Origin of the sequence: Nocardia asteroides (genome assembly GCF_021183625.1) — a bacterium.
Classification (GTDB): domain Bacteria; phylum Actinomycetota; class Actinomycetes; order Mycobacteriales; family Mycobacteriaceae; genus Nocardia; species Nocardia asteroides_A.
The window spans coordinates 6390475-6838578 of the sequence record NZ_CP089214.1; the positions used below are offsets into that span (position 1 = coordinate 6390475).

Annotated in this window: 439 protein-coding genes, 2 tRNA genes, 11 pseudogenes and 1 riboswitch (2 of these 453 cut by a window edge); of the genes and pseudogenes, 218 read left to right on the plus strand and 234 right to left on the minus strand. The window is 71.5% G+C overall.

The features are described from left to right. Positions 1-635, plus strand: partial view of an ABC transporter permease gene (locus LTT61_RS29515; protein ID WP_332909214.1) — the 3' portion only. Its footprint begins 127 nt before the window's first position; 635 of the gene's 762 nt are visible here — the last part of the coding sequence; the start codon falls outside the window, past its left edge; the stop codon is at positions 633-635. A gap of 2 nt (positions 636-637) precedes the next feature. Here LTT61_RS29515 and LTT61_RS29520 read toward each other — a convergent pair whose 3' ends face one another. Continuing rightward, positions 638-1156, minus strand: coding sequence for a TetR/AcrR family transcriptional regulator (locus tag LTT61_RS29520; RefSeq protein WP_233017278.1), 519 nt, complete (start codon positions 1154-1156; stop codon positions 638-640). Positions 1157-1193: 37 nt separating this feature from the next. On the opposite strand from LTT61_RS29520, the gene LTT61_RS29525 reads away from it, so the two are divergent. Beyond that, positions 1194-1850, plus strand: a complete 657-nt coding sequence (locus LTT61_RS29525) for a lysophospholipid acyltransferase family protein (protein WP_233017279.1) — start codon at positions 1194-1196, stop codon at positions 1848-1850. A 40-nt stretch (positions 1851-1890) separates the two neighbouring features. Here LTT61_RS29525 and LTT61_RS29530 read toward each other — a convergent pair whose 3' ends face one another. The 8 genes from LTT61_RS29530 to LTT61_RS29565 all read right to left on the minus strand — a co-directional run bounded on the left by LTT61_RS29530 (position 1891) and on the right by LTT61_RS29565 (position 12857). After that, positions 1891-3360 (minus strand): aldehyde dehydrogenase, encoded by a 1470-nt coding sequence (locus LTT61_RS29530; protein ID WP_233017280.1) that lies wholly within the window; start codon positions 3358-3360, stop codon positions 1891-1893. A 42-nt stretch (positions 3361-3402) separates the two neighbouring features. After that, entirely contained in the window at positions 3403-5109 is a 1707-nt protein-coding gene (locus LTT61_RS29535) for a thiamine pyrophosphate-binding protein (RefSeq protein ID WP_233017281.1), read from the minus strand. Next, complete coding sequence (locus LTT61_RS29540) at positions 5099-6022, minus strand: SDR family NAD(P)-dependent oxidoreductase (protein WP_233017282.1); 924 nt, start codon at positions 6020-6022, stop codon at positions 5099-5101. Before LTT61_RS29540 ends, LTT61_RS29535 begins: the two co-directional genes overlap by 11 nt. 61 nt (positions 6023-6083) lie before the next feature. Beyond that, positions 6084-7907: a flavin-containing monooxygenase gene (locus LTT61_RS29545; RefSeq protein ID WP_233017283.1), complete on the minus strand. Its 1824-nt coding sequence runs from the start codon at positions 7905-7907 to the stop codon at positions 6084-6086. Between the two features lie 12 nt (positions 7908-7919). After that, a complete protein-coding gene (locus tag LTT61_RS29550; RefSeq protein ID WP_233017284.1) occupies positions 7920-9272 on the minus strand; it encodes an aromatic ring-hydroxylating oxygenase subunit alpha in 1353 nt (450 codons plus the stop codon). A 20-nt stretch (positions 9273-9292) separates the two neighbouring features. Beyond that, the gene (locus LTT61_RS29555) at positions 9293-10138 is read right to left on the minus strand and encodes an SDR family NAD(P)-dependent oxidoreductase (RefSeq protein WP_233017285.1); all 846 of its coding nucleotides are present in this window, start codon (positions 10136-10138) and stop codon (positions 9293-9295) included. 106 nt (positions 10139-10244) lie between these two features. Next, positions 10245-11840 (minus strand): SMP-30/gluconolactonase/LRE family protein, encoded by a 1596-nt coding sequence (locus tag LTT61_RS29560; protein WP_233017286.1) that lies wholly within the window; start codon positions 11838-11840, stop codon positions 10245-10247. 210 nt (positions 11841-12050) lie between these two features. Next, positions 12051-12857 carry a FadR/GntR family transcriptional regulator gene (locus LTT61_RS29565; RefSeq protein ID WP_233017287.1) on the minus strand — a complete coding sequence of 269 codons (807 nt, stop codon included), beginning with the start codon at positions 12855-12857 and terminating at the stop codon, positions 12051-12053. Positions 12858-12979: 122 nt separating this feature from the next. On the opposite strand from LTT61_RS29565, the gene LTT61_RS29570 reads away from it, so the two are divergent. Genes LTT61_RS29570 through LTT61_RS29590 form a run of 5 tightly spaced genes read left to right on the plus strand, consistent with a single transcriptional unit; the run spans position 12980 to position 18234 of the window. Next, positions 12980-14149, plus strand: a complete 1170-nt coding sequence (locus tag LTT61_RS29570; RefSeq protein WP_233017288.1) for an acyl-CoA dehydrogenase family protein — start codon at positions 12980-12982, stop codon at positions 14147-14149. A 47-nt stretch (positions 14150-14196) separates the two neighbouring features. Beyond that, a complete protein-coding gene (locus tag LTT61_RS29575) occupies positions 14197-15135 on the plus strand; it encodes an acyl-CoA dehydrogenase family protein (RefSeq protein ID WP_233021251.1) in 939 nt (312 codons plus the stop codon). A 5-nt stretch (positions 15136-15140) separates the two neighbouring features. Continuing rightward, positions 15141-15911, plus strand: coding sequence for an enoyl-CoA hydratase/isomerase family protein (locus LTT61_RS29580; RefSeq protein ID WP_233017289.1), 771 nt, complete (start codon positions 15141-15143; stop codon positions 15909-15911). Then, positions 15908-17080 (plus strand): acyl-CoA dehydrogenase family protein, encoded by a 1173-nt coding sequence (locus LTT61_RS29585; RefSeq protein WP_233017290.1) that lies wholly within the window; start codon positions 15908-15910, stop codon positions 17078-17080. The genes LTT61_RS29580 and LTT61_RS29585 overlap by 4 nt, the downstream gene beginning before the upstream one ends. Further along, positions 17077-18234, plus strand: coding sequence for an acyl-CoA dehydrogenase family protein (locus LTT61_RS29590; RefSeq protein WP_233017291.1), 1158 nt, complete (start codon positions 17077-17079; stop codon positions 18232-18234). The genes LTT61_RS29585 and LTT61_RS29590 overlap by 4 nt, the downstream gene beginning before the upstream one ends. 6 nt (positions 18235-18240) lie before the next feature. Here the strand turns inward: LTT61_RS29590 and LTT61_RS29595 are convergent, their stop codons facing one another. The 6 genes from LTT61_RS29595 to LTT61_RS29620 form a co-directional block, all read right to left on the minus strand. Next, positions 18241-19131, minus strand: a complete 891-nt coding sequence (locus LTT61_RS29595) for a LysR family transcriptional regulator (RefSeq protein WP_269821817.1) — start codon at positions 19129-19131, stop codon at positions 18241-18243. Positions 19132-19365: 234 nt separating this feature from the next. Beyond that, positions 19366-21036, minus strand: a complete 1671-nt coding sequence (locus tag LTT61_RS29600; protein ID WP_233017292.1) for a class I adenylate-forming enzyme family protein — start codon at positions 21034-21036, stop codon at positions 19366-19368. Between the two features lie 14 nt (positions 21037-21050). Then, positions 21051-22394, minus strand: a complete 1344-nt coding sequence (locus tag LTT61_RS29605; RefSeq protein WP_233017293.1) for an FAS1-like dehydratase domain-containing protein — start codon at positions 22392-22394, stop codon at positions 21051-21053. A 9-nt stretch (positions 22395-22403) separates the two neighbouring features. Next, positions 22404-23387: an MDR family oxidoreductase gene (locus LTT61_RS29610; RefSeq protein WP_233017294.1), complete on the minus strand. Its 984-nt coding sequence runs from the start codon at positions 23385-23387 to the stop codon at positions 22404-22406. A gap of 130 nt (positions 23388-23517) precedes the next feature. Then, positions 23518-24294 (minus strand): SDR family NAD(P)-dependent oxidoreductase, encoded by a 777-nt coding sequence (locus tag LTT61_RS29615; protein ID WP_233017295.1) that lies wholly within the window; start codon positions 24292-24294, stop codon positions 23518-23520. Next, complete coding sequence (locus LTT61_RS29620; protein WP_233017296.1) at positions 24291-25808, minus strand: class I adenylate-forming enzyme family protein; 1518 nt, start codon at positions 25806-25808, stop codon at positions 24291-24293. The genes LTT61_RS29615 and LTT61_RS29620 overlap by 4 nt, the downstream gene beginning before the upstream one ends. 59 nt (positions 25809-25867) lie before the next feature. Between LTT61_RS29620 and LTT61_RS29625 the strand changes: the two genes are divergently transcribed. The 4 genes from LTT61_RS29625 (at position 25868) to LTT61_RS29640 (ending at position 29606) form a co-directional block, all read left to right on the plus strand. After that, positions 25868-27184 (plus strand): CaiB/BaiF CoA transferase family protein, encoded by a 1317-nt coding sequence (locus tag LTT61_RS29625; protein WP_233017297.1) that lies wholly within the window; start codon positions 25868-25870, stop codon positions 27182-27184. Beyond that, complete coding sequence (locus LTT61_RS29630; protein ID WP_233017298.1) at positions 27181-28449, plus strand: acetyl-CoA hydrolase/transferase family protein; 1269 nt, start codon at positions 27181-27183, stop codon at positions 28447-28449. Before LTT61_RS29625 ends, LTT61_RS29630 begins: the two co-directional genes overlap by 4 nt. Further along, on the plus strand, positions 28449-29216 hold the full coding sequence (locus tag LTT61_RS29635) for an enoyl-CoA hydratase/isomerase family protein (protein ID WP_233017299.1): 768 nt from the start codon (positions 28449-28451) through the stop codon (positions 29214-29216). The genes LTT61_RS29630 and LTT61_RS29635 overlap by 1 nt, the downstream gene beginning before the upstream one ends. 81 nt (positions 29217-29297) lie before the next feature. Continuing rightward, positions 29298-29606, plus strand: a complete 309-nt coding sequence (locus LTT61_RS29640; RefSeq protein ID WP_233021252.1) for a 2Fe-2S iron-sulfur cluster-binding protein — start codon at positions 29298-29300, stop codon at positions 29604-29606. A gap of 13 nt (positions 29607-29619) precedes the next feature. Here LTT61_RS29640 and LTT61_RS29645 read toward each other — a convergent pair whose 3' ends face one another. Beyond that, positions 29620-30648: a phosphotransferase family protein gene (locus LTT61_RS29645; RefSeq protein WP_233017300.1), complete on the minus strand. Its 1029-nt coding sequence runs from the start codon at positions 30646-30648 to the stop codon at positions 29620-29622. 72 nt (positions 30649-30720) lie between these two features. Between LTT61_RS29645 and LTT61_RS29650 the strand changes: the two genes are divergently transcribed. Continuing rightward, positions 30721-31347: a TetR/AcrR family transcriptional regulator gene (locus LTT61_RS29650; protein WP_233017301.1), complete on the plus strand. Its 627-nt coding sequence runs from the start codon at positions 30721-30723 to the stop codon at positions 31345-31347. Positions 31348-31437: 90 nt separating this feature from the next. On the opposite strand, the gene LTT61_RS29655 is transcribed toward LTT61_RS29650, so the two are convergent. Then, positions 31438-31986: a TetR/AcrR family transcriptional regulator gene (locus LTT61_RS29655; protein WP_233017302.1), complete on the minus strand. Its 549-nt coding sequence runs from the start codon at positions 31984-31986 to the stop codon at positions 31438-31440. A gap of 105 nt (positions 31987-32091) precedes the next feature. Between LTT61_RS29655 and LTT61_RS29660 the strand changes: the two genes are divergently transcribed. After that, on the plus strand, positions 32092-33015 hold the full coding sequence (locus tag LTT61_RS29660; RefSeq protein WP_233017303.1) for an esterase/lipase family protein: 924 nt from the start codon (positions 32092-32094) through the stop codon (positions 33013-33015). Here the strand turns inward: LTT61_RS29660 and LTT61_RS29665 are convergent. Genes LTT61_RS29665 through LTT61_RS29680 form a run of 4 tightly spaced genes read right to left on the minus strand, consistent with a single transcriptional unit; the run spans position 32994 to position 37115 of the window. After that, positions 32994-33839 carry an SDR family NAD(P)-dependent oxidoreductase gene (locus LTT61_RS29665; protein WP_233017304.1) on the minus strand — a complete coding sequence of 282 codons (846 nt, stop codon included), beginning with the start codon at positions 33837-33839 and terminating at the stop codon, positions 32994-32996. The two genes, LTT61_RS29660 and LTT61_RS29665, sit on opposite strands and share 22 nt — an antisense overlap. Then, on the minus strand, positions 33836-34735 hold the full coding sequence (locus LTT61_RS29670) for an LLM class F420-dependent oxidoreductase (RefSeq protein ID WP_233017305.1): 900 nt from the start codon (positions 34733-34735) through the stop codon (positions 33836-33838). Before LTT61_RS29670 ends, LTT61_RS29665 begins: the two co-directional genes overlap by 4 nt. 2 nt (positions 34736-34737) lie before the next feature. Further along, the gene (locus LTT61_RS29675) at positions 34738-35970 is read right to left on the minus strand and encodes an acyl-CoA dehydrogenase family protein (RefSeq protein WP_233017306.1); all 1233 of its coding nucleotides are present in this window, start codon (positions 35968-35970) and stop codon (positions 34738-34740) included. A 20-nt stretch (positions 35971-35990) separates the two neighbouring features. Further along, positions 35991-37115 (minus strand): acyl-CoA dehydrogenase family protein, encoded by a 1125-nt coding sequence (locus LTT61_RS29680; protein WP_233017307.1) that lies wholly within the window; start codon positions 37113-37115, stop codon positions 35991-35993. Between the two features lie 141 nt (positions 37116-37256). On the opposite strand from LTT61_RS29680, the gene LTT61_RS29685 reads away from it, so the two are divergent. Together LTT61_RS29685 and LTT61_RS29690 are read left to right on the plus strand one after the other, a co-directional pair. Continuing rightward, positions 37257-38552, plus strand: coding sequence for a cytochrome P450 (locus tag LTT61_RS29685; RefSeq protein ID WP_233017308.1), 1296 nt, complete (start codon positions 37257-37259; stop codon positions 38550-38552). Beyond that, the gene (locus tag LTT61_RS29690) at positions 38549-38737 is read left to right on the plus strand and encodes a ferredoxin (protein ID WP_233017309.1); all 189 of its coding nucleotides are present in this window, start codon (positions 38549-38551) and stop codon (positions 38735-38737) included. The genes LTT61_RS29685 and LTT61_RS29690 overlap by 4 nt, the downstream gene beginning before the upstream one ends. On the opposite strand, the pseudogene LTT61_RS29695 reads toward LTT61_RS29690, so the two are convergent. The 12 genes and pseudogenes from LTT61_RS29695 to LTT61_RS29750 form a co-directional block, all read right to left on the minus strand. Next, positions 38737-38826: pseudogene (locus tag LTT61_RS29695) on the minus strand (transcriptional regulator); the annotation flags it as partial. The gene LTT61_RS29690 and the pseudogene LTT61_RS29695 overlap by 1 nt on opposite strands. A gap of 38 nt (positions 38827-38864) precedes the next feature. After that, positions 38865-39431, minus strand: a complete 567-nt coding sequence (locus LTT61_RS29700; RefSeq protein WP_233017310.1) for a hypothetical protein — start codon at positions 39429-39431, stop codon at positions 38865-38867. 12 nt (positions 39432-39443) lie between these two features. Then, a complete protein-coding gene (locus LTT61_RS29705; protein WP_233017311.1) occupies positions 39444-40370 on the minus strand; it encodes a papain-like cysteine protease family protein in 927 nt (308 codons plus the stop codon). A gap of 423 nt (positions 40371-40793) precedes the next feature. Further along, positions 40794-41567: an NAD(P)-dependent oxidoreductase gene (locus LTT61_RS29710; protein ID WP_233017312.1), complete on the minus strand. Its 774-nt coding sequence runs from the start codon at positions 41565-41567 to the stop codon at positions 40794-40796. Positions 41568-41569: 2 nt separating this feature from the next. After that, positions 41570-42388: an NAD(P)-dependent oxidoreductase gene (locus LTT61_RS29715; protein WP_233017313.1), complete on the minus strand. Its 819-nt coding sequence runs from the start codon at positions 42386-42388 to the stop codon at positions 41570-41572. Then, complete coding sequence (locus LTT61_RS29720) at positions 42388-42894, minus strand: DoxX family protein (RefSeq protein WP_233017314.1); 507 nt, start codon at positions 42892-42894, stop codon at positions 42388-42390. Before LTT61_RS29720 ends, LTT61_RS29715 begins: the two co-directional genes overlap by 1 nt. 5 nt (positions 42895-42899) lie before the next feature. Then, complete coding sequence (locus LTT61_RS29725) at positions 42900-43835, minus strand: alpha/beta fold hydrolase (protein WP_233017315.1); 936 nt, start codon at positions 43833-43835, stop codon at positions 42900-42902. After that, the gene (locus tag LTT61_RS29730) at positions 43832-45511 is read right to left on the minus strand and encodes a thiolase C-terminal domain-containing protein (RefSeq protein WP_233017316.1); all 1680 of its coding nucleotides are present in this window, start codon (positions 45509-45511) and stop codon (positions 43832-43834) included. Before LTT61_RS29730 ends, LTT61_RS29725 begins: the two co-directional genes overlap by 4 nt. A gap of 80 nt (positions 45512-45591) precedes the next feature. Then, positions 45592-46944, minus strand: a complete 1353-nt coding sequence (locus tag LTT61_RS29735) for a cytochrome P450 (RefSeq protein WP_233017317.1) — start codon at positions 46942-46944, stop codon at positions 45592-45594. 10 nt (positions 46945-46954) lie between these two features. Further along, entirely contained in the window at positions 46955-47149 is a 195-nt protein-coding gene (locus LTT61_RS29740) for a ferredoxin (protein ID WP_233017318.1), read from the minus strand. A gap of 14 nt (positions 47150-47163) precedes the next feature. After that, complete coding sequence (locus LTT61_RS29745) at positions 47164-48024, minus strand: mycofactocin-coupled SDR family oxidoreductase (protein WP_233017319.1); 861 nt, start codon at positions 48022-48024, stop codon at positions 47164-47166. A gap of 25 nt (positions 48025-48049) precedes the next feature. Beyond that, positions 48050-48757 carry an SDR family NAD(P)-dependent oxidoreductase gene (locus tag LTT61_RS29750; RefSeq protein ID WP_233017320.1) on the minus strand — a complete coding sequence of 236 codons (708 nt, stop codon included), beginning with the start codon at positions 48755-48757 and terminating at the stop codon, positions 48050-48052. Positions 48758-48943: 186 nt separating this feature from the next. On the opposite strand from LTT61_RS29750, the gene LTT61_RS29755 reads away from it, so the two are divergent. Genes LTT61_RS29755 through LTT61_RS29770 form a run of 4 tightly spaced genes read left to right on the plus strand, consistent with a single transcriptional unit; the run spans position 48944 to position 53970 of the window. Beyond that, positions 48944-50410, plus strand: coding sequence for an aldehyde dehydrogenase family protein (locus LTT61_RS29755; RefSeq protein WP_233017321.1), 1467 nt, complete (start codon positions 48944-48946; stop codon positions 50408-50410). Further along, a complete protein-coding gene (locus tag LTT61_RS29760) occupies positions 50407-51615 on the plus strand; it encodes a CaiB/BaiF CoA transferase family protein (RefSeq protein WP_269821818.1) in 1209 nt (402 codons plus the stop codon). The genes LTT61_RS29755 and LTT61_RS29760 overlap by 4 nt, the downstream gene beginning before the upstream one ends. Before the next feature lie 19 nt (positions 51616-51634). Then, a complete protein-coding gene (locus LTT61_RS29765; protein ID WP_233017322.1) occupies positions 51635-52810 on the plus strand; it encodes an OB-fold domain-containing protein in 1176 nt (391 codons plus the stop codon). Then, positions 52807-53970 carry a thiolase C-terminal domain-containing protein gene (locus LTT61_RS29770; protein WP_233017323.1) on the plus strand — a complete coding sequence of 388 codons (1164 nt, stop codon included), beginning with the start codon at positions 52807-52809 and terminating at the stop codon, positions 53968-53970. The genes LTT61_RS29765 and LTT61_RS29770 overlap by 4 nt, the downstream gene beginning before the upstream one ends. A 218-nt stretch (positions 53971-54188) precedes the next feature. Here the strand turns inward: LTT61_RS29770 and LTT61_RS29775 are convergent, their stop codons facing one another. Further along, on the minus strand, positions 54189-54476 hold the full coding sequence (locus tag LTT61_RS29775) for a DUF4286 family protein (protein ID WP_233017324.1): 288 nt from the start codon (positions 54474-54476) through the stop codon (positions 54189-54191). A 19-nt stretch (positions 54477-54495) separates the two neighbouring features. Beyond that, entirely contained in the window at positions 54496-55752 is a 1257-nt protein-coding gene (locus tag LTT61_RS29780; RefSeq protein ID WP_233017325.1) for an amidohydrolase family protein, read from the minus strand. Between the two features lie 194 nt (positions 55753-55946). Between LTT61_RS29780 and LTT61_RS29785 the strand changes: the two genes are divergently transcribed. After that, the gene (locus LTT61_RS29785) at positions 55947-56771 is read left to right on the plus strand and encodes a radical SAM protein (RefSeq protein ID WP_233017326.1); all 825 of its coding nucleotides are present in this window, start codon (positions 55947-55949) and stop codon (positions 56769-56771) included. A 228-nt stretch (positions 56772-56999) separates the two neighbouring features. Further along, positions 57000-58007, plus strand: coding sequence for an adenylate/guanylate cyclase domain-containing protein (locus tag LTT61_RS29790; protein WP_233017327.1), 1008 nt, complete (start codon positions 57000-57002; stop codon positions 58005-58007). 24 nt (positions 58008-58031) lie between these two features. On the opposite strand, the gene LTT61_RS29795 is transcribed toward LTT61_RS29790, so the two are convergent. From LTT61_RS29795 to LTT61_RS29810, 4 genes are all read right to left on the minus strand, one after another. Further along, the gene (locus LTT61_RS29795; RefSeq protein WP_233017328.1) at positions 58032-58484 is read right to left on the minus strand and encodes a MaoC family dehydratase; all 453 of its coding nucleotides are present in this window, start codon (positions 58482-58484) and stop codon (positions 58032-58034) included. Between the two features lie 139 nt (positions 58485-58623). Beyond that, positions 58624-60045, minus strand: a complete 1422-nt coding sequence (locus tag LTT61_RS29800) for a FadD3 family acyl-CoA ligase (RefSeq protein ID WP_233017329.1) — start codon at positions 60043-60045, stop codon at positions 58624-58626. Positions 60046-60053: 8 nt separating this feature from the next. Then, positions 60054-61250, minus strand: coding sequence for an amidohydrolase family protein (locus LTT61_RS29805; RefSeq protein WP_233017330.1), 1197 nt, complete (start codon positions 61248-61250; stop codon positions 60054-60056). A gap of 38 nt (positions 61251-61288) precedes the next feature. Continuing rightward, positions 61289-62842, minus strand: a complete 1554-nt coding sequence (locus tag LTT61_RS29810; protein ID WP_233017331.1) for an AMP-binding protein — start codon at positions 62840-62842, stop codon at positions 61289-61291. A gap of 197 nt (positions 62843-63039) precedes the next feature. Here LTT61_RS29810 and LTT61_RS29815 point away from each other — a divergent pair, with 197 nt between their 5' ends. Then, positions 63040-63624, plus strand: coding sequence for a hypothetical protein (locus LTT61_RS29815; RefSeq protein ID WP_233017332.1), 585 nt, complete (start codon positions 63040-63042; stop codon positions 63622-63624). Between the two features lie 3 nt (positions 63625-63627). Here LTT61_RS29815 and LTT61_RS29820 read toward each other — a convergent pair whose 3' ends face one another. Further along, positions 63628-64236: a TetR/AcrR family transcriptional regulator gene (locus LTT61_RS29820; protein WP_233017333.1), complete on the minus strand. Its 609-nt coding sequence runs from the start codon at positions 64234-64236 to the stop codon at positions 63628-63630. A 359-nt stretch (positions 64237-64595) separates the two neighbouring features. Between LTT61_RS29820 and LTT61_RS29825 the strand changes: the two genes are divergently transcribed. From LTT61_RS29825 to LTT61_RS29890, 14 genes are all read left to right on the plus strand, one after another. Then, positions 64596-65468, plus strand: a complete 873-nt coding sequence (locus LTT61_RS29825) for an MlaE family ABC transporter permease (protein WP_233017334.1) — start codon at positions 64596-64598, stop codon at positions 65466-65468. Further along, positions 65468-66322, plus strand: coding sequence for an ABC transporter permease (locus tag LTT61_RS29830; RefSeq protein ID WP_233017335.1), 855 nt, complete (start codon positions 65468-65470; stop codon positions 66320-66322). The genes LTT61_RS29825 and LTT61_RS29830 overlap by 1 nt, the downstream gene beginning before the upstream one ends. A gap of 4 nt (positions 66323-66326) precedes the next feature. After that, positions 66327-67592, plus strand: coding sequence for an MlaD family protein (locus LTT61_RS29835; protein WP_233017336.1), 1266 nt, complete (start codon positions 66327-66329; stop codon positions 67590-67592). Then, complete coding sequence (locus tag LTT61_RS29840) at positions 67589-68632, plus strand: MlaD family protein (protein ID WP_233017337.1); 1044 nt, start codon at positions 67589-67591, stop codon at positions 68630-68632. The genes LTT61_RS29835 and LTT61_RS29840 overlap by 4 nt, the downstream gene beginning before the upstream one ends. Beyond that, positions 68632-69660, plus strand: coding sequence for an MCE family protein (locus tag LTT61_RS29845; protein ID WP_233017338.1), 1029 nt, complete (start codon positions 68632-68634; stop codon positions 69658-69660). The genes LTT61_RS29840 and LTT61_RS29845 overlap by 1 nt, the downstream gene beginning before the upstream one ends. After that, a complete protein-coding gene (locus tag LTT61_RS29850) occupies positions 69657-70760 on the plus strand; it encodes an MCE family protein (protein ID WP_233017339.1) in 1104 nt (367 codons plus the stop codon). Before LTT61_RS29845 ends, LTT61_RS29850 begins: the two co-directional genes overlap by 4 nt. After that, complete coding sequence (locus tag LTT61_RS29855; RefSeq protein WP_233017340.1) at positions 70757-71863, plus strand: MlaD family protein; 1107 nt, start codon at positions 70757-70759, stop codon at positions 71861-71863. Before LTT61_RS29850 ends, LTT61_RS29855 begins: the two co-directional genes overlap by 4 nt. Continuing rightward, positions 71860-73134, plus strand: coding sequence for an MlaD family protein (locus LTT61_RS29860; protein WP_233017341.1), 1275 nt, complete (start codon positions 71860-71862; stop codon positions 73132-73134). The genes LTT61_RS29855 and LTT61_RS29860 overlap by 4 nt, the downstream gene beginning before the upstream one ends. Positions 73135-73145: 11 nt before the next feature. Beyond that, positions 73146-73814, plus strand: coding sequence for a hypothetical protein (locus tag LTT61_RS29865; protein ID WP_233017342.1), 669 nt, complete (start codon positions 73146-73148; stop codon positions 73812-73814). 91 nt (positions 73815-73905) lie between these two features. Then, a complete protein-coding gene (locus LTT61_RS29870; RefSeq protein ID WP_233017343.1) occupies positions 73906-75186 on the plus strand; it encodes a cytochrome P450 in 1281 nt (426 codons plus the stop codon). 25 nt (positions 75187-75211) lie between these two features. Continuing rightward, positions 75212-76045 (plus strand): mycofactocin-coupled SDR family oxidoreductase, encoded by an 834-nt coding sequence (locus LTT61_RS29875; protein ID WP_233017344.1) that lies wholly within the window; start codon positions 75212-75214, stop codon positions 76043-76045. A 160-nt stretch (positions 76046-76205) separates the two neighbouring features. After that, the gene (locus tag LTT61_RS29880) at positions 76206-76673 is read left to right on the plus strand and encodes a MarR family transcriptional regulator (protein WP_233017345.1); all 468 of its coding nucleotides are present in this window, start codon (positions 76206-76208) and stop codon (positions 76671-76673) included. A 94-nt stretch (positions 76674-76767) separates the two neighbouring features. Further along, complete coding sequence (locus tag LTT61_RS29885; protein ID WP_233017346.1) at positions 76768-77766, plus strand: acyl-CoA dehydrogenase family protein; 999 nt, start codon at positions 76768-76770, stop codon at positions 77764-77766. Then, entirely contained in the window at positions 77750-78925 is a 1176-nt protein-coding gene (locus tag LTT61_RS29890; protein ID WP_233017347.1) for an acyl-CoA dehydrogenase family protein, read from the plus strand. Before LTT61_RS29885 ends, LTT61_RS29890 begins: the two co-directional genes overlap by 17 nt. Before the next feature lie 52 nt (positions 78926-78977). Here LTT61_RS29890 and LTT61_RS29895 read toward each other — a convergent pair whose 3' ends face one another. Then, positions 78978-79529 carry a carboxymuconolactone decarboxylase family protein gene (locus LTT61_RS29895; RefSeq protein ID WP_233017348.1) on the minus strand — a complete coding sequence of 184 codons (552 nt, stop codon included), beginning with the start codon at positions 79527-79529 and terminating at the stop codon, positions 78978-78980. A 119-nt stretch (positions 79530-79648) separates the two neighbouring features. Here LTT61_RS29895 and LTT61_RS29900 point away from each other — a divergent pair, with 119 nt between their 5' ends. Further along, positions 79649-80221, plus strand: coding sequence for a hypothetical protein (locus LTT61_RS29900; protein WP_233017349.1), 573 nt, complete (start codon positions 79649-79651; stop codon positions 80219-80221). Positions 80222-80225: 4 nt separating this feature from the next. Here LTT61_RS29900 and LTT61_RS29905 read toward each other — a convergent pair whose 3' ends face one another. From LTT61_RS29905 to LTT61_RS29925, 5 genes are read right to left on the minus strand one after another with little or no spacing between them, the layout of a single operon-like run. Further along, entirely contained in the window at positions 80226-80561 is a 336-nt protein-coding gene (locus tag LTT61_RS29905) for a hypothetical protein (protein ID WP_233017350.1), read from the minus strand. Between the two features lie 43 nt (positions 80562-80604). Beyond that, positions 80605-81675, minus strand: a complete 1071-nt coding sequence (locus LTT61_RS29910; RefSeq protein WP_233017351.1) for a dihydrodipicolinate reductase — start codon at positions 81673-81675, stop codon at positions 80605-80607. Positions 81676-81711: 36 nt separating this feature from the next. Then, entirely contained in the window at positions 81712-82548 is an 837-nt protein-coding gene (locus LTT61_RS29915; protein ID WP_233017352.1) for an acyl-CoA thioesterase, read from the minus strand. A gap of 58 nt (positions 82549-82606) precedes the next feature. Next, the gene (locus LTT61_RS29920; protein WP_233017353.1) at positions 82607-83101 is read right to left on the minus strand and encodes a twin-arginine translocation pathway signal; all 495 of its coding nucleotides are present in this window, start codon (positions 83099-83101) and stop codon (positions 82607-82609) included. Then, positions 83098-84126, minus strand: a complete 1029-nt coding sequence (locus LTT61_RS29925; RefSeq protein WP_233017354.1) for a hypothetical protein — start codon at positions 84124-84126, stop codon at positions 83098-83100. The genes LTT61_RS29920 and LTT61_RS29925 overlap by 4 nt, the downstream gene beginning before the upstream one ends. Positions 84127-84272: 146 nt before the next feature. Between LTT61_RS29925 and LTT61_RS29930 the strand changes: the two genes are divergently transcribed. Genes LTT61_RS29930 through LTT61_RS29940 form a run of 3 tightly spaced genes read left to right on the plus strand, consistent with a single transcriptional unit; the run spans position 84273 to position 86470 of the window. Then, complete coding sequence (locus LTT61_RS29930) at positions 84273-85793, plus strand: class I adenylate-forming enzyme family protein (protein WP_233017355.1); 1521 nt, start codon at positions 84273-84275, stop codon at positions 85791-85793. 11 nt (positions 85794-85804) lie between these two features. Then, on the plus strand, positions 85805-86107 hold the full coding sequence (locus LTT61_RS29935; RefSeq protein WP_233017356.1) for a hypothetical protein: 303 nt from the start codon (positions 85805-85807) through the stop codon (positions 86105-86107). 18 nt (positions 86108-86125) lie between these two features. Next, positions 86126-86470: a DUF4286 family protein gene (locus tag LTT61_RS29940; RefSeq protein ID WP_233017357.1), complete on the plus strand. Its 345-nt coding sequence runs from the start codon at positions 86126-86128 to the stop codon at positions 86468-86470. A 54-nt stretch (positions 86471-86524) separates the two neighbouring features. Here the strand turns inward: LTT61_RS29940 and LTT61_RS29945 are convergent, their stop codons facing one another. Both LTT61_RS29945 and LTT61_RS29950 read right to left on the minus strand, forming a co-directional pair. Then, positions 86525-87322, minus strand: a complete 798-nt coding sequence (locus tag LTT61_RS29945) for an acyl-CoA thioesterase (RefSeq protein WP_233017358.1) — start codon at positions 87320-87322, stop codon at positions 86525-86527. A gap of 48 nt (positions 87323-87370) precedes the next feature. Next, positions 87371-88015 carry a TetR/AcrR family transcriptional regulator gene (locus LTT61_RS29950; RefSeq protein WP_233017359.1) on the minus strand — a complete coding sequence of 215 codons (645 nt, stop codon included), beginning with the start codon at positions 88013-88015 and terminating at the stop codon, positions 87371-87373. 139 nt (positions 88016-88154) lie between these two features. Here LTT61_RS29950 and LTT61_RS29955 point away from each other — a divergent pair, with 139 nt between their 5' ends. Further along, positions 88155-89147, plus strand: a complete 993-nt coding sequence (locus LTT61_RS29955; protein ID WP_233017360.1) for an acyl-CoA dehydrogenase family protein — start codon at positions 88155-88157, stop codon at positions 89145-89147. Beyond that, the gene (locus tag LTT61_RS29960; RefSeq protein WP_233017361.1) at positions 89131-90315 is read left to right on the plus strand and encodes an acyl-CoA dehydrogenase family protein; all 1185 of its coding nucleotides are present in this window, start codon (positions 89131-89133) and stop codon (positions 90313-90315) included. The genes LTT61_RS29955 and LTT61_RS29960 overlap by 17 nt, the downstream gene beginning before the upstream one ends. A gap of 51 nt (positions 90316-90366) precedes the next feature. On the opposite strand, the gene LTT61_RS29965 is transcribed toward LTT61_RS29960, so the two are convergent. The 6 genes from LTT61_RS29965 to LTT61_RS29990 form a co-directional block, all read right to left on the minus strand. Continuing rightward, positions 90367-92061, minus strand: a complete 1695-nt coding sequence (locus LTT61_RS29965) for a hypothetical protein (RefSeq protein WP_233017362.1) — start codon at positions 92059-92061, stop codon at positions 90367-90369. Continuing rightward, the gene (locus LTT61_RS29970) at positions 92058-93863 is read right to left on the minus strand and encodes a hypothetical protein (RefSeq protein WP_233017363.1); all 1806 of its coding nucleotides are present in this window, start codon (positions 93861-93863) and stop codon (positions 92058-92060) included. The genes LTT61_RS29965 and LTT61_RS29970 overlap by 4 nt, the downstream gene beginning before the upstream one ends. Continuing rightward, on the minus strand, positions 93860-95128 hold the full coding sequence (locus LTT61_RS29975) for an ABC transporter substrate-binding protein (RefSeq protein ID WP_233017364.1): 1269 nt from the start codon (positions 95126-95128) through the stop codon (positions 93860-93862). Before LTT61_RS29975 ends, LTT61_RS29970 begins: the two co-directional genes overlap by 4 nt. 74 nt (positions 95129-95202) lie before the next feature. Next, positions 95203-95394, minus strand: coding sequence for a ferredoxin (locus LTT61_RS29980; protein ID WP_233017365.1), 192 nt, complete (start codon positions 95392-95394; stop codon positions 95203-95205). After that, a complete protein-coding gene (locus LTT61_RS29985; protein WP_233017366.1) occupies positions 95391-95603 on the minus strand; it encodes a ferredoxin in 213 nt (70 codons plus the stop codon). The genes LTT61_RS29980 and LTT61_RS29985 overlap by 4 nt, the downstream gene beginning before the upstream one ends. Further along, complete coding sequence (locus LTT61_RS29990; RefSeq protein ID WP_233017367.1) at positions 95600-96901, minus strand: NADH-ubiquinone oxidoreductase-F iron-sulfur binding region domain-containing protein; 1302 nt, start codon at positions 96899-96901, stop codon at positions 95600-95602. The genes LTT61_RS29985 and LTT61_RS29990 overlap by 4 nt, the downstream gene beginning before the upstream one ends. 43 nt (positions 96902-96944) lie before the next feature. Here LTT61_RS29990 and LTT61_RS29995 point away from each other — a divergent pair, with 43 nt between their 5' ends. Continuing rightward, positions 96945-97400, plus strand: coding sequence for a hypothetical protein (locus LTT61_RS29995; protein WP_233017368.1), 456 nt, complete (start codon positions 96945-96947; stop codon positions 97398-97400). A gap of 2 nt (positions 97401-97402) precedes the next feature. Here LTT61_RS29995 and LTT61_RS30000 read toward each other — a convergent pair whose 3' ends face one another. The 6 genes from LTT61_RS30000 to LTT61_RS30025 are packed head-to-tail and all read right to left on the minus strand — an operon-like array spanning position 97403 to position 103204. Beyond that, positions 97403-98269, minus strand: coding sequence for an alpha/beta fold hydrolase (locus LTT61_RS30000; RefSeq protein ID WP_233017369.1), 867 nt, complete (start codon positions 98267-98269; stop codon positions 97403-97405). Between the two features lie 46 nt (positions 98270-98315). Beyond that, positions 98316-98708, minus strand: a complete 393-nt coding sequence (locus LTT61_RS30005) for a Rieske (2Fe-2S) protein (RefSeq protein ID WP_233017370.1) — start codon at positions 98706-98708, stop codon at positions 98316-98318. Then, entirely contained in the window at positions 98705-99850 is a 1146-nt protein-coding gene (locus LTT61_RS30010; RefSeq protein WP_233017371.1) for an amidohydrolase family protein, read from the minus strand. The genes LTT61_RS30005 and LTT61_RS30010 overlap by 4 nt, the downstream gene beginning before the upstream one ends. Before the next feature lie 10 nt (positions 99851-99860). After that, positions 99861-100943 carry an amidohydrolase family protein gene (locus LTT61_RS30015; RefSeq protein ID WP_233017372.1) on the minus strand — a complete coding sequence of 361 codons (1083 nt, stop codon included), beginning with the start codon at positions 100941-100943 and terminating at the stop codon, positions 99861-99863. Positions 100944-100959: 16 nt separating this feature from the next. Then, entirely contained in the window at positions 100960-102324 is a 1365-nt protein-coding gene (locus LTT61_RS30020) for a cytochrome P450 (RefSeq protein WP_233017373.1), read from the minus strand. Between the two features lie 19 nt (positions 102325-102343). After that, positions 102344-103204, minus strand: coding sequence for a mycofactocin-coupled SDR family oxidoreductase (locus tag LTT61_RS30025; protein WP_233017374.1), 861 nt, complete (start codon positions 103202-103204; stop codon positions 102344-102346). Positions 103205-103410: 206 nt separating this feature from the next. On the opposite strand from LTT61_RS30025, the gene LTT61_RS30030 reads away from it, so the two are divergent. From LTT61_RS30030 to LTT61_RS30100, 15 genes are all read left to right on the plus strand, one after another. Continuing rightward, positions 103411-104982 carry an AMP-binding protein gene (locus tag LTT61_RS30030; protein WP_233017375.1) on the plus strand — a complete coding sequence of 524 codons (1572 nt, stop codon included), beginning with the start codon at positions 103411-103413 and terminating at the stop codon, positions 104980-104982. A 38-nt stretch (positions 104983-105020) separates the two neighbouring features. Beyond that, positions 105021-106661: an FAD-dependent oxidoreductase gene (locus tag LTT61_RS30035; RefSeq protein WP_233017376.1), complete on the plus strand. Its 1641-nt coding sequence runs from the start codon at positions 105021-105023 to the stop codon at positions 106659-106661. A 19-nt stretch (positions 106662-106680) separates the two neighbouring features. Then, on the plus strand, positions 106681-107544 hold the full coding sequence (locus LTT61_RS30040) for an alpha/beta fold hydrolase (protein ID WP_233017377.1): 864 nt from the start codon (positions 106681-106683) through the stop codon (positions 107542-107544). Position 107545: 1 nt separating this feature from the next. After that, positions 107546-109177, plus strand: coding sequence for a bifunctional 3-(3-hydroxy-phenyl)propionate/3-hydroxycinnamic acid hydroxylase (locus tag LTT61_RS30045; protein ID WP_233017378.1), 1632 nt, complete (start codon positions 107546-107548; stop codon positions 109175-109177). After that, positions 109146-110096, plus strand: coding sequence for a 3-carboxyethylcatechol 2,3-dioxygenase (locus LTT61_RS30050; protein WP_233017379.1), 951 nt, complete (start codon positions 109146-109148; stop codon positions 110094-110096). Before LTT61_RS30045 ends, LTT61_RS30050 begins: the two co-directional genes overlap by 32 nt. Continuing rightward, complete coding sequence (locus LTT61_RS30055) at positions 110093-111805, plus strand: FAD-binding protein (RefSeq protein ID WP_233017380.1); 1713 nt, start codon at positions 110093-110095, stop codon at positions 111803-111805. The genes LTT61_RS30050 and LTT61_RS30055 overlap by 4 nt, the downstream gene beginning before the upstream one ends. Beyond that, positions 111802-112593: a coniferyl-alcohol dehydrogenase gene (locus tag LTT61_RS30060; protein WP_233017381.1), complete on the plus strand. Its 792-nt coding sequence runs from the start codon at positions 111802-111804 to the stop codon at positions 112591-112593. Before LTT61_RS30055 ends, LTT61_RS30060 begins: the two co-directional genes overlap by 4 nt. Before the next feature lie 22 nt (positions 112594-112615). Beyond that, a complete protein-coding gene (locus tag LTT61_RS30065; protein ID WP_233017382.1) occupies positions 112616-113605 on the plus strand; it encodes a cyclase family protein in 990 nt (329 codons plus the stop codon). Positions 113606-113623: 18 nt separating this feature from the next. Then, positions 113624-114229 carry an NADPH-dependent FMN reductase gene (locus LTT61_RS30070; protein ID WP_233017383.1) on the plus strand — a complete coding sequence of 202 codons (606 nt, stop codon included), beginning with the start codon at positions 113624-113626 and terminating at the stop codon, positions 114227-114229. Then, positions 114226-115080 (plus strand): alpha/beta fold hydrolase, encoded by an 855-nt coding sequence (locus LTT61_RS30075; RefSeq protein ID WP_233017384.1) that lies wholly within the window; start codon positions 114226-114228, stop codon positions 115078-115080. Before LTT61_RS30070 ends, LTT61_RS30075 begins: the two co-directional genes overlap by 4 nt. After that, positions 115077-115964, plus strand: coding sequence for an SDR family NAD(P)-dependent oxidoreductase (locus LTT61_RS30080; RefSeq protein WP_233017385.1), 888 nt, complete (start codon positions 115077-115079; stop codon positions 115962-115964). The genes LTT61_RS30075 and LTT61_RS30080 overlap by 4 nt, the downstream gene beginning before the upstream one ends. Positions 115965-115983: 19 nt before the next feature. Next, on the plus strand, positions 115984-116178 hold the full coding sequence (locus LTT61_RS30085; protein ID WP_233017386.1) for a ferredoxin: 195 nt from the start codon (positions 115984-115986) through the stop codon (positions 116176-116178). Between the two features lie 26 nt (positions 116179-116204). Further along, a complete protein-coding gene (locus LTT61_RS30090; protein WP_420094712.1) occupies positions 116205-117437 on the plus strand; it encodes a cytochrome P450 in 1233 nt (410 codons plus the stop codon). 81 nt (positions 117438-117518) lie between these two features. Further along, positions 117519-118169: a TetR/AcrR family transcriptional regulator gene (locus LTT61_RS30095; protein WP_233017387.1), complete on the plus strand. Its 651-nt coding sequence runs from the start codon at positions 117519-117521 to the stop codon at positions 118167-118169. Positions 118170-118303: 134 nt separating this feature from the next. Then, positions 118304-119506 (plus strand): cytochrome P450, encoded by a 1203-nt coding sequence (locus tag LTT61_RS30100; RefSeq protein WP_233017388.1) that lies wholly within the window; start codon positions 118304-118306, stop codon positions 119504-119506. A 109-nt stretch (positions 119507-119615) separates the two neighbouring features. Here the strand turns inward: LTT61_RS30100 and LTT61_RS30105 are convergent, their stop codons facing one another. Both LTT61_RS30105 and LTT61_RS30110 read right to left on the minus strand, forming a co-directional pair. Beyond that, entirely contained in the window at positions 119616-121136 is a 1521-nt protein-coding gene (locus LTT61_RS30105; protein ID WP_233017389.1) for an alpha/beta fold hydrolase, read from the minus strand. Then, on the minus strand, positions 121129-121860 hold the full coding sequence (locus LTT61_RS30110) for a MerR family transcriptional regulator (protein WP_233017390.1): 732 nt from the start codon (positions 121858-121860) through the stop codon (positions 121129-121131). Before LTT61_RS30110 ends, LTT61_RS30105 begins: the two co-directional genes overlap by 8 nt. 153 nt (positions 121861-122013) lie before the next feature. On the opposite strand from LTT61_RS30110, the pseudogene LTT61_RS30115 reads away from it, so the two are divergent. After that, positions 122014-123905: pseudogene (locus tag LTT61_RS30115) on the plus strand (S9 family peptidase). On the opposite strand, the gene LTT61_RS30120 reads toward LTT61_RS30115, so the two are convergent. Next, the gene (locus tag LTT61_RS30120) at positions 123895-124407 is read right to left on the minus strand and encodes a hypothetical protein (protein ID WP_233017391.1); all 513 of its coding nucleotides are present in this window, start codon (positions 124405-124407) and stop codon (positions 123895-123897) included. The pseudogene LTT61_RS30115 and the gene LTT61_RS30120 overlap by 11 nt on opposite strands. A gap of 152 nt (positions 124408-124559) precedes the next feature. On the opposite strand from LTT61_RS30120, the gene LTT61_RS30125 reads away from it, so the two are divergent. Next, positions 124560-125393 carry a hypothetical protein gene (locus LTT61_RS30125; RefSeq protein WP_233017392.1) on the plus strand — a complete coding sequence of 278 codons (834 nt, stop codon included), beginning with the start codon at positions 124560-124562 and terminating at the stop codon, positions 125391-125393. Then, positions 125380-126528: a hypothetical protein gene (locus LTT61_RS30130; protein ID WP_233017393.1), complete on the plus strand. Its 1149-nt coding sequence runs from the start codon at positions 125380-125382 to the stop codon at positions 126526-126528. The genes LTT61_RS30125 and LTT61_RS30130 overlap by 14 nt, the downstream gene beginning before the upstream one ends. 3 nt (positions 126529-126531) lie before the next feature. Here the strand turns inward: LTT61_RS30130 and LTT61_RS30135 are convergent, their stop codons facing one another. The 5 genes from LTT61_RS30135 to LTT61_RS30155 are packed head-to-tail and all read right to left on the minus strand — an operon-like array spanning position 126532 to position 133419. Continuing rightward, positions 126532-128907: a CoA transferase gene (locus tag LTT61_RS30135; RefSeq protein WP_420094840.1), complete on the minus strand. Its 2376-nt coding sequence runs from the start codon at positions 128905-128907 to the stop codon at positions 126532-126534. A 16-nt stretch (positions 128908-128923) separates the two neighbouring features. Further along, positions 128924-129880 carry an enoyl-CoA hydratase/isomerase family protein gene (locus tag LTT61_RS30140; protein WP_233017395.1) on the minus strand — a complete coding sequence of 319 codons (957 nt, stop codon included), beginning with the start codon at positions 129878-129880 and terminating at the stop codon, positions 128924-128926. A gap of 26 nt (positions 129881-129906) precedes the next feature. Then, entirely contained in the window at positions 129907-131019 is a 1113-nt protein-coding gene (locus tag LTT61_RS30145; RefSeq protein WP_233017396.1) for a M24 family metallopeptidase, read from the minus strand. Further along, complete coding sequence (locus LTT61_RS30150) at positions 131009-132247, minus strand: M24 family metallopeptidase (RefSeq protein WP_233017397.1); 1239 nt, start codon at positions 132245-132247, stop codon at positions 131009-131011. The genes LTT61_RS30145 and LTT61_RS30150 overlap by 11 nt, the downstream gene beginning before the upstream one ends. Beyond that, positions 132244-133419, minus strand: coding sequence for an amidohydrolase family protein (locus tag LTT61_RS30155; RefSeq protein ID WP_233017398.1), 1176 nt, complete (start codon positions 133417-133419; stop codon positions 132244-132246). Before LTT61_RS30155 ends, LTT61_RS30150 begins: the two co-directional genes overlap by 4 nt. 233 nt (positions 133420-133652) lie before the next feature. On the opposite strand from LTT61_RS30155, the gene LTT61_RS30160 reads away from it, so the two are divergent. From LTT61_RS30160 to LTT61_RS30210, 11 genes are all read left to right on the plus strand, one after another. Next, entirely contained in the window at positions 133653-134339 is a 687-nt protein-coding gene (locus tag LTT61_RS30160; RefSeq protein WP_233017399.1) for a TetR/AcrR family transcriptional regulator, read from the plus strand. 23 nt (positions 134340-134362) lie between these two features. Further along, positions 134363-134758, plus strand: a complete 396-nt coding sequence (locus LTT61_RS30165) for a hypothetical protein (protein ID WP_420094713.1) — start codon at positions 134363-134365, stop codon at positions 134756-134758. A 173-nt stretch (positions 134759-134931) separates the two neighbouring features. Then, positions 134932-136410: an aldehyde dehydrogenase family protein gene (locus tag LTT61_RS30170; RefSeq protein ID WP_233017400.1), complete on the plus strand. Its 1479-nt coding sequence runs from the start codon at positions 134932-134934 to the stop codon at positions 136408-136410. A gap of 169 nt (positions 136411-136579) precedes the next feature. Beyond that, a complete protein-coding gene (locus tag LTT61_RS30175) occupies positions 136580-137320 on the plus strand; it encodes an MlaE family ABC transporter permease (RefSeq protein WP_233021256.1) in 741 nt (246 codons plus the stop codon). Positions 137321-137339: 19 nt separating this feature from the next. Further along, positions 137340-138179 carry an MlaE family ABC transporter permease gene (locus LTT61_RS30180; protein ID WP_420094841.1) on the plus strand — a complete coding sequence of 280 codons (840 nt, stop codon included), beginning with the start codon at positions 137340-137342 and terminating at the stop codon, positions 138177-138179. 8 nt (positions 138180-138187) lie between these two features. Beyond that, positions 138188-139372: an MCE family protein gene (locus LTT61_RS30185; RefSeq protein WP_233017402.1), complete on the plus strand. Its 1185-nt coding sequence runs from the start codon at positions 138188-138190 to the stop codon at positions 139370-139372. Next, positions 139369-140391 carry an MCE family protein gene (locus LTT61_RS30190; RefSeq protein ID WP_233017403.1) on the plus strand — a complete coding sequence of 341 codons (1023 nt, stop codon included), beginning with the start codon at positions 139369-139371 and terminating at the stop codon, positions 140389-140391. Before LTT61_RS30185 ends, LTT61_RS30190 begins: the two co-directional genes overlap by 4 nt. After that, positions 140391-141425, plus strand: coding sequence for an MCE family protein (locus tag LTT61_RS30195; RefSeq protein WP_233017404.1), 1035 nt, complete (start codon positions 140391-140393; stop codon positions 141423-141425). The genes LTT61_RS30190 and LTT61_RS30195 overlap by 1 nt, the downstream gene beginning before the upstream one ends. Beyond that, positions 141422-142654: an MCE family protein gene (locus LTT61_RS30200; protein WP_233017405.1), complete on the plus strand. Its 1233-nt coding sequence runs from the start codon at positions 141422-141424 to the stop codon at positions 142652-142654. The genes LTT61_RS30195 and LTT61_RS30200 overlap by 4 nt, the downstream gene beginning before the upstream one ends. 6 nt (positions 142655-142660) lie before the next feature. Next, positions 142661-143842, plus strand: coding sequence for an MCE family protein (locus LTT61_RS30205; RefSeq protein WP_233017406.1), 1182 nt, complete (start codon positions 142661-142663; stop codon positions 143840-143842). After that, positions 143843-145267 carry an MCE family protein gene (locus LTT61_RS30210; protein ID WP_233017407.1) on the plus strand — a complete coding sequence of 475 codons (1425 nt, stop codon included), beginning with the start codon at positions 143843-143845 and terminating at the stop codon, positions 145265-145267. Positions 145268-145369: 102 nt separating this feature from the next. On the opposite strand, the gene mftC is transcribed toward LTT61_RS30210, so the two are convergent. The 3 genes from mftC to mftA are packed head-to-tail and all read right to left on the minus strand — an operon-like array spanning position 145370 to position 146911. Then, on the minus strand, positions 145370-146551 hold the full coding sequence (gene mftC / locus LTT61_RS30215; RefSeq protein ID WP_233017408.1) for a mycofactocin radical SAM maturase: 1182 nt from the start codon (positions 146549-146551) through the stop codon (positions 145370-145372). Beyond that, complete coding sequence (mftB, locus tag LTT61_RS30220; RefSeq protein ID WP_420094714.1) at positions 146548-146844, minus strand: mycofactocin biosynthesis chaperone MftB; 297 nt, start codon at positions 146842-146844, stop codon at positions 146548-146550. The genes mftC and mftB overlap by 4 nt, the downstream gene beginning before the upstream one ends. After that, positions 146822-146911, minus strand: a complete 90-nt coding sequence (gene mftA / locus LTT61_RS30225) for a mycofactocin precursor MftA (protein ID WP_233017410.1) — start codon at positions 146909-146911, stop codon at positions 146822-146824. Before mftA ends, mftB begins: the two co-directional genes overlap by 23 nt. Before the next feature lie 128 nt (positions 146912-147039). On the opposite strand from mftA, the gene LTT61_RS30230 reads away from it, so the two are divergent. Both LTT61_RS30230 and LTT61_RS30235 read left to right on the plus strand, forming a co-directional pair. Then, positions 147040-147894 (plus strand): acyl-CoA thioesterase, encoded by an 855-nt coding sequence (locus LTT61_RS30230; RefSeq protein WP_233017411.1) that lies wholly within the window; start codon positions 147040-147042, stop codon positions 147892-147894. A 13-nt stretch (positions 147895-147907) separates the two neighbouring features. Further along, entirely contained in the window at positions 147908-148303 is a 396-nt protein-coding gene (locus LTT61_RS30235; RefSeq protein WP_233017412.1) for a DUF427 domain-containing protein, read from the plus strand. Positions 148304-148305: 2 nt separating this feature from the next. On the opposite strand, the gene LTT61_RS30240 is transcribed toward LTT61_RS30235, so the two are convergent. Further along, entirely contained in the window at positions 148306-149232 is a 927-nt protein-coding gene (locus LTT61_RS30240) for an LLM class flavin-dependent oxidoreductase (RefSeq protein ID WP_233017413.1), read from the minus strand. Between the two features lie 255 nt (positions 149233-149487). Between LTT61_RS30240 and LTT61_RS30245 the strand changes: the two genes are divergently transcribed. After that, positions 149488-149748, plus strand: coding sequence for a DUF742 domain-containing protein (locus LTT61_RS30245; protein ID WP_233017414.1), 261 nt, complete (start codon positions 149488-149490; stop codon positions 149746-149748). Here LTT61_RS30245 and LTT61_RS30250 read toward each other — a convergent pair. Continuing rightward, a complete protein-coding gene (locus LTT61_RS30250; protein ID WP_233017415.1) occupies positions 149745-151700 on the minus strand; it encodes an FAD-dependent oxidoreductase in 1956 nt (651 codons plus the stop codon). The two genes, LTT61_RS30245 and LTT61_RS30250, sit on opposite strands and share 4 nt — an antisense overlap. A gap of 119 nt (positions 151701-151819) precedes the next feature. After that, complete coding sequence (locus LTT61_RS30255) at positions 151820-152551, minus strand: hypothetical protein (protein WP_233017416.1); 732 nt, start codon at positions 152549-152551, stop codon at positions 151820-151822. 116 nt (positions 152552-152667) lie between these two features. Here LTT61_RS30255 and LTT61_RS30260 point away from each other — a divergent pair, with 116 nt between their 5' ends. Together LTT61_RS30260 and LTT61_RS30265 are read left to right on the plus strand one after the other, a co-directional pair. Beyond that, positions 152668-153384 (plus strand): FadR/GntR family transcriptional regulator, encoded by a 717-nt coding sequence (locus LTT61_RS30260; protein WP_233017417.1) that lies wholly within the window; start codon positions 152668-152670, stop codon positions 153382-153384. 2 nt (positions 153385-153386) lie between these two features. Further along, positions 153387-154217: a sterol desaturase family protein gene (locus tag LTT61_RS30265; protein ID WP_233017418.1), complete on the plus strand. Its 831-nt coding sequence runs from the start codon at positions 153387-153389 to the stop codon at positions 154215-154217. Here the strand turns inward: LTT61_RS30265 and pip are convergent. Beyond that, the gene (gene pip / locus LTT61_RS30270; protein ID WP_233017419.1) at positions 154211-155155 is read right to left on the minus strand and encodes a prolyl aminopeptidase; all 945 of its coding nucleotides are present in this window, start codon (positions 155153-155155) and stop codon (positions 154211-154213) included. The two genes, LTT61_RS30265 and pip, sit on opposite strands and share 7 nt — an antisense overlap. A 39-nt stretch (positions 155156-155194) precedes the next feature. Further along, positions 155195-156814, minus strand: coding sequence for a S8 family serine peptidase (locus LTT61_RS30275; protein WP_233017420.1), 1620 nt, complete (start codon positions 156812-156814; stop codon positions 155195-155197). A gap of 161 nt (positions 156815-156975) precedes the next feature. Here LTT61_RS30275 and LTT61_RS32765 point away from each other — a divergent pair, with 161 nt between their 5' ends. Continuing rightward, positions 156976-158133 (plus strand): nucleotide disphospho-sugar-binding domain-containing protein, encoded by a 1158-nt coding sequence (locus tag LTT61_RS32765; protein WP_269821819.1) that lies wholly within the window; start codon positions 156976-156978, stop codon positions 158131-158133. Here the strand turns inward: LTT61_RS32765 and LTT61_RS30285 are convergent. From LTT61_RS30285 to LTT61_RS30295, 3 genes are read right to left on the minus strand one after another with little or no spacing between them, the layout of a single operon-like run. Further along, positions 158120-158524 carry a hypothetical protein gene (locus LTT61_RS30285; RefSeq protein ID WP_233017421.1) on the minus strand — a complete coding sequence of 135 codons (405 nt, stop codon included), beginning with the start codon at positions 158522-158524 and terminating at the stop codon, positions 158120-158122. The two genes, LTT61_RS32765 and LTT61_RS30285, sit on opposite strands and share 14 nt — an antisense overlap. Before the next feature lie 16 nt (positions 158525-158540). Beyond that, positions 158541-159422 carry a pyridoxamine 5'-phosphate oxidase family protein gene (locus LTT61_RS30290; RefSeq protein ID WP_233017422.1) on the minus strand — a complete coding sequence of 294 codons (882 nt, stop codon included), beginning with the start codon at positions 159420-159422 and terminating at the stop codon, positions 158541-158543. After that, positions 159422-159598, minus strand: coding sequence for a VOC family protein (locus tag LTT61_RS30295; protein WP_233017423.1), 177 nt, complete (start codon positions 159596-159598; stop codon positions 159422-159424). Before LTT61_RS30295 ends, LTT61_RS30290 begins: the two co-directional genes overlap by 1 nt. 110 nt (positions 159599-159708) lie before the next feature. Between LTT61_RS30295 and LTT61_RS30300 the strand changes: the two genes are divergently transcribed. From LTT61_RS30300 to LTT61_RS30340, 9 genes are all read left to right on the plus strand, one after another. Continuing rightward, positions 159709-160227, plus strand: a complete 519-nt coding sequence (locus LTT61_RS30300) for a CGNR zinc finger domain-containing protein (protein ID WP_233017424.1) — start codon at positions 159709-159711, stop codon at positions 160225-160227. 50 nt (positions 160228-160277) lie between these two features. Beyond that, entirely contained in the window at positions 160278-160862 is a 585-nt protein-coding gene (locus LTT61_RS30305) for a biotin transporter BioY (RefSeq protein ID WP_420094715.1), read from the plus strand. Further along, on the plus strand, positions 160855-162051 hold the full coding sequence (locus LTT61_RS30310; RefSeq protein WP_233017425.1) for an AMP-binding enzyme: 1197 nt from the start codon (positions 160855-160857) through the stop codon (positions 162049-162051). The genes LTT61_RS30305 and LTT61_RS30310 overlap by 8 nt, the downstream gene beginning before the upstream one ends. Continuing rightward, positions 162048-163160, plus strand: coding sequence for a thiolase family protein (locus tag LTT61_RS30315; RefSeq protein ID WP_233017426.1), 1113 nt, complete (start codon positions 162048-162050; stop codon positions 163158-163160). The genes LTT61_RS30310 and LTT61_RS30315 overlap by 4 nt, the downstream gene beginning before the upstream one ends. 16 nt (positions 163161-163176) lie before the next feature. Next, positions 163177-163857: an energy-coupling factor ABC transporter ATP-binding protein gene (locus LTT61_RS30320; RefSeq protein ID WP_233017427.1), complete on the plus strand. Its 681-nt coding sequence runs from the start codon at positions 163177-163179 to the stop codon at positions 163855-163857. After that, the gene (locus tag LTT61_RS30325) at positions 163854-164456 is read left to right on the plus strand and encodes an energy-coupling factor transporter transmembrane component T family protein (RefSeq protein ID WP_233017428.1); all 603 of its coding nucleotides are present in this window, start codon (positions 163854-163856) and stop codon (positions 164454-164456) included. Before LTT61_RS30320 ends, LTT61_RS30325 begins: the two co-directional genes overlap by 4 nt. Then, positions 164449-165837, plus strand: coding sequence for an AMP-binding protein (locus LTT61_RS30330; protein WP_233017429.1), 1389 nt, complete (start codon positions 164449-164451; stop codon positions 165835-165837). The genes LTT61_RS30325 and LTT61_RS30330 overlap by 8 nt, the downstream gene beginning before the upstream one ends. A 53-nt stretch (positions 165838-165890) precedes the next feature. Continuing rightward, positions 165891-166037 (plus strand): DUF1059 domain-containing protein, encoded by a 147-nt coding sequence (locus tag LTT61_RS30335; RefSeq protein ID WP_233017430.1) that lies wholly within the window; start codon positions 165891-165893, stop codon positions 166035-166037. A gap of 111 nt (positions 166038-166148) precedes the next feature. Beyond that, the gene (locus LTT61_RS30340; protein ID WP_233017431.1) at positions 166149-166655 is read left to right on the plus strand and encodes a hypothetical protein; all 507 of its coding nucleotides are present in this window, start codon (positions 166149-166151) and stop codon (positions 166653-166655) included. 7 nt (positions 166656-166662) lie between these two features. Here LTT61_RS30340 and LTT61_RS30345 read toward each other — a convergent pair whose 3' ends face one another. The 4 genes from LTT61_RS30345 to LTT61_RS30360 form a co-directional block, all read right to left on the minus strand. Next, on the minus strand, positions 166663-168252 hold the full coding sequence (locus tag LTT61_RS30345; RefSeq protein ID WP_233017432.1) for a GMC oxidoreductase: 1590 nt from the start codon (positions 168250-168252) through the stop codon (positions 166663-166665). Between the two features lie 242 nt (positions 168253-168494). Further along, positions 168495-169682, minus strand: coding sequence for a phospholipase D-like domain-containing protein (locus LTT61_RS30350; protein WP_233017433.1), 1188 nt, complete (start codon positions 169680-169682; stop codon positions 168495-168497). Between the two features lie 91 nt (positions 169683-169773). Continuing rightward, positions 169774-170193 (minus strand): roadblock/LC7 domain-containing protein, encoded by a 420-nt coding sequence (locus tag LTT61_RS30355; RefSeq protein ID WP_233017434.1) that lies wholly within the window; start codon positions 170191-170193, stop codon positions 169774-169776. Between the two features lie 28 nt (positions 170194-170221). Beyond that, positions 170222-170590 (minus strand): hypothetical protein, encoded by a 369-nt coding sequence (locus LTT61_RS30360; protein ID WP_233017435.1) that lies wholly within the window; start codon positions 170588-170590, stop codon positions 170222-170224. Between the two features lie 536 nt (positions 170591-171126). Between LTT61_RS30360 and LTT61_RS30365 the strand changes: the two genes are divergently transcribed. Continuing rightward, on the plus strand, positions 171127-172227 hold the full coding sequence (locus LTT61_RS30365) for a hypothetical protein (protein ID WP_233017436.1): 1101 nt from the start codon (positions 171127-171129) through the stop codon (positions 172225-172227). On the opposite strand, the gene LTT61_RS30370 is transcribed toward LTT61_RS30365, so the two are convergent. Further along, complete coding sequence (locus tag LTT61_RS30370; protein ID WP_233017437.1) at positions 172187-173197, minus strand: alpha/beta hydrolase family esterase; 1011 nt, start codon at positions 173195-173197, stop codon at positions 172187-172189. The genes LTT61_RS30365 and LTT61_RS30370 overlap by 41 nt on opposite strands. Before the next feature lie 95 nt (positions 173198-173292). On the opposite strand from LTT61_RS30370, the gene LTT61_RS30375 reads away from it, so the two are divergent. The 8 genes and pseudogenes from LTT61_RS30375 to LTT61_RS30410 all read left to right on the plus strand — a co-directional run bounded on the left by LTT61_RS30375 (position 173293) and on the right by LTT61_RS30410 (position 182867). Beyond that, positions 173293-174063: a hotdog domain-containing protein gene (locus tag LTT61_RS30375; RefSeq protein WP_233017438.1), complete on the plus strand. Its 771-nt coding sequence runs from the start codon at positions 173293-173295 to the stop codon at positions 174061-174063. Between the two features lie 106 nt (positions 174064-174169). Beyond that, the gene (locus LTT61_RS30380) at positions 174170-174508 is read left to right on the plus strand and encodes an L-rhamnose mutarotase (RefSeq protein WP_233017439.1); all 339 of its coding nucleotides are present in this window, start codon (positions 174170-174172) and stop codon (positions 174506-174508) included. A 52-nt stretch (positions 174509-174560) separates the two neighbouring features. Beyond that, positions 174561-175877, plus strand: coding sequence for an MFS transporter (locus LTT61_RS30385; protein WP_233017440.1), 1317 nt, complete (start codon positions 174561-174563; stop codon positions 175875-175877). A gap of 19 nt (positions 175878-175896) precedes the next feature. Further along, positions 175897-177048 (plus strand): L-rhamnose isomerase, encoded by a 1152-nt coding sequence (gene rhaI, locus LTT61_RS30390; RefSeq protein WP_233017441.1) that lies wholly within the window; start codon positions 175897-175899, stop codon positions 177046-177048. A gap of 33 nt (positions 177049-177081) precedes the next feature. Next, the gene (locus LTT61_RS30395; protein ID WP_233017442.1) at positions 177082-179118 is read left to right on the plus strand and encodes a bifunctional aldolase/short-chain dehydrogenase; all 2037 of its coding nucleotides are present in this window, start codon (positions 177082-177084) and stop codon (positions 179116-179118) included. Continuing rightward, entirely contained in the window at positions 179115-180560 is a 1446-nt protein-coding gene (locus LTT61_RS30400) for a rhamnulokinase (RefSeq protein WP_233017443.1), read from the plus strand. The genes LTT61_RS30395 and LTT61_RS30400 overlap by 4 nt, the downstream gene beginning before the upstream one ends. Then, complete coding sequence (locus LTT61_RS30405; RefSeq protein WP_233017444.1) at positions 180560-181807, plus strand: alpha-hydroxy acid oxidase; 1248 nt, start codon at positions 180560-180562, stop codon at positions 181805-181807. The genes LTT61_RS30400 and LTT61_RS30405 overlap by 1 nt, the downstream gene beginning before the upstream one ends. A 58-nt stretch (positions 181808-181865) precedes the next feature. Next, a pseudogene (locus LTT61_RS30410) lies at positions 181866-182867 on the plus strand (LacI family DNA-binding transcriptional regulator). Positions 182868-182994: 127 nt separating this feature from the next. On the opposite strand, the gene LTT61_RS30415 reads toward LTT61_RS30410, so the two are convergent. Both LTT61_RS30415 and LTT61_RS30420 read right to left on the minus strand, forming a co-directional pair. Beyond that, complete coding sequence (locus tag LTT61_RS30415) at positions 182995-183762, minus strand: alpha/beta fold hydrolase (RefSeq protein ID WP_233017445.1); 768 nt, start codon at positions 183760-183762, stop codon at positions 182995-182997. Positions 183763-184099: 337 nt separating this feature from the next. Continuing rightward, positions 184100-184534: a hypothetical protein gene (locus LTT61_RS30420; protein ID WP_233017446.1), complete on the minus strand. Its 435-nt coding sequence runs from the start codon at positions 184532-184534 to the stop codon at positions 184100-184102. Between the two features lie 345 nt (positions 184535-184879). On the opposite strand from LTT61_RS30420, the gene LTT61_RS30425 reads away from it, so the two are divergent. Then, on the plus strand, positions 184880-185020 hold the full coding sequence (locus tag LTT61_RS30425) for a hypothetical protein (protein WP_233017447.1): 141 nt from the start codon (positions 184880-184882) through the stop codon (positions 185018-185020). A 10-nt stretch (positions 185021-185030) separates the two neighbouring features. Here LTT61_RS30425 and LTT61_RS30430 read toward each other — a convergent pair whose 3' ends face one another. The 3 genes from LTT61_RS30430 to LTT61_RS30440 are packed head-to-tail and all read right to left on the minus strand — an operon-like array spanning position 185031 to position 188537. Then, entirely contained in the window at positions 185031-186251 is a 1221-nt protein-coding gene (locus LTT61_RS30430) for an oxygenase MpaB family protein (protein ID WP_233017448.1), read from the minus strand. Then, entirely contained in the window at positions 186202-186864 is a 663-nt protein-coding gene (locus LTT61_RS30435; protein WP_233017449.1) for a TetR/AcrR family transcriptional regulator, read from the minus strand. The genes LTT61_RS30430 and LTT61_RS30435 overlap by 50 nt, the downstream gene beginning before the upstream one ends. 41 nt (positions 186865-186905) lie before the next feature. Further along, on the minus strand, positions 186906-188537 hold the full coding sequence (locus LTT61_RS30440; protein WP_233017450.1) for a hydroxysqualene dehydroxylase: 1632 nt from the start codon (positions 188535-188537) through the stop codon (positions 186906-186908). A gap of 357 nt (positions 188538-188894) precedes the next feature. On the opposite strand from LTT61_RS30440, the gene LTT61_RS30445 reads away from it, so the two are divergent. The 5 genes from LTT61_RS30445 (at position 188895) to LTT61_RS30465 (ending at position 194166) form a co-directional block, all read left to right on the plus strand. Next, entirely contained in the window at positions 188895-190136 is a 1242-nt protein-coding gene (locus tag LTT61_RS30445) for an oxygenase MpaB family protein (RefSeq protein WP_233017451.1), read from the plus strand. A gap of 53 nt (positions 190137-190189) precedes the next feature. Beyond that, complete coding sequence (locus LTT61_RS30450) at positions 190190-191101, plus strand: cutinase family protein (RefSeq protein ID WP_233021258.1); 912 nt, start codon at positions 190190-190192, stop codon at positions 191099-191101. 272 nt (positions 191102-191373) lie between these two features. Continuing rightward, on the plus strand, positions 191374-192843 hold the full coding sequence (locus LTT61_RS30455; protein ID WP_233017452.1) for an MDR family MFS transporter: 1470 nt from the start codon (positions 191374-191376) through the stop codon (positions 192841-192843). 242 nt (positions 192844-193085) lie between these two features. Next, entirely contained in the window at positions 193086-193517 is a 432-nt protein-coding gene (locus tag LTT61_RS30460; protein ID WP_233017453.1) for a cupin domain-containing protein, read from the plus strand. 106 nt (positions 193518-193623) lie between these two features. Further along, positions 193624-194166, plus strand: a complete 543-nt coding sequence (locus LTT61_RS30465; RefSeq protein WP_233017454.1) for a DUF4232 domain-containing protein — start codon at positions 193624-193626, stop codon at positions 194164-194166. Positions 194167-194362: 196 nt separating this feature from the next. Here LTT61_RS30465 and LTT61_RS33010 read toward each other — a convergent pair. From LTT61_RS33010 to LTT61_RS30485, 5 genes and pseudogenes are all read right to left on the minus strand, one after another. Continuing rightward, a pseudogene (locus LTT61_RS33010) lies at positions 194363-194656 on the minus strand (Scr1 family TA system antitoxin-like transcriptional regulator); the annotation flags it as partial. Then, positions 194553-194981 (minus strand): helix-turn-helix domain-containing protein, encoded by a 429-nt coding sequence (locus tag LTT61_RS30470; RefSeq protein WP_269821820.1) that lies wholly within the window; start codon positions 194979-194981, stop codon positions 194553-194555. The pseudogene LTT61_RS33010 and the gene LTT61_RS30470, both read right to left, overlap by 104 nt. Further along, entirely contained in the window at positions 194978-195505 is a 528-nt protein-coding gene (locus LTT61_RS30475; protein ID WP_233017456.1) for a DUF6879 family protein, read from the minus strand. Before LTT61_RS30475 ends, LTT61_RS30470 begins: the two co-directional genes overlap by 4 nt. Continuing rightward, complete coding sequence (locus tag LTT61_RS30480) at positions 195483-195725, minus strand: hypothetical protein (RefSeq protein WP_233017457.1); 243 nt, start codon at positions 195723-195725, stop codon at positions 195483-195485. Before LTT61_RS30480 ends, LTT61_RS30475 begins: the two co-directional genes overlap by 23 nt. A 392-nt stretch (positions 195726-196117) precedes the next feature. Continuing rightward, the gene (locus tag LTT61_RS30485; protein ID WP_233017458.1) at positions 196118-196990 is read right to left on the minus strand and encodes an IS5 family transposase; all 873 of its coding nucleotides are present in this window, start codon (positions 196988-196990) and stop codon (positions 196118-196120) included. Between the two features lie 396 nt (positions 196991-197386). Here LTT61_RS30485 and LTT61_RS30490 point away from each other — a divergent pair, with 396 nt between their 5' ends. Beyond that, the gene (locus tag LTT61_RS30490; protein ID WP_233017459.1) at positions 197387-197617 is read left to right on the plus strand and encodes a hypothetical protein; all 231 of its coding nucleotides are present in this window, start codon (positions 197387-197389) and stop codon (positions 197615-197617) included. Then, a complete protein-coding gene (locus LTT61_RS30495) occupies positions 197614-197766 on the plus strand; it encodes a helix-turn-helix domain-containing protein (RefSeq protein ID WP_233017460.1) in 153 nt (50 codons plus the stop codon). Before LTT61_RS30490 ends, LTT61_RS30495 begins: the two co-directional genes overlap by 4 nt. Before the next feature lie 73 nt (positions 197767-197839). Here LTT61_RS30495 and LTT61_RS30500 read toward each other — a convergent pair whose 3' ends face one another. The 7 genes and pseudogenes from LTT61_RS30500 to LTT61_RS30530 all read right to left on the minus strand — a co-directional run bounded on the left by LTT61_RS30500 (position 197840) and on the right by LTT61_RS30530 (position 207015). Next, entirely contained in the window at positions 197840-200356 is a 2517-nt protein-coding gene (locus tag LTT61_RS30500) for a helicase C-terminal domain-containing protein (protein ID WP_233017461.1), read from the minus strand. A 178-nt stretch (positions 200357-200534) separates the two neighbouring features. Continuing rightward, a pseudogene (locus tag LTT61_RS30505) lies at positions 200535-201262 on the minus strand (transposase). A 910-nt stretch (positions 201263-202172) separates the two neighbouring features. Next, positions 202173-203522, minus strand: a complete 1350-nt coding sequence (locus LTT61_RS30510; RefSeq protein ID WP_269821821.1) for a TIR domain-containing protein — start codon at positions 203520-203522, stop codon at positions 202173-202175. A gap of 383 nt (positions 203523-203905) precedes the next feature. Then, positions 203906-204380, minus strand: a pseudogene (locus tag LTT61_RS30515) (transposase); the annotation flags it as partial. Between the two features lie 264 nt (positions 204381-204644). Next, a pseudogene (locus LTT61_RS30520) lies at positions 204645-205789 on the minus strand (IS3 family transposase); the annotation flags it as partial. 42 nt (positions 205790-205831) lie between these two features. Beyond that, positions 205832-206713 carry an IS3 family transposase gene (locus tag LTT61_RS30525; protein WP_233017464.1) on the minus strand — a complete coding sequence of 294 codons (882 nt, stop codon included), beginning with the start codon at positions 206711-206713 and terminating at the stop codon, positions 205832-205834. Between the two features lie 2 nt (positions 206714-206715). Further along, positions 206716-207015, minus strand: coding sequence for a transposase (locus tag LTT61_RS30530; RefSeq protein WP_233017465.1), 300 nt, complete (start codon positions 207013-207015; stop codon positions 206716-206718). A gap of 872 nt (positions 207016-207887) precedes the next feature. Between LTT61_RS30530 and LTT61_RS30535 the strand changes: the two genes are divergently transcribed. From LTT61_RS30535 to LTT61_RS30560, 6 genes are all read left to right on the plus strand, one after another. Next, on the plus strand, positions 207888-208682 hold the full coding sequence (locus tag LTT61_RS30535; RefSeq protein ID WP_233017466.1) for a hypothetical protein: 795 nt from the start codon (positions 207888-207890) through the stop codon (positions 208680-208682). A gap of 54 nt (positions 208683-208736) precedes the next feature. Continuing rightward, positions 208737-209570: a 2OG-Fe(II) oxygenase family protein gene (locus tag LTT61_RS30540; protein WP_233017467.1), complete on the plus strand. Its 834-nt coding sequence runs from the start codon at positions 208737-208739 to the stop codon at positions 209568-209570. A 55-nt stretch (positions 209571-209625) separates the two neighbouring features. Further along, positions 209626-210594: a hypothetical protein gene (locus LTT61_RS30545; protein WP_233017468.1), complete on the plus strand. Its 969-nt coding sequence runs from the start codon at positions 209626-209628 to the stop codon at positions 210592-210594. Then, positions 210581-211468, plus strand: coding sequence for an aminoglycoside phosphotransferase family protein (locus LTT61_RS30550; protein WP_233017469.1), 888 nt, complete (start codon positions 210581-210583; stop codon positions 211466-211468). Before LTT61_RS30545 ends, LTT61_RS30550 begins: the two co-directional genes overlap by 14 nt. Before the next feature lie 9 nt (positions 211469-211477). Beyond that, positions 211478-212404, plus strand: coding sequence for an NAD-dependent epimerase/dehydratase family protein (locus tag LTT61_RS30555; protein ID WP_233017470.1), 927 nt, complete (start codon positions 211478-211480; stop codon positions 212402-212404). 998 nt (positions 212405-213402) lie between these two features. Beyond that, complete coding sequence (locus LTT61_RS30560) at positions 213403-213993, plus strand: GMC oxidoreductase (RefSeq protein ID WP_233017471.1); 591 nt, start codon at positions 213403-213405, stop codon at positions 213991-213993. Here the strand turns inward: LTT61_RS30560 and LTT61_RS30565 are convergent. Further along, entirely contained in the window at positions 213974-214120 is a 147-nt protein-coding gene (locus tag LTT61_RS30565) for a hypothetical protein (protein ID WP_233017472.1), read from the minus strand. The two genes, LTT61_RS30560 and LTT61_RS30565, sit on opposite strands and share 20 nt — an antisense overlap. On the opposite strand from LTT61_RS30565, the gene LTT61_RS33015 reads away from it, so the two are divergent. Further along, entirely contained in the window at positions 214085-214795 is a 711-nt protein-coding gene (locus LTT61_RS33015; protein ID WP_420094842.1) for an HAD hydrolase-like protein, read from the plus strand. The two genes, LTT61_RS30565 and LTT61_RS33015, sit on opposite strands and share 36 nt — an antisense overlap. A gap of 115 nt (positions 214796-214910) precedes the next feature. Next, positions 214911-215240, plus strand: a complete 330-nt coding sequence (gene speD, locus LTT61_RS33020) for an S-adenosylmethionine decarboxylase (protein ID WP_420094716.1) — start codon at positions 214911-214913, stop codon at positions 215238-215240. 306 nt (positions 215241-215546) lie between these two features. Here the strand turns inward: speD and LTT61_RS30570 are convergent. Beyond that, positions 215547-216247, minus strand: a pseudogene (locus tag LTT61_RS30570) (integrase core domain-containing protein); the annotation flags it as partial. A gap of 69 nt (positions 216248-216316) precedes the next feature. Here LTT61_RS30570 and LTT61_RS30575 point away from each other — a divergent pair. Then, positions 216317-217482 (plus strand): IS3 family transposase gene (locus tag LTT61_RS30575; RefSeq protein WP_420094717.1). Its coding sequence is split into 2 segments (ribosomal slippage): positions 216317-216599 and positions 216599-217482, totalling 1167 coding nucleotides; the frame shifts between segments, so codons are not numbered across the junction. Between the two features lie 321 nt (positions 217483-217803). Here LTT61_RS30575 and LTT61_RS30580 read toward each other — a convergent pair. Beyond that, a tRNA-Pro gene (locus tag LTT61_RS30580) sits at positions 217804-217880 on the minus strand. Positions 217881-218074: 194 nt separating this feature from the next. Between LTT61_RS30580 and LTT61_RS30585 the strand changes: the two genes are divergently transcribed. From LTT61_RS30585 to LTT61_RS30600, 4 genes are all read left to right on the plus strand, one after another. Continuing rightward, complete coding sequence (locus tag LTT61_RS30585; RefSeq protein WP_233017474.1) at positions 218075-218899, plus strand: DUF1206 domain-containing protein; 825 nt, start codon at positions 218075-218077, stop codon at positions 218897-218899. A gap of 63 nt (positions 218900-218962) precedes the next feature. Then, positions 218963-219469 (plus strand): hypothetical protein, encoded by a 507-nt coding sequence (locus LTT61_RS30590; RefSeq protein ID WP_233017475.1) that lies wholly within the window; start codon positions 218963-218965, stop codon positions 219467-219469. 81 nt (positions 219470-219550) lie between these two features. Next, complete coding sequence (locus LTT61_RS30595; RefSeq protein ID WP_233017476.1) at positions 219551-221320, plus strand: exonuclease domain-containing protein; 1770 nt, start codon at positions 219551-219553, stop codon at positions 221318-221320. A 140-nt stretch (positions 221321-221460) separates the two neighbouring features. Beyond that, entirely contained in the window at positions 221461-222996 is a 1536-nt protein-coding gene (locus LTT61_RS30600; RefSeq protein WP_233017477.1) for a DHA2 family efflux MFS transporter permease subunit, read from the plus strand. A 50-nt stretch (positions 222997-223046) separates the two neighbouring features. On the opposite strand, the gene LTT61_RS30605 is transcribed toward LTT61_RS30600, so the two are convergent. Next, positions 223047-223478: an SRPBCC family protein gene (locus LTT61_RS30605; protein ID WP_233017478.1), complete on the minus strand. Its 432-nt coding sequence runs from the start codon at positions 223476-223478 to the stop codon at positions 223047-223049. Between the two features lie 88 nt (positions 223479-223566). Between LTT61_RS30605 and LTT61_RS30610 the strand changes: the two genes are divergently transcribed. The 7 genes from LTT61_RS30610 to LTT61_RS30640 all read left to right on the plus strand — a co-directional run bounded on the left by LTT61_RS30610 (position 223567) and on the right by LTT61_RS30640 (position 229068). After that, complete coding sequence (locus tag LTT61_RS30610; RefSeq protein ID WP_233017479.1) at positions 223567-223941, plus strand: VOC family protein; 375 nt, start codon at positions 223567-223569, stop codon at positions 223939-223941. Between the two features lie 83 nt (positions 223942-224024). Continuing rightward, positions 224025-225110: an LLM class flavin-dependent oxidoreductase gene (locus LTT61_RS30615; protein WP_233017480.1), complete on the plus strand. Its 1086-nt coding sequence runs from the start codon at positions 224025-224027 to the stop codon at positions 225108-225110. Between the two features lie 49 nt (positions 225111-225159). Beyond that, a complete protein-coding gene (locus LTT61_RS30620; RefSeq protein WP_233017481.1) occupies positions 225160-225711 on the plus strand; it encodes a YceI family protein in 552 nt (183 codons plus the stop codon). 427 nt (positions 225712-226138) lie between these two features. Then, entirely contained in the window at positions 226139-227722 is a 1584-nt protein-coding gene (locus LTT61_RS30625) for an ATP-binding protein (protein WP_233017482.1), read from the plus strand. Continuing rightward, positions 227722-228147 (plus strand): roadblock/LC7 domain-containing protein, encoded by a 426-nt coding sequence (locus LTT61_RS30630; RefSeq protein WP_233017483.1) that lies wholly within the window; start codon positions 227722-227724, stop codon positions 228145-228147. The genes LTT61_RS30625 and LTT61_RS30630 overlap by 1 nt, the downstream gene beginning before the upstream one ends. Next, positions 228144-228488 carry a DUF742 domain-containing protein gene (locus LTT61_RS30635; RefSeq protein WP_233017484.1) on the plus strand — a complete coding sequence of 115 codons (345 nt, stop codon included), beginning with the start codon at positions 228144-228146 and terminating at the stop codon, positions 228486-228488. Before LTT61_RS30630 ends, LTT61_RS30635 begins: the two co-directional genes overlap by 4 nt. Further along, entirely contained in the window at positions 228463-229068 is a 606-nt protein-coding gene (locus LTT61_RS30640; RefSeq protein ID WP_233017485.1) for a GTP-binding protein, read from the plus strand. Before LTT61_RS30635 ends, LTT61_RS30640 begins: the two co-directional genes overlap by 26 nt. Positions 229069-229077: 9 nt before the next feature. Here the strand turns inward: LTT61_RS30640 and LTT61_RS30645 are convergent, their stop codons facing one another. Both LTT61_RS30645 and aztA read right to left on the minus strand, forming a co-directional pair. Beyond that, the gene (locus LTT61_RS30645; protein ID WP_233017486.1) at positions 229078-229971 is read right to left on the minus strand and encodes an SGNH/GDSL hydrolase family protein; all 894 of its coding nucleotides are present in this window, start codon (positions 229969-229971) and stop codon (positions 229078-229080) included. Positions 229972-230027: 56 nt separating this feature from the next. Beyond that, positions 230028-230720 (minus strand): zinc ABC transporter ATP-binding protein AztA, encoded by a 693-nt coding sequence (aztA, locus tag LTT61_RS30650; RefSeq protein WP_233017487.1) that lies wholly within the window; start codon positions 230718-230720, stop codon positions 230028-230030. 59 nt (positions 230721-230779) lie between these two features. Here aztA and aztB point away from each other — a divergent pair, with 59 nt between their 5' ends. The 5 genes from aztB to LTT61_RS30675 all read left to right on the plus strand — a co-directional run bounded on the left by aztB (position 230780) and on the right by LTT61_RS30675 (position 236188). Further along, a complete protein-coding gene (gene aztB / locus LTT61_RS30655; RefSeq protein ID WP_233017488.1) occupies positions 230780-232741 on the plus strand; it encodes a zinc ABC transporter permease AztB in 1962 nt (653 codons plus the stop codon). After that, complete coding sequence (gene aztC, locus LTT61_RS30660; RefSeq protein WP_233017489.1) at positions 232738-233628, plus strand: zinc ABC transporter substrate-binding protein AztC; 891 nt, start codon at positions 232738-232740, stop codon at positions 233626-233628. The genes aztB and aztC overlap by 4 nt, the downstream gene beginning before the upstream one ends. 20 nt (positions 233629-233648) lie before the next feature. Continuing rightward, on the plus strand, positions 233649-234785 hold the full coding sequence (aztD, locus tag LTT61_RS30665; protein ID WP_233017490.1) for a zinc metallochaperone AztD: 1137 nt from the start codon (positions 233649-233651) through the stop codon (positions 234783-234785). 85 nt (positions 234786-234870) lie between these two features. Next, the gene (locus tag LTT61_RS30670; RefSeq protein WP_233017491.1) at positions 234871-235533 is read left to right on the plus strand and encodes a S1 family peptidase; all 663 of its coding nucleotides are present in this window, start codon (positions 234871-234873) and stop codon (positions 235531-235533) included. 70 nt (positions 235534-235603) lie between these two features. Beyond that, a complete protein-coding gene (locus LTT61_RS30675; RefSeq protein ID WP_233017492.1) occupies positions 235604-236188 on the plus strand; it encodes a dihydrofolate reductase family protein in 585 nt (194 codons plus the stop codon). A 42-nt stretch (positions 236189-236230) separates the two neighbouring features. Here the strand turns inward: LTT61_RS30675 and LTT61_RS30680 are convergent, their stop codons facing one another. Further along, complete coding sequence (locus LTT61_RS30680; RefSeq protein ID WP_233017493.1) at positions 236231-236452, minus strand: hypothetical protein; 222 nt, start codon at positions 236450-236452, stop codon at positions 236231-236233. Between the two features lie 269 nt (positions 236453-236721). On the opposite strand from LTT61_RS30680, the gene LTT61_RS30685 reads away from it, so the two are divergent. Next, positions 236722-237927, plus strand: a complete 1206-nt coding sequence (locus LTT61_RS30685; RefSeq protein ID WP_269821822.1) for a helix-turn-helix domain-containing protein — start codon at positions 236722-236724, stop codon at positions 237925-237927. Positions 237928-237972: 45 nt separating this feature from the next. Here the strand turns inward: LTT61_RS30685 and LTT61_RS30690 are convergent, their stop codons facing one another. The 5 genes from LTT61_RS30690 to LTT61_RS30705 form a co-directional block, all read right to left on the minus strand. Then, positions 237973-238641: a phosphoribosylanthranilate isomerase gene (locus LTT61_RS30690; protein WP_233017495.1), complete on the minus strand. Its 669-nt coding sequence runs from the start codon at positions 238639-238641 to the stop codon at positions 237973-237975. A gap of 23 nt (positions 238642-238664) precedes the next feature. Continuing rightward, a complete protein-coding gene (locus LTT61_RS30695; RefSeq protein ID WP_233017496.1) occupies positions 238665-239852 on the minus strand; it encodes a zinc-dependent alcohol dehydrogenase in 1188 nt (395 codons plus the stop codon). A 27-nt stretch (positions 239853-239879) separates the two neighbouring features. After that, positions 239880-240998 carry a glutamate--cysteine ligase gene (locus tag LTT61_RS30700; RefSeq protein ID WP_233017497.1) on the minus strand — a complete coding sequence of 373 codons (1119 nt, stop codon included), beginning with the start codon at positions 240996-240998 and terminating at the stop codon, positions 239880-239882. After that, entirely contained in the window at positions 240995-241129 is a 135-nt protein-coding gene (locus LTT61_RS32770; RefSeq protein ID WP_269821823.1) for a hypothetical protein, read from the minus strand. The genes LTT61_RS30700 and LTT61_RS32770 overlap by 4 nt, the downstream gene beginning before the upstream one ends. Before the next feature lie 67 nt (positions 241130-241196). After that, entirely contained in the window at positions 241197-242606 is a 1410-nt protein-coding gene (locus LTT61_RS30705) for an amidase (protein ID WP_233017498.1), read from the minus strand. A 129-nt stretch (positions 242607-242735) separates the two neighbouring features. Here LTT61_RS30705 and LTT61_RS30710 point away from each other — a divergent pair, with 129 nt between their 5' ends. Beyond that, positions 242736-243626 (plus strand): universal stress protein, encoded by an 891-nt coding sequence (locus LTT61_RS30710; RefSeq protein ID WP_233017499.1) that lies wholly within the window; start codon positions 242736-242738, stop codon positions 243624-243626. A 62-nt stretch (positions 243627-243688) separates the two neighbouring features. Next, positions 243689-244270: a hypothetical protein gene (locus LTT61_RS30715; protein ID WP_233017500.1), complete on the plus strand. Its 582-nt coding sequence runs from the start codon at positions 243689-243691 to the stop codon at positions 244268-244270. Between the two features lie 3 nt (positions 244271-244273). Here LTT61_RS30715 and LTT61_RS30720 read toward each other — a convergent pair whose 3' ends face one another. Then, the gene (locus tag LTT61_RS30720) at positions 244274-244498 is read right to left on the minus strand and encodes a hypothetical protein (RefSeq protein ID WP_233017501.1); all 225 of its coding nucleotides are present in this window, start codon (positions 244496-244498) and stop codon (positions 244274-244276) included. 174 nt (positions 244499-244672) lie between these two features. Here LTT61_RS30720 and LTT61_RS30725 point away from each other — a divergent pair, with 174 nt between their 5' ends. After that, positions 244673-246238: a phytoene desaturase family protein gene (locus LTT61_RS30725; RefSeq protein WP_233017502.1), complete on the plus strand. Its 1566-nt coding sequence runs from the start codon at positions 244673-244675 to the stop codon at positions 246236-246238. A gap of 289 nt (positions 246239-246527) precedes the next feature. Further along, positions 246528-246872 (plus strand): annotated as a pseudogene (locus LTT61_RS30730) (transglycosylase family protein); the annotation flags it as partial. Positions 246873-246903: 31 nt separating this feature from the next. On the opposite strand, the gene LTT61_RS30735 reads toward LTT61_RS30730, so the two are convergent. From LTT61_RS30735 to LTT61_RS30755, 5 genes are all read right to left on the minus strand, one after another. Then, positions 246904-248022, minus strand: a complete 1119-nt coding sequence (locus LTT61_RS30735; RefSeq protein WP_233017503.1) for a PQQ-dependent sugar dehydrogenase — start codon at positions 248020-248022, stop codon at positions 246904-246906. Between the two features lie 16 nt (positions 248023-248038). Next, positions 248039-248578 (minus strand): CinA family protein, encoded by a 540-nt coding sequence (locus LTT61_RS30740; RefSeq protein ID WP_233017504.1) that lies wholly within the window; start codon positions 248576-248578, stop codon positions 248039-248041. Next, entirely contained in the window at positions 248568-249398 is an 831-nt protein-coding gene (locus LTT61_RS30745; protein ID WP_233017505.1) for a SigB/SigF/SigG family RNA polymerase sigma factor, read from the minus strand. Before LTT61_RS30745 ends, LTT61_RS30740 begins: the two co-directional genes overlap by 11 nt. Before the next feature lie 127 nt (positions 249399-249525). Beyond that, on the minus strand, positions 249526-249762 hold the full coding sequence (locus tag LTT61_RS30750; RefSeq protein ID WP_233017506.1) for a CsbD family protein: 237 nt from the start codon (positions 249760-249762) through the stop codon (positions 249526-249528). Between the two features lie 104 nt (positions 249763-249866). Then, positions 249867-250784 (minus strand): LLM class F420-dependent oxidoreductase, encoded by a 918-nt coding sequence (locus LTT61_RS30755; protein ID WP_233017507.1) that lies wholly within the window; start codon positions 250782-250784, stop codon positions 249867-249869. A gap of 64 nt (positions 250785-250848) precedes the next feature. Here LTT61_RS30755 and LTT61_RS30760 point away from each other — a divergent pair, with 64 nt between their 5' ends. Beyond that, the gene (locus tag LTT61_RS30760; RefSeq protein ID WP_233017508.1) at positions 250849-251676 is read left to right on the plus strand and encodes an SDR family oxidoreductase; all 828 of its coding nucleotides are present in this window, start codon (positions 250849-250851) and stop codon (positions 251674-251676) included. 14 nt (positions 251677-251690) lie between these two features. Further along, complete coding sequence (locus LTT61_RS30765; RefSeq protein WP_233021259.1) at positions 251691-252167, plus strand: gluconokinase; 477 nt, start codon at positions 251691-251693, stop codon at positions 252165-252167. A gap of 43 nt (positions 252168-252210) precedes the next feature. Here LTT61_RS30765 and LTT61_RS30770 read toward each other — a convergent pair whose 3' ends face one another. The 5 genes from LTT61_RS30770 to LTT61_RS30790 all read right to left on the minus strand — a co-directional run bounded on the left by LTT61_RS30770 (position 252211) and on the right by LTT61_RS30790 (position 255912). Further along, positions 252211-252774: a type 1 glutamine amidotransferase domain-containing protein gene (locus tag LTT61_RS30770; protein ID WP_233017509.1), complete on the minus strand. Its 564-nt coding sequence runs from the start codon at positions 252772-252774 to the stop codon at positions 252211-252213. Positions 252775-252856: 82 nt separating this feature from the next. Next, positions 252857-253648, minus strand: coding sequence for a M50 family metallopeptidase (locus tag LTT61_RS30775; protein WP_233017510.1), 792 nt, complete (start codon positions 253646-253648; stop codon positions 252857-252859). Between the two features lie 59 nt (positions 253649-253707). After that, on the minus strand, positions 253708-254760 hold the full coding sequence (locus LTT61_RS30780; protein WP_233017511.1) for a Gfo/Idh/MocA family oxidoreductase: 1053 nt from the start codon (positions 254758-254760) through the stop codon (positions 253708-253710). Between the two features lie 137 nt (positions 254761-254897). After that, positions 254898-255647, minus strand: a complete 750-nt coding sequence (locus tag LTT61_RS30785) for a siderophore-interacting protein (RefSeq protein WP_233017512.1) — start codon at positions 255645-255647, stop codon at positions 254898-254900. A gap of 79 nt (positions 255648-255726) precedes the next feature. Continuing rightward, entirely contained in the window at positions 255727-255912 is a 186-nt protein-coding gene (locus LTT61_RS30790) for a DUF2795 domain-containing protein (protein ID WP_233017513.1), read from the minus strand. 123 nt (positions 255913-256035) lie between these two features. On the opposite strand from LTT61_RS30790, the gene LTT61_RS30795 reads away from it, so the two are divergent. Further along, entirely contained in the window at positions 256036-257112 is a 1077-nt protein-coding gene (locus LTT61_RS30795; protein WP_233017514.1) for an NAD-dependent epimerase/dehydratase family protein, read from the plus strand. 153 nt (positions 257113-257265) lie between these two features. Here LTT61_RS30795 and LTT61_RS30800 read toward each other — a convergent pair whose 3' ends face one another. Next, positions 257266-258714, minus strand: a complete 1449-nt coding sequence (locus LTT61_RS30800) for an MDR family MFS transporter (protein WP_233017515.1) — start codon at positions 258712-258714, stop codon at positions 257266-257268. 132 nt (positions 258715-258846) lie between these two features. On the opposite strand from LTT61_RS30800, the gene LTT61_RS30805 reads away from it, so the two are divergent. Together LTT61_RS30805 and LTT61_RS30810 are read left to right on the plus strand one after the other, a co-directional pair. Then, entirely contained in the window at positions 258847-259602 is a 756-nt protein-coding gene (locus LTT61_RS30805; protein ID WP_233017516.1) for an oxygenase MpaB family protein, read from the plus strand. Between the two features lie 175 nt (positions 259603-259777). Continuing rightward, entirely contained in the window at positions 259778-260140 is a 363-nt protein-coding gene (locus LTT61_RS30810) for an STAS domain-containing protein (RefSeq protein ID WP_067649504.1), read from the plus strand. A 43-nt stretch (positions 260141-260183) separates the two neighbouring features. Here the strand turns inward: LTT61_RS30810 and LTT61_RS30815 are convergent, their stop codons facing one another. From LTT61_RS30815 to LTT61_RS30865, 11 genes are all read right to left on the minus strand, one after another. After that, the gene (locus tag LTT61_RS30815; protein ID WP_233017517.1) at positions 260184-260627 is read right to left on the minus strand and encodes a response regulator; all 444 of its coding nucleotides are present in this window, start codon (positions 260625-260627) and stop codon (positions 260184-260186) included. Continuing rightward, positions 260624-262243, minus strand: a complete 1620-nt coding sequence (locus LTT61_RS30820) for a sensor histidine kinase (RefSeq protein ID WP_233017518.1) — start codon at positions 262241-262243, stop codon at positions 260624-260626. Before LTT61_RS30820 ends, LTT61_RS30815 begins: the two co-directional genes overlap by 4 nt. Then, the gene (locus LTT61_RS30825; RefSeq protein WP_233017519.1) at positions 262240-263508 is read right to left on the minus strand and encodes a PP2C family protein-serine/threonine phosphatase; all 1269 of its coding nucleotides are present in this window, start codon (positions 263506-263508) and stop codon (positions 262240-262242) included. The genes LTT61_RS30820 and LTT61_RS30825 overlap by 4 nt, the downstream gene beginning before the upstream one ends. A 117-nt stretch (positions 263509-263625) precedes the next feature. After that, complete coding sequence (locus LTT61_RS30830; RefSeq protein ID WP_233017520.1) at positions 263626-264075, minus strand: anti-sigma factor; 450 nt, start codon at positions 264073-264075, stop codon at positions 263626-263628. Positions 264076-264211: 136 nt separating this feature from the next. After that, complete coding sequence (locus LTT61_RS30835) at positions 264212-264742, minus strand: hypothetical protein (protein ID WP_233017521.1); 531 nt, start codon at positions 264740-264742, stop codon at positions 264212-264214. Between the two features lie 300 nt (positions 264743-265042). Further along, the gene (gene lexA, locus LTT61_RS30840) at positions 265043-265708 is read right to left on the minus strand and encodes a transcriptional repressor LexA (protein ID WP_233017522.1); all 666 of its coding nucleotides are present in this window, start codon (positions 265706-265708) and stop codon (positions 265043-265045) included. An 18-nt stretch (positions 265709-265726) separates the two neighbouring features. Continuing rightward, positions 265727-266371, minus strand: coding sequence for a DUF6968 family protein (locus LTT61_RS30845; RefSeq protein ID WP_233017523.1), 645 nt, complete (start codon positions 266369-266371; stop codon positions 265727-265729). Positions 266372-266477: 106 nt separating this feature from the next. Beyond that, on the minus strand, positions 266478-266876 hold the full coding sequence (locus tag LTT61_RS30850) for a DUF779 domain-containing protein (protein WP_233017524.1): 399 nt from the start codon (positions 266874-266876) through the stop codon (positions 266478-266480). Continuing rightward, the gene (adh, locus tag LTT61_RS30855; protein WP_233017525.1) at positions 266876-268393 is read right to left on the minus strand and encodes an aldehyde dehydrogenase; all 1518 of its coding nucleotides are present in this window, start codon (positions 268391-268393) and stop codon (positions 266876-266878) included. Before adh ends, LTT61_RS30850 begins: the two co-directional genes overlap by 1 nt. Positions 268394-268563: 170 nt before the next feature. After that, on the minus strand, positions 268564-269799 hold the full coding sequence (locus tag LTT61_RS30860) for a transcriptional regulator (RefSeq protein WP_233017526.1): 1236 nt from the start codon (positions 269797-269799) through the stop codon (positions 268564-268566). A gap of 130 nt (positions 269800-269929) precedes the next feature. Next, positions 269930-270286 carry a histone-like nucleoid-structuring protein Lsr2 gene (locus tag LTT61_RS30865; protein ID WP_233021260.1) on the minus strand — a complete coding sequence of 119 codons (357 nt, stop codon included), beginning with the start codon at positions 270284-270286 and terminating at the stop codon, positions 269930-269932. A 343-nt stretch (positions 270287-270629) separates the two neighbouring features. Between LTT61_RS30865 and LTT61_RS30870 the strand changes: the two genes are divergently transcribed. Continuing rightward, the gene (locus LTT61_RS30870) at positions 270630-270773 is read left to right on the plus strand and encodes a hypothetical protein (protein WP_233017527.1); all 144 of its coding nucleotides are present in this window, start codon (positions 270630-270632) and stop codon (positions 270771-270773) included. Positions 270774-270792: 19 nt separating this feature from the next. Here the strand turns inward: LTT61_RS30870 and LTT61_RS30875 are convergent, their stop codons facing one another. Both LTT61_RS30875 and LTT61_RS30880 read right to left on the minus strand, forming a co-directional pair. Further along, the gene (locus LTT61_RS30875) at positions 270793-271257 is read right to left on the minus strand and encodes a hypothetical protein (protein ID WP_233017528.1); all 465 of its coding nucleotides are present in this window, start codon (positions 271255-271257) and stop codon (positions 270793-270795) included. Between the two features lie 110 nt (positions 271258-271367). Next, entirely contained in the window at positions 271368-271718 is a 351-nt protein-coding gene (locus LTT61_RS30880; RefSeq protein ID WP_233017529.1) for a hypothetical protein, read from the minus strand. Between the two features lie 142 nt (positions 271719-271860). Between LTT61_RS30880 and LTT61_RS30885 the strand changes: the two genes are divergently transcribed. Both LTT61_RS30885 and LTT61_RS30890 read left to right on the plus strand, forming a co-directional pair. Further along, positions 271861-272460 carry a MarR family winged helix-turn-helix transcriptional regulator gene (locus LTT61_RS30885; protein WP_233017530.1) on the plus strand — a complete coding sequence of 200 codons (600 nt, stop codon included), beginning with the start codon at positions 271861-271863 and terminating at the stop codon, positions 272458-272460. A 114-nt stretch (positions 272461-272574) separates the two neighbouring features. Next, the gene (locus LTT61_RS30890) at positions 272575-273045 is read left to right on the plus strand and encodes a DUF4254 domain-containing protein (RefSeq protein WP_233017531.1); all 471 of its coding nucleotides are present in this window, start codon (positions 272575-272577) and stop codon (positions 273043-273045) included. Between the two features lie 66 nt (positions 273046-273111). On the opposite strand, the gene LTT61_RS30895 is transcribed toward LTT61_RS30890, so the two are convergent. The 12 genes from LTT61_RS30895 to LTT61_RS30950 form a co-directional block, all read right to left on the minus strand. Beyond that, positions 273112-274293 carry a MarP family serine protease gene (locus LTT61_RS30895; RefSeq protein ID WP_233017532.1) on the minus strand — a complete coding sequence of 394 codons (1182 nt, stop codon included), beginning with the start codon at positions 274291-274293 and terminating at the stop codon, positions 273112-273114. 112 nt (positions 274294-274405) lie between these two features. Continuing rightward, positions 274406-277207 (minus strand): fumarate reductase/succinate dehydrogenase flavoprotein subunit, encoded by a 2802-nt coding sequence (locus tag LTT61_RS30900; RefSeq protein ID WP_233017533.1) that lies wholly within the window; start codon positions 277205-277207, stop codon positions 274406-274408. 241 nt (positions 277208-277448) lie between these two features. Beyond that, positions 277449-278186: an ABC transporter ATP-binding protein gene (locus LTT61_RS30905; RefSeq protein ID WP_233017534.1), complete on the minus strand. Its 738-nt coding sequence runs from the start codon at positions 278184-278186 to the stop codon at positions 277449-277451. Then, complete coding sequence (locus LTT61_RS30910) at positions 278183-279022, minus strand: ABC transporter permease (protein WP_233021261.1); 840 nt, start codon at positions 279020-279022, stop codon at positions 278183-278185. The genes LTT61_RS30905 and LTT61_RS30910 overlap by 4 nt, the downstream gene beginning before the upstream one ends. A gap of 158 nt (positions 279023-279180) precedes the next feature. Next, complete coding sequence (locus tag LTT61_RS30915) at positions 279181-280560, minus strand: ABC transporter substrate-binding protein (protein ID WP_233017535.1); 1380 nt, start codon at positions 280558-280560, stop codon at positions 279181-279183. An 8-nt stretch (positions 280561-280568) separates the two neighbouring features. Next, the gene (locus LTT61_RS30920; protein WP_233017536.1) at positions 280569-280796 is read right to left on the minus strand and encodes a 4Fe-4S dicluster domain-containing protein; all 228 of its coding nucleotides are present in this window, start codon (positions 280794-280796) and stop codon (positions 280569-280571) included. Then, positions 280797-281591: a GntR family transcriptional regulator gene (locus LTT61_RS30925; RefSeq protein WP_233017537.1), complete on the minus strand. Its 795-nt coding sequence runs from the start codon at positions 281589-281591 to the stop codon at positions 280797-280799. A 304-nt stretch (positions 281592-281895) separates the two neighbouring features. Further along, positions 281896-282546: a QsdR family transcriptional regulator gene (locus tag LTT61_RS30930; RefSeq protein WP_233017538.1), complete on the minus strand. Its 651-nt coding sequence runs from the start codon at positions 282544-282546 to the stop codon at positions 281896-281898. After that, positions 282537-284330, minus strand: a complete 1794-nt coding sequence (locus tag LTT61_RS30935) for an acyl-CoA dehydrogenase (protein ID WP_233017539.1) — start codon at positions 284328-284330, stop codon at positions 282537-282539. Before LTT61_RS30935 ends, LTT61_RS30930 begins: the two co-directional genes overlap by 10 nt. 59 nt (positions 284331-284389) lie before the next feature. Beyond that, entirely contained in the window at positions 284390-286216 is a 1827-nt protein-coding gene (gene cysC / locus LTT61_RS30940) for an adenylyl-sulfate kinase (RefSeq protein WP_233017540.1), read from the minus strand. Then, positions 286216-287145, minus strand: a complete 930-nt coding sequence (gene cysD, locus LTT61_RS30945; RefSeq protein WP_233017541.1) for a sulfate adenylyltransferase subunit CysD — start codon at positions 287143-287145, stop codon at positions 286216-286218. Before cysD ends, cysC begins: the two co-directional genes overlap by 1 nt. A 41-nt stretch (positions 287146-287186) precedes the next feature. After that, a complete protein-coding gene (locus LTT61_RS30950; protein ID WP_233017542.1) occupies positions 287187-288095 on the minus strand; it encodes a helix-turn-helix domain-containing protein in 909 nt (302 codons plus the stop codon). Positions 288096-288183: 88 nt separating this feature from the next. Here LTT61_RS30950 and LTT61_RS30955 point away from each other — a divergent pair, with 88 nt between their 5' ends. From LTT61_RS30955 to LTT61_RS30965, 3 genes are read left to right on the plus strand one after another with little or no spacing between them, the layout of a single operon-like run. After that, complete coding sequence (locus LTT61_RS30955; RefSeq protein WP_233017543.1) at positions 288184-289344, plus strand: hypothetical protein; 1161 nt, start codon at positions 288184-288186, stop codon at positions 289342-289344. Next, positions 289341-290216, plus strand: coding sequence for an SDR family oxidoreductase (locus LTT61_RS30960; RefSeq protein WP_233017544.1), 876 nt, complete (start codon positions 289341-289343; stop codon positions 290214-290216). Before LTT61_RS30955 ends, LTT61_RS30960 begins: the two co-directional genes overlap by 4 nt. 10 nt (positions 290217-290226) lie before the next feature. Next, a complete protein-coding gene (locus LTT61_RS30965; protein WP_233017545.1) occupies positions 290227-291393 on the plus strand; it encodes a sulfotransferase family protein in 1167 nt (388 codons plus the stop codon). 3 nt (positions 291394-291396) lie between these two features. Here LTT61_RS30965 and LTT61_RS30970 read toward each other — a convergent pair whose 3' ends face one another. The 3 genes from LTT61_RS30970 to LTT61_RS30980 all read right to left on the minus strand — a co-directional run bounded on the left by LTT61_RS30970 (position 291397) and on the right by LTT61_RS30980 (position 293552). After that, entirely contained in the window at positions 291397-292068 is a 672-nt protein-coding gene (locus tag LTT61_RS30970) for a PaaI family thioesterase (RefSeq protein ID WP_233017546.1), read from the minus strand. Positions 292069-292142: 74 nt separating this feature from the next. Then, complete coding sequence (locus tag LTT61_RS30975) at positions 292143-292664, minus strand: DinB family protein (protein ID WP_233017547.1); 522 nt, start codon at positions 292662-292664, stop codon at positions 292143-292145. 252 nt (positions 292665-292916) lie between these two features. Continuing rightward, positions 292917-293552: a maleylpyruvate isomerase family mycothiol-dependent enzyme gene (locus LTT61_RS30980; protein ID WP_233017548.1), complete on the minus strand. Its 636-nt coding sequence runs from the start codon at positions 293550-293552 to the stop codon at positions 292917-292919. Positions 293553-293633: 81 nt separating this feature from the next. Here LTT61_RS30980 and LTT61_RS30985 point away from each other — a divergent pair, with 81 nt between their 5' ends. Then, on the plus strand, positions 293634-293999 hold the full coding sequence (locus LTT61_RS30985) for a hypothetical protein (RefSeq protein ID WP_233017549.1): 366 nt from the start codon (positions 293634-293636) through the stop codon (positions 293997-293999). On the opposite strand, the gene idi is transcribed toward LTT61_RS30985, so the two are convergent. The 6 genes from idi to LTT61_RS31020 all read right to left on the minus strand — a co-directional run bounded on the left by idi (position 294000) and on the right by LTT61_RS31020 (position 301872). After that, entirely contained in the window at positions 294000-294551 is a 552-nt protein-coding gene (gene idi / locus LTT61_RS30990; RefSeq protein ID WP_233017550.1) for an isopentenyl-diphosphate Delta-isomerase, read from the minus strand. Then, a complete protein-coding gene (locus LTT61_RS30995; protein ID WP_233017551.1) occupies positions 294545-295576 on the minus strand; it encodes a polyprenyl synthetase family protein in 1032 nt (343 codons plus the stop codon). Before LTT61_RS30995 ends, idi begins: the two co-directional genes overlap by 7 nt. Positions 295577-295611: 35 nt before the next feature. Next, on the minus strand, positions 295612-296991 hold the full coding sequence (locus LTT61_RS31000) for a family 2B encapsulin nanocompartment shell protein (protein WP_420094718.1): 1380 nt from the start codon (positions 296989-296991) through the stop codon (positions 295612-295614). Further along, positions 296988-299261, minus strand: coding sequence for a terpene synthase family protein (locus tag LTT61_RS31005; RefSeq protein WP_233017552.1), 2274 nt, complete (start codon positions 299259-299261; stop codon positions 296988-296990). Before LTT61_RS31005 ends, LTT61_RS31000 begins: the two co-directional genes overlap by 4 nt. A 4-nt stretch (positions 299262-299265) precedes the next feature. After that, the gene (locus tag LTT61_RS31010; RefSeq protein ID WP_269821825.1) at positions 299266-300687 is read right to left on the minus strand and encodes a family 2B encapsulin nanocompartment shell protein; all 1422 of its coding nucleotides are present in this window, start codon (positions 300685-300687) and stop codon (positions 299266-299268) included. 318 nt (positions 300688-301005) lie between these two features. Further along, on the minus strand, positions 301006-301872 hold the full coding sequence (locus tag LTT61_RS31020) for a helix-turn-helix domain-containing protein (protein ID WP_233017553.1): 867 nt from the start codon (positions 301870-301872) through the stop codon (positions 301006-301008). Positions 301873-301982: 110 nt separating this feature from the next. On the opposite strand from LTT61_RS31020, the gene LTT61_RS31025 reads away from it, so the two are divergent. The 4 genes from LTT61_RS31025 to LTT61_RS31040 all read left to right on the plus strand — a co-directional run bounded on the left by LTT61_RS31025 (position 301983) and on the right by LTT61_RS31040 (position 305196). Continuing rightward, positions 301983-302774, plus strand: a complete 792-nt coding sequence (locus LTT61_RS31025) for an SDR family oxidoreductase (RefSeq protein ID WP_233017554.1) — start codon at positions 301983-301985, stop codon at positions 302772-302774. A 1-nt stretch (position 302775) separates the two neighbouring features. Then, positions 302776-303843 (plus strand): diacylglycerol kinase, encoded by a 1068-nt coding sequence (locus tag LTT61_RS31030; RefSeq protein WP_233017555.1) that lies wholly within the window; start codon positions 302776-302778, stop codon positions 303841-303843. A 140-nt stretch (positions 303844-303983) separates the two neighbouring features. Further along, positions 303984-304244: a three-helix bundle dimerization domain-containing protein gene (locus LTT61_RS31035; RefSeq protein WP_233017556.1), complete on the plus strand. Its 261-nt coding sequence runs from the start codon at positions 303984-303986 to the stop codon at positions 304242-304244. A 130-nt stretch (positions 304245-304374) separates the two neighbouring features. Next, a complete protein-coding gene (locus tag LTT61_RS31040) occupies positions 304375-305196 on the plus strand; it encodes an IclR family transcriptional regulator (protein ID WP_233017557.1) in 822 nt (273 codons plus the stop codon). 98 nt (positions 305197-305294) lie between these two features. Here LTT61_RS31040 and LTT61_RS31045 read toward each other — a convergent pair whose 3' ends face one another. The 8 genes from LTT61_RS31045 to LTT61_RS31080 all read right to left on the minus strand — a co-directional run bounded on the left by LTT61_RS31045 (position 305295) and on the right by LTT61_RS31080 (position 314839). Continuing rightward, a complete protein-coding gene (locus LTT61_RS31045) occupies positions 305295-306974 on the minus strand; it encodes an FAD-binding dehydrogenase (RefSeq protein ID WP_233017558.1) in 1680 nt (559 codons plus the stop codon). Then, positions 306971-307618: a TetR/AcrR family transcriptional regulator gene (locus tag LTT61_RS31050; protein WP_233017559.1), complete on the minus strand. Its 648-nt coding sequence runs from the start codon at positions 307616-307618 to the stop codon at positions 306971-306973. The genes LTT61_RS31045 and LTT61_RS31050 overlap by 4 nt, the downstream gene beginning before the upstream one ends. Before the next feature lie 63 nt (positions 307619-307681). Beyond that, positions 307682-308737, minus strand: a complete 1056-nt coding sequence (locus LTT61_RS31055) for an SDR family oxidoreductase (RefSeq protein WP_233017560.1) — start codon at positions 308735-308737, stop codon at positions 307682-307684. Positions 308738-309089: 352 nt separating this feature from the next. Continuing rightward, positions 309090-309752, minus strand: a complete 663-nt coding sequence (locus LTT61_RS31060; RefSeq protein ID WP_233017561.1) for a heme oxygenase (biliverdin-producing) — start codon at positions 309750-309752, stop codon at positions 309090-309092. A gap of 64 nt (positions 309753-309816) precedes the next feature. Then, positions 309817-311499, minus strand: coding sequence for a threonine/serine ThrE exporter family protein (locus tag LTT61_RS31065; protein WP_233017562.1), 1683 nt, complete (start codon positions 311497-311499; stop codon positions 309817-309819). A gap of 84 nt (positions 311500-311583) precedes the next feature. Further along, positions 311584-313215 carry an ABC transporter permease gene (locus LTT61_RS31070; protein ID WP_233017563.1) on the minus strand — a complete coding sequence of 544 codons (1632 nt, stop codon included), beginning with the start codon at positions 313213-313215 and terminating at the stop codon, positions 311584-311586. Between the two features lie 71 nt (positions 313216-313286). Then, complete coding sequence (locus LTT61_RS31075; protein ID WP_233017564.1) at positions 313287-314207, minus strand: ABC transporter ATP-binding protein; 921 nt, start codon at positions 314205-314207, stop codon at positions 313287-313289. After that, positions 314207-314839, minus strand: coding sequence for a TetR/AcrR family transcriptional regulator (locus tag LTT61_RS31080; protein WP_233017565.1), 633 nt, complete (start codon positions 314837-314839; stop codon positions 314207-314209). The genes LTT61_RS31075 and LTT61_RS31080 overlap by 1 nt, the downstream gene beginning before the upstream one ends. 103 nt (positions 314840-314942) lie before the next feature. Here LTT61_RS31080 and LTT61_RS31085 point away from each other — a divergent pair, with 103 nt between their 5' ends. Beyond that, the gene (locus LTT61_RS31085; RefSeq protein ID WP_233017566.1) at positions 314943-316892 is read left to right on the plus strand and encodes an acyl-CoA dehydrogenase; all 1950 of its coding nucleotides are present in this window, start codon (positions 314943-314945) and stop codon (positions 316890-316892) included. A 37-nt stretch (positions 316893-316929) separates the two neighbouring features. On the opposite strand, the gene LTT61_RS31090 is transcribed toward LTT61_RS31085, so the two are convergent. Both LTT61_RS31090 and LTT61_RS31095 read right to left on the minus strand, forming a co-directional pair. Further along, positions 316930-317808: a nuclease-related domain-containing protein gene (locus tag LTT61_RS31090; RefSeq protein ID WP_233017567.1), complete on the minus strand. Its 879-nt coding sequence runs from the start codon at positions 317806-317808 to the stop codon at positions 316930-316932. A gap of 54 nt (positions 317809-317862) precedes the next feature. Beyond that, on the minus strand, positions 317863-319212 hold the full coding sequence (locus LTT61_RS31095; RefSeq protein WP_233021264.1) for a DUF2252 domain-containing protein: 1350 nt from the start codon (positions 319210-319212) through the stop codon (positions 317863-317865). 225 nt (positions 319213-319437) lie between these two features. Between LTT61_RS31095 and LTT61_RS31100 the strand changes: the two genes are divergently transcribed. The 8 genes from LTT61_RS31100 (at position 319438) to gcvP (ending at position 327999) form a co-directional block, all read left to right on the plus strand. Continuing rightward, positions 319438-320064: a CDP-alcohol phosphatidyltransferase family protein gene (locus LTT61_RS31100; protein WP_233017568.1), complete on the plus strand. Its 627-nt coding sequence runs from the start codon at positions 319438-319440 to the stop codon at positions 320062-320064. Continuing rightward, positions 320061-320459 (plus strand): glycine cleavage system protein GcvH, encoded by a 399-nt coding sequence (gcvH, locus tag LTT61_RS31105; RefSeq protein WP_233017569.1) that lies wholly within the window; start codon positions 320061-320063, stop codon positions 320457-320459. Before LTT61_RS31100 ends, gcvH begins: the two co-directional genes overlap by 4 nt. 165 nt (positions 320460-320624) lie before the next feature. Next, positions 320625-321110 carry a glycogen accumulation regulator GarA gene (garA, locus tag LTT61_RS31110; RefSeq protein WP_233017570.1) on the plus strand — a complete coding sequence of 162 codons (486 nt, stop codon included), beginning with the start codon at positions 320625-320627 and terminating at the stop codon, positions 321108-321110. 118 nt (positions 321111-321228) lie between these two features. Continuing rightward, entirely contained in the window at positions 321229-321987 is a 759-nt protein-coding gene (locus LTT61_RS31115) for a MerR family transcriptional regulator (RefSeq protein ID WP_233021265.1), read from the plus strand. A 162-nt stretch (positions 321988-322149) separates the two neighbouring features. Next, positions 322150-322623: a bifunctional nuclease family protein gene (locus tag LTT61_RS31120; RefSeq protein WP_233017571.1), complete on the plus strand. Its 474-nt coding sequence runs from the start codon at positions 322150-322152 to the stop codon at positions 322621-322623. Between the two features lie 247 nt (positions 322624-322870). Beyond that, positions 322871-323428 (plus strand): MerR family transcriptional regulator, encoded by a 558-nt coding sequence (locus LTT61_RS31125; RefSeq protein WP_269821826.1) that lies wholly within the window; start codon positions 322871-322873, stop codon positions 323426-323428. Positions 323429-323545: 117 nt separating this feature from the next. Then, complete coding sequence (locus tag LTT61_RS31130; RefSeq protein ID WP_233017572.1) at positions 323546-324898, plus strand: M14 family zinc carboxypeptidase; 1353 nt, start codon at positions 323546-323548, stop codon at positions 324896-324898. A 78-nt stretch (positions 324899-324976) separates the two neighbouring features. After that, positions 324977-325075: riboswitch (glycine riboswitch) on the plus strand. 125 nt (positions 325076-325200) lie between these two features. Continuing rightward, on the plus strand, positions 325201-327999 hold the full coding sequence (gcvP, locus tag LTT61_RS31135; RefSeq protein WP_233017573.1) for an aminomethyl-transferring glycine dehydrogenase: 2799 nt from the start codon (positions 325201-325203) through the stop codon (positions 327997-327999). A 43-nt stretch (positions 328000-328042) separates the two neighbouring features. Here the strand turns inward: gcvP and LTT61_RS31140 are convergent, their stop codons facing one another. The 7 genes from LTT61_RS31140 to LTT61_RS31170 form a co-directional block, all read right to left on the minus strand. Continuing rightward, positions 328043-329704 (minus strand): VWA domain-containing protein, encoded by a 1662-nt coding sequence (locus tag LTT61_RS31140; protein WP_233017574.1) that lies wholly within the window; start codon positions 329702-329704, stop codon positions 328043-328045. 70 nt (positions 329705-329774) lie between these two features. Beyond that, a complete protein-coding gene (locus LTT61_RS31145; RefSeq protein ID WP_233017575.1) occupies positions 329775-330038 on the minus strand; it encodes a WhiB family transcriptional regulator in 264 nt (87 codons plus the stop codon). Positions 330039-330065: 27 nt separating this feature from the next. After that, a complete protein-coding gene (locus tag LTT61_RS31150) occupies positions 330066-330608 on the minus strand; it encodes an HNH endonuclease (protein WP_233017576.1) in 543 nt (180 codons plus the stop codon). A 50-nt stretch (positions 330609-330658) separates the two neighbouring features. Then, positions 330659-330808 carry a hypothetical protein gene (locus LTT61_RS31155; protein ID WP_233017577.1) on the minus strand — a complete coding sequence of 50 codons (150 nt, stop codon included), beginning with the start codon at positions 330806-330808 and terminating at the stop codon, positions 330659-330661. A 127-nt stretch (positions 330809-330935) separates the two neighbouring features. Beyond that, positions 330936-331469 (minus strand): DM13 domain-containing protein, encoded by a 534-nt coding sequence (locus LTT61_RS31160; RefSeq protein ID WP_233017578.1) that lies wholly within the window; start codon positions 331467-331469, stop codon positions 330936-330938. A 65-nt stretch (positions 331470-331534) separates the two neighbouring features. Then, positions 331535-332506, minus strand: a complete 972-nt coding sequence (locus LTT61_RS31165) for a Ku protein (protein ID WP_233017579.1) — start codon at positions 332504-332506, stop codon at positions 331535-331537. Beyond that, positions 332506-333633: a lycopene cyclase family protein gene (locus LTT61_RS31170; RefSeq protein ID WP_233017580.1), complete on the minus strand. Its 1128-nt coding sequence runs from the start codon at positions 333631-333633 to the stop codon at positions 332506-332508. Before LTT61_RS31170 ends, LTT61_RS31165 begins: the two co-directional genes overlap by 1 nt. 12 nt (positions 333634-333645) lie before the next feature. On the opposite strand from LTT61_RS31170, the gene LTT61_RS31175 reads away from it, so the two are divergent. After that, the gene (locus LTT61_RS31175; protein ID WP_233017581.1) at positions 333646-338181 is read left to right on the plus strand and encodes an MMPL family transporter; all 4536 of its coding nucleotides are present in this window, start codon (positions 333646-333648) and stop codon (positions 338179-338181) included. On the opposite strand, the gene LTT61_RS31180 is transcribed toward LTT61_RS31175, so the two are convergent. Further along, on the minus strand, positions 338178-338942 hold the full coding sequence (locus LTT61_RS31180) for an SDR family oxidoreductase (protein ID WP_233017582.1): 765 nt from the start codon (positions 338940-338942) through the stop codon (positions 338178-338180). The two genes, LTT61_RS31175 and LTT61_RS31180, sit on opposite strands and share 4 nt — an antisense overlap. Positions 338943-339064: 122 nt before the next feature. Here LTT61_RS31180 and LTT61_RS31185 point away from each other — a divergent pair, with 122 nt between their 5' ends. Together LTT61_RS31185 and LTT61_RS31190 are read left to right on the plus strand one after the other, a co-directional pair. Then, the gene (locus LTT61_RS31185; protein ID WP_233017583.1) at positions 339065-340696 is read left to right on the plus strand and encodes an ABC-F family ATP-binding cassette domain-containing protein; all 1632 of its coding nucleotides are present in this window, start codon (positions 339065-339067) and stop codon (positions 340694-340696) included. 191 nt (positions 340697-340887) lie between these two features. After that, a pseudogene (locus LTT61_RS31190) lies at positions 340888-341091 on the plus strand (helix-turn-helix domain-containing protein); the annotation flags it as partial. A 91-nt stretch (positions 341092-341182) separates the two neighbouring features. Here LTT61_RS31190 and LTT61_RS31195 read toward each other — a convergent pair. Beyond that, complete coding sequence (locus LTT61_RS31195; RefSeq protein ID WP_233017584.1) at positions 341183-342112, minus strand: hypothetical protein; 930 nt, start codon at positions 342110-342112, stop codon at positions 341183-341185. A gap of 333 nt (positions 342113-342445) precedes the next feature. After that, positions 342446-342868: a cupin domain-containing protein gene (locus LTT61_RS31200; protein ID WP_420094843.1), complete on the minus strand. Its 423-nt coding sequence runs from the start codon at positions 342866-342868 to the stop codon at positions 342446-342448. Between the two features lie 147 nt (positions 342869-343015). On the opposite strand from LTT61_RS31200, the gene LTT61_RS31205 reads away from it, so the two are divergent. After that, a complete protein-coding gene (locus LTT61_RS31205; RefSeq protein WP_233017586.1) occupies positions 343016-343516 on the plus strand; it encodes a MarR family winged helix-turn-helix transcriptional regulator in 501 nt (166 codons plus the stop codon). On the opposite strand, the gene LTT61_RS31210 is transcribed toward LTT61_RS31205, so the two are convergent. Next, the gene (locus LTT61_RS31210) at positions 343513-344079 is read right to left on the minus strand and encodes a TetR/AcrR family transcriptional regulator (RefSeq protein WP_233017587.1); all 567 of its coding nucleotides are present in this window, start codon (positions 344077-344079) and stop codon (positions 343513-343515) included. The genes LTT61_RS31205 and LTT61_RS31210 overlap by 4 nt on opposite strands. A gap of 77 nt (positions 344080-344156) precedes the next feature. After that, positions 344157-346979, minus strand: coding sequence for an aconitate hydratase (locus tag LTT61_RS31215; protein WP_233017588.1), 2823 nt, complete (start codon positions 346977-346979; stop codon positions 344157-344159). Positions 346980-347285: 306 nt separating this feature from the next. Between LTT61_RS31215 and LTT61_RS31220 the strand changes: the two genes are divergently transcribed. From LTT61_RS31220 to LTT61_RS31255, 8 genes are all read left to right on the plus strand, one after another. Further along, a complete protein-coding gene (locus tag LTT61_RS31220) occupies positions 347286-347807 on the plus strand; it encodes a DUF6676 family protein (RefSeq protein ID WP_233017589.1) in 522 nt (173 codons plus the stop codon). Positions 347808-348119: 312 nt separating this feature from the next. Next, a complete protein-coding gene (locus LTT61_RS31225; RefSeq protein ID WP_233017590.1) occupies positions 348120-349547 on the plus strand; it encodes an NlpC/P60 family protein in 1428 nt (475 codons plus the stop codon). A gap of 87 nt (positions 349548-349634) precedes the next feature. After that, positions 349635-350828 carry an AAA family ATPase gene (locus LTT61_RS31230; protein WP_233017591.1) on the plus strand — a complete coding sequence of 398 codons (1194 nt, stop codon included), beginning with the start codon at positions 349635-349637 and terminating at the stop codon, positions 350826-350828. Positions 350829-350854: 26 nt separating this feature from the next. Then, positions 350855-351811, plus strand: a complete 957-nt coding sequence (locus LTT61_RS31235; RefSeq protein ID WP_233017592.1) for a DUF58 domain-containing protein — start codon at positions 350855-350857, stop codon at positions 351809-351811. Then, positions 351808-352809, plus strand: coding sequence for a VWA domain-containing protein (locus tag LTT61_RS31240; RefSeq protein ID WP_233017593.1), 1002 nt, complete (start codon positions 351808-351810; stop codon positions 352807-352809). Before LTT61_RS31235 ends, LTT61_RS31240 begins: the two co-directional genes overlap by 4 nt. A 148-nt stretch (positions 352810-352957) precedes the next feature. Further along, positions 352958-353674, plus strand: coding sequence for a 3-oxoacyl-ACP reductase FabG1 (gene fabG1, locus LTT61_RS31245; RefSeq protein WP_233017594.1), 717 nt, complete (start codon positions 352958-352960; stop codon positions 353672-353674). Positions 353675-353724: 50 nt separating this feature from the next. After that, complete coding sequence (gene inhA, locus LTT61_RS31250; protein ID WP_233017595.1) at positions 353725-354555, plus strand: NADH-dependent enoyl-ACP reductase InhA; 831 nt, start codon at positions 353725-353727, stop codon at positions 354553-354555. 20 nt (positions 354556-354575) lie between these two features. Next, positions 354576-355634 (plus strand): ferrochelatase, encoded by a 1059-nt coding sequence (locus tag LTT61_RS31255; protein WP_269821828.1) that lies wholly within the window; start codon positions 354576-354578, stop codon positions 355632-355634. Between the two features lie 122 nt (positions 355635-355756). Here LTT61_RS31255 and LTT61_RS31260 read toward each other — a convergent pair whose 3' ends face one another. After that, the gene (locus tag LTT61_RS31260; RefSeq protein WP_233017596.1) at positions 355757-356002 is read right to left on the minus strand and encodes a hypothetical protein; all 246 of its coding nucleotides are present in this window, start codon (positions 356000-356002) and stop codon (positions 355757-355759) included. Between the two features lie 22 nt (positions 356003-356024). Between LTT61_RS31260 and LTT61_RS31265 the strand changes: the two genes are divergently transcribed. After that, positions 356025-356555 (plus strand): hypothetical protein, encoded by a 531-nt coding sequence (locus LTT61_RS31265; protein WP_233017597.1) that lies wholly within the window; start codon positions 356025-356027, stop codon positions 356553-356555. Between the two features lie 56 nt (positions 356556-356611). Here the strand turns inward: LTT61_RS31265 and LTT61_RS31270 are convergent. Continuing rightward, positions 356612-356688, minus strand: a tRNA-Met gene (locus LTT61_RS31270). Positions 356689-356765: 77 nt separating this feature from the next. Between LTT61_RS31270 and LTT61_RS31275 the strand changes: the two genes are divergently transcribed. Then, positions 356766-357389: a trimeric intracellular cation channel family protein gene (locus LTT61_RS31275; protein ID WP_233017598.1), complete on the plus strand. Its 624-nt coding sequence runs from the start codon at positions 356766-356768 to the stop codon at positions 357387-357389. Positions 357390-357416: 27 nt separating this feature from the next. Here LTT61_RS31275 and LTT61_RS31280 read toward each other — a convergent pair whose 3' ends face one another. Further along, a complete protein-coding gene (locus tag LTT61_RS31280; protein ID WP_233017599.1) occupies positions 357417-358229 on the minus strand; it encodes a hypothetical protein in 813 nt (270 codons plus the stop codon). Positions 358230-358307: 78 nt separating this feature from the next. Further along, positions 358308-359135 (minus strand): DUF3097 domain-containing protein, encoded by an 828-nt coding sequence (locus LTT61_RS31285; protein ID WP_233017600.1) that lies wholly within the window; start codon positions 359133-359135, stop codon positions 358308-358310. 89 nt (positions 359136-359224) lie between these two features. On the opposite strand from LTT61_RS31285, the gene LTT61_RS31290 reads away from it, so the two are divergent. The 5 genes from LTT61_RS31290 (at position 359225) to LTT61_RS31310 (ending at position 364831) form a co-directional block, all read left to right on the plus strand. After that, positions 359225-359656: an NfeD family protein gene (locus LTT61_RS31290; RefSeq protein ID WP_233017601.1), complete on the plus strand. Its 432-nt coding sequence runs from the start codon at positions 359225-359227 to the stop codon at positions 359654-359656. Continuing rightward, the gene (locus LTT61_RS31295) at positions 359656-360936 is read left to right on the plus strand and encodes an SPFH domain-containing protein (RefSeq protein WP_233017602.1); all 1281 of its coding nucleotides are present in this window, start codon (positions 359656-359658) and stop codon (positions 360934-360936) included. Before LTT61_RS31290 ends, LTT61_RS31295 begins: the two co-directional genes overlap by 1 nt. A gap of 304 nt (positions 360937-361240) precedes the next feature. Next, complete coding sequence (locus LTT61_RS31300) at positions 361241-362167, plus strand: CorA family divalent cation transporter (protein WP_233017603.1); 927 nt, start codon at positions 361241-361243, stop codon at positions 362165-362167. A gap of 114 nt (positions 362168-362281) precedes the next feature. After that, positions 362282-363241 (plus strand): S1C family serine protease, encoded by a 960-nt coding sequence (locus tag LTT61_RS31305; RefSeq protein WP_233017604.1) that lies wholly within the window; start codon positions 362282-362284, stop codon positions 363239-363241. Positions 363242-363442: 201 nt separating this feature from the next. Continuing rightward, positions 363443-364831 carry a PLP-dependent cysteine synthase family protein gene (locus LTT61_RS31310; protein WP_233017605.1) on the plus strand — a complete coding sequence of 463 codons (1389 nt, stop codon included), beginning with the start codon at positions 363443-363445 and terminating at the stop codon, positions 364829-364831. Between the two features lie 53 nt (positions 364832-364884). Here LTT61_RS31310 and LTT61_RS31315 read toward each other — a convergent pair whose 3' ends face one another. Further along, positions 364885-365556 (minus strand): TetR/AcrR family transcriptional regulator, encoded by a 672-nt coding sequence (locus LTT61_RS31315; RefSeq protein WP_233017606.1) that lies wholly within the window; start codon positions 365554-365556, stop codon positions 364885-364887. Between the two features lie 91 nt (positions 365557-365647). Between LTT61_RS31315 and LTT61_RS31320 the strand changes: the two genes are divergently transcribed. Both LTT61_RS31320 and LTT61_RS31325 read left to right on the plus strand, forming a co-directional pair. Beyond that, complete coding sequence (locus tag LTT61_RS31320; protein WP_332909216.1) at positions 365648-366568, plus strand: ATP-binding cassette domain-containing protein; 921 nt, start codon at positions 365648-365650, stop codon at positions 366566-366568. After that, positions 366565-367374, plus strand: a complete 810-nt coding sequence (locus LTT61_RS31325; protein ID WP_233017608.1) for an ABC transporter permease — start codon at positions 366565-366567, stop codon at positions 367372-367374. Before LTT61_RS31320 ends, LTT61_RS31325 begins: the two co-directional genes overlap by 4 nt. On the opposite strand, the gene LTT61_RS31330 is transcribed toward LTT61_RS31325, so the two are convergent. Beyond that, the gene (locus LTT61_RS31330; protein ID WP_233017609.1) at positions 367319-368041 is read right to left on the minus strand and encodes a TVP38/TMEM64 family protein; all 723 of its coding nucleotides are present in this window, start codon (positions 368039-368041) and stop codon (positions 367319-367321) included. The genes LTT61_RS31325 and LTT61_RS31330 overlap by 56 nt on opposite strands. A 182-nt stretch (positions 368042-368223) precedes the next feature. Between LTT61_RS31330 and LTT61_RS31335 the strand changes: the two genes are divergently transcribed. Genes LTT61_RS31335 through meaB form a run of 3 tightly spaced genes read left to right on the plus strand, consistent with a single transcriptional unit; the run spans position 368224 to position 373372 of the window. Continuing rightward, positions 368224-370077 carry a methylmalonyl-CoA mutase family protein gene (locus LTT61_RS31335; RefSeq protein WP_233017610.1) on the plus strand — a complete coding sequence of 618 codons (1854 nt, stop codon included), beginning with the start codon at positions 368224-368226 and terminating at the stop codon, positions 370075-370077. Then, positions 370074-372380: a methylmalonyl-CoA mutase gene (gene scpA, locus LTT61_RS31340; protein WP_233017611.1), complete on the plus strand. Its 2307-nt coding sequence runs from the start codon at positions 370074-370076 to the stop codon at positions 372378-372380. Before LTT61_RS31335 ends, scpA begins: the two co-directional genes overlap by 4 nt. Beyond that, positions 372377-373372, plus strand: a complete 996-nt coding sequence (meaB, locus tag LTT61_RS31345; protein WP_233017612.1) for a methylmalonyl Co-A mutase-associated GTPase MeaB — start codon at positions 372377-372379, stop codon at positions 373370-373372. Before scpA ends, meaB begins: the two co-directional genes overlap by 4 nt. 19 nt (positions 373373-373391) lie before the next feature. Here meaB and LTT61_RS31350 read toward each other — a convergent pair whose 3' ends face one another. The 5 genes from LTT61_RS31350 to LTT61_RS31370 all read right to left on the minus strand — a co-directional run bounded on the left by LTT61_RS31350 (position 373392) and on the right by LTT61_RS31370 (position 378287). Continuing rightward, a complete protein-coding gene (locus tag LTT61_RS31350) occupies positions 373392-373802 on the minus strand; it encodes a winged helix-turn-helix transcriptional regulator (protein ID WP_233017613.1) in 411 nt (136 codons plus the stop codon). Positions 373803-373978: 176 nt separating this feature from the next. Then, positions 373979-374869: an amidohydrolase family protein gene (locus LTT61_RS31355; protein WP_233017614.1), complete on the minus strand. Its 891-nt coding sequence runs from the start codon at positions 374867-374869 to the stop codon at positions 373979-373981. Next, positions 374866-375894 (minus strand): nucleoside hydrolase, encoded by a 1029-nt coding sequence (locus LTT61_RS31360; RefSeq protein ID WP_233017615.1) that lies wholly within the window; start codon positions 375892-375894, stop codon positions 374866-374868. Before LTT61_RS31360 ends, LTT61_RS31355 begins: the two co-directional genes overlap by 4 nt. A gap of 137 nt (positions 375895-376031) precedes the next feature. Beyond that, positions 376032-377378: a CoA transferase gene (locus LTT61_RS31365; protein WP_233021268.1), complete on the minus strand. Its 1347-nt coding sequence runs from the start codon at positions 377376-377378 to the stop codon at positions 376032-376034. Between the two features lie 141 nt (positions 377379-377519). Beyond that, positions 377520-378287 carry an SDR family NAD(P)-dependent oxidoreductase gene (locus LTT61_RS31370; protein WP_233017616.1) on the minus strand — a complete coding sequence of 256 codons (768 nt, stop codon included), beginning with the start codon at positions 378285-378287 and terminating at the stop codon, positions 377520-377522. Between the two features lie 145 nt (positions 378288-378432). Between LTT61_RS31370 and LTT61_RS31375 the strand changes: the two genes are divergently transcribed. After that, positions 378433-379182, plus strand: coding sequence for a thioesterase II family protein (locus LTT61_RS31375; protein WP_233017617.1), 750 nt, complete (start codon positions 378433-378435; stop codon positions 379180-379182). A 3-nt stretch (positions 379183-379185) separates the two neighbouring features. On the opposite strand, the gene LTT61_RS31380 is transcribed toward LTT61_RS31375, so the two are convergent. From LTT61_RS31380 to LTT61_RS31390, 3 genes are all read right to left on the minus strand, one after another. Then, on the minus strand, positions 379186-379923 hold the full coding sequence (locus LTT61_RS31380) for a sulfite exporter TauE/SafE family protein (protein WP_233017618.1): 738 nt from the start codon (positions 379921-379923) through the stop codon (positions 379186-379188). A gap of 89 nt (positions 379924-380012) precedes the next feature. Further along, positions 380013-380387 (minus strand): DUF2784 domain-containing protein, encoded by a 375-nt coding sequence (locus tag LTT61_RS31385; protein ID WP_233017619.1) that lies wholly within the window; start codon positions 380385-380387, stop codon positions 380013-380015. A 72-nt stretch (positions 380388-380459) separates the two neighbouring features. Beyond that, entirely contained in the window at positions 380460-381416 is a 957-nt protein-coding gene (locus tag LTT61_RS31390) for a DUF389 domain-containing protein (RefSeq protein ID WP_233017620.1), read from the minus strand. Between the two features lie 148 nt (positions 381417-381564). Here LTT61_RS31390 and LTT61_RS31395 point away from each other — a divergent pair, with 148 nt between their 5' ends. Then, positions 381565-383388 carry an alkyl/aryl-sulfatase gene (locus LTT61_RS31395; protein ID WP_233017621.1) on the plus strand — a complete coding sequence of 608 codons (1824 nt, stop codon included), beginning with the start codon at positions 381565-381567 and terminating at the stop codon, positions 383386-383388. A gap of 25 nt (positions 383389-383413) precedes the next feature. Here LTT61_RS31395 and LTT61_RS31400 read toward each other — a convergent pair whose 3' ends face one another. Both LTT61_RS31400 and LTT61_RS31405 read right to left on the minus strand, forming a co-directional pair. Then, on the minus strand, positions 383414-384298 hold the full coding sequence (locus LTT61_RS31400) for a phosphotransferase enzyme family protein (RefSeq protein WP_233017622.1): 885 nt from the start codon (positions 384296-384298) through the stop codon (positions 383414-383416). After that, positions 384295-385572, minus strand: coding sequence for an XRE family transcriptional regulator (locus tag LTT61_RS31405; RefSeq protein ID WP_233017623.1), 1278 nt, complete (start codon positions 385570-385572; stop codon positions 384295-384297). Before LTT61_RS31405 ends, LTT61_RS31400 begins: the two co-directional genes overlap by 4 nt. A gap of 245 nt (positions 385573-385817) precedes the next feature. On the opposite strand from LTT61_RS31405, the gene LTT61_RS31410 reads away from it, so the two are divergent. From LTT61_RS31410 to LTT61_RS31420, 3 genes are read left to right on the plus strand one after another with little or no spacing between them, the layout of a single operon-like run. Then, positions 385818-386543 (plus strand): hypothetical protein, encoded by a 726-nt coding sequence (locus LTT61_RS31410; protein WP_233017624.1) that lies wholly within the window; start codon positions 385818-385820, stop codon positions 386541-386543. Continuing rightward, positions 386540-387682, plus strand: coding sequence for a radical SAM protein (locus tag LTT61_RS31415; protein ID WP_233017625.1), 1143 nt, complete (start codon positions 386540-386542; stop codon positions 387680-387682). Before LTT61_RS31410 ends, LTT61_RS31415 begins: the two co-directional genes overlap by 4 nt. A 7-nt stretch (positions 387683-387689) precedes the next feature. Then, a complete protein-coding gene (locus tag LTT61_RS31420) occupies positions 387690-388343 on the plus strand; it encodes a hypothetical protein (RefSeq protein WP_233017626.1) in 654 nt (217 codons plus the stop codon). Positions 388344-388405: 62 nt separating this feature from the next. Here LTT61_RS31420 and LTT61_RS31425 read toward each other — a convergent pair whose 3' ends face one another. Next, positions 388406-388852, minus strand: a complete 447-nt coding sequence (locus LTT61_RS31425; RefSeq protein ID WP_233017627.1) for an NUDIX hydrolase — start codon at positions 388850-388852, stop codon at positions 388406-388408. Positions 388853-389469: 617 nt separating this feature from the next. On the opposite strand from LTT61_RS31425, the gene LTT61_RS33025 reads away from it, so the two are divergent. Further along, a complete protein-coding gene (locus tag LTT61_RS33025) occupies positions 389470-390288 on the plus strand; it encodes an SAM-dependent methyltransferase (protein WP_269821915.1) in 819 nt (272 codons plus the stop codon). 140 nt (positions 390289-390428) lie between these two features. Beyond that, on the plus strand, positions 390429-391049 hold the full coding sequence (locus LTT61_RS31435) for a hypothetical protein (protein ID WP_233021330.1): 621 nt from the start codon (positions 390429-390431) through the stop codon (positions 391047-391049). Between the two features lie 1132 nt (positions 391050-392181). On the opposite strand, the gene LTT61_RS31440 is transcribed toward LTT61_RS31435, so the two are convergent. Then, entirely contained in the window at positions 392182-393612 is a 1431-nt protein-coding gene (locus LTT61_RS31440) for an SDR family NAD(P)-dependent oxidoreductase (protein ID WP_233017628.1), read from the minus strand. Between the two features lie 145 nt (positions 393613-393757). Between LTT61_RS31440 and LTT61_RS31445 the strand changes: the two genes are divergently transcribed. The 3 genes from LTT61_RS31445 (at position 393758) to LTT61_RS31455 (ending at position 396395) form a co-directional block, all read left to right on the plus strand. Then, positions 393758-394903 (plus strand): acyl-CoA dehydrogenase family protein, encoded by a 1146-nt coding sequence (locus tag LTT61_RS31445; protein ID WP_233017629.1) that lies wholly within the window; start codon positions 393758-393760, stop codon positions 394901-394903. Next, complete coding sequence (locus tag LTT61_RS31450) at positions 394887-395528, plus strand: TetR/AcrR family transcriptional regulator (RefSeq protein WP_233017630.1); 642 nt, start codon at positions 394887-394889, stop codon at positions 395526-395528. Before LTT61_RS31445 ends, LTT61_RS31450 begins: the two co-directional genes overlap by 17 nt. A gap of 120 nt (positions 395529-395648) precedes the next feature. Next, a complete protein-coding gene (locus LTT61_RS31455; protein ID WP_233017631.1) occupies positions 395649-396395 on the plus strand; it encodes a hypothetical protein in 747 nt (248 codons plus the stop codon). Here the strand turns inward: LTT61_RS31455 and LTT61_RS31460 are convergent, their stop codons facing one another. Beyond that, positions 396396-396917 (minus strand): hypothetical protein, encoded by a 522-nt coding sequence (locus LTT61_RS31460; protein ID WP_233017632.1) that lies wholly within the window; start codon positions 396915-396917, stop codon positions 396396-396398. A gap of 106 nt (positions 396918-397023) precedes the next feature. Between LTT61_RS31460 and LTT61_RS31465 the strand changes: the two genes are divergently transcribed. Together LTT61_RS31465 and LTT61_RS31470 are read left to right on the plus strand one after the other, a co-directional pair. Then, complete coding sequence (locus tag LTT61_RS31465; RefSeq protein WP_233017633.1) at positions 397024-397440, plus strand: TerD family protein; 417 nt, start codon at positions 397024-397026, stop codon at positions 397438-397440. After that, entirely contained in the window at positions 397419-397661 is a 243-nt protein-coding gene (locus tag LTT61_RS31470; protein ID WP_233017634.1) for a hypothetical protein, read from the plus strand. Before LTT61_RS31465 ends, LTT61_RS31470 begins: the two co-directional genes overlap by 22 nt. Positions 397662-397663: 2 nt before the next feature. On the opposite strand, the gene ligD is transcribed toward LTT61_RS31470, so the two are convergent. From ligD to LTT61_RS31495, 5 genes are all read right to left on the minus strand, one after another. Beyond that, on the minus strand, positions 397664-398668 hold the full coding sequence (gene ligD, locus LTT61_RS31475) for a non-homologous end-joining DNA ligase (RefSeq protein ID WP_233017635.1): 1005 nt from the start codon (positions 398666-398668) through the stop codon (positions 397664-397666). After that, on the minus strand, positions 398665-399747 hold the full coding sequence (locus LTT61_RS31480; RefSeq protein ID WP_233017636.1) for an ATP-dependent DNA ligase: 1083 nt from the start codon (positions 399745-399747) through the stop codon (positions 398665-398667). Before LTT61_RS31480 ends, ligD begins: the two co-directional genes overlap by 4 nt. A gap of 103 nt (positions 399748-399850) precedes the next feature. After that, complete coding sequence (locus LTT61_RS31485; RefSeq protein ID WP_420094719.1) at positions 399851-400243, minus strand: cold-shock protein; 393 nt, start codon at positions 400241-400243, stop codon at positions 399851-399853. A 94-nt stretch (positions 400244-400337) separates the two neighbouring features. Continuing rightward, on the minus strand, positions 400338-400964 hold the full coding sequence (locus LTT61_RS31490; protein WP_233017638.1) for a TetR/AcrR family transcriptional regulator: 627 nt from the start codon (positions 400962-400964) through the stop codon (positions 400338-400340). Between the two features lie 215 nt (positions 400965-401179). Continuing rightward, the gene (locus LTT61_RS31495) at positions 401180-401416 is read right to left on the minus strand and encodes a hypothetical protein (protein WP_233017639.1); all 237 of its coding nucleotides are present in this window, start codon (positions 401414-401416) and stop codon (positions 401180-401182) included. A 611-nt stretch (positions 401417-402027) separates the two neighbouring features. Here LTT61_RS31495 and LTT61_RS31500 point away from each other — a divergent pair. Together LTT61_RS31500 and LTT61_RS31505 are read left to right on the plus strand one after the other, a co-directional pair. Then, on the plus strand, positions 402028-402261 hold the full coding sequence (locus LTT61_RS31500; RefSeq protein ID WP_233017640.1) for a DUF397 domain-containing protein: 234 nt from the start codon (positions 402028-402030) through the stop codon (positions 402259-402261). Positions 402262-402531: 270 nt separating this feature from the next. Then, a pseudogene (locus tag LTT61_RS31505) lies at positions 402532-403366 on the plus strand (helix-turn-helix domain-containing protein). Positions 403367-403520: 154 nt separating this feature from the next. Here the strand turns inward: LTT61_RS31505 and LTT61_RS31510 are convergent. From LTT61_RS31510 to LTT61_RS31525, 4 genes are all read right to left on the minus strand, one after another. Further along, on the minus strand, positions 403521-403751 hold the full coding sequence (locus LTT61_RS31510) for a hypothetical protein (RefSeq protein WP_233017641.1): 231 nt from the start codon (positions 403749-403751) through the stop codon (positions 403521-403523). A 611-nt stretch (positions 403752-404362) separates the two neighbouring features. Continuing rightward, positions 404363-405016: an NAD(P)H-binding protein gene (locus LTT61_RS31515; RefSeq protein ID WP_233017642.1), complete on the minus strand. Its 654-nt coding sequence runs from the start codon at positions 405014-405016 to the stop codon at positions 404363-404365. A 40-nt stretch (positions 405017-405056) separates the two neighbouring features. Further along, a complete protein-coding gene (locus LTT61_RS31520; protein WP_233017643.1) occupies positions 405057-405542 on the minus strand; it encodes a DUF2599 domain-containing protein in 486 nt (161 codons plus the stop codon). Positions 405543-405635: 93 nt separating this feature from the next. Continuing rightward, complete coding sequence (locus LTT61_RS31525) at positions 405636-405884, minus strand: hypothetical protein (RefSeq protein ID WP_233017644.1); 249 nt, start codon at positions 405882-405884, stop codon at positions 405636-405638. A gap of 282 nt (positions 405885-406166) precedes the next feature. Between LTT61_RS31525 and LTT61_RS31530 the strand changes: the two genes are divergently transcribed. The 6 genes from LTT61_RS31530 to LTT61_RS31555 all read left to right on the plus strand — a co-directional run bounded on the left by LTT61_RS31530 (position 406167) and on the right by LTT61_RS31555 (position 413441). Continuing rightward, positions 406167-407393, plus strand: a complete 1227-nt coding sequence (locus LTT61_RS31530; protein WP_233017645.1) for a lipase family protein — start codon at positions 406167-406169, stop codon at positions 407391-407393. 214 nt (positions 407394-407607) lie between these two features. After that, on the plus strand, positions 407608-409044 hold the full coding sequence (locus LTT61_RS31535) for a lipase family protein (RefSeq protein ID WP_233017646.1): 1437 nt from the start codon (positions 407608-407610) through the stop codon (positions 409042-409044). Between the two features lie 159 nt (positions 409045-409203). After that, positions 409204-410265, plus strand: coding sequence for a fused (3R)-hydroxyacyl-ACP dehydratase subunits HadA/HadB (locus LTT61_RS31540; RefSeq protein WP_233017647.1), 1062 nt, complete (start codon positions 409204-409206; stop codon positions 410263-410265). A 319-nt stretch (positions 410266-410584) separates the two neighbouring features. Next, positions 410585-411442, plus strand: coding sequence for a helix-turn-helix domain-containing protein (locus tag LTT61_RS31545; protein ID WP_233021269.1), 858 nt, complete (start codon positions 410585-410587; stop codon positions 411440-411442). Between the two features lie 157 nt (positions 411443-411599). Then, positions 411600-412418 (plus strand): SigB/SigF/SigG family RNA polymerase sigma factor, encoded by an 819-nt coding sequence (locus LTT61_RS31550; RefSeq protein ID WP_233017648.1) that lies wholly within the window; start codon positions 411600-411602, stop codon positions 412416-412418. A 42-nt stretch (positions 412419-412460) separates the two neighbouring features. After that, positions 412461-413441 carry a helix-turn-helix transcriptional regulator gene (locus tag LTT61_RS31555; RefSeq protein ID WP_233017649.1) on the plus strand — a complete coding sequence of 327 codons (981 nt, stop codon included), beginning with the start codon at positions 412461-412463 and terminating at the stop codon, positions 413439-413441. An 80-nt stretch (positions 413442-413521) separates the two neighbouring features. Here the strand turns inward: LTT61_RS31555 and LTT61_RS31560 are convergent, their stop codons facing one another. The 5 genes from LTT61_RS31560 to LTT61_RS31580 form a co-directional block, all read right to left on the minus strand. Further along, a complete protein-coding gene (locus tag LTT61_RS31560; RefSeq protein WP_233017650.1) occupies positions 413522-414343 on the minus strand; it encodes a SigB/SigF/SigG family RNA polymerase sigma factor in 822 nt (273 codons plus the stop codon). A gap of 237 nt (positions 414344-414580) precedes the next feature. After that, positions 414581-416047, minus strand: coding sequence for a PP2C family protein-serine/threonine phosphatase (locus tag LTT61_RS31565; protein ID WP_233017651.1), 1467 nt, complete (start codon positions 416045-416047; stop codon positions 414581-414583). A 5-nt stretch (positions 416048-416052) separates the two neighbouring features. Then, positions 416053-416805, minus strand: a complete 753-nt coding sequence (locus LTT61_RS31570; protein WP_233017652.1) for a GAF and ANTAR domain-containing protein — start codon at positions 416803-416805, stop codon at positions 416053-416055. 113 nt (positions 416806-416918) lie between these two features. Further along, positions 416919-417893 (minus strand): AraC family transcriptional regulator, encoded by a 975-nt coding sequence (locus LTT61_RS31575; RefSeq protein WP_233017653.1) that lies wholly within the window; start codon positions 417891-417893, stop codon positions 416919-416921. Positions 417894-418461: 568 nt separating this feature from the next. Next, entirely contained in the window at positions 418462-419046 is a 585-nt protein-coding gene (locus LTT61_RS31580) for a TetR/AcrR family transcriptional regulator (protein ID WP_233017654.1), read from the minus strand. A gap of 101 nt (positions 419047-419147) precedes the next feature. Here LTT61_RS31580 and LTT61_RS31585 point away from each other — a divergent pair, with 101 nt between their 5' ends. Both LTT61_RS31585 and LTT61_RS31590 read left to right on the plus strand, forming a co-directional pair. Continuing rightward, positions 419148-420287: an acyl-CoA dehydrogenase family protein gene (locus LTT61_RS31585; protein WP_233017655.1), complete on the plus strand. Its 1140-nt coding sequence runs from the start codon at positions 419148-419150 to the stop codon at positions 420285-420287. 8 nt (positions 420288-420295) lie between these two features. Continuing rightward, positions 420296-421003, plus strand: a complete 708-nt coding sequence (locus LTT61_RS31590; RefSeq protein ID WP_233017656.1) for an endonuclease/exonuclease/phosphatase family protein — start codon at positions 420296-420298, stop codon at positions 421001-421003. Here LTT61_RS31590 and LTT61_RS31595 read toward each other — a convergent pair. After that, positions 420990-421877: an alpha/beta hydrolase family protein gene (locus LTT61_RS31595; RefSeq protein WP_233017657.1), complete on the minus strand. Its 888-nt coding sequence runs from the start codon at positions 421875-421877 to the stop codon at positions 420990-420992. The two genes, LTT61_RS31590 and LTT61_RS31595, sit on opposite strands and share 14 nt — an antisense overlap. Next, a complete protein-coding gene (locus LTT61_RS31600) occupies positions 421871-423952 on the minus strand; it encodes an acyltransferase family protein (RefSeq protein WP_420094720.1) in 2082 nt (693 codons plus the stop codon). The genes LTT61_RS31595 and LTT61_RS31600 overlap by 7 nt, the downstream gene beginning before the upstream one ends. A gap of 116 nt (positions 423953-424068) precedes the next feature. On the opposite strand from LTT61_RS31600, the gene LTT61_RS31605 reads away from it, so the two are divergent. Together LTT61_RS31605 and LTT61_RS31610 are read left to right on the plus strand one after the other, a co-directional pair. Further along, positions 424069-425007 carry a MerR family transcriptional regulator gene (locus LTT61_RS31605; RefSeq protein ID WP_233017658.1) on the plus strand — a complete coding sequence of 313 codons (939 nt, stop codon included), beginning with the start codon at positions 424069-424071 and terminating at the stop codon, positions 425005-425007. A gap of 4 nt (positions 425008-425011) precedes the next feature. Next, a complete protein-coding gene (locus LTT61_RS31610; RefSeq protein WP_233017659.1) occupies positions 425012-425269 on the plus strand; it encodes a hypothetical protein in 258 nt (85 codons plus the stop codon). Between the two features lie 58 nt (positions 425270-425327). Here the strand turns inward: LTT61_RS31610 and LTT61_RS31615 are convergent, their stop codons facing one another. Continuing rightward, a complete protein-coding gene (locus LTT61_RS31615; RefSeq protein ID WP_233017660.1) occupies positions 425328-425495 on the minus strand; it encodes a DUF4236 domain-containing protein in 168 nt (55 codons plus the stop codon). A 149-nt stretch (positions 425496-425644) separates the two neighbouring features. On the opposite strand from LTT61_RS31615, the gene LTT61_RS31620 reads away from it, so the two are divergent. Beyond that, positions 425645-426070 carry a DoxX family protein gene (locus LTT61_RS31620; protein WP_233017661.1) on the plus strand — a complete coding sequence of 142 codons (426 nt, stop codon included), beginning with the start codon at positions 425645-425647 and terminating at the stop codon, positions 426068-426070. Between the two features lie 62 nt (positions 426071-426132). On the opposite strand, the gene LTT61_RS31625 is transcribed toward LTT61_RS31620, so the two are convergent. From LTT61_RS31625 to LTT61_RS31645, 5 genes are all read right to left on the minus strand, one after another. After that, positions 426133-427062 carry an ABC transporter permease gene (locus LTT61_RS31625; protein WP_233017662.1) on the minus strand — a complete coding sequence of 310 codons (930 nt, stop codon included), beginning with the start codon at positions 427060-427062 and terminating at the stop codon, positions 426133-426135. Further along, entirely contained in the window at positions 427059-427880 is an 822-nt protein-coding gene (locus LTT61_RS31630) for an ABC transporter ATP-binding protein (protein WP_233017663.1), read from the minus strand. The genes LTT61_RS31625 and LTT61_RS31630 overlap by 4 nt, the downstream gene beginning before the upstream one ends. Beyond that, positions 427877-428944 carry an ABC transporter substrate-binding protein gene (locus tag LTT61_RS31635; protein ID WP_233017664.1) on the minus strand — a complete coding sequence of 356 codons (1068 nt, stop codon included), beginning with the start codon at positions 428942-428944 and terminating at the stop codon, positions 427877-427879. Before LTT61_RS31635 ends, LTT61_RS31630 begins: the two co-directional genes overlap by 4 nt. Positions 428945-429022: 78 nt before the next feature. After that, complete coding sequence (locus tag LTT61_RS31640) at positions 429023-429223, minus strand: hypothetical protein (RefSeq protein WP_233017665.1); 201 nt, start codon at positions 429221-429223, stop codon at positions 429023-429025. 101 nt (positions 429224-429324) lie between these two features. Next, the gene (locus LTT61_RS31645; RefSeq protein ID WP_233017666.1) at positions 429325-430371 is read right to left on the minus strand and encodes a YdcF family protein; all 1047 of its coding nucleotides are present in this window, start codon (positions 430369-430371) and stop codon (positions 429325-429327) included. Positions 430372-430521: 150 nt separating this feature from the next. On the opposite strand from LTT61_RS31645, the gene pcaD reads away from it, so the two are divergent. From pcaD to LTT61_RS31660, 3 genes are all read left to right on the plus strand, one after another. Further along, positions 430522-431289: a 3-oxoadipate enol-lactonase gene (gene pcaD, locus LTT61_RS31650; RefSeq protein ID WP_233017667.1), complete on the plus strand. Its 768-nt coding sequence runs from the start codon at positions 430522-430524 to the stop codon at positions 431287-431289. Positions 431290-431401: 112 nt separating this feature from the next. Continuing rightward, a complete protein-coding gene (locus tag LTT61_RS31655; RefSeq protein ID WP_233017668.1) occupies positions 431402-432031 on the plus strand; it encodes a flavin reductase family protein in 630 nt (209 codons plus the stop codon). A 29-nt stretch (positions 432032-432060) separates the two neighbouring features. After that, entirely contained in the window at positions 432061-432711 is a 651-nt protein-coding gene (locus LTT61_RS31660; RefSeq protein ID WP_233021271.1) for a nitroreductase family protein, read from the plus strand. Positions 432712-432714: 3 nt separating this feature from the next. On the opposite strand, the gene LTT61_RS31665 is transcribed toward LTT61_RS31660, so the two are convergent. Genes LTT61_RS31665 through LTT61_RS31685 form a run of 5 tightly spaced genes read right to left on the minus strand, consistent with a single transcriptional unit; the run spans position 432715 to position 437645 of the window. Beyond that, complete coding sequence (locus tag LTT61_RS31665) at positions 432715-433248, minus strand: hypothetical protein (protein ID WP_233017669.1); 534 nt, start codon at positions 433246-433248, stop codon at positions 432715-432717. A gap of 55 nt (positions 433249-433303) precedes the next feature. Further along, positions 433304-434383 (minus strand): saccharopine dehydrogenase family protein, encoded by a 1080-nt coding sequence (locus LTT61_RS31670; protein ID WP_233017670.1) that lies wholly within the window; start codon positions 434381-434383, stop codon positions 433304-433306. 21 nt (positions 434384-434404) lie between these two features. Then, positions 434405-435019, minus strand: a complete 615-nt coding sequence (locus LTT61_RS31675) for a TetR/AcrR family transcriptional regulator (RefSeq protein WP_233017671.1) — start codon at positions 435017-435019, stop codon at positions 434405-434407. A 44-nt stretch (positions 435020-435063) separates the two neighbouring features. After that, the gene (locus LTT61_RS31680; RefSeq protein WP_233017672.1) at positions 435064-435612 is read right to left on the minus strand and encodes an NUDIX hydrolase; all 549 of its coding nucleotides are present in this window, start codon (positions 435610-435612) and stop codon (positions 435064-435066) included. Continuing rightward, positions 435609-437645 carry a heavy metal translocating P-type ATPase gene (locus tag LTT61_RS31685; RefSeq protein WP_420094844.1) on the minus strand — a complete coding sequence of 679 codons (2037 nt, stop codon included), beginning with the start codon at positions 437643-437645 and terminating at the stop codon, positions 435609-435611. The genes LTT61_RS31680 and LTT61_RS31685 overlap by 4 nt, the downstream gene beginning before the upstream one ends. Before the next feature lie 37 nt (positions 437646-437682). Between LTT61_RS31685 and LTT61_RS31690 the strand changes: the two genes are divergently transcribed. From LTT61_RS31690 to LTT61_RS31705, 4 genes are all read left to right on the plus strand, one after another. Continuing rightward, on the plus strand, positions 437683-438051 hold the full coding sequence (locus LTT61_RS31690) for an ArsR/SmtB family transcription factor (RefSeq protein WP_233017673.1): 369 nt from the start codon (positions 437683-437685) through the stop codon (positions 438049-438051). Positions 438052-438178: 127 nt separating this feature from the next. Next, the gene (locus LTT61_RS31695; RefSeq protein WP_233017674.1) at positions 438179-438883 is read left to right on the plus strand and encodes a GNAT family N-acetyltransferase; all 705 of its coding nucleotides are present in this window, start codon (positions 438179-438181) and stop codon (positions 438881-438883) included. A 27-nt stretch (positions 438884-438910) separates the two neighbouring features. Continuing rightward, the gene (locus tag LTT61_RS31700; RefSeq protein ID WP_233017675.1) at positions 438911-439240 is read left to right on the plus strand and encodes a hypothetical protein; all 330 of its coding nucleotides are present in this window, start codon (positions 438911-438913) and stop codon (positions 439238-439240) included. Positions 439241-439301: 61 nt separating this feature from the next. Further along, positions 439302-439586, plus strand: a complete 285-nt coding sequence (locus tag LTT61_RS31705) for a hypothetical protein (protein WP_233017676.1) — start codon at positions 439302-439304, stop codon at positions 439584-439586. 61 nt (positions 439587-439647) lie between these two features. Here the strand turns inward: LTT61_RS31705 and LTT61_RS31710 are convergent, their stop codons facing one another. Continuing rightward, a complete protein-coding gene (locus tag LTT61_RS31710; protein WP_233021273.1) occupies positions 439648-440517 on the minus strand; it encodes a helix-turn-helix transcriptional regulator in 870 nt (289 codons plus the stop codon). An 82-nt stretch (positions 440518-440599) separates the two neighbouring features. On the opposite strand from LTT61_RS31710, the gene LTT61_RS31715 reads away from it, so the two are divergent. Together LTT61_RS31715 and LTT61_RS31720 are read left to right on the plus strand one after the other, a co-directional pair. Then, positions 440600-441259 carry a class I SAM-dependent methyltransferase gene (locus LTT61_RS31715; RefSeq protein WP_233017677.1) on the plus strand — a complete coding sequence of 220 codons (660 nt, stop codon included), beginning with the start codon at positions 440600-440602 and terminating at the stop codon, positions 441257-441259. A gap of 18 nt (positions 441260-441277) precedes the next feature. Next, a complete protein-coding gene (locus LTT61_RS31720; RefSeq protein ID WP_233017678.1) occupies positions 441278-442156 on the plus strand; it encodes a TIGR03854 family LLM class F420-dependent oxidoreductase in 879 nt (292 codons plus the stop codon). Here LTT61_RS31720 and LTT61_RS31725 read toward each other — a convergent pair whose 3' ends face one another. Together LTT61_RS31725 and LTT61_RS31730 are read right to left on the minus strand one after the other, a co-directional pair. Then, positions 442157-442603 (minus strand): YdeI/OmpD-associated family protein, encoded by a 447-nt coding sequence (locus LTT61_RS31725; RefSeq protein WP_233017679.1) that lies wholly within the window; start codon positions 442601-442603, stop codon positions 442157-442159. Between the two features lie 118 nt (positions 442604-442721). Next, complete coding sequence (locus tag LTT61_RS31730) at positions 442722-443267, minus strand: type II toxin-antitoxin system HicB family antitoxin (protein WP_233017680.1); 546 nt, start codon at positions 443265-443267, stop codon at positions 442722-442724. A 357-nt stretch (positions 443268-443624) separates the two neighbouring features. On the opposite strand from LTT61_RS31730, the gene LTT61_RS31735 reads away from it, so the two are divergent. Beyond that, entirely contained in the window at positions 443625-444458 is an 834-nt protein-coding gene (locus LTT61_RS31735) for an LLM class F420-dependent oxidoreductase (RefSeq protein ID WP_233017681.1), read from the plus strand. 4 nt (positions 444459-444462) lie between these two features. Here LTT61_RS31735 and LTT61_RS31740 read toward each other — a convergent pair whose 3' ends face one another. The 4 genes in view from LTT61_RS31740 to LTT61_RS31755 are tightly spaced (each overlapping or abutting the next) and all read right to left on the minus strand, a layout consistent with a single transcriptional unit that may run on beyond the window. Next, positions 444463-445689, minus strand: a complete 1227-nt coding sequence (locus LTT61_RS31740) for an MlaD family protein (protein ID WP_233017682.1) — start codon at positions 445687-445689, stop codon at positions 444463-444465. After that, on the minus strand, positions 445686-446771 hold the full coding sequence (locus tag LTT61_RS31745) for an MlaD family protein (protein ID WP_233017683.1): 1086 nt from the start codon (positions 446769-446771) through the stop codon (positions 445686-445688). Before LTT61_RS31745 ends, LTT61_RS31740 begins: the two co-directional genes overlap by 4 nt. After that, a complete protein-coding gene (locus LTT61_RS31750; RefSeq protein WP_233017684.1) occupies positions 446768-447868 on the minus strand; it encodes an MCE family protein in 1101 nt (366 codons plus the stop codon). The genes LTT61_RS31745 and LTT61_RS31750 overlap by 4 nt, the downstream gene beginning before the upstream one ends. Next, positions 447865-448104 carry the 3' portion of an MCE family protein gene (locus LTT61_RS31755; RefSeq protein ID WP_233017685.1) on the minus strand. 783 nt of this gene lie beyond the right edge of the window, so only the last 240 of its 1023 coding nucleotides appear in the window; its start codon lies beyond the right edge, outside the window; its stop codon occupies positions 447865-447867. The genes LTT61_RS31750 and LTT61_RS31755 overlap by 4 nt, the downstream gene beginning before the upstream one ends.

Consider the following 448104-nt stretch of genomic DNA (forward strand, 5'->3'; position numbering starts at 1 on the left):
TCGTCTACGTCTTCGGCGGCGCGATCCAGGTCGGCATGCCGTACCTGGACTACGTGCTGCCCGGAATCGTGCTGCTCTGCACCGGTTTCGGCGCCTCCATCACCGCGACCGGGGTCGCCACCGACGTGCGCGGCGCCGCCGTCGACCGCTTCCGCACGCTGCCGATCTACCGGCAGGCGCTGCTCGCCGGGCACGCGCTGGAGGGGGTGGCGCGGAATCTCGGCGTTGTCGCGGTGGTCTTCGGCGTCGCTTCCGTGCTCGGCTTCCGGAGCACCGCGGGGCTTCCCGGGCTGCTCACGGCCGCCGGGATCGTGCTGCTGCTGGTCGTGGCCGTCACCTGGATCGCGGTGGCGATGGGGTTGCTCGCCCGCACGCCCGAAGCGGCGGGCGGCTTCACCTACGCCATCATGTTCGTGCCCTACGTCAGCGGTGCCTTCGTCCGCACGGAGACCATGCCGGGGTGGCTGCGGGGGTTCGCCGACCATCAACCGGCCACGCCGATCCTCGGAGCCGTTCGCGGTGCGCTGACCGGTGCGGGCGGGGACGTGCTGCCCGCCGTGCTGTGGTGCGCCGGGCTCGCCGTCGCCGGTTACGTCGCCGCGGCCGCGCTTTTCGCCCGCCGCGTGCGGGGCTGACGTCACCCCGCGCTGCTGCGCACCACGCGCTCGATGAGCGCGTCCTCGTCCACCCCGTCCGCGATCAGCGCCAGCGAACCGGTCGAGGCGAGGACGGCGATGCCGTGCATGCCGACCCACAGCGCGGCCGCGGTCTCCTCGTCGCCGACCAATCCGGTGAACCAGGCGAAGAGCGGGCGCGACACCGTGCGCAGCTCCGCGCCGGAGCCGACGAGCAGGTCGTGCCGGAAGATCAGCGTGAACATGGCGGGCCGCTCGCGCGCGAACGCGACGTAGGCCCGTGCCATCGCGGCGATCCCGCCGTCGGCCGTCGCGCTCAACTGCCACCCGAGATCCCGCAACCCCTCCTCGGCGACGGCGGCGAGCAGCAGTCGATGGGTGGGGAACCAGCGCCGCGGCGCCCCGTGCGAGACCCCGGCCCTGCGCGCGATGGCGCGCAGCCCGAGATCGGCCGAGCCGGTCTCCTCCAGCAGCTCGACGCCGGCGCGGACCAGCGCCGACCTGGTGTCCTCAGCGGTCATGTGGACAGTGTCTCCCAGCATCGGGTAGACACTGTCTATGTCCTTCCGGAGCGCGTGCTTCTACCGGCTGTGCCGCCACGTCCTGATCGGTCCCGCGCTGTACCTGCACGGGCGGCCGAAGATCGAGGGCCGCGAGCATATTCCGCGCGAAGGTCCGGTGATCCTGGCCGCCAACCACCTGGCCGTCGTCGACTCCTTCTACCTGACCCTCGCGGCCCGCAGACAGGTCGCCTTCCTGGCCAAACGCGAGTACTTCCGAGGCTGGAAGCGCTGGTTCTTCACCGCTGCCGGCCAGATCCCCGTCGACCGCCGCGGCGGCAGCACCGCGGCCCCGGCCCTGGAGACCGCCGTCCGGCTGATCGAGCGGGGCCGCGCCTGGGGCATCCACCCCGAGGGCACCCGCTCCCCGGACGGCCGCCTCTACCGCGGCCGCACCGGCGCCGTCCGCGTCGCCATCGCCACCGGCGCCCCGCTCGTCCCGGTCGCCATCACCGGCACCGCCCCCGGCACCCCGTGGCGCCGCCGCCGCGTCACCATCGAGATCTTGCCGCCGCTGAGCCTGCCGCGCGGTATCGGAGTCCGCCCCGCCACCGATCTCCTCATGCACACCATCGGCGCGCGCACCGGTCAGTCGTATGTGGACGCGTACGCCGGCCCCGGGCGCCCGCCCGCCGAATCGGTCGAAGCCGCGTAGACGACGACTGCCGGTCACGTGGCCGCGGCGGCTCGATCCACTACTGCGCGAGCAGCGCGCCGCTCGCGTAGATCGACTTGTACTCGAGGAACTCGTGGAACCCCTCCGGCCCGAGTTCGCGCCCGATCCCACTGCCCTTGACGCCGCCGAAGGGTGCGTCGAAATCGTTGACGTAGTAGTTGATTCCGATGGTGCCGGTGCGGATGCGGCGGGCGATGCCGAGGCCGCGGTCTTCGTCGGCGGTCCAGACCGACCCGGCGAGGCCGAAATCGCTGTCGTTGGCGAGCGCGACGGCCTCGTCCTCGTCGGTGTACGGGATGACGGTGACGACGGGGCCGAAGATCTCCTCGCGGGCGATCCGGTCGGTGTTGGCGACGTCGGCGAAGACGGTCGGTTCGATGAACCAGCCCCTGGTCAGCCCGGCCGGCTGCCCGCCGCCGTGCACCAGCCGGGCGCCGTCGGCGCGGGCGAGCTCGATGTAGCGGCGCACGGTGGCGAGCTGGCGTTCGCTCGCCATCGGGCCGATGGTGACGGCCGGGTCGAGCGGGTCGCCGATGGTCTGGGCGGCGGCCCACTCGGCCAGCGCGGCAACGACCTCGTCGTAGCGCGAGCGCGGGGCGAGGATGCGGGACTGGCCGGTGCAGGTCTGGCCGTTGTTCATGAACGAGGCGGTGCCGATGCCGGTGACGAAGGCGTCCAGGTCGGCGTCGTCGAGCACGATCGCCGCGGACTTCCCGCCGAGCTCGAGCGTCATCCGCTTGAACCCGCGCCCGCCCTCGGCGCCCACCTGCGCGCCGGAGGCGGTGGAGCCGGTGAAGGCGATCTTGGACACCAGCGGATGCCGGGTGAGCAGCGCGGCGGGGCCGCGATCGGCGAGCACGATATTGAGCACGCCGGGCGGCAGCCCGGCCTCCTCGGCCGCCTCGGCGATCACATAGGAATCCAGCGCGGCGTCGGGGGAGTGCTTGAGCACCACCGTGCAGCCCGCCGCGAGCGCGGGCGCGATCGAGATGAGCGCCTTGGCCTGCGGGTAGTTCCACGGCGTGATGACCGCGGCGACGCCGACCGGTTCGCGGCGCACGAGGGTCGAGCCCATGGCGCTCGGCCGGATCTCCTCGAACTCGGTGCCCGCGGCCAGGTCGGCGTACTGGCGAAGCAGGTGCGCGGGCGCCTGGCCGTTGAAGACCTGGGAGAGCCCGATCGGCATGCCGATCTCCCTGCTGACCAGCTCGCTGGTGGCTTCGCCGCGGGCGGCGAGCGCGTCGGCGAAGCGGTGCAGCACCTTCGCCCGCTCGGCGGGGCTCGCGCCCGCCCACTCGCCGCGCTCGTGCGCCGCGTTCGCGGCGGTGACGGCGGCCTCGATATCGGCCTCGCCGCCGAGCGCCGCGGTGCCGAGCGGCTCGCCGGTGGCGGCCTCGAGCGCCTGCCACACCTCGGGGCTCTGCGGGGCTACCCACTGCCCGTCGATGAAGAAGGTGGGGCGATCCCGGGTCGGGTCGGTGCTAGGCATGGGCAGCTCCTGCCTGGGTCGGGACAAGGATCGTCGCGCGCATCACTGCATCCCCTCGGCGTACCAGGTGCGGAACTCGTCGTAGCTCGGCATCTCCTCGGAATTCGCCTTCGGGTCGACCACGACGTGGATGACGCCGGGCCGCCCGCTGGCGTAGGCGCGCTTGATCGCGGGCGCGATGTCCTCCTCGCGCTCCACGTACTCGCCGTAGCAGCCGAACCCCTCCGCGATCTTGTCGAAGCGGGTCTCGGTGCTCCAGTGCGTTCCGGTCTCCAGCGAGCCCTGGCCGAAGAGCCCCTTGTAGACGCCGACCTCCAGCCCCCAGGAGTAGTCCACCGCGACCACGCAGACCAGCGGCAGGTTCAGCCGGGCCGCGGTCTCCAGCTCGCCGATGTGGAAGAGGAACGAGGAGTCGCCGGTGACCAGCATGAGCGGGCGCTTGCGGCCCTCGGCCACCGAGGCGCCGATGGCGTAGGGGAGCCCGGTGCCGAGGTGCCCGAAGTTCTGGTTCCAGATCACGTCGCGTGGCTTGGCCTGCGAGTAGGTCCAGCCGAAGATGGTGGTGGCGCCGCCGTCGCGGACCATGATGCCCTCCGGCGGGAACGCCTTCGTGGCCTCCACGATGAGCCGGGCCGGGTGCACCTGCGCCTGCCCCGACGGCGCGGTCTCGGCCAGCTCGGCGAGGCGCGCGGCGTCCTGTTCGATCCAGCCCGCCAGCTCGGGGGTCGCCGTGCGCGGGGTGTCCTTCAGCGCCGCGACCAGCTGCGGGACGATGGCGCGGAGATCGCCGACGAGCGGGACGTCGATCGGGCGGTTCACCCCGATCGCCTCCGGATTCTGTTCCACCAGAATCCATTTCCGGTTCGCCTCACCGGCGACCCAGTGCCTGCCGACGCCGTAGTGCACCGGCTCGCCCAGCTCGGTGCCGACGGCGAGCACCAGGTCGGACTTGACCACCGCGTCGATGGACGAGGGGGAGAAGCCGTAGGCGAAGGTGCGGTCCTCCAGCCCCTCGATGAACGAGGTGCCGCCGGAGGTCTGGATCACCGGCACCGCCATCAGCTCGGCCAGCGCGCGCACCGACTCCCCGGCCCTTGTGGTGTGCACGCCGTGCCCGACGATGAGGATCGGCTGCTTCGCGGCGCGGATGAGCTCGGCCGCCTCGTCGATCCGGTCCTGCCCCGCGGTCTGCCCGATCAGCCGGTAGCGGTGCGGCGGCAGCGGTTCCGGAACATCCAGTTCCTCCTGGATGATGCCCTTCGGCCACTCGATGTAGACCGGGCCGGGGGTGCCGGTGAGTGCCCGGCGCAGCCCCTCGCGGATGATCTCGTCGGTCTGGTCGGCGTACTCGATACTCGCGCTGTACTTCACCGACGGCGCGAAGAGCTCGGCCTGCTTGACGAACTGGATCCGCCCGCGGCGCACCCGCTGCTCGGTGATCCGGGCGCGCTGCCCGCCGAGGAAGATGACCGGGGAGTTCTCCACCTTGGCGCACTGGATGGCGCCGGCCATGTTCGCCATGCCCGGCCCGAGCGTGCCGATGCAGACCGCGGCCTTGCCGGTCATCCGGGAGACCGCCTCGGCCATGAACCCGGCCGTCTCCTCGTGGTGCGGGGCGATGACGTTCCAGCCGCGCTCCTCGGCGAGGTGGAACATGTGCACGAAGTTCGGGTCCGGAATACCGAATACGGTATTGATGCCCTCGGCTTCGAAAAGCTGGATGATGCGTTCGTAAACCTTAACCGACATGCTGCGCACCCTCCGTGGCCAGCGCGAAACTTCTCGTCAAATGGTCGACGTGCCCGGTTGCGGTGGGCAGGATCCAGGAGTTCGCGGTGTCCCGGATCTCGTCGATGCGCTCGCCGACCTGCTCGACCGTCCAGGCGGGCTGGTACACCCCTGCGGTCTCGGCGAGGTAGAGCCGCGCGACCCGCCCGGCCACCGCGGCGTAGATCTCGCCGCTGACCGAGCAGGATTCGTGCGCGAGCCAGCCGACGGCGGGTGCCGTCAGCTCGGGGCCCATGGGCGGGTAGGCGGAGGTGTCCAGCCCGTCCGCCAGCCGGGTGACCGCGGCGGGGACGATGACATTGCTGGTCACGCCCGCCTCGGCGCCCTCCAGGGCGATCACGTTGGAGAGGCCGAGCACGCCGGACTTCGCCGCCGCGTAGTTCGCGACGTTCTTGTTCCCGTAGATGCCGCCGATGGACGAGGTGAGCACCACCCGGCCGTAGCCCGCGTCGGCCATGACCGGGAACGCCGCCCTCGCCACGTGGAACGCGCCGCGCAGGTGCACGTCGAGCACGGCCTCGAAATCGGCGTAGGGCATGTCGCGCAGGGAGCCGTAGCGGACGTTGCCCGCGTTGTGGATCAGGATGTCGAGGCGGCCGAAGCGCTCCAGCGCGGTGTCGACGATCGCCTGCCCGCCCTCGGGGGTGGCGACGGAGTCGGTCGAGGCCGTGGCCGTGCCGCCCGCGGCCTCGATCTCGCCGACCACCTCGGCGGCCGGGCTGCCGACCACCTCGTCGCCGCGCACGCTGCTGCCCAGGTCGTTGACCACGACGGTCGCGCCGCGCGCGGCGAGCAGTAGCGCGTACGCCCGCCCCAGCCCGCGCCCGCCACCGGTGACAACGGCGACCCGCCCGTCATAGCGCAGCTCGCTCATCGCGGCACGCCTGCCGGCGCCACCGCGCCGCGCCCGCGTCCCGTCCGGCGGAGACCGGCGCTCACTTACCGAGCTCCAGCCCCGGCAGCTCGCCGGTATCCCGCCACGCCTGCAGGACGTCCTCGAAGGCGTAGAACCCGGGCCAGTACGGCTCGCCGAGGTGCGAGCGGATCTGCTTCTCGCCCTCGTTGTTGTAGTACCCGGGGGTGCACTCGCGCTGGAAGCTGGTGTTGTCCACCGCGGTCTCCCGGACGGTGGTGCACCACTGCTGAACCGCCTCCGGCGTCGGCTCGATCGAGGTGACCCCGGCGCCTGCGGCGTGCGCGAGGATGTAGGCGATGTGCCCGGCCTGCTGGTCGAACATGTCGGTGGTGCTCGCGGTGACCCCGCCCTGGATGAACCCGGTGAAGAAGATGTTCGGGAAGCCGCGGGTGGTCAGCCCGTGCAGCGTCTTGTACCCGTCGCCCCAGTGCTCGTAGAGCGAGACCCCGTCGCGCCCGGTGAACGGCGCGATCCCGAGCCGCCGGTCCAGGTCGGTGGTGATCTCGAAGCCGCTGGCGAAGATGATGCAGTCGACTTCGTGCTCGACGCCGTCGGCGACGATGCCCTTCGCGGTGATGCGCTCGACGCCCTTGGTCTTCGAGACGTCGACCAGCGTCACGTTGTCCCGGTTGAAGGTGGGCAGGTACTCGTCGTTGAAGCACGGCCGCTTGCACAGGAACCGGTAGTACGGCTTGAGCGCCGCCGCGGTCGCCGGGTCGTCGACCAGCGCGTCCACCCGCTGCCGCACCCGCTCCATCGCCCGGTAGTCCTCTTGCTCGCGGAGCTCCATGAACTTCTCGGGGGTCAGCGTGGCCCACGCCTGGGTGGCGGTGAGGTGCGCCTCCACATTGCGGCTCACCTCGGTCCAGCCGTCGCAGATCAGGTCCGGCTGGCCCGGCGCGAACGCCTCGAAGGCGGCGGTGTGGAAGTTGCGCTTGCGCTCCCTGGTCCAGCCGGGCTTCAGCGTGGCGGCCCACTCGGGATCGGTCGGCACGTCGCCGCGCTCGTAGACGTAGGAGGGCGTGCGCTGGAAGACGTACAGGTGCTCGGCGGATTTCGCGAGGTGCGGGACCACCTGGATGCCGCTGGCGCCGGTGCCGATCACCGCGACCTTCTTGCCCGCGAGCCCGTCCAGCCCGCCCTTCATGCTGCCGCCGGTGTAGGCGTAGTCCCAGCGGGCGCTGTGGAAGGTGTGCCCCTCGAACTCCGAGATGCCGGGGATGCCGGGCAGTTTCGGCTTGTTGAACGGGCCCTGCGCCAGGATCACCCAGCGCGCGCGGATGGCGTCGCCGCGGTTGGTGCCGATGTTCCAGCGGCCGCTCGGCTCGTCCCACTCCAGCGACTCGACCAGCGTGCTGAAGATGGCGCGCTCGTACAGGTTGTAGTGCTTGCCGATCCGCTGCGCGTGCTCGAAGCACTCGTCGCCGCGGGCGTACTTCTCGGTCGGGATGTACCCGGTCTCCTCGAGCAGCGGCAGGTAGGCGTAGCTGTCGGTGTCGCACTGGATGCCGGGGTAGCGGTTCCAGTACCAGGCGCCGCCGAAATCGCCCGCCAGCTCGATGATCCGGAAGTCGGTGACGCCTGCCTCCTGCAAGCGGGCGGCGGCGATCAGCCCGGCCCAGCCGCCGCCGAGGATCGCGACGCCGATCTCGTCGGTGATCGGCTCGCGCGGCTCCACCGTGGTGTACGGGTCGCCCGCGTAGAACTCGTCGAAGCCGTCCTCGGTGACGAGGTACTGGCCCTGCCCCTCGGTCCGCAGCCGCTTGTCCCGCTCGGCGAGGTAGATCTCGCGCAGCGCGTCGAGGTCGACCTCGGGGGTCTGCGTGGGTGCACAGTCGGTCATGGGGTGGTTCCTTCAGCTCAGGTCGGTGGGTTCGCCGGTGCCCATGTACCTGGCGAGGTTGTGGTGCAGGTTGACGACGCTGCGCTCGCGGTACGGGTTCGGCTTGGGGCCGGAGAAGCCGCGTGACTTCATGCCCTGCTGCACAGCGGCCATGTTGTCGAAGTCCTGCGGCAGCACGGAGCGCCAGCCGGGGTCGCCGACCGGGGTGTACTCCCAGTGGGTCTCCGGCTCCTGCCCCTCGGGGAAGAGTTCGAAGACGGCGGCCTCGAAGAGGCACTTGTCCGGATCGGTGCCGTTGGGCCGGAAGCGGTAGCAGAGCATGTTGTTCACCGCGTGCCCGATCTGGAAGTTCGGGAAGATCTGCCACGCGGTGCCGGCCTGCGCCACCACCGAGGGGTCGACCTTGGGCCAGTCCACCCCGCGCGCTTGGTCTTCCGCGCGGGCGGTGTCCAGCCAGTAGCGCAGCACCTGGTCGCTCGGGGTGCCCTCGGGCAGCTCGTCCACCAGCCGGTTGGCGACATCCACCAGGGTGCGGGTGGTGTTGGTGTTGGCGTTCTCCCAGGTGAAGTTCTGCAGCGTGGCGGTGGAGACCCTGGCGTCGGCGCCGCCGCCGACGCGCAGCTTGGCCTGGTTCTCCTCCATGCCCTTCGGCGCGTCGTAGCCGATGTTGGAGTGCTTGCCCTGCGGGCGCGCCCAGCCGAGGAAGCTGCCGAAGTTGGTGAACTCCGGGTGCGTGTAGGGCACGTGGTAGGTCTCCATGAAGGCCTCGAAGGCGACCTTCCAGTTGCAGTCGAAGTCGACCCAGCGGCGCCAGCGGTACCGCATCTTCTCCAGCTCGAAGTGCTCGAGCAGCGCGGCGGCCGGGTTCAGGTAGTCGCGTAGCGGCTCGGCCTCGGGATCCATGGTGATCCAGAGCCAGCCGCCCCAGGTGTCGACCCTGACCTGGTTCAGCCCGTCGTTGCGCTCGGTGAGGGCGCAGTTCCAGTCCTCGCGCTCGGGCACGAAGGTATTGCGGCCCTCCAGGTCGTAGCGCCAGCCGTGGAAGCCGCAGACGAACTGCTTGGCACTGCCGCGCGCGTCGTGCGCGCCGGGCGGGGTGTCGACGAGCCGGCGGCCGCGGTGCGCGCAGACGTTGTGGTAGGCGCGGAAGGTGTCCGGCGCGGTGCGCACCACCAGGATGGAGTCGTTCATGATGTCGTAGGTCAGGTAGTTGCCGACCCGCGGGATCTCCTCCACCCGGCCGACCTGCTGCCACACCTTCGCCCACAGCTTGTCGCCCTCGGCGCGGGCGTACTCCGGCGAGATGTAGGCATCGACGCCGATCTCCATCGGGGTCGAGAGCGGTTCCGTTGTGTTGTCGGTCATGACATCCTCCCGTTCGAAGGTCAGCGGGTGATCGCGGCCCGGAAGTCCTCGTTCTCCAGGAAGAGCGAGGTGTGGTCGGCGCCGAGGTGGGTCCACTTGAGGTTCAGCCCGCCGTCGACCAGCAGCGTCTGGCCGGTGATGTAGCTCGACAGGTCGGAGAGCAGGAACAGGATCGGCCCGGCCTGCTCCTCCGGGGTGCCGCGGCGGCCCATGGCGATGGCGGTGCGATCGCGCGCCGGGTCGTCGCCGACGTAGGCGGTGGAGGCGGGGGTCGCGGTGACGCCCGGCGCCACGGCGTTCACCCGGATGCCGGTCTGCGCCAGCTCGACCGCGAGCGTGCGGGTGGCCGCGACCAGCGCGGCCTTCGCGGTGCCGTAGGCGATGTGGAACGGGGCGGTGTTCATGCCGCTGATCGAGGAGAGCGAGACGATCGAGCCCGCGCGGTTCTCCGCCTTCAGCTCGGCGGCGACCGCCTGGCTGAGGAAGAACATGGTCTCCAGGTTCTGCGCGAAGAGCGCGCGCCAGTCCTCGCGGGTGACGCGGGTGGCGGGCATCCAGGTGGCCGGTGCCGCGCCGCCGGCGATATTGACCAGGCCGTGCAGCTCGCCGTCGGCGGAGCGGGCGCGCTCCAGGATGCTCGCGACACCCTCGTCGGTGCTCGCGTCGGCGGCGAAGGGGATCACCGGGAGTCCCTCGTCTGCGAGCGGTTCGACGTGTGTGGCGAGGTTCTCTTTGCCGCGGCTCACCGCGATCACGGTGGCGCCCGCCCTGGCGATCAGCTTGGTGACGGCGGTACCGATACCGCCGCCGCCCGCGCCGGCCACGATGATGACCCGCCCGGCGAGTCCGAGGTCGATGTCGCTCACGCCGTATCCCCTCGTCGTTCCGGCGAGGGGCCCGCGCCGCGGCGCGGGTCGCTTCCGCCGCCCGCCCGCGTGGCAGCGGACCCGTCGGCTCGGCCGCGCATGCCGGTCACCCCTCGATGCGGACGGCGAGGACACTGCCCTCGGCGTCGGCGGAGACGTAGACGGTGCCGTCCGGGCCCGCGGTGATGCCGGCGAACGGCCCCATCGGGCCGGAGAACGGCGGCGTGCCCCTGAGCGGCTTGGCGACCACGCCCTCCGGCACACCGAGCGGCAGCTCGGAGGCGAGCGTCTGCCTGGCCTTGGTCACCAGGTCGACCGCGATCAGCGCCTTGAGCCCGACATCGACGATGAGCAGCTGGTTGCCGCGCACCAGGATTCCGTGCGGGGTCTCCAGGCCGTCCACCACGGTGTCGACCCCGCCCGCGCCGGCGGCGACGATGCGCCCGGCGCCGGACTCGGAGATCAGGACGGCGTTGTCCGGGCCGAAGGCGACGCCGATCGGGCGCTGCAGCCCGGAGGCGATCACCTCGGTCTGCCCGCCGCGGATCGAGGCAACCTTTCCGGTGCCCGCGTCCGCGGTGACGATGGTGCCGTCCGCGGCGACCGCGACCCCGTACAGCTGGTCGAAGCCGTCGGCGATGAGCGCGGTCTCCGGCTCCGGGCCGTGTTTGTAGGTGACGATCTGCCCGGTCGAGGTCGAGCCGACGAATTCGCCGACGCCGGTCGCGGTGATGCCGCGCACGTAGCCGGGGCTGTTGAGGCTGAACAGCGAGGCGATCACCTGGAGCGCGCCGTCGCGGAGTTCGTAGAGGAAGGTGCCGTCGGCGACGTAGAGCGTGCCGTCCGGGCCGACCGTGAGGTCGAGCGGCCAGAGCAGCCCGCCGGGCAGCACCGAGGTGCTGTCGCCGCCGCCGAGCACCTCGGTGATCGAGCCGTCGAAGCTGGAGACGAAGAGCCGGCCGTCCACGAACGTGCAGTTGTCCAGCCCGGGGGCGAGCTGGGCCAGCACCTCGCGGTTTCCGGTGCGCGGGTCGATGCGCAGCACCTGGCCGGAGCCGGCCTGGGTGGAGACGATGAACCCGGCGGCGTCGAACTTCACCGAGTCCGGCCCGGCCAGGTCGCCGACGACCCGCTCCGGCGTTCCGCCGTCGGGGTCGATGCGCCAGATGTCGTTGGTGCCCATGACCGGGTAGTAGAGGAGCCCGTCCGGGCCGACCTCCATGGCGTTCGGCATGGGCAGGTTGTCCTGCAGCACCACCGGCGCGCTGCCGTCGAGCGGCAGCTCCATGAGCCGGCCGCCGATCCGGCACTCGTTGACGAAGAGCCTGCCGTTGTACACGGTGATGCCGTTGGCGCCGGGCAGGTCGTCGCGGAGCACCCGGCTGCTGCCGTCGGTGCCGCGCACGCTGACCCTGGCGTCCATGTACTCGGTGGCGATCAGGTTGCCCGCCGGGTCGAAGGCGATGTCGTCGGGGGCGACGATATCGCCGCCCTTGGCGCTGATCGTCTCCAGATCGCCGGTCCGCACGTCGAGCGCGCTGATCTGACTGCCCGCGACCTGGGCGATGTAGATGCGGTTGTCCGGGCCGGTGCGAAGGCCGTTGGCGCCGAACAGCCGGCTCGGCGGCGTGCGCCGCTCGACGCTGACGCCCTCGGCGAGGGTGAACGGTGTGGTGGTGCTGTAGCGCGCCCCTCGAGTCAAGGCGGAGCCTCCCGTGCGGATCGGAGGAGTGTGTCGCGGGCCACGCTACGTCAATCCTCATAAGGATTGCAATACTTGCCTTTAGTAAGGAAAACCGAAGGCAGGCAGGGGGTCGTCGGGTGGGTGCGCGGACCCGGAATGCGGTATGAACAATTTTGAGAACGACATTACCCAAAACGCGCGCGAGCAGGGCGAATATCGCGGAAACGGCTACAGCCGGGTGCGCGACACCGACTGCATGGCGAGCCTCGCCCCCGCCGAGGAGGCGTTCACGACGCCGCCGTCGAACCGTTCGAGGACGACGGCCTGGCTGGCGGCGAGGTGGGTCCGGTAGAGCCGCTCCGCCTCGGCGGCGCGGCCCGCCTCGATCTCCTTCGCGATCCGGCGGTGCGTGCGCACCACCGCGTTCGCCTCGTCGCGGGAGGGGTACTCGCCCTGCCTGGTGATCACCTCGGCCCAGGCCTCCTCCTGCGCCGACCACAGCGTGACCAGCGTGCTCACCACGTAGCGGACGGTGAGATTCGGCGTGTGCGCGACGATCAGATCGTGGAACTCGCGCGCGACGTGCGTGAAGGCGACGCCGTCGTCCAGCAGCTCCGCGGATTTCTCGACGTTCTCGGTGAGCGCGGGGACGACGGTCTCGGCGCGATCCGGCCTGGTGGCGCACTCGGCGGCGCAGGTGGGCTCCAGCATGCGCAGCCCCGCGGCCAGGTCGCCGAGCGTGACGCGGGCGCCCTGCAGCGCGAGCCCGAGGTGGTAGGCGGCCGACGTCGCGTCCGGCCGGTGCACCTCGGCGCCGCCGACATTGCCGCGCCGGACGGTGACCAGCCCCTCGGTCTCCAGGATGCGCAGCGCCTCCCGGATCGAGGGGTAGCTGACCCCGAAGTCCTGGACCAGCTGGTCCTGGGTCGGGAGCCGGTAGGTGTCGTCCCCGGCCAGGATTCGGGTGCGCAGCTCGGCGGCGACGGTCTCCGCGATCCGGCGCTGCGGCACCCGGCCGCGGCGGGGGCTCGTCATCCGCGCCGCCCGGCGCCGGTCCGCCCGCGGGTCGCTCTCACCGTCATGGCGGCAGTGTAGTCAGCGGTGGATGACCATACAAATATTGCTATCCTTATGAGGATTGAAGTACCGTGCGACGCATGGACTTCACCATGGGCGAGGCCGCCGCGAGTCTGCGAGGCGAGCTCCGGCGGCTGATCGCCGCGGAGGTCCCGGACGACTTTCTCGGCGCCTTCACCGACGACCCGGCGGATCTCGCGGTCGCGCAGCGGTTCAGCGGGGTGCTCGCCGAGCGCGGGCTGCTCTGCGCCGCCTGGCCGGAGCGGTTCGGCGGCCGCGGCGCCTCGGTGTGGGAGCAGACCGTCGTCCGCGAGGAGATGTGGGCACAGCACGAACCGCGCGGCGCCCAGTACATGGGCGTCAACTGGGTCGGGCCGACCGTCATGCGGCACGGCACCGAGCAGCAGCAGCGCGTGCACCTGCCGCCGATCGCGCGCGGCGAGGTGATCTGGTGCCAGGGGTTCAGCGAGCCGGACGCCGGCTCCGACCTGGCCTCGCTGCGCACCGCGGCGCGGCCCGACGGCGACGGGTGGCTGATCTCCGGGCAGAAGATCTGGACCTCCTACGCGACGATGGCGCAGTGGTGCTTCCTGCTCGCCCGCACCGGGTCGGGGGAGCGGAAGCAGCAGGGGCTGACCGTGTTCCTGCTGCCGATGTCGGCGCCGGGCATCCTGGTGCGGCCGATCCGCTCCATGCTCGGGCCGCACCACCTGAACGAGGTGTTCTTCGACGGGGTGCGCGCCACCTCGGCCGACGTGCTCGGCCGGGTGGGCGAGGGCTGGTCGGTGGTGCGCGAGGTGCTCGCCTTCGAGCGGGTCGGGATCGCGCGCTACGCCCGCTGCGAGCGGTTGCTGCTGACCGCGCCCGAGGTGCTCGGCGAGCGCTGGGCCACGCTGCCCGCGGCGCTGCCCGGGCGCTGGGCGCGCCTGCTCACCAGGGCGCGGCGGGCGCGGTTGCTGGCCTATCAGGTGCTCGCCACGCAGAGCACCGGCACGGTGGACCCGGCCGACACCGCCGCCTACCGGATCGCGGTCACCCGGCTGGACCAGGAGAGTGCCGCACTGCTCGCCGAGCTGGCGGCGCACGTGCCGGACGAGGAGGGGCCGCGGCGGCGCTTCCGCCGCGCGGTCGACGATCACTGGCGGTACGCGAATGCCGCCACCGTAGCCTCGGGGAGTATCGAGATGCAGCAGATTCTGCTGGCGCGGGCATTGCTCGGCGGGGGTCGCCGGAACGGGGAGGCGGCGTGAGTGCCGCGGCCGTGCCGCCCGCGGAGCGCGCGGTCGACGCGGGTGCGATGCGGATCGAATTGTGCGATGAGGCACGGGAATTCGGGGCGCAGGCGCTGCGGGCCCTGAAGGCCGCCGGCGGGGACGAGCTGGTCCAGCGGGCGGAGGCGGAACCGGGGCTGCGGCACGGGCTGATCGCGCCGGTGCTGGAGCGGCTCGGTGCCTGGGAGCTGGCGCCGTATCGGGATCCGGTCGAGCTGGAGGCGGCGGCGGCGCTGTGCCGCAGCGCCGGGTACTGGGCGACGCCGTATCCGGTGGCCGAGCGGCTCGCCCGCCCGGACGATCTCGAGGTGGACGCACTGGTCGTCGTGGCGGGCCCGGAATCGGCCGCGCCGCTCGCCGGGCTCGAGCTGCGGGTGGCAGCGGCCGGGTTGACCGGTTCGCGCGGGCTGGTGCGGGCACTGCCAGGCACCGGGACCGCGCGGGAGACCGCGTTCGTCGTGCCGATCGAGGTCGTGCCGATCGATGCCGCCGGTGACCCGGCGCTCGCCCTGACCCTGCCCGGCTGGACGCTGCTCGGCATGCTCGACCGCGCCGTCGAACTCGCCCGCGAGCACGTGCTGCTCCGCCAGCAGTTCGGCAAGCCGCTGGCCGAGTTCCAGTCGGTGCAGTTCCAGCTCACCGACGCCGAGGTGGAGCGCAGGGGCGTCGAGATGCTGGCCCGCTACGCGCTCTGGAGCATCCAGGCGGGCCGCCCCGAGGCCGTCGCCGACGCGCTGGCGCTGCGGCTGGCCGCGCTCGAGGCCGCGGAGACCGTTTTCCGGGTGGCGCACCAGCTGCACGGCGCGCTCGGCTTCTGCGACGAGGCCACGCTCTCCTGGCTCTCCCGGCACAGCCTCCCGCTGCGCCGCCTTCCGCTCGGCATCGCCGGGACCGAGGAGGCGCTCGCCGCCCGCATCGGCACCGCCGGGCTGGCCGGGCTCTTCTCCGACCCGCGAGGGGTGTGAACGCCGTGCAGTTGCCCCCCGGGCTCACCATCACCGCCGACGGGCCGGTGCGCATCGTGCTCATCGACCGGCCGGGCGAACTCAACGCGGTGAACGCCGACCTGCACCGCGCGCTCGCCGAGGTCTGGCGCCATCTCGCCGCCGACACCGAGGCAAGGGCGGTTGTGCTGACCGGTGCCGGTCGCGCCTTCAGTGCCGGTGGCGACCTGAACTGGATCACCTCGTTCCTGGACGACCCGGTCGCGCGGGACGAGAGTATTCGCGAGGGCGCGCAGATCATCGAGGAGCTGCTGCGTTTTCCGCTGCCGGTGATCGCGGCGGTGAACGGCGGCGCGGTCGGGCTCGGCGCGAGCATCGCGGTGCTCTGCGACGTGGTGCTCATGTCGGAGAAGGCGTATCTCGCCGATCCGCACGTGGCGGTCGGGCTGGTCGCCGGGGACGGGGGCGCCGCGTTCTGGCCCCTGCTCACGCCGATTCTGCGGACCAGGGAGTTCCTGTACACGGGGGATCGGATCGATGCGGCCACCGCCGTGCAGGTGGGGCTGGCGAGCCGGGTGGTGGCGCCGGAGGCGCTGCTCGACGAGGCGCTGGCGCTGGCGCGGCGGTTGGCGGCGCAGCCGGTGGAGGCGTTGCGGGGGACCAAGCGGGTGGTGAACATGTACCTGTCGCAGGCGCTGGGCGGGCCGATGCAGGCGGGGTTCGCGGCGGAGGTCGTCTCCATGCAGAGCGCGGAGCACCGGGATCGGTTGCTGGCGTTGCGGGATCGCGCGCGGTGAGCGCGGAGGAGCTCGGGGCGTTCCGGGAGCGGGTCAGGCAGTGGTGTCTGCGCGAGATCCCGGCTGATTGGCGGCAGGCGCAGACCGGGGCCGGCGGGGCGGAATTCGTCGCTTTCCAGCAGGACTGGTTCCAGCGGCTGCGCCGGGCCGGGTTCGCGGTTCCGCACTGGCCCGCAGAGTACGGCGGCGGCATGCCGGTCGAGCAGCAGATCGTGCTCTACCAGGAGCTGGCCGCGCACGACGCGCCACGGCTCGTGCTCGCCTTCGTCTCGGTGCACCACGCCGCCGCTACCCTGCTCGGCGCGGGCACCCCGGAGCAGCGGCGGAAACACCTGCCCGCGATCCTGGACGGCGAGATCTGGGTGCAGGGCTTCTCCGAGCCCGGCGCGGGCTCGGACCTCGCGGCTCTGCGCACGGCCGCGCGCCGCGAGGGCGAGGAGTTCGTCGTCACCGGGCAGAAGGTGTGGGCCAGCGGCGCGCAGTACGCCGACTGGTGCCTGCTCCTTGCCCGCACCGACCCGGAAGCGCCCAAGCGGCGCGGCATCTCGTACTTCCTGCTCGACATGCGCAGCCGGGGAATCGAGGTGCGGCCCATCCGGCAGGCCACCGGCGACGCGCACTTCTGTGAGATCTTCCTGGACGAGGTGCGCATCCCGGCCGAGAACCTGATCGGCGCCGAGAACAAGGGCTGGCAGGTCGCGCAGCAGACGCTCGGCGCCGAGCGCGGGCTGACCATGCTCGAGCTCGCCGAGCGGCTCGGCCACGCCGGATTCCGCTGGCTGGTCGACCAGGCGCGGGCGCACGACGATCCGGTGGTCGACGATCGGCTCGCCGCGCTGGAGATCGAGCTCACCGGGTTGCGGGCGCTCTGCCGCGACCTGGTCGAGCGGCACGAAGCCGGGACGGCCGGCCCCGCCGACGCCTCCGTGGTGAAACTCTTCTACAGCGAACTGTTGCAGCGGATGACCGATTTCGGGGCCGAGCTCGGCGGGGTCGGCGCGCACACGGTGCTGCGCAAGCCGATGTCCGGCGGGTGGGAGTCCGGGGCGTGGGTGCTGGACTTCGTCGGGTCCTGGGAGTGGACCATTCCCGGCGGGACCAGCGAGATCCAGCGCACCATCATCGGGGAGCGCGGGCTCGGGTTGCCGCGGGAACCGGTGGTGCCGTGAGCGCGTTCGCGGAGTTCCACGACGAGTTGCGCTCCGTTGCCAGGGAGCTGCTCGGCAAGGTGGGGGACGGGCCGGTGCCCTGGGAGGTTGTTTCGCAGGCCGGATGGCCGGGGCTGGCGGTGCCGGAGGAGTTCGACGGGGCCGGGGCGGGGGTCGCCGAGGTGGCGGTGCTCCTGACCGAAGTCGGTCGGGCTGCCGCGCGGACCGCGCTGCCCTCGGTGCTCGCGCTGAGCGTGCCCGCGCTGCTCGCCGTCGGCGGTGACGCGCTGCGGGACGAGGTGTTGCGCGCGGTGGTGCAGGGGCGGCGGGTGCCGGTCGTTGTGCTCGGGAGCGATCCGCCGGCGCCGGGATCGGCGTCCGGCCGTCCGGAGTTTGCGGGGGTCCGGCTCGAGGACGCCGGGTCCGGTGGCGGAGGGGCAGCCCGGCGGCCGGAGGCTCCGCTGTCCGGCCCCGAGGCGGCGCTGTCCGGCCCCGAGGCGGCCTTCCGGCTGGAGGGCGGGCGCGTGACCGGTGCCGCGCACCTCGTGCTGGACGCGCCGACGGCGGAGCTGCTGCTGATCCCGGCTCGTGATGCCGATGGCGACATGGTTCTCGCCGCCGTCGATCCCGATGCCGTGACCTGCACTCCGGTACCACTGGTGGACGCTACCCGGACGGTCGGCTCCATCACCGCGGACGGCGCGGAACCCCGCGCCGTGTGGCGGTTCGAGACGCCGATCGCGCTGGGCGCGCGAGCCGCGCTGGCGACGGCGTGCGATGCGCTCGGCATCGCCCAGGCCATGTTGGACGCGACCGTCGCCTACGTGCGGGTGCGGGAGCAGTTCGGCCGCCCGGTCGGCTCGTTCCAGGCGGTCAAGCACGCCTGCGCCGACATGCTGGTCCGGGTGACCGTCGCCGGGCACCTCGTCGCCGAGGCGGTACGGGCGCTGGAGAGTTCCGCACCCGGTGCGGAGATCTCCGCCGGCATGGCCAAGTCCTACGCCACCGAGGCGGCGGTCGCGGTCGCGGGCAGCGCGATGCAGCTGCACGGCGGCTACGGCTACACGTGGGAGAGCGGCATCCACACCTACCTCAAGCGCGCCACCCTCGATCGCGCGCTCTACGGCACCCCCGCCGCCCACCGCCGCACCCTCGCCGCCCGCTACCGCGGCTGACGCGCGCTATCGGAGCCGAGGTGGTGGCGCGGCGAGCGCACCGGCGAAGGCGGGTGCGGCGCAGAGCGCGGCGTGACCCGGGCCCGCGTCGGGCACGACGACGCTGCCGCTGATGGTGACCGCGGGGGTCAGCGGGATGGCGGCGATCCGCCGGGAGCCGAGCTCGGCGACCTGGTCGGCGGGGAGCACCGTCCAGCTCTCCGGATCCGCCCCGATCTCGATGACCGCGTCCCGCGCGGCACCTGCGGGCCGCCCGAGCCGCGGCCGCACCCCGGATTCGCGCACCGCACTCGCCACCGCGTCGTGCAGCTGCCGATCGTGCTCCCTGGCGGGCATGCGCAGCACCCCGCCCGCCAGATCCTCGAACGAGACCGCGGCAAGCCCGGCCGCGGCATGCTCGCGGGAGACGACCGCGAGCAGCGGCTCGGTCCAGGTCGGCAGCACGGTGAAGCCGGGCGCCGAGACCTCGCCGCGGGCGAGCGCCAGATCCAGCTCACCGCGGCGCAGCGCCCGCAACCGCGCGGTGAGCGGCAGATCCACCAGCACCACGTCGAACGGCTCGCCCGCCGCGCGCAGCGCGTCGATCCCGCGCTCCAGCCTGGCCCCGAGCCCGGGCGCGATCCCGATCCGCAGCGTCACCGCGTGCGCACCCGCCGCCACCCTGACCTCCTCGGCAGCGGCCAGCGCGGTGCGCGCCGCCGCCAGCACCCGCTGCCCGGCACCGGTGAGCCGGACCCGGCGCGGCGAGCGGTCCAGCAGCCGCACCCCGAGTTCCCGCTCCAGCCGGGCGATCTGCTGGCTCACCGCGGGCTGCGCGATGTGCAGCCGCTCGGCGGCCCGGCCGAAGTGCAGCTCCTCGGCGACCGTCACGAAGTACCGGAGCGCCCGCAGTTCCATAAGCGGAGCTTATCGCCGCGCGTGCGGTTCCGGTCCGGCTCCCCTTCGCCGTGGCTGCTGAAGTCGTTGCACGGGTATCGAATCGGTGTTGTTCGGCGCGCATCCGCGGGCGCACGAGGTGGACGGTGCGGGGGCCGCGCGAACGCGCGCGAGGGGCTCCGGCACCGACTCCCTTGTCGGCCTCCGGAACCCCTCGCGCGCCCATCCGGCGCCACACCGTTGTGGCGCCGAAACTCAGCCCAACCGCTTCGCGGCCAGCTCCCGCAGCTCGGACGATTTGATCTTCGCGCTCCCGGTGAGCGTGAACTCCCCCTCCGCGAAGAGCAGCACGTGCCGCGGCACCTTGTAACTGGCCAGCCGCTCCCGCAGGAACCCGCGCAGCGCGTCCCCGTCGACGGCGGCTCCCTCCTGCGGCACCACGCACGCCACCACGACCTCGCCGAGCGTCTCGTGCGGCACCCCGACCGTGCGCCCCACCTTCACCCCGGGGAACCGCGCCAGCTCCTCGTCCACCTCGAGCGGCGAGACATTGGCCCCGCCGGTCTTGATGATGTCGGTCAGCCGCCCCTCCCAGTACAGCCGGTCGATGTCGTCCAGGTAGCCGCCGTCGCCGGTGTGGAAGTACCCGTCGGCGTCGAGCGTCTCGTCCAGCGGTGTGCCGACGTAGCCGAGCATGAGCGTCGGCCCCTTGACGCAGATCTCGCCGCTCTCGCCGCGCGCGAGCACCGCGCCGCTGAGCGGGTCGGTGATCTTCACCGTCACCCCCGGCAGCGGCACCCCGCTGCTGCCCGCGTGCACCTCGTCCGGCGTGCAGGCGGGGTAGCAGGTGGTGATGGTGAAGGTCTCGGTGTTGCCGTAGGCGTGGCCGCACTCGGTCCACTCGGTGGTCACCGTCGGGTGCGCCGCTGCGGGCGTGTGCTTGTCCACGAAGGTCAAGCTGCTCAGGTCGGTCTCCGCCCAGTTGGGCGCACCGGCGAGCTGGGCCCACTGGTGCGGCCAGGCCACCGGGAAGGTGACCCGCTCCGACTCGATCAGCGCCACCGCCTCGGCGGCGTCGAAGAGCCGCTGCAGCACCAGGGTGCCGCCGACGGCGAGCGTGGCGCCGAGCGCCTGGCCGAAGTTGCCCGACCAGAAGAAGCCGTTGGCGGTCCAGCAGCGCACGGTGTCGTCCGGGGTGAAGCCGAACATCTGCCCGAAGCGCCACATCTGCACCGCCACCCCGCGGTGCGCGCTGCGAATTCCCTTGGGCTTGCTCGTCGTCCCCGAGGAGAAGAAGAGCACGGCGGTGTCGCTCGGCCGGACCGAGTCCGCGGCGGCCTCGACCAGCTCGGCCGGTTCGCTCCCGCCGCGGGCCAGGAAAGTGTCCCAGCCCTCGATCGTGCCGCCGGTCGGCTCGCCGACCACGGCCAGGTGCCGCAGGAACGGGTACGCCGTCGAGCGCAGTTCACCGGGGGCCGTCCCGGTCAGCGCCGGTTCGAGCTCGGTGAGCACCGCGGTGAAATCGGCCCGCGCCACGTGCCGTTCGAACAGCAGCACCGAGACCCCGGAGACCCGGAGCAGGTGGTCCAGCTCGGCCGGGGTGGAGAAGGTGCTCAGCGCCACCGCGACCCCGCCTGCCAGCGAGGTGCCGAAGACGGCGGCCAGCCACTCCGGCCGATTGGTCATGAGCACGCCGACGCGGGAGTCCTTGCCGACGCCGGCGGCCCGGAGCGCACGGGCGACCTCGACCGCCCGGTCGTGCAGCTCGCGGTACGTCCAACTCACGCCGCCGGGGACGCGCAGCGCCTCCCGGTCGCCGTAGCGCGCGGTGACCTCGCGCAGGAAGCCGGGCAGGGTGAGCGGGCCGAGCCCGGGTTCGTCGGCAAGGGGTGGTCCCGCGGCGATGGCGGGGGAGCGGGTGGTCATGGTTTCCGTGCCCCTCAGTGCGGGAGTTCGATCTCGGCGAGGCAGCTGACCAGGGTGCCGAAGTTCTGGTCGGTGAGCTTCAGCTTCACCTGCACCAGTGGCACGCCCCACGCCGAATCCGTGATCTTGTCCACGATCTCGGCGTCGAAGTAGGTGACGTCGCCCTCGAAGGCGGGCAGCCGGAAATCGGCCTTGGTGTGCCGGACCAGGCCGTCGTTGCCCGCCCAGTAGGCGAGGTAGTCGGTGCACCAGGCGCCCATGGTGGCGCCGTAGCCGTAGGCCCGCGCCATGCCGACCTCGCCCGCCTTGTCGCCGTCGATGTGCCCGCGCGACGGGCCGACGTAGAGGCCGTCGCGCTTGCGCGGGTCGATCTTGGCGCCCTCCTCGTCGAACTCGAACCCCTCGGTCCAGCCCGGGTCCTGGTTGATCCACGGATCCTTGATCCCGGGCGGCGCGACCCAGCCGAAGGTGCCCCAGATATTGAAGAGGAAGGCGCGGTACTCGGTGGTGAAGGTGGCGATGCTGTGCGGGCCGATCACCCGGCGCGGCAGCTTGTCGCCGACCTTCACCTCGTCGAAGTGCGGCGAGACGCCGAGCCGGTTGGAGAGGATCCACTCGTGCCGCAGCTGCTCCACCTCGGTGAGCTCGGCGGCGGTCCAGCGCTTCACCTCGCCGAGCTGGTTCTCGTACATGCCGCGCTTGTTCGCCTCCTCGGCGAGGTAGCGGATGGCGGTGGAGCGTTCGCGGGCGACCAGCACGCCGTGCTGGTTGCGGTGCGTGGTGTCGCCGCGGGAGAACATCGTCGGCCCGGCGAACTTGGTCTCGGCCACCTTGTAGTCGTGGAAGCGGCGGTCCTGGAACAGGGTGTCGCCCGGGCGCACCGGGGCGCCGTAAAACCACCACTCCTCGCCGCCGAAGATCAGGTGCGAGCCGGGGATGTGGCCGACGCAGGCGGGCTGCGCGCCGTGGCCGTAATCCAGCCCGACCGCGATGGATTGCGGGGCGATCAGCCCGCCGTAGCGGGATTCGCGGGCGAACTCGTGATCCCAGTGCAGCGGGTTCGGGTAGTCCATCGCCATCACCCAGCGGCGGATGTCCGAGGTGCTGCACGGGTCCCACAGCTGGCCGCCGCCGACGGGTTTGCCCACCCGGTGGTCGACATCGGAGAGGTCGAGCTCGACGCCGCCCGGCGAGGTGCCCGCGCCCTTACCCGGCGCCGAGTTCCCGCGCGCGGCGGCGGCTTTGCGCGCGGGCGCGGCCTTGCTCGCGGGTGCGGCCTTGCTCGCGGCGGCGGTCGCGGCCTTGCGCGCGCCGGTCCCCGCCGTCTTCCGCGGCGTTGCGGAATTACCTGTACTCACGGCTGCTCCTCAGCGATTCACGTCGACGACGATGCGACCGCGCACGGTGCCGTCGATGAAGCGGCCCGCGGCGGCGATCGCCTCGCCCAGCGGGATCTCGGTGGCGATCGAATCCAGTACGCCCGGGTCCAGATCGCGGGCCAGCCGCGCCCACGCCTCCAGCCTGCGCTCCTTCGGCGCCTGCACGCTGTCGATGCCGAGCAGCGTCACCCCGCGCAGGATGAACGGCGCGACGGTGCCGGGCAGGTCCATCCCCTGCGCCAGACCGCAGGCCGCGACCGCGCCGCCGTATTTGGTCTGCGCGGCGGCGTTCACCAGCGTGTAGCTCCCCGCGGTGTCGACCACCCCCGCCCAGCGCTCCTTCTGCAGCGGCTTCCCGCGCTCGGCGAACTCCGCCCGGTCGAGCACGGTGCTCGCGCCGAGCCCCTTCAGGTACCCGGCCTCGGCCGCCTTCCCGGTCGCCGCCGCCACGGTGAACCCGGCCGCGCCGAGCAGCGCGATGGCGACGCTGCCGACCCCGCCGGTCGCCCCGGTGACCAGGATCTCGCCGTCCCCGGGACGAATCCCGAAGCGCTCCAGCGCCTCGACGCACAGGCTGGCGGTGTACCCGGCGGTGCCGATCGCCATCGCCTGCCGCGCGTCGAAGGCGGACGGCAGCGGAATCAGCCAGTCGCCGTTCACCCGCGCCCGCTGCGCGAGCCCGCCCCAGTGCGATTCGCCGACGCCCCAGCCGTTCAGGATCACGGCGTCGCCCGCCGACCAGTCCGGGTGGTCGCTCTGCGCGACCACACCGGCGAAGTCGATGCCGGGGACCATGGGGAACTTGCGCACCACCGGCGACGAGCCGGTGAGCGCGAGCGCGTCCTTGTAGTTGAGGGTGGAGTAGGCGACGTCGACCGTCACGTTCCCCTCCGGCAGCGCGGTATCGTCCACGCTGGTCAGCGTCGCCGTCGTGCCCGCGTCGCCCTTCTCGATGAGTAGTGCAGAAGACATCGCCGAGAGTGTCCTTCCTCCGGTCGGAGCTGATCCTCATCACAGATGAGAATGCAATTCTCCTATGGGTAAAATTATGCTTTCATCCAGGTGTTCGGGTGTCAACCGGCTCGCGCCGGAAATCTGCAGTTCAGCGGGCTGTCCAGCCGCCGTCCACGACGACGGTCTGCCCGGTGACGTAGCGCGCGGCGTCGCCCGCGAGCCAGGTGATGGCGCCGACCAGGTCCTCGGCGGTGCCCTCGGTGGGCAGCGGGGTGTTGCGGCGCAGGTAGGCGGCGCCGCGCTCGTCGTCGTAGAGGCTGTCGGTGATCTCGGAGCGGAAGAAGCCGGGCGCCACCGTGTTCACCCGGATCGAGTGTCGCGCCCACTGCACCGCCAGCTCCGCGGTGAGCCCGGAGAGCCCCGCCTTGCTTGCCGCGTAGGAGGCCTGCGGGATGCCGGGCACCCCGACCCGCCCGCTGATCGAGGAGACGTTGACGATCGCGCCGCCGCCCGCGTCCCGCATGTGCGGGAAAACGGCCTGGGCCAGGAGGAACGGCGCCACCAGGTTCAGCCCGATGGTGTCGTGCACGGCGTCGAGCGGCTCGTCCTCGGCGCGCGCGGTGGTGAACCGGTTGCCCGCGGCGTTCACCAGGATCACCGGCGGGCCGAGCCGCTCCACGACCGCGGGCACGATCTCGGCCACCTGGGTGGGATCGCCGAGGTCGCGCGCGAGCGGAAGGCCGCCGGTCCGCGCGGCGAGCTCGTCGAGCCGATCCGCGCGCCGCGCGACCACCGCGACCCGGGCGCCCAGCTCGGCCAGGGTCTCCGCCACCGCCGCGCCGAGCCCCGAGGAGGCGCCGGTCACGATCGCCACCCGCCCCCGCAATCCGAACAGCCGCAACACCGGCCCCTGGTCCGCGCTCATCGGGCCGGCTCCGCGTCCGCCGCGGTGACCAGGGCGGTGAGCCCGGTCCGCTCCACCTTGCCCATGGCGTTCACCGGCAGCGCCGTCACCCGCGTCCAGACCTCGGGCACCTTGTACCCGGCCAGTTCGCGGCGACAGTGCGCCGCCAGCTCCGCGACGTCGAGCTCGCGCGCGCTCTCGACCACGGCGGCGACCTTCTGCCCGAGCCGCTCGTCCGGCACCGGGCAGACCGCCACCTTGGCGACGTCGGGATGGGTGGCGAGCACCCGCTCCACCTCCAGCGGGTAGACGTTGGCGCCGCCGCGAATGATCACCATCTTCTTGCGGTCCAGCACCGCGAGGTTGCCCGCGGCGTCGACGGTGCCGATGTCGCCGGTGGCGAAGGGCCCCGGCTCGGCCGGCCGGACCGCGCCGTCCGCCCAGTACCCCAGCGTCGGCCGCCAGAGCCCGGCCCACGGGCCGTCGCTCGCGGCGGCGAGCCGGAGTTCGCCGAGCGCGCCGGGCGGGAGCCGGGTGCCCGCGTCGTCGTAGGCGGCGACATCGAACTGCGGAGTCACCACGCCGCTGGTGCCCGGGGTCCAGGCGGCACCGGGCGGGTCGATGGCGACCACGGTCGGCGCCTCGCTGAGCCCGTAGGTGGCGCGCGGGACGATCCCGTGCGCGGCGGCGAACGCCGCGCGCAGGGTGTCGGGGGTGTCACTGCCGCCGCTCCAGACCTCGCGCAGCGAACCGAGCGCCGCCTCCGGGCGCCGCGCCAGGTCGTGCAGCTGGGCCGGGGCGCCGTTCCACACCGTCACCGCGTGCCGCTCGATCCACTCGGCGACCCCGGCGGCGTCGCGGCGGTCCATGATCACCGCGCAGCCCTGCGCCTGCGCCGTGGTCAGGGTGGAGAGCACCAGCATGTTCAGGATGGTGAGCGGGAAGCTGTCGCCGCGGCGCAGCTCCGGCCCCCAGCCCCTGGTGGCGACGGTGACCGCGCCCGGAAGCAGCAGGTTGCGCTGGCTGTGCACCACCGCCTTGGGGCGGCCGGAGGTACCGCTCGTGAAGCCGATTCCAGCCGGGGCGTCGATGTCGTGCGCCACGTCCGGAGCCGGTCCGGCGCTCGCGACGAGCTCCGCCCACCGCTCCGGATCGACGGCGGAACGGGATTCTCCGGACCAGCGCGGCCCGGCCAGCACCGCGCGCGGCTCGAGCAGATCGTGCAGGTACTGCTGCTCGGCGGGGGCCAGCGCCTCGCCGATTCCGGCCCAGATCGCACCGATCCGCTGCGCGCCGTGGAAGGCGGCGACGATCTCGAGATCGTTGGGCAGGCAGGCGGCTACCCGGTCGCCGGGCCGGACGCCGAGCGCCCGGAGCGCCCCCGCGGCCCGTGCCGCGCGCTCGTCGAGCTCGCGATAACTCCAGGTCCCGGCGGCGCCGATGACGGCGGGGGCCTCCGGGCGTGCGGCGAGCGCGGCATCGAGCACGGCCGCGATAGGGCGCGGGGCGCGGAGTTCGCCGGAGAAACTGTCCACCGCTCTTTGATACCACTATCCTTGCAAGGATTCATCAGATAGCGGCGGAAGAGGACGCGATGGAGCACACAGGTCCGCTCTCCGGGGTGCGGGTCATCGATCTCACGGCGATGGTGATGGGCCCCTACTGCACCCAGATCATGGCCGACATGGGCGCCGACGTGATCAAGGTCGAGCCGCCGCGCGGCGACGACACGCGGTACATCTCGGTCGGGCCGGAGCCGGGGATGGGCGGGGTCTTCGTCAACGTCAACCGGGGTAAACGCAGCATGGTGCTCGACCTGTGCACCGAGGCGGACGCCGCCGCGCTGCGCGAGCTGGTCGCCGGGGCCGATGTCTTCGTGCACTCCATGCGGGCCGCCGCCATCGAGCGGCTCGGCTTCGGCTACGCCGAGGTCGCCGCGCTGAACCCGGGCATCGTCTACACCAACTGCTACGGCTACGGCCGCGGCGGCCCGGACGCCGACCGCCCCGCCTACGACGACACCGTGCAGGCCGAGTGCGGGATCCCCGCGGCGCAGGAGATGCTCACCGGCACACCGGGGTACATGGGCAGCATCGTCGCGGACAAGGTGGCCGGGCTGACCGCGGTGTACGCCACCACGATGGCGCTGTTCCACCGCGAGCGCACCGGCGAGGGGCAGGAGGTGGAGATCGCCATGTTCGAGACCATGGCGGCGTTCATGCTGGTCGAGCATGCGAACGGGCGGCTCTTCGACCCGCCGCTCGGTCCGGCGGGGTATCCGCGGGCGGTGACGCCGAATCGGCGGCCGTACAAGACGGCCGACGGGTACCTGGCGGCGCTGGTCTACAACGACAAGCACTGGGCCGCGTTCGTCGGCGCGGTACAGCCGGCCTGGGCCGGGCCGGAGTTCGCGACGCTGACCCAGCGGGCGGCGCGCATCGACGAGGTGTACGGGCTGCTCAGCGCGACCTTCGCCGAGCGAACCACCGCGGCGTGGCTCGCGCTGCTGCGCGACCTGCAGATCCCCGCGGCGGCGGTGAACTCGCTGGACGACCTCTTCGACAACGAGCACCTGAACGCGGCCGGCTTCTTCCAGACGGTGGATTCACCGAACGGGCCCCTGCGCTTCCCCGGCCCGCCCGCCTGGTTCTCCCGCACCCCCGGCCGCATCGCGGGCCCCGCCCCCCGGCTCGGCGCCGACACCGAGGCGATCCTGGCCGACCTCGGCCACGCGGAGCCCGATCCCGGCGGCGCGGCAACGGCTCCGCCGGGCAGCGCGGCGCGCTCCGCCCAGGCCGTGCCCGAGCGGACGGCGCGGACCGGCTCGGCGCCCGGATCAGGCTCCGCGGCAACGGGAGCCGCGCGACATCCCGAGGCGAACGGCGCCTGGGCGAACGGGTCCGCGCGGTGACCGCGATCCCGCTCGCCGACCTCGACCTCCGGACCATCCTCCGCCCCGGCGACCACATCGTCGCCGGCCAGGCCTGCGGCGAGCCCACCTCGCTGATCGAGGCCCTGATCGAGCAGGGCCCGGAGATCCCCGAGCTCTCGCTCTTCATCGCGACCAGCTTCTCCGGCCTCCTCACCCCGGCCGCCGCCAAGGCGTTCCGCCCGGTGAGCATGGGCGCCATCGGCGCGCTCCGCGCCCTCGCCAAGGCGCACCTGCTGGAGGTGATCCCGTGCCACGTGAGCCGGGTCGGCCCGATGCTGGAGACCGGAGCCATCCCCTGCGACGTCGCCTTCGTCCAGGTGCCACCCGCCGACCCCGACGGCACGCACAGCCTCGGCCTGATCAGCGACCACGTCCTTGCCGCCGTCCGCGCGGCGCGAACCGTGGTGGCCGAGGTCAACGACCGGGTCCCGCGCACCGCGGGCGAGCGCATCGCCGCGGCCGAGATCGACTACGCCGTCGAGGTCTCCCGGGACCCGGTGCGGGTGCCGCCCGCACCGATCACCGAGCTCGACCAGGCCATCGCGGCCCACGTCGCCGAGTTCATCGGCGACGGCTCGGTGCTGCAGGTCGGCGTCGGCGCGGTCCCGGACGCCGTGCTCCGCCTGCTCGGCGACCGCCGCGACCTCGGCGTGCACTCCGGCATGCTCGGCGACGGCCTGGTCGACCTGGTCGAGGCGGGGGTGATCACCAACGCGCGCAAGGCGATCGACACCGGCGTCTCGATCACCGGCGCCCTGATCGGCACCGACCGCCTCTACCGCTTCGCCGACGGTGACGACCGCATCCGCATGTGCACCACCGCCTACACCCACGACCCCGCGGTGCTGGCCCGGCTCGACCGGCTGGTCACCATCAACTCCGCGGTCGAGGTCGAGCTGACCGGCCAGGTCAATGCCGAGCAGAGCGGCTCGGCCTACCTGGGCGGCACCGGCGGCCAGGTCGACTTCGTGCGCGCGGGCGCCCGCTCGCCGGGGGGGCACGCGGTGATCGCGCTGCCCGCCACCGCCAAGGGCGGCACCGTCAGCCGGATCACCGCCGCGCTCTCCGGCCCGGTCACCACCGCGCGCAGCGACGTGGACGTGATCGTCACCGAGTTCGGCGCCGCCGAGCTGGCCGGCCGCACCCTGGCCGAGCGCGCGCGACGGCTCGTCGCCATCGCGCACCCCGATTTTCGCGACGACCTGGAGCGCGCGGCCCGCGAGATCCAGCGGAGAGGATTCTGATGAGCGACGACGCCGTCCTGTTCGACGCCCGCCCGGACGGCATCGCCGTCCTCACCCTGAACCGCCCCGACACCCGCAACTGCCTGGCGAAGGATGTCCGCGACGGCCTCTTCGCCGCCTGGGAGCGCTTCGAGCGCGACCCCGCGCTGCGGGTGGCGATCCTCACCGGCGCCGGCCGCACCTTCTGCGCGGGCGGCGACCTCCAGGAGATGGTCGCGACCGGCATGGGCGTCCCGCCGCGGGACATGTTCCCGCTGCCCTACGACACCATCGAGCTGAGCAAGCCGACCATCGCCGCGGTCAACGGCCACGCCTTCGCCGGTGGCTGGATGATCGCCCAGGCGTGTGACCTCTGCGTGGCCAGCACCGCCGCGACCTTCGCCGTCACCGAGGTCAAGGTGGGGCGCAGCTCGCCGTGGGCGTCGCCGCTCATCCACATGATCCCGCAGCGGATCATGATGGAGATCCTGCTGACCGGGAAGCCGATCGACGCCCGCCGCGCCTACGAGATCGGGCTGGTCAACCGGCTCGCCGAGCCCGAGAAGCTGCTGGAGACCGCGCTGGAGCTGGCCCGCGACATCCTGGCGGGCGCGCCGCTCTCGGTGCGCGCCGCCAGGGAGACGGTCATGCTCGCCACCGAGATGGGGCGCTCCGCGGCGCTGCGGGCGGCGCGGCACGCCTCGACCCAGTGCTACGAGAGCGCCGACGCGCAGGAGGGGCCGCGCGCCTTCGCCGAGAAGCGCCGGCCGGAGTGGAGCGGACGTTGACCGGGTCCGCGAGCACATGCTAAGCATGTGCTCAGCCTTTACGCCGAGCGTTCGCTCGAGCTCGACCAGGGGAGTACCGCCATGGCCGGAAACGTCAACGAGCCCGCTACCGCGACCGCCGTGGAGGCGACGATCCTGCTCGACGGCCGCACCGAGACGGTGCGGCTCGCCTCCGACGACACGGTGCTGGAGGCCGCCCGCAGGGCCGGGCTGAACCCGCCCTTCGCCTGCGAGGCGGGGAACTGCGGCACCTGCATGGCCGTGCTGCGGGAGGGCCGGGTGGAGATGCGGATCAACGACGCGCTGACCGATGAGGACCTCGCCGAGGGGTACGTCCTCACCTGCCAGTCCGAACCGCGCACCCCCGCCATCACGATCGAGTACGAGTAGGGCACGGCCCCGCTCAGCCGCGGTAGGAGGTGCTCTCCGCGAGCTCGGCGGCCGAGCGCATGAGCTCCGGCACGATCGGCCCGAAGGCGAGCAGCTTCTCGTCGCCGCCCGCGCGCTGGAAGCCCTGCTCCAGCACGATGGCCAGCTTCCACTGCGCCAGCACCAGGTAGTAGTCCAGGTCGTCGACCTGCCTGCCGGAGACCGCGGCGTAGTGCGCCGCCACCTCCTCGCGCGCGGGCAGGTGCCGCATGTCCACGTAGGCGAAGGCGCCTTGCTCCGGGTCGGCGGTGTTCGCCGGCCAGCCCTGCAGCATCCAGGCCAGGTCCAGTTTCGGGTCACCGACGGTGCCCATCTCCCAGTCCACGATCGCGGCCAGCCGGGCCGGGCCGCCGTGCCGGTACATGACATTCGCGAACTGGTAGTCGCCGTGCATGATGCCGGGCACGAAATCGAGCGGACGGTGGGCGCGCAGCCAGTTCGTCGCCGCGGCCATGCCGTCCAGGTCGCGGCCCCCGACCCGCTCGAAGAAGCCGGTCCAGCGGGTGACCTGGCGGTCGTGGAAGCCGTCCGGGCGGCCCAGGTCGGCGAGGCCGCGCTCCTTCCAGTCCACCCGGGAGAGCAGGCCGATGCCCTCGGCCAGTTGCAGCGCGAGCCCGCGGCGTGCCTCGATATCGCTGTCGAAGGGGTCGGGCCAGGCCCGCTGGTGATCCATCGGCGACCAGCCGTCCACGAACCCCATGAGGTAGAAGGCGCGGCCGAGCACCGCCGGGTCGGTGCAGACCGCCACCCCCGGCGTGTGCGGGACGTCGGTGCCGTCCAGCGCCGCGATGATGCGCCACTCGCGCAGGATCCCGGCGTCCCGCTCGGGCGGGGCCGCCGCGGGCGGAATGCGCAGCGCGGCGCGGAAGTCGGCGCGCATCACCTCGTAGATCTCGTTCTGGGCACCGCCGGAGAGCGGCCGGGTGTGCAGCGGGGCGCCCGCGCCGGGCAGCCCCGCCGCATCCATCCAGGCGGCCAGCCGCGGGGTGTGCAGGTCGGTCATCGCACCTCCGATTCCGCTTGAGAATAAGCCTCTCATGATTCAGAATGCAATTCTGAGAGAGGTGGTGACCGAGTGGACGAACCGGGTGCGGTGGCGCGCCGGATCGCGCAGCGGGCGCTGGCCCGCCGCGGGGCCGACTACGCCGACGAGGTGCGCCGCCTGCTGGACTCCGCCCTGGTCGTGATGGCGGCGGGGGGAACGACGGCGAAGCCGAGGGTGGCCGATATCGTGGCCGCGGCCGGGCTCTCCAACGAAACCTTCTACCGGCACTTCCCCTCCAAGGACGCGCTGGTGGCGGCGCTGCTCGAGGACGGCTCGGAGCGGCTCGCGCGCTATACCGCGCACCGGATGGCGGGGGAGCGGGAGCCGCGCGCCCGGGTCCGGCGCTGGGTGGCTGCGGTGCTCGCCCAGGCCGAGGCGGAGTCGGCGGCCGCCACCCTCGCCGTGCTCTGGAACGCGGCAGGCCCCGGCATCGCGCTCGAGCCGGGCCCCGGCGTGGTCGGCGAGGCGCTCGCCGGGCTGCTCCACGCCGACCTGGCCGAACTCGGCAGCGCCGCCCCCGATTTCGACGCCGCCATGATCGCGCACGCCACCGTCGGCACCCTCACCGACCTCCTCCGCCGCCGCGCGCTGCCCGACCCCGAACTGGTGGAGCGCATCACCGCCTTCGCCCTGCGCGCCCTCACTCCGCCGGTCTGAGCGCCCGGGGTCGTCGGCGCGCGCCGGCCGCGCTCACTCCACCGGTCTGAGCGCCGGGGGCGCGGGGCCGTCGGCGCGCGCCGACCATGCTCACTCCGCCGGGCGCGTGACCAGCGTCAGCGCGGTGGCGCGCAGCTCCGGACGGGGCTCGCGCGCGTAGAGCTCGGTGAGCGCGATCTCCGCCACCATCGCGACCAGCAGGTGCGCGACCGCCCCGGGATCCGGCCAGCCGATCACGCTCAGATCCGGCTCGATCCCGGCCGCCACCGTCCCGTTCCTGGCGTGCACCTCGTCCAGCAGATCGGTGTCGGTCCGCGACTGCGCCAGGAACGCCTTGGTCCCGCGGGTGGCCAGGCAGGCGTCCAGATAGCCGGTGACTGCGGCGCCGAGCCGCTCCGGCCCGGGTTCCAGCCCGGCGATCACGCCGGCGACCGCCTCCCCGAGCTCGTCGTGGTACCGCCGATGCAGCGCCACGACGTAGCTGCGCCGATCCGCGAAGTGATGGTAGAAGGTCCCCTTCGCCATCCCCGCCCGCTCGACGACGGCATTGATCGAGAGCCCGCGCAGCCCGCGGTCGGCGGCGACCTCCGCGCCCGCGGTGAGCAGCGCGGTGCGCCCCGGCTCGGCCGGACGTGCCATGCGATTCCTTCCAGTCGCCCCCCTTTCGCCCGATCCTACCGGCAGGCTACGGTGTGACCGACCGGTCGGTCATCGCGATCGACCGGCGCCTACCAGGAGATCGATATGCGCATTCCCCGCCGCCTCGCGGCACCGCTCGCCGCCGCGACGGCGCTCGCGACGGTGTGGACGGCAGCGCCCGCCGCCGCGGACGAGCTGCCCACCTACAGCTACCTGTCGGGTCTCGCGGCACAGGTCACCGCGCCCGGCAGCTCGCCGCCGGGCGCGAACGTACCCGGGTGCAAGCCGAGCCGGGAGCATCCGGAGCCGGTGGTGCTGCTGCACGGCCTGAGCAACGACACCGTCACCTGGAACACCCTCGCCCCGGTACTGGCCGGGGCCGGCTTCTGCGTCTTCTCGCTGACCTTCGGCACCGGTGCGCTCGGCCCGATCGGCTCGGTCGGCCCGGCGCCGGAGAGCGCGCGGCAGATCGCCGCCTTCATCGACCGGGTGCGCGCCGAGACCGGCGCCGCGAAGGTGGATCTCGTCGGGCACTCGATGGGCGGCGCGATCCCGTTCTACTACCTGCGCAACCTCGGCGGGATCCCGGCGATCGACGACTACATCGCACTGGCCGCGCCGCTGCACGGCGCCACGCTGAGCGGCACCGCGGCGCCGTTCACCGTCGTGCTGGAGCAGCTCGGCGTGCGCGATCAGGCGGAGGAATCGTGCGGGCCGTGCCAGTTCTCGCCGGGCACGGCGTTCCTGGCCGAGCTGAACCCGGACCCCGCCATCGCGCCGGAGATCGAGTTCACCACCATCGTCTCCCGGTACGACCAGATCGCCACCCCGTACCCCACCGGCCAGCTGACCGGCCCGAACGTCCGCAATGTGGTGCTGCAGGACCTGTGCGCGACCGACTACACCGAGCACTTCGAGCTCACCGCGGACCCGGTGGCCGTGCGCGAGATCCTCAACACCCTCGACCCCGCGCACGCCGCACCCGCGGCCTGCGCCGTCGTGCTGCCCTACATCGGCCCGGTCGGCTGATCCCGGAGATACCGCGGCGGAACGTGATTCGCCCACCCCTCGCCGGGCCAGTTGAACCAGCCCGCGGAGGCGTGCGTGCCGCCGTCGGGGTGCAGGGTGGTCCCGGTGATGTACGCCGAGAGCCGGGAGGCGAGGAACACCACGCTGTGCGAGACGTCGGTGACGACGCCCGCGCGGCCCATGGGGATCGCCACCCGGACCCCGGCGGGGTCGTCCAGCGCCCCGTCGCCGCCGCCGATCCGGCGCAGGTTCGGGGTCGGGACGTAGTCGGGGGCCACGTTGTTCACCCGGATCCCGTCCGGCGCCACCTCCACCGCCAGCGTCCGGGCGAAGTGCTCGACCGCGGCCTTGGCCGCCGCGTACACCGCGAAACCCGGTGCGGCGCGGTGCGCCTCGACGGTCGAGATGGTGATGATGCTGCCCCCGCGCCCGCCGGCCCGCATGCGCGGAACGGCGAGCGAGCAGGCGTGCAGGACGTGCGTGAGGTTGGTGCGCAGCAGCGCGTCCCAGCCGCCGGGGGTGGTGTCGGTGAAGGCGGCGCGGAAGGTGCCGCCGACGACGTTCACCAGGGTGTCCAGCCGGCCCCAGCGCTCGTCCACCGCGGCGAAGAGCGCCGCGAGCTCCGCCGGGTCGCGGGCGTCGCCGACCCGGGCCAGCACGCCGTCCGGCAGCGCGGCGGCGGCCCCGGGGTCGCGGTCGAGCACCGCCACCTCGACCCCGTTCGCCACCAGGTCGGCCACGATGGCCTGCCCGAGCCCGCCCGCCCCGCCGGTGACGATCGCGACCGTGCCCGCCAGCCCGGCCCGCTCCTCGAACCAGCTCATGACGCCAGGTAGGTCGTGCCGAAGGCCGCCAGGAAGTCGAAGGTGGCCGCGGCGGTCGGCGTCCGGTTGGAGATGACCAGCCAGTCCACCCCGGCCGCGGCGAGCTCGGCGAAGGCCGCGCGGTGCCGCTCCGGCTCGATCTCCGGGTCGGCGGCGGCGTGGTAGGAGTACACGAGGTCGATGTGCTCGGTGCGCCCGGCCGCCGCCGCCTGCTCCCGGATCTCGCCGATCTTGCGCGCCAGCTCCGGGATGGTGCCCAGCTCCGCGGTCCGCGCGGTGGTGCTGAGCTCCGCGCCGCCGGTCATCGGAATCCAGCCCTGCGCCTTGGCCCCGACCCGCCTGCGGCTGAGCGCGGAGTTGCCGCCCACCCAGATCGGGATGGGCCGCTGCACCGGGCGCGGCCGGGCGACCACCTCCCTGGCGTCGAAGTGCGCGCCGGTGTAGCTGAACGGCTCGCCGCTCCAGTGCAGCGGCAGCACGTCGAGCGCCTCGTCGAAGAGCGTGTTCCGCTCCGCGAAATCGACTCCGAGAGCATGGAATTCGCCCTTGAGATAGCCGGTGCCGAGCCCGAGCGTGAGCCGCCCGCCGGAGAGCAGGTCGAGCGTCGCGGCCGCCTTGGCGAGCAGCATCGGATTCCGGTACGGGGCCACAGACAGGTACGTGAGCAGCCGCAACCTGGTGGTCGCGGCCGCCGCGAAGGAGAGCGCGACGAACGGGTCGAGCGTCTGGTGCCCGCCCGAGGCCAGCCAGCGCGCGCCCGGAGCGGGGTGCTCGCTGATCGAGAAGCCGTCGAAGCCGTTGAGCTCGGCCGCCGCGGCGACCTCGGCGAGTGGCCCGGCGTCCAGCAGGTCACCCTGGTCCCCCGCGAGCTCGGGGTAGTGGAAGAGGAAGCGCACGGTCAGCTCCGCCCGCGCTTGACCTGGTTGAACGGGACGTCCCGGTCCGCGGCGTACTCCCGCGGCATCCCGAGCACCCGCTCGCTGATCACGGTGCGCGCCATCTCGGTGCTCCCACCCGCCAGGCTCCAGGCCGCGCGGAAGAGGTAGTCCAGCCCGACCGTCTCGGTGTCGGCGGCGGCGCCCGGCGCGTGCGTGGCGCCGTCCGCCCCGGCGATCCGCAGCGCGGTATCGGTCTGCAGCCAGGCGTTCTCGGCGGAGAAGAGCCGGGTGATCGAGCCCGCCGCCGGGGGGAGCGCGCCGCTCATGATGGCCTGGGTGATGTGGTCGATGAGCTGGTCGCGCACCACGGTCATGGCGCGCGCGGCGCCGATGTCCTCGCGCACCCTGGTGTCGCCGAGCTGCCCGGTTGCCCGCGCCAGCCGGAGTAGGGTGTCCGCCTCGCCGCCGAGGTGCGGCTTCGCGCCGCTGGTGAACGGCGAGGTGCCGCCGAGCGCGCCGCGCTCGTGGAAGAGCAGCCGGGAGGCCGCCGCCCAGCCCGCGTCCACCTCGCCGAGCACCGCGTCGGCGGGCAGCACGACATCGTCGAAGAACTCCTGGCAGAACTCGGTCGAGCCGGTGACCTGCTTGATCCGCTGCACGGTGACGCCATCGGCGTGCACAGGGACCAGGAACAGGGTCAGGCCGCGGTGCTTCGGCACCTCCCAGTTGGTGCGGGCCAGGCAGAGCCCGTAGTCCGCGGCGTAGGCGCCGGAGCTCCAGATCTTGGAGCCGTTCAGGATCCAGTTCTCGCCGTCGCGCTCGGCGCGGGTGGTGAGCCCGGCCAGGTCGGAGCCGCCCTGCGGCTCGGAGAGGAACTGGACCAGCACCTCGTCGCCGCGCAGCACCGCGGGCAGGTGCGCGCGCTTCTGCTCCTCGGTGCCCAGGTCGAGCAGGCTGGCCGCGCAGATGGCCAGCGTCGGGACGTTGAGCAGCAGCGGCATCTCGTACGGCAGCGACTCCGCGTCGAAGGCGCGCTGGTGCGCCGGGCTCAGGCCCCGGCCGCCGTACTCGCGGGGGAAGCAGATCCCGGCGAAGCCGCCGTCGTGCAGGATGCGCTGCAACTGCCTGGCGCGGTCCCACGCCTCCTCGGAGTCGGATTTCATCTCGGTGCCGGAGGAGGGCGGCAGGGTCTCGCGCAGCCAGTCCCGCGCGCGGGCGCGGAATTCCTCGACGGGCTCGGTCTCGGTGCTCATGCGTGCGGGCCTTTCTCCGGTCAGGCGGCGGATTCGAGCAGGTCGGTGATGTGCCTGCGGTGCTCCTCGGGCGTGCCGTAGAGCGCGCGGCCGAGGGTGATCCGGCGGAGGTAGAGGTGCAGGTCGTGCTCCCAGGTGACGCCGATGCCGCCGTGCAGCTGCACGCAGTCCTGCGCGATCACCGGGGTGCGTTCGGCCACATACGATTTCGCGATGCTGATGTTCTCGGTGGTGGCGGGCGAGCCCGCGTCCCACGCCGCCGCCGCGGCGAAGGCGGTGGCGCGGCACGCCTCCAGCCAGGTCTTGTTGTCCGCCATGCGGTGCTTGAGCGCCTGGTACGAGGCGAGCGGGCGGCCGAAGGTGTAGCGGTCGAAGAGCCAGGTCAGGGTCGCGGTGAGCGCCTGGTCGGCGGCGCCGACCGACTCGGCCGCGGTGAGCAGCGCGGCGGTGTCCGCCTGCGCGCGCAGCGCCCGCACCGCGGCATCGCCGGTGTGCACGGCGGTGCCCGCGGCGGCGTCGAAGGTGACGGTGGCGGTGCGGCGGGTGAGGTCGATGGTCCAGGCCGGGCTGACCGTGACGCCGGGGTCGTCGGCGCGCACCAGCAGCTGGATCGGGCCGTTCGCGCTGTCCGCGGTGACCAGGAAGACGTCGGCCTGATCGGCCGCCTCCACCCGGTCCTTGACCCCGGTGACCAGATAGCCGTCGCCCGATGGTGTCGCGGTGGTGCCGGGCACCTCGCCGCCGAGCGCGTCGAAGCCGCGGCCCGGCTCGTACACCGCCCAGGTCGCGATGGTCTCGCCGGACAGAATCGCGGCCACCGTGTCGGCCACGTCCGCGCCGGTCGCCAGCCCGGCGAGCACCGCGCTCGTGGTGACGAACGGCCCTGGCGCGGCGGCCCGCCCCAGCTCCTCGGCGACCAGGGCTAGCTCGGTCATCGGCTGCCCGGAGACCGAGCCGCCGCCCAGCTCCTCCGGCACCAGCATGGCGGTCCAGCCGAGCTCGGCGCCGCGGCGCCACCAGCCCCGGTCGAAACCGGTGCCGGACTCGGCGAGCGCGCGGACGGTGCCGATCGGCACCGTCCCGGCGAGGAAGTCGCGGGTGGTGGCCTGGAAAAACCGCCGGTCCGCGGTGGAATCATCGGTCATGGATCCGGTCCTTCGGTTGACGCGCAGCTGCCGTTGTGGAAATCTCATACTCACATGTGAGAGCCTTATTCTCAATCACGGAAGTCAACTGGCGAAGTCGCCGCGCAGCGGAGTCCGCCGGAGTGTCGAAGGGACCGTCGCGTGGCCAACAATTTCCAGGATCTGGATTTCTTCCTCGGCCAGGATCTGGTGGCCGATCCGTACCCGTACTTCGACGAGCTGCGCGCCGAGTGCCCGGTGAAGCGCGAGAAGCACCACGACGTCATGATGGTGACCGGGTACGAGGAGGCGCTCGAGGTCTACAACGACGTCGACCGGTTCTCCTCCTGCATCGCGGTGACCGGCCCGTTCCCCGGCTTCCCGGTGAAGATCGAGGAGGGCGACGACGTCGCCGCGCTGATCGCCGAGCACCGCGACAGCCTCCCCATGAGCGACCAGCTGCCCACCCTCGACCCGCCGACGCACACCGCCCACCGCGCCCTGCTCATGCGGCTCATCACGCCGAAGCGGCTGAAGGAGAACGAGGAGGCGATGTGGTCGATCGCCGACAAGATGCTGGACAACTACCTCGCGACCGGTGGCGACTGCATGCGCGAATTCGCCGGCCCCTTCACGCTGTACGTGATCGCGGACCTGCTCGGCGTCCCGAAGGACGACCAGGAGGAGTTCCTGCACGCGCTGCAGCGCGACCCGCACCGGCAGAGCGGCACCGTCGGCAGCAACTCCGGTGACGACCTCTCGCACAGCCCGCTCGAGTTCCTGTACACCAAGTTCTCCGCCTACATCGAGGACCGCAGGCAGAACCCGCGCAACGACGTGCTCACCAGCATGGCCACCGCGACCTTCCCGGACGGCTCGCAGCCCGAGGTGCTCGACGTGTGCCGGGTGGCGGCGAACCTCTTCTCGGCGGGCCAGGAGACCACGGTCCGGCTGCTCAGCTCGGCGCTGAAGCTGATCGCCGAGCGCCGGGACATCCAGCAGTACCTGCGCGAGGATCCCAGCCGGATCCAGAACTTCATCGAGGAATCGCTGCGGATGGAGAGCCCGGTCAAGGGCGACTTCCGGCTCGCCAAGGAGACCGGGACCGTCGGCGAGACCGAGGTCCCGGTCGGCACCGTCCTGATGGTGGTCAACGGCGCAGCCAACCGCGACCCGCGCCGCTTCGACGACCCCACCACCTTCGACCCCGCGCGCTCGAACGCCCGCCAGCACCTCGCCTTCGGCCGCGGCGTGCACTCCTGCCCCGGCGCCCCGCTGGCCCGCGCCGAGGCGCGCGTCGCCATCGAGCGGCTGCTCGCGCGTACCGCCGAGGTGCGCATCGACGAGTCGGTGCACGGCCCCGCCGACGCCCGCAAGTACCACTACCTGCCCACCTTCATCCTGCGCGGCCTCACCTCGCTGCACCTGGAACTCGATGTCGCGGACGGTGACCGATGAAGGTCACCGTCGACGACGACCGCTGCCGCGGGCACGGCGCCTGCCTCGGCCTCGCCCCCGAGGTCTTCACGCTGACCGACGGCGGGTACGCCGAGGCGATCCCCGGCGCGGTGCCGGTGGAGCTCGAATCGGTCGTCGAGGAGGCGGTGTCGGCCTGCCCGGAGCGGGCGATCGAGGTGGAGTAGTCACCTAGCGCGGCGGCGATGCGCGCATCGGCGGGCTCGTAGCGGGCCCGCCTGCCCTCGGGCACCGCGACGACGAGCCCGCAGCCGCGCGGCCCGGCGAAGACCGGGTCCGGCGCGGCCGAGGTGGCTAGGGCGGGGGGGCGGTCGTGCGGGCGAGCTCGGCGAGCTCGGTGAGGAACTGGGCGGCGGGGATCGGCTTGCCTTCCTTGCCGATGGGGGAGGGGTCGAGCGGGGCGAGGATGTCGGCGAGCGGGGAGTGCAGCCACAGCGCCATCACGTAGAGCGCGGGGATGCGCAGCAGCCGCAGGTCGAAGCCGGCGGCGGTGAGCTGGGGCAGCTTGCGGACGACCTTCAACGCCTTGTCGGTGGCCAGGACGAACGGTCCCTCGGTGAACCGTGACATCTGCTGGGTGCCGTCGGGAGCGAGCGTGGTTTCGGCGCTGGCGATGATCTGGGCGCCGTCCACCACGAGGTAGCGCCAGCCCACCGCGCGGGCGGCGTCCAGGCCGGCGCCCGCGGTGATGTCGTCCAGCCCCAGGGTGTAGATCTGGTGCGGAGTCGAGAGGTCGAGCTGGTCCTTGCGGGCCCCGCGCAGCGCCTTGGTGGAGAACTTCTCGCCGTCGGCGAACGCGCGGAGCTTGCCCCTGACCTTGTCGGGGACCTCGGTGGGCGGTTCGGGCAGATGAAGCGGCATGATCTGTTCTCCTCAGAGCTTGGTCTTGTAGCTGACGTTCCAGATTCCGTCGCCGAGGTAGAAGTCGCGGAACTCCTCGTAGGCGACATCGGAATCGCCCTCCCACGGATCGGCGACGCTGACGTAGTCCTGCCCGCCGATCACCGAACGCCCGCGCAGCGCCACGATGTGGCCGCCACCGCCGCGCCAGGAGATGTTCACCACGACCGGGGCGTTGCGGGCCAGCTCGCCGGCGAGCTGCAGGTCGGTCAGGGAGGTGTTGACGCGCTCCTTGAGCCGCCCGATCCGGGTCAGCGCGGTATCGGGCCAGCGGCCCTGGTTGCACGGCGAGACCGCCCCCGCGACGACGGCGCAGTCGTTGCGGCCCAGCTCGGCGTTGGCCAGTTTGCCCTGGGTCCAGGTCGATGCCGCGTCGTAGAAGGCCGCGGTGCTGACCGTGGCCGCGTTCCAGCACCACATGGTCTGTTCCTGGTGCTGCATCCGGAAGTTCAGCTGCTGGTCGGCGACGGCGAGGACGAACTTCTCGTGGACGCCGCCCGCGGCATCGAACTGGGCGTTGACGGTGCCACCCGCGCCGCTCGCAGCGCTCACCCCGCTGCCGTTCAAGCGCAGGTAGACCTTCGGGTAGGCGTTCGACTCGATCGAGACCGAGCCGTCCGGCTGCGCCCTGGCGTTGAACTTCTCCCAGGGGCCGGGGCCGGCGGCGTTGTACTGGGCGTTGACCAGGCCCCCGCCGGATGCGACCGGAGCCGTCACGCCGCGAGCGTCCATGCGCAGGTAGACCTTCGGGAAAGCCACCGACTCGAAGGCCACGGTGCCGTCGCCCTGGGACCGGACCCGGAACCGCTCGTAGGGGCCTGCCCCGTACTGGCAGTTGGCCGTCCCGCCACCGGAGTCGGCCGGGGCGGTCAGCCCGGCACCGTCCAATCGCAGGAACACATTCGAGAACGCCGTCGATCGGATAGTGACCGGTATATCTCCCACAATTGCGAGATCGGCTACCGACAATGCCATGCTGTGCCTTCTTTCATGCAGGTGTTTCATCGGCGAAATAAATTCGCCGCAATTCTTTCGGTCGATATAGGTGTGCAGGAATTGGTCCGGGTGCTGGTCAAGACACCGGAAAATTGCACAGCTGATGACGGTGGCTCTTGTTGTCGGCCACCGAAAAAGTAGATGCCACCCCTGTTCGCTGAAATGCTGTGCAGTAACGACATTAACCACGGCAATGCCGGATTTCTCGGAAACAGAATTTCCGGACAGAAGAGAGGTGTTTCTGCGGGCTCGTTCGCCGGATCGGCAGAAATTTTCCGAATACTGACCGGTCGCATCGCAGTGCGCCGGCGAGGACCTGCTCGCGGCTCAGGGCCGCGCGACGCCTGCTTCGATGGGCGCGGTGAGCAGGCCGAGGTCCGCGCCGAGCGCGTCGGCGAGGGCGCGGGCCACGGTGACGTCCTTGCGCAGGAATTCGCCTACCGCGGAGCGGAACTCGGCGACCGAGCCCTTGGCGGCGATACCGGCGAGGGCACGGGAGTTGCCGCTGGCGTGCGGGAGCGCGGCGAGCAGGGCGGCCTCGGGGAGGCCGAGTTCGGCGCCGAGGCGGACGGCGTCCGCGACCAGGCCGATCTGAGCGGCGAAGAGCGCGTTGTTCACCAGCTTCACCCGCTGGCCGGAGCCGAGCGGGCCGACGTGCAGGATCGGATCCGCGTACGCGCGCAACACTTCCCGCGCGACGGCGACATCGGCATCGGCGCCGCCGAGAAAGACCGTCAGGGAGCCGCGGGCGATGTCGTGCGGGCCGCCGCTCACGGGGGCATCGACCACGTGGGTGCCGCGGGCGGCGACTGCGGCAACGGTCTCCGGGCTGCCGGTGGTGTGCACGATCAGCGTTGCGTCCCCGAAGGATTCGGCAGCGCAGACCTCGCGCACCTGGTCGTCGGTGAAGACGCACAGCACGACGGCGTCGGATCCGTCGGCCGCCGCCGCCACGGTGCCGACCGGCGTGGCGCCGAGCTCCGCCACCCCGGCCCGCGCGTCGGCGGAGCGGCCGAGCGCGCGCACCTCGTGGCCCGCGCCGGCCAGCCGGGCGACCATGGGCGCGCCCATCCGCCCGGCACCGACGAAACCGACCCGCACGGTCAGCGCTGCCGATCCATGAGCGCCAGCGTGGCGTCGGCGGCCCCGACTTCGATCCCGGTCGCGACCCCCGCCTTCGCGGCCAGGTCGGCCACCAGCCTGACATCCTTGAGCAGCAGGTCACCCGCGTGCGCGGCCAGCTGGTCCAGCGAACCGCCCGCGGCGACGACCCGCCCGAGCGCGAAGCTGTTCGCGGTCCCGTGCGTGATCACCTCGCCGAGGCGCCCGGGGTCGATGCCGAGCTCCGCGCCGAGCCGGAGCGCGCCGTGCGCGGTGGCCAGGTTCGCGGTGAAGAGCAGGTTGTTGAGCAGCTTGGCGGATTGCCCCGAGCCGAGCTCGCCCAGGTGCACGATCGGGTTCGCGTAGGTCTTGAAGACCGGCCGCGCCCGCTCCACCGCCTCCGCGTCCCCGCCGACCATGACCAGCAGCCGCCCCTCGGCCACCGCGGGCGCGCCGCCGGAGACCGGGGCGTCGATCACCGTGATGTCTTTCGGTGCGGCCAGTTCGGCGAGTTCCCGGCAGGTGTCCGGGTGCACGGTGGCGTGGATGGCCAGGATCGAGCCGGGCGCCATGCCCGCCAGCACCCCCTTCTGCCCGGCCGCGACCTCGCGCACGTCGGCGTCGCCGACCACGCAGAGACACACCAGGTCGCTGACCTCGGCGAGCGCGGCGGGAGACTCGGCGGTGCGGGCGGCGGTGTCCGCGTACGGCTCCAGGGAGGCGGCGCGGCGCGCCCACAGCGTGGTGGGGAAGCCGCCCTCGACGATCCGGCGAGCCATGGGCCCGCCCTGGCTGCCGAGTCCGATGAATCCGACGCGCATCAGTGCGCCTCCTCCGAAGTAGTGGGCCGGTAGAAGGTAGCGAGCAGGCCGAGCGTGGCGAGCACCCCGAGCCCGAGCGCGATTCCGCCGCCCGCCCAGCCGGTGATCTCGATGTCGAAGGCGTGGTCGAGCGAGATCCGCCCCGGCCCGAGCAGCCCGAGCGCGATCACGGTGGCGGCGAGCACGAGCACGTACTCGTAGCCGTCCTTGAAGACGAAGAAGCCGTTCTTCCGGTGCGCGAGCAACCCGGCCACCAGCGTCACGCCGACCACGGCGGCCGCGGCGAACGGGGTGAGCAACCCGGCGATCAGCAGCACGCCGGCGCCGATCTCGGTGACGACGCTGGCCCACGCCTGCAGCGGGCCGTTGCGCAGCCCGAGGCTCTCGAACCAGCGCCCGGTGCCCGCGATCTTGCCGCCGCCGATCCAGTGGTTCACGCCGTGCGCGATCATGGTGCCGCCCACGACCACGCGCAGCAGCAGCAGCGCGATATCGGTCTCGACCATTGCCTTCACCTTCCCGACGGCGCGGAACCGCCGTCGAATTGCGGGGTGGGACCGGTGAACTCACCGGTCACGGCCGCTACCACGCACTCCTCGAGGAAGGCGAGCACCCCGAGGTGGTAGGCGGCGGCCGTGTGGCCCACGCTGATGTTGTGCCCGCTGTTGGGCTGCCGGTTGAGTACCACGCGCGGGGCCGCGGTGAACAGCGCGCCCACCTCGGCCAGCGCCTCCGGGTCGCCGCGCCAGACCCGCTCGTACTCGGCGGTGGTGAACCGCACCGGCACCCGGACCCGCGCGGCAAGCGCAGGGAAGTCCTGGCTCGACCAGGTCCGCAGCGCCGTCGCCTCCATCCGCGGGCCGGGTGCGCCGATGGCGGCGCCGCCCCTGATGTCGGGCGGGTAGAGCCGCTCGGGCGTCCAGATCAGCGCGCCGACACCGGGCGTGCGGTCGTCCCGCTGCCTGGCCTCGAAGGCGCGCACGAAATCCGGGTGCGGGCGGTGGCCGGTGCCGGACACCTCCAGGCCGAGCAGGTCGTCGGCGCGCGGGTCGACCGCCATCCGCACCGCCTGCTCGGAGCCCGCGGAGTGCGCGAGCAGGAAGGTGCCCGCGCCGCGCGGCCGGTCGCCGAGAAAGGCGTCGACCGCGCCGAACATCAGGTCGAGCCTGCGCTCCGGCTCGATCAGGTCGTCGGCGAAGGGGGCGGAGGCCCCGTAGCCGGGGCGGTCCGGCGCGACCACGGTGTAGCCGAGCCGGTGCGCGATCCGGAACAGCGAGAGCTCCGGGTGGCCGGGGCAGTCGAAGTAGCCGCCGCTGGTGGCGCCGCCGTGCATCGCCACCAGCACCGCGCGCGGGGCCTCGGCCACGGCGCGCAGCCCGGAGACCGGGATGCCGTTCACCTCGGCGAGCACCGGTTCGGGGCCGGTGCGCAGGTCGGCGAGGGTCACGACGCGGTCCGCAGCAGGATCGCGCCGCCGGGGGTGAGCCCGCCGCTGGAGACCACCGCGACCTTCGCATTCGCGACCTGCCGCTCGCCGCCGTCGCCGCGCAGCTGGGTGATCGCCTCGTGCAGCAGCCCCATGCCGTGCGTGCGGCCGTGCGAGAGCTGGCCGCCGTGCGTGTTCAGCGGCAGCACGCCGTCGCGCGCGATGTTCTTGCCGCCCTGTAGGAAGTCGCCCGCCTCGCCGATGCCGCAGAAGCCGAGCGCCTCGATCCAGGAGAGGCAGTTGAAGGTGAAGCCGTCGTAGAGCTCGGCCACGTCGACATCGGCCGGGCGCAGGTCGGTGCGGGTCCAGAGGTGCGCGGCCGGGCCGAGCACCTGCGGCTCGTGGGTGAGCGTGCTCTGGTCCCACTCGATCCGCTCGACGATCTGGGTACCGACCGCCTCCACCAGCACCGGCGTGATCGGCAGGTCGTGCGCGGCCTCGACCGCGGAGACGATCACCGCGACCGCGCCGTCGCACGGGACGTCGCAGTCGTAGAGCCCGAACGGGGTGGTGACCGGCCTGGCGTTGAGGTAGTCGTCCATGGTCATCGGCTCGCGGTAGACCGCGCTCGGGTTCAGCGCGGCATTGGCGCGCTGGTTCAGCGCGATCCAGCCGAGCGTCTCCTTCGAGGTGCCGTAGTCGTGGAAGTGCCGCTGTGCCTTCTGCGCGAGCGTGTGCGCGGCGGAAGTCGAACCGAACGGCATGTGCCAGCTGGTGGTGCGGCCGCCGGACGGGGTGATCACGCCCGCCTTCATCAGCTCGGCGAAGGTCGCCTCCCAGACCGTGCGGAAGCAGAGCACGTGCCTGGCCATGCCGGTCGCCACCGCGGTCATGGCGGCGATCACCGAGCCACCGGGGCCGAAGGTCTCGATGCCGCCGTTGTGCCAGGTGGGGCGGATGCCGAGCGCGGCCTCCAGGGCGGTGATGCCACCCTCGCCGAAGCCGCCCAGGTTGCCGCCGCCGGGGTAGGAGGCGAGGCCGTCGATGTCGTCCAGGGTGAGCCCGGCGTCGGCCACCGCGCGCTCGCACGCCTCGACGGTCAGCTCCAGGGCGGGCACCATGAGCCTGCGGCCGATCCGGGACATGCCGATGCCGGTCAGCGCGACGCGGTCCTCGAACTTGTCGGTCCCGAGCATGGGGCGGACGTGCTCGCCGAAGCGCTCCGGCGGGATCTCGTCCACCGGGAGCGCGGCGGGCTCGCCCTGCTCGGCGGCGGGGCGGAAGAGCGGGAGCCAGACGTCGGCGTCGGGCTGGAAGGTGACCTCGAGGCGCATGCCGAGGAAGAGGTCGTCCGGCTCGGCGTCGACGATGTTGGTCGTCAGCCGGACCCGCGGGTCGTCCTCGAGCGCGACCGTCGCGACCACGTAGGGCGGGGTCAGCCCCGGTACCGCGAAGCGCTGGTTCACCGTCCAGCTCGCCAGCACCGCCCGCCCCGAGGTCTCGCGGACGCCGAGGTCGTGGCCGCGGCAGTAGCGGCAGATCGGCTGCGGCGGGTGCAGCAGAGCGGTGCAGGAGCGGCACTCCTGGATGCGGAGCACCCCGTCCGCGCCGGATTTCCAGAAGAACTCGTTATCGAGCCCCAGCTGCGGCAACGGCCGCCCCGAAGCAGGCGTCTCCGCCGATGTGCCGTCCGCCACGGCGCCTCCTCACAACTCGTGAACTGCCGAAGCGCGGGCCGCGCACGACAACCCGTGCGCGGCCCGCGATCGGTCCGGATTCAGATCTCGGCGGCGCCGCGGTGCACGGTGACCGGCTCGGCGAGCCGCTGCTCGTCGACGACCTTCTGCAACTTCTCCAGCGTCTCCGCCAGCCCGGGGCCGAGCCGGGGGCCGGGGGTGAAGGTGGCGGGCAGGTGCCGCATCCCCTGGATCACCGCGATGGTGTCGTAGTGCACCGTCTCCTCCGGGATGACCCGGTAGTCCGGCATCCGGTCGAGCACCGCGACCAGCATCCGCTTGAAGACCGTGCGCGCCACGTTCGAGCCGATGCAGCGGTGGATGCCGAGCCCGAAGCTGTAGTGCCGGTTGCCCTTGCGGTCCAGCACCACCTGCTCCGGGTCCTCGAAGACGGCCGGGTCGCGGTTGGCCATGGCCCAGGAGAGCCACAGCCGCTCGCCCTCCTTGAAGGAGGCGCCCGCCGCGTCGAAGTCCTCGGCGACGGTGCGGCCGTCGCCGGGGGCGGGGGTGTAGTAGCGCAGGAACTCCTCGGTGGCGGAGTCCAGCAGCACGTCACGCTCCCGGCTCAGCTCGGCCCGCTGCTCCGGGTTCTCCGAGAGCCACTCCAGCGCGTGCGCGGTGAGCGCGGTGGTGGTGTCGAAGCCGCCGCCGATGAGCAGGCTGAGCATGCCCAGGATCTCCATGTCCGGCAGCGGCTCGCCGTTCACCTGCGCGGCCGCGACCGCGTGGATCAGCCCCGGCCGCGGGTTCTGCTTGATCTCGGCCAGGTTGGTGAGCAGGTCGATGCCGAGGGCGCGGTGCATCTCCGCGACCCGCGGATAGTCGGGGGAGTCCGGCGGGGTGTAGACGGCGGCGTGCACCGGCTCGTTGTAGATGGTCCACTTGGCCAGCGGGACGCCGAGCATGCCGAGGGTGAGCACGGCGGGCACCACATTCGCCAGCTCGTCCACGAAATCGATGCGGCCGCTCTCGATGTGCTCGTCGATGGCGGCGCGCACCACCTCGTCCACGAACGGGATCCAGCGCTTCACCGCGGCGGGGGAGAGGTACGGGTTGAGCGCGGAGCGCAGCTCGCGGTGCTCCGGCTCGTCCATCTCCAGGATGCCGCCGCGGATGCCGCGGGCGCGCGGGGCGGGCGGGATGGAGATGCCCCGGTACCCCTTGCGCACGCCGTGCGGATCGTGGTCGTTCGACACGTGCGGGCAGCGCGCGAGCTCGAACACCTCGCGGTTGCCCGCCGCCACCCAGTGGCCGTCGTAGGTGTCGGTCCAGGCGAGCGGGCACGCGCCCTGCATCTCCTCGGTGATGTCCTGGAACTTCTCCCGGTACTCGGGTGCGAACCGGTCGAAGTGGAATCGAGGCTGCCGGTGGCTCGTGTTCTCGCCGGTGGTCATGGGCCGCCTCCTATTCCGCGACGGAGATCGCGCGCTCGGGGCAGGAGTGCGCGGCCTCGCGGACCTGCTCCGCCTGGTCCCCGGGGACCTGCTCGGCCACCGGGGTGGAGTGGCCGTCGATATCACTGAGCTCGAACGACTGCGGGGCGATCATGGCGCACAATGTGTGCCCCTGGCAGCGATCCTGATCGACCTGGACCTTCACGGTGTTTCTCCCTCTCAGATGTGGTAGTCGTACCACTTCAGGTAGCCGCCCGCGTCGACGCGCAGCTGCGTACCGGTGATGAAGCGAGCCTCCTCGGAGGCAAGGAAGAGCACGGCGTCGCTGATGTCCCCTGGTTCGACGTAGGGGATCGGCATGGCCTGCTGGACGCCGAAGGCTGGCTCGGCGTCGGCGCGGGTCGGGTGCTCCAGATCGGGGCGGAACGAGCGGTACATGGGCTCGCTCTGCAGCATGGGGGTGTTGCAGTTGGTCGGGTGGATGACGTTGGCGCGGATGTTCTGCACCGAGATGTGCAGCGCCAGCTGGTGCACGTACTGCGCCAGCCCGCGCTTGGCCACCACGTAGGCGATGCCGCCCGGGTCCTTGCCCGGCTGGTCCACCTTGCCGATGTCCATCAGCGCCGCCACCGAGCCGGTGGCGATGATCGAGGCGCCCGCCTTCAGGTGCGGCAGCGACGCCTGGATGGTGTTGATGACGCCGATCAGGTTGGTGTCGATGACGTCCGACCAGGCCTGCCACTGCGGCTGGCCCTTCATCCCGGCGATCCCGGCCTGGGCCACCACGATGTCCAGCCTGCCGAACTCGGCCATCGCGGTGGCGACCACCTCGCGCAGCCGCGGCGCGTCGCGCACATCGGCCTGCTCGGCGATGATCCGGCGGCCGGTCTTCTCGACCAGCCGCGCGGTCTCGTCCAGGTCCTCGCGGGTGGCCATCGGGTAGCCGATGGTGTCGATGTCGTGGCAGATGTCGATGGCGACGATGTCGGCGCCCTCCTCCGCCAGCCGGACGGCGTGGCTGCGGCCCTGGCCGCGGGCCGCACCGGTGACGAAGGCGACCTTGCCCTCTACACGTCCCACGGGAATTCCTCTCGTTCGATCTTGCTCAGGTGTTCCGGCCGCCGTTGACCCCGAGGATCTGGCCGGTGATGTAGCCGGCCTCCTCGGAGATCAGGAAGGCGCAGGCCGCGGCGATGTCCGCCGGGGTCCCGATGCGGCGCACCGGGGTTCGCTTGATGTGGTCCTCGACGGTGCCGCCGAGGCGCCCGCCGTCCTCGTTCTTGCGCAGCATCGGGGTGTCGATGAAGCCGGGCGGCACCGCGTTCACGGTGATGCCGTTGGGGCCGAGCTCCAGCGCCAGCGCCTTGGTGAGCCCGTTGACCGCCGACTTGGCCGCCACGTAGTGCGTCATGAACGGCTGGCCCGAGTGCGTGCTGGAGGAGGAGATGTTGACGATCCGGCCCCAGCGCTGCTCGAGCATGTCCGGCAGCACCGCCTGCACGCAGTGGAAGACGCCGTGCAGGTTCACATCGACGACGCGCTTCCATGTTTCGAAGGTGAGGTTCTTGAACTTCTCGAAGCCCTCCAGCCCGGCCGAGTTCACCAGCACGGTGACCGGCCCCAGCTCGGCGCGGATCGTCTCCAGCGCGGCGGCGATCTCCTCCGGCTTGGTGACGTCGGCCTTGAAGCCGAGCTTGTCGTCCTCGGCGGGGGCGAGATCGAGGGTGGCGACCCGGTAGCCGTCGCTCCGCAGCCGCTCCGCGATGCCGAGGCCGATACCGGACGCGCCTCCGGTGACCACAGCGGTTCTCACGCGCGACCCCCGGGTGTAGTGTGCGACACAAGAATCTCCTTTTCGGATGTGAGAACGGTACTCTCGCGGTGTCCGGTTTCGCAAGACTGGTGAGCATCCCGATCGGCGATAGTTGCCACGGCCCGCTGTGCTGAATGTATCATTCTCGCCAAGAGAGAATGTGCTTTCCAGTAGCGAGGAGACCGGATGTCAACGCAGGAACAGGCGGTCGCAGTGGCGCGCCGGCTGCTGATCGATGGGCAGCTGGTCGAGACCGGGCGGACACTCGCCTCGCTCGACCCGGCCACCGGCGAGATCTACGGCTACGCCCCGGAGGCCGGGGTGGCCGAGGTGGACGCGGCGGTCGCCGCCGCGCGGCGCGCCTTCGACGAGACCGATTGGGCCACGAACGCGGAGTTCCGGGCGCACTGCCTCGACCAGCTGCACACGGCGCTGCGCGCGAATCTCGAGGAGCTGCGCGCGCTGACCATCGCCGAGGTGGGCGCCACCAAGGCGCTCACGCACGCGAACCAGCTGGAGACGCCGATCGAGATCGTCCGCTACTACGCGGACCTGTTGAAGACCTACGACTTCACCGAGGATCTCGGCAATGTCGAGGTCCGCGGCCAGCAGCACCACCGCTGGGTGGAGAAGGAGGCGGCGGGCGTCGTCGCCGCCATCGCCGCCTACAACTACCCGCACCAGCTGGCCTTCGCCAAGCTCGCGCCGTCGCTCGCCGCGGGCTGCACCGTCGTGCTCAAGGGCGCGCCGGACACCCCGCTGGCCACCCTCGCGATCGGCGAGATCATCGCGAACCACACCGACATCCCGGCGGGCGTGGTGAACGTCCTCGCCTCCTCCGACGTCGAGGTCGGCAAGCGGATGACCACGCACCCGGACGTGGACGTGGTCACCTTCACCGGCTCCACCCCGGTCGGGCGGCAGATCATGGCCGCGGCCAGCGGCACGCTCAAGAAGGTGTTCCTGGAGCTCGGCGGCAAGTCCGCCGCGATCGTGCTGGACGACGCGGACTTCTCGCTCGCCGCCATGTTCGCCTCGTTCAGCATCGTGACGCACGCGGGCCAGGGCTGCGCGCTCACCACCAGGCTGCTGGTCCCGCGCAAGGACCACGACCGGATGGCGGAGCTGGTGGCCGGGAACTTCGCGCACGTCAAGCACGGCGACCCGAACGACCCGGCCACCTACATGGGCCCGCTGATCAGCGAGCAGCAGCGGGAGAAGGTGGACGGGCTGGTCAAGCGCGCGGTCGAGGCGGGCGCCACCCTGGTGACCGGCGGCGAGAAGCTGAACCCCGGCTTCTTCTACGCGCCGACGCTGCTGGCGAACGTCGACCCGGACAGCGAGATCGCGCAGGAGGAGGTCTTCGGCCCGGTCCTGGCGCTCATCCCGTACGACGATGACGACGACGCCGTCCGGATCGCCAACAACTCCATCTACGGCCTCTCCGGCGCGGTCTTCGGCGCCGACTCCGAGCGGGCCAAGGCGATCGCGCGGCGGATCCGCACCGGCACCTTCAGCATCAACGGCGGCAACTACTTCGCCCCGGACGCGCCGTTCGGCGGGTACAAGCAGTCCGGCATCGGCCGCGAGATGGGCCGGGTCGGGCTGGAGGAGTTCCTGCAGCTCAAGACCCTCGCCGAGGTGCTCCCGTGAGCGGGCCGCTCGCGGGCATCAAGGTGCTCGAGGTCGCCATGTACGGCTTCGTCCCCTCGGCGGGCGCGGTGCTCTCCGACTGGGGCGCCGACGTGGTGAAGGTGGAGCACGCGGTCTCGGGCGACCCGCAGCGCGGGCTGCGCCGGGTCGGCGCCTTCACCGTGGAGGGCGACCCGAACCCCAATGTCGAACACGCCAACCGCGGCAAGCGCAGCGTCGGGATCGACATGTCGGTGGCCGAGGGGCGCGAGGTGATCCTGGAGCTGGCCAAGGGCGCCGACGTCTTCCTGACCAGCTTCCTGCCCTCGGCGCGCAGCAAGTTCGGCATCGACGTGGACGACATCCGCGCGGTGAATCCGTCGATCGTCTACGCCAGGGGCAGCGCGCTCGGCCCGCGCGGCACCGAGTCGGTGCGCGGCGGGTACGACATGACCGCCTTCTGGTGCCGCGGCGGCGTCGCCGCCACCATCACCCCGCCCGGCACCGACGGCATGATCCAGCCGCCCGGCCCCGCCTTCGGCGACACCATCTCCGGCACCAACCTGGCAGGCGGGATCGCGGCCGCGCTGCTCAAGCGCGAGCGCACCGGCGAGACCTCGGTGGTCGACGTCTCGCTGCTCGGCAGCGGGCTCTGGGCGCTCGGCCACACCATCGCGCTCTCGGCGCACGGCAAGCAGCCGATGGTGGCGCCGAAGCCGGGAACGCACGGCGCGCCGACGAACCCGCTCTCCGGGCTCTACGCCACCTCGGACGGCCGGTTCCTCTCCTTCGTCATGCTGCAGCCGGGGAAGTTCTGGGCCGACGTGGCCCGGCACATCGACCGCCCGGAGCTGGCCGACGACCCGCGCTTCGCGGACGCCGCCGCCATCGCGGAGAACACCGCGGCGGGCGTCGCCATCCTGCGCGAGGCGATCGGCGCGCGCACGCTGGCCGAGTGGACCGAGCGCTTCGCCACGCTCGCCGGGCCGTGGGCGCCGGTGCAGGATTCGCAGCAGCTGCTCTCCGACGGGCAGATCCGGGCCAACGAGTACGTGCTGCCCGCGGGCGAGCTGCAGCTGGTCTCCAGCCCGGTGCAGTTCGACGTGGCCGCGCCGGAGCTGCGGCCCGGCCCGGAGTTCGCGGCCCAGACCGAAGAGGTCCTGCTCGAGCTCGGCTTCGACTGGGATCGGATCATCGCGCTGAAGACCGCGGGCGCGGTCTCCTGAGGCCGGAGAGGAGCTGATCATGCCGCACGTCGCGTCGATGGGGACGTACCTGCCGTGCTGGGGGGATCGCCACGACCGGGTCGCCGGCGACGACGAGGACGCCGTGACGCTCGCCGTCGAGGCCGGGCGCGCCGCGCTGGCGGGCGGCGAACCGGTCGAGCGGGTCGTCCTGGTCAGCCGCGAGCTGCCGCTGGTCGGCAGCAGCAACGCGGCGGTGCTGCTGGCCGGGCTCGGGCTCGACCCCGAACTCGAGGTGATCGAGCGGCTCGGCGGCGCCCCCGCCACGCTGGACGCGCTGAGCTCGGCCCGCCCGCGCACCCTCGTCATCGGGGTCGACCTGGAACCCGCCGGCGCGGCGGCGGCCTGGCTCTCCGATCGGGACGGTGCGCAGGTGCGCACCACGGCGCGGGTCTCCCGCAGCCTGCCGGTGCGCACCCGCAACGACGCGGGCGTGCACGACTACGGCGATCCCCGGCTGCTGCGCGAGCGCGGCCTCGCCGCCTCGCTCTCCGCGGCCTGGCTGGATACCCCGGTCGCGGTGGCCGGGGTCGACCACAAGCAGGCCACCGCGCTCTGCCAGACCCCGCCGCCGCAGGTGCCGACGCTCGGCGCCTCCGCCGCGCTCTTCGCGCTCGCCACCATGGTCGAGTGGGACGCGGCCGGGCTGCTGGTCGGCGTCGAGCAGGCCAGCCTCTCCGGGGTGACCGTCGTGCCGGGCCCGGTCGCGCTGAAGCGGGTGGAGCCGCCCGCCCGGCCGCCATCGGACGGCACCTTCGAACCCGGCGCCGACCTGCCGATCTCGCTCGCCGCCTACGACCGCGCCTTCGAGGCCAAGGTGCGCTGGGAGGCGGGCAGCCACCCGGGCAGCGACGAGCTGGACTTCCCGCCGCGCTACCGCCTCGGCGCCGACGGCACGCTCGCCACCGACTACACCCTCGTCCCGCTGCCGCGTACCGGAGCCGTGTACGCGGAGACCACCGTCCGGATGCCGGTGCCCGGGCTGAAGAGCCCGTACTCGCTGGTCATCGTCGAGCTCGACGGGGTCGGGGTGCGTGCGCTCGCCAAGGTCACCGGCGCCGACGCGGGCACCGCCGCCATCGGGGTGCGCGGGCGGATGGTGCTGCGCCGGGTCGCGGAGCGCTCCGGCGTGCCGGACTACGGGTACGCCTTCGAACCGGAAACGGAGAACTCATGAGAAGGGTCGCCGTCGTCGGCGCCGGGATGACGCCGTTCGCCGAGCACTACGCGCTCGGCATCCAGGATCTGCTGCCCATGGCCTTCGCCGAGTGCGCGGCATCGGTGGACAAGGGTGTGCGGCTCACCGACATCGAGGCCGCCTGGTTCGGCGCGCTGCGCACCACCGACGGCTTCCCCGCCGGCGTGCTCGCCGACTCGCTCGGCGTGCCCGACCTGCCGGTGACGCACGTCGAGAACTCCTGCGCCACCGGCAACGACGCGGTGCGCAACGCGCTCTACGCCATCGCCGCCGGCGCGGTGGACGTGGCACTGGTGATCGGCGCGGACAAGCTGCGCGAGACCGCCGAGAAGGACATGCTGCGCGAGTGGGAGTCGATGACGCGGCACCGCTCCTGGGACTACCAGCTCGGGCTCTTCGCCCCCGCCGGGTTCGCGCTGCACGTCAACCGGTACCTGTACGAATCGCCCGCTACCCGCGAGCACCTCGCCATGGTCGCGGTGAAGAACCACCGGCACGGCGCGACGAACCCGAAGGCGCGGCTGCGCTTCGAGATCAGCGTGGAGCAGGCGCTGGCGGCGCCGATCGTCGCCGAGCCCTTCGGCGTCTACGACTGCGTGCCGCAGAGCGACGGCGCCGCCGCGCTCATCCTCGCCGCCGAGGACGTGGTCGACCGCTACACCGACGCCCCCGTCTGGGTGCGCGGGGTCGGGCTCGGGCTGGACACCGTCATGCACCAGCACCGCGCCGACCTCACCACCTTCCAGGCCACCGTGCGCGCCGCGCGCCGCGCCTTCGACATGGCCGGGCTCGGGCCGTCCGACATCGACGTCGCCGAGGTGCACGACTACTTCACCGGCATCGAGCTCATGAGCTACGAGGACCTGGGCTTCGCCGAGCGGCACGAGGGGTACAAGCTGCTCGAGGCCGGGGTGACATCGGTCGGCGGCGCGCTCCCGGTCAACCCCAGCGGTGGGCTCAAGTGCAAGGGCCACCCGCCGGGCGCCACCGGCGTCGCCCAGTGCGTCGAGCTCTTCGAGCAGCTGCGCGGGACCGCCGTCAACCAGGTCGACGGCGCCCGGATCGGCCTGGCGCACAACCTGGGTGGGCCGACCGCGGTAGCCGCTGTCACGATCCTCGAGGGGCCGGGGCGGTCGTAGCGGTCACGATCCTCGAGGGGCCGGGGCGGTCGTAGTGGTCACGATTCTCCGGGGGCCGGGGCGGGCGGTCGTAGCGGTCACGATCCTCCGGGGGCCGGGGCGGTCGTAGCCCCGTGCGCACCGGGCGGCTGTCGCGCTGCGGTCCGGCCGCAGGCCGGAAATCTCCCCCTGCACGGAACGAGCCCGGCACCGAAAGGTGCCGGGCTCGTGCCGATCGATCAGAGTTCCTCCCAGACGGTGAGCCGCGTCCGCGCGGGGTCGGCGGCGTCGGTCACCGCCATCCGCCCGTCCTTGGCCCGCGCCCCGAGCTCCGCGACCACGGCGGTCGGATCACCCTCCAGCGTGAAGACCGAGAGGTAGCGCCCCTCGTCCGGACCACCGCGCACGAGCCGGTGCCGTTCGGCGGCGACCACGCCGGGGATGGCGAGCATCTCCGGGATGTGCACCTCGGTGTACCAGCGGTTGTACTCCTCGTCGCGCCCATCCTTCGGGGTCGCGAACACCATCAGCCGAGCGGGCACCGCGTCACCCGGCCTTGGCGGCGTAGGCGGCGGCGTACGCGGCGCGCGAGGTGGTCGAGATGTCCACGTCGGTGGCGGTGGCGCGCAGCGCGCCGACCGTGCCGTCCGCACGCGAGATGTGCTGGAAGGGGTCCCAGTTGAAGTGCCTGCAGGCGTTCTCCCAGGTGATCTTGTGAATATCGGTGTCCGACGCGCCCGCCGCGTTCAGCTCCTCGAGCACGAACTCGGGCGCGTTCGGCCAGATCGAGTCCGAGTGCGGGTAGTCGCACTCCCAGGCGATGTTGTCGATCCCGATGTCGTGCCTGGACTTCAGCGCGGTCCGGTCGGTGACGTAGCAGGCGAGCACGTGCTCCCGGAAGACCTCGCTCGGCATCTTGCCGCCGAAGTCGCGGCGCAGCCAGCGCTGGTTGGTGTAGTGCCGGTCGGAGCGGTCCAGGAAGAACGGGATCCAGCCGACGCCGCCCTCGGAGAGCGCCACCTTGAGCTTGGGGAACTTCCGGAAGGCGGGGCCCCACAGCAGGTCCTGCGCGGCGATCAGCGAGATGCTCGGCGCCAGCACCATGAGGTTGTCGATCGGCGCGTCCGGCGCCAGCCGCAGCACGCCGAAGCCCTGCCCGATGTGCAGGTTCATCACGGTGTCGTTGTCCTGCAGCGCGTTGAAGACCGGCGCCCAGTACTCGCCGTCGTGGTAGCTGGGCAGGCCGTCGATGTGCGGCAGCTCGGGCATGGTCACCGAGTGGCAGCCGCGGCTCGCGAGCCGCTCGATCTCGGCCACCGCGAGCTGCGGATCCCACATGGGCAGGATGCCGATCGGGATGAAGCGGCCCGGGTAGGCGCCCGCCCAGTCCTCGATGTGCCAGTTGTTGTAGGCCTCGATCATGGCGACGGTGATCTCGTCCTGGCCGCCGCGGCTCAGGTGGCCCGCGCTGAACCCGGTGAAGGTCGGGAAGCACATGGAGGCGAGGACGCCGTTGACGTCCATGTCACGCACCCTGGCGTGCACGTCCCAGACGGCGGGGCGCATCTCGGCGTAGCCCGCCGGGTCCCGCCCCCACTCCTCGGCTGGCCAGGTGACCACGGCGTTCAGCCCCGCGACGCCGGTCGGGCGGTCGCGGTAGATCCACTGGTCGATGCCCTTGTCGTTGGGGACGACCTTGGGGACGTACTCCGCGAACTTGCGCGGCACGTGGTTGTCGAACATGTCGAGCGGCTCGACGACATGGTCGTCGATGCTCACCAGAATCAGGTCGTCGGTGTTCACGGGACTCCTCGCTCTGTCGTGGACTGTGCCGAGATGGTCGATCTTCGAACAAGAGAACGGCACTCTCACACCTGGCTCGAGGATACCGCAGGGGAAACGCCGGGTCGATGGTCCGTGACCCCGCCAAGCCCTTGTTCTGCTGCGGAAGCAGGATTATCCTATGTGGAGAATGTAATTCTCACGAGGAGGTCGGCATGACCGCACCGGCTACCGTCGTCTGGGAGCTCGCGCCGCGCTACCCCCGCTCCGGGCCGTATCGGCTGCCCGCTCCGGGCGCGCCGCGCGCGCTCGACACCGCCGAAAGCCTGGCCCTGCTCGACGAATTCGCCCGGCTCGCCGTGGTCACCGTCGAGGTCTCCGGCGGCGAGCCCACCGGCCGCGCCGACTTCCCCGAGCTCGCCGCGCACGCGAGCGCCATCGGGCTCGGCTTCGCCTTCCACACCGACGGCACCGGGGTCACCCCCGCGCTGGCCAGGCAGCTCGCCGGCGACCACCGGCGCACCGCGCGGGTCGCGCTGGCCGCGCCGACCGAGGCGGCCGACGACGCCGTGCGCGGCCCCGGCGCCTACCGGGCGAGCGTGCGCGCCATGGAGCTGCTCGCCTCCGCCGGGGTCTACGAGTTCGAGGTCGCGGTGCCGCTCACCCGGCACAGCGCCGAGCGGCTGGACGCGCTGCTCGCCGTCGCCGGGATCTTCGGCGCCGGGCTGCGCCTCACCGGCGACCGGCCGCCCGAGGCCGCGCCGGACGCCGCGCAGCGCAGGGCCGTCGCCGCCTGGGCCGCCGAGCACCCCGAGCGGGTGCGGTTCGGCGTGCACCCCACCGGCGATCTCGCCGAGGAGTGCGGCGCGGGCCGCGACATCTGCCTGGTCGACGCCGTCGGTGACGTCTTCGCCTGCCCCGTCGCGCGCGGGGTGCGCCCGCACGGGAACGTCCGCGGCGCGGGCGGTTTCGCCGCGGTGGCGCGCGAGCTCGCCCCCGCCGCCTGCCCGGCCGCCCCCGCCGTCGCGCGCCCCGCCTGACGGCCGGGGGGTGGGGGAGTGAGTGATTCGCCCGAACCGGGCACCGGCTCCGGCGCGCCCGCCGAAGTCCCGACGCAGGCAGCGCAGTCTCGGCCTGGTGTGGCGGGAGCGGATGCCTGCGTGCCCGCCGACGTCACGACGCGCGTAGCGCAACCTGCGCTCGGTGTGCCGGGAGCGGATCCGGACGTGCTCGCTGCCACCACGATGCCGGCGCGACCGCGATCCGGTGTGGCTGATGCCGAGTTCGACGCGGTCCGGGCGGTCGCGGACGCCGTCGCGCGCGGCGCGGGGCGGGAGGCCGCGGGGCCGGTGGCGTTCGGCGAACCCCGCCGGTACACCGCCGACCGCGCGGCGGAGGTCGCCGGCATCCCGCCCGCCAGGGCCCGCAGGTTCCTGCGCGCCCTCGGCTACCCGGCGGTGGACGACAGCACCCCCGACTTCGCGCCGTCGGATGTCCGCCTGCTGCGGCTGCTCACCGGCTACGTCGACGAGGGGATGGTCGACGAGGCCGAGGCGCTGCAGCTGACCGGCGTCCTGGCCAGGGCCATCGCGCAGCTGGCCCGGCTGCAGGTCGACATCGTGGCCGGGCAGATGCAGCGCGCCCCGCAGACCGTCGACACCGTCTCCGCGCTGGCCGAGCGGATGCCGGAGGTGCAGTGGCTGCTCGGCCAGCTCTGGCGGCGGCGGCTGGAGGACGCCCTGCACGTGCTCGACCCGGCGGCCGACCCGCCCGCGGGAAGGGACAGCGGGGTCGGCTTCGCCGACGTCGTCGGCTTCACCGAGCTCAGCCGCGATCGCCGGGCCGGTGATCTGGTCCGGGTGGTGGCGCGGTTCGAGCACCGCTCGATCGACGTGGTCGCCGCGGCGGGCGGCAGCGTCGTGAAGCTGCTCGGCGACGAGATCCTGTTCACCGCCGACACTCCCGCCGCGCTGGCGGAGATCGGCACCGGGCTGATCCGCGCCTTCGCCGCCGACCCGGACATCCCCGGGCTGCGCGTCGGCGCCGCCTGGGGCCCGGTCATCCACCAGCTCGGCGACGTCTTCGGCACCACGGTGAACCTGGCCAGCCGGCTCACCGCGCTCGCCCGGCCCGATACCGTCCTCGTCGACCCGGCGCTGGCCGAAGCCCTCGCGGGTGCCTCCGAGTTCTGCCTCATCCCCGGCGATCCCACCGATGTCCGCGGCATCGGGGTGCTCACGCCGGTCTCGCTCGAGCGGTCGGCACCCGGTCCCTGAGCCGCGGCCGGGCCGCGCGAGCGATCAGCTCAGGTAGCGCACCAGGTGCTGGGCGACACAGGCCGGCTTCGCCGCACCCTCGGCGGCGATGGTGACGGTCCGCGCCGCCTGCACCCCACCGGCGACGTCGGTGACCGCGGTGAGCGTGACCGTCCCGCGCAGCCTGCTCCCTACCGGCACCGGGTCGATGAACCGCACCTTGTCCAGCCCGTAGTTGATCGCCATCCGCGCCGACCGCACCGCCATCACCTGCTGCGCGATCGGCGCGAGCAGCGCGAGCGTGAGGAACCCGTGCGCGATGGTGCGCCCGTAGGGTCCTGCGGCGGCCCGCTCGGCGTCCACGTGGATCCACTGGTGATCCCCGGTCGCCTCGGCGAACCGGTCGATCCGCGCCTGGTCGATCTCGATCCAGTCGCTGCCGCCGAGCTCGGTGCCGACGGCGGCGCGGAGCGCGTCGAAATCGGGAAATTCGATCATGGGGGGAACCTTTCCAGGTCGGGGCGCGAGCACGGCGCCCGGCGCGTGGCCGTGCGCCGGGCGCCGTGCTCGCCCGAGCCGCGGCGGGCCCGCCCCGGGCGCACGTGGGGGTGTTCGGAGGAACGCGCCGGGGACGGACTCAGCGCAGCTGGTCCTTCATCACCTTGCCGGTGGCGTTGAGCGGCAGTGCGTCCAGGAAGCGGATCGAGCGCGGCACCTTGTAGCCGGCCATCCGATCCCGGCTCCAGCCGATCAGCTCGGTTTCGGTGAGCGGCGCCGACGGCACCACGTAGGCCCGCCCGACCTGCCCGAGCCGCTCGTCGGCCACCCCGACCACGGCGGCCTGCGCCACCGCGGGGTGCTCGAGCAGGAACCCCTCGATCTCGGCCGGGTAGGCGTTGAAGCCGCCGACGATGAACATGTCCTTCTTCCGCCCGACGATCCGCAGCCGGCCCTCCGGATCCAGTTCGCCCAGGTCACCGGTGTGCAGCCAGCCCTCAGGGTCGATCGCCTCGGCCGTGGCCTCGGGATCGTCCAGGTACCCCTGCATGACGCTGTAGCCGCGGACGAGCACCTCGCCGTCGTCCGCGATCCGCACCTCGATCCCGTCGCACGGCTGCCCGACGGTGGTGGCGATCTGCTCGAAGGTGTCGCCGGGGCGGGACGCTGTCGCGGTGCCCGCCTCGGTGAGGCCGTACCCGGTCATGATCGACCGGAACGGCAGCTCCTCGCGCACCCGGCGGATGAGCTCCACCGGGATGTCGGCCGCGCCGGTGACGGCGGCCCGCAGCGAGGAGAGGTCGCGGGTGCCCTTCGCCGCGAGCAGCGAGTGGTACAGCGTGGGCGGGCCGGGCAGCATGGTGATCCGCTCGCGCTCGACCAGGTCGAGCACGGTGTCCACGTCGAAGACCGGCACCGGCAGGATGGTGGCGCCGCGGATGAGCGAGGCGACCAGCCCGGCCTTGAGCCCGAAGGTGTGGAAGAACGGGTTGACGATCAGGTACCGGTCACCCTCGCGCAGGTCGGCGAGGTCGCACCACTCCGCGTAGAGCCGCAGCGTCTGCGCGTGGTTCATCAGCGCGCCCTTGGGGCGGCCGGTGGTGCCGGAGGTGAAGATGATGTCGGCGATGTCGGTGCCGGCCACCGGGCGCTCGAACGGCTCCCCGCTGCCGAGGAACTCCGACTTCAGATCGAGCACCGGCACGTCGGCGGTGTACTCGGTGCCCTGGAAACCCTGCTGCACCAGCACCGCCTTCGCCCCGCTGCGCCGGATGACGTCCTGCGCCTCCTCCGCCTTGAACCGGGTGTTCACCGGAACCAGCACGCCGCCCGCGGCCATCAGCCCGAAGGCGGCGACGATCCACTCGGCGGAATTGGGCGCCCAGACCGCGGCCCGATCGCCCTTCTCGATGCCGAACGCGGCGAAGGCGCCCGCGGCCCGGCGCACCCGCTCCGCGAGCTCGGTGTAGCTCCACCGCAGCTCACCGTCGACGACCGCCTCGGACGAACCGAAGCGGTCGGCGGCGGAGAGCACCATCTGTGGGATGGACTCCCAGGTCATGATGGGTTCTAGACCTTGAGCAGCCGGGCCAGGTTGCCGCCCATGATGCCTGCCTGGTGCTCCAGCTTCATGTCCTTGATCTCGTGGATGTAGCGGGCCGGCTCGGCCAGCCCCTCCGGGTGCGGCCAGTCCGAGCCGAAGAGCACGTGGTCGGCGCCCATCACGTCGGAGAGCCGGACCAGGTCCTCCTCCCAGAACGGGGAGACGTAGAGGCTCTGCTTGAGCGCCTCGACCGGGTGCCGGAAGCCGAACCCCTCCGGCGCCTTCTTGTACACGTCGGAGAGCTGCTGCAGCAGCGGCTCCAGCCAGGCCGAGCCGTTCTCGATGACCGCGATCTTGAGGTCGGGGAAGCGGTTCAGCGCGCCGTGGCAGACCCAGGAGGCCACCGCGTCGGTGACCGGCCGCCACTGGTTGGTCATGGCGAAGGTGTTGGTCTGGAAGGGCAGCATCTCCAGGCTGTTCCCCTCCCACTCGGCGTCGTAGCGCGAGTAGCCGCTGTCCGAGGAGTGCATGGTGACCAGCACGTCCAGCTCGACCACGCGCTTCCAGAACGGGTCGAACTCCGGCAGCGCGAACGAGCGCATGCCCTTGTAGCCCGGCACCGGCGCCGGGCGCACCAGGATGGCCTTGGCGCCGTGCTCGACGACGGCCCAGTTCAGCTCGGCGATCGCGCGCTCCACGATGGGCAGGGTGATCACCGGGATGGTGAAGATCCGGTCCGAGTGCACGAAGGCGCCGTCCTGGCCCCAGTCGTCCAGCATCCAGCGGTTCAGCGACTCGACCACCGCGTGGATCAGCTCCGGGTGGTGCCGCATCCGCTCTTCGATCAGGCTGGCCAGGGTCGGGAACATCAGCGCGCGCTGCAGCTGCAGATCGTCCATGACCTTGAGCCGGGCGATCGGGTCGCGGAAGGCGTCGATCGCCTTCATGGACTTGCCGAAGATCTCCCTGCGGCTCTTGCCCTCGGGGTTGCCGTGCTTGAAGTAGTCCTCCATGGCGCCGGGGCGCGCGACGACCTCGAACGTGGGGTTCGGGATGTACTCGCTGATCTGGCCGAGCACCGCGATCTTGGTGCGGCCGTTGATCTCGACGTACTGGATCGCGCCCTTGTACTGCTCCGGCAGGTACCGGGTCAGCGCTTCCTTCGTCTCGTAGAGGTGGTTGTCCGCGTCGAAGAGCTGATACGGCAGGTCTACTTTGCTCATGGAATCCTCCTTGTCGTCTAGCGAGAATGATATTCTCTTCAGGAGCGAGCCGCAACGTCCTGAGTGGCGGCGAGTTCCCGGCGGACCACGTATTTCTGGATCTTGCCGCTGGGCGTGCGCGGGAAATCCGCGACGACGTGCACCTGCTCCGGCCACTTCTGCTTGGCCACACCGGCCGCGGCGAAGTGCGCGCGCAGGGCCTCCAGGTCGGGCGCGGTGTGCCCGGGCAGCAGCCGCAGCACCGCGGCCGCGCGCTCGCCGAGCCGGGGGTCGGGCACCGCCACCGCGACCGCCTCGGCCACCCCGGGCAGCGTCAGCAGCAGCTCCTCGACCTCGAGCGCGCTGATGTTCTCGCCGCCGCGGATGATGATGTCGGATTTGCGGTCGGTGATGGTCAGGTAGCCGTCCGCGTCCAGCACGCCGATGTCGCCGGTGTGGTACCAGCCGTCGGCGTCGAAGGCGGTCGCGGTCAGCTCCGGGTCGACGTAGCCGAGGCAGAGGTCGGGGCCGCGGCTGATGATCTCGCCGTCCGCGGCCAGCCGGAGCTCGACGCCGGGCAGCGGGTCGCCGTCGGTGTAGAGCCGTTTCTCCTCGGGCGCGCTGTGCAGCGAGCCGGTGATCGATGGGTGCTCGGTGCTGCCGTACGAGCGGTAGACCGTGATCCCCGCGCTCGCCAGCCTGGTGGTGATCGCGGCGGGCACCGCGGCGCCGCCGAGCCCGGCGTAGCGCATGGCGGGCAGGTGCGCGGGGGTGTGCTCGGGGTGGTCGAGCAGGCTGGTGACGTAGTACGGCACGCCGCCGCCGACGGTGATGCCGTGCGTCGTCATCAAGCCGAGGATGCGGGCCGGGTCCCAGACGTCGATGAGGTGGATCGGCTTGCGGTCGAGCACCGGGATGAGCAGCGCGTTCACCATGCCGATGAAGTGGCCGACCGGGGCGGCGGTGAGCTGGTCGCCGCGGTCGGCGGGGTACCACGCGGCGAGCTGCCTGGTCTCGTGCACGAGCGTGTTGTGGCTGTGCACGACGCCCTTGGGCGCCCTGGTGGTGCCGGAGGTGAAGGCGATCAGCGCCGGGCCGTCCGGGTCGGTGCCGAGCACGCCTGGCATGGGCTCCGGGTCGAGCAGGTCGTCGAACCCGCGGCCGACCACGCCGGTGATCGGCACCCCCGCGTACGGCTCCGGCGGGAACTCCAGGCTGCCGAAGCGCTCCAGCGTGATGAACACCTTCGGCCGGACCGTCTCCAGGATGTAGCCGAGCTCGCGGCGGCCGTAGAAGTGCACCACCGGGACGACGGTGGCGCCGAGGAAGGCCGAGGCCCAGAAGGTCGCCGCCGCCTCCATCCAGTTCGGCAGCTGGAAGGCCACCACGTCGCCCGGGCCGACCCCGCGCCTGCGCAGCCCCGCCGCGAGCCGCCGCGCGACCTGCTCCACTTCGGCGAAGGTGCCGTCGTAGGGCCGCTCCGCGGAGTGGATCCGGAACGCAGCGCCCGGCGCGGCGGCGAGCCCGCCCGCCAGCAACTCGCCCAGCGTCTCACCGGTCCACCAGCCCTGCTCGCGGTAGTGGCGGGCCAGCTCGGGAGGAATCGTGCGCATGGGAGCCCCTTCTCGACCGCATAGCGTTCTCGAGAACAGAGAATCACATTTTCCAGCGGGAGAACAAGCGTGTGTCCTAGGGTGTGGTCGGTAGTTCGTTCCGGGTAGTGCGGCAGCCCCGCGTCCCCCCAGTCCCGACGCCGCCGGGCGCCCGGAGCGATCGCCGTGTCGACTCTCGCGATCTCGGGATGGAAACCATGGCTACTCGATCCGCCGCCCCCGGCGTCCACTCCGTCACCCACTGGCGGGCGCATGCCCGCGAGCACCCGCTCCGGCACCGGCTGGCGGTGGTCGCTCCGGACGCCGCCGACGTCATCCGGAACGCCGGCGGCTGGCTCTTCGACCGCTCCGCGGCGGGCTGGGAGGTGACCGTGCTTGTCGCCGACTCCGCCGACGTCGCGCCGCTGCAGATCCTCGGCGCCACCGTGCTCGACCTGCGCCAGGCGCTGGCCGGGCCGATCCACGAGATCTGGCCCATGGCGGTGGCCGTCTCCGCCGCGACCTACCGGGTCGAGCCACTGGTCCGCGCGCAGCTGCTCGACTGTCTCGATCGCGGCCTCACCGAGGTCGCGGTCTGGGGTGACGACCTGCCCGGCGAGCTGGCGGGCCGGGTCGCGCCCTCCTATCACCGGGTGAGCGTCGCGGCGCGCGCCTTCAAGTCCTGTGCGCTCGCCGCCGCCGGCTGCGCGGGGGAGCAGGTGTCGCCGACCGAGGTCTTCGGCGCCGGTGAGCTGCTGCCGCCGCGGTACCGGGCCGAGATGCGCGACCTGCTGCCCGCCTGACGGTCAGCCCGCGGGCTCGGGGCTGGCTGCCCTTGCCCGCTCGAGTTCGGCGATCTCCCGCTCGACGAGTTCGAGGGCCTCGCTGTGCCCGCCGGACATGCCGAGCGCGCGCTCCAGCACCACCACCCGGGAGACGCTCGTCATGAGCACCGCCATCGCGGCGGGCGGGAAGCGCTCGGTGTCCAGCCCGTACTCGGCGAGGATGCGGGTCAGCGCGGTGGTCTGGATCGTGCGGAAGCGCTCGGCGTAATCGGCGACCGCCGCCCGGATGGCCGGGCGGTGATTCGACAATCCGACGAACTCCATGGTGAAACGGACCGCGGCGGGATCGATGCTGAATTCCCAGAGCGCGCGCAGCGGGGCGGAGGTTTCCATCATCTCGGCCTGCATTACGAGCCCCTCGTCCGCGCGCCGGGTGAAGATTTCCAGCAGGAGGTCGTCCATCGAGCGGAAGTAATAATGCACGAGCTGGGGTTTGAGTCCGGCGCGCTCGGCGACGCGCCGTGAGGTCACCGCCGCCCAACCCTCGTCGAGCAGCAGCTGCTGCGCGGCCTCCAGCAGGACGCCGCGGTTCTTGGCGTCGGGGGCGCCGATACGGCGGGGCGATGGCATCCGCCTGCTCCCTTCCGGAGTCCTGGTGGTGGGATCAATTCGTATCGTAGTAACGGACCGCTGTCACTATTGACGCCTCTTCCCGAAGCATGCTATGCATGTGCACAGCATCTGATCCGGAGGGACGGCTCTGCGATTCCTTCCGGGTTGACGGGAAATTCCCCGTCGCCCCTCTTTCGCATTTTCCGACATATCCGATGTGAAACACGCATGGTGTGAGGAGAATCTAATTCTCTCAATCGTGCATTCCACTCTTGACGTCGCTGAGAGATAGCGCCCACAATGGGAACAGTTGGTTCTCGCAGAGTGCAGTACGAGATTCTCAGCGACTCTTCCGCCGCCGATCAGAAGGTTCATCGATGACGCTCAGCCCTGGTCCCGCAGGCGGTGAACTCCCCGCCGCGAAGCCGGCGACCCGGGAGGTCACCGACTGGGGCCGCGGTTACCTGAAGCGGCACCCGGTGGCCGCGCTGGAGACCGTCGGCGGGCAGTTCGTGCTCGGCGTCCGGGCCATCCAGTACCTGGTCGCCGATATCGTCACCGGGCGCTTCAACTTCGCCGAGTTCGTCAGGCAGTCGGCCTTCATGGCCTCGGCGGCGGCGCTGCCGACCATCTTCGTCTCGCTGCCCATCGGCGTGACGCTCTCCATCCAGTTCGGGCTGCTGGCCGGGCAGGTCGGCGCCACCTCGCTGGCCGGCGCGGCGAGCGGGCTCGCGGTGATCAGGCAGGGCGCGCCGATGGTGGCCGCGCTGCTCATGGCCTCGGCCGTCGGCTCGGCGATCTGCGCCGACCTCGGCAGCCGCAAGATCAGGGACGAGCTGGACGCCATGGAGGTTATGGGCGTCTCGGTGATCCGGCGGCTGGTCGTGCCGCGGGTGGCGGCCGCGGTGCTGGTCGGGGTCTCGCTCACCGGGGTGGTCTGCTTCGTCGGCTTCCTGGCCGGGTACCTGTTCAACGTCTTCGTGCAGGGCGGCGCGCCCGGCAGTTTCGTGGCCACCTTCGCCTCCTTCGCCACCGTCGGCGACCTGTGGCTCACGCTGGTCAAGGCGGTGGTCTACGGCGCCATCGTGGCGGTGGTGGCCTGCGAGAAGGGGCTCGGCACCAAGGGCGGGCCGGCCGGCGTCGCCAACTCGGTGAACTCGACGGTGGTGTCGTCGATCCTGCTGCTCATGGTGGTGAACGTCGTGTTCACGCAGATGTTCATGATCCTGTTCCCGCGGTCGGGGCTGTGATGGCCGCGCCGTACCGCCCGATCGGCACCCGCACCCTGCTCCGCACCTCGCGCCAGTTCGGCGTCTCGTTCATGCGGCTCGGCCACATGATCAGCTTCCTGGTGCGCGCGCTCGGCTCGATCCCGGTGATGCTGCGGCACTACCGCGGCGAGTTCCTGCGCATCCTCTCCGACATCACCTGGGGTAACGGCTCGATCGTCGTCGGCGGCGGCACCGCGGGGGTGATCATCGTGCTCGGCGCGGCGGGCGGCGCCATCGTGGGGCTGGAGGGGTACAACGCGCTGCACCTGCTCGGCATGGAGCCGACCATCGGGCTCATCGCCTCCACCGCATCGACCAGGGAGCTGGCGCCGATCATGGCCTCGCTCGCCTTCGCCGCGCAGGCGGGCTGTCGCTTCACCGCGCAGCTCGGCGCGATGGGGATCGCCGAGGAGATCGAGGCGATGGAGTCGATGGGCATCCGCTCGATGCCGTACCTGGTCAGCACCAGGCTGCTCGCCTCGATCGTCGCCATGGTCCCGCTCTACGTCATCTGCCTCGCCGTGAACTACATCGCGGTCGAGCTGGTGGTCGGGCTCTCCGGCGGGCTCTCGCGCGGCACCTACCAGCACTACTTCCAGCTCGTGCTGAACGGCCCGGACATCGTGTACTCGCTGCTCAAGGCCATCGTCTTCGTGATCATCACGACCACCGTGCAGTGCTACTACGGCTTCTACGCCGCGGGCGGGCCGCAGGGGGTCGGCATCGCGGCCGGCCGCGCCATGCGCGCCGCCATCTCGCTGATGATCATCGTCAACCTGCTACTCACGATCGCGCTGTGGGGCATCGGCGCCAGCGCCCGGCTCGGAGGCTGAGGTCATGTCGGTGCTGTTCGAGAAGGACGGCCGCGGGCCGTCCGGCACCGCGCTGCTGCTGCGCGGGCTGGTGCTGGTGCTGGCGACCGCGCTGGTGGTGGCGCTGCTGCTGCTCAAGTCCACCGGCCGCTTCGACGAGAAGCTGGAGGTGACGGCGGTGCTCGCGCAACTCGGCGACGGGCTGCCGACGCGCTCGGACGTCAAGTTCCGCGGCATGCTGGTCGGCATCGTCGCCGGGGTCACCCCGGCCGTCGGCGACGCCGGGAACCGGGTGCTGCTCCAGCTCGACCCCGTTGCCGCGCAGGGGATTCCGAGCACGGTGACGGCCAGGGTGGTGCCGAGCAACGTCTTCGCGGTCTCCTCGGTGCAGCTGGTCGACAACGGCCCCGGCCCGGCGATCGGCCCGGATACCGAGATCACCCAGGACACCAGCCTCTCCACCGTGCAGCTGCAGACCGCGCTGACCAAGCTGCGCGAGATCATCGCCAGCACCGCGCGGATCGGCACCGGCAACACCGTCGGCATCCTCGCCACGGTGGCGCGCGCGACCGACCGGCGCGGCGCCGACCTGGTCGAGGCCGGTGCCCAGCTGAACCGGATCACCACCGAGTTCGACGCGCTGCTCACCCCGGACGGCGGCCCGCCGACGCTCACCATGGTCGCCGAGGCCGTGCGCGGGCTGAACACCTCCGCCCCCGACCTGCTCGACGCCCTGCACCACGCGGTGCTGCCCATGCGCACCCTGGCCGAGCAGGACGCCCAGCTGGCCGGGTTGCTCGGCGCGGGCAACGCCACCTTCGGCACGCTCGCCGGTTCGCTGGATCGGCGCACCGACCAGATCGTCGACGTCACACAGAAGATGGGGCCGGTGATCGACATCTTCGCCGAGGGCTCCCCGGCCTTCGGCCCGATCACGGCGCGCATCAAGCGCCTCTCCGAGCTCTGGTTCTCCGAGTTCTGGAATGCCGACAACCCGCGCGGGCGCGGCAAGTTCCAGTTCCGCTTCACCCCGCACACCCCCTACACCAGGGCCGACTGCCCGCGCTACGGCGACATCGCCGCACCGAGCTGCAGCACCGCCCCCGCCGACATCCCGATCGAGCCGGTGCCCGCCGCGCTCGACCCGGCGAACCAGCCGGCCGCGCCCGAGCTGCCGCCGGAGATCAGGGACCTGATCGAGCGGGCACTGCAGGGCAACCCCACCGGCGCCGAATCGCTGCTGGCGCCGCTGGTCGCCGACGGCCCGTTCCCCGCGGACGGTGCGCGATGAGCTACCGCCGCCCGCTGATCGGGGTCAGCCTCTTCGTCGCCGTCGCGATGGCGCTCATCTGGGTCACCTTCGTGACCCTCGATCGCGGCATCAACGGCGACACCGAGGACTACTCGGCGGTCTTCAGCGACGTCAGCGGCCTGCGCGTCGGCGACGACGTGCGGATGGCCGGGGTCAGGGTGGGCCGGGTGGACGGCATCGAGCTGGACGGCCTGCGGGCCAGGGTGCGGTTCCGGGTGGAGAACGACCAGACGCTCTACGGCAACACCAAGGCCGCCATCACGTACCAGAACGTCATCGGGCAGCGCTACCTCGGGCTCGCGCTCGCCGACTTCGGCGACGGCTCGGTGCTCGCGCCCGGCGCGGAGATCCCGCTCGCGCGCACCGAGCCATCCTTCGACATCTCCGCACTGCTCAACGGCTTCGAGCCGCTCTTCGGCGGGCTGGATCCGGCGCAGGTCGACAATGTCACCGGCGCGCTGATCAAGGCGCTGCAGGGCGACCGGACCTCGCTGGTGCTGCTGGTGGAGCAGGTCTCGTCGCTGGCCGAGTCGCTGGCCGGGCCGGACCAGGTGCTCGGCGCGGTGATCGGCAACCTGAACGCGGTGGTCGGCAACCTGGCGCTGCAGACCGGCCAGATCGGCTCGCTGATGGGGCAGTCGCGGGCCATCGTGGACGGGCTGACCAGGCACCGCGACGAGCTGTTCGGCGCGCTGGACCAGGCGGCGGTCACCACCGGCGGGCTGGCCGACACCATGGACGGCATCCAGCCCGAACTGGAGTCCATGCTCAATCGCGAGCCCGGCTTCACCAGGCACTTCGCCGAGAACAAGGAGAACTTCGCCTACCTCGGCTTCAACCTGCCCGGGTTGCTGAAGGGGCTGGCCAGGGTGAGCCAGGAGGGGCCGTACCTGAACACCTATCTGTGCAACTTCGGCGTCACCATCCTGCCCGCGCTCTCCTCGCTGGTCCCGACCGTGGTCGACCTGGCAACTCCCGGCGGGCAGGCCAAGTACTCCCCGATCTGTAGGTCCACCTGATGACGAAGACGTGGAAGCGCCCGCTCGAGGAGCACCGCCGCGGCGTGCTCGGGCTGATCGCGGTCGCGGTGCTGCTCGCGGTGCTCGCGGCGGCGGTCGGCTGGAGCCGGATCGGCATCGGAACCACCCGCTACGAGGCGGAGTTCGCGCAGGCGGCCGGGATCAGCTCCGGCGACCAGGTGACCCTCGCCGGCGTCCCGGTCGGCACCGTCGACGCCACCCGGCTGGCGGGGGACCGGGTGCTGGTGACGCTCGCCATCGACTCCGGGGTGCCGCTCGGCACCGGCACCGGCGCCGCCATCAAGCTCACCACGCTGCTCGGCGCCCGCTACGTGGAGCTGCGCCCGGCAGGCGACGGAGAGCTGCCCGGCCACCGGATCCCGCTGGAGCGTACCGAGGTCCCCTACGACCTGCAGACCGCGCTCGACAACGCCACGGTGACCTTCGACCGGCTCGACGCCGGGCAGATCGGCACCTCGCTGAACACCCTCGCCGCCCAGCTGCAGGGGGTCCCGACGGTGCTGCCCGGCATGCTCGCGAACGTCCGCGCGCTGGCGACGATCATCGGTGACCGGCGCACCGAGCTGAGCGCACTGCTCGCCGCGAGCCAGCAGCTCACCGGCGTCGTCACCGACCAGCAGGCGAACCTGGCCGCGATCATGACCCAGGGCCGCGACCTGCTCACCGAGATCGTCGCCCGCCGGGACATGGTGCTGCGGCTGATGGACGCAACCCGCAGGCTGGCCGACCAGGTCAGCACCCTCGTCGTGCGCGACCGGCCCGCCGTCGACACCCTGATCGCCGGGCTCGACGGGCTGCTCGGCAGCCTGGCCCGCAACGACGCGCTGCTGCGCAGCACCCTGGAGATCCTGCCGATCCCGATCCGCAACTTCGCCAATGCCTCCGGCACCGCCAACGAGGTCGACTTCACCGCGCCCGCCGGGCCGCTGATCGACTCCTGGATGTGCGCGCTCGGCGGGCGCGCCGAGGGAGCCGGGCTCGCCCCCTACCACGAGGACTGCCGGTGAGAGCGAAGCGAGTCCTGGTCCGGGCGGGTGTGGTGCTGGCGATCGGCGCGCTGGCAGGCTGCGCGGGCAGCGCCGTCGTCCCGGACGACACCATCGCGGTGACCGCGCAGTTCGACAACGGCGCCGGGCTCTACCCGGGCAACGCCGTCGCGGTGCTCGGCATGCCGGTGGGGAAGGTGACCTCGGTCGAGCCGCGCGGCACGCACGTCGAGGTGCGCATGGAGCTCGACGGCGACGTCGACATCCCGGCCGACGCGCGCGCCGTCACGCTCTCCACCTCGGTGCTCACCGACCGGCACGTCGAGTTCACCCCCGCCTACCGCGGCGGGCCGACGCTGGCCGACGGCGCGAGCCTCGGCCCCGAGCGCACCCGCACCCCGGTCGAGTTCGACCGGCTGCTCGGCGCCGCCGAGCGGATGGCGGGCGAGCTGCAGGGCGAGCAGCCCGGCGACGGCCCGGTGGCCCAGCTGCTCGGCGTCTCCGCGACCATCGCCACCGGGAGCGGGCCGGAGCTCAGGCAGACGCTCGACCAGCTCGCCACCGCCCTGAAACTCGGCGAGGACGGCGGCGCGGAGACCCGCGACACCCTCACCAAGCTGGTCGACCAGCTCGCCCAGCTGCTCCGCGCGGCCGCCGCCAACGAGGACACCATCCGCCAGTTCGGCGCCGCCACCGGGCAACTCGGCGACGTGGTGGCCGACCTGGACATCGGCACCGGCGATACCGGCGCGCAGATCACCGACATCATGCGGCAGACCGACGCGCTGCTCACCGAGAACGCGGGCGTGCTGGAGTCCACCCTCGCCAACGGCGCGACGGTGACCAAGGCGCTGGCCGACTACCGCAGCGAGCTCGGCGAGTTCATCGACGTCACCCCACTGCTGCTGAACAACGCCTACAACGCCGTCGACTTCCAGTACCGCGGCGTCCGGGTGCACGCGCTGCTGGACAAGGTCTTCTTCGACGGCCAGCTGGTCAAGGAGGTCTGCAACATCCTCGGGCTGCGCCAATTGGGCTGCGCCACCGGCACGCTGCAGGACTTCGGCCCCGACTTCGGGATCACCGACATGCTCGACGCCATGTCCAGGATGCCGCGATGAGCGCCGGGCGGGTCACCCGCACCGCCGCGCTCGCCGTCGCGGCGCTGGCCGCGAGCACCGGCTGCGCGGTCGGGCTCGGCGACCTGCCGCTGCCCGCCCCCGGCTCCGGCGGCGACAACTACACCGTGCGCGCAAGCTTCGCGAACGCGCTGAACCTGCCCGCCAAGGCCAAGGTGCGGCTCTCCGGCGCCGACGTCGGCGAGGTGAGCGACATGGCGGTGCGCGATTACACCGCCGTGGTCACGCTGACCATCCAGCAGGGGGTCCGGCTGCCGCTCGGCACCAGGGCCGAGCTGCGCACCGCGACCCCGCTCGGCGACGTTTTCGTCTCGCTCACCCCGCCCGCCGAGGCCACCACCGCCACCCCGGCGCTGGCCGACGGCGACAGCATCGCGCTGGACCACACCTCCGCCGCGACCACCATCGAGGAGCTGCTCACCACCGCCTCGCTGCTGGTGAACGGCGGCGCCATCCGCAACCTCACCACCATCGTGAACGGCCTCGGCAACGCCGTCGGCGACCGCGGCGACCGGATGGCCGAGCTCATCGACCGCTCCACCCGGGTGGTGCAGGCGCTCTCCGCCCGCTCCGACGACATCCGCTCCACACTCGCCGAGGTGGACCAGCTGGCCCGCCGGATCGACGAGCAGCGCGGCACCGTCGACGATGTCATCGCGGCGGCGGGCCCGGCGCTCGACACCCTGCGCGCCAACTCCGACCAGGCGCTGACCCTGGTCAACGAGGTCGAGCGGATCACCGCGCAGGTCGGCCGTTTCCCCGGGGTGAACGGCGAGCAGACCACCGGCATGGTCGCCGACATCAATACCATCGCCGCCCAGCTGAACTCGGCGGCACAGAACCCGGATGCCAGCGTCGCGGCGATGAACGCGCTGCTCGGGCCGGTCATGGCGGTCACCGTGAGCACCTCGGCCAGCACCGACGCGGACTGGCAGGACCTCGCCATCGGCGCGCTGCCCGACCCCAACCACCCGGGCGACCCGGAGAGCAAGCTGCCGGATCAGCGGGACTGGCAGAACTTCATCGGCACCCTCACCTACACCCTGCTGAAACTGCAGGGCCGGATCACCGGGGGTGCGCGGTGAGCGCGCTGGAGCGGCCGGCCCGGCTGCTGGTCGGCACGGTCTCCGCGGTGCGGGCGCGGCGCTCCGCGGTCTCCGCGGTGGCGCTGGCGCTGACCCTGGTCGTCGGGGTCGGGTACCTGGTGTTCGGCTCGCTCGGGGTGAACCCGGCGGCGGAGACCATGCGGGTCGAGGTGCACCTGGCCGACTCCGGCGGGCTGCTCGCCGGGCAGAACGTCACGCTGCGCGGAGTGCCGATCGGCAAGGTGGAATCGGTGCGGCTCGCCGGCGCCGGGCTGGTCGCCACCGCGGTGATCGACGCCGCCACCCCGGTGCCCGCCGACGGCGAGGTGCGGGTGGCGAGCCTGTCGCTGGCGGGGGAGCAGTACCTGGACTTCCGGCCCGACCGGGACGGCGGCCCCTACCTCGCCGACGGCGCGGAGATCGCCGTCGAGCGGACCAGCACCCCGACCCCGCTCTGGAAGACGCTCGCCCAGCTCGATTCCACGCTGGCGCAGGTCGATCCGGCGCAGCTGGCGGCGGTGGTGGACGAGCTCGGGGTCGGGCCGGAGGGGCCGGACAAGCTCGCCGACCTGCTCGACAGCGGGATCTTCCTCGCCTCGACGCTGGATTCGGTGCTGCCGCAGACGGTCTCGCTGATCCGGGACAGCAGGCAGGTGCTCGGCACCGTCCGCGACCTCGCGCCCGGGCTCGGCGATTTCGCGGCCGACATGAACGTGGCGCTGACCGGGGTCGAGGCCAAGTCCGGCGGGTACGTCGAGCTGCTGAACGCCGCGCCGGGCACGCTCCGCGCGCTGGACGCGCTGCTGGCGCAGAACTCGCCGAACGCCGCCGCGCTGCTCGGCAACCTCGGCGTCGTCGCCGACACCACCGGCCCGCGGGTGCCGGCCTTCCGGGAGTTCTTCTTCCCGACCGAGCGGGCCGGCTCCACCCTCGACGCCATCGCGGTGGCCTTCCACGACGGCGGCGTCTGGGGGCTGGTGAACCTCTACCCGCGCTACGCCTGCGACTACGACCTGCCGCGCCGCCCGCCCTCGCTCCCCGACTTCCCCGAGCCCTACCTCTACACCTACTGCCAGGACAACGACCCCTCGGTCCTGATCCGCGGCGCCCGCAACGCCCCGCGCCCGCCCGGCTTCGACATCCCCGGCGCCCCTCCCCCCGGCGAGCCCGCCGACCGCCAAGCCACGCCGACCCCCATCGGCCCGCTCTCCCTCCCGCTCACCTTCGCGGGCCCCCCGCTCCCACCCCTGCCCCCGGCCCCGCAACGCTGAGAGGAACCACCATGAGTGACACCGACACCGCCGTTGACGCCCGGCCGGACACCGCAGGCGACGAAAGTCCCGCCGAACCCGCCGCCGCGCAGACCGCGCCCGAGAAACCCGCCGCCGATTCCGCCGACGCGAAACCCGCAGGCACAACCGTCGAGAACGGCACCGGCGGCGGTGGCGAGACCCGCGGCAAGCACTGGCTGCGTATCGCCCGCAAAGCCGCTCTGCCGATCACGGCACTGATCGCCATCGCCGCGACAACGGCGGCGATCATCCTCGGCGTCCAACTCCGCGACGAGCGCGCCATCGACGATGCCTCCGCCGCCGCCCTGGACGCGGCGAAAACCTACGCCGTCACCCTGACCAGCGTCGACTCCAACAACCTCGACGCGGGCTTCACGGCGGTACTCGACGGCTCCACCGGCGAATTCCGCGACATGTACACGCGCTCCAGCGGCCAGCTGCGCCAGCTCCTGTTGGAGAACAAGGCGACCGGGAAGGGGACGGTCCTCGACGCCGCCGTCAAGTCCGCGACCGAAACCGAGGTCGACGTCCTGCTGTTCATCGACCAGACCGTCACCAACGCCGCCTCCGCGGACCCGAGGATCGACCGCAGCCGCGTCGAGATGACCATGCAGCTGGTCGACGGCCGCTGGCTCGCCAGCCGCGTCTACCTGCCCTGATACGCCACCTCCGGCCGATCCGGAGATCTCTCGCAGATAAGCGAGAATGAAATTCTCCACCTGAGATATGATTGTTTCCGAGGAGCTACCGATGACCGACTTCGACACCGTCGACTACTTCACCGATCCGAGCCTGGTCCCGGATCCGTACCCCTACTTCGACCACCTGCGGGCCCAGTGCCCGGTGAAGCAGGAGCCGACCTTCGGCGTGTACGCCGTCACCGGGTACGAGGAGGCCACCGAGGTCCTGCGCGACACCGAGAAGCTGTTCTCCTCGGCCATCGCCGTCGGCGGCCCGTTCCCGCCGCTGCCGTTCCAGATCGAGGGCGACGACATCACCGAGCTGATCGAGCAGCACCGCTCGCAGCTGCCGATGTTCGAGCACATGGTCACCATGGACCCGCCGCAGCACACCTACGCCCGCTCGGTCCTGAACCGGCTGCTCACCCCGGCCCGGCTCAAGGAGAACGAGGAGTTCATGTGGCGGCTGGCCGACCAGCAGCTGGACGAGTTCCTCGCCGACGGCAAGACCGAGTTCCTCGCCTCCTACGCCAAGCCGTTCTCGCTGCTGGTCGTCGCCGACATGCTCGGCGTCCCCGAGGAGGACCACCAGCAGTTCCGGATCGTGCTCGGCGCCGAGCGCCCGGGCTCCCGGGTCGGCGCGCTGGACAACGAGATCGTCGCCTCGAACCCGCTGGAGTGGCTGGACGAGAAGTTCAGCACCTACATCAGCGACCGCAGGGAGAACCCGCGCGACGACGTGCTCACCTCGCTGGCCCAGGCCAAGTACCCGGACGGCTCCACCCCCGAGGTGATCGACGTGGTCCGCTCGGCCACCTTCCTCTTCGCCGCGGGCCAGGAGACCACCGCCAAACTGCTCGGCGCCGCCCTGCGGGTGCTCGGCGACCACCCCGAGGTGCAGCAGGCGCTGCGCGCGGACCGCAGCCTGATCCCGAACTTCATCGAGGAGACGCTGCGGATGGACTCGCCGGTGAAGTCCGGTTTCCGGCTGGCCAAGCGGGCCACCCAGGTCGGCGAGGTGGACATCCCGGTCGGCGCGACCGTCATGGTCTGCCCCGGCGCCGCCAACCGCGACCCGCGCCGCTTCGAGAACCCGCACGAGTTCCGGTTGGACCGCAAGAACTTCCGCGAGCACATGGCCTTCGGCCGCGGCGTGCACTCCTGCCCCGGCGGGCCGCTGGCGCGGGTCGAGGGCCGGGTCTCGATCGAGCGGATCCTGGACCGGATGCTCGACATCGGGATCGACGAGGAGCAGCACGGCCCGGCCGGCGAGCGCCGCTACGACTACGAGCCCACCTTCATCCTGCGTGGCCTCAGCAACCTGCACATCACCTTCACCCCCAACCCCTGAACGACACAACGGAGAGAGGTCCACGATGACCGGACGGGTCGACGGCAAGGTCGCCTTCATCACCGGCGCGGCGCGCGGCCAGGGTCGCAGCCATGCGGTCCGGCTGGCCCAGGAGGGCGCGGACATCATCGCGCTCGATGTCTGTAAGCAGCTCGACAACGTGCCCTTCCCCATGCCGACCTCGGACGATCTCGCCGAGACCGCCGACCTGGTCAAGGCGGCGGGCGGGCGGGTCGTCACCATCGAGGCCGACGTCCGCGACTTCGACGCGGTCAAGGCCGGGCTGGACGGCGCCGTCGAGCAGCTGGGCAAGCTGGACATCGTCATCGCCAACGCCGGGCTCGCCAACGAGGGCGGCGCGCTGGTGGAGATGCGCGAAGACCTCTGGGACGACATGATCGGGGTCAACCTGACCGGCGTCTGGAAGAGCGTCAAGGCCGCCATCCCGCACCTGCAGGCGAACGGCAGCGGCTCGATCGTGCTGACCAGCTCGGTGGGCGGGCTCAAGGCGTACCCGAACGTCGGCCACTACGTCGCCGCCAAGCACGGCATCGTCGGGCTCATGCGGACCTTCGCGGTGGAGCTCGGGCACCAGAACATCCGCTGCAACTCGGTGCACCCGACGCACGTCAGCACCGACATGCTGCTCAACGAGGGCACCTACAAGCTGTTCCGCCCGGACCTGGAGAACCCGGGCCCGGACGACATGAAGCCGATCTGCGAGATGTTCCACGTGCTGCCCACCCCCTGGGTGGACTCGGTGGACGTCAGCAACGCGGTGCTGTACCTGGTCTCGGACGAGGCGCGGTTCATCACCGGTGTTCCGCTGCCGGTCGACGCGGGCTCGATGCTCAAGTAGCGCAGCGCGATTCGGGCCGCACCCGCCGTGTCTCGGCTTGTTCGCCGAGCCGCGGCGGGCGGCCGTCGTCCGGGTGCCGTCAGCGCACTCCGGTGAACTCCGCGCTACTCTCGGTTCGAGAGTCTCTCTTTCCTGGAGAGATCGGCGGAAGGACACGGACATGCCCGCGGCCAAGGAAACCCGATCCGATACCGCCCGCGCGCTGCGCGACGCGCTGCGCGCCCAGGCCACCAGGACGGTGGTGTTCCACAGCGCCGTCGCGGCCCGGCTCGGCATCACCGTCACCGACCTGAGCGCGCTGAACATGCTCAGCATGGCGGGCCCGCTCACCCCGGGCCAGCTCGCGGACCGCCTCGGCATCACCAGGGGCGGCGCGGTGACGACGGTGGTCGACCGCCTGGAGAAGGCGGGCTATGTGCGGCGCAGCCGGGACGAGGAGGACCGCCGTCGGGTGCGGGTCGAGCTGGTCGCCGTGCGGGCCGACGTCGCCGTGGCCCCGCTCTTCGGCGCCATCGGCCAGAGCCTCCCGGACGACGAGGAGACCCTCGCCGTCCTGCTCGCCTTCGTGCAGAAGCTGAACGGCGCCCTGGAGCGCGGCACCGAGCGGGCCGCCGCCGACCGCGGCTGACCACCCCTGCCTGGCGTTCCGCGCGATGAAATGGTAACTCTTGAATATGAGAATATAGTTCTCATCGAGAGGTACGGCGAGGAGGCAGGCCGAAATGCTGTTCGAGTTCGACTCCGACCAGCGGCTGTTGCGCGAGACGGTGCGTGACGTCGCGGCGAAGGAATGCCCGCCCGCGCTGATCCGGGACATCGTCGACAAACAGGGCGACCCGGCCCCGCTCTGGGAGACCTACGTCGGCCTCGGCTGGACCGAGCTGACCGAGCCGGGCGAGACGGTGGAGCTCGGCATCCTGTTCGAGGAGCTGGGCCGGGCCACCGACCCCACCCCGTTCCTCGCCACCATGTCGCAGTTCGCGCCGCTGGTGCCCGGCGTCGGCAAGCTGGACCGCCCGGGCGCCGCCGTCTACGAGGGCGTCACTGCCGCTCCGGACGGCACCGGCTGGCGGCTCACCGGCACCGCGCACCACGTGCTCGACGGCGACCGGGCCGAGCGGTTCGCGGTGGTCACCGGCGCGGGCGTCTTCGTCGTCCCCGCCGATGCGGTGACCGCGCGGCGCACCTCGGTCTTCGACCCGGTGCTGCACCTGGCCGAGGTCACCTTCGACGGGGTCCGGCTGGCGGCGGCCGACCGCAGCGCGGTCGATGTGGAGCGGGCCAGGCAGTACGCGCTCACCGGGATGGCGCTCACCACCGTCGGCGCCTGCCGCCGCATCCTGGACCTGGTGCTGGAGCACGTGCGCAGCCGCAAGCAGTTCGACACCGTGATCGGGTCGTTCCAGGCGGTGCAGCACAAGGCCGCCGACATGCACATCGCCATCGAGCGGGCGCGCGCGCTCGGCTTCTTCGCCGCGCTCTGCCTGGCCGAGGACGACCCGCGGCGCGGGCTGGCCGCCTCGATGGCGAAGGCGGCGGCGGGGGAGTGCCAGTCGGTGGTGTTCCGGCACGGCGTCCAGCTCTTCGGTGCCATGGGCTTCACCTGGGAAAACGATCTGCAATTCGCGCTCAAGCGGGCCAAGACCGGCGAGCTGCTGCTCGGCGGGGCGGCGGAGCACCGGGCGCTCGTGGCCGAGGAGTACCGTGCGTCTCTCGTTTGATTCCGACGTCGAGGAGTTCCGCGCCGAGTTCGCGGCCTTCCTCGCCGAGCATCAGCCCGGCGAGGACGAGGCGCGGGAGCGCTCGAAATCCAGTGCGGACATCCCCGAGTGGGCCCGGCGCTGGCAGCGGCTGCTCTTCGACAACGGCTGGCTGCTGCCGGCCAACCCGCCCGAGTTCGGCGGCCGCAACGCCTCGGTGCTCCAGCAGTATGTGCACCTGGAGGAGCTGTCCAAGCGGCGAATCTACCACTCCTTCAACCCGCAGGGCCTCGGCATCATCGCCGCCTCGCTGCTCTCCTTCGGCACCGAGGAGCAGAAACACCGGTGGGCCGTGCCGATCCTGCGCGCGGAGATCACCGCCGCGCTCGGCATGAGCGAGCCCGGCGCCGGCTCGGACCTGGCCGGGCTGCGCACCCGCGCGGTCCGCGACGGGGACCACTACGTGGTGGACGGCCAGAAGGTCTGGACCTCAGGCGCACACGACGCCGACGTCCTGCTCACCTTCGTCCGCACCGACCCCACCGCCCCCAAGCACAAGGGCATCAGCGTCCTGCTCATCCCCACCGACACCCCCGGCATCACCCGCCGCCCCTTCCCCTCGGCCTGCGAACCGGACGACCTGGACTTCAACGAGGTCTACTTCGAGGGCGTGCGGGTGCCGGTCGCCAACCTGGTCGGCCCGGAGAACGGCGGCTGGACGGTCGCCAACGGCTCGCTGGGCCACGAGCGCACCCTGCTCTGGCTCGGCTACGCCGACCGGTTGCAGGACCTGCTCACCGACTTCCGGCCGCGGACGGTCTTCGACCGCGACGCCTACGCCGGGCTCGTCATGGACAGCTACGCGCTGCGGCTGCTCGGCTCGGCCGCGCTGGCCAGGGAGTCCCGCGACGAGCAGGACGTGCCCGCGCTCTCGGTGCTCAAGGTGCTCGGCTCGGAGGCGGTGCAGACCGCGACCGAGCACGCGCTCACCGCGGTCGGCACCGACGCCCTCGCCTCCCCGGCGATCAGTTCGCTGCCGAGCCCGCTGAACCTGGAGAACTTCTGGTGCGGCTGGTTCGAGCGCTACCTGCGCAGCTTCGCGGGCACCATCGCGGGCGGCACCTCGGAGATCCAGCGCAACATCATCGCGCAGCGGGTGCTCGGGCTGCCGCGCGCCTGATCGTCCGCGCGCACGGCGGGGGCCCCGGAATCCGGGGCCCCCGCCGTCGTCGTCAGCGCTTGCCCTCGTACCCCGCGGTCGGGTCGGGCGAGATGCCGAAGCTGTTGAAGGCCAGCGCCAGCGTGGTGTAGCAGCCGACGGTGAAGACGAAGTCCATCCGCTGCCGGTCGTCGAAGCGCTCGCCGAGCGCGTCCCAGGTCTGCGCGGAGAGCACCGACTTGTCGTCCAGCTCGTCCACCGCCTCGAGCAGCAGCCGGTCGAAGGGGTCGGGGGCGCTGCCGTTGCGCCTGGCCGCCTCCACCTCGGCGTCGGTCAGCCCGACCTCCTTGCCCATCGCCACGTGGTGCAGCCACTCGTAGACGCACTCACGCCGGTGCGCCACCCGCAGGATGATCAGCTCGCGCTCGCGCGGCTCGATCGTGGAGTTGAAGAGCAGGTGCACGTTGAAGCCGAGGAAGGCGCGGGTCAGCTGCGGGTGCCTGACCAGAACCGAGAGCGCGTTGCCCGCGCCATCGGGGTTGCGGCGCTCCCGCGGCAGCATGCGGGAGAGGGCCTTGTCGACCTCCTCGTCCCACTGATCGCCCGGAAGGGGGGTCAGAGCCATGACGGTCTCCTGTCGGATTCGAGGGGATCGGCAACGGATTGTGCCGATTCCGCATATGGGTTCTCCCAAAGTGAGAATATACTTTCCACAAAAGAGAGCGACGCGCAGAACGGACGATCATGGCTGCTCACACCACCGATCCCGCTACCGGCAGGCGGGCGCACTCCCGCAAGCACCTGCTCCGCTACCGGCTGGCGGTGGTCGCGCCGACCGCCGCCGACGTGGTGCGGCACGCGGGTGGCTGGCTGTGTGACCGCACCATGGCCGGCTGGGAGGTGACCGTCGTGCTCACCGACACCACCGACGCGCGGCCGCTGGAGATTCTCGGCGCCACCGTGCTGGATCTGGAGACCTCGCTGGAGAGCACCGTGCACGACACCTGGCCGCACGCGGTCGCGGTGGCGCCTGAGCTCTTCGACGCCGACCCGCGGGTGCGCCGCGGCGTGCTCGACTGTCTGGACAACGGGCTGATCGAGGTCGCGGTCTGGGGCGAGGAGCTCCCCGCTGAGCTGGACGCCAGGCTCGGCACGGTGCATCACAGGCTCAGCGTCGCGGCGCGCGCCTTCAAGGGCTGCGCGCTCGCGGCGGCGGGGCTGCGGGGTGCCGATATCGAGTACTCCGAGGTCTTCCGCAGCGGGGAGCTGCTGCTCACCGGCGCGTGGGGCGGCACCGACCTGGTTCCGGTGGGCTGAGGCGTCAGGACGCCAGCCTGGCGCCGGTGACGGTGGTGCGCGGCTCGCCCTGCCAGCCGCAGGGCAGCCCGCAGCTCGCCCGCAGCACGACCTCGGTCGCGCCGCTCGCCATGTCGCGCTCGATCGCCGACGCCTGCGCCGGGTAGCCGCACTCCGGGCACTTCTCGAAGAAGTCGAGCACGTCGCGCACGCGCATGCGGATCGGCCGGTCCAGCGGCTCGGCGTGCCGCGCCGCCCGCGGGAGCAGTGGCCGGACATCGCCGCTGCGCGGGGCGCCGCGGCGTTCGGCGGCGGGGTCCGGCAGCCGGCCGCTGCCGATCGGGGGGGACAACCGGATCATGTTATGAGAATAGCATTCTCTATTTGTGTGAGCTGAGTTTTCGTCAGCTCCGGCCGAGCTCGGCGACGATGGGCGGCAGGTCCCTGGTGGTGCGGATGCCGGGCGGCGCGGCGCGCAGGTAGGCGACGGCGTTCACCGCGCGGTTCGCGGCGTAGCGCGGGGAGACCGCGGCCAGCCGGTCGGGCTGCACGGGGTAGCGCAGCGAGAGCTCCACCGGGGTCTCGCCCTCCACGCTGACGTGCCAGCCGGTCTCCCTGACCGCCCAGGCCGGGTCGAGCTCGTCGGTGCAGTACCAGGTCGAGCGGTAGCCGAGCAGGTCGTGGCCGCCCGCCACGCCGGTGACGGTGATGCGCTGGGCCGCGACGGTCCCGGCGGGGATCACGGTGCCCGCCAGCGCGACGTCGCGTGCGGCGACCGCGTGCTCGCCGCGCACCGCGACGGTGTCCAGCGGCAGCCGCAGCGACTCGGCGAGCAGCCGCAGCGACGGCGCGTGCAGCCTGCGCGCGTGCGCCAGCCGCTCCGGCTCGAACTCCCGCGCCGCGCCGCCGAACCCCATCGCCTCCAGCACCAGCCGGTCGGCGCCGTGCGCGGCCAGCTGCACGCTCTCCTCGATGGCGATCCGCTCTACCCGGCGTTGCAGCGAGCTGAGCGCCACCGGCAGCGTCTCGGTGACGAAGCCGGGCGCGACCCCGGTGCTCAGCACCGAGGCGCCGCCGAACCAGCAGGCCGCCTCGATCCGGGCGCAGACCTCGGGCGCCATGCTCTCCGGATGCCGCAGCTCGCCGTGCGTGGTGACCACATCGATCCCGGCGACCAGCAGCCCGCACACCTCGTCCGGGTCGAAGAGCCGCGGCATGTAGAGCACGCAGTCCGGGGCGAGCGCGAGCACCTCGGCGACATCGGTGGTGGCGGTGATCCCGGTGGCCCGGCCCGCGCCGCAGAGCTCGGCCGCGTCCAGCCCCGCCTTGGCCGGGTCGTGCACCAGCACGCCGCAGAGCGCCAGGTGCGGGTGCTCGAGCACGGCGCGCAGCGCGTGCGCGCCGACATTGCCGGTGGCCCACTGCACCACCCGGTGGGTGGCGGCCGGGGTCGGCAGGAGCGGGTCGATGGCCATGGGGGTTCCGTTCGATCGAGGGCGCGGGGGACCCGGCTACGGCCGGAAGCGGAGCAGCCCCTCCTGCGCGAAGGAGGCGACCAGCGAGCCGTCGCCTGCGAAGACGTCACCGCGGCCGTAGCAGCGGCCGTGCGCGACCAGCGGGCTGTGGTGCCGCAGCAGCAGCCAGTCGTCGGCGCGCAGCGCGCGGTGGAACCAGAGCGAGTGCGTGATCGGCGCCGAGGTGAAGTCGGTGCCGTTGCCCGCCTGGCTCACCCCGCCGAGCGGGCGCAGCGCGGTGCCGATCGGGAACAGGTCGGTGGCGTACGCGGCCAGCGCGGGGTGCAGCTCCGGCGGCGTGGCCGGGGTGCGCATCCAGACGTCGTAGTCGGGCGCCTCGGCGGCGGGGTCGTCCAGGTCGGCGGTGGCCCTGGTCTCCCACGGGAGCAGCGGCATCTCGATCCGGTGGCCCGGTCCGGGCAGAACGGGGAGCTCGGGGGAGGTCTGGTGCGCCGGGCCGTCCTCGGGCAGGTGCAGCGAGACCACGGCGGTCGCCACCACGTCCCGCTTCTGCCGCGCGGTCACGGTGAGCGCGGCGAAGGAGCGGCCCTCCTGCTGGCGCTGCACGATGTAGTAGACCGGGGCGTCGCCCTTGCCCTCGTGCGCGAAGAGCGTGTGCAGGGATTTCACCGCCTTGGCCGGGCAGGCGAGCTGCGCCGCGCGCACGATCTGCGCGAGCACCTGGCCGCCGAAGAGCCAGCCGTTGTCCAGGGGAAGGCTCGGGCCCTCGTAGACGGTCAGCGTCTCGCGGCGCCTGCCGCGGTCACCGGGCGGAGTGGTCGGCCGCTGACGCAGGTCGAGGCACTCGAGCAGATCTCCCCACAGGTCAGGCATACCTAAGTGTAAACGAACTACCGGCTCGGGAGAATGTTATTCTCCGGGTCGGACCGGGTCAGACCGGGTCGAAGGCGGCGATGCGCCAGGTGTCGGAGACCTTGTCCAGGGTCACCCGCACGCTGCTGGCGGCCAGTGCCGGGTCGGGTTTCTCGGCGCTGGTGGTGCTCTGGTTGATGAAGACCAGCACCACCGCCTGGTCCTGCCGCAGCTCGGCGACGGCCGCGCGGACGACGGTGGCGCTGGTGCGCACCGACTTCTCGCGTGCCGCCGGGGCGACCACCTGCTCGGTGAACTGGCTGTAGTAGTCCAGGAAGTCGCCGGTGAGGTGCTGTTCGGCGGCGGCGAAATCGCGGTCGAGGGTGTCGGGGGCGTAGGAGAGCAGCGCGACGGTGCCCTCGGTGGCGGCGGCGACCGCGCGCTCCTGCGCGGCGGTGCCGGTGCCCTCGTCCGGGCGGTTCGCGGCGTACAGCGTGGCGGCGGTGGCGATACTCGCGATCACCAGGATCGCGAGCAGGATCGAACCGGCGTTCGCGCGCAGGCGGGCGGTCACGGGACGAACTCCACTTTCGACATGCGCATGGTGTCGCCCTCCCGCTGCACGGTGACGCTGAGCCGCCAGGCGCGCGGCTCCTGCTGCGCGCCGCCGGAATTGGTGACCTTCGAGGTGGCGGCGACCAGGACGACGGCGGAGTCGTCGGTCATGGACTCCACCGCGACCGCGTTCACCGTGCCCTCGGTGGCGACCTGGGACTGCTCGATCACCGAGGTGAAGTCGGCCGAGCGGCCCTGGAAGTCGTCCCGGAACGTGCCGGTCGAGTTGTCCAGGACGCGCTGCACGTCGGCCGCGGCGTGTGTGAAGTCCAGGGTGGTCAGCGCGACCACGCCCTGCTTCGCCGCCGCCGCGAACTCGCCCGCCCTGCGCTCCTGCGCCGCGGCCTCGCGGTGCTGGTACCCGAGGAGAGCCGAGGTCACGAGCGCCGCGGCGATGGTGAGCACGGCCGCGGCCTGGAGCGCCGTCCGGCGCGGATGCGCGGCGAGCGCCGTGCGGAGGCGCCGCAGCCGTCCGGGGCTTTCGTCCTCGCCCGCGGGCTCCCCGGCCGAATCCTTCTCGGCCGCGCCCGCCTGTGCGGAGGCTGTCTTCTCCGGGCGGTCCGGCGAGTCCGCGTTGACCGCGCCGCCATCGCCCACCGTCGCGGGGCCGCCAGCGTCCGCCGTCGTGGGACCGCCAGCGTCCGCCGTCGTGGGACCGCCAGCGTCCGCCGTCGTGGGGCGCGCATCGTTCGTGCCCTCGCTCGCGCTGACATCGGCGCTCGCCGACGTCGCGCCTGTGACCTCGTCGGAGTCCGCGGCTTCGTCGACCTCGTCGGAGTCCACGGCTTCGTCGCGCTCGGCGAGGTCGTCGACGCTCGGCGCGGAACGCCTGCTCCCCGCCTCGCGCCGCAACTGCGCGGCCTTGGCACGCGCCCGCGCGGCATCGGCTCGCGCCTCCGCGGCGACAGCCTCCGCTTCCGCCACCTCCGCGGCGAGCAGGAGGTCGTCCGCGACCGCCACGTCGGGTCCGGTGACCGGGCTCATGGGCAACCTCCGTTCGTCTCGGAATCGGATGAGAATGACGTTATCACGAGAGTGCAGACCTATTTCCGCGATTCCGGGCCGCGCGGATTGATTATGTTATTCTCGCTGACGAGAATGGCTGTTTCGCTAGGCGGAGAGGTGCGGGGATGAGCGTTTCGCTGCTGCTGGACATGGCGGCATCGAGCAACCCGGACCGCCCGGCCCTGGTCTGCGACGAGGTGCGCTGGAGCGTGACCGACCTGCACACCGCGGTCCAGGGCGGGTCCGGCGTGATCGCGGGCGCCGGGGCGCGCAGCGTCGGCTACGTCGGCACCGGCGGCCACCTGCTGCCGCTGCTGATCTTCGCCGCCGCGGGCGCGGTGGTGCCCTTCACCCCGCTGAACTACCGCCTCGGCGCCGACGGCCTCGGCGCGCTGATCGCCCGCCTGGACACCCCGCTGCTGATCGCCGACGACGAGTACCACGACGTCGTCGCCCGGATCGCCGGGCCGGGCGCCACCGTGCTCCGCTCCGCCGAGTTCCTGGAGCGGGCGGCGGCCGCGGAGCCGGTCACCGACTTCCCCGACCCCGAGCAGGTGGCGGTGGTGCTCTTCACCTCCGGCACCACCTCGACCCCCAAGGCGGTCGAGCTCTCGCACAACAACCTGGTCAGCTACATCACCGGCACCGTCGACTTCGGCTCCGCCGACCCGGACGACGCCGCCCTGGTCTGCGTCCCGCCGTACCACATCGCCGGCGTCGGCGCCGCGCTCTCCAACCTCTACGCGGGCCGCAAGGTGGTGTACCTGCGCAACTTCGACGCGGCCCGCTGGATCGAGCTGGCCGCGAGCGAGCAGGTCACCTCGGCGACCGTGGTGCCGACCATGCTGGCCAGGATCGTGGCCGAGCTGGAGCGCACCGGCGTCACCCTGCCCGCGCTGCGCACCCTCGCCTACGGCGGCTCCAAGGTGGCGCTCCCGCTGCTGCGCACCGCGCTGCAGCTGCTGCCCGAGGTCGGCTTCGTCAATGCCTACGGCCTCACCGAGACCAGCTCCACCATCGCGGTGCTCGGCCCCGACGAGCACCGCGCCGCGCTGGCCTCGGACGATCCGGCGGTGATCCGCAGGCTCGGCTCGGTCGGCACCCCCGTGCCCGGGATCGAACTGCAGGTCAGGGACGAGAGCGGCACCGTGCTCCCGCCCGGCGAGACCGGCGAGCTGTACGTGCGCGGCGCCCAGGTGTCCGGGAAGTACACCGGCATCGGCTCGGTGCTGGACGCCGAGGGCTGGTTCCCGACGAAGGACGTCGCCACCCTGGACGCCGACGGCTACCTGTTCCTCGGCGGCCGCTCGGACGACACCATCATCCGCGGCGGCGAGAACATCGCGCCCGCCGAGATCGAGGACGTGCTGGTCGAGCATCCGCGGGTGCGCGAGGTCGCGGTGATCGGCGTCGAGGACGTGCAGTGGGGGCAGATCATCGTCGCCGTCGTCGTCCCCGCGGACGGCGCCGAGCCGGACCCCGAGGAGCTGCGCGCCTTCGTCCGCGCGGGGCTGCGCGGCTCGCGCACCCCGGACCGGGTGGTCTTCCGCGACTCGCTGCCCGCCACCCCGACCGGCAAGGTGCTCCGCCGCGACCTGGTCACCGAGTACGGGCCGGAGCAGGCGGCGGACGCCGTCAGCACGTAGAGAGGACGACAATGGTCAAGAACGGAACCCGACTGCGCAGCCAGGTCTGCGACACCGAGGTCATCGTGGTGCGCGCCGCGGAAAGCCTGGACGACCTGCGCGCAGGCGGCGTCCCCATGGTCCCGCTCGGCGGCGACGCCGCGCCCGGCGGCACGCTGGAGCCCGCGTTCGCCGACGGGAATCTGATGGGCAAGCGCTACGTCGACGAATCCGGCGCGGAAGTGCTCGTCACCAAGGCCGGGGCGGGCACACTCAGCGTCGGCGCCACACCGCTGGCGCTCAAAGAGGCGAAGCCGCTCCCCGCGAGCGACTGAGGGAAGGAAGGGTCCGCCGTGACCGAAGCGAAGATGCTCGTGTTCGCCAATGCCGTCGAAGGCCAGGACGACGCGTTCAACGAGTGGTACGACACCACCCACCTGGCCGACGTGGTGAAGGTGCCGGGGATCAGCGCCGGACAGCGCTACGACCTGGTGCCCGGCGCGCTGCCGGGCCGGGCCGCCGCCGCGCCCGCGCACCGCTACCTCGCGGTCTACGACCTCACGGCGGAGCCCGCCGAGGTGGTCGCGGAGTTCACCAAGCGGGCCGGGTCCGGGGAGATCCCGCTCAGCCCCACGCTGGATGTCGCGAGCCTCAGCGTGGCGGTCTGGAAGCCGCACGGCGAAGCCGTAACCGGCTGATCGCTCGAACTCGAAGGGCCGCCCGCACTCCCCGTGCGGGCGGCCCTTCCGCTGTCAGGAGCGCAGGCGGAAGAGCGCTTCCTGGGCGTAGGAGGCGACCAGCTCGCCGGACTCGGTGATCACGTCACCGCGGCCGAAGATCCGCCCGCCGGCCAGGATCGGCGAGTGCTGCCGCAGCACCTGCCAGGCATCGCTGCGCACCGGCCGGTGGAACCACAGCGTGTGCGAGGTGACCGCGGACAGGAACTGGGTTCCGTTGCCCACGTGGCTGATTCCCTCCTCGGGGCGCAGCGCGGTGCCGATCAGCGTGAGGTCGGTGGCGTAGGCGGTCAGCGGCGCTCCAAGCTCGGGCTCGACCTCGGGTGTGCGCAGCCACAGCTCGTAGGCGGGCGGCCCGGCCTCGGTGCTGTCCAGGTCGTCGACGGCCCTGGTCTCCCAGGGGATGAGCCCGATGTCCCTGCGGTGCTCCGGCCCCGGTAGCCCGCCGACCCCGGGCAGGCTCTGCCGCTCGGCGCCCTCCTCGGGCGCGTGCAGCGAGACCACCGCGCTCGCCACCACCTGCTCGCCCTGCCGCGCGGTGATCGCCGCGGTGGCGAAGGAGCGCCCCTCGTGCTGCGGCTGCACCTCGTACCGGATCGGGGTGTCGGACCTGCCCTCCCGCGGGAACACCGTGTGCAGCGACTTCACCGACTTCTCCGGGAACGCCAGCCCCGCCGCCACCAGCAGCTGGCCCAGGATCTGGCCGCCGAAGACCCGGTGGTACTCCAGCGTCTGATTCGGTCCCTCGTACGCGGCGGTATCGACCGGTTTCAGGTCGAAGGTGGCGAGCAGGTCGTTCCACATGTCGGGCATACACGGATTGTAAGGCACCCTCTACCGCATAGAGAGTGCCATTCTCATTCACGTCACCGTCAGCCCGTGCGCGCAGAAGTTCCAGACCTCCTCGGCGGTGATCGGCCGCGCCTCGCCCTCGGTGCTGCCCGGCTGCGAGATGAACATGACCGTGTGCAGCGTCATCGCCGCCATCCGCCGCGGCGGCAGGTCGGCGCGCAGCCGCGACGACGCACTCGCCTCGGTCATGAGCTCGGTGAACATGGCGAAGAGCGCCGCATGTGCGGTGCGCATCTCGGCGGGGTGCGAGCTGAGCAGCTGCGGCGCGAACTCGGTGAAGAGCGGCCTGCGCGCATCCGGGTCGGGGCGGCAGAGCTGGAAGAGCAGCTCGACCGCGGTGCGCAGCTTCGCCAGCGGGTCGGCGTGCGCGGCGGTGGCGGCTCTGATCTGCTCGGCCGTCTTGCTCAGCGCATCCTCGTAGAGCGCGAGCAGCAGCTCGTGCTTGCCGTCGAACTGCAGGTAGAAGCTGCGCAGCGACTGCTGCGAGCGGTCGACCACCTCCTGCACCGTGAAATCGGTGCTCCCCTTCTCGGTGATGATCGCCTGCGCGGCGTCGAGGAAGCGCTGGACCCGCTGGCCCGCCCGCTGCGTAGCGGTGCGCAGCGAGCGCTCGACCGCGCGCTGCTTCCACGCGGGTTGCTCCTCGCTGCTCACGGGCCCGCCAAGGGGTTGGGACGTGACGGAAGCGGCATGGTCCAGCTCCGTTCGGCTCTGGCTGTTTTGGAGAATCCACACTACCGTATTTGAAGAATATAATTCTCATGCGTTATCGACGGAAGTGAGGGCGATCCGCGTGTTGCTCGAGTTCGACTCCGATCAGCGCTTCTGGCAGCAGACCGTGCGCGAGGCCGTCGCCAAGCACTGCCCGCCCGCGCTGATCCGGGACGTGGTGGACCGGGGCGCCGATCCAGGCCCGCTCTGGAAGCTCTACGTCGAGCAGGGCTGGACCGCGCTGACCGATCCCGCCGACGCCGTCGAGCTGACCATCGTGCTGGAGGAGCTCGGCCGCGCCACCGACCCGACGCCCTACCTGGCGACCATGACGCAGTACGCCCCGCTGGCGGGCGCGGCCGAGCCCGCGGTGGCCGGGGCCGCGCTCTTCGACGGCGTCGCCGCGCACCGCGACGGCGGCGGCTGGCGGCTGGACGGCACCGCGCAGGTGCTCGACGGCGACCGGGCCGAGCGGTTGGCGGTCGCCACCGGCGCCGGCGTCTTCGTGCTGCCCGCCGCGGCGGCGACCGTGCGCCGCATCCCGGTCTTCGACCCGGTGCTGCACGTCGCGCAGGTCACGCTCGACGGCGTGCGGGTGGCCGAATCAGACAGGGTGGCAACGGATTCCGCGCGGGCCCGCGCCGCCGCGCGCACCGGGCTCGCCGCCACCGGCGTCGGGGCCTGTGCCCGGGTGCTGGAGCTGGTGGTGGCGCACGTGCGCGAGCGCAAGCAGTTCGGCGCGCCGATCGGCTCGTTCCAAGCGGTGCAGCACAAGGCCGCCGACATGCACGTCGCGGTGCAGCGGGCCCGCGCGCTCACCTACTGGGCCGCGCTCACCGCCTCGGCGGGCGACCCGCGTGCCCCGCTGGCCGCCGTCATGGCCAAGGCCGCCGCGGGCGAATGCCAGGCCCTGGTCTTCCGCGACGGCCTGCAGCTGTTCGGCGCCATGGGCTTCACCTGGGAGAACGACGTCCAGTTCGCGCTCAAGCGGGCCAAGGCCGTCGACCTGCTACTCGGCGGTGCCGACGAGCACCGCGCCACGATCGCGAGGGAGTACCGTGCAGCTGTCGTTTGACGCGGAGGTCGAGGAGTTCCGCGCCGAGTTCGTCCGGTTCCTGGACGAGCACCTGCCCGCCGACGCCGCCGCGGGCGAGCGCCCCGGCTCCACCGGCGACATCCCGGAGTGGGCGCGCGCCTGGCAGCGGGTGCTCTTCGAGCACGGCTGGCTGGTGCCGGGCAACCCGCCCGGCTACGGCGGGCGCGGCGCCGGGATCCTGCAGCAGTACGTGCACCGGGAGGAGCTGGCCCGGCGCGGCATCTACGAGAACTTCAACCCGCAGGGGTCGGGGATCATCGCGGCCTCGCTGCTCACCTTCGGCACCGAGGAGCAGAAGCAGCGCTGGGCCGCGCCCATCCTGCGCGGCGACCTGACCGCCGCGCTCGGCATGAGCGAGCCCGGCGCCGGCTCCGACCTGGCCGGGCTGCGCACCCGCGCGGTGCGCGACGGTGACGTGTACGTCGTCGACGGGCAGAAGGTGTGGACCTCCGGCGCGCACGACGCCGACGTGCTGCTCACCTTCGTCCGCACCGACCCGGCGGCGCCCAAGCACCGCGGGATCTCGGCGCTGATCATCCCCACCGACCTGCCCGGGGTCGAGCGCAGGCCCTTCGCCTCGATCTGCGACCCCGGCGACCTCGACTTCAACGAGGTCTTCTTCGCCGGGGTGCGGGTGCCCGCGGAGAACCTGCTCGGGCCGGAGAACCAGGGGTGGCGGGTGGCGAACGGATCGCTCGGGCACGAGCGGAACCTGCTCTGGACCAGCTTCGCCGTCCGGCTGGACGGGCTGCTCGCCGACTTCCACCCGGTCGGGCCGGTGCAGGAGGATCGCTACGCCACGTTGGCGCTGGACGCGCAGGCGCTGCGGCTGCTCGGCTCCGGCGCGCTCGCGAAAGCGGCTGCCGGGGAGGATGACCCGGCCGAGATGTCGGTGCTCAAACTGCTCGGCTCGGAAGCGGTGCAGCGCGCCTCCGAGCACGCGCTCGCCGCCGCGGGCGGGGCTGCGCTCCCGCATCCCGACGTGACCGCTCGGCACAGTCCGTTCAATGTGGACGAGAGTGCGCCCGGGTGGTTCGAGCGGTTCGTGCGGAGTTTCGCGGGGACTATTGCCGGGGGGACGTCGGAGATTCAGCGGACGATCATCGCCCAGCGGATCCTGGGATTGCCGCGCGCGGGTGCGGGGTAGGGCTGGAAGGAAACGGCCGCGACGAAGTGATCCGGTCAGCGGTCCCGTTGGTCACGAGCCGTCCGATCGTTGTCGGGAAATGTGCAGGTGCTGGTCGTGGTCGACTTCACGCGGCCTGCGGTCCGACAGGGTAGCCGCCGAACCGTCCCGATCGAGGCGGTTTGCGTCGGTGCGCCAGCTCGCCACCACGCCCTCCACGTCCGCGATGCCGAGCCCTGATGCGGAAGTGGGCTCGATGGCGACGCCTCCCAATTCCGGGGACTCGTCCAGTACCTCGCTGAGATGACGCAGGCAACGGCCGGCGCCGCGCGCTTCATCCAGCGCCATGTACCCGGTGTAGGCACTCAACCAGTGCTCGAGGGCAGCATCGGAGTCGCCGCACATCCAGCGCAGCACGCCGCTGATCTCGGTGGCGTGCACGCGGCCGCCGGGGTCGCGGCCGTTCTCGGTGCGGGTGAAAGCGAGCTCGAGGCGGTCGGCCGCGGCCTCCAACCTGCCCCGGCGGAGTTCGGCTACCGCGAGGTTGATCAGGACGCAGACCTCGGCGGGCAGGTCCGCGCGGGGGAGCAGCCGCCAGGTCTGCTCGAGTTCGGTGACGGCCTCGTCCAGCCCGGTTCGGGTGCGCAGGTGGCGCAGCGCACGGCGGTGGCTACTGCGCGCGGCGACTCCCGTGGACCAGCTCAGCGGGCGGTAGCGTCTCCGGTCGTCGGCGGCCTGGTTCGCGCGCAGTTCCAGCAGGCCGTGCTGCATCGGGAACAACTTCGCCAGGTCTGGGATCGTCGCCACCCGACTGCACAGCAGGGCGAAGCCGAGTTCGCCCGCATCCTGCACCTCGAGCGCATCGAGAATGCGGACCAGCTCCGGAAGCACCGCTGTGGGCAGATGTTTGTGCATGGACGCAGCCGCGCAACTGTTGAGCAGGGTACGGAGGTCCCGCGTGGACGCGCCGAACCAGCGCCTCGCTGCCGCGGCGTGGCCGGGGTGCCCGAGCGCGACGGCACGCGCGCTCGCGCGATCGGCGTGCTCGCGCACCAGCGCGGTGAGCGCGGCTTGCCAGGCCGGATTCCCGAGCACGGCATCACGCTCCGAAGCGCTCGGTCCGACGGTCGGGTAGTAGTACCTGGCACCCTGCACGGCAACGACCCGGTCGGCCAGCAATTGTTCGCACAACTCGGTGGCGGTTTCGAAGCCGGGTGGTTCCGTGCCGGGCTCCCGGACCGCCTTCTCGGCGTCGACGAGCGCGGTCGCCACCGCGAGCAGCGTTGCGCTGTCGTACCGGCGCACCGGGAGTAGCCGGAGAACCGCTGCCTCGGTGGGATTGCGCGCCGAGTCGGCCGGCGGCGTGAAGGTCGCGGGCCGGGGCGGTATGCCGACCACCTCCACGTGCGGCTTGTTCAGCGTGTCCAGCAGCGCGCGGGTCCGCGTGAGTCGCTCCTCGTCCTGCCGCCGCGAGTACCACCGGTACCCGGCGAAGAGCACGCCGCCGACGACCAGCAGCACCCAGAACGCCCGCAGCGTGCTCGCCAGCGTCTGGACCACCTCGGTCTCCCCGAAGGAGTCGACAACGAGGGTCCGGCCGAACTCGAGGGTGAGCGCCGTGGCGACCACCGGGGTGGTGCCGAGCGCGACCCGCCACAGCGTCGAACGCGGCGCCGCACCTCGTCGCGCAGCCGGCTCGGCGTCCCGTCGTGCCGTAGGCTCCGCCCTGGGTCGATCCGGCTGCCCCGCAGTGGGTTCCGTACTCATCGCACTGCGCCCCCGGTCAATCCGGGCACCAGCCAGCGCCGCCAGGTGAGGACCAGGACCAGCACCGGCACCACGGCCGAGAGCAGCGAACCGGCCGCCAGCCGCGCCGAGTTCTCCTCGAACTGCCGCGCCTCACCCCAGAGCAGCAGCGACCACGGGCTCCCGCCCGCACCGCCGAGCAGGAAGCCGATGGTGAAGTCATTCCACACCTGCACCGACTGCAGCACGGCCACGGCGCCGAGCGCGGGCCAAGCGGTCTCCAGTACGCGCCGTACGGCGGTGGCCTGGGTGGCGAGGCCGTGCAGCGCGGCGGCTCCCTCCGGGGCGGCGAGCAGGGCGGCGCGCAGGACGAGCACGGCGATCGGGATTCCAGCGGCGGCGTGTACCAGGATCAGCGGGGTGCGGGTGCCTGCGAGCCCGCCGTGCTCGACCGCCCAGACAATCGGGCCGAGGTAGGTCTGCACCGGCAGCACCGCGAGCACCACCAGGCCGGATACGACGATCCGGGTGCGCGCTCGCTCCGGGTCTGCGGCGGCGAGCCGGAGCGCGGCGGGGACGGCGGCGGTCACCACGAGCAGCGTGCTCGCCAGCGCCACCCACCCGGTGCTGCCGAGCGAGTCGAGCAGGGCCCGGTCTCGGAGCAGCCCTGTGACCGCGTCGAGCTGGAAACCGTACGGACCCCAGAACGTCGCAACGGCCAGCACCAGGATCGGGAAGGAGACGACCAGGAAGACGGCGGCCGCGGCGAGTATCCGTTTCACGCTCGGCCGCACCCGGGTCCGGGTGATGGGGGGTGCGGCGGGGCGGCTGCCCCCGGTCCCGTTCTGGAAGTACCAGGCCCCGACGCCGACCAGGGCGGCAAGCGGCACCGCGTACACCGCCTCCGGGCCGAAGCCGGAGTCCGGATCGCTGGCCAGCCGCCACCAGAACACCGTCGCGCCCTGATTCCACTCCTGCAGCGGCCACGGCACCCCGATGAGCACAGCGTCGAACATGCGCGCCGCGGCGACCCCGATTCCGGTCGCGAGCACGAGTACCACCGGCCGCAGCTCTTCCAGCCTGCGTTGGTGCCGCTCCCAGTTCTTGCCCGCTTTCACGTACGCGACTCTGGCCGGGTCGGCTTCGATCGCAAGGACGCCGTCGCGCAGCAGCGCGGTGGCGAAACCGAACCAGGTCCAGACGAAGGCGGTGGGTGGCAGCAGGCAGAACCACCAGAAGACGGCGGGCTGCGAGTCGAACCCGAACAGGTCGGCCAGCCGCTGGAAGATGAGCCGGAAGGCGACCCCGGACACCAGCGCGGCGACCGCGCAGGGCGCCACCAGCGGCAGCCACATGTTCCACCGATCCCGCAGCCACACCGCCAGGGCCAGCGCGACCGCCACCAGCACCGCGGCGAGCAGCACCATGCACCCGGTGAACAGGTAGGCCCGCGCCCCGGCCGGGCTCAGCCCGCGCCCGACCTGGTAGCAGGCCGCCGCGACCACCCAGGGAACGAAGACCGCCAGCAGGGCGTAGTGCCGGTGACCGGATTTCGGGTGCCTGACCACGACCACCGTGCCCACCACCGCCACCACGGCCGCCGCGCACCACAGCGGGACCGTCGGCGTGGTCGCCACCGCGAAACCGATGGTGACCGCCGCCGGGACGATGAGCACCGCGGTGACGAGCACCGCCGCCGGCGCGGCCCACAGCAGCGTCAGCAACCGCAGTCGGGGCACCCCGGGCACCGGCGCGCCGCGCATAGGCCGGGTGGTCAGCGCCAGCCGGACGCCGTGCGCCTCGATGTACGAGTTCGTGCTCACCGCGCTCGTCGCTCCCGCTCGTCCAGCGCCGCGACGGCCCGGTCCACTGCCGGCTCGAGCGCACCCGCCCCGTCCCCGACCTCGGTGAGGAACCCGGTCAGCACCGGCCACAACCCGTGCCGCCCGCCCATCGCCCCGATCCGCTCGGACAACTCGACCACCGGCTCGGCGGTCAACTCCCCAGCCACCGGGCCGAGAAAGCGCGAGTACGCCGCCTTGGTCACCCGATGCGGCTCGAGAAACCCGCCGTACCCCTCGATCCACGGCTTCGCCGCCCCCGGCGCGGCGAGCGCGGCGACCACCTCGTTCGCCGCCTTGGGCGCCCCCGCCGTCACCACCGCCACGTCACCGCCGACGATGTGCGGCCGGGCGCCGCCGGGCACGGGCGGGAACCAGGTGGTCCCCACGACGTCGTCGGAGCGCTTCGCGTGCCGCAGGCAGCGCCGCACGATCGGCTCGGCGAAGTCGGGCATCGCCACCATGAGCGCGGTGCGGTGGTCGAAGACCTCCCGGACCGCGTCGGGGAACTGCCTGGTCAGCGCATACCCGATGCCGCGCGCGGCCCGCACACCCCACAGCGCACCGAGGTTGCGCAGCGCCGCCCGCACCGCGGGCCGGTCCCAGCGCCGCGGCGGCGCGCTCTCGGCGAGATCCAGGTATTCGTCGGGGGATTCGGCGAGCAGCATGTTCTCGAAACTGTCCGTGAGCGTCCACCCGTCCGCCCCCGCGGGTGCGAGGAACCGGACGGGCCCGCCGGAGAGCTCACCGGCCGCGGCGACCCAGTCCCGCACGGTCCACCCGGCCGGATCGCCGAGCCCGTACTCCGCCATCGCCTCCCGGTCGAACCACACCAGCGACTTCGCCGTCAACTTGAACGGCGCACCGTAGGGCTCGCAGTCGTGGACGAGCAGCCGCTCCCAGTACTCGGCGTACGGCGCGCCCCGCCACACCTGCTCGGGCAGCGCCCGCAGCCTGCCGCGCGCCGCGAGCGCCCGCACCTGCCCGATCTGCGGCATCATCACGATGTCCGGCGCCTCCCGCCCCGCCGAGCCGAAGGCGGTGTCGATGTCGTCGCCGAGCGGAACCACCTGCACGGCGGGCCCGATCTCCAGCGCCGCGAGCACCGAGCGGAAGGCGGCCAGCTCACCCCCGCTCCACGCCACCGCGATCCGCACCGCCCCCGACCCGCCGAACGGGCCCGTGCCGCATCCGGCCGCCAGCGGCAGCAGTGCCCCCGCCCGCAGCAGCCCCCTGCGTGAAACCATGCTCCCCCGATGTCGTTGCCCGACAGCCGGTCCCGATTATGCCCCGTGGTCTCCCGGGAAAGTTCCGAATCGGCTCACTCGGTGGCGGTGAGCGCGGCGCGCGGGCACTGCGCGACCGCCTCGCGCACCCCGGCGGCGAGCGCGTCGGGGACCTCCTCGTGCAGGACGTGCAGGTTGTCCTGGTCGTCCAGGTCGAAGACCTCGGGGGCGATCCCGGCGCAGACGCCGTTCGCCTCGCAGAGGGTCCAGTTCACATCCACCTTCACGGGGTCACCTCCGGGTCGTCGACGGTCAGGATGGCGTGCACGGGGCAGTCGAGCAGGGCGCGCAGGACGCCGTCGTGCTCGGTGGGCGGGACCGTGCCGTCGGTCTCGAGGGCGGCGTAGCCCCAGTCGTCCAGGGAGAAGTGGCGCGGCGCGTGTCTGGCGCAGATGCCGAAGCCGTCGCAGAGGGTGCGGTCGAGGCGGATCTTCACGGGCGGACCTCCGGGTGCACCTCGAAGGGGCGCTCGGCGCGGTACGGGCCGTCGGCGCAGGTGGGGCAGGTGCCGGTCAGGTGCGTGGCGACGTCGGCGCCGAAGCGGGCGAGCAGGGTGGCGGCGGCGTTGGTGGCGCCGTCGAGGGTGCCGCAGGCGCCGCGGCCGCGCAGCACGACCGACCAGCGGCGCAGCCGGGCCACGTCCTCGTCGGTGGCGGCGCCGTCGCGCAGCGCGCCCGCGGCGGCGGCCATGGCGGCGGTGCCGTTCCAGCAGGAGCCGCACTGGCCGGCGTTCTCCCTGTCGAAGTACTCCAGCACGGCGGCGGCGACCGCCACCGGGCACTCGGTGGTGATGAGCGAGAAGGCGCCGCAGCCGAGCCCGCCGCCGATCGCGCGCAGGGCGCTGTGCTCCAGGGTGACGTCGAGGACGGCCCGGTCCACCATGCCCGCGAAGTAGCCACCGGTGAGCGCGCCGCGCACGCTGTCGGGCGAAACGCCGTGCAGCGCGAGCAGTTCGGTGAAGGGGAGGCCGTGCGGGAGTTCGTAGAGCGCGGCCGGGCGGCCACCGCCGGAGACGGTGGCGAGGAAGGTGCCGGGGGAAGCCTCGGTGCCCGCCGCGCGGAACCCTTCCCCGCCGTGCGCGTGCACGAAGGGCAGGTGCGCGAGCGTCTCCACATTGCTGACCACGGTGGGCAGCCCGGCGACGCCGCGCTCGAACGGGCGCGGCGGCTTGTCGCTGGGCAGCGCGGGGCCGCCCTGCACCGCGCGCACGGCCGCGGTCTCCTCGCCCGCCACGTAGGTCGGGTCGACCAGCACCAGCTCGATCGCGGGCGCCTCGATCCCGGCGGAGTCGAGCTCGGTGAGCGCGGCGTCCACGCTGCGCGCCGCGGCCGGGTCGGAGAGGTAGACCACCGCGCGCTCGGCCCCGACGACCCCCGCGGCCAGCCGCAGCCCGTCCAGTACCAGGTGCGGGCGCTGCCGCAGCAGCCACTTGTCCTTGATCGAGGCGGGCTCGCCCTCCTCGCCGTTGGCCAGCACCACGGTGCCGCTGCCGCGCCGGTGCGCCGCGCGCACCCCGGCCAGCTTCACCGCGAGCGGGAACCCCGCACCGCCGCGGCCGAGCAGCCCGCTGCGCCGCACCTGCTCCAGCAGCGCCTCCGGGTCACCGGCCGGACGGTAGCCACCGGCCGCGCGATACTCGTCCAGCGGCTCCGCGCCAGCGCGCAGCAGCCGCGGCTCCAGCCCCGGCGCCGGGCCGCCGACCCGGAACGCGGACCGCTCGAAAATGTCCTGCATGGCAACCTCTTCCGGGGGAGAAACGGCCGCTAGGCTGGCCGGTATGAGAACCGCGGTGGTGCGAATCGACGTCGACCCGGCCGGCGAGCTGTCGCCCGCCGGGCTCACCGACGGGCTCACCGCGCTGCGCGCGCACCTGAGCGGGATCCCGGCGGTGCTGGTCGGCTCGGCCGCGAGCCGGGAACTCCAGCTGCACATCGAGACCGGCGACACCGAGGCCGCCGTGCGGGCCGCGGTCCGCGCCTGCGCGAAGGCGTTCGGCACCGAGCCGGTGCCCGGCGTCGTCACCTACGTCAGCCGCGGCACCGACGACGACGCGCACGGCGTGCTCGCCGGGTTCGGGCTGCGCGGCGAGATCCGGCGCGAGCCGGACGCCGACGGCTTCGACGTGGTGCACGTGACCCTCGACCGCGCCGACCTGGAGCGGGTGCCGGAGAGCCGGATCCACACCGCCCTGGAGGCGTCGCTCAACTGCGAGGTGGTCGTCCATACCCGGTGAGCTCAGCCGTCGAGGAAGGACAGGATGGGCGGCGCGGCCAGCACCCAGGTGTCGAACAGGTTGTACCGGTCGACCCGCTGCTGTGCCCGGTCCTCGACGGCGCGCTCCCAGGCGTCCTCCGGCCACGGCGGGTCGATCAGCGTCGAGCCGGCGATCAGGCAGCTCACCTCCAGTGAGGTGCGCTTCGGGTGGTCCAGGTCGTGCGCGCCGCCGCGAATGATGAGCGTGGGCACGGTGATCCGGTCGAAGAGCTCGTCGTCGACGCCGGGCACGGTCTGCCCCGGCTTGGAGACGTAGGCGTTCAGCCAGCGCAGCGAGAGCTTGACGAACTCGTCCCGGTCGAGGGCGAGCAGCCGCTGCTCGTTCTTCGGGTTGGCCGCGATCAGCTCGCGCCACTCCCGCATCCGCGGCAGCCCTTCGACGCCGAGGCCGCGCACCACCTGCAGGCTGGGCAGCACGTAGTGCGCGCCGAGGTTGAAGGTGCCGTAGATGCCGCCGACGATGTTCCACAGCACCAGCTTCGAGACCAGCTCCGGGTACAGGATCGTGGTGACCATCGAGTCGCGGGCACCGCCGGAGCCACCCGCCAGCACCACCGGGCCGGTGTCGAGCGCGGTGAGCAGGCCGTGCAGCGTCTCGGCGCGCATGTGCGATTCGCTCTGCCCGTAGAACTGGACGTCGGAGGCGCCGCAGTTGGGGCGGTCCCAGAGCAGCACCCGGTACCCGCCCGCGACCAGCGCCTCGGCCAGCGGGCGCAGCCCGGGAATGTCCATCCCGAACCGCCCGCCGGGCGTGAGCACGACGAGTTCGCCGCTGTCGCCCAGGATCTCGTAGACGACCGAACCGCCGTTCACGACTACCGATGGCATGGGAACCCCTCTCCGGCACCGCACCGGAGCCTCCGGCCGGGGCAGCTCACGCCGTCACGATGACGTCGGCGCCGTCCACCCGCACCGGGTAGGTGCGGATGCTCCACTCCGGCTTCACCGCGGTGGTCCCGGTGGCGAGCTCGAAACCCCACTGGTGCCAGGGGCAGTAGATGTACTCCTTGTCCCGCACCTCGACCGCGTCGCCGGGCACCGACTCGTCCACCACGGTCCGGCCGCGGGCCCGGCCCGAGCAGAGCGGGCCGCCCTCGTGCGGGCAGTAGTTGGCGATGGCGTAGAAGGTGCCGCCCACGTTGTAGACGCCGACCCCGTGCCTGCCGATCGGCACCACCTTGGACTCGCCGGGCTGGATCTCGTCCACCGTGGCGACGACGTGTTCCCGCCCCTGGGCGAGCCGGGGGCGTTCGGGCTGCGCGGTCACAGCACCCGCCTCTGGCCCTCGATCGCGGGCACGAACTCCGGCAGGTGGTAGGTCTCGATGCCGTTCTTGTACATGACCCGCTCGCGCGCGTGCTCCGGCAGGTGCTTGACCAGCCAGCGCGGGTCGTCGAAGGTCCAGTGCGGGTAGTCCGAGGAGTAGAGCAGGATGCGGTCCGCCTCCATCCACTCGAAGGCCCTGGTCAGCTCGGTTTTATCCTCCGGGTAGTCCAGCGGCTGGGTGGTGAAGCGGATGTGCTCCTTGACGTACTCCGACGGCTTGCGCTTGATGTCGACGAACGACTTGCGCGCCGCGTAGATGGCGTCCATCCGCCACATGAGCGGCAGGATCCAGGTGAAGGCGTGCTCCACGAAGACGATCCGCAGCTCGGGGAAGCGGTCGAAGACGCCGTCGAAGATCAGGCTCATGATCTGGTTCGCGGCGAGCAGCGAGTAGGTGACCATGAAGTCGTGGTTGTAGCTGGGGAAGCCGACCGGCGGCATCGGCATCGTCTCGTACGCCCCGCGGCCCAGGTGGCAGCTCACCACCAGGTCGTGCTTCACCGCGGCGGCCCAGATCGGGTCGTAGCGCGGGTCGCCCCAGGCCGGGCGCGGCTCGGCCTTGATCAGGATCTGCGACATGAACGGGTGCCCGGCCCAGTGCTCGATCTCGCGCACCGCGCCGTCCACGTTGTCGATGGCGGCGCAGATCGAGCCGCGCCAGCGCTGGTGCCGGTTGTTGACCGGGTCCAGCCAGTGGTTGGCCAGCCAGTGGTTGATGCCGGTGGCCAGCGCCTGGGTCGCCTCCGGCAGCCGGGTCGCCTTCACCGTCGGCTCCAGGATGCAGATGTCCGAGCCGGCCTCGATGATCAGCTGCCGCAGGGCGAGTTCCGGGTCGCTGCCTGGAAATTCGCCGTCCTTCGGGAAGGTGTCGACCCGCATGGCGTAGGAGTGCGCGTAGTCCGGGGCGTCGTAGATGATGGTCTCGCCGACCCGGTGGCTCAGGAAGTGCTTGCTGCGGAACGGCTCCGGGATGTACTCGACCAGCTCCCTGCGCCGGGGCACCGGGTGCACGTCGGAGTCGACCACCCGCACGGCGACCTGCTCGGCGGCCGGTGCGCGCTGCTGCTGATGCGCCAGTGTCATGGGCGTCTCCTTATCCCGCGGGGGCCATGATGTCGATGCCGTACAGCTCGGCGGCATTGCGCCAGAGCAGCTTCGCGCGCTGCTCCGCGCTCAGCCCCGCGGGCAGCGCGAGCGCGTCGCCCGCGTGCCAGTGCGGGTAGCTGGAGCCGAACATGAGCATGTCCTCTTTACCGGTGAAACCGAGCCACTCGCTCGCGAACTCGGTGTCGCCGGGGCCGTCCAGGCTGCCCTGCACGAAGTAGACGTGGCCGGGCAGGTAGTCGCTCGGCATCTTCGGCGCCCACGGGGTCTGCTCCAGGTGCGGCCTGCCGAAGGTGTCCATCCGCCAGCTGAACGGGGTGAGCATGTCGGCGCCGCCGTCCGCCCAGACGAACTTCAGCGCGTCGAAGCGCTCGAAGACGCCCTCCGCGATCATGTTCATCAGGTGGTAGACGTAGTTCAGCGTCATGAAGCCGAGGTACTGCTCGTAGCCGCGGGTGTGCCCGGACGGCGTCGGCGGGAAGGCGATGCTCTCGCCGGTCTCGATGTGCGCGGCCACCGGGAGCCCGGCCGCGGCGGCGGCCTCCCAGATCGGCCAGTACTGCGGCTTGCCGTACAGCGCCATGGACTGCAGCGGGATGCCGAGCTGCACCACCCGCGGGTGCGTGCCCCAGCGCTCGATCTCGCGCAGCGCGCCCGGCACGTCGTCCGGGTTCACCCGGATGGTGCCGCGGAACCGGTCGGCGTGCGCGCCGTCGAGCCAGCGGGTCACCAGCATCTCGTTGTGCGCGGCGAGCACCGCGGTGGTGAGGTGCCGGTCCGGCAGCACCCCGCGGGTCATCGGATGGAGAACCGCCACGTCGACGCCGCGCTCGTCGAAGAGCTGCGCGGCCACCAGCCCCGGGTCCGAGCCCGGGTACTGCTTCTCCGGGCCGCGGGTGCCCTTCGCGTACTCCCCTCCGGGCGCGCCGTACCAGTCCATCTCGGCATCGGGGATGCCGCGGCTGCGGTACGGCTCGCGCAGGAAGCTCCGCATGTCGGCGTTCGACGCGAAGAAGACGTGCACGCTCGCGTCCACGACCGGGGTGCTGGTGCCGTCGGGCAGTTCTCTCATCCGATCACTCTCTCGATCAGTCGATCACCGCGACGTCCGGACGCTCCGTCACCGGGGCGGCCAGCCGCTGCTCGTCGCAGATCCGCTGCAGCTTCTCCAGGGTCGCTTCCAGCCCGGGGCCGAGCTTCTTCCCCGGCGTGAAGGTGGCGGGCAGCTTGCGCATGCCCTGGATCACGCCGATCGTCTCGTAGTGCACCGTGCCCTCGGGGTCGCAGCGGTAGTCCGGCATCCGGTCCAGCACCGCGGTGAGCATCGACTTGAACACCGTGCGCGCCACGTTCGAGCCGATGCAGCGGTGGATGCCGAGCCCGAAGCTGAAGTGCCGGTTGCCCTTGCGGTCCAGGACCACCTCGGTCGGGTCGGGGAAGACCGAGGGGTCGCGGTTGGCCATGGCCCAGGAGAGCCAGAGCCGGTCGCCCTCGCGGAACTCGGTCTCCTGCAGCTCGACGTCCTCGGCGATGGTGCGGCCGTCGCCGGGGGCCGGGGTGAAGTAGCGGAGGAACTCCTCGGTGGCCGGGTCGAGCAGCTCCTCGCGCTCCCGGCTGAGCAGCTCGCGCTGCTCGGGGTTCTCGGCGAGCCACTCCAGCGAGTGCGCGGTGAGCGCGGTGGTGGTGTCGAAGCCGCCGCCGATGATCAGCCCGAGCATGCCGAGCAGCTCCAGGTCGGGGGCGGGCTCGCCGTCGATCCGCAGCTGGGTCAGCGCGTACACCAGGCCGGGGCGCGGGTTCTCCTTGATCTCGGCCAGGCTGGTGAGCAGGTCGATGCCCATGGCCCTGTGCATCTCCGCCACCTTCGGCGCCTCCGGCGAGTTCTCCGGGGTGTAGACGGCGGCGTGCACCGGCTCGCTGTAGAGCGACCAGCGCTTCAGCGGAATGCCGAGCATGGCCAGGGTGAGCACGGCGGGGACGACGTTCGCCAGATCGTCCACGAAATCGATGCGCCCGGACTCGATGTGCTCGTCCAGGGCGGCCCGCACGATCTCGTCGATCACCGGCTCCCAGCGCCGCACCGCGGCGGGGGAGAGGTAGGGGTTGAGCACCGAGCGGTAGATCCGGTGCTCCGGGTCGTCCATCTCCAGGATGCCGCCGCGCACCATCGAGGCGCGCTGGGCGGTGGGGATCGAGATCCCCTTGTACCCCTTGCGCTCCCCGTGCAGGTCGTGGTCGTTGGAGACGTGCGGGCAGCGCGCCAGCTCGAACACCGCGTCCGCGCTCGCGGCGACCCAGTGCCCGTCGTGGGTGTCGGACCAGGCGACCGGGCACTTGCCCTGCATCTCCTCGGTGATGTCCTGGAAGCGGTGCCGGTACTCGGGGCTGTGCCGGTCGAACTGGTACCTGACCCGCTTGCGGTCCTCGCCGGCCACGCTCTCGTCGATGGTCACGATGTGAATCCTCTTCAGCTCAGATGTGGTAGTCGTACCACTTCAGGTAGCCGCCGCCGTCGACCCGCAGCTGCGTACCGGTGACGTACCTGGCCTCCTCGGACGCCAGGTACACGATGGCGTTGCTGATGTCCTCGGGCTCGACGTAGCGGATGGGCATGGCCTGCTGGACGGCGAACACCGGTTCGGCGTCGGCGCGGGTCGGGTGCTCCAGGTCCGGCCGGAACGAGCGGTACATGGGCTCGCTCTGCAGCATCGGGGTGTTGCAGTTGGTGGGGTGCACGACGTTCGCGCGGATGCCGCGCGGCGCCAGCTGCCTGCCCAGCTCGTAGACGTAGGCGGTGAGCGCGCGCTTGGAGTGCACGTAGGCCATGCCGCCCGGATCCTTGCCCGGCTGGTCGACCTTGGAGATGTCGATCAGCGAGGCGGTGGAGCCGGTCGCGATGATCGAGGCGCCCTCGGTCAGGTGCGGCAGCGAGACGTGGATGGCGTTGATGGTGCCGATCAGGTTGGTGTTGATCACGTCGGTCCACGCCTGCAGCTGCGGCTCGCCCTTCATGCCGGCGATGCCGGCCTGGGCGACCACGATGTCCAGCTTGCCCAGCTCGCGGACGCCGTCGTCGACCGCCTTCTGCAGTTCGGACGCGATGCGCACGTCCGCCTTCGCGGTGACGATCCGGCGGCCGGTCTTGGCGACCAGTTTCGCGGTCTCCTCCAGATCCTCCGGCGTCGCCAGTGCGTACCCGACCGTCGCGATGTCCTCGCAGAGGTCGACCGCGATGATGTCGGCGCCCTCCTCGGCGAGCCGCACCGCGTGGCTGCGTCCCTGCCCGCGCGCGGCGCCGGTGATGAACGCAACCTTGCCTTCGACACGTCCCACAGCTGTCCCTCTCCCGTGACCCTCGGACGAGAATTTACCTCGCCATCGAGGAGAACGCTACTCTCCTCAGTGAAAATCTCGCAAGGTTTTCGGACTTTTCGGACAGGTCGAGGCGCTGATCCGCCGCGAATGCGCACGACAGCGTGAATGTGTTATTACCCTCAGAGGAGAATGGCATTTTCACTCGATCTCGGAGGCGACCCGCGATGCGAACCATCCCCGACGAACTCAGAGCCGGGTACGAGGCCGCGGGCTGGTGGCGCCCGGAGACGCTGGGCGAGCAGCTCACCCGCGATCTGGCCGGGCTGCGCGAGCTCCCGTTCCGGGTGCACTCGGAGGCGCGGCCCTGGTCGGGCAGCTTCGGCGAGGTGGAGCTGCTGGCCCGGCGGCTGGCCGCCGGGCTGCGGGCGCGCGGGGTCGGGCCGGGCGACACCGTCGTCTTCCAGCTGCCCAACTGGATGGAGGCGGCCGCCACCTTCTGGGCCTCGGCGTTCCTCGGCGCGGTGACCGTCCCGGTGGTGCACTTCTACGGCGCGCGCGAGCTCACGCACATCCTCGGGGTGACGAAGCCCGCGGTCTTCATCACCGCGGCGAGCTTCGGGCGGCTGGTCTTCGACCCGGAGGTGAGCGCCGGGGTGCCGATCGTCGGCGTGGTCGGCGGGGGTCCCGCGCCGGGCGGAGCGGGTTCGGCGGCGGTCGATTTCGACGCGCTCCTCGCCGCCGAGCCGCTGGCGGGCGCGCTCCCCGCCGACCCGGCCGGGCCCGCGCTGATCGCCTTCACCTCGGGGACGACCAGCGCGCCGAAGGGCGTGATCCACAGCCACCAGACGCTGGGCTGCGAGGCGCGGCAGCTCGCCGAGCAGAACAAGCTGGATCGCGGCGCCCAGCTCACCGCGACCCCGGTCGGCCACTTCATCGGGATGCTCGCGGCCTTCCTCATCCCGGTGCTGCACGGGAAGCCGGTGCACCTCACCGACGTCTGGGATCCGGGGCGGGCGCTGGCGCTCATGCGCAGCGACGGCCTCTCGGTCGGCGGCGGGCCGCCGTACTTCGTCACCAGCCTGATGGAGCACCCGGACTTCTCCCCTGAGCACATGGCGCACATGCGCTACGTGGGGCTCGGCGGCTCCACCGTGCCGCCCTCGGTCACCCGCGGGCTGGCCGATCTGGGGCTGATCCCCTTCCGCGCGTACGGCAGCACCGAGCACCCGTCGATCACCACCTCCCGCTACCACGCGCCGGAGTACGAGCGGCTCTACACCGACGGCAGGCCGATGCCGGGCGTGGAGATCCGGCTCGGCCCGGACGGCGAGATCCTCAGCCGCGGCCCCGATCTCTGCCTCGGCTACACCGACCCCGAGCTCACCGCGGCCGCCTTCGACGCCGACGGCTGGTACCACACCGGCGATATCGGGGTGCTGCACCCGGACGGCCACCTCACCATCAGCGACCGCAAGTCCGACGTCATCATCCGCGGCGGCGAGAACGTCAGCGCGATCGAGGTCGAGGAGGTGCTGGCCGGGCTGCCCGCGGTGGCCGAGGCGGCGGTGGTCGCGGTCCCGGACGCGCGCTTCGGCGAGGTGGTCGGGGCGGTGCTGCGGCTGCGGCCGGAGCACGCGCTGCCGACCGTCGACGAGATCGCCGCGCACTTCGCCGCGGCGGGCGTGGCCAGGCAGAAGTGGCCGGAGCGGGTGTTCGCCGCGGACGAGTTCCCGCGCACCGCGAGCGGCAAGGTGCAGAAACATCTCATCCGGCGGGGCATTGCCACATCCCTGTGAGGAGAATACGATTCTTCTCAGTTGCGAACGGAGATTTCATGACGACCCCCGCTCAGCCCGGAACCCCCGCATGGGACACCGAGGTCGACGTCGTGGTGCTCGGGAGCGGCGCCGCCGGCCTCACCGCCGCGCTCTCCGCCGCCGTGGCCGGTGCCTCGGTGGCGGTGTACGAGAAGGCCGAGACCGTCGGCGGCACCAGCGCGGTCTCCGGCGGCATCGCCTGGATCCCGGCGCACGACCGGGCGCCGGACGGGCCGCTCACCGTCGAGGACGCCATGGCCTACCTGGACGCGCAGTCGTTCGGGTCGATGGACGTCCCGCTGGTGGAGACCTTCGTGCGCACCGGCGGCGCGGCCGTGGATTTCGTGGAGAAGCACAGCGCGGTCCGCTTCGAGATCGCCGACGGCTTCCCGGATTACAAGCCGGAGTTGCCCGGCGGCCGCCCCGGCGGCGGCCGCTCGCTCAGCCCGATCGCCTTCGACCTGGGCACGCTCGGCGCCTGGCGGGACCGGATCACCACCTTCCCCGCGGACTGGAGCAATGTCGGCTTCGACGCCGAGACCAGGGCGCGGCTGAACGCGGGCGTCACCGACGCCAACGCCGACCTGGTGGTGGCAGGCGCCGCGCTGATCGGCGGGCTGCTCACCGGGGTGCTCGCGGCGGGCGTGGTCCCGCGCACGGGCGCCCGCGCGGTCGAGCTGGTGACGGCGGAGGGGGCCGTCACCGGCGTCCGGATCGCCACCGCGGCCGGGCTCTCCACGGTGCGCGCCCGGCGCGGGGTGATCCTGGCGACCGGCGGCTTCGAGTGGGATGCCGAGCTGGTCCGCGCCTACCTGCGCGGCCCCATGCGCGGCCCGGTCTCGCCGCCGAACAACACCGGCGACGGGCTGCGGCTGGCCATGGCGCTCGGCGCCGAGCTGGGCACCATGAGCGAGGCGTGGTGGGTGCCGGTGGTGCAGATCCCCGGCGACACCATCGAGGGGAAGCCGCGCAGCCGCAGCGTCCGGCTGGAGCGCACCCGGCCGCGCAGCATCATCGTCAACCGGGCGGGCCGCCGCTTCGTGAACGAGGCGGGCGAGTACAACGCCATGGTCGGCGCGTTCCACTACCTGGACCCGCGCGGCGGTTACGTCAACGACCCCGGCCACATCGTCTTCGACGCCGAGCACCTGCGGAGGTACGGCTTCCTCGGTGTGCCGCCCGGCGGCGAGGTGCCGGAGTGGTTCAACGAGTCGGCCGATCTCGCCGAGCTGGCCGGGCGGATCGGCGCCGACCCGGACGGCCTCACCGCCACCGTCGAGCGCTGGAACAAGACCGTCGCCGACGGCGCCGATCCGGACTTCGGCCGCGCCGCCAGCGCCTACGACGGCTACTGGGGCGATCCGGACGCCGAGCCCGCCTGGGCCAAGACCCTCGGCCCGCTGGACACCGCGCCGTACTACGCGGTTCCGGTCACCGCGGGGGCGATGGGCACCAAGGGCGGCCCGCGCACCGACGAGGACGGCCGGGTGAAGCACGTCACCGGTGCCGTGATCCCCGGGCTCTTCGCGGTCGGCAATGCCATGGCGGGCGCGACCGGGCGGGCCTACGGCGGCGCGGGCGGGACCATCGGCCCCGGCCTGGTCTTCGGCTACCGCGCCGGGCACGCCGCCGCCACCGGCTCCTCCGTCGAATCCTGAAGCAGAAGGGACCTATGCGTTGTCGGAGTACGAGAGCATCTGGAGCGACCTCCAGGGGGTGGCGTTCGAGCAGGGCTACCTCGACGCCGGAGGCGTGCGGACCCGCTACCTGCGCGCGGGCGAGGCGGGGAAGCCGACGCTGATCCTGCTGCACGGGTCGGGCGGGCACGCCGAGGCATACGTGCGCAACCTCGCCGCGCACGCCGAGCACTTCGACACCTGGTCGATCGACATGCTCGGGCACGGCTACACCGGCAGGCCGGGGCACCCGCTGGAGATCCCGCACTACGTCGCGCACCTCGCCGCCTTCCTGGATGCCATCGGCGTGCGGACCGCCTCGATCAGCGGGGAGTCGCTGGGCGGCTGGGTCGCGGCCCGGTTCGCCATCGACCACCCGGAGCGGGTGCACCGGCTGGTGCTGAACACCGCGGGCGGCTCGCAGGCCGACCCGGTGGTCATGCAGCGGATCATCACGCTCTCCATGGCCGCCGCCGCCGAGCCGACCTGGGAGACGGTGCAGGCCAGGATCAAGTGGCTGATGGCGGACAAGTCCAAGGACTACGACGACATCGTGGCGAGCAGGCAGCGCATCTACCGCCAGCCCGGCTTCGTCGACGCCATGCGCGACATCATGGCGCTGCAGGACCCGGAGATCAGGCAGCGCAACCTGCTCGGCCCGGACGAGTACGGCCGCATCACCGCGCCCGCCCTCGTCCTCTGGACCAGCGACGACCCCACCGCCGACGTCACCGAGGGCAAGCGCATCGCCTCGATGATCCCGGGCGCGCGCTTCGAGGTCATGCCGGACTGCGGGCACTGGCCGCAGTACGAGGACGCCGCCACCTTCGACGCCCTGCACCTGGGCTTCCTGCGGGAGAGCTGACGTGCCCGCCGATTACGACGTGCTGCTGGTCGGCGCCGGCCCGGTCGGGCTCACGCTGGCCAATGTGCTCGGCGGGCACGGCGTGCGCACCAGGGTGGTGGAGGAGCGGCCGACGCTCATCGACTACCCGCGCGGGGTCGGGCTGGACGACGAGTCGCTGCGCACCTTCCAGTCCATCGGGCTGGTCGAGCGGGTGCTGCCGCACACCAACCCGAACCAGATCATGCGCTTCGTGGACGGGCGGCGCAGGCTGCTGGCCGAGATCGCGCCCACCGACACCTCGTTCGGCTGGCCCAAGCGGAACGGTTTCGTGCAGCCGCTGGTCGACGCCGAGCTGCTGGCCGGGCTCGCGCGGTATCCCTCGGTCGAGGTCTCCTGGGACACCGCCATGATCGGGTGCGTCGACACCGGCGCGCACGTCGAGGTCTCGCTCGGCGACGGCAGCGTGGTGACCGCGGGGTACGTGGTCGGCTGCGACGGCGGGCGGAGCGTCACCCGCAAACAGATGGGGGTCGGCTTCGAGGGGACCACCTCGCCGACCCGCTGGCTCGTGGTCGACCTGGCCTCGGACCCGCTCGGGCACCCCAATATCGAGGTCGGCGCCGATCCCACCCGGCCCAATGTCTCGGTCTCCATCGCGCACGGCATCCGGCGCTTCGAGTTCATGATCCACGACGACGAGCCGGACGAGCTCGCCGAGGATCCCGCCTTCTTCCAGCGGATGGTGGCCTCCTTCGTGCCGTACCCGGAGCGGCTGGAGGTGATCCGGCGCCGGGTCTACACGCACCACTCCCGGATCGCGGACACCTTCCGGAAGGGGCGGCTGCTGCTGGCGGGCGACGCCGCGCACCTGATGCCGGTGTGGCAGGGCCAGGGGTACAACAGCGGCATCAGGGACGCCGCCAACCTGGGCTGGAAGCTCGCCGCGGTGGCGACCGGCAGGGCCGGGGATGCCCTGCTGGACAGCTACGACACCGAGCGCCGCAAGCACGCCCGCGCCATGATCGACCTCTCCACGCTGGTCGGGAAGGTGATCTCGCCGACCGGCAAGCGGGTGACCGCGGCGCGCGACGTGCTGGTGCGCGCGGCCGCCGCGATCCCGCCGGTGAAGTCGTACGTGCTCGGCATGCGGTTCAAGCCGATGCCGCGGTACGACACCGGCGCGGTGGTGCACACCTGGTCGCGCTCGCCGAAATCCGCCGTCGGGACGCTCTTCGTGCAGCCCCGGGTCGACACCCGCGAGCGCGCCGACGTGCTCCTCGACGACGTGCTCGGGCCGTGGTTCGCGGTGCTGTTCTGGAACAACCGGCCGCGCGAGGTGCTCGGGGAGCGGGAGTTCGCGCGCTGGAAGGCGCTCGGCGCGGTCTTCGTCGCGGCGCGGCCCTCCTGCCAGCTGCACTGGCCCGACCACGACGACCCGGACGTGCTGATCGTCGGCGACCGCACCGGCGGGCTCAAGCGCTGGTTCGACGGGCACCTGGACTCGGTGCTCTTCCTGCGCCCCGACCGCTGCATCGCGGGCGCCTCGCCCGCGCAGTACGCGCCGGAGGTCGGCGCCGCGCTGGCCGACGCGCTCGCGCTCGACCCGGAGGGGGAGCACGATGCCGCTGGCCGTGTGCTGCGTCTCGCATAGCCCCCTGCTCGAACTGCCGGGTCCGGGCCGCGAGCTGCTCGACGATGTCGAGGGGGCGCTGGAGCGGGCCGCCTGGTTCGTCCGGGAGTTCGATCCCGAACTGGTGCTGACCTTCTCGCCGGACCACTACAACGGGTTCTTCTACCGGACCATGCCCGCCTTCTGCGTCGGCACCGCGGCGAGCGGGGTCGGCGACTACGGGAGTTACGCCGGGCCGCTGGACGTCCCCGCCGAACTCGCCACCGAGCTGGCCGAGGCGGTGCTCGCCGACGGCGTCGACGTCGCGGTGTCGGTGGCCATGGAGGTGGACCACGGCACCGTGCAGCCGCTGAGCAGGCTGCTCGGCTCGGCCACCGCGCTGCCGGTGATCCCGATCTTCGTCAACGCGGTCGGGGTGCCGCTCGGGCCGCTGCACCGGGCCGCCGCGCTGGGGGCGGCGGCCGGGCGGTTCGTCGCCGGGCTCGGCAAGCGGGTGCTGATCGTCGGCTCCGGCGGGCTTTCGCACGATCCGCCGGTGCCCGCGCTGGCCACCGCCGCCGGGCCGGTGCGCGAGCGCATCGTGCACGGTGCGCCCATGTCGGCCGAGGCGCGGGCCGCCCGCCAGGAGCGGGTCGTCGCCGCCGCGCGCGAATTCGCCGCGGGGGAGGGGCCGTCCGCGCCGCTCGCACCCGAGTGGGACGCCCGATTCCTGGACGTGCTCGACCGCGGGGCTCTCGGGGAGCTCACCACCTGGGACAATGCCGAAATCACGCGTGCCGCGGGCAATTCCGCGCACGAGGTGCGCACCTGGGTCGCCGCCTTCGCCGCGCTCGCCACCCAGGGCCCCTACCGGGTGGCCGACCGCTACTACCGCGCCGCCCCCGAACTCATCGCGGGCTTCGCCGTCCGCACCGCGCTGCCGGAAGGGAGGTCGTCATGACCGAACCAGTGGAGAGAGCCGACGAGACCGTGGACGTACTCGTCGTCGGCTCCGGCGGCGGCGGTCTGACCGCCGCACTCGCCGCCGAGGCCGCGGGGCTGAAGGTGCTCGTGGTCGAGAAGGCCGCGTACTACGGCGGCTCGACCGCGCTCTCCGGCGGCGGCATCTGGGTCCCGAACGCCCCGGCCCAGCACCGCGACGGCTTCGAACTCGACCCGGACAGCGTCGTCCAGTACCTGCGCACCATCACCGAGGGGCTGGTCACCGACGAGCGGCTGCGCGCCTACGTGCACCGGTCGCCGGAGATGATGGCCTTCCTGGAGAGCCGCAGCCGCTGGCTGGAGTTCGTCTGGAAGCCCGGCTACGCCGACTACTACCCGGAGCTCCCCGGCGGCTCCGACCAGGGCAGCACCATCAACGTCCCGCCGATCGACCTGCGCGAGCTCGGCCCGGACGAGGAGCTGCTGCTCAAGCCGCTCGCGCTGGCGCCGAAGGGCATCTGGCTCGGCCCCAAGGACCTGCGGCTCTTCTACCAGGTCCGGCAGCACTGGCGCGGCAAGGCGGTGCTGGTCAAGCTGCTGTGGCGCAAGTTCCGCGCGCACGTCTTCGGCGACCGGATCGCCGCCATCGGCCAGTCGCTGGTCGCCCGGCTCCGGCTGGCGCTGCGCGAGCACGACATCCCGCTCTGGCTGAACGCCCCGATGACCGAGCTGACCACCGGCCCGGACGGCGAGGTCACCGGCGCGGTGGTCGAGCGCGACGGGGTGCCGGTGCGGATCCGCGCCGAGCGCGGCGTCATCCTCGCCACCGGCGGCTTCGACCACGACATGGAGTGGCGCAGGCGCGAGGAGCCGCTCATCGACGAGGACTGGAGCTTCGGCAACCCGCTCGCCACCGGCGACGGCATCCGCGCGGCCGAGAAGGTCGGCGCCGCCACCGATCTGATGGACGAGTCCTGGTGGTTCCCCTCCATCCAGTGGCCGGACGGCCGGATGCAGTTCCTGCTCAACGAGCGGATGATGCCCGCCCAGTTCATCGTCAACGGCAACGGCGAGCGGTACATCAACGAGGCGGCGCCGTACATGGACTTCGGCCACGCCATGCTGGCCGGCCAGCGGACCGGCGTCGACCACATCCCGAGCTGGCTGATCACCGACCACCGCTCGTGGAACCGCTACGTCGTCGCCGGGCACCTCCCGCTGCCGAAGATCCCGTTCGCGCCGGTCCCCACCGGGCGCAAGATTCCGCAGGCGTGGCTGGACTCCGGCGTCGTGGTCGCGGCGAACTCCATCGAGGAGCTGGCCGCGAAGATCGGCGTGCCGCCGGAGCGGCTGCGCGCCACCGCCGACCGCTTCAACGAGCTCGCGAACTCGGGCCACGACGACGACTTCGACCGCGGCGACAGCGTCTACGACAACTACTACGGCGACCCCACCCTGCCCAACCCCAACCTGGCCCCGCTGCGCAAACCCCCGTACTACGCCTTCCGCATGGTGCTCGGCGACCTCGGTACCTCCGGCGGGCTGCGCACCGACGAGCACGCCCGCGTCCTGCGCCCCGACGGCAGCGTCGTCCCCGGCCTCTACGCCACCGGCAACACCGCGGCGCCGGTCATGGGCCGCTCCTACGCGGGCGCCGGCGCCACCATCGGCCCGGCCATGACCTTCGGCTACATCGCCGCCGAACACCTCACCGGGGCGGGCAGATGACGATCGGTGAGCTGTGGCGCTACGACGGCCGCCGCGCCGTCGTCACCGGCTGCGCCTCGGGGATCGGCGCACAGGTTGCGCGGCAGGTGCGCGAGCTGGGCGGCACCGTGATCGGCCTCGACCTCGCCGAACCGGCCACCGAGCTGGACGGCTTCCACCGCGTGGACATGGCCGACCCCGCCGCCATCGACGCGGCCGTCGCCGAGCTGGGCCCGGTGGACGCGCTGTTCAACGTCGCGGGCGTCTCCTCCGGCATCGGCGACCCGCCGAAGGTCGTCGCCATCAACTTCCTCGGCCTGCGCCACCTCACCGAGGCCCTGCTGCCGGGGCTGCGGCAGGGCGCGACCATCGCCAGCGTCTCCTCCCTGGCCGCCGCGAACTGGCTCGAGCACCGCGCCCAGACCACCGGGCTGCTCGACACCGAGGACTTCGAGGCCGGACAAGCCTGGTGCGCGGCCAACCCCGAGGCGCTCGAGGACGGCGGCTACCGCCTGTCGAAGGAAGCGATCATCCACTACACCGCCCGCGCCGCCGCCCCGCTCGGCGCGCGCGGCATCCGCGTCAACTGCACCGGCCCGGGCGTCACCGAGACCCCGATCCTGGACCAGCTGCGCACCGCCTACGGCGACCAGTACCTCGACACCATCCCGAAGCCGCTCGACGGCCGCGTCTCGGACCCGGCCGAGCAGGCGGCGGTGCTGGTGTTTCTCAACAGCGCGGCGGCGAGCTATGTGACCGGCCAGGTGATCTGGGTGGATGGCGGCAACGTTGCAGGACGCCTTGCATGAAAACCTCGGAAGGACAACGACAGTGGCAAGCTTGACCGATTTCCGGAAGCTCGGCGACGAGGTTCGAAACTGGGGCCGGTGGGGCGCCGCCGACGAACTCGGCACGCTCAACTTCATCACCCCGGAGAAGGTGGCCCAGGCCGCCGGGCTGGTGCGGCACGGGAAGGTGTTCCCGCTCGGCGTCGACTTCGGCTCCTCCGGCCCGCAGGGCGCCTTCAAGTTCCGGCACAACCCGGTGCACGTGATGACCGTGGACGGCGGCGACGTCACCGCGCTCACCGAGTACGGCCCGAAGTGGCTGCGCAACAGCGTCGGCGCCGAGGTCGCGGGGTTCTTCGCGGACAATCCGTTCCGCTTCAACGACGACATGATCATCATGCCGCTGCAGGCCGCCACCCAGTGGGACGCGCTCTCGCACGTCTACTACGACGAGAAGCTCTACAACGGCTTCCCGGCCGCCTCGGTGACCAGCTTCGGCGCCTTCCACTGCGGCATCGACAAGGTGGACGGCAAGGGCATCACCAGCCGCGGCGTCCTGCTCGACCTGGTGAAGCACCGCGGCGCCGACACCTGGCTGCCCGGCGGCGAGCCGATCACCCCGGACGAGCTGGACGAGGTCGCCAAGCGGCAGGGCGTCGAGGTCGGCCGCGGCGACATCGTGCTGGTGCGCACCGGCTGGTGGGCCCGGTTCGAGGAGGCCGGCGACGGCGCCGAGCCCTACTCCGGGCTGGACTGGCGCTGCGCCAAGTGGCTGCACGAGCGCGAGGTCGCCGCGGTGGCCGCGGACAACCTCATGGTCGAGGACCCGGTCTCCGGCGTCGAGGGCACCTTCCTGCCCATGCACATGCTCTGCCTGCGCGACATGGGGCTGATGCTCGGCGAGTACTGGGACCTGACCGCGCTCGCCGCGGACTGCGCCGCCGACGGCGTCTACGAGTTCCAGCTGGTCGCCCCGCCACTGCGGGTGGTCGGCGCGGTCGGCTCCCCGCTGAATCCCATCGCCATCAAGTAGATGAAGGAGGTAGCGGCCATGACCGCGAGCACCACCCCGGTGACCACCGGAGCGCACCGCGCCGACGGCCGCCCCTTCGTGGTCGGGATCGGCGGCACGCTGCGCGCCGGGTCGTCGACCGAGCGCGCGCTGCGGCACTGCCTGGCCGCGGTCGAGCGCAACGGCGGCGAGACCGCGCTCTTCGCCGGCCCCGACATCGACCTGCCCATGTACAGCCCGCACGACCCCGCGCGCACCGCCGAGGCGGCCGCGCTGGTGACGGCGCTGCGCCGGGCCGACGCGGTGGTGATCGCCTCGCCCGGCTACCACGGCGGCGTCTCCGGGCTGGTCAAGAACGCGCTCGACTACATCGAGGACCTGCGCGGCGACCCGGTCGTCTACCTGGACAACAAGCCGCTCGGCTGCATCACCTGCGCCTACGGCTGGCAGGCCGCGGTCGGCACGCTCGGGCAGCTGCGGGTGATCGGGCACGCGCTGCGCGCCTGGCCAACCCCGCTCGGCGTCGCCATCAACTCCGCCGAGCCGGTCTGGGATGCCGCGGGCGAGCTGGTCGACGAGACGGTGCGCGGCCAGCTCGAGCTGCTCGCCACCCAGCTGCTCGCCTTCGCGGGGAGCCGCGCGTGATCGCCGAGCGCAGGACCCTGCTGGTGGACGGTGCCCGCACCAGCTATCTGGAGGCGGGCGCCGGTGAGCCGGTGGTGCTGCTGCACGGCGGCGAGTTCGGCGCCGGCGCCGAGGTGGGCTGGGAGTTCACCGTGAACGCGCTGGCCAGGCGGTACCGGGTGCTCGCCCCGGACATGCTCGGCTTCGGCGAGTCCGCCAAGGTGGTCGACTTCACCGACGGCCGCGGGCTGCGGATCCGGCACATCGCGCGCTTCCTCGCGCTGCTCGGCATCGAGTCGGCGCACTTCGTCGGCAACTCCATGGGCGCGATCAACCTGCTCGCCGACGCCACCGCCGAGCGGCCGAAGCTGCCGCTGCGCAGCCTGGTGGCGATCTGCGGCGGCGGCGAGATCCAGCGCAACGAGCACATGGCCGCGCTCTACGACTACGACGGCTCGCTGCCCGGCATGCGCCGGATCGTGACGGCGCTCTTCCACGGCGGCTCCTACCCCGCCGACGAGGGGTATGTGCGCCGTCGGTACGAATCCAGCATCGCGCCGGGTGCGTGGGAGGCGCTGGCGGCGGCCCGGTTCCGGCGTCCGGGGCTGGAGCCGCCCGCCGCGCCGTCCACCGAGCGCGCCTACCACCGCATCGGGGTTCCGGTGCTCGTGGTCGAGGGCGGCGCGGACAAGCTGCTTCCCCCCGGCTGGGCGGCCGAGCTCGCCGCGCTGCTCCCGGACGGCCGCTCCGCGGTGGTGCCAGGCGCCGGGCACTGCCCGCAGATCGAGCGGCCGGAGATCGTGAACGCGCTGCTCCTGGACTTCCTCGCGAACTGCGCGAAGACCGACTCCCGGAAGGAGATCTCGGCATGAGCGAATCAGGCCAGGAAGCGGAGAATGGCCACGGCGGGTCTTCGCTCGTGCCGGATGGTCGCGGCACGGGCGATCTGGCGGGCAAGGTCGCCGTGGTCACCGGGGGAGCGGCCGGGATCGGCCGGGCCGTGGTGGCGCGGTTCGTGGCCGAGGGCGCGCGGGTGGTCGTCGGCGACCTGGACCCCGAGCGCGGGGCCGAGTCGATCGCCGGGCTCGGCGCGGCCGCGGTATTCCAGACCACCGACGTCTCCGACCCCGAGCAGGTGGAGGCGCTGGTCCGCAGGGCGACAACCGATTTCGGCGCCCTGCACATCATGGTGAACAACGCGGGCATCTCCGGCCGGATGCACAAGAGCATCCTGCACGACGACCTGGCCGACTTCCACCGCGTGCTCGGCGTGAACCTGCTCGGCGTCATGGCGGGCACCAGGCACGCCGCGCGGCACATGGCCGAGCACGGCGGCGGCTCGATCATCAACCTCTCCTCGATCGGCGGCATCCAGGCGGGCGGCGGCGTGCAGACCTACCGCGCCTCCAAGGCCGCGGTGATCCACTACACCCACTCCGCCGCGATCGAGCTGGCGCAGTTCGACATCCGGGTGAACTGCCTGGCGCCGGGCAATATCCCGACCTCGCTGCTCTCCTCGTCCGGCAGCGGCATGTCCGACGCGGCGCGGGAGAAATTCACCCGGCTGGCCCGCGAGGCCATGCACAACGACCGCCCGCTGCGCCGCGACGGGACGCCGGAGGACGTGGCGGAGGCCGCCGTCTATCTGGCGAGCGAACGCGCTCGCTACGTCACCGGGACGGTGCTGCCGATCGACGGCGGCACCCGCGCGGGCAAGCCCCTGGCCAAGCAGTTCGACAAGGCAGCCGCGCGCTGACCCCCGAGGGAGAGAACCAATGAAAGTCACCGTCGATCAGATCAAGTGCGTCGCGGCCGGGCACTGCGTGATGCACGCGGAGGAGGTCTTCGACCAGCGCGACGACGACGGCATCGTCGAACTGCTCGATCCGAACCCGCCCGAAGAGCTCGCCGACGAGGTGCGCCAGGCGGCGGCGGTCTGCCCCGCCATGGCGATCCACGTCGAGGAATGAATTCCCCCACCCTCCAGGAGTGAACCGTGACCGAAACAGCCACCAGCAGCGTGACCGCGGAGGTGCCCGAGTACCCGATGGTGCGCTCCGCCGGCTGCCCCTTCGCCCCGCCCGAGCAGGCCCTGAGCATGGGGCGGGCCCGCCCGCTGAACCGGGTGCGGATCTGGGACGGCAGCACGCCGTGGCTGGTCACCGGCCACGCCGAGTTCAAGGAGCTGATGTCGGACCCGCGGGTCAGCGTGAACGACAAGGTGCCCGGCTTCCCGTACTGGAACGAGGGCATGAAGGCGATCAAGGACTCCAGGCCGAAATCGCTCTTCACCACCGACGGCGAGGAGCACCAGCGCTACCGCCGGATGCTCACCAAGCCGTTCACCTTCAAGCGGGTCAAGCAGCTCCGCGACGTGATCCAGCAGGTCACCGACGAGCACATCGACGCCATGCTGGCCGGGCCGCAGCCCGCCGACCTGGTCGCGGCGCTGGCCCTGCCGGTGCCGACGCTGATGATCAGCGAGATGCTCGGCGTCCCCTACGCCGACCACGAGTTCTTCCAGCAGCACGCCAGCGCCAACGTCGACCGCTTCGCCACCAAGGAGCAGGCCGAGGCCGGGCGCAGCACCCTGGCCCGCTACCTGGTCGAGCTGGTGAAGCAGAAGCTGGAGGAGCCGGCCGAGGACGCGCTCTCCGACATCGCCGAGCGGGTGCGGGCCGGCGAGATCGATATGCGCGAGGCCGCCCAGCTCGGCACCGGGCTGCTCATCGCCGGCCACGAGACCAGCGCGAACATGATCTCGCTCGGCGTCCTCGCGCTGCTGCACAATCCGGAGCAGTGGGAGCTGCTGCGCACCAGCGACGACCCGAAGCTGGTCGCGAGCGCGGTCGAGGAGCTGCTGCGCTACCTCAGCGTCATCCAGAACGGGCAGCGCCGGGTGGCGCTGGAGGACATCGAGATCGCGGGTGTCACGGTCCGGGCGGGCGAGGGGATGATCTTCGACCTGGCCCCGGCGAACTGGGACGAGAAGGCATGGGAGCAGCCGGAGCGGCTCGATATCACCCGGCCCGCGCTGCAGCACGTCGGCTTCGGCTTCGGGCCGCACCAGTGCGTCGGGCAGCAGCTGGCCAGGGCCGAGCTGCAGATCGTCTTCGGCACGCTGGCGCGGCGGATTCCCACACTGCGCCTTGCGATTCCGTTCGAGGAGGTCGAGTTCAAGCACGACCGGCTCGCCTTCGGCGTCTATGCGCTGCCGGTCGCCTGGTAGGGACGGCGGAGCGGCGCGCACGTGTTGTGCGCCACTGCGCGTCACCGTACAATGCGCCGCCGCGCCGAGTATAGTGCCCTGATGCACACCAGTGAGGAGCAGCAGCCCGCTTGGAAGGCGCGTGCCGTGGAGCGGTCGCTGCGCACCGCGACGCAGCGGGCGGGCGACCGGGTGCAGAAGTTCCTGGACGCCGCGCAGGCCATCATCACCGAGAAGGGGAGCACCGACTTCACGGTGCAGGAGGTGGTCGACCGCTCCCGGCAGTCGTTGCGCAGCTTCTACCTGCAATTCGACGGCAAGCACGAGCTGCTGCTCGCGCTCTACGAGGACGCGGTCGGCCGCACCGCCGCGCAGATCAGGGCCGCCACCGGCACCGCCGACGACCCGGTGGCGAAGCTGCGCACCGCCGTCGAGCTGCTGTTCCAGCTCTGCCGTCCGGACCCGGAGGCGCGGCGCCCGCTCTTCACCGAGTTCGCGCCGCAGCTGATCGGCTCGCACCCGAACGCGGTGCGCTCGGCGCACACGGCGCTGTTCACGCTCTTCGCCGACCTGCTCGTCGAGGCGCAGGAGGCGGGCGCGCTCGTGCCCGACGGCAACCCGCGCAGGCTGGCCGCGCTGACCATGCAGACGGTCATGTTCATCGCGCAGCCGTCGGACACCGACGGCGATCCCGACCCGATCACCGCCGACGAGGTCTGGCGCTTCTGCGCGCACGGCATCGCCGCCCGCTGATCTCCCCGCTCCCCAGAGGCCCCGGTTCGCCGGGGCCTTTTCGTTTCTCTCCGAACCGCGAGAGAATGCGACTCTCGTCATTAGAGAAGGTGCGTTACACTGGCGTTCGCTGTTCTCCAGAGAGGCGAATCCCTGTGACCACCAGTGCGGCCAGCGACGTGTACTACGACCCGTACGACGTCGAGCTCAACGCGGACCCCTTCCCGATGTTCAAGCGGCTGCGCGACCAGCTGCCGCTCTACTACAACGAGAAGCACGATTTCTACGCCATCAGCCGATGGGCGGACGTCAACGCGGCACTGATCGACCACGCCACCTACAGCTCCGCCAAGGGTGCGATCATCGAGTTGATCAAGGCCGACATCGAGATCCCGCCCGGCGTGGTGATCTTCGAGGATCCGCCGATCCACGACATCCACCGCGGGCTGCTGTCCCGGATGTTCACCCCGCGCAAGATCCAGGCGCTGGAGGCACAGATCCGGCAGTACTGCGTGGACAGCCTGGAGCCGCACGTCGGCACCGGCAAGCTCGACTTCATCGCCGACATCGGCGCGCAGATGCCGATGCGCACCATCGGCCTGCTGCTCGGCATCCCGGAGCAGGACCAGGAGGCCATCCGGGACTTCGCCAACGAGCAGATGCGCACCGAGGAGGGCAAGCCGATGAAGGCGGCCTCCGAGGGCATGGACACCGGCGACATCTTCTCCGCCTACATCGACTGGCGGGTGGAGAACCCCGCCGACGACATCATGACCGAGCTGCTCAACGTCGAGTTCGAGGACCACACCGGGCAGTGGCGCAAGCTCACCCGCACCGAGCTGCTCACCTACGTGAACGTCGTCTCCGGCGCGGGCAACGAGACCACCACCCGGCTCATCGGCTGGGCCGGGCGGGTGCTCGCCGACCACCCGGACCAGCGCCGCAGGCTGGTCGAGAACCCGAAGCTCATTCCCAAGGCCGTCGAGGAGCTGCTGCGCTTCCAGCCGCCAGCCCCGCACGTCGCGCGCTACGTCACCCGCGACGTCGAGCTGCACGGGCAGACCGTGCCGGCGGGCAGCGCCATGATGATGCTGATCGGCGCCGCCAACCGCGACGAGCGGCAGTTCGCGCCCGACGGTGACGTCTTCGACATCGACCGGGATACCCGTGGGCACCTGTCGTTCAGCGTCGGCACGCACTTCTGCCTCGGCTCCGCGCTGGCGCGGTTGGAGGGGCGGATCGCGCTCGAGGAGATCCTGAAGCGGTTCCCGGAGTGGGAGGTGGACTCGAGCGCCGCCCGGCTCTCGCCCACCTCCACCGTGCGCGGGTGGGAGACGCTGCCCACCTTCACCCGCTGAAGGGTCCCGCCTTCGCGAACAGCGCGGTGCGGCGGATCGTTGCCGGTATCGCAGCCTGCGGTGTGCGCCGCGCGAGGGTGCGGTGCGCGTGGCGTGCGGGACTTCGGCGTCATACCGTGCAGCGCGCGCCGGGCTCCGGGGTTCGCAGCTCGATCAGGTAGGCGGCGACGGCGTCGTTGACGCATCGGCTGGTGCCGCCGAGCGCCACCGTGTGCTGCTCTGCCTCCACCGTGAGCAGCGCGCCGCCGAGGGTGTTCGCGAGGCTCACGCCGCCGTCGTAGGGGGTGGTGGGGTCGCCGGTGATGGCGATGGTCAGGGTGGGCGGGAGGTTCTCGATGCCGGTGGCGTAGGGGTAGCCGAGGGTGGGTTCGGCGGGCCAGGATTCGCAGGGGTCGCGGGCGCCGTCGGGGCCGAGGCCGGTATCGAGGAACGGGGCCACCTGCTGAATTCGGCCCTTCAGCTCGACCTCCTGCTCCGGGGTGTGCCGCTGTTCATCGAGGCAGTTGATGGCGAAGAGCGCCTCGGTGAAGTTGCCGTAGCGGCCGTCCGCGCCGCGGCCGCCGAACGCGTCGCCGAGCGCGGCCAGGGTGGTGCCCTCGCCGGCGCGGAGTTCGGTGAGCCCCTTCCAGATCACCGGCCAGGCCCTGGCGTCGTAGAGCCCGGCGACCACGCTGCCGACGGCGCCGTCGTACTCCATCGGGCGGCCGTCCGCGAGGGTGATCGGGCGCTCGATGAGTGGCCGGGTCAGTGCCTGGAAGGCGGCGGTGGCCTGGGCGGGATCGGGGCCGAGCGGGCAGTCCGGGGTGGCGGCGCAGGCGGTGGCCATCACGTCGAAGGAGCGCTGGAACCCGGCGTACTGGGTGAGCCTGCGCTCGTCGGTGCCCTTCAGCGGGTCGATCGCGCTGTCCAGGACGAGCGCGCGCACCCGCTCCGGGAAGGTCTCGGCGTAGACCGCGCCGAGCCGGGTGCCGTAGCTCTGGCCGAGGAAGTTCAGCTTCTCGTCGCCGAGCGCGGCACGCAGAATGTCCATGTCGCGCACGGCATCCCTGGTCCCGAGGTGTGCCAGGACGTCCTCCCCGCCGGAGCCTGCGGCGCAGCGCTCGACCACCCGGCGGGTGTCGTCCGCGGTGAGCGTCTTCGGGCCGATCAGCACCGAGGTGATCGCCTGCCCGGCGTCGATCTCGGCGTCGGTGAAGCAATCCACCGCCGGGGCCGAGGCCCCGACCCCGCGCGGGTCGAAGCCGATCAGGTCGAAGCGCTCGGTCACCGGGCTCTGCGCCAGCGTCTGCGCGCCGACCGCGGCCATGCTCATGCCGGGGCCGCCCGGCCCGCCGGGGTTGAGCAGCAGCGAGCCGAGCCGCTCGCCGCGTGCCGGTGCCTTCAGCACCGCGATGCTCAGGGTGCGGCCGTCGGGGTCGGTGTGGTCCAGCGGCACCTCGAGCCGGGCGCACTGCAGCGCCGGATCGCCGGCGAACGCCTGTTCGTCGGCGGCCGTCGTGGCGTACCCGGCGCACGGGCCGAAGGTGAGTTGCTGGCCGTAGAAGCGGTCCAGGTCCGGTGGTGCGTCGGCGCTGCAGGCGGCGAGGCCGAGCAGCAGCGGTAGCGTGGCGAGCAGGGCGAACTTACGCATGGGTGTCCCCTCGGTCGGTCTTCATCGCGAGGCCGATGAGCCGCATGACGTCGAGCTGGGCCGGGTTGTAGAGGTCGCGCATGGCGACGCCGATGGTCTGGGCGGCGCGCTGCGGGGGCAGGTCGAGCTCGCGCATGTCCGGGTGCGCGGCGAGCAGTTGCCGGATCCGCGGCACCATGCGCTCGGCCAGGTCGCGGCGGGTCGCGGGGTCGGCGTCGGCGGGCAGGTCGTCGAACTCGCGGTCGACCGCGGTCGGTTCGTCGGAGCGGATCAGCTCGGCGTAGGCGTCGAGCTGGTCGCCGGTGAGCAGCCTGCTCAGCACCGTCACCATGCCGCGGTCGGCGCTGGTGAGGTCGGCCTCGGCCGCGGCCAGCGCCAGCTCCGGCGGCAGGTCGGTCGGCGGCGCGTGCCGCAGCAGCAGCTGCAACTCGACCCTGGCCCGTTGCAGCCGTTCGATGGTGGCCGCCAGCTCGTTGTCCAGCGCGCGCAGCGCCGCCTCCGGGTGCTCGTTGGCGTCGCCCATCTCGGCGATCTGCGGCAGCGAGAAGCCGAGCTCGGTCAGCCGCTTGATCTGTAGCAGCCGCACCAGGTGGGTGACGCCGTAGTGCTTGTAGTTGTTGCTGCCCCGCTCGGGCTCGGGCAGCAGCCCGACCTCGTGGTAGTGCCGCACCGTGCGCAGGCTGGTCCCGGCGAGCTCGGCGAGCTGCCTGGTGCTCCACCCCATGCTGTCCTCCTCGGGTCGGTCGGTGCGGCCAGTCTGGGGTGTGCCGCAGCGGCACAGTCAAGGGTGATCCGGGTCATGCCCGGAATGTCTTGAGTATGCCGTTGCGGCCGGGTGTGTCATGGAGGTCGTCCCCGCTCGACGGAAAGGAACGCCATGATCGGTGTCGAGGAGTTCTTCGGCTCACCCGCCTTCAGCGCACCCGTCATCTCCCCGGACGGCACCCGCATCGCCTACCTCGCCCCGCGCGGTAACCGGATGAACATCTGGGTCCGGGATGTCGAGGGTGGCGAACCGCGCTGCGTCACCGCCGACGAGACCCGAAATGTACAGAACGTCTTCTGGTCCAGGGATTCCCGCTGGCTGCTCTACGCCCAGGACGAGGGCGGGAACGAGCTGTGGCACCTCTTCCGCGCCGACCCGGACGCCCCCGAGGCGGCCGCTGTCGACCTCACCCCGTTCCCCGGCGTCGCCGCGCTGGCCCCGGAGCTGCCCGCGCACCGGCCCGGCATCGTGCAGCTCCAGCTGAACAAGCGCGACCCCGTCGCCTTCGACCTCTACGAGCTGGACATCGAATCCGGCGAGCTCACCGAGGTGACCCGGAATCCCGGTGGGATCGGCTCCTACCTGCGCGCCCCCGACGGCACGGTCTACGGCACCGGGCTCACCGACGCCGGCGACCTCGAACTCACCCGGATCGCTCCGGATGGTCCGCGGCGCATCGCCCGCTTCGCCGGCCGCGACTACCCCATGCACATCGCGCCCTTCCGGCTCACGCCGGACGGCACCGGCGTCTGGATGGGCTCCAACCAGGGCACCGACCGCATGCGGCTGGTCCGGCTCGACCTGGCCACCGGCGCCAGGACCGCCGTGGACAGCCACCCGTCCTTCGACCTCGACCCGCGCTCGACGGTCGACCCGGCGGCGCCGGACCCGCTCATCACCGACCGTGCGACCGGGAACTGCTCGGCGTGCGCTACCTGGACGAACGGCTGGAGATCCGGGCACTGGACCCGGGCTTCGCCGAGATCCTGGACCGCCTGACCGCGCTCTCGGACGGCGATATCGAGACGCTCTCCGCCGACGACTCCGGGCAGCGCTGGGTGGTGACCTTCGAGCACGACCGTGACCCCGGCGTCGCCTGGTTCTACGACCACGCCACCGGCGCGAGCAGGCTGCTCGGCCGGGCACGCCCGCACCTCGACCCCGCCGCGCTCGCCCCCATGCGGCCGTTCTCGATCACCTCGCGGGACGGGCTGCGGCTCCCCTCGCACCTGACGCTGCCGGTCGGGGTGGCGCCCACCGGGCTGCCCCTGGTGGTGCTGCTGCACGGCGGGCCGTGGTTCCGGGACCACTGGGGCTACTCCGCGGCCGTGCAGTTCCTGGCGAACCGCGGGTACGCGGTGCTGCAGGTGAATTTCCGCGGCTCGACCGGCTACGGCAAGGCGTTCACCAGCGCCGCCGTCGGCGAGTTCGCCGGTGCTATGCACGACGACGTGATCGACGCGGTGAACTGGGCCGTCGCGCAGGGCTACGCCGACCGCGACCGGGTCGCCGTCTTCGGCGGCTCCTACGGCGGCTACGCCGCGCTCGTCGGCGTCACCTTCACCCCGGAAGTCTTCGCCGCCGCCATCGACTACGTCGGCATCTCCAGCCTGCCGAACTTCCTGCGCACCCTCCCCGCGTTCACCAGGCCGTACCTCGTCAACAACTGGCACCTCTTCGTCGGCGACCCGGCCGATGCGGAGCAGGAGGCGGACATGCTCGCCCGCTCGCCGATCACGCACGTCGACCGCATCCGCACCCCGCTGCTGGTGCTGCAGGGCGCCAACGACCCGCGCGTGGTGCGCGCCGAATCCGACAATCTCGTTGCCGCGCTGCGTGATCGGGGCGTCGAGGTGGAGTACATCGTCAAGGACGATGAAGGGCACGGGTTCGTGAACCCGGAGAACCAGATCGACATGTTCCGCGCGGTGGAGCGGTTCCTCGCGGAGCATCTCGGTGCTTCTTCCCCGCAGTCGTCGAGGGAGGGCACGATCACGGTGTGAGACGCTCGGTGTCAGGCAACTGCACCCGGCGTCCGTGGACTGCGGAAATCAGGTCCGCATAGCCCTCGAGAGTTTGTGCCATGCGGTGGGCCGCGTCATGAAGCTTCCGAGCGCTCCCGGAGCCCCGCAGCGTGCGATAGACCTCCGCGTGGACCTGGGCGACGTGGCTGACAACCTCGCCGAGGGAGTGCGTATGGCGCGGCATATTGACCGTCCGCGGCAGGTGCAACACCGCCCACTCGTCGATGTCGGCGATCAGCTCGCGGACCCGCGCTCGCGTGGCGCGCTCATCGAAGTCTCGCGGACGAAGCTCGGGCGAGATCGTGACGGCCACCAGTGTGGCGTGCAGGTCCCCGAGTTCACGCCCCCATTCGATGAACGGCGAACAGCCGGAGAGGTGCCCGGTGATGGCCAGCGACAGTTGCCGGTGGTCGAGCAGCCCCGGCTGGGTGGCCGCGAGTGTGTCGGACGGCAGGTCGGTGGATGTGCGTCTGCTCGGCATCGGTAGTCGCCCCTTTTGTGTAGCTTCGCCAGAAGTCGTATATCGAACTGTGCCGGGCAGCGGCCGGTTGAAATAGCCACCGTCACAACACCGTCGTGACACCTGCGTACTCTGGCGAAATACTCGACCGGAGTCAGCGAAGGGGGATCGCGATGGAATGGACGGGCTTCGAGGCAATCGCGCTGAAGAACGCCACTCGGCGCTCGATCCGTGAGTTCGCCGCTGACCTCGGCGTCGGACAGAACACCGTCACCAAGTGGAGTCGGCACGGCGGCGACATCACCTTGCGTCCGGTCACACAGCGCGTATTGGATGAGGCCCTCGCGCGGGCGGACGAGGCGGCCAGAGCGCGATTCGCCGAGACTGTCGGCAGGGTTGACCGCTTGAACGACCCGGCCCGATGGGACGATTCATTGGCCGGGCAGGTGGTGAACCTCGATTTGCACATCGATCTGCGAATAGACGCCGACAACGCCGCCGAGGTGACCTATCGCTATGAGACGCTCAACATGACCGACCGGCCGGTGACTCGAATGGTTCGGGAACTGTGGTTCAAGCACACGGACGGCGGGCTCCGCGTCGAACCTCTCGGAAGCAGTGCGCGCAGAGTGGCGGTCCAGCGCATTCACGACACGGCGAATCTCGTGAAGTTCGCCTGCCTCATCTCACCGCCGATCCAGCCCGGCGAGACCGCTGCGGTGGGGTATCGGTGTTCGGGCGGCCGGTTCCTCGAGTCGCTGTATTGGCGGCAGTCGATCTACCGGCACACACGCCACTTCCGTCTCGACCTGCGTCATGCGGGAGCAGGACAGTTGGTGTCTTGTGCGGCCAGCGAGGAGCACCCGGACGGCTCCGAGAACTCGGCGGCGGACCGTCTGATCTGGGACCATGAGGACGGCGATGTCGTCGCCACGCTCCGTCGTGAGCACCTCCGCCCGAATCAGTCGGTGACCCTGCGCTGGGAGGTCGCGCGTGCGCACTCGTGACGCGGTGGAACACGCTATCCGAGCGTGGAATCAGCACGAGCTGACTCGCGGTGCCCCTCCGGTCATCGACTACGACTTCCATCCCCCGGCCCCGGCCGGTGCGATCGAGCCGGTGGACCGGCTCACGACCTTCCTCCGGCTGCGCGCGCTGCGTGCGGACTGCGCCGAACCCGCTGTCGCGCAGCGGGTCGACGCCGACTCGGCGTACCTGCGGGCACTGATGGGGGAGCGGATCCCGCTGGACGATTATGTTCGGGCGACGCAGGGGTGTCCGGCCACGGGCTGGGACGCGGACTACGTCGCCGAGCGCGGCCGGGTCGCGCGGGAGTGCCTCGATGCCGCCGGGATCGGGTGGGGCCCCGAGGCGATGGCGGAACTCACCGCGGCCGAAGGCCCGATCGAACCGGCGAACGCGCCGGCGGCGATTCGCGCGGCTGCCGCGGACTACGAGAACGCGGTGCGGACCGCGACGGGTTCGGATGCGCCGTACCGGCTGAGTATCGAGACGGCCGAGGTGGACGCGTACTGGGCGTACTGGCTGGACGGGGCCGGGGATCGAGTGCGGCTCCGGCTCAACACGCGGAACGCGCAGTACACCGAGGTCCGCGCGCGCCAGTTCGCGCTGCACGAAGTTCTCGGGCACGGCTTGCAGAGTGCGAGCATCGCGGCCCGCTGCGCGAAGGAGGATGTGCCGTGGGTGCGGCTGCTGTCGGTGCACGGCCCGCAGCAGGTGCTGCTCGAGGGGTGGGCGCAGGCGATGCCGCTGTTCGTCGCGGCCGACGACCGGCAGCTCGCCACGCGGGTCCGGCTCGATCACTACACGCAACTCGTGCGGGCCGAGCTGCACCTGCGCTTGGAGAGCGGGGTGCCGATCGAGCGCTGCGCGGATCTCGCGCGGCGGCGGGTGCCGTGGTGGACCGATCGCTACATCGCCGATCTGCTCGCCGACCGCGGCGCCAACCCGCAGCTGCGCAGCTATCTGTGGGCCTACGCCGCCGGCATCGACTGGTTCGTGCACCTGGCCGAGGCGCCGGCGGCCACCGTCGACACGGTCCTGCGCGCGGCGTATCGAGCACCGCTCACCCCTGGGGAGCTGCGGGAAATCTGGCCGGAGGGGCCGAGCATCGGCGGCTGAGAGCTACGGCGTCCCGCCGATGATCTTGTCGGCGAAGAGCTCCGCGATCTCCGCCTCCGGCAGCCCCAGCTCCCGCAGGATCTCCTCGGTGTGCTCACCGAGCAGGGGCGCGGGCCTCGTGTGCAGCTGTGCCGGCTTGTCGGAGAGGGAGAACGGGAGGGTGCTGTGGCGAGCGGTGCCGAAGACCGGGTGCTCGACCGGCTCGAAGAAGCCGCGGGACACGAGCGGCGGGAGTTCGGCCTGGTGGTGGGGTTGCAGCACCTTCGCCACCGGGACGTCGGCGGCCCATAGGAGCGAGACGATCTCGTCGGGGGAGCGCTCGGCGCACCAGTCGGCGAGGTGCCGGTCGAGCAGGTCGTGGTGGCGGCGGCGGCCGGCGGCCGTGCACAGCTCCTTGTCCAGGGACCAGATGGGGGTGCCGAGCGCCTCGCGGAGGCGGCGCCACTGCGCGTCGTCGGCGACGGCGATGGCGACCCACAGATCCTCCCGGCCGAACTCGTCGGTTCCGGCGGCGCGGTACAGGTTCTGCGGGGCGGCGGCGGGGCCGCGGTTGCCGTCGCGGGTGAGCAGCGCGCCGTAGGCGGAGTACTCGATGACCTGCTCGGCGGCGACGTTCATGGCCGCCTCGACCATGGCCGCCTCGATCACGACACCCCGGCCCGTGCGGCGGCGGTGCTCGAGCGCCAGCAACAGCGCGTTGAGCGCGTGGACCCCGGCGTTGGGGTCGCCGATGCAGTAGGGCTCGATGGGGTTGGTGTCGGGATAGCCGGTGAGCGCGGTGATTCCGGAGGTGTCCTCGATGACGTAGGCGAAGGCGGGGTTGTCCCGCCACGGCCCGTCCAGCCCGAAGCCGGGCATGCGGACCATGACGATGTCCGGGCGAAGCGCGCGCACGCTCGCCGCGTCCAGCCCGATCTGCTCGAGTACGCGGGGGGTGTAGTTCTCCACGACCACATCGCAGGTGGCGACCAGCTTCTTCAGCAGCGCCTGCCCCCGCTCGGTACGGAAATCGACGGTGAGCCCACGCTTCCCGGTGTTCAGCCCGGAGAAGATGGGGGAGCGCTCCCACCACTGCGGTTCCGAAGCGGGGACGCCGGCGATGAGCCGGGTGCCGTCCGGCCGTCCGGCCGACTCGACGTGGATCACGTCGGCGCCGAGCAGGGCCAGGTAGTGGGTGACGGACGGCCCGGCCCAGAAGGTGGTCAGGTCCAGCACCCGTAGCCCGCGGAAGGGAAGCGGATCGCCCGGCGCGGCAGCCGTTTTCGGGCCCAGCTCCGCTGACCGGTAGTAGTCGGTGTGCTCACCGAGCCGCGGCGGCGGCCCCGGCTCGCGCAGCAGCGCGGGGGAGGTGCGGTGCGGCGGCCCGGGCTGGGTGAACCCGTCCCGCGGGTTGGTGGTGAAGAACTTCCGCGCCACGTGGTGGTCCAGCTCCGCGATCGTGGCACCATCCGCCACCGGCCCGTTCGGAATCCGGAACGCCGTCGCCAGATCCTGGACGACATCGACCGGCTGCTCCGCCATCCACGCCTGGATCTCGGCCGCCTTGGCGCCCGCCCGCTGGGTGATCGACAGCTCGGTGTCCTCGTCGATCCACTCCGCGTGCCCGACCATCGCACACAGGTCGTACCACTGCTGCGCGGTCCCGCACCCCACCGCGACCAGCCCGTCCGCGGCGGTCGCCACCCCGGGCACGCTGAGCCTGCGCTCGGTCCGGAACGGCCGGCCCAGCCCGTCGTGGAACGACACCGGGAAGTAGGTGAGCCCCAGGATCTGCGTCTCCAGCATCGAGAGATCGACCAGCGCGCCACCGCCGCGCAACCGCGCGACCTGCGTCGCCACCGCCGCGTGCGCGCCCGCGAACCATTCCCCGATCCGCCCGCCGACGTGCACCGGCGCCCGGTCCGGCGCCCCGCGCCCGAGCCCGACGATCCCGCCGGACCACGCCTGCAGCGTGAACTCGGTCGCGGCCCGCGAACTCCACGGCCCGGTCAGCCCGAACGGCGTGATCGCGGTGACCACGAGGTGCGGATACCGCCGCCGCAGCATCGAGGGGGTGAAGTGCTCGGCCGGCCGCGAACCGGCGGACCAGAGCACCACGTCCGCGGCGGCCAGCAGCTTCTCGACCAGGTCGAGATCGGCCGCCGCGTCGGCGACGACGCTCTCCGTGGAGCAGGCGAGAAAGGAGAAGAGCGCCCCGTCCGAACCGGACGGGATCGCCGCACCGGACGCGGACCACCGGCGCAGCGGATCCCCCTCGGGCGGCTCCACCCGCACCACCCGGGCACCCCCGTCGGCGAGCAACTTCGCGCAGTACCCGCCGGAAATGCCGGTCGCCAGATCGACCACCAGCCAATCCCTCAGCGGCGGTGCGGCATCAATCACGGACAACAACCCCCTACGGCTTGTTCCGGCCCGACCTGCTGAGCCGGAAGTCGGGCGGGAACCGGTCGTCGTTGTCCTTGACCGAGTTGTTCAGCCCGCCCTCGAAGGCGTTGTCCAGCATGAGGTCGTCCTCGTCGGCGGCGATGTGCCCGCCCATGGACTCGAAGAAGCCGCTGAGCAGGCTGCCCATGTACTCGCCCTGCTGCTGCTTCATGATCTCGAAGAAGACCTTCTGCATGAAGACCGTGTCGGTGGGGCGGTTGCGCGAGCAGGCCAGCGCGTACTTGGCGGTCTCGGCCTCCAGTTCGGCGCGCGGGACCACCTTGTTCAGGAAGTTGCAGTCGTACATCTCGGCGGCGGAGAAGGCGCGGCCGGTGAAGACCATCTCCTGGAAGCGGCGCAGCCCCATGGTCTGCGCCCAGGTCCACATGCGCGGGCCCCAGCCGTAGTAGCGGAAGGAGGGGTGGCCGAAGAGCGCGTCGTCCGAGGAGATCACCAGGTCGGCGTCGGCGGCCTGGTAGAAGTGCCAGCCGTAGCAGTAGCCCTTGACCTCCAGGATGGAGATCTTCTTGAACTCCTGCAGGCTGCGGCAGCCCGCCGAGGCGTTGGCGTACCACTGGCTCACCGAGGCGCCGTGCCGGAAGGAGCCGCGCGGCGGATACTTCACCTCGTCGGGGCCGATGCGGAACTCGGCCAGCCGCGGGCCCTGGTCCTCGGACTCCTGCATCGCCATGAACTCGGGCAGGTCGGCGCCGGTGCCGAGATCCCGGCCCTCGCCGCGCACCACCAGCACCTTGACCTCGTCGTCCACGCTGGCCCGGTGGATGAGGTCGGCGTAGCGGAGCCGGGCCGCCGCGGTCGGCGCGTTCAGCGCCTCCGGGCGGTCGAAGGTGATGGTGGCGATCCGGGTCTTCGGATCCTTCTCGTAGCGGATGATCTCTTCCGCGGAGGGCTGGTCGGGTACGGACATGAACGGCTCCTTCGCCGAAGAGGTAGTCAGGGCGCGTCGGTGAGCAGTTCGGCTCCGTCGTCGGTGATCAGCACGGCGTCGCGGGTGAACACCGCGCCGACGCCCGACTCCCACACGTACCCGGTGAGCGCGAGCACCATGCCCGGCTCCAGCCGTTCAGCGGCAGCGGTGGCGGGCAGCTGCGGCGAGACCACCGGCGGGTCGAACCCCATCCCGAGCCCGCGCGCCACCGGCATCGGCGGCAGCGGCTCACCGGCCGCCTCGTACGCCGCGAGCAGCCCGCTCGAGGGCTCGCCTGCCCGGCTCGCCGCGAGCAGCCGCTCCCGCACCACCTCGCTGCGCCGGAACAGCGCGGCCACCGCGGCATCGTCCCCGCCGGGCACCGCGACGGTCCGCCCGACCTCCCCGATGTACCCGTCACCGAGCACCCCGGCGGAGATCGCCACGAGATCGCCGGGGCGCACGGTCCGGTCCGCGTCGGCGCGCCGCCACGGATGCTCGCGCGAGGTGACCCACACCGAATCCTGCTGGGCGGGCGTGCTGATCCCGCCGGCCGCCATCGCCTCCAGCAGCACGCCGGTCAGCGCCTGCTCGGTGCGCCCGGGCGCCAGCTCGGCGGCGGCCGCCGCGAGCCCGGCCTGCGCCACCCGCAGCGCGCCGCGCAGCACGGTGACCTCCGGCTCGGTCTTGATCCGCCGGGCCGCCCGCATGGCCTGCTCGCCGTCGACGAACTCCGCGTTCGGGAAGGCCATCGGCAGCAGCTGCGCGAAGGTGGGGGAGAGGCAGTCGGTGCCGACCCGCGCCGCCGTCGAGGCGCCCGCGATGTCGCGGAGCACCGCCATGGTGTTCAGCGGATTCCAGACCAGCCCGTACAGGTGGTCGTGCGGAATGTCGTCCGGGATGCCCTCGTCCCAGGTGCTCAGCAGGTGCACCTCCCCGGTCTCCCTGATCACCGTCGCGACCGGGCCGAAGGGCCTGGTCCCGGCCACCCAGAGCTGCGGGGCGCCGGAGACGTAGCGGGCGTTGGCCTGCCTGCCGAGTACGAGGACGTCCAGGTCATGGGCTTGCATCTGTGCCAGTGCGCGATCGCGCCGCCCATGCCGCAGGGCGCGATCGTCCGGCAGGATCTCAGTTCCCATAGGGGGCGTACGGGTAGTCGGTGAGAGGGGTCCACCCCTCCTCGGTGATCACGATGATCTCCTCGCTTCGGTATCCGCCGGTGCCGTCCTCCCAGACGACCGGCTCCAGCACCAGCACCATCCCCGGCTCGAAGACGAAGTTCTCGTCGTACTCCGCGCCGAGATCGGTGCCGATCATGGGCATCTCGGCCGCGCTGACCCCGATGCTGTGTCCCAGGTAGAAGTGCGGCAGCCAGGGTTTGGCGCCGCCGTTGGCGGCGATCGCCGCGCGGGCGAGGTCGGCCGCGGTGGCGCCCGCCTTCGTCACGTCGAGCACGGCGGTCAGGATGGTCCGCCACTGGTCGAACTGCCGCTGCTGCGCGGCGTTCGGCTGCCCGCCGACCAGCCAGGTGCGGCCGAAGTCGGAGCAGTAGCCGCCGTAGGTGATGCTGACGTCGGTCCAGAGCACGTCGCCGGCCTCCAGCTCGCGCTCGGTGGTGAGCAGGGGGAGCGCCAGGTCGCCGTGGGTGGTCCAGACGCCGTCGGCCTTGGTGTCCGGCATGACCTGCCAGATGGCGTCGAGCATGTTCGCGGTGGCGCCGTACTCGAAGGCGCGGCGGACGAAGCCGGCCGAGAGGTCGATCTGCCGCCTGCCCGGCGCCAGCGCCGCCTGCACCTCGGTGACGGCCTTCTCGGTGATCCGGCACGCGGTGCGGATGCAGGAGATCTCGTCCGGGGTCTTGACCACCTTGGCGGGGCCGACCACCAGCGCCGCGTCCGACGGCGCGCCGCCGGGGAAGATCTGCTTGCCCGCGCGCAGCATGGCGCCGGTGTGCTCGTCCACCGCGACGCTCGACCCGGCCGGGATCAGCTCGGCCAGCAGCCGCGCGAAATTCTCCACGCCCTCGTCGAATTCGAGGTAGACCGGGCCGTGCAGGTGATCGGCGGGCAGGTCGCGCTCGGCGGAGGCGCCCTCGCGGAACGGCATGAACAGGTGCGGCCACGGGTCGTCGCGCAGCACCACCGCGACCGGGCGCTCGACGTGCGAGAGCCCGGCGTCGCCGAGCGGCCAGTTGGCCCCGGTGGCGTAGACGACATTGCTGTTGTTCAGCAGCACCAGCGCGTCGACGCCCTTGGCCGTCATGCTGGCGCGCAGCCTGGCCCCGGTCTCCCGCCGCATCCGGTCCCGGTCGGGGACGTCCGGGATCGGGAAGGTGACGCTGCCACGCCTGGTGGCGAAGGCGGTCATCCGGCCAGCCCGAGGAAGTCGAGGATGTTGCCGCTCACGATGCGCGCCGCGTCCTCCGGTCCGACCGCATCGACCACGGTGGCGATGGACTTCTCCGAGTAGCCGAAGGTGCTCTCGTTGTGCGGGTAGTCCGAGGACCACATGACGCGGTCGCGGCCGATCAGGTCGACCATCGAGAGCCCGAGCGGGTCGACCATGAACGAGGCCCGCATGTGGTTCTCCCAGTAGTAGCGGACCTCGTGCTCCACCGGCCGGTCCAGCATGTGCTGGAAGGAGGCGAGCATGTGCTCGGCGTCCTGGATCGCCGACGGCACCCAGTTGATGCCGCCCTCGAACCAGCCGATGCTCAGTCCGGGGTGCCGGTCGAGGATGCCGCTGAAGATGTACTTGGCGAACATTTCCCGGAACGGCGCGACGTTGTGCATCATGCCGACGGCGACGCTGTTCACCTCGCAGGGCGCCGAGAGCGGCGACTCGCCGATGTGGTGCGAGACCGGGACGCCGGACTCCTCGATCGCCTCCCAGACCGGCCGCATGGCGGTGGAGGCGTAGTCGATGACCTTGCCCTCCTCGTCCTTGCCCGCGGAGAGCGGGAGCAGGAAGGTGCGCAGGCCCAGGGACTTCAGCTCGGTCAGGGTGCGCCGCGCGCCCTCGCCGTCCCACCAGTTGATCAGCCCGACGCCGTAGAAGCTGCCGTTCGACTGCTCCTGCAACTCGGCGATATAGGCGTTGTAGGTGCGGAAGCAGAGCTCGCGGATCGCCCGGTCCGGGTAGAAGAGCAGCGCGAGCAGGGCGTTCGGGAACGCGAGCTCCTTGGCGATGCCGTCGGCGCGCAGGTCCGAGATCCTGGCCTCCAGATTGCCGCTGCCCGACCCCTCCAGCGGGTCGTACTGCATCAGCACGTGGCTGAAATCGCCGGGCAGGAAGGACTTCCCCTTGCGGCCGAGCTGGAAGGCGCCGTCCTCGTACCAGACCCGCGGCGCCTTGTCCTTCAGCTCCTCCGGAAAGCGCTCGAAGAAGATGTCGTGCGCGAGCGAGATGTGGTTGTCCGCCGAGAACACCTCGGTGCCGACCGGCAGGCCCAACGCACCCGCCGCGTGCCCGCGGCGATCCTTCGGTGGCCCGAAGCCGCCGGGCGGATACAGCGAGACGCTGCTGGTGGGAACCGACATCGTGACCCTCCCATGGGTTCGAATCGTGGTGGGAATGACGTTATCACAATCGGAGAGAATGGATTCCGGAGATTGCTGAAATTCGGGCTAGAATACGGCCCTGTACTGCGAGAATAACGTTATCACTCGTTGTCGAGGGAACTGTTTGAAGACAACTTCCCCTGAGACCCTTGTCACACCGCCCAAACCAACCTACTGTGTGTTCACTAGGTTTTGTCGGACAGGAACTCTTCGTGACTACTCCTCGCCCCTACGCCACCCTCCTCGCCAAAGGCGAGGACCGCAGGCAGCGGATTCTGGGTGTCGCCCAGCGGCTGCTCACCCGGAACGGGTGGCGCAGCACCAGCCTGGCCCAGATCGCCCGCGAAGCGGGGGTCACCCCGGCCGGGCTGCTGCACCACTTCACCTCCAAGGAGCAGTTGCTGCACGCCGTGCTCGACGCCCGCGACGCGGACGACGCGCGCGACGCCGACCTGACCAACGACCTGATCGCCGAGATCCGCCGGGTGCCGGATCGCATGGCCCGCTCCCCGGAGCTGGTCGGTACCTTCGTCGTCCTGCTCGTGGAGAACCTGCTGCCCGAGGCTCCGCTGCACGATCGGCTGCTCGACCGCTGGAAGGTGGCGGTCGACATCGTCGCCGAGACCATCCGGCACAACCAGGAGATCGGACGGTATCGGCCCGACCTCGACCCAGAACTCCGGGCTATGGAAATCGTCGCCTTCATCAACGGAATGGAGATCTCATGGCTACTCGATCGTTCGATCCCGCTGACCGAAGTGTTCAGCGAGTACACCAGGTCACTGGCTCGCGACTTCGCTTCAAGTGGGGAACCATCCGCTACCGGCTCGATATCGTCGGGGCCGACGTCCTCGACGTCGTCCAGCACGCGGGCGGCTGGCTCTTCGACCGCGCCGTAGCGGGCTGGGACGTCACCGTCCTGGTGGCCGAGCTCGGCGATGCCCGCCCGCTGCGGATCCTCGGCGCCGAGGTGCTGGAGCTGGAGTCGGTGCTGGCCACCCAGGGCAAGGGCAGGCAGCCGCACGCGCTCGCCATCGCCTCCGAGGTGCTGGCCAACGACACCAGGACGCACCGCGGGCTGGTCAAGGCGCTGGACGACGGCGGCATGGAGGTCGTGGTCTGGGGCGAGAGCTGGCCGACCCCGCCCGAGCACCGCATCGAGCCGGTGGTGCACCGGCTCAGCGTGGCCGCGCAGGCGTTCAAGGCGCAGGCGCTGGCCGCCGCCGGGGTTCCGGTCGTCCCCGGCGACGTCGAGGTCTTCCGCAGCGGGCTCTCCGCCTTCCCCCCGGTCGGCGCCGACCTCAGCCCCGTGGGCTGATTCCGGGCCACCCCTCCCTTCCGTCGCCACGGCGCGTGCGGGTTCTGTCTCCGAACCCGCACGCGCCGTGGCGTTTTGGCGTCTCCGGCAAACTTTGAGTATTGAATTCTTGCCCTGAGTATGTAACCTTGTTCACAAGTGAGAATGCCATTTTCCACCGCGTCGGGAGAGACATGACCGTCGAAGCAACCACCGCCGCGCCGGCGCTGAACACCGACCGGCGGCTGCTGATCGACGGCGAGCTCGTCGGCGCCGAGCGGACCTACCCCACGAGCAACCCCGCCACCGGCGCGGTGCTCGGGCAGGCCCCGGACGCCGGGGTCGGCGAGGCCGAGCGGGCCATCCGCGCCGCGCGCCGTGCCTTCGACGAGACCACCTGGGCCACCGACCCCGGCTTCCGGGCGGACTGCCTCGACCAGCTGTACCGCGCGCTCGTCGAGAACGTCGAGGAGCTGCGCGAACTCACCATCGCGGAGGCGGGCGCGGCCCGGCTGCTCACCGAGCGGGCCCAGGTCGACGCGCCGCTGGAGATCGTGAAGCACTACGCCGAGCTGCTGCGCGGCTACTCGTTCCGCGAGGAGCTCGGTGAGCTGGAGTCGCGCGGCGCCAAGCACCGGCGCTGGGTGGAGAAGGAGGCGGCCGGTGTGGTCGCCGCGATCATCGCCTACAACTACCCGAACCAGCTGGCGCTGGCGAAGCTCGCCCCCGCGCTGGCGGCGGGCTGCACCGTCGTGCTCAAGGCCGCCCCGGACACCCCACTGATCACCCTCGCCCTCGGTGAGCTGATCGCGAACCACACCGACATCCCGGCCGGCGTGGTCAACGTGCTGAGCAGCGACGACCCCGAGGTGGGGCCGCTGCTCACCACGCACCCGGACGTCGACATGGTCACCTTCACCGGCTCCACCGCCACCGGTCGCCGGATCATGGCCGCCGCGAGCGAGACGGTGAAGAAGGTCTTCCTCGAGCTCGGCGGCAAGTCCGCCATGGTGCTGCTCGACGACGCCGATCCCGCGATGCCGGCGATGATGGCCGCCTTCATGATCTGTTCGCACGCGGGGCAGGGCTGTGCCATCACCACCCGGCTGGTGGTGCCGCGGGCGAAGCACGACGAGATCGTGGCTGCGGTCGCCCAGTCGATGGCGAACATCAAGCCCGGCGACCCGGCGCACCCGCACACCTACCTCGGCCCGCTGATCAGTGAGCGGCAGCGGGACAAGGTGCACGCCATGGTGCAGCGCGCCGTCGCGGCAGGCGCCACGCTGGTGACCGGCGGCGAGAAGGTCGACCCCGGCTGGTTCTACACCCCGACGCTGCTCACGAACGTCGACCCGGACAGCGAGATCGCCCAGGAGGAGGTCTTCGGCCCGGTCCTCGTCGTGCTGCCGCACGACGGCGACGACGACGCGGTGCGGATCGCCAACAACTCCATCTACGGCCTGGCAGGCGCGGTGTACAGCGCCGACGAGGACCGGGCGGTCGCGGTCGCGCGCCGGATCCGGGCCGGCGCCTTCAGCGTGAACGGCGGGCTGTACTTCGCCCCGGACACGCCGTTCGGCGGGTTCAAGCAGTCCGGCATCGGGCGTGAGATGGGCACCGCCGGGCTGGAGGAGTTCCTGGAGAGCAAGACCTTCGCCACGGTGCTGCCGTGAACCCGGCGGGGAGCGCGGTGCACGGCGGGTGCCAAGGGTCCGCGCGCGGAGGCCGGGCCCAGTCCGCGCCGCCGGGAGCGCGGCGCCGGGCACGGCAACGATCGGCCCGCGGGTGACGGCCGCGGCGCCGGGCCGGCTGCGCGCTGTCGTCCGGGCGGGCGCGCGGCCGATGCAGGCCGTCGGCGGCCTCTTCGCCATGTCCGCCGACGCGGTCCGGTTCCTGTTCAAGCGGCCGTTCCAGACCCGCGAGTTCCTGGAGCAGTCCTGGTTCATCGTGCGCGTCTCGCTGGTGCCGACGCTGCTGGTGGCGATCCCGTTCACCGTGCTGGTCAGCTTCACCATCAACATCCTGCTGCGCGAGCTCGGCGCCGCCGACCTGAGCGGCGCGGGCGCCGCCTTCGGCGCGGTCACCCAGGTGGGGCCGATGGTCACGGTGCTCATCGTGGCCGGGGCGGGCGCCACCGCCATGTGCGCCGACCTGGGCTCGCGCACCATCCGCGAGGAGATCGCGGCCATGCAGGTGCTCGGCATCGACCCGGTGCAGCGCCTGGTGACGCCGCGCATGCTCGCCTCCGGGCTCGTCGCCTTCCTGCTCAACAACCTGGTCTGCATCATCGGCATCCTGGGCGGCTACGTCTTCTCGGTGTACGTGCAGGACGTGAACCCGGGCGCCTTCGCCGCCGGGCTCACCCTGCTCACCGGGATCGACGAGGTGATCATCTCCTCGATCAAGGCGCTGCTCTTCGGGCTGGTGGCCGGGCTGGTCGCCTGCTACCGCGGGCTGGTCGTAACCGGCGGCGCGAAGGCGGTCGGCAACGCGGTGAACGAGACGGTGGTCTACGCCTTCATGGCGCTGTTCGTGATCAATGTCGTTGCCACCGCGATCGGCATCCAGCTGACGGTCCGCTGAGAGGAGGCCGGTCGTGACGATCGCCGCACGCTACCCCAAGTACCTCCGCCGGATCCGGCGGCCCTACCTCGCCATCGGCCGGGTCGGCGACCACGCGCTCTTCTACCTGCGCGCGCTGACCTCCGCGCCCTACGCCGCCTGGCACTACCGCCGCGAGACGATCAGGCTGATCGCCGAGATCAGCATGGGCTCGGGCGCGCTCGCGGTCTTCGGCGGCACCGTCGTGATCGTCGGGTTCCTCACCCTTGCCACCGGCGGCACGCTCGCCGTGCAGGGCTACAGCTCGCTCGGCAACATCGGCATCGAGGCGCTCACCGGCTTCCTCTCCGCCTTCATCAACGTGCGCATCTCGGCGCCGGTGGTGGCGGGCATCGGGCTGGCCGCGACCTTCGGGGCCGGCGCGACCGCGCAGCTCGGCGCGATGCGGATCAACGAGGAGATCGACGCGCTGGAGTCGCTGGCGGTGGAGCCGGTGGCCTACCTGGTCGGCACCAGGCTGGTGGCCGGGATGATCGCGATCACCCCGCTCTACGCGCTGGCGGTGATCGCCTCGTTCATCGCCAGCCGGGTGATGACGGTGTTCCTGCTCGGCCAGTCCGCGGGGCTCTACGACCACTACTTCGGCACCTTCCTGAACCCGATCGACCTGCTCTGGTCGTTCCTGCAGGCGATGCTCATGGCGCTGGTGATCCTGCTGATCCACACCTACTTCGGCTTCTTCGCCTCCGGCGGCCCGTCCGGGGTCGGGATCGCGGTCGGCAATGCCGTGCGCACCTCGCTGATCGCGGTCGTCTCGGTGACGCTGCTGGTCTCGCTCGCGGTCTACGGCTCCAACGGCAACTTCGACCTCTCCGGATGAGGAACCCGATGCCCCTGCTCTCCCGCCTGCGGCCGTCGCCGGAGGCGAAACGCGCGCTGGCCGGGCTGATCTCGATCGGCCTCGGCGTGGCGATCGTCGCCGTCGCGCTGCGGCTGTTCGACGGCGGCTTCACCGAGACCGTCCCGGTGACGGTGCTCTCGCCGCGCGCCGGGCTGGTGATGAACCCGGACGCCGACGTCAAGCTGCGCGGCGTCACCGTCGGCACGGTGCAGTCCATCGAGACCAGGGCCGACGGGCTGGCCGAGCTGCGGCTCGCCATCCGCACCGGGGAGCTGAGCCACATCCCCGCCGACGTGACCGTCGACATCGCCTCCACCACCGTCTTCGGCGCCAAGTTCGTGCAGCTGATCCCGCCTGCCCGGCCGGGCGCCGGGCACCTGGCCGCCGGGCAGGTGCTGGACGCGCGGCACGTCACGGTGGAGATCAACACCGTCTTCCAGCAGCTCACCACGGTGCTCGGCAAGATCGAGCCGGAGAAGCTGAACGAGACGCTCGGCGCCATCGCGACCGCGACCAGCGGCCGCGGCGACCGGGTCGGGCAGATGCTCACCGACCTGGAATCGTTCCTGGCGCAGCTGGACCCGGCGCTGCCCGCGCTCTCCGCCGATCTGGCCGCCGCGCCCGTCGTGCTGAACACCTACGCCGACGCCGCGCAGCCGCTGCTCGACACCGCCGCGAACGCGAGCACCATCAGCCGCACCCTGGTGGCGGAGCAGCAGAACCTGGACGCCTTCCTGGTCGGGTTGATCGGGCTCTCCGACACCGGGACGGCGGTGCTCGCCGAGAACCACGCCGTGCTCGACAGCACGCTGGCCGCCCTGGTTCCGACCACCACCCTGACCAGGGACTACCGGGCGGCGCTCACCTGCTCGCTGGAGGGGTTCGGCGATCTCTCCCGCTCCCCGCCGGTGGACGTGCCCGGGCTCGGGCTCTCGGCCAACTTCATGCTCGGCATCGAGCCCTACATGTACCCGCAGCACCTGCCCAAGGTCGCGGCGTCCGGCGGGCCGCAGTGCTCGGTGCTGCCGGTGCCGTACGAGGGCAGGCCGCCCTACGTGGTCGCCGACACCGGCGCCAACCCCTTCGAGAGTGGCAGGCAGACCGTGGAACTGAACTCGGCCAGTATCCAGCAGCTGCTGTTCGGCCCGCTGCTGACGGGGGCGCCGCGATGAACCGGCGCAACGGCCCGCTGCTCAAGTTCGGTGCCTTCGCGGTGGTCATGCTGCTGCTCTCCGGGCTGCTCCTGATGGTGTTCGGCGACTACCGCTCCGGCGCGCGCGCGGAGTACACGGCGATCTTCGCCGACTCCTCCGGGCTGCGCCCCGGCGACACCGTGCGGGTCGCGGGCGTCGAGGTCGGCAGCGTGCGGGAGGTGACGCTGCGCGCCGACCACTCGGTGCGGGTCGGCTTCGACGCCGAGCGCACGCTGGCGCTGACCGAGGGCACCGCGCTCGCCGTGCGCTACCTGAACCTGGTCGGCGACCGGTACCTGGAGCTCACCGAGGCGCCCGGCACGCCGGGTGTGCTGGCGGAGGGCGCGGAGATCCCGCAGCAGCGCACCTCGCCCGCGCTGGATCTGGATCTGCTGCTCGGCGGGTTGAAACCGGTGATCCAGGGGCTGGATTCGCGCCAGGTGAACGCGCTCACCTGGTCGCTGCTCGAGATCGTGCAGGGCAGGGAGGGCACCGTCGAATCGCTGATGGCGCGCACCGCCTCCTTCACCGGCACGCTCGCCGCCGACGGCCAGGTGATCCAGCAGCTCATCGACCACCTGAACACCGTCATGCAGACCCTCGCCAGGGACGGTGACCGCTTCTCGGCCACCATCGACCGGCTGGACCGGCTCGTCGCCGAGCTGGCCGCGGAGCGGGACCCGATCGGCGACGCCGTCACCGCGCTCGACACCGGCACCGCGACCATCGCCGGGCTGCTCACCCAGGCCAACCCCCCGCTGGCGGGCACCGTCGACCAGCTCAACCGGCTCGCGCCGCTGATCGACGACGACAAGCAGACGCTCGGCGACGCGCTCGGCCGGGCGCCGGGGAACTTCCGCAAGCTGGTGCGGGCGGGCACCTACGGCAACTTCATCCAGTACTACATCTGCTCGATCATCGTGCGCGTCAACGACCCGGCCGGAAACGTGGTGGTGCTGCCCGCGATCGAGCAGTCGACCGGAAGGTGCAGCAGGTAATGCTGGAGTACCGCGGAACCCACCTCGCCAGGCACGGCACCGTCGGCGTCGTCCTGATGCTGTGCGTCATCCTGCTCGGGCTGCAGGCGCAGCAGTTCATCACCTGGGTCAGCACCGTGCGCTACCACGCGGTCTTCACCGAGGCCGGCGGGCTCTCGGTCGGCGACGACGTGGTGGTCTCCGGGACGAAGGTGGGCCGGGTGTCGCGGGTCGAGCTGGTGGACGGCGACGCGCGCGTCACCTTCGCCATCGACGAGACCGTCGTGCTCGGCGACGCCAGCACCGCCAGGATCAAGACCGGCTCGCTGCTCGGCCAGCGGGTGCTCACGCTGGTCTCGGAGTACTCGGCGGGCTCGCGCCCGCTGCGCCCCTTCGACACCATCCCGGCCGAGCGCACCGGCTCGCCGTACTCGCTCACCGACGCGGTCGGCGAGCTGACCACCAACGTCACCGGCACCGATACGGAGTCGCTGAACCTGTCGCTGGACATGCTCTCGGTCACCATGGACCGGATCGCGCCGCAGATCGGCCCGGCCTTCGACGGCCTCACCGAGCTCTCCCGCTCGCTGAACGGCCGCAACACCGCGCTGCGCGACCTGCTCGCCGCCACCGCCGACGTCACCGGCATCCTGGCCGAGCGCGGCGCCCAGGTGAACAGCCTGATCCTGAACGCCAACGACCTGCTCGGCGTGCTCGCCGCGCGCAGGCAGGCGATCGTGGAGCTGCTGGCCAACACCACCGCCGTCGCCGACCAGCTCACCCGGCTGGTGGCGGACAACGAGGCCGAGCTGGCCCCCACCCTCGACCGGCTGAACTCGATCGCCGCCATGCTGCAGCAGAACCGGGACAATATCGCCGAGGCGCTGCCCGGGCTGGCCAAGGTCGCCATGACCCAGGGCGAGGCCGTCTCCGGCGGGCCGTTCTACAACGCCTACGTCGCGAACCTGATCCCGGCGCAGGTGATCCAGCCCTTCATCGATCAGGCGTTCGGCATCCAGCCGCAGCCAGCACCCACTCCGGAGCCGCCCCGATGACCCGAAGAATCCTGCTCGCCGCCGGCGCCGTGCTTGTCGTCGCGGCGCTCGCCGTCGCGGGGACCTACGGGTACCGCGCGGTCTTCGGGCCGCGCACGATCACGGCGGTGTTCAGCACCGCCACCGCCATCTACCGGGGCGACGACGTGCGGGTGGCCGGGGTGAAGGTCGGGCGGATCGCCGACATCCGCCCCACCGGCACCAGCACCGAGATGGAGCTGGAGGTGGACCGCGGCGTCACCATCCCGGCGGACGCCAGGGCCGTCGTCGTGGCGCAGAGCCTGGTGGACGCCCGCTACGTGCAGCTCACCCCGTCCTACCGCGGCGAGGGGCCGACGCTGGCCGACGGCGGGGTGATCCCGCTGGAGCGCACCGCCGTCCCGGTGGAGTGGGACGAGGTCAAGACCCAGCTCACCCGGCTCGCCACCGAGCTCGGGCCCGGCGCCGACCTGGCCTCCAGCTCCACCGGGCGCTTCATCGACAGCGCGGCGCGGGCCATGGACGGCAACGGCGCGAAGCTGCGCAGCACGCTGCTCGAGCTCTCCGCGGTGGGCCGGGTGCTCGCCGACGGCAGCGGCGACATCGCGAGCACGCTGCGCAACCTGCAGACCTTCGTGACGGCGCTGCGCGACAGCGATGTGCAGATCGTGCAGTTCCAGGACCGGCTGGCCACGCTCTCCAGCGTGCTGAACGACAGCCGCTCCGACCTGGACGCGGCACTGGCGAGCCTCTCGGTCGCGGTGGGGGAGGTGCAGCGGTTCGTCACCGCGAACCGGGACCGGGCCACCGAGCAGGTGCAGCGGCTCACCGACGTGACGCAGAACCTGGTGGACAACCGGGACGATCTGGAGCAGCTGCTGCACGTCTTCCCGACGAGCATCGCCAACTTCTACAACATCTACAACCCGGACACCGCCACCGAGGCGGGCGTCTTCGTGCTGAACAATTTCAGCGACCCGATCCAGTTCGTCTGCTCGGCCATCGCCAGCCTGGAGAACGGCACCTCCGAGGAGGGGGCGCGCAAGTGCCGCGACTACCTCGGCCCGGTCCTCGGGCTGCTCAACTTCAACTACCTCCCGGTCCCGGTGAACCCCGCGCTCGGGCCGACCGCGCGCCCGGAGAGCCTGATCTACACCGAGCAGGATCTGATTCCCCTGGTTGTGGACACCACCTCCCCGCCCCCGCCGCCCCTCCCCGATCTCGGGGCCATCCTCTTCCCCGGAAGGTAGTGAGCCGTGTTCACCTCCGGCCAACGTGAGTCGATCGCCCCCGCGAGGCCGGGGCGCGGCGCTGCCGCGCTCCGGGCCCGAGCGCTGCGCGTGACCGGTATCGCGCTGTGCGCCGTGGCGGCGGTCTCGGGCTGCGCCTGGAAGGGCGTGGAGACCCTGCCGCTGCCCGGTGCGCCCGGCCAGGGAAGCGATGCCGTCACCATCGACGTGGAGATGGCGAATATCGGCACCCTGGTGCAGAATTCGCCGGTCATGGTGGACGACGTCGTGGTCGGCAGCGTCAGCGGCATCCGGCTGGACGGCTGGCACGCCGTCGTCCAGGCCTCGATCAGCCCGGACGCCGCCGTCCCGGCGAACGTCGTCGCCACCGTCGGCCAGACCAGCCTGCTCGGCTCCAGCCACCTCGCGCTGAACACGCCCGCCGGTCAGACCCCGGCCGGAACCCTCTCCTCCGGCGTCCGCATCCCGCTGAATGCCTCCTCCACCTACCCCTCCACCGAGCAGACCCTGGCCTCGCTCTCGGTGGTGGTGAACGGCGGCGGCCTCGGCCAGCTCGGCGACATCATCCACAGCCTGAACGACGCCTTCGACGGCAGACAGGAGCAGGTCGGCGCACTACTGGACCGGCTGGACACCGTCCTCGGCACCCTGGACGGCCAGCGCGCCGACATCCTCGCCTCGATCGACGCGCTGAACCGCCTCGGCGGCCGCTTCGCCGAGCAGCGCGACACCGTCAGCCGGACCCTGAACGAGCTGCCCCCCGCCCTGGACGTGCTGCTCGCCGAGCGCCCCGCCCTCACCGACGCGCTCGACCGGCTGCGCGCCTTCAGCGACACCAGCACCGCGGTGGTCCGCGACGTGCAGGCCGACCTGGTCACCAACCTGCGCAACCTGGAGCCGACGCTCTCCGCGCTGGCCGACGTCGGCCCGCAGATCGACGCGGCGCTCGCCTACGCGACCGTCTACCCGTACGGGCAGAAGACGATCGACGGCGCGGCGCGCGGCGACTACCTCAACCTGTTCGCCACCGTCGACCTCACCATTCCCCGGCTGCAGCGAGAGCTGCTGCTCGGCACCCCCTACGGCGACCCGACCGCCGTGGTGCAGGCCGCCGTCGGCGATCCGGGCTACGCGCAGCAGACCTCCGACCCGCTCCGGGTCGGTATCGCTCCGGACGGAGGCCGCTGAATGTTGCTGTCCCGCTTCGTCAAGTTCCAGCTGGTCATCTTCGCCGTGCTCTCGGTGATCGGGCTGACCGTGATGGCGACGGTCTACATGAAGCTGCCGACGCTCGCCGGGATCGGCACCATGCGGGTGACGGTCGAGCTGCCGGCCACCGGCGGGCTCTACCGCTTCGGCAACGTCACCTACCGCGGCGTCGAGATCGGCAAGGTGACCTCGGTCGAGCTCACCGACGACGGGGTGCTCGCGCACCTCGCGATCGACTCCGGCCGCGACATCCCGGCCGACCTGGAGGCGCAGGTGCGCAGCGTCTCCGCGGTCGGCGAGCAGTACCTGGAGCTGCGCCCGCGCACCGACGCGGCGCCGTTCCTGCGCGACGGTTCGGTGGTGGCGCTGCGCGACGCCGCCATCCCGCAGCCGGTCGGCCCGATGCTCGACTCGCTGAGCGCGCTGGTCGGCACCATCCCCACCGACGAGCTGCACAGCCTGCTCGGCGAGCTCTTCACCGGCCTGCACGGCGCCCAGTACGACCTGGAGACGCTGCTCACCTCGGGGCAGACCATAGCCAGCGAGCTGAACGGGGTGGCGCCGCAGACCCGCACCCTGATCGAGGACGCGCGGCCACTGCTCGACTCCCAGGTGCGCTCCGCCGACGCCATCCGGATCTGGACCCGCAGCCTCTCCGGCGTCACCGCGCAGCTCGTCGCCAACGACCCCCAGCTGCGCGAACTCCTGCACTCCGGCCCGGGGTTCAGCGCCGAGCTGGAGCAGCTGCTCGGCCAGCTGCGGCCCACGCTGCCGATCCTGCTCGGCAACCTGACCAGCGTCGGCCAGCTCGCGGTCACCTACAACGCCGGGCTGGAGCAGCTGCTGGTGCTGCTGCCGCCCTCGATCTCCATGATCCAGGCGGTGCAGCCGAACCGGAACGCCTCCGGGCTCGGGCTCGGCGACTTCCGGATCAGCGGCGTCTCCGACCCGCCCGCCTGCACCGTCGGCTTCCTGCCGCCGTCGGAGTGGCGCTCACCGGAGGACACCACGGTCATCGACACCCCGAACGACCTGTACTGCAAGCTGCCGCAGAACTCCGATATCGCGGTGCGCGGCGTGCGCAACATCCCGTGCGCGGAGAACCCGGCCAAGCGCGCCCCGACCGCCGCGCTCTGCCACAGCCCGGAGGGTTTCGTCCCGCTCGCCAACGAGCAGCCGCTGCTCGGCCCCTACCCCCGCGACCCGAGCCTCGAGGGGCAGGGGATCCCGCCGGACTCCCGCTACGGAACCGCGCCGGCCTCGTTCGGGACCGCGCCCCCGTCGTTCGGAACGGCGCAGTACGACCCGCACACCGGCAACTACCTGGGCCCGGACGGAAAGCTCTACCAGCAAACGGATCTCGCCGACAAAGCTGCCGTCTGGACGGACATGCTCCCGCACTGAGCACGATCCGGTCCGCCCGGCCCGTCGATCGACGCGACCGGTGCCCACCCCCACACGCACCGGGCGCCCCGCATGACATGCGGGGCGCCCGGTGCGATTTCGTCAGCGGCCGAGACCGGCCAGGGGGCTGGTGTCGCAGGCCTTGCCCGCGACCGTCGCCGCCGGACGCTGGATCGTCGGCAGCCCGAGCCCGACCGACGCCTTGCGACCCTTCCGCGAATGATCCTTGTCCGGCTTGGGCAGCGACCCCGCCAGCTCGAGCTCAGCGTTCCCGCGCACGCACTCCGGATCCGGCCCGTCCAGCGGCAGCCCGGTGAAGAACTTCGCCGCCATGCACCCGCCCTTGCAGGAGTCGTAGGCCGAGCAGGAGACGCAGGCCCCGCCGGTCTGCGGCTCGCGCAGCCGGGTGAAGAGCTCGGAGCGGCGCCAGACGGATTCGAACCCGCCCGGGTCGCGCACGTTCCCGGCCAGGAATTCGTCGTGGATGGCGAACGGGCAGGCGTACACGTCGCCGACCGGGTCGATCAGGCACACCACCCGGCCCGCGCCGCACAGGTTCAGCCCGGGCAGCGGGGTGGAGCCGAGCGCGTTCAGGTGGAAGAACGAGTCGCCGGTGAGCACCTTCTCGCCGTTGGCGATCAGCCAGTCGTAGATCGCCAGCTGCTGGTCGGTGGTCGGGTGCAGCTCCGGCCAGACGTCCGCGCCGCGCCCGGAGGGCCGCAGCCGGGTGATCCGCAGCTGCGCGCCGAACCGGTCGGCGATGGCCTTGAAGTCGTCGAGCTGGGCGACGTTGTGCCGCGTCATCACGACCGAGATCTTGAAGTTCTCGAACCCGGCGTCGGCCAGGTTGCCCATGGCCCGGTAGGCCATGTCGAACGAGCCGGGCCCGCGTACCGCGTCGTTGACCTCGGCGGTCGCGCCGTCCATGGAGATCTGCACGTCGACGTAGTCGCTCGCCGCGAGCTGCTTGGCCCGCGCCGCGTTCAGCCGCACCCCGTTGGTGGAGAACTTCACGCCGACGCCGTGGTCGACGGAGTAGTCGAGCAGCTCCCAGAAGTCGGGCCGCACGGTGGGCTCGCCGCCGCCCATGTTGACGTAGAAGACCTGCATGCGCTGCAGCTCGTCGATCACGGCCTTGCACTCGGCGGTGCTCAGCTCGCGCGGATCGCGCCTGCCGGAGGAGGAGAGGCAGTGCTCGCAGGCGAGGTTGCAGGCGTAGGTCAGCTCCCAGGTGAGGCAGATGGGGGCGTCCAGGCCGTGTTCGAAGTGCTCGACGAGTTTCATGGTCGCTCCTGGATGGTCCCGGCGTCGGCGAGGCCCGCGAGCGCTCGCAAGTAGTGGTCGTGCGAGGGGACGGGCACGCCCGCCGCGGTGAGCGCGCTGTTCGCGTCGGGTTGCTCCGCGAGCGCGCGCACCACCGCCACCAGCAGTGGCGTCTTCAGGAACGAGAGCCTGCGGGTGCCGTAGTCGTAGAGCAGCGCCCCGAACGGCTCGGGCCGCACCGACACCGAGGGTGCCAGTGCGTAGGCCCGGGCCGGATCGAACGGCGGACGGTCAGTAGACACCGCACATGCCATCGATCGAGACCTCCTCGACCAGCACGTCCTCCTCGACGAGGGATTCGGTCTTCGTGTCCTCGGTCATCTGCGTCACCTTCCTGTATGGCTGTGATCACGAGCATAATGTCAGTTCGTGTCGAAAAGGAAGAAATGGCACGAGAATGTAATTTCCGAAGGTGCATTACACTGCTCTCGAACCGATGGAGGTGCGCGATGACGGAGTCGTCGGTGCGGCGCATGCTGGCTGTCTTCGACGTCGAGCCCGCCGGTCCCGGCCGCTTCGCGGGGACCAGCGACGGGGGCTCGCGGCGGGTGGTCGACGGCACCCAGTTGCTCGCGCAATCGCTGGTCGCGGCCGCGAAGACCTTCGAGGACAAGGTGATCCGCTCCGCGCACGCCACCTTCTCGCGCGCGGTCGATCCGGAGCGGCCGGTGGAGTTCGTGGTCGAGCAGACGCACCGCGGCCGCTCGATGGCGAGTGCGGTGGTCGGGGTGGAGCAGGGCGGGCGGCGCTGCGCCACGGTCTCGGTGCTGGCCGACACCCCGACGGACGACGTCGTCCGGCACCACGTGCCGCGCCCCGAGGTACCCGGCCCGGCGGCCGCGGTCTCCGTCGACATGCCGCTGACCGGCCGCGACCTGCGGATCGTCGGGGTGGCCGACGTGAACGACCCGGACGAGGTCGGCCCGCCGGAGCTGCACGCCTGGCTGCGCTACGACCCGATCCCGGACCGCGACGACCTGGCCAAGGCGCTGCTCGCGCACTTCACCGGGCACCTCTCGGTCTCCGCCACGCTGCGCGCGCACCCCGGCGTCGGCACCGCCCAGGCGCACCACACGATCTCCACCGCGCCGATGACGGTGGCGGTGCGCTTCCACGAGCCTGCCGGGTGGGACGGGTGGCTACTGTATTCGCACGAGAGCATCCAGGTCGGCGCGGGCATGTCCTGCGTGCGCGGGCTGGTGCACACCGAGGACGGGCGGCTGATCGCCTCCTTCACCCAGGAGGCGATGATCCGCCCGCTGCGCGGGGACGACACCGCCATCCCGGCGGAGGCCCGGCTGTGAGAAGGGATTTGCGGTGACCGATCACCCCGGCTTTCTGACCCGCCCCGACTACCGGGTCGACATCCACCTCCGGCGCAACCTGATCACCGTGCACCACGGCGAGGTGCTGGTCGCCGAGAGCATCCGCGCGCTGCTGGTGGACGAGCAGGACCACGGTCTGGTCTTCTACCTGCCGCGCGCCGACGTCCGGGTGCAGCTGGCGGCCGACGAGTCGCGCGCGAGCAGCTGCCCCTTCAAGGGCGCCGCGACCTACTGGCGCTTCGACGGCGACGGCGGCGAGGCGGTGGTCTGGAGCTACGAGGACCCGGCGCCGCAGGTGGCGCTGCTGCGCGGGCACGTCGCCTTCTACCAGGACCGGGTGACGCTGCGGGTCGGGGTGGCGACCCCGGCGGTCAGCGGCAGGGACTGAGCTCAGCGCTCGAGCCTGGGCAGCACCTCGGCGGCGAAGAGCTCCATGGTCGCCTCGGCCTCGCGCGGCGAGACCAGGAAGACGACCGCGTCGATGCCGTGCGCGGCCCGCTCGGCGAGCTGCTCGGCGACCATGGCCGGGGTGCCGACGTAGCCGTCGTCCAGGCCGTAGGCTGCGGCGCCGTACCGGCGTTCGGCCCGCGCCCGCACCGCGGGCAGCGCGGCCTCGTCCGGGGCCAGCGCGAGCACCGCCTGGTGCGAGCGCGCGATGGTGGCCGGATCCCGCTGCACGGCAGCGCATTCGCGCTCCAGCGCGGAGGTGAGCGCGGGCCGGTCGCGCAGGCCGTAGGTGGGGATGTTCCAGACGTCGGCGTACCGGGCGACCAGCGGCAGCGTGTACTTCGGCCCCGCCCCGCCCAGGTGGATCGGCGGCCGCGGCCGCTGCACCGGGCCTGGCACGTTCGGCAGCTCGGTGACCCGGTAGTGCGCGCCGGCGAAGGTGGTCGGCTCGCCGGTGAACATCCGGGTGACGATCTCCAGCGTCTCGCCGAGCCGCGCGGAGCGCTCGGCGGCGCTGCCCCACGGCAGCCCGGCGCGGCGGTGCTCCTCCGCGACCGACCCGCTGCCGATGCCGAACTCCAGCCTGCCGCCGGAGATGACGTCCAGCGTGGTGGCCATCCGGCCGAGCAGCGCCGGGTGCCGGAAGCCGTTGCACAGGACGAGGGCGCCGACCCGGAGCGTCTCGGTGCCGCAGAGCAGCGCGGTCGCGGTGGTCCACGCCTCCAGCGCGGGCTGCTCGGGCAGGCCGGGCGCGTAGAGGTGGTCGAAGACCCAGAACGTGTCGAAGCCGGTGCGCTCGGCGGTGCGCGCGAGGTCGAGCAGCGCGCCCGCGTCGGCGACCAGCTGGGGTACGAAGATCCCGAACCGCATCTCCCGACGGTAGCCCAAACACCCGGTCGCGCTCCGCCCCGACCTGGCCGGCGACATCGCCGGCTTCCAGGCGCTCTACGCCGAGATGTTCGCCGAGTACCTCGGCGACGCGCGCGGCGAACTACGCGGAGAACCTGGTGATCCTCGGAGGTGAGCAGACCGGGCGCAGGAGCTGGTCGGGGTGGGGCCGCCCGGTGACGCCGCCCGCCGCCCGCCGCACCGATTGCGCCCGGACGAGTTCGACCCGCCGCGGCCGTGAACGACCACGGGGAGGCATGGTTCGACGAGGACGCGGGCACGATCGGCCGGCTGTACGCGGAGATCCTGCGGCTCGGCCGGGAGCCGCAGTCGATCGCCGAACTCGCCGCGAAGCTGCGGCTTCCGCTCACCTCGACCAAGGTGCTGGTCGACGACGGCCTGCTGGAGTTCCGCGAGCCGGTGCCGCTCGACCGGGACACCGATGCCGCCGACATCGGTGTCCTGCGCGCGCTGCTGAAGGGAATCGAGGCGCTCTAGGCGAGCGTCGCGGCCAGCCTGCCCGCGTTCATCCAGCCGATCGCCTCGATCGAGACCATCGGGTTCACCCCGGACGCGGTGGGGAAGCAGGAGGCGTCCGCGACGACCAGGTTCGGCACCTCCCAGGTGGCGCCGTCCGGGTTCAGCGCGGAGTGCTCGGCGCTGCCGCCCATCCGGGCCGAGCCCATGATGTGCAGCGCCGCCATGGCGCACTGGCCCGGCCCGTACCCGGCGCTCGCGCAGCGGGCCGCGAAGGCGGCGTGGTCGCCGCGGCTCCCCGGCTCGTACGAGGCGCCGGACTGGTGCCCGGAGTTGATCGCCCGCGCCCCGGCTGCCTCCAGGATCTCGGCGGCACCGGTGATCCCGCGGTGCAGGTGCGCGCGGTCCCGCGCCGAGAGCGTGTAGTGCACGATCGGCTCGCCCGCCTTGTCCACGGTCACCGTGCCGTGGTCGCGGTCCCTGGTGATCACGCCGATGGCGACGGTGTTGCCCAGGTTCAGCATGGCGGCGCGGTGCGCGTCGGCGCCGAGCCAGTTCATGAAGCCGACCAGCATGCCGGGGTGCATCGGGCCGGTCTCGTAGATGACGCCGTAGCCGTCGCCGTCCAGATCCGCGTGCTGCCGGGAGATCCGGGTCTGCAGCCCGCCCTCCCAGGGCCGGATCTCCTCGTCGAAGGTGCCGAAGACCGCGGAGGCCGGGTGCAGCCGCAGATGGTCGCCGATGTTCTTGTTCCGCAATCCGGAGCGGCGCAGCAGCGCCGGGGTCTGGATGGCGCCCGCGGCGACCACCACCGCCCCGGCCCGCACGGTGAACTCGGCGCCGTCGGCGGTGCGCGCGGTGACGCCGGTCGCCCGGCCCGCGCTGACCTCGACCCGGCGCACGTCGGCGCCGACCACCAGCCGGGCGCCGCGCTCGGCGGCATCGCGCAGCCAGGTCTTGGTCGCCGACTGCTTGGCGCCGATCCGGCAGCCGTAGCCGCAGCGGCCGCACTCGGTGCCCGCGTCGCAGGCGTCGGTGACGTTGCGCGGCAGGGTGTCCAGCTCCCAGCCGAGCGCGGTGACGCCGCGCGCCAGCACGCCGTCGCGGGCGGAGAGCGGGGAGCGCTCCGAGGTCACCGCGATGCGGCGCACCACCTCGTCCATGGCGGCGCCGTACTCGTCGCCGGCGAACTGCTCCGCGCCGAGCGCCGCCCACTCCGCGCGCACCGCGTCCGGGGTGCGCAGCGAGGTGCTCCAGTTGACGACGGTGCCGCCGCCGAGGCAGCTCCCGGCCACCAGGGTCAGCTGCCCCTCGGCGGTGGCCTGCGGGCCGGGGGAGTAGAGCGTGGTGAGGGCGTCGAGCTCGCCGTTCCCGAAGTCGGCGTCGTCGTAGTACTCGCCGCGCTCCAGCACCACCACGTCCAGCCCGGCCGCCGCGAGCCTGGCCGCGGCCGCGCCGCCGCCCGCTCCGGAGCCGACCACGACGACATCGCAGTCGAGCGTTTCGGAGCCGTTCGGGCGCAGCGGTTTCAGGGCGGGCTCGGGTGCCGTGGCCAGCGGGCCCGGCGCGGCCGGGTACCCCATTTCCTTCCACAGCGGGTTGTCGCCGTGCGGGCCGGGGGTGGTGTAGTACGAGAGCAGCGCCGCCTGCTTGAGCGCCTGGAAGATCGCGCGCTTGGGGGCGAGCCGCGAGTTGCCGAGGCCGAGCAGCAGCCGCTCCCGCTCGGCCTGCGTGCGGGCCGAGAAGCGGCCGGGGGCGCCGCCGGTGAGCAGCGCGAGCAGCGGGGAGTCCCAGATCCCGAGCAGGGTGGCGAGCTGCCTGCCCTCCGCGGCGCGCGGATTGCGGGCCAGCAGCCGCAGCACGACGTCGGGAACGCCGAGCTCGGCGGCGGAGGGCAGGGCGTTGCCGTCACCCGGTGCGAACGTGTCGCAGATCAGCGTGAGGGCTGCCCGCTGACGTGCGGTGAGGTCCATGCGAACTCCCGGCGGTATGTGAATCACGACTCACATGAATAGGCTGTCGCGGAACCATAGCCTGCACGACAGCCGGGAGTAAAGCAGCGAAGACCAGGAAGTTCTTCCGGAATCCCGGATTACTTCGGTGCCTCACCCGTGGTCGCGCGGTCGCGCCAGACGTCCAGGATCTCGGTGGCGAAGCTGCTGGTCGGCAGCGGCGGGCGCTGGCCGGTGGCGACGTGCGCGGCGAGCGCGGCCAGCCGGGTCGCCGCCCGCGCGGGCCAGCCGTTGGCCAGGGTCCAGGCGTAGACGTCGTCGCCGGTGAAGCAGTGGCCGTTCTCGTGCGCGATGCTCAGCACCGCGGCGGCGTCCCTGCGGTCCTGTGCCGCGGTGAGATTCGAGGCCGGGTCGACCAGCCCGGAGAGCGTCGTCAGCGCCTCGGCCACCACCGGGTCCAGCCGGGCCGCGCCGGGGGGCGGCACCGCGGGGCCGAGCAGCCGGGGCTGCGCGGCCTGCGCCCAGGCGGCGACCTCGTCCAGGCTGTTCGGCACCACGCAGAGCGCGGTGGTGCGGCGGTCGTCGGCGATCCGGGTGAGCTCCTCCGGGGTCGGCCAGGCCGCGAGCACCGGGCCGCCGCGCCAGGTCGTGGCCGGCCTGCGCCAGGTCGCCACCAGCGCCCTGGCCTCGTCGACGAACTCGCGCAGCCACGGGTTGTCGTCGACATTCGACCGGCCCGGCGCGTAGACCAGCGGCGTCCCGCCGAAACGGCGGGATCTGCGGGCGACCCAGGCAATTCCGTCGGACAGCCCGGGGTCGTCACCGACAGCGGTCAGTGCAGTCGGGTAACGCCATCGGCCCGCGGCAGACATGGGCACCATCCTCGCATTACTGCGAGCGTCGGGTGGCGAGTGTCCGGTTCGAATGTTTCGGCGATCAACTGGTCCAACCAGTTGACCAGCGGCGCATCATGCGGGATGGTGGGGGAGTGGACATCACCCCGGTCACCCGCGCCTCGGTCTCCGACGAGGTCTTCGGGCAGCTCGTCACCGAGATCCTCGCCGGGCGGCTGGCGCCCGGCGACGCGCTGCCCGGCGAGCGGGAGCTGGCCGAGCGCTTCGGTGTGAACCGGCACGCGGTGCGCGAGGCGCTCAAGGGGGTCAGGCAGGCCGGGCTGGTCCGGATCGCGCAGGGCGGCAAGACCAGGGTGCTGGACTGGCGGGTCAGCGCCGGGCTGGACGCGCTCTCGGCGCTGGCCGAGACCGGCGCGGTGCCGCCGGTGCGGATGCTGCGCGATATCGCCGAGATGCGCCGCAGCGTCGCGGCGGACGCCGCCCGGCTCTGTGCCGAGCGCGCCACCCCCGAGCAGCGGGCCGCCGTCACCGCGGCCGCCGAGCGCTACCCGGCCGCCACCGACCGGCCGGTCGACGCCACCGCCGCCGACCTGGACTTCTGGACCGCCGTGATCGACGGCTCCGGCAATATCGCCTACCGGCTCGGGCTGAACACCCTGGTCGCGGGGTTCGGCGCGATCGGCTGGCCGGTGATCGCCGACCTCGGGCTCTTCATGGAGTACGTGGACCGCGCCGCGCACGCCGAGCTGGCCCGCCGGATCGCCGCCGCCGACGCGGAGGGCGCGCACGCGCTCGCCACCGAGCTGCTCGGCCGGATGGTGGCGCTGCTCGCGGGCGGGGTCGAGGAGTAGCGATGTTCGACCTGATCCTGCATGCCGTCCCGGTCTTCGTGCTCTGCCTCGCCCTGGAGGCCGCGTCGTTCCGCTTCCTGCCGGACGAGGACGAACTCGGCTACGAATTCCGCGATGCCAGAACCAGTATCGGCATGGGGCTCGGCAGCGTGGTGGTGAACGCGGGCTGGAAGCTGGCGCTGGTCGCCGTGCTCGCCGCCGCGTACACGGTGTCGCCGCTGCACCTGCCCGCCGACACCTGGTGGTTCTGGGCGCTGCTCTTCCTCGCCGACGACCTCGCCTTCTATTGCTATCACCGCACGCACCACACCGTCCGGGTGCTCTGGGCCAGCCACGTGGTGCACCACTCCAGCCGGTTCTTCAACCTGTCGACCGCGCTGCGCCAGCCCTGGACGCCGTTCACCGCCATGCCGTTCTGGCTGCCGCTCGCGCTGCTCGGCTTCCCGCCGTGGGCCATCCTGCTGCAGCAGTCGGTGAGCCTGCTCTACCAGTTCTTCCTGCACACCGAGCGGGTCGGGAGGCTCTGGGCGCCGGTCGAGTTCGTCTTCAACACGCCCTCGCACCACCGGGTGCACCACGGCGCGAACCCGGAGTACCTGGATCGCAACTACGGCGGCATCCTCATCGTCTGGGACCGGCTTTTCGGCACCTTCGAGCCGGAGCTGGCCCGGGTGCGGTACGGGCTCACCACGAATATCGCCACGTTCAACCCGGTGCGGGTCGCCACCCACGAGTTCGCCGCGATCTGGCGGGATGTGCGCGGGGCGGCGTGCCTGCGGGATCGGTGGGGGTTCGTGGCGCGCGCGCCGGGGTGGCGGCCCGCGGATCAGTAGGCGAAGCGGGCGACGGCGCGGCCGACAGCCGCGCCCATGGCGGGGCTACCGGTGTGGCCGGAGTCCTCGATGATGTGCAGCCGGGCCTCCGGCCAGGCCTTCGCGAGGTCCCAGGCGGTTTCCAGCGGGGTGGAGAGGTCGAGGCGGCCGTGGATCAGCTCGCCGGGGATGCCGGTGAGCCGGTGCGCGTCGCGCAGCAGCACACCCTCCTCGAGCCAGGCGGCGTGCGCGAAGTAGTGCGTGCAGATGCGGACGAAGGCGAGCAGCGCGGTGTTCTCCTTGGCGCTGTACTGGCCGGGGCCGCCGAGGGATTCGTGGGCGATGGCGGCGTCCTCCCAGCGGCACCACTCGACGGCGGCACCGCGGCGGACGTCGGGGTCCGGGTGCTCCAGGAGGAGCCGGTAGCCCTCGACCGGGTCGTCCGCGCCGGAGACGACGGCGCGGAAGCGCTCCCACTCGGCGGGGAGGAAGCGGCCGAGGCCGCGGTACAGCCAGTCGGTCTCGCGGCGGCGGGTGGTGGTCACCCCGACCAGCACGATGCCGGTGACCCGCTCCGGGAAGCGCTCGGCGTAGGCGAGGATCAGGGTCGAGCCCCAGGAGCCGCCGTAGAGCAGCCAGCGCTCGATGCCGAGGTGCTCGCGGAGCCGCTCCATGTCGGCGATCAGGTGCTCGGTGGTGTTCACCGCCATGTCGGTGGCGGGGTCGGCCGCGCTCGGCGTGCTGCGGCCGCAGCCGCGCTGGTCGAACTGGACGATGCGGAAGATGTTCGGGTCGAATGTCTTCCGGGGTCCGGGGCTGCTGCCGCTGCCGGGGCCGCCGTGGACGACCAGCGCCGCGCGGCCGTCCGGGTTGCCGCTGGTGCACCAGTAGACGTGGTTGCCGTCGCCGACCTCGAGCAGGCCGTCGGCGTAGGGGTCGATCGGGGGGAAGGGGGGCACGGTGCTCGACGGTAGTCAACCGCCGGGTACGGCCTGGTTTCAGCCGCGCGCGGCGTCGACGGCGGCGCGGGCGTTCACCCGGCCGTGGCCGTACCAGGGGCTGTGGCCGGTGGCGTCGTAGTTCCCGTTCGCCTCGTCGATGCGGTCGGCGGTGCGCTGCAGGATGTCCCGCACCTGGGCCCGGGTGAGGCCGGGGTTCACGGCCAGGACGAGGGCGGCGGTGCCCGCGACGCCGGGGGCGGCGCTGGAGGTGCCGCCGAACTCGGCGGTGTAGTCGCCCGCGGCGTCGCCGAGTGCCGGATTGCCGGGGTTGTAGCCGTTGCGGCCGCGGCGGTCGACGGTCCAGATGCCCGGCGTGCGCGGCGCCGGGTGGTGGAACGGGGCGTGTTCGAAGTCGTTGCTGGGGAAGGCGACGGCGACCGCGGCGCCGGTGTCGCTGTACACGCTGCGGGTGCCGGTGTCGTTGCAGGCGGCCACCGCGAGCACCGCGGGATGGCCCGCGTAGCCGTCGTTGTCGGCCGGCTCGTTGCCGTTGCCCGCGGCGAACACGATCACGCAGCCCTTACCGCCGCGGCCGCTGGTCGCCGCGTACTCCAGGGCCAGCCTGGTGCTCGCCGGGATCGGGACGACCCGCTGGTGCGCCGGGTCGGCGGGGCGGTACCAGGCGCCGTCCGCCGGGCCCCAGCTGCACGAGATCACGTCGGCGCCGTGGTCGGCGGCCCACCGGAAGGCGCGGGCCTCCGCCTGCGAACCGAGCCCGGAGGCGAGCCGGATCGGCAGCAGCGCGGCCTCCGGCGCCACCCCCGACGCGCCCGCGCTGCCCGCCGCGACGGCGACCCCGGCGCAGGCGGTGCCGTGGTTGTCGCCGTTGTCGGGGCCGGTGCCGCTCTGGTCCTTCGGGCGCGGGTCGTCGGTGCCCGCGGTGACGTCGCGCGGGGCGACCACCTTCCCCGCGAACTCCGGGTGATCGATGTCGATGCCGTCGTCGATCACCGCGACGGTGATACCCGCGCCGCGGGTTACCGCGTGCGCCGCCTCGACATTCGCGTGCGCGTTCACCGGCGTCCCGCCGACGGTGGTGGCGCGCAGGTGCCACTGCTGCGGGGCGATGGACTTACGGGCGCGGCGCCGGATCAGCTCCGGGTGGCTGTACTCGACGTCGGGGCGGGCGAGGAGCTCGGCGGCGATCGCGAAGACGCGCTGACCGGTGCGTTCGGGAGCGGCGGTGAAGTAGGCGTTGGCGGCGTAGCCGACCTGTTCGCGCAGGCTCAGCCCGGCGTCGGCGAGCACCGCGCGGCAGTGCGCGGGGTCGGCGTCGTCGGTGAACTTGACGAAGAGGTTCTCGGTGTAGAGGACCGGTTCGCCGGTGGCCGGGTCGGCCAGCACCCGCCCGGCGAACCGGATCTCGGGTGCGGCGTCCAGCGCCGGGATCCGCTCGGCGATCGGTTGCCCGGGCGGTAGCCGGTACACCTCGACGCCCACCTCGGGATGGGCCTGCACGAGGACGGCGCCGGCGAGCAGGTCGCGCAGCGGCAGCGGGACCGAACCGCGCTGCCGCGGCACCGCGGGCCCGGTGGCCGCGCGCACCACGAGCAGGTCGTCGCTCGGCTCGAATGTGCTGCCCGGCTCGTCTGCCCGGCCGAAATACGCAGTGGGCACCGTCTTCTCCTCCGTTCGGGGAACAGGATCTCGACGGTAGTGCCCGCGTTCGTTTTCCCCCACTGGAATGTATAGCGCGAGGTGGGGCTTGCGGCAAGGCCCCGGTGCGGGGTCAGAATCGCTCTCCCGGCCGCCGGACGGCGGCCGGAGAGGAGGGCACGATGCGGGTTCTGATCTCGACGATCGGGTCGCGGGGCGAGGTGCAGCCGGTGGTGGCGCTGGCGCGGGAGCTCGCGGCGGGCGGGCACGAGGCGGTGGTGGTCGGGCCGCCCGACTTCCGCGGGTGGGCCGAACGGCTCGGGGTCGACTATCGGCCGGTCGGGCCGGAGTTGCGCGGGACCGCCCGGCGGGGTTCCGGGCCGCCGCCGAGCGAGGAGCAGCGCCGCGCCATGATCGCGGGCACCGTCGACGCGCAGTTCGAGGCGCTGCTGTCGGTGGCGCAGGGGTGCGGGGCCGTGGTCGGCGGTGGGGCGCTTGCCATCGCGGCCGGGTCGGTGGCGGAGGCCGTCGGCGCCTGCTACTCGTACGCGGCGTTCGCGCCGGTGACCCTGCCGTCGGCCCGGCATGCGCCGCCCGCGTTCCGCGGGGTCGAGGCGGGGACGTGGGAGCAGGATGCCGCGCGCTGGAACCGGCTCTGGGCCGCGCCGCTGAACGCCCGCCGGGCGGCGCTCGGACTCGCCCCGGTCGCGGATGTCCGGGAGCACCTGTTCACCGCGAGCCCGCTGCTCGCCGCCGACCCGGTGCTGGCCCCGTGGCCGGAGCCGGGCGGTGCGGTCCGGCAGACCGGGGCCTGGCTGCTCGCGGAGCCACGGCCCCTGCCCGCCGAGGTGCGCGCCTTCCTCGACGCCGCTGAGCCGCCGCTCTTCGCCGGGTTCGGCAGCATGCCCGAGCCGGGCGGCGCCGCCGCGGCCCTGCTCGCCGCCGCCCGCGCCCTCGGCAGGCGGCTGATCGTCTCGTCCGGCTGGTCCGGCTTCACCGTCGACGCACCGGACTGCCTGGTCGTCGGCGAGCTCGACCTCCGGCAGGTGTTCCCCCGCGTGGCCGCCGTCGTGCACCACGGTGGCGCGGGCACCACGACCACCGCCGCCGCGGCCGGGGTCCCGCAGGTGGTGCTCCCGCAGATGTTCGACCAGTTCTACTTCGCCGACCGCGTCGCGGCGCTCGGCCTCGGGTCGTCGTACCGCGAACCCCCGCAGGGCGACTCGCTCACCACCGCCCTCACCTCGGCCCTCGACGCCACCACCCGCGCCGGGGACGTCGCCCGCGAGATCCGCCACGACGGCGCCCGGCGCGCGGCCGAGCTGATCACCGCGAGCTGAACCGGCCCAACTGCCCGTAGGGCACCAGGTACCCTCCATCGACCCGGCTCCGCCACCCCGCGTCGGTCGGCTCCAGCGCCCGCCCCCCGCCCGCGGGATCCCTCGGCCACGGCTCCCGCAGGTGGATCTGGATGTCGTCCTGCAGAATCCGCACCAGCTCCATCGCGAACTCCGCGGCCGTGGCGCTGCCCGGCTCGGTCGGGTCGAGCGCCGCGCTCGTACCCACCTCCCGCACGGTGATGTTCACCCAGCCCTCGGGCTCCGGCCGCCCCGTCTGCTTCCCGAAACGTCGCCACTCGGCGTCGTATGTGGAGCCGACCTCGGTTGGGAATCCGGTGGATTGCTCGATATCGGCGGCTACGAGCCGCGCTCCGCGAACGGCTTCGTCCATGTCCACGGCCCCCTCTTCACGCGGGGTTGGCGGGGGAGGGTTCCGGGGGACCCCAGCGGAGGGGGCCTTCGGGGCGGGTGACGACCTCGGTGACGGTGAAGTCCATGGCGGACTGGGCGCCGGGGGCGAAGGTGGCGGGGTCGGTGTTGATGGTGGCGGTGCCGGTGAGTTGGAGGGTGCCGCCGGTGGTCCAGTCGGGGATGAGGAGGCCGCAGCGGGGCTGGGTGACCAGGTTGCCGAGGGTCATGAACATGGAGTTGCCGCTGTAGTCGGGCCAGCGGAGCAGGGTGGGGGAGATGGCCTGCAGGAAGCCGGGGTTGCCGCCGCGGTGGGAGGCGTCGGCGCGGCCGGCGGGGTCGGTGCTGGCGATGAAGAAGGTGTCGGCGGCGGTGATGGTGGCGAGCATCGCGGGGTCGAGGTCGGGGCGGCGGTGGGCCGGGGGCGGCGTTGCGGGGTGGTAGGCGATGGGGGCGCGGCGGGCGATGTATTTGGGGCAGTTGCCGTAGACCTGCTCGGTCGTGATTCGCAGGCCGGGGCCGTGCGGCTCGGCGATGCCGTTGACGCGCATGCGCCTGCGGCGCTGCGGTTGCAGGGCGATCAGCCCGATCGGGGCCGCGGTGGTGAGCGCGGCCGCGATCGGGTCGTCCGGGGCCGGGCGGGTGTCGATCAGGAGGGTGCGCTCGTCGGCGACGTGCGCGAAGCCGGGCGGGCCGGTGAGCATGCTCGCCCACACGGCGCCGTCCGGGGCGGTGGCGGCGAGGACGAGGAAGCGCTGCGCCGCCAGGAAATCGGTGGCTACGGCGGGGAGGTCGGGGCGGACGGAGCGGCCGACGTGCTCGGCCGTCTCCGCCTGGCCCATGGCCCGCTGGACGGCCAGCTCGCCGGGGTGGAAGCGCATCAGAAGAAGCCGCGGGTGGGAGCGGAACCGGCGGGTGCGGGGGCGTGGAAAGCCCAGCGCCGGGCGCCGTCGGTCTCGGCCGAGAGCTGCTCGAAACCGAGTGCGCGGCGGTAGAAGTCGACCGAGCGGGCCCGGTCCGAGACGTTCGAGCCGATGTGGCCGGTGGCGAGCTGCACGAGTCCTCCTGCGGCGTGTAACCGTCTATTGCAAGTACGACGGTAAACCGGGCGGCATTCGCTCGTCAACCGTTGAAGCTGGTTTAGCAGGTTAGGAGATACCATCGAGTGTGCCCGATCCGCGCCCGCACCTCGGCGAACCTCTCGCGCTCGACCTGCTGAACACCAGGTGGAACGGTGCGGGCGGCCCGCGGGACCTGCTCGCCGACGTCGACGGGCTGGCGATCTGGCTCGGCACCGCCGGACTCACCGAGCGGGTCGCCGCCGACGCGCCGACGCTCGCTGCGCTGCGCCGCGCACGGGACGCCGTCCACGACACCGTCACCACCGGCGGCCGGGACGCGCTCAACTCCGTGCTGGCGCACGGGCGGATTCGGCGTTCCCTCACCGCGGCGGGGCCGGTGGCCGAGCCCGACATCGGCGACCCGGCCGAACTCCCCGGGTGGCTCGCCGCCGCCGACCTGCTGGACCTGCTCGACCGCGCCGCCGACCGCATCCGGCAGTGCGCGCACCCGGACTGCGTCCTGTTCTTCTACGACACCTCCCGCAACGGCACCAGGCGCTGGCACTCCATGGCCGCCTGCGGCAACCGCACCAAGGCCGCCCGGCACTACGCCCGCCGCAGCTGAACTGCTACCTTGAACGTCGTTCAAGTCAGGGTGTGAAGGGTGTGTGCGCCGTGGATGGTGTCGAGGAATCCCGCAGGCCGAGGTTCCGGGTGCCGGCTCGGGACATGGCGCGGATCGCGGTGTTCGCGGCGCTCATCGCCGCGCTCGGGCTGCCGGGGGCGATCACGGTCGGGTTCAGCGGGGTGCCGATCACACTGCAGACGCTGGGCGTGATCCTGGCCGGGGCGGTGCTCGGGTGGCGCAACGGCACTGCGGCGGTGCTGGTGTTCCTCGCGCTGACCATGATCGGGTTGCCGCTGCTCTCCGGGGGGCGCACCGGGCTCACCGCGCTGGCCGGGCCGAGCGCGGGGTACCTGATCGGGTGGGTGCCGGGGGTGTTCGTGATCGGGCTGCTCACCGTGCGGATCCTGCCCAGGTACCCGATCGCGCTGGGGTTGCTGATCAACGCGCTCGGCGGGATCGGGGTCATCTACCTGTTCGGCACGCTCGGGTTGCTGGTGCGGACCGATCTCGGGGTGTGGGCGGCGATCACCAGCAACGGGCCGTTCCTGCCCGGTGATATCGCCAAGGTCGTGGTGGCGGCGGTGGTGGCGAAGGGTGTGCATCGGGCTTATCCCGGGTTGATCCGTGGGTGAGGTCGGCGCGGCGGCTCTCGGTGGCGCTCCGGACGACCCGGCCTTGCTGGTGGGCGGGCGGCGGTGGAGCTACCGCGATCTGGAGCGCGCGATCGGCGAGTGGAACGCGCGGTATCGCGAGCTGGACTGCTACGACGCTTCGGAGCTGAGCCTGGGAGAGGCGCTGATCGCCGTCTGCGCGGCGGCGCGGCGCGGGATTCCGGTGCGGGTGGAGAATCCGGAGGCCCGTCCGGAGCGTGCCGAGGTTCCGCCGGGTGCCTTCCTGCTGGTCGCCACCTCCGGCTCGACCGGACGCCCGCGCCCGCTGGCCCGGACCGCCCCCTCCTGGTACGACAGCTTCCCGGACTTCTCCGCGCGCACCGGCATCACCGCGACCGACCGGGTGCTGATCACCGGGCCGCCGCACGCCACCATGCACCTCTTCGGCGCGCTGCACGCGCTGTGGGCGGGGGCCTGCGTCACCGACGAGCCCGGCGCCGCGACCGTGGTGCACGCGGTGCCCGCGGTGCTGCGCGAGGTCGTGCGCGCGGCGCCGGAGCTCCGCACCGCGGTGCTCGCCGGGATCGCGCCCGACCTCGGTGCGCTTGCGGTGGCCGGGCACCTCACCGTGGTCGAGTACTACGGCTCCGCCGAGGTCTCGCTCGTCGCGGCGCGGCGGATCGACGCCGGTGCCGCCGGGGCGTCGCCGGATGCAGGGGGGCGACGGGACGACGCAACCGCGGGGCCGACCGGACCCCTGCGGTTGTTCCCCCGGGTCGAGGCGGAGATCAGGGAGGGACGGCTGTTCGTCCGGACCCCGTACGCGGTGCTCGGGGCACCGGAGTGGTCCGGCGTCGGCGACCTGGCCGAGCTGGGGGCGGACGGGCACCTCAGGGTGCGCGGGCGCGGGGACTGCGCGATCAACGTGGGCGGCACGCTCGTGGTGGCCGAGGACGTGGAGCGGGCGCTCGCCGCGGTGCCCGGGGTGCGGGCGGTGGCGGTCCTCGGCGCGCCGCATTCGGTGTTCGGCTCCATCGTGACGGCGGCGGTCGAGCTGCACCCGGACACCGAGCTGGCCGCGGTGCGGGCGCGCGCCCGCCTGGTGCTGAGCCGGGAGGCGGTCCCGCGCCGCTGGGTGCCGATGCCGCGGCTGCCGCGCACGGCCGCGGGCAAGGTGGCGCGGGGCGCGCTGAGAGACTTGCTGGTATGAGCGCTGTCCTGGTCGCGCCGCGGCGCACCCCGATCGGCAATGCCGGGCACGGGTTCGCCGGGCGCACCGTCACCGAGCTGGCCGCGCCGGTGCTGCGCGAGGTCGCGACGGTGGTGCGCGGGGCGGGGATCACCGCCGAGATCGACGACGTTGTACTCGGCAACTGCCTCGGCCCCGGCGGCGACCCGGCGCGGATCGCTGCGCTCGCGGCCGGGCTCGGCACCGCCGTCCCCGGCGTCACCGTCGACCGGCAGTGCGGCTCCGGGCTGGATGCCGTCATGCAGGCCGCGCTGCGCGTCGAGTCCGGCGCCGACACCCTGATCCTGGCCGGTGGGGTCGAGTCCGCGAGCACCGCGCCGCTGCGGTTCTGGCCGGGAGCGGAGCCGGTCCGCTACACCCGCGCCCCGTTCGCCCCGCCCGGCTTCCCCGATCCCGACATGGGCCCGGCCGCCGACGCGCTCGCCGCGGCCCGCGGCATCTCCCGCGACCGGCAGGACGCCTACGCCCTGCGTTCGCACACCCGCGCCGCCGCCGCCGACTTCACCGCCGAGATCGTCCCGGTAGCCGGTGTCGAGCGGGACGAGCGCATCCGCGCCGGGCTCACCGCGGTCAGGTTGGCCCGGCTGCGGCCGAGCTTCGGCGCCGGCGGCACCGCCACGGCGGGCAACTCCTGCGGCATCTCCGACGGCGCCGCCGCGCTCGCGGTCCTGGACGAGGCGGACGCCGCGGGGCTGCCCGCGCTCCGGGTGCGCGGCGCCGCGGTCGCAGGCTCGGACCCGGCGCTGCCCGGGCTCGGCCCGGTCCCCGCGATCAGGAAGCTGCTGCGCCGCACCGGCGTCGGAGCCGGGGAGATCGGCATCGTGGAGATCACCGAGGCGTTCGCCTCGGTGGTGCTCGCGGTCGCCGACGAGCTCGGGCTGGACGAGGAGCGGCTCTGTCCGGAGGGCGGCGCCATCGCCATGGGCCACCCGTGGGGCGCCTCCGGTGCGGTGCTGCTGGTCCGGCTGGCGAGCCAGATGCTCCGCCCGGGCGGCCCCGCGCTCGGCCTCGCCGCCTGCGCCATCGGCGGCGGGCAGGGAATCGCGCTGCTGGTGGAGCGGGTGGCATGAGCGCAGAGGGCGCAGCGTGAGCGAGATCGTTTTCACCGGGGTGCGGCACGGTTACGGTGAGCGCGCCGTGCTGCGCGGCATCGACCTGCGGCTTACCGAGCGGCGGATCGGGGTGATCGGCGCGAACGGGTCGGGCAAGTCGACGCTGGCCAGGATGATCAACGGGCTGCTCACCCCGAACGCGGGCACCGTCACCGTCGACGGGGTGGACGTGGCGCGCAGGGGCGGGCAGGTGCGGCGCCGGGTCGGCTTCGTCTTCACCGACCCGGACACCCAGATCGTCATGCCGACGGTCGCCGAGGACCTCGCCTTCTCGCTGCGCCGCAGCGGGCTCGGCAAGGCGGAGGTCGCCGAGCGGGTGCGCGAGATCCTGGTCCGGTTCGGGCTGCACGAGCACGGCGACCATCCCTCGCACCTGCTCTCCGGCGGGCAGAAGCAGCTGCTCGCGCTCGGCGCGGTGCTCATCCGCCGCCCGGAGGTGATCGTCGCCGACGAGCCGACCACCCTGCTCGACCTGCGCAACACCGGGATCGTCGCCGCCGCCCTGGACTCGGTGGACCAGCAGGTCATCGTGGTGACCCACCAGCTCTCGCTGCTCACCGGCTTCGACCGGGTGGTGGTGATCGACGAGGGCGCGGTGGCGTTCGACGGCCCGCCGGAGGCCGCGATCCCGGCCTATCGGGAGCTGATCGGATGATCGGGCTCTACCGGCCGGGCACCTCCCCGCTGCACCGGCTGCCCGCCGGGGTGAAGCTGGTGCTGCTGCTGGTGAGCATCGTCGCGGCCACCGTTCTCGTGCGGACGCCGCTACAGGTCGCCGTGGCGGGGGCGCTGGTGGCGGCGCTGTACGCGGTGGCGCGGATTCCGGTGCGGGTGGCGCTGGCGCAGCTGCGGCCGGTGTTCTGGATGCTGCTGCTGATCGCGGTGTTCCAGGTGCTCATCACCTCGCCCGCGCGGGCCGCCGTGGTCTGCGGGGTGCTGCTGGTCTCGGTGGCGCTGGCCGCGCTGGTCACGCTGACCACGCGGGTGACCGCCGTGCTGGACGCGGTGACCCGCGGGCTCGCGCCGCTGCACCGGGTCGGGGTGGACACCGAGCGGCTCGGGCTGCTGCTCGCGCTCGCCATCCGGTGCGTGCCGCTGCTCGCCGGGATCGTGCACGACGTCGCCGAGGCGCGGCGGGCGCGCGGGTTGCAGTGGTCGATGACCGCGCTGGTGACGCCGGTGCTGGTGCGCGCGCTGCGCACCGCCGACGCCTTGGGGGAGGCGCTCGTCGCGCGCGGGGTCGACGATGACTGAGCTGCTCGCCGCGCGGATCTTCCTGGCGGGGGCGGTGCGGCCGGACGCGGTCGCGGTGCGCGGCGCGGGGGAGGAGGTGGTGTTCCGTGAATTCCTGCACCGGGTGCGGAGTTTCTCGAACGCAGTCTCCGGGATGCGGCGGGTGGCGGTGCTGCCCACCTCGGATGTGGAGTCGCTGGTCGCCGTCGTCGGCGCGATGCACGCGGGCGTGAGCGTCGTCCTCCTGCACCGCCACCTCCCCCCGGCCCACCTCGCCCACGCGCTCGCCCTCGCGCAGCCCGGTGCCCTCGTCGCCGCGACCTCCCAGCACCGCCGCCTCCGGCGGATGGGCTTCGACGGAGAAATCCACACCGCCGCCTCGCTACCCGAGCAGACCTCGCCCCCCGGCAGCCCGGTCACCCCGGAGACCGAACTCCTCGTCGGCCTCACCTCCGGCACCACCGGCACCCCCAAACTCTTCGTCCGCGACCAGCGCTCCTGGTCCACCACGCTCGACCGCTCCGACAGCACCTTCCCCATCGCCCCCGGCGACACCGTCGCCACCCCGGGCGCCCTCGACCACACCCACTTCCTCTACGGCGCCCTGCACGCCCTCACCCGCGGCGCCACCGCGGACCTGCGCCCGGCGCTCACCGCGCTGGAAGCGGGCGCGACCCACCTGTACACCGTCCCCGCCATCGCCGTCGACATCGTGCGCTCCGGCAGCGGCCCCTTCCCGGCCGTCCGCCGGGTTCTCTCCTCGGCCGCCCGCTGGTCCCGCACCGCCCGCGCGGCCCTGCGGAGCGTCCTCCCGAACGCCGAGATCACCCACTTCTACGGCGCCTCCGAACTCAGCTTCGTCGCCGCCGACCACGGCCTCGGCGCCCCGGACGACACCGCCGCGGGCGAACTCTTCGACGGCGTCGACGCCGAGATCCGCGACGGCCTCGTGCACATCCGCAGCGACATGCTCTTCACCGGCTACCTCACCGAGCACGGCATCACCGGCGGCCCGGACAACGGCTGGTGCACCGTCGGCGACCGCGGCGCGCTGCACGGCCGCCACCTGCACCTGCACGGCCGCGCGAGCGAGATGCTGATCCGCGGCGGCCTCAATGTCGAACCGGCCGAGGTCGAGTCGGCGCTCACCGCACTGCCCGGCGTGCTGGCGGCCGCCTGCGTCGCCCTGCCCGACCCGCGCATGGGCGAGGTCCCCGCCGCCGCCATCGTGGTCACCGCGGCCGCCCCCGCCGCGGCCGAGCTCCGCGCCCGCCTCCGCGAAACCCTCCCGGCACCGGCCGTTCCGGTCCGCATCCTGCGCCTCCCCGCCCTCCCGCGCACCCCGCGCGGCAAGGTCGACCGCGCCGCCGTCCGCGTCCTGCTGGCCGCCGCGCTCGAATGAACGCGGCACGCGGTAGTTTCGTTCTCGGGAACCGTCACGAGAAGGAGACGACAGTGAAAACCAGACTCAACTGCCCCTGCGGCGAGACCATCGCGGGAACCGACGAGGACGAGCTGGTGACCAAGACCCAGGTGCACCTGAAGGAGAACCACCCCGGCCACGAGTACTCCAGGGAAGAGATCCTCTTCATCGCGTACTGACCGAGGCCGCCGCGTGCCCCGCTCCGCCGCGCATTTCGCCGCACCGAAAGGTGGTACCGCCGTACTATGACGCGGCACCCGGCGTGGTGTGCGGCGGAGAGGGGTATGTGCGTGAGGTCGAGACTGTTGGCGATCGTGGCGGGCGCGGCCGTTCTGCTGACCGGCTGCGGCAGCTCCGCATCCGACCCGGCGCTGGTGAGTTCGCCGACCCCCGCGCTCGGCGGCGGCTTCGGCGGGATCCCGGCCGCGGGCACGCACGACCCCGGGGACGTGGTCACCGACCCGGCGTCCGGGCTGCGCATCGCCATCACCAGGGTGGAGGCGGTCTCCAGCATCTCCGGCACCGTCACCGTGCTGCACTTCCGCTTCGAGAACCCGGGGCGCGACCCGCTGCCCGCGCGCGGCTGGACCGCCCCGGTGCTCACCTACGGCCCGTCGGACATGCCCGCCGCGCACGTGGTCTCGGTCTCCGAGGGGTACGGCGCCGAGGTGCCCGGCGCACTCGCGCCGGGCACCGGCCAGGAATTGAAGCACGCCTACCGGGTGAACCGGGCCGATCTGACGTCGGCCCGGGTGAGCGCAGGCGCCGTGACCTGGGACGGCGACTTCACCCGCTGACCGCGCCTCAGATGACGCTGCCGACGTCCTGCGCGACCAGGTTGTCCAGCGCCCGCTCGGCGACGGCCGCGATGGTCATCGACGGGTTGCAGGCGGCGGTGTTGCCCGGCATCAGCGCGCCGTCGAGCACGTAGAGCCCGCGCTGACCGAGCACCCGGCCGTTCAGGTCGCAGACCGAACCCATGCTCGCCCCGCCGAGCGGGTGCCAGGTGGACGGGAAGACCAGGTTGGTGTCGATCAGCAGGCCGTCCGGCCCGGCGATCTTCTGCGCGGCCGGGCCGATGTGCCCGGTCTGCACCACACTGTCGCCCTCGTGCGGCCAGCGCAGCACCGCGTCGTCCTTGGCGCTGTCGTAGACGAATCGGCCGCGCCCGGCGCTCGCGCCGTAGCCGACCATCACGGTGCTCTGCGCATTGAGCGAGAGCGGCGGGATGGAGGCCTGGATGAGGGTGTGCGCGTGCTGCGGGTCGGCCCAGTTCTTGCTTCCGAAGACCACCGGGCCGCCCTGCGGCGCCCCGAATTCCGCGGAGGGGTCGGTCCACAGGTAGATCCGGTCGGCATTGCTGCCCCAGTTGCCGCCGAGCTCGTCCGGCAGGTCCGGGATCAGCCCCTTGGCGCCTGCCCGCATGAGCAGCCGGGTGGTGTTCATGGTGCCCGCCGCCATGATCAGCGTGGTGGTGGTCAGGATCTTCTGCTCCTGCACCGCGCCGGTGCTGTCCAGGCGCTGCACGTGCACGGTCCAGCGGCCGTCGCTCGCCCGCTCGACCTCGGTGACCTCGTGCAGCGTCCGCACGTCGACCAGCCCGGTGGCCTCGGCCTGGGCGATGTAGGTGACGTCGACGGTGTGCTTGCCGCCGTTGTTCACGCCCATCGCGCCGTCGCCGTTGGTGTAGGAGGGCTTCATCTCGCCGCGGTGCTCGGCCATCGCGAAGTCCCAGTCGATCGGCATCGGGATCTTCGACACCGGAAGCCCGGCGCGCGCGGCCCGCTCGGCGAAGACCCGGGCGGCGCGGTAGTTCTCGGTGGCGACGAGTTCGTCCGGCGCCACGGCCAGCCCGAGCATCTTCGCGACCCGCGGGTAGTGCACCCGGTCCATCCGCGCCCAGTCCAGCTCCTGCGGGAACCAGGTGTTGAAGACCGCCTCGTCCGGCTGCAGCGACATGCCCTGGTAGACCAGCGAGCCGCCGCCGAGCCCGGCCGCGCAGAGCGCCGTCATGTTCTCGCCGACCACCGCCTCGACCAGGCCGGCGTACGGCTCGAAGAGCAGCGGGGTGCCGAACAGGTTCGGGCTGGAGCGGTACCAGAGCACCCGCTTGTCCAGGTTCGACGCCCGCGGGAAGGTCTCCGAGTTCGGGCCGGTCGGCCAGCGCAGGCCGCGCTCGAGCACGGTGACCGGCACCCCGGCCTGCGCGAGCCGCAGGGCGCTCACCCCGCCGCCGAACCCGGAGCCGACCACGACCACCCGGTGCTCTTCACGGGTGAGCGGCACGCCGTTCACCCGGGCGGCGATCGGAGCGGCTATGGACCCGGCGCCGGCGAGCACGGCGCCCGCGGCGACGGCCCCGGTCAACAGCGACCGGCGCGAGATTGCTGACATGTCCCACCTTCGGGATGCGGAGTTGAACCGGACAGTGTTGTCCGGTAGCCGAAGTCTGGGCGAGCGCCCCTGTCGCGTCAATCGGACCGGCCGGCTGCCGATCGGCGGAGCCGCGCGGCGTGCGCGCGCCCGGCGATCACCGGCGGTGCGGCTGCGCAGGGCGGAACCCTCCGGAAAGCGTGCACGCGGGAATGATAACCCGGTTATCGTGAGGTTGACCGAAAAAGTGCAGAAACGTCTCGCTACAGGAAGCGGCGGATCGGCTGCACCGCGAACTCCCTGGCCCGCTGCGCCACGGAGCGCCGCTTCCAGCGCCCCTCGCGGATCCGCGCGGACTTCGCGACGTCCTCGTCGAAGTGCCCGTCGAGGGTGGCGCAGAACTCCGGGTCGAGCACCGCGAGCATGACCTCCTCGTCGTGGTCGAGCGAGCGCCGGTTGAAGTTGGTCGAGCCGACCAGGCTGGCGATCCCGTCCACCGTGATGATCTTGGCGTGCATCATCGTCGGCTGGTACTGGTGGATGACGACGCCGCACTCCAGCAGGTCCTCGTAGAAGTGCTGGCCGGCCAGCTGGCAGACGCGCTTGTCGGTGTGCGGGCCGGGCAGCAGGATCTCCACCTCCACCCCGCGCCGCGCGGCGGCGCAGAGCAGCTCGATGAAGTAGGCGTCCGGCGCGAAGTAGGCCGTCGCGAGCCGGAACCGGAGCTCGGCGGATTCGATCATCACCCGGAGCAGCGTCTGCATGTCCTGCCAGCCGACGCTGGCCGAGCCGCGCACCACCTGGACGACGGCGTCGCCCTGCGGCCGCAGCTCGATGAAGCGGTCGTGCTCGTCGAAGAGCTCGTCGTGGCACTCGGCCCAGCCCTGCGCGAAGGCGGCCGCCATGCCGTCCACCGCCGGGCCGCGCACCTCGACGTGGGTGTCCCGCCACTCGTCCGCGGTGCGGGCGTCGCCGCACCACTCCTGGGCGATCCCGACGCCGCCGGTGAAGCCGATCTCCTCGTCCACCACCAGCACCTTCCGGTGGCAGCGGTGGTTCTGCTTGAACGGCGAGATGTAGACCGGCTTGCGGAACCAGGCGATCCGCACCCCGGCGTCGGTCATCAGGTCGAGCAGGTCCTTCTCGATCAGCCTGCTGCCGAAGCCGTCGAGCAGCAGCCGCACCCTGACCCCCGCGCGCGCCCGCTCGGCCAGCGCGTGCGCGAACTGACCGGCGACATCGCCCTTCCAGTACACGAAGGTCATCATGTCGACGGTGTGCTCGGCCGCGCCGATGCGCTCCAGCATGGCCGGGAAGATCTCGTCGCCGTTGCGCAGCGCGGTCAGCGCGTTGCCCTCGGAGGCGGCGATGCCGATCAGCCGCTCCAGCCTCCGCCGCAGCGCGACGGTGCGCTCGGCAGTGCCTGCGGGGGTCTTGGTGGCCTCGGACATGTTCGCTCCTTCGCCGGCACGCGCACGACCGATACCCGCCCTGTCCGGCTCGGGCGGGTACCGATCGGTAACTGTAGTATCCCGGCCCCGGTCAGGCGTCGGGAGCCTGCAGAAGTGCCAGCACCCGCTTGGCCGCGGCGTTGAACCGGCCCATCGTCACCGCCGGTCCGCCCGCCACCACCAGCAGCAATGTGGCGGAGATCGGGAACACCCCGACGCAGCCCCGCTCGGCCTCGAAGACCGAGGCGTGCAGCCTGCCCTGCCGCACCAGGTCGGTGAAGTGGTCGCCGATCCCGGAGGCGGCGGCCGCCATGGCCGAGCCGCGCGCGGCGATGGTGTCGGCGCCGGGCGGGCCGTCCGCGTCCCGGTTCGCCGCGATCACCAGGCCGTCCCGCGTGGTCATGATCGCGTGCGCGACGTCGTCGATCTCCTCCACCGCGCGCTGCAGCAGCTTCCCCGCCACCGCCGGGTCGCGCAGCGCGACCTCCACCCGTTCCACGGGTCGGCTCATACCGAGTCCTCCGCGGGTACCGACTCGCTCATACCCGGACCGCCTGCTCGATGCGCCGCAGCTGGTGCCTGGCGAGCGCGAGGTTCGCGCGGCCGCGGTCCAGCGCCAGATAGAGGAAGAGCTCCTCACCGTCGGCATTGCGCAGCGGCATGATGATGTGGAACTGCTGGCCGAGCGTGACCAGGATGTCCTGCACCTCGTCGCCGAGCTGCAGCGCCTCGACGGCCCGCAGCTTGGCCCGCAGCACCTCGGTGTTCAGCGCGCCCGCCATGTCCAGGTCGAACATATTGTGCCCGCCCTGTTTGGCGAGCAGCATGCCGCTCCGGAGATCGACCAGCGCGATCCCGATCGCGCCGTCCACGCTCATTCCGTCGCGCAGCGCTTCTTCCAGCTTCATGTCGCACTTTCCCGCCCCGCGGCAACCCCGCCCCGACGGAGGGTGCGCACCCGCACACGCGGAACTACCTGTCTCGAATCGAATATTCAACGGTGCCAACGGAACAGCCGGTCCGGCCGCCGTTCGGCAGCGACAGTCTAGCAACGCTGTTCGGGTGCAACCACCGGGCGCGAGCCGCCCGTGCGCGAGGTTGCGAACCCGCCCGCGAAAGCCGCGCGGGCCTGGCCGCGGGGCGCACGATTCTGCCAGCGCCGCACAGCGGGGACGAGTCCCAATTCCGGGTCTCCGGCGAGTTCGCGCGGAGGCTGGCGAATTCGGGCAACAATCCGCCGAGCCGCGCGCACAATTGCGAATGCGAATTCGAGATCGCATCGTCCGGAAGTATTCGCCCCGGTGCGAACGGGTCGAATCGACGGCCCGGGATGTTCCGTCCGGAATTCCGGGCAACGGTGGGCGCCCTCGGCGGTGTGTCCGCCCGGATTCCGGCGGCGGCTGCGGGAGGCTGGGAGCGGCGGGGCAGGCGGAAGGAGTGCCCGATGGCGACGAGTTCCCGGGTGTTGCGCAGCGCGTGGGGCAACGCCAGCGCCGAGGCGTTCCTCATCGTGGCGATCGCGACGATCCTGATCACCAGGCTCTACCTGGAGCTGACCGGGTACCCGCAGGTCGGCGGCAAGAGCCTGCACATCGCGCACGCGCTCTACGGCGGCGCGGCGATGGCGGTGGCGCTGCTGCTCGGCTGGCTCTTCCTCGGCTCCGGCGTGCGCGGCTTCGCGGTGCTGCTCGGCGGCATCGGCTTCGGGCTCTTCCTCGACGAGGTCGGCAAGTTCGTCACCAAGGACAACGACTACTTCTACGGCCCCGCCGCGGAGATCATGTACGTCTCGGTGGTCGTGCTGCTGGTGGCGAGCAGGCTGACCAGGGAGCTGCGCACCCCGACCCGCGACGAGTACCTCGGCAACGCCGCCGCGGTCGCCGCCGACGGCCTGGTCCGCGGGCTGCCCCCGCACCGCCGCACCGCCGCGCTGCTCATGCTGGACAGCGCCGCCGAGCTCGGCGCCGACCCGGCCGACGTCACCGGGGTCCGCGCGCTGCTGGAGCGCGCCGCGCACCGGGACGACCGGCTGCGCGCGCTGCGGCTGCGCGCCGCCACGTTCATTCCCGGCTGGGCGGGCGGGCCGTGGCCGGTGTGGATCCTCGGCTGGCTGCTGGTCTGCTCCGCCTTCGTCACCGTCGGCTTCGGCATCGCCCAGCTCGCCACCGGCGGGCTGCAGCTGCAGGACCGCTCCTACGAGCTCGAGCTGGACCGGATGACCGTCTCCGGCGGGATCCTCTTCGTCAGCGCGCTGATCACGCTGGCGCTGGCGCTGCCCGCGATGCTGCGCGCCCGCCGCGACGGCCCGCTCTGGCCGCTGCGGCTGCTGCGGATCGCGGCGCTGGTCTCCACCATGCTGAACGCCCTGGTCGACTTCGCCACCGAGGGGTTCGGCGCGCTCACCAATGTCGCGCTCGGGCTGCTCACCATGGCGTTCATCTCGCGCCGGATCGCGGTGCGGTACGCCGAGCTCGTCCGGGCGGCGGACGAGCTCGGCGAGCCGGTCACGCGGGCAGTGGATGCGCCTGGAAGAAATCCCAGATGATCGGGGTCGCCGCGATCGACGGCGTGTCCTTCCCGACGAACGGCTCGGGGAAGGGCACTTTACTGCCGGGCCACACGTGCCCGCCGCTGGTGATCGACCAGAACTCCACCGAGCCCTCGGCCGGGCAGCTGTACCGGTAGCGCACCACGTCCGGCGCGACCTGCTCGACGGCCGGCTCGGCGGCGCAGCCGTTGCGCGCGGCCCAGGCGGCGGCGTTCTGCGGGATGCTGCGCGGCGCCGGGCCGTTCGGCCCCCGGTCCAGGTTCTGCTGGTTGGCCGAACCGGTGCCGTCGGTGCGCGGGAGCAGCCTGGCGTTCGGTCCGGCACCGCCGCCGTAGGCCACGATCGGGTCGTCGGTGCCGTGGAAGGCGATCACCGGCACCGGCCGCGTCGTCGCGCACCACTCGAAGTCCTGCAACCCCGCCACCGGCGCCACCGCGGCGATCCGGTCGGAGAGCCTGCAGGCCAGCGCGGAGCTGGTGAAGGCGCCCATCGAGAGCCCGGTGACGTAGACCCGCCGGGTGTCGACGCAGAGCGCCGCCTCGGCGTCGTCGAGCACACCGGTGAGCCAGTCGATGTCGGCGCCGCCCGGCTGGAAGTTCCAGCGCGGCGGCCCCGGCTCGTCGATCTGCGGGGTGACGGTGGCGTACCCGCGCTGCAGCCCGTACTCGCCGACCCCGCTGCTCCTGGTCTGGATCTCGGCCGGCTCCAGGTAGCCGTGCAGGTCGACGACGAGCGGGTACGGCCCCGGCGCGGCGGGGACGTCGCGCAGGTAGAAGCCGGAGCGGTCGGCCCCGGCATAGCTCTGGGTGGTGTGGCCCGCCGCGGCGGCGGGGATCGCGCACCCGGCGGACGGCACCGCGCCGGGGTCGGCCCCCGCGGCGGCGGGAACGGCGGCCGGTGCGGCAAGCAGCGCCGCCGTCGCGGCGACGGCGCCGAGCACCCGGCCCGGAATAACTCTCTGGAACACCCGGCCATGCTCTCACCCGGAAGGCCGCCAACCCCCTCGAAACAGCTATTCTCTAGTATGAGAATGGCATTATCGGACACGCGGCGGGAGACCCGATGACGGTGGACAGCAAGCTGGAGGAGCGCGGCCACATCCTGCGCGAACTGGGCTTTGCCACGCGCCGGGCCGGCGACGAGCTGCACGGCGCCGCGGAGATCACCCCGGAGATGCACGTGCCGGGCACCGAGCACCTGCGCACCTCGGTCCTCGTCACCTGGGCCGACACCCTCGCCGGGCTGCTCGCCTCGCTGGTCATGGGGCCGCGCGTGCCGGTCACCCTGGAGCTCGACATCCACCTGCACGGCCCGGCGCCCGCGGCGGGGCTGGTGGAGGCGGTCGGGCGGACGGTCAAGGTCGGGCGCTCGGTCTTCGTCGCCGAGCTCGACTTCAGCGTCGGCGGCGAGCCGATCGCGGTGGCGGGCGCCTCGTTCATGGTCGCGCCGGACCCGGGCGTCACGCTCCCGGACCGGCTCAGCGTCGAGATGCCCGCGGGCACCGACCGGCTGCGCGTCCCGCTGGCGGAGCGCGCGCAGTGCGTCCGCACGGGCCCCGGCGTCGCGGTGCTGCCGCGGACGCCGGAGGGGCTCAATGCCTCCGGCACCGTGAACGGCGGGCTGCTCGCACTGGTCGCCGAGGAGGCGGTGCTCTCGCTCGCGCCCGGCGCCACGCTCGGCTTCCTCGGGCTGCGCTACCTGCTCGGCGCCAGGGTCGGGCCGGTCACCGCGACCGCGCGCAAACACGGCGAGCTGGCCCGGGTGCAGGTCAGGGATACCGGCAACGACGACCGGATCACCACGCTCGCCACCGCCCGGACCTTCGGCGGCTGAGCCGGAGCCTGTTGACCGAACCACATCGTGGTGCGTACGGTGACTGCACTCACAGATTGAAACGTTTCAATCCGTGCCGGTTCAACGACGAGGCGGATCCACCCCGATGCCCGACACCACCGAACGCGTCTGCTTCCTGCTGGCCCTGCGCCCGGAGCGGATCGACGACTACCTCGCCGCGCATGAGACCGTGTGGCCGGAGCTGCTCGACGCGCTGCGCGCCGCGGGCTGGCGCAACTACTCGCTGTTCCTGCGGCCGGAGGACGGCATGGTGGTCGGTTACCTGGAGACGCCCGACTTCGAGCGGGCGCGCTCCGCCATGGCCGCGACCGCGGTGAACACCCGCTGGCAGTCCGCCATGGCCGAGTACTTCCGGCCGGTGGAGACCACCTCCCGCCCGGACGAGGCGCTGCACCGGCTCACCGAGTACTTCCACCTCGACTGAGCCCCCGAACCCCCCGACGAGCAACCCCCACTCCGCACCCCCGAGGAAGACCATGAAGGTAGGCGCTCGCTCCACCACCGGGTGGAAGGCGACCATCTCCGTCGCGATGTCGAACTACATCGAGGCCGGCTCCATCATCGCCATCGCCACCAGCCTCGCCTTCTGGCAGGACGCGTTCGGCATCAGCAACTTCGCCGTCGGCCTGCTGGCCGCGCTCTCCGCCAACGCCTTCGGCGCGGCGATCGGCGCCGGCATCGGCGGGCCGCTCTGCGACCGCTACGGCCGCAAGGCCATCTACACCTACGACCTGCTGGTCTACATGGCCGGCGTGCTGCTCGCGGCTTTCGCGGTGAACTTCGGCATGCTGCTGGCGGCCTTCGTGATCACCGGCATCGCGGTCGGCGCAGGCGTCCCCGCCTCCTGGACCTACATCGCCGAGCAGGCGCCGAGCACCGCGCGCGCCAGGCACGTCGGCACCGCCCAGCTGGCCTGGTCGGTGGGCCCGCTGATCGGCTTCGCGCTGGCCGCGGCGCTTGCTCCGCTTGAGCTGCTCGGCTCGCGGCTGATCTTCCTGCACCTGTTCGTGGTCGCCGCCGTGGTCTGGTGGATCCGGCAGGGGCTCGCCGAGTCGCAGATCTGGCGGGACGAGACCGGCTCCGGCACCGGCGCGACCACCGAGTCCACGACCGGCGGCCAGGGCATGCGCGGTCTCTTCTCCCGGCGGATCAACATCACCGCGCTGCTCGTGCTGATCGGTATCTACGGCTTCTGGAACACCGTCGCCGGCCAGGCGGGGATCTTCATGCCCCGGGTCTACGACAGCGCGGGCGTGCACAGCCCGGTCCAGCAGAACCTGCTGCAGGTGCTGGTCTGGGGCTGCACCGTGGCCGCCACCTACTGGGGCTTCATGGCCTACGCCGACCGGATCTCGCAGCGCAGGCTGTATATCGTCGGCGCGGCGCTCGGCATCCTGGCCTGGTGCGTGCTGGTGTTCTTCACCGACGCGGGCATGCCGACCCTGCTGATCTTCGCCGTGCTCTGGGGCATCTCCAGCGGCATCGGCGCGCAGGCCTTCTACAGCCTGTGGACCAGCGAGCTCTTCGCCACCCCGTACCGGGCCAGCGCGCAGGGCTTCATGTTCTTCGTCGTCCGCTCGGCCACCGGCCTGCTCAGCTACTTCTTCCCGACCCTGCTCGCCGCCACCGGGCTCACCGCGGTGGGGCTGCTGCTGGTCGGGCTGCTCACCGTCGCGCTGGTGATCGGCGCGGTCTTCGCGCCGAAGACCCAGGGCAAGACGCTGCGCGAGATCGAGACCGAGCGCTACGGCGCCCCGGTCGCCGCGGCCGAGCCGCGCACCCCGGTGGCCTGAGCCAGAGAAAGGAAGCACCATGTCCGTCGACACCGCGCTGCGAAATCTCGCGATCGAGCTGCCCTCCTGGGCCTTCGGCAACTCCGGCACCCGCTTCAAGGTGTTCGGCACGCCGGGCACCGCGCGCACCGTGCGAGAGAAAATTGCCGACGCCGCCACCGTGCACCGGCTCACCGGGATCGCGCCCGCCGTCGCGCTGCACATCCCGTGGGACGCCGTCGACGACTACGCCGAGCTCGGCCGGTACGCGGGCGATCTCGGGGTCCGGCTCGGCACCGTGAACGCCAACACCTTCCAGGACGACGACTACAAGCTCGGCAGCCTGACCCACACCGACAAGCGGATCCGGCAGAAGGCGATCGACCACCACCTCGCCTGCCTGGAGATCATGGAGCGCACCGGCTCCCGCGATCTCAAGATCTGGCTCGCCGACGGCACCAACTACCCCGGCCAGGGCGACATCAGGGCCAGGCAGGACCGGCTCGCCGAGTCGCTGGCCACCATCTATCAGCACGTCGGCGACGGCAGGCGGATGGTGCTGGAGTACAAGTTCTTCGAACCGGCCGTGTACATGACCGACGTGCCGGACTGGGGAACCGCCTACATCCAGGTGAGCGCGCTGGGGGAGCGGGCGGTGGTCTGCCTGGACACCGGCCACCACGCGCCCGGCACCAATGTCGAGTTCATCGTGGCGCAGCTGCTCCGCCTGGGAAAGCTCGGCTCGTTCGACTTCAACTCGCGCTTCTACGCCGACGACGACCTGATCGTCGGGGCGGCCGACCCGTTCCAGCTGTTCCGCATCCTCTTCGAGGTGCTGCGCGGCGGCGCGCTGGAGCCGGACTCCGGGGTCGCGCTGATGCTCGACCAGTGCCACAACATCGAGGACAAGATCCCCGGCCAGCTCCGCTCGGTGCTCAACGTCCAGGAGATGACGGCGCGGGCGGCGCTGGTCGACCTCGACGCGCTCGCCGCCGCGCAGGACTCCGGTGACGTGCTCGGCGCCAACGCGGTCTTCATGGACGCCTTCTACACCGACGTCCGGCCGCGGCTGGCGGCCTGGCGGGCCGAGCGCGGCCTGCCCGAGGACCCGATGGCCGCCTACGCCCGCTCCGGGCAGCAGCAGCGGCTCGCCGCCGAGCGCACCGGTGCCGCCGCCTCATGGGGCGCCTGACCACATCCACACCGAAACGAGGAACCACCTGCCATGACCCACCCCACGGTCGCGGAACTGATCGCCAGGTCGAACCGGCTCGGCGCCGACCCGAAGAACACCAACTACGCGGGCGGCAACACCTCCGCCAAGGGCACCGGCACCGACCCGGTCACCGGCGAGCCCGTCGAGCTGCTGTGGGTCAAGGGCTCCGGCGGCGACCTCGGCACGCTCACCGAGCCGGGGCTCGCGGTGCTCCGGCTGGATCGGCTGCGCGCCCTGACCGGCGTCTACCCTGGCGTCGAGCGCGAGGACGAGATGGTCGCCGCCTTCGACTACACCCTGCACGGCAAGGGCGGCGCCGCTCCCTCGATCGACACCGCCATGCACGGGCTGGTCGAGGCGGCGCACGTCGACCACCTGCACCCGGACTCCGGCATCGCGCTCGCCACCGCGGTGGACGGCCCGGAGCTGACCGAGAAGATCTTCGGCGACCGGGTGGTCTGGGTGCCGTGGCGGCGCCCCGGCTTCCAGCTCGGGCTCGACATCGCCGAGCTGCGCGGGGCCAACCCGCAGGCGATCGGCACCATCCTCGGCGGCCACGGGATCACCGCGTGGGGCGCGACCTCGGACGAGGCCGAGGCGCACTCGCTGGAGATCATCCGGACCATCGAGGAGTTCCTCGCCGCCAACGGCAAGGCCGAGCCCTTCGGCCCCGAGCTGCCCGGCTACGCGGCGCTGCCCGAGCCGGAGCGCCGGGCGCGGGCCGCCGCGCTGGCGCCCTTCCTGCGCGGGCTCGCCTCCACCGACCGCAGGCAGGTCGGGCACTTCACCGACACCGACCCGGTGCTCGAGTTCCTCGCCCGCGCCGAGCACCCCCGGCTCGCCGCGCTCGGCACCAGCTGCCCCGACCACTTCCTGCGCACCAAGGTCGCCCCGCTGGTGCTCGACCTGCCCGCCGACGCCCCGCTGGAGCGGGTGCGGGAACGGCTCACCGAGCTGCACGCGGCGTACCGGGCCGAGTACCGCGCCTACTACGAGCGGCACGCCACCCCGGACTCGCCCGCGCTGCGCGGCGCCGACCCGGCCATCGTGCTGATCCCCGGCGTCGGCATGTTCAGCTACGGCGCGGACAAGCAGACCGCGCGGGTGGCAGGCGAATTCTACCTGAACGCGATCAACGTCATGCGCGGCGCCGAGTCGGTCTCCCGGTACCAGCCGATCGACGAGGCGGAGAAGTTCCGCATCGAGTACTGGGCGCTGGAGGAGGCCAAGCTGGCGCGGCGCCCGGCACCGAAGCCGCTGGCCGGCCGGATCGCGCTGGTCACCGGCGCGGCGTCGGGGATAGGCAGGGCGATCGCGCGGCGGCTGGCCGCCGAGGGCGCCTGCGTGGTCGTCGCGGATCGGGACGCGGCGAAGGCCGCCGAGGTCGCGGCCGAGCTGGGCTCGGCCGACGTGGCGATCGGCTTCGGCGCCGACGTCACCGACGAGGGGCAGGTCCAGGCCGCGGTGGACGCCGCGGTGCTCGCCTTCGGCGGCCTGGACCTGGTCGTCAACAATGCCGGGCTCTCGCTCTCGAAATCGCTGCTGGAGACCAGCGCCGCCGACTGGGACCTGCAGCACGACGTCATGGCCAAGGGCTCGTTCCTGGTGTCCAAGGCGGCGGCGCGGGCGCTGATCGACCAGAAGCTGGGCGGCGACATCCTCTACATCTCCTCCAAGAACTCGGTCTTCGCCGGGCCGAACAACATCGCCTACTCCGCGGCGAAGGCCGATCAGGCGCACCAGGTCCGGCTGCTCGCGGCCGAGCTGGGCGAGCACGGGGTCAAGGTGAACGGCATCAACCCGGACGGGGTGGTGCGCGGCTCCGGCATCTTCGCGGGCGGCTGGGGCGCGCAGCGCGCCGCCGTCTACGGGGTGCGGGAGTCCGAGCTCGGCGCCTTCTACGCGCAGCGCACCCTGCTCAAGCGCGAGGTACTGCCCGAGCACATCGCCAACGCCGCGTTCGCGCTCTGCGGCGCCGACTTCTCGCACACCACCGGGCTGCACGTGCCGGTCGACGCCGGGGTCGCCGCGGCGTTCCTGCGATGACCGGCGCGGTCGCCGCCGTCGATCTCGGCGCCACCAGCGGACGCGTCATGCTCGCCAGGGTCGGGCCGGGCCGGATCGAGATGCGCCAGGTCGCCCGGTTCGGCAACGACCCGCTGCCGCTCTGGCACGGGGACCGGGCCGCGCTGCACTGGGACCTGCCCGGGCTGTACCGCGAGGTCGGGCGCGGGCTGGCCGCGGCCGCGCGGCTGGAGCCGGGGCTGCTCGGTGCCGGAATCGATTCCTGGGCGGTGGATTACGGCCTGCTGCACCGCGGCGCGCTGATGAATCTGCCGTACCACTACCGCGACACCCGCACCGCCGCGGGCGTCGAGGCCGTGCACGCCGTCGTGGACCAGGCCGGGCTGTACCGCCGCAACGGCCTGCAGTTCCTGCCGTTCACCACGGTGTACCAGCTCGCGGCCGAGAACCTCGCGGGCACACTGGAGGCCGCCGACGCGGCGCTGCTCGTCCCCGACCTGCTCGGCTACTGGCTCACCGGAGCGCAGGTCACCGAGCGGACCAATGCCTCCACCACCGGCCTGCTCGGGCTGGACGGCGCCTGGGACACCGAGCTGCGCACCCGGCTCGGGCTGCCCGCGCTCTTCCCGGACCTGGTCGACCCGGGCACCCCGCTCGGCCCGGTCCTGCCGACGGTCGCGGCCGCGTTCGGGCTCGACCCCGGCTGCACCCTGAGCACCGTCGCCTCGCACGACACCGCCTCCGCGGTCGCCGCGGTGCCCATGGCCCCGGACGCCGCCGCCTACATCTCCTGCGGCACCTGGGGGCTGGTCGGCGTCGAGCTGCCCGCCCCGCTGGTCGGCGCGGCGGGCCGGGCCGCCAACTTCACCAACGAGTGCGGGCTCGACGGCCGCACCCGCTACCTGCGCAATGTCATGGGGCTGTGGCTGCTCAGCGAGTCGATGCGGCACTGGCAGCGCACCGGTACCGGCGCCGACCTGGCCCGGCTGCTCACCGCCGCCGCCCAGGCGCCCGCGCCCGCCGCCACCTTCGACGTCGACGACCCGGTCTTCGGCACCCCCGGCGACATACCCGGCCGGATCGCCGAGTGGTACGCCGCGCGCGACCTCGAGATCCCCGAAGGCCGGGTCGCGATGGTGCGCGCCATCGTGGAGAGCCTCGCCGCCGCCTTCGCCACCGGCGTCCGCACCGCCGCCGAGCTCACCGGCACCCCGGTGCGCAGCATCCACCTGGTCGGCGGGGGAGCGCGGAACACGCTGCTCTGCGCCCTGCTCGCCGACCACGCCGGGGTGCCGGTGCTCGCCGGACCCGTCGAGGCGACCTCGCTCGGCAACATACTGGTGCAGGCCCGCACGCACGGGCTGCTGCACGGCGATGTGGACGCGCTGCGGGCCGAGGTGGCCGCCGCGTTCCCGCCGCGCCGCTACCCGCCCCGCACCGAACCCGCCAGGAAGGCAGGCTGATGAAACGACAGCTCCCCAGGCCGCGCGATCTCGCGCCGCTCCTGCGCTTCGAGAAGCCGCGGCTCGGTGCGGAGCGGCGCCTGGCGGCCGCGCTCACCATCGAGGACCTGCGCCGGATCGCCAAGCGCCGCACCCCGCGCGCCGCCTTCGACTACACCGACGGCGCCGCCGAGGCCGAGATATCACTCGACAGAGCGCGCAGAGCCTTTCAAGACATCGAGTTCCACCCCGCCATCCTGCGCGACGTCGCGAAGGTGACCACCGGCTGGGACGTCCTCGGCGCCCCGGTCGCGCTGCCCTTCGGCATCGCACCGACCGGCTTCACCCGCATGATGCAGACCGAGGGTGAGTACGCCGGGGCCAGGGTGGCGGGCCGCTCCGGCATCCCGTTCTCGCTCTCCACCATGGGCACCGCATCCATCGAGGATGTCGCCGCGGCGAACCCGAACGGCCGCAACTGGTTCCAGCTCTACATGTGGAAGGACCGGGAGCGTTCGATGGCCCTGGTCGAGCGCGCCGCCGCCGCGGGATACGACACCCTGCTGGTGACCGTCGACGTCCCGGTGGCCGGCGCCCGGCTGCGCGACACCCGCAACGGCATGTCCATCCCGCCCGCGCTCACCCCCGCCACCGTGCTCGACGCGCTGCCCCGGCCGCGCTGGTGGATCGACTTCCTCACCACCGAGCCGCTGGCCTTCGCCTCGCTGGACCGCTGGTCCGGCACGGTCGCCGAGCTGCTCGACTCCATGTTCGACCCCACCGTGACCTTCGATGACCTGGCCTGGATCAAGGCGCAATGGCCGGGCAAGGTCGTGGTCAAGGGCATCCAGACGCTCGCCGACGCCCGCGCGGTCGTCGACGTCGGGGTCGACGGCCTCGTCCTCTCCAATCACGGTGGGCGGCAACTCGACCGCGCGCCGATCCCCTTCCACCTGCTGCCAGAGGTCGCCCGCGAGCTGGGCCGCGACACCGAGATCATCCTGGACACCGGCATCATGTCCGGCGCCGACATCGTGGCCTCGATCGCGCTCGGCGCCCGCTTCACCCTGATCGGCCGGGCCTACCTGTACGGCCTCATGGCGGGCGGCGAGGCCGGGGTCGAGCGCGCGGTGCGGATCCTGGCCGGGCAGGTCGAGCGGACCATGCGGCTGCTCGGGGTGCGCAGCCTGGAGGAGCTGGAGCCGCGGCACGTCACCCAGCTGACCAGACTTGCCCCGCGCCCGGTGGCGGATCAAGATCGGGGGTGAGCAGTTCGGGCGTGGTGCCCGCACCGGAACGGAGGAGGCGCGAGCCCCGGTGGTGAGCATGAAGGAGGTGGCCGCCGCGGCGGCGGTCTCGGTCGGCACCGTCTCCAATGTGCTCAACGCCCCGGAGAAGGTCGCGCCCGCCACCGTCGCGCGGGTGCAGCAGGCCATCGACCGGCTCGGCTTCGTCCGCAACGATGCCGCCAGGCAGCTCAAGGCCGGGCGCTCGCGCTGCGTCGGGCTGGTGGTGCTCGACATCGGCAACCCGTTCTTCTCCGACATCGCCCGCGCCGCCCAGGAGCGCGCCGCCGCGCACGACCTGGTCGTCCTGCTCGGCTCCAGCGACGACGACCCCGAGCGTGAGCGGCAGTACCTCGAAACCTTCGACGAACAGCGCGTTTTCGGACTCATGATCTCGCCCTCCGGGGCCGGTGACGAGCGGATCGCCGCGCTGCGCAACCGCGGCATCCCGGTGGTGCTCGTCGACCGGGACGGCAACGGCACCCCGTTCTCCTCGGTCGCCGTGGACGACATCGCCGGCGGCGACCTCGCCGTCCGGCACCTGTGCGCCACCGGACGCCGCCGGATCGCCGTCGTCGGCGGCCCGGCCACCCTCTCCCAGATCGCCGACCGCCGCACCGGGGCCCGCCGCGCCGCCGCCGGGCACGGCGTCGAACTCGCCATCTGGGACACCGCCGCGCCGACCGTGCTCGCGGGCAGGCAGGTGGGCGAGCGCATCGCGGAGCTGCCCCCCGCCGAGCGCCCGGACGCCGTCTTCTGCGTCAACGACCTGCTCGCCATCGGGGTGTTGCAGGCGCTCACCCTGCGCGGCGTCCGGGTGCCCGCCGATATCGCGGTGATGGGGTACGACGACATCGACTTCGCGCAGTCCGCGATCGTGCCGCTGACCTCCATCCGGTAGCCGCGCGCCGAGATCGGCTCTTCCGCCGTCGAGTTGCTCGTCGCCGCGGCGGAGCGCCACGGTGAGCCCGAGCACGTCTGTTTCCGCCCCACCCTGGTCGAACGCGCCTCCACCGAACCGATTGCCGGTCAACCCGTTTGAGCACTCCGATCGGAGCAAGTCCGAGGGTGACGCCGCGGCAACCCTGTCCGTGCCTGCCGGTGCGGGCCTCGGCGTCGTAACCGGCCCCGGGCGGGCGCCCCCACGACCAGGTCTCCGCCCGGGGCTCCTACCCTTCGGCGCGCCGGATGGGCTGGCGTGTCGGCACCGGGTCGGTGCCGAGGAACCCGGCGATCAGCCCGTAGACCAGCTCCGGCTTCTCCACCACCAGCAGGTGCGAGGTGCCCGGCACGATGGCGAGCTCGGCATCGGGGATCGCGCGGTACAGCGCGAGTGTGTGCTCCGCCGCGATGACGTCGTCGTCGCCCGCCATCACCAGGGTGCGGGCGGTGACGGCCTTCAGCTCCTCGGCGGTGTACTCCGGCTCGGCGCGGCCCAGCTCGATCACCTTGCGGGCCAGCTCCGGGAAGTGCTCCTCGCCGTCCGGCGAGACCTCACCGTGCCTCGTCGCCAGGTAGGCCATGGCGGATTCGTCCTCGAAGCCGTCCAGCACACCGGGCAGAATGCCATCGGCGTGGTAGTTGCCGCTGATCAGCACCAGTTTCCGCACCAGGTCCGGCCGCTCCAGCGCGACCCGGAGCGCCAGGTTCGCCCCGTCGCTGTGCCCCACCAGGTGCGCGGCCCCGCCCACCACCCGCTCCAGGAAGGCGATCAGATCCTCGGCCAGCGCCGCGTAGCTCAGCGGGCCGGGCACGTCCGGGGTGTGCCCGTGCCCCCGCCGGTCCATCCGGAGCACCTGGAACCGGCTGATCAGCAGCGGCAGCGCGGGCGCGAAGGTGCGCGAATCGACGAAGCCGCCGTGCAGCAGCACCGCCGGTTCGCCGTCCCCGTGCACGTCGAACCAGGTGGGCACGGTACCGAGCTCGATGTTCACCATGCGCCCATCATCCGGCATCCGTTCGGTACCCCCGCACCCCGTGTACCTCGAACAACGGATACGGCTACCTCGTCGCCATCGTGGTGATCGGGGTGCCCGCCGATGCGGCGATCAACGGCGTCACGGTATTCGCCGCCGACGCGGCGCTCCGCGGGGTTCCGGTGCGGCTCGACGGGGTGCTCGCGCGGGTCCGGCCACGTTTCCTCGCGCTGTGCAGGTATGACGCTGGAGTTGGAATCCTGAGATTCGCCGCGCGATGTCGCAGCCCCGTCGGGTGTCGCGCACCCGCGGCGGCCGGTAGCCGCTCGGGCCGAGCGCGGCGTCGTCGTCGACCTCGTCAACGAGAGGCGCCACCATCGAGGAGGTGCGCGTAGGGATCGTGGTCGGCGCCGACATGCTCCGGCATCGGGTAGTAGGTCTTGATCAGCAGATCACCATCGACGTCCCAGGCGAATGTCTCGATGCTGAACGCGGTCAGGATATCCTCGCCGCTGCCGAACTCGTTCTCACACACCCACGCCATCTCGTCGCCGTTGACCTGGACGGTCAACATGGTGATCTTCAGCAGCTGCTGGAACAGATCCCACGCGTGCGTGGTCGCCGCCTCGAACCCGGTCTTCTCCTCGGTGCCCACCGGATCGAACAGGCGCACCCCGGCGGGGATGATGGTGCGCCACGAGGCGACCCACTCGTCTTTGCGGCCCGCGTTCCAGAGTTCGGCGTGCTTGGACGCGTGCGCCAGCCGCGCCGCACGTGACGGAACCTTCGTCATCTGTCGGTCCTTTCCGGCAGCAGCACGTCACGACGAATCAAATACTGGACACCAGAATAGACAGCTGTCCAAGTGCAGTCAATGAGCACTTCGGCGCCTACCGTGACCGCGTCAACCGAACAACCCCAACCCGACCAGCACTCAGCGCGCAGAACACCACCGACCGAGGCCGACCGATCGCAGCGGGCGTCTTCGACCTGTCCACCACCCCACTCCACCTCCCGGCGACCTCGTCCGGGAGCCACGGAACCACCTCGGTACACCAGGATTTCGAGTTCCCGGCCGGCACCTTCCGGCGCCTCCCCAACTCCATCGGCGACCGCCCCGACCCCGGCGAGGTCCCACGTGGCCGCACACTCCGGCACGTCACCCGACCCCGGCGGCGCCGAGCGCTGGTGCGACGACAGGGGAATCGCCGTCGACGAGTGCTTCGCGAAACCGGTCAGCGACACCAGGGATTCGCGCGGCACCACCGAGTACCGCTGACGCCGGACCCTCAGGCGATCCGCGCGTGCGGCGGCGCGGATTCGCCGATGGTCGCCGCGGTCTCGCCGGTGAGCAGCCGCAGGAACCCCTCCTGCTCGCTCCGCCCCTGCACCGCGGCGCGGCCGGTGCCTCCGGGCAGCACGCGGACGAGTGCGCTGCGCGCCAGATTCACCGGGATGCGCAGCGCCGGATACCACGGCAGGTGGGCGGGCAGGCCGAGCGTCCGCATCGCCCTCGGCCCGAGGAAGGCGCTGGTGACCGAGAGGTGCTGCGAGCGCGCGATCCTGCCGCGCAGCGCGGGCAGGTTCGGGTAGTGCCAGTTCAGCGGGTCGTCGGCCATGGGGAGGGCGAGCTGCCTGCTGGTGTCGTCGGGGTTCGTGATGGCGCTCAGGCAGTGGTAGAGGATGCCGACGCCGTCCCGGAACCCGGTCGGCAGCCACTCGTCCCGCACGCCGATGAGCCAGCCGACGTAGCGGGTCAGGTGCGCCGCCGCCGCGGTGTCCGCCCGGCTCGGGATGATGCCGAGCACCATCCCGCCGACGAACGGCGCGAGCAGCGCGCCCACCAGGGTGGCCGCCATGTCGGTCTGGTTGATCGGCAGCCCCCACTCGTCGCCGCGCCAATCCGGCATGGCGGCCACGTGCCTGCGCACCAGCCCGTGGATCAGCCGGACCTGCAGCGTGGAGCGGTACCCCTGCCCGTACAGCGCCATGCCGTTCTCGGTGGAGACGTCCATCGCCCACTGCAGCGTCTCGGCGAAGCGCTGCGCCGGCCCCTTCTCCAGCGCGCCGGTGCGCAGCAGCGTCTTGTTGAAGCCGGAGGCGAGGTAGCCGCCGAGGAAGGAGACGTCGCGGGCGAAGTAGAGCCCGTCGGTGCCGCCGGAGCGGAACACCCGCTCGCCGTGCCGGAGCAGGTCGGGGTCGACCCAGTCCGGGGTCGCCTCGACCGCGCCGAAGAAGACGCGCAGTGGCTCAGGGGCGTTCGGCACGCTGTCGATCCCGCTGCGCAGCGCCTGCTCGAAGAGCGGGCGGGTGGTGCGCATCCCCTCGGCGTACATCCAGTCGACCAGCCGGTCCATCGGCTCGTCGCCGACGAGCAGCGATTCGCCGAGCTGCCGCCAGCGCTCGTCGTCGGGCTTCCCGATGCCGAGCAGCAGGGCGAACGGGCCGAGACCGGGGGCCTTACGGGGCCTTTCCGGATGCCGGGTGGGGACGGGCGCGGTCGTCGTCATCGGTGACTTCCTCGGTGGTGGTGGCGATGCCGTGCTTCATGAGCGGCACGATGGAATGCCGGACGAAGGCGCGGGCCAGCTCCGGATCGGTGAAGTCGACGCTGCCGCCGCCCGGCGTCAGCATGAGCGAGTGGGCCAGGCGGGCAACGAGTTCCGCGACCGGCCGCGGATCGTAGCGATCCACCAGCCCGGCCGCCTGGGCGTGCGTGAGCATGCCGACGATGTAGTCGATGCCGATCGCGACCAGCCGCTCGCCCTGCACGGTGTAGAAGCCGAGCGCCTCCTCCGGCGCGACCCGCAGCAGCTGGGTGACCAGCCGGTGGATCCTGGTCTGCAGCAGGACGTGCAGGATCGTCTCCTCGATCTGCGCCTCCACCCCGGACGCGGTGGTGGCGATCGCGGTGACCTCGGCCAGCATGCGCCTGGTCTCGCGCTCCAGCACCGCCTCGACCAGGTTGTCCTTGCCCGCGAAGCGGCGGTGGATGGTGATCCGGTTGATCCCCGCGCGGCGCGCGATGTCCTCCAGGCTGGCCCGGCGGATCCCGACCTGCAGGATCCGGTCCAGCGCGGCGTCCATGATCGACTCGTCCACGCTGTCGTATCGGTCCGGCATGTAACGAGTATCCAAAAGTTGTTTCATTGTGTCAATTCGGGTCAGGGCAGGTCGAGCAGGTTCGGCTGCCCGGCTCGCCAGCGCACCCGGTCGAGGTCGCGGGCGGCGTCGAACTCGGCGATGGTGACGTGCGGCCAGAGCCGGGCCCGCGGGGCGTCCGAGCCGGCGGCGTCGAGGATCGCGTTGGCCGCGTTGCGTCCGCCCTCGTTGGCGCTCTCCATGGTCGCCAGATCGATCTGGCTGCGGCAGTAGTCCCCGGCCAGGAAGAGATTCGGCACCCCGGTGGCGGCGTTCGGCCGGTTGTCCCAGGAGCCCGCGGTGTTGATGAGCAGTGGGTCGTCGTTGGTGAGTGTTCCGGTCTCGGGGTTCCACCCTATGCCGGGGTCGAGGAACCAGCCGCGCAGGTTCGCGTTCGTGAGCTGGTCGGGCAGCAGCAACCGCCCGGAGGTGGTGGTGACGACCTGGTGCCAGGTCTCGCGCGCGATCTCCTCCGGGCTGCACTCGCGGGCGGGCTTGCCGGTCAGCGGGCCGGGGATGCCCCAGTCCGAGATATCGACCGAGAGGATGTCGCGCACGGTGCCGTCGCCGTAGTCGCGGGCGATGTCGCGGCCGTGCCAGAACTGGCCCTGCTGGATCGCGGTGAGCCGCCAGGGCGATTCGATGAACCCGATGTGCCCGGGCGCCATCGGCCGGTCGGTGTCGAGGTAGAACTGGATGCCGGTCATCCAGTCCACGAAGAGCTTCGAGATCCGCTCCAGCGCCGGGTCGATCCCGAGCACCTCCGGCCCGAGCAGCGGCACCACGTGCTCGGGCGGGACGGCGAGCACGAACCAGTCCGCCTCGACCTCCCTGCCGTCGATCACCGCCGCGCCGACCCGGCCGTCGCCGACGGTGAGCGACTCCGCCCGCGCGCCGACCTCGAACCGCACCCCGAGATCGCCGAGGTGCGCGACCCACGGGTCGATCCACGCCTCGTTGGTCGGCGCGTTCAGCACCATGTCCGGGAAACCCTGTGCGCCCCGGCCGATCAGGTTGAGCAGGAACGCCTCGGCCATATTGCCCATGGTCCGCGCGCTGGCGATGTTCTCCTTCGCCGCGACCAGCGTGCGGGTGACGCGCTGGGCCAGTCCGAGCAGGTCGAGGTAGGGCAGCTTCGGTGCGTAGATCAGCCCCCCGAGCATGGTCTTGACGACCCGCTCCGGGTTCGCCGCGAGGCCGATGGCGTCGAAGTCGAGCGCGAAGGGCGCGGTGATCTCCGGCCCGGGGTAGGCGCCGGTGGCGGTGAGCGCGGGCACCAGGTTGTCGCGCACGCCGTTGCGGTTGCCGGGGAACGGGATGCGCCGCATGGTATCCGGGACCGCCTGGTAGAAGCCGGGGAAGAAGCGGAACCCGTGCTCGCCCGGCAGCGGGCGCCTGCCACCCGCGGTCGGCATGGTGGTCGCGGCCATGCTGCGCGCCTTCCCGCCCAGCGCGCGGCGCTCGTAGACGGTGACCTCGAACCCCCGCTCCGCCAGTTCGTGCGCGGCGGTGAGACCCGCGATCCCGCCGCCGAGCACGGCCACCCGACCTTCGGCGGGCGCGGCGTGCGCGAGCCCGCCGGCCGCGGCGAGCGCCGCCGTGCCCGCGGCCATGCCGCGCAATACATTTCGGCGGGTCACTCCCGATCCGGTCATCACATCACGTCCTTGCTCGCACTGACTGCATGTAACGACAATCGATACACTGTTACGTGCGGCGGCGGGGGCGATTCGGCGGATCCGCCGCCGGGGCCGGGCGCGGTACGTTACCGCCTATTCGAGAGGTTTCCGGGCTGCTCGCAGTACCGGTCCAGCACCGTAGACCACAACATGTTCGTTACCGAATCGACTGTTCAGGGGCGTGAATCGGACAACTGGAGGTGCGCCCTACCCAAAATGTGGGAAAGTCTGTCGCCCACAACCGAACCCTGCTAAGTTACTGAGTATTCCGGTTCATGAGGCATGGGATTCCCGGCGGTCGGGGCGTGCTGGAACTCAACGAGGAGCAGCGACATGGATGGATTCAGCAGGCGTAACGCGCTGAAGGTCGGTGGGGCACTCGGCGCGGTCGGCGCGCTGGCGACGGTGGCCCCCGCCCGCGCGGAGCCCTGGAGCTGGTCACCGCAGGGCTCGGTGGCGGGCAGTGGTGATGGCGCCGATCCGATGACGGTCTGGGATCCGGAGTCCGACCAGCTGGTCGCTTCGCTGATCGACCGCGGCGAGGTCCCCGCGGTCAACGCGCTGCTGCGCACCTGGACCCGCAACGGCCAGCCGCTGCCCGAGGGGCTCCCCGCCGATCTGCGCGATTTCCTCGAGTACAACCGGCAGCTGCCCGCCTGGGCGGACCAGGGCAAGCTCGCCACCGCGATCGACTTCAACAAGAAGCGCGGGCTCTACCTCGGCGTCCTCTACGGCCTGGCCAGCGGCATGATGTCGACGGTCATCCCGAAGGAGGCCAAGGCGGTCTACTACTCCAAGGGCGGCCAGGACCTCAAGGACCGCATCTCCAAAACCGCCAAGCTCGGCTACGACATCGGCACCGCCAATGCCTACGCCCCCGACGGGGAGATGGTGGTCACCTGCGTCAAGACCAGGCTGGCGCACTCGGGCGTGCGGCACCTGCTGCCGCAGTCGCCGCACTGGGTGAGCTCGGCCCAGGAGGAGATCCCGATCAGCCAGCAGGACATGATGGTCACCTGGCACAGCCTGCCGACCACCGTCATGCGGCACCTGACGGCCTGGAAGGTGCCGATCCCGGTGCACGAGTCGGAGGCGTTCCTGCACTCCTGGCAGGTCTGCGCGCACATGCTCGGCATCCGCGACGAGTACATCCCGAACTCCTGGGACGAGGCGAACGCGCAGGCCGCGCAGACCCTCGACCCGGTCGTCGCGGCCACCCCGGAGGGGATCAAGCTCGCCGACCGCCTGCTGCACCTGGGCAACAACCTGGATCTGGCCGTTCTCAGCAAGGGCGTGCTCGGCGCGTTCACCCGCTTCATCCTCGGCGACCGGCTCGCCGACGATCTGCAGATCGCGCGCGAGCCGGTCTGGGAGACGCTGCTCGACGTCTCCTGGGGCCCGTTCGTCGCCGTCCGGGAGGGGCTCCTGCCGATCGTGCCGCTCGCGCCGGACGCCTACTGGCTCTTCGACGAGTTCCTCCGCCAGTTCGCGCTCGTCTACCTCTCCGAACTCAGGATGCCGTTGAACATCGAAATCCCTACGATGAACCGTGACATGAACGTGCCTCCGAAGTAGTCGGGGACTCGGGGCACTCGAGGGATGCTTCTTGTGACGACATGGAGACCATGATGTTTACACGGTGGAAATCGGTGGCCGCCCTCTGCGCGGCCACCGCGGTGTCGAGTGCACTGCTCGCTCAGGGCCCCGTCGCCTCGGCGGCGCCCGGCGGCTGCCCCGACCTGTACGTGGTGGCGGTGCCGGGCACCTGGGAGACGTCGAACGAGGATCCCGGCCGCGGGATCCTCGCCCAGGCGGCCGAGGGGCTGCCCGGCGACGTCCGGGTGGATTACATCCACTACGCCGCGACCGCCTTCCCCTGGGAGGGGGAGGTCTACGGCCGGTCCAAGGCCGAGGCGGTGGACGGCGCCCGCGGCGCGGTCCAGGCCATGGCGCTGGCCTGCGGCGAGACCAAGATCGCGCTGCTCGGCTACAGCCAGGGCGCGGACGCGGCCGGTGACGTGGCTGCCGAGATCGGCACCGGCCTCACCGTCGTCCCCGCCAACCGGGTGGCGCTGGTCGGGCTGGTCTCCGACCCGCGCCGCTCGCCGACCGACGCGCTGATCGGCGCGCCGGTCTCCGGTGCGGGCGCGACCGGGCCCCGGGTGAACGGCTTCGGCTGGGTCAGCCCGGTGACCTACACCTTCTGCATCGAGGGCGACCTCTACTGCGCGATGCCGGACGGTGACTTCGCGGGCAGGCTCGCCGGGTTCGCCGTGCAGCTCTCCAACCCCGATCCCACCAAGATCGGCAGCTACCAGTACCAGGCGGGCGAGCTGCTCAGCGACGCCTTCGCCGCTGGCGGGTGGGGCCTGCTCGCCGACCAGCTCAACTCCAACGCCTACGACGAGCGCAAGGAGCAGGTGGACGCCTTCCTGAAGTCCGGCATCCACCAGTCCTACGCCGGCTACAGCGTGGCCCCCGGCGGGGTGACCGCGCTCGGCTGGCTGCGGCAGCGGCTCATCCAGGTGCTGCGCGGCTGATCCCCTCCGCGCACTCCGAACGCCCCCGGTACTCCCTGCCGGGGGCGTTCTGCTGCGTGACCACCGTCACTTCTCCGGTATCGCGGCAGCGTGCGAACCCTTCCCCGCGGAAAATCGGGTGCGTTCTGTCGGTGGTGCGCGGAATACTGACCGGCACCCGATGAGTTCGACCGGTGCATACCGTCTGAATCACCGTGGCACCGGCGGGGAGTTCGGTGCCGTGGTCACGGGTCAGCCCAGACCTTGCCGACGTTCCAGCCCCGGAGGTGCCCATGCCCGTCGAAACCGCAGTGCCCATACCGAAGGGACGGACACCGCTGGTCATCCGGGTCCTGGTGCTCGCCACCTTCGTGGTGATCCTGAACGAGACCATCATGATCAACGCGATCCCGCGGCTGATGGCGGACCTGCACGTCGACGACCGCGCCGCGCAGTGGGTCTCCACCGCGTTCATGCTCACCATGGCCGCGGTCATCCCGGCCACCGGCTGGTTCCTGCAGCGCGTCACCACCAGGCAGGCGTACGCGACGGCGATGGCCGTGTTCCTGTTCGGCACCGCGCTCTCCGCGCTCGCCCCGACCTTCGGGGTGCTGCTGGTCGGCCGGGTGATCCAGGCGGGCGGCACCGCCGTCATGATGCCGCTGCTGATGACCACCCTGATGACCGTGGTCCCGGAGCGGGACCGCGGCCGCGTGATGGGCAACGTCACGCTCGCCATCTCGGTGGCGCCCGCCATGGGCCCGGTTCTCTCCGGGCTGGTGCTGCAGGTCGGCTCCTGGCGCTGGCTCTTCGTGCTGGTGCTGCCGATCGCCGGGGTCGTCACCTGGCTCGGGCTGCGCCAGCTGAAGAACGTCGGCGAGCCGGAGGCCGGTTCGATCGACGTGCTCAGCGTGGTGCTCGCCGCGCTCGGCTTCGGCGGCCTGGTCTTCGGGCTGAGCCGGTTCGAGAGCAGCGACTACACCACCCCCGCGCTCTTCGTGGCCGCCGGCATCGCCCTGATCGCGATCTTCGCGCTGCGCCAGCTCCGCCTGCAGCGCAGCGGAACCCCCCTGCTCGACCTGCGGGTCCTGCTGGCGGGCACCTACACCAAGGCGCTGGTCCTGATGTCGGTGGCGTTCCTGGCCATGATGGGCTCGATGATCCTGCTCCCGCTCTACCTGCAGAACCTGCGCGGCCTGAGCCCGCTCGCCACCGGGCTGCTGGTGATGCCGGGCGGCCTGGCCATGGGTGTGCTCGGCCCGACCATCGGCAGGCTGTTCGACCGCTTCGGCGGCCGCTGGCTGGTGATCCCCGGCGCGATCGGCATCGCCGTGGCACTGGCCGGTTTCAGCCGGATCACCCTGACCATGCCGTACTGGCAGCTGCTCGCGCTGCACATCCTGCTCATGCTCTCGCTGGCGGCCACCTTCACCCCGGTCTTCACGCTCGGGCTCGGCGCGCTCCCGCACCACCTGTACTCGCACGGCAGCTCCATGCTCGGCACCCTGCAGCAGGTCGCGGCGGCCTTCGGCACCGCGCTGGTGGTGACCGTCATGTCCGCGCGGAGCAGCGCGCTGGTCGAGGACGGGGTCGACGCGGTCACCGCGCACCTGGACGGCACCCGCCTCGCCTTCCTGGTCTCCGCCGCGCTCGCCCTGATCGTGGTGGTGGCGGCGATCCTGCTGCCCAACCGGGCCGCGGTCGAGGAGGAGATCGAGGGCGAGCTCGCGGCGCCGACCCCACCCGAGCTGGTCAAGGGCTGAACAGCCGCACGTGGGCCCCGGCTGTCCCGGCAGCCGGGGCCCCGTCGCGTCCGGCCGATCCAGCTCGCCGACCACGGCTACACCCTCTGGTGCGGCTCGCTCTCGGACTCCGGCCTGATCACCGAGGAGTACCTGCTACCTAGTTCATTGCCCAGGCCATCGTCACGAACGCGGGCTATTCCTGGTCACGCTGAACGACGTATTCCGCACCTGGTCACGTTTGCGCTGGTTAGACTGCCGGAATGAGACCCTTGATCAGCGCTCTCGTCGCCGGATCGGTCGTTCTCCTCGGCGCAGGCAACGCATCCGCAACCCCCGGCGTCGACATCACCGCCGTCACGCTGGGGCAGGTCACCGTCCCCGCCGGGATCTTCCCCGCCGCCACCGACCTGGTCGCCCGCCGAATCACCATCGCCCCCGGCGGCTCCACCGGCTGGCACTTCCACGACGGCCCCGTCTTCGGGGTGATCGCCGCGGGCGAGCTCACGCACCCCGGACCGGACTGCGTGGCACCGGTCTACCGCGCGGGCTCGTTCATCAACGAGCCCGCGGGGGAGTGGAACACCCACATCGGGCAGAACCTCGGCTCCGAGCCGGTGGTGCTGTACGTCGTGTACGCCCCGCCCGCAGGCGATCCGCTGTTCCGGGACGCGCCAGCGCCGGAGTGCGCGTGACCCGTTAACACCCGCGGCGGTCGCCGGCGATTCGGTGTCGACGGGCTCGTCCCTACGGGGGGATGGATGCGTCGACAGATTCCGACTCAGCCACGAGGTGTTGTCCATGAAACGTCTTCTCGCCGCCGCGCTCCTCTCGGCGGGCGCCGCCGTGCTCACCGGCTGCACGAACTCCGCTGCCGCCGAGGAGGTGCTGGTGCAGGGCCCACCGTCGGCGTTCGTTCCCGCCTGTGCTGACGGGCAGCTGAACTTCAATGCCGAGCCGCTCGTGAACTCCGCGGGGACGACTGTCGGGTTCACAATCGACTATTGGGTGGTCGGTGCGAGCGGCGCCTGCAGCCTGACCGGGTACCCCGGGGTCGCGGCGGTGGGAGGCGGCCCGCAGGTCGACGCTGTGCGGCAGTTGCGCGGTGGGCTCTTCGGCGGGCTGCCGGAGGGGGAGGACACTCCGCCGACCGTTGTGCTCGACCGGGACCATGGGGCGCAGGCGGTGGTCGAGACGACCGTGCTCGCGCATCAGAGTTCGGCGTGCCCGACGTACACCGAATTCCTGACGACGCCGCCGAATACGACCGATACCCGGTCGGTGTCGGTGACGGTGCCGGGCTGCGAATTCGCCGTCTACCCGGTGTACGCCTGGTCGAGGTGAGTTCGAGCCGGGGAAGTACGCCCGGCATCCATCCGCGGCGGCTGGATGTCGCCGAGAAATCTCTGCGCTCGGTGCAGTGTTTCCGAACACGGACAGTTGGTGACCTCCGGCGGAGATCTGTCGCCTCTCCATCCGCGAGGCGGTGTTCGAACAGATGGAACGGGCCGGTCAAGTACATGAACTCGGCGCGCAGCGGGATGACGCCGAGCGCCAGCCGGGGATTGCCGAACACGGTGGAGTGCAGGCTGGCGAGCTGCTCGGCCATGACCTGCGACCCGCCGACCGTCGTATGTAATGCCGTCTCGTGGATCAGCACAGCCACCCGCGTACTGCCCGTCCGGACGATCCCTTGGCGCGCAATCCGCGCCGCGACGGCTGCACCCAGATCATCGGGTGTCGAGGGGAAGCCGATGCACTGGGCAAGCACCGCGCGGGCGTAGCTCTCGGTCTGGAGGAGTCCAGGGACGATCGTCGGGTTGTAGAGCCGCAGTCGTTTGGTCTGGCTTCGAGTTATTGACCGCGCCGCTGCCGTCGGGCGTGTCCGGCGGCGGTGATCCGCTCCATTCGGCCCACTGCGTTTGGACGTTGCGGAGCGCCGCGACCAGGTCCGGCAGCTTCAATTCGGCAGCGCAGACCTGGCACCACACCGCGAGATCGGATTCGCTCGGCAACTGCTTGCCGTGCTCGATCCGGCTGGTCTTGGACCAGTGCCATCCGGCGGCGGTGCTGAGCTGCCTGCCGTCCAACCGCGCGTCTTTCCGCAGCTCCCGAAGCCGTGCCCCGAGGGCTGATCGCGCTCGAGAAGCACCGTTCACGGTGCGGTGTACTGCGCGAATGGCACCGCCGCGTCCCAGACCCGATCTCGGACGGCAACCGCGTGCGCGACGACGGTGGGATCGTCGGTGAACGCGGCCCCCGCCCAGTAGCCCCGGCTGTCGAACAGGCTGAACGCTACCGAGCTGTCATCGAACAGCCAGAAATCCTCGCGGCCCGGATCGGCCTCGACGGCGAGGTGGCGCGCCAGGTACCGGACGTCTTCCCCCGCCGCGATGTTGTGCGGCGAGAGCGCGAGCAGGTACCGCGTGTACAGCGTGTGCGGTTCGGTGACCACGCGCGCCCGGTGCACGGCGACGCCCCGCGCCACAGTGTCGGCTACGTGATCGGTCCAGCCGGTGAACCAGTCGCCGCCGGGGTCGGTCGTCTCGTCTGCTCGGAAAGTGGCGAGCGAGGCAGTCTCGGTTTCGGCGAGGTAGTCGTCGTGGACCTCGAGGTGGAACGCGCGACTCCGCGCGGTGGAGAAGGTCGGCCGGAGACCGTCAGGACCGTCGAGCAGGCGCATCGGGGCGCACCTCCTCGCCGACCGGGATTTCCACTGCCTCGTGCCCCGGAATCTGCATGAGCGCCAATGCTTCCGGGTCGTCCACCGGCACGCCGGACAGCACGAACGTCCCGTGGCCAATGTCGTGCAACCCGGTCAGACAGGTCCCCGGCTCCGCGAAGGCGAGCAGTCGGTGCGGTATCTCGATCCGGTCGACCGTCGGGGTCTTCCAGCCCTGCACGATCAGTGTGTCGCGGTCGCTAGCGTAAAGGCGAGGGGAACCGTCGCCGCCGGACTCGCCGCCGATGAATCGAACCCCCGCATGGTGCTGTCCTTCAGGGTGATGGGTGCGTGGGTTTGCGTCTTGTGCAACTCGATCGTCCCTGTCGACAGCACAGCGGCTCGAGCGCTTCGGCCGAGCTGCGCACTTCCGCGCACTTCTCTGAAGTCGCGAACCTGTCCCCGCTTAGCGTCCCCATCGGCCCCGCCGCCGGGTCGACACCGCGCGGCCCTCACCCGCCACCGCTTGGTATCCGGCCGCGCACCGATCCGGACCGGGACGTCCTCGGCTGTGGGTGCCATGCCAAACGGCAGCTACACCCGGATCACCTAGGCAGTGTTGCGAAGTAGCTGTCATTGGTCGCGCAGCCAGTGGTTGATGGCAGCGATGTGGACGCTGGCGAGGTAGCGGACGGCGAGTTTGTCGTAGCGGGTCGCGACGGCGCGGTGTTGTTTGAGCTGGTTGATGCCGCGTTCGACAGCGTTGCGGTCGCGGTAGGCAACCGGATCGCATGCCGGAGGCCGGCCACCGGCCCTGCCGCGGTTGCGGCGATGACGGAGCTGGTCAGCCGGGCTCGGGATCGTGGCCGCGATGCCGTGGCGACGCAGCCAGGTGCGGTTGGCGCGGGAGGAGTAGGCCTTGTCGGCCAGCACCCGATCCGGCCGCTGCCGTGCCCGCCCCGGTCCTCGGCGTGGCACCGCGATCGCGTCGAGAACCAGCGGCAGGTGCGGGCTGTCGCCGGCTTGGCCGGCGGTGAGCAGGATCGCCAGCGGTTTGAGTCCTTGCTCGCAGGCCAGATGTAGTTTCGTGGTCCACCCGCCCCGTGAGCGGCCCAGCCCGTGATCGCCGGGCTCACCGGCAGGACCCGACCGGGCTCCGGCGGCGTGCTGGTGCGCGCGAACGATCGTGGAGTCCACGCTGAGCTGCCAGCGGATCGAACCGGAGGCGTCGGCATAGACCTGCAGCATCTTCCAGATCAGCACCCACGCTCCGTTGTGCTGCCACCGCCGGAACAGCCCGTAGACCGCTTGCCAGGACCCGTACTGCGGCGGGACGTCGCGCCAGGGTGAGCCTACGCGGTTTCGCCAGCGGATTCCGTCGATGAGCTGGCGTCTGCTCCATTGCGGCGGGCGGCCCGCCTTCTTCGCGCGGGGCAGCAACGGTTCCAATCGAGCCCATTGGGCATCGGAGAGATCCGCTCGCCCCGCGGCCGTTACGCTGGCCACGAGGTCTCCGGTGGGTGATGTTTTGCTTGGTCGCTGAACACCACTACCGGAGACCTCGCCTCGTCACCTCACCGGGACATGCGACGGGTCAACAGATTCCAGGACACCTCACGCGACCTGCGCGCGCTACTTCGCAACACGACCTAGCGGTACCTGCACCCAGACCTGGAAGCGCTCCGCAGGACGGGCAACTGCTGTCGCGATACCCGACGGCCCCGCCTGACAACCGGGCGGCCCCCGGCCAGCGGCCGGAAACGGCGGATCGTCCCAGATTGGCCCAAGACTCCGAGTGGTCGAGTAACAGAAATGCCCTCCGGCGCAGGCCGGAGGGCATTTCTGTCTGTCGGCCTACTGGGACGCTACTCAAAACAACGACAGGCTGAGCAGCTTCGCCGGGTGATCACGCTGGTCGATACCACTCCACCGCGGCCGACAGCGAAAGCCAGCAGCTCCGTCCAACCACGTCGGCTGGATCGACGGCTGTCGGCCGCGACAATCGCGGAACTGGTGGCTGCCTACCGAGCAGGTACCTCGACAGGCCAGCTGTGCGAAATCCACCAGCTGTCCAAGGGTGGCCTGCTGAAGATCCTGGCCGAACATGGCGTCGAGATGCGGTACCACCGATGACAGCGGAGGAGACCAACCGGGCTGTTCGGCTCTACGGCGAAGGGCAGTCGCTCAACGCCATCGCTCGGCAACTCGGCAAGGCCAAGGGCAGTGTGTGGAAGGCGCTGCAACAGCGTGGCGTCGAAATGCGCGATTCCCACGGAAGGTAAATCTATCCCAATCCGAAAATCCTTTCGCGATAGCATTGCCCGGCCTCTATTGACGCCTTGGTTCCTGAATTATTTATGGAGATTGAGACTCTCGGCGTGCTTCTTCCGTAAATTCATCGAACACCGCCGTTAATGCAAGCTTGTGAATATCCAACTGTTGTTGCACAGCATTTATGCTCTTGTAGCTCTCGTCTTTAGCCACGGATTTCGCAAAGTTTCGAAGGACACCCTTGAGCGCATTGAGCTTAGGCTTCGTTATCACGCGAGTTCCGGGCGTCGCCGTTCCGGTCTTTTCGATCACCCTTTGAGGGTGTACGATTATTGGGAAAATCTCGGCGTCGATGCCATACTCTGTCTGACACCAGGCAACGGAGCCGTTGAGTTGGTTGATATCCTTCTTCCATATCTTTGGTGCAGTCGCGCCTGTTTTGGCCTCGATGACGGCGTACGAATGCGTGCCGAGCGCCCAAAGCACGTCACTACCTAAACCGAATGTTCGCTCCGGCTGATGAGCGGTGAAGCCCAGATGACGCCCCAGGCTCGCCAGGGCATCTTCGGCTTCGTCAGTGCGAGAGTTGTCCCACGCGAGATCTCCAATCAGCGCCTCAATTCCCAGGATAAGATCTGCGCCCGAGCTATAAGCGGTGGTAAGAAAATTTACAGTGGCCTGGGCCTGTGGAGTGGTAGTAGAAATCTTTTTGTATGCAATTCCTTCGACAGGTTTCAGGACTCCAGAATTCCTGAGATAAGCCTCTGCAAGAATCTCCTGTGCATGCTTTTGGTCGAAGACTTCAGCATACATTGCATGCGTCTCGCCCAGCCAACCGGCGAGCCGTTCATCACCTGCATTGATTGCCGCATCAACTGCCTTCTGTGCGGATTCCTCTGCTTCTCGCGCCCGCCCCGCCACCGATGCGTTGTAGGCATCGCGCAGCGGTTTTGCAGACGGAAGTAGATTCGAGGGTCCGTAGGCTACACCTAGAAGAGCGTCACGCGATGCCGCACGAAACCCAGGGTCGCCGTCAATTACCTGGTCAATAACTTCACGCAGCTGCGCGAGCGTCGCGCCACTCAAATGGCCCGCAACCTCTTTAGACAACTTCAGTTGCTCTTGCGTCGCGGGCGACAGCCGATCAGCAACATCGCGTCGGGCAACAAGTCGGGTCAACTTTGCTCCAACCAGCAATACGGCACATCGATCGTCTCGGCTTCGTACGGCCCGGCCCATTCCTTGCTCGACCCGTTGCAGCTGCCTTGTGACCATTGCCTCACTGTCCCTTAGTGCTACAGCTTCCCGACGTTCGGAACCGGATAGCGCAAAGGGAAGACTATCGATGATGAGCAGTCGGCATGCATCGTCGGGAAGATCGATCCCGTCGTAGCGATTGACAATCACCACGAGGCCAACATGTCCCGAGATGAGCTGATCAACTGCATCACTGATCTGAGTGGCAGTGCTGGCAATGATATCCGCCTTGTCGCTCCATCTTGCCGCCAGCCGTTTGCTAGGCACAAGCACGACAACGTTGTGATCTGTTGCGATACTATGAGCGAGCTCCAATATATCCTCGGTGGTGATATCTGGATTCAACTCCTGGGGCGCGAGAACTAGTCGGTCGCCAAGGTCTGCGGCACTACTGGGGACCAATACTTTAGCAACACTTTCCGGATCGGCGTCGAAGTGCGTGATAAGGATACTGTCGTCAGCCAAAGTTGCCGTCAGGTATACCCTTCGCTCCGCCTCTGCGAAGCTCGGGAACTTCTCTATGGGAGGACACGGCGGAACAACTTCAAATGCCTCCGCCGTAAAAACTGCTGCGCATATAGGCAAAATATCGTTTACTAGTGGCCATACCCACTCAAGCTCCGGGGAAGTTCTGTGGGGACGAAGGATTTCCAGAACTTGATCCTCCCTCGCCCGCCACGCCCAGAATGGCACCCGAAGAGTCGCGTTGCTTGCAGTATCATTCTCGGCAATATCCATGTAGGCATTACGGGCTTGGATACGCAAATCGTCCGCGAAAAGCTCAAGCAGTTTTTCAAATGCCGGATGGTTAGCGGGAAGGATGAATCGGGTCTTTTCCTCCGCCGCAGCCAACGCTGCATGTGCATCGTCGACGACTATCGAATTAACGCGCATGACCGCTCTCGTTCCAGATCCGCGAAGTCCAAATCTGGTCCTTCCGTTCAAGAGCGTGGCCATTGTAGTTACACAAATAGCCTCGCCACTTGCGAATTTACTAGCCTCGGGATCATCAACGACCGGAATTCCAAGCCTGACCGCTTCCTCCCGAACTCGCGCTGCAAGGTGAGGATCCGGCGCTAGATAGAGCGCGGGCCCCTTCGATTCGTTGAGGCAACATTGCAGGATAATTAGTCCGACAACAGTCTTTCCGCCACCTGTATTGGTCTTGATTACCAGGTCGCGCTGACGTCGTCGGCCCGCCCATTGGTCAAGAATTTCCTTTTGTACCGCACGGAGATACCCATAACCGGGCGCCTTGTTGGGTAGCGCATCGAATAAGGCCACGGGGTCGGTGATGCTAGTGAGGGAACCCTTACCCGCAAGCTTCTTGAAGTCAAATGCCACACCAACGAGAGTACAGCGGATCGCGCCAGGAGCGGGCGAAGGTATCGAGAACGAGATCCACATTGGCGCTGCGCCTTACACGCAGAGTGGCGACCCCCGTGCCGACTGGAGCCAGTCGACGCTAAGGGATGTCCCGTAAGTCCGAATTAGCGACGGCGATCGATCCGCCCGCCATGAATCAGTAGGCGTGGGCGAGGTTGGTCAGCATCGCTACCCCAGCCACCGCGACACCCACCACGCCACCACGTAAACGGCAGTCACGCTGTATCTTCCACGTCTTCATCAGAGCGAAAGCTTGCTCGGCACGGCCACGAAACTTGCGGTGGGAACTGGTTGTGGGCCTGCTTCAGCTCGACACCCGTTGATCGGCGATGCGGGGTGATCAGACCGGTGCCCTGATAGCCGCCGTCAGCGATCACCACCGCGTTGCGGCAGGCATGGGCGACACAGGACTCAGTCCAAGCTCGGCAGTCCTTGTGCGGTTACCCGGTAACGGTTCTCCCAGCGCGACACCCAGTTTCGGTATCGGCGTCGATGACGACCGGGGGTTGGTCGAGTGCCGGTAGTTCATGCTCTGCGCGGCGACCTTGTGATCTCGGGTCCGGACCAGGGTCCCGTCCACGATCAGCACGCCCTCACGCGGGAACCGGGCGCGGGGCCGTAGCGCCAACGCAGGTCCGAGGTCCTCGATCACCCGGCCGCTGCCGATTTTACAGACGCCGAACACGGCCGCGAGTTGCCGCATTTTGAGCTTGATTCGCCAGTAGGTGGCCACCAGCAGCACTCGGTCTTGGAAGCACAAGCCCTACGGCCAGCCGCGCAACGGTCGGTCAGCGCCCTCGCGCCTCAACTGTGTCACCAGGCGAGCGAACGTGGTTACCGCAGCCCGGAGAACAACTCCACCATCACCGGGTCAGCTGCCGAGATCACCGCGGCGGAGACGATACGTGTTGCTGCTGAACGACTTACGGGACACCCCTTAGCGCCGTGAGAACAAACCGTCGTGGAGAGAGGGTGCTAAATAAGCATCCATCGAATAGCCGCTCACCGATCTGTGCTTGCAAGCGACTGTCGTTAGGACTTTTCCTATCACTCGGATTCACAAAATACACCATGGTTCGATTATTCCAAAATCGAAATAGAGACGGGCGCTATTCCAGCCGATTAATTTCATGGATGTGCTCAGAACAAGCGGTAATTACCGAAAGCCCAACGACCTCCGTGTCGGCTGTAGCACTCGTTCGACGTCAGCTACGGTACTTCCCCATCAATTGCTGGTAGTAGATCTGGAACGTTGCACGCGTGCGAGAGCCACAGAACATAGATTTGTAGCTGACGACGCAGATCCGACAGCGCCCGTCGGAACTCTTCATGACGGGGCCATGTACGCTCATACTCGGCTCTACCTGTGAATTCCGGTCGTCGAGCTTCAAAATCCTGCAATTGAGAGTGCCAGGTCGCGAGAAACGGGCGTATGACACAGTTAAGAGTCCCTACTGCAAGATAGCCCAAATTATACTGCCCACTCCTTTTTGGCTCTGCGACCGCCGGCCCATAGCGCCGAAGCACTTCTCGGTGGATTAATAGTAGGCTGTGAAGGCTAGCAAGAACTTCTCGGTCTGATCCCAATTCACTAGGAAGTTGGATAACCCCAACTCTAGTCGTAAGTTCAATGTAAAGTTCCCATGCAGCCGCTCTCTCAACGTCGTTTGGTTCCCATACCCCTTCGACGTTTAGAAAGGGCGTCTTAAGGGCGACTTTTATTGATTTCGGAGCCATTACTTCCTTCTATTAGGCTTAGAATTTGATTCTACCACTATCCAACTATGGTAATCTTAGACCCGGTGTCAGCAATCCGCTCGCGAATCTCGTCTACACGGTCACGATGGCCGTCTTGTGCAGTGACTATCTCAAGATTCATATCGAAAGTTGCAAATACTTGCTCCTGTCTTACGCCATATTTTGATGAATCGGCGGCAACTATGCGTCGTCGAGCGTTGAGAAGAGCCAGGTTCTTTCCTCGAGCCTGCGTTTCAGCTGTTGTAGTGCATCCCCCTGGCCAGTGAATACCATTTGTGCCGCAGAAAGCGATGTCAAAGCCACCAACGCTATCAGCGATCTTCGTGATCTCGCTATCATTCTCTGGCAGATTCACAATCGTGGCAGCGTTCATCCGCATTCGACCGCCTACGATGTATAGCTGAAGTCTTGAATCAAAGTCCTCAAGCCCTAGCTCGTTCGCGAGTACAGCGAATTCCGCTGCTACTGGTGGAGAGTTCGTCACTATGACCAATGAGTGCCAGGCTTGAAAACGGATATTCTTGCAAACATTCTTGGCGACCTGCAGTGCAGTCGACCCGCCATCTATGAACAGCGTTTGCCCGTCTTCGATGAGATCAGTAGCATAGTCTGCCATTGCCTGTTTTGCGGCCATAGCATCTTGAAGTCGCCAACTCAGATGTTCTTCTTCGACATATATCTTGCCACCGGTGATACTAATACCCGACAAGAGCTTTCGCTCGCCCATCCGAAACAGAAGGTCGTTTAGATCCGAAGGATCCGAAAGCGAAATCTGCCCGGTAGATACGAGTCGATCGTAGAGCATGCTCAGGCGCATCGGATTTGTTTTTCGATGCGGCAGTACCACAGACCGGATCTGCGCTGCAGTAACATCCAATAATTTATCGGCCTGTTGGAATACAGCAAGGTCATTGAGACCTGGCTCGGGCGGTTTGCGTAGACGCTCCACATCCCGGCTCAGCCACGCAAATAGCGAAGATGCCAGCTCGCTAGCAAGCCTTGTTATATCTGCTTCGGTAAAGCCGTAGCACCGGAGAAAGACACGTTCCCGTAGCCAATTTAGATCGCCTAGATCCACATCATCTATAAGTACCGGAAGTACAAATGGCCGACCGAGACGGACTTCCTCGTCACGCGCCCAAAGTAGCTCCTTGGCAACCCAATCCGAGCGCACAACACTTTCGTCAAGAAATACAACCAAAAAGTCACAGTCCGATTCGATACCGCTGCGGATCTGACGCTCCAGTGGATCGCCAGCCAACAGGTCCTTCTCGTCAATCCACGTATTTACATGTTCGGGAAGATGAGCACGAACCTCCCGCACCATTGGCTTTATTCTGGAACTATGGCTAAGAAAAATTCTCATCTCGCCTTACATACGCCTTTCGTATCTTGAATGGCTTTTATCACGCAACAAACCGTGCGTGGAGGCCAGTAGTTGGTTCATGCTGACCACCGCAGGCGACCTAGGCACTGATCCAATCGTATACGGAGATATTGTCAAAATCTGTGGATCAACAAGTTTCAGGCAACCTCCGTTATGGGGGTTTCGGCCGGCCGGTTGATGGTTCGGGCTTGATGTCGCAGTGATTTTTCGCGACCGCTTTCGAGCATTTCCTGCCGTAGTCGAGGTCGAACGCTTCCACCGCCAACTGCGCTTGTCGATGGCCTCGGCGTTGTAGATGTTCTTCACCGCGGCGAGCGCACCAAGACGCGCCTGGCTTCCGCAGCGCGGCAAGGACAGTGGTCGGTCGACCGGATGATCGATGCTGGCGACAGTCCGGCTCCCGAGCCAAACAACTGCTCCGGCGCGGGACCGCAGACCCCGGTGGACAGCCCGTGCAGATACAGCAGCCGCAACACCCCTGTGACGTGTGGTCTTCCACACCCGGGCGGGCAGGTTCGCCGGGGAAAGCCAATGCCGCTCACCCGATTCCGGATCGACCGTCTCGTCGTTGTCCCGATGCGCGGTCACCGTCACCGAGCCGATGGCGGTCAGCACCTGACGTTCGTTGCGGTAGCCGTTGCACGCCACCAACTTCCGGCCGTTCTCGTCGAGTTGGTCGGTGAACCGCTCGACCCACGCGGCGACCTCGGCTTGCAGCGCCGCTTCGAGCATCTGACGGGCGCCGTCGCGCACGATCTCCTCGATCGGCGAACGCGACACTCCGGCTGGCACACCGCCTCGATCGGACTCGGCGCCGTCGTCGATCGCCTTGAGCATGGGACGTAACCTTCCCGGTCATCCACAGGCTTTGATCATTGCTCCGTAATCGTATACGCGAAGCTACGCCACTCGCCTAATCGCGGAAACCCACGGTGAAGTCCAGGGGCGTGGTGTATTGGGGTTATCGCGTAGTCCGTGATGCCTATGCAGCGGAGGCCGGGGGTTTCCCCAGTGGCGTGCGACCACGGGCCAGGACTCCAGCAGCAGCTAGTTACGTTGTGCGGTAGCATTTGGGGCTGGTGCACGGACAGGTGACTGTGGTTAGGCAGCCTGTCGGGCTGCTGGGGTCATGATTGCTTCGTACTCGATCGGGGTCAACCGACCGAGCCGGTCCTGGCGCCGACGACGGTGGTAAGTGCGTTCGATCCAGACCACGATCGCGATCCGAAGCTGCTCGCGGGTCTCCCAGGCTCGCCGGTCCAAGACATTGCGTTGCAGCAGGCTGAAGAAGCTCTCCATCGCCGCGTTGTCACCGGCCGAACCCACTCGACCCATCGACCCCACCATGCGAAACCTGTTCAGCGCGTGCACGAAGCGGCGGGCTCGAAACTGCGCCCCTCGGTCGGTGTGGACCACGCAGCCGGCCACCTCACCGCGGCGAGCCACCGCGTTGCGCAAGGCGGTCACCGCCAGCCTCGAGGTCATCCGCGAGTCGATCGAATAGCCGACGATCCGACCGGAGAACACGTCCTTGACCGCGCAGATGTAGAGCTTTCCTTCACTGGTCCGATGTTCGCTGATGTCGCTGAGCCACAACTGATTCGGGCCATCGGCAGTGAAATGGCGGCGCACCCTGTCGTCGTGGACCGGCGGCCCCGGCCGTTTGCCCGAACCTCGGCGGGGTTTCCCGAACGCACTCCACCACCGGTTCGCCGAGCAGATCCGCCACGCCGTCCGACCGGCCATCGGCTCACCCGCAGCGCCGGCTTCGTCGGCCAGGAATCGGTACCCGAACTCCGGGTCGTCGCGGTGCGCGTCGAACAGGGCATTCGCGCGGTAGGCCTGCGCGAGTTCGGCCGGAGTGATCGGGTCGGCCAGCCAGCGGTAGTAGGGCTGGCGGGCGAGCTTGAGGACCCGGCACGTCACCACGACGGGTATCCCGTCGGCGGCGAGCTCTTTCACGAGCGGGTAGATCTTTTTCCCGGCAGCTGGGCCTGGGAAAGATAGGCCGCGGCCCGGCGCAGGACCTCGTTCTCCTGCTCGAGCAGCCGGTTGCGGCGCCGCAGCTCCCGCAACTCCGCCGACTCCGAGGTGGTGGCTCCCGGCTTCACACCCTCGTCGACATCGGCCTGGCGCATCCACTTCGACAAGGCCATCGGATGGATCCCGAAGTCGGCCGCGATCTGGTCCAGGGTCACCCCTTCGTCGCGGTTGCGCGCAACGCGGACGACATCGTCACGGAACTCGCGGGGATTGAGGTTCCCCCGCGTTGTTGGAGGGCGGTGATATCAGGGTCCGGCCGGGACCGGGTGATGGTAGAGGGCTTCGAACTCGTCCGGTGATCGCCAGCCGAGCTTCTTCTGGATGCGTTGGGTGTTGTACCAGCCGTCGATGTAGGCGAACAGCGCGTTCTCGGCTTCTTCCCTGGTCCGCCAGCTGTGGCGATAAACCAGCTCGGTCTTCAATGTGGAGAAGAAGTTCTCCATGAGGGCATTGTCGTAGCTGTCACCGACCGAGCCCATGGATTGCGCGATCCCGTTATCAGCCAACCGGTTCGCGAAACGGAACGCTGTGTAGGTCGAGCCGCGGTCGCTGTGATGGACCAGGCCGCCGTCGCGGACATCGCGACTCCAGACCGCGTACTCGAGTGCTCCGAGAACCAGTTCGGTGTCGCAGCGGTCCGAGGTCTTCCAGCCCACGATGCGGTTGGAGAACGCATCGCGGACCGCGGCCAGCCAAAACGCACCCTGACCGCAGGGTATGCGGGTGGCATCGGCGACCCAGAGCCGGTTGGGGCGGTCGGTGGTGAACACGCGCTCGACCAGATCCGGAGCCGGCGCGGCCCGGCGGTCGAGTCGTATGGAGGCGATCCGCCACCGTTTGCGCAGGAATGCGCCCTGCAGGCCGGCGCCGCGCATCACCCGCTCCACCCGTTTACGTCCGACCCGAATCCCGCGCCGCGCCAGCATCGCGTGCACCCGCGGGGATCCGTAGGTGCCGCCGGAGCTGGTGTGAATATCGACGATCTCGGCCAGCAACTGCTCGTCGGCGATCTGCCGCTCCGATGGTTTCCGGCGGCGTTCACGCCACCAGTAATAGGTCGACGACGCGATACCCAGGACCCGCAATACGAGCTCGACCGGGTGCGGACTGTCTTCGACGAAGCGCACGATCACCTCCGGGTCTGGCCGAGCTCCGAGGCGAAATACGCACTCGCAGAACGCAAGATGTCGTTGACCCGCTCCAGCTCGGCGACCTGTTTGCGCAGCCGCTTGTTCTCCTCGGCCAGATCGTCGGTCGCCGGTTCGGGTCGCTGTCCGGCATCGGCTTGGCGGATCCAGTTCCGCAGCGCTTCGTGGTGCACACCCAACTGCTGGGCCAGCTTGCGGATCGTCGGTTTCGGGTCCGACTCCAGATACAGCCGGACCGCTCGTGCTTTCAGTTCGTCGGGGTACTTCTTCGGTGCTGCCACGCAGGGCTCCTTCCTGGTCCTATCGGACCATGCTCAGAGCCCTCCAGAGAACCGGGGGAACCTCAGATAGGGCTTGGGCACGTAGACATCCTTCCAGGCCCGCCAATCGGCAAGCCAGATCGATGACACCTACCCGTGCACCAGCCCCATGCCTCGACCTGGCGCACCCAGATCGGCGGGCATGACCGAGATCTAAGACCCTTGACCTGAGCTACTCGACCAGCCTCTCCGTCCGCCGCACGGATACCCCCACGCCTCGTACGACGGCGGACGACATGCGAGAGTCCATCGAACGACACCGAAGCTAACGAAACAAGCAGGTTCGGATACGGATTGAAACACAGGTTCAGACCTGAATAGTTGTGAGCGATCCCAATGACGGAACCACCGGCAACAGAACCCACCAGCTGCACCCCAAACCCTCACATCTGAAGATGCACGAAGGTTGGACCATGCGAGATGGCGAGAGTAAAGCCCCCTTTCGTACGACCACCGAATCCGGACGCCTCGCGTTCCATTGCCAAGCACCGAGACCAAAACGGCAAGCGGATGCGTGTCATTGGGCGGCTCCGATCAGAGCCCTCCTACGCGACAGCTTGTGATGGTCGGAGACGGACAGGCGGCGAAAACATCGCCTACCTGCAGCGATCTGACGCATACAGACTTCGCCGCTCAGCATAGGCTCAGTCATTCCCGGTCGTGTTCGCAGCCGACGCACACACGACCAATGAAATCACGCCGCCCAGGATCTTCGAAATCTCCAGCCGCACGCGGTCTTACGCCGCCTACGGCTCGCCATGCCCAACCGCCGCTTCCTGAGAATTTCATGTGAACGCACGCCGACGGTTTCTTTTGCACATATGATCCAGAACATGGCTAGAGAAGAACTCGCCGACGCCGTCACATCATTCTGCGCCTCATCGACAAGAAACGATGGCCCGCTAATTGTCGGCATCTCAGGCCCACAAGGATGCGGAAAGTCCACACTGACAGCCGCAGTGACAGCGCAGCTAAATAAGCAGCGCATACCAAGCGTAGCCATTTCGATCGACGATTTCTATCTTACGCATTCAGAGCAGGCAGCAATCGCTGCAAGATATCCGGGAAATAGGTATCTTGAGCATCGCGGGTACCCTGGGACGCACTCCATTGCGCTTGGGTCTAGCGTTCTCGACACTTTGGTGACACCTAGTTCTGAAAAGGTCCGCATTCCCGTATACAACAAAGGAGCAAACGGCGGTCGGGGCGACCGCGCCCCCTTTAGCGACTATCGAAAAACGCAAACACCACTTGCGGTAATTATACTTGAAGGTTGGATGCTTGGATTCAAACCAGTACCAAGCCACAGTATTTCTGACATCCATCTGAAGGTAACAAATACCCTGCTTGCGGAGTATTCAAGCTGGCACGATCGTCTCGGTGCTTTCGTACACCTGGATGCTGTTGACCCATTGTCAGTAGTCCAATGGCGGATAGATGCAGAACGGGCACAGCGAACGGCGACTGGAATTGGGCTGAACGACGAGCAGGCGGCTGATTACGTCGAGCGATTTTTGCCCGCCTATCGCATGTATGTCCCAGAACTTCGTGCAAATCCACCAATTGTAGGACCGTACCTCCGGATTGCAATTGACAACGATCGACTACCGACAAATTCCAGCCTCTAGAGCACCAGTCGCCAAGTCCCACGAACACTTGAATCGCGAAGAGGTCGATATCGAATGACCCACACCAGGACTACCGAAGTCGTCGACCAGATACTCCGCAGCGGGTACGCAACTATCTCACTCGTCAGCAACGAGGCTCAACTGACGCAGCAAGTCATAGAAAAAGCATCGGAATTCTTCCGTCTGCCCATAAACCAGAAGTTGGGGGCGCGCGCCAGCGACAACAATCACGGATATCGTACCATTGGTCTCGAATACTCACAGGTTTCAACACGACCAGACCTCAATGAGAGCTTTTCTATTTGGGGATTCCACAAGCCTGAAGCATTGGCGCCTAACGCCGCTACCTTGGCACGCTCCCTACAAAGTTGGCATCTTGAACTTGCACCTCTTGTGGAGGAGGTCCTACTCGCACTACGACACAAGCTATTTCCGACCGGTCAGAGCGATAGTATTTCATCCATAGAATCCTCATATGCTCAGATCAACCACTACGGCCCAATCGATGCCCAGATCGACCGTCCTTTCCTGCAGGATACGCATGAAGACGGCCATCTGATTACGTTACTTACAACCGAGCAAGCCGGTTTGGAGGTAAGCCGGTCTGACGAAGGACCATTTCAGCCAATAACGCCCGGACTAGACTTTCTACTTATAATGCCAGGTTCTGCCTTGACCGCCGTATCGGGCGGCGCAATTTCTCCGCTATATCACAGGGTGAGGAATTTGAAGCTTCGTAGCCGTTACTCATTGATGTACTTCGCGAACCCGAGCCTCCTACGGCCTGTCTATGGTTGGTCCCAGATCGACGAAGCAGGAGTGGACCTAGGGCCTGCGATTGCAGCGAAACCCAACCAGTTTGGATTGCCAGAGGTCCCCCGTGCATAGAGTCCTTGTTCTTTGCAGTGGTGACAATTGTGGCCTGAATTTCGTGCGGTCGCTCATGCTGACGAAAGATTATGAGGTATTCGGGCTCGATTTCAATTTGGACGAGTATCATACTAGCGAAGCTGTCCGCCGCTACTACACGCAGTTCGACCCCGACACATTGATAGATGAGGTAAATCGGATAGTTGCGGCTGATGATATCGATCTGGTGTATGTCGCAGATACTGGCCCTGCACTAACCATTGTGGCGGCTCATAGAGACGAGATCACTACCAAAACATTTCTTCCCGTGCAGCCTGAATTTCAATGCGCGGAAGATAAGTGGCTAACGTACTTGCGACTCGCAGCGAACGAGTTAGCTTCGCCGCAAACTGTACTTGTAGAAACACCGGCGGACCTATCGAATATGTTTGCGACATATCAGAATGTGTGGATTCGACGACGAACTGGTTCTGGTGGAAGGGGTGCGCTTGGCACGTCGAATCAGCAGCTTGCCGAATCTTGGATTGATAGTAGCGATGGTTGGGGAGACTTCGTCGCCGCAGTGCAATTGACAGACAAGACAGCAACGTTCAGCGGTCTGTGGTTCAACGGTGAATTGGTTGCTTCCCAACTTCGCGAACGCCTCGCCTGGAAATACAGCGGTCGCTCACCATCCGGTGTCACCGGAATTACCGGTGTACAACGAACGTTCTGGGATCCGCTTCTGCATGACTTAGCTACGCAATCGGTCACGGCAATAGCCCCGAGGGCAAACGGTGCGATCGGTGTCGACTTCACCTACGACGACGACGGGGCACCGCGGGTTACAGAGGTTCAACCAGGGAGATTCTATTCTTCCATCTATTTCCTAGCGAAAGCCGGCTTAAATTTCGCAGACTTATACTGCCAATTGGCACTAAAGGGACAGCCGAGTGCTGAACCAGCACTAAATCCTATACGCCACTCGCTGTATTGGATTAAGGCCGTTGACAAGCACCCACTGTTACTGACAGATCAGGAATTCCTGCGTGCAGCCGAATAAGCCGCCACAGTACGATCCGGTGATCCTTCAGGAGAAATTGCGAAGTGCTCGTATCATAGCTACGGGTCCACTGAATGATGCTTATGAACTTAGAGATGACGGAAGGAGGCTGTTCATACGTGTACGGACGATCGATGACTTGGAATTCGGCCAGACGTTCGCGGGTGAACGTATCGCATATCCAATATTGCCGCCAAACGTCTTTCGCCCAAATCTATTTCAAATTGGCAGACTTCCGGCATCAAGTAATCCCTTTGCAATTTTCGAATTTCTTCCGAGTCGGGATATAGACTGGAAAGATCGGCACAACCTGAATACGCTGATAGATATGCTTATCTCCATACACACCATAAGGGGAGAGGGGTTTGGGGCAATATCGGACACGTCATTGCAGGAAAAGAATCCGCAACATTTTTTCAAAAGACTGTTTTCAAGTGAGGTAGACCGCATAGATCAGCATTCTGATGCCTCTGCCTTTAGAGACATCATCCGGCTCGTGAGGCTTTTCAATGACGAACACCCCGTTCTTTGCCACGGCGATGTGCATGCGGGAAACTTGCTCCTAGCCGATGATAGATTGCATTTGATTGATTGGGAAGCAACGCGGTGGCGCATCCCAGCGTCAGACTTTTCAAAGATTGGTCATGACTGGCTCACATCGGATGACTATCGATACATGGTTGATCGATACTGCTCCCTCACTCTTCGAGATCCTGAGCAATTTCGTAGACAGATTACTTGCCTTAAAGTTTACAGTCATCTGCGAAGCTGGAACTTTACGAATAAGTCCGGTCGGTTGGTTTTTGGAGTAGATGCTGCGACTCATGAGAGACTTGCAAGGGAGTTGCTTGCAGAAATGTTCTATATCAGTTAGCCTTAACATATGAGAATACTCGTACTGGGAGGACAACACATTGTCGGTGGCGCCATTGTCGAGGCATTGATTCGGGACGGTGTCGAAGTAAGTGTTCTAAGTCGAAATCCGCATATTGTTGCACCAGGCGTGCAGGTATTGTTGGCTGATCGCTACAGTCCCGATCAGTTGGCGACCGTTCTGACCGGAAAATTTGACTGTGTAGTTGATGTGAGCGGCGTTGATCCTTCCATGATCAGTACGCTACTCGACGTTGAGTGCATTCGGTCATGTTCGCGTTACATCTTTATCAGTTCCGCCAGTATTTATGATCGGCTTTACTCACAGCTTCCATTCACTGAGACAGCGGCTGGTGGTGGTGACTCCATCTGGGGCGATTATGGTGCAATGAAGTGGCAGTGCGAAGAAATACTCAGAGGCAGCTACCCTGGTACGCTCTTTATTCTGCGTCCGCCTTATGTCTATGGTCCACGAAATCCAGATCTTCGCGAACAGTTCGTGTGGAGTCGTGCCATAAATGGCATTCCGATTCCAGTGCCAGGCGATGGGCTTCGCAGGATGCAATTTTGCTATTCGCTCGATCTAGCTCGCTGTGTAGCTCGCATTACTCAGGCGCAGATAGTAGACGGCGGTACATACAACGTCGGTGGTGACGAGGTTTTGTCACAGATGGAATACGTACGACTGGTTGCCGGCGTAGCTGGTGCAGATGCCGATATTCATTCAATCTTCAAAGGCGGCTTGAAGGCTCGCGACTACTTTCCTTTCAGGGACGCTGACTTCTATATCAATACTTCTAAGGCCATTCGGGACTCAATATTTACGCCGACGCCCATCGAGATTGGTCTCAAAGCCACTTTGGATTGGTTTCAGAAGAATAGGACAGAAGATCTGCAGCCCAACTTGAGCGGTATAGACAAAATGCTATCACGATAGATTGGACTGGGTAGCCAATGTCAGCGCACTATGATGTTGTTGTCGTTGGACTCGGTATCAGCGGACTAGCATTTCTGCAGGAACTCCTCAACAGCGAACTGAGTTTTCAAGTACTGATAGTGGAACGCACAGAACTCTGGTACCCATGGGACATCGAGTCGGCGTCGGATACTGCGCTGACGTATCGACTCCCACAACAAAAATCTATACTCCATGCGACTACCGCAGGACTTGCATCCCCAGACAGTCTTGGTGAGTGGTGGACAAGTCAGCGCGCTGGTGGGGGGTTCAATCGTTGGTATGGCCAGATGTCGCGGTTTCAAGAAATCGACTTTGACGGATCGTTCGGTCGCCCTTGGGCAATGTCGCTACAAGAGTTGCAACCTTATTATGATGCCGTTGAGAGAGATCTATTGCCGTTTGGTTGCAGTTATGGATATACAGAGAAGAAGTATCGTGAGCTAGATTGTCGATACTTCAAGGATCGTCAGCATTCTAGTGAGTTCGAACGGTTCATCGTTGATTCTACGCACCATTCCGGATTCGATGCTTATATTGGGCAGTCCTGTCTCGGCGGACGCACCTGGGAAGATTCACCTATCGATCCTCTCACTGTATCGACTACTCGTTTGCACCCTATGTTGGTACGGCCGAACTATTATGTAGATGTTATGTCCCGGCTTGCAACAGACAGCAGGTTCGAGATTTTGTCATCCCACTCAGTCGTAAAGTTCAATCGCCGGTCGCGGAAGCACCCGCTTGCGATTACTATTGCGTCGAGCAAAAAGAGGTCACTGGTTGTCAGGTCCAGCTCTCTTGTACTGGCCTGTGGCCCTCTCAATACAGTGCCAATCTTGATGCGATCAGACCTTCCGAATAGTAACTCGGCACTAGGAAAAGGATTGACGTTTACGCTAGAAAGAGTTGCGTATGGCCTTCTTGATACGCCCCTCAGCAGCACTGAGCTTGACAGAAGAGTTGGGAGTTTCAGTTCAACGGTGATCAAGTCGTTCTATTCCTATGACGAGAATGGAATGAGGTCAAAAGGAGGCAAGTTTGCCCTATACGACTCCGGAGCGGTCGAAATACCACATCGGCGTAAAGAACATCTCGAGCTCGCTGGTGCCAATGTCGATTCATTCCTAAAGCAAGAGGCTCGTGGTTTTACTTGTGTAAAAGTTAGCTACAAAGGAGAGTCGAATGTTTCTGACGAAAAATTTCTAACGATGGCCGGCGGGAAGACTTTCATTCACTACCGCCCGCATGATCAGGATCTGCGCCGACAGGAAGCGGTTGCGAAGCAGCTAGAACTAATATCTGATACTTTAGGCCTAAGGTCAGTTTGCATTCAGCCAGTTCCTTCCGGCGCAAGTCTTGTTTCAGCGCACCATCACGGCGGTGCAATTGCGACACAGAATGATTCCGATTCTGTACTTGCCGCCGATAATCAGGTCATTGAGGCGCCAGGAGTTTATGTCGCAGATGCAAGTTCAATGCCGACTTCAGGAGGCACTAATTCCTCATTAACTGTCATGGCGATAGCTCGACGTCTCAGTACAACCGTTCTAACTATGCTGAAGGAATCTTAATTTGACTCAGGTACTTGATGGCTTCGCCGACATTTTGGACAGCTTCGATGGTTTCGCTCTCGACCAGTGGGGTGTTCTGCACGACGGTCGTATTGTCTACGATGGCGTCAAAGAGCTTCTTAGCCACGTGCGGGATAGTGGCAGAGATGTCTTAATCATAACTAATTCCAGCAAGACAGCTGAGGTTAACATAGCTAGGCTCGATAAAATGTTCGGTCTCAGTATCGACCGCCACTACAGTTCGCTCGTGAGCTCCGCGCAGCTCCTTCGTGACTGGGTGTTTCTGCGCTCGGAAAGTCGTCCATGCCGCATACACCTTGTAGGTGCAGCAGTTGATTCAGGACTCGTGAGGGACACGCTGGCTGAGATTGTGCCGCTGGAAGAGTGCGACTTTGTCTTACTTGTAAGCTTGCCTGACAACAATCGCGCCGACTGGCTCGCACGACTTAGACGTCTCGATCGGCCTGTACTTGTGCCTAGCTGTGACGCCGCATCCGTCACAGCAAGAGGGCTCACCACTGGTCTTGGCCCTTGGGTGTCAGACTTGATCGCTTCTGGCGTCGATGTTCGAAACTTCGGAAAGCCATCTACCTCCTTTTACGATGCTTGCAATGCGTACTGGTGTGATGGCCAACAACCACGTCGCGTGTTAGCCGTCGGCGATCAACTGCAGACCGATGTAGTTGGCGCGGCAAGGTACGGATGGTCGAGTGCGCTGGTCTTGACTGGTGCAGGGACTCAGAGCCGGGCTTCTTCTGCGGCAGCGTCACCGGACTACGTCATCCAGAGTTTGCGACTATGAGAATGCTGTCTTCCTTTGTTTTACGTGAGCGCGTATGTGCACAACTCTGTGGTACGATTTGATGATGGCGTCGGTAAAAGCTGATCGTAGCGTCCAGCCATGGGGGCAGTCGTCGATGATTGATCTCTATGATTGTGATCCAGATTTAATCCAGGACTCTGCGCATATTCGGCAGTTCGTTGAGGAATTGTGTTTGACATTGGGGTTTAGGCGCTTCGGCGAGTGCAATATTGTGCACTTTGGTGAACGCGCAGAGATTGCCGGATACTCGATGACTCAACTTATCGAGACATCGTTGGTCTCTGCCCATTTCGTCAACGAAGCGAAATCCATATATCTTGATATTTTCTCATGTAAGCAGTATGATTCCGATCTTGCCGCGTCCATTGCTAGTAGGTCCTTCAAAGCTTCTAGTTTTTCAGTAAAGGTAAGTCTCCGCCACTAAGCGAAGTGGTATCAGACCCAGAGCCCTCAGCGCCCGGACCAACTCGATTGGCGTTGCCTTACTTTGCTCGAACTGCATCCAGCGACTCTCGGTACAAAATCCTATCGATATAGGGTTGTGAAACGAACCAAATTGCCTTGCCTGACCGGTCCACGGTGATGCGACCACCCGGGAATAGAGTCCGGGTTTGATCGATCCGATTCAGTTCATATCGCAAGCCGCCGGATGGCTGATGGGTATGGCTGCAGCGGGCTGCGTACTCGTCTGGCGTCAGGTAGCCCAGCGACGAATGACTGTGATGCCTAGCTAGGTGTATGAGGCCATGACGTTGGTGACGCCCGCGCGGAGGCGGCTGGCTGGTGGTCGGTTCCCGGCAGCCGAATGTGGTCGATGGTAGTTGTAGTGGACGTTCCAGACGCCGAGTGCGTTAGCCCGTTGGTGTTCGGAGGTCCATTCGCGGGCGTAGAGGAACTCCTCGGCCAGCATCCGGTTGTAGCGCTCGACCTTCCCGTTGTGACGCGGTGTGTACGGCGTGATGCGTTGGTGGCGAGCGCCGCGCAACGTCTTGGCGAAGTCGGCAGCGCGGTAGCAAGAGCCGTTGTCGGTCACGATTTGCTCAAGGAAGATGATCCCGTGGCACCGTAGAATGCTCGTGTCCGATCCATGAATCCTGTTGCTGTCAAGGCTGTTTCGTCGTCCAACGCCTCGGTGTAGGCCAGCCGCGAGAAGCCGTCGACAGCGGAGTGTAGGTAGACGTAGCCGGCTTTGGCGCCACGCTTCTTGGCGGTTGTGGCGACCTTGGCCTGGGCGGAGCCGCGGCCGTGTGCTCGCCAGCCACCACCGTCGGGGATGCGTCTGACCATTTTCACATCGACATGGACCATGTGCCCAGGCCGCTGGGCCAGGATCTGGCGTGGCGGGCGATTGTTCTCACCGGTCGGGTCGATGAACTGGCGTCGGTTCAAGCCCAGGTTCTGCAACTGCCTGGTCACGGTCCTGACCGCGATATGGGGCTGGTGCACGGGTAGGTGTCATCGATCTGGCTTGCCGATTGGCGGGCCTGGAAGGATGTCTACGTGCCCAAGCCCTATCCCCGCGAGTTCCGTGACGATGTCGTCCGCGTTGCGCGCAACCGCGACGAAGGGGTGACCCTGGACCAGATCGCGGCCGACTTCGGGATCCATCCGATGGCCTTGTCGAAGTGGATGCGCCAGGCCGATGTCGACGAGGGTGTGAAGCCGGGAGCCACCACCTCGGAGTCGGCGGAGTTGCGGGAGCTGCGGCGCCGCAACCGGCTGCTCGAGCAGGAGAACGAGGTCCTGCGCCGGGCCGCGGCCTATCTTTCCCAGGCCCAGCTGCCGGGAAAAAGATCTACCCGCTCGTGAAAGAGCTCGCCGCCGACGGGATACCCGTCGTGGTGACGTGCCGGGTCCTCAAGCTCGCCCGCCAGCCCTACTACCGCTGGCTGGCCGACCCGATCACTCCGGCCGAACTCGCGCAGGCCTACCGCGCGAATGCCCTGTTCGACGCGCACCGCGACGACCCGGAGTTCGGGTACCGATTCCTGGCCGACGAAGCCGGCGCTGCGGGTGAGCCGATGGCCGGTCGGACGGCGTGGCGGATCTGCTCGGCGAACCGGTGGTGGAGTGCGTTCGGGAAACCCCGCCGAGGTTCGGGCAAACGGCCGGGGCCGCCGGTCCACGACGACAGGGTGCGCCGCCATTTCACTGCCGATGGCCCGAATCAGTTGTGGCTCAGCGACATCAGCGAACATCGGACCAGTGAAGGAAAGCTCTACATCTGCGCGGTCAAGGACGTGTTCTCCGGTCGGATCGTCGGCTATTCGATCGACTCGCGGATGACCTCGAGGCTGGCGGTGACCGCCTTGCGCAACGCGGTGGCTCGCCGCGGTGAGGTGGCCGGCTGCGTGGTCCACACCGACCGAGGGGCGCAGTTTCGAGCCCGCCGCTTCGTGCACGCGCTGAACAGGTTTCGCATGGTGGGGTCGATGGGTCGAGTGGGTTCGGCCGGTGACAACGCGGCGATGGAGAGCTTCTTCAGCCTGCTGCAACGCAATGTCTTGGACCGGCGAGCCTGGGAGACCCGCGAGCAGCTTCGGATCGCGATCGTGGTCTGGATCGAACGCACTTACCACCGTCGTCGGCGCCAGGACCGGCTCGGTCGGTTGACCCCGATCGAGTACGAAGCAATCATGACCCCAGCAGCCCGACAGGCTGCCTAACCACAGTCACCTGTCCGTGCACCAGCCCCCAAGCGCTCTACCGGACAGCACCGGACAACGTCCGGCGGCATCTTAACCAAGCCTTCTACGAGCGGTTCTACCTCGATGACCTCGAAGTGGCCGATGACGACAAAACACCGATCTTCACCGAGCTGCACGAGGCCAAACGCGCCTACGCGGGACGGCAGGTTCGTGGCGCGGGATGCGGGCAAACCCCGCCCAGACAGCAGAAAAGCCCCCGCGGTGCGGAGGCTTCTGGTGATGCAGACTCCCTTACTCTCCCCAGTGTCTTTTCAGTCACTGGTTCGAGTAAGGGCGTCATGGTCGGGCTGACAGGATTTGAACCTGCGACCACTTGACCCCCAGTCAAGTGCGCTACCAAGCTGCGCCACAGCCCGTTGCATCCTGCGTTCAGGTGCCCGATGAGATTACCGCAGGTCTCGCTCCGGACGCTAATCTGCTGGTCAGGGCAGGTGTCGGCATCGGTGAACCAGTTCGGCACGGATGACCCGGCGACCTTGGCGCCCCCGCTGCGAACCGTGCGTAGAGCGGTATGTGATCCGCACGGTTACGGTCTGTCGGTGGTGTGGTTATGAGGAAGTCGAGTCAGGTCCATCGTGAGGTGGCGCGGAGCGCGCCGTTTCAGATGGCGGCGCGGGCGGGGCTGGTGGCGTACGGCTTGGTCCATCTCCTCGTGGCCTGGGTCTGCGTGCAGCTCGCGCTCGGCGATTTCGGTGGCGACGGGGTCGGGAAGGCGGACAAGACCGGGGCGTTGCAGAGTCTCGCGGAGCATCGGGAGGGCGAGTTGGTGCTCTGGCTCATCGCAGTCGGGCTCGGGGTCGCCGTGCTGTGGCAGTTGCTGGAGGCGGTCACGGGTGCGCGGAGCAGTCGGAGGGACAGGCTGCTGCGGGTCATGAATTTCGGGGAGGCGGTGCTGTTCGGCTACCTCGCCTACAGCGCGATCAAGCTCGCGAACGGGAAACCGGCGTCCTCGACCGATCAGGCGCAGCTCGCTCTCGTCGGCAACCTGCTGAGCAGGGAGTGGGGGAAGGTGGCGGTGGTCGGAATCGGGCTCGCCATTGTCGTCGCGGGGGTGTTCGTGGCGCATCACGGCTGGTCGAAGCGGTTTCGGGAGGAGCAGGATTTCCGGGGTGCGGGGCGGTCGACGGAGCGGCTCGTGATCCGGCTCGGGCAGGTCGGGTACGCGGCGCTCGGTGCGGTGTACGCGGGCGGTGGGGTGCTCGTGATCGTGGCCGCGGTGCAGAGTCAGCCGCACAAGGCGACGGGGCTGGATGTGGCGCTCAAGACGCTGGCGGGTCAGCCGTACGGGACCGTGCTGCTGCTCGTCGTCGCGGTCGGGCTGGCGGCGTTCGCGGTCTTCACGTTCCTCGATGCCAAGTTCCGCAAGGTTCATTAGCGTAATGCGGGCCGGGTAGCGCCCGATCATCGAAACATGACGATCGCACGAGGACTGGTTTCGATGACAGCCGCCGGAATCCTGGGAGCGGCGATGGCACTGGCGGGCCCCGGCGTTGCGGGTGCCGCCGACCCCTGCCAGCTCGGGGCGTCGAATGTCGGACCCCGGAGCTGCGCCACCACGGAACTGCGGACGGCTCCGGCGTGGACGCTCGGTGACGGGTTCTGCGTCGGGATGCTCACCGCCGCGGGGGTCGCCTACGACGGCCCGCTGGCCGAATACCACGTCTTTCCGGGGACCGCGCACTCCATCGAGCTGCGGATCACCCAGGGGTTCTCCCCGCTGGGCACCTTCGCACCGACCGTGCTGGCGTGTGATGTCACCGCGATCGTCGACTGGCGCAATCTCGACACCGGCGGCAGCGGTTCGGTGAGTCATTTCGTTCCGGCGGGGAACACGGGTTCGCGGCCGTTCTTCGTCCACGTGGACTCGGGGCCGGGACGGGTCGCGCTGACCCTGCGGACCGACCGGCCCGGCATTCCGGCCACCACCGAGGTGTTCGTTCCCTGAATCGGCGCTCGCCGCGCGGCCGGTACCGGTTCAGGCGTAGTCGGTTGCCGGCGCTAAATCGCGGTGATGCACAGTATTTCGGTGGAGCTGGGGTCATACGCGCTGGTGGATGTGGAGACGACGGGGCTGCGGCCGGGACAGCACCGGGTGCTGTCGGTGGCGGCGCTGCTGCTCGACGATGCGGGGGCGGTGGTACGGGAGTTCCATACGCTGGTCGATCCGGGCGGGGATCCGGGGCCGGTGCACATCCACGGGCTGACGCGCGAGATCCTGCGCGGCGCACCGGAATTCGGGCGGGTGGCGGGGGAGCTGGCCGGGGTGTTGAGCGGGCGGGTGCTGGTGGCGCACAACGCGCGGTTCGATCACGGGTTCCTGGCGGCGGAGTTCCGGCGGGCCGGGGTGCGGATGCCGGTGCGGAGCCGGATGTGCACGTTGGCGCTGGCTCGGCGGATCGCCCTGCCCACGGTCGATTTCAAGCTGGCGACGTTGGCGGCGCACTACGGGGTGGTGCAGCGGCGGGCGCACGACGCGCTGGACGACACCCGGGTGCTGGCGGGGGTGTTGCGCGGGCTGGCGGGTGACGCGGCGCGGCTGGGGATCTCGGCTCCGGTGCTGGACTGTGCCGACGAACCGGCGCGGTGGCCGCGCAGCCGAGCCGGGGCGAAGCCGTTGTGCGAGTACCGGTATCCGGGGAGGTTGCCCGCGGGGGAGCCGCTGGTGCAGGGGATGAAGGTGGCGATCACCGGGGACACCGCGCTGGAACGGGAGGTGCTGGTGGCGCGGGCGGAGGCGGCGGGGCTCGATGTCACCGGCGCGGTGAGCGGGCGGACGAGTGTGCTGGTCTGCAACGACCCGGGTTCGGGTTCGGCCAAGGCGAGGCGGGCGCGGGAGCTGGGGACGGTCGTGCTGCGGGAGGGGGAGTTCCTGCGGTTGCTGGGTGACGTGCGGGCCGGGGAGGCGCTCGGGGCGCTGCCTGCGGGCGCGTCCGAGGACCAGGACGCGGGGGCTGGAGGTCCGATCGACGGTGGTCGTCTCGGCCAGGCCGTCGGCGCGGTCGGTGTCCAGGAAAAGCCTTCCGGAGGTCCGCACGACGACCGAGGGGCACGCGACACCGTCCGTGGACCGCTCACCGGCCGTCGCGTTATCGTCCTCGGCGGCACCCACACCGAAGCCGCCCGAATCCGCGCCGCGGTAACGAACCTCGGTGGCGCGGCGGCGGCCAACCTCTCCGCCCGCGTCACCGACGTCGTCGCACTCCCCGGCGGCCGCCCCGACCAGCGACTGGCCCGCGCGCGGAGGCTCGGCCTCCCCATCCACGGTCCGGAACTCGTGCAGCACAGCACCCCGACCCCGGCCGCGAGCACGACCACCCTCGCCCGCGGCCAGGTGACAGACCTTCCGGACCAGCCCAGATGGACCATCCGCGCCTCCTGGCACACCCACACCGTCGACCTCGTCGCCTTCCTCCTCGACGACACCGAATCCGTGGCCAGGGACGCCGACTTCGTCTTCTACAACCAGCCCGAAACCCGGGGCGCCACCCTGACCTGCGACGGCCCGGCCGAACAGGCCGTCGAACTCGACCTGACCGCGCTCCGCCCCGGCCGCACCCGCATCGTGATCGCCGCCGCACTGGAACAACCGGGAATCACCTTCGGCGATGTCGGCCCGGTCGAACTCGACATCGACGGCTTCGCCCAGGCCACCCTGGACGCCGCGACCGAGGAGCGCACCCTGCTGCTGGCCGAGGTCTACCGGCGCGGCGAGCGATGGCGGCTGCGGGCGGTCGGGCAGGGGTATCCCACGGGGCTGGCGGAGCTCGCCGCCGGGTACGGGGTGGAGCTCGGCTAGCGATCGCGCGGCTCCGCCGCCGCCGAGCCGAATGTCGTCGACTCGAACCGCCGCCCCGCTCGACAGCGCGTTCCGCGGCGGCGCCACCGGCCGGTGTCCGCTGTTTGGTGTTGACCGGCTCCCGATGGCAGGCTCAAGCGGTGACGCAACCTCCGGATATCCAGGCGACCGGGTCCGACCCGGCCTCCGACAAGTTGGACGGCGCGGTCTTCCGCGTCGCGGGCGTGGTGGTGCTCGGCGCCATCATGTCCATCCTCGACATCACCGTCGTGACGGTGGCCCTGCCGACCTTCCAGCTCGAGTTCGGCACCAGCTACGCCATCGCGGCCTGGACCATGACCGGCTACACGCTGGCCCTGGCGACGGTGATCCCGCTGACCGGCTGGGCGGCGGACCGCTTCGGCACCAAGCGGCTCTACCTGGCCGCGCTCACCTTCTTCGTGCTCGGCTCGGCGCTCTGCAGCCTGGCCTGGAACATCGAGACGCTGATCGCGTTCCGGGTGATCCAGGGCATCGGCGGCGGCATGCTGATGCCGCTCGGCATGACGATCATGACCCACGCCGCCGGCCCGCAGCGGGTCGGGCGGCTGATGGCGATCCTCGGCGTGCCGATGCTGCTCGGCCCGATCGGCGGCCCGATCCTCGGCGGCTGGCTGATCGAGAGCCTGAGCTGGCACTGGATCTTCCTGATCAACGTGCCGATCGGCGCGGTCGCGCTGATCGCCGCCTTCGTCGTGCTGCCCGCCGACGACCCGCAGCCGTCCGAGTCGTTCGACTTCCTCGGCATGCTGCTCGCCTCGCCCGGCCTCGCGCTCTTCCTCTACGGCGTCTCCAGCATTCCCGAGGCGGGCACCGCGCTCACCCCGAAGGTGCTGGTCCCCGCGCTGGTCGGCGTCGTGCTGCTCGGGCTCTTCGTCCGGCACGCGCTGCGCACCGAGCACCCGCTGATCGATCTGCGGCTTTTCCGGAACCGCGCGCTGACCTTCGCGGTGCTGACCATGGTGCTCTTCGCCATCGCCTTCTTCGGAGCCGGGCTGCTGCTGCCCTCGTACCTGCAGCAGGTGCGTGGGGAGTCGGCGCTCTGGGCGGGGCTGTTGATCGCCCCGCAGGGGCTCGGCGCCATGCTGAGCATGCCGATCGCGGGCCGGATCGTCGACCGCTCCGGACCGGGCAAGGTGGTGCTTTCCGGGCTGGTGCTGATCACGCTCGGGACGGTCTATTTCACCCAGCTGGAGGCGGATTCGTCGTACCCGCTCCTGCTCGGCTCGCTCTTCGTCATGGGGCTCGGCATGGGCTGCACCATGATGCCGGTGATGACCGCCGCCCTGCAGACGCTGAACCACCAGCAGGTGGCGCGCGGCTCGACGCTGATGAACATCGTGAATCAGACCGCGGGCTCCATCGGCACCGCGCTCATGTCGGTGGTGCTGACCGGGCTGCTCGAGAAGCAGCCGCTGGCCGGGCCCGCGATCGCCGCGCAGTTCGACCCGCGGGTTGCGGCCCAGCTGCCGCCCGCCGCGGTGCAGGAGGGGCTCGACCAGGCGGCGCAGGCGTTCGGCCACACCTACGTGGTGGCGCTGGTGCTGATCGTGCTGACCTTCATCCCGGCGTTCTTCCTGCCGCGCACCAAGCCGAAGGCGCCGGAGGGCGCCGAGGCGCCGGTCCTCATGCACTGAGCTCCCGGTCGACGGGCCCGGCAGCGGAAGCGGCCGGGCCCGTCGCCGTCTCAGGAGTACTTGGCGACGAAGGAATCGAGCGAGCGCTCGAAATCGCCCTTGACCGCGCGCGCCACCCCGGACCCGATCGGCCCGAAGAGCGGCGCCCCGCCCAGCTCCACATCGATGGAGACCGAGGCGCCGTCGCCCTTCGGCGCGACGGTGAAGCGCAGCCCCACCTTGGTGCCGCCCTTGCCCGCGCCCTGCAGCGCCAGCGTGCGCGGCGGCGTGGCCTCGGTGACCGTCCAGGTGACCCGGTTGCGCATGCCCTTCACGCTGACCACCCCGACCAGCGTCGTGCCCGCGGCGAGCTGCTCGGGCACCGGCCCGCGCCAGGCCTCGTGCATGGTGAGCCAGGTGCCGAGTTCGGCCAGGTCGGATGCGTGCGACCACGCCTGCTCGGGGGTCAGCGGCACGTCGGCGGAGACCTTCAGCTTTGCCATGCGCGCATGGTATCCCCGGCGCGGCGGGTCGTTTCGCCGCGCGCGGGTCCGGGTACCTGGGGACGGACCGCGAAAGAGGGGAGCCCCGATGACCACCGACCCGGTGGCGACGCTGCGCACCGTCGTCCTGGATTGTCCGGAACCGGCCACCCTGGCCCGGTTCTACGCCGGCCTGCTCGGCGGCGAGGTCGTGGACGAGGACGACGACCCGACCTGGCAGGTGCTGATCGAGCCGGGCGGGCGGCGGATCGCCTTCCAGCGCGCGCCGGAGTACACCCCGCCGGTCTTCCCTGACCCGAGGGGCTCGCAGCAGCTGCACCTGGACCTGCTGGTCGCGGAGATCGAGGCCGCCGAGCGGCGCGCGCTCGAACTCGGCGCGGTGCTGCTGGAGCCGCACGACGACGACCGGTTCCGGGTCTACCGCGACCCGGTCGGGCACACCTTCTGCTTCGTCTGGAAGTGACCCCGGTCACTCCGGAATAGTCCGGAACCTTCCCGTGTTCAACTGGTTGCCACATCAACCAATGGAATTGCGAGGAGGGTCCCGTGCAGTTCGGAATATTCACCGTCGGCGACGTGACCACCGACCCCACCACCGGCCGCACCCCGAGCGAGGCCGAGCGGATCAAGGCGATGGTCGCCATCGCGAAGAAGGCGGAGGAGGTCGGGCTCGACGTCTTCGCGACCGGTGAGCACCACAACCCGCCCTTCGTGCCGTCCTCGCCGACCACCCTGCTCGGCTACATCGCCGGGCAGACCGAGCGCATCCAGCTCTCCACCTCGACCACGCTGATCACCACGAACGACCCGGTGAAGATCGCCGAGGACTTCGCGATGCTGCAGCACCTGGCCGACGGCCGGGTGGATCTCATGCTCGGCCGCGGCAACACCGGCCCGGTCTACCCGTGGTTCGGGCAGGACATCCGCAACGGCATCCCGCTCGCCATCGAGAACTACGGGCTGCTGCACCGGCTCTGGCGCGAGGACGTGGTCGACTGGGAGGGCCGCTTCCGGACGCCGCTGCAGTCCTTCACCGCGACCCCGCGGCCGCTGGACGGCGTGCCGCCCTTCGTCTGGCACGGCTCCATCCGCAGCCCGGAGATCGCCGAGCAGGCCGCCTATTACGGCGACGGCTTCTTCGCCAACAACATCTTCTGGCCGCGCGGCCACTTCCAGCGGCTGATCGAGCTCTACCGGCAGCGCTACGAGCACTACGGCCACGGCTCGGCCGACCAGGCGATCGTCGGGCTCGGCGGGCAGGTGTTCCTGCGGCACAACTCGCAGGACGCGGTGCGCGAGTTCCGGCCGTACTTCGACAACGCGCCGGTCTACGGGCACGGCCCGTCGCTGGAGGAGTTCACCGAGCAGACCCCGCTCACCGTCGGCAGCCCGCAGCAGGTGATCGAGAAGACGCTGAGCTTCCGCGAGTCCTTCGGCGACTACCAGCGCCAGCTCTTCCTCATGGACCACGCCGGGCTGCCGCTGAAGACCGTGCTCGAGCAGCTCGACCTGCTCGGCGCGGAGGTCGTGCCGGTGCTGCGCCGCGAGTTCGCGGCCCGCAGGCCCGCGCACGTGCCGGACGCCCCCACGCACGCCGCGCTGCTCGCGGCCCGCACCGCCGTGACCGCCTGACCCGTCACGCCCGCTTGACCGATTCATCCATCACGCCAAGGAGTAACCCATGACCAAGTCTCTCGCCGACCTCGGCCTCGCCGCCGGCACCTGGGCCATCGACCCGGTGCACTCCACCGTCGGCTTCGCCGTGCGCCACCTCATGGTGAGCAAGGTGCGCGGCCGCTTCACCGACTTCTCCGGCGCGCTGGAGATCGCCGAGGACGGCACCGCCACCGCGCACGCCGAGATCCGGGTGGACTCGGTGACCACCGACAACCCGCAGCGCGACGCCCACCTGCGCACCGCCGACTTCTTCTCCGCCGAGCAGTTCCCGCTGGCCACCTTCACCGCGACCGGATTCCGCCCGCAGGGCGACGATTTCGAGGTCGACGGGGAATTCTCGCTGCGCGGCAGCACCAAGCCGGTGACCCTGAAGGTGGAATTCCTCGGGGTGAATCCGGGCATGGGCAACGGCCCGGTAGCCGGGTTCGAGGCACAGACCGTGGTCAGCCGCCGCGATTTCGGGCTGGACATCGATATGCCGCTGCCCGACGGCGGCGCGGTGATCGGCGACAAGATCACCCTGACGCTGGAGATCGAGGTCGGCCTGCAGGGCTGACGCCCCGCCACACCACGATCGGCCGGACCCGCGCGGGGTCCGGCCGATCGGTGTTTCCCAGGGGTTCGCGGGAACCGTACCGTAGATGTCGCAATTGTTCCGGGACGGACCGATCGAGACTTTTTCGTGATACTGCTACTGTGTGCCACATCGTCGGGTTCCGTGTGGCCGGACAGCCCCGTCCAGGCTGGTTGTCATGGGTGAAAAAGACCTGACGGCAAGGGCATTGCACGGTGTGCCCGCTGAGTGTGTCGAAGGCGTTGCTGGCTCGGTGGCGGAAGGCGGTGATCGTGAGACGAGGTAGCCCCTCTCGCGGCGGCCCCACCCCTGCCGAGCCGCCGCCCCCGCCGCCCGCCTCCGGGTAGCTCGCCCGGCATCGTGCGCGTCCGATCCCTCGATCCTCGAGTCCCTCAACACGAGAGAACTGATGAATCCAGATTTCGCCCTGGTGCTTCCATGGATCGTCGCCGTCGTCCTGGTCGCGGCGGTGTCGATCTACGCGGTGCTGGTGGTGCGCCGCAGACAGGCCCGCATCGATGCGCTGATCGCCGAGCAGCGCCTGCACGAGGAGGCGCTGGAGCGGCTCGCCGCCACCACGCTACCCACCGTCGCCGAGGCCGTGCGCCGCTTCGAGCAGAGCCAGCCGCCCACCGTCGAGGTGCCGCCCGCGCTGGAGGACACCCGCTTCGCGCAGTGTCTGCGCTGGACCGCCGAGCGCTACGCCGACGAACTGCGGCTGCTGCAGTCCGAGACCCGCGAGCAGTCCGCCCGCGACGGCGAGGAGAAGTCCCGGGTCGCCGTGCAGTCCGCCGAGGAGGCGGTGCGGGAGCGGTTGTCGAGTTCGGCGCGGGATGCCACGAGTGGTGCGGTGCGGTCGTTCGGTACGTCGGTGGTGAGTTTGGGTGCCGATGTGAGTCAGGTCGTGTCGGCGGCGTTGCGTGAGCATCGTGATGACGAGGTGTATGCGACGTTGACGCGGATCGATCATTCGGTGCAGCAGATGATCAGGCAGGCGCAGTCGTATGTGATCGTGTGTGGTGGTTTGCCTGGTCGTCGGTGGCCGTCGCAGTCGTTGACCGATGTGGTGGGTGGTGCGACGGGGCGGGTGCGGGATTATCTGCGGGTTCGGTCGAATCAGTTGGATCGGATGGTGATCTCGCGGGCGGTGGAGCCGTTGGTGCATACGCTTGCCACGTTGCTGGATAACGCGTTGCGGTATTCGCCGCCGACGTCGTATGTGGATGTGGGGTTTCAGGAGGGGCATCACGGGGTGACCGTGATTGTCGATGATGCGGGTGTTCGGATGAATTCCGAGCAGATGGAGGAGGCGCGTCAGGTTCTGGCGGGGGAGCGGTCGGTGGATATCCATCAGCTGGGTCCGTCGCCGAAGGTGGGTTTTCCGGGTGTGGCGGCGCTTGCTCGGCGGTATGGGTTCACGGTGTATATCGATGGGCCGAATGCGTATGGCGGTATGCGGGCCATGGTCTACATCCCCGAGGCGCTGCTGATCACCCCGCCGCAGGCCGCGCCCGAGCCGTTCGAGGCAGCGCCCGAGCCGGTCGCCGCGGGGGCCGTGCGCAACGGCAACGGCAACGGCAATGGCAGCGCCGAGCGGTTCGCCGCGCAGCCCGCCCGGTTGGAGGCCCCGGCCGCCGCCCTCCGCGCCGAGCCGCCGGTGAGCGCGCTCCGTGCCGAGCCGCAGGTCAGCGCGGTGCGCGCCGAGCCGCCGGTGGCCGCGGTCCGCGCCGAGGCGCCGGTCGCGCTGCGTTCCGAGCCCGCCGAGCCCGCACCCGCCGCCGACAACGACGAGGAGCACACCTTCTCGGTGCACGAAATCACCAGCGGCGGGCTGCCCAAGCGCCGGAGGCGGGCCGTCGCGCCCGCCGTCGGGGCGAGTGGCCCGCGGACCGATCCCGGGTTGGCGCGGCCGGATATCGCGGCGGCGTGGCAGTCCGGTTCCAAGAGCGGCCGTGCCGCCGCAGCCGAACAGACGGAAGGGACGACATCCTGATGGGCACACCGAACATGACCGACAGCAGCAACAAACTGGGGTGGCTTCTCGAGGATCTCGAGGTGCCCGGGGTCCGGTTCGCGGTGCTGTTGTCCGATGACGGGTTGCGCATTGCGCACAGTGCGGGGATTTCCAAGGATGACGCCGAGCGGTTCGCCGCGGCGGCGTCGGGGTTGCGGTCGCTGGGCAAGGCGCTCGGTGAGTTCTGCGGGACCAGCGGTAACACGGTGCGGCAGAACATGACCGAGTACGACGAGGGCATGATCATGATCACCGCCGCTGGCGAGGGCGCCCTGCTCGGCGTGGCCACGACCGCCGACCTCGACGTGGGGCTCGTCGCGCACCGGATGAACGAGCTCGCCGCCCGGGTCGGGCACGAGCTGGCCAGCGCGCCGCGGCGGAGAGACGACGGCGGCCTGCAATGATCCGCCGCGATCCCGATCTGGTCCGCGCGTACGTCCGCACCAGCGGCCGCACGCGCGCCACCCGCGAACTGGATCTCGTCACCCTGGTGACCGCGGCGGCGGACGTCTCACCCGGCGCCACCCCCGACGCCAAGCGCGTCATGTCGCTGTGCAGTCGCAAGGGTTCGCTGTCGATCGCCGAGGTGGCGGCGTATCTGGATATGCCGCCGTCGGTGGTGAAGATCGTGGTGTCGGATCTGCTCGACAGTGAGCATCTTTCCAGTCCGCGGCCGTTGGAAGCGGTGCCGGATATCGCTCTGCTCGAGGAGGTTCTCAATGGGCTCCGTGCTCTCCCGGCCTGACCGGTCGGTCGATTATGTGCCGGAGACGGTGACGCGGTCGGTGAAGTTGCTGGTGGCGGGGAATTTCGGGGTCGGGAAGACCACGTTCGTCAACAGTATTTCCGAGATTCGTCCGTTGCGGACCGAGGAGACGATCACCGAGGCCAGTGTCGGGGTGGATGACATGGCGGGGTTGCCGGGGAAGTCCTCGACGACGGTGGCGATGGATTTCGGGCGGATCACGTTGAATCCGCAGTTGGCGTTGTATTTGTTCGGGACTCCGGGGCAGCAGCGGTTCGTGCCGTTGTGGGAGGAGTTGGCGCGGGGTGCGTTGGGGGCGTTGGTGTTGATCGATACGCGCCGGATCGATAAGGCCGATGAGGTGTTGTCGGTGTTGGAGGAGCGTGGGGTTCCGTATGCGGTGGGGATCAACGAGTTCGACGGGTCGCGGACGTATCCGTTGGAGGAGGTCCGCGACGCGCTCGACCTCGCCCCGGAGACGCCGCTGGTCCGGCTCGACGCGCGCAACCGCAGCACCTGCCTGCGCTCGCTGATCACCCTGGTGGAGTTCCTCTTCCACCGGCTCGAATCGCGGATGTGAATCGGCCGCTCAGCGGTCGAGGGCGGCCAGCACCTGCTGCGCGGTGTTGCGGTGCCCGGCGGCATTCGGGTGCAGCGGGACGATGGCATCGGCCGAGGTCGGCAGCGCGCCGACCATCCAGCTCTCGCCCGGCTCCGCGCACACGTCGTGCCCCTGCGTCGAGGGCTCCAGATCCACGTACCCGGCTCCGTGCTCGGCCGCCGCGCGCCGGATGACGTCGTTCAGCTGATTGATCTTGCCCTGCAGGTAGGTGGCGTCCGCGGCCCACGCGGGCTGGGTCTCCGGGCAGCCGCCGTCGCGGATGCCGATCGGGTAGCCGACCAGCACGATGGTGGCGGCGGGGGAGCGGCGGCGGATCTCCTCGATCATGACCCCGTAGGCCGGGGCGAAGCGCTCGATCTGCTCGCCCACCCGGTCCCGGCCGCCCGCGGTCTGCGTCGCCGCGCAGGAGACGCCGTTCGGCTCCGGCAGCGGGTTGATACAGCTCACCCCGAGCTGGACCAGCCCGATGTCGTTGCCGCCCATGCCGAGCGTCACCAGCGTGGTGTCCGGGGTCAGCGCGTCGTACTGCGGCGCCGCCGACCCGCTCAGCCCGAACTGCCTGCCCGCCAGGTCGGCGCTCACCGCCGCGCCGCAGGTGACGTCGCGGAACTCGCTCGGACGCAGCGCCTGCGCCACCAGCTTGGGGTAGTTCAGCGCGGAGCGGGTGCAGTCGCCGGGGATGCCGCTCGCGGGCGCGCTCGGCGCGATCCCGGAGCCGGCCGAGAACGAATCGCCCAGCGCGACGTACACCTCGGGCTGCGGCGCCGCCGGTGCGCCACCGGCACCGGCCGCCGCGATCGCGCACGCGCCCAGCGCGGCGCCGACGGCGCGCAGCGCGGGAAGCCGACGGGACTGCTGCATGATTCGGATCCTCGCCTGTGCCGGAACACGGATGACCGCCGGACACCAGTGTCCGGCTACCGGCTGGTAGGAAGTGTGGCCGAGGTCACGCCGGGCGTCAAGACGCGATCCGGCGGGCCCGCATCCGTCACCCGGCCCGCGGCCAGCGCGACGCAGTGGTCGGCGCGCAGCGCGTCGTCCCGATCGTGGGTGGCGTGCACGACGGTGACACCCCGCTCCCGCGCGAGGCCGAGCGCCGTGTGCACGGCGGCACGGGCCTCGGCGTCCAGCGCGGTCCCCGGCTCGTCGAACAGCAGCAGCCGGGAGCGCGCTGCCAGCGCCTGAGCGAGCAGCGCCCGCTGCCGCTGCCCGCCGGAGAGCGTGTCCAACCGGCGCCCGGCCAGCGCGGCGAGCCCGAGCGCCGCGAGCGATTCGTCGACCAGGCTGCGATCCGCCCGGGTGAGCCTGCGCCACCATCCGCGCTCCCCCCAGCGCCCCATCGCCACCGTCTCCCGGACGGTGATCGGCAGCGTCGGCGGAACCGCGCTGTGCTGCAGGACGAGCGCGGGCCTGCCCAGCGGCTGTAGCACCGACCCCGCCGTCGGCGCGAGCACGCCGGCGAGCACCGCGAGCAGCGTCGACTTCCCCGACCCGTTCGGCCCCACCAGCGCCGTCACCCGTCCGGCGGGCAGCACCGCGTCCACGCCGTGCAGCACCGATCCGGCCTCGTAGCCGGCGACGATCCCGGTCAGCCGCACCTCGGTGGTCATCTGTGTCCCCTGTCACTACAGTTGAAATGAAAATCATGTTCATTCTAGGGTGTCGCTTCATGGACTGGCTCTTCGACCCCTTCGCGGTGACCTTCGTGCGGCGGGCGCTCTGGGGCGGGCTGCTCGTCTCCTGCCTCTGCGCCATCGCCGGAACGTGGGTCGTTGTGCGCGGCATGGCCTTTCTGGGCGAGGCGATGGCGCACGGGATGCTCCCCGGCGTCGCCGTCGCCGCGCTGCTCGGCGGCAACCTGCTCGCCGGGGCGGCGGTGAGCGCGGTGGCGATGGCCGCCGGGGTCTCGGTGCTCGGGCGGAACCGCCGCTTCACCCCGGACGTGGCGATCGGGCTGCTCTTCGTCGCCATGCTCTCGCTCGGCGTGCTGATCGTGTCCCGCTCGGCGAGCTTCGCGGTCGACCTGACCGGCTACCTGTTCGGCGACGTGCTCGCCATCGGCGCGGGCGATCTCCGGCTGCTGGCCGGCGCCGTCCTGCTCGCCGCGGTGCTCGCCGCCGCCGGGCATCGCGGGTTCACCGCGCTCACCTTCGAGCCGCGGATCGCCGAGGTGCTCGGGCTGCGGCCGCGGCTCGCCAGGGCCGGGCTGCTCGCGCTGGTGACGCTGGCCGTGGTCGGCTCGTTCCACCTGGCCGGGACGCTGCTGGTGTTCGGGCTGCTGATCGCGCCGCCCGCCGCCGCCACCTACTGGGCGCACCGGATTCCGACCACCATGCTGCTGGCCGCGGTCTTCGGCTCGGTGGCGACCGTGGCCGGGCTGTTGGTCTCCTGGCATGCGGGCACCGCGGCCGGGGCGACGATCGCGGCGTGCGCGGTAGCGCTGTTCTTCGGCTCCGCCCTGCTTGCCGCGCTGCGCGAGCGGCTGCGTCGCGGTGCCCGCCCGGCGGCGGCGGTGGCCGCGGTCGCCGCGGTTCTGGCGGGCTGCGCCGCCGACCCGGTGCTCGCGCCGGAGGCGGAGGCTCCGCACGGCTACGTCGAGGGCGCGGAGGAGACCGCCGAGGAGCAGCCGAGGCTGGTGCTCGCCGACGCCGGAACCGGCGAGATCCGGGTGCTCGACCTGATCACGGAGGAGCTCACCCGGCTCGACCCGCTCCCCGGCGTCACCGCCGCCACGAGCGACGGCCGCTACGCCTACCTCTCCGCCGACGGCACCGTACGGGTCGCCGACGCCGGCGCCTGGATGGTCGACCACGACGACCACGCGCACTACTACCGCACGGCCCCCGGCGTCCGCGGCGAGTTCACCGCGCCCCCCGTCGTCACGGCCGCGGCCGATCGCGCTGTCGCCGTGCTCGACTCGGGCGATACCGCCACCGTCCTCGACCGCACCGCGCTGGACGCGGGCCGCGTCCCCGCTCCGGTGACCGTGCCCGGCGCCACCCTCCCGATCGACGGCGCCCTGGCCAGCGTCGACCCCGCGAGCGGGCAGGTGCGGCTGCGCGAACGCGACGGCACCGTCCGCCGCACCCTCGCCGAGCCCTGCCCCGAACCACGGGCAGCGGCCGTGACCAGGCGCGGCGCCGTATTCAGCTGCGCGACAGGCGCGCTCGTGGTCGCCGGGGAGACCGCCCGCACGGTCCCGTACCCCCCTGGCACCGCCCCGGAAGACCGCGCCACCGCCTTCACCCAGCGCCCCGGCGCGAGCGCGCTCACCGCCCCGGCGGGCCGGCGCGGGCTCTGGCTGCTCGACGTCGCCCGCGGCACCTGGACCCGCTTCGACACCGGCCCGGTCCTTGCCGCCGCCACCGCGGGGGAGGGAACCCCCGTGCTCGCACTCGCCCCGGACGGCGTGCTCCGCGCCCTCGACCCCGCGACCGGCGCCGAACTCGCCCGCCGCCCGCTGACCACCCCCGGCGCCCCCGCCCGGATCGCCGTCGACACCACCCGCGCCTACCTCACCGACCCGGAGCGCCGCCTCGTGTACGAGATCGACTACCTGGACGACCTGCGCGTCGCCCGTGCCTTCCCGCTCGACATCACCCCCGCGCACCTCGCCCGGGCCGGCCGATGAGGCGCCTGTTCACAGCGGTGCTCGCCGGGCTGACCGTGCTCACCGCCGCGGCCTGCGGCGGCACCCCCGAGCGCGCCGAGATCGTGGTGACCACCGACCTGCTCGGCGACCTCACCCGCGCCGTTGTCGGCGACGCCGCCCCGGTCACCGTGCTCATGCCGACCGGCGGCGACCCGCACTCGTTCGGCGTCTCCGCCGAGCAGGCGGCCGGGCTGGAGCGGGCCGCGCTGGTCGTCGCCAACGGCCTCGGCCTGGAGGAGGGCGTGCTGCGCCACGTCGAGTCCGCCGCCGCGGCCGGCACGCCGACGCTGCTGGTGGGCCCGCAGGTGAACCCGCTGCCGTACCGCGACAGCGCGAACCCGGACCCGCACTTCTGGACCGACCCGGCCCGGGTGCGCACCGCGGTGGCGGCCATCCGGGACCGGGTGCTCGCCGACGTGCCCGGCGTCGACGCCGCGGCCGTGCGCGCCCGCACCGACGGCTACCTCACCCGGCTGGACGAGCTGGATCGCTGGATGGCCGAGCGCTTCGCCGCGCTCCCCGCCGAGCGGCGCAGGCTGGTCACCAACCACCACGTCTTCGGCTACCTCGCCGCGCGCTTCGGGCTCGACGTGCTCGGCGTCGTCCTGCCCAGCGGCAGCGCGCTGGCCTCGCCCGGCGCCGCCGACCTGGCCGGGCTGGCGACCGCGGTGCGCGCGGCCGGGGTGACCACGATCTTCGCCGACTCCGCGCAGCCCGACAGGCTCGCCCGCGTCCTCGCCGAACAGGCGGGTGTGCGGGTGAGAGTCACCGCACTGCACACCGAATCGCTCACCCCGCCGGACGGCGGCGCCCCCACCTACCTGGACATGATGCGCGCCAACACCGCCGCCATCATCGCCGGGTGATCCGAAAGATGAGGTAGCACATGAAGTTCCGTTCTCTCGCCGTCGGCGCCTGCGCGGTGGCGCTCACCGCGACCGCCTGCGGCGGCGGCGACGAGCCCGCCACCGTCGCCGACCCGGTGACGGTGACCTACGACGGCGGCATCGCGGTGCTCGACGGCACCACGCTCGAGCTCGGGCACACCGTCGACCTGGACGGCTTCACCCGGCTCAACCCCGCGGGCGACGACCGGCACATCGTGGTCACCAGCGGCTCCGCCTTCCGGGTGCTGGACGCCACCACCGGCCGGTTCACCGGCACCGAGTTCCCGGCCGAGAAGCCGGGGCACGTGGTGCGGCACGCCGGGCGCACCGTGCTCTTCGCCGACGGCAGCGGCGAAGTCACCGCCTTCGACACCGCCGCACTGGCCCACGGCACCCCGGAGACCGACGTCTACACCACCGCCGCCCCGCACCACGGCGTCGCCATCGAGCTCGCGGACGGCAGGCTCGTGGTCTCGCTCGGCACCGAGGAGCGCCGCACCGGCATGCTCGTGCTCGACCCCGACGGCCGCGAGATCGCCCGCAGCGAGGACTGCCCCGGCGTGCACGGCGAGGCCACCGCGCAGGGCGAGGCGGTCGTGATCGGCTGTCGGAACGGCGCGCTGGTCTACCGGAACGGCGCGATCACCAAGGTCACCAGCCCGACCCCGTACGGTCGCATCGGCAATCAGGCGGGCAGCGACGCGTCGCCCGTCGTGCTCGGCGACTACAAGCAGGACGAGGAGGCGGAACTGGAACGCCCGCAGCAGGTCTCGCTGATCGACACCGCCACCGGCGGGCTGCGCCTGGTCGACCTCGGCACCAGCTACACCTTCCGCTCGCTCGGCCGCGGCCCGGCCGGCGAGGCACTCGTCCTCAGCACCGACGGCGCGCTGCACGTGATCGATCCGGTGCGCGCCGCCGTCACCCGCAGCATCCCGGTGCTCGCGCCCTGGCAGGAGCCGCTGGAGTGGCAGCAGCCGCGCCCCGCGCTCTTCGTCCGCGGCGGGATCGCCTACGTCTCCGACCCCGCCACCGGCCAGGTGCACCGCATCGACCTGGCTACCGGCGAGCGCACCGCGAGCGTCACGCTGCCCGGCGCGCCGAACGAGGTGAGCGGGGTGCACCCCGGCCACTGAGTGCCGTTTCCGCCCGGGGCGGCCAGGGTAGACGAGGGATACGACGGGGACGACGCGCGCCCCGCGGCACCGACGGGAGATCGACATGAACCGCAGCCTCGCCCGGGCCGTCACCGCGGGCGCCGCGCTCGCCCTCGTTCCGCTCGGGGCGGGCGCGGCCGCCGCCGAGGACGCCCCCGTCCCGCTGGGCGGTGGCTCCGGGATCGTCGTCGACAACACCGCGCAGTGCACCGTCACCACCATCGGCTACGACGCCGCGGGCCGGTTGGTCGGGCTGACCGCCGGGCACTGCGGCGGTGCCGGGGCCACCGTGGTCGCCGAGCGCGACCACGACCTCGGCGTCGTCGGCCGCTTCGTGCACTCCGACCCGGACCTGGACTACGCCGTCATCCAGTTCGACCCCGCCAGGGTGGCCCCGGTGAACCGGGTCGGCAACGCCACCATCACCGGCATCGGCGCGCCCGCCCAGTTCCCCGCGGTGGTCTGCAAGAAGGGGCGTACCAGCGGCGAGACCTGCGGCGTCGCCTGGGGCGATGTGCTGAACACCGCGCAGGAGACCTGGACCCAGCTGTGCGTGCTGGAGGGGGACTCCGGGGCGCCGGTCATGGTCGGCAGCACGCTGGTCGGCATGGTCAACGCGTACCTGGGGCTCGGCTGCCTCGGCCCCGAGGTCGGGACTACCATGGCCGCCATCGTGAACGATCTGAACGCGCGCGGTTCGGTCGGGGCGGGGTTCCACCCGCTCTGATCGGCCGATGAGTTCCGTTCGTGCTCGCCGTCTGCACCGTTGTTGATGTCAGGCAGCGGAAGGACGATGTATGCGCTCGATCTCGGTCACCATGTCCATCACCCTCGACGGGGTCGTTCAGGGGCTCGGCCGCCCCGATGAGGACACCCGGGGCGGGTTCGCCCACGGCGGGTGGGGGCTCCGGTACAACGACGAGATCATGGGCGCGGAGATGGCGCGCGGCATGGCCGAGCCCGGTGGCATGCTCTTCGGCCGCCGCACCTGGGAGGACTTCCACCGCGCCTGGGGCAGCGCCACCGACGGTAATCCCTTCAGCACGCACATGAACGCCGCTACCAAGTTCGTCGCCTCCACGACGTTGCCGGATGCCGACGCCTGGCAGAACTCCACCCTGCTCCCCGGTGACGCCGTCGCGACTGTCGCCGAGTTGAAGGCCACCTCCGGCCCCGACCTGTCCATCATCGGCAGCGCCGCACTCGTCCGCTCCCTGCACGCGGCGTCGCTGATCGACCGGTACTCCCTGCTGATCCACCCCCTCACCCTCGGCACCGGAACCCGCCTCTTCGACGGCCACGCCCCGCTCACCGAATTCGAGCTCACCCGCAGCGTCACCACCGGCACCGGCGTCATCATCGCCCATTACTCGCGACGCTGACGTCGCGGTGCCGACGGGATTGCCTCGAGTCGCGCGGATCGGTCAAAGCTGCAGATACAAACGCTCGTTCGGCAATCTGGGCAGTTGGTCCGCGCCGGAGGGGGCCACGCTCACCGCCTCGACATAGCGTCGCCGCTGGTGTTCCTGTACGAACACCAGCGCGGCCGTCAGGCAGGCGGCAAAATCGAATCGTGTGCCGTAAATGATAATCGAGAGCCGCACATCTGGCTCGTGCGGCAGCGGTGAGGTGGCTGCTGCGCTCACCCGGCACCGGGGGCTTTCGCCACTGGCCGCCACCCTCGGCGGCCAATGCGCCGGCTGGGTTGTCCGGCGGCGGCCCGGTACCGGGTGCGGAAGCGACCGTAAGCTGGACCGCAGGCCGCTGAAATGCCGAGATCGGCCGCTGTTCTGCGATATAAGAAGGCCGGTATACGGTTGGAGAAAGAGCAGAAGGGCTATCCAGCAACATTTTTGGGGCCGGGCCGATTCGTGCGCGGGACAGTCTTCATCAGGGCGGGGTGACCAGGATGCATATGAAGACGGGTGAGGTCATCCGTCGAGTTCGCCGGTCTCTCGGCATGACGCAGACCGAACTGGGCGCGATCCTCGGCTATACCCAACCGGCGATCTCACAGCTGGAGCGCGGCGGTTCCGGCGTGCACGACGTCCGTGTCCTGCGCCGCGTAGCGCAGGCGTTGCACGTTCCGCTGGCTATCCTGGTGGTGGAGTCGGACGAGGAGGCGGACGTGGACCGTCGCAACTTCTTCAGAGCCGGAACGCTCGGCGTCGCTGCTGTAGCTGCAACCGGCATCGGTTCACCGGGGCGAACGGCATCTGCCGCGGGCGTGCAGGTCGGCGTGAGCGATGTCGCGGCGATCAATGCCAGCGTCAGTCAGATCCATGAGCTCGACCTGGTCGTGGGGGGCGATCGGCTGTGTCGGACGGCCGCCAATGAGGTGCGCTACGTCGAGCAGCTGCTCGCCACCGGCAGTTACTCCGAGGAGACCGGCCGGGCGCTGGCCGGCGCCGGCGCGGAGATGATGACAGCCGCCGGGTGGGTGCACTACGACGCCGGTCGAGTCGACGATGCGCGCCACTACTACGCCGACGCCGCCCAAGCCGCCACCGCGGCGAGTGACGGGGTCGCAGCCGCTCACGCGCTGCTGAACGCCAGTATCGTGGCCTTCCGTGAAGGTGACCGCCCGCGTGACGGGGTCAATCTCGCCCAGGCAGCTCAGCGCTCGGCCGCAAAGCACGGCGGCCCGCGATTGCGTGCTCTCTGTGCGGTTCGAGAGGCCGAGGCGCAGGGGGCGGCAGGCGACACCACGGCGGTCGCCAATGCCGTCGGCCGCGCCCATCGGGCCTACGAGTCGACTCGCGGCTACGACCCGGAGTGGGTCTACCTTCCCGAGGCGGAGCTGACCGGCCTGACCGGGCTCGCCTTCATGCGGGCGGGTGACTACCGGCGGGCGGAGGTCCATCTGCGTTCGGCGATCGACAGCTCGGCCGCCTGGCCCCGCGAGCACTGGCACTGGCAGGTGCATCTCGCGCAGAGCTACCTGGCCGCAGGGGATTTCGCCGCATCGTGTGCGCTGCTATCGGCCGATCTGCACACGTTCAGGGGCTTGGCCTCGACCCGCTTGGACCGGGATATCGAGGGCATCGCGCAGGCCGTACGGCCACACTACACAGTGCCCGAGGTCAAGGAGTTCTTGGAACTTCGGGCAGCCAGAGCCTGACTTCGAGCGCAGGTGTTGCTCGGCATCGGAGCTGTGCGGTCGTGTTCAGCGCCGCGGCTCAGCGCCGTGTGCGGCGTTGACGAAGGCTGCGCACGCGGCGGCATCCTTGTCCCCGGCGGGCGTCTCGACTCCGCTGTTGACGTCGACGACGCCGGGCCGGACCGCCTCGATGGCTGCGGCGACATTGCCGGGGTCGAGGCCGCCCGCGAGGATCACCGGGCGGCCGATCTCGCGCAGTGCGCGCACGATCTTCGCGCTGATCGACCAATCGTGCGTTTCGCCGGTGCCGCCGAGCCGCTCGGCGGTGCGCGAATCCAGCAGGACACCATCGCAATTCGCTGCCACGCGCCGAGCTGCACCGATGGCATCGGGCCCGATCACGTGCACTGCGCATAACACCTTGCGACCGCGAGCCTGCGCGTGCACCCGCCGGACGGTCTCGTCGGTGACCAACCCATGTACCTGGATGACGTCGACGCCGATCTGATCCGCGAGCGCGATGATCTCTGTGGCATCCGCCAGATGTGTGACCAGCACTCGGGTCACGAAGGGCGGTGTGCGGCGGGAGAGTTCGGCGGCGTGATCGGCTTCCAGGGCATCCTCGCTGACGTGCGTGACCCCGCAGATGAAGCCGACGGCGTCCGCCCCGGCCTCCACCGCGATACGCAGGTCCCGTTCCGAACGAATCCCGCAGATCTTCGCGCGAATGGTCACCGGCCCACCGTAGCGAGGCCGGATCAGGCGGCCGGGTCGAGCACCACCTTGATCACGCCGTCCTTCTTCTGCTGGAACTTCTCGTACGCCTGCGGCGCCCCGATGAGCGGCAGCCGATGCGTGGCGAAGGAATCCACGCCGAGCGGATCGTCGTCGGTCAGCAGGGGCAGGATCTCCGGTGCCCACCGCTTGACGTTCGCCTGCCCCATGCGCAACTGGATCTGCTTGTCGAAGAGAACCCGCAGCGGAAGCGGGTCGGCCATGCCACCGTAGACGCCGATGAGCGAGATGGTGCCGCCGCGGCGGACGATGTCGATCGCCGACTCCAGGGCGGCGAGCCGGTCGACACCGGCGGTGTTCATGAGCTTCTCCGCGACCGAATCGGGCAGGAAACCGGTGGTCTTCTGCGCGAACGAGGCGACGGGCGACCCGTGCGCCTCCATGCCGACGGCGTCGATCACGGTGTCGGTGCCACGACCCTGGGTGCGGTCGCGGATCACCGCACCGAGGGAATCCCCGGCCTCGGAGAGGTCGACGGTCTCGATGCCGCGGGCGGCGACCCGGGCCAGCCGCTCCGGCACCAGATCCACGCCGATCACCCGATAGCCGAGGTGCGCGGCGATCCGGCAGGCCATGTCACCGATCGGGCCGAGCCCGAGCACGGTCACCGACCCGCCGTCGGGGATCCCCGCGTACTGCACGGCCTGCCAGGCGGTGGGCAGCACGTCCGACAGGTAGAGGAACCGGTCGTCGGGCGGGCCGGACGGCACCTGGACGTGGGTGTGGTCGGCGTGCGGCACCCGCAGGTACTGCGCCTGCCCGCCGGGCACCTGGCCGTAGAGCTTCGAGTAGCCGAAGAGCGCGGCGCCGGAGCCCTGCTCGCGCACCTGGGTGGTCTCGCACTGGGTGGAGAGGCCCTGGCCGCACATGAAGCAGTGGCCGCAGCTGATCTGGAAGGGGATCACCACCCGGTCACCGACCTCGACCGACCCGACCTCGCTGCCCACCTCCTCGACGATCCCCATCGGCTCGTGGCCGAGGATGTCACCGGGGCTCATGAACGGGCCGAGCACCTCGTAGAGGTGCAGGTCCGAGCCGCAGATGGCGGTCGAGGTCACCCGGATCACCATGTCGGTGGGGTCCTCGATCCTCGGGTCGGGCACGGTGTCCACCGAGACCTTGCGCTTGCCCTGCCAGGTAACCGCTCTCATGAGTTCCTCCTAGTCGTCGGCGGGCGGCTACCCGAGGTGTGCGCCGGAAAACTCGCAACCTTCCAGCGTCGCGCCGGCCAGTTCGGCGATCACGTCGGCGGCGTCGTGCCGCCGGGCGTAGGCGCGGCGCTGCCTGCGCGCGCCGTTGCCGCGGCTCAGCACCTCGGCCACGGCGTCGGTGACGAAGGCGCGGTCGCCGAGCTCGTCCAGTTCGGGGCCGATCCGCCGGACCAGCTCGTCCAGCAGCGCGGGGACCGGGAGCACCCGGCCGGAGACCGGCTCCAGCGCCTCGCCGTCGAGGCCGGAGCGGGCCGCGGTCCAGTAGGCGGCGCGCAGGATCTCGTGCGGGATGTCGGGGGCTTCCTCGTTGCGCGCCAGCGCTTTCCGCGCGTGCAGCACCAGGCCGCGGACCAGCAGGGCGAGCAGCGTGCTCTCCCGCGCGGTGGCGGGCACGTCGCCGACCCTGACCTCGATGGTGGGGAAGGAGAGCGACGGGCGGACGTCCCAGTAGACCATCTTGCGGTCCAGGATGCTGCCGCAGGCGAGCATGGTGTCGACCACCGCCTCGTAGTCGCGCACCGAGCGGAAGTAGGGCGGCGGGCCCGCGCTCGGCCAGCGCCGCCACAGGATGCTGCGCCAGCTCGCGTAGCCGGTGTCCGAGCCGCGGTAGATCGCGGAGTTGGCGCTGAGCGCGAGCAGCGCGGGCAGCCACGGCCGCAGGTGGTTGCTCACGCGCACCGCGATCTCCTGATCCGGCACGGCCACGTGCACGTGGCAGCCGGAGAGCCCCTGCTCGTGCGCGATCATGCCGAAGGCGTCGCCGATGGCGCGGTAGCGCGGGGTATCGGTGAGCGGGAACTCGTGCGGAACGGTCGGCGGCGCGGCCACCGCCAGCAGCCGGACCCGGTTGCGCTCGGCGCAGTGCGCGACCGCGCCGCGCAGTTCGTGCAGCTGGCGGTCGAGCGCCGCGGCGTCGGTGTGCACGTCGGAGCTGGTCTCGACCTGGCAGCGGGTGAGCTCCAGCTGGAGCTCGACGCCCGCCGCCGCGGCGGTCTCGGCGACCGCGCGGTTGGCGGCGGCGGGGGCCCCGGTCTCCGGGTCGACGAGCAGGAACTCCTCCTCGACACCCATGGTGAGCTCGGTCATCGGGCCGTGACCGCGGGGACGGACTTCCTCGGCACCGACGGTTGCCGCGGTGCCGCGTCGTCGCCCGCCTTCTCGAACTCGCGGAGCTGCCTGTGGTCCTCGCGCAGCAGCACGATGGCGTCGCTGGACATGGATTCCTCCTGGGTGGGGCTGTCCGGGTGCAGGCGAAGTGCCCGGGCGGCGCGGAGCGAAACCGGTCTAGCCCGGCGGCACCGCCGTCCACGGCCGGACCCGCTCCAGCTCCGCGGCCACGCGCAGCACGGTGTGCTCGTCGTTCGGCGGCCCGACCAGCTGCACGCTGCGCGGCAACCCGTCGGCGAACCCGGCGGGGACGGCGGCGGCCGGGTTGCCGCAGACGTTCCAGAGCGCGGTGTAGGCGATCATCGGCACCGTGCGCAGGGTGGCGCGCACCATGCCGGTGCCGTCCAGCCTGCCGATCGGCGGCGGCGGCCCGGCCAGGGTCGGGGTGAGCAGCAGGTCGTAGCGGTCGAAGAGCCCGTTGACCCGGGCCGTGAGCCGCTCGCCGCGCCGCTCGGACCAGCGCAGCACCGCGGGCGGCACCGTCACCCGGCCCAGCCGGATGACCGCGCGGGTGCGCGGCTCCAGCAGCTCCGGGTGTGGCATCCGTCGGGCATCCACCCGCACGCCGTTGATCACCTGCGGGAGGAAGGCATCGGTGGGGTCGGGGAGCCGGTAGCGGTCCTCGACGATCTCGTGGCCGAGCCCCGCGAGCGCCTCGGCGGTCTCCCGCACCGCGGCCACGCAGGAGGGGGCCGCGGTGATGCCGGGGGCGCCGGTGCGCAGCAGCAGCCCGATCCGCAGCCGCGGCCCCGGCTCCAGGTCGGTGTAGGAGGAGGTGGGCGCGGGCGCGTGCCAGCGGTCGGCGGCGACGGTGCCCGCGAGCACGTCGTAGAGCAGCGCGCTGTCCGCCACCGTCCTGGTGAGCACGCCGATCGTGCCGAGCGCGCCCCACAGGTCCGGGCGCGGGGCGCTGCTGACCCGGCCGCGCTGCGGTTTCAGCCCGAACACCCCGCAGCAGGCGGCCGGGATGCGGATCGAGCCGCCGCTGTCGGCGCCGGTGGCCGCGGGCACCAGCCCGGCCGCCACCGCCGCGGCGGAGCCGCCGCTGGAGCCGCCGGGGGTGTGCCGGGCAGACCACGGATTGCGGGTGTGGCCGACCGCGGCGCTCTCGGTGTAGGGCCAGATGCCGAACTCCGGCATGGCCGTCTTGCCGACGATCACCGCACCGGCCGCGCGCAGGCGGCGCACCACCTCGGCGTCGGCGGCGGCGGGCCCGCTCCCGGCGGCGACGCCGCCGTAGCCGGTCGGCGCACCGGCGACGTCGAGCTCGTCCTTGACCGCGATCGGCACGCCGTGCAGCGGACCGAGCGGCGCGCCCGCGGCCTGCCGCGCGTCCCGCTCGGCGGCCTCGGCCCGCGCCCGCTCGGCCAGGACGAGGGGGAAGGCGCGCAGCCGCGGCTCGGCGCGCTCGATCCGCTCCAATGCCTGGTCAACGGCCTCCGCGGCGGTGGTCTTGCCCGCGCGCACTTCGGCCGCGGTCTCGGCAACTCCGGCGTACGGCAGCGGAGCGGCCGTGGAATCCGTCATTGTTCGGCTCCCTTCCGCCTGGTTATCGAGGTGAACGCTACGGTGCGCAACACCACGGCGACACCTCCCCGCGCCGGGCGGGTCGCGGGCAATGATGGAGGGGGATTTCCCCGACGGAGAGGAAGTATCGTGCCGGAACCGACGCCAGCCCCGAACGCCCCGATCGTCGCCGCGGTGGACGGCTCGGAGACGGCGTACCACGCCGCCGCCTGGGCCGCGGTCGACGCGCGGCTGCACGGCCGCCCGCTGCACCTGCTCTGCTCGATGGCCGTCCCGTTCGGCTACGGCGACCGGCCGACGCTGCCCGCGGGCGAGCGCGACTGGCTGCGGGACGAGGGCGAACAGGCGCTGCGCGAGGCGGCGCGGATCGCCGAGGCGGCGGCGGGCGGGCCGGTCACCGTGACCGCCGAGCTGACCTTCGACTTCATCGTGCCCACCCTGCTCGACCGCTCGCGCACCGCGCACCGGCTCGTCCTCGGCAGCCGCGGGCTCGGCGCCTTCCGGCGCGGGTTGCTCGGCTCGGTGAGCACCGCGGTGGCCGGGCACGCGCACTGCCCGGTCGCGGTGGTGCGCACCCCGGCCGCGACCGACCCGGTGGCCGCGAGCAAACCCGTGCTGGTCGGGGTGGACGGCACCGAGAACAGCGTCGGCGCGCTCGAGGTCGCCTTCGCCGAGGCCGCCTTCCGCGGCGTCGGGCTGACCGCGCTGCACGCCTGGCGCGACACCAGCGGGCTCGACCTGCCGATCGACGACTGGGCCGGGGTGCGCGCCGGCGAGGAGGCGGCGCTCGCCGAGAGCCTGGCCGGCTACGCCGAGCAGTACCCGGAGGTGCCGGTGCGCCGGATCGTCGTGGCCGACCGGCCGGTGCGCTCGCTGCTCGACGAATCGGCGAACGCCCAGCTCGTGGTGGTGGGCAGCCGGGGCCGCGGCGGTTTCACCGGGATGCTGCTCGGCTCCACCAGCAACGGGTTGCTGCACTCGGTGGAGATCCCGATCGTGGTGGTGCGCGCCGCGAGCTGAGCGCGAACGCCGTTGCCGGGCAGCGTGCTCGGTGATTCCGGTCACAGCCACCCGGTGGGCGGGTGAGGATCGAGGTCCGCTCGCCCTCCGACGTCGAAGGGACCGCCATGGATCGCGCCGTGCCCCGTGCCAGCCGGAAAGCCCCGGAGGTTCCGTTCCCGCGCGGCGGGAATCGTCGCCGCTCCGGACCGCGGTCCGCCGCGACGGCCGTACCCGCGGGGGAGCCGGGCGGTCACACCCGCTCGCACCGCGACGGCGTGCTGCGGGTGGCCGCGGCACTGGCGTTCGCGGCGGCGCTCGGCACGGCCGCCGCCCCGGAGGCAGCGGCCACCGCCACCCAGATGCGGGTGCTCGGCGACATCAACTTCGGCTCCTCCACCACCTACGGCACCGGCTGCACCTACACCGTGCAGGTGCTGGTGACGAACGCGGTGGAGCCGGTCACGCTGCTGGACAACGGCATCCCGATCGCGGTGCGGGTGCCCGACAGCGGCAACGCGCTGTTCACCTGGATCCCGGCGGTGCCGGGGCCGCACCGGCTCGAGGCCGTCCAGGCGCCCGACCGGGAGCCGACCGTGGCGGGCGACGTGCGGGTCGGCACCGGAACGCACCTCGGCTACGCCTGCGTGGTCAACGGCGGCTGAGCGTCAGCGGCGCACCCGCCCGGTCATGGTGGTGAGCGGGACCCGGCCGGTCCAGCCGCAGGGCAGCGAGCAGGCGGCGACGACGGCGGTCTGCACGCCGCCGCCCGCCAGCATCTCGGTGGTGGCTGTGGCGCGGGCCGGGTAGCCGCACGCCTCGCATTTGCCGAAGTAGTCGAGGATCTCGCTCTCGCGCGAGTAGACCACCAGGGGGCTGTCAGTGGAATTCATGGGCTGCTCTCGGACGTGGGAATGTGGTCCACCTCACGGTAGGAGCGGGATCGCTGGAAAGCTGCCGGTCAGGCGGTAGTCGGGGACACTCACAGCGGCGGCGCCCGGCTGTTGTGCTGGATCGGCGCGTGTCGCCCGCCGGGAATCGCCGGTGCGGGGTGGTAACGAGGTGACATGCGACCCGAGCACGAGAACTACGACGCGGTCGTCGTCGGCGGCGGGCACAACGGCCTGGTCGCGGCGGCCTACCTGGCGCGGGCGGGCCGCCGGGTCGCGGTGCTGGAGCGCTCCGCGCACACCGGCGGCGCCGCCGTCTCGGCGCTGACCTTCCCCGGGGTCGGCGCCCGGCTCTCCCGCTACTCGTACCTGGTGAGCCTGCTGCCCGCGCGGATCGTCACCGACCTCGGGCTGAACTTCCGCACCGCGCGCCGCCGGATCTCCTCGTACACGCCGGTCGGCGACACCGGGCTGCTGATCGACACCGGCGATCCGGCGCGCACCGCGGCGAGCTTCCGGCGGATCACCGGCGCGGACCGCGAGCACCGCGCCTGGGGCGAGTTCGGCGCCCGCACCGGCGCGCTCGCGCGGGCCGTCTTCCCGACGCTCACCGAGCCGCTGCCGACCCGCGCCGAGCTGCGGGCCCGGCTCGGCGACGACGAACTCTGGGCCGCGGTCGTCGAGGAGCCGCTCGGCGCGCTGCTCGAGCGCACCTTCGCCGACGACGTGGTGCGCGGCGTCGCCTGCACCGATGCCCTGATCGGCACCTTCACGCACGCGCACGACCCGTCGCTGCGGCAGAACCGCTGCTTCCTCTACCACGTGATCGGCGGCGGCACCGGCGACTGGGACGTCCCGATCGGCGGCATGGGCGCGCTCACCGCCGAACTCGCCGCGGCCGCGATGCGGGCCGGGGCCGAGATCGTCACCGACTGCGCGGTCACCCGGATCGAGACCGGCGCGGTGGCCTATGCCGACGGCGCGACCGGTGCCGCCGGGGCGGCGACCGCCGGGCACGTGCTGGTGAATGCCGCGCCCTACGAACTGGATCGGCTGCTCGGCCGCGCGCCGGGGCCGAAGCCGGAGGGCGCGCAACTCAAGATCAATATGGTGCTGGACCGGCTGCCCCGGCTGCGCGACCCGGAAGTGTCGCCGCGGGAGGCGTTCTCGGGCACCTTCCATATCGCCGAGACGTATTCGCAACTGGCCGCGGCCTATCGGGAAGCCGAGGCGGGCGGGCTCCCGGCCGCGCTGCCGTCGGAGATCTATTGCCATACCGTGACCGACCGCTCGATTCTCGACCGGAATTCCGCCGAGCGCGGAATGCACACCCTCACGCTTTTCGGGCTGCACACCCCCGCGCGATTGTTCGCGGCCGATCCGGACGGCGCGCGGGAGCGCGCGGTGGCGGCGGCGCTGGCCCGGCTCGACGCGGTCCTGGCCGAGCCCATCGCAGGCTGCCTGGCGCGCGACGCCGACGGCAGGCCGTGCCTCGAGGCCAAGTCACCGCTCGACCTGGAGCGCGAGGTCGGGCTCCCCGGCGGCCACATCTTCCACGGTGACCTGGCCTTTCCCTTCCGGGAGGCCGGGGCGGACGACGACCCGGCCGCCCGCTGGGGCGTCGCGACCGGGCAGCCGGGGGTTCTCTGCTGTGGTGCGGGCGCGGTGCGCGGCGGCGGGGTGAGCGGCATCGGCGGGCACAACGCGGCGATGGCTGTGCTCGAAAGCACGGGGAATCGGTGACAATCATCACTGTTTGACCGGTGCATTGCCGTTTTGGTCGACACCGGAAGATGCTTTCCACCTGGGAATGTTCGCCGCAATTCGGGAAACAATTCGAATAGCGAAGCAGTTACCGGTGCGTGATCTGCCGAGATTGGTTCGTTATCGTCGCCTGCGGTTGCGCTTCGGAGCGCGGCCCGAGCCGGACCGGCGTAAGCCGGCGACCCCGCCCCGCGGTCCGGCGGACCCCGAGATCGTCCCGGGGGCGGGGGTTCGCGGTGCGGACCGGCGGGCGCAGGGAAGGAAACGCATGTCCCAGCAGCGGAAGACCAAGCAGACCCGGACCATCGGCCGCGCCCTCGGCGTCGCGGCGGTCACCGGCGCACTCGCGGCGGTGCCGTTCGGGATGGCCGCGACCGCATCGGCCGCGGGCAACGACTGGGACCAGGTGGCGCAGTGCGAGAGCGGCGGCAACTGGTCGACCAACACCGGCAACGGCTACTACGGCGGGCTGCAGTTCACCCCGAGCACCTGGTCCGCCAACGGCGGCAGCGGCATGCCGCACAACGCCAGCCGCGCGGAGCAGATCCGGGTTGCCGAGAACGTGCTCGCCACCCAGGGCGCCGGGGCGTGGCCGGTCTGCGGTCAGTACCTCTGACCCTCGGAGACCTCGGGCGGCGGCTGGATCAGCGCGCGGGAAAGCGGATGATCCGGTCGTCGCCGTCGCTCCGGTCGCCGCGGCCGTCCGTGTTCGAGGTGCTGAGCCAGAGCGACCCGTCCGGTGCGACGGCGACCGTGCGCAGCCTGCCGTAGCGGCCGTCCAGCTCGGCGCTCGGCGTGCCGAGCCCGTCCGGGCCGATGGGGACCGTCCACAGCCGCTCCCCGCGCAGCGCGGCGACGTAGAGCGTGCTGCCCGCGATGGCGATGCCGGAGGGCGACGCCTCGTCGGTGCCCCAGGTGACGAGCGGGTCGGCGTACCCGCGAGCCGCCCCGCCCGCGCCCTCCACCGCGGGCCAGCCGTAGTCGCGGCCCGGCTCGATCAGGTTGATCTCGTCCAGCCGGTTCTGGCCGAACTCGGCCGCGAAGAGCCTGCCCCCGGCATCCCAGGCCAGCCCCTGCACATTGCGGTGCCCGCGGCTGTAGACCGGCGAGCCGGGCTCCGGGTTGCCCGGCGCCGCCTGCCCGTCCGGGGTGAGCCGCAGGATCTTGCCGCTCGGGTCGGCGGGGTCGGGGGAGCGGCGCGGCTCCCCGGCGTCGCCGGTGCCGACGTAGAGCATCCCGTCCGGGCCGAAGGCGATCCGCCCGCCGTTGTGGTTCCCGGCCTTCGCCAGCCCCTGGAACACCACCTGCGGCTGCTCGCCGAGCCGGAACCGCACGATGCGGTTGTCCGACTCCGCGGTGAAGTAGGCGTAGAGCAGCTCCGGGTCGGTGGGGGAGACGGCGAGGCCGAGCAGCCCGCCCTCGCCGCGCGCTACCACGCCGGGGACCTCGTACACGGGCTCGGCGGAGCCGCCGCCGGGCGGAATCCGCAGGATGCGGCCGGTGTCCCGCTCGGCGACGAAGGCGGTGCCGTCCGAGCGGAAGGCGAGTCCCCACGGCACGTCGATGCCGGTGCCGATCTCGGCCGGGGCGTCCAGGTCCGGGGTTCCGCCCGGGTCGCTCGGCGCGGCCGAGGTCGCGACCGGCGCGGTCGGGAAGCCGCTCGGTGGCGGCGGGAAGTCGTCCGGATCCTCCGTGCCGCAGGCGGCGGCCGTGGCGACGACGCAGGCGGCGATCAGGGCGCGGGCGGGTCGGCGAAGGCGCATACCGCCAGTATCCGGATTATTCGGACACTTGGTCGCCGAGCTCCGCGTGGCCGGTCGCGACCGCGTCCCGCAGCAGCTCCAGCGCGCGGGTGACGGTCTGCTCCAGCACCTCGACCGGATCGCCGTCGAAGACGTGGTGGCTGGTCGCGGTATCGCCGCCGACGGCGACCCCGAACCACACCGACCCGGCCGGCTCCCCGTCCTGGTCGCCGGGGCCGCCGACCCCGGTTACCGCGACCCCGGCATCGGCGTCGAGTAGCCCGCGCACGCCGGTCGCCATGGTCCCGGCGGCGGTGGCGGTGACGACCGGCACGTCCGGGACGCCCAGCACGGTCCGCTTGACCTCGGCGGCGTACGCGACGACGCCGCCGCGGAACCAGGTGCCCGAATCCGGCGCGGCGCCGAGGGCGGCGGCGATTCGCCCCGCGGTCAGCGATTCCGCCACCGCGACGGTGCGCCCGGTGCGGGCTGCCTCCTCGGCGACCCGCTCGGCCAGCGCCGCGGTGCGCTCCGACTCCGGGACCTCGGGCTGCCCGCCCGCCGCGTCAGGCGACACGGCCGGCCGCCTCGTCGCCGAGTGCCTGCGCGCGCAGCGTGCCGAGGGTCCTGGTGAGAATCCGCGAGACCTGCATCTGCGAGACCCCGAGGCGGGCCGCGATCTGGGTCTGCGTCCGGTTCTCGAAGAAGCGCATGACCAGCACCTCGCGCTCGCGCTCGGGCAGCGCCGCCAGCAGCGGTCGCACCGCGATGGCGTCCTCGAGCAGCTGGTAGGAGGGCTCCTCGCGGCCGAGGGTGTCGCGCAGCGCGAGCGGGGTGTGCTCGCCGTCGTCGTTGCCGGCGGCGTCGATCGAGTTGGTCTGGTAGGCGTTGCTCGCCACCATCGCCTGGGTCACCTCGGCGAGGTCGAGCTCCAGGTCGGCGGCGATCTCGCGGGCGGTCGGCAGCCGGCCCAGCGAGTGCGAGAGCGCCTCGACGGCCGGGCCGATCAGCAGCTGGACCTCCTTGAGCCTGCGCGGCACCCGCAGCGACCAGGTGTGGTCCCGGAAGTGCCTGCGGACCTCGCCCATCACGGTCGGCACCGCGAAGGAGAGGAAGGACGAGCCGCGCTCGACGTCGAAGCGGTCGACCGCGAGCACCAGGCCGAGCCGGGCGATCTGCAGCAGGTCGTCGTAGGACTCGCCGCGCCCGGCGAACTTGCGCGCGATGTGCGCGGCCAGCGGGAGGCAGCGGGCGATGATCTCGCGGCGGACGGCCTCCCGGTCCGGATCGCCCGGCGCGAGCGCGGCCAGCTTCTCGAACCAGGGTTCGATGTTGTCGTAGCTGTCGGTCGAACCAGCGGTTGTGCCTTGGCCGGCCGCCGGGGTCTCGCGCGTCATCGGGCATCCTCGCGTTCGAACTCGGGGTGGATACGGTCGCCGGTTCCGTGCCCGAACCGACGGAAGGTGGGCTGCCCGTCCGGACAGCCCACCCGCGGCGTTCCCCTCTCGGGGCCGCGCACACTTCCTAGTTCTGGAACCCGCGCTGCCGCGCCTCGTCCACGCTCGCCTCGGCCCGAGCCTTCTCGGCCTCGGCCTCCTTCTGGGCGACCTCGCGCTGGGACTCGGCCTTGTCCTGCTGGGCCCTGCCCTCGCCCTCCAGGCGGTCGCTCCCGGTGACGATCCCGGCGGCCTCCTTGACCTTGCCCTTCACATCCTCGACAACGCCCTTGATTCCCTCGCGGGGTCCGGTGTTCTCGGCCACGATGTCCTCCGAAAGTCGCGTTCAGTGCTGACATCGGTGGGCTTACCCGTGAGTCACAAGGCGAATCGGGGAATGGCGGCTAATTCTCGGCTATGAGTCCGGGATCACAGGTGCGGCATCACCTGCTCGGCCACCAGCGCGAGGTGGTCGAGGTCCTCGAGGTCGAGAATCTGCAGGTAGACCCGGCTGGAGCCGATCTCGGCGTAGCGGCCGAGCGTGTCGACGACCTCCGCGGGCGAGCCCGCCAGGCCGTTCTGCTTCAGCTCGTCGACCTCGCGGCCGATGGCGGCGGCCCGGCGGGCGACCTCCGCGTCACTGCCGCCCACGCAGGCGACGAGCGCGTTGGAGTAGACCAGGTCGTCCCGGCGGCCGTGCTCGGCGACCGCGGTGCGCACCCGGTCGAACTGCGCGGCGGAGTCCGCGATCGAGGCGAACGGCATGTTGAACTCGCTCGCGTAGCGGGCGGCCAGCCGCGGGGTCCGGCTCGGGCCCGCGCCGCCGACCAGCACCGGGATCGGGTCCTGCACCGGCTTGGGCAGCGCGGGGGAGCCGGTGAGGGTGTAGAACTCGCCCGCGTAGTCGAAGGTGTCGCCCGGCTTGGTCGACCAGAGCCCGGTGACGATGGCCAGCTGCTCCTCCAGCCGGGCCAGCCGCCGGTCCGGGAAGGGGATGCCGTAGGCGGTGTGCTCGTCGGCGTACCAGCCGGAGCCGAGGCCGAATTCCACCCGCCCGCCGGACATCCGGTCCACCTGCGCCACCTGGATGGCGAGCGGGCCCGGCAGCCGGAAGGTGGCGGCGGTGACCAGGGTGCCGAGCCGGATGCGGCTGGTGTCGCGGGCCAGCCCGGCCAGCGTGATCCAGGCGTCGGTGGGGCCGGGCAGGCCGTCGGCGCCGCCCATGGCGAGGTAGTGGTCGGAGCGGAAGAACGCGTCGTACCCCAGATCCTCGGCGGTGCGCGCGACGTTCAGCAGGGTGTCGTAGTCCGCGCCCTGCTGCGGTTCGGTGAAGATACGCAGTTCCATGCGGCCCATCCTGCCGCAGGTGGCGGCGGTGTGTGGCGGTGCGCGGCCGGGGTAGCCGCCGCGCATGGCCACCATCGCACCGCTTCCACACGAAAACACCGGGGCGCCGCGGCGCGCCGTCGTCACCGGCTCCGACTCCGGGATCGGCCGCGCGATCGCCCTCGCGCTGGCGGGCGGCGGGGTCGATGTCGGCGTCACCTATCACCAGGATCGGGCGGGCGCGGAGGAGACCGCCGCCGCGGCCCGCGAGCTCGGTGTCACCGCCGTCGTCCGGCACCTCGACCTGACCGAGCTGCCCGGCGCCGCCGCCGCGGTCGACGAACTCGCCGACGAGCTCGGCGGGGTCGACGTGCTGGTGAACTGCTCCGGCACCGGCAGCGCGACCAAGGCCATGGAGCTGGACTTCGACACCTGGCGCTCGGTGCTGAGCGTCGACCTGGACGGCGCCTTCCTCTGCGCGCAGCGCGCGGCGGCCAGGATGATCGCGGCCGGGCGCGGTGGCCGCATCGTCAACATCACCAGCGTGCACGAGCACGCCCCCCGGGTCGGCGCGGCGCCGTACTGTGCGGCCAAGGCCGGGCTCGGCGCGCTCACCAAGGTGCTGGCGCTGGAGCTGGCCGAGCACGGGATCACGGTGAACTCGGTTGCGCCCGGCGAGATCTCGACGCCGATGACCGGGCAGGACGATGCCGACCCGCGCGCGCAGCCGCGCCCCGGCTATCCGCTGGGCAGGCCGGGGCACGCGGAGGAGGTGGCGGCGGTGGTCGCGTTCCTGACCACGCCCGCGGCCGGGTACGTCACCGGGGCGTCCTACGTGGTGGACGGCGGCATGTTGCTGATGGGGCCGCAGGCGAGTGAGCGGCTCACCGACGAGCAGTGGCGCACGCCCTGACCCCGCTGGTGCTCATGGGGGTCTCCGGCAGTGGCAAGACCACGGTCGGCGAGCTGCTCGCGGCCCGGCTCGGGGTGCCGTTCACCGAGGGGGACGAGCTGCACCCGCCCGCCAATCGGGCGAAGATGCACGCCGGGATCGCGCTCACCGATGCAGACAGGTGGCCCTGGCTGGACGCCGCAGGCGCCCGGCTGGCCGCGAGCGGCGGGGTGCTGAGCTGCTCGGCGCTGGCCCTGTGCTACCGGGACCGGTTGCGCGCGCTGGTGGCCGGGGTCCGCTTCGCGCACCTCGACGTCGCGCGCCCGGAGCTGGCGCGCAGGCTCGCCGCCCGGCGCGGGCACTTCATGCCGGCGAGCCTGCTGGACAGCCAGCTGGCGGCGCTGGAGCCGCTGCGCCCGGACGAGCGCGGCTGGACGGTCCCGGCGGCCGGAACACCGGCGGAGATCGCCGGGCACATCGCGGAGCTGCTCGGCGCGGATCGGCCGGGGTGAGCGCGGCTCGGCGGCCCTTCTCCGAGAAGGGCCGCCGGACGGCTCAGTGCGCCGGCACCAGCTGCTCGCCGATGGCGGTGTCGAAGTCGGGCAGGTCGTCGGGGTTGCGCGAGGTGATGAGGGTCCAGCCGTCGTCGGTGGAGCGCACCACCGCCTCGTCCACCCAGGCGCCGCCCGCGTTGCCGATATCGGTGCGCAGCGACGGATAGCTGGTGAGCGTCTTGCCGCGCACCAGCCCCGCCTCGACCAGCAGCCACGGGCCGTGGCAGATGGCCGCGATCGGCTTGCCCGCCCTGGCGAACTCGGTGGCCAGCTCGACCGCCTTGGGTTCGGTGCGCAGCTTGTCGGCGTTCACCGTGCCGCCGGGGACGACCAGGATGTCGAAGTCGGCGGCGGAGACGTCGGCCAGCGCGGTGTCGGCGGTCGCCACCTCGTCCTTCTCGGTGTCGTGCCGGAAGGTCTGCACGTCGCCGCGCTCCGGGGCGGCGTGCACGACGGTGGCGTTCTTGCCGAGCAGCCACTGCCTGGGGTCGACGAGCTCGTCGTGCTCCACCCCGGTCTGCGAGGTGATGATCAGGGCCCTTACGCCGTCGAGATTCTCGGTCATGGTGGGTCGCTCCTTCCGTTCGCCGGATTCGTGCCTTCGCGGTAGTCGTGCCGCGAGCGGGCGGGCGCAAACCTCGGCGCGGCTACGGAGCGGTGACCTCCGGCTCGGGGCAGCGGGCGTCGGAGAGGTAGGGCACGCACACCCCGGTGGCGTCGGCGAGCAGCATGCGACCCCCGATGAGCAGCGCGAACATGGCGAGCGCGGCGAAGACGAGCACCCAGAACACGGCGGGGAGCCGGGTCAGCCCGGCCAGCTGGTCGGCGTCGGAATCCCGGGAGCCGTCCCGGCTGCGGGTGCGCTGCAGCTCCACCACCGGCCTGATCCCGGCGATCAGCAGGAACCAGGTGGTCAGGTAGGCGAACCCGGCCTGCAGCAGGTCGCTGCCGAACCAGGAGACCGCGAACACCGCCCCGCCGACCACGAAGACGGTGAGCGCGCCGTAGAGATTGCGGATCTTGATCAGCATGGCGGCCAGCAGCACGATCGTCGTCCACAGCACCAGGGTGATCCGGTCGGCGCCGAGCAGCGCCGCGAAACCCAGCCCCACCAGCGGCGGCGCCGGGTAGCCCGCGAAGGCGGTGAGGATCATGCCGATGCCGTACGGCTTGCCGCTGGAGACCGTCAGCCCGGAGGTGTCCGAGTGCAGCGTGATGGCGCTCAGCCTGCGGCCGGAGAGCAGCGCGACCCCGGCGTGCCCGCCCTCGTGCGCGATCGTCACCGCGGCGCGGGTGACCCGCCAGACCGGGGTGTAGGCGACGAGGAGGAAGGCCACCGCACCGGTGGCGAGCACCAGCCACCACGGCGGCGGCAGCTGGGTCGAGGTCAGGTTGTCGGCGAGCGACCTGCCCCGGTCGATCAACTCGGCGGAGTCCACCGCCGCACCCTACCGGGCCGGGCCCGATCGCGGTGCCCGGCAAGCGGGTTGGGGGCGGGCTACAGCCGCTGGACGCTCCCGGACTCGGCCGAGCTGCGGGCGGCCTCGAGCACGCGCAGGCCGGTGACGGCGTCGCGGGGATCGACCGGGGCGGGGGCGCCGTCGATGAGCGCGGCGGCGACGCCCGCGTAGAAGGCCGGGTAGTCGCCGGGGAGGGTGGGGACCGGCTCGGCGTCCAGCTCCGCGCCGACGGTGCCCCAGTGCGCGGAATCGACCGTGCCCCACGGCTTTCCGTCGTCCGGGCGGCGGCCTTCGCGGAGCGCGGCCTCCTGCGGGTCGAGGCCGTCGACCTGGTAGCCCGCGCGGTCGCCGAGGACGCGGAAGCGGGGGCCGAGGCGGGGGGCGAGCGCACTCGCCCAGAGGTGGGAGCGGGCGCCGGAGGCGTGGTGCAGGGCGACGAAGGCGTCGTCGTCGGTGCTGATGCCGGGGCGCAGCCGGTCGAGTTCGCAGTAGACCTCGGTGACCGGGCCGTTCAGCACGATGGCCTGGTCGACCAGGTGCGGGCCGAGGTCGTAGAGGATGCCTGCGGCGTCCGCCGGGCCGCCGACCTCGCGCCAACCGCCCTTCGGCGTCGGGCGCCAGCGCTCGAAGCGGCTCTCGAAGCGGTGCACGCGGCCGAGCACGCCCTCCTCGACCAGGCGGCGGACGGTGCGGAAGTCGCCGTCCCAGCGGCGGTTCTGGAACACGGTGAGCAGCAGGGACCGCTCGTTCGCGCGGGTCACCAGGGCCGCTGCCTCGTCGGCGGTCACCGTGAACGGTTTGTCGACGACCACCGGGATGCCCGCGTCGAGTGCCAGCGCGGCCAGCGGGGCGTGCGTGCGGTTCGGCGTGGCGACGACGACAAGGGCCGTGCCCGCCGGGTCGGCGAAGAGGGCGTCGGGGGTCTCCAGGACCCGGACGCCGGGGTGCTCGCGCCGGGCCTGCTCGGCGCGCTCGGCCGAGCCGGTGATCACGGTGGCGACGCGGAGGCGCGGGTCGGCCGCGATCAGCGGGGCGTGGAAGACGGAGCCGGCGAGGCCGTAGCCGATGATCGCGACATCGAGAGCGCTCATGTGCTCGACGCTACCGGCGTCGGGCTCGCCCGGACGGCCACCGTCCGGCGCGTCCCGTATCGCTTCGGCTCCGCCTGCCCACACATCAGCCGAGCCGGAGCGCTGTCAGCGCCGCCGGAAGGTGGGCGATCGCGACATCACCCTTCGGTCTTCTTGAGATCGGACTTCCACTCCCGGAACCCCTCCTCGGTGCGCCCCCGCCGCCAGTACCCGGAGATCGAGGCCGCCCACTCGGCGGGCACATTGCGCTCCCGGCGCACGTACCGGCGAATATCGTGCATGACGGCCTGCGCCTCGCCGTGCACGAACACCTGCACCTGCCCCTCGCGCCACTCGGCGACCCGCACCGTCTCGGCGAGCAGCTCACCCGGCGGCCGGTCGCCGCGGTGCAGCCAGGTGAGCTCGATCCCGTCCGGATGATCGAGCTTGAGCTCCTCCTCCACCCCGGCCACCTCGACGAACGCCACCCCGACGGCGTCGGCGGGCATCGCCTCGAGCCCGGCGGCGATGGCGGGCAGCGCCGCCTCGTCGCCGGCGAGCAGGTGCCAGTCCGCGTCGGCGCGCGGCGTGTAGGCGCCGCCGGGGCCGTAGACGTCGATGGTGGTGCCCGGCTGGACCGAGGCCGCCCACGGCCCGGCGATGCCCTCGGCCCCGTGGTAGACGAAGTCGGCGGCCAGCGTGCCCGCCTCGACGTCGACGCTGCGCACGGTGTACGTGCGCTGCACCTCGGTGCCGTCCTCCTGCGGGAAGAGCAGCTTGATGTAGGAGTCGCTGTGCTCGCTCGGCCGGAACGCCGCGAAGCCGGGGCCGCCGAAGTGCACCCGGATCAGGTGCGGGGTGAGCTGTTCGGTGCGCAACACGGTGAGGGTGGTGCGGGGTCGGGCCACGGGGCTACCTCCGATATCGGCAATAAGGGTTGCCTTACTACGCTACGCCCCGGGTGCCCCGCGCGAACGCTCGCCTTGGTCAGGAGAGTTCCTGGCTCACCGCGTTCGGCCCGTCGAAGGTGCGCTCGGGCAGGTCGCCGAGTGCGTCGAGCACGTCGTCGCTCGCACTGTTGGACCTGGCGGCGGCCAGCAGGTCGTCGCGGTCGGCCGGGTAGTCGACGCCGGACAGGAACTTCTGCACCTGGATCGGGTTGACCTGTGCCATCGCTGATCTCCTCTCGGTGAATGGACGCCTCGCTCTACCACCCGTCCCCGGCGGCAAACCACCGGTGTGCCGCTCGCTGGCCGGGGTAGGGCGCGGAGAGGAGAACCGAACGAGGAGGCCGGAATGCGAGTCGTTGTGCTCGGCGCGTCGGGCAATGTGGGCACCGCCGTGCTCGCCGCACTGATCGGGGACCCCGCCGTCGACAAGATCAGGGCGGTGGCGCGCCGCATCCCGGACGAGCCGGCACCGGGCGTGGAGTGGGTGCGCGCCGATATTCGCACCGACGACCTCGCCCCGATCTGCGCGGGCGCCGACGCCGTGGTGCACCTGGCCTGGATGATGCAGCCCATGCACGCCCCGCTGGACACCTGGCGCGGCAATGTCACCGGTACCGAGCGGGTGCTGCGCGCGGTCGCCGCCTCCTCGGTGACCGCGCTGGTCTACACCTCCTCGGTCGGCGCCTACTCACCCCGCGCCGACCTGCGCCCGGTGACCGAGAGCTGGCCGACCGACGGCAGGCCGACCGCCGCCTACACCAGGGAGAAGGCGTACGTGGAGCGGCTGCTCGACACCTTCGAGTGGGAACACCCCGGCTGCCGGGTGGTCCGGCTGCGGCCCGCCTTCGTCTTCCAGCGCGCGGCCGCCGCCGAGCAGCGCAGGCTCTTCCTCGGCCCGTTCTTCCCGAATCGGCTACTGCGCACCGGGGCGATTCCGGTGCTGCCGCTGCCCGCCCGGCTGACCATGCAGGCGGTGCACGCCACCGACGTGGCCGCCGCCGTCCGGGCCGCGCTCACCCGCGAGGTGGGCGGGCCGTTCAACCTGGCCGCCGAGCCGGTGCTCGACCGCGACCGGCTCGCCGAGGTCTTCGGCGCCCGCCCGATCACCGTGCCGGACCGCCTCTTCCAGGGCGCGGTCGCCGCCGCATGGGGGCTCCGGCTCGCCCCCGCCGCCCCCGAGCTCTTCGCCGCCTTCCTCCGGCTGCCGGTGCTGGACAGCGGCCGGGCCGCCGCCGAGCTGCGCTGGCGGCCGCGCTACACCGCCGTCGAGGCGCTGCGCGAGCTGATCGACGGGCTGCGCGACGGTGCGGGCGGGCCGACCCCCGCGCTGGCCACCGACGCGGGCGGGCGGTGGCGCTGGCGCGAACTACGGTCGGGCATCGGCGGGTACGACCCGGTGGACCGGGAGCCGGTCGCGAACTGACCCGCGGCGCGGGAGGCCGAGGTTCTGTACCGCCGCGGGGACGCCCACCGCACGAGTCGTCGTCCGGTGGCGCAGTCGACCGGGGCCGCCTGCCGCTGTGCGGAGCCGGAGCGTCGCTCCGCTTTTGCGATGGCGGGGCCGTGCGCCCCGGTCCTAGCTCTCTGCCTCGGCGCGCGGCGCCCCCTCCGGCGGCGGCTCGACCACGAGCGCGCAGGCCGCGATCATCGCCACCGCGGCTACCACCAGCGCGATGAACACCAGGTGCGTGCCTGCCGCCAGATCGGCGGGGCGCGGCGGGTCGACGTCCCCGACCCTGGCGTTCACCAGCGCGCCGAAGATCGCCACGCCGACGGCGCTGCCGATCGACCGGGTGAACATGACGGTCGAGGTCACCACCCCGCGCCCGCCCCACGCCGCGTGCGACTGCGCCGCGATGAGCGTCGGGGTGGAGACCATGCCGAGCCCGGCGCCGATCAGGAAGCAGGAGAGCGCCACCTGCCACAGCGGCGACGCCGCCGAGATCAGCAGCGTGGTGCCCGCGCCCGCCGCACAGAGCAGGCTGCCGAGCAGCGCGGTCCGGCGGAAGCCGATGCGCAGGTAGAAGCGGCCGGCCTGGGAGGCGGTGACCGGCCAGCCGAGGGTGAGCACCCCGACGGTGAGCCCGGCGGCCAGCGCGCTCACGCCGAGCACGCCCTGGGCGAAGGTCGGGACGAACGAGGTCACGCCCATCAGCACCGCCCCGACCAGCAGCGAGACCGCCGCGGCGGCGAGCACCGGGCGCCGGGTGAAGAGCCCGAGCGGCAGGATCGGATCCCGCACCCGCCGCTCCACCAGCACGAAGAGCAGCAGCGCCAGCCCGCCGCCGGCGAAGACGCCGAGCCCGGCGGGGGAGGTCCAGCCCCAGCTGGTGCCGCCCTCCAGCAGCCCCAGGATCAGCGCGCCCGCGCCGAGCGTGAGCAGCACCGCGCCGAGCGCGTCGATCGGGCCGCGCGCGGTGCTCCGCCGCTCGTGGAAGTGCCGCACCAGCATCACCGCGGCGAGCGCGGAGAGCGGCAGGTTCACCAGGAAGATCCAGCGCCAGTCCAGGTAGTCGGCGAAGAGCCCGCCGAGCAGCGGCCCGAGCACCGAGGCGGCGGCCCAGACGCTGGCCATGTAGCCCTGCACGGTGGCCCGCTCGCGCAGCGTGTAGAGGTCGCTCGCCATGGTCATGGTCATCGGCATGATGGCGCCCGCGCCGATGCCCTGCACCGCGCGGAACACGATGAGCCAGGTCATCCCGCCCGCCAGCCCGCAGAGCAGCGAGCCGAGCGCGAAGACAGCGATCCCGCCGAGCAGCACCGGCTTGCGGCCGACGGCGTCGGCGAGCTTGCCGTACAGCGGCACCGTCACCGCCTGGGCCAGCAGGTAGACCGAGAACAGCCAGGGGAAGCGGTCGAAGCCGCCGACGCTCGCGGTGATCGCGGGCACCGCGGTGGCCAGGATGGTGGAGTCCAGCGCGATCAGCCCGGAGGCCAGCATCATGGCGGCCAGGATCGGGCCGCGTTCGGAGCGGAACCCGACCCCGCCCGCCGGAGTCGTTGACACGGGGGTGTCGGTGGACACGGCGCGCTCCTCGGGATCGTTCGATTCGCTATCGAATTTATCGGGCTCGCTCCGGTCCGCGCACGCGGGTTTCCACCGATCATCCGCTGATAGAGTGAGTGTCAATCGGTCTCATCTACTCAGAGGTGGCACATGGACGTGTCCAGGCTCCGCCGCACCGCCCCCGAGGCCGACTCGCTGCTCGGCCGCTACCTCGGCGACCGCCGCTTCGCGCTGGCGCTGCCGCGCGCGGTCGGGCTGCAGATCCTGCACCCCTCGGTGGCCGCCGCGATCGTGGCGCACGCGCCGAGCTCGCTCTGGCACCACAAGAAACGGGTGGTCTCGCACCTGGTGCACCTGGCCTACACCCCGCGCGACCCGCACCCGGCCGTCCGCTACGGCGACGAGCTGGTGCACGGCGTCGACAGCAGGGGCCGCCGCTACCACGGCCTCACCCCGGAGCTCTTCTTCTTCCAGCACGCCACCTACGTGGACACCCTGGTGACCGCCATCGAGACCTTCGCCCGCCCGCTCCGGGACGCCGAGAAGGAGGAGCTCTACGCCGACTGCTGCCGCTGGTACCTGCGCTACGGCATCTCCGCCCGACCCATGCCCGAAACCTGGGCCGGCTTCACCGCGTACCTGGACCGGGTCTGCGCCACCGAGCTCACGGTCACCCCGGACAGCGCGCTGCTCACCCCCGCGCTGCTGCGCCCGGACGCCTGGTGGCCGCGCACCCTGCCCGGCCCGGCGGTGCGCGCACTGCTGCATCCGCGCACCCGCGAACTGCTCGACGTGCCGCTGCGACCGGGCGATCGGGTGGCGAGCGCGGCGCACGCGATCGCGGTGCGTACCGTGCTCGCCGGGCTCACCCCGCGGGCCAGGCTGATCCCGGCCGCGCGCCGGTAGCGGATCGGCGGCTACCGAAACGGCCCGTCCACGTCGGTGTGTCGGATCGGCGCGCGCCGATGGGGTAGTTTGGCCGCTGAAGGCCACCCGGTGTCCAGCCACGGGCACGTGGGCGGCCTCGACATTGGCGGAGGTTGTTGATGATGATCCCGGACACTGACGGAGCGGTCGCCCGGTGAGCGCTGAGGACAGGGCACTGGACGTCCGTACCGAGACGGTCGGGTCGACCGTCGTGCTGACGGCGGCCGGTGAGATCGACATGGCGTCGGCGCCCGACCTGCAGTCGGCGGTGGAGGAGGCGTTGCGGGCGGAGCCGCCCGTACTGGTGGTGGATCTATCCGGCGTCGGGTTCTTCGGCTCCGCCGGGCTGAGCGTGCTGCTCGTGGCCGCCGAGGCGGCGCCGGAGCGCTCGCTCCGGGTGGTGGCGTCCGAGCCGGTGCGCAGGCCGATCGAGATCACCGGCCTGGACCGGGTGCTCCAGGTCTTCGCGACCAGGGACGACGCGCTGGCGTCGGAGGAGGTCCGCCCGTCCGAGTGACGGGCCGCAGCTGGGTCCCGGGGCGGAGCCCCGGGATAACCCCCTACCGCTGCCGCGGCAGCCGCACCACCTGCACGAAGAAGTCGTCGATCTGCTTGATCGCCGCGACGAACTGGTCCAGGTCGACCGGTTTCGTCACGTAGGCGTTGGCGTGCAGCTTGTAGCTGCGCAGGATGTCCTCCTCCGCCGCCGAGGTGGTGAGCACGACAACCGGGATGGACGCCAGGTCGGGATCGGATTTGATCCGCTCCAGCACCTGGCGTCCGTCGTATTTCGGCAGGTTCAGGTCGAGCAGGATCAGATCCGGCCGCGGCGCCTCGCCCCACGGGCCCTTCCGGTAGAGGAACTCCAGCGCCTCCTCGCCGTCGTGCGCCACGTAGAGGTTGTTGCCGATCTTGTTGTCCTCGAAGGCTTCGCGGGTCATCAGCTCGTCGCCGGGGTCGTCCTCCACCAGCAGGATGTCGATGGGCTCGCCGGAACTCGTCACGAGGTCTCCTCGGTTTCGTTGGTCTCGGCGGCCCCGGTCCCGGTGGACGATTCGAGGTCGGCCGTGCGTGGAAGAGTGAAGCAGAAGCGGGCGCCGCCGGCGAACTCGGTGTCGATCCAGATCCGGCCGCCGTGGAACTCGACGATCTTCTTGCAGATCGCCAGCCCGATCCCGGTGCCCGAGTACTCCTCCCGGTTGTGCAGCCGCTGGAAGATCACGAAGACCTTCTCCGCGAACTCCGGCGCGATCCCGATGCCGTTGTCGGTGACCCGGAACCGGTGCTCGGCGCCGTCGACGCTCGCCTCGACCTCGATCACCGGCGGGCGGCCCGGCACCGCGAACTTCACCGCGTTGCCGATCAGGTTCTGCCACAGCATGGTCAGCAGCGTGCGGTCGCCGACGATCTCGGGCAGCCGCTCCGGCCGCCGCACCTCGGTGCCGGTCTCCTCGACGATCGATGCCAGGTTGGTCAGCGCCTTGTCCAGGGCGTCGTCCAGCGGGATCGGCTCGGCGGCGTCGGTGAGCCTGCCGACCCGGGAGAAGGTGAGCAGGTCGTTGATCAGCACCTGCATCCGCTTGGCACCGTCCACCGCGAAATCGATGTACTGCTTACCCCGCTCGTCGAGCTGATCGCCGTACCGCTTCTCCAGCAACTGACAGAACGACGCCACCTTCCGCAACGGCTCCTGCAGATCGTGCGAGGCCACATACGCGAACTGCTCCAGCTCCTGATTCGACCGCCGCAACTCCACCGTCTGCGCATCCAGATCCGCCGCCTGCTCGGCCAGCTTCGCCTCCTGCGCCCGCGAGGACTGCAACTCCGCCACGATCCGCCGCCGCATATCCTCCACCGCCTCGGCCACCGTCCGCAGATCCGACGGCCCCCGCGCCTCGATGTGGTGATCGAACTCGCCACCGGCGACCCGCAGCGACGCCCGCTCCAGCTCGGCCAGCGGCCGCGCCACCAGCCTGCGCACGATGACGGTGAGCAGCACGGCGGCCAGCACGAAGATCCCGACCACCCCGCCGAGCACGGCGTTGCGAATATTCCTGGTGCGGGTCAGATCCGCGCGGTCCGCGGCCAGCGCCGTCGCGAAACCCTGGTTCTGCGTGGTGAACTGGGCGCGCAGCTGGTCGAAGAGCGCCTTGCTCCGCTCCACGCTCTGCCCGGCGACCTCCTGGGCCGCCGCCGGCGTGGTGGCCTCGGTGACCGGGGCCGCGTAGGAGGCGCGCCACTCGTCGGCCAGCCGCTCCAGCGTGTCCAGATCGGCCATCAGCGCCGGGTTGTCGCCGGCCAGCTCGCGAATCCGGGCGGCGGCGCGCTCCTCCTCCTGCCTGCCGATGGTGTAGGGCTGCAGGAACTGCGGGTCGGCGGCGATGGCGAAGCCGCGCACCCCGGTCTCCTGGTTGAGCAGCGCGCCCTGCAGCAGGTAGGCCTCGGCCGCGGCGGGCTGGATGCGGTCGAGCAGCCGGTCGGTGCTGCGGTTGGTGTCGGCGATCACCTCGGCGCCCGCGGCGCCGCCGAGCAGCACGATCAGCACCATCGACCCGAGTACCAGCTGAAACCAGGTCTGGACGGTGAACCGGCCGGAGGCGCCGTCCGCCGCGCGGTTCATGCGCCCGTTTCCGGGCGCGCCCAGCGCAGATACATGACAGCGACGTCGTCGGCGAGGCCGCCGTGCTCGTCGGCCATCGCCTCGACCTTGGCGATCAGCGCGTCGATGAAGACGTTCGGGTCGATCCGCGGCACCGAGGAGACCAGCTCGTAGAGCCCGTCCTCGCCGAGCCGCTGATTGCCCGGCCCGATGTGGCCCTCGTAGAGGCCGTCGGTGAAGAGCACCAGCCCGGTGTCCTCGCTCATCGGGTACTGGTGGCTCGGCCAGACCGCGCGGCCGGGCAGCAGCCCGAGCGCGGGGCCGCCTGCCACCTCCACCCAGTCGGTGCCGGAGTCGGTGCGCGCCAGCATGCCGGGGTGCCCGGCGCGGATCACCCGCGCCACCCGCTTGCGCGGGTCGAGCACCAGCGTGGTCAGGGTGGCGAAGGTGTGGTTGCCCGCGCGCTCGGCGAGCAGCACCTCCTCCAGCAGCTCCAGCTGCCGGGACCCGCTGATGCCGCTCAGGACCAGGGTGCGCCAGGCCAGCCGGAGCGCGACGCCGATCGCGGCCTCGTCCGGGCCGTGCCCGGCGACGTCGCCGATCAGCGCGTGCACGGTGCCGTCGGCGTCCTGCACCACGTCGTAGAAGTCGCCGCCGAGCAGGGCGTAGGCGCGGCCGGGGCGGTACCGGGTGTAGATGTCGGCCACCCGCTCGCCGCGCAGCAGCGGGGTGGGCAGCAGGCCGCGCTCCAGCCGGGAGTTCTCCTGCGCCTGCATCTGGCTGGCGCGCAGCGCGACGGCGGCGCGCTCGGTCTGCTTGCGCTGGATGGCGTAGCGCACGGCGCGGCCGAACAGCTCCGGCTCCACCCGGCCCTTGACCAGATAGTCCTGCGCGCCCGCGGCGACCGCGGCGAGCCCGGTCTGCTCCTCGTCCAGGCCGGTGAGCACCACGATGGCGACCTGGTCGGTGAAGCCGCGGATCCGGGCGACCGCCTCCATGCCGCTGGCATCGGGCAGGTGCAGGTCGAGCAGGACGCAGTCGGGGCGGTGCCGCTCCAGGTGCTCCCCGGCCTCGGCCATGGTGCGCACCCAGGTCATCCGGAGGCCGGGGGCGCCGTCCGCGACCAGCTCCTCGACCAGCAGCGCGTCCGCCCGGTCGTCCTCGACCAGCAGCACGTCGGGCTCGGCCTGCACCTGGAAGTCACCGGCCGCGTGCACGAGTCCCGCCGCGACGCGCTCGGCCTCCGCGCGTGCGGCGCCCGCCGACTCCCGCTGCCCGGACAGCATGCGCCTCGCCTCCTCGATCGTCCCGCGCGACCGACAGGGTCACCGGTGCCGCCGCGCAACTGTGCCACATTCGGCGCGCACCCGCGCGCGCGGATCGGCGGCGTGGCGCGCCCGGTCTCACTCCTGGCAGGCCCAGCAGAGGTCGACCACGGTCGGGTGCCCGCCCGCGGTGCCGTCGAACGGGCCGCGGAAGGCGGCGGCGCTGTGCGTCAGCGACGGGGTGGCGGCGCCGACGGCGGTCCGCGGCAGGGGGCCCGCCCTGGTCACCGCCTGCAGCCGGACCAGCACGGTTCCGGCCCGGCCGGTCAGCCTGCCGTCCACCGCGCTGCCCGGCACCGTGCGGGTCAGCAATGCCTCGGCGACCCGGCTCAGCGCGTCCCGCACCTCCCCGGACTCGCGCGCGCCGAGCCCGGCCGCCACCGCGGTCGCGACCGCGAGCGCCCGCAGCGTCGGCAGCGTCGGCAGCCGCTCCGCCGCCGCCGGGATCCGCACCGTCACCACGGTGTCCTCTGGCACCGCGTCCTCCGGCGCCGCGACCTCCGGCACCGCGACCTCCGGCTCCGTCACCACGCGCCCGCCTCCGGGCCGTGGGCGGGCGCGGAGGCGACGCCGCGCGTGGCCTCGGCCGACGTTCCCCGCAACGCGCGCGGCGCGCCCGTCCCCGGAGGACGGACGCGCCGCGCGGAGTGCGACAGAGCTTCGCTCACGGGGTGGAGAAGCCGATGAGCGCGCCGATCCCGGCCCCGATCGGCACGGTGACCAGCGCCCCGACCCCGCCGAGGAAGAAGCCGAGCACCGCGCCGATCCCGGCCCCGATGACGGCGCCGACCCCCGCGTTGTACTGCTTGCGTGCCGTCGTCTCGTCCTGCACCGGCCGCACCTCGCCGGTCGCGGAGACCGGGGCGAGGGTGAGCGTGCGCCCGCCGTCGCCGACGACGGGCCGCAGGTCGAGCGCCTCGCCCCCGGCCCGCACGGTCAGCGGGAGCGCGGCGACGACGGTGCCGGCCGCGTCGCTGAGCGTGACGGCCCCGCCGGTGACCGCGAAGCTCCCGGCCGCGACGGTGGTGACCAGCCTGCCGTCGGCGGCGGGCGCGGTGGTGAAGGCGATGCCCTGCTCGCTGCCCTGCACCGCGACGGCGGCGGCCGGGGCGGGCGCGGCGTGCACCACGCCCGCGGCGCCCGCGGTGGCGGCGGCGGCGAGCACGGCGGTGACGGCGATTCGATCGACTCTCATGATTCCCCACTGTCTCTCGGCAACGGCGGCCGAGTTCGATGCGGCCGCGCGGCACCCGAGCGGGAGATCCGGCCGCGCCGAGCGCGGCGCACGCGTCCGCGGCGCGGCCGGAGGTCTCGACCGGTCGAGGGCGCGGGATCGAACTCGGCGCGCGGCCGGTACGTCCCCTGCGTGCGGAATGCCCGGAGGCATTCGGCCTGCTCATTCTCGCGTGAGCTGCGGTGCGGGGCAATCGTTTCGGCGGATTCGGACGGGAATCGCCGGGCGCGCGCCCGGATTCGCGGCGCGTCGGGCCGGGGCTCAGACCCGGCGCAGCACCGACACCACCTTGCCGAGCACCGCCGCCTCGTCGCCGTCCAGCACCGGGTAGGCGGGGTTGCGCGGCTCGAGGAAAACGTGGCCGCCGCGCCTGCGCAGCACCTTCACGGTCGCCTCGCCGTCCAGCAGCGCGGCGACGATCTCGCCGGAGTGCGCGTCCGGCTGGCGCCGCACCACCACGGTGTCGCCGTCGCAGATGGCGGCCTCGACCATGGAGTCGCCGCGCACCCGCAGCGCGAAGAGCTCGCCGCGGCCGACCAGCTCGCGCGGCAGGTCGAGCACCTCGTCCAGGTGCTCCTCGGCGGTGATCGGCGCTCCGGCGGCGATCTCGCCGAGCAGCGGCACCGGCACCGAGTCGGGGGCGCCCGCCCGCGCGCCGTCGGCGGCGAGAAACAGCCGGACATCGATCGGCCGGGTGGCGGCGGCGCCGCGGCGCAGGAAGCCGCGCTCCTCCAGGTCGCGCAGGTGCCGGGAGACGGCCGAGGTGGAGCGCAGCCCGACCGCGTCGCCGATCTGCCTGGTCGAGGGCGAATATCCGTGCGCGACGGCCCAATCCCGGATGGCGCCGAGAATTTGCCGCTGCCGCGGCGGCAGCACCGAGGTGTCGGGGAGGTCGAGGTCGTTCGCGGGCTGGCGGAAGCGGGTCACCCGCTCATGCTAGATCGGTCAGGCGAGCCTGCTGACCGGCCAGTCTTCGGGCAGGTCGCGCAGCCCGGCGATCATCCGGAACGCGGTGAGCAGCGCCTGGATCCCGTCCACCCCGGAGGCGACGGCGGGGCGGTGCTCGCTGATGTGGAAGCGGCAGAGCGCGTACCGGCCGTCCTCGGACGGGTACGGGCGGCCGATGATGATCGAGTACGGCCCGTCCGCGCCGTGCAGGGTGCGCGCGGCGACCAGCGACTGCGGGGTGTGCTCCGGGTCGGCCGGGCGCTGGCCGGTGCCCGTCGCCGGCGCCGGGAAGGCGAGGTCGGCCGGGTCGAGCAGCTCGAAGCGGGCGCCGCGGCGGTTGGCGTCGGCGAGGTCGTCGGCGACGCCGAGCAGCGCGCGGTACAGCGCGGCCAGCGAGTCGGTGCCCGCGGCCCAGCGCTCGCCGATCCCCGCGATGCGGAACCCGCACACCACGCCCTGCGTCTCGGCGGCCACCTGTGGCGCCCCGATCTCGATGGAGACCGGTCGCGCACCGTCGGCCACGGTCCGCGACGCGATCACGTCACGGATGCGCCGCCACTGGTGTCCGCCGGTGTGGTGGCCGGACCCGCCCACCGCGGGCGGCGCCGTGTCCTCCCGTTCGCGGATCTCTGTCGGTCTCATGTCTCCCCGAGTACCCGATCGGTACGTTTTCTTAACCTGCCGGTCTCGGTGCCCCCACCGGCATGCGGAGCGGGCCGGGCACCGGGTGCCCGGCCCGCTCCGCGGCTCACCCCGCGTACTCGGCCCCGGAGGCCGGCGGCGGCTCCGCCGCCAGCGCCAGCACCTCGTCGTCGGTGAGCAGCCGGGACCGGATCAGGAAGCGCACGCCCTCCGGCGCCTCCAGCGAGAACCCGCTGCCCCGGCCGGGCACCACGTCGACCGTGAGGTGCGTGTGCTTCCAGTACTCGTACTGGTCCGCGCTCATCCAGAACGGGGTGTCGCCCGCGACCCGGCCGAGCAGCACGTCGGCCGCGCCGACCCGGAACTCGTGACGCGGATAGCACATCGGAGCGCTGCCGTCGCAGCAGCCGCCCGACTGGTGGAACATCACCGGCCCGTGCTGCGCCTCCAGCGTGCGCAGCAGCTCGGTCGCCGGGGCGGTGAGCTCCACCCGTGGCACAGCCATCAGAAGAACCCCTGCTTGTTGGGGGAGTAGCTGACCAGCAGGTTCTTGGTCTGTTGGTAGTGCTCGAGCATCATGCGGTGGTTCTCCCGCCCGATGCCCGACTTCTTGTAGCCGCCGAACGCCGCGTGCGCCGGGTAGGCGTGGTAGCAGTTGGTCCACACCCGCCCCGCCTTGATCTCCCGGCCGAGCCGGTAGGCGGTGTTCATGTCCCGCGACCAGACGCCTGCGCCGAGCCCGTACAGGGTGTCGTTGGCGATCTTGAGCGCCTCGTCCACCGAGTCGAAGGTCGTCACCGAGACGACCGGGCCGAAGATCTCCTCCTGGAAGATCCGCATGTCGTTGCGGCCCTTGAAGATGGTCGGCTGCACGTAGTACCCGTCCGGGAGGCCGTCGACCGCGCGGGTGCCGCCGCCGGTGAGCACCTCGGCGCCCTCCTGCCGTCCGATGTCGATGTAGGAGAGGATCTTCTCGTACTGGTCGTTGCTGGCCTGCGCGCCGATCATGGTGGCGTCGTCGAGCGGGTTGCCGCTCACGATGGCCTCGGTGCGGGCCACCGCGCGCTCCATGAACTCGTCGTAGATGGAGGAGTGCACCAGCGCGCGCGAGGGGCAGGTGCAGACCTCGCCCTGGTTCAGCGCGAACATGACGAAGCCCTCGATCGCCTTGTCGAAGAACTCGTCGTCCGCGGCGGCCACGTCCGGCAGGAAGATGTTCGGGCTCTTGCCGCCCAGCTCCAGGGTGACCGGGATGATGTTCTCGCTGGCGTACTGCATGATCAGCCTGCCGGTGGTGGTCTCGCCGGTGAAGGCGATCTTGGCCACCCGCGGGCTCGAGGCGAGCGGCTTGCCCGCCTCGACGCCGAAGCCGTTGACCACGTTCAGCACGCCGGGCGGGAGCAGGTCGGCGATCAGCTCGACCACCTTGAGGATGGAGGCCGGGGTCTGCTCGGCGGGCTTGAGCACGACGGCATTGCCCGCGGCCAGCGCGGGCGCCAGCTTCCAGGTGGCCATCAGGATCGGGAAGTTCCACGGGATGATCTGGCCGACCACGCCGAGCGGCTCGTGGAAGTGGTAGGCGATGGTGTCGCCGTCGATCTCCGAGATGCCGCCCTCCTGGGCGCGCAGCGCACCGGCGAAGTAGCGGAAGTGGTCGACGGCGAGCGGCAGGTCGGCGGCCAGGGTCTCGCGGACCGGCTTGCCGTTCTCCCAGGTCTCCGCGACGGCGAGCGCGGTGAGGTTCTCCTCGATCCGGTCGGCGATGCGGTTCAGGATGTTGGCGCGCTCGGTGGTCGAGGTGCGGCCCCAGCCGTCGGCGGCCTGGTGCGCGGCGTCCAGCGCGCGGTCGACGTCGGGGGCGGTGGAGCGGGCGACCTCGGTGAAGGTGGCGCCGTCCACCGGGGAGGGGTTCTCGAAGTAGCGGCCCTCCGCCGGGGCCACCCAGTCACCGCCGATGAAGTTGTCGTATCGGCGGGCGTACTCGACGACGCTGCCCTCGGCTCCCGGCTTCGCGTAGATCATGGCGAACGACTCCTCGCTGTTGGCGACAGTGAACCCACGGCGCACGGCCGTGACGCGTGTCACTATGCGCCGCCGAGGTTGGCGAAACGTTGATGCCGGGAAGCGGCTGCGCCGCCGCGGCCCGACGGGTCGCACCCGCGTGGGCCGTCGCGCACCCCAGATGGCGCGGTTCAGTCGCGAAGGGCGGAGTGCAGCCGCGCTGCGGCGATGGCGCGGCGGGTGTCGCCGGGTGCGAGCAGGCCGAGCGCGTGCTCGTGCACGGCGATGTCGTCCGGCGCGAACTCGCCGTAGCGCAGCGCGTGGCCGGGGTCCGGGCTGGAGAGCACGGCGGTGCGGATCGCCACCTCGAGGTGATCGCGCCAGGTGACGATCCCCGGGGTGTCCGATCCGGGCAGCAGCGGCCCGCGGTACAGCTCGACGGCGGCGCCGGTGTCGCCTGCCTCCAGCGCGGCGAGCAGCTCGACGGCGTCGCAGGCGGGCGGGTGCGCCAGCCGGTAGACCCGGCTGCTGATCTCGCCGTCGGTGGCCCGGCGCAGGTACGACATCTCCGACTTCAGCGTGCTCGTCCGCACCGGCCGGTCGCCGTAGACGGCGAAGTGCAGCCGCTCGTGCGTGAACCCATCCGGCTCCAGCGCCAGCAGCGTGAGGATCTCCAGGTGCCGGGGCCGCAGCCGCACCGGCTCGCCCGCGCGCACCAGCTCGGCGCCGCCGAGGCAGCGCAGCCGCGCGCCCGGCGCGGCGGGCGCCCCCGCCCGAAGCCGCGCCTCGATCGCGCTGGCCAGCGCCATCGCGGTGGACATGGCGAGCGGGTGCGCCCGGTCCCATGCGGTGGAGAGGTCGAGCACGCCGAGCTGCCTGCCGTCGGGGCCGTGGATCGGCGCGCAGTAGCAGACCCAGCCGTGCAGCGCGGCGACCAGGTGCTCGGCGGAGAAGACGGTGTGCGGCCGCTCGGTGCGCAGCGCCAGCGAGAGCGCGTTGGTGCCCATGTGCGGCTCGTCCCAGCGGCCGCCGGGGGCGAAGTTCACCTGTTCGGCGCGGCGGCGCATGACCGGCCCGCCGTAGGACCAGAGGATGGTGCCGCTCTCGTCGGTGACGGCGGCGACGAAACCGGAGCCGTCGGCGACCGCGCGCAGCTGATCGGCCAGCTCGAGCACGGGGGTGCGCAGCGGGGACTCGGCCCAGCGGGTCCGCACGTCGACGGCGTCGCCGGGTGCGTGGTCCCTGCCGGGATCGACCGTGCGCAGCGAGCGCGCCCAGGACTGCGCGACCGCGGAGTCGAGCGCGCCGGGCCGCGCGAGTTCACCGGGGGGCCGGATGGCATCCGGGCCCGGCACGCGGGGGACCCGGCGGGTCCACTCCGCTTCGAGGGCAGCTCGTCGCTGCGAGAGGCTGCGTCGTTGGGCCATCCCGCGATCCTGAGGTCGTTGGTTCGATGGTGCGCCGAACCCTATTCTGCCCCGGCGCGGCACCGTGCGGGCGGGAAACCCGGCGCGAGCGGGGGCGGGCCGGGAAACGGCCCGCCGACCGCGCGGCGGGTCAGCCCTCCGCGTCGCTGTTCGCGGCGCGGTAGGCCTGCTGCACCTCGGCCGGGATCCGGCCGCGGGCGGAGACTTCGAACCCGTTGTTGCGGGCCCACTCCCGGATCGCCGCGGTCTGCTCGCGGTTGTCCGCGGACTTGGCGCGCGGGGCGGGGGTCTTCGGCTGGCGCCGTCGGCCGCTCACCCGGCGGGCGTGCGTGGCCCACGACTCCAGCTCGTCGCGCAGCTTCTTCGCGTTGGCGCTGGACAGGTCGATTTCGTAACCGATCCCGTCGAGCGCGAACTCGATCGTTTCGTCCGCGACCGACTCGCCGTCGAGATCGTCGATGGTCTGGACGATGACCTTCTTGGCCATATTGTTGTGCTGCCCCTTTCCGGACGCCGGATTCGACAGCACGACATTACATCCCATTCCGCGCCCCGCGGTGCCGCATACGCCTTTGCGGGTGGTTCCGGCAAAGGCGCTCCCGACTTTCGGCAATCGATAGCGAATTCGCACCGGAGCGGAACCCCGAATTCGTGCCGGTGGCACCCTCGGCGAATTAGCGGGGGCCGGTGACCCAATTCACAGTGGTGTTGCGGTATGGATCGCGTGTGGCGATGAGTTGGGGGTAATAGCCGAGCAGGCGCAGGTGGCGCCCCCCGGCCCGGACGGCGGGCAGGGGACGAGCGCTATGCGGTGGAGAGGGGCACGGGCCATGTCGATGTTCCCGGTGTTGCTGATGATCCTTGGTCTTCCCGTGATCGCGGTGGTCGCCTCGTATCTGACGGTCGGCGCCACCTTCTGGCTGGAGGCGCGCCGCGCCGCCGTCCGGGTGCCCGAGCGACGCGTCGGCGGCTGACGCGCTATTGCGGGCCCGGCTACCCCCGGGGAGCCGCCGAATGGCCCTCGCGCCCGTGCGTGCGGCGCGCTTCCTTCATCTCCGCCTCGAATAGGTGGCGCCTGCCGTCGAACAGCTCGTCGCGGACGTCCCGTTCGATCTCCCGGAAGTGCGCGTAGTAGCCGTCGTCGAACTCCTCGACGATCTGGAAGGTCCAGCGTCCGGGCAGCACATTCCGGCCGATCAGCTCGTGCTCGATGCGCGCGGCGATCTCCGGGTGCCCGGACTCCCTGAACTTCGACACCGCCTCGTCCAGCCGCAGGTCGGCGCCGCCGATCAGCTGGTGCAGCTCGTAGAGGTGGCCCCTGGCGCGCTCGATGGTCTCCAGCGCCTCGGAGAGCTTGCCGCCCGCGGCGACCGTCGCATCGTCCACCCCCGGCGGCCGGCGATGCTCCGGGGACGGGCGGTCGGTGATCGCGGCGCTCTCGGTGGCCGTCTCGGTCATGTGGCGTCCCTTCCTCGATCGTCCCCTGTGCTGTGCGCCCGTAATACCCGCTGGCCGGGCCATGAATCCGGGTGAACGCGGGGGAGCGCACGGCGCCGCGGCCGGTGTGCTCACCCGGCCAGTGCGCCGCCGCCGATCGACAGGTAGGCCATGAACAGGACGAGGGCGAACCAGCCCGCGCCCTGCCAGATCGGCCAGCTACCGCCGCGCCGCCACACCAGGAACGTCCGCACGAAGGCGCCGATCGCGCCGAGCAGCAGGGTCGCCGCGGGCGCGAGCAGCGTGACGCCCTGCGCCGCGGTGTCGCAGAGCATGCGCTCGCCGGAGCACTCGGCGCGGCCGCTGGCCCAGAGCATGCAGACCCCGAACACCGCGGCGGTGACCACGAGCACCGCGGCGAGGTAGCGGGCCGCGCCGCGCACGGCGCCCGGGTCGTTCCAGCGCTTCTCGACATCGTTCACCACGTGCTCGGTGATTGCCGGAGGGGCTCGGCTCAAACATTGTGCACAACTGAATAGCTCGCTGCCGGCGAAATTCGCAGACCGCGCGGTATACCCGGCCGACCCGGCACGCCCGGGTGGGCCCGGTGCGTACAGTGCAGCTATGTCCGAGGCACCGTTGCCCGATCTTGCCCGAGAACCCGAATTCCGCCCGCACCGGAGCGCCCCCGCCGGGGCCGCGCTACCCGGCGCCGACCCGCTCTCGCTCACCGCTCAGCTCTGCTTCGCGCTCTACTCCACCTCCCGGTCGATGACCGCGGCCTACCGTCCCTTCCTGGACGAGATGCGGGTGACCTACCCGCAGTACCTGGCGCTGCTCGCGCTCTGGGAGCGGCCGGGCATGACCATGCGCGAACTCGGTGAGAAGCTGCACCTCGACTACGGCACCGTCTCCCCGCTGATCCAGCGGCTGCAGGCGCACGGCCTGGTGGAGAGCGTGCGCAGCGCGCACGATCGCCGCGCCGTCGAGCTGCGCGCCACCGAGGCCGGCCGCGCGCTGCAGCGCCAGGCCAGGCGCATGGTGGAATCCGTGCTGGCCGAGGTCGATTACCCGCTGGACCGGGTGATCGCGCTGCGCGACGAGGTGAAGGCGCTCGGCAGGCGCCTCGACGCCATCACCGCCGATCGCCAGCACGCCGCCGAGCTCTCCGCACTCGCCCCGGAGCGGCTACGCCCGCCGGCGGTGGCCGGCGCACGCGGCTGACCACGCGTCATGTCACAGTGGGAGAAACGCGACCTGCGCCACGGTTTCCGTTCGGTGCGGCGCGTGAATCCGATGTGATGTGACTCGTGTCGCCGTGGACGGGAGGTCGGTCCGATGACAGCGCAACAAGTTCGGCGCGCGCTGCCCGAGACCGAGCCGCCTGCCGACCCGGTGCTCCCGTCCAAGGACGAGCTGCTGGCCGCGCTGCGCGGCCACTACCTCGCCGGGCCGCTCTGCCGGGAGGCGCACGCCATCGCCGAGCTGCACCGGGCCCGCCGTCGGCTGCCCGCCCGTGGTGCCGAATTCGACCGGGACCGCGCCGATCTGGTGCGCCGGATCGACGGCTGGGTACGGTGCAACCTGCCCACGCCGCGGGCGGGGGTGCGGTGCCACCCGGAGTCGCTCGGCGCCGTGATCGACCGGATGGCGGCGGCCTCCGAGCGCGCCTTCCACCTGCTCATGACGATCGACCCCGGGAGCGACGAGATGCACGCGGCCTGGACCGCGCTGGCCGAGCAGGAGATCGGCTACGGGGAGCTGGCCGCTGCGCTGGAGAGCGGCTGGCTCGCGCTGCCGTCGCGCTGAGCCGCGGTCACGGCACGCGGTTCCTGGTGCGCCGCGATCGGGGTGCGGATTTCCGCTGTGCCGCTGTCAGGGCGCGCAGTTTCCGGCGCCGACGGGGGTGCCCGCGCGCCAGCGCTCGCCGAGCTGCTCGAGGACGTCGGGCAGCGCGGAGGCGTAGCCGAGTTCGCCGCGCTCCTCGTCGACCCCGAACACCACCGCGAGCACCCGGCCCTCGGTATCCACCAGCGGCCCACCGGAATTACCGCCGCGGATCTCGCCCGCCACCGCGTAGAACTTCCGCTCGACGCCCGCGGTGCGGTAGATGTCGCGCACCGGGCGCTGCACCCGGCTGCGCACCCGTGCCGCGCTCGCGGTGTACGGGCCGCCCTGCGGGTAGCCGAGCACGACGGCGTCGGCACCCGGCTCGGCGGGCAGCGGCGCGATCGGCACCGGGACCGCGGTGAGCCCGGGCACCGCGAGCACCGCGATATCGATGGCGGGCTCGAACTGCACCACCTCGGCGTCGAGCGGGCCGTCGGCGGTGTCCACCGAGATGTTCGTGGCACCGGCGACCACGTGCGCGTTGGTCAGCACCCGCTCGGCCGCGATCACGAAACCGGTTCCGGTCTGACGCAATCCGCAGTCCGCCGCGATGTCCCGGATGCGGAGCACACTCGGTTCCAGCGCGGTGGTGAGCGCAAGCGCGGCAACGGCGGGGTCGGGCTGCTCCCGGGAGCGCCCGGTCTCCTCGCGCGGCCAGGCGGAGGCGGCGGGCAGCCCGGCGTCGCGCAGCGGCTCGGCGATCCGCTCCGGCAGCTCGGCGGCCCAGCCGGGGGCCAGGTCGTCCACCGTGCGGAGCACCACCGAGCCCTGCACCGCCTGCGCCTGCGCGGAGCCGGCCAGGGCGCCTGCCACCAGCCAGACCAGCACCGGCACCGCGGCGGCGTGCGTGACCGCGCCGCCGACCGCGTCGGCCCGCCTGGACCCGCTGCCGCGCACGGCATCCCGCGCCGAGCGGCCGATCCGGTGGCCGATCAGCTCGCCGGTGACCAGGAAGATCCCGACCACCGCGATCACCACGGTGAGCCGGGGCCAGCCCGGCTGCACCCGGTGCAGCACCCCGCCCGCGAGCAGCGCGCCGAGCACGGCGCCGAGGACGACCCCGGCGAAGCCGAGCAGCCCGACGATCGCGCCGCGCCGCCAGCCGGCCAGCGCGGCGAGCACGGTGGCGACGAGCACGACGAGATCGAGCCAGATCGCCACCGTCACGCCGCGTCTCCCGTCCACCGGCCCGAGCCGACCCACCGCCGGGCCGACCGCGCCCGGCAACCGCGGGCCGCTCGGGAGTCGGCCACGGTCACGCCGTCAAACTAGCGACCCGTCAGCTGGGCAGCAACCGCGCCGCGCGGCGCGCGTACGCCCTGACGTCGGCATCGCTGTCGTGCACCGCGCGGGCCAGCGCGTCCTGCGCGTCGTCCCGCTCGGCACGAGCGCTCACCGACAGTACCGCCGCCTTGCGCACATCCAGGTGCGGATCGTCCAGCGCGGTGCTCAGGGCCGGGATCGCGGCGTCCGGATCGGCCCCCGCCAGCCCCTTGGCCGCCCCCACCCTGACCTGCCACGCGGTATCGGAGAGCGCCCCGATCAGCAGGGCGACGTCATCTCCCGGCGCGGGCGCCGGCTTGCGCGGTGCCCGCGGCGCCGACGCGGACGGTCCGGGGCCGGCGGCTTCGAACGGCCCCTCGGCGCCGAGTGGGCCGAAGGCGGCGAGGGCGGCGGCGCGGACCAGGGGGTCCGGGTCGGCGGCGAGGCCGCGGATGACCCGGCGCGCGCCCGTCGCGACGGCGACCGGGCCGATCTCCGCCAACCCGTGCGCGACGACAACGCGCACCTCGCGGTTGGGGTCGCCCGCCAGCGCGGCGACGCCGGCGGGCTCGTCCAGCGAGACCAGCCCGCGCACCGCCTCCAGCCGCACCCGGTGGTCGGGGTCGCGCGCCGCACCGGCGAACCAGTCGGCGGAGCCGCCGCGCAGCGCGCGCACCAGGTCGACCACGGTGGCGCGCACCCCGGCGTCCGGGGAGCCGATCCGCTCCCGCAGCCCGGCGTGCTCGGGCAGCACCTCGACCAGCTCGCGCAGGCTGTCCGCCGCGGCTCGGCGCACGGTGACCGCCGGGTCGTCCAGCGCCAGGATCAGCGCACCGGCGAAGCCGTCCGGCGTGTGTTCGGTGAGCACCGAGAGCGCGGCGACCCGCACCACCGGGTCGGGATCGCGCAGGTACGGCTCCAGCTCCGCCACATCGGGCGCGTCCAGCGCCAGCAGCGTGACGATCCGCGGCGACGGCGCCTCCTCGCGCAGCACCGGCTCGATCCGCTCCGGCGCGGCCTGCGCGCCGCCGCGGACCACGACCGGCTCCGCGGCACGCACCGGGACCTCGGCGGGCACCGCGCCCGGCACGTCGTCGAACTCGGGCACCGGGACCAGGTACGGCGCCACCGCGCGCTTGACGAACTCCATCTCGCCCGCGCCGTTCTTGCGCAGGTTCAGGTGGTAGCGCCAGTCGACGTCGTCGCGCTCGGGTAGGTCGGCCCGGTCGTGGTAGAGCCCCCAGCGCGATTCGGTGCGGGTCAGCGAGCTGCGCGCCGCCATCTCCGCGCAGTCCCGGATGAACGACACCTCCGCGGCGCGCATGAGTTCGTGCGCGGTGCGCGCCCCGATCCCCTCGACCTCGGCGCGCATCCGCTCGAAGGTCTCCACCGCGAGCGAGAGCTTGGCCGCGGTCTTCGGCGGCGCCACGTAGTCGTTGACGAAGCGGCGCAGCTTGTACTCGACCTGCGGCTGCGGCGGCCCCTCCGGGTTGCGCAGCGGGCGGTAGATCAGCTCGTGTGCCGCCGCCAGCTGGTCGGCGGGGAGCGCGGTGGGCGCGGCCGTCTCGGCCAGTGTGGACGCCGCGTGCTCGCCGGCCAGGTCGCCGTAGACGAAGGCGCCGATCATGTAGTTGTGCGGCACGCAGGCCAGGTCGCCCGCGGCGTACAGCCCGGGGACGGTGGTGCGGGCGTGGTCGTCCACCCAGACGCCGGAGGCCGAGTGCCCGCCGCAGAGCCCGATCTCGGAGATGTGCATCTCGATGTCGTGCGTGCGGTAGTCGTGGCCGCGATTGGCGTGGAAGGTGCCGCGGGTGGGCCGCTCGGTGGTGTGCAGGATGCCCTCCAGGGTGGAGAGCGTCTCCTCCGGCAGGTGCGACACCTTCAGGTAGATGGGGCCGCGCGCGGACTCGATCTCCCGTTTGACCTCGGCCATCATCGCGCCCGACCAGTAGTCGGAGTCGACGAAGCGCTCGCCGTGCGCGTTCACCTGGTACCCGCCGAACGGGTTGGCGACGTAGGCGCAGGCCGGGCCGTTGTAGTCCTTGATCAGCGGGTTGATCTGGAAGCACTCGATCCCGGAGAGCTCCGCGCCCGCGTGGTAGGCCATGGAGTAGCCGTCGCCGGCGTTGGTCGGGTTCTCGTACGTGCCGTACAGGTAGCCGGAGGCGGGCAAGCCGAGCCGGCCGCACGGGCCGGTCGCCAGGATCACCGCCTTCGCGCCGACCGTGACGAACTCGCCGGTGCGCGTGTTCAGGGCGGCGGCGCCGACCGCGCGGCCGCCCGCGGTGAGCACCCGGACCGGCATGAGCCGGTTCTCGATCCGGATGCGCTCGCGCATGCTGCGCTGGCGCAGCACCCGGTACAGCGCCTTCTTGACGTCCTTGCCCTCCGGCATGGGCAGCACGTAGGAGCCGGAGCGGTGCACGCGGCGCACCGCGTACTCGCCGTAGGCGTCCTTCTCGAACTTCACGCCGTACCGCTCCAGCCGCTGCACCATCGCGAAGCCGCGGGTGGCCGTCTGGTAGACGGTGCGCTGGTCGACGATGCCGTCGTTGGCGCGGGTGATCTCGGCGACGTAGTCCTCCGGCTCGGCCTTGCCCGGCACGACGGCGTTGTTCACGCCGTCCATGCCCATGGCGAGCGCGCCGGAGTGCCGCACGTGCGCCTTCTCCAGCAGCAGCACGTTCGCGCCGCGCTCGGCGGCGGTGAGCGCGGCCATGGTGCCAGCGGTGCCGCCGCCGATGACGAGGACGTCGCAGTCCAGGCGGATCGCGTCCGCGAGTTCGGGGATCGCCGGGGTCGGCGCGGGGGCGGTCATGAGCGGCCTCCAACGGTCGGGGGGTGCGGAAGGGCCGTGCACCGGAGCCGGGCCCGGCCGCGGGACGCGGCGGCCCTGGGCAGTGCTCGTGCCGGAGCCGGGGGAGCGGAGTCGTCCTTCGCGGCGTACGGCGCAGCGGCATGCGGGCGGCCGCCGGCCACGAAGCTGCCGGAGCGGGGAGCGTGCGGGTGACCGCCGGTCACGGAGCTGCCGGAGTGGGGACCGGGCGGACAGCAGCCCGTCACGAGAGCGCCGCCAGGATGTCGGCGCGCGCGGCGGAGCGATCGGCCCGGGTACGCGGTTCGCAGACATCGATCAGCGCGCGCAGCGGCTGCCCGGCCCGGCCGAGCACGGCGACCCGGTCGCCGATCAACAGCGCCTCGTCCACGTCGTGGGTGACGAAGACGACGGTCGCCGGGTGCGTGTTCCAGGTGTCGATCAGCAGCCGCTGCACGGTGCCGCGGGTCTGGGTGTCCAGCGCGCCGAACGGCTCGTCCATCATGACCGCGCGCGGCGCCCCGGCCAGCCCGCGGGCCAGCTGCACCCGCTGCCGCATGCCGCCGGAGAGGCTCTTGGGCAGGAAGTCGCCGAACCCGGTCAGCCCGACCTCCTCGATCCACCGCTCCGCCGCCGCCCGCCGCCCCTGCCTCGGCTCGCCGCGCAGCTTCAGCGCCAGCTCGATATTGGCGCGCACGGTGCGCCAGGGCAGCAGCGCGTTGTCCTGGAACACCACGGCGCGGTCCCGCGAGGTGGTGCGCACCGGCTCGCCGTCGGCGAGCACGCGCCCGGAATCCGGCGCGAGCAGCCCGGCCAGCGCGCGCAGCACCGTGGACTTGCCGCAGCCGGAAGGGCCGGTGAGCACCAGGATCTCGCCGGGGCGCACATCGAGGGTGAGCCCGGCGATCACCGGGTCGCCGCCGTAGGAGAGGTGCACGTCGGCGAGGCGAAGCCCCATGCCGGTGCGGTTCGCGGTGGTCATCGCGCGTTCTCCGCTCCGCGCGGCAGCCAGCGGGTGACCCGCCTGCCGAGCAGCTCCACCGCGGCCGATGTGCCGAAGCCGAGCACGCCGATGGTGATGATGCCGACGAAGACGCCGGGGTAGTCGACGATCGTGTACGCCTGCCAGGTGCGGTAGCCGACGCCGAGCCGGCCGGAGATCATCTCCGCCGAGATGACGCAGATCCACGCCACCCCGATCCCGACCGAGAGCCCACCGAACACGCCGGGCAGCGAGCCGGGGAAGACCACCCGCAGCAGCACGTCCCAGCGGCTGCCGCCGAGCGTGCGCACCGAGTCCTCCCACAGCGTCGGCAGCGCGCGCACCGCGTGCCTGGTGCTGACCATGATCGGGAAGTAGGCGGCGAGGAAGGTGATGAAGACGATGCCCGCCTCGTCGTCCGGGAAGAGCAGGATGGCGATCGGCACCACCGCGATCGCCGGGACCGGGCGGGCCAGCTCGGTGAGCGGGCCGACCACGTTCGCGAACCTCCGCGAGCGGCCGAGCGCGATCCCGGTGAGCACGCCCGCCACCGTGGCGAGGCCGAAGCCGCTCAGGATGCGGAGCAGCGACTGCGCCAGGTCGAGGAAGTAGGTGTCGGTGCCGAGTCGGCGGCCGAAGGCGGTGAGGATCTCGGTGACCGTCGGCAGGGTGTCGAAGCGGAGCCAGAACCGGACGTCGTTCGCCGTCAGCAGTTGCCAGACGCCGATCGCGGCAATGACCGAGACCAGTTTGGTCAGCCGACCCGGCCAGGGGGAGCCTGCGGTCTTCGCCGGTGCCGGCGTGAGTGCCGCCGCCGCCGGACCGGCCTCGACCAGCGCGGGCGCCGGGTCCACCTCTTCCAGCGCGGGCGCCGGGTCCACCACGACTGGCGCGGGCGCCGGGTCCACCACGACTGGCGCGGGCGCCGGGTCCACCGCGACCGGCACGGGCGCCGGGTCCACCGCGACCGGCACGGCGGCCGCGTCGGTGTGCGTCACGCCCGCACCTCCTGGACCGCCTGGTCGTAGCTCACCGGAACCGCACCGGGGTGCGCACCCCGGTAGCGCTGCGCGGCCGCCTCGGTGGTGAAGGGCAGGAAGCGCTCCCCGTCGCGCAGCCAGATCGATTCGTTCGCGAACCAGCGGGTGCCGAGCTCGGCGTCGAGCACGTAGGCGGTGCGCACGGTATCGCCCTGCGCCCGCGCCTGTTTGACGACCCGGAGCAGCTCAGTCGGGTCGGCCGCGGGCCTGGTCTGCTGCTGCCCCGCCACCCAGACCTCGTTGCCGGAGCCGGCGGTCGCATTGGCGGTGTCGGCCAGCGCGGCGTCGTACCCGACGCCCCCGCGCTCGGCGAAGGCCCTGCGCAGCGCGGCGTCGTCGACGAAGCCGTCGATGTCGAGCTCGGCGAAGTCCCCGATGGACTTCAGGTACCGCACGTCGTCCTTGAAGGCCGCGATCAGGCTCGGCTTGAGCGTGGTGTCGAAGGAGGTGCCGCCGGGCCCGTTGTAGAGGTAGACCACCTCCTGCGGCAGCCCCGACCCGTCCGCGACGAGCTGCGCCGCCTCCAGCGGCTTGCCGTGCAGGAACTCGGTGGCGTCCAGCTGGGCCTGCAGGAAGGCGTCGAGCACCTCGGGGTGCTGCTTCGTGTAATCCTGCCGCGCGACGACGCCGTGGAAGGTGGGCACGTTCAGCTCGGCGCCGTCGTAGAGCAGCTTGGCCTTGTCCTGGAAGACCAGCAGCCCGGGCCAGGCCACGAACTGCGAGAGCGCCGCCACCTGGCCGGACTCCAGCGCCGATGCTCCCACCTGCGGTTGCTGGTTCAGCACCTCGACCCCCGTGCCCGGGTCGATCCCGGCGCGGGTGAGCGCCTGCACCAGGGTGCCGTGCCCGGCCGAGCCGACGCTGGCCGAGATCTTCTGCCCGCGCAGGTCGGCGAGCGTGGTGGCGCGCGAATCCGGCGGCACCACCACCATGTTCAGCGCGCCCTTCGGGTTGTACCCGGTGACCGAGACGAAGTCGGTGCGCGAGCGCTCGTTGGCCTGCGTGCGGGAGCCGTTGATCAGCAGCGGGTAGTCGCCCATCGAGCCGATGTCGATCTTCTCCGCCACCATCTGCGCGGTGATCGGGGCGCCGGTGTCGTAGTCCTGCCACTCCACCTCGTACGCCGCGCCGCCCGCGTCGGTGATCGCCCGCAACCGCTGCTCCAGGTAGCCCTTGGCGCGCAGCAGGGTGCCCGCGGTGACGGTGTTGATGGTCTTGGACTGGTAGCCGACGACGACGCGCACGGTGTCGCCGCCACCGGAGGCGGACTGCTCCAGCGAGCAGCCGGTCAGGGCAAGGGCAGCGGCGGCGGCCACCGCGATCAGGCGTTTCATGGAGTTCTTCACCTCAGGAGATACGGCATGTTGACGGTGACGGCACCGGTGGGGCAGCGGGCGGCGCACGGGCCGCAGTACCAGCACTCGTCCACGTGCATGAACGCCTTGCCGGTGCTGGTATCGATGGCGAGCGAGTCGAGCGGGCAGATCTCGACGCAGAGCGTGCAGCCCTGGATACAGAGCGATTCGTCGATCGTCACCGGCACGTCGGCGCGGTTGTTCGCGAGGGCCATCTACAGGACCTTCCACTCGGGTGCGGTGCGGGACAGGCTGCCCCGCATGGTGATCCGGTCGCCGCGCATCCGGATGTACTCGAGATCGACCGGCCTGCCGTCCTCCAGCCTGGTCAGCCGCTCGAGCATGAGCAGCGCGGCGCCGTCGGCGGTCTCCAGGGTCGCGGCGGTGTGCGGGTCGGCGGAGACCGCCTCCAGCGCGAGGTCCGCCGAGCCGAGCGACTGGCCGCTGACCTGCTCGATCAGCACGAAGATGTCGGTGCCAGCCAGGTCGAGGTCGAGGACGGCGGCGCCGATGTCGGGGGCCAGGTAGGTCAGGTCGAGGCTGAGCGGGGTATCGCCGAGGTAGCGCAGCCGCTCCAGGTAGACCACCCGCTCGCCCGGCTCCAGCCGCAGCCTGCGGGCGACCGCGGGCGGTGCGGTGATCGTGGTCGCGGCGCGCACCTCGTTGCGCACGGTGCCGTGCCCCTTGAGCGTCTCCTGCAGGCCGAGCAGAGCGTCGAGCCCGTGGTCGTACTTGCGGTTCGCCACCCGGGTGCCGACCCGGGGCGCGCGGTCGATCAGCCCCTCGTCGCGCAGCAGCGCCAGCGCCTCGCGCACGGTGTTGCGGGAGGTCTCGAACTCCTCGGCCAGGCTGGGCTCGGACGGCAGCCCGTCCGGGAACGCGCCGCTGTGGATCTGGTGCCGCAGCACATCCGCCACCCGGCGCGCCTGATCCGCCCGCAGCCGCCGCACCGGCGCCGGACCGTGCGCCTCCCCCGGCTCCGGAATCGGATTCACACCTCTGACCTGCATGAACCGACGATAACGGGCCCGGGTCGGGTGATTCGCCCCAGCGGGTGCGCACCGCGTTCACGCGCCCGGAATACGCCGGGCGGGGGCAGGCGCGACCTGGGTCGCACCCGGCATTGCGCCACCCGGCCCGCCGGGCGGGGACTTGCGATCACAGTGATCGGAACCGTCCCGGTTCCACCGCCCGGCGACGCGCCACCGGTCCGCCGAGGTGCCTGCGCGCCTCGGTGAGCGCACTCGGCGACCGCCGGGACAATCCGCGGGAATCAGCCGAGCCGCCGCGGGCGACGCGACGGCGGGCGCCGGGTCAGCTGTCGGCGGGCAGGCCGAGCAGCGCCGCCTGGACGGTCCGCAACCGCTCCACGTCGCCGGTGATGCCGACGGCGCTGTCGTTGTAGAGGAACGCCTCGCCGAGCCGCACCATGGCGTAGGCGAGCAGGTCCGGAGCCATGGGCGGCGCGTACCCGTCGTCCCGGACCGCGCGCAGCACCAGCTCCTCGACGGCGCGCACCGCCCGCGGCTGCACCGGCCCGTCGCCCGCGGTCAGGGTGCGCAGCCCCGCCCGCTGCTCGTGCTCGAAGTAGTGCCGGAACGGTTCGTTGTCGCTCATCCAGCGATTGACCCTGGCCAGCACTTCGAGCACGCGGGCTCCGCCCGCACTGCGCCTGCGGCTGTCGGCCCGCGCGACCAGCGCCTCGTACTCCCCGGCGAGCACCGCCCCGAGCAGCCCCTCGCGCGACCCGAACCAGCGGTACACCGAGGCCCGGCTCAACCCGAGCCCGGCGGCGATGGACTGCACGTCGATCCGCTCGCCCGCGAGAAACGCCGCCCGCGCCGCGGCCACCACCTCCGCCGGGGTCGCGGCCGCCGGACGGCCCGGACGCCGGGGGCGCTGCGGCGCGGCGCTCGCGGCACCGCGCAGCTGCTCGGCCGGGCGCTGCGGGGGATTCAGAACCACTCCTCGCGCATGTCGAGCGTGGTCCGGTCCAGGCTCGCCAGCAGCTCCAGCCCCGGCCCCGTCTTGGGCAGCTCGTACCGATGGAAGTACCGCGCCGCCTGCCGCTTCCCCTCGTGGAACGCGTCATCGCCACCCGCCGCGGCGAGGTACTGCTCCAGCCAGATCCACGCCACCACCGTGTGCCCGAACACCTCCAGGTACACACTGCTGTTGGCCAGCGCCGCCTCGATGTCCCCGCTCGCGAAGAGACCGGCGGTCACCTCGACCACCCGCTGCCAGACCGCCCCGAGCCCGGCCCCGAGCGAGGCCGCCTCACCACCCGCCGCGGCGGCGGCGTCCAGCGTGGCCCGGATCCGCGCGTCCAGCGCGAGCAGGCTCGCCCCGCCCTGCTGCGTCACCTTCCGCCCGAGCAGGTCCAGCCCCTGGATCCCGTGCGTCCCCTCGTGAATCGGGTTCAGCCGGTTGTCCCGGTAGTGCTGCTCGACGTCGTACTCCCGGGTGTACCCGTAGCCACCGAGCACCTGAATGGCCAGGTCGTTGGCGGTCAGGCACCACTGCGAGGGCCAGCTCTTCGCGATCGGCGTGAGGATGTCGAGCAGCAGCCCGGTGCGCAGCCGCTCCTCCTCGGTCTCCGCGATCCGCTGCTCGTCCACCAGCCGCGCGCAGTACAGCACCAGCGCCAGCGCCCCCTCGGCGTAGCTCTTCTGCGCCAGCAGCATGCGCCGCACGTCGGCGTGCTCCACGATGGGCCGCTGCGGGCTCGCCGGGTCGGCGCCGATCTTGGCCCGCCCCTGCGGCCTGCCGCGCGCGTACTCCAGCGACTTGAGGTACCCGGTGTAGCCGAGCGCGGTCGCCACCAGCCCGACCCCGATCCGGGCCTCGTTCATCATGTGGAACATCAGGCTCAGCCCGCGGTGCTCGGTGCCGACCAGGTACCCGATCGCGCCGGGCGCGCCGCCGGGGGTGTGCGTGCCCTCGCCGAAATTGAGCAGCGTGTTGACGGTGCCGCGGAACCCCATCTTGTGGTTCAGCCCGGCCAGCGTGACGTCGTTGCGCTCCCCGAGCACCCCGTCTTCGCCCACCAGGAAGCGCGGCACCACGAACAGCGAGATCCCCCTGGTACCGGCCGGTCCACCCGGAATCCGGGCCAGCACCAGGTGCACGATGTTCTCGCCGAGCTCGTGGTCCCCGCCGGAGATCCACATCTTGGTGCCGAAGAGCCGGTAGCTGCCGTCGCCCTGCGGCTCGGCGCGCGTGGTGATGTCGGCCAGCGACGACCCGGCCTGCGGCTCGGAGAGGCACATGGTCCCGAAGAAGCGCCCCTCCAGCATCGGCCGGACGAACCGCTCCACGTACTGCTCGCCGTGCGCGATCAGCAGGTTCGCGTTGGCGATGGTGAGGAAGGGGTAGGCGGCGGTGCCGGTGTTGGCGGCGTGGAACCAGGCGAAGGATGCCTGGGCCACGACGGCGGGCAGCTGGATGCCGCCGAGCTCGGCGGCCACGGTGGCGCCGGGCAGCCCGGCCTCGGCGAAGGCCCGCAGCGCGATCGCCACCTCCGGGATCAGCTCGACCCTGCCGTCCACGAACCGCGGCTCGTTGGCGTCGGCCTTCTTGTTGTGCGGCGCGAAGTGCGTCTCGGCGATCTCGGCGCTGAGCGCGAGCACCGCGTCGAAGGTCTCCCGCGAGTGCTCGGCGAAGCGCGGGTGCTTCGTCAGCGCCTCGACGTCGAGCCACCGGTAGAGCAGGAACTCCAGATCGCGCGGGTTGAGCAGCAGGGTGCGCATACGCCCGTCCTTTCGAGACACGTAACGGGCAGAGTATCAAATATGCGCACCCCGCCGGATCAGAACCCCAGCAGCTCGGCGATCCGCGCCGCCTGCTCGGCCGGGTCGCCGTCGTCCGGCCGCAGCACCAGGTCCGGCTGCTCCGGCGCCTCGTACGGCGCGTCGATCCCGGTGAAGCCGCGCACCTCGCCCGCGCGCGCCTTGGCGTAGAGCCCCTTCGGGTCGCGAGCCTCGCACACCGCGAGCGGCGTGTCGACGAAGATCTCCAGGAACGGCAGCCCGGCGTCCAGGTGCGCCTGCCTGGCCCGCTCCCGATCCTCCCGGTACGGGCTGATCAGCGAGACCACCGCGAGCACACCGGCCTCGGCGAAGAGCTTGGCCACCTCGGCCACCCGGCGGATGTTCTCGGTGCGGTCCTCCGGGGCGAAGCCGAGGTCGGCGTTGAGGCCGTGCCGCAGGTTGTCGCCGTCCAGCAGGAAGGCGGGTCTGCCGGAGGCGACCAGCCTGCGCTCCAGCTCCACCGCGACCGTCGACTTGCCGGAGGCGGAGAGCCCGGTGAGCCAGACCGTGCCGCCGCGGGTCGCGCGCTCGGTGCGCTCGACCGCGCTGCGGTGCCACACCACCCCGGCGGTGGTCGGCGTCGGCCCGGTGATCATGCCCGCGGCCACGGTGTTGTTGGTGACGTCGTCGACCAGCACGAAGCTGCCGGTGTTCCGGTTGCGCCGGTACGGGTCGAAGAGCACCGGCCGCCGCGCGCGCAGCTGCACGCGCCCGATCTCGTTGAGACCGAGTGCGTTCGCGGTCTCGTCGCGGTGCAGGGTGTTGACGTCGAGCCGGTAGTCCAGCCGCTGCACCTGCACCGGCTCGGCGCGGGTGGTGTGCCGCAGCGTGTAGGTGGCGCCGGGGGTGAGCGCGCTCTCCTCGGCGAACCAGCAGACCATGGCGTCCAGGTCGCGGGCCGACTGCGGCCGGTTCGCCGGACGGCAGAGCAGGTCGCCGCGGGCCACGTCGAGCTCGTCGGTGAGCTGCACCGTCACCGCCTGCGGCGGGAACGCCTCGGCCAGCGGCGCGCCGCCCGGGCCCCACAGCGCCGCCACCGTCGTGCTGAACCCCGACGGCAGCACGGTGACCTCGTCACCCGGCTTGAACACGCCACCGGCCACGGTGCCCGCGTAGCCGCGGAAATCCGGGTTGTGCGTGCGGGTCACGTACTGCACCGGCAGCCTGGCGTCGATCAGGTTGCGGTCCGAGGCGATGTGCACCTGCTCCAGCTGGTGCAGCAGGGGAGTGCCCTCGTACCAGGGCATGCTCGCGCCGCGGTGCACGACGTTGTCGCCGGTCAGCGCCGACATCGGCACGAAGGTCAGGTCGCGCACCTCGAGCCGGGCGGCGAACCGGGTGAAGTCGTCCCTGATCTCCTCGAAGCGCTCCCGGCTCCAGTCCACCAGGTCCATCTTGTTCACGCAGAGCACCAGGTGCGCCACGCCGAGCAGCCCGGCGAGGAAGGCGTGCCTGCGGGTCTGCTCCACCACGCCCTTGCGCGCGTCCACCAGGATCAGCGCGACGTCGGCGGTGGAGGCGCCGGTGACCATGTTGCGGGTGTACTGGATGTGCCCCGGGGTGTCGGCGATGACGAACTTCCGCCTGGGCGTGGTGAAGTAGCGGTGCGCGACATCGATGGTGATGCCCTGCTCGCGCTCGGCGCGCAGGCCGTCGGTGAGCAGCGAGAGGTCGGTCTGGCCCGCGCCGCGCTCCTTGCTGGTGCGCTCGACCGCGGCGAGCTGGTCGGCGAAGATCGCCTTGGAGTCGAAGAGCAGGCGTCCGATCAGCGTCGACTTACCGTCGTCGACGCTGCCCGCGGTGGCCAGCCGGAGCAGGGTGGTCATCAGAAGTACCCCTCGCGTTTGCGATCTTCCATCCCCGCCTCGGAGATGCGGTCGTCGGCGCGGGTGGCGCCGCGTTCGGTGACCCGGGTGGCGGCCACCTCGAGCACCACGTCGTCCGGGTTCGCCGCGGTCGACTCCACGCAGCCGGTGCAGGTGGCGTCGCCGACGGTGCGGAACCGGACGGTGGCCGCGTAGGGCTGCTCGCCGTCGAGCAGCTCCAGGAACCTGGTGTGCGCCAGCAGCATGCCGTCGCGCTGCACCACCTCCCTGCGGTGCGCGTAGTAGAGGGGAGGCAGCGCGATCTCCTCCGCGGCGATGTAGTTCCAGATGTCCAGCTCGGTCCAGTTGGAGAGCGGGAAGACCCGGATGTGCTCGCCGCGCCGGTGCCTGCCGTTGTAGAGGTTCCAGAGCTCGGGGCGCTGGTTGCGCGGGTCCCACTGGCCGTACTCGTCGCGGAAGCTGAAGACCCGCTCCTTGGCGCGCGCCTTCTCCTCGTCGCGCCTGGCGCCGCCGAAGGCCGCGTCGAAGCCGCCCTCCCGGATCGAGCGCAGCAGGGTGTGCGTCTGCAGCCGGTTGCGGCTGGCGCGCGGGCCGGTCTCCTCGGTGACCGTGCCCGCGTCGATGTCCTCCTGCACGCTGCCGACCAGCAGCCGCAGGCCGAGCCGCGCGACGGTCTCGTCGCGGTAGGCGATCACCTCGTCGAAGTTGTGGCCGGTGTCGACGTGCAACACCGGGAAGGGCAGCGGCGCGGGCCAGAACGCCTTGGCGGCCAGGTGCAGCATGACCACCGAGTCCTTGCCGCCGGAGAAGAGCAGCACGGGGCGTTCGAAGGTGGCGGCCACCTCGCGGAAGATGTGCACCGATTCGGCCTCGAGCGCGTCGAGATGCGACAGCTCCCAGCCGGTGACGGACTTCTGGTTCGGGCTCACGAGAAAAAACTAGAACACGTTTCGGTCGAACCGTCAACGCTTCAGCGCAGCGGGGGCCGTCCACCCGCCGCCGCGGTGACGGCGTCGGCGGCGGCCGCGAGCGCGGTGCCGCGGCGCTCGATCTCGGCCCCGGTGACCGCCTTGCCGACGTACATCGTGAGCACCATGCTCTGCCTGCCGCGCTCGTCGTGGGTGGGGGCGGCGAGCAGGCTGACCGGGTGCTCCTTGCGTGGCCGCAGATCGCTGCCCAGGTACACCCGCTCGCCCAGGCTCGTCACCAGCTCGGCGACGAGTTCGCGCAGCTCGGCGGGCATTTCCCTACCCGCCGCGCCGGCCAGCAGCGAGTACAGCCGCCTGCCGGCGGCCGAGGTGCTCTCGATCAGGTAGCCGCGCTCGCGGCACTCCGCGACGACCGTGCGCAGCCGCCGCTCGTCCTGCTCCAGCGGCACCGTCGGCGGCGTGCGCAGCCAGGCGTCGAAGGCGGCGTCGGTGTCCCAGAGCACGTACATGAGCCCGACCGGCGGCGCGAAGGGGTAGGTGGCGCCCACCTGCACCCGGCCCGGCCCGGTGGCGTCCAGCACCACGATCTTGCCGCCGACCACGGCCGATGCCGTGCAGGTGGTGCGGTAGCGCACGCTCAGCGGCTCCAGCTCGGCGCGGGCGAGCGCGGAGACCGCGAAGTTCTCCTGGGCCGCCCGCCCGGCGCCGATCAGCGCGGGGCCGAGGCCGTAGCCGCGGGTGCGCGGATCCCGGATCAGGTACCCGGCGGCGGTGAGCTCGGTGAGAATGCCCAGGCAGGTGGGTTTGGCGAGCCCGAGCTCGCGGGCGATCTCGGAGAGGCCGTAGCGCGAGCCGCCGTTCGCCACCAGGAAATCGAGCACCCGGAGCACCCGGACGGTGGGGGCGGAGCGCCGGGCGACGGTGCCGTCTCCGATCGCGACCTCGGACACTGTTGACCACTCCTAGAACAAGTTCTAATCTTCGAACGGAGGAAATGTACCACGTCGGTACATATATGGAACACGACCGGGAGGCAACGTGCTCAGCAAGCCGTTCGCGGAGGCGATCGCCGAGGCGGAGGAGATCATCACCTCGGCCGCGCAGGTGAAGACCGAACAGGACCTCGTCGAGGGCTTCGACTACCTGGGCGGCAGCATTCGCGCCGCGCTCCAGCTGGCCTGGGCCTACGACCGCGACTTCCCGTTCTTCGCCAGGTCCACCGGCCCCTACACCAAGATGGGGCTGGACAACCCGGACACCCTCTACTTCCACGCCTTCCTCCGCCCGGGGGCGGAGTACCTGGTCAGCGGGGTCCGCGGCAGCACCCGCGACCTGAGCTTCCAGGTGCTGAACGGCAACTACACCCCCGCCGAGGTGCCGGACAGCCAGACCGCCTTCGACGACCGGGAGCTGGACATCGCCCCGGACGGCAGCTATCAGCTCCGCTTCGGCCCCGGCCCGGCCCGCCCCGGCTACGTGCAGCTCGCCGAGGACTCGTCGATGCTCGCGGTGCGCGAGGTCTACGGCGACTGGTCCGAGCGGCCCGGCACCATCCGGATCGAGCGGGTGGACACCGTCGGCGAGGCGCCGCCCGCGCTCACCCGCGAGCTGCTGGCCAAGCGGTACGAGGTGGCGGCCAGGAACCTGACCTCCCGGCTGCGCACCTTCCTCGCCTTCCCGGAGTGGTTCTACCTGAACCTGCCGGTCAACACGATGACCGAGCCGCGCCGCACCCCCGGCGGGCTCTCCACCCAGTTCTCCTCGGTCGGCCACTACGACCTCACCGACGACCAGGTGCTCATCCTGACCGTGCCGAAGTCGGACGCGCCCTACCAGGGCTTCCAGCTCGGCACCATCTGGTACCTCTCGCTGGACTACATCAACCACCAGACCAGCCTGAACGCCGACCAGTCCCGGGTCGACCCGGACGGCAAGATCCGGCTCGTCATCAGCGAGCGCGACCCCGGGCTGGCCAACTGGGTCGAGCGCACCGGCCACGACCGCGGCTACCTGCAGTTCCGCTGGCAGCGGCTGGCCCGCGACCTGAAGCCGGAGGACGGGCCCGAGGTGCAGCTCGTCTCCTTCGACGAGCTCCCGGAGAAGCTGCCCTACTACGAGGAGGCCCGGGTGACCCCGGAGCAGTGGCGCGAGCGGATCGCCTTCCGGCAGCGCACGCACGCGGATCGGATGCTGGGATGAGCGGGGCGAGTTCCGCCGTTCCCGGGCCGGGTTCGCCGGCCGCGGGGGCGCAGCCCGGACACGATGCGGCGGCAACTGCCGCGCTCGGCGGCGCCGGGCTGCTGACCGGCAAGGTCGTGGTCGTCTCCGGGATCGGCCCCGGCCTCGGCCGCTCGATCGCCGTGCGCGCCGCGCTGGCCGGGGCGGATGTCGTGCTCGCCGCGCGCACCGAGAAGCGGCTGGACAAGGTCGCCGCCGAGGTGCGCGAGATCGGCCGGAAGGCCCTGGTCGTGCCGACCGACATCACCGACGAGGCCGCCGCCGAGAACCTGGTGCGCACCGCGGTGGACGAGCTCGGCCGGGTGGACGCCCTGGTGAACAACGCCTTCGCCATCCCGCCGATCACCGACCTCGCCACCGTCGAGCTGGACGGCGTGCGCGCCGGGTTCGAGACCAATGTGCTCGGCGCGCTGCGGCTGACCAGGCTCTTCGTGCCCGCGCTCGCGGCGACGAGCGGCTCGGTCGTGATGATCAACTCGGCGGTGCTGCGGCACTCCAGGCGCACCTTCGGCCCGTACAAGATGGCGAAGGCGAGCCTGCTGGCGCTGGCGCAGAGCCTGGCCACCGAGCTCGGGCCGCAGGGCATCCGGGTGAACTCGGTCGCCCCCGGCTACATCTACGCGGGCAACCTGAAGTGGTACTTCGACTACCAGGCCAAGGAGCGCGGGATCACCCACGAGGAGGTCTACGCGGAGACCGCGGAGAGCACCGACCTGCGCAAACTGCCGGAGCCGGACGAGATCGCCGACGCGGTGCTCTTCTTCGCCTCCCCGCTCTCCCGCATCGTCACCGGCGCCTGTCTCGACGTCAACGCCGGCGAATTCCACCACTAGGAGCACTGCCATGACCACGATGGGCCGTGCCGAGATCGGCACGATCGACGACCTGCACGCCTCGGCGACCAAGGTGATCGGGCTCGAGGACTTCGGCGCCGACGACTACCGCGCGGGGCTGGCGGTGCTGCTGGAGTCGTACGCCGCCGACGCCGAGCTGACCCCATGGGGGAACAAGATCAATCGGGCGCTGCTGCGCGGCGGGCTGATCGCGCGGGCACTCAGCGAGAGTGCCTGGCAGAAGTACCCGGAGCACGCGCAGGTGCCGGTCGAGCGCCCGATCTTCGTCACCGGGCTGCCGCGCTCCGGCACCACCGCGGTGCACCGGCTGCTCACCGCCGACCCCATGCACCAGGGGCTGGAGATGTGGCTCACCGAGATGCCGCAGCCCCGCCCGCCGCGCGACACCTGGGCGAGCAACCCGGTGTACCAGGGCATTTCGGCCGGGTACGAGAAACATCACGTGGAGCATCCCGAGTTCATGGGCGTGCACCACATCTCGGCCGACCAGGTCGAGGAGTGCTGGCAGCTGCTGCGCCAGTCCGCCATGTCCATCTCCTACGAGTGCCTGGCCTACCTGCCCACCTACTCCGACTGGCTGCGCGGCCAGGACTGGACCTCGGCCTACCGACGGCACAGGAAGAACCTGCAGCTCATCGGGTTACCCAACGCCGAACAGCGCTGGGTGCTCAAGAACCCGAGCCACCTCTTCGCCCTCGACGCCCTCTTCGCCGTCTACCCGGACGCCCTGGTCGTGCAGCTGCACCGCGAGCCGAGCACCATCATCGCCTCGGTCTGCAGCCTGAACGAGAAAGCCAGCGCGGGGTGGTCGGAGAAGTTCCGCGGCGACGTGGTCGGCAGCACCCAGCTCGAGCTGTGGGCGCGCGGCGCGGACACCTTCCGCGCCGATCGGGCCGCGTACGACCAGGCGCAGTTCATCGACGTCTACTACGACGACTTCGTCGCCGACCCGCTCGCCGCCGTCCGCGGCATCTACCGGCACTTCGGCATCGACCTGACCCCCGCCGCGGAGCAGAAGATGACAGCGCTGCACAACGCGAGCACCTCCGGCGCGGCCCGCCCGCAGCACCGGTACACGCTCGACGACTACGGCCTCACCGCCGGGCAGGTGGACGAGCGCTTCGCGGAGTACCGCGCCGCGCACTTCCCCGGATAACGGCTACTGCTGGCCCGGCTTCAGGACGATGAAGAGGCCGTGCGCCTCGGCGCAGAGGCGGTCGCCGTCGTGCAGGGTGGCGCGGACGTAGACCTTGCGGCCCTCCTGCCGCTCGGTCCACGCGTGCAGGTTCAGTTCGCGGTCGAGCGGGGTGATGGCGCGGTAGTCGACGGTGAGCGAGGCGGTGCGGGTGATCGCGCCGGAGGTGAGCGCGGCGGCCATGCCGAGCAGGTCGTCGAAGCCGAGCGCGATGTGGCCGCCGTGCGCGGCCGAGTTGCCGCCGAGGTGGAAGGCGCGGAAGACGATGCGGCCGTGCACGCCGGTCGCGTCGGCGGAGTCGATCTGGTAGGGCGGCAGTGTCAGGTTGCCGCGGGAGGGCAGGTCGTTGCGGGTCCAGTTGGGCAGCGACCACTCGTCCACCGCGGCGCCGGCCAGCTCGTCGTTCAGCTTGGTCAGCTGGGTGATGATGTGCTGGGAGAGCTCGTCGCCCGGGTCGGCCATGCGGGCCCGGTCCATGAGCAGCCGGACCTGTTCGATGAAGTCGCCGTAGAGTTCGCCGCCGCGCCGCGCCGCGTCCGCCGCCGCGTTCGCCTCGATCAGCTCGACCATCGGCCGGAAGCCGCCTGCGTGGTGGTCGGCGCTGGGCAGCGCCGGGTCGAGCCGCTGTTCGTTCATCCCCTCACGGTAACGGTAACCGGATGGTCGCCTCGCAGGTGGGAGCGGCAGAGGTGAGCAGCGGCACACCGGGTTCAGCTGCCGGTGCGGCCGTCGACGCACTGGCGGAGCAGGTCGGCGTGGCCGTTGTGCCTGGCGTACTCCTCGAGCAGGTGGAGGTAGATCCAGCGCAGCGAGTAGGGCTCTCCGGTGATCGGATGGTGGCCGTCGTGGTCGAGCGCGAGATGTTCGACCGCCAGGTCGGCCGCCGTGGTTTCCCGGTGGTAGGTCGCGAAATCGGTCGCGGCGTTCGCCGGGTCGGCATCGTCGAAATCGCCGTCCGGGTTGTCCGTGGCGCAGTAGAGGTAGCCGAGGCGCTCGCCCGCGGCGGTCGTGCGGAGCCAGCCGCGCTCCACCTCGGAGAGGTGCCGGATCAGCCCGAGCAGGGAGAGGGTCGACGGTGGGACGGCCCGGCGGGCGAGCTGCTCGCCGTCGAGCCCGGCGCAGCGGTCGAGCAGGGTGGCGCGCTGGCGCGCGAGCCGCGCGCGCAGCTGCGCCGCCTCGGTGCCGGTCGGCGGGACGGGGTCGCGCTCGACGGCCGGTGCTGTCCACGTCACGCCGGTGACGGTAGTGCGGGCGCGCTCGGCCCGCGAGCGATGGTGTGCCACGGCCCCGCGCGCTCGGCGCCAGCGACGCCGGAGCCGCCCGCCGGTCCAGCACCCGCAGGATCGAGTGCACCCGCGGGACCGAGTGCACCCGCGGGACCGAGTGCACCCGCGGGACCGAGTGCACCCGCGGGACCGAGTGCACCCGCGGGACCGAGTGCACCCGCGGGACCGAGTGCACCCGCACGGGCAGGGCGGGCCGCGCTATCCGGCCTCGTACCGGGAAGCCTGCTCCCCGGCGAGCCGCCCGGCGGGGAGTTTGCGCCCGCAGAGCACGAGCAGCAGGTCCTGGGCGGTCCCGGAGACGACCGACTCCGGGGCGTCCCCGGTCAGGCTCCAGTCCAGGTCGTCGGCGCGCAGCTCGACCCCGGACAGGTCGGTGCCGAAGTAGCTCACCTGCTGGGGCTTGGTGTCCGCGAGCACGACCGCGACCCGCTCGATCGGAACGCGGCGCGGCAATCCGAGCGCGACGGTGATGTCCATCCCGTGGATCACCTCGTGCGCCAGCGTCGCCTCGTACCCGCTGCCCGGCGGCTTCCAGGGATGGCCGGCGTTGTCGCGCAGGCTCGCCACCAGCTCCTCCGGCGTCAGCGCGGCGGCATCGGCGCGGGCCCGGCGATCGGACATCCGGTTGAAGTTCCCGCGCGCCTTCACCATGTCCAGCGCGAAGCGCGGTAGCGAGAGGCGGTAGGCCATGGTCATGTGCGCCAGTACCTCGCGCGGCCGCCAGCCGGCGCACAGCGTCGGCGCCTCCCAGGCCGCGGCGTCGAGCCCGGCGAGCAGCTCGGCGAGCTCGGTGCGCTCGGCCGCGATGGCGGCGCGCACCTCGGTGTCGGACATAGGTCTCCCTTCAGGGTCGCTCTGCAGAGTGGAGACGGTGCCCGGCCGCCGGAGTCATCGGTGTCTGCGACACTCGGGTTCGTGTCCGAGAACCGCGCACCGCTGCTCGAGCTCCGCCGCGGCGCCGACCACATCCTGGCCCGGTGGCTGCCGGACGGGATGTACGAGCTCGAGCACGGCGACGGCGGCGACCGCTACCAGCTCTTCACCGCGGACGCCGTGCTGGTCCGCGACGTCCTGGCGTCCTGGCTGGACGGGGAGGCGTGGTGGCACCGCACCGTCGCCTGGTCGCGGATCGACCCGGCCGTCGCGGAGATGCGCGCGCTCCGCGACGAACTCACCGGCATGCTGGACGGGTTCGGCGGCTTCGAGTCCGCGGTCGACGTCATGGACGACGCGCTGGCCCGGTTCGACGCCGAGATCGCCCGGCTCGACCGCGACGACTGATCAGCGGGGTGCCACGAGGGCGAGCTCGAGCACCCCGCCCAGCCACGGCGCGTACCGCTGCGGGTGCTCCCGCAGGTCGCGTCCGAGCTGCCCGGGCTCGACCCAGGCGTAGTCGGCGACCTCCGCCGGGTCCGGGTGCGGTTCATCGCCCGCGTGCGGGCCGACGACCACGTGGTCGTACTCGAACTCGACCCGCCCGGTGCGCGGGTCGGCGGCCCGATAGGTGAAGGCGCCGGCCTCGCGGAGCGCAGCGCCGAGGCCGAGCTCCTCGCGGAGCCGGATGCCCGCGGCCTCGGTCACCGGCTGCCCCGGCGCCGGGTGCCCGCAGCAGGTGTTGGCCCAGCGCAGCGGGAACCGGGTCTTCACCGCCGCGCGCTGCTGGAGCAGCACCCGCCCGGAGGCGTCGAAGAGCAGCACCGAGAAGGCGCGGTGCAGCATGCCGGGGGAGCGGTGCGCCCGCGCCACCGAGCAGGTGCCGACCGCAGCCCCCGCCGCGTCGACCAGCTCGATCGGCAGCGCCTCCCGGCCGGTCGGCGCGGCGTCGTTCACCATGTCCGGTCCGCGGCGAGCGCCGCGAGCGCGTCCAGATCCGCACCGGCCGCCGGATCGCTGCTCAGCTCCGCGATCATCGTCCTCGCCCGCTCGCACAGCTCGGCGGCCTGGCTCCGGCTCCAGTCCCGCCCGCCCGCGGCCGCGACGAGCTCCGCCGCCGTGCGCAATTCGGCGTCGTCGAGCGGCTCGTCGCGGTGGTAGAGCGCGGCGAGCGCGGTGGCCTCGGCCGTTCCGGCGGCGAGCGCGAAGACCACCGGCAGCGATTTCTTCCGGCTGCGCAGATCGGAGTAGACCGATTTGCCGGTGCTGTGCGCGTCGCCCCAGATCCCGAGCAGGTCGTCGACGTGCTGGAAGGCCCGGCCGACGAGGCTGCCGATCTCGCGCAGCCGCAGCAGCTCACCCGGCCCGGCGGCACCGAAGAGCCCGCCGAGCTCGGCCGCGCAGCCGAAGAGCGCGCCGGTCTTCCGATCGGTCATCGCCAGGCACTCGGCGACGGTGACATCGCGGCGGCGCTCGAAACTCAGGTCGGCGCACTGCCCTTCGACGAGCTCGAGCACCGCGCGGTTCAGCAGCTCGGCCGCGGCGGCGGCCCTGGCGTCCGCGGTCCCGGCGAGCAGCGCGAAGGCCTGGGTGGCGAGCGCGTCGCCTGCCAGGATCGCGGGCCCGATGCCGAAGACGGTCCACGCGGTCGGCCGGTGCCTGCGGGTGGTGTCGCGGTCCATGACGTCGTCGTGCAGCAGCGAGAAGTTGTGCACGAGCTCCACCGCGGCGGCGGCGGGCAGCGCGTTCGCGATCTCGCCGCCGGTCACGGTGCAGGCCGCCAGCACGAAGGCGGGCCGCAGCGCCTTGCCGCCGGTGTGCCGCTCGGGCAGCCCGTCCCGGTCCCACCACCCGAAGTGGTAGCCGGCGATGTGGCGGATCGTGGGCGGCATGGCGTCGACGGCGGCCTGCAGGGTGGCCGCACACGCCGCGCGGCTGTCGGCGAGCACGTCGGTGTGGTGATCCTTGGCGATTTCCCGGGTCATGAGCGGTGTCCTGATCGGTTCGCAGGGATGGAGTGTCAGAGACTCAGTTGCACATCGGTGAGCGCGCCGAGCGCGTCCGGCACCAGCACCGCCGCGGCGTGGTTGGCACTGATCAGGTAGGAGGCGACGGCGTGGTCGTCGATGCCGCTGAAGCGCACCGAGATGCCCGGCCGGTACTCGTCCGGGAGCCCGGTCTGCCGGAGCGCGATCACCCCGTCGTCGCGCTCGCCGATCCGCATGGCGAGCACGGTGCTCGTCCGCGCGGGGGTGATCGGGATCTTGTCCGAGGGCAGGAACGGGATATCGCGCCAGGCCTGCACCCGCCTGCCCTCGACCTCGACCGGCTCCGGGTAGATGCCGCGCGCGGTGCACTCCCGGCCGAACTGGGCGATGACCAGGGGGTGCGCGAGGAAGAACGCGGTCTTGCGGCGGCGGGCGAGCAGCCGGTCGAGGTCCGCCGGGGTCGGCGGCCCGGTGGCCGGGACCACCCGCTGCGACGGGGCCACATTGTGCAGCAGCCCGTAGCCGGGGTGGGTCAGCAGATCGCGCTCCTGGCGCTCCCGCAGCGCCTCCAGCGAGAGCCGCAGCTGCTGCTCCAGCTGGTCCATCGGCTTGTTGTAGAGGTCGGTGACGCGGGTGTGCACCCGCAGCCGCAGCTGCGCCACGCTGAGCGCGTACTCCCGCGGCCGCGGCTCGTAGTCGACGTAGGTGCCGGGGACGGCAGGCTCGCCGTCGTGGCCCGCGCTGAGATCGATGGCGGCCTGGCCGAACCTGTCGGTACCGGCCGCCTCCCGAAGGTCGGCCGGATGGCCTGCCAGGCCGGGGATCTCGGTGCGGAGCGGATCGAACCGGGCGCGCGGGAGCGACAGCACGGTGCACGCCGTCTCGGCCGTGGCGGTGAACTCCCAGATCGGCCGCGCCCCGGCCAGTAGCTCGGCGCCGATGTGGGCGCCCGCGTCGATCACCTCCAGCCGGACCCGCGCGCCGTAGGCGTCCGGGACGTCGACGGTGACCCGGCCGTGCGCGATCACGTGCACGGCGTCGAGCTCGTTGCCGAACTCGCAGAGCGTCTCGCCCGGCTGGTACTCCCGCTGCCGGAACGCCCCCGCGAGCTGCCGGAGCGCGTCGTCGTCGAGCCCGCGCAGCGCCCTGAGTTCCCGCAGTTCCATCGGCACAACCCGGTATTCACCCCCGACCGCGGTGCAGGTGATCCGGCCGTCGCCGACGGTATAGGTGAGCCGCCGGTTCACCCGGTAGGTGCCGCTGTCCACCTCGACCCAGGGCAGCATGCGCAGCAGCCAGCGCGGCGTGCTGCCCTGCATCTGCGGCACCGACTTGGTCGTTGTCGCCAGCGCCCTCGCCGCGGCCGGGTGCAGCGCGGTCGGTGCCGCGCGGGTGGTGTCGGGAGTGCTCACGAAGCCGTCCTTCCCTCGATGGTCCGATGCCGGGAGCGCGGGCGGGCGGCGATCCGCGCCGCCGAGGTGCCGAGCCCGCGCGGTGCCCCGACGGACGCCGCCGGGGCACCGCCCGCCGGTGCGTGCCCGACCGGGTAGCGCAGATTCTCCGGCCGGTACCGGCTGGTGCCGCGGTGCCAGTGCAGGATGCCCGCGATCCAGTCGCGCAGCTCGCCGATGTAGCCGGTGACCGCGGCGCGGGCCGCGCTGTCGAGCCGGTGGTGCTCGAACAGCACCGGCAGCTCCTCGGCGACGAGCCGCTGGAACTGGCGCATCCTGGCCCGCATCAGATCGTCGACCACGGCGGCGGCCCGCTCCCGCCCGCAGCCGAAGAAGGTCTCGACCACCAGCACGGCATTGTGCAGCTCGCCCTCGTACTCGATCTCCTTTTGGTAGGAGAACAGGTCGTTGATCAGGCAGCCGTAGTCCTGCGCGGCGTGCTCGATACCCCGCATGGTCGTCGACTCGAACACCGCCTCCGGCACGGTGCCGCCGCGGGCGAGCTTGGAGAGCGCGATGGTGAGGTCCGAGCCGAAGGTGCGCCGCCGCATCTCCAGGTAGTCGACCGGGTCGGGCACCCGGTGCTGGATGTGGTTGGCCAGTTCCCACAGCCAGCTCTCGACCATCGAGCACACCGCCGCGCGGAAGGTCGCGCGGGCGGCCGCGGGCATCGGCCCCGCGGTGCGCGGCCACAGCTCGGCAAGGCCGCGCTCCAGCGGAGTGCCCGGCTCGGGCCCGGCGTCGAGCGCGAGCGGCATGAACTCCGCCAGCCGGGCGGCGCAGGCCTTGGCCGCCGCCATCGATCCCACCGAGCCCGAGGCCGGGAAGGCGACCGGGAAGTAGTCGTCACCCCAGGTGCCCCAGGTGAGCCACTCCGCCGACAGCGTCAGCGCGTCGGGATCGGCATCCGGGTCCAGCCCCGCCGAGCAGAGCGCGAAATCGAAGCCGACGGTGTCGGCCCGCGTCCAGAGCCGCCTGCCGCCGAACTCGGGCAGCGGATCGTGGAACCCGACCCGCTCGGCCCACTCCACGCTCTCCGCCCGCGCGGTACCGAGGTGCGGGCTGAGCCCGAGATCGAAGGGAACGTCGAACTCGGGCAGCGGCAGCGGGCCGGTACTCCGGAACGGAACCGGGGTGTGGCTGCGCGCGCCGCCGGGGCCGGCCAGCCCGCGCCAGAACCCGGGCCGGGACAGCGCGGTGCCGATTCCGCTCGGCCCCAGCGGCAGCGCCTGCGCACCGGCGTTCATGTAGCGGTTGGAGCGCAGGTGCCACTCGTGCCCGCCGGACTGCCAGTCCTGCAACCCCTGCGCGTACGACAGCGCCGCCGCGCGCTGCGCCGCGTCCAGCCCGTGCTCCTCGAAGAGCACCGGCAGCTCGGTCAGCACCGTGTTCTCGAACTGGTGCATCCGGGAGGTCAGCTGGTCGTTGACGATATCGGCGGCCTGCTGCGGCGAACAGCCGAAGAACCGCTCCAGCACCAGGACCCCGTTGTTCACCTCGCCCTCCTGTTCGGTCTCGCGCTGGTAGGAGAAGATGTCGTTGCGCAGGTGCACCGCGTCGGCGAAGGTGTCCTTCAGCACCCGCAGCGCCCTGGTGCCGACCAGCGCGGGCGGGATCTCGGTGCCGCGCGCGTACTCCACCAGATCCGCCGACCACGGCGCGCCGCCGACCTTGCGCCGCATCTCGATGTAGTCGATCGGGTTCGGCACCCGCGCGGTGTTGATATTGCGCAGCTCCCACACGCAGTCGAGCAGCAGGTTCCTCGTACTCTGCGCGAACCGCTCGCGCCAGCCGGCCGACATCGCGGGCACCGTGCGCGCCCACAGGTCGCCCAGCCCCCGCTCGTCGGGGTTGGTCGGCTCCGGCACGGCGGCGCCGTCGGCGGGCATGAAGCCTGCCAGCCGGTCCAGGTAGGCCCGCGCGCCCTCCAGATCGCCGGTGCGCTTGAACCGTTCGAGGAAGTGGTCGTCGAAGTAGAAGACCCAGGTGTACCAATCGGTGACGGTGTCCAGGGTCGCCGCGTCGGCCTCCGGGTGGGTGTACGCGCACAGCCCCGCGTAGTCCATGCCGTCGAAGCTCGCCTCGTCCCAGACCACCGCGCCGCCCACCGAGTCGCCGAGCATGCCCATCTCGAAGGCCCAGTGCTTGGTGTGCGTGCGCGCGGTCTCCACGTGCGGGTTCAGCCGTGCCGGATGGGCGGTGTAGAAATCCGGCAGTGCGAAGGGCTGCACCGGCTCAGCTTTCGGCGCCGAGCTGCACGTCGTCGAGAATGCCGAGCGCGTCCGGCACCAGGATCGCCGCCGAGTAGTAGGTGCTGACCAGGTAGGAGATGATGGCCCGGTCGTCGACGCCCATGAAGCGCACGTTCAGCCCCGGCTCGTACTCGTCCGGGATCCCGGTCTGCCGCAGCCCGATCACGCCCTGCGCCGCTTCGCCGGTGCGCAGCAGCATGATCGAGGTGGTGCGGGTCGCGGAGACCCCGAGCTTGTTGCACGGCAGCAGCGGCACCCCGCGCCAGGACGGCACCCGGTGCCCGTTCAGCTCGGTGGTCGCCGGGTAGATGCCGCGCTTGCTGCACTCGGCGCCGAACGCCGCGATGGCCTTCGGATGGGCGAGCAGGAAGCTCGGCTCCTTCCAGACCAGGGCGAGCAGCTCGTCCAGGTCGTCCGGGGTCGGCGGGCCGGAGCGGGTGCTGATCCGCTGCTGCGGGGCGGCATTGCGCAGCAGCCCGAACTCGCGGTTGTTGACGGTCTCGTCCTCCTGGCGCTCGCGCAGCGCCTCGATGGTCAGCCGCAGCTGCTGCTCGATCTGGTCCATCGGCTTGTTGTAGAGGTCGGCGACGCGGCTGTGCACCCGCAGCACGGTCTGCGCGACGCTCAATTCGTACTCGCGCGGGGACAATTCGTAGTCGACGAAGGTGCCGGGCAGCCGGGGCTCGCCCTGGTGCGCCGAGATCAGGTCGATCGAGGCCTCGCCGTGCGGGTTGGCGAAGCCGTTGCGGCTCGTCTCCGCCAGCCGGGCGGTGCGCACGTGCTCGCGCAGCGCGTCGATGCGGTCGCCTGCCTCGGCCAGCGCCCGCTCGGTGAGCGTGAGCACGGTGCACGGGGTGACGGCCCTGACCGTGAAGCCGGTGGGCGTGGTGTCCGCGGCGAGCAGCTGCTCGCCGAAGAAGCGGCCGCTGGTGAGCACCTCCAGGCTGGTCTCCTCGCCGTACCGGCCGGTGCCGCGCTTGTCGGCCTTGCCGTGCGCGAGCACCACCAGCTCGGCCGCCGGGCGCCCGGCCTCGGCGATGACTTCGCCTGCCTCGTACCGGCGTTCGACGAACCGGTCGGCGAGCGCCTGCAGCGCCGCCTCGTCGCCGAAATCGCGCAGGTAGCGCAGCTCGCGCAGCTCGGGCGCGAGCACCTTCGTCGTGCCTGCGGTGGTGAAGACGGTGATCAGCCCGTCGCCGAGGGTGTAGGTGAGCCGGCGGTTGACGCGGTACACGCCGCCGTCCGCCTGCACCCACGGCAGCAACCGCAGCAGCCACCGAGAGGTGATGCCCTGCATTTGCGGAGTGGACTTGGTGGTGGTCGCGAGATTTCGCGCGGCGTCGGTACTGAGGCTCAGCTGCGGAGCCTCATCGATTCCGGACACAGGTTCAGCCAGTTCAGTCATGAGCTCTTCTCGTTTCGCGGTGTGCGTGCGTCAGCAGATGGCGTCCGAGCGAAAACGGAGGGCTAGAGCAGCAATCCCCCGGTTATTGAATGGTGCGCTCGCAATGGTAGCTGAGATCGGCCGGTGCCCGCCAGTGCCGAAAAATGTTGATGCGGAACAGCTTTCCGTTGATTTCCAGACCGATGATCTTGCCGATACCCACGCGGGGAAGCCGTGGCGCGGCTCAGCGGCGCGGAAACATTCCGGGGGACGACCGATCGCGCGCGACACGGCCGACGGGACGGCGCGAACCGCTGTGTCGCACGATATCCCGCTGTTTCACGGGCGGCGCGCGCCGCCGAGCACAGCGCTGATCTGCTGTGCGGCAGTGATTGTCGCCGCCACGTAGGCGTCCCGCTCGGCTCTGGTGACGGCCGAGCGCAGCGGCCCCAGCTGCACCTCGTGCGTGGCGGTGTCCCCGGCGAAGACCGGCGCGGCCAGGTAGCTGACCGGGAGCGGGTGGGCCGAGTCCAGGTCGGCGGCGGTGTAGGGCCTGCCGGTGAGCTCGCTCAGCCCGCGCAGGGTGCGGGTGCGCAGCCGCGGCTCCAGCATCTCCGGCCCGAGCGCGGTGAGCAGGTCGGCGAGCAGCTCGACTGTGTTGGCGTCCTCGGCGCGCGGACCGAACACCGCGACCCCGCGCGCCCGCACCAGCTCCGGCAGCGCCGCCGCGCGCTCGGCGTCCGGCGCGGTGGCGAGCCAGCGCCGCAGCTCGGCCTTGGGCCGCCACGGCAGCACCGCCGCGCCCACCGGGAAGCGGATCGGAATGCGGTGCCCGAGCGGGACGCCCGCGATATCCCGGTCCGGCCCGTGCCGCACCGCGAGCACGGTGATCCCGTCGCTGTCCACCCGGGAGAGCGTCGCGCCCGCGCCGGTGCGCGCCACCAGCGCGGCCAGCGCCGCGGCGACGCCGGCGTCGGGGGCGGCGCCGAGCAGCGCGGCGGGGGCGGGGCCGAGCCGGTAGCGCCGCTCGGCGTCGCGCTGCGCCCAGCCCGCCGCGTCGAGCTCGGCGAGGATGGCGGTCACCGTGGCGCGGGCCAGCCCGAGCCGGTCCGCGACCGCCGCCACCGGTAGCGCCTCCGGCGCGTCGGCGAGCAGCGTGAGCACGTCCAGCACCCGCCGGGTCGGCGGCGAGGGCGAGCGATCCACGGCGGCCTCCAGACCGGATTCCGCGCGAACCCTTGTGATCCGCGCGCACTGGTTCGTACCATGACGAATATTAGTCGCATAAGTGTCGAATATTCGACAACAGGAGGGTCATGATTCTCGACAGATTCCGGTTGGACGGCAAGGTCGCCGTCGTCACCGGTGCGGGCCGCGGGCTGGGCGCCGCCATCGCGATCGCCTTCGCCGAGGCGGGCGCGGACGTGCTCATCTCGGCGCGCACGGAGGACCAGCTGCACGAGGTGGCCGAGCGGGTCTCCGCGCGCGGCAGGCAGGCGCACGTCGTCCCGGCCGACCTGCGCGACCTGGACGCGGTCGCCGGCCTGGCGGACGCCGCGGTCGCCCGCTTCGACCGGCTCGACATCGTGGTCAACAATGTCGGCGGCGCCCCGCCGACCCCGCTGCTCGACCTCACCCCGAAGGCGCTGACCGCGGCCTTCGAGTTCAATGTCGGCACCGCGCACGCGCTCACCCGCGCCGCCGTCCCGCACATCCTGGAGAGCGCGGGCGAGGGCTCGATCATCAACATCACCTCCACGATGGGCAGGCTGCCCGGCCGCGCCTTCGCCGCCTACGGCACCGCCAAGGCCGCGCTCGCGCACTACACCCGGCTGGCCGCGCTCGACCTGAACCCGCGCATCCGGGTGAACGCCATCGCCCCCGGCGCCATCCACACCTCGGCGCTGGAGTTCGTGGCGAACGACCCCGGCATGCGCGGCGAGATCGAGAAGCACACCCCGCTGCGCAGGCTCGGCGCCCCGGAGGACATCGCCGCCGCCGCCGTCTACCTGGCCTCGCCCGCAGGCGCCTACCTCACCGGCAAGGTGCTGGAGGCCGACGGCGGGCTGATCACCCCCAACCTCGAACTCCCGATTGCGGACCTCTGACATGACACTTCGCGTAGCGCTCTTCGGCACCGGCAACGTGGGGCGGCACGCCCTGGCCGGCATCATCGCCAACCCCGACCTCGAACTCGTCGGCGTGCGGGTCAGCTCCGACGCCAAGGCCGGGGTGGACGCCGCCACCCTGGCCGGGCTGCCCGATCCGTCCGGCGTCGCCGCCACCACCGACACCGCCGCGCTGCTCGCGGCGAACCCGGACTGCGTCGTCTACTGCGCCATGACCGACAACCGCCTGTTCGATGCGGTGCAGGAGCTGGCGGCGATCCTGCGCGCCGGGGTCGACGTCGTGGCCTGCGCACCGGTCTTCTTCCAGTACCCGTACGGCGTCCTGCCGGACGACCTGCTGCGCCCGATCGAGGAGGCGGCCGCGGCGGGCGGGGCCACGCTGTGGGTGAACGGCATCGACCCCGGCTTCGCCAACGACCTGCTGCCGCTGGCGCTCACCGGCACCTGCCTCTCCGTCGAGCAGGTGCGCTGCCTGGAGATCGTCGACTACGCCAGCTACGACAACCGCGCGGTCATGGTCGACATCATGGGGTTCGGCAGGCCGCTGGAGGAGACGCCGATGCTGCTGCAGCCCGGCGTGCTCTCGCTGGCCTGGGGGAGCGTGGTCCGGCAGCTCGCGGCCGGGATCGGGGTCGAGCTGGACGCCGTCACCGAGACCTACGAGCGCGCGCCCGCACCCGAGTCGTTCGACATCGCGACCGGGCACATCGCGGCGGGCAGCGCGGCGGCGCTGCGCTTCGAGGTGCGCGGCATGGTGGGGGACCGGGTGGTCACGGTGCTCGAGCACGTCACCCGGTTGCGCGGGGACCTGTGCCCGGAGTGGCCGCAGCCCACCCACCCGGAGGGCTGCTACCAGGTGCGGATCACCGGCGAGCCGTCGTACGCCCTCGACCTGGTCGCCTCCAGCCGCAACGGCGACCACAACTACGCCACCCTGGTCGGCACCGCCATGCGGATCGTGAACGCGGTGCCCGCGGTGGTCGCCGCCGCCCCCGGCATCCTGACCGCGCTCGACATCCCGCTCATCACCGCGCCCGCCGCGCGCTGACCCGCGCCCGGCACCGCTGTTAACCGGAGCGGTGCCGGGTGTTCACCCGGGGCGCGGTGTCCCACCCCGGCCCGCCGGGTAATCGGACGAACGGCACGGGTAACCGTGCCGTGCCGAACCCGCACACCGAGGAGTCTCCGATGAGCGACGAGCACATCGCCCCGCCCCCGCAGCACGACCCCACCCTCGACCCCGACCTCGCGCTGCGGGCCGCCGCGCACCGCCTGGAGCAGGAGTACGGCGACGTCGCCGACGAGACGACGATCGAGCGCGCCCTGCACGACTCCTACGAGGAGGTCGCCGAGGGTGCCACCGTGGAGACCTTCCTGCCACTGCTCGCCGAGCGCAACACCCGCGAGCAGCTGCAGGACGCGGCCGAGACCGAGCGCGCGGAATCCTGACCCGCGCGGGGTAGCTGCCCGATCGCCGCACCGGACGTTGTGACACGTCACACCCGGGAACCGCCTGGAATGGCGTGTGCACAACGGGAATCCCCCTAAGCTGGTGCCGCCAGTCTTTGGAGGATGTGTGATGACGGTCGACGCGCTACCCCACGCGGACCACGCGGCCAGGCCGATCGGCCGCTGCCCCGCCACCGCGCCGGTGTCCATGATCGAGCGGATGACGCTGATCCTGGAGGCCTTCGACGCCGCCTCGCCCGCGCTCACCCTGGTCGAGCTGTGCGAACGCACCGGGCTGCCGCGCTCGACGGTGCACCGCATCCTGGACCAGATGATCAAGCTGCGCTGGCTGGCGCACGCCCCGGGCGGCTACCGGCTCGGCTCGCGCACCCTGGAGCTGGGCGGGCTCGCCGCCGACCACAACGAGGTGCGCGAGGCGGTCAGCCCGCTGCTGCACGATCTCGCGCACCGCGCCGACATGGTCGGCCACCTCGGCGTCCTCGACGGCCGCGACGTGCTCTACCTGGACAAGGTCGGCCGCTCCGGCTCGACGCTGCCCACCCGGCTCGGCGGCCGGATGCCCGCGCACAGCACCGCGCTCGGCAAGGCCATGCTGGCGGCCCAGGAGCGCGGCGTCGTCGCCGCGGCGCGCGAGCCGCTGCCCCGGCTCACCCCGCGCACCATCTGCGACCGGGTCGAGCTGAACCGCGAGCTCTCCCGCATCCGCGGCAGGCAGTGCGTCGCGGTGGACAGCGAGGAGTCCTTCACCGGCGTCACCTGCGTCGCGGTGCCGGTGCGCACCCGCGGCGCGGTGGTCGCCGCGCTCTCGCTGTCGGTCCGGGCAGGCGCCGAGCTGCCCGCGCTCGACACCGCCCGGCTGGCCGGGCTGCTGGTCGAGGTCGCCCAGGATTGCGCGCGCACCCTGCGCCCGCAACCCCCGGCCCGCTACTGACCCGCGCTGATCGCCCGACAACGTCGCCGCGGGCTGCCCGGGCCGCGGCGGCGGGCGGGACAGTGCCGACCCAGGTCCCGCGGCCGGCCGCCCCGGTCTCAGCCCCGCGAGAGCTCCGCGGCGATCGCCCGCCCGGCCGAGCGGCCGGAGAAGATGCAGCCGCCGAGGAAGGTGCCCTCCAACGCGTTGTACCCGTGCACCCCGCCGCCGCCGAACCCGGCGACCTCGCCCGCGGCCCAGAGCCCGGGCAGCACACCGCCGTCCGGGCCGATCACCCGGGAATCGAGGTCGGTCTGCAGCCCGCCGAGCGTCTTGCGGGTGAGGATGTTCAGCCGGACCGCGATCAGCGGCCCCGCCTCCGGGTCCAGGATGCGGTGCGGCTTGGCGACCCGCCCGGCCTTGTCGCCGAAGAAGGTGCGGGCGTTGTGGATCGCCATGACCTGGGCGTCCTTGGTGAACTTGTTGGTGATCTCGCGGTCCCTGGCGACGATCTGGCGCTCCAGCTCGTCGTGGTCGAGCTTCGGGCCGCGGGCGATGGCGTTCATGCCGTCGACCAGCGCGGGCAGCGTATCGGCGACCACGAAGTCGACGCCGTGCTTCTTGAACGCCTCCACCGGGCCCGGCGCGCCCTTGGCCACCCGGCTCTTCAGCACCAGCTTGAGGTCCTTGCCGGTGACGTCCGGGTTCTGCTCGGAGCCGGAGAGCGCGAACTCCTTCTCGATGATCGACTGGGTGAGCACGAACCACGAGTAGTCGTGGCCGCCGGCCAGGATCGCCTTCATGGTGCTGTTGGTGTCGAAGCCGGGGAAGCAGGGCGCGGGCAGCCGCTTGCCGTCGGCGTCGAACCAGAGCGACGAGGGGCCGGGGATGATGCGGATGGCGTGGTCCGGCCAGATCGGGTCCCAGTTGACGATGCCCTCGGTGTAGTGCCACATGCGGTCCCGGTTCACGATCCGCCCGCCCGCGGCCTCGGCGATGCCGAGCATGCGGCCGTCCACGTGCGCGGGCACGCCGGAGATCAGTGTCTCCGGGCACTTCCCGAGCCGCTCGGTCGGCCAGTTGCGCCGGATCAGGTCGTGGTTGTGCCCGATCCCGCCGGAGGTCACCACCACCGCCTTACCGCTGAACTCGAACGCGCCGGTGACCTCGCGCGAGCTGGCCTGCCCGCGCTCCAGCTCGCTGGGCTCGAGCACGCTGCCGCGCACCCCGGTGACGCTGCCGTCGGCGACCAGCAGCTCGTCCACCCGGTGCCGGAACTCGAAGGTCACCAGCCCGCGCCGCTCGGCCTCGAGCACCGGCTCCAGGAAGACGCGCACCACCTCGGGGCCGGTGCCCCAGGTGAGGTGGAAGCGCGGCACCGAGTTGCCGTGGCCGTCGGCGAGCGCGCCGCCGCGCTCCGCCCAGCCGACCAGCGGTGTCACCCGCAGCCCGAGTTCGCGCAGGTACTCGCGCTTCTCGGTGGCGGCGAAGCGCACGTAGGCCTCGGCCCAGCGGCGCGCCCAGTGGTCCTCGTCGGCCCGGTCGAACCCGGCCGAGCCGTACCAGTCCTGCAGCGCCAGCTCGTAGGAGTCGGAGATGCCGAGCCTGCGCTGCTCGGGGGTGTCGACCAGGAACAGCCCGCCGAGCGACCAGAACGCCTGCCCGCCGAGGTTGGCCCGGTTCTCCTGATCGAGCACGCGCACCCGGTGCCCGGCCCGCGTCAGTTCGTAGGTGGCGACGAGGCCGGCCAGCCCCGCTCCGACGACGATGACCTCGGGGTCGCTGCCGATCGATGTCATGGATTTCCTTCCGTTGTGGTCCGGCGGGGCGTGCTGTAGGCGAGCACCACCCGCCGGAAGAGTTCGGTGCGCTCGCGCCGCACCGCGGGATCGTCGGGGGCGAGCACGATCTGCAGGCTGGTGCCGTCGTGCACCGCGACCAGCGCGCGGCCGAGCGCGGCGGGGTCGGGGACGGCGCGGCCGGTGCGGGCCAGCGCGGCGACGACGGTCGGCATCAGCGCGGCTACGATGGCCTCCTCGCGCGCGGCGGTGACCCGGCGCAGCGCCGGGTTGCGCAGGGCGTGCGTGGTGAACTCGGCGGTGATCCGGTACCAGGGCTCCTCGACCGGGACGGCCTGCTCGAAGCGGGCGACCATGGCGGTGAGGCCGGGCTCCGCGCCCGCGGCGAGCTCGTCGAGGGCGGCGGCCACCCCGGCGACCATGGCGGCCGAGCGCTGCTCCCACATGGCCAGGAAGAGCTCGTCCAGCGAGGTGAAGTTGGAGTAGAAGGCGCCGCGGGTGAACCCGGCGCGCTCACAGACCTTTTCCACGGTGGCGCGGCCGAACCCGTCCTCGGCGAAGACCTCGTAGGCGGCGGCGAGCAGCCGGGCGCGCGTCTCCTCGCGCCGCCGCGTGACCCGCTTGCCGCCGACCGCAGGCATCATCGCCCCTCACTCTCGATACACGAACGTATCAGATACGTCGGTGTATCGAGAGCGGTTCGGGGCTCAGACCTCGGCGAGGACGCGCCGCGGGGCGGGGGCGGCGACGCGGTGGATGGTCTCCAGGGCGAGCGGGGCGGTCTCGGTCTCACGCAGCCAGTGCGTCCAGAGCCGGTCGGCGTAGCTGTCGAAGCCGGGCACCGCGATGCCGGTGTTCCGCAGCCGGGCGCGGGTGGTGTCGTCGATGAACTCGGCGGGCACCCGGACCTGGGCCGGGGCGTGCGCGGGGATGCCGAGCAGGTCGAGCACGTGGTCGCGGAGCAGCGGGTAGCCGGGCAGCCGGGCCAGCCGGTCGAGCAGGATTCCGCTGCCGGGCAGCGCGATCGCGCGCGGGGCGCCCGCCGCGCGGGCCAGTGCCGCGTACAGCTCGCCGAAGCCCTGCCTGGCCGGGTTCACCAGGTGGAAGGTGCGGCTGTGCTGGCCGGGCCTGCGCACCAGCTCGGCCAGCGCGGCGGCCACGTAGTCGACCGGGACCACGTTGGTGGTGCCCCAGTCCGGCAGGATCACCGGCAGCTCGGCGGGGAGCCCGGTGAGCCGGGCGACCGCGGCGAGGAAGGGCGCGGTGCCGCTGCCGCGGTCGATCTCGCCGGTGCGCGAGTCGCCGGTCAGGATGCCGGAGCGGAAGATCCGCCAGTGCACGTCGCGCGCGTGCCGCACCAGCTCCTCGGCGGCGAAGGCGAGGCGGTGCGCGGCGCAGGTGAGCGACTGGCCGATGTCGAAGTCGTCCTCGAAGAAGCGGCCGGGGTGCGCGCCCGCGACGGCGACCGAGGAGAGGTAGTTCAGCGTGGCGCCGAGCCGGGCGGCCGAGGCGAGGGTCCAGCGCAGCTCGGTGACGTGGTTCGCCTGCTCCGCGGCGGCGCTCGCCGGGCCGAGGTGCACGATGTGGTCGACCGCGGGGACGTCGCGCTGCGGCACCCGGATTCCGGCGGGCAGCGCGAGCAGGGTGGCGCCGGTGCGGTCGGTCGGCACGTGGACGACGGCGGTGCCGTCGGCGTCGAGTAGCCGCCGCACGACTCGCCCGCGCAGGAACTCGCTGCCGCCGGTGACGATGTAGGAAACCATGACTCCTCCGGGGTCCGCTCGGGTGCGTGCGGAGGCGGCGGTGCCTCCGATGGTTCCCCGCGTGCCTGTGACCCAGGGCACGGTACGGATCAGCCGGCGTGTGCGGCGTCACACAGGTAACGGGGTGTGCGACACCGGCTTCCGGGCAGCTCACATTCGGGGAACCGAGTGCGGGGTAGCGGCAGGAGATCTGCCCGCCGGCCCCGCGGGTGGAACGTCGTCGTCCCGACTGATAGTCGATGGTAATGGTGAGCCCGCACCCGGGGCAATGTGATCTGTTCCGCCAGACGGCTCCGGGCAGGCGTGATCACCAAGTGTCGCAAGGGATTACGAGAAAGTTGTCGATCTCGTGTCAGGAGAGCCTGCGCTCGGCGAACTCGGCGTCCAGCGCGGCGAAGACCGCGGTGTTCAGCGAGAACGCGCGCTGCCCCTCGTCCAGCACCCGGCGCCGCTCCAGGTCGTCGAGGTCGAGTCCGTCCAGCAGCGCGCGGTATTCGCGCTTGAAGGCGGCCGGGTTCCGCACGCCCTCGAAGACGTAGAAGCGCACGCCGTCGCCGCGGTGCGGGAGATCCCAGAGCTTCTCGGCGACTCCGCGGATCACCTGCCCGCCGGAGAGGTCGCCCAGGTAGCGGGTGTAGTGGTGGGCGATGTAGCCGGCCGGCCAGTCCCTGGCGCACTCGTCGATGCGGGCGGCGTAGGCGGCGGTCGCCGGGAGCGCGGTGAGGCCGTCGCGCCAGCCGGGGCCGACCAGGTGCGCGAGGTCGCGCTCGAGTTCGGCGGTGCGGGCCAGCTCGGGCTTGATGAACGGACCAGCCACCGGGTCGGCCGCGAGCTCGTCCCAGTGGCCCTCCAGCGCCCGGTACACGAACCACAGCTGGCCGGTGTAGCGCTGGTAGGAGTCGAGGCCGAGCATGCCGCCGAGCATGTCGGCCATGAAGCGGGAGTTCTCCGCCTCGGTGTGCTGCCGCTCGGTGGCGGTACGGATCTGAACGGAGAACGGAACCGTATCCGACATGAGCGGGCCTCCACCTCGACTCGCCGCCCGGCGGCCGCCGGATGACCTGATTGACGTCTCGACTTTACCGGGCGGATCCGCGCACCGCAGCAGCGTCGCCGACCCCGGCTACGCGCCTGCGCCGCAGCGAGATCTTCTGCCGCCGGACGACGATCGGCCTGCGCAGCGCGCCGAAGCGGCGCAGGATGCGCGGCCTGCGCACGGTCCGGTCGACCCACTCGCCCAGCGTGACGCCCGCGGCCAGCGCGCAGCCGATGCCGATGGCGCCGAAGAGCTGGTTGAAGCCGAGCAGCAGCTGGTCGTTGAGCAGCCCGTACAGCCCCCGGTACAGCGCCAGGCCGGGCAGCAGCGGGGTGATCCCGGCGACCGCGACGACCAGCGGCGGCGTCAGCGCGCGGCGCGCCATGAGGCCGCCGGCCAGCCCGACCACGGTGGCCGCGAAGCCGGAGCCGGTGACCGGGCCGAAGCCGATGTGCCCGGCGATCACGTAGCAGATGGTGCCCGCCGCCCCGCTGAACGCCGCAGCGGCCAGCGCCCGCCGCTCCGCGTAGCAGGCCAGCGCGAAGGCGAGCGCCGCGACGGCACCGGCGACGATCTGCACCGGCAGGTCGGTGAGCGCGCGCGGCGGGCTCATGTCCACCGGCAGCACCGGGGTCGCGATCACCTCGCCGACCCGCAGCGCCAGCGCGATCCCGGCGATGATCGCGCCGGTCATCATGACCACCTCGAGCATCCGCGCCGCCGCGGTGATCGGCGCCCCGGTTATCGCGTCCTGCACCGAGCCGACCAGCGACAACCCGGAGAGCAGCACGGTGATCCCGGCCGCGATGATCAGCGTCGGATCCACCGAGAGGCCGAGCGGCCCGGCCACCGCGGCCAGCCCGACCGCGGGGGCGGCGGCCAGCATCCCGCCCACCATGTGCTGGAAGAAGAAGGGGAGCCCGAACCGGTTCAGCAGCCGGTTGGTCCGGTCGATGACGGCCGTGGTCAGGAAGGCGAGCAGCGCCACGATCGGGCCCGCGCCGAGCAGCGCCGCGATCGACGCCGCCAGCAGCGACCAGCCGAAGGTCGCCGCCCAGCGCTGGTAGGGGTGCGGGGCGGTGGTGATGGCGTCCAGCGCGGCGCGCGCGTCGCCGGGGGAGACGATCTCCGAGCGGATCCGGCGGGTCAGCCGGTCCACCGCGGCGAGCCGGGTGAAGTCGAGCGAGCGGTACCGCACCACCCGCATCATGCTGGCCGGTGGCAGCAGCGAGCCGCGGTCGGCCCAGATCCGGATGCTGTCGTAGGTGACGTCGACGTCGACCTTGGCCAGGCCGTAGGTGGCGGCGATGAACTGCACCTGGGTGGTCGTGTCGATCACGCCGGTGCCGGAGGCGAGCACCACCTCGCCGACCCGGACCGCCAGGTCGAGCACCTCGGTGACCTGGGCGTCGTCGCCGAGGTCGATGGGTTGCAGCGGGGCGGGGGCGGAGACGATGGTGTCGGCGGTGGCCTGCCGGTCCGCGACCAGCAGGCCGACCGCCTGGCTGACCACCGGCGAGACCCGGCTGCGCCGGCGCCACGGCGCGCGCCGGGAGCCGTGTTGGATGCTCCGGCCGGTCGCACCGCCCGCTGTCTCGTCGGCGCCGACGCCGCGCGAGAGCGCATCCGCTGCGGATCCGCCACCGAGGACATCGGCGCGGAAGGGCCGGGCCGCGCCGCGCGTATCGCGGGCGGCTCCGAATCCGGGAAGAACTCCTCGCACCATGCCCGCGAAGGTAGTCACCGCACCGCGGCGCTCGCATCCGCCCCCGGCCGGAAATGGCTCCCATCACACCCCGACCGGTCGGTGTCAGCGCAGATCACGCCGTCGAAAGCCGATCACCCCGACGGCAACCAGAATCGTGGCGATCGCGAGCAACCAGAGCAGCGGTTCGGCGGTGAACTCCCCGCCGGGCAGCTTCGGCGGGTGCGTGAACGGCACCAGGTCCATCACCCACTGCGGCAGCGCGTCCAGCGAGCCGACGAAGTAGAGCACGATCATGGCGCTCAGCACCCCCCAGGCGAACGGGGCGAAGCGCGGCAGCAGCCCGTGGAGCGCGGTCGCGATCCCGGTGACCACCCAGACCGCGGGCAGCTGCACCGCCGCCGCGCCGACCACCGCGTCGAAGGTGTGCTCCGGGTCGGCGGTCTGCGGCGCGTAGACGAGCCCGATCGCGACGCTCGCCACGAAGAGCAGCAGGGCGGGGCCGCCGAGGGCGAAGGTGAGGTGCGCGGCGGCCAGCCGAGGGCGGCTCACCGCGCCGGCCAGGGTGGCCTCCATCCGGCCGCTGCCCTCCTCGTCGTGCAGCCGCAGCAGCGCCGAGACCGAGTAGGCGGCGGCGACCGCGGCGAGCAGGGTGAGCGCGTAGGTGATGAAGGAGTCCTCCAGCGCCGACGACCCGCCCATCCGGTCCATCATCTGGCGCAGCGAGTCGTTGTCGCCGAGCATGTCGCCGACGCTGCCGACCGCGCCGCCGATCAGCAGCCCGTAGAGCGCGAACCCGACCGCCCAGCCGAGCAGCGCGCCGCGCTGCAACCGGGCCGCGAGCCGGAAGGGGCCGGCGAGCGATTTCTTCGCGGCCGGACGCCCCGGCCGCTCCGCGAGCAGCCCGGCGCCGGTGTCGCGCCGGTCGAGCAGCGCGTAGGCGAACCCGACCGCGAAGACCGCGAGGGTGAGCAGCGGCAGCAGGACCCACCAGCGCTCCCCGGCGTAGGGGCGGATCTGCAGGCACCAGCCGAGCGGGGAGAACCAGGAGAGCACGCCGTTGCCCGCGTCGCCTGCCGCGCGCAGCGCGAAGGCGGCGCCGAGCGCGCCGAAGGCGATGCCGCGGGCCACCCGCGCGCCGGTGCTTGCCTGCGCCGCGACCGCCGCGATACCGGCCCAGACCAGCCCGGAGGCGGCCAGCGACGCACCCCAGGCCACCGACCCGGCGAGTGGCTCGCCGCTGCCGAGCAGCGACAGCGCGCACACCAGCCCGGCCAGCAGCGACCCGCCGCCGCTGAGCAGCAGCGCCGCGGTGAGCCCGGCGAAGCGGCCGATCCCGGTGGCGCCGACCAGCTCCGCGCGCCCGGTCTCCTCCTCGACCCTGGTGTGCCTGACCACGGTGAGCACGACGGCGATGGCGATGACGGTGTACATCGCCCCCGCCTTCCAGGTGCCGATCGACCCGAGCGACGTCCCGAACACCGGCCCGTACATGGCGAGCAGCGCCGGGCTGGCCGCGGTGGTCGCGGCGAACTGCTCGAGCTGCTCCGGGCTCGAGTAGAGGTCCTCGACGCTGACCAGCTGGATCGCGGGCATCAGCCCGATCACCAGCGCCCACAGCGGTGCGATCACCCGATCCCGGCGCAGGTACAGCAGGAACAGCCGGCGGGTACCGGTGAGATCGGCCGCCCGCCCCGGCGCCAGCACGGCCCCCGCCTGCGGGCCCGGCGCGCTCATGCCGTGTCGATGGGGCATGAGCGCGGGCCCTTCGTGGCTACGCTCCGCTCCCGCCTGCGGGCCTGACGCGCTCATGCCCGCACCTGCTGCCGGTCGGCGGGCTCGGTGCCGTCGGCGCTGTAGTGCCGCAGGAACAGCTCCTCCAGCGTCGGCGGCGCGCTGGTGAGGCTGCGCACCCCGGCATCGCCGAGCAACCGCACGATCGCGCCCAGGTGCTCCCCGTCCACCTGCAACTTCAGGATCGACCCGTCCCGCCGCACATCGGCGACGCCGGGCAGCGCCGCCACGTCACCGGGGTCGCCGGTCAGCTCGGCCGTGATCGAGGTGCGGCTCAGGTGCCGCATGCCGGCCAGCGACCCGGTCTCCACCGTCTTCCCGGCCCGGATGATGGTGACCCGCTCGCACAGCGCCTCCACCTCGGAGAGGATGTGGCTGGAGAGCAGCACCGTGGCACCGCGCGCCCCCGCCTCCCGCACACACTCGCGAAAAACCTGCTCCATCAACGGATCCAGCCCCGAGGTCGGCTCGTCCAGCAGCAGCAGCGGGACGTCGGAGGCGAAGGCCGAGATCAGCGCGACCTTCTGCCGGTTGCCCTTCGAGTACGCGCGCGCCTTCTTGCGCGGATCGAAGTCGAACCGCTCGATCAGCTCCGCGCGGCGCTCGGTATTGATGCCCCCGCGCAGCCGGGCCAGCAGGTCGATGGTCTCGCCGCCGGAGAGCGACGGCCACAGCGTGACGTCGCCCGGCACGTAGGCCAGCTGCCGGTGCAGCGCCACGGCGTCGCGCCACGGGTCGCGGCCGAGCAGCGCGACCTCGCCCGAGGTCGCCCTGAGCAGCCCGAGCAGCACCCGGATGGTGGTCGACTTGCCCGCCCCGTTGGGGCCGAGGAAGCCGTGGATCTCGCCTTCGGCGACGGACAGATCCAGCCCGTCGAGCGCGGCCACGTGGCCGAAGGTCTTGCGCAAGCCCTTGATGTCGATGACTCCGGACATCACTTCTCCTGTGTGAAGGAATCGAGAACGGTGGGATCGGTGAGCAGGCCCCGGGTGTACATCTCCAGCGCCGGGACGGTGAGTTCGGACATGAGGTCGCGCAGCGCCTGCCGATCGTCGAGCTCGGGTTCGCGGGCGCGCCGCATGCGCAGGTACAGCAGGGTGCCGCCCAGATTGAGCAGCATCAGGTAGCGCGCGCGGGCCCGCGGATCGCGGCTCGGTTTGACGATTCCGGCCGCCACCGCCCGCTCGGTGTAGGCGACGGCGTCGTCGACCATGTGGTCGAAGAGCTGGTCGGCCAGCGGCCCGCCGTCCTCCAGGCTGCGCACCAGGTAGGCGAAGAGCGGGGCGTACTCGTCCAGCTCGGCGATGGCGGCGAGCATGCCGCCTGCCAGGTTGTCGCCGCTCAGCACGGTCGCCTTGTGCTCGCGGATGAAGCCGAGCACGTGCTCGTCGCAGGCCCGGCGCAATCCCTCCTTGGAGCCGAAATGGTGGTTGACCAGGCCGGGGGAGACCCCGGCGCGGGCCGCGATGGCCCGGACGCCGACCCCGAAGCCGTTGTGCCCGAACTCGGCGACGGCGGCATCGCGGATTCGGGCCGCGGTGCTGAGGTCGGCGCTCTGTTTGAACACTCGTACAGGATATTGAACGCGCGTTCAAACCACAAGGGTGCTCAGGGGGCGACACGATGTTCGTCACGGTTTGCCCGGCATCCAGCGGGCTATCGTCTGAGATATGGAGAGCGGCACGTCGACGACGACTGAGAACCCGGTGATCACGCACCTGCGCGGTGCTCTGGACGGTCCGTGGGGCGCCGTCCGGGAGGAGGCCAGAGCGGCGCTGGCGGACGACAAGTTCGCCGGTGATCCGACTCTCGACTACCGGGCGGCCCGCGCCCGGGTCCTGGAGCAGATGCGGGAGATCACCAAGCTCGGCATCACCGAGCGCAACTTCCGCAGGGAGAACGGCGGCACCGGCGAGCCGGGCGCAGCCGTGGTCGGCATGGAGATGCTGGCCTACGCCGACCTCTCGCTCTGGGTGAAGTCCGGTGTGCAGTGGGGGCTTTTCGGCGGCGCGGTAGAGAACCTCGGCACCGAGCGGCACCGGGAGTACGTGCGCAGGCTCATCTCGCTCGACCTGCTCGGCTGCTTCGCCATGACCGAGACCGGTCACGGCAGCGACGTGCAGAGCCTGGAGACCACCGCCACCTACGACCCGGCGACGCAGGAGTTCGTGGTGCACTCGCCGACCCCGTCGGCGCGCAAGGACTACATCGGCGGCGCCGCCGAGCACGCGAGCATGGCGGCGGTCTTCGCGCAGCTGATCACCGGCGGCGAGAGCAGGGGCGTGCACTGCTTCCTGGTCCCGATCCGCGACGACGAGGGCAACGACCTGCCCGGCGTCACCACCTCCGACGACGGCCTCAAGGGCGGGCTGCCCGGCGTCGACAACGGCCGGATCGTGTTCGACCAGGTGCGCATCCCGCGGGAGAACCTGCTCAACCGGTACGCCGACGTCGCCCCCGACGGCGCGTACACCTCCGAGATCGAGAACCCGAGCAGGCGCTTCTTCACCACCCTCGGCACCCTGGTGCGCGGCCGGATCAGCGTGGGCGGCGCGGCCGCCGCGGGCGCGCGGGTGGCGCTCAGCATCGCGGTCAAGTACGCGGTGCAGCGCAAGCAGTTCTCCGACCCGGACACCGGGGCGGAGGTCGTGCTCATGGACTACCGGGCGCACCAGCGCAGGCTGCTGCCGCTGATCGCCAAGTCCTACGCGCTCGCCTTCGCGCAGAACGACCTGGTGCGCCGGATGCACCTCATCCAGACCGGCCAGGATCTCGACGCCAGCTCGCAGCGGGCGCTGGAGAAGCGCGCCGCCGGGCTCAAGGTGGCGCAGACCAGGCACGCGACCAGGGCCATCCAGGAGTGCCGCGAGGCCTGCGGCGGCGCCGGCTACCTGACCGAGAACCGGCTGGTGACGCTGAAGGCCGACACCGACGTCTTCACCACCTTCGAGGGCGACAACGTGGTACTCACCCAGCTCGTCGCCAAGGAGCTGCTCACCGCCTACGCCGACGAGGTGCGCGACCTGGACGCGCTCGGCTGGGTGCGGTTCGTCGCCACCACCGCGGGCGACGTCGTGCGCAAGCGCTCCGGCGTGCGCCAGCTCATCCAGACGCTGCGCGACCGCGGCGACGACCCGGTGGACGAGGGCGATCTCTCCCGCCGCTCCACCCAGCTCTCGCTCTTCGCCGACCGCGAGGACTACCTGGTGCGCACCGCCGCGCACCGGCTGCGCGCGCGGGCACAGGAGACCGGCCCCTTCGAGGCGTTCAACAACGCCCAGGACCACATCCTGACCGCGGGCACCGCGCACATCGACCGGCTGATCCTGGAGACGTTCATCGAGGGCATCGCCGACATCGAGGACCCCGACGCCCGCGCCCTCGCCGAAACCGTCTGCGACCTCTTCGTCTTCTCCAGCCTGGAGGAGAACGCGGACTGGTACATCATGCACCGCTTCATGTCCGTGGAGCGGGCCAAGGCGGTGCGCCGCGGCGTGAACGAGCTGGTCGACCGGCTGCGCCCGGACGCCATCACCCTGGTCGACGCCATGGGCGTCCCCGACACCATGCTCCGCGCCGCCCTCCTCAGCGACGCCAGCGTCTACGACCGCAGCCGATAACCCCGTATGGCCGGACCTTTGCCGAAGGTCCGGCCAGTCAGGTGGCGACCGTGAGGACCGCGGTCACGACGAACCAGAGGATCCAGACGAACGCGACGAACATGCCGATGGCGAGGCCGGTGCGCATGACCGCCTGGCCGAAGTCGATGTCGCCGTGCTTGCGCGGATACAGCTTCCAGGGGCTGTACCACGGGGTCTCGACGGCGAGCAGCGGGAGCTTGGTGTCGGTGCCCGCCGCCTGCTCGGCGGCGTACGCCTCGGCCTGCGCCTGGTTCGGCCCGCCGTGCCAGAGCGTGATGTCGATCGGCCCGAGGAACCCCTCGTTGAGCAGCTCCTGCGGGGCGGGCAGGTAGGGCAGGATGCCGAGGCCGCGGAAGGCGACGGCGATGTCGTTCGCGGTCCACAGGTGCTTCTCCTGCACCGCGAGCGTCTGGAAGTAGTGCCGCAGCCGCTCCGGGTCGTCACCGAGGATGACGTCGAAACTCGGGTCGCTCCAGCCCTGTTCGACCGAGACGTCGGCGCCGCGCACCGGCACGATCAACGCCAGCCCGTGCACCACCCGCTGCCCGAGCCCGCGCGCGGAGAGCCAGTCCTGCAGCGCGAAGGTGTGCTCGCGCGAGCGCTCCAGCGGGGTGCGCCGATCCCGCCCCTCCGTGGCGGCCGGCTCGCCGTCGATGGTCCACGGCCCGTTCAGCGGGATGCGGAGCACCCCGTCCTGGCGCGCGGCGAGCGCCTCGGCCTCGATGATCACGCAGCTGGTCGGCGTCCAGATCACCGCGTCCAGCGGGAAGAGCCGATTGGTGTGGAACAGGCTGACATTCAGCGTGGCGACGCCGTGCGGGCTGCGCGGGTCCTTCCAGGTGCGCAACCAGTCGAGCAGGGCGCGTTCGGCATTGCTGCCCCCGGAGTTCTGCATGCGGACGAGCATTCGAGAGAACCGCCCTTCGCGTCGAAAGTGACGTGTTCGAAATTACCGGGGCTCCTCCGCCGCGACAACGCCGGAGCGGATGGCCGCGGTCAGCTCGGCGTGATCGGCCTCGGTGCGGTCGGCGTAGCGGACCGCGAAATTCTCCACGGCGGCGTCGAATTCCGCGTCGTCGCCGAGGTACCCGGCGAGCAGCCGCGGGTCCAGTGAGCGGGTGTGCGCCCTCGCCAGCAGCGCGCCGGCGAGCCTGCCGTAGTCGTCCAGGTCCTGGCTGGTGAGCCCGGCCGGGTCGATGCTGCCCTTCTGGTTGCGGAACTGCCGCACGATGAACGGCAGCTCGGTGCCGGTCCCGTCCGGGTCGAACGAGGTCCAGCCGAGCAGGATGTCGGTGTCGACCTGAACGAGTCTGGCGCCCTGCACGATTCGCTCGCCGTCGTGCGCGGGCGGGGTGCCGGGCAGGAACGGCGCGAGCGAGGAGGGGATGGCCTGCTTCACCTGCAGCACCAGCGATTCGCGGCCGTTGCCGTGCAGCAGCGCCACGTAGGTGCGCAGCCCGACGCTGCCGGTGCCGACGATCCGGAGCGCCACGTCGGAGAGCGCGAACCGGGAGAGCAGCGTGCGCCGCGATTCGCGCAGCGAGGCGCCGTACCGCTCCAGCCCGCCGAGCACCGCCGCGCGCACGCTCTCCTCGACCCGGGTGAGCAGTGGCGGATCGCTGACGAAGCGGTGCCTGCGCAGCCCCTCGCCGTGCTCGTCGCTCTCCTCCACCCACTTGGCGACCACCTTGGCGCTGGTGTTCTTGCGCGCCTTCTTCGCGGCCTTCTCGAAGTCGTCGATGAGCCCGTGCGCCTGCGCCCGCTCCAGCACCGACTCGTCCGGCAGCGCGCACCAGGACTGCATGAACGGCAGCTCGGCCAGCTCGGCGGTGGCCATCCGGTAGGAGCGCGCGGCGTCGCGGGCCGCGGTGCGGCAGTCGTCCTCGCTCGCCCCCGCCACCCGCCCGGCCAGCACCAGGCTGGCGGCGAGCCGCTCCAGATCCCACTCCCACGGGCCGGCCACGGTCTCGTCGAAGTCGTTGATGTCCATGATGATCTCGCCGGAGGCGCTGCCGTAGAGCCCGAAGTTGGCGGCGTGCGCGTCGCCGCAGAGCTGCGCGGTGAGCCCGCTGTCCGGCCCGCCGGCCAGATCGGCGGCCATCAGCCCGGCGGCGCCGCGGTAGAAGCTGAACGGCGATGCCGCCATCCGCCCCATCCGCAGCGGGATCAGCTGGGGCAGCCGGCCGCGGTTGCCCGCGGCGATGAAATCGAGCACCGCGGGGCGGTGCGCGCCCTCGGCCGCCCGGTCCCGCGCGCCGAGCGGAGTGCGTTGTCGCAGCGCGCGGCCGCGCTCGCGCATCTCCGCGGCGGGGGAGTATGTGCGCAGGTCGAGCAGCTCATCGGACACGAAGGAATACGCTAGCCGGTTGCCGGGCATCCGGCGGGGCACCGCGCGATGCTCGCCCGGAACGTCCGGTTCGAGCCGCGGCACCGAGATGATCTTCAGCACATTCCCTCGACGCGGCGGCGCGGAAACACCGGCCCGGCCGTGGCGCGGCGGCGGTGCGTGCGGTAAGCACGGGGCGTGACGAGCGACCGGATCCTCACCGTGCCCAACGTGCTGAGTGTGCTGCGCCTGGTCGGCGTCCCGGTATTCCTCTGGCTGCTGCTGGTGCGGCGCGCCGACGGCTGGGCCTTCGCGCTGCTGATCGCCAGCGCCTTCACCGACTTCCTGGACGGCAAGCTGGCCCGGCTGCTCGACCAGTCCTCGAAGCTCGGCGCGCTGCTCGACCCGTTCGTCGACCGGCTCTTCCTGGTCACCACGCTGGCCGCCTTCGTGCTGCGCGACCTGCTTCCGCTCTGGGTGGCGCTGATCCTGGTCGGCCGCGATCTGATCCTGACCGCGACGCTGCCGATCTACCGGCGCCGCGAGCTGCCCCCGCCCGAGGTGATCTACCTGGGCAAGGCCGCCACCTTCGCGCTCATGTCGGCGCTGCCCTGGCTGCTCGCGGGGGAGATGGACTGGCCCGCCGACGGTTTCGGACGGGCCTTCGGCGGGGCCCTGTTGATCTGGGGCACGGCCGTGTACGTCTGGACCGGCCTGCTCTACCTCGGTAAGGCCGTCGCGGTGGCGCGGGCGATCCCGCCGGTCGCCGGTGCCGGTCCTCGCATAGAGTTGCCCCGACGTTCACGACGAAAGGACGGCCCGTGACCCTGACTCCGGAGGACCTGCGGTACACCGAGGAGCACGAGTGGGTGCGCAGGGTCGGCCCGGCGCGGGTCCGGGTCGGCATCACCGACTACGCCCAGTCACAACTGGGTGACGTCGTGTTCGTGCAGTTGCCCGAGGTCGACAAGGAGGTCGCCGCGGGCGACGGCATCGCGGAGGTGGAGTCGACCAAGAGCGTCTCCGACATCTACGCCCCGCTGGCCGCGAGAATCGTTGCGGTGAACGCGGATCTGGGGTCGGCGCCGGAGGCGCTGAACAGCGACCCGTACGACGCCGGGTGGCTCTTCGAGCTGGAGGTCGCCGATGCGGACGGCCTCGGGAAAACGCTCGACGAACTGCTCGACGCGGAGGGTTACCGAGGAGTTATCGGGGGCTGATCCGGCCTTCCCGGTTCTCCCTGCACAGCGACACCCTGGCAGGGTACGGTCGATGCCAACGCCATCGGCCGTCGCCGAATGCGGAATCCGGCGTAGCGACACGCTCGTGTCGGACATGGCTTCACCTGCTTGCATGGATAATCAGGTTCGAGGAGGAGAGAAACGGTGAGCGAGAACAATGACCCGGGTTACGGGGAGAGCGCGGCCGAGACCACGTCGGTCTTCCGCGCGGATTTCCTGAACGAGGTCGACGCGTCGCGCTCCGCAGAGCCGACCGGCGAACAGCCGGTGCAGGGGGTCGAGGGGCTGCCCGTCGGGGCCGCCCTCCTGGTCGTCAAGCGGGGTCCGAACGCGGGGTCGCGGTTCCTGCTGGACCAGCCGACCACGTCGGCCGGCCGCCATCCGGACAGTGACATCTTTCTCGACGACGTCACCGTGAGCCGCAGGCACGCCGAGTTCCGGCAGGACGACGACTCCTTCCAGGTGGTCGACGTCGGCAGCCTCAACGGCACCTACGTCAACCGGGAGCCGGTCGACTCCTCGGAGCTGCAGAACGGCGACGAGGTCCAGATCGGCAAGTTCCGGCTGGTCTTCCTCACCGGGCCGCGCGCCTCGGTGAGCGAGTCGTCGACGGGCGCGGGCAGCCTGTGAGCCCGGCGGCGCCGGGGCAGGGCGGTGGTGCACCGCCCTGCCTCCGGCGCCGCACACGGTTCCGGACGGAGAGGGACGGATCGCGGTGACCGGGGCGGCGCAGTGGGCACGCGGGGGGATGTCGATCGGCTCCGTGCTGGATCTGCTGCGCCCCGATTTCCCGGACATCACCATCTCCAAGATCCGCTTCCTGGAATCCGAGGGGCTCATCCGCCCCGAACGCACGCCGTCCGGGTACCGCCGCTTCTCGGTGGCGGACTGTGAACGGCTGCGCTTCGTGCTCACCGCGCAGCGGGACCAGTACCTCCCGCTCAAGGTGATCAAGGAGCAGCTGGAGGCGATCGACAGCGGCGCCGCGACGCTCGGCGTGCGGGAAGCGCGCGCGCGGGCCGCGGTGCCGGAGCGTCCGGCCGATCGCGCGCCGCGCGGTCCGGCGAGCGTGCCGCCGCCGCGCCGGCTCGGTATCGTTCCGGGGGAGATCAGCGCGGACGAGCTGCGAGTGGACCACGAGATCCGGGTGACGAGGGCCGACCTGTGCGCCCAGGCCGAGATCACCGATGCCTTCCTCAACGACCTGATCCGCGCCGGGCTGATCACGCCGGGCGCGGCGGGCTTCTTCGACGGCGACGCCGTCATCCTGGCGCGGGTCGCGCGCGCCATGGCCGAGTTCGGGCTGGAGGCCAGGCACCTGCGCGCCTTCAAGCTGGCCGCCGATCGGGAGGCCGCGCTGGTGGCCCAGATCGTCGCGCCGATCGCCAAGAGCAGGGACGCGGGCGCCAGGGCGCGCGCCGACGAGACCGTGCGCGAACTGGCCGCGCTCTCGCTCACCCTGCACGCCTGCCTGGTGAAAGCCGGCGTGCGCGCGCTCGGCAGCTGACCCTCCCCGCGGAACCCCGGTCTTGCTGGGGCAACGCTCTTCCGGCGCGCCGCGCGCCGGATCCGGGCCATCGCGGTGCCGCTCGGAATTCGCTTAGACTCGTGGTGCGGCGAGCTCCGCGGCGTCATGCCGGTTGGCCGGCGAGGTATGGGAGGCAGTGCGATGAGCGAAATGCGCGTGATCGGCATCCGTGTGGAGCAGCCACAGAACCAGCCCGTGCTGCTGCTCCGCGAGGTCTCCGGTGACCGGTACCTGCCGATCTGGATCGGGCAGGCCGAGGCCACCGCGATCGTGCTGGAGCAGGAGGGCGTGACGCCGATCCGGCCGCTCACCCACGACCTGATCAAGCTCATCGTCTCCGGGCTCGGGCACACCCTCAAGGAGGTCCGCATCGTGGACCTGCAGGAGGGCACCTTCTACGCCGACCTGGTGTTCGACAACGACAAGCGGATCTCGGCCCGCCCCTCGGACTCGGTGGCGATCGCGCTGCGCGTCGGCTGCCCGATCTACGCCGAGGAGCCGGTGCTGGAGGAGGCCGGGCTGGTGATGCCGGACGAGCGCGAGGACGAAGTCGAGAAATTCAAGGAATTCCTGGAGTCGGTTTCGCCCGATGATTTCAAGGCCACCGACAGCTGAGCCGGAAAATGTCTTGACCTGAGGTACAGGTCGAGACATTGACCGCGCGTCGCGTTTGGTTCGATGATGCCCTTCCACCGAGAATCAGGAAGAGTAATCTCGAAAGTTGGATCGGGACCCCCAGGTGCGGGGGACCGGTGGTGACAAAGCCGGACGGTGACCGAAGCCGTGAGGTGAGTGCGGCTCGGTGCCGGAGTGCATCGGGTGCGCCGGTCGGGTGCGGCGTCGCGTAGCAAGGGAGTGGTCAGTGGCAGAGGAATCGCAGGACGCAGTACAGCCAGGCCTGTTTCCCGACGACACGGTGCCCGACGAGCTCGTCGGTTATCGCGTGCCCAGCGCCTGCCAGGTGGCCGGCATCACCTATCGACAGCTCGATTACTGGGCCAGAACCGGCCTGGTGGTGCCGTCCGTCCGCGGTGCGGCGGGCTCGGGAAGTCAGCGTCTCTATTCGTTCAAGGACATCCTGGTCCTGAAGATCGTGAAACGACTGCTCGACGCCGGTATTTCCTTACAGAACATCCGGATCGCGGTCGATCATCTGCGCAGCAGGGGTGTGCGGGATCTGGCCGGGATCACGTTGTTCTCGGACGGGACGTCGGTCTACGAATGCACGTCGGCCGAGGAGGTCGTCGATTTACTGCAGGGCGGGCAGGGCGTCTTCGGAATCGCGGTGAGCGGCGCCATGCGGGAGCTCTCCGGCGTGATCGCCAACTTCCCGGCGGAGCGGGCCACCTCGGCCACCGACCGCCCGGAGGACGAGCTGGCGTACCGGCGCAAGGCGAAATTGAACCGCAAGACCGGCTGATCCGCGGGGGACGCGCGGCGCCGGCCCGGGCGGGCCGGCCGGTGCCGTGTCGGCGGGTGGTGCGTCGGCGGGTGGTGCGTCGGCAGGCGGTGCGGATCGGCAGGACAGAGGGGGGACGTGAGCCAGGGGGACGTGATGGGGGTGGCCGAGGTCGTCGGCCGGATCGGCGTGATCGACGCCTTCCCCACGGTGGACGAGCTGTACGCCTTCGCCGACCGGCTGGCCGCCGCGCACCCGAGCCGGGTCCGGATCAGCGAGCTCGGCCGCTCCCGCGGCGGTGACCCGATCCGCGCGGTCCGCGTGGGGTCGGGCGGGCACAACATCCTGGTCTTCGGCAATCCGCACCCGAACGAGCCGATCGGCCTCGCCACCATCAGGCACCTGCTCGGCAGGCTGGCCGCGCCCGAGTCCGACTGCCTCGGCGCCACCTGGCACTTCGTGCTCTGCGTCGACCCGGACGGCACCCGGCTGAACGAGGAGTGGTACGCCGGGCCGCTCACCCGCACCGCGGTCGCCAGGCACTTCTACCGCCCGCCCGCCGCCGAGCAGCCCGAGTGGTGCTTCCCGACCACCTGGCGCGGCACCGCGGTCGGGGTGCCGCTGCCGGAGACCGAGGCGCTGATGGCGCTCATCGACCGCACCGAGCCCGCGCTCATCGCCTCGCTGCACAACGCCGAGTTCGGCGGCGGTTTCTTCTACACCACCGGCGGCGACCCGGGCTACTGGTCGGCGCTCACCGCGCTGCTCGACGCCGCCGGGCTGCCGCTGCACCGGGGCGAGCCGGACTCGCCGGGGGCGCGGGTGTGGGCGCCAGGCGTCTTCGAGCTGCCGCCCTTCGGGCAGATGGCCGATGTCCTCGCCGCCGCGGGCGTGGAGCCGGTGGCGGCGCTCGGCGGCGGGGGCAGCCGCGACTACTCGGCCCGGTTCGGCTCCGCGCTGCTGGTCAGCGAGTTGCCGCTGTGGATCGACCCGCGGGTCACCGACCGCACCCCCGGCGACCGCTCGCTGGCCGCGGTACTCGCCGCCACCGCCGCCGACTACCGGGAGACCGCCACCGTCGTCGCCGCGGTGCTGCACCGGCTGGAGGGGGAGCTGAGCGGGCGCAGCCCGTTCGAGCGGGCGGTGCGCGCGGTGCTCGGCAACATCCCCGGGCTGGCCGCGGCCAAGGAGGCGCTCGGCCGCGAGCGGCCGGCCACGCTCGGCGAGATCTTCGTGGAGAAGTACGTCTGGACCGGCATGCTCCGGCTGCGGGTCGGCGGCATGCTCAGCAGGTTGCTGGCCGCCGAGGCCGGGCGCTCGCCGCTGGTCGCGGCCGAGCGGGACCGGTTCGCCGAGGTCTTCGCACAGTGGTGCGCGGCGATCGACACCTCCGCGCCGGGGTGCCGGGTGCCGATCGACCGGCTGGTCGCGGTGCAGGCGGCGGCCGTCGTGCTCGCCGCGGGCAGGGTCCGGGCCGGTCTGCCGGTCTGACGTCGAGCGTGACGAGCGCTACACCCCGGCCCGGCGGAGCCGCCGGTGACCGCGCGGCGGCTTAGAATGGCGGGGCGTCGTCGCCGTGCGGGAGAGTTCCGGACCGACGAGGTCCGGGCGCCGAAGGAGCAGCACCTCCCCGTCAATCTCTCAGGCACCAGGGACCGTGCGGTCACCGACGCCTCTGGAAAGCGGTGGCCGCGCGCCGCCCGCCCATGGGGAAAGGGGCCGGACCCGGCCACCGAATCTCTCAGGCACCACGACAGAGGGGGAGGGCCCACCGCCCGACCCCTGGAGTTGCCGTGACCCGTTCCTTCGCCGACCGCCACATCGGCCCCGACGCGGCCGAGGTCGCCCGGCTGCTCGAAGTCACCGGCGTCGACACGCTGGACGCCCTCGCCACCGCCGCGCTGCCCGCCGACATCCTGGACGGCGGCGGCCTCGACGCGCTGCCGCCCGCCGCGAGTGAACACGAGGTGCTGGCCGAGCTCGCCGAGCTGGCCGCCGCGAACACCGTCGCCACCTCGATGATCGGGCTCGGTTACCACGACACCCTGACCCCGCCGGTACTGCTCCGCAACCTGCTGGAGAACCCGGCCTGGTACACCGCCTACACCCCCTACCAGCCGGAGATCAGCCAGGGCAGGCTGGAGGCGCTGCTCAACTTCCAGACCATGGTCTGCGACCTGACCGGCATGGAGGTCGCCGGAGCCTCCATGCTGGACGAGGCCACCGCCGCCGCCGAGGCCATGACGCTGCTGCACCGCGCGAGCAAGTCGAAGAGCAACCGCCTGCTGGTGGACGCCGACGTCTTCCCGCAGACCCGCACGATCCTCGCGACCAGGGCCGAGCCGCTCGGATTCGAGATCGTGACCACCGACCTCGCCGGCGGCGAACTCCCGGACGGCGACTTCTTCGGCGCGCTCGTGCAGACACCGGGCGCCTCCGGCCGGATCGTCGACTGGACCGCGCTGATCACCGCCGCGCACGAGCGCGGCGCGCTGGTCGCGGCCGGGGCCGACCTGCTGGCCGCGACCCTGGTGACCCCGCCCGGCGAGCAGGGCGCCGACGTCTGCTTCGGCACCACCCAGCGCTTCGGGGTGCCGATGGGCTTCGGCGGGCCACACGCCGGCTACCTCGCGGTGCGCACCGCGCACGCCAGGCAGCTGCCGGGCAGGCTGGTCGGGGTCTCGGTGGACGCCGACGGCGCCCCCGCCTACCGGCTGGCGCTGCAGACCCGCGAGCAGCACATCCGCCGCGAGCGCGCCACCTCCAACATCTGCACCGCGCAGGTGCTGCTCGCCATCGTCGCCGCCATGTACGCGAGCTACCACGGCGCCGACGGGCTGCGCGCCATCGCCCGGCGGGTGCACGGCCACGCCGCCGCGCTCGCCGCCGGGCTCGGCGCGGCCGTCGTGCACGGCAGCTTCTTCGACACCGTGCTCGCGCACGTCCCCGGCGGCGCCGACGCGGTGCTGGACAAGGCGCGCTCGCGCGGGATCAACCTGCGCCGGGTCGACGCCGACCACGTCGCCGTCGCCTGCGACGAGGCCACCACCGCCGCGCACGTCGCCGCGGTGCTCGAATCCTTCGGCGCCACCGCCGAATCCGGCGGCGAGCCGGTCGGCATCGAGACCCGGACTTCGCCGTACCTGACCCACCCGGCCTTCACCCGCTACCGCACCGAGACCGCCATGCTGCGCTACCTGCGCGGGCTCTCGGACAAGGACATCGCGCTGGACCGCAGCATGATCCCGCTCGGCTCCTGCACCATGAAGCTCAACGCCACCGCCGAGATGGAGCCGATCACCTGGCCCGGCTTCGCCCGGCTGCACCCCTACGCCCCCGTCGCCGACGCGGCCGGGACGCTGCGGCTGATCGCCGACCTGGAGGGCTGGCTCTGCGCCATCACCGGCTACGACGCGGTGAGCCTGCAGCCCAACGCGGGCAGCCAGGGCGAGTACGCCGGGCTGCTCGCCATCCGCCGCTACCACCTGGACCGCGGCGACCCGCACCGGGACACCTGCCTCATCCCGTCCAGCGCGCACGGCACCAACGCCGCATCGGCGGCCATGGCCGGGCTGCGGGTCGAGGTGGTGCGCTGCCGGGAGAACGGCGACGTCGACCTGGACGACCTGCGCGCCAAGATCGGCGACCACGCCGAGCGGCTGGCCTGCATCATGATCACCTACCCCTCCACGCACGGCGTCTACGAGCACGAGGTCGCCGAGCTGTGCGCGCTGGTGCACGACGCGGGCGGGCAGGTCTACGTGGACGGCGCCAACCTGAACGCCCTGGTCGGGCTGGCCCGGCCGGGCCGCTTCGGCGGCGATGTCAGCCACCTGAACCTGCACAAGACCTTCTGCATCCCGCACGGCGGCGGCGGGCCGGGCGTCGGCCCGGTGGCGGTGCGCTCGCACCTCGCCGCGTACCTGCCCGGCGACCCGCTGGCGGCCGGGTCGCACGCGGTCTCCGCCGCGCACTACGGCTCGGCATCGATCCTGCCGATCACCTGGGCCTACATCCGGATGATGGGCGCCGACGGGCTGCGCCGCGCCACGCTCACCGCGATCGCCTCGGCGAACTACATCGCCCGGCGGCTGGACGAGCACTTCCCGGTGCTCTACACCGGCGAGCACGGCATGGTCGCGCACGAGTGCATCCTCGACCTGCGCGCGCTCACCAAGCGCACCGGCGTCACCGTCGACGACGTCGCGAAGCGCCTGGCCGATTACGGTTTCCACGCGCCGACCATGAGTTTCCCGGTGGCCGGGACGCTCATGGTCGAGCCGACCGAGAGCGAGAACCTGGCCGAGCTGGACGAGTTCTGCGACGCCATGATCGCCATCCGCGCCGAGATCGACCAGGTCGGCGCCGGGGTCTGGCCCGCCGACGACAACCCGCTGCGCGGCGCCCCGCACACTGCCGCTTCGCTGGTGGCGGAGTGGACGCACCCGTACTCCCGCGAGGTCGCGGTGTACCCGCGCGGGGTCGCGCACCCCCGCGCCAAGGTGTGGCCGCCGGTCCGCCGCATCGACGGCGCCTTCGGCGACCGCAACCTGGTCTGCTCCTGCCCGCCGGTCGAGGCGTACGCGGAGTGATCGCCCTCGCCGCCCGCGCTGGAATCCGGGGCGCCGGTGCGGGTCAGGGGTTGGTGAGCGCCTGCACGACGGCGGTGCCGAACTTGAGGTCGTTCGTGGAGGGGACGGTGGCGTAGGTGCCGCCGGTGTTCGCGGCCAGGGTGCGCAGCGTGTCGCCGTCGCCGGTGCCGATGACGACCACGTCGATCCGCACCGGCGCCGCCCCGCCCGCCTCGGCGATCCGGGAGAGCAGCTGCGCGCCGGTGATCGCGGAGTCGTCGTCCGGGCCGTCGGTGATCAGCAGGATCGAGTTGGTGCGGCCGGCGGCCGGCTTTCCCGCCACCTCCTGGTAGGCGGCGAGCACGGTCGGGTACGCCTGATCGGTCTTGGTCTCGGACGGCTTGACCGCGCCGAGCGCGGTGTCCAGGCTGCTGCGCTGGGTGTCGGTGAGCGCGGCGGTCGGGGTCTGCACCTGGTACGGCTTGCTGCCGTCCAGGTTCTTGCCGAAGGTCCAGACGCCGAGCCCGAAGTCCGGCGGCAGCGTGGTGAGCGACGAGCGCAGCGCGGCCAGCGCGTTCGCCAGCCGGGTCATCGTGCCCTCCCTGGTGCCCATGGAGGACGAGACGTCGAGCAGCACCGTCGTGCTCACGCCGAGCACCGGGTTCTCGAGGGTCTGCCGCACGGCGTCGAGCGTGGCCCGGTCCGGCGCGGGCGCGGCCATGGGCGCGGTGAACCCGGCCTGGGCGAGCAGCACGGACTGCGCGGGGGCGCGCAGGTAGTCGGTGAAGAGCCCGGCGATCAGGTTCTCGGTCTCGTCCACCCAGGCGCCGGTCATCAGCGCGGCCGGGTAGTCGGCCAGCGGCGCGGCCCCGATCGGCCGGTAGACCGCGGCCCCCGCCTGGGCCTTGACCTGCTGCTCGGTCGCGGCGACGGCGTGCACCGGCGCGTCCGGGTTCTCGGCGGCGGCCTGGACGAGCGCGGTCAGCGGGTCGGCGGACTGCGGCGCGTCGGCGGCGAGCACCGAGATGGCGGAGACCACCTGACCGGTCTTCGCGGCCTCGACGGTGAGCGGGTCGACGCCGGAGAGCGAGGAGCCGACGGCGACCGCCGCCGCGGTCGCGGTGTCGCCCGCGGGCAGCGCCATGCGCAGCCCGCCCCAGCCGCTCAGCCCGATCTCGCTCAGCGACCCCTGCTGCAGCCGGGGCAGATCCGACCAGGCAGCCTTGGCCTGGTCGAGCGCGGCGCGCAGCGGCTCGGAAACGGCGAGCACGATGGCGCTGGTCGCCACCGAGGTGGGGTTGCCCTCGATCAATCCAGGCACCCGGACCGCCTCGACCGAGCGGGTGGAGTCCGGGATCCAGAGCGCGGGCTGCGCCCCGAGCGGCGAGGTCCAGGTGCCCGCGGCGAGCGCGGCGGCCACGTCGGCGGAGGCGCGCGCCGTCACGTGCACCTCGGCGCAGTGGTCGCGCACCCGCGGCGCGGTGGCGTTGTATCGGTCGGCGACGGCGCGGACCGGGTCGGCCAGCACCGGGTCGACCGTCACGTCCAGCGTGGCGGTGCCCTCCACGCACTCCGCGGCGGCGGCGGTGTCGCGGCTGTCACCGCTTTCGCGCAGCTGGAGGTAGCCGACGACCGCCGCGATCAGCACCACCACCGCCACGATCACGGCGATGACGCCCGCGCTGACGCCCCGCGAACCGGATTCGCTGCTGCGATGAGTTCCCACGGAGCGGGAGTCTATGTGGCGGACAGGGGTGCGCGCCGCCGCCGGTGTTCCGGCGGCGGCGCGCACCGTTTCACTCCCGCACGAGCCGGCCGCGGTCGTACTCGCGCCCGCCCCAGACCCCGGACTGGCCGGTGTCCGCGGCGAACTCCGCGCACCCGGCGCGGATCGGGCAGCCCGCGCAGATCGCGCGGGCGTAGCCGAAGTCGTCCGACGGGTACGGGAACCACGCCTCGTGGTTCGGATCGCCCCGGCAGGCGGCCCGGTGCCAGCCCCGCGCGTCCGAGAGCGGGAGCAGTGTGGCCAGGGTGGTGGTGACGGCGGTTGCGGTGTTCATGGTCACGTCCTTCTCCTTTCTCGGTGGTCACTCGGCGAGCCGGCGCCAGATGTCGCGCTGCCGCTTGGCCAGCGGGTCGGGGGCCTTCGGTTGCCAGAGCAGCGTCAGCCCCGCCTCCTCCGGCGTCCGGTCTGCCTTGGCGGTGTTGCAGGGCGCGCAGCAGGCGACGAGGTTGGCCCAGGTGTTCGGGCCGCCCCTGCTGCGCGGCCGGATGTGGTCGACGGTGTGCGCCCGCGCGCCGCAGTAGCCGCAGCGCCGGTCGTCCCGGCGCAGCACACCGGCCGCGGTCGCCTGGCTCTCGTCGTGCACGGCGGGCCGCTGCGCCACGTGCACGTACCGCAGCAGCCGGATCGTCTCCGGCAGCGCGATCTCGTGGCGCTGCGAGCGGATCGGGAAGTAGGGCTCGCGGGCGAACATGGCCTCCGCCGCCCCGGCCAGCACCAGGGTGACGGCGCGGTCGGCGGTGACCTCGTGCAGCGCCTGGTAGCTGGCGTTCAGCACGAGCACGCTGGCGTGGATCCAGTTCTCGACGGTGGGCGGGGGGTGCGAACGGACGACGGAGAGCGTCATGGGACACCGGCCTTCGGGGTCGGGCGAGCGAAAGGGGGAGAGGGGCGCGGTCAGACGGCCGGGTGAAGACCCGGAATGCCGTACTGCTGCCGCCGGAGGCCGGGCGGTGTCCGTGATTCGGTGCCCGGCGATGCCTCGGACAGGCGACGGCCGTCACGATGCACACCGCGCATCCCGTCTCCGGAATTGCTGTCGATCACGGCCGTCACCTCCTTTTCGCTCGCTCGTTCCGCCCGATCGGCGGTATGGGGACATGGTGGCACACCGGCTCGGCGGCTGTCCGCTCATTTTTCCCGCCGGAGAGCTGCCGCCGCAGCGGCTCCCGGGTCAGGCCGGGCGCAGCTCGGCGGCGCCGAAGGAGACGTCGAAGCGGTCGCACCAGATGGCGATGCTGGTCAGTGCGGCGAGGTCGGTCTCCGGCGGGATCGGGTAGTTCTGGTTGCCGCGGTTGCCCGCGAGCGCGCCGAGGTCGGTGTGCGCGCCGTCATCGAAGACGAACCAGCCGTCCGTGCCCGGCAGGACCGGGGCGTCGGTGAGCCAGACGTGCAGGTCAGGGCCGTTGGAGGTGTCCAGGTTCTCCAGTCGGAGCACCCGGCTGCCGTCCGGGAGCGCGATGACCACCGCGGAGCCGGTGGTGTCGTGCTCGTGTGCCACGAAGTCGCCGCGGGCGAGCAGCCGGGGCTGCGCGTCCGCGGCGCCGGAGCCGTTGCCCGGCACGGTCGGCGCCGCCTCGTTCACGGTGGTGTTCGTGACCAGCCGCCACGGCTGGAACAGGGCGAGCCCGGCGCCGGCGCCGATCCCGAGAACGCCGACGGCGATCCAGGTGAGCGGCTTGCGGGCGAGGGCGCGGATGCGGGACACGGAGCCTCCTGCCGACGTCGTGACCTCCCGACCCTAGCGAACCGGCCGCCGCGGCGGCGGAATCGTCAGGCGCCCTTGCGTTCCTGCGCCTTCTTCGCGGGCGCCTTGCGCGCGGTGCTCTTCTTCGCGGTGCTCTTCTGCGCGGTGCTCGCGGACTTCTTCGCCGCGGTCTTCTTGGCAGGCTCCTTGGCCGCGGCCTTGCTCGCGGTCTTCTTCGCGGGCGCCTTCTTCGCGGCCGTACCGCCCGCCGCCCGGCGCCCGCTCGCCTCCAGGCTGCGCTGCAGCGCGGCGACCAGGTCCACCACCTCGGCGTCGACCTGCTCCTTCTCCGGCTCCGGGCGGCTCACCAGGGTGTCCGAGCCGTTGGCGATCGCCTCGTCCAGCACCTTGCGCAGCTCGATCTGGAACTCGTCGGTGAACTGCTCCGGCTCGAAGTCGTCGGACATCGACTCGACCAGCGTCTCCGCCATGGAGATCTCCTGCGGGCGCGGCTTCGAGACGTCCTGCAGCGATTCGAAGTCGACCGCGCGCACCTCGTCGGGCCAGAGCAGGGTCTGCAGCAGCAGCACCCCGTCGTGCACCCGGAGCGCGGCCAGCCTGGTCTTCTGCCGCAGCGTGAAGTGCACAAGCGCGGTGCGGTCGATGCGCTCGAGGGTCGCGGCGAGCAGCACGTACGCCTTCGGCGTCGTGGAGTCCGGCTCGAGGTAGTAGCTCTTCTCGAACAGGATCGGGTCGATCTGCTCGGAGGGGACGAACTGCAGCACCGGGATCTCGTGCTTCTCCGCGGCGGGGAGCTTGGCGAAGTCCTCGTCGGTGAGCACGACCTTCGCGCCCTCCGGCGACTCGTAGGCCTTGTCGATGTCGGCGTACTGCACGGATTCCCCGCAGACGCTGCACACCCGGTCGTACTTGATCCGCCCGCCGTCCTTGGCGTGCACCTGATGGAACCGGATGTCGTGGTCCTCGGTGGCGGTGTAGACCTTCACCGGGACGTTCACCAGCCCGAACGCGATCGAGCCCTTCCAGATAGCCCGCATCACTCCATCATGGCCGAACCGCCCGGTCTCTGCGAGCGGACGCGCAGGTCGAGCGTGGCGCGGGCGACGTCGAGGCGGGTGCGGCGGGGGAGTTGCGGGAAGAGCCCGGCCATGGCGGCGAGCACCCCGGCCAGGTCGTCAGGGCCGGAGAGGTAAGCCCGCTGCCGCCGCGGCGGCAGCGTGAAGAAGGCGTCGAAGAAGTCCGGCACCCGCTCGGGCGGCAGCGCGAGCAGCGCGCGCAGCCCGGCCGCGCGCAGCCCCGCGACCGCACGCGCCCGCGGCGTCCACAGGGTGCCGCCGGTAGCGACCGTGTCGGCGGCGGCGAGCGAGGCCGCGACGCTGTAGCCGGTGGCCGGGTGCAGCAGCCCGCCCGCCGCGCCGAACCGCCCCGGCCCCGGCCTGCCGCCCTGGACCGGGAAGCGCACCCGCTCGACCTCCTCGGCGCCGGTCAGCGGGATGTCGCGGGCGGCGAGGCGGTGGTGCAGGCGGCGGCGCAGCTCGGCGTCGTCCAGCGCGGGGCGCCCGGCCAGGCAGGTCTCCTCCAGCAGGACGGTCTCCGGGCCGAGCGGCACCGCGTAGAGGAAGGAGGGCGGCGCGGCGGGGTCGGCGCCGTTGTCCCGGCGCCAGTCCATGAAGAGCGTCTCCGTGCCGCGCACTCGGTCGGCCGGGACGAGCACGCCGTGCGCGGTCTGCTCGGCGCGCGCCGGATCGCGGCGCAGCCCGCGCGCGTCGATCACCCGCTCGCCGCGCACCGTCGCGCCGGAGGCCAGGGTGACGCCGTGCGGCTCCAGGCGCGTGGCCCGGTCGGCGAAGACCGCCGCACCGGCGGGTGCCAGCGCCTCCTGCAGCCGCCCGGTGTCGAGCACCGCGTAGGCGCGCTCCAGCCGATGCTCGACCCGCCCCCACGCCACCGGCTCCGGCACCGTCGCCGCGACGACAGCCCGATCCAGCCAGTCCGGGAGCTCGTCCGCCCACACCGCGTAGGTGGCCCGCCAGCGCCGCTCCGGCGCCGGATCCACCACCGCGACGGTCCGGCCGTGCGCCAGGCAGCGGTGCGCGAGCGCGCGTCCGGCCGGGCCCTGCCCGCAGACCACCACGTCGAACGGCCCGTGTGCGGAATCCGCCATCCTGCTCCTCCGGTGTCGCGGGCAGCGTATCGCCCGGCGGCGGCGATCCGGCGCGACCGTCCCGGTGCGACCGGAATCACCTTCGCGCTCAGCAACGTTGCGGCGGGCATTGTTACTATCGCCGCGTGCCGGGCCGGTGCCACCGCGTTTCGCGGTGATCGCGCAGGTCGGCGGCGCAACGGCGACGATCGCAGGACGAGGGGAGGCTCGGTGTTCGAACTGACCAGGGCCCGCAGCAGGGTGATTCTCATCGTGTTCGCGGCGCTCGCACTGGGGCTCGGCGCGTTCGGTTCCGGCCTGTTCGACAAGGTGCAGGGCGGCGGCTACAGCGACCCGGGCAGCGAGTCGGCCCGTGCCGCAACGGTTCTGCGCGACACCTTCGGCGAGGCGGCGCCCAACCTGGTGCTGCTCGTCGAGACCGGCTCCACGGTCGACGACGCCGCCGCGAGCACCGCCGCCACCACGCTCGCCCGCGACCTCGCCGCCGAACCCGGCATCGCCCGGGTCAGCTCCTACTGGACCGAAGGCCAACCGGCAGCACTGCGCAGCGCCGACGGCAGCAAGGGGCTGATCGTCGCCAGCGTGCTCGGCACCGAAGCCGAGGTGGACGCGCGGATCGGCGACCTCGCCGAGCGCTTCGGCGGCGCGCACGGCCCGCTCGAGGTCCGGGTCGGCGGCTACGCCATGCTGCTGCGCGAGACCGTGCAGCAGACCGAGAAGGACGTCGTGCTCGGCGAATCCATCGCCTTCCCGATCACGCTGATCGCGCTGCTCTTCGTCTTCGGCGGGCTGGTCGCCGCCGCGCTGCCGCTGGTGGTCGCCGCCGTCACCGTGCTGCTGACGGTCGGCGCGCTCACCGTCGTCGCGAGCCTCACCGATCTCGCCGCCACCGCGAGCAATGTCGCCACCCTGCTCGGCCTCGGCCTCGCGATCGATTACAGCCTGCTGCTGATCAGCCGGTTCCGCGACGAACTCGACGGCGGCGCCGAGCCGAAGGCCGCGCTCGCCGCGACCATGCGCTCGGCCGGCCGGACCGTCGCCTTCTCCGCCGTCACCGTCGCCATCGCGCTCGCCGGACTGCTGTTCTTCCCGCTGGTAGCCGTGCGCTCGATGGGGTACGCCGGGCTGCTGGTCGCCGCGCTGGCCGCGCTGGTCTCGCTGACCGTGCTGCCCGCGCTCCTGCTGCTGCTCGGGCACCGGATCGACAGCGGGCGGCTGCGCCCGCGCCGCAAGGCCACCGGCACCGCCGCCGACGGCTTCTGGCACCGCCTCGCCACCCTGGTCATGCGCCGCCCGCTGCCCATCGGGCTCGCCGTCGCCGCCCTGCTGCTGCTCCTCGGCTCGCCGTTCCTGCACGTCGAGCTGGGCTTCCCGGACGAGCGGGCGCTGCCGACCGACATGGCGTCGCGCCAGATCGCCGAGACGCTCGCCGCGGAATTCAGCATCACCGAGCAGAACGGCCTCTTCGCGGTGCTGCCGGACTCCGCCGACGGCGTCGCCGGCTACGCCACCGCGCTCTCCGAACTGCCCGACGTGCGCCGGGTGGACACCGTCACCGGCAGCTACGCCGGCGGCATGCAGTTCGCGGCGCCCGGCGCGCTGCACTCCGGCTTCGGCGCCGACAACGCCGCCTATCTGAACATCGTCCCCGCCACCGACGACCCCGCCGCGCTCGACCGCCTGGTCGGCGAGGTCCGCGACGTGCGTGCCCCCTCGCCGGTGCTGATCGGCGGCATCGCCGCGACCAACGACGACGCGCTCGCCGCGATCACCGCCGCGCTGCCGTTGGCGCTCGGCTTCGTCGTGCTGCTCATGCTCGTCGCGCTCTTCCTGCTCACCGGCAGCGTCGTGCTCCCGGTCCTCGCGCTGATCCTGAGCGCGCTCAGCCTCACCGCTACCTTCGGCGCCCTGGTCTGGATCTTCCAGGACGGGCACCTCTCCGGCCTGCTGAACTTCACCGTCACCGGTGACATGCCGCCCACCGTCCCGGTCATGCTCTTCGGCATCGCCTTCGGCCTCGCCATGGACTACCAGGTGTTCCTGCTCAGCCGGATCGGCGAGGAGTACCGGCGCACCGGCGACAGCGAGGCCGCGGTGGCGCTCGGGCTGGAGCGGATCGGGCGCATCGTCACCGCCGCCGCCGTGCTCATCTCGCTGGTGCTGCTCGGCTTCCTCGCCTCCGACATCACCTTCATCAAGGCGTTCGGCATCGGGTTGCCGCTCGCCGTGCTGGTCGACGCCACCCTGGTGCGCGGGTTCCTGCTGCCCGCCGGGATGAAGTTGCTCGGGGATCGCGTGTGGTACGCGCCTGGGTTCCTGCGGAAGGTGCATGCGCGGTTCGGGTTGGACGAGAGTCCGCCCGCGGCCGCTCCTGCCGGTGCCGCGCCCGCGCGGTGGTTGATCGATGAGAAGCCGAGTTTTTCCACGGCGGAGCCGGTTGCTGCCGGAGTTTCGGGGAAGGCGTCGGCGTTCCGGTCCGGGAAGCGGGAGGGCTCCGCCGTCGACCGGAACGGTTCGTCGTCCTCGCGGTCGGTGCCGTCGGCTGCCGCTCGTAGCGTTGGCTCGTCCGCAACGGTTGCCGAGCCCGGCGTACGGCGCGAAGCCAGCACCGCGGCGGAGTCTGCCGCTCGCCCCGTGGTCGAAGCGGCATCGCCCGCCGTCGTCGCCCGGGACGTCGTCGCCGACGCCCAGCCGGTTGCCGACGTCGATCCGGCGTTGCGCGAGGTGTCCGGTCCAGTTGCCGAAACCGCGGACAAGGTCTCGCCGCCGGTCGCCGACGTGGATCCCGCGCCGCACGAGGTGTCCGGTCCAGTCACCGAAGCCGGGGACAAGGATTCGCCGCCGGGCGCCGATGTCGATCCCGCGCCGCAAGAGCTGCCCGGCGCCGCCGCCGGTGCCGCTGACGAGGTCTCGCCGCTGGATGCCGACGTTGATCCGGTGCCGCACGAGGTGGCCGGTCCAGTCACCGAAGTCGAGGACGACGTCTCGCCGCAGGTCGCCGGCGTCGATCCCGCGCTGCGGGAGCTGCCCGGCGCCGCCGCGGGTGCTGCCGACGAGGTCTCGCCGCTGGTTGCCGAGGGCGAGTCGGCTCGCCCGGAAGCTGCCGACGTCCTGCCTGCGGCCGTCGATACGGCGGCGGCCGCGGAGACCGTGCCTGCCGCGAAGACGACAGCCCGGAAGCGCGCACCACGCAAGGCCGTAGCGGCAGAACCCGTTGCTGCCGAAACGGTTTCGGATACTCCCGCGAAGAAGGCGCCCACCAAGCGCACCCCGCGCAAAGCCGCTACTCCGGCAACCGCCGAGGCTTCGGCGGAGCAGACCGAAGCGGCTACGCCTGCCAAGCGCACGACCGCGCGGAAATCGCCCGCCGCGAAGGCGGCCCCGGCTGTCAGTGGCGACGAAGCGGCGCCCGCGAAGAAGGTCGCCGCTCGAAAGTCCGCCGCACGGAAGACGTCGGCTCCGCAAGCTGCGGTACCGCTCGAGGGGGCTGCTCCCGCCACGCAGGCATCCACGGCGATCGATGAAGCCGCGCCGGCGAAGAAGACCGCTCCGCGCAAGACAGCGGCGCGCAAGACTGCAGCACCGGCGGCCGGGGCTCCGGCCGAGGAAGCGGTCCCCGCCGAGAAGGCGCCGGCCCGGAAGCGGACCGCCGCGCGCAAGGCGCCGGCACCGGCCCTCGATGCGCCGCCCACGCTCCCGGCTCCCGCAGATCCGCCCGCTGCGGACTCGGTGCCGACAGTCCGGCACGCTCCGGACCCTGCACCCGCCGACCCTGCACCCGCCGACCCTGCCCCTGCGGACCCGACGGTTGCGGACCCGACGGTTGCGGACCCGACGGTTGCGGACCCGACGGTTGCGGACCCGACGGTTGCGGACCCGACGGTTGCGGACCCGACGGTTGCGGACCCGACGGTTGCGGAACCCGCCGCGCCGACGAGGGCCACCACCGAGCCTCCAGCGGCCGAGGGGACGCCCGCTCCGGCGAAGCGAACTGCCGCGAGCGCGACGGCAGCGACCGGCACGGCGGCCGAGAGGGCGCCGGCCAGGCGGGCGACCCGGAAGGCCGCCCCTCCGGACACTGCCGCGTCTGCTGAGCAGGATGCGCAGGATCAGGAAGCGGTTCCCGGCGCGACATCGTCCGCAGTCGAAACCCCGACGGAGACAACGCCTTCTGCGGAAAAGACTGCCGCCCGCAAGGTCCCGGCCAAGCGGACGACCGCGCCCCCTGCGGTCGATGGCGTGCCGACTTCGCCCGCCAAGCGGACGGCCGCGCGGAAAACCGCGTCCTCCGCGGTCGACGGCGTGCCGACCCCGCCCGCCAAGCGGACTACCGGGCGGAAAACTGCGTCCCCTGCGGTCGACGGCGTGCCGACCTCGCCCGCCAAGCGGACCACCGCACGGAAGACAGCGGCCACCGCAACCAACGGCGCATCGAACCCCCCGGCCAAGCGCGCGACCGCCCGCAAAACCGCCACGCCGGAACCCCCCGCACAGCGGGCCCCCCGCAAGACCACCCCGGCGAACAACCCCCCGGAGGAAACCCCTTAGAGCCCCCCGGTGGCGAGCAACCCACCGTCGACCCGCACCGTCTCCCCGGTGATCCACCCCGCCGCATCGGACACCAGAAACCCGATGAGCCCGGCAACATCCTCGGGCACCCCGAGCCGCTTCAGCGGATACCCCTCGGCAACCGCCGACTCGTCCGCGCTGTACAGCGCATCGGCGAACCGCGTCTTCACCACCCCCGGCGCGACGGCGTTGACCCGAATCCCCGGCCCCAACTGCCAGGCGAGCTCCCCGGTGAGATGGATGAGCGCCGCCTTGGAGGCCCCGTACGCGGCGATGACCCCGGTCGACCGCAGCCCGGCCACACTCGCCACGTTGACGACGGCCCCGCCGTGCTCGCCCATCCACGCCCGGTACGCCTCCTGCACGTACCCGAGCGCCGCGACCACGTTGACGTCGAAGATCTTGCGCACTCCGTCCAGATCGGCGTCGACCAGCGGCCCGTAGACCGGGTTGATCCCGGTGTTGTTGATCAGGATGTCGAGCGAGCCGAATTCCTCGACCGTGCGCCGCACGGCCTCGGCCCGCGCCGCCGCGTCCCCGGAGTTCCCGGCGTGCGTGGCGACGGCTCCGGAATGCCCGAGCGCACGCAGTTGTGCGGCGGCCTCGGCGAGCGGTTCCGGCTTGCGCGCGGTGATCAGTACGTTCGCCCCGCGGCGCAGCAGTTCGGCGGCGACGGCGTGGCCGATGCCCCGGCTGGCTCCGGTGACCAGCGCACTCCGGCCCGACAGATCGGTAGTCATGGCAAGGCACCTTACGGCGAGCGGTAAAATCGGTGGTTCCTGGGCGCGTGGGCCGCGCACACTGCGATTACGGCTACCGATCGGCCCCGCCGCCCGTCCTGAACAAGCGAGGAGATTTTCCTGTGATCACCGCGACCGACCTGGAGGTCCGGGCCGGAGTCCGCACCCTGCTCACCGCGCCCGGCTCGGCGCTGCGGGTGCAGAACGGCGACCGGATCGGACTGGTCGGCCGGAACGGCGCGGGGAAGACCACCACGCTGCGCATCCTGGCCGGCGAGGGCGAGCCCTATGCGGGGACGGTGATCCGCTCGGGTGACGTCGGTTACCTCCCGCAGGATCCGCGCGAGGGCGATCTGGACGTGCTGGCCAGGGACCGGGTGCTCTCCGCGCGCGGCCTGGACACGCTGATCCGGCAGATGGAGAAGCAGCAGGCGCTGATGGCCGAGGTCGCCGACGACGCCGAGCGCGACCGCGCGGTGCGCAAGTACGGCCGGCTGGAGGAGCGGTTCTCCGCACTCGGCGGGTACGTCGCGGAGAGCGAGGCGGCCCGGATCTGCAGCAGCCTCGGGTTGCCCGACCGGGTGCTCGGGCAGTCGCTGCGCACGCTCTCCGGCGGTCAGCGCCGCCGCATCGAGCTGGCCCGGATCCTCTTCGCCGCCTCCGACGGCAGCGGCGGCCGCTCCGACACGGTGCTGCTGCTCGACGAGCCGACCAACCACCTGGACGCCGACTCGATCACCTGGCTGCGCGGCTTCCTGCAGAGCCACGACGGCGGGCTCATCGTGATCAGCCACGACGTCGACCTGCTCGCCGACGTGGTGAACAAGGTGTGGTTCCTTGACGCGGTGCGCGGCGAGGCCGACATCTACAACATGGGCTGGCAGAAGTACCTGGACGCGCGCGCCACCGACGAGCAGCGCCGCCGCCGCGAGCGCGCCAACGCCGAGAAGAAGGCCTCCGCGCTGCGCGTGCAGGCCGCCAAGCTCGGCGCCAAGGCCACCAAAGCCACTGCCGCGCAGCAGATGGCGAAGCGCGCCGATCGGCTACTCGCCGAGCTGGACGACGTGCGGGTGGCCGACAAGGTCGCCAGGATCAAGTTCCCCGAGCCCGCCGCCTGCGGCAAGACCCCGCTCATGGCGTCGAACCTGACCAAGATGTACGGCTCGCTGGAGATCTTCACCGGCGTCGACCTGGCCATCGACCGCGGCAGCCGGGTGGTGGTGCTCGGGCTGAACGGCGCGGGCAAGACCACGCTGCTGCGGCTGCTGGCCGGGGTCGAGCAGCCGAGCGCCGGGCAGCTGGACCCGGGGCACGGGCTCAAGGTCGGCTACTTCGCCCAGGAGCACGACACCCTGGACGACCGCGCCTCGGTGTGGGAGAACATCAGGCACGCCGCGCCGGACGCGGGCGAGCAGGAGCTGCGCAGCCTGCTCGGCGCCTTCATGTTCACCGGGCCGCAGCTGGAGCAGCCCGCGGGCACGCTCTCCGGCGGCGAGAAGACCAGGCTGGCGCTGGCCGGGCTGGTGTCGTCGGCGGCGAACGTGCTGCTGCTCGACGAGCCGACGAACAACCTGGACCCGATCTCCCGCGAGCAGGTGCTCGACGCGCTGCGCACCTACGCGGGCGCCGTGGTGCTGGTGACGCACGACCCGGGCGCGGCCGAGGCGCTCAATCCGGAGCGGGTGATCCTGCTCCCGGACGGCACCGAGGACCACTGGTCGGCCGAATATCTGGAATTGATTCAGCTCGCGTGACTTTCATCACAAACTTTCGTTGATCGTGGCCGGTGCCTTGTCTAGCCTGGAATGAGCGCTGCTCGGCGACTCGGAGGAAGCCAATGAGCGACAGGCCCACACGCAAGGATCGGCCCGGAACCGGCACGACTGCCGCGCCCAGGACAGCACCTACCAGATCGGCCGGCGCGAAGGTCGCCGGTGAGCCGCCGCTCGCGAAGGGAACCCGGGTCACCGGGAAGTCACGCGATCGGCTGCAGTCCCAGCTCAAGAAGCAGTACGAAGCCGGCGCCAGCATCCGATCGCTGGCCCAGTCGACCGGCCGCTCGTACGGCTTCATCCACAATGTGCTCGTGGAATCGGATGTGCAACTGCGCAGCCGCGGCGGTGCGAACCGGCGCAAGGCGGCGTCCTAGCTCCGAACCCCCGCGGTGCCCGGCGGCTCCGGGTGGCTCGGCTGTGCCCGGGAACGATTGCGGCGCACGGTGGTTCGGTCGAGCACCCGGTTCACAGGTCGGCCACCGCGCCGTCCCCGAGCACGAGCAGGTTCGCCAGGCTGCGGAAGATGGGGAGATCCGCCCTGGTGGCGAGGTGCGCGAACCGGCCCTGCGGGTCGACCTCGAGGAAGTAGTACTCGCCGTCGAGGCCGATCCGCAGGTCGAGCACCCCGAAGCTGAGCCCGAGCGCGCCCATCAGCGTGGTGAGCGACTTGCCCACCGACGCGGGCAGCCGCTCCGGCCGCAGGTGGGCCGGTGGTGCGCTGCCCTCGCTGTGGCCGGGCAGCACCCGGACCGCCCACTCCACCCCGTCCACCCAGACCACCCGCAAGTCGCACTCGGCGGCGATGTAGTCCTGGAAGGCGGTCGGGGTGTCCCGGATTGCCTCGATATCGCCGAGGTCGGCGTCGGTGCAGAGCCGGGTGCGGGCCCGGCCGCCCGCGTTCCCGCGTTTGCGCACCACCGCGCCCGGACGCGAGCCGACGAAGCTGCGCGCCTCGTCCGGATCGTTCGTGATCAGCGTCTCCGGGATGGCGAAGCCTGCCCGCCCCGCGGTCTCCAGCTGCACGATCCGCCGCGACGCCGTGCGATCGGCGCCGGGGTCGTTCACCCAGTAGGCCGGGATGGACCAGAGCAGCCCCTGCAGGAAGCCGTCGCTCTCCGATTGCGCCTCCGCACCGCCTGCGTGCGGGACGGTGTGCCCGGTCGTGCGGCGCCACCAGACCGAGCGCACGTCGTCCAGCCCGACGATCCGGGAGAGCGAGCGCGCGGTGCCGCCCCGATCCACCCGGAAACTGCCGGTGCGCGACGGGAACTCACGCGGATCGAGCCGGATGGCGTTGAGGCCGTGCTGCTCTCGCACGGTCGCCGCCACCGCCGCCGCGTGCCGGTCGTCGGCGTCGGCGACGACCAGAATCGAGCTCGACCCGTGTGCTGCCACCGGCGCTCAGCCCCCCTGCCATACCGATTGCGAAGAATTCGCTGGAAGGCGTCCGGAGGGGTGGGGGACGCGGCGCGGTCGAGTGCGGGCCGGACGGGGTTTCGCGATCACGAGGGCTCCGTCCTGCTCGGTGCTGCTGCTCACGGTTGGGTATATCCGGCGACGACCGGCTCGTCGAGGTACTCGCGCCGTCGCTGCCACCGTGCCCGCCGAGCCGATGATCATCTGCTGCCCCGGGTTTGCGGGCGGGCGATGAACACGTCCGAAGCATAGCGCTCAGCGGTGGGTTTCATGGTTGTTTGGCGCGCCTTCGATGCACGGATCACTCGGTTGTCAACGGCGATTGGCGGTGCGCTCGCGCCACCAGGCGGGGGCGTCGACGAAGTGGTTGTCGTACTCCTCCTGGCTCGCGGCCAGCTCCGCGAAGTCGGACTCGCCGCGGGAGATGCGCTCCAGCAGCCGGAAGTACTCGAAGCGGCGGACGCCGGGGACCAGCGCGATCAGGATCCGGGCGGCGCTCCCGGGTGCGGCGCCGAAGGCGTGCGGCATGCGCCGCGGCACCAGCACCGAACCGCCGGCCTCGACGGTGACGATGCGGTCGCCCGCCAGCACCTGGAGTTCGCCCTCGGCGATGTAGAAGAGCTCGTCGGAGCGGGTGTGGTAGTGCGGCGCCGCGCCGTCGGCGCCGCGCGGCATGGTGACCTCGAGCGTGCTCGGGGCGCCGCCGGTCTCGTCGGCGTCGATGAGCAGCCGCATGGTCACGGTGTTGGCGGTCAGGGTCTCGGCGTCGGCGGGGTGGCGGATGACGGCGTTCACGGGACACTCCTGGTGATTCGGCCCAATATAGTTAGGTAGCGAACTATGTCGCCGTCGAACTATAAGGCAGCGAATAAGATGGTGTCCATGGTGGAGCCGGACGCGGTCGACGCGATCGAAGCGCAGTGGCGGCGGGAGCGGCCGGACCTGGACCTGGCGGCGATGGCGATCATCGGCAGGCTGAGCCGGGTGGCGGCGGTGCTCGCGCGCGAGATCGAGGTGGTCTTCACCGCGCACGGGCTGCAGCGCGGGGAGTTCGACGTGCTGGCTGCGCTGCGGCGCTCGGGCGAGCCCTTCGCGCTGAACCCCTCCGCGCTGGCCGACACGCTCATGCTCTCCAGGGCCGGGATGACCGGGCGGCTGGACCGGCTGGAGCAGGCCGGGCTGGTGCGCCGCGGCGCCGACGCGGCCGATCGGCGCGCGATCAAGGTGGCGCTCACCGAGCAGGGGCGCGCGCTGGTGGACCGGGCGGTGCGCGCGCACACCGAGAACGAGACCAGGCTGCTCGCGGTGCTCCCGGCGGCGGACCGCCGGGAGCTGGACCGGATCGCGCGCGCCCTGCTGGCCGGGCTGGCGGCCGGAGACTAGGCCCGGCGCCGGACCGAGGCCTCGACCAAGTCGAGCACCGCGGACAGATTCTCGTTGGTGTGCCCGGAGGCGATCCGGGCGATCAGCCCGTCGAGCACCAGGTCGAGGTAGCCGAGCAGGACGTCGGTGGGCACGTCGTCACGCAGCGCGCCCGCCGCCTTGCGGCGCTCGAGCCGGGCCAGGGTGGCCGCGGTGAGCTCCGCCGAGCGCTGGCTCCAGCCCGCCCTGAACTCGGGGTCGGTGCGCAGCCTGCGCGCGATCTCCAGCCGGGTGCCGAGCCAGTTGAACTCCTCCGGGTGCGCGAGCATGTCCCGCATGACCTGGACGATGCCCTGGTTGGCGGCGACATCGGCCATCCGCTCGGCGTCCTCCTGGGCGAGTGCGAGGAAGAGCGCGTCCTTGTCCCGGAAGTGGTGGAAGATCGCGCCGCGGGAGAGCCCGATCTCGTCCTCCAGGCGGCGCACGGTGGCGCCGTCGTAGCCGTACTCGGCGAAGCAGCGCCGGGCGCCGTCCAGGATCTGGCTGCGGCGCGCGGCGAGGTGGTCATCGCTGACCTTGGGCATGGGGCTCCTCGGGGGAAAACGGAGCGGTCCGCGCACCGCGACGCGATGCACGGACCCTCCGTGACGGAACCTGCGGGTCAGCCGCGGATCATGTTGCGCAGCACGTACTGCAGGATGCCGCCGTTGCGGTAGTAGTCCGCCTCACCGGGGGTGTCGATCCGGACGACCGCGTCGAAGGTGATCTTCTCGCCGTCCTCCTTGGTGGCGGTCACCGTCAGCGTCTTCGGGGTCTTGCCCTCGTTCAGCGCGGTGATGCCGGCGATGTCGAACACCTCGGTGCCGGTCAGCCCGAGCGACGCGGCCGACTCGCCCGCCGGGAACTGCAGCGGGATGACGCCCATGCCGATCAGGTTCGAGCGGTGGATCCGCTCGAACGACTCGGTGATCACCGCGCGCACGCCGAGCAGGCTGGTGCCCTTGGCCGCCCAGTCCCGCGAGGAGCCGGAGCCGTACTCCTTCCCGCCGAGCACGACCAGCGGGATCCCCGCGGCCTGGTAGTTCCGCGAGGCGTCGTAGATGAACGCCTGCGGGCCGCCCTCCTGGGTGAAGTCGCGGGTGTAGCCGCCCGAGACGTCGTCCAGCAGCTGGTTGCGCAGCCGGATGTTGGCGAAGGTGCCGCGGATCATCACCTCGTGGTTGCCGCGCCGCGAGCCGAGGGAGTTGTAGTCCTTGCGCTCGACGCCGTGCTCGTCCAGGTACTGCGCGGCCGGGGTGCCCGGCTTGATCGGCCCGGCCGGGCTGATGTGGTCGGTGGTCACCGAGTCGCCGAGCAGCGCGAGCACGCGGGCGCCGGTGATGTCGGTGACCGGGGCCGGCTCCATCTCCATGCCGTCGAAGTACGGCGCCTTGCGCACGTAGGTCGAGTTCGGGTCCCACGCGAAGGTGTCGCCCTCCGGGGTGTCCAGGTTCTGCCAGCGCTCGTCACCGTCGAAGATGGTGGCGTAGGACTTGCGGAACATGTCCTGGCTGATCGTCGACTTGATGGTGTCGTCGATCTCCTGGGCCGAGGGCCAGATGTCCTTCAGGAAGACGTCGTTGCCCTCGGTGTCCTGGCCGAGCGGGTCGGTCTCGAAATCGAAGTCCATCGTGCCCGCGAGCGCGTAGGCGATGACCAGCGGCGGCGAGGCCAGGTAGTTCATCTTCACGTCGGGGGAGATGCGGCCCTCGAAGTTGCGGTTGCCCGAGAGCACCGCGGTGACCGAGAGGTCGTTGTCGTTGATCGCGGCGGAGATCTCCTCCGGCAGCGGCCCGGTGTTGCCGATGCAGGTGGTGCAGCCGTAGCCGCCGAGGTAGAAGCCGAGCTTCTCCAGGTAGGGCCAGAGCCCCGCCTTCTCGTAGTAGTCCGAGACCACCTGCGAGCCGGGCGCCATGTTCGTCTTCACCCACGGCTTGCTGGTCAGCCCCTTCTCCACCGCGTTGCGGGCGAGCAGGGCGGCGCCGAGCATGACCGACGGGTTCGAGGTGTTGGTGCAGGAGGTGATGCCCGCGACCACGACGGCGCCGTGGTCGAGCACGAAGTCGCCGCGCTCTTCCGAGCGCACGCTGACCGGCTTGGTCGGGCGGCCCACGGCATTGCTCGCCGCGGACGGGGTCACGTCCACCGCGCCGTCGTCGGCGAAGGACAGCGTGGCCGGGTCGCTGGCCGGGAAGGACTCCTCGACCGCCTCGTCCAGCTGGGTGTGCGGGGTGTCCGCGGCGATCGCGCCCTCGGCGTCGCTGGTGTAGCTGTGGATGTCCTTGCGGAACGCCACCTTGGACTCGCTGAGCAGGATCCGGTCCTGCGGGCGCTTCGGGCCCGCGATCGACGGCACCACGGTGTTCAGGTCCAGCTCGAGGTACTCGGAGTAGGTGGGCTCGCGCTCGGCGTCGTGCCACATCCCCTGCTCCTTCGCGTACGCCTCGACGAGCGCGAGCTGCTCGTCGCTGCGGCCGGTGAGGCGCAGGTAGTTGATGGTCTCGCCGTCGATCGGGAAGATCGCGGCGGTGGAGCCGAACTCCGGGCTCATGTTGCCGAGGGTGGCGCGGTTGGCCAGCGGCACCTCGGCGACGCCTGCGCCGTAGAACTCGACGAACTTGCCGACGACGCCGTGCTTGCGCAGCATCTCGGTGACGGTGAGCACGACGTCGGTCGCGGTCACGCCGGGCTGGATCTCACCGGTCAGCTTGAAGCCGACCACGCGCGGGATCAGCATGGAGACCGGCTGGCCGAGCATGGCGGCCTCGGCCTCGATGCCGCCGACGCCCCAGCCCAGCACGCCGAGGCCGTTGACCATGGTGGTGTGCGAGTCGGTGCCGACGCAGGTGTCCGGGTAGGCCTGGCCGTTGCGGACCATGACGGTCGGGGCCAGGTACTCGATGTTCACCTGGTGCACGATGCCCATGCCGGGCGGGACGACCTTGAAGTCGTCGAAGGCGCCCTGGCCCCAGCGCAGGAACTGGTAGCGCTCGCCGTTGCGCTGGTACTCCAGGTCGACGTTGCGCTCCAGCGCGTCGGCGCGGCCGAAGACGTCGAGGATCACCGAGTGGTCGATGACCATGTCGGCGGGGGAGAGCGGGTTGACCTTGTTCGGGTCGCCGCCGAGGGTGGTGACGGCCTCGCGCATGGTGGCCAGGTCGACCACGCAGGGGACGCCGGTGAAGTCCTGCATGATCACCCGGGCCGGGGTGAACTGGATCTCGATGCTCGGGTCGGCCGATGGATCCCACTCCGCGATCGCGCGGATGTGGTCGGCGGTGATGTTGGCGCCGTCCTCGGTGCGCAGCAGGTTCTCCGCGAGCACCTTGAGGGCGTAGGGGAGTTTCTCGGTGCCTGGCACGGCCGAGAGCCGGAAGATCTCGTAGGAGTTGCTTCCGACCTCGAGGGTGCCCTTGGCGCCGAAGGTATCGTTACTCGTCGTCACGTCAGCTCCACTCGTCTCTGAGGGTTGGTCATCGGCGGGGCTGTGCCGGTGACCGAGTCTTTCGAGGGCCTTGCGGCGTTCCGAAGACCTCGGTACGCCGCTTTCCTCGCGGCTACGACCTTAACAGTACGCTTGTCCTGTGAGCGCTGAGGGGCCACCCGGCGTGCCGCAGGAACAGCCGCGGCGGCCCGGTCGCGTACTGTGCTCTCGGGCGTGTGCCGGTCGGATGCCGGAGAACCGCTGCCACTGTAGGAACCAGGAGCCTCCGCTGTCGAGGCGACGCGAGATCGGATGGATGCGACCGTCGTGACCAACTCGGTTTTCGGCCCCATGGCCACCGGCCTGCCCGAGGGCGCCGACCTCGACGAGATCCGCGCGGACCTGGCGGGCGATCACGTCGCCGCGCCGAGCGGCAAGGACCAGTCGGAGCTGGCCGATCTGGTGGCGCGGGTGCGGGCCGACGGCATCGAGCTGAGCGTGGTGGTGGTGCCGGGCAATCCGTGGCACGACTCGCAGCTGCGCGACCTGGCGACCGAGGTCGGCAAGTTCGAGCACGGCACCGTGGCGGTCTTCAGCGACGACTGGATCGGCACCGACAGCGACAGCATCAGCCGGGTCCGGCTGGAGGGCGCCGAGGACCCGGCCAAGTACAAGGGCGGCGACACCGCCGAGGCGGTCGGGATCTTCGCCGATCGGCTGGAGCAGCCCGATGGCATCTCCTGGTCGGTGCTGACCGGCGTGCTCATCGCGATCACCGTGCTGCTGGTCGGCGGGCTGGCCTGGCTCAAGGCCCGCAGGCGAGCCACGGAGCATGCGGGACCGCGCTGATCCGACCGATTCCGACACGCCGCCACCGGCTCCGGTGGCGGCTTTTTCCGGCCTGCGGTCGCTGCGCCAGCAAACTTTCAGAACGACCGGTTCGTTTTGACCGGAACTTCTCGACACCCATGCGGCAAATTGGTAGCAACAGCCGAATTACGCGGGTGTAGTTCCCTCGCGCACGTTCCTTCGGTTACTTCTGTGACGTACGGTTCAACGTGATGCGCCTGGGGAAATAGAGGGAGAAGGGCTTTAAAGCAACCCTCGTTCCCGGCGGGTCTGCTGTTGCTTCTGAGTAGTGGTGTCCCGCTGGAGGTGCCGATGCGTAACAGTGGCAAATCGAAGAATGGCCGTCCCCTACGTGTCGCTGCGGGATTGCTGATCGCCGCGGTGTTGCTGGTCGGCACCGGCCAGGCGTTCGCGGTGCCGCCCCCGCCGCCGAACCCGAGCGATCAGGACATCGCGCGGGCCGGGGCGCAGGTGGACTCCGGCGTCACCGAGGTGAGCGGCCTCGTCAACGACGTCGCCCTCGCCGACCAGCAGCTCCAGGTGCTCGACGACGCCGTCGCCCGCACCCGCGAGGAGGTCAACAAGGCGCTGGTCGACCTGCAGAACGCCAGGGACGTCGCGGACACCGCCGCCGCGCACGTGACCGACACCGTGCAGTCGCTCTCCGCCGCGGGCGACCAGGTGGTCAGGGCGCGCTCGGATTTCGACGACTTCGCCACCGAGGCCTACACCCGCCCCGGCGCGACCACGATGGTCAGCTACCTCTCCGCCGCCACCCCGGACGCCGCGCTGGACCGGGCCCAGGTGCTCGACCTGGTCTCCAAGCGGCAGCAGTCGGTGCTTGACGGGCTGCGCCGCGCGCAGATCGACCAGGGCAACCGCAACTCCGAGGCGCGGCAGGCGAAGTCGATCGCCGACGCGACGGCCGCCGACGCCGAGGTCAAGAAGGACGCGGCGCAGGACGCGGTGGCCGCGGCCGGCGCCGAGCTGGACCGGCAGACCGTACAGCGCAACGTCCTCCAGCAGGCGCGGGACGCCGCCCAGGGCAGGCTCGACGCCGCCCGCTCCACCGTCTCCGGCCTGCAGGACCAGCGCGCCGTCTGGATCGACTGGGATCGGCAGCGCAAGGCCGAGGAGGCGGCGATCAGAGCCGCCGCCACGGCCGCCGCCGCCCGCGCCGCCGTCGACCAGGCCGCGCGCGACCGCGCCGCCACACTGAACCAGGGCAGCAGGCCGCACACCCAGCTGGAGGCGACGCCGTCCGCGCCGGGCAAACCGAAGAAGCCGAAGCCCTCCTCGCCGTCGGTGCACGGCTCCGGCGCCGTCGAGACCGTGGTCGACCGGGCCATGTCCCAGCTCGGCGTCACCTACGCCTGGGGCGGCGGCGACGAGGACGGCCCCACCCTCGGGATCAAGGACGGCGGCGTCGCCGACGAGCACGGCGACTACAAGAAGGTCGGCTTCGACTGCTCCGGGCTGATGCTCTACGCCTTCGCCGGTATCGGGGTGGCGCTGCCGCACTACAGTGGCTACCAATACAACGCGGGTACCCGCGTCCCGGTCGAGCAGCGGCGCCGCGGCGACATGCTCTTCTGGGGTGCGGGCGGGAGTCAGCACGTCGCGCTCTACCTCGGCGACGGCACCATGATCGAAGCACCGCAGTCCGGTGACGTGGTCAAGGTGTCGCCGGTCCGTACGGGCGGGATCATGCCGTACGCGGTGCGCATCGTCACCGGCTGACCGGGAGAAGTCGCACCGGTTGCGGCGGCGCGGCCCATTACCTGGAATAGTTGTGGCAGCACGCACAGGACCGAGGCGAAAGCGGGGATGTTGGTGACTTCGACGGATGGTGTGAGCGGGGCAGGACTAGCGAAGGAACCGCCAGCACCCGGAAGCACCCTCGAGCGTGACGTGCAGCTCCTCGAAAAGGCGATCTACGAGGTCAAGCGGGTCATCGTGGGGCAGGACCGGCTCGTCGAGCGGCTGCTCGTCGGCGTGCTCGCGCGCGGCCACGTGCTGCTGGAGGGCGTGCCCGGCATCGCCAAGACGCTCGCCGTCGAGACCTTCGCCACCGTGGTCGGCGGCTCCTTCTCCCGGGTGCAGTTCACCCCGGACCTGGTCCCGACCGACCTCGTCGGCACCAGGATCTACCGCCAGGGCCGCGAGGAGTTCGACACCGAGCTCGGCCCGGTGGTCGCGAACTTCGTGCTCGCCGACGAGATCAACCGCGCGCCCGCCAAGGTGCAGTCGGCGCTGCTCGAGGTGATGGCCGAGCGGCACGTCTCGATCGGCGGCAAGACCTACCCGATGCCCGATCCGTTCCTGGTCATGGCGACCCAGAACCCGATCGAGAGCGAGGGCGTCTACCCGCTGCCCGAGGCGCAGCGCGACCGCTTCCTCTTCAAGGTCGTGGTGGATTACCCCACGGTCGAGGAGGAGCGCGAGATCATCTACCGGATGGGCGTCACCCCGCCCACCGCCTCCCCGATCCTCGACCCCGCCGAGCTGATCCGGCTGCAGAAGGTCGCGGCGAGCACCTTCGTGCACCACGCGCTGGTCGACTACGTGGTCCGGGTGATCGCCGCGACCCGCAAGCCGCTGGAGTTCGGCATGCAGGACGTCGCGAGCTGGATCGCCTACGGCGCCTCGCCGCGCGCCAGCCTCGGCATCATCGCCGCCGCCCGCTCGGTGGCGCTGATCCGCGGCCGCGACTACGTGGTCCCGCAGGACGTCGTCGAGGTGATCCCGGACGTGCTGCGGCACCGGCTGGTGCTCTCCTACGACGCGCTGGCCGACGAGGTCTCGCCGGAGGACGTGATCCGCCGGGTGCTGCAGACCGTCGGGCTGCCGCAGGTCGCCCCGCAGGCGGTCGCGGGCAGCAACGGCGCGGGCGCCCCGCCCGCACCCGCCCAGCAGCAGCCGTACCAGCAGCAGCAGGGCGTGCCGCCGCAGCCCGCGCCGCAGCAGCATCCGCAGGGCGCGCCGGTTCCGCAGGCCGCCGGCAACAACCAGTCGCAGTGACGGCAGCCTCCGAACCGGTTGCCCGCGTGCCGAACCCGAATAGTGCCCCGCCCTCGTTCCGGGCCGGTGAACTCACCGACCCGAAGCTGACGGCGGCGCTGAAGACGCTCGAGCTCACCGTGCGGCGCCGGCTCGACGGCGTGCTGCACGGCGACCACCTCGGGCTGATCCCCGGCCCCGGCTCGGAGCCGGGGGAGGCGCGGATCTACCAGCCCGGCGACGACGTGCGCCAGATGGACTGGTCGGTCACCGCCCGCACCACCAACCCCCACGTCAGGCAGATGATCGCCGACCGCGAGCTGGAGACCTGGATCGTGGTCGACCTCTCCGCCAGCCTCGACTTCGGCACCGCGCTGTGCCAGAAGCGCGATCTGGCGATCGCCGCCGCGGCCGCCGTCACCCACCTGACCAGCGGCGGCGGCAACCGGATCGGCGCGGTCGTCGCGACCGGCGACCGGCTGGTGCGGATTCCCGCGCGCAGCGGGCGGGTGCACGCGCAGTCGCTGCTGCGCGACATCGCCACCACCCCGCACGCCGCCGACGGCGTCCGCGGCGACCTGAAGGCCGGCATCGAATCGCTGCGCAGGCCGCAGCGCAAGCGCGGGCTCGCGGTGATCATCAGCGACTTCCTCGGCGATATCGACTGGCAGCGCTCGCTGCGCGCCATCTCGGCGCGGCACGACCTGCTCGCCGTCGAGGTGCTCGACCCGCGCGACCTGACCCTGCCCGACGTCGGCGACATCGTGCTGCACGACCCGGAGACCGGGCGCACCCGCGAGTTCAGCGTCACCAGCACCCTGCGGGCCGACTACGCGGCCGCCGCGGAGCAGCACCGCGCCCAGGTGGAGCAGGCGCTGCGCAGCTGCGGCGCGCCGGTGCTCCCGCTGCGTACCGACCGGGACTGGATCGCCGACGTGGTCCGGTTCGTGTCCACCCGGCGCCACAGCTTCGGCGCCCCGACCGGCGGGGTGCCTCGGCAGTGAGCATTTCCCACTTCAACGCGCCGATCTGGCTCGGATTCCTCGCCGTCGTCGCGCTCATCGTGCTCGGCTACGTGCTGGTCCAGCGCGGCAGGCACCGGCAGATGCTGCGCTTCGGCAACATGGAGCTGCTGGAGAAGGTCGCGCCGGCCAGGCCGAGCCCGTTCCGGCACGCGCCGATCGCGCTCATGCTGGTCGGGCTGATCTTCCTGACCATCGCCGCGGCCGGCCCGACCAGCGTGCAGAAGGTGCCGCGGAATCGGGCCACCGTCATGCTTGTCATGGACGTCTCGCTCTCCATGGAGGCCACCGACGTGGCGCCGAACCGCCTGCAGGTGGCGCAGAAGGCCGGTAAGGACTTCGTCGACGGGCTGCCCGAGGGGCTGAACATCGGCTTCGTGAGCTTCGCCGGCACCGCCTCGGTGATGGTCTCGCCGACGACGAACCACGAGGCGGTCAAGGCCTCGATCGACAACGTCAAGCTCGCCGAGCGCACCGCCACCGGCGAGGGCATCCTCACCGCGCTGCAGGCCATCGACACGCTCGCCTCGGTGCTCGGCGGGGCGCAGGAGCCGCCGCCCGCCCGGATCGTGCTGATGTCGGACGGCAAGCAGACCGTCCCCGACTTCAACGACCAGGACGATCCCAGGCACGAGTTCGTCGCGGCCCGGCTCGCCAAGACCAAGAACGTCCCCATCTTCACGATCTCCTTCGGCACCAAGTGGGGCGTCGTGCACATCCCGCGCCCCGAGGGCGGCACCGACGACGTCCGCGTCGAGGTGGACGACGACGCCATGCGCGAGATCGCCCGCCTCTCCGGCGGCGAGTTCTACACCGCCTCCTCGCTGCAGGAGCTGACCTCGGTCTACGACACCCTCGAGGAGCAGATCGGCTACGAGCTCACCAGGGGCGACGCCAGCCGCCCGTGGCTGCTGCTCGGCATGCTGCTCGTCGCCGCGGGCGTGCTCACCGGGCTGCTCCGGCGCCAGCGCCTGCCGTGATCCGCGGCCACCGGCGGAATCCGGTGCGCGGGTGCGGGGTCGCCGTCGTTGTGGAGTCTCACACGGCGGCGCCCGTGCGCGGATGACGCTCCGACAAACCTGGTGGCCTCGTCGTGAACGCGGGATCCGAGCGGGTAGGTTGATCGGCATGTCGAACACCACATCCCGTTCGGTCCTGGTGACCGGAGGAAACCGCGGCATCGGCCTCGCGGTCGCCCAGCGCCTGCTCGCCGACGGCCACAAGGTCGCCGTGACGCATCGTGGGTCGGGGGTGCCCGACGGTTTGTTCGGGGTGAAGTGCGATGTCACCGACAGTGCGTCGGTGGATGCCGCGTTCACCGAGGTCGAGCAGCACCAGGGGCCGGTCGAGGTGCTGGTCGCCAATGCCGGTATCACCGACGACACGCTGCTCATGCGGATGGACGAGGAGCAGTTCACCCGGGTGCTCGACGCCAACCTGACCGGCGCCTTCCGGGTGGCCAAGCGGGCGAACCGCGCCATGCTGCGGGCGCGCTGGGGCCGGATGATCTTCCTCGGCTCGGTGGTCGGCCTCGGCGGCGGCCCCGGCCAGATCAACTACGCCGCCTCCAAGGCGGGTGTGATCGGCATGGCCCGCTCGATCACCCGCGAGCTCGGCTCGCGCAGCATCACCGCGAACGTCGTCGCGCCCGGCTTCATCGAGACCGACATGACCGCCGAGCTCGGTGACGACCTGCGCGACACCGCGAAGAAGTTCATCCCGCTGCAGCGTCTCGGCAAGCCGGAGGACGTCGCCAACGTGGTGAGTTTCCTGGCGTCCGAGGACTCGGCCTACGTCTCCGGCGCGATCATCCCGGTCGACGGCGGCATGGGCATGGGTCACTGACCCGGCTCACCCCGACACCCTTCAACGAACCTCAGGAGAACCGAGAACCCATGGGCGGACTGCTCGAAGGCAAGACCATCCTGATCACCGGGATCATCACCGACGCGTCCATCGCGTTCCGCGCGGCGGCGATCGCGCAGGAGCAGGACGCCACGGTGCTGATCACCGGGATCCCGGAGCGGCTGCGGCTGATCGACCGGATCGCCAGGCGGCTCCCCAAGGAGGTCCCGCCCGCGATCGGCCTCGACATCACCAACGAGGACGACCTGAACGCACTGGCGGGCAAGGTGCGCGAGCTGGCCCCGCAGGGGCTGGACGGCGTGCTGCACTCCATCGCCTTCGCCCCGCGCACCCTGATGGGCCCGGACGCCAAGCCCTTCCTGGAGGGGCCGGGCCCGGACGCGGCCAAGGCCTTCGAGATCTCGGCCTGGAGCTACGCCTCGCTGGCCCGCGCGGTGCTCCCCGTGCTGAACGAGGGCGCCTCGCTGGTCGGCATGGACTTCGACCCGCGCACGGCCATGCCGTACTACAACTGGATGGGCGTGGCCAAGGCCGCGCTGGAGTCGGTGAACCGGTACGTGGCGCGCGAGGTGGGCGAGGCCAAGCGGGCCCGCTCCAACCTGGTCGCCGCGGGCCCGATCAAGACGCTGGCCGCCAAGGCCATCGCGGGCACCGCCACCGACGACGCGGCGAAGCTGAACCAGCTCAACGAGTACTGGGATGGCGCCTCGCCGATCGGCTGGAACGTGGACGACCCGACCGCGGTGGGCAAGTCCATCGTGGCGCTGCTCTCCGACTGGCTCCCCGCCACCACCGGCTCCATCGTCTACGTCGACGGCGGCGCCAGCCACAACACCTGGTTCCCGGGCAGCTTCAACTGACCGACCCCGAGGAGGCTCCCGTGGCCGCACCGGCCGACGCGCTCCTGCTGCTGTCGTTCGGCGGCCCGGAGCGCCCCGAGGACGTGATGCCGTTCCTGGAGAACGTGACCAGGGGCCGCAACGTCCCGCACGAGCGGCTGCTCGCGGTCGCCGAGCACTACCACCACTTCGGCGGGCGGTCGCCGATCAACGAGCTCAACCTGGCGATCATCGCCGCGGTGGAGGCGGAGATCGCGGCCGCCGGGCTAAAACTGCCGGTGTACTTCGGCAACCGGAACTGGCACCCCATGGTCGAGGACACCGTGGCGCGGATGGCGGCCGACGGGGTCCGCTCGGCGCTGGTCTTCCCGACCTCGGCGTGGGGCGGGTACTCCGGCTGCCTGCAGTACCACGAGGACATCGCGCGCGCCCGCGGCGCGGTCGGCGACGCCGCGCCGCGGCTGGTCAAGCTGCGGCAGTACTTCGACCACCCGCTGCTGATCGCGGCGTTCGCGGACGCGATCCGCACCGCGCTCGCCGAGCTGCCCGCCGACCGGCGCGACCGGGCGCGGCTGGTGTTCACCGCGCACTCGGTTCCGGTCTCCGCGGACGGCACCGCGGGCCCGCCCGCGCTCGGCGGGCAGCTGTACTCGCGCCAGGTCGCCGAGGCGGCCCGGCTCTGCGCCGAGGCCGTCGGCTTCGGCGACTTCGACGTGGTGTGGCAGTCGCGCTCGGGCCCCCCGCAGATCCCGTGGCTGGAGCCGGACATCCTCGACCACCTGGAGGCGCTGAGCGGCAAGGGAATCGACGCCGTCGTGGTCTGCCCGGTCGGCTTCGTCTCCGACCACCTCGAGGTCATCTGGGACCTGGACAACGAGGCCGAGGAGCGGGCCCGCGAACTCGGCATGGCCTTCGCCCGCGCAGGCACCCCCGGCGCCGACCCGCGCTTCGCGAAGCTCGTCCTGGAGCTGATCGCCGAGCACCTCGACGCAGCCCCCGCGCGCAAACTCGGCGCGGTCCCCGGCTTCGGCTCCACCCCGGACGGCGCCCCCTGCGCCGTCGGCTGCTGCGCGCCCCCCCGCCGCCCCACCGCCTCCTGACGGAAGAGCGGCGCCTGGCGCAAGCCATCGAAACACGGGGCTCCTCACCCGTTAATACCGTGCGCGAACAGGCGATATACAGGCGTCGGTCGAACACGGCACCAGGGGGAGACAGTGCGACTTCAGCGATTCATCCACACGGCTTTCATCATCTGCGCGGTCGCGGCGGTCGCCGCGTGCGAGGGCGGCGGGACGAGTACGGCGCAACCGGAGGCGTCCCGCTCCGACTCGTCCACCGGCGCGCCGGCGCCGCGCTCGAGCATCGCCGCACCGGCATCGCCGACTTCGCTACCGGCCCCCGCCGACCCGGAGACACCGGCCACCGAACCCGCGTCGAGCACCGGATCCGGCACGGTCGTGCTGCGCACCGCCACCGTCGGAGGTGTCGCGGTGCCGAACGTTCCGGTGCGCCTCGCCCGCTACGCACCGTGTGATCCCGCTTCGCGGGAGTTGCCGGAGGGGATTCCGGAGGTCGGGCACTGGACGGGCAGCACCGACGCCGACGGGCGGAGCGCGTTCCCGGTGCCGGTGGGCTGCTATCACTTCGGCATGACTCCGCCGCCCGGCTCCGACCCCGTGCCGGAGGGCATGCACACGCTCTTCGTGACGACGGACGGCGAATCGGTCACCGGCTCGTTGCGTTTCCAGAATCCCGCGCCGACGTCGGATTGCGACCCGCGGAGCATCGCCGGGGACCTCGACCTCGCCGACTATCAGCGGAACGCGACCGCGACGGTGCGCGAATGCGACGGCACCTGGGCGGTCATCGCGTGGGAAGTGCCCGGCGACAGCCAGCGCATCGTACGGCGCGCGGCCGCGGGCTGGACCACCTACGTGATCTTCCCGCACAACCGGTGCTGGACCCAGGCGAAGACCGACGGCGCGCCGGAGATGCTGGAGCGGTACTTCACCGCGTGCTGAGCGCCCGGCGGAAATGGCTCAGGCCAGAGAGACCGAAATCTCTCTGGCCTGAACCGTGGTAGCGGGGACAGGATTTGAACCTGCGACCTCTGGGTTATGAGCCCAGCGAGCTACCGAGCTGCTCCACCCCGCGTTGCATTCATTACCTTACACACCGCCCGCCGAGATGCGAAATCGCCTCGATGCGCGCGGGTGCGGCAGGATGCTGCTGTGCTGCCGGAAATCCTGAACGGCGCGGGAATCGCCGTCTTCGCCGCCTCGGGCGCCCTGGTCGGGGTGCGCAAGGACCTCGATCTGTGGGGCATCGTCACGGTCGGCGTGCTGACCGGGGTGGGCGGCGGCATCCTGCGCGACGTGCTGCTCGGCCGGGTACCGCCGACGGCGGTGCAGGACTGGGTGCCGATCGGCATCGCCTCGGTCGCGGCGCTGGCCGTCTTCTTCTTCCACCCCGCCTTCACCGCGCTGCGCCGGACCGTCCTGGTCCTGGACGCCGTCGGGATGGGGCTGTTCGCGGCGACCGGTGCGGCCATCGCGCTCGACCTGCACAGCAGCCCGTCGGCGGCCACGCTGGTCGGGCTGCTCACGGCGGTGGGCGGCGGCATCCTGCGGGACGTGGTCGTCCGCGAGATCCCGCTGCTGCTGCAGCCGGCGGATCTCTACGCCGTCCCCGCGTTGCTCGGCGCGGCGATCGTGGCGCTCGGCGGCACCTACACCGATGTCGCGCAGGCGGTGTGGCTGGTCACCGGCGCGGTGGCGGCGACCGGGCTGCGGCTGCTCGGCCTGCTCTTCGGCTGGCGGCTGCCGACCGCGCCCCGGCCCCGGCTCCGGGGGTGAGCGGGCCGCCGCCCGGTTTCGCGGGGGTCAGGCGGAGCGGGCCGCCGCGGCGTGCACGGCGACCAGCCTGGCGGCGCGGATGGCGTCCCAGAGCGGGCGCAGCAGCGTCTCCTGCGCGCCCATCGAGCCCGCCGAGGTCGGGCGCGAGGCCGGCTCCCGCTGCGCGACGGTGAGAATGGCGGCGACATGGTCGGCGGTGTCCAGGATTCGCCTGGCGCGCAGCGGAACCGAGTCCGGGTAGTCGTGCCTGGAGTAGTCGGCGAGCTCGGCCTCGATCAGCTCGCGCGGGTCACCGGAGCCGCCGCCCATGGCGGTGGTGTGCAGTTGCTGCAGCGCGTCGGCGGCGTCCCGGACGGCCTCGCGCATCGCGTACTCGGCCTCGCCGAGCGACATGTCCTGGCCGTGCTCCGGGCGCACCGGCGCGCTGTAGACGGTCCACTGCAGGGTGCCCTCGTCGGTCCAGTGCGGGATCAGCCCGGTGCCGTCGCCGCCGGGCACCCCGATCAGCAGCCCCTCCTCGGCCTCCAGCGCGTCCGCGGCGAAGGCGGTCCCCGGCGGGAGGCCGCGCAGGTCACCGGGGACCGGAAGGACCAGCCGCATGCGGGCGCCCGGCTCGGCCATCGCCTCGCGGATCACCTTGAGCAGCGCCATGATTCCGGCGCCGGCATTGCCGTGCGCGGACCAGGGCAGGTCGGTGCGGCCGCCGGTCACCGGGTCGCCCGCAGCGATGGTGTGCGTCGGCGACCAGGCCTGCAGCGCCTCGAGGACGTCGTCGGGTGCGCTGCAGCCGGCCAGCCAGGAGCCGGCCCAGACCGTCAGCGTGGCACTGGGGGAGCACATGACATTCGAGCATAGAGGCTGTCCGCGAGCGGCGGGCGACGTCGACGGCGGCACCGGCGCGACCGGATCACCCCGGGGTCACTCCGGTTCGGTGACGAAGTCGATCAGCCGCTCCACAGCGCCGATCAGCGGCGATTCCAGGTCCCGGAAGCTGTCGACCCCGGCCTGCACGCGCCGCCAGCCGTCCTGTGGCGAACCCCACCGCAACCGGGTGCAGACGCCGGTCTTCCAGTCCTCGCCGCGCGGCACCCGCGGCCACTCCGCGATGCCGAGCGCGGAGGGCTTCACCGCCTCCCACACGTCGACGTAGGGATGCCCGGTGACCAGCACGTACGGCCCGAGCCCCTGGGTGAGCCGGTCCTCCTTGGTCCCGGTGATCAGGTGGTCGACCAGCACCCCGACCCGGCGGCCGGGGCCGGGCTCGAACTCGGCGAGCCGGGCGGCCAGGTTGTCCAGCCCCTCCAGGTGCTCGACCACCACGCCCTCGACCCGGAGGTCGTGGCCCCAGACCCGCTCCACCAGCGCCGCGTCGTGCACGCCCTCGACCCAGATCCGGCTGCCGCGCGCGACCCTGGCGCGCAGCCCGGCCACCCGGGTGGAGCCGGAGGCCGAGCGGGTCGCCGCGGCGGGCGGCGCCGCGGCCGGGCGGACCAGGGTGACCGGCTCGCCGTCGAGCAGGAACGCCGCCGCGCGCAGCGCGAACAGCCGGACCGCGCCGCGCCGGTCCTCCAGCTTCACGAACTCGCCGTCGTAGCTGCGGTCGAATCCGACGACGGCACCGCAGAATCCGCTCGCCGCGTCCTCCACCACCAGATCGCGCTCCGCGGCGACCTCAGGCACCGCCCGCCGCTTCGCCCCGGAGTGCCCGGAGAAGATGTCGCCGCCGTAGTTGTCGCGCCCACTCACGGCTCCCGAAACTACCCCGCGGTGCGCCCGTTCCGGTCGCGCCGCGCGCTACGACCCGGAACGCCGGTCCCGGCGGCTAGAGTTGGGGCGTGGCCGCAATCGTCTGGCTGGTCGCGGGAATCCTGCTCGCGGCGGCGGAGATCTTCACCGGGGAGCTGACCCTGCTCACGCTGGGGCTGGCCGCGCTCGGCACGGCGGGGGTGAGCGCGACGCTGGACACCTCGCTGGTGGTCGACGCGCTGGTCTTCGCCGCGATCACGCTGGTGCTCTTCGCCGGCGTGCGCCCGGTGCTGCGCCGCAGGTTCGGCACGCCGCCGCCGATCGCCACCAATGTGGACGCGCTGCCCGGCAAGACCGCGCTGGTGCTGCAGCGGGTGGCCGAGCACGCCGGTCGGGTCAAGATCGACGGCGAGGTGTGGACCGCGCGCCCGCTGAATCCGGACGACACCTACGAAGAGGGTTCGAGCGTGTACGTGATGAAGATCGACGGCGCGACCGCCGTCGTCTGGAAGGGGCCGTAATGGCTGTACTGATCGTCGCCGCCGTCCTCGTCCTGCTGGTCGTCGTGGTGGTGTTCAAGTCGATCGCGCTGGTGCCGCAGGCCGAGGCCGCGGTCATCGAGCGGCTCGGCCGCTACTCGCGCACCGTCTCCGGGCAGCTGACCTTCCTGGTCCCGTTCGCGGACCGGGTGCGCGCCAAGGTCGACCTGCGCGAGCGGGTGGTCTCCTTCCCGCCGCAGCCGGTGATCACCCAGGACAACCTGACGCTGCAGATCGACTCGGTGGTGTACTTCCAGGTCACCAGCCCGCAGGCGGCGGTCTACGAGATCAGCAACTACATCGCCGCGGTCGAGCAGCTCACCGTCACCACGCTGCGCAACGTGGTCGGCGGGATGACCCTGGAGGAGACGCTGACCTCCCGCGACGAGATCAACAACCAGCTGCGCGGAGTGCTGGACGAGGCCACCGGCCGCTGGGGGCTCCGGGTCGCCAGGGTCGAGCTCAAGGCCATCGACCCGCCGCCGTCGATCCAGGAGTCGATGGAGAAGCAGATGAAGGCGGACCGCGAGAAGCGGGCCATGATCCTGACCGCGGAGGGCACGCGGGAATCGCAGATCAAGACCGCCGAGGGCGCCAAGCAGGCGCAGATCCTGGCCGCCGAGGGCGGCAAGCAGTCCAACATCCTCTCCGCCGAGGGCGAGCGGCAGAGCCGCATCCTGCGCGCCCAGGGCGAGCGCGCCGCCGCCTACCTGCAGGCGCAGGGCCAGGCGAAGGCGATCGAGAAGGTGTTCGCCGCGATCAAGTCGGGCAAGCCGACCCCGGAGCTGCTCGCCTACCAGTACATGCAGACGCTTCCGCTGGTCGCCAAGGGCGACGCGAACAAGGTGTGGCTGGTGCCGAGCGATTTCGGCAAGGCGCTGGAGGGCTTCGCGAAGAGCTTCGGCAGCCAGGGCGACGACGGCGTCTTCCGCTACGAGCCGCCCACCGCCGACGTCGAGCAGAGCCGCCCGGAGGACGGCGACGACGAGGTGGCCGACTGGTTCGACACCGCGCCCGACCCGGCCATCGCGCAGGCGGTGCGCGCCGCCGAGGAGACCGCGCGCACCCCGGTCGACACCTCCCCGCCGACCGGGACCGGCAGGCGTGCGCCCGCGCCGCAACCGCCCGCCGTCCCGCCGCAGCAGGCGTTCCCCTCGGCCCAGCAGCAGCCGGAGCCGCCCGCCGAGCAGCAGCGTCCGCCCGCGCACCGGGCGGACGACCCGCACGGCAAGCCGTGGCAGCCGCCGGGCACCTTCCAGTAGCAGCTCCGCAGCGGGACGAGACCGATCGGTCTCGTCCCGCTCCGGTTTTCGCCCCGGTGACGTGCAGGGGAACATCCGCCTGCGCGATTGACGAACGGGCACGGCGGGTTCTCTAATGGTCGGCGGCGCACGTCGCGCCCACCCCCGGAGCTCGTGCGCGGAAGTCGGGTGCGCTCCGGGAATCCTCGCTCACGCACCGGAAGGGCTCGCCATGACCACGATCCACCCGACTGCCGAGAAGTGCCCGCGCGCAATCGTTCTCCGCGCGGTGGCAGCAGCAGTCTCGCACGGAGGGTAGGGCGCCGTGGCCGTTTCCGCCGTCTCCCCCGTCCGCTTCGACACCGAGGTTCTGCAGAAACACTGGATCCCGCTGCCCGCGGGCGACCACGACACCGCCGCCGTGCTCCGCGAACGCCTCGGCGTCGACTTCGCCGAGGCGGGGGAGCGGATCTGGGCCACCGAGGACTTCCTCTACGTCCCGGTCGCGCTGGACTACCTGTGCGCGGGCCGGGTGCAGCCCGGCAGCGTGGTGTTCGCGCTCGGGCGCGAGTTCCTGGTGACGCTGCAGCCGCGCGAGCACTTCCCGCCGTTCGACGCCGCCATCGTCGAGATGCGCAGGCGCGCCGAGCTGACCGCCTCCGCGCACGGCGTCATGTACACGCTGCTCTGGGCCATGAACGATGCCGCCGAGCAGGTGGTCGAGCACGGCGGCGCGCTGCTCGACGCGCTGCGCGACGATATCGACGGCCCCGGCGGGGTGCACTACGGCCGGGAGATCGCCCCCACCGCGGTGCGCGAGCTCATGGCCCGGATCGGCGCCGCCGAGGAGACGCTCTCCCGGGCCCGCCGCGCCCAGGTGCGGCTGGCGCGCGCCGCCAGGCAGTTGCGGGCCGAGGCCACCGGCCGCAGCACCGGGCTGCGGCCGCTGCTGGACGACCTGCTCGACGACGTCGACGGGGTCGCGCAGCAGGCGGGGTTCGAGCACGACCGGGTCGGCTACCTGCAGCAGTCGCTGCGCACCCGGCTCGACGCCGAGCACACCAGGATCGTGAAGGCCTCGGCGGTGCTCTCCGCGGTACTGCTGCCGCCGATCCTGATCGCCGCGCTCTACGGCATCGATGCGAGCTGGATGCCGGAGCTGTCCTGGCAGCACGTGGTGCTCGCGACCGTCCCGCTCAGCATGCTCGCGGTCGCCGTCGCGCTGGCGATCGTGGCGCGCCGCAACCGCTGACCGGCGGCGGCAGCCGGAAACACGCCGTGTAGCCGGTATTTTCGGCGTGGCGGGCGGCCGATCGGTGCAAGCTGGACGGTGATCTGTTCGGCCGGTCGGCGGGGGTGGTGCGCGGTGTCGCGTGAGTTCGGACCCGAGGAACTGCCGGAGCCCGCGCGGGTGGGCGAGCCGGTGCAGGACGCCTACTCGCGCGCGGTCGGCGCGGTCACCGACACCGTGCTTCCCGCCGTCGCCGGGGTCGCCACCCGGCGCTCGGCGGGATCGGCGGTGGTCTGCACCGACGACGGGCACCTGCTCACCAGCGCGCACCTGATCGGCCCCGCGGAGAGCACCGACGTGCGCTTCGCCGACGGCACCGTCGCTGTCGCGGACGTGGTCGGCAGCGACCCGCTCAGCGACATCGCGGTGCTGCGCGCCCGCGGCGGCGGGCCGGCCCCCGCCCGGCTCGGCGACGCCGACGCGCTCACCCTCGGCAGGCTGGTGGTGGCGCTGGCTGACCCGGCCGGGCCGGGCGGCGCGGTGAGCGCGGGCGTGGTCGGCGCCGTCGACCGCGCCGTGCCGGTGCTCTCCCGGCGGGCCGGGCGGCTGGTGGAGCAGGTGCTGCACACCGACGTGCGCTGCGAACCGCACGCCGCGGGCGGGCCGCTCGCCGACACCGCGGGCCGGGTGATCGGCGTGCTCACCGCGGCCGCCGGAATCGGCGGGCTCGCGGTGCCGATCGGCGCGGTCGCCCGCCGGGTGCTCGACACCCTGCTCGCCGATGGCCTGGTGCGCCGCGCCTACCTCGGCGTCGTGGTCGCGGCCGCGCCGGTCCCGCCCGAGCTGCGGCAGGTGGCCGGGCAGGCGGCCGGGGCGCGGGTCACCGCGGTGGTGCGCGGCGGCCCCGCCGACCGGGCCGGGCTCCAGCGCGGCGACCTGCTGCTGTGCGCGGGCGAGACGGTGCTCACCGGGGCGCGGGAGCTGCAGCGGCTGCTCTTCGCCGAGGCGATCGAGGTCACGCTGGCGGTGACGCTGCTGCGGGCGGGCGCGCCGGTCACCGTGGACGTCACTCCGCCGGAGTGGCTGCCCGCCTGATCCGATCGGGGTGACCCGAAGGCTTTCCGGCCGCGGCGGCCGGTGCCAAGCTGGTCCCCATCGCGATTCCGGCGGGGCGACCCCGCGTGCGTCCGGGATCGCATTCCGGTGTGGGAAGGGCGAATCGATGGCTCGGAACGAATATCCGCGGTCGGGCCGGGAGCTCCCCGCGCACCTCGGCGAGGCCGGGAAGGCCCTCGGGTGACCGCGATCAGCCCGCGCGGCGCCGGGGTGTACGAATCGGTGGACGCCGCCATCGGCAACACCCCGCTGGTCCGGCTGAACCGGGTTACCGAGGGCATCACCGCCACGGTCTACGTGAAACTGGAGTACCTGAACCCCGGCGGCAGCGTGAAGGACCGGGCCGCGCGCGGCATGATCGACGCCGCCGAGGCGTCCGGCGCGCTCCGGCCCGGCGGCGTCGTGGTCGAGGCGACCTCGGGCAACACCGGCATCGGGCTGGTCGCCATCGCGGCGGCGCGCGGCTACCGGACCATCGTGGTCGTCCCGGACAAGTCGAGCCGGGAGAAGGTCGCGCTGCTGCGCGCCTACGGCGCCGAGGTGCACGTGACCCCGGGCGGACGGCCGGTCGGCCACCCCGAGCACATCCGCAGCATCGCGCTGAAGCTCGCCGACGAGACGCCCGGCGCCTGGTTCGCCGGGCAGTACGACAACCCGGCGAATCCGGAGGCGCACCGCACCACCACCGGCCCGGAGATCTGGGCGCAGACCGAGGGCAGGGTCACGCACTACGTGGCCGGGGTCGGCACCGGCGGCACCATCACCGGAGCGGGGGAGTACCTGCGTGAGATCTCGGCGGGCCGGGTGACGGTGATCGGCGCCGACCCGACCACCTCGGTCTACGGCGGCGGCGACGGGCGCGCCTGGTACGTGGAGTCGGTGGGGCACTTCCTGCACCCCGACACCGAGGAGGACCTCTGGCCCGAGTCGTACCACCCGGAGGTGGTGGCGCGCATCGAGCGGGTCGGCGACGTGGAGGCGATCTCGCTGCTGCACCGGCTCGCCCGGGAGGAGGGGCTGCTGCTCGGCGGGTCGTCCGGCACGTCGGTCGCGGCCGCGCTGCGGGTGGCGCGCGATCTGGGCCCCGACGACGTGGTGGTGGTGATCGCGCCGGACTCCGGGCGGGCCTACCTGTCCAAGTACTTCGACGACGAGTGGCTGGGGCGCTTCGGATTTCCGCTGGTGGGGGCGTTGAGCGAGCCGTCGGTGGCGGATCGGGTCGACGTGTCCGGGATGGCGCGGGTGATCGGCTCCAAGGCGACGGCCGGCGCGGCGCGGGCGCTGCTCGGTTCCGCTCCGGTACTGCCGGTGGTGCTGCACCGGGTCACCCCGGGTGATCCGGTGGCGGCCGAGGTGCAGGGCAGTGTGCGGGCCGCCGCGCTCGCGGGTGTCGACGACGCGGAACCCGTTGCCACGTACCTGGAACCGCCGCTGCCGCTGCTCGGCAGTACCGAACCGGCCGCTACCGCGCTGGAGCGCGCGGGCGACGGCCCGGTGCTGCTGGTGCACGAGGGGCGGGCCGTCGCGGTGCTCGGCGAGGCGGAGCTGGCACGGTTGCGTGCGGGGTGAGGGTTCGCGGTGCGGCGCTGATCGGCTGAGGCCAGCGGGTTTCCGCGCCGCGTCTACCGACCCTTCCCGGCGATCCCGAAGAGCAGTGCGTCGATCCCGGCCCGGAAGGCGGCATCGGCGTCGAACGAGCCGCCGGGCGCGGGCGGGCCGGCGAAGAGCGCGGCCAGGTGCGGGTAATCCCCCCGCGCCACCAGGGCGAGCAGCGCGGCGGGATCCTGCCCGCCGACCGCACCCGCCCCCTCCTGCGCCGCGAAGGTGCTGATCCAGCCGGTGAGCTGGGCGATCCCGACCATGACGGTGGTGCCGTCCAGCCCGGCCGGGCCGAGCGCGCCCGCCAGGTGGTCCAGGTAGCGCAGCGAGTTCGGGCCGAGCGCGGACGGGATCACCCGCTGCACCCAGGGGTGCCTGCGGTGCAGCGCCCGCGCCTGCTCGGCCACCGCGAGCACGTCCGCGCGCACGTCGCCGGTGAGCGGCGCCAGCTCGTACTCGGCCGCCACGTGGTCGACCATGAGCGCGAACAGGTCGTCTTTGCCGTCGACGTAGCGGTACAGCGAGGCGGCCGCGGTGCCGAGCCGCTCGGCCACCCGGCGCATGGCCACCGCCGCCAGCCCGGACTCGTCGGCGATCCGCACGCAGGCGGCGGCGATGTCGTCCAGGGTGTGCGCCGGCCTCGGCCCCGGCCGCACCTGCTCGGCCCGCAGCCACGGTGAGTTCGCGGATGACATCGGACCAGAATGCCTCGAGCCGGTAATTGCGAACGACGTACGCGGTCGGGTACCGTCAACTGCGAACGTTGTTCCCGAACGAGGGGTTGTGGTGTCCGCCATCGAAACCGAAGCGCTCCGAGTGCGATACGGGGCCCGCGCCGTCGTCGACGGCATCGATCTGCTGGTGCCCGAGGGCACCGTGCACGCGCTGCTCGGGCCGAACGGCTCCGGGAAGACCACCACCGTGCGCGTGCTCGCCACCCTGCTCCGCCCCTCCGGCGGGCGCGCCAGGGTGCTCGGCCACGACACCGTGACCGCGGCGCGCGCGGTGCGGCAGCGGATCGGGCTGGTCGGGCAGTTCCACGCCGTCGACCCGATGTCGACCGGACGGCAGAACCTGGTGATGTTCGCCCGGCTCAATGGCCTCGCCGCGGCCGCGGCGCGCCGCCGCGCGGACGACCTGCTCGCCCGCTTCGACCTCGCCGACGCCGGAGACCGCCTGGTGCGCACCTACTCCGGCGGGATGCGGCGCCGCCTCGACATCCTGGCGGGCACCGTCGTCCGCCCCGAGGTGCTCTTCCTGGACGAGCCGACCACCGGCCTCGACCCGCACAGCCGCGACGACATCCACCGCTACCTCGCCGAGGCGGTGGCGGCGGGCAGCACCGTGCTGCTCACCACGCAGTACCTGGACGAGGCCGAGCGGCTCGCCGACGCCGTCACCATCCTGGACGCCGGGCGCGTCGTCGCCACCGGTTCGCCCGCCGAGATCGCGCGGACCGTCGGCGTCCGGCTGGAGGTGGCCGTCCCCGACGACCAGCGCCCGGCCGCGGCCGAGGTCATGGCGGCGCTCGGCGGCACGCCGGTGCCGCGACAAGCCGCGACCTGGCTCTTCGACGCCGCCGCGCCCGCGCTGCCCACCGTGGTCCGCGCCCTGGACGCCGCCGGGATCGAGGTGCGCGACATCGGCCGCCGCACCGGCACCCTGGACGACGCCTTCCTGGCGCTCACCGCCAGGCGGGCCGCATGACCGCCCCCGACCGCACCACTGCGGCGGGTAGCGCCACCCGGGTCCTGGTCCGGCGCGTGCTCACGAACCACCGCAACAACCCGGCGCTGCCCGCCATCACGCTGGCCGCCCCCGCGGGGATGATGCTGCTGTTCGGATTCGTCTTCGGCGGCGCGCTCGCCGCCGGGCAGGACGTCGTCGCCTACCGCTCCTACCTGACTCCTGGCATCCTGGTCCTGGTCGCCGCCACCGGCGTGATCGCCACCGCCGTCACCGCCGCCGCCGACCTGCGCAGCGGGCTCACCGACCGAATCCGCGCGCTGCCGCTCGCCCCGATCGCCGCCCCGGCCGGAATCGCGGTGGCGGAGACGCTGATCGGCATCCTCGCGCTCGGCGTGATGGCCGTGGTCGGGTTCCTCTCCGGCTGGCGGATCACCGCGGCGCCGGGCGAGATCGCGCTCGCCGTGCTGCTGCTGATCGGCTTCCGGTTCGCGCTGGCCTGGCTCGGCGTCGCGCTCGGCGCCACGATCCGGGACGAGCAGGTGCTCCAGCAGACGGCGCCGCTGATCTTCGGCACCATCATGTTCTCGAACGTCTTCGTGCCGACCGCCACCATGCCGACGGTGCTCGCGGCCGTCGCGGAGTGGAACCCGGTGAGCGCGGTGGTCGCGGCGCTGCGACTGCTGCTCGCCGACGCGGCCCCCGCCGCCGACGCGAGCCTGCCGCTCCGGCACCCGATCGCGGCGAGCGCGATCTGGATCGCCGCGCTGCTCAGCCTCGCGGTCCCGGCAGCGGTGCGGCGCTACTCGGGCGCGAGCCCGCGCTGACGGCCGAGTCCTCGCTGGCGGCCGCGTCTCCCGGCTGCCAGCGGCTGTCCAGCACCAGCCCGGCCACCCCCATCAGCAGGCACCCCACCGAGACCGCGATCATCTCCGGCGAGGTCCCGCCGACCAGCGCATCCGCCAGGATCACGGTCGCGGCGGTGCCGGGCAGCGAGCCGAGCACCGTCGCGACCAGGTACGGCCAGAAGCGGATCGAGGAGAGCGCGCAGCAGTAGTTCACCACCGAGAACGGCGCGAACGAGATCATCCGCAGCGACCACACCGCCAGCCAGCCGCGGCGGCGCAGCCGCTCGTCCACCGCGCGCACCGCGGGGTGCGTGAGCCGCGCCGCCACCCGGCGCCCGTCCAGCCTGCGGACCAGCAGCAGCGCGAGCGCGGCGCTCGCCGTGGTCGCGGCCAGCGCGACGGTGAGCCCGAGCCCGACCCCGAAGAGCACCCCGCAGCTCACCGTGAGCACCGTCCGCGGCACCGGCGCGATGGTGACCAGCGCGTAGAGCGCGAAGAAGACCAGCGGGAAGATCGGGCCCACCGAGTCCGCCCACTCCTGCACCCGGGCCGGGCCGGGCAGCGGCGCGAGCACCGCGGCCGCGCAGACCACGAGCACCGCGGCGAGCAGCGCCAGGGCGCGGGGGGAGCGGATGAGCTGGATCACCCGGGCGAGGTTACCCGTTGGTAGTGCCGGGTCTGGGTCGGCGGCCGGGAGGCGGCCGCTAGCATCGAAGTGACGACAGACGAATCCTCGTTAACCGGAGACCCCGCTGAGCTGGGCGAACACCCGGTTCGGGGCGGTGCACGCGCGGTGCCGTTCCGGCGAGGGGAGAGAGAAGAGCAGCGATGCCGATTGCTTCAGATCCGGCCACCGAGCCGGTGCCGGAGTACGCCGCGTGGCGCAAGGGTGTGGCGGGGGTGCTGGCGAAGGCGCGCAAGGTCGACGCCGCCGAGCTGCCGGACGAGCCGGAGACGCTGCTGACCGAGACCACCTACGACGGTCTCGCGGTCGCCCCGCTCTACACCCGGCGCGACGAGCGTCCGGAACCGCCACTGCCGGGGACGTTCCCGTTCGTCCGCGGCGTCGACGCCCGCCGCGACGTGCACCGCGGGTGGTTCGTCTCGGGCCGCGTCCAGGACGCCGACCCCGCCGCCGCGAACCGCCGGATCCTGGCCGGGCTGGAGAACGGCCTCTCCGCGCTCTGGCTGAGCGTGGGCGCACACGGCGTGCCGGTGGCCGAGCTCGGCGCCGCGCTGAACGGCCTGCTCTTCGACCTCGCCCCGATCACGCTGGACGCGGGCGCCGAGGTCGGTGCCGCGTCCGAGGCGCTGTTCGCGGCGCTGGACGGATATCGGGCCGCGGAGCGCACCGCCATCCGGGTCGCGCTCGCCGCCTCCCCGCTCACCGACGAGTTCGCCGGGATCACCGGGGTCACCCTGGACGACGCGGTCGCGCTCGCCCGCACCGCCGCCGCCCGCCCCGAGACCGTCCGCGCGATCACCGTCGACGGCACCGCCTTCCACGACGCGGGCGCCTCCGAGGCGCAGGAGCTCGGCGCCGCGGTCGCCGCCGGGCTGGAGTACCTGCGCGCGCTCACCGCCGCGGGCACCGATATCGCGGACGCGCTCGGGCAGCTGGAGTTCCGGCTCGCCGCCACCGACGACCAGTTCGCCACCATCGCCAAGTTCCGCGCCGGGCGCACGCTCTGGGCCAGGGTCGCGCACGTCAGCGGCGCCCCCGGTTTCGGCGGCGCGCCGCAGCACGCGGTCACCTCCGCGGCCATGATGGCCCGGCGCGACCCCTGGGTGAACCTGCTGCGCACCACGCTCGCCGCCTTCGGCGCGGGCGTCGGCGGCGCGGACACCGTCACCGTCCTTCCCTTCGACTCCGCGCTGCCGGCGGGCGAGCTCGGCGTCTCGCAGAACTTCGCCGACCGGATGGCGCGCAACACCCAGCTGCTGCTGCTGGAGGAGTCGCACCTGGGCCACGTGCACGACCCCGGCGCCGGCTCCTGGTACATCGAGGACCACACCGCGCAGCTGGCCGAGGCCGCCTGGGCGTTCATGCGCGAGATCGAGGCCGCGGGCGGGTACCGGGCGGCGCTGGCCGCCGGGCTGCTCGCCGAGCGGATCGGCGCCACCGGGGCGGCCCGCGCGGCCGACATCGCGCACCGGCGCCTCGCCGTGACCGGCGTGAACGAGTTCCCGAACCTGGCCGAGGCCGCGCTCTCCGAGCAGGCCCGCGAGCCCGGCCGGGTGGCCCGCTACGGCGCCGCCTTCGAGGCGCTGCGCGACCGCTCCGATGTGTACCTGGCCGCCAACGGCGCCCGGCCGCGGGCGCTGCTGGTGCCGCTGGGCCGGGTCGCCGAGCACAACGTCCGGGTGACCTTCATCGCGAACCTGCTGGCCTCCGGCGGGATCGAGTCGGTGAACCCCGGGCCGCTCGAGCTCGACGGCATCGCCGCCGCCGCGACGGAGTCCGGCGCGAGCATCGCGGTGCTCTGCGGCTCGGACGCGCGCTACGCCGAGCAGGCGGGCGCGGCGGTGCGGGCGCTGAAACAGGCGGGCGTGCGGACGGTGCTACTGGCCGGTTCGGCGAAAGCCGTTGCCGGGGTCGAGGATCAGCCCGACGGCTACCTGGCCGCGAAGATCGATGCGGTGGCGGCGCTGTCCGGCCTGCTGGAGAAGGTGGGAGCATGACGACCGGTGAGATCGAGCACGTGATCGGCAGCTTCGCCGACGTGCCGCTGCACGAGCACGCCCCGGAGCCTGCCGCCGTCGGCCCGGAGGCGGTCTCGGAGTTCGTCGCGGAGGCGGCGGCCGCCACCGGCTACGCCCCCGAGCAGCTGACCTGGGTCACCCCCGAGGGCATCGACGTGCCGCCGGTCTTCACCAAGGCCGACCGCGACGCCGCCGCCGCCGAGGGCTACCCGCTGGACAGCGTGCCCGGCGTGCAGCCGTTCCTGCGCGGCCCGTACCCGACCATGTACGTGAACCAGCCGTGGACCATCCGGCAGTACGCCGGCTTCTCCACCGCCGCCGACTCCAACGCCTTCTACCGGCGCAACCTGCAGTCCGGGCAGAAGGGGCTCTCGGTCGCCTTCGACCTGGCCACGCACCGCGGCTACGACTCCGACCACCCGCGGGTGCAGGGCGACGTCGGCATGGCGGGCGTGGCGATCGACTCGATCCTGGACATGCGCCAGCTCTTCGACCACATCCCGCTGGACCAGGTCTCGGTCTCGATGACGATGAACGGCGCGGTGCTGCCGATCCTCGCGCTCTACGTGGTCGCCGCCGAGGAGCAGGGCGTCGCGCCGGAGCAGCTGGCCGGAACCATTCAGAACGACATTCTGAAGGAGTTCATGGTCCGTAACACCTACATCTACCCGCCCAAGCCCTCGATGCGGATCATCTCCGACATCTTCGCCTTCACCAGCGCGAAGATGCCGAAGTTCAACTCGATCTCCATCTCCGGCTACCACATCCAGGAGGCCGGGGCCACCGCCGACCTGGAGCTGGCCTACACCCTCGCCGACGGCGTGGAGTACCTCCGGGCCGGGATCGCGGCGGGTATGAAGGTCGACGAGTTCGCGCCCCGGCTCTCCTTCTTCTGGGCCATCGGCATGAACTTCTTCATGGAGGTCGCGAAGCTGCGCGCCGGGCGGCTGCTCTGGAGCGAGCTGGTCGCGAAGTTCGAGCCGAAGAGCGCGAAATCGCTCTCGCTGCGCACCCATTCGCAGACCTCGGGCTGGTCGCTCACCGCGCAGGACGCCTACAACAATGTCGCGCGCACCTGCATCGAGGCGATGGCCGCCACCCAGGGCCACACCCAGTCGCTGCACACCAACGCGCTCGACGAGGCGCTGGCGCTGCCCACCGACTTCTCCGCCCGGATCGCCCGCAACACCCAGCTGCTGATCCAGCAGGAGTCGAACACCACCCGCCCGATCGACCCGTGGGGCGGCTCGTACTACGTCGAGTGGCTCACCCACCAGCTCGCGAACCGCGCCCGCGCGCACATCGCCGAGGTGGAGGCGCACGGCGGCATGGCGCAGGCGATCGGCGAGGGCATCCCGAAGCTGCGCATCGAGGAGGCCGCGGCCCGCACCCAGGCCCGCATCGACACCGGCCAGCAGCCGGTGATCGGCGTGAACAAGTACCAGGTCGAAGAGGACCAGCAGGTCGAGGTCCTCAAGGTGGAGAACTCCCGGGTGCGCGCCGAGCAGATCGAGAAGCTGCGCGCGCTGCGCGCCGATCGGGATTCCGATGCCGTCGAGCGCGCACTGGCCGAGCTCACCCGCGCCGCCGCCTCGTCCGCGGGCGGCATGGAGAACAACCTGCTCGCGCTGGCGATCGACGCCGCGCGCGCCAAGGCCACCGTCGGCGAGATCTCCGACGCGCTGGAGAAGGTCTACGGCAGGCACCAGGCCGAGATCAGGACGCTCTCCGGGGTGTACCGCGACGAAGCCGGAAAGGTCACCAACATCAGCAGCGCGATCGAGCTGGTCGAGGAGTTCGCGGAGGCCGAGGGGCGCCGCCCGCGCATCCTCGTCGCCAAGATGGGCCAGGACGGGCACGACCGCGGCCAGAAGGTGATCGCCACCGCCTTCGCCGACCTCGGCTTCGACGTCGACGTGGGCCCGCTCTTCCAGACCCCCGAGGAGGTGGCGCGCCAGGCGGCCGACAACGACGTGCACGTCGTCGGGGTCTCCTCGCTGGCGGCGGGGCACCTCACGCTGGTGCCCGCGCTGCGGCAGGCACTGGCCGATGTCGGGCGCCCCGACATCATGGTCATCGTCGGCGGCGTCATCCCGCCCGGTGACTTCGACGAGCTCTACGCGGCGGGCGCAGCGGCGATCTTCCCGCCCGGCACCGTCATCGCCGACGCCGCGATCGACCTGCTCCGCAAGCTCGCCGCGGCGCTCGGCCACGACCTCGGCGGTGCGGTCGCCGAGCCCGCCGCGCCGCAGGACGAGCCGGGGAGCGCGACCGCCGGATGAGCGCGCGCGTCATCGACGTGGACGCGATGGCCGACGCGGTCCGCTCGGGTGAGCGGGCCGCGCTGGCGCGCGCCATCACCCTGGTCGAATCCACCCGCTCCGATCACCGGGACAGAGCGCAGGAACTCCTGCTCCGGCTGACCCCCGAGGGCGAGGTCGCGGCCTCCAACCGGGTCGGTATCACCGGCGTGCCCGGCGTCGGCAAGTCGACCTTCATCGACGCGCTCGGCATGGACCTGATCCGCAAGGGACACAGGGTCGCCGTCCTCGCCGTCGACCCCTCCTCCACCCGCACCGGCGGCTCGATCCTCGGCGACAAGACCCGCATGGCCCGGCTCTCCCTGGAAGCCGACGCCTTCATCCGCCCCTCGCCGACCGCGGGCACCCTCGGCGGCGTCGCCAAGGCCACCCGCGAGACCATCGTGCTGCTGGAAGCCGCGGGCTACGACGTGATCCTGGTGGAGACCGTCGGCGTCGGCCAGTCCGAGGTGACCGTCGCCAACATGGTCGACGTCTTCTGCTTCCTCACCCTCGCCCGCACCGGCGACCAGCTGCAGGGCATCAAGAAGGGCGTGCTCGAGCTCGCCGACCTGGTCGCGGTCAACAAGGCCGACGGTAAGCACGAGCTCGAGGCCAAGGGGGCCGCCCGCGAACTCGCCGGGGCACTGCGTTTGATCCACCCGCACGACGCGCTCTGGAAGCCGCCGGTGCTCACCATGAGCGGGCTCGAGGGGCTCGGGCTCGACAAGTTCTGGGACACCGTCCTCGAGCACCGGCGGGTGCTCACCGACGCGGGCGAGTTCGCCGAGAAGCGGCGGCGGCAGCAGGTCGACTGGACCTGGACGATGGTCCACGACCAGCTGCTGCGCCGCCTCGCCGACAATCCGTCGGTCAAGGCGGTCCGCGGGGACGTCGAAAAGCAGGTGCGCGAGGGAACTCTCACCGCCGCCCTCGCCGCCGAACAACTCGTCCGGGCCTTCGACGGGGCGTAGCGCCCCGCCGAGCCCGGAGCTAGGCGCTGTTCCGCGCGTCGAATTCGGCGCGGCACTGCTCGATGTAGGCATTGTTCGTGCGCGCCCAGTCGGCGATGCCCCGAATGTGCACGGCGAGGCTGTCGCCGAGCGGGGCGAGCGCGTACTCGACCTGCGGCGGTGTCGTGGGGAAGACCTTGCGGCTGATCATGCCGTCGCGCAGCAGGTTCCGGGTGCTCACGGTGAGCATGCGCTGCGAGATGCCGGGGATCGCGCGCTGTAGCTCGTTGAAGCGGCGCGGCCCGGAGTGCAGCTCGACCAGGACGAGCAGGCTCCACTTGTCGCCGAGCCGCTCCAATACCTCCTTGATGCCACAGTGATCACCACCACAGGGCCCCTGCGCCTCGGCGCCGGCGGCCTGGTCGGTTACCTCGGTGTGCGTTGCCGTCACGAAAGTGCCTCCTGTCGGACGCCGGATTTCCCGGCCATGATCGTTCTGCGGCCGTGCGAAGGGCTCGGCGGGGGCGGGGGAGCCGGGCTCGCCATGGTCGCGGCAGCCGGGACGGTGGAGCCGCAAGGGGGCGGTTCCGCCGGACCGGCGGCGCCGACGAGGTGGTCGCCGACCTTTCAGTCTCGCACAGGTCGGTCGATACCGAAGAGCTGGGCGGCGTTGTCGTGCAGCACGTTCCGCACCCATGCGTCCCCGAGTTCGAGCCGCTCCAGCACCTCGACGGCGTGCGAGTACGGGTAGGGGATGTTCGGGAAGTCGCTGCCGAAGAGGATTCGGTCGCCGAGATCGCGGACCCGCCCGTACTCGGAGCGCGGGAACGGCGCGTTCGCCTCGCTGAAATCGGTCCAGACCATGGTGGTGTCCAGCCGGACGTCTTCGTACTGCGATGCGAGATCGAGGAACTCGGTGTACTCGGGGGTGCCCATGTGCGCGATGATCAGCGGCAATCGAGGGAAGCGGCGCAGGACGTCGGCGATCCGGCCGGGGCCGGTGAACTCGCCGGGCGCGGGGCCGGAGCCGCAGTGGATCACCACGGGTACGCGGGCGTCGGAGAGAATGCCCCAGACCGGGTCGAGCAGCGGATCGTCGGGGGCGAAGGCGCCGACCTGGACGTGCACCTTGAAGACCCGCGCCCCGGCCTCGATCGCCTCGGCGACATAGGTTTTCGCCTCGGGCTCGGGGTAGCAGGTCGCGGTGTGCAGGCAGTCGGGGGTGGCGGCGGCGAACTCGGCGGTCCAGGCATTGAGCCAGGCGGCCATCTCCGGCTTGTGCGGATACACCAGCGAGGTGAAGGCGCGCACGCCGAACGAGCGCAGGGTGGCGAGCCGCTCCGCCTCGCCCGCCCGATAGGTGATCGGCCACTCCTGCCCGGTCAGCGGCCCGACCTGGTCGAAGTAGGCCCACACCTTGCGCATCACGTTGTGCGGCATGAAGTGCGTGTGCACGTCCACGATCCCGGGGATCCCGAGACGCTCGCGAAGCGCGGCGAGCCGATCGGCCTCGGTCATGATTCCTCCCGGTACACGGTCGCGGCGAAGTCGCCGACCCGCTCGACGAGCCGGGTGAAGAACCCGTCGGGGTCGGTGCCGACCACGATGTCGGCATTCGGTTCCCGGCCCCACATGCCCGCCCAGTCGGCGACGGTCGTCCCGCGGGTCAACGCCCCGTTCAGCTCCACGGCGACGGTCGCGGGGCGGGTGACGGCGAGCGCGGGATCCAGGGTGACGGCGGCGGCGAACGGGTCGTGCATGTGCGCCAGGTAGCCGAGGTCGTAGGAGCGGTGGAAGTCGAAGTAGAACCGGACGGCGTCGGTCAGGTGCCGGACGATGGGGTTCGAGGTCGCGCTGCGGAAGGCGATCGGATCGTCCGGGCCGACGGTCTCGACCGGGGTGCTGCCCGCCCGCTCGGCGAGCCGGGCGAGGTGGTGCGGCAGCATCTCGATGCTCTCGGTGATGTCGAGCCCGCAGACCAGCGGCCGTTGCGGCGCACCCGAGAAGGCGTCGAAGACCTCGGCGGCCGCCTCCGGGTCGACGTGGATGTTCCACTCGGCGGTCGGGGTGGTGTTGCCCGGGTGGTTGAAGGCGCCGCCCATGATCACCAGGCGGCGCAGCAGCCGGGGGAGCGCGGGCTCGGCGCGCAGTGCCAGCGCCAGGTTGGTGAGCGGGCCGGTGCAGAGGCCGGTGATCTCGCCGGGGTTCGCGCGGACGGTGTCCACCCAGAGCTCGGCGGCGCTGCGCGGGGAGAGCGCGCGGGTGGCCGGGGGCAGCTCGGCGTAGCCGACGCCGTGCGGGCCGTGCGTGTCCTCGGTGGTGCGCAGCGGGGTCGCCAGCGGGGCGGCGGCGCCGAGCGCGACCTCGATCTCCGGCGCCCGGCACACGTCGAGCCAGGCCAGGTTGTTCGCGGCGACCCGGGCGGCGGGCACATTGCCCGCCGTGGACGCGATGCCGACGATCTCGGCCTCCGGCGAGGCCAGCAGGTAGAGCAGCGCCAGTGAATCATCGATACCGGTGTCGACGTCGAGCAGAATCCGCACGTGGCGAGCCTAGCCGGATGGTCGTACCCGCCTTCGCGGTCGTCGCCCCGGCAGCCGCCACGCCGGAGACGACCGCCGCGCGGACATTGCCGCCGCGCCGGAACCGCCGGCGCGCGGACCGGCCGGACAACCGCGGCTCAGCGCAGCGCGACCGCCCACTCCAGCGGCGACGACCCGTACTTCGGCGCGGGCCACGGGTACTCGGGGTACTCGGCGAAGGCGGGCCGCGCGGTGGTCGCGCCGCCGCCGGTGATGGTGAGTTCGGCGGCGGCCGGGGTGGCGGCCGGGTGCCGCGGGGTGCGGTCCGGCGCGGCGAGCAGCCAGGAGGCGGTGCGGGCCAGCGCGGCGCGCACCTCCCGGCCGGAGCCGTCGACGGTGCGCAGCGCGAGCGCGTCCAGCACGCCCGCCGCCAGCAGGTAGCCGGTGGCGTGGTCGAGCGCCTGCGCGGGCAGCGTGCCGGGCGCGACCTCGGCACCCTCCAGCACCGAGATTCCGGCCGCCGCCTGCACGATGGAGTCGAAGCCGCGGCGCTGCCCCCACGGGCCGCTCTCGCCCCACGCGCTCACCCTGGCGTGGATCAGCCCCGGCCGCACCGACGGGTCGATCCCGGCGAACTCCAGCGCGCCCGGCCGGTACCCGGTGACCAGCACGTCGGCCTCGGCGAGCAGCTCGTGGAAGCGGTCGAGGTCGGTGATCAGATCGAGCAGCGCGGAGCGCTTGCCCTGGCAGGTGTCGGCGAACTGCAGCGGGATCTCCGGCAGCTTCGGCGGGTCGAGGCGGAGCACGTCGGCGCCGAGCAGCGCCAGCGTCCTCGTCGCGACCGGGCCCGCGATCACCCGGGTCAGATCGAGCACCCGCAGGCCGTGCAGCGGGCGCACCGGGTCGGTGCCGAGCCCGACCCGGTCACCGCCGATGTCGGTGCGGCGATCCATGGCGACCAGCGGCCCGGTGGCGGCGGCGCGCCCCTGCTCGCTCTGCGCCCACTCCTCCTCGGTGCGCACCCGGACCACGATGGCGCCGTGCTCGGCGGCCCGGTCCTCCAGGTCGCTCGCCCGGTTCATGGCCAGGTGGGTGATGGCGAGGTCGGTGCTCGCGTCGGCGGGCAGCCCGAGCGCGGAGAGCAGCGCGGCCCGGTGGTGCGGGTAGTTCGCGTGCGTGCGGATCCAGCCGTCGAAGGTCGGGAAGAAGCCGGAGAGGTCGCCGAAGGCGCTCACCGGCTCGCCCGCCAGCCGCAGCACGTGATCGGAGGCGAAGGCGGTGCTCACCCGCGCCGGGTCCAGCGTGATCGGGGTGGCGGGCAGCCCGCGCACCGCGCGCAGGCGGTTGGCGGCGGCGGTCACGGCGGTCAGCGAGCCGGCGGCCAACGTCCAGACCGGTAGCGTCGCGGCGAGGTGGTTACCCGCCTGGACGGCGGCTGTGGCGCCGGAGGGTGCGATCCCGATCCCGGTCTCGTAGGCATGGACCAGCGGGTCGTGCGTGTTCACCGGCACGGAACCCCCCTCTGCGACGTGCTCGTGACTCACGAGGGCCCATCGTTCCACAGTGATCGGCGCCGTGTCGCGGTGGAGTGGGCCGTGTCTCGGCCGCGAACCCGGGTGGGCGGGAAAGGTTCATCCCGGCCCGGCTCAGCCCTCCGCGAGCGCCGCGATGTGCTTGAGGATGTCGGGGTAGCGCTGGGTGTGCGCGCCGCCGTCGAGCGCGATGTTCGAGCCGGTCATCCAGCCCGCCGCGGGCGAGGCGACGAAGGCGACGGCCGCCGCGATGTCCTCCGGGCTGCCCGCGCGGCCGAGCGGGGTGTTGGCCACGAAATCCTCGACCAGGCCGGGTACCAGCGCCGCGCCCTCGGTGAGCGGGGTCGGCACGAAACCGGGGGAGATGGCGTTCACCCGGATGCCGCGCGGCCCGAGCTCCAGCGCCGCCACCTCGGTGAGCATGGCGACGCCCGCCTTGGCCGCGCAGTAGGCGCCCATGGCGACGCCCGGCTGGGTGGCGTTCAGCGAGGCGATGAGCACGATCGAGCCGCCCGGCCGCAGCGCGGGCGCCGCGTGCTTGACCACGAGGAAAGAGCCGGTCAGGCAGACGTCGACGGTGGCGCGCCAGTCCTCGGCGGACAGGTCGGTGAGCGCGCCGGGCCGGGAGATGCCCGCGCAGTCCACCACGGTGTCGATGCCGCCGTGCCGCTCGGAGACCGTCGTGATCAGCGCGCTGACACTCGCCTCGTCGGTGACCTCGACCGGCAGCGCCTCGACGCCGAGCTCGGCCGCGTACTCCTTCGCGCCCTCCGCGTTGCGATCGGCGATCACCACGGTCTCGCCGTCGGCGTGCAGCCTGCGCACGGTGGCCAGCCCGATCCCGGACGCACCGCCGATCACGATGCTCACCCGCTGGGTCATGTCGTTCCCCGTTCTGTGTGGACGGTATTCCGCACAGGTGTACAGCATGGGCCGGGCGGACGCGCCGCTAATCGGCTCGGGGGAACCCGGGACCCAGTCTCCGGCGGCGGCGAGGATGTCGGCGCGGTCGGGTAGCTTCACCCCCGTGACCCTCGAGGCGACCGCGTGGCTGCGGATTCTGCGGGCAGAGCCGGCCGCGGCCCGCAACCTGCTGTGCTTTCCCCCGGGTGGCGGCTCCGCGTCCGCCTTCCGTGAGCTGGCCGGTGCGCTCGCGCCCGGCACGACGGTGGCCGCGGTGCAGTACCCCGGCAGGCAGGACCGCTTCGGCGAGCCGCAGGTGGAGAGCATCGCCGCCATGGCCGACGCCGTCGCCGGGGATCTGATCCGGCTGCCGATCGAGCCGGGCGTCGCGCTGTTCGGGCACAGCATGGGCGCCACCGTCGCCTTCGAGACCGCGCGCAGGCTGAGCGCCGCCGGGCGCGGGCCGACGGTGCTGTTCGTCTCCGGCAGACCCGACCCCCGCTACGTGGAGCCCGGCGCGCTGCACGAGGCCCCCGATTCGGCGCTGATCGCCGACCTGGAGCGGCTGGCCGACGACCCCGCCTCGGTCGCCGTGCTGCGCGCGGATCCCGGCCTGGCCGAGCTGGTGCTGCCCGCGGTGCGCGCCGACTACCGAGCCGTCGAGACCTACCGGTACGAGCCGGGCGAGCCGCTGCGCTGCCCGGTGTTCGCCCTGGTCTCCGACGCCGACCCGACCACGACCCCGGAGCAGGCCGACGGCTGGCGCGAGCACACCTCCGGGCCGTTCGAGCGGATCGTCTTCCCCGGCGGGCACTTCTACCTGGATGCCGCGGTGACCGACGTGGCGGCCGCGATCTCCTCCCGGCTGCGCTGATCGTCACCGCGGAATGAGCCAGATCGCCAGCCCGAATCCGCACAGCGCGATCACCCAGCGCAGCGGCCGCGCCGGCAGCACCTTCACCACCGCCGGGCCGCACCAGCCGCCCGCGAACGCGCCGACCGCCATCGCGGCCGCCGCTCCCCAGTGCACCGGCCCGAGCAGCGCGAAACCCAGCGCCGCCAGCAGATTCGCGATACCGAGCAGGTAGCTCTTCATGATGCTCGCACGCCAGATGTCGGAGGCGGTGGCGACCAGGACAAGCGCCAGGATCATCACCCCGGCTCCCGCACCGAAGTAGCCGCCGTAGATCGAGATCAACACGATGCCGATGGGGTAGGCGCGCGGGAACGTCCGGTCACCGGCCAGCTCGCGCAGCTTCGGTTGCAGCAGCAGGCTCAGCGAGGCCGCCACGATCAGGAACGGGACGGCGAGCTCGAAGGCGGCGGCCGGGGTGCAGAGCAGCAATCCGGCACCGATCGCGCCACCCACCGCCGCGCAGATCGCGTACCGGATCAAAGTGCGCTTGTCCTCCTGCAGCGCCGAGCCGGAGTTGGCCGTCGAGCCGAGTCCTACAGCGACCATGGCGACGGTATTGGTGACGTTGGCGGCGACGGGCGGGAGCCCCGCGGCGAGCAGCGCGGGGTAGGAGACCAGCGAGGCGATGCCGGTGACGTAGCCGATCAGTCCGGCGAAGAACCCGGCGACCACCACCAGCCCGATGGTGAGCAGACTCAACGGGTCCGTCCCGGGCGCAGGATCATGGCGGGAGCCTATCGACGGGCGTCCCGGTATCCGGACCGCCCGGTCCACCGATGTGGACTACGTCACGCGGCGGCCATCGGCGTTACGCGCCTGCGCAGCACCACCACCCCGGCCCACGAGCCGAGCACCAGCGTCGCCGCGCCGACCTGGACCAGCGTGAGCGCGCTCTCCGGATACAGCACCCCGGTCAGGTAGTGCGCGATGAACCCGCTGTCCGGCAGCGGAGCCTCCCCGCCGCGCTCCCTCGCCCAGCTCTCCAGTGCGGTCAGCGGGCAGTCGTAGCCGATCAGAATCCCGCCGAACCCCCACCCGACCGCCGCGATGTGCAGCCAGATCGTGCGCGGCCGGCGCCAAGCGAGGAATCCGCCGGCCACGACGTACGCCACGAAGGCGTAGTGCGCGACCATCGTGCCGTCGGCGAGCAGGCGAAACAGCATGAAACGAGCCTACGCGCGGCCCTCCCGTGTGCCATGAGCATTTCTACGTGTTCGATCGCGCGGGTTCGCGCCTCATCGAGAGGTACGCGAGCCGACAGTGTGCACGATGACCACCTGCGGATCCCAGGGCACCAGATCGATGACGGCGCGGCGCAGTGCGGCGGTGTCGGGCAACTGCTGAGGTCCGAGGACGGAGATGGTGGCGGTGTGGCCGTCGACGGTGACGCCGGTGACCTGGGCGCCGTCGGTGTCGTCGAGCCACACGTCGGCCGCGTCGGCGATCTGCCCCGCCCACAGCGTGGAGAGCGAGTTGAGCACCAGCGGGATCGCGACCACGAGCAGCGTCGCGGCCAGCACCAGGTAGGCGCGCCCGCGCCCGGCCTCGGTTCGTTCCGCGTATCCGGCCAGCACCAGCACCCCGGTGCTGGTGACGACCAGGGCGAGCACGTTCGAGGCGAACAGCACGAACGCCCCCAGCGCGAGACCGGGCGCGTCGGAGCCGAGGCACACCCCGACCACGCCGAGCGGGGGCACCAGTGAGATCGCGATCGCCACCCCGGGCAGCACGTCCCCGACATCGCGGCGGGTGATCGCGACCGCCCCGACCAGGCCGGTGGCCAGCGCGGCGGTGAGGTCCATCAGCTTGGGTGAGGTCCGGCCGAGCACCTGGGAATTGGCCAGCACGTCCACCGGATTCGGCAGCACCTGCGCGAAGAGGAACCCGAGCGTCACCACCACCGCGACGCCCGCGGTCACCAGGATCAGGCTGCGCCGGATCAGCGCACCGCTGCCGGTGGCGATGCCGAGCCCGATGCCGAGGATCGGCACCGACAGCGGCGCCACGATCATCGCGCCGATCACGGTGGCGGTGGAGTCCCCGGCGACTCCGGAGACCGCGATGACCCCGGAGAGCGTGAGCATGATCCAGAAGGCCGAGCGTTTCGCCCGCCGATCGCCGACCGACAGATCCAGCCGGTCGAACAGCTCTTCGGTCGAGCGGCGCTGGCCGGCGGGCACGAGATGCTGCATGGCGGAGCGTCCTTTCGGGCGGCAGGGTCACACCGTAAGCCAGGGGACAGCCGTCCGATATCACCCGATTCGGGTGATACCCGAGCCCCCGGCGGGCCGATAGCGTCGGGCCGCCGGGCGCGCGACACCCGATCTCACGGAGGCAGCCATGACCGAGCAGTTGGACTTCGAGGACACCACCGATTTCGACAACGCCACCCGCGGCTACCTGGGCGCGCTGGAACCCGCGGTGATCACCACCGCCGACGGCCGCCCGGTCTGGGACGGCACCGCCTACGACTTCCTCACCGGCGCCTGCCCGGACACCGCGAACCCGAGCCTGTGGCGGCAGGGACAGCTGTGCAATCTGCAGGGGCTGTACGAGGTCTGCGATGGCATCTACCAGGTCCGCAACCTCGACCTGTCGAACATGACCCTGGTCGAGGGCGAGCGCGGGGTGATCGTCATCGACCCGCTCATCTCCGCCGAGACCGCCGCCGCCGCGCTCGCGCTCTACCGCCGCCACCGCGGCGATCGCCCGGTGACCGGGCTGATCTACACGCATTCCCACGTCGACCACTTCGGCGGCGCCCGCGGCGTGCTGCCCGCCGACGCCGAGCCGGTGCCGGTTCTGGCCCCGGCCGGATTCCTCGAGCACGCCGTCAGTGAGAACGTCTACGCCGGGAACGCCATGACCCGGCGCGCGCTGTTCATGTACGGCACCGGGCTCGAGCGCGGCCCGGCCGGGCAGCTCGGCTGCGGGCTCGGCATGACCACCTCCACCGGCAGCATCTCGCTCATCCCACCGACCGTGGACATCACCGCCACCGGGCAGACCGAGACCGTGGACGGGGTGCGCATCGTCTTCCAGCTCACCCCGGGCACCGAGGCCCCGGCCGAGATGAACTTCCTGTTCCCGGAGCGGCGCGCGCTGTGCATGGCCGAGAACGCCACCCACAACATGCACAACGTGCTCACCCTGCGCGGCGCGCTGGTGCGCGACAGCCGCGTCTGGGCCCGCTACCTCGACGAAGCCGTCGCCCTCTTCGGCGAGCAGGCCGACGTCGCCTTCGCCTCGCACCATTGGCCGACCTGGGGCGCGGAGAACTGGACCGGCTGGCTCACCGGCCAGCGCGACATGTACGCCTACCTGCACGACCAGACCCTGCGGCTGCTCAACCGGGGCCTGACCGGCACGGAGATCGCCGAGGAGCTGCGCCTCCCGCCCGCCCTGGAACGGCTGTGGGCCAACCGCGGCTACTACGGCTCGCTCTCGCACAACGTCAAAGCCATCTACCAGCGCTACATGGGCTGGTTCGACGGCAACCCCGCGCACCTGTGGGAGCACCCCCCGGTCGAGACCGCCCGCCGCTACGTCGCCGACTACGGCGGGATCGACGCGCTCGTGGCCAAGGGCCGCGAGTACGCCGAGCACGGCGACCCGCGGTTCGCCGCGACCCTGCTCAACCACGCGGTCTTCGCCGAGCCCGGCCACGACGGCGCCCGCGACGCGCTGGCCGAGGTCTACGAGCGGCTCGGCTACGGCGCCGAGAACGGCACCTGGCGCAACTTCTTCCTGGTCGGGGCCCGCGAACTCCGCAACGGCGTCACCGACCTGGACATCGACACCGCCGACCCGCAGATGATGCTCGCGCTGCCGATCGACATGCTCATCGACGCGATGGCCGTCCGAGTCGACGGGCTCCGCGCCGCCGACACCGACTTCACCATGGACTGGCGCCTCACCGACCTGGACCGCACGGTCCGGCTGACCCTCTCCCGCGGGGCACTGACCCAGCGCACCGACACACCGGAGGCGCCGCTGCACGGCAAGGCCGAGGTAACCCTGACCCTCACCAAACCCCAGCTGCTCGCCGCGCTCGGCGGTGCCGGTCTCGACGGGGTCGAGGTCGACGGCGACCCGCAGGTGCTCACCACCCTCGCCGGGCTGCTCGACACCCCCGACCCCCGGTTCCCCATCGTGACCCCGTAGGCCGCCGTTGTCCTGGTCGGCAGGGTCAGGGCATGGCTTCCCAGCCGCGCCACGGGCGCGGGCCGCGACGGCCGCGCAGCGAGTCCACGCGCAGCTGAGCTTGGCGAGCTCGCCCGCTGTCCCGTCCCGCGGCCTGCACCGCCATGCAGGTCATGCGCATCTCCCGAATATCCCGGAGCAGCGGGAACCCGGGCCAGGTCTCGACATCGTGACCGTACGCCTGCGCGAAGCCCGCGTACTGCTGCCGGCTGATCCAGCCGAACGAACTGCGCTTGATGGCGGTGGAGGTCAGGTCCCACTCCGGGGGGCCGACGGACGCGCGTTCCAGATCGAGGAACAGCGTGGTGCCGTCCGTGGTCGTGACGACATTGCCGTCCCATGCGTCGCCGTGTATCGGCCCCCACGGCATTCCGCCCGTTCGCTCGGCCCACCGTTCTCGTAGTTCCGCGAGGTGGCGGCGAAGCCACCGACGGTCCGCGGGACTCGTCGCGGCCGCGGCGTCGATTCGCTGATCGAGCCGGACGAACGGGTCTATGTCGGGCAAGAACTCCGCCGGTTCGAGTCGGTGCAGCGTACGTAAGGCGCGGGCGATCTCGGGAGCGGTCGCACCGTGATGTTCGGGTAGCTCTTTCCAGAAGCTCACCGGGTGATCGCGCTGTATGACGAAAGTGGTTGCGAGATCGGCCGGTTCGACAGCCGGGACTCCGGATCGACGCAGCCAGTCGGCGATCAGGAGTTCGCGTTCCGCGGCGGCTTCCTGGCCGGGTTTCGCGACGCGGACAACGATCGCGGCGGACGGCACCCGATAGATCGCGTTCTCCGCGACCTTGATCGGCTCGAGGTCGGAGGCGTTCAACCCCACGGCCGAGCACGCGGCTCGGGCGACGGCTTCGAGGTCTTCATTATTCATTCGCGAGCCTGCGCGAGGTCCGCGCCCGCGCGGCGGGCGAAGGTTCGCAACTCGTGGACATCCTCGGCGGCGCGCATCGACCGCAGCGATGACGCCCGCTGCACGGCAGTGGAGCCGATGCTGACCGCTTGGTCGGGATCACCGGTGGCCATTGTCAGCGACGCCAGCTTGATCGTCGAGATCGTTCGGGATCGCTCGGCGTCGCCGGTGTGATCCTTGACGGCGGTCTGCAACCGCTGGCGTGCTTCGCTGCCGAATCGGCCGTGGATCGCCAGGTCGAACAAGGCGTGCCCGGTATCGCCTGCGTGCTGGGCCGCGTCGTAGTACGCCATCCAGCTCGGATTCTCGCCGGGCTCGGATCGACCGAACTGCTCATCGGCGTTCCCGACGGCGGTCATCGTCTCCTCCACCGCGCCGAGTTTGGCGTGTGCGCGTGCCTTGGCGGTGTAGAGCATCGCCCGTTCGGTGGCGGTGAGGCGATCGGAGTAGAGGAACGCCTGCTGGACGAAGCGCAGGCCGTCTTTCGGCTTGCCGGTCCAGATCGCTTGGCGGGCCGTGGACGAGAGTATTTTCGCGCGGAGTTGCCACGCGTCGGCCTCCTCGGCGCACTTCAGCGCCAAGTCGAACATGTCGGCAGCGTCGCGGTGCACGCAGGCGTCGAATGCCATGAACCCTGCTGTGTGGGCCAGCGAACCGACAGCGGCATACAGGTCGCTGCGGTATCTGGGGGCGCACCCGGCGCGGAGGTAGGACACCGCGACGCGCAGTTGGGCCGCCACCACTTCGCGCACCAGCCCGCCGCCGTAGCGAGCATCCCAACCGGCGAACAGTGTCGAGGCAGCGCGAAGTTGTTCGATCTCGGCCGAGCCGACGCGCGTTGGCAGATCGGCTGGTCCGGTGTCGTTGAGGAGTTGCAGCAGGCCGTGAGGCGATGCGGCCGCTGTGGCGGTGACAGCGGCTGCGGTCCGCAGGAATTCGTTGCGGTTCACGTCGCCGAGGGTAGACGTGCTCGGCAGCTTGAACCACAGGAGCTCGGCGGGAATGCGCAGGATCTGGGACCAGCGCATCAGTTTGGTCATGATTTCGGGGGCGGGGCCGGTCTCGATCCGGCTCAGCTGAGCCTGGGTGACGTCGAGCCAGGTCGCGACCCGTTTCTGCGATAAAGGCTGCGGGCCGTGGAACGGGTGAGTGCGGTAGGCGTAGATGACGCGGCCCAGGTGCCAGGTCGACAGCGCGGCGAGCATGTGTTCGCTCCACCAGAACTGCGCGGACATCTCCATTGGCTCATCGACCGCGGCCGGTGCGCAAGTCGCGCACCACTGCGCCGGGTTGTAGCGGCTCAGTCGGCCACCACATTCGACGCAACACCGCTCCCCGCTCATCCGCGTCATCTTCCCCGCTTCAACGACGTGACCCCCTGTGAATCCTTGGACGCTAGCACCGCAAGAGGCACCCGGTATGTGCCTCGCGCATACCCGGGATACGTCGCGCTGTTCGTCGACAGCTCGCCCGAGCACCGATGGTCGTCGGTGTCCGGGAAATCGAATTCGAAAGGGACGAAATGGCTTTAGCGATCGTTGTTCCAATCCTCGGGCCGCCGGCCGTCGGTAAGACCACCCTCACCCTCCGCCTCGGAGCCGATCCGCGGCGCATGACCTTCCGCTTGCGCGAGCATGTGCCGGTCGACGACCTCGCGGCCACGACATCCGCCGCGGACAGGCTCGGCTGGCTGCCCGACAGCATCGTCGAGCCGGCGATTCGGGGCTTCCTCGAACGCACTGCGGACAACGACCTGCTCGACACTGTCCTGCTCGACAATTTCCCGGGCACGCCGGAACAGGTAGGGATGTTGGTCACTGTCCTCGCCGACATCGCGCCGCGGTGCGCGCTCGAGCCGGTCGAGCTGGAACTGGGTGAACGCGCGCGGGTCCGCCGGGCCGAGCGGCGGCGCGTCTGCCACCACTGCGAGCAGGACCCGATCGCAGATCCGCGCATGCCGGCGGACCGGGTCGCCTCCCGACCGTGGACCTGCGCGCGCTGCGGTGGCCTGCTTCATCCCCGCCGCGGCGACGCACCCTCACTGTTCGCCGCCCGCAGCCGTCGCCACAGCGATTCCACCGTCACGATCCGGGAGGCGTTCACCCGCCTCGGACACCCCGTCACCACCCTCGACGCCGACCAAGAGCCAGCCTTCCTGGCTGCGCGCGTCGAGCCGATGCTGATCAGCAGGAGCAAAGCCGTATGACCATCGTGCCGCTGCCCGCCCCGACCACGAAACCCGACAGCTATGGCCACGCGCGCATGCCGCGCGGTGCCGCAGTCCCCGAACCCGGCCGCGTCGACCGCGTCTCCTACGGCCGATTCCGCAACGTATACCTCTACATCACCGAGGCCTGCCAGCTGCGCTGCGAGCACTGCTACATGGGCGAACGGCTCGACCGGGCGCTGAAGATGTCGCCGCAGCAGATCATCGACACCCTCACCGTGTGGCGAAAGTTGGGCGGCGACAAACTGACCATCCTCGGTGGCGAACCGACCCTGCATCCCTTTTACGTCGACTCCATCAAGGCCGCGGCGAAGATCGGCTACGGCCACGTCATCACCACAACCAACGCCCAGCAGCCCGCTCGCAAGAAGTTCGCGAAGCTCGAACCCTCGGACTTCGCCTACGTCCAAGTCAGCCTCGACGGAGGAAGCGCTGCCACCCACGACGCCGTGCGCGGCGCGGGCACCTTCGACATCGCTATGGACACCACCGCAGAGCTGTGCGCCCGCGGCTTCGACACCTGCATCATCTGCACGGTCAACAAGGCCAACGAATCCGATGTGCTGAACCTGCTCACCATCGCCGACGAGATCGGTGCTTCGCTGGTGAAGTTCCATGTCTTCAGCACCATCGGCACCGGCCACGGTAGTCCCGAGATGGCCATGACTCCGCCGGAGTGGGTGAGCTTCTGCAACCGCCTCGAAGCCGTCGCTTCCGAGCACAGAACGCGGGTGTGGTTCCAGCCGACCTACGCTCACCGCGACGACATGGACCGCTACGCCGCCGAGGGCTACCAGGGCTGCATCGGCCGCACCCTCGACCGGATCAGCGTCTTCCCCGACGGCCGCGCCTACGTCTGCTCCTACCTGTTCGACACCGACAGCTACTTCGCTCGCATGAAGGGCAATCAGGTCGTTCTCAACCGTGAAACCGGAACCAACGAGTTCGACCTGTTCACGCTCCCCTTGGTCGACAGCGCGTGCGGCGGGTGCAAATCCTCGGCCTGCTTCGGCGGCTGCCCCGCCGAGGAGATCGTCATGGGAGCCAGCTCCTGCTCGCAGTACCCCGACATCGTCCCCGTCTGCCGCCTCTGGAAATCCAGCGCCAAACCCGAATAGGAGCCCCGTGATCACCTACGACAACTTGCTCGACCCGCTGCGCCATCTCGACTGGGACAACGTCGAAGCCGTCGACTCCGCCACCCGCAAGATCTTCGCCCACTTCACCACCGGCACCTACCTCGTGCGACGCGGGCTGACCGCGATCCGCGAGACGCCCCGTCTCATGGCGCTCTGCGAGCACTACGACATCCTCGACAAACTCGTCCTCTTCGATGACCCCGACACCGGCATCCGCATCCGGCTCCACGTCTTCGGCCCCGGCTACCACGACCGTCCGCACAACCACCGCTGGACCTACTCCAGCCACATCCTGCGCGGCGAGTACCGGCACCGCATCTACCAGCCCGCCGACCTGCGCGACGACCTCGACCCGGCCGGCCTCGCCGCCGTGATGGTCCGGCGGGAGCAGCCCGGAGTGAGCTACACCCTGCACCACAGCGCCATCCACGCCGTCGTCGCCGAGCCCGGCACCGTCTCGCTCGTCGTCCGTGGCCCGGCCATGACAGACCGGTTCCTTGTCATGGACAACAAGACCGGGCAGGCCTGGTGGCAGTACGGCTCGGCGGAGGAGACACCCGAGGTCGCCCGCTCCAAGCGCATGTCCGGCGAGCGGTTCCGGGAGCTGGTCGACTCCCTCACCGAGTGGAAGATCATCTGAACATGGCAATTCCGGGAGTGCGCCACCGATAGCGGCGGCGCCCTCCCGGTAGATAGGGCTTGCTACCAGCCGTAGATCGAGAAGCGACGATCGGCAACGATGTGCTGCAACGCTTCCCGGCAGTACGGGATCATCCGCTCCGGCAGCGCGTCGAGCGCGAACCACGCAAGCTCGTCGCACTTGTCCGGCTCCCGATTCGACGGCTGCTGTTCACCCAGCCGCACGCGGAAGAAGAACGCCACCCGTCCGCCCGAGGACGAGTTGTGCATGACGTGAGCGAACTCGGCGGCCGACGGATCGATCGTCACCCCGATCTCCTCCTTCGCCTCCCGCACCAGCGCATCCAACACCGACTCACCGGCCTCCAGATGACCGGACGGCACGTGGTACGCGCCGTCCTCGTACCCCGTGTTCGCGCGCTGACCGAACAGCACGCGCCCCTCCTCGTCGGTGAGCAGGAGATGCACATCCCCGATTACCTTGTGCCGCTCCGCACCGGCCACCGCCATCACCAGCCTCTATTCGTCATAACCCCGCCCGCCCTGGGCGACGCGAGCACACCGTAAGCCCGCGGCTACCGCGCTCTCATGCGTCCGGCGCATACCACCCGGACCATCCTCGATTCCGGAGACACCGTGAAGAATCTGCCCTGTCGACCCGTCGCGACCGAGCGCCGCTACCCGCCCCCGTGCTCTCCCGTTGAGAAGGCCCCCGAAGAGTTGCTGCTACGCACGGCGGCGGCGATGCGCGAAGCGTGGCGGAGTTGGTCGACGCTGCCACCACGGTCGTCCGGTAGGTGCACGTGAGCAGGTCCACTCCTCGTCCTGACGAGCCGGATGTATGGCTCACATTGACCGTCGGTGGACTCGAATTTCGATTCGTCGCCTGCCTCACCGCGGCATTGGTGTTCATCTGCGACCTGCAACGTCACCGCCTCGCCGACACGGTCCGAGTGAGTGAACACGGCACTCCCCACACCGGCCGTCTGCCCAACGAGAGCCTTTTTCTCGAACCTTGATCGAGGCAGCGGACGGCGAGGCAAAGAAGTTGGCGGATGGCCCCGAACACCGGAATCGACTTCAACTGAAGTGGGGCGGGTGGTCTACGTGGACGACGACCCCTCGTTCTGGCGCACGCGCGGGCGATGCTCACCGGCCCCGACAAAGGGCGGGTGGCCTGCCTCGACGCCGACGCCGACGCCGACGCCGACGCCGACGCCGACGCCGACGCCGACCCCGACAAGATCCTGAAATACCCGGCGCTCGCCGATACCTCGGACCTGTCACGGCTGGTGGCGGTGTCGATGGTCGCGCTCCTGCATTTCCTGGGCAATCACCACCACCCCCACGACATCGTGGACACCCTGCTGGCCGCGTTTGCCCTGGGCTCCTATCTCACCCGCACCCACGCGACCAGTGATTTCGACTCCCCGCCGGTACCGCCGCAGCGGCAGCTATCCACCACGAGCACGGCATCGAAGTCCGCACCCGCACCTACACCGAGTTCGCGCACTTCTTCACCGGTCTCGAACCGATCGCCCCCGGCTTCACGGTGCCGCACCGCTGGCATCCCCGCGCCGCCCCCGCACCCAACCCGCTACCGAAACGACCACAGACCCCGGCAGCGGGCCGCCCGACGGTGTGGGGGCGGCCTGGCTGTCGCAGCGCCGCGACGCGCGAGTCTTCCTCTACGCCGGGGTGTCCAGCACCCCGGCCCCACCGGCGGGCTGGCGATGACCACGGCACCGACCAGCGCTGCTGGTTTGGGCGCGGGCCGGTTGATGACCTGCCGCCTGCCCAATCGACAGGAATCCCTACGGCGGGACGGCCCAATCACGGCCAGAACACCGGCGAGAACCCCGAATCGGGGGTTCAGTGGAGCCGACTCGCTCACGGCCCGTCCACCACACCCGGGGCGCGCCGCCGGGGCCTGGCATCGCCGGTGAGTTCAGCTCAGCCTTGGTCAGCCCGAGGGAACAGGCTCCGGGACTCGCGCGGCGAGTTTCGCGCGCCTGCGGTTCACTGTCGAGCGACAGGGGTCGCGGGGTTCGCGGCGGTAGCATCCCGTCGAAGGGGACCGCTTCGCGTGCCCGGCAGCGGGCCGCTGCGGCGATCATGCGTAGTGCAGCGACGACAGGAGGGCACGGGTATGGCAGACGACGCTCGAGCACTGTCGGACGGTGATCAGTACGGTCTGGACCTCGGGGTCGAGGTCGAGCGCACCGCATGGGGTGAGTGGGTCGATCCCGCCCGGCGTCTGGCGGCGGCGCGGCGGTTCATGCGGCTGGCCGAGATCGAGGACCTTCCCGAGAGCCCGTGGGCGCCGGACTCGTCCGAGGCTCGCAGACTGAATCCGATCGTGGAGCAGTTGTTCCCGGACCTCGAAACCGCGATGGGACCGGAGAACGCGGAGATGACCGATGCGTTCATCTGCTTCGTCGGGGAGTGCTTCATCGCCTACGCGGGCGGGCAGTGGATCGACTACGAGTGGCCGGGACGGGAGTGCAGCTTCTACGACGCGATCAATCCGGCGTTGCGTCTGGATACCGAGGATGAGGACGAGCTCACGGCGTGGTTCGTGATGGAGTCGATGATCGGCTACCACCGCGAGGAGCACGAGGGCATGTTCTCCGAGTTCGCTGCCGCTCTCGGTGAGTACGCCGCCGATCACGAGCAGGCCGAGCGGGACGAATCCCGCACCGGTTAGTGACCGCGCCCCGTCGGCGGCGTGGTGGGGATGGGCGTCGGGGGGCGCGTTGTGCCGGAGTACGACAAGGACCGCGAGCGGTTCGACAACAACCGGCGAGGCCGGATCTTCGAAAACGGTGCGGCCGAATACTACCGCGATCGCGAGCGCGGTTACTCCCAGGGCTCGCGGACTTTCACCTCGCCGCGGATCGGCAAGGTCAAGTTCGACAAGACCCGCGAGGTCGACGGCCGCGTCCAGGCGATCGAGGAGAAGTCCGGGCGAATCGAGGGCAAGAAGGACGAGAAGCAGCTCAAAGCGGTGCGCGATCTGCTCGCGCGCGGGACCGTGTCCCAGCATGTGCTGCGCTCGGTGCAGGGCGAAGCGGTGTCGAAGACGTGCCAGGAACTGATCAACGGGCTCGCCCGCGACTTTCCGGGCCAGTTCAACCACCAGGTCATTTCCCGAGCCGATGCCAGACAGATCTGGGCATTGGGTCTCCAGCGGGAACAGGGCCGGCAACTCGAGCTTCCCGGCGTCGGTGAACAAGCCCGTCAGCAGCGCCAGGCCCGCCGGCACGACCGAGCCCGCGAACAGGACCGCACCCGAGAGCAGGACCGGGCTCGTGCGGAACGCCTCAGCCGCGAGCAGCAGGTCGCGCTGCAACGTCAGCGTGCGGCCGCTGAACGTCTCGCCCGCTCCGCGCCGCGATCAGCCGCCCACCGCCGGAGTACCAGTCCCCATACCGCGAACCTCCCGCCGAGGGAAGCACCCGTGGCGGGCGAGAGGAACGCGACCGGGCCGCGGGACCGAACGCCATCGCGACCGCTGAACCCGATAGATCAACCGGTATTCCAATGGACTGGCGACCCCAGCGCGAACTCCGGACAGGCACTGGAATCCGCTCGAGGAACTGCGGGTTACCGCAATTCGAGTTCGAGCGCCGACAGTGCGCCGGGGATGTTTCGAGCTCGCCGGAACGGGGTGGTGGCGATCCGGCCGGCTTCGTTCTCCGCCCGCTGGAAGTATCCCTCGATCCGCCGGCGTGACCCGGCGCTAAGGCCGATGACGAATCTTCGCGCTCCGGCTCGATGCTCCGAACGCGTGAACCGGAAACTACCGCAACTCGGGCGAGATAACGCACCGCGCTCTTCTACCAGGGAGACGGTTCGTAGTCCTTCAGGAAGCAACCGAAGACGTCGTCCCCCGACTCCCCGCGCACGATCGGATCGTAAACCCGCGCCGCCCCGTCGACGAGATCGAGCGGCGCGTGAAACCCCTCCTCGGCGAGCCGGACCTTGGTGTGATGCGGCCGCTCATCGGTGATCCACCCGGTATCGACCGCCGTCATCAGAATCCGATCGGTCTCGAACATCTCCTTGGCGCTGGTGCGCGTCAGCATGTTCAACGCGGCTTTCGCCATATTGGTGTGCGGATGGCCGGGTCCCTTGTACCCGCGGCTGAACTGACCCTCCATCGCCGACACGTTCACCACGTACTTCCGGCGCGCGGGTGCGGCCGCCATCGCCGGACGCAACCGGGAGACCAGGATGAACGGCGCGACCGAGTTGCAGAGCTGCACCTCGAGCAGTTCGGTGGTCTCCACCTCGGCCACCGTCTGCACCCAGCTGTTGGTGTGCGTGATGTCCGGAACGAGCCCACCCGCATCGATCGCCACCCCGCGCGCGATCCGCTCGGGCGTCGCCGACCCCGCCACCAGCGCGAGCTCGGCGACATCGGCGGCGGTCAGCTCGGGCGCGAGCGCGGCGGTGAGCGCGGTCGGGTGCTGCTGCACGCCGGAGCTGAGCGTCATCATATCGGGGCGCGGCCCGGATGGCAGCGGCGCCGACTCGGCGTCGACCAGCGCGCTGTAGGCCCCCGCGGTGCGCCGCACGGTCTGCGCGGCATTGTTGATCAAGATATCCAACGGCCCCTGCGCCGCCACATCGTCGGCGAGCGCGATCACCTGCCCGGGGTCGCGAAGATCGATGCCGACGATCCGCAAGCGATGCAGCCAGTCCGCACTGTCCTCCATGGCGCTGAACCGGCGCACGGCATCGTTCGGGAAGCGGGTGGTGATCGTCGTGTGCGCACCGTCGCGCAGCAGCCGCAGCGCGATGTACATGCCGATCTTGGCGCGGCCGCCGGTGAGTAGCGCCCGCTTGCCGGTGAGGTCGGCGCCGGCGTCGCGCTTGGCGTGACTGCGCGCCGCGCACTCGGGACAGAGCTGGTGGTAGAACGCGTCCACCCGGGTGTAGCGCTGCTTGCAGATGTAGCAGGGCCGCGCCCGGAGCAGGGTGCCCGCGCTGGCCCCGGCGGCGGTGGAACTCAGCCGAATGCCCGCGGTCTCGTCGTCGATCCGGTTCGGCGACCCGGTCGCGGTAGCGGCGACAACAGCTTTGTCCGCGGAGGCGACGGCATCCCGGACGGCATCGCGCTTGGCCTGCTTGAGCTTCTTGAACATGTGCCCGACGGCGCGCTGCACGGTGAGCGAGTCGGGGTGCTCCTTGTCGAGCCGCCCGGCCTGCTCCAGGACGCGGAGGCAGGTCGCGAGGTCGGCGGGATCGATCGTGGTTTCGGCCATCGCGGCGGGCGGCATCTCTCTTCGAGCGGGACAACGACCTGCCCATTCTCCCAAATGCCCGGAAGTGCTCCCGCACACCCCGCGCCTCTTGTTGACAGCACGCCAATAGTGCTGGAATCTGGAGCGAACCGAGCGAGGAGAAGAGATGGCACGCGCCGTGTGGAGTGACGACGAGGTCGAGGCGGTCCGGGAGCTGTCCCGGACGTTCTTCGAGAAGGAGGTCGTGCCGCACGCGGAGAAGTTCGTGCGGCAGGGCCACCCGGACCGGGCGCTGTACAACCGCGCGGGGGAACTCGGGCTGCTCTGCACCGGTATCCCCACCGAGTACGGCGGCGGCGGGGGCACCTTCGCGCACGAGGCGGCCATCATCGAGGAGCAGACGCTGGCGGGCGACGGCTCGCTCGGCATGCCGGTGCACACCTCGATCATCGCGCCCTATCTGCACCACTTCGGCTCCGAGGAGCTCAAGCGGCGGGTGCTGCCGAAGGCGGCCAGCGGCGAGATGGTGCTCTCGATCGGCATGACCGAGCCGGGCACCGGCTCCGACCTGCAGAACATCAAGACCCGCGCGGTGCGCGATGGCGACGAGTACGTGATCACCGGCTCGAAGATCTTCATCACCAACGGCTGGCTCTGCGACGGCATCATCATCGCCGCCAAGACCGACCCGACCAAGGGCGCGGCGGGCGTCTCGCTGATCTTCGCCGAGGTGAGCGACGACACCCCCGGCTTCGAGCGCGGCCGCATCCTGGACAAGATGGGCGGCAAGTCGCAGGACACCGCCGAGCTCTTCTTCGACGGCCTGCGCGTCCCCGCCGCGAACCTGCTCGGCGAGGCCGAGGGCCAGGGCTTCTACCAGATGATGCAGCTGCTGGCGCAGGAGCGGCTCGTCACCGCGATCATCGCGGTCGCCATGATGGAGCAGGCGGTGAAGATCACCGTCGAGTACACGAAGGGCCGCGAGGCATTCGGCAAGCCGCTCTTCGCGCTGCAGAACACCAAGTTCGAACTCGCCGAGTGCGCCACGCTGGCGAAGGTCGGCCGGACCTTCCTCGACGATTGCATCGCCAAGCACCTGGAAGGGAAGCTCGATATCCCGACCGCTGCCATGTCGAAGTACTGGCTCACCGATCAGCTCGGTATCGTTGTCGATCGCTGCCTGCAATTGTTCGGCGGCTACGGCTACATGACGGAGTATCCGATTTCCCAGCTCTACACCGGTGCCCGTGTGCTGCGCATTCTCGCGGGCAGCAACGAGGTGATGAAGGATCTCGTTGCCCGCTCGCTCTGAGACAGGCACCGGGGAGGCGCCGCGCCGCCGTCGGCTGGAGCCGGACGAGCGGCGCGCGCAGATCCTGGCGTGCGCGATCGACATGTTCGGGGAGCGGCCCTACGCGGCCGTCTCCACCGCCGAGCTGGCGCAGCGAGCCGGGGTCGCGCGCGGCCTGATCAACCACTACTTCGGCAACAAGCGCGACCTCTACCTGGCGGTCGTGCGCCGGATGGTGACGCTGCCGCACCAGGACGCCATGGTGGTGCCCACCGGCTCGCCGCGGGACCGGGTCGGCGCCAGCGTCACCTGGCTGCTCGACACCATCGCCGAGCACGGCAGCACCTGGGTCAAGGTCACCAGCCACGAGGGTGTCGGCGAGGACCCCGAGGTCCAGCAGATCCTGGACCAGGCCGACGATGCCGCCGCGGAGCGGCTGCTCTCCATGGTCGGACTCGGCGAATCCGCGCGCGGCGAAGAACTGCGCGCGGTGGTCCGCGCCTTCGGCGGGCTGGTGAAAGTAGCCGGGCGGGAGTGGATAACGCGGGGCTCGCTGGAACGTGACCAAGTCCACATTCTGCTCACGGATGTGCTGCTCACGCTGGTGACCACGACGATGCCGGAGATAGATCGGCCGCGAAAATAGCGACTGTTCCCGACCGCTTGCCGGTTTCCCCGTCGGCTATCGGGCAATAGCCCCTATTCTTCTCCGTGATCGGGGCGTTATCGGGGAACTCTCGCCGCGAGACGAGGTGAGAGGGACCAGATGGTACGGACCGAACGATGGGCCGATGACCGCCGCGCGGAGTATCGCTACGGCGACCGCTGGAACGAGGAAGAGCGCGACGAACGCCCCTCCGGTCAATGGCCCCGCGTCGAGGACGACGACGACGACAGCCGCGGCCCGCTGGTCAACCCGTACGCCGTCATCGCGCTGGTCGGCGCGTTGCTGCTGCTCTTCCCGATCGCGCTGGTCTTCGGGCTGATCGCCTTCGCGCACCCGCGCGGCAAGACCATGGCGGTCTTCGCGCTGCTGCTCGGCGCCGCCGAGGCCGCGGTCGTCGCCGGGCTCTTCGTGCTCGGCGGCTCGGCCTGGGACGACGTCGTCGACCGCGCGCAGAACACCGTCCGCGACACCAGCCAGACCACGGTGATGAGCCTGCCGCAGGCACCCGCCCCCACGGCGCCCGCCACCGTCGCCGCGCCGACCGCGGGCGACGCGGGCCCCGGCGCGCCGGAGCCGGTCGCGACCGTCGCGCGCAAGGGCTCCTCCTGCACCGAGGTGCCGGTCGGCGCCATCGGCACCACCGCCGACGGCGACACCATGCTCTGCCTCGGCGGCTCCGGCGGGCAGACCTGGGTCGGCCCCTTCACCATCAACACCACCGTGCAGCAGCCGGGCGGGAGCTGTGACCCGAGCCGGGGCAAGTCCGCGCGCACCGGCGACAATCGAGCGCTGATCTGTGAAAACGGTTCCCGAGGGACCGTGTGGGGGCTCTGGACCAGCGAGTAGTCAGCGCGCGGTGCGCGCGGTCAGGTCGTCGAGCAGGATCATCACCTCACCCGCGCGCGGCACCACCTCGACCAGCCGCACCCGCAGCGCCCGCACCTCGGCTCCGGCCAGCGGCTGCACCGGCTCGTGTTCGATCCGCCGCCACTCCCCGGAGGCGGGCGCCCGGCCGAGCGGCACCTCGCATCGCGCGCCGTCGGCGGTGACCAGGTCGGCCGAGACCCGGATCTCCGCGTGCGGGGAGCGCACGTACACCCCCACCGCCGACACCACCCCGCTCGGCGCGAACGCCGGATCCGGCCGCGCCGCCAGCTCGATCTCCAGCTCGTTCTCCGCGTCCCGCACGAGCAGCACCAGCGCCCGCCGGTCCGCCCCGCGCCTGCCGTCGGCGTAGTCGACCGGCCGTTTGTCCGGCGCGCCCTCGGCGAAGGTGGTCAGATGCGTGCGGCCCGCACCCGGGCCGGCGAGCGTCCAGCGCGCGGTGGTCTCGAAGTCGTCGAGGAGCACCTCGGTGGTCTCCGGCATCAACTGTGTCCCTTCGTCGTTCGCGGGATGTCCCGCTCCGGACTCTAGGCGACGCCTGTCGGTCGAACGGGGCTCGAAGACCGATCTCACGGACCGCGTCTTCACGGTGACCGTCGGGCACGCGGGCGGGCCGGGTGCCGTCGATGTTGCCGCGGTGCTGCTCGGCGGTGACGGCAAGGTCCGCGGCGACGAGGATCTCGTCTTCTACAACAACCCGAAGCAGCCCGGCGTCGTGCTGCTGAGCGAGGCCTCCGTCGGCATCGATCTCGCCGCTGTCCCGCCCGGCATCCACCGGATCGTGGTGACCGGCAGCACCGAGGCGCAGGGGCGGGACTTCGGCTCGCTCGGCAGCCTGACCGTGACCGTGCAGGGGCACTCCGAGGGCTTCCGGTTCGTGCCCGACCGGCTCTCCACCGAGACGGTGCTGCAGGTGGTCGCGCTGTATCGGCGCAACGGCCGGGGCCGGACGGGCTGCCCGGCCCGGACGCCGACGAGATCACGGTGTTCGTCGGGAACGGCATGAACTCGTACTGGGCCACCGTCGCGCACATCGACGTGCAGGACGGCGTCCTCACGGTCGACGGCGAAACGCGGTACAGCGAGCACATGCCCGGCCTCGACAACCGGGGTAGCTGGGTGCGCGAACCGCGCAACGGCCCGGTCGGCCGGAGCAAGTCGGCCCATCGGGGCATCGGGCTGAACACCTACACCGGCCGCTGCCCCGACCCCGCCGGGAGCTGGTGAGGCTACGCCTCCTTGCGCGCCTTGCTCGGCTGCACCCGCGGCGGCTCGTTCGGCATCTTGGGGTAGTTGGGCGGCCAGGGGGCGTCCATGAGGCCGTCGGCGAGATCGCGCTCGGACCATTCGAGCAGGGTGTCGATGGACTGCGGGGCGCGGTCGGCCCAGGGATCGCCGTGCTCGGCGAGCAGGGCGGGGACGGTGGCGATGGTCAGGTCTTCGGGTACGACGGTGTCCAGTGCCGCCCAGGTGATCGGGGTGGAGACCTGGGCGCCGACCTTCGGCCGTACGCACCAGGCGCCGAAAACCGTTTTGTGCGGGGCGTTCTGGTTGTAGTCGACGAAGACGCGGCTGCCGCGCTCCTCCTTCCACCAGGCGGCGGTGATGGTCTCCGGGTGCCTGCGCTCGAGTTCGCGGGCGAGCGCGACGGCGGCGGCGCGCACCTGGTAGGCGTCCCAGCGCGGCTCGAGGTCGATGTAGAGGTGCAGGCCGCGCGAGCCGGAGGTCTTGACCCAGGTCCGCATGCCGAGCTCGGCGCAGAGTTCGCGGACGCGGAGCGCGGCGGCGCGCAGGTCGGCGAAGCCGATGCCGGGGGAGGGGTCGAGGTCGACCCGGAGTTCGTCGGCGATCGCCAGGTCGGGGACGTGGTGCGGCCAGACGTGGAAACCCAGGCAGCCGAGATTCACCGCCCAGAGCACGTGCGCGAGGTCGTGCGCGACCAGCGCGTCGCCGGTGGTGCCGTTCGGGGTCGCGACCTGGACGGTGTGCAGCCAGTCCGGGGCGTTGGCCGGGACGCGCTTCTGGAACCAGGATTTCCCGGAGGCGCCGTCCGGGTAGCGTTCGAGCATGAGCGGGCGGCCGCCGATGGCGCGAAGCAGCGGCTCGGCGACCGCTTCGTAGTAGCGCACCAGGTCGAGCTTGGTCTCGCCGCGCTTGGTGAAGTAGACCTTGTCGGGGTTGCTGATGGTGACCGTGCGGTCGCCCGCCTCGACCTCGATTCCCTTGGTGCTCACCGGGTCTCCTCGCCGAAGATGGCGTGCAGTTCGGCCGGGGCCACCTCGTCCAGCTGGGCGTAGGTGCAGGATTGCGGGGTGCGGTCGGAGCGGAAGCGGACCAGCCTCCCCCCGTGCCGCAGCCGCCCGGACTGCACGTGCTCGTAGCGCACCTCGGCGACGAGTTCCACCCGCAGCGCCTCCCAGGAGAGGTCCTTGCCGCCGGTCCAGCGGCTCACCCCGCCCGGCATCTTGCCGTCGGCGGCGGCCTGCGCGGCGGCGTCGGCCCACTCCTTCCACGGGTGCTCGGCCAGCGCGTTCTCCCGCAGCGGGGCCAGCTCGTCGACGAGTTCGCGCCTGCGGGCCGCGGTGAAGCTGCTGGCGACGCCGACGTGGTGCAGCCTGCCCTCGTCGTCGAAGAGCCCGAGCAGCAGCGAGCCGACGCCCTGCCCGTCCTTGTGCCAGCGGAAGCCGGCGACCGCGCAGTCCGCGGTGCGCTCGTGCTTGACCTTGAGCATCACCCGCTTGTCCTGCTGGTACGGCTGATCGTCGCGCTTGACCATGACGCCGTCGAAGCCGGCGCCCTCGAAGCGGGTGAACCAGTCCTCGGCGACCTCCGGGTCGCGGGTGATCGGGGTCAGGTGCACGCGGGCGAGGGTGGTGTCGAGGATGCCCTCCAGCCGTCGGCGCCGCTCGGCGAAGGGCTGCTCGGTGAGGTCCTCGTCGCCGAGCGCGAGCAGGTCGAAGGCGACGAAGCTGGCCGGGGTCTCCTTCGCCAGCTTGGCCACCCGCGAGGCGGCCGGGTGCAGCCGGTTCTGCAGGGTGTCGAAGTCGAGGCCGTCGTCGGTGACCACCACGATCTCGCCGTCCACCACGCAGCGCGGCGGGAGTGCCTCGGCGAGCAGCTCGGCGACCTCGGGGAAGTACCGGGTGAGCGGACGGTCGTTGCGCGAACCGAGCTCGACCTCGTCCCCGTCCCGGAACACCACGCACCGGAACCCGTCCCACTTGGGCTCGAACGCGAGCCCCGGCTCCCGCGGCACCGCGGGAGCCGTCTTCGCCAGCATCGGCCGTACCGGTGGCATCACAGGCAGATCCACGCAACCTCCTCAGTCGTACGACAGACGGCGCGACGCCGGGAAAATCGTCGGTGCGCGCTCGATCGTAGGTCCGGGGACCGACAGAACGGGGGAGGTGCGGGGCTTAACCCTCCACCCAGCCGTGCTGCTCGGCGAATTCCGTGAGGCGGTCGCGGATGGTGAGGATCTCACCGGCGGTCAACGCGGGGCTCGCCTCGAGCAGCAGTTCCGTCACGAGACGTTTGTGCTCATCGGCCCCGAGTGGCCCGGCGGTGCGATCGCGGCGGTGCTGCCGCGGCGCGGCGGCGGGGGCGGGGCCCGCGGCGGTGAGGTTGACGGCCTTGGGGCCGCGGTCACCCTCGGTCATGTCGAACTCGAAGACCCTGCCCTCGCGCAGCTCGTCCTCGTCGAGGCCGATGTCGTTCACGTGGACGAAGACGTCGGGGCCGCCGTCCTCGGGGCGGATGAACCCGAATCCACGTGCGGCGTCGTACGACACCAATTTCCCGATGGCCACCAACGCGCTCCTCGCCCTCGACGTGCGGCCACTGTAGCCCGCAGTGCGGGAACGGGCCGGGGAAAGGTCCCTTCGGGCGGTTGGTGCCGCGGGGTCAGGGGCGATAGAGCGCGCGGTAGGCGGTGATGGTGGCGACCAGGTGGTCGGTCATCTGGTCCCGCGTCGCGCGCAGCGACCCGTTCAACCAGGCCGAGAAGACCCCGGCGTTGCCGCTGGCCATGGCGACCGCGGCGAGCCTGCGCCGCACCGGGTCCCCGATGTGCGCGAAGAGGTGGTCCTGCAGCAGCCGGGTGAAGGCGGGCATGACCGCGATGGTGGTCTGCCCGAGCCCGGTGCTGGAGTACGGCTCGACCAGGAAGAGCCGGGACTTGCGCGGGTCGTCGAGCACCTTGTCGACGAGCAACTCGGAGAGCGCCCGGTCCCTGGACGGGTCGTCGGCGACGGCGAAGGCGGTCATCGGCCCGAGGAACTCCTCGGCGACCTGGCGGTAGAGCACGTCGAGCAGTTCGTCGCGGCCGGCGAAGCTCTCGTAGAAGTAGCGGTCGGTGAGCCCGGCCCTGCGGCAGACGGCCCGCATGGTGACCCCGGCCGCGCCCGACTCGCCGATCAGATCGAGCGCCGCGTCCAGCAGACCGGCGCGCCGCGCCTCCCGGCGCTCGGTGAGCGTGGTCCCACCCCAGATCCGGGCTCCCGTGTCGTCGGCTGGTCTGTCGGTCTGCACGGCCTCACCCTAGTCGGTGCCGCCGCGCGCCCCGGTGCTGCGGCCTCGCGGTCCTCCGGCAAACCGGATCAACATACCGAACGGAAGGTTTTTGATAAATCGCGGGAATTGCGGGACGTATTCACCGAAGAATAGAACCGACCAGCTGGAATTGTTCTAGCCGGGTGGACATCGGAATTCGGAGAAACAGGCACGCGTGCCGAATATCGAACGGGCTACTCGTCGTCCAGTCCGGCCGAGAGATAGGCCGCCGCCGCGAGCCACTGCCGACAGCTGGGGCCGTGCGCGTCGTGTACTCGCAGCATCTCCCGCGCCTGCCGGTAGGTGAGCCCGCGCGGCTCCGAATTGCAATCCGGCACAGTCGAATCCGGCACCGGGCGCGGCGTCTGCGCGCTGATCGCGGTCGCCCCGGCGATCCCGATCCGGTGGGAGGTTCGGAATGGCTGGCTCATCTGGACCGCCCCTCACGTCTGGCTCTGGGAGGTCGACACCCAGCGGAAACGGCCCGCCGGACCGGAATGGAGATACCGCGTGCCTCCCCGACTTTCGAGGTCGAGTTTTGCATTCATCGCTTACAAATGCAAGTACATCTGTACGAACGACCAGGGTCGGGGGCGGCCCCGCGCGCTGGTCTCGTCGGCGCCGACCGCCCTTGTGCGTCTTGCCCTTCCGGCTCCGCCGCGTACCGGCTGCCGGTGCGGCGCGCGCCCGGCCGGGCGGGCTCGAGCGTACCGGCGCCGCGCCGGGCGCCGCCGTGCGAGAGTGACCGGATCCGCCACGATCGCGGATCGTTTGCGGCACGGCTGTTTTCGTGTGACCCGCGGCGGACGGGGCACTCCGGTGTTGTGGCGGTGCGGGATCGGGGCGCGCAAGGCCACTTGATCGCGAGATCCGGCCTGGCAGTGGCGACGTGCGGGTAAACGCCAGGTCAACGACGTTCCCCGAGAGCGCCCCCGACCGCGGCGCCCGTGCTACAGTCCGGATTGTGGGTGCAGATGCAAGAACGTTTGCGTGTGCATCTGCAAATTCTAGCGATCTGTCGTAGAAAAACAGGAGACGGCGAATGTCTGCAACATCGGTGCGTGCAACGGAGCGGCCGGCCGACGACGCGTGGAAGAAGAGCACCTTCAGTAATCCGAGCGGGAACTGCGTGGAAGTCGCGGAGACCAGCAACGGCCTGGTGGCGGTGCGCAATTCGCGGCAACCCGACGGTGCGGTGATCTACTACACCCGCCCGGAGATCGATGCCTTCGTACGTGGCGCGAAAGCGGGAGAGTTCGACTATCTGACCGCCTGAGCGGTAGCATTGGCGATCGGTGCGGTGTGCCCCACGGCTCGAAGGGTGTTCGGCGAGTAAGGCTGTTCGTGCAAACGAGAAAACAGCGGAACTCGGAGCGGTGGTGGCACACTGTGGGCTATCCCCGAGTATCGGAGAAGAACCTCCATGATCGCTGAACCCGACGGCTTCGATGAAACCGACGGCATAACCGGCTCCGGCAGCCTCGACGGCTCCGCTGCCCCCGGATCGAGCGGCCGCGGCAACCCCGCCCCCGATCGCGGGCCCACCGTGCTGCGGATCGCGCTCGGTGGCCAGCTCCGGAAGCTCCGTGAGCACAAGAACATCACGCGCGAGCAGGCGGGGGAGCACATCCGCGGTTCGCACGCCAAGATCAGCCGGCTCGAGCTGGGGCCGCACCGGCTTCAAGGAACGCGACATCCGCGATCTGCTGACGCTCTACGGCGTCACCGACCGGGCGCGGCGCGACGAATTCCTCGAGCTCGCCAAGCAGGCCAACGAGCCGGGCTGGTGGCACCACTACAACGATCTGCTTCCCTCGTGGTTCGGCACCTACCTCGGCCTGGAGCAGGCGGCGAGCAAGATCCGCACCTACGAGGCGCACCTCATTCCCGGGCTGCTGCAGACCTCGGAGTACACCCGCGCGGTCGTCTCGCTCGGCTACGAGGACGCCAACACCGACCGCCGCGTCGACATGCGGATGCGCAGGCAGGACATCCTGACCCGCACCGACCCGCCGGTGGTCTGGGCGGTCGTGGACGAGGCGGCGCTGCACCGCCCGGTCGGCGGCCCCGCCGTGCACCGCGCGCAGATGGAGCACCTGATAAAGCTCGCCGCGCTGCCCAACGTCACGCTGCAGGTACTGCCCTACACCGCGGGCGAGCACGCCGCCGCGGGCAGCTCGTTCAGCATCCTGCGCTTCGCCGAGCAGGAGCTGCCCGACGTCGTCTACCTCGAGCACCTGACCAGCGCGCTCTACCTGGACCGCAGGCAGGACCTCGCGCTGTACCTCTCGGTCATGGACCGGCTGAGCGTGCAGGCCGCGACGCCGGAGGATTCGTTGAAGATCTTCGCGGAGTACGCCGAGAAGGCCGACCCGCGGTAGGAGCCTTCTCCCAGACCAGCGCCGCACCGGTGGATACCGGTGCGGCGCTGGCATTTCTCTGCGGGCTCCGATGACTCGCGCGCGCCGGTGGGGGCGCGTGCGGGGCACCGAAGTTCTGTTCAGCTGCCGCCCGCACCCACGCGGGCGGCGCGGATCACGGCGTCAGGCAGGTGGCGGCGATGCGCCAGAAGGTGTCCGGCTGCAGCGCCTCGACATCCCAGTCCTCGGACAGCGCGTGCGCCGTGCTGACGATGCGGTCGATGTCGAAGTCGGCGCGGGTGGCCGCCCCGGTCGATTCGACCGCGTCGATGACGTAGGCGGTCGCGGACTCCCGCGTGCCGATCATCGCTGCCTGTTGCCCGTACCGGGCCGAGAAAGTGCTCATGATCAAACCGTTCGCCGGCCCGTCGGCCAGTGCGATCCCGGCGGCGCCGTCGCGATCGCCGTGTAGTGGTGGATTCATTCGATAACCCCTTAACCTCCGACGACAGTGAACACCCGGCAACAATCGCCGGCCACTCCCTGCCGTGGCCTCCCTGTGTCCCCTGTCGAGCGTTGCGCGACCGAGTTTAGGGCCGTCCGCCTTTCAAATGCAAGCACATCTGTACATCCGCTTGAGTGTCGGAAAAACCGGCCGAAACGTTACGGACCAGTAATTACGCGTGGTAAAGGGCGTTCCGGGAGTCAGTTTTCGGTGGGCATCCGGGTGGTGCACCACGAGTCTTTCAGGTTCGCGATTCGCGCGTGGCGCGGCGCTGTGGCCGTAAATTTTCCGGCTGTTGAGCCGAAACCGGGGCATATTCGCCGGTGGAGACCCGGACGAGCCCAGAGCTGATTCGGAAATCGAGTTATTCGGACGGTTGACCAGTTGCCCGTGTCGGCGGGCGTCCGGTATTCGCCGGGTGCGCACCCAGCGGAATTGCCCGAAAAGGCGGCAGCCCTTTCCGCTTTATTTGCCGAGAGAAAGCCGGGCGCGCACCGATGGCTAATGCAGAGTTACCGAAGTGCGGAGATCGCCGCCGCGATCGGAGTTTCCCCGGCCACCACTTCCAGTGTCGCCCCGGCCGTTTCCGGGGCGTCCAGCAGCGCGACCAGGACCGCCGCGACATCGGCGCGCGGGATGTCGGAGCGCCCGACCCGTTGCCCGATCGTGACCGCGCCGGTGGCCGGGTCGTCGGTCAGCCTGCCCGGCCGCAGCACGGTCCAGTCCAGGTCGCGGCCGCGCAGATCGTCCTCGGCCTGGGTCTTGGCGTCCAGGTAGGCGCGCCACACCTCGTCGGTGCCGTCGGGGGCGGGCTCGCCGGCGCCCATCGACGAGATCTGCAGGAACCGGCGCACGCCCGCCGCCTCGGCGGCGCCTGCGGCCAGCACCGAGCCGTCCCGGTCCACCGTGTACTTGCGCGCGGCCCCGCTGCCCGCACCGGCGCCCGCCGCGAAGACGACGGCGTCGGCGCCGTCGAGCACGGCGGCGAGCTGCCCGGCGTCGGTGTTCTCCACGTCGAGCAGGACCGCCCGCGCGCCTGCGGCGGCCACCTCGGCCCCGTGCGCCGGATTGCGGATCAGCGCCACCGGCTCGTCGCCGCGTTCGCTGAGCAGCCCCGCCAGCAGCAGGGCGATCTTCCCGTGTCCACCTACCAGGACGACACGCATGGTGATCTCCTTCCGGTTTCGCCTCGCCCGGCGCCGGAGATCAGCGCTCCGGTCCGCCGGGATTACAGGCCGCCTGCACCACCGCGTCGTAGCCGACGGCCGGACGCCAGGGTTCCAGATTCCAGCTCGGCTTGTTCGGGGCGGCCAGCCGCGCCCACACCCAGTGGCAGCGGAACTGGTCGTACATGCCCGCGGTGTCGGCGTCCGGCGCGGCGGTGAGCACCTCGAGCCAGGCGCGGTTCTCGGCGCCGGGGAAGGGGGTGCGGCGCCCGGCCTCGGTGGGGAAGACGAGCAGCCTGGCGCCGTCCTCGCCCGCGGTCCACTCGGTGCGCTCGACCAGCGGTTGAGCGGCGTACGGGTCGACGGTGGGCAGCCCGGCCGATGGCAGCTCCGATGGCGCCCTCGTAGTGGGAATCGGGGCGACCGTCGTGGTGCGAACCGGGGCGACCGTCGTGGTCGGCGGCGCGGCGGCCGGTTCGTCGGCGCCGCAGCCCGCCGTGAGCGCGATCCCGGCGACGGTGAGCACCGCCGCGAAACCTCGCCGTCCACTTCTCGATACCCGCCTCGACACGCTCCGGTCCTCCCCGTTCGGCACCGGGGCGAGCCTAGCGGGTGCGGGTCAGTGCCAGAGCGAGCGGCAGGGCAGCCTGCGCAGCTCCGGGCGCACCTTGCCGTCGACGGTCACGGTGAGCCCGGCCTGCACCGCGGCGGAGGTGAACTCCCACGCCTCGGTGTGCGTGGCGGCGTACTCCAGGACCAGCAGATCGTCCGGGTTCGGCCCGTCGAAGTAGACGGTGATCCGGCGGGTGGGAACCTCCTCGGTGCCGACGAGCGGGTAGCGGGTCGCGCTGGTGACCGTGCTGTCCATGACGCCGTCTCCTTCCCGGCGCCGGAGTGCGACGCCGCCCCTCGACGGTAAATCCAGCACCATGGCCGGGAACATGTTCCGCGCGGTCGCTTGGACAACTCACAGCCCCCTCCGGGGCGGGTGTGGCGTTGTCACGAGGCGGACCAGCGGCGACCCGCGCCGGGTTCACAGCGAAATCCCCCGGCCGTTGTGACGTGTCGGTATGTTGTGATCGCGCTGATCGGGCGGGGGGGTTTGCGAACAATGATGGTCGGTAGGTCGGAGCAGGGGAAGGCGGCAGCCATGGGTCGGACGCGGTTCGCTCGGCGGAGCGCTCGAAGACGGGTGGCGCTCCTCGCCGCCGCCGCGCTGGGGCTGGCGCTGACCGCCGCCCCCGGCAGCGCGGCCCCGCTCTACCCGGCGCCCGACCCGGACCCGTTCTACGGCACCCCCGCCGACATCGCCGAGCTGGCGCCCGGTGCCGTGATCGCGGTGCGGCCGATGCCCGCGCTGCCCGCCCTCCCGGAGACCGCGGTCACCGTGGTGCGCTTCCGCTCCACCAGCTCCGAGGGCGCGCCCATCGCGGCGACCTCGACCGTGCTGACTCCGCGCGGGCACCGGCCGGACGGGCCGCTGCTCTCCTACCAGCACATCATCAACGGCCTCGGCTCCGAGTGCTCGGTCTCCCGGGTGCTCTACACCGCGGACCCGGATCTGATGGTGAAGGAGGCGCCCGCGCTGAACGTCGCGCTGGCCAGGGGCTGGAGCGTCGCGCTGCCCGACCACCTCGGCCCGAACTTCGCCTACGGCGCCGCCAGGCTCGGCGGGATGATCACCCTGGACGGCATCCGCGCGGTGCGGCAGGTCGGCGAGCTCGGCGTCGGCGGCTCGCCGGTGACCATGGCCGGCTACTCCGGCGGCGGCATGGCGACCGCGTGGGCGGCCGCGCTGGCGCCGCGCTACGCGCCGGAGCTGGAGATCGCGGGCGCCGCGCTCGGCGGGGTGCCGATGAACCTGGTGTCGATGATGGAGCAGCTCGGCTTCGCCGCGCACCCGGTCTTCGGGCTGGCGCTGGCCGCCGGGCTCGGGCTGGAGCGCGAGTACCCGGACCGCTTCCCGCTCAGCGAGCAGCTCAACGAGCGCGGCCTCGCGGCGCGCGCGGCCATGGCGAACAGCTGCACCAACGGCATCCTCGCCGCGGGCGCGGGCCGCGGCGTCATGGACTTCGCGCGCACCACCTCCATGATCAGCAGCCCCGAGGCGCGCGCGGTGGTGGAGGAGAACAGCCTCGAGCTCTACGACGGCGTCCCCACCATGCCGATCTACGAGTGGCACTCGCCGATCGACGGGCTGATCCCGATCGACGCCATCGTGCGGACCGACCGGCGCTGGTGCGCCGCGGGCACCCCGCTGCAGGCCGAGCTCACCCCGGTGCCCGACCACCTCACCGCCGCGGTGCTCGGCGTGCCCGGCGCGCTCGCCTGGCTGGAGGGCCGCTTCCGCGGCGATCCGGCGCCCGGGAACTGCTGAGGCGTGACAAACGGGTCGCGGGACGGTCTCGGGGCCCGGTTTCCGATTGCGAATCGGTGACGCGCCCCCAACGGAACGAATACACGCACCTGCGAGCAACCGCCTTACCCCACACTGATCTCCCTGGCCTCGGTGCCGGAGGGGGGATTTCGGGGGCCGAAGTCCGCACTTCTCCGGTGCCCTGGCAACGCCACCGCACCCGGGGAAGTGTGCCATGCGATTTCGTGCCACCGTCGTCACGTTGCTGCTCTGCCTTCCGATCGCCGCGGCTCCGGCCGCGCTCGCGGAACCAGGTGCGCCACCACCTGTTCCGCCTATCCTGACCATCCCTGGGCTCCCCCCGATCGCACTGCCCGTGCTCCCGGCGCCCGCGGCCGGTATCCCGGTGCCGCCGCTGCACGAACTGGTGGACGCGCTGGTGCCCGCCCCGCCGGTGCCGGTGCTCCCGGCGCCCGCGCCCGGGGTCGAAGTGCCCGAGCTGGCACCGGATCTCGCGGCGTTCCGGCAGGCGGTGCTGCCCGCGGCCACCGGTGACCCGCTCTTCGACCGCTGGCCGCTCGACCTCGCCGACCGGCTCCCCGGCGAGGTGCTGGAGATCCGCGACATCACCAGGTCGGCGGCGCCGCTCATGCCGGTGCCGATCCGGCAGGCGACGCTGCTCAAGTTCCGCACCACCGACGCGCACGGTGAACCCTCCTTCGGCACCGCGACGCTCGTGGTCCCCGCGGCCGCGTGGACCGGGGAGGGGCCGCGGCCGGTGCTGGTGAACAACCTGCCGATCGACGCGCTCGGCAAGCGCTGCACGCCCGGCTACACCATGGCGCACGGCCTCTCGTTCGACACCAACGTCACCGACTTCGTCCCGCCGACCACCGCGCTGGCCGCCGCGCGCGGCTACGCGGTGCTCATCCCGGACCACGAGGGGCCCTGGATGGCCTACGCCGAACCGGTGGTCGCCGGGCACGCCGTGCTCGATTCCATCCGGGCCGCGCGCGGCTGGAACCACGCGGAGTTCGCCGGGAGCCGCTTCGCCATGACCGGCTACTCGGGCGGCGCGATCGCCACGCACGGCGCGGTGAAGATGCTGCCCGGCTACGCCCCCGAACTCGCGGACTCGGTGGTCGGGGCGGCGCTCGGCGGGGTCCCCGCCGACTTCGAGATCCTGGCCCGCAGCATGAACGCGAACCTGGCCTCCGGGGTGTTCATGGCCGCGATCCTCGCCATCGGCCGGGAGCGCCCGGCGATCCTGGACCGGGTCAACCACCTGGGCCGGTGGGTGGCGCTCTCGCCGATCAAGGACGAGTGCATCGGGGTCTTCGCGCTGCCCGGGCTGCTGCAGCTCTCGGTCGACGTCGCCGCCGACATGGCGAACCCGCTCGGCTCCGAGCTGGCCGCGGAGATCTACGCGGTGACCAGGATGCCCGGCATCCGTTCGCCGGTTCCGCTCTACATCTACAACGGCGACCAGGAGTTCTGGATCCCGGCCGAGGGGGCGCGCAACCTGTACCGGGAGCAGTGCGCGCTCGGCGCGAACGCGGTCTACCGCGGGGTGCTCGGCGAGCACATCATCGGCGCCGCGACCGGCTACCCGGAGGCGGTGCGCTGGCTGGACCAGCGGCTGCGCGGGGTCACGGCGCGTTCGGAGTGCTGATGTGACTCGGAGTGCTGATGTGAGCTGTCGGCAGGCGCCGCCGGTCCGGTTTGTCGCCGGGCACAGAATCGGCGGCGACACCGCGAGCCCGGCCGCCGCTGCCGGTACCGTTGGCCGCTCCGGCCGCACCCGGCGGCCGGAGGTCGCGGAGAGCAGCAGATGAACGACAGCACCACCCTCGCCTCCGACCAGGCGAAGGCCCTGGTCGGATCCCATTTCCGGCTCGCCGACCACTTCGAGGTGGGGCGCGAGAAGATCCGCGAGTTCGCCGGGGCGGTGCAGGACCAGCACCCGGCGCACCGGCACGAGGCCGCCGCCGCCGAGCTCGGGTACAAGGGCATCATCGCCCCGCTGACCTTCCCCTCCATCGTGTGGATGCTGATGCAGCGCGCGCTCTTCGACTCGGTGCTGACCGGCTACGACATCAGCCAGATGCTGCAGACCGAGCAGCGCATCCGGATGCACCGGCCGCTGGTCGCGGGCGACGTGCTCGGCTGCGACGCCTGGTTCGAGTCGTTCCGGCAGTTCGGCGACAAGGACTTCCTGGTCAGCCGGAACGTGCTCACCGATGCCGACGGCCACGTGCTGCAGACCGCGCACACCACGGTGGTCGCGCAGACCGGCCCGGCCCGGGTCACCGGCTTCGCGGACGCGGTGGACGGGGTGATCATGACCGGCACCTCGCTCGCCGCCCGCACCGGCGCCGGGGAGGAGGCGGCGGAGCCGGGCATCGTCGCGGTCACCGGCGCGCGGGATGCCGTGCCCGGGGTGGACGAGTCGGCGGTGCGGATCCCGCGCACCCGGCTCGCCTTCGAGGAGCTGCGGGTCGGCGACGAGCTGCCCGCCCGCTCCTTCCCGCTCTCCCGCGGTGACCTGGTGAACTACGCCGGGGTCTCCGGCGACACCAACCCGATCCACTTCAGCGACGAGATCGCCGCGGCCATCGGGCTGCCCGACGTGGTCGCGCACGGCCTGCTCACCATGGGGCTCGGCGCCGGCTACCTCACCGAGTGGCTCGGCGACCCGGCCGCCGTCGTCGAGTACGGCGTCCGGTTCAGCGGTTTCGCGCCGGTGCCGGCGGCCCGCGCGGCGTCGGTGCGGTTCACCGGGCGGGTCAGGGCGCTCGACCCGGTGCGCCGCTCGGCGACGCTGGGCATCGGCGCGACCTGCGGCGGCAACAAGCTCTTCGGCAAGGCGAGCGCGGAGGTGCTGCTGCGCTGAGCCGAGCGGCATCCCGGCCGATCGAGGACAAAGGCCAGGCCGGAGCGTTTTCCACTACAGTGGGCGATTGCGTTGCGGCGGTGCGGATTTCGCTGTGCGTACAGATGTAAGCACAGATGTGCGCTCTTCGGTGAACCAGCACAGGTGATCGTGGATTCATGTCGGACCCGCATGGCAGTATCGGTCCATGCGAGCCTCGCAAGGACGACTCTCCCCCGTGCGGAACAGCGAAATGCGGTACTCAGAAGTGCAGCCTTCAGACGAATCGCCCGATCCGGTTCCCGCGCCCGGGGGTGAGGGCGGGCCGACCGCGCTGCGGATGGTGCTCGGCGCCCGGCTCCGCAGGCTCAGGGAGTCCTGCGGCATCACCAGGGAGGGCGCGGGCGAGGCGATCCGCGGCTCGCACTCCAAGATCAGCCGATTGGAGCTGGGCCGCACCGGTTTCCGCGAGCGCGACCTGAACGATCTGCTCGCGCTCTACGGCGTCACCGACCCGGAGGAGTGCGGCGAGTACCTGGCGCTGGCCAGGCAGGCCAACGCATCCGGCTGGTGGCACCGGGACAACGACTGGCTGCCGAAGTGGTTCGACACCTACCTCGGGCTGGAGAACGCGGCCCGGCTGATCCGCGGCTTCGAGCCGCGCGTGGTGCCCGAGCTGCTGCAGACCCCCGACTACGCCCGCGCGCTCATCGCGCTGGCGCACCCCGGCGAGCCCGAGGAGGTGATCGAGCGCCGGGTCGCGCTGCGCATGCGGCGCCAGGAGATCCTGGACCGCGCGCACCCGCCGCAGCTGTGGCTGGTGGTCGAGGAGGCCGCGCTGCGCCGCCCGATCGGCGGCTCGATGGTCTGGCAGACCCAGCTGGACCACCTGGAGCAGGCGGCGGCGCGGCCGAACGTCACGGTGCAGGTGATCGCCGACCACGTCGGTGGCCCCGCGGTGGCCGAGAGCGGCTTCACCGTGCTCCGCTTCGCCGAGCCCGACCTGCCCGACATCGTCTACCTGCAGCAGCTGACCAGCGCGCTCTACCTGGACAAGCGCGCCGACCTGGACGCCTACCTCGCCGTCGCCAACCAGCTCTCGGTGCACGCCGCCCCGCCCGAGTACACCCCCGGGCTGCTCGCCGCGCTGCGCAGGCGGCAGCCGGAGATCCTGGACCGCCCCGCCGGTGGGCGGTAGCGACCCGTACCGGATACGAATAGATCATCTGTCGGGCGTCCGTGAAGCGAAGTACTCCGGCACCTGCCGGTTGCCGCTCCGCCGTGGCGGTAGCCCGTGATCATCGCCTCCCCTCGCCGTGCGTCCGCTCGGCTGGTTCTCGGAAAGCGAGGTCGCGATGGTCCCGACGACACTGCACGACTCCACCACCGCCCGCCGCAGCAACCGCGGCAGCGACAGCTACGACGGCATCGAGCCGCTGCTGGAACGGCTCGCCGCCATGGACGCCGGCGACCCCGCCCGCCCCGGGTTGCGCGAGGAGGTCATGCGCCGCTGTCTGCCGCTGGCCGACCACATCGCGCGCCGCTTCACCGGCCGCGGCGAGACCTACGACGACCTGCACCAGAGCGCCTCGCTCGGGCTCGTCCTCGCGGTCGACCGCTACGACCCCGCGCGCGGCACCTCCTTCGTCGCCTTCGCCGTGCCGACGGTGATGGGCGAGGTGCGCAGGCACTTCCGCGACCGCACCTGGGCGGTCCGGGTGCCGCGCCGGGTCAAGGAGACCCAGCTCGCCATCGGGCCGGCCGTCGAGAAGCTGTGCCAGCGGAACGGCCGGATGCCGACCGCCATCGAGATCGCGGTGGCGCTGAACCTGGATCTGGTCGAGGTCACTCAGGCCCTGCTGGCGGGCAATGCCTACCGCACCAACTCGCTGGACGCCGCGGCCGAGGACGAGGAGGGCGGCGGGCTCGGGATGCAGATCAGCGAGCGGCTCGGCGAGACCGACCCGGCGTACGGCATCTGCGACGACGCGCTCGCCGTCGCCCCGCTGCTGCGCGAGCTGAACGAGCGGGACCGGCTGGTGCTGCGGCTGCGCTTCTTCGAGAACTACACCCAGTCACAGATCGCCGCCGAGCTCGGCGTCTCGCAGATGCACATCTCCCGCATCCTCTCGCGCACGCTCGCCAAGCTCCGCGAGCGCGCGCTGCGGGATTGAACCGGCGTGTTTGCACCCGGCACCTCGGGGTATCGGCGCACGGTGGGCATCCGGGGCGCGGACGCGGGTTCGGTCGCACGGCGCACCCTGGCGGACGCCGCCGGGGTGCTGCTGGAGACCGACGACGTCGCCCTGGCCGAGCTGGAGCTGAGCAGGCTCGGCACCCCGCTGCGGCTCGGCGCCACCACGTCGCAGCTGCCGATCGGCGTACGGCATCGGGAGATCGGGCCGATCGGCTACAGCTCCATCCGGATCGGCGGCGATCTCGGCTACGACGCCGAGCCCTCCGGCTGCTGGACCGTTCTGGTGCTGCGCACCGGCGTGCTGGAGCCGCGGTTCAGCGATGCCGACGGGCCGCGCCGGGTGACCCCCGGCCAGGTGCTGGCGATGGAGCTGCCCGAGCAGCCCGCCGCCGGGGTGATCAGGCACGCGAGCTGGCAGCAGGTGCGGCTGCGCCCGGAGACGTTGGCGCGGGCGGGGGAGCGGGGCGGGCGGCCGCCGCGGCTCGGCGGGCACGACCCGGTGAGCCGGGCGGCGGCGGCCCGGCTGACCGCGGTGATCGAGCACATCGGCGCGGACGCGGAGTTCCTGAGCGGCTCGGCGCCGCTCGCCGGGGCAGCCGCCGACTACCTGGCCGCGGTCGTGCTGGAGAGCTTCCCGCGCCCCGGCTCCGGCGGGCCACCCGAGGTGGGCACGCACCCGGAGACCGTGCGGCGCGCCGTCGCCTACATGGAGAGCCATGCCCGCGACGACATCTCACTCGCCGATGTCGCGGCCGCCGCCTTCGTTTCGATCCGCGGCGTGCAGCTGGCCTTCCGCAGGCACCTGAACACGACCCCGGTGCACCACCTGCGCCGGATCCGGCTGGCCCGCGCGCACGCGGAGCTGGTCGCGGCCGACCCGGACTCCGGGTGCACGGTCGGCGCCATCGCCGCGGGCTGGGGCTTCTCCAATCCGGGCCGGTTCGCCATCGCCTACCGGCACGTCTACGGCTGCACCCCGAGCACCACGCTCAATCGCTGAACCCGCGATCCGGCCGGTTGGGTTCGCGGCTGTTCCGCCGGAGACGCTGAGCCGGGCGGCGGCGGAATCGCTCGCCGGGGTCAGTCCCGCAGTGCGCGGGCGTGCAGCGCGGCCAGCGTGCGGGACAGGATCCGGGAGATGTGCATCTGCGAGACCCCGAACTCGGCGGCGATCTGCGCCTGTGTCCGGTTCTCGAAGAACCGCAGGTACAGCACGCGCCGGTCGCGCTCGGGCAGCTTGCGCAGCAGCGGAGCGACGGCGAGGGCGTCCTCGCAGAGCTCGTAGGCAGGGTCGGTCGCACCGAGCGCCTCGGTGATGTTGGCGGAGACCGGCCCGCCGGCCGGGTCGTCGGCCGGGGAGTCGATCGGGTTGGTGCGGTAGGCCTTGCTCGCCAGCAGCGCCTGGGTGACCTCGACCGGGTCCAGCTCCAGCTCCAGCGCGATCTCCACCGTGGTCGGCATCCGGCCGGTGTGCTGGCTCAGCCGCTCCACCACCGGTCCGATGGCGAGCTGGGTCTCCTTGACCCGGCGCGGCACCCGCAGCGCCCAGGTGCGGTCGCGGAAGTGCCTGCGCACCTCGCCCATGATGGTCGGAACGGCGAAGGCGAGGAAGCTGGTGCCGCGTGCGGGGTCGTAGCGGTCGACGGCGAGGACGAGCCCGAGCGAGGCGCTCTGGTGCAGGTCGTCGTAGGTCTCGCCGCGGCCGGTGAAGCGGCGCGCGATGTGGTCGGCCAGCGGCAGGCAGCGGCGCAGGCAGAGCTCGCGCAGCGCCCGCCTGCGCGGGTCGTGCTCGGCGAGCCCCGCGAGCTCGGCCAGCAGCGGCTCGATGCCGTCATAGCTGTCCTGTCCGCGGTTCGCCCGGCGCGCGGGCGCGGCCGGGCGTTGGTGGGTCGGGAGCGTCATGGCGAACTCGCTTTCGGTGCCGGGTGCCGAGAAAGCGCGGAGGTGCGAGCGGTGTGCCCTGCCTACCGCCGGGCCGGACCCGGGCACCCGAGACACGCCGATTCATTTCGTTCTGCGGTAAGTGTCGCGGCTGTTCTGTTCGCTTTCGGTATTACCCGCAATCGTCCGGCAACTGATGCTTCGTTCGCCGGGGAGGCGGGCAGCGCGGGAACCCTGGGGTGATGCGGTATCGAGCGGCTACCGCTGCTGGCTGGCCCAGCGGGCCAGCACTACGGTGGCATCGTCCTGCAGCGCGCCGCGCTGGTGCGCGAGCACCGCCCGGATCAGCCTGCGCGCGGTCTCCGGCGGCGGGTGCCCGGCGGCGGCCTCGCGGCGCAGGAAGTCGATCAGCCTGGCCTCGCCGAAGAACTCGCCCGCGCTGTCCCGCGCCTCGATCAGGCCGTCGGTGTAGAGCACCAGCCAGTCCTCCGGCTCCAGGATCTCCTCGCCGACGGTGAGGTCGCCGGTGCCGAGCCCGAACGGCAGCCGCTTCCCGGCGGCCAGCGGCTTGACGATCCTGCCGTCCCGCATGATCAGCGGGGCCGGGTGCCCGGCGTTGACGTAGCGCAACCTGCCGGTCCGCAGATCGAGCTCCGCGAGCACCCCGGTGGCGAACAGCGAGCCGCCGAACTGCCGCTCCAGCGTCTCGTCGATCAGCCTGGACTGCTCGAACAGCCCGTGCCCCGCCTGCCTGGCCGACCGGTAGGCGGCTACGGCGGAGGCGGCGATGAGCCCGCTGCGCGGGTCGTGCCCGGCCGCGTCCAGGATCAGCAGCTGCGCGACGGTGTCGGAGAGCGCGTAGTCGAAGGCGTCGCCGTTGAGGTCGTTCCTCGGCTCGAGCACGCCGGTGACGACGAAGTTCTCCACCCCGGCGGTCAGGGGCGGAAGCAGCGACCAGATCAACTCGGCGGCCGGGGTGCGCGGCGCGCTGTGCCTGACCCGCTGCAGCGCGTCGCCGTAGGCGCTCAGCCCGGTCACCAGGTGGCCGAGCAGCCGGGCCACCCAGCGGCACTGGACGCGCAGCGCGGGATCGTGGAGCTCGTCGCCGTCGTCCACCCCGACGTCGAGCACGCCGAGCCGCTCGGTGCCGTCCAGCAGCGGCACCCACAGCCGGGGCTTCTCCCCGGCGTCGGAGGGCAGGATCCGCACCGTGCGGAAGGCCCGGCCCGGCAGTGTGGTGTCCACGTCGAGGGCGGTGTCGGGCGGGGTCCGGCCGGGGATGCCGGTGACCGGGTGCAGGAAGCGCTGTTCGTAGTCGACCAGGTAGACCGTCAGCCGCACGCCGAGTGCCCGGCCGGCGGCATCCACGATCTCCGGTAGCCGATCGGGTGCGGCCCGATGCGTGCCGTCGATCAGCTCGACCAGCGCCGCGAGCGGCGCGCTGCGCTCCTCGGCGTCGCGCTGGACGCGGCTGTAGCCCGCGCGCAGTGACCAGCTCAGCTGCTCGAGCCGTTCGTTGACGACGTGCGCGAGCATGTCGCGGTCCAGCGCGGGCAGCTCGCCGAGCCCGTGCGCGTAGGCATCCACCTCGAGGTAGCCGGCGTCGCCGCCGAGCGAGAAGTAGCCGAGCCAGAGATCCTCCGAGGAGAGCTTCGCGCCCTTCAGCGCCTGGACCAGGCTGTGCCGCTGGGCCCGGGCGCGGGCGGCATCGGATCGGTCGTTCATGCCCGTCACCGACGCCTGCGCGCCGTCGACGCGGCCAGCCGCTCGGCGACCTGCAGCACCGTCATCCGCTGCCGCTGCGCGGAATTCGCCAGGATCAGGAACGCGGCCTGCTCGTCGACCCCGTCCCTCGCCATCACGATGCCCTTGGCCAGCGCCACCAGCTCCCGGCTGCGCAGGCTGTCGGCGACGTAGGCGCTGACCCGCTCCGCGTTGGTAGCCGCCGCCCGGTGCGCCAGCAGCATCGCCGCCTGCGCCGCGAACATGGTGGCGATGTGCTCCTCCCGCGGGCCGTAGGCGAACGGCTCGGTGGCGTAGATCTTGATCGCGCCGAGCGCGCTGCTCCCGGTGACCAGCGGCGCGCTCAGCGAGGAGCGCAACCCCAGCTCCGCCGCGCTGCGCGACCACACCGGCCAGCGCTCGTCGGTGGTCAGGTCGTCGATCCGGATCACCACGCGGTCGGCCCACGCGGTCAGGCAGGGGCCACTGCCCAGCTCGTACTGGATGGCATCGGCCCGCCGCACGACCTCGTCGGTCGCGGCGGCGGAGATCCGCTCGCCCCCGGGATCGAGCAGGGAGATGCCCGCGCCCGCGGCGTGCGGAACCATCTCCGCCGCCAGCGCCGTGATCATCGACTGCGCGGTCTCGACCGTGTCGGCGGTCAGGAACAGCCCGGACATGCGGGCGAAGACGGCCGCGATCTGCTCGGCCGCTGGCCCGGCATCCACCCCGCTCCTGCGGTTCGGATCCTCCGGTGACATCGTCGCTGCTCCTCTCGTCGCTCGCTGCGGGCGTTGCTACCCGCGGATACCGCTGTCAATCCCCGGCGGCAAAGCCGTCCGGGCTCCGGGACGGGCAGTGCCGAGCCGCGTGATCAGCTTCGCAGGGTGCGGGCCGGCGGCTGTCCATAGCGCCGCCGATAGGCGGCGGCGAAGCGCCCGGGACTGGAGAAACCCCAGCGGAGCGCGATCGCGGCGACGGTCTGGCCGTCGCCCGCGCTCGCCGCGAGCAGGTCGGCGTGCGCGTGCTGGAGGCGGCTCGTGCGCAGGTAGCCGAGCGGGGTGGTGTCGTGGTGGGTACGGAAGGCGTACTGCAGCGCGCGCGGGGTGACCCCGGCCGCCGCCGCGATGTCGGCGACCGTGACCGGCTCCGCGGCGTGCGCGCAGAGGTACTCCGTCGCCCGGCCCAGTGCGGTATCGGAGGCCGCGGCACTGCTCGGCGCCGCCGCGGTCATGGTGGTGTTCGGGAAGACAGCGAGCGCGGAGGCGGCGAGCGCGGCGGAGAATTCGGCGGCGACCAGCGGATTGCTCAGCACCGGGTCCGGGGCGGCGAGTTCGCGGCAGGCCGTCCGGAACAGCCCGTTCCACCAGTGCGAGGCGGATTCGGAGACCGGCTGGAAGCCGAGGAAGCGGAAATCGCCTGCCGCGGTGCCGAGTTCGGCGGCCGCCTCGAGCACCGGGGCCAGCGGCAACCGCAGGCCGGGCAGGTCGACCCGGTCGGCGTCGAAGCGCAGCTCGGTGCCGAGCGGGAAGAGCGCGGCGGGACCGCCGGCGTACTGCCGGATCTCCCGGTCCGTGCCGGTGATGGTCATCCGCCCGGCATCGAGCCTGGTGACGAAGAGGTAGTCGAAGGGGTCGGTCTCCACTCGGTACCGGATGGTGGAGCTGATCCGATCGGTGGCGAGCAGCGTGTTGCTCGCGGTCGACACCGTCACCGCGGCGTCCGCGCCGACATCGTCGAATCGGGTGCGGTTGCCGACGTAGAGCTGCTCGAAGACCGCGGTGGCCGCGTCGGCGTCCGCGGAGCGGAACTCCGCGCGCCGGATCGGCAGCGCTGCCGGTGTTGCCACGACCCGCCCCTCCTGCCCTGTACCGATTGCGAGCACGGACATGACCACGGTACTCCGCGTGACCAGGTGGTCGTCCGAACCGGCGGGACGAATCGCGCAGCGGTCGGGTCGCCGGTCGGGACCGGATCGGCGATGCGCCCGCGGCGTGCTAACGGGCGGGGTCGGTGGTCGGTCGGCTCGCCGGCCGAGGGGGCGCCTCGCCCTGCCGCGCGTCACGCGCAGGGGGGAGCGTCCCCGGCTCGGTGTGGCGGATCCGCGCCACCGCGCTGGCGCTCAACTTGTTACCGCACATCGCTTCTCCTCCGGCAGTCGGGTCGCGCCGCGAATGCCCCGCCGCGCCGCCGCTACACCGCGGATCTCACCGCAGCAGGCGATCGTTTCCGGTGGTGTTCCGTGGAATGGCGGTTCATCGCGGCGAGCGGGAATCTGCTGGCCGATTCCCGGGCGAATGTGGCGGCGGAGTCGCACGGCCGATGACGGGTCGATGGGCAAGCCCCGCTCGATCGCGTTCGGGACCGAGGGTGGTCTGGTCGGCGAGATCAGGGACACCCTCGACCCGGCCGAGCCGTTATCGGCGCGCGCTGATGCCGTGGGTGAGGATCGAGGCGAGCTCGCGGTAGGCGGCGGCGTCGTCGAGGCCGGTGCCCGCCCGGACGCCGCCCTGCTGGATGCGCACCATCATGGTGGCGGCCAGCTCGGCGGCGAACGCGGCGTGCACGCCGCGGAAGTCACCGGTGGCGACGCCGTCGTCGATGAGCTGCTGCACCCGGCGGGCGGCGATCCCGGTGTTGCGCTCGTACACCGCGCGGGCCGGGGCGAAGGCGTCCAGGTCGGCCATGAAGCGCTCCGAGGCCACCGCCAGCGCCGTGCCGACCGCGGTCAGGTAGGCGGCGATCCGCTCGCGCGGTCCGTCGGCGCTCGCCACGCTCGCCTCCACGGCATCGGTCGCGCGCTTGAAGAAGTGCACCGTCGCGGCGGTGACCAGCTGCTCCTTGCTGCCTGCCAGGGTGTAGAGCGTGGACTTGGAGCAGCGCAGCCTGGCCGCGACGGCGTCGAGGGTCAGGTGCGCGAAGCCATCGGCGAGGAAGAGCGCCAGCAGTTCGTCGAAGAGTTCGGTGCGGCGGGCCGTCGCGAAGGCCGATGCGTGCTCCATGCGGAGATAGTACTGCGCGGCGTCTTGTAGTACTGTCCGCGACGGCAGTACTCTCGACTGATATCGAGTACTGATACCCGTATCGAGTTCGAGGAGAGCCCGTGGCCGTCGATCGACTCCTGCCCACCGACGAGGCGCGCGAGCTGATCGGGCTCACCCGCGATCTCGCGGACAAGGTCCTCGCGCCGATCGCCGACGCGCACGAGAAGGCCGAGACCTACCCCGACGGCGTCTTCGCCACGCTCGGCGCGGCCGGGCTGCTGAGCCTGCCGTACCCCGAAGAGTGGGGCGGCGGCGGCCAGCCGTACGAGGTCTACCTGCAGGTGCTCGAGGAGCTGGCCGCGCGCTGGGCCGCGGTGGCGGTCGCGGTGAGCGTGCACAGCCTCGCCTGCCACCCGCTGCTCGCCTTCGGCACCGAGGAGCAGAAGCGGCGCTGGCTACCGGAGATGCTCGGCGGCAGCACCATCGGCGCCTACAGCCTCTCCGAGCCGCAGGCCGGTTCCGACGCCGCGGCGCTCGCCTGCCGGGCGGTCGCCGCGGACGGCGGCTACCGGATCACCGGGGCCAAGGCGTGGATCACGCACGGCGGCATCGCCGACTTCTACAACCTGTTCGCCCGCACCGGCGACGGCTCCAAGGGCATCTCCTGCTTCCTGGTGCCGCGCGAGCTCGAGGGGCTGAGCTTCGGCAAGCCGGAGGAGAAGATGGGGCTGCACGCCGTCCCGACCACCTCCGCGCACTACGACGGCGCCCTCCTCCCGGCCGAGCGGCGGATCGGCGCCGAGGGGCAGGGGCTGCAGATCGCCTTCAGCGCACTGGATTCCGGGCGGCTCGGGATCGCCGCGGTCGCGGTCGGGCTGGCCCAGGCCGCGCTGGACGAGGCGGTGGCCTACGCGAAGGAGCGGGAAGCGTTCGGCCGCAGGATCATCGATCACCAGGGGCTCGGCTTCCTGCTCGCCGACATGGCCGCCGCGGTGGACTCCGCGCGCGCCACCTACCTCGACGCTGCCCGCCGCCGCGATGCCGGGCTGGCCTACTCCCGGCACGCCTCGGTCGCCAAGCTGGTCGCCACCGACGCCGCCATGAAGGTCACCACCGACGCGGTGCAGGTGCTCGGCGGCTACGGCTACACCCGCGACTTCCGGGTCGAGCGGTACATGCGCGAGGCCAAGATCACCCAGATCTTCGAGGGCACCAACCAGATCCAGCGGCTGGTGATCAGCAGGCACCTCGCGGGCTAGGGTGGCTCGTGCTCTCCGTCGCCTCCTGGAACGTCCTGCACCGCGTGCACGCCGAGAACTGGTACGAGGGAGTCGCGGCGCGCTGGCCGGACGAGGCCGCGCGGAACGCCGCCGTCGCCGAGCGGGTGGCCGCGCTGGACGCCGCGGTGATCGCGCTGCAGGAGGTCAGCGGCGACCAGCTGGCCGCGCTGCGCGCGATCGCCGGTGATCGGGCCGTGCACACGCTGCGCTATCCCCGGGTGCCGCGGCCCAAGCGCGTGCCGACGGTGCTGCGGGACCGCGACGAGTACCTGGTGATCCTGGCCGATCCGGCGAGCGTCCCGGTCCTCGGCGAGGCGTTCGGCGACGATCCGGGCAAGGGCGCGCTGGTGGTGCGGGTCGGGGAGTTCACCGTGATCGCCACCCATGTCACCGGTGACGGGCGCGGCCCCGGCCAGCTGCGGGCCCTCGCCGACCTCGCCGCGGCCGGGCCCGCGGTGCTGCTCGGCGATTTCAACGCCGACCGCGCGACCGTCGCCGCCGCGCTCGGCCCCGAGTTCGCCGTCGCCGAGCTGCCGCCGGAGCTGCCGACCCGCCCGCACCCCGACGGCCTGCGGAAACCGCAGTTCATCGACCACATCGTCACGCGGGGAGCGGTCGCGGCCGGGGTGCGGGTGCTCGACTCCGCCGGGCTCTCCGACCACAACCCCGTGCGCGGTGTGGTCAGCGCAGGGTAGCCGCGTGCCCGAGGATGGCCGCCTGCGCGGTCTGCCAGGCGAGCGAGGTGGTGTCGAGGAAGTCGGCGTGCCCGGAGCCGCGCAGGATGTGCAGTTCGGTGCGGCGGCCCGCGCGCTGCGCCGCGGTGATGTAGCGGCGGCTCTGCTCCGGGGAGACCACCCGGTCGGCATCGCCGTGCACCGCGGTGAGCGCGACCCCGACGGCCAGGTGCTCGATGGGGGAGGCCAGGTGGTAGCGCTCCGGCACCTCCTCCGGCGCGCCGCCGAGCAGCCCGCGCACGAAGCGGTCGCGGCCGTTGCGCGCCGCGAAATCGAGGTCGAGCACGGCGGCCATCAGCGTCGCGCTGCGCACCTTCAGCTCGGGGTCGAGCGGCTGCGCGGCCACCCAGGCCGCCAGGTGCCCGCCCGCCGAGTGCCCGGCCAGGTGCACCCGGTGCAGGTCGAGCGTGTCGCCGACGCGCTCGCGGACCGGGCCGGCCAGCGCGTTCACCGCGTCGCGCACATCGTGCAGCGTGGTCGGCCAGCCGCCCGCGCCGTGCACCCGCCGGTACTCCACGTTCCACACCGCGACGCCGTGCGCGGCCAGCGCCACCGCCTGCGGCGCCGACTCACCGAGGTTGCGGTACTGCGACCAGCCGCCGCCGTGCACCAGCACCACCACCGGGAACGGCCCCTGCCCCACGGTCGGCAGGTACAGCTGCCCGAAGGTGTCGGCGGCCGGGCCGTAGTCGATGCGCACCGGCGCGCCACCGGCGGGCAGCTCGCCCCCGACCGCCGCGGGCGCCTCCGGCTCGCTCGGGCCGTACCCGAGCACCAGCGCGGCCCCGGTGAGCAGCCCCGCGACCAGCACCCGCCGCCGACGCACGCTCACCACCAGTTCAGGACGGGCTGCAGCTCCCGGCCGAGCTGGCCGGCCAGCGAGCGCGAGTAGCTCGCGGTCAGGTGGTGCTCGTCGTGGTAGACGAGCACATTGCCCTCGACCACCGCGCACGTCTCCGGCTCGCAGACGGCGTCGGTGAGGTCGATCGGGAAGACCGCCGGGTAGTGCGAGGCGGGCTCGAGCAGCGGGTTCACCTCGTCCAGCGCGGCGCCGCGCGGGATGCCGCAGCTCAGCCGGTCGCCACCGCCCGCGAGGCAGTCCACCGCCTTGTAGCGGACGGCGTCGCGGCGCAGCCACGGCGTGTCCCGGATGGTGATCGTGCGCAGCCCGCGGTCCGAGAGCGCCGACCAGACGTCGAGGTACTCGGCCGGGGTCTCGTCGCCGAGGTCGGCGCGCGGGCGGGTGCCGGTGGTGAAGACCCAGTCCGGCGCCTCGGCGCCGAGCCGGTCGATCACCTCGCGCGACCAGTCGCGGCAGTCCGGGATCGGCTCGCCCTTGTAGGTGATGTTGTCGTCGAGCGTGAGCGGGCAGCCCATCTTCAGGTACACCTGGATCCGGAAGGAGTGCTCCGCGGCCAGCACCTGCAGCGCCGGCAGCCAGTGCTCGGCGTGCGAACTGCCGACCACGGCCAGGGTGCGCCCGGCCGCCGGGTCGCCGTAGACGCAGCTGACCACCTCGCGGGTGTCCCAGTCCGCGATGCAGCCGTCGTGCGTGGGCGGCGGGCCGTCCGCGGGCGCCTCGAGCAGGGTCGGGCGCATTCGCATCTCCGGCACGGCCGCGCCCGCGACCAGCGCCTCGGCCCCCGGGTAGAGCCGCGCGTCCAGCGCCTCGACCGCCGAACCCGGGTGCAGCCGTTCGGTGATCACCAGCCAGCCGCCGCTCGCCACCAGCACCGCGCCCGCCAGCACCAGCACGCCGCCGCGCCCCCGCGCCGGAGCGGCCGGGGCGGCGGCCGCGCGCTCGCGCAGCGGCTCCTCGATCCACCGGTGCGTGATCCAGGCCAGCGCCAGCGAGACCCCGATGATCACCAGCCCGTCGCCGAACCCGGCCCGCGGCTGGCCCCGATCGGCCAGGTAGAAGATGAGGATCGGCCAGTGCCACAGGTACAGCGGGTAGGCGATGTCGCCGAGCCGGCGGGCCGTGCGCGAGGCGAGCAGCCGGTTCGGCCACGGCCGCTCCGCCGCCGCGAGCCCGTTGCCCGCGATGATCACCGCGGCCGCCGCACCCACCGGGAGCAGCGCGGCCGGGCCGGGGAAGCGGTTCGCGCCGTCCAGGATGAACCAGCCGCAGCCGACCACGCCGAGCACCCCGGCCACCGCGAGCACCGAGCGCAGCAGCCGCGGCGGCGCCAGCACCGGGGCGAGCAGGATGAGCGCCGCGCCCGCGCACAGCTCCCAGCCGCGGGCCAGGCTGTCGTAGTAGTTCCAGCCCTGCGCGGTCGCCGCGCCGCGGGTGGCGTGCAGCAGCGAGGCGAGCATGAGCACCGCGACGATCGCCAGCAGCGCGGCGCGCACCAGCGCGGCCCCGCCCCTGCGCCGGGCCACCCAGGCCACCGCCGCCACCACGAGCAGCGCGGCCAGGTAGAACTGGCCCTGCACCGCCATCGACCACAGGTGCTGCAGCGGGCTCACCGACGGGTCGGCGGCCAGGTAGTCCGACCAGGACCAGGCCAGCTGCCAGTTCTGGTAGTAGAGGAGCGAGGCCAGCGTCTGCGCCGCCAGCGTCGACCACTGCGTGTACGGGCGCATCGCCACGGCGGCGACCACCACCGCCGCCAGCACCACCACCAGCGCGGGCAGCAGCCGCCACGCCGTGCGGCGCAGGATCGCGCCCGCGCCGAGCGGCTCCGGGCGCTCGGCGCGGCGCAGCAGCAGCCCGGTGAAGAAGAACCCGGAGAGCACGAGGAACACGTCGACGCCGCCGGATACCCGGCCGAACCACACGTGGAACACCACCACCAGCGCGATGGCGACGCCGCGCAGCCCGTCCAGATCCTCCCGGTACCCGGCCTTGCGCGCCGCCACCGGTGCGGCCCCGGCGATCGCCGGCGGCTCCTGGCGTGTGCTCACGGCACCTCCCTGGTCGGGTTCGGGTTCGGCACACGCCGAGTTATCTCTTCCGATTATCCCCGGTCGGAACGTAAGCACTTGCGTCTCCCCCGGGAGGAGGCCCCAGGGTGGAGCACATGGACGATGCACCACTGCTCCCGATCGGCGAGCTGGCCCGCCGGACCGGTCTCACCGTCAAGGCGATTCGGTTCTATGCCGATCGCGGCATCGTCCCGGCGAGCGCACACAGCCCGGCCGGGCACCGGCTCTACGACTCGGACGCGGCCGCCCGCCTGCGTCTGGTGCGCACGCTGCGCGCCCTCGACATCGACCTGGCGACGGTACGCGCCGTGCTGGCCAGGGAGATGTCGGTCGCCGAGGTCGCCGCCACCCACGCCACCGCGCTCGATACCCAGCTCCGGACGCTGCGGCTGAACCGCGCGGTGCTGCGGGCGGTCGCCGCGCACGGATCGAATGCCGAGGAGATGGAGATCATGCACGAACTCGCCCGTGGCTCGCAGGCCGAACGCCGCCGCCATCTCGACGACTTCATCGACAGCGCGTTCGGCGGCGTCGACGCCAACCCGGCGCTGGTCGAGCTGTTGCGCGCCACCATGCCCGATCTGCCCGACGATCCCGCGCCGGAGCAGCTGCGCGCCTGGGCCGAGCTGGTGGAGCTGGTGCGCGACGCCGAGTTCCGGGCCGCGGTGCGTCGAATGGCGGAGTACCAGGCGGCCGAGCGCGCGGCCGGGGACGATACCGGGTTGCACGGCGAACTCGGTGCCGCGGTGGCCGAGAAGGTCGGTGCGGCACTGGCCGCCGGAGTGGCGCCGGACTCCGCGGGGGCCGCCGCGATCGTCGGCGAATTGGCAACCCGCTATGCGGGCACTTTCGGCCGGGCCGACGACGCGGCGCTGCGTAGCTGGATCCTGGAGCGGCTGGCGGTCGCGAACGATCCCCGCACGGTCCGCTACTGGCAACTGGCGGAGATCGTGAACGGCCTGTCGCCCATGCCGGACCTCGCCCCGGTCTTCACCTGGTTCGCCGCGGCACTGCGATCGTCCCTGGCAGGCTGATGCCGTGCGCATCGTGGCCGGAATCATCGCCGCCCTCTCCGGGGCGTTCTGGCTGCTGTGCGGGTACCGGGTGCTGGAGTCGCGCTTCGCGACCGACCCGGCGGTCGACCCGCACGGCTACGCCCTGATCTTCGGCGCGGTGCTTTCGCTGCCCGCCGGGCTGGTCTGCGCGCTCGCGCTGCCTGCCCGGGCGCGGCGGATCGCGCTGCCGGTCTACGCCGTGGTGTCGGTGCTGCTGCTCGCGGGGTGGTTCACCGCCTGAGCGGATACGACACCGGCCCGGAGGCGGTTGCCTCCGGGCCGGTGCGCGGGAACGGGAATCAGCGCTGGCGCCAGCTCATGGGGCCGGGCAGATCGATGCTGTTCTTCTTCGTGCGGGAATTCCACGACCATCGGCCGATCTTGATCCCCCACGAGGACATCCCGTTCTGGGTGAAATTGAACTTCAGCGGCCCGAAGGACTTCCGCTGACGGTAATTGATGGGCATGGCTACCTCCCTGGTCGCACTGTGGATAGCCAATCTTCGCCGACCGAAACGGGTTTCGCCCGGCGGAAATTTTTTCCGGTGCGGCGATGAGTTCTCCGGCCGGGCTCCGTCGTATGTGATGACTCCCGCACCGACCCGAAGGATCCGAGATGACCACCGCCACCGCCTCCGCCGCCCCGACCACCCGCCCCGGCACCGTCCGAAACCGCGTGCTGTGGACCCTGCAGATCCTGCTCGGGATCTTCTTCGTCGTCGCCTCCGGCGCGCCCAAGCTGATCATGCCCGGCGCGCTGAGCGAGAACGCCTCCGCGAACCTCTCCATCCCGTTCGCGCTGATCATCTTCATCGGCGTCGCCGAGGTCGCCGGCGGCATCGGCCTCATGGTGCCCAGGCTGAGCGCGCTCGCCGCCGCCGGGCTCGCGGTGCTCACCGTGCTCGCCGCCGGCACCCAGGCCTTCATCGCCGACAAGCCGGGCATGGCGCTCTTCCCGCTGGTGCTCGCCGCGATCTTCGCCTGGATCGCCTACGAGCGCCGCGGCACCGTCGCCGAGCTGCGGAACTCGCTCTCCCGCTGAACCGTTCGCGAGCAAGGCCGGCGATCACCCGATCGCCGGCCCATGGTGGATGGCTCCCGGGGTCAGCGGTCGTTCTGGACGCGCCACCGCGAGAAGCGGCGCTCCAGCGTGACCAGCAGGCCGTTGAAGGACAGGCCGAGCAGCGAGATGGCCAGGATGCCCGCGTACATGTTCGGGATCTGGAAGTTCTGCTGCGCGGCGGTGATCAGGTAGCCGAGCCCCGCCCGCGCCCCGACCATCTCGGCGGCGAGCAGCACCAGGATCGAGCCGGCCGCGGCCATCCGCAGCCCGGTGAAGATGGAGGGGATCGCCGCGGGCAGGATCACCTTCTGGAACAGCCGCAGCGGGCTCAGCCCGAGCGAGGCCGCCGACTTGATCAGCAGCGGATCGACCGTGCGCACCCCGGTGATGGTGTTCAGCAGAATCGGGAAGACGCTGGCGTACACCACCAGCGCCACCTTCGAGGTCTCGCCGATCCCGAGGATCAGCACGAAGACCGGGAGCAGCGCCAGCGCCGCGGTGTTGCGGAAGAGCTCGAGGATCGGGCTGAGCAGCTCGGCCACCGGCTTGTACCAGGCGATGGCGATGCCGAGCGGCACCGCGATGGCCAGCGCGAGCGCGAATCCGCTCAGCGAGCGGCCCAGGCTCGCCTCGACGTGGATCCACAGCTCACCGCTGGTCAGCAGCTCGGCGAAGGCCCGCGCGACGGTGCTGAACGGGGGAAGGAACACCTCGTCCACCAGCCCGGTGCGCGGCGCGACCTCCCACAGCGCCAGGAAGGCGACGATGGCGAGGAGCGGCTTCACCACCCGCCACAGCGTGCGGAGCACCGGCGCGGCGACCCGGGCGCCGACACCGCGGGTCTCGGCCGCCGGTCCGGTGCCGGGCACGGCCTCGGTACCGGGATCCGGTGCGGAGGCGGCGGGCGCGGTGCCGGGCTCCGGTGCTGCTGCGGACTCCGCCGCGCGGACGAGTTCGGCTGCGCTGGTCATGGCTTCGGCCTCTCGGTGTTCTGGAGCTCCTGGTCCTCGGCGCGCTCGACCTCGCTGCGCAGCAGCGACCAGAGCTCGTGCCGGTAGCCGCGGAAGGTCTCGGTGGAGCGGATGTCCTCGCCGCTGTCCCGGTCGAGCTCGACCTCGACGACGGCCTTGATCCGGCCCGGCCGCGAGGTGAGCACCGCCACCCGCTGCCCGAGGTAGACGGCCTCGTCGATGCCGTGCGTGATGAAGAGGATGGTCTTTCCGGTGGCGCGCCAGATGCGCAGCAGCTCGTCCTGCAGTGCCTCCCTGGTCTGCGCGTCGAGCGCGGCGAAGGGCTCGTCCATCAGCAGCACCTCGGGGTCGAAGGCCAGGCTGCGGGCGATCGCGACACGCTGCTTCATGCCGCCGGAGAGCTCGTGCGGGTAGCGCTCGCCGAAGCCGGTGAGCCCGACCAGCTCCAGGTAGCGGTCGGCGATCTCGCGCCGCTCTCTCCTGCGCAGCCCCTTGGCCTCCAGCCCGAACTCGATGTTGGCGCGCGCGGTCCGCCAGGGCAGCAGCGCGTACTGCTGGAAGACGATCCCGCGGTCCAGCCCCGGCCCGGTGACCGGGGCGCCGTCCAGCAGGATCTGCCCCGAGGTCGGCTTGCTGAGCCCGCCGAGCAGGTCGAGCAGGGTCGACTTGCCCGACCCGCTCGGCCCGACCAGGACGAGGAACTCGCCCGCGCGCACGTCGAGGGTGATGTCGTCGAGCGCGGTGAACTTCTCCGCCGACCCGCGCACCGAGAACTGCCTGCCGACCCCGCTCAGCGCGAGTTTGGTCGCGGTGCTCACTGGGCGAGCACCTCCCCGGCCGGGCCGCTCGCGGGCTGGTAGGTGCCGTTGGCGTAGGGGTTGAACTCGTTGGTGAACAGGTCGGTGGCCTGTAGCCGGCCGTCCTTCAGCTCGCCGTTGCGGACCAGCCAGTCGATCCAGATCTGCAGCTCCTTCTCCGCGATCACCGCGCCGGGCACCGGAAGGCCGGAGCTCTTCCAGTACTTCAGCAGCTCGGTGTTCTCCTGGCGGCCGCGCTTGTCGATGATCGCGGCGAACTTCGCGACCACCTCGTCGCGCGGGGTCACCTGCAGCCAGCGGGTGGCGCGGGCGGTGCCCTGCACGAAGTCGGCGACGGCATCGCGGTTCCTGTCGATGAAGTCGTCCCGGAAGACGTAGGTGCCGTAATCGAACTCGCCGAAGATCGCCTTGTCGGTGTAGAGCGGGCGCAGCCCGCCGCGCTCCAGCGCCGTGTCCCGGAAGACCGAGCCGAGGGTGCCCACATCGACCTGGCCCTTGCGCAGCGCGTCCTCGGTGCTGGCGGGCGGCACGACGACCAGCTGCACCTGCTCGATCTCCGCCTCGGAGAGGCCCTGCTGGTGCAGCCACTCCCTGGTGATGAACTCGTGGTGCGCGCCGAGCGTGTTGACCGCGACCTTCTTGCCGATCAGGTCGCGCGCGGTGGTGATCGGCGAACCGTCCAGCACGTAGTACCCGCTGAACGACTTCTCGTCCGCGCCGTAGGAGCTGAGCACCGAGGTGACCTTCGCGCCGCCGGAGATCAGCTTCACCACCGCGCCGTTGAAGGCGCTGCCGAACTCGACCTGGTTGGTCGCCGCCGCCTGGATGTTGGCGGGGCCGCTGGTGGTGTCGCCCTCCCACCGCAGCGAGATCTTCTCGAAGTAGCCGAGCTCCTGGGCCAGCTCGAACGGGGTCACCTGGCCGGTCTGGCCCTGGTAGCGCAGCACGGTCTTGCCGTCGGCGGTGGTCGTCGCGGTGGAATTGCCGCAGCCGGTCAGTACCGAGAGCCCGGCCAGGGCGGCGAGCGCGGCGGCCGCGATTCGTTGTCTTGCGGTGGAGAACATGGCTGTTCCTTCGGGGAGCGGGCACGCCGGGAGAACGGGGAGATTCCCGGGGTGAGAAAGCAGGGGAGGGCGCGGGAATCAGCGCCGACAGGTCCCGTGCGGGGTGCGCATCAGGTCGACGGCGCGGCGGCGGATCAGTGCGGTGCGAGACGACACGTCGGCGCCTTTCGTTCGAGGTACGGGGGCTGTCCGAGCTTCATCGTGGTCGAAGCGGTTCAGCTGGTGGATGGCGCGCTCGACGGCCTGGGAGCCGGTGCGCGTCTGGTCGGTGGGGGCCATGGCACCGTCCTCGGGTCCGGTTGCGCTGTGTCACGGTGAACTTTTCCGCACGGCCCCACCACCGGCAATCGTTCGACGCGGGCTGCGCACAACCCTCGGCGTCAGGTGATCAGGTAGGCCTGTGCCGCGGCGGCCGGGATCGCGATCGCGGCGGCCGTCGCCACCGCGACGTGCGCGCGGCGGTAGTGCGTGGTGAGCACCGCCGCGAACTCGCGCAGGAACGCCGCCGGGATGAAGTACAGCGCCGTGCGGGCACCGGCCACGTGCGCCCGCACGCCGAGCCTGCGGGTCAGTGCGGCTGCCCGCAGGACGTGGAAGTTGCTGGTGACCACGGTGATCCGCGCGGTATCGACGTCGATGCCAGCGTCGCGCAGCAGCGCGAGGCTGTTGCGCAGGTTCTCCTCGGTGTTGCGGGATTCCCGCTCGCGCACGATCGACTCGTCCGAGACGCCCGCCCGGATCAGATAGGTGGCCATGGCGTCGGCCTCGCTCAGCGCCTCGTCGCTGCCCTTGCCGCCGGAGGTGACGAGCAGCGGGCCGCGGCCGGCCGCCGTCTCGGCCCGGTATACGCGCAGCGCCCGCTGCAAGCGGGAGGCGAGCAGCGGGGTGACCTTGTTGCGGTTGAGTCCGCAGCCGAGCACCACGATGGCGTCCGGGCCGGTGTCGTCCGGGAGCTGGTCGTAGACCACGGCGTGCCCGGCGAAGGCGAGCAGGTGCGCCAGCAGGTACACGCCGGCCAGCGTGGTCGCGGTGGCGACGATCAGGAGCCACGGCGGCACCTCCGGCCCGCGGCGCAGTGCGAGCGCGGCGGCGACCGGGAGGACGAGCAGGCCGATTCCGGCGAGCACCGGGGTCAGCGTGATCGGCCGGACGCCCTCGTGCAGCATGACCGCGATTCCGTTGCCGAGCAGTCCGAGTCCGGTGGCGAGCACCGCGAGCAGGAACAGGCCGGCCACCACCAGGGAGGCGGTGTCGAGCACGGCGGGGGCCGCCACCCGCGCCGCCGCCGTTGCCGCGCCGACGAGGACCAGTGAGAGCGCTACCAGCAGCAGGAATCCGGTGGAGAGGCGCCGGGGTTCGCGGCGCATCCGGACCGCACCGAATACCGCCGTCGCCCAGCCCGCCACCAGCAACACCACAGGGTCCACCGACCGCCTCCTCCGCTTTCCCCGGGCTGTATACCCAGAACCGCGGCGATACCATGGCGCTGTGTTCCTGTACTTCCGCGCGGCCGCGGTGCTCCCGATTTCGCGGCCGGAGTTCGTCGCCGTGCCGGCCCGGCCCGCCGTCGGTGCGTGATGGTCGACCTCGCGCACACCGTGGTGCCCGGTGTGGGCACCCCGCTGGTGTTCCTCGGCTCGATCGCCTCGGACCGCAGCATGTGGCAGCCCCAGCTGGACGAGCTCGGCGGCCCCGCGCTCGCCGTCGACCTGCGCGGGCACGGCGGCTCACCCGCTCCCGCCGGGCCGTACACCGTCGCCGAGCTGGCCATGGACGTGGTCGCGCTGCTGGACCGCACGGGGATCGACGCCGCCCACCTGGTCGGGCTCTCGCTGGGCGGCGCGGTCGCCCAGTGGATCGCGGCCCACCGACCGGAGCGAGTCTCCGCGCTGAGCCTGTTCTGCACCGCCGCCCGCTTCGGCACGCCCGCGATGTGGGCCGAGCGCGCCGCGCTGGTCCGCCGCGACGGCACCGCGAGCCTGGCCGCATCCGCCCTGACCCGCTGGTTCACCCCCGGCTTCACCGCCGCGCACCCGGAGATCGCCGCCCGCTGCACCGCCATGATCTCCGGCACCGACGACGAGGCGTACGCCGGATGCTGCGCGGCGCTGGGGGAGTGGGACGGCCGCGCCGACCTCGCTCGCATCAGCGCGCCCACCCTGGTCGTCGCGGGCGCCGATGACCCGGGCACCCCGCCGTCGGTCGTCGCCGAGGTGGCGGACGGGATCGCCGGCGCCGAGTTCGTCGTGCTCGACGACGCCGCGCACCTGCCGACCCTGCAGCACCCGCGCTCGGTCTCGGCGCTCATCGCCCGGCGCTACGGGAACGCCGGCTCGACCTGCTGATCGGCGTCCAGGTGCGGGGCGGGATCGCCCTCGGCGCGGGTCGGCCACCACCTCCGGGTCAGCTCCTCCGCGCTGCGCTCGATGGGCCGCGCCGGCCGGTTACGGTGGAGCGGTGCGTACCGACATCGACCCCGGCGAACTCGGCTTCGGCGGCTTCTACCGCATCTTGACCAGCGTCGTCGTGCCCCGGCCGATCGCCTGGGTCTCGACTCGCTCGGCCGCCGGCGTCGACAATCTGGCGCCGCACTCCTTCTTCACCGTCTCCTGCGTGCGCCCGCCGATGGTGCAGTTCACCTCGGTGGGAGCCAAGGATTCGCTGCGCAATGTGCTCGACACCGGCGAGTTCGTCGTCTGCCTCGCCACCGAGCCCGCCTTCGAGCGGATCAATGCCACCGGAACCGATTTCCCGGCCGAGCTGTCGGAGTTCACCGAGGTCGGGCTCACCCCGGAGCCGAGCCGGACGGTGGCGCCGCCGCGCGTGGCGGAGTCGCCGGTCGCGCTGGAGTGCAGGCTGGAACAGACCGTGGAACTGGGCGATTCGACGGTGGTGATCGGCCGCGTGCTGCACGCCGCCATCGACGCCGATGTCTTCGAGACCGACGAGCACGGCACCGCCCTGCCCGCCATCGGCCGGCTGCGCCCGCTGGCCCGCCTCGGCCGCGACGAGTGGTCCACCATCGGGCAGGTGCTCGATATCAGCCGCATCCCCTACGACCGCTGGCCGGGCCACTTCCGCCGCTGAGCCCGACCGGTACGGTCGAAGCCATGCCGATCGAACTGGACCTCTCCCCGGACGAACTGCTCGCCACCACCAGGGCCGTGCGCAAGCGGCTCGACCTGGACCGCGAGGTTCCGCTGGAGGTCGTGCGCGAGTGTCTGGAGCTGGCGGTGCAGGCGCCGAGCGGGTCGAACCGGCAGGGCTGGCACTGGGTCGTGGTCACCGATCCGGCCAAGCGCAAGGCGCTCGGCGAGCTGTACCGGCGCGGTTTCGAGGCGTACCGGGCCGACCCCGGCTACCTCGGCACCAAGGTGAGCGGCGACCCCGAGGTGGATGCCTCCCGCCGCCGGGTGGCGAGCTCGGCGGAGTACCTGGCCGAGAAGCTGGGCGAGGTCCCGGTGCTGCTGGTGCCGTGCCTCTCCGGCCGGGTGGACAACGCGCCCAGCGCGGCCAGCGCCTCCTACTGGGGCTCCCTCTTCCCCGCCGTCTGGAACTTCTGCCTCGCGGCGCGCTCGCGCGGGCTCGGAACCACCTGGACCACCCTGCATCTCGGCTACGAGAGGGAGGCCGCCGAGGTGCTCGGCATCCCCTACGAGAAGGTGTCGCAGGGCGCGCTGCTCCCGGTCGCCTACACGAAGGGCACCGATTTCAAGCCCGCCGCCCGCACCGACCTCGACCGGATCGTGCACGTCGACAGCTGGTGACGCTCATGGCACCGACTGCAGGTGCCGGGGCGGGCGATGCTCGAGATCGTCCAGCCACGCGAGGGTGTCGTCCCACCCGGTGGCGGCGCTGCGGTGCAGCAGCAGCCGCACGCCGGCCACCAGGTCGTCCCGCTCGGCCTCGATGACCGAGCGCAGGTTCCGCGCCCGGCGCTGCCAGCGCGGATGCGCCCGCTCCGGGTAGCCGATCTCGGTGCCGGCCCGGTCGACGATCTCCGGTTCGGGCAGTTCGGTGCGGTCCGGGTCGCGGTCCAGCCAGAGCAGCACCGCGACCGTCCGGCCCAGCTCGCTGAGGTCGCGCGCGCAGGCGGTGCCCGGCAGCGCGACGTCGGCGTGTTTGCCGAAATCGCCGAGCATGTCCCGCATCCGGGGCACCGTCGGCCCGTCCACCCAGTCGAGCCGCAGCTCACCGGTGTGCTCGCGCTGCACCCGCACCCGGGAGCCGACGCGCTCGGTCAGCCACGCCGACAACCGCTCCTCCACCACCACCAGCTCCGTCCACCCGACCCCTGCGGACACGTAGTGACCGGAACCGGCGAAGGCAAACCCGTGGCAACTCGAACGGCTCGGCCGGTCAGCGCCGGAAGCCCGCCTCCGCCGCGCCCGCGGTGAGCGCCTCGAGCCCGAAGGCGTCGACCGGGCCGAGCGCGCCGGTGCCGCGGAGCCCGCCGCTCAGTGCCGTGGTGGCGCCCCAGGCCAGGATGGCCGAGGTGAAGTCGTAGGGGTCGTTGCCGTTCAGGGTGACCGTGGCCAGCACCTTCCCGTTCGCATCGGCGGCCTCCGCCACGGCCCAGGACCGGGTGCGCGCCCGCGCCTCCTGGCCGGGCCCGCCGGTCGAGCCCTTCACGACCTTCGCCAGCGCCCCCTCGGCCAGCGCCCTGGCCGGCGCGACCCTGCCCAGCAGCCCCGCGACCAGCGAGCCGCCCTGCAACCCGCGCGCCGCCAGCGGCGGCAGCCCGAGGAACACATCGGCCTCGCGCAGCCCCGGATGCACCCGGGTCAGCGCGAGATGCTCGGAGCCGGGGATCGAGACGCCGGTGCGCTGCTTGCCCACCACGTCGAAGCTCCGGATCCTCGATCCCGAGCGCTCCGGGACCACCCGGCCGCCGCGCAGCGCGAACCCGTGCTCGAACAGCATTCCCGCGATCGAGGCGCGGGTGCCGCCGCTGGTCCCCGGCGCCTCCACGAAGTAACCGACATCGATCCTCGTCGCCTCCGGTGCTTCCTCGAGTGCCAGCGCGGCCGCGAGATTGCCCGGTACGTAGTCGAATCCGAACGCGCTCAGCAGCCCGACCCCCGCCGTGCGGGCCTGCGCGTCGTGGTCGAAGACGGTGCGGATGAACGGCCCCTCACCGGTCGAGTCGAAGTAGTGCGCGCCCGCGGCCAGCGCCGCCGCCAGCGCGGGCTCGCCGAACCGCAGGAACGGGCCGACGGTCGTGATCAGCACATCGCCCTTGCCGAGCAGTGCCCGCACCGAATCCGGGTTCGTCACGTCGGCCACCGCGGTCTCCGTGCCGCCGATGTCGGCCGCGAGTTTCGCCAGCGCGTCCGGGTTGCGCGCGGCCAGCACCGGGCTCGCGCCCTGCGCGACCAGCGCCTCCGCGGTTAGCCGACCGGTGTAACCGGTGGCACCGAACAACACGATCTTCGGCATCTGCCGTCACCTGCGTTTCTGTTAGTCGGGGTTCGGGATGAGCAGCCCTTCGCCGACCGCGGTGGCGAGCAGCGGGAGCAGGGCGTCCGGGTCGGCGCGGTGCCGGTCGGCGCGCCAGGAGAGGGCGATGACGCCGCTCATGGCGGCCCAGAGGACGGTCGCGGTGGTGCGCGGGTCGATGTCGGGGCGGACGTCGCCCTCCGCGATGCCGTCGGCGATCGCGCCGGCCAGCCTGCCGGTCTCCTCGTCCAGCAGGTCGGCGATGCGCTCGAATGCCGGGCTGCCCGATGAGGTCTGCGTGAGCAGCCGGAATTCGTGCGGACGTTCCTTCGCGAACCGCACATACGCCTCGGCCGCGCCGAGCACCCGCTGCACCGCGCTCCCCGGCTTCGCGTAGGCCGCGTCCAGATAGACGCGGTTCGCCTCCATCGCCCGTTCCGCGACCGTCATGAGCAGGGCGTCGCGCCCGCCGACCCGGTTGTAGATGGTCTGCACGGCCACATCGGCCCGCTCCGAGACCGCGGGGAGGGTGAGGGCCTCCGGGCCGCCCTCGTCCAGCAGTTCCCGCGCCGCGCCGATGATCGCCTCCCGCGTCGCCGCGGTCTTGCGGGTCATCCGCGAGGGGGTGGCGGTCACGGGCTGACTATAACCCATTCCAATTATGGAGGGCCTTCCAGAAATCAGCGCGCCAGCTTGGCGAGGAAGCGCGACAGGTGCGGGTCGAGCCGGGCCGGGTCGGTGGCGGCGATCTCGGCGCGGGTCCACCACCGCCCGCCCCGGAACTCGCTGTCGTCCAGGGTGAACTCCGTCCCCGGCTCGACCGTGGTGACGTACCAGAGGCTGACGTCCTCGTGCCCGCTGTCCACGTTCACCGTCGTGGTGATGGTCAGGAACAGCGGCACGCTCCCCGGCCCGAGTTCGGGACGCAGCCCGAGCTCCTCCTCCGCCTCCCGACACGCGGTGATCCCGGGATCCTCACCCGGCTCCACGTGCCCGCCGGGCGGCAACCACATCCCGGCCTTCCGATGGTCGACGAGGAACACCGCGTCCCGCTCCGGCGTGGTCACCACGACGTAGCTCACCAGATGGCGCGGCGGCGTCGCCGGTTTCACCCGCCGGTAGATGTCCGGCGTGCGTGCCACCCAGGCCGCGGCCTCGTGTAGATGCGCGCGTTCCAGATCGTCGGCGGGGTCGATCGAGGAGATGAGCGCGGCGACGGCTTCGGTCATCCCCGCACTCTCGCACGGGGTTCCGACCGAAACGCGGACGAGCGCAACAGCCGCAGCCCGTTCAACCCGACCAGGATCGTCGACCCCTCGTGCCCGGCCACGCCGAGCGGCAGCGGCAGGGTGCCCACCAGGTCCCAGGTCACCAGCGCGACGATGAAGGTCGCGGCGATGGCCAGGTTGGCGACGACCACCCGCCGCGCCCGCCGCGACAGCGCGATGACGGCGGCGACCGTGCCGAGATCGTCGCGCACGACGATCGCGTCCGCGGTCCGCAGCGTGAGATCCGACCCCGCCCCGCCGAGCGCGATCCCGACGTGCGCGGCAGCGAGCGCGGGCGCGTCGTTGATCCCGTCCCCGACCACCGTGACCCGCGCCCCGGCCGCCTCCAGCTCGCGCACCGCGGCGACCTTGTCGTCCGGCAGCAGCTCGGCGCGAACATCGCTGATCCCGACCTCGGCGGCGAGCCGCTCCGCCGTGACCCGGTTGTCCCCGGTCAGCAGCACCGGCGCACTCCCGGTCAGCGCGGTCACCGCCGCCACGGCAGCCGCCGCCTCGGGCCGGGTCCGGTCGGCGATCCCGAGTACCCCGACCGGCTCCGAGTCCACGGTCACCACGACCGCGGTGTGCCCCTGCTCCTGCAGCGCGGCCACCTCGGCGAGACCGGGAAACGCGGCGGGGGAGACCACGGTGACCCGCCGGCCCGCGGCCACCCCACGCCCTGGCCGCGCCACGAACTCCCGCGCCCCGACCACACCCTCGACTCCAAGACCCGGCTGCGCGGCGAACTCCCGCACCTCGCCCAGCGCCAACCCCCGCGAACGAGCCGCCCGCACCACCGCCGCGCCCAGCGGATGCTCACTCGGCACCTCCACCGAAGCCGCCACCCGCACCACCTCGTCGGAGCGGAGCTCTGCGAGACAACGAACCTCGACCAACTCCGGGGCCCCGCGGGTCAACGTCCCGGTCTTGTCGAACGCGACGAGCGTGGTCCCCCCGAGCCGCTCCATCACCACCGCCGACTTCACCAGTACCCCGTGCCGCCCGGCGGTCGCGATGGCGGCCAGCAGCGGCGGCATGGTCGCCAGCACCACCGCGCACGGCGAGGCCACGATCATGAACGTCATGGCCCGCAGCAGCGCCCGCCGCACCGGCTCCCCGAGCAGCAGCGGAATCACGAACACCGCCACCGTCACCGCGACCATCCCGATCGAGTACCGCTGCTCCACCTTCTCGATGAACAGCTGCGTCCGCGCCTTGGTCCGGCTCGCCTCCTCGACCAGCACCGCGATCCGCGCCACCACCGAATCCGCGGCCCGCCGATCCACCCGGATCCGCAGCGCACCCGTGCCGTTGACCGTCCCCGCGAACACCTCGTCACCGGCGGTCTTGTCCACCGGAAGCGGCTCACCGGTGACAGTCGCCTGATCGACCTCGCTCCCGCCGGAGAGCACCGTCGCATCGGCGGCGATCCGCTCCCCGGGCCGCACCAGCAGCACGTCCCCGACGGCGAGATCGGCCGCCCGGACCGTCTCCGCACCCCCGCTGCCGAGCCGGGTGGCGGTATCGGGCGCCAGATCGACCAGCCCGCGCACCGAATCCTCGGTCCGCGCGGTAGCCAGCGCCTCCATCGCCCCCGAGGCGGCGAAGATGACGATGAGCAGCGCCCCCTCGGTGATCTGCCCGATCGCCGCCGCCCCGATCGCCGCCACCACCATCAGCAGCTCCACGTCCAGCGTCTTCGCCCGCAGCGCCCGCAACCCCGCGAGCCCCGGCTCCCAGCCCCCGGCGGCGTAACAGGCGAGGTAGAGCCCCCACCACAGCCACTCCGGCGCACCACCGAGCTGCGCCGCCAGCCCGACCGTGAACAGCACGAGAGCCGTGGCGGCCAAGCGCACCTCGGCCAGCGCGAGCAACCTCGTGCGCCGCACGGGCACGGCGGGAGCGGGCGATGGGCGGGTCAGCACGACCACGAGCGAACCTCCGAAAGCGACGGCGAAGCGAACCGACCCGAGACTAACAGAAGAGATGAACATGTATTCATGCATAGGGCTCGGAGTAGGATCCCCCCTCATGGGACACGGAGTCGAGGGCCGCAGCCGACCGGCCGCACGCCTCGACGCCGCCGCGGCCGCCCACGTCGCCACCACCCTGCAGGCCCTCGCCACCCCGAGCCGCCTGCTCATCCTCACCGAACTGCGGCACGGCCCCCGCCCGGTCTCCGAACTGGCCGAGGCCGTCGGCATGGAGCAGTCCGCGGTCTCGCACCAGCTGCGGCTGCTGCGCAACCTGGGGCTGGTGGTCGGCAACCGCAGCGGCCGCTCCATCGTCTACAGCCTCTACGACGCGCACGTGGCGCAGTTGCTGGACGAGGCCGTCTACCACAGCGAGCACCTCCGGCTCGGCCAGCCGGACCGGCTCCGCGACAGCGACGCCGGCTGAGCGCGGCCGGCATGGCGAGTTCGCCGGCGGCACGCGGGTCGCCGACGACCGAGGCCGGGTGCGGTGGCTCCGGTCCCCGCGTGCTGAACTGACGGTCGCACTCGCTCGACCGGAAGGCACGACACCCGTGGACACCACCGCACTCGACGACCCGGTGGGCGGGTCGCTGCACGGCAACCACGCCCACCTGGCCCGCCGCGTCGGCCGGGCGGCCACCTACCTCCCCGACGTCGCCGGCTTCGCGGCGGTCGACCCCGGAGACGGCGGCGAATGGGACGACCTGACCCGGCTGCTCGGCCCCGGCGCGGACGCCGACCTGTTCAGCTGCCCGGTCCGGCCGCCCGCGCAGTGGACCGAGTTCTTCCGGCTCGTGGGCAGGCAGCTGATCCTGCCCGGCGCCCTCGCCGAAACGCCCAAGGTCGCCGAGGTGATCGAGCTCGGCGCCCCCGACGCCGCCGAGATGCTCGACCTCGTCGAGACCACCCGCCCCGGCCCGTTCCGGCCGCGCACCCACGAACTCGGCCCCTACCTCGGCATCCGCGGCGCCGACGGCCTGCTGCTCGCCATGGCGGGCGTGCGGCTGCGCCCGCCCGGCTGGTCGGAGATCAGCGCCGTCTGCACTGCCCCCGAGGCCCGCGGCCGCGGCTACGCCGCGCAACTGATCGGCGAGCTGGTCGCCCGGATCACCGCCCTCGGCGACCGCGCCTTCCTGCACGTCGCCGAGACCAACACCGGTGCCATCGCGCTCTACGAACGCCTCGGCTTCCGCACCCGCACCCCGGTCACCTTCCGCGGATTCAGCATCCCGTTTCCACCCGCGCACCCCGGGTAGCACGCGCGGCGACAAGGAGGTGCACCCATGACCGACGACCTGCCGATCCCGGACTTCGACCAACTCCCCGCCGGGGACCTGAAGCACCGCATCCGCGCACTCGAACTGCCGCAGCTGCACACCCTCATCGCGCACGAACGCGACCACGCGCAGCGCACCGGCATCCTCGAACTGCTGGAAGCCCGCCGCGAACAGCTCGCCGGCGGCGCCGAGCCGAGCACCGGCGACCCGGCCGCCGTCGCCGCCCCGGAGGGCGCCTCCGGCACGTCTCCGGTGCAGCCGGCCACCGCGGCCGAACCCGGCACCCCGCTGCGCCACGGCGTCGCCGAGCAGACCCCGCAGCGCGGCCTGCCGTGAGCGGCCGTGTTCCATCGCCCGATCGGGTAGCCGCCGCGCACGACAGCGACAGTGAGGTGTGATGGGTTCGAGAAAACGTCCGGCACGGCGCGGCAGGGCTCCCGAATGGTTCACCCGCCTCGACTCCGACGCGCAACTGGCGCTGCTCGACGACCCGTACCGCGAACTCACCGAACCGCTGATCACCGCGCTCGGCCCGGACGCGCAGAACGTGGTCGGTCGCGTCTACACCGCCCACGAGCGCAGCACCCGCTACTACCTGGCGCCGCGCGCCGCCGTCGAACTGGTCGGCGCCCGCGACCGGGTGCGCGGCTGGTGGCGCAGGCTCGCCCCGGGGCGCCGTTAGGCGGTGCACCGCCCGGTCGGGGGTGCGGGCGGTGCACCGGTATCGAGGTTACGTGCGCGGCTCAGTCGTGGCTATCGCCGTGCAACTGATTGCGCCACGCGCGCGGTGACAGCTCGTGCGCCTGCCGGAACACCCGGCTGAAGTACGAGGGGTCGGGCAGCCCGACCCGGTTCGCGATCACCGCGATCGGTAAGTCGCTGCCGCCGAGCAGTTCCCGCGCGTGCGCCATCCGCCGCTCGGTGATCCAGTCCTGGACCGTGCGCCCGGTGCGGCGGCGTACGAGCGTGGTCAGATGCCCGGGGGTGATGCCGATCGCCGCGGCCACGTCGCGCAGCGAGAGCGGCTCGCCGAGGCGGTGGTCGATCGTCTCGAAAACATCCGCGAGCAGCGGCTCACCCAGCAGCCGGAACTCGCCGGGAAGGTCGGTGGTGAGCCTGGCGAGATCGATCAGCAGCAGTGTCAGATGCGCCAGCGCGGCCTGCTGGAAGCCGTCGCGGCGGTTCTCGAGCTCGGTCTCGATCGCGGACATGGTGTCCGTCCACAGCGGGTGGCCCGGCGGGAGCGGCACTCGCAGCAGCCCGCTCGCCTGCCCGTGCAGGAAGGCGCAGAGCAGCGGATGCCGATTCCAGGTGGGCCACGGCGAGCGGCTGTCGACGCCGAGCGCGCCGGGATCGAAGAACACCGCGGTGCTCGCGTCCGGCAGCGGCACATGCCCGACGTCGACCACCCGGCCCGGGGTGACCACGTAGACCGCGTGCTCCGCGGGCAGGTGCACCAGGACCGGGAAATCGTGGATGTGCGGCGCCTGCTCGAGCCCGTCCGGCCCGTGCAACCGCAGCAGCGAGACCGGGGGAGTGGCCGGATCGGAGCGGTACCCGTACACCGGCACACCCCGGTGCTGCCGGATCAGCCGCGCGGCCCGCGGTCGCATATCGGACACCGAACCGAAGATAGTCCTACTTCCGCCGAATATCCGCCGACTTTCCCGGTGCCGACCTCGCGACCATGAAGTCATGACCTCGCGAACCATCGGAAACCACCACGACTACCTGCCCGCGGCGGGCAACGACCTGTTCCTGCCCTTCTACGACCTGCTCAGCCGGGCACTCGGCAGCCCGGCCGTGCACCACACCCTGCTCGCGCAGTCCGGTGTCGAGAGCGGCCACGCCGTGCTCGAAATCGGCTGCGGCACCGGCAACCTGACGATTCTCGCGCAGCGCGCGGTGCCCGGCGCCGACGTGACCGGCACCGACCCCGACCCGCGCGCCCTCGCCCGCGCCGAGCGCAAGGCCCCCGCCCTCCGCTTCGAGCGCGCCTACGCCCAGGAGCTGCCGCAGCCCGACGGCAGCGTCGACCGCGTGCTCTCCGCGCTCATGCTGCACCACCTCGACGCCGAGACGAAAGCCGCGGTCGCCGCCGAAGCCTTCCGTGTCCTGCGCCCCGGCGGCCGGCTGCACATCGCCGACATCGGCGGGCCGATGACCCCCGCCGACGGGTTCGCCGCTCGCCTGCACCTGCGCAGCGCACACGTGCGCGGCAATCTCGGCGACGCGCTGCCGTCGGTGCTGCGCACGGCGGGCTTCGACACCGAGCAGCTGCTGTCCCACCCGCATCGCGCCCTCGGCCGCGTCACCTACTACCGCGCCACCCGCCCCGGAAATGCTGAGCGCTGACCGCGTGTTGTCGGAGGAGTGAAGATTCGATTCGGCGTCGGCATCGGCGCGAACACCGACCCGGCGGAGCTGGCCGGGCTGGTGGACGGGCTCGAGCAGGCCGGCGTCGACTCGCTCTGGTTCTCCGAGCTGATCTACTCACCGGCGGTGGACCCGGTCGTCGGCATGGCGTTCGCCGTGTCCCGGACGCGAAACCTGAAGGTCGGCACCTCGGTCGCGATCCTGCCCGGCCGGCACCCGGTCCTGGTCGGGAAGCAGCTCGCGTCGCTGGCCGCGCTCGCCCCCAAGCGCGTGCTCCCGGTCTTCGGCCTGCAACCGGCCGGACCGGGGGAGCGCGACCTGTTCCCGGTCGCCGGCCGCCGCGGTGACGTCTTCGACGAATCCCTTGCCCTGCTGCGCGCCGTATTACGTTCGGACGATGTCGATTTCGACGGTGACTACTTCTCCGTGCGCGGCGCCGGAGTCGGCAGGCGCCCCGGCCGCCCGCTCGACATCTGGCTCGGCGGCCGCGCCCCCGCCGCCTTCCGCCGCATCGGCCGGTACGGCGACGGTTGGCTCGGCAGCTTCCTCACCCCCGCCGAAGCCGCCGCCGGAGTCGTCGCCATCAACCGGGAGGCCGCCGAAGCCTCGCGAGAAATCGAAGCGGACCACTTCGGCATCACCCTGCTCCTCGCCGAAGACGGCATCCCCGGCCCCCTCGCCTCCCGCATCCGCAGCCAGCGCCCCGACACCGACCCCGCCGATGTCATCGCCGGAAGTTGGCCCGACCTGCACCGCCTGATCGACGGCTACCTCGAGGCCGGACTCACCAAATTCGTCGTGGTCCCCGCGAGCGGCAAACCCATGGAGGGCTTCATCGACCGCTTCGTCGCCGAGCTGAGCCCCAGGCAGAACTGATCAGCCGCCGCTCAGCTCGGCGATGATCGCCGCCACCCGCCTGTCCCGCGTCTCCCGCTGCTTCGCCGCCGCCACCGGCTCGGCACGCTGCCTCTGCTTGCTGTACGACAGTGCGTCGAACGCGGCGCGCGCGGCGGGGTTCTCCGCGAACGCCGCCGCCAGTTCGTCCGGGATCTCCACCGTCCGCTCGGCGGTATCGAGCTCGATCGTCACCTCCACGGTGTCCCCCGCCGCGATCCCGGCCGCCGCCCGATTGGCCGAGCTCAGCGGAATCTTGTACCCGCCGCCCCGGACGGCAACGCTGCTCGCATAACTGTGCCCGCCGATCGTCACCGAGATCTTCGGCCGCTTCCCGCCGCCCAGCGCCTCGACCACCGCGTCCGGCACCGGCAGCCCGGTCGCCGTCTTGCCGTCGAGCTCGACCCGCGTCGTGAAGATCTCCGCCACCAGCTCTTCTCCTCACCCATGGAGTGATTTCAAGCGACGATCAATGTGGGTGTCGCTACATCGTTCGGCCGGGCCGGGAGGGTCCGCCCCATCAGTTCACCCAGCGTGGAGTCCAGGGTCAGTCCCTGATCTTCGAGTGAGGACACGGGATAGTCCACTGCTCCGCGATCTCCGAGCGCGATGCCCGAGATCCAGGTCGCGTCATGGCTTCGATGAGGTTCGCCGACGAAATCGCCACGGCACACGATTCCCCGTGGCCGAATTCATCGACCACCGAGCGAATCGAGTCCTCGGGAAGACAGACGATGACAACGGGTTCGCCGATATCGGTCCGCGAGCGGTCGAGAATGGCGGTCAGGTTCTCGGTTGGTGCCGATCCGCCACGCCAAGCGTTCGCGAGTACCCGCGCTGCGTAGTCGCGATCACGGGCCCCCGCGTCCAGGCGGATGCGCACCCAGAAGCCATCGGGATGCGGGCGCTCGAGGTGCTCGATCACGGTCGGCACCGGCTCGTCGTCGTCCAGAGCCAGAGCGAGGGCTTCGTGGAAGTCCGCCCGTGCTTCCGCGAGCGTGTCGGCCATGCCGAAGCAGGCGATCGGCCGGGACCGGTAGGTGAATATCGGGTCGGCGCTCCGATCCTGGGAGAAGAACACGTGCTGGTTCATCGGCTGACCTCCTCCAACGCCTGCTCCTCCGACAATCCTGGGCTTGTCACCAGCAAGGCGCGGACGTACGGTCCGCGCAACTCCTTGCCATGCACGGCTAGGAGCACGCGTTCGTCGTTGTACGGGCTACGGAAGAAATGGTGTGACCCCTTCACCCGGACGGGCTCACCACAGTGTCGCCGGTCGTCAACGCGTCAGACGCCCGATCCCCCTGGACACCGCGGCTCTCGATTGCGGCCTTCGCACCGTATACGAAGAGGACGACAGCACCGTTCTCGGCCATGAGCAGTCGTCGGAGAGTCGATCGCGTCGAACGCGGGTGGAATAGATCCGCTCGACCCCCGGGTTGGCCCGACTATGGCCAAATACGATCTGGGCAAGTTCGGTGTGTGGCGCGGCTACCAGGGGTTCACCCCGGAGGACGCGCAGGAGCTGGAGAAACTCGGGTTCGGCGCGCTGTGGCTGGGGGGCTCGCCGCCGGCCGAGTTGCCGGTGGTGGAGTCGCTGCTGGAGGCTACGGAGACGCTCACGGTCGGCACGAGCATCGTGAACATCTGGACGGCGGAGGCGAAGGCTACCGCGGAGTCGTTCCATCGGATCGAGGCCCGGTTCCCGGGACGGTTCCTGCTCGGTGTCGGCGTCGGGCACCGGGAGAACGACGGGTCGGAGGCGATCAAGCCGTACGACGCGCTGGTGCGGTACCTGGACGAGCTCGACGCGGCGGGCGTGCCGGTCGAGAGCAGGGCGCTGGCGGCGCTGGGGCCGCGGGTGCTCGAGCTCGCGCGGGACCGGTCGGCGGGGGCGCTGCCGTATCTTGCGCCGCCGGAGCACACGCGGAACGCCCGCGCGACGCTCGGCGCGAGTTCGCTGCTGGTGGCCGAGCAGAAGGTGGTGCTGGACGCGGACGCGGAACGGGCGCGGGAGGTCGCCAGGCGCATGGTTCCGTTCTATCTGGGGCTCACGAACTACGTGAACAATCTGCGGCGCCTCGGGTTCACCGAGGAGGACCTCGCCAAGCCGGGGAGCGATCGGCTGATCGACACGCTGGCGGTGCACGGTTCGCCTGCCGAGGTAGCGGACGGGGTGCTGGCGCATCTGGACGCGGCCGCGGACCACGTCGCGATCCAGGCGTTGAACCACGATTACCTCGCGGCGCTGCGCGCACTGGCCGAGGTACTGCCGACCGAGTAGCGGTTCAGCGCGGCACCGGGGCGTGCGGGCCGCCGTAGGGGGTGGGGATCGACTGCGGGCCGACCGGCGGCGGGTCGGCGGTCTGCAGGGGATCGCCGGGCGGGTCGGCGGGGACGGGGTCGTTCGGCGGGCGGGGGACGTTGGCGGCGCCGCGCGGGATGAGCGTGGGGTCGGGGCACTGCGCGTTCAGGTACGGCGGGGCGTAGTCGGGGACCGAGCCGGGGCGGCGCGGGGTGCCGTAGTCGCAGGCGTAGCGGGGGTAGATGCTGGCCAGCGCCCAGACGCCGCCGTCGTGGAAGGCCGAGGCGACCGCGTCGAGCGCGGAGCCTGCGCGCTGCTGCGGGAAGAAGAACTCCTCCATCGCGGGAATGCGGGTGTAGGCGACCTGGGAGACGGTGACGAGGTCGCCGAGCAACTGCACCATGGTGGGGGAGTTCTGCGCGAGGACGGCGTCGACGGTGGTCAGCATGGGCGGGGTCTGGGCGAGGAGTTGTTGATAGCCGCCGGTCATGGCCCCCAGCCCGCCCGCGGTGACGGCCAGGTCGGCGGCGGTGGATCCGAGGGCGGGGCTGCCGAGCGTCGCGAGCACGACCCTGCTGTTGTGCAGCAGGTTCACGGTCTGCGGGAGGACCGTGTCCAGGGTCGAGACCAGGAACGTGCCGCCGTCGATGATGGCGGCCAGTTTGTCGGGGCCGCCCTGGCTCACGCCGAGCTCGCGGGAGATGGCGGCGAGCCGCTCGGGGTCGATCTGGGCCAGGGTGCCGCTGAGGCTCTCCAGCATGTCCGCGAGCGGGACCGGGGTGGCGGTGCGGTCGGCGGTGATCACGGCGCCGTCGGCGAGGTAGGGGCCGTCGTTGGTGCTCGGCTGGAAGTCGAGGTACTGCTCACCGGCCGCCGAGAGGGCGGCCACCCGGACGAGCCCGGCCGCGGGGATGCGGTCGCGCTCGCCGATGGCGGCGACGGCGACGACCCGGTCCCCGGCGACCTCGACGGATTCGACCTTGCCCACCCGGACCCCGCGCAGGGTGACGTCCTGGCCGGGCAGCAGCCCGCCGGACTGCGCCAACTCCACCCGGACCCGGTACGGCTCGTCGAACGGCTCCATCCGCAGGGTGCCGATCCCGAGGTAGGCGGCGGAGCCGGCGAGGATCGCGAGCAGCCCGGCCAGCGAGAGCGCGAGCCGCTGCCGATGCGCGCGCCGCACGGCGCCGACGAGCAGCCGGGCGATCATCGCGGCGGCTCCTGCAGCCGGGGGCCGAGGCGCTCGAGCATGTGCTGCAGCGAGCCGACGAAGGCGGTCCAGTCGGTCGGGTCGGGGAGCCTGGCGCCCGAGGTGCCGGGGAAGCCGGGGTCGGGGACGGCGCCGACGGCGACCTGGGTGATGTCGGCGTTCACGTGGCCGTTCGGGCCGCTGATCATCTTGATGACGATGCCGAGCATGGTGTTCAGCTCGTTCAGGTCGGCCTCGGGGTTGAGCGCGGCGGCGTTCAGCCCGGCGGCGAGCTGGTTGATGTTGGCCGCCATCGAGGTGCTGTTGGTGCCCGCGACGCTGGGGAAGCGGGCGAGCTGGGTGGTGAGGGCGTCGATGCGGTCGACCACGGTGAGCAGGGCGTCGGTGTTCTCGGCGAGTGTCTGCACGGCCGGGCCCGCGGCGGTCACGGTGTCGGTGAGCGTGGTCTGCCCGGCGGCGAGGGTGGTGCTGAGATCGGCGGTGGCGTGCAGGATTTCGTCGATTCGGCCGGTGCGGGCGGTGAGCGTGTCGAGCAGGGTGCGGGTGTCGGCGAGGAGCGTCGCGAGGCGTTCGCCGCGCCCGCCGGCGTACTCGCCGAGCGCGGAGATCACCGAGGTCAGGTGCTCGATGGCGCCGCCGCTCACCAGGAACGAGGCGCGGGTGAGCAGCTCCTCGATGGTGCTGGCGGCCGAGGTCGCCGTCAGCGGGATGGTGTCGCCGTCGCCGAGGAAGGCGGAGCCGGAAGTGGACGGCGGGTGCAGCGCGACGAAGACGTCGCCCATGGGGGTGGCCGAGCGCAGCTCGGCCGAGGTGCCCGCGGGGAGCCGCACGTCGGCGGTGACGCGCAGGGTCACCACGGCGGTGTAATCGCGGGCGGTCATGGCGTCCACCTGGCCGATGTCGACGCCGTCGAGCTTCACCTTCGCCTTCGCGGGCAGGTTCAGGGCATTGCTGAAAACGGCGGTGAGGCTGTAGGTTTCGCCGCTCAGCCCCGGTGCGGGGAGGGGGAGCCGGTCCAGGCCGCCGGCGCAGCCGGTCAGCGTGAGGGCGGCGGTGAGCAGGGGGAGCAGGTAGCGGGTCATCGGCCGTTCCGTTCCGCGAGGCCCGCCAGGATGGCGGTGATGCCGAAGTCGGGGCCCATGTCGCGCATGGTGCCGGTGGCGCAGCCGAGGTTCTGGAGTTGCAGCAGGTTGCAGACCTCCTTGACCATCTGGCCGTCGAGCAGGAGCCGGTTGATGTCGATCGCGGCGCGCAGCGCGCCGACATTGTGGTCGATGGCGTTGTAGGCGTTGTCGGTGACCAGGGGGAAGACGTCGAGGAACTCGGCGAGGTTGCCGTCGTAGTCGGCCAGGGTGCCCGCGAGGGTGCCCGCGTCGGTGGTGAGCCCGGCGATGGTGTCGCGATGCCGGGTCAGCAGGTCGGCGACCTGGGCGATGATCCGGTTCAGGGCGGCGCCGGTGTCGCCGGAGCCCAGCTGCTGGGTGGCGAGGAAGTCGCTGAGCTGGGCGACGGCCGAGCCGAAGTCGCGCAGCGTCGCGTCGTTGCGGGCGGCGGTCGCGGTGAGCGTGTCGAGGTGGGTGACGACGGTGGTGACGGCATCGCGGGTGGCGGCGCCGTTGTCGGGGCCGAGTTGCAGCGCGCGGGCGAGCTCGCTGAGCGCGGCCCGCATGTCGGGGCCGTTGCCGCTGGTCGCGGCGGTGCCGAGGGACATCAGGTCGGCGATCGGGCCCGCGCCGTCGCCGTCGCCGCCGAGCGAGGTGGAGAGTTCGCGGGCCATGGCGAGCAGGGCGTCGAACTCGACGGGGGTCTTGGTCCGGTCGGTGCCGAGGACGGCGTGGTCGGGGAGGGTGGGGCCGCCGCGGTAGACGGGGGAGAGCTCGACGTGGCGGTCGGTGAGGATGGAGTCGGAGATGGTCACCGCCTGCACGTCGGCGGGGAGCGCGATCCCGTCCTCGATCCGCATCTCGACCTCGACGTCGGTGCCGCGGGCGGTGATCCGGACGATCTTCCCCACCCGCATGCCGAGCACGGCGACGGCGTTGCCCTCGTAGAGGCCGTTGGCGTTCGCGAAGCGGGCGGTCACCGTGGTGGTGTCGCCCGCGCCGGTCCCGCAGCCGGCCAGGCAGGCGGCGGTCAGCGTCACCGCGGCCAGCTTCAGGGTGGTCAGGGCGCGGCTCATCGGCAGTCCTCGAGGTAGGGTTCGCGGCCGGCGGCGACGGCGGTGGCGCTCAGCGCGCACATCCAGGAGTCGACGAAGGCGCCGTCGGGGGCGTTGGCGTCGAGTTCGGGGCCGCTGCCGGTGGCGTCGGCGAAGAGCCGCCACGGGACCGGGAGGATCTGCAGGATATTGCGGAGCAGGTCGTCGTGCGCGGCGATCATGGCGGTCATGGCGCGCAGGTCGGTCAGCAGCTGTTC

Excerpts from the sequence above, each read along its gene's own strand:
- LTT61_RS29520 (WP_233017278.1), bottom strand. The coding sequence starts at position 1,156 with ATGACCGCTGAGGACACCAGGTCGGCGCTGGTCCGCGCCGGCGTCGAG.
- LTT61_RS29525 (WP_233017279.1), top strand. The coding sequence starts at position 1,194 with ATGTCCTTCCGGAGCGCGTGCTTCTACCGGCTGTGCCGCCACGTCCTG.
- LTT61_RS29530 (WP_233017280.1), bottom strand. The coding sequence starts at position 3,360 with ATGCCTAGCACCGACCCGACCCGGGATCGCCCCACCTTCTTCATCGAC.
- LTT61_RS29535 (WP_233017281.1), bottom strand. The coding sequence starts at position 5,109 with ATGTCGGTTAAGGTTTACGAACGCATCATCCAGCTTTTCGAAGCCGAG.
- LTT61_RS29540 (WP_233017282.1), bottom strand. The coding sequence starts at position 6,022 with ATGAGCGAGCTGCGCTATGACGGGCGGGTCGCCGTTGTCACCGGTGGC.
- LTT61_RS29545 (WP_233017283.1), bottom strand. The coding sequence starts at position 7,907 with ATGACCGACTGTGCACCCACGCAGACCCCCGAGGTCGACCTCGACGCG.
- LTT61_RS29550 (WP_233017284.1), bottom strand. The coding sequence starts at position 9,272 with ATGACCGACAACACAACGGAACCGCTCTCGACCCCGATGGAGATCGGC.
- LTT61_RS29565 (WP_233017287.1), bottom strand. The coding sequence starts at position 12,857 with ATGACGAGCCCCCGCCGCGGCCGGGTGCCGCAGCGCCGGATCGCGGAG.
- LTT61_RS29570 (WP_233017288.1), top strand. The coding sequence starts at position 12,980 with ATGGACTTCACCATGGGCGAGGCCGCCGCGAGTCTGCGAGGCGAGCTC.
- LTT61_RS29575 (WP_233021251.1), top strand. The coding sequence starts at position 14,197 with ATGCGGATCGAATTGTGCGATGAGGCACGGGAATTCGGGGCGCAGGCG.
- LTT61_RS29595 (WP_269821817.1), bottom strand. The coding sequence starts at position 19,131 with ATGGAACTGCGGGCGCTCCGGTACTTCGTGACGGTCGCCGAGGAGCTG.
- LTT61_RS29600 (WP_233017292.1), bottom strand. The coding sequence starts at position 21,036 with ATGACCACCCGCTCCCCCGCCATCGCCGCGGGACCACCCCTTGCCGAC.
- LTT61_RS29610 (WP_233017294.1), bottom strand. The coding sequence starts at position 23,387 with ATGTCTTCTGCACTACTCATCGAGAAGGGCGACGCGGGCACGACGGCG.
- LTT61_RS29615 (WP_233017295.1), bottom strand. The coding sequence starts at position 24,294 with ATGAGCGCGGACCAGGGGCCGGTGTTGCGGCTGTTCGGATTGCGGGGG.
- LTT61_RS29625 (WP_233017297.1), top strand. The coding sequence starts at position 25,868 with ATGGAGCACACAGGTCCGCTCTCCGGGGTGCGGGTCATCGATCTCACG.
- LTT61_RS29635 (WP_233017299.1), top strand. The coding sequence starts at position 28,449 with ATGAGCGACGACGCCGTCCTGTTCGACGCCCGCCCGGACGGCATCGCC.
- LTT61_RS29640 (WP_233021252.1), top strand. The coding sequence starts at position 29,298 with ATGGCCGGAAACGTCAACGAGCCCGCTACCGCGACCGCCGTGGAGGCG.
- LTT61_RS29645 (WP_233017300.1), bottom strand. The coding sequence starts at position 30,648 with ATGACCGACCTGCACACCCCGCGGCTGGCCGCCTGGATGGATGCGGCG.
- LTT61_RS29655 (WP_233017302.1), bottom strand. The coding sequence starts at position 31,986 with ATGGCACGTCCGGCCGAGCCGGGGCGCACCGCGCTGCTCACCGCGGGC.
- LTT61_RS29660 (WP_233017303.1), top strand. The coding sequence starts at position 32,092 with ATGCGCATTCCCCGCCGCCTCGCGGCACCGCTCGCCGCCGCGACGGCG.
- LTT61_RS29665 (WP_233017304.1), bottom strand. The coding sequence starts at position 33,839 with ATGAGCTGGTTCGAGGAGCGGGCCGGGCTGGCGGGCACGGTCGCGATC.
- LTT61_RS29675 (WP_233017306.1), bottom strand. The coding sequence starts at position 35,970 with ATGAGCACCGAGACCGAGCCCGTCGAGGAATTCCGCGCCCGCGCGCGG.
- LTT61_RS29680 (WP_233017307.1), bottom strand. The coding sequence starts at position 37,115 with ATGACCGATGATTCCACCGCGGACCGGCGGTTTTTCCAGGCCACCACC.
- LTT61_RS29690 (WP_233017309.1), top strand. The coding sequence starts at position 38,549 with ATGAAGGTCACCGTCGACGACGACCGCTGCCGCGGGCACGGCGCCTGC.
- LTT61_RS29700 (WP_233017310.1), bottom strand. The coding sequence starts at position 39,431 with ATGCCGCTTCATCTGCCCGAACCGCCCACCGAGGTCCCCGACAAGGTC.
- LTT61_RS29715 (WP_233017313.1), bottom strand. The coding sequence starts at position 42,388 with ATGCGCGTCGGATTCATCGGACTCGGCAGCCAGGGCGGGCCCATGGCT.
- LTT61_RS29720 (WP_233017314.1), bottom strand. The coding sequence starts at position 42,894 with ATGGTCGAGACCGATATCGCGCTGCTGCTGCTGCGCGTGGTCGTGGGC.
- LTT61_RS29735 (WP_233017317.1), bottom strand. The coding sequence starts at position 46,944 with ATGACCACCGGCGAGAACACGAGCCACCGGCAGCCTCGATTCCACTTC.
- LTT61_RS29755 (WP_233017321.1), top strand. The coding sequence starts at position 48,944 with ATGTCAACGCAGGAACAGGCGGTCGCAGTGGCGCGCCGGCTGCTGATC.
- LTT61_RS29765 (WP_233017322.1), top strand. The coding sequence starts at position 51,635 with ATGCCGCACGTCGCGTCGATGGGGACGTACCTGCCGTGCTGGGGGGAT.
- LTT61_RS29770 (WP_233017323.1), top strand. The coding sequence starts at position 52,807 with ATGAGAAGGGTCGCCGTCGTCGGCGCCGGGATGACGCCGTTCGCCGAG.
- LTT61_RS29775 (WP_233017324.1), bottom strand. The coding sequence starts at position 54,476 with ATGGTGTTCGCGACCCCGAAGGATGGGCGCGACGAGGAGTACAACCGC.
- LTT61_RS29785 (WP_233017326.1), top strand. The coding sequence starts at position 55,947 with ATGACCGCACCGGCTACCGTCGTCTGGGAGCTCGCGCCGCGCTACCCC.
- LTT61_RS29795 (WP_233017328.1), bottom strand. The coding sequence starts at position 58,484 with ATGATCGAATTTCCCGATTTCGACGCGCTCCGCGCCGCCGTCGGCACC.
- LTT61_RS29800 (WP_233017329.1), bottom strand. The coding sequence starts at position 60,045 with ATGACCTGGGAGTCCATCCCACAGATGGTGCTCTCCGCCGCCGACCGC.
- LTT61_RS29805 (WP_233017330.1), bottom strand. The coding sequence starts at position 61,250 with ATGAGCAAAGTAGACCTGCCGTATCAGCTCTTCGACGCGGACAACCAC.
- LTT61_RS29810 (WP_233017331.1), bottom strand. The coding sequence starts at position 62,842 with ATGCGCACGATTCCTCCCGAGCTGGCCCGCCACTACCGCGAGCAGGGC.
- LTT61_RS29815 (WP_233017332.1), top strand. The coding sequence starts at position 63,040 with ATGGCTACTCGATCCGCCGCCCCCGGCGTCCACTCCGTCACCCACTGG.
- LTT61_RS29820 (WP_233017333.1), bottom strand. The coding sequence starts at position 64,236 with ATGCCATCGCCCCGCCGTATCGGCGCCCCCGACGCCAAGAACCGCGGC.
- LTT61_RS29825 (WP_233017334.1), top strand. The coding sequence starts at position 64,596 with ATGACGCTCAGCCCTGGTCCCGCAGGCGGTGAACTCCCCGCCGCGAAG.
- LTT61_RS29830 (WP_233017335.1), top strand. The coding sequence starts at position 65,468 with ATGGCCGCGCCGTACCGCCCGATCGGCACCCGCACCCTGCTCCGCACC.
- LTT61_RS29835 (WP_233017336.1), top strand. The coding sequence starts at position 66,327 with ATGTCGGTGCTGTTCGAGAAGGACGGCCGCGGGCCGTCCGGCACCGCG.
- LTT61_RS29840 (WP_233017337.1), top strand. The coding sequence starts at position 67,589 with ATGAGCTACCGCCGCCCGCTGATCGGGGTCAGCCTCTTCGTCGCCGTC.
- LTT61_RS29845 (WP_233017338.1), top strand. The coding sequence starts at position 68,632 with ATGACGAAGACGTGGAAGCGCCCGCTCGAGGAGCACCGCCGCGGCGTG.
- LTT61_RS29855 (WP_233017340.1), top strand. The coding sequence starts at position 70,757 with ATGAGCGCCGGGCGGGTCACCCGCACCGCCGCGCTCGCCGTCGCGGCG.
- LTT61_RS29865 (WP_233017342.1), top strand. The coding sequence starts at position 73,146 with ATGAGTGACACCGACACCGCCGTTGACGCCCGGCCGGACACCGCAGGC.
- LTT61_RS29870 (WP_233017343.1), top strand. The coding sequence starts at position 73,906 with ATGACCGACTTCGACACCGTCGACTACTTCACCGATCCGAGCCTGGTC.
- LTT61_RS29875 (WP_233017344.1), top strand. The coding sequence starts at position 75,212 with ATGACCGGACGGGTCGACGGCAAGGTCGCCTTCATCACCGGCGCGGCG.
- LTT61_RS29880 (WP_233017345.1), top strand. The coding sequence starts at position 76,206 with ATGCCCGCGGCCAAGGAAACCCGATCCGATACCGCCCGCGCGCTGCGC.
- LTT61_RS29885 (WP_233017346.1), top strand. The coding sequence starts at position 76,768 with ATGCTGTTCGAGTTCGACTCCGACCAGCGGCTGTTGCGCGAGACGGTG.
- LTT61_RS29895 (WP_233017348.1), bottom strand. The coding sequence starts at position 79,529 with ATGGCTCTGACCCCCCTTCCGGGCGATCAGTGGGACGAGGAGGTCGAC.
- LTT61_RS29900 (WP_233017349.1), top strand. The coding sequence starts at position 79,649 with ATGGCTGCTCACACCACCGATCCCGCTACCGGCAGGCGGGCGCACTCC.
- LTT61_RS29905 (WP_233017350.1), bottom strand. The coding sequence starts at position 80,561 with ATGATCCGGTTGTCCCCCCCGATCGGCAGCGGCCGGCTGCCGGACCCC.
- LTT61_RS29910 (WP_233017351.1), bottom strand. The coding sequence starts at position 81,675 with ATGGCCATCGACCCGCTCCTGCCGACCCCGGCCGCCACCCACCGGGTG.
- LTT61_RS29915 (WP_233017352.1), bottom strand. The coding sequence starts at position 82,548 with ATGCCTGACCTGTGGGGAGATCTGCTCGAGTGCCTCGACCTGCGTCAG.
- LTT61_RS29925 (WP_233017354.1), bottom strand. The coding sequence starts at position 84,126 with ATGAGCCCGGTCACCGGACCCGACGTGGCGGTCGCGGACGACCTCCTG.
- LTT61_RS29930 (WP_233017355.1), top strand. The coding sequence starts at position 84,273 with ATGAGCGTTTCGCTGCTGCTGGACATGGCGGCATCGAGCAACCCGGAC.
- LTT61_RS29935 (WP_233017356.1), top strand. The coding sequence starts at position 85,805 with ATGGTCAAGAACGGAACCCGACTGCGCAGCCAGGTCTGCGACACCGAG.
- LTT61_RS29945 (WP_233017358.1), bottom strand. The coding sequence starts at position 87,322 with ATGCCCGACATGTGGAACGACCTGCTCGCCACCTTCGACCTGAAACCG.
- LTT61_RS29965 (WP_233017362.1), bottom strand. The coding sequence starts at position 92,061 with ATGAGTACGGAACCCACTGCGGGGCAGCCGGATCGACCCAGGGCGGAG.
- LTT61_RS29975 (WP_233017364.1), bottom strand. The coding sequence starts at position 95,128 with ATGGTTTCACGCAGGGGGCTGCTGCGGGCGGGGGCACTGCTGCCGCTG.
- LTT61_RS29990 (WP_233017367.1), bottom strand. The coding sequence starts at position 96,901 with ATGCAGGACATTTTCGAGCGGTCCGCGTTCCGGGTCGGCGGCCCGGCG.
- LTT61_RS29995 (WP_233017368.1), top strand. The coding sequence starts at position 96,945 with ATGAGAACCGCGGTGGTGCGAATCGACGTCGACCCGGCCGGCGAGCTG.
- LTT61_RS30000 (WP_233017369.1), bottom strand. The coding sequence starts at position 98,269 with ATGCCATCGGTAGTCGTGAACGGCGGTTCGGTCGTCTACGAGATCCTG.
- LTT61_RS30010 (WP_233017371.1), bottom strand. The coding sequence starts at position 99,850 with ATGACACTGGCGCATCAGCAGCAGCGCGCACCGGCCGCCGAGCAGGTC.
- LTT61_RS30015 (WP_233017372.1), bottom strand. The coding sequence starts at position 100,943 with ATGAGAGAACTGCCCGACGGCACCAGCACCCCGGTCGTGGACGCGAGC.
- LTT61_RS30030 (WP_233017375.1), top strand. The coding sequence starts at position 103,411 with ATGCGAACCATCCCCGACGAACTCAGAGCCGGGTACGAGGCCGCGGGC.
- LTT61_RS30035 (WP_233017376.1), top strand. The coding sequence starts at position 105,021 with ATGACGACCCCCGCTCAGCCCGGAACCCCCGCATGGGACACCGAGGTC.
- LTT61_RS30050 (WP_233017379.1), top strand. The coding sequence starts at position 109,146 with ATGCCGCTGGCCGTGTGCTGCGTCTCGCATAGCCCCCTGCTCGAACTG.
- LTT61_RS30055 (WP_233017380.1), top strand. The coding sequence starts at position 110,093 with ATGACCGAACCAGTGGAGAGAGCCGACGAGACCGTGGACGTACTCGTC.
- LTT61_RS30060 (WP_233017381.1), top strand. The coding sequence starts at position 111,802 with ATGACGATCGGTGAGCTGTGGCGCTACGACGGCCGCCGCGCCGTCGTC.
- LTT61_RS30070 (WP_233017383.1), top strand. The coding sequence starts at position 113,624 with ATGACCGCGAGCACCACCCCGGTGACCACCGGAGCGCACCGCGCCGAC.
- LTT61_RS30080 (WP_233017385.1), top strand. The coding sequence starts at position 115,077 with ATGAGCGAATCAGGCCAGGAAGCGGAGAATGGCCACGGCGGGTCTTCG.
- LTT61_RS30085 (WP_233017386.1), top strand. The coding sequence starts at position 115,984 with ATGAAAGTCACCGTCGATCAGATCAAGTGCGTCGCGGCCGGGCACTGC.
- LTT61_RS30095 (WP_233017387.1), top strand. The coding sequence starts at position 117,519 with ATGCACACCAGTGAGGAGCAGCAGCCCGCTTGGAAGGCGCGTGCCGTG.
- LTT61_RS30105 (WP_233017389.1), bottom strand. The coding sequence starts at position 121,136 with ATGCGTAAGTTCGCCCTGCTCGCCACGCTACCGCTGCTGCTCGGCCTC.
- LTT61_RS30110 (WP_233017390.1), bottom strand. The coding sequence starts at position 121,860 with ATGGGGTGGAGCACCAGGCAGCTCGCCGAGCTCGCCGGGACCAGCCTG.
- LTT61_RS30120 (WP_233017391.1), bottom strand. The coding sequence starts at position 124,407 with ATGCCGAGCAGACGCACATCCACCGACCTGCCGTCCGACACACTCGCG.
- LTT61_RS30125 (WP_233017392.1), top strand. The coding sequence starts at position 124,560 with ATGGAATGGACGGGCTTCGAGGCAATCGCGCTGAAGAACGCCACTCGG.
- LTT61_RS30140 (WP_233017395.1), bottom strand. The coding sequence starts at position 129,880 with ATGTCCGTACCCGACCAGCCCTCCGCGGAAGAGATCATCCGCTACGAG.
- LTT61_RS30145 (WP_233017396.1), bottom strand. The coding sequence starts at position 131,019 with ATGGGAACTGAGATCCTGCCGGACGATCGCGCCCTGCGGCATGGGCGG.
- LTT61_RS30150 (WP_233017397.1), bottom strand. The coding sequence starts at position 132,247 with ATGACCGCCTTCGCCACCAGGCGTGGCAGCGTCACCTTCCCGATCCCG.
- LTT61_RS30155 (WP_233017398.1), bottom strand. The coding sequence starts at position 133,419 with ATGTCGGTTCCCACCAGCAGCGTCTCGCTGTATCCGCCCGGCGGCTTC.
- LTT61_RS30170 (WP_233017400.1), top strand. The coding sequence starts at position 134,932 with ATGACCGTCGAAGCAACCACCGCCGCGCCGGCGCTGAACACCGACCGG.
- LTT61_RS30175 (WP_233021256.1), top strand. The coding sequence starts at position 136,580 with ATGCAGGCCGTCGGCGGCCTCTTCGCCATGTCCGCCGACGCGGTCCGG.
- LTT61_RS30185 (WP_233017402.1), top strand. The coding sequence starts at position 138,188 with ATGCCCCTGCTCTCCCGCCTGCGGCCGTCGCCGGAGGCGAAACGCGCG.
- LTT61_RS30190 (WP_233017403.1), top strand. The coding sequence starts at position 139,369 with ATGAACCGGCGCAACGGCCCGCTGCTCAAGTTCGGTGCCTTCGCGGTG.
- LTT61_RS30195 (WP_233017404.1), top strand. The coding sequence starts at position 140,391 with ATGCTGGAGTACCGCGGAACCCACCTCGCCAGGCACGGCACCGTCGGC.
- LTT61_RS30200 (WP_233017405.1), top strand. The coding sequence starts at position 141,422 with ATGACCCGAAGAATCCTGCTCGCCGCCGGCGCCGTGCTTGTCGTCGCG.
- LTT61_RS30210 (WP_233017407.1), top strand. The coding sequence starts at position 143,843 with ATGTTGCTGTCCCGCTTCGTCAAGTTCCAGCTGGTCATCTTCGCCGTG.
- mftC (WP_233017408.1), bottom strand. The coding sequence starts at position 146,551 with ATGAAACTCGTCGAGCACTTCGAACACGGCCTGGACGCCCCCATCTGC.
- mftB (WP_420094714.1), bottom strand. The coding sequence starts at position 146,844 with ATGGCATGTGCGGTGTCTACTGACCGTCCGCCGTTCGATCCGGCCCGG.
- mftA (WP_233017410.1), bottom strand. The coding sequence starts at position 146,911 with ATGACCGAGGACACGAAGACCGAATCCCTCGTCGAGGAGGACGTGCTG.
- LTT61_RS30230 (WP_233017411.1), top strand. The coding sequence starts at position 147,040 with ATGACGGAGTCGTCGGTGCGGCGCATGCTGGCTGTCTTCGACGTCGAG.
- LTT61_RS30240 (WP_233017413.1), bottom strand. The coding sequence starts at position 149,232 with ATGCGGTTCGGGATCTTCGTACCCCAGCTGGTCGCCGACGCGGGCGCG.
- LTT61_RS30250 (WP_233017415.1), bottom strand. The coding sequence starts at position 151,700 with ATGGACCTCACCGCACGTCAGCGGGCAGCCCTCACGCTGATCTGCGAC.
- LTT61_RS30255 (WP_233017416.1), bottom strand. The coding sequence starts at position 152,551 with ATGTCTGCCGCGGGCCGATGGCGTTACCCGACTGCACTGACCGCTGTC.
- LTT61_RS30265 (WP_233017418.1), top strand. The coding sequence starts at position 153,387 with ATGTTCGACCTGATCCTGCATGCCGTCCCGGTCTTCGTGCTCTGCCTC.
- LTT61_RS32765 (WP_269821819.1), top strand. The coding sequence starts at position 156,976 with ATGCGGGTTCTGATCTCGACGATCGGGTCGCGGGGCGAGGTGCAGCCG.
- LTT61_RS30285 (WP_233017421.1), bottom strand. The coding sequence starts at position 158,524 with ATGGACGAAGCCGTTCGCGGAGCGCGGCTCGTAGCCGCCGATATCGAG.
- LTT61_RS30290 (WP_233017422.1), bottom strand. The coding sequence starts at position 159,422 with ATGCGCTTCCACCCCGGCGAGCTGGCCGTCCAGCGGGCCATGGGCCAG.
- LTT61_RS30315 (WP_233017426.1), top strand. The coding sequence starts at position 162,048 with ATGAGCGCTGTCCTGGTCGCGCCGCGGCGCACCCCGATCGGCAATGCC.
- LTT61_RS30325 (WP_233017428.1), top strand. The coding sequence starts at position 163,854 with ATGATCGGGCTCTACCGGCCGGGCACCTCCCCGCTGCACCGGCTGCCC.
- LTT61_RS30330 (WP_233017429.1), top strand. The coding sequence starts at position 164,449 with ATGACTGAGCTGCTCGCCGCGCGGATCTTCCTGGCGGGGGCGGTGCGG.
- LTT61_RS30345 (WP_233017432.1), bottom strand. The coding sequence starts at position 168,252 with ATGTCAGCAATCTCGCGCCGGTCGCTGTTGACCGGGGCCGTCGCCGCG.
- LTT61_RS30350 (WP_233017433.1), bottom strand. The coding sequence starts at position 169,682 with ATGTCCGAGGCCACCAAGACCCCCGCAGGCACTGCCGAGCGCACCGTC.
- LTT61_RS30355 (WP_233017434.1), bottom strand. The coding sequence starts at position 170,193 with ATGAGCCGACCCGTGGAACGGGTGGAGGTCGCGCTGCGCGACCCGGCG.
- LTT61_RS30360 (WP_233017435.1), bottom strand. The coding sequence starts at position 170,590 with ATGAAGCTGGAAGAAGCGCTGCGCGACGGAATGAGCGTGGACGGCGCG.
- LTT61_RS30365 (WP_233017436.1), top strand. The coding sequence starts at position 171,127 with ATGGCGACGAGTTCCCGGGTGTTGCGCAGCGCGTGGGGCAACGCCAGC.
- LTT61_RS30375 (WP_233017438.1), top strand. The coding sequence starts at position 173,293 with ATGACGGTGGACAGCAAGCTGGAGGAGCGCGGCCACATCCTGCGCGAA.
- LTT61_RS30380 (WP_233017439.1), top strand. The coding sequence starts at position 174,170 with ATGCCCGACACCACCGAACGCGTCTGCTTCCTGCTGGCCCTGCGCCCG.
- LTT61_RS30385 (WP_233017440.1), top strand. The coding sequence starts at position 174,561 with ATGAAGGTAGGCGCTCGCTCCACCACCGGGTGGAAGGCGACCATCTCC.
- rhaI (WP_233017441.1), top strand. The coding sequence starts at position 175,897 with ATGTCCGTCGACACCGCGCTGCGAAATCTCGCGATCGAGCTGCCCTCC.
- LTT61_RS30395 (WP_233017442.1), top strand. The coding sequence starts at position 177,082 with ATGACCCACCCCACGGTCGCGGAACTGATCGCCAGGTCGAACCGGCTC.
- LTT61_RS30400 (WP_233017443.1), top strand. The coding sequence starts at position 179,115 with ATGACCGGCGCGGTCGCCGCCGTCGATCTCGGCGCCACCAGCGGACGC.
- LTT61_RS30405 (WP_233017444.1), top strand. The coding sequence starts at position 180,560 with ATGAAACGACAGCTCCCCAGGCCGCGCGATCTCGCGCCGCTCCTGCGC.
- LTT61_RS30415 (WP_233017445.1), bottom strand. The coding sequence starts at position 183,762 with ATGGTGAACATCGAGCTCGGTACCGTGCCCACCTGGTTCGACGTGCAC.
- LTT61_RS30420 (WP_233017446.1), bottom strand. The coding sequence starts at position 184,534 with ATGACGAAGGTTCCGTCACGTGCGGCGCGGCTGGCGCACGCGTCCAAG.
- LTT61_RS30430 (WP_233017448.1), bottom strand. The coding sequence starts at position 186,251 with ATGACGACGACCGCGCCCGTCCCCACCCGGCATCCGGAAAGGCCCCGT.
- LTT61_RS30435 (WP_233017449.1), bottom strand. The coding sequence starts at position 186,864 with ATGCCGGACCGATACGACAGCGTGGACGAGTCGATCATGGACGCCGCG.
- LTT61_RS30440 (WP_233017450.1), bottom strand. The coding sequence starts at position 188,537 with ATGACCGGATCGGGAGTGACCCGCCGAAATGTATTGCGCGGCATGGCC.
- LTT61_RS30445 (WP_233017451.1), top strand. The coding sequence starts at position 188,895 with ATGGATGGATTCAGCAGGCGTAACGCGCTGAAGGTCGGTGGGGCACTC.
- LTT61_RS30450 (WP_233021258.1), top strand. The coding sequence starts at position 190,190 with ATGTTTACACGGTGGAAATCGGTGGCCGCCCTCTGCGCGGCCACCGCG.
- LTT61_RS30455 (WP_233017452.1), top strand. The coding sequence starts at position 191,374 with ATGCCCGTCGAAACCGCAGTGCCCATACCGAAGGGACGGACACCGCTG.
- LTT61_RS30460 (WP_233017453.1), top strand. The coding sequence starts at position 193,086 with ATGAGACCCTTGATCAGCGCTCTCGTCGCCGGATCGGTCGTTCTCCTC.
- LTT61_RS30465 (WP_233017454.1), top strand. The coding sequence starts at position 193,624 with ATGAAACGTCTTCTCGCCGCCGCGCTCCTCTCGGCGGGCGCCGCCGTG.
- LTT61_RS30475 (WP_233017456.1), bottom strand. The coding sequence starts at position 195,505 with ATGCGCCTGCTCGACGGTCCTGACGGTCTCCGGCCGACCTTCTCCACC.
- LTT61_RS30495 (WP_233017460.1), top strand. The coding sequence starts at position 197,614 with ATGACAGCGGAGGAGACCAACCGGGCTGTTCGGCTCTACGGCGAAGGG.
- LTT61_RS30510 (WP_269821821.1), bottom strand. The coding sequence starts at position 203,522 with ATGAGAATTTTTCTTAGCCATAGTTCCAGAATAAAGCCAATGGTGCGG.
- LTT61_RS30535 (WP_233017466.1), top strand. The coding sequence starts at position 207,888 with ATGGCTAGAGAAGAACTCGCCGACGCCGTCACATCATTCTGCGCCTCA.
- LTT61_RS30540 (WP_233017467.1), top strand. The coding sequence starts at position 208,737 with ATGACCCACACCAGGACTACCGAAGTCGTCGACCAGATACTCCGCAGC.
- LTT61_RS30545 (WP_233017468.1), top strand. The coding sequence starts at position 209,626 with ATGCTGACGAAAGATTATGAGGTATTCGGGCTCGATTTCAATTTGGAC.
- LTT61_RS30555 (WP_233017470.1), top strand. The coding sequence starts at position 211,478 with ATGAGAATACTCGTACTGGGAGGACAACACATTGTCGGTGGCGCCATT.
- speD (WP_420094716.1), top strand. The coding sequence starts at position 214,911 with ATGATTGATCTCTATGATTGTGATCCAGATTTAATCCAGGACTCTGCG.
- LTT61_RS30585 (WP_233017474.1), top strand. The coding sequence starts at position 218,075 with ATGAGGAAGTCGAGTCAGGTCCATCGTGAGGTGGCGCGGAGCGCGCCG.
- LTT61_RS30590 (WP_233017475.1), top strand. The coding sequence starts at position 218,963 with ATGACAGCCGCCGGAATCCTGGGAGCGGCGATGGCACTGGCGGGCCCC.
- LTT61_RS30605 (WP_233017478.1), bottom strand. The coding sequence starts at position 223,478 with ATGGCAAAGCTGAAGGTCTCCGCCGACGTGCCGCTGACCCCCGAGCAG.
- LTT61_RS30610 (WP_233017479.1), top strand. The coding sequence starts at position 223,567 with ATGACCACCGACCCGGTGGCGACGCTGCGCACCGTCGTCCTGGATTGT.
- LTT61_RS30620 (WP_233017481.1), top strand. The coding sequence starts at position 225,160 with ATGACCAAGTCTCTCGCCGACCTCGGCCTCGCCGCCGGCACCTGGGCC.
- LTT61_RS30625 (WP_233017482.1), top strand. The coding sequence starts at position 226,139 with ATGAATCCAGATTTCGCCCTGGTGCTTCCATGGATCGTCGCCGTCGTC.
- LTT61_RS30630 (WP_233017483.1), top strand. The coding sequence starts at position 227,722 with ATGGGCACACCGAACATGACCGACAGCAGCAACAAACTGGGGTGGCTT.
- LTT61_RS30635 (WP_233017484.1), top strand. The coding sequence starts at position 228,144 with ATGATCCGCCGCGATCCCGATCTGGTCCGCGCGTACGTCCGCACCAGC.
- LTT61_RS30640 (WP_233017485.1), top strand. The coding sequence starts at position 228,463 with ATGGGCTCCGTGCTCTCCCGGCCTGACCGGTCGGTCGATTATGTGCCG.
- LTT61_RS30645 (WP_233017486.1), bottom strand. The coding sequence starts at position 229,971 with ATGCAGCAGTCCCGTCGGCTTCCCGCGCTGCGCGCCGTCGGCGCCGCG.
- aztA (WP_233017487.1), bottom strand. The coding sequence starts at position 230,720 with ATGACCACCGAGGTGCGGCTGACCGGGATCGTCGCCGGCTACGAGGCC.
- aztB (WP_233017488.1), top strand. The coding sequence starts at position 230,780 with ATGGACTGGCTCTTCGACCCCTTCGCGGTGACCTTCGTGCGGCGGGCG.
- aztC (WP_233017489.1), top strand. The coding sequence starts at position 232,738 with ATGAGGCGCCTGTTCACAGCGGTGCTCGCCGGGCTGACCGTGCTCACC.
- aztD (WP_233017490.1), top strand. The coding sequence starts at position 233,649 with ATGAAGTTCCGTTCTCTCGCCGTCGGCGCCTGCGCGGTGGCGCTCACC.
- LTT61_RS30670 (WP_233017491.1), top strand. The coding sequence starts at position 234,871 with ATGAACCGCAGCCTCGCCCGGGCCGTCACCGCGGGCGCCGCGCTCGCC.
- LTT61_RS30675 (WP_233017492.1), top strand. The coding sequence starts at position 235,604 with ATGCGCTCGATCTCGGTCACCATGTCCATCACCCTCGACGGGGTCGTT.
- LTT61_RS30685 (WP_269821822.1), top strand. The coding sequence starts at position 236,722 with ATGAAGACGGGTGAGGTCATCCGTCGAGTTCGCCGGTCTCTCGGCATG.
- LTT61_RS30695 (WP_233017496.1), bottom strand. The coding sequence starts at position 239,852 with ATGAGAGCGGTTACCTGGCAGGGCAAGCGCAAGGTCTCGGTGGACACC.
- LTT61_RS30700 (WP_233017497.1), bottom strand. The coding sequence starts at position 240,998 with ATGACCGAGCTCACCATGGGTGTCGAGGAGGAGTTCCTGCTCGTCGAC.
- LTT61_RS32770 (WP_269821823.1), bottom strand. The coding sequence starts at position 241,129 with ATGTCCAGCGACGCCATCGTGCTGCTGCGCGAGGACCACAGGCAGCTC.
- LTT61_RS30705 (WP_233017498.1), bottom strand. The coding sequence starts at position 242,606 with ATGACGGATTCCACGGCCGCTCCGCTGCCGTACGCCGGAGTTGCCGAG.
- LTT61_RS30720 (WP_233017501.1), bottom strand. The coding sequence starts at position 244,498 with ATGAATTCCACTGACAGCCCCCTGGTGGTCTACTCGCGCGAGAGCGAG.
- LTT61_RS30725 (WP_233017502.1), top strand. The coding sequence starts at position 244,673 with ATGCGACCCGAGCACGAGAACTACGACGCGGTCGTCGTCGGCGGCGGG.
- LTT61_RS30735 (WP_233017503.1), bottom strand. The coding sequence starts at position 248,022 with ATGCGCCTTCGCCGACCCGCCCGCGCCCTGATCGCCGCCTGCGTCGTC.
- LTT61_RS30745 (WP_233017505.1), bottom strand. The coding sequence starts at position 249,398 with ATGACGCGCGAGACCCCGGCGGCCGGCCAAGGCACAACCGCTGGTTCG.
- LTT61_RS30755 (WP_233017507.1), bottom strand. The coding sequence starts at position 250,784 with ATGGAACTGCGTATCTTCACCGAACCGCAGCAGGGCGCGGACTACGAC.
- LTT61_RS30760 (WP_233017508.1), top strand. The coding sequence starts at position 250,849 with ATGGCCACCATCGCACCGCTTCCACACGAAAACACCGGGGCGCCGCGG.
- LTT61_RS30765 (WP_233021259.1), top strand. The coding sequence starts at position 251,691 with ATGGGGGTCTCCGGCAGTGGCAAGACCACGGTCGGCGAGCTGCTCGCG.
- LTT61_RS30770 (WP_233017509.1), bottom strand. The coding sequence starts at position 252,774 with ATGACCGAGAATCTCGACGGCGTAAGGGCCCTGATCATCACCTCGCAG.
- LTT61_RS30780 (WP_233017511.1), bottom strand. The coding sequence starts at position 254,760 with ATGAGCGCTCTCGATGTCGCGATCATCGGCTACGGCCTCGCCGGCTCC.
- LTT61_RS30790 (WP_233017513.1), bottom strand. The coding sequence starts at position 255,912 with ATGGCACAGGTCAACCCGATCCAGGTGCAGAAGTTCCTGTCCGGCGTC.
- LTT61_RS30795 (WP_233017514.1), top strand. The coding sequence starts at position 256,036 with ATGCGAGTCGTTGTGCTCGGCGCGTCGGGCAATGTGGGCACCGCCGTG.
- LTT61_RS30805 (WP_233017516.1), top strand. The coding sequence starts at position 258,847 with ATGGACGTGTCCAGGCTCCGCCGCACCGCCCCCGAGGCCGACTCGCTG.
- LTT61_RS30820 (WP_233017518.1), bottom strand. The coding sequence starts at position 262,243 with ATGAACCGCGCGGCGGACGGCGCCTCCGGCCGGTTCACCGTCCAGACC.
- LTT61_RS30825 (WP_233017519.1), bottom strand. The coding sequence starts at position 263,508 with ATGCTGTCCGGGCAGCGGGAGTCGGCGGGCGCCGCACGCGCGGAGGCC.
- LTT61_RS30835 (WP_233017521.1), bottom strand. The coding sequence starts at position 264,742 with ATGAGAGTCGATCGAATCGCCGTCACCGCCGTGCTCGCCGCCGCCGCC.
- LTT61_RS30845 (WP_233017523.1), bottom strand. The coding sequence starts at position 266,371 with ATGAGACCGACAGAGATCCGCGAACGGGAGGACACGGCGCCGCCCGCG.
- LTT61_RS30850 (WP_233017524.1), bottom strand. The coding sequence starts at position 266,876 with ATGGCTGTGCCACGGGTGGAGCTCACCGCCCCGGCGACCGAGCTGCTG.
- adh (WP_233017525.1), bottom strand. The coding sequence starts at position 268,393 with ATGATCTACGCGAAGCCGGGAGCCGAGGGCAGCGTCGTCGAGTACGCC.
- LTT61_RS30860 (WP_233017526.1), bottom strand. The coding sequence starts at position 269,799 with ATGGCCCAACGACGCAGCCTCTCGCAGCGACGAGCTGCCCTCGAAGCG.
- LTT61_RS30865 (WP_233021260.1), bottom strand. The coding sequence starts at position 270,286 with ATGGCCAAGAAGGTCATCGTCCAGACCATCGACGATCTCGACGGCGAG.
- LTT61_RS30870 (WP_233017527.1), top strand. The coding sequence starts at position 270,630 with ATGTCGATGTTCCCGGTGTTGCTGATGATCCTTGGTCTTCCCGTGATC.
- LTT61_RS30875 (WP_233017528.1), bottom strand. The coding sequence starts at position 271,257 with ATGACCGAGACGGCCACCGAGAGCGCCGCGATCACCGACCGCCCGTCC.
- LTT61_RS30885 (WP_233017530.1), top strand. The coding sequence starts at position 271,861 with ATGTCCGAGGCACCGTTGCCCGATCTTGCCCGAGAACCCGAATTCCGC.
- LTT61_RS30890 (WP_233017531.1), top strand. The coding sequence starts at position 272,575 with ATGACAGCGCAACAAGTTCGGCGCGCGCTGCCCGAGACCGAGCCGCCT.
- LTT61_RS30900 (WP_233017533.1), bottom strand. The coding sequence starts at position 277,207 with ATGACCGCCCCCGCGCCGACCCCGGCGATCCCCGAACTCGCGGACGCG.
- LTT61_RS30905 (WP_233017534.1), bottom strand. The coding sequence starts at position 278,186 with ATGACCACCGCGAACCGCACCGGCATGGGGCTTCGCCTCGCCGACGTG.
- LTT61_RS30915 (WP_233017535.1), bottom strand. The coding sequence starts at position 280,560 with ATGAAACGCCTGATCGCGGTGGCCGCCGCCGCTGCCCTTGCCCTGACC.
- LTT61_RS30920 (WP_233017536.1), bottom strand. The coding sequence starts at position 280,796 with ATGGCCCTCGCGAACAACCGCGCCGACGTGCCGGTGACGATCGACGAA.
- LTT61_RS30925 (WP_233017537.1), bottom strand. The coding sequence starts at position 281,591 with ATGCAGGTCAGAGGTGTGAATCCGATTCCGGAGCCGGGGGAGGCGCAC.
- LTT61_RS30935 (WP_233017539.1), bottom strand. The coding sequence starts at position 284,330 with ATGCGCACCCTGCTGCTCAACCCGCGCGATCTGGAGTTCCTGCTCTAC.
- cysC (WP_233017540.1), bottom strand. The coding sequence starts at position 286,216 with ATGACCACCCTGCTCCGGCTGGCCACCGCGGGCAGCGTCGACGACGGT.
- LTT61_RS30960 (WP_233017544.1), top strand. The coding sequence starts at position 289,341 with ATGAGCGGGGCGAGTTCCGCCGTTCCCGGGCCGGGTTCGCCGGCCGCG.
- LTT61_RS30965 (WP_233017545.1), top strand. The coding sequence starts at position 290,227 with ATGACCACGATGGGCCGTGCCGAGATCGGCACGATCGACGACCTGCAC.
- LTT61_RS30970 (WP_233017546.1), bottom strand. The coding sequence starts at position 292,068 with ATGAACGAACAGCGGCTCGACCCGGCGCTGCCCAGCGCCGACCACCAC.
- LTT61_RS30980 (WP_233017548.1), bottom strand. The coding sequence starts at position 293,552 with ATGTCCGACACCGAGGTGCGCGCCGCCATCGCGGCCGAGCGCACCGAG.
- idi (WP_233017550.1), bottom strand. The coding sequence starts at position 294,551 with ATGGTGAACGACGCCGCGCCGACCGGCCGGGAGGCGCTGCCGATCGAG.
- LTT61_RS30995 (WP_233017551.1), bottom strand. The coding sequence starts at position 295,576 with ATGACCCGGGAAATCGCCAAGGATCACCACACCGACGTGCTCGCCGAC.
- LTT61_RS31010 (WP_269821825.1), bottom strand. The coding sequence starts at position 300,687 with ATGACTGAACTGGCTGAACCTGTGTCCGGAATCGATGAGGCTCCGCAG.
- LTT61_RS31025 (WP_233017554.1), top strand. The coding sequence starts at position 301,983 with ATGATTCTCGACAGATTCCGGTTGGACGGCAAGGTCGCCGTCGTCACC.
- LTT61_RS31030 (WP_233017555.1), top strand. The coding sequence starts at position 302,776 with ATGACACTTCGCGTAGCGCTCTTCGGCACCGGCAACGTGGGGCGGCAC.
- LTT61_RS31035 (WP_233017556.1), top strand. The coding sequence starts at position 303,984 with ATGAGCGACGAGCACATCGCCCCGCCCCCGCAGCACGACCCCACCCTC.
- LTT61_RS31040 (WP_233017557.1), top strand. The coding sequence starts at position 304,375 with ATGACGGTCGACGCGCTACCCCACGCGGACCACGCGGCCAGGCCGATC.
- LTT61_RS31045 (WP_233017558.1), bottom strand. The coding sequence starts at position 306,974 with ATGACATCGATCGGCAGCGACCCCGAGGTCATCGTCGTCGGAGCGGGG.
- LTT61_RS31050 (WP_233017559.1), bottom strand. The coding sequence starts at position 307,618 with ATGATGCCTGCGGTCGGCGGCAAGCGGGTCACGCGGCGGCGCGAGGAG.
- LTT61_RS31055 (WP_233017560.1), bottom strand. The coding sequence starts at position 308,737 with ATGGTTTCCTACATCGTCACCGGCGGCAGCGAGTTCCTGCGCGGGCGA.
- LTT61_RS31060 (WP_233017561.1), bottom strand. The coding sequence starts at position 309,752 with ATGTCGGATACGGTTCCGTTCTCCGTTCAGATCCGTACCGCCACCGAG.
- LTT61_RS31065 (WP_233017562.1), bottom strand. The coding sequence starts at position 311,499 with ATGGTGCGAGGAGTTCTTCCCGGATTCGGAGCCGCCCGCGATACGCGC.
- LTT61_RS31070 (WP_233017563.1), bottom strand. The coding sequence starts at position 313,215 with ATGAGCGCGCCGGGCCCGCAGGCGGGGGCCGTGCTGGCGCCGGGGCGG.
- LTT61_RS31075 (WP_233017564.1), bottom strand. The coding sequence starts at position 314,207 with ATGTCCGGAGTCATCGACATCAAGGGCTTGCGCAAGACCTTCGGCCAC.
- LTT61_RS31085 (WP_233017566.1), top strand. The coding sequence starts at position 314,943 with ATGGAGAGCGGCACGTCGACGACGACTGAGAACCCGGTGATCACGCAC.
- LTT61_RS31090 (WP_233017567.1), bottom strand. The coding sequence starts at position 317,808 with ATGCAGAACTCCGGGGGCAGCAATGCCGAACGCGCCCTGCTCGACTGG.
- LTT61_RS31095 (WP_233021264.1), bottom strand. The coding sequence starts at position 319,212 with ATGCGCGAGCGCGGCCGCGCGCTGCGACAACGCACTCCGCTCGGCGCG.
- LTT61_RS31115 (WP_233021265.1), top strand. The coding sequence starts at position 321,229 with ATGTCGATCGGCTCCGTGCTGGATCTGCTGCGCCCCGATTTCCCGGAC.
- LTT61_RS31120 (WP_233017571.1), top strand. The coding sequence starts at position 322,150 with ATGAGCGAAATGCGCGTGATCGGCATCCGTGTGGAGCAGCCACAGAAC.
- LTT61_RS31145 (WP_233017575.1), bottom strand. The coding sequence starts at position 330,038 with ATGAACACCGCAACCGCCGTCACCACCACCCTGGCCACACTGCTCCCG.
- LTT61_RS31150 (WP_233017576.1), bottom strand. The coding sequence starts at position 330,608 with ATGACGCTCTCCGTCGTCCGTTCGCACCCCCCGCCCACCGTCGAGAAC.
- LTT61_RS31165 (WP_233017579.1), bottom strand. The coding sequence starts at position 332,506 with ATGCGGGCTATCTGGAAGGGCTCGATCGCGTTCGGGCTGGTGAACGTC.
- LTT61_RS31170 (WP_233017580.1), bottom strand. The coding sequence starts at position 333,633 with ATGGCGGATTCCGCACACGGGCCGTTCGACGTGGTGGTCTGCGGGCAG.
- LTT61_RS31180 (WP_233017582.1), bottom strand. The coding sequence starts at position 338,942 with ATGACTACCGATCTGTCGGGCCGGAGTGCGCTGGTCACCGGAGCCAGC.
- LTT61_RS31200 (WP_420094843.1), bottom strand. The coding sequence starts at position 342,868 with ATGCGGCTGCTCATCGACGCCGACGAGACCGGCGGCGCCCCGAGCACG.
- LTT61_RS31205 (WP_233017586.1), top strand. The coding sequence starts at position 343,016 with ATGGTGGAGCCGGACGCGGTCGACGCGATCGAAGCGCAGTGGCGGCGG.
- LTT61_RS31210 (WP_233017587.1), bottom strand. The coding sequence starts at position 344,079 with ATGCCCAAGGTCAGCGATGACCACCTCGCCGCGCGCCGCAGCCAGATC.
- LTT61_RS31225 (WP_233017590.1), top strand. The coding sequence starts at position 348,120 with ATGCGTAACAGTGGCAAATCGAAGAATGGCCGTCCCCTACGTGTCGCT.
- LTT61_RS31230 (WP_233017591.1), top strand. The coding sequence starts at position 349,635 with ATGTTGGTGACTTCGACGGATGGTGTGAGCGGGGCAGGACTAGCGAAG.
- fabG1 (WP_233017594.1), top strand. The coding sequence starts at position 352,958 with ATGTCGAACACCACATCCCGTTCGGTCCTGGTGACCGGAGGAAACCGC.
- inhA (WP_233017595.1), top strand. The coding sequence starts at position 353,725 with ATGGGCGGACTGCTCGAAGGCAAGACCATCCTGATCACCGGGATCATC.
- LTT61_RS31280 (WP_233017599.1), bottom strand. The coding sequence starts at position 358,229 with ATGTGCTCCCCCAGTGCCACGCTGACGGTCTGGGCCGGCTCCTGGCTG.
- LTT61_RS31295 (WP_233017602.1), top strand. The coding sequence starts at position 359,656 with ATGGCTGTACTGATCGTCGCCGCCGTCCTCGTCCTGCTGGTCGTCGTG.
- LTT61_RS31315 (WP_233017606.1), bottom strand. The coding sequence starts at position 365,556 with ATGTCATCCGCGAACTCACCGTGGCTGCGGGCCGAGCAGGTGCGGCCG.
- LTT61_RS31325 (WP_233017608.1), top strand. The coding sequence starts at position 366,565 with ATGACCGCCCCCGACCGCACCACTGCGGCGGGTAGCGCCACCCGGGTC.
- LTT61_RS31335 (WP_233017610.1), top strand. The coding sequence starts at position 368,224 with ATGCCGATTGCTTCAGATCCGGCCACCGAGCCGGTGCCGGAGTACGCC.
- scpA (WP_233017611.1), top strand. The coding sequence starts at position 370,074 with ATGACGACCGGTGAGATCGAGCACGTGATCGGCAGCTTCGCCGACGTG.
- meaB (WP_233017612.1), top strand. The coding sequence starts at position 372,377 with ATGAGCGCGCGCGTCATCGACGTGGACGCGATGGCCGACGCGGTCCGC.
- LTT61_RS31355 (WP_233017614.1), bottom strand. The coding sequence starts at position 374,869 with ATGACCGAGGCCGATCGGCTCGCCGCGCTTCGCGAGCGTCTCGGGATC.
- LTT61_RS31370 (WP_233017616.1), bottom strand. The coding sequence starts at position 378,287 with ATGACCCAGCGGGTGAGCATCGTGATCGGCGGTGCGTCCGGGATCGGG.
- LTT61_RS31385 (WP_233017619.1), bottom strand. The coding sequence starts at position 380,387 with ATGCTGTTTCGCCTGCTCGCCGACGGCACGATGGTCGCGCACTACGCC.
- LTT61_RS31390 (WP_233017620.1), bottom strand. The coding sequence starts at position 381,416 with ATGCAGCATCTCGTGCCCGCCGGCCAGCGCCGCTCGACCGAAGAGCTG.
- LTT61_RS31395 (WP_233017621.1), top strand. The coding sequence starts at position 381,565 with ATGACCGAGCAGTTGGACTTCGAGGACACCACCGATTTCGACAACGCC.
- LTT61_RS31400 (WP_233017622.1), bottom strand. The coding sequence starts at position 384,298 with ATGAATAATGAAGACCTCGAAGCCGTCGCCCGAGCCGCGTGCTCGGCC.
- LTT61_RS31405 (WP_233017623.1), bottom strand. The coding sequence starts at position 385,572 with ATGTCCGCGCAGTTCTGGTGGAGCGAACACATGCTCGCCGCGCTGTCG.
- LTT61_RS31410 (WP_233017624.1), top strand. The coding sequence starts at position 385,818 with ATGGTCGTCGGTGTCCGGGAAATCGAATTCGAAAGGGACGAAATGGCT.
- LTT61_RS31415 (WP_233017625.1), top strand. The coding sequence starts at position 386,540 with ATGACCATCGTGCCGCTGCCCGCCCCGACCACGAAACCCGACAGCTAT.
- LTT61_RS31425 (WP_233017627.1), bottom strand. The coding sequence starts at position 388,852 with ATGGCGGTGGCCGGTGCGGAGCGGCACAAGGTAATCGGGGATGTGCAT.
- LTT61_RS31440 (WP_233017628.1), bottom strand. The coding sequence starts at position 393,612 with ATGGCCGAAACCACGATCGATCCCGCCGACCTCGCGACCTGCCTCCGC.
- LTT61_RS31445 (WP_233017629.1), top strand. The coding sequence starts at position 393,758 with ATGGCACGCGCCGTGTGGAGTGACGACGAGGTCGAGGCGGTCCGGGAG.
- LTT61_RS31455 (WP_233017631.1), top strand. The coding sequence starts at position 395,649 with ATGGTACGGACCGAACGATGGGCCGATGACCGCCGCGCGGAGTATCGC.
- LTT61_RS31460 (WP_233017632.1), bottom strand. The coding sequence starts at position 396,917 with ATGCCGGAGACCACCGAGGTGCTCCTCGACGACTTCGAGACCACCGCG.
- LTT61_RS31495 (WP_233017639.1), bottom strand. The coding sequence starts at position 401,416 with ATGAGCCAGCCATTCCGAACCTCCCACCGGATCGGGATCGCCGGGGCG.
- LTT61_RS31500 (WP_233017640.1), top strand. The coding sequence starts at position 402,028 with ATGTCTGCAACATCGGTGCGTGCAACGGAGCGGCCGGCCGACGACGCG.
- LTT61_RS31510 (WP_233017641.1), bottom strand. The coding sequence starts at position 403,751 with ATGAGCACTTTCTCGGCCCGGTACGGGCAACAGGCAGCGATGATCGGC.
- LTT61_RS31515 (WP_233017642.1), bottom strand. The coding sequence starts at position 405,016 with ATGCGTGTCGTCCTGGTAGGTGGACACGGGAAGATCGCCCTGCTGCTG.
- LTT61_RS31525 (WP_233017644.1), bottom strand. The coding sequence starts at position 405,884 with ATGGACAGCACGGTCACCAGCGCGACCCGCTACCCGCTCGTCGGCACC.
- LTT61_RS31530 (WP_233017645.1), top strand. The coding sequence starts at position 406,167 with ATGGGTCGGACGCGGTTCGCTCGGCGGAGCGCTCGAAGACGGGTGGCG.
- LTT61_RS31535 (WP_233017646.1), top strand. The coding sequence starts at position 407,608 with ATGCGATTTCGTGCCACCGTCGTCACGTTGCTGCTCTGCCTTCCGATC.
- LTT61_RS31540 (WP_233017647.1), top strand. The coding sequence starts at position 409,204 with ATGAACGACAGCACCACCCTCGCCTCCGACCAGGCGAAGGCCCTGGTC.
- LTT61_RS31545 (WP_233021269.1), top strand. The coding sequence starts at position 410,585 with ATGGTGCTCGGCGCCCGGCTCCGCAGGCTCAGGGAGTCCTGCGGCATC.
- LTT61_RS31550 (WP_233017648.1), top strand. The coding sequence starts at position 411,600 with ATGGTCCCGACGACACTGCACGACTCCACCACCGCCCGCCGCAGCAAC.
- LTT61_RS31560 (WP_233017650.1), bottom strand. The coding sequence starts at position 414,343 with ATGACGCTCCCGACCCACCAACGCCCGGCCGCGCCCGCGCGCCGGGCG.
- LTT61_RS31565 (WP_233017651.1), bottom strand. The coding sequence starts at position 416,047 with ATGAACGACCGATCCGATGCCGCCCGCGCCCGGGCCCAGCGGCACAGC.
- LTT61_RS31570 (WP_233017652.1), bottom strand. The coding sequence starts at position 416,805 with ATGTCACCGGAGGATCCGAACCGCAGGAGCGGGGTGGATGCCGGGCCA.
- LTT61_RS31580 (WP_233017654.1), bottom strand. The coding sequence starts at position 419,046 with ATGGAGCACGCATCGGCCTTCGCGACGGCCCGCCGCACCGAACTCTTC.
- LTT61_RS31605 (WP_233017658.1), top strand. The coding sequence starts at position 424,069 with ATGGACGATGCACCACTGCTCCCGATCGGCGAGCTGGCCCGCCGGACC.
- LTT61_RS31615 (WP_233017660.1), bottom strand. The coding sequence starts at position 425,495 with ATGCCCATCAATTACCGTCAGCGGAAGTCCTTCGGGCCGCTGAAGTTC.
- LTT61_RS31620 (WP_233017661.1), top strand. The coding sequence starts at position 425,645 with ATGACCACCGCCACCGCCTCCGCCGCCCCGACCACCCGCCCCGGCACC.
- LTT61_RS31625 (WP_233017662.1), bottom strand. The coding sequence starts at position 427,062 with ATGACCAGCGCAGCCGAACTCGTCCGCGCGGCGGAGTCCGCAGCAGCA.
- LTT61_RS31635 (WP_233017664.1), bottom strand. The coding sequence starts at position 428,944 with ATGTTCTCCACCGCAAGACAACGAATCGCGGCCGCCGCGCTCGCCGCC.
- LTT61_RS31640 (WP_233017665.1), bottom strand. The coding sequence starts at position 429,223 with ATGGCCCCCACCGACCAGACGCGCACCGGCTCCCAGGCCGTCGAGCGC.
- pcaD (WP_233017667.1), top strand. The coding sequence starts at position 430,522 with ATGGTCGACCTCGCGCACACCGTGGTGCCCGGTGTGGGCACCCCGCTG.
- LTT61_RS31670 (WP_233017670.1), bottom strand. The coding sequence starts at position 434,383 with ATGCCGAAGATCGTGTTGTTCGGTGCCACCGGTTACACCGGTCGGCTA.
- LTT61_RS31680 (WP_233017672.1), bottom strand. The coding sequence starts at position 435,612 with ATGACCGAAGCCGTCGCCGCGCTCATCTCCTCGATCGACCCCGCCGAC.
- LTT61_RS31685 (WP_420094844.1), bottom strand. The coding sequence starts at position 437,645 with ATGTTCATCTCTTCTGTTAGTCTCGGGTCGGTTCGCTTCGCCGTCGCT.
- LTT61_RS31690 (WP_233017673.1), top strand. The coding sequence starts at position 437,683 with ATGGGACACGGAGTCGAGGGCCGCAGCCGACCGGCCGCACGCCTCGAC.
- LTT61_RS31700 (WP_233017675.1), top strand. The coding sequence starts at position 438,911 with ATGACCGACGACCTGCCGATCCCGGACTTCGACCAACTCCCCGCCGGG.
- LTT61_RS31705 (WP_233017676.1), top strand. The coding sequence starts at position 439,302 with ATGGGTTCGAGAAAACGTCCGGCACGGCGCGGCAGGGCTCCCGAATGG.
- LTT61_RS31710 (WP_233021273.1), bottom strand. The coding sequence starts at position 440,517 with ATGCGACCGCGGGCCGCGCGGCTGATCCGGCAGCACCGGGGTGTGCCG.
- LTT61_RS31715 (WP_233017677.1), top strand. The coding sequence starts at position 440,600 with ATGACCTCGCGAACCATCGGAAACCACCACGACTACCTGCCCGCGGCG.
- LTT61_RS31730 (WP_233017680.1), bottom strand. The coding sequence starts at position 443,267 with ATGAACCAGCACGTGTTCTTCTCCCAGGATCGGAGCGCCGACCCGATA.
- LTT61_RS31735 (WP_233017681.1), top strand. The coding sequence starts at position 443,625 with ATGGCCAAATACGATCTGGGCAAGTTCGGTGTGTGGCGCGGCTACCAG.
- LTT61_RS31740 (WP_233017682.1), bottom strand. The coding sequence starts at position 445,689 with ATGATCGCCCGGCTGCTCGTCGGCGCCGTGCGGCGCGCGCATCGGCAG.
- LTT61_RS31745 (WP_233017683.1), bottom strand. The coding sequence starts at position 446,771 with ATGACCCGCTACCTGCTCCCCCTGCTCACCGCCGCCCTCACGCTGACC.
- LTT61_RS31750 (WP_233017684.1), bottom strand. The coding sequence starts at position 447,868 with ATGAGCCGCGCCCTGACCACCCTGAAGCTGGCCGCGGTGACGCTGACC.